Genomic DNA, 364,435 nt, shown 5'->3' with positions numbered 1-364,435 from the left:
ATCTCTTTTATAGTCGATTACTCGACTGTGCTTACTCACTCGTTGTTCAGTTTTCAAAGATCAATTTCTTTCGTTCACTGCCGTGTTACCGAAGCAGCGAAAAGTAATATACCATTTTCATTTTTTATTTGCAAGCTTTTTTTGAAATTCTTTTTTAATTCTTTTTCGTTGCCAGCCTGTCTGTCTTGCGGCCGAAGTGATAATATAGCATGGATGGCAAACACATGGCAATGTTTTATTTTTCCAATTACAAAATTGTTTATTCGCATCAGCCGCCACCAGTTATAGCTCCGTATGTTTTGCAATTAAACAGATCTCTTCAACTTGCGAACTTCCTTGGTACGTCCACTATAGTATTGGGTACCGAGTACGCCAACAATGATTAATACAGAGCCAATCACATGATACCGGGTTACTTCCTCTCCTAGGAATAACGCTCCTGCGGCAATTGTAACCAGAGTGGAAAGATTCGTGAAGACGCTCATTTGGGAAGCTTCGATTTTGGACAAGACATACGTCGACGCCAGAGCCGTTACCAGAGAAGACACCAAGCCCAAGAATAGAATAGACACGATAAAGAGTGGATGAGACAAAGGCATTAGTAAACTCTCGAAAGATCCTAACTTCCTATGTGTAAGCAAAGAGGAGATTAGAAACACTACAAATCCTGTGCTCAGCATCAAGTAACTGATTTCAGATGGACTAAATTGTTTGGATAAGGAGCGTGCCATTACGCTGTATCCCGCAAATGAAACACAAGTGAGAATTAACAAGGAGATTCCTGTTATATTAGAGATGTCTAACTCAGCTCCCTTCATTAGAAAGATAAATACAACCCCGAACACCGAGCAAAATATCGCGAGCTTCTGAACCCGATTGGTGGATTCTTTCAAAAAGATCGATGCGCACAACATGGTGACGATAGGTGTAAATGCGTAGAGGATCCCCGCCTCAGCGGCCGTTGCGTGCTGTAAACCATATGCCTGTAGAGTGAAGAAGCCCAGTGGATACATGGATGAGAGTAAAAGTGCTTTGCCAATAGGTTTGCCGCGATAACGTAATTTCACGATTCCCAAAGCAACTGGCAGCGATATTCCAAGAAACGATACGGCAAATCGATACATCAGCGTATCGAGTGGTTTCGCGTAGTCCAGCGCTATTTTGGCAAACAAAAAAGAGATACCGATGATGACTGCATTGAGTACAGCTAGTAAATAAGCAAGTTTTAGACCGTTGTGGGATTTCATCTCTCCAACTCCTTATCAAAATAGTATAGGTTTAGTCTTATAGCTGACTGAAACATTCTCTGATATCAGCATAAGTCGGTAAGCCATGCGCAACAATCCTTTTACACGGCAACTGTACCGGTACAATTCTAAGATGAAGATCGGAGATTCAACGCCCATGTATAAATATTTGCTTATTGTGAATGACATTGAACAGCAACTCGAACAGGGGCAATTTAAAGCTGGACAGAAGCTTCCTTCTATTAGAGACCTCTCCCTTCAGTATGCTTGCAACAAGAGCACGGTGATTCGTGCTTTTACCCTTCTGGAAAGTCGCCATCTCATTTATTCGATCCCACAAAGCGGCTATTACGCAGTTCAACAGCGAGGAGCAAGTCTGCAGCTACCTGAAAATAGGGTCTTTGACTTCTCCTCTGCTGCACCAGATCCCGAGCTATTTCCTTACTTGGACTTTAAACATTGTGTGGATAAAGCTTTTGATATGTACAAAAATGAATTATTTATTTACGGTACACCGCAAGGCTTGCCCTCGTTATTACGGCTTCTTTGTAAGCATTTGGCTAACTACCAGGTATTCACGAAGCCTGAACACATTCATATCACTTCTGGTGTGCAGCAGGCCCTCGCCATCTTGGCATTGATGCCTTTTCCGAACAAAAAGCGCGGAATTCTGATGGAGCAGCCTAGCTATCACTTATTTATCCAATTAGTCGAAAGCTATCAGCTACCAGTACACGGAATTCGTCGCTCACCTCAAGGTGATATCGACTTAAATCACTTAGAACATCTCTTCCGTACGGAGGATATAAAGTTCTTCTATACGATGCCGCGTTTTCATAACCCGCTTGGGTGCTCCTACTCTGAGCACACGAAGAAAGCAATTGCCAAGCTGGCCAAACGATACGATGTGTATATTGTTGAAGATGATTATTTGGCCGATCTGGAACTTGATTCAAGATCAGATCCAATCTACGCCTATGATTCTTCTCACGTCATTTATTTAAAAAGCTACGCTAAAATCCTGTTTCCCGGGTTAAGGGTCGGAGTTGCCGTTCTCCCGCAAGCTCTGGGTGATGTATTCCGTACATATAAAAAGGTAGCCGACATTGACAGCCCCATGCTTTCGCAAGCAGCCTTGGAAATTTATATTCAGAGCGGCATGTTTGAACGGCGTAAACATGCCATCAGGGATGCCTATTCAAGACGGTTACAACAGTTGCATCGATCTCTTCATACCTATAATGAGGATAGCTATATTGTAGCTTCCCCAAGCCAATCCGGTGTACACACGCATATCGTGCTCCCTGCTCATTTGCCAATTCCGGTTTTGTTGGAAAGATTGCAAAAGAAGCAAGTATTGATTCAAAACCTTTCGCCTAATTATTTGCCTAGTTTTGAACCGCTGCAGCTCATGAATCTGAGCATCACACGCGTATCAGAAGAGCGCATAGACAGGGGCGTAAGCCTCATTGCCAATGAGATCAAACATCTATCGAAACAGAGCCGGCGAGTCTAAAAAAGGTAAAAGCTGAGCACCGGAACCGCGTCACTTCCTGTCGACATGGTTCCAAGCACTCAGCCTTTATGTGATTATGGTGTTATCGTTAACTTAGGTCGATCCGTGCTGGTGATGCTCTCACTTGATGCAAAAGAGACATTCCCATTTGAATTTACTGCTGACGTGCTGTATACGCGGATGGAGAGCTTTTTGCCAGTAGACATCGCCGCTTGTACCTGAGAAGTTACGTTAATGGTAATCGGCGTACCAGCAACGATCGTATACGTGCCAAGTACGGTGCTGGAGGAAGGCTTCGTATCCCATGTGATGGCGCCTTCTGTCCAGGTGCTGTCGCTAACGAGTGCGACCTCGTTTTGGATACCGCTCATTGCAGCTGTGATTGGCTTCAATGTGATCGTTGCGTTAGAGACGGTACCGCTATAACTGTTAAAATCAAATTTAAAATAACCATCCCGTTTGTAGCTGGTTAAGTCGTTCTTCGTATCAACCGTAACAGCCGTTGTTCCAGCTTGATTCGTTGTGGCGTAAGTGCCATCTCTCACATTCGCATCATCTACAGCTATCCATGTATTAGGAGTAGTCAGGACGACACCAGTACCATTGTATGCACCGCGATTCGGAGAAGTTGAAGAAGAGACGGAGTTGCCCCAGTAATCTTTGCCTCCATTGCTGCTGATTAGGACCCCAGAGGACAAGGCAGGCGAACCTGTTCCCAGCTTATAGCCATTCACCGTGCTTAAACCGATACCACCACTACCTGCCCCTGCAAGGAGCGGATCAGTCGTTAATTTATGAGCATCACTTGGCTCACTTGCCGGGTGGTTACCATAGAAAACGTTGTAATCATACACGTCATTCGCTTTGACGGAATAGCCGCCGCTACCTGCGTTGTATACGATGTTATTTTTAAAATAGATCGGATTACTTCCTGCCAGCCCTGTTGTAATGCTCGTGCTTAAACCGGAACCAATATAGAAGGTATTGTTATAGATTTGGCTATTCAACGGCGTGTAGCCGCTATTGAATTGGAAAATACGCGCGCGGTCATTCTGGGAAATATTATAGCGAACGATCATATTGTCGTTACGAATTGATCCATTCCCCATGACGAGCAGAAAGCCACCCTCATTATCATGACTATAATTGTACTGTACCGTACAGCCAGTCAAGTTAAAGTCACAGTCAAAGCCTTGGCCGTCATTCGTTGTTTTGGTATTGTAGGCTTCGTTATATTGCATGACAGGACTGGTGCTGTTAATCGCCCAAATGGCAACGTCGAAATTAGTATCCCGTGCATGGGCTTTGTTTACAACGTTATATTGAATCAAACCATTGATGGAAGCCCGCATGACGATCCCATCTCCGCCGATATCATTCAGAATATTGTTGCTGATGACAAGATTCGTGTAGGGCTCGAAGTTGGATGCCCCGTCATTGTTACCCCATGAGCTGCCATTGCTTATTCCCGTGCGATCTGTGCGCTCAATCGTATTGCCATCAATAAGAACATCGTTCCATTTCGTTCTTACAGCGGTTCCCGACACGGTCACAAAGATACCGCCGGTCACTTTTAGCGCATCAGTATTCGTTCCTGTGACATCGTGGATATACATATTTCGGATGTAAAAATGGTTGTAGGTTCCCACATCATGCGCCTCAACCTTGACTCCGTATCGGTCACCCGCCGAAGTAGAAGTGTTCGTTACTTCCAAATTATTGAGTTCCCAATACTGCTGATTGTAAAAATACACCGTGCCCCCGGTTAATCCATTCCCATTAATAATCGGTTTATTACCTGTGCCGTATTTATCGATGATGATGGGGGACCCAGAAGCTCCAGACCCTAGCGGGTGCAATTGTCCCGTCCAGACAGAGCCTGATTTAAAAAGGATTTTATCCCCTGGCAGAAAGGTCGTGCTGTTGACTTTAGTTAACGTTTGCCAGGCTGCGCCAGTGCTCAAACCGGTGTTGCTATCACTGCCACTGGCCGAATCGACATAGTAGGTCGTATTGTTCGCATATGTTGTGGTCGTTAAGGCAGGCATGCATAATACGACCGTCAGTAGGAGTGTAAAAATTAGGCCGACCGATAGGCACAATCGAAATGCCTTTGATATTCTCATAATTCATTCTCCTCAATCTTGTGGAATATAAGCGCTTACTGTATAAACCTAAATCAGACGGCTTATTGCAGCATCATTTCTTGATAAATGTGGTCCACAAGCTTCACTTGTGCAGCATCCATCAATTGCTTCACTTTCTTTGCGTAACTTGCGTCCTGCACGCGTTGCTTTTGATCATCCGTTAAGCCATTTCTGGCGCTGTCACCTCCCTTCGGTGCTGTCTCTTCTTGAAATACCGCTTGCACTTTCAATACCAAATTGGAAAAGAGATAGGTGTAATAACCGCGCTCGTCATACTGCTTAGGACCATAGATAACTTGGTTATTCTTAATAGCTTTTTCCCTTCGCTGATTTTCCATAGCCCAATTCTCGAGAAAAGTTGTATAACTAAGGTCACTCACAAGGCTGTATTGCAGGGCTAAAAGTTGTTGAACTTTGACCTCTTTCAATCGGTCTAGGGCTAGTTGCTTCGCTTTCTCGATAGGCACTTCCCCTTGAAAGCTCGTTGTCCAGAAAGAGGCAGAGTCATCCGCATTATAGTTTTTCTTGAAGTAGCCAGCAGTCTGAGCCTTCGCATCATTCAAGAACAGCTGAAACTCGCGCTCATCTATCGGTACATCATTGATATAAGCGACAGTGGCGTACGAGGGACCCGCTAACGAATGATTCTGCCACTCGGTGCAGCCTGTAGCCACAAAGATAAATAGTAATAAGACGAGCATGATAGGCTTCATAATTCCCCTCCTTCATGAACACTTTGGGATGAGTTGATCCTACTGCTCCGTCATTCGAAACACCCAATTGCCTTGTTGTACGGCATGACGAAGTTTAAATTGGATGCGATACAGACTCTCTCCCCACACTCGCGTCAAGCTTTCGTCTGTAACGGTAATGTGTTCAAAAGCTGCTTCCCATTGCTTATTGTCATACTGAAGCAGTAGCTGATTCTGATCGCTATCCTGCAAACGGATGCTGCCCTGGTCTAGAAGTTGGGGAAGTTGATTGGACATCATATGAAGCAGCACTTGATCGGTAGGCTCGAAAAGCAAGCACGATTCCCGTAGTTCTATAGAAGGGAACTGCCCCCTCTGAAGCGTCAAGCTGCGATGCCAACTCTGCACACCCGCTTCAACCGGATAAGCACTGGCTAGCTCTAGCCCAAAATGGACAGCGTCCTCGCTGTTCACATAGGTTACTTCCTCCGCGTGGAAGGAACGGCCTTCCTTTTGCTCAAAACCGTTAATAACCGGAACACTGTGATAGCCAGACTGCATCGTCCAAATCTCATATCTCTGAGGACTGAATGTCTTCTGGGTATAGGTCTCCACCCCAATATCAATCAAAAACGGCTTTCCATGCACATAAACCACGAAATGACCGATGTCATTATGATTATGGCTTTCGTCATTGTGACCACCTTTGATTGCAACAAACAGGCCTTGCGATGAGCCTTCCGATTCTCTTGCAGCCATCACTTGCAGATTCGGAAGCCATACGTCTTGGACGAGAGGGGGCGCCAGCGCTGCCTCCTTATGAATACTTGCATAGCTAAGCAAGCTGATCATTTCTTGGAAAAAGGAAATCCCCTTCCCTCTTCGATCCGTCACCTGATAGGCGCGGAAGCCAATCTGCCCCAATGCGCGCAGCTGATCATCCTGGATTCGCGAACCGTATAAGTGGATCATGCTGTAATCTTGTGAAGCAATCGCGGAGCCATCCGCAAAGTTTACATAGTAATGACCGTCAATGTTCATGTTGTAGACGAATTGCCCAAGCTTTCTAATTACGGGTTGATCGTAAACCTGCAGGGCTCCACTCGATGCTCTGTACAATAGCTCGAGATTGACCAAGAGCATCCCAGCCGCTCTAGCCCAGTACGTTGAACCTTCATCGCAGCCACCATCTTCGAATTGCACCTCTAAGTATCGATCCAAGCTACGAAGCACCTTGTCAAAAACCATTGATTTCCTTTCTGGCTCCATATCCATCAGCAGTAAGACAGTCAACATATTCGCATTGCACCATGGGTTCCAGTTGTTAACTTCTCGTTCGCCAAAGCCCATCCACCAGAAATCAGATCGATCGGTGTATGGGGCAATTATGCGGCGTTCCAGCTCCACTTGGATGCGCGCGCGAATTAGAGGAGAAAGCGCATCTAACGGGGTCTTTAGCAAATGAGACGTCCACGCCAACAGCGCTGCAGTTTCACCAGCAGAGAGATCAAACAAAGGCTCCTTCGCATCCGAAAGCAGCTCGCCCGGCTGAAGGGATAAATAATGATGGGCCGGAGCGCACCACGTCGTCTGCTCACAGAGGAGCCAAATGACGTTCGTGATCTCCCGAAGGAAGCGGCCCTTGGCTTCGATGCATTCTGCGATCAGGAGTGTGCAAAGCGCATTTCGTCTTTCTGTTTCAACGGAATCGTACGGCTTACGGCTCCCCTCTTCAAAATAGGCCATAAATGCGGTCGCACGCAAAGATGGCCATTCATATCCAAGGTAGGACTCTGCTTGCGTCAGCCAAGCTTGCTGTAAGTCCGTGGGCAAGTTGGCCCAAGCCTCGCGATCATCGCGTGCTGGGAAGATGCGTCCCGCCATGCTTTTGCCTAAAATATGAGTTTCCACGTCGGATACAGTGATGAAATCTGTCAACTTCATGTCGCTAAGTTCCTCCTTGTCGGGGTAAAGAAAAGACTGCCTCATTTGCAGTTTGGCTACGAATGTGACAGTCTTCAAATTCAGAGAATTGGTTTCATATATGAACTATTTAATGACTTCGGTGTACTGCTTCTCAATCTCGTTTGCGCCGGCTGATCGTGCCTTTTTGACATAGTCATCAAAGGAATCAACGGTTTGCTCGCCTGTAATGATTTTGATGTAATTCTCCGTCGTCAGCTTCTGTAAATCAGCTGTGTACTTGCCGGAAGCCTCTACGCTCGGCAGATAAGATGGCGGTGTGCCTGTTCCTTTCACTTTATCCGCAACGACATATTTCGCCTTGAATATCTGCTTCACCACATCCGGATTGTTCGTATACATCCCAAAGGTAGTCACAGCGCGTTGTGCTGTTTCTGTCGGGTTTTTGAGTTTGGAAGCGACAGAACCGTCTGCGTTAATAATATAATCTTTGTCTTTGACACCGTAGTTAGCCAGCATGTAATAGTCCTTGTCGGTGACCAGTGTATCCAGCATTTTCAAAATCGTATCCAGCTTTCTCGGATCTTTCGTTGCATTCTTGGTAATCACAAGTGTTTCGTTGTTGTAACCCCAAATGTTCGCGCCGTAGGCTTTGCCATCTGGACCTTTAATCGCTTTCCCGAGTGACCACGTTTCATCGTATTTCGCGTCTGGCTTCACTTTCATGAATTCCTGGTAAACCGGCCCACCTTTGTCTCCTTCTGTAAGCGGCGGAGTCCAGTGATAATACATTACGTTGCCCGTCACACCGACACGGTTGTTAATGAAGGCATGGGAAGTCGCCCAATAACCGCCTTTATTCTCACCCGTTACAAACTCAGGATCGATGACGCCGTCTTTGTACCATTTGGCCAGCAGCTTGAGTCCTTCTTTCATTTCTGGTTGAATCGCATCCATCGTCACTTTGTTATCCTTCACGGTATACCAAAGAGCAGAGTAAGGCGTTGTGCCTTTAATGACATCCGTCGGAATCGGTCCGAAGGCGCCAAGCACCGTTTGCATCGCCGTACTGGAGAGGCCGTACGTGTCTTTTTTTCCGTTTTTATCAGGATCATTGTTCGTAAACTTATAAATCGCATCCTCAAACTCAGCTAATGTTTCAGGTACTTTGGTAATGCCGACATTCTTAAGCCAATCCGTGCGCCATACAAGGCTGGTTGGATAGGTGCCGTCTAATTGAAAAGCGGATAATCCGTAGTTTTTGCCTTTGTACATGCTGGAACGGAAGGCCGATCCTGAGGTGTCATTGTCCATGATTAATTTGTAGTAGTTAGGTGCTTTCTGCTTGATCGTGTCCACCGGAATTTCAGCTGCTACCCCGCTGTCCACGAGCTTGGATAATTCGAAGCCTTTCAGCCTCAAAATATCTGGAATTTCTCCCGATGCCATGCGGACGTTGAACACTTCACTGTATTTCTGCGAATCCGCTGTCCAGACATTGATTTTCGCATTAAAGCGTTTGGACACTTCCTGTAGAATCTCTGAGTTCGCATCTGGTGCTACATCGTTGATGTTATAGCCTGCCCATTCAATTGTGACTGGTGTGTCATTCTTAGCTGCTGCTGTTGCCGTAGTACCTGTAGCTGCTGGTGCTGGGGTACTTGTCGTACTGCTCTCTGTGCCGCTGCTGCATGCAGCCAAACTTCCTACTAACAAAGCTGCGCTCACCCAGCTGCCTACATGACGAATTGCTTTTCGCTTCATTTTTAGACCCTCCTAGACATGTATGTTAGTGAACCATCCCCTGTGAGGGGGCTGGGATTAACCTTTTAATGAGCCAATCATGACGCCTTTAACGAAATATTTTTGCAGGAACGGGTAAACAACAAGCAGAGGAATCAGGGATACCATGAGTGCAGCCATTTTCATCGTGTCGGTGTTGGCGTAAATTGTATTTGCTGCCTCAACTGCCTGTGGCTCGGAGCCTTCAAACATTATTTTGCGCAACACAAGCTGCAGGACCGCCTTCTTCGAATCCTTGAGATAAATCATGGCGTTAAACCATTCATTCCAATGGTAGACCATCGTCCATAGACCCACTGTAGCGAGGATTGGGATGGAAATCGGCAATATGATGCGCGTTAAAATAACGAACTCATTCGCCCCATCAATACGGGCTGACTCTTGAATCTCCTCCGGGAGGGACATAAAGTAATTGCGGATAATCAGCATGGTAAAGGTATTGATTGCGACAGGCAGCACAAGCGCCCATACGCTGTTATAGAGACCGACGCCTTTGACAATCAAGTATGTCGGGATCAAGCCCCCGCTGAAAAACATCGTAAATACCATAAAAATCGTCCAAAACTTGCGATGTACCAAATTCTTTTTAGACAAGGGATAGGCCGCTAGAATCATTAAGGTCATGGAGACGACAATACCTAGAATGACACGAACGATTGTATTCTGGTACCCGGTCCAGATTTGCTGATATGCTAGAATTTTGCGATAACCATCCCAATCGAATTTCAGCGGAATCAAATGAATCCCGTAGCTGCTCACGACTTCTGGCGGACTCATCGACACCGTGACCACCTGCATGAAGGGAATAATCGTCAGCACACTTAGCAAGATGAGCGTTGTATAGACAATCGTATCTACCAAGATATCCTCAAGGGTTCGTTTCTTTTTCTTGCGTTGTGCTGCCATTTCGGAAATCACCTACCATAGGGAATAGTCATTCGTTTTCTTGGCTACATAATTGGTGAGAAGAATTAAGACAAAGGCAATGATATTTTTGAACAAACCGACAGTTGTTGCGAAACTGTAATCGCCTTTCACAAGCCCAATCTGATACGTATAGGTGGAAATAACATCTCCAACCGAGAGGACGGAGGCATTCAGCAAGTTATAAATTTGATCAAAATCGTCATTAATGATGCCGCCTACCGCGAAAATGAACATGATCGTTACGACCGGCATGATCGAGGGCATCGTGATGTTCCATATTTTCCGCAGCCGCCCCGCCCCATCCATATCCGCCGCATCATACAGCTCAGGATCCACACTTGTGATTGCAGCCAGATAGATAATCGTTGACCAACCGACTTCCTTCCATATGGAGGAGAGGACTAGGATAGACCGAAAGTAGGTCTCACTCGTCACGAAGAGGATCGGTTTATGGCCAAATTCCATGATGATGGCATTGATCAAACCTCTTGTCGGTGACAGAAATTCGATCACGATGCCGCCGAGAATTACCCAGGAAATGAAATGCGGTAAATAGGTGATGGTCTGAACTGCTTTCTTAAAAAACACAAGGCGAACCTCATTCAGAATGAGACAGAGAATGATCGGCGCCGGAAAGCCAAAAATCAATTTATACGTGGAGATGATAAGAGTATTCTTAAGTACCGGTAAGAAATACAGACCCGTGAATAGCTCCTTAAAATGATCTAGCCCTGCCCATTCGCTGCCTGCAACGCCCTTTAGTGGATAGTAATTCTGAAAGGCAATGACAATCCCATATAAGGGGGCGTAGTGGAAGATGAGGTAGTAGGCGATGACGGGTATTAACATGAAGAAAAAGTATTTCTGTTTCCAATACAGCTTGATTGCACGTTCTTTCGTGATCTGCGGTACGCGCTCCTTCACTTCTTGTGCAGCGATGATTGCGTTACTCTCCATGCCATGCCTCCTGTTCCGAAATCTTGTGTGCGATTTGATGCCCTTATCGTACGGCCTATGCGGGGAGATCGACAACGCCCAATAACTTTACGGAAGTGCTGTTTTTTTTACGTCTTGTTGCGAAACATGGATTCGTGGCATGTTTCTGCTGTGGGATGACAGATTTTTTTACCAGTGTTGTTTTTTTGCTTTGACGGGTACGAAAAAGCTGCCATGCATAATGCATCGCAGCTCTCTTGGGGAGACTAGCTTTCGAGGCTATCTCGATAGCTCTTGGGTGTACATCCGAAGTTTTCTTTGAACACATTCGCAAAATAACGAGGGCTCGTATAGCCGAGCTTCGCTGCAATCTCTTTTATCGATAAGTCCGTTTCTCTGAGGAGGCTTTCGGCGTGTTTCATTTTGATCCCAGCCAAATGCTCGGAGAAATTCGATCCCATGACCGATTTGTAAATTCGACTCACATAGCTGGAGTTCATATGAATGCCCTCACTTAAGGAAGATAGGGAAATTTCGTTGTAGATATTTTGCTCAATGTAGGCAAGGATCTGACGTTCTAGTGCGGTACCTGGGTCATCGTCGGTCACATTGGTGGTGTGGTACTCCATAATTTGCACAGCTACACCGGTGAGCCAGTCCGTTAAATCAGCAACATTGTCCATTTTCCGGCCATAATCCCGAATGTCATAACCAAGGAATCGCTCTAGATCGATATCCATCGAAATGGCGGTTGTCCGGATGATCGAAATCGCATCAAATACCGTATTGCGGCAATAATCAATATGATATCTGCCCGAAACAAGTGCTTTCCGCAGTATATCTAGAATAGAGAACACCATCTCCTGATTCCTATTACGTACGGCGACTGATAGCTGCTCGATAATTTGCAGGCCACTGCCATGCTCTTTGCGTTGCGCAATTGCCAGATCTTCATACGCAATACATGACTCCGTTGGCATGATGAAGGCGTAATTCAAACACTCGCATGCTTCTGTATAGGATTGTGCGATATTCGTGTAGGCGTGATCGTATTCATTTCCGAATCCGAGCACAAATTTCCCTTTCATCTGTTGGCTGATACTGCTGTGAATTTTCTCCTTATCCAAAGCATTCGAATAATTAAGTATCACAATAATATGACCTGCGTTATCCATGGTCGAACAGAGCCAGTAATCACCAAGCTCTTCCACATGCTGCAGCATGCTGTACTGGATCATCATCTCGTTCTTCAGGCCTATCCCCTCAGTGCCAAAAACCTTGAGCGCCATACATGCCGTCTTCTCTCGGTCAAAATGCAACTCGAGCATCTTCTCCATATTCGCTACTTGCGGATCGGTTTGATCGAGGTCGCCTTGCAGCAGCCGCATGATGAACTTATCGCGAATAATTGGTTTATTCGTCTCCATTTGATGATTCAAATCAGTGATCGTATGGGACACACGATCAATCACCTGATGGAGCATCGTATATTCGTTCTTCGCGTGCTTCTCTTGACCGTCTGAGCTTCCCAGATTGCGAATGGTTTGAATGATGCTGCGCAGCGGCTTATTAGCCCAATGGGTCATATAGATCGAGAATAGCAAGCTGACAGTGAGTAGGATGATCGTTGTGATCAGCAAATAATGCTTGAGCTGCTTCGATTTTTGATACAGGGTATCGATCGAAATGACAGAGACATATTTCCAATTGTTATATTTGGACTTGGCGTAGGAAACGACACTTTGAACACCATCGACGGATGCTTCAAACGTACCTGATTCTGAATGTTGCAGGAGTGTTGTGACGTAGTCCTTCTGGCTGAAATTGTGACCAACCCATTGGCTGTCACTATGGACAAGTACTTTTCCTGTCTCATCTACAATAAATAACACTTCACCATCTGTTGGAGAGGATTGAATGAGATTATGAATCGCGCTTTCTTTGATGTTGATGGCGACGACAGCTTGCCGATTCGCAAGGCTATCAATCAGTGGAATATTCGAAAGATAAGTGATCACCGACGTATTTGATGGTGTGGTTACACGAGGAGGCAGCCATCGATTCGGGGTCGTCATGGTACGCAAGACATTGATCCATGCTTCATCCAAGCTTTTGAGGGAACCTGCCGAATCCAGATACGAACTATATTTATCATTAATGTACACGTTCCCCGCCGTATACCACACTTCAACGGATTGCAAGAAGTTCAACTTGTAGGGGATATCTGTCAAAAAGTTGCTAACTTCAGCAATCTTGTAGCCGTTGCCGCTGATATCGTGCGTAAGCGGATACGCCAGCACTTCATTGCTTGGAATATCGGAGAAATAAATATTCACCAAGCGAATGACGCGATCCAGAATCGTTTCATCTACGGCATATTTCAGTTTGTTGACATCTTGGGTACTCTGTCTATTGATTTCTTGATTATAGGCGGTGGAGAAATAATGAATATAAATGAGCTGAGGGGCTAATGAAAGGATGATCACGAGCAAGATGTTAAACAAGAGAATTCGTGAGTAGATGGTGCTCATTCTGGCTCGGATGTTGAACATGTAAGATGGAACATCTCCTTGCAAGGTGGAGTGATTGAAGGGCTGGATGAGATTAGAGGCAGAATTTATAAAGCGTTTTCACAAATCACTACTTCTACTATAGCACAAATTTGCGGCTTGTCATGGGGGGAGGGAAAAAGCGAAGGAGAATAGGTAGGCATCTGCACAAACAACTGGTCACTCACCTACATATTATGAATCATACATGATAAGTACCTACTTTTAAAGGAGTGGAATGAAACGATGAGTTTACAACAACTGCCTCCTCCGCCAGTATATACTCCTTCAAAAGCTTCTGGTTCGTATATGATCGATTGTGTGAATCAGTACACCTATGTATGGCTAAAAAATGGTGACAGTTTCTGGTTTTACCCGATTCGTGTAGAGTCCTTCGGAACATCAGGTTTTAGATGGACTGGATCATTTTGGTTGTATTATGGCTTAGATTCACGGTTTATCGATACCGTAGTCTGTCCTCCTATTCCTACCCTTTATTGATCCCACGATAAAAACCGTCAGGAGAATCACCCTGACGGTTTTTTTAGGTTCATATTTACTCGCATCATTTTAAGTAATCAACTGTCCTGCAACAACCTCCACCGCATTAATGTACACATGTGTATCTGCTGATTCTGGATGCCTCATCTCTTTGACAACTAACCGGATCTCGGTTTCTGTATGAGGATCTAGGCCGATCGCGGTATATAGCGATTTGCGGAAGCCTGTTTGCGGCCGGTATGTATCGACCGTACCTTGATAAGCTCCATTTAGGTAAATATCAAAGAATCCACCATCGGCACATTTCTTTCCAACAATGCTTGCGGCTTCCCCCTTGAAACGGAACGATAACGCTGCTCCAGTAGCTCCTGATTTGGCCAACGTACGTGCGTAGACATTCCAATCACCATCGGCCCTATCCCAGTCTCCAGAGTAGTGAAGTGCTGCGTGGGTATTGAGGTAGCGAATACAGTCCACAGGAGCAGATTCTCGAATTGGCTCGATCCGCAAGTTGCGGAACGCATGTCGATGGTAGCTGCTCAATAGTGCCGCATGGCCGCTCGAAATCTCGCTATCGGCATGCTCAAACAATTGCACACCGTTCCAATGTGCTTTGACGGTTTTGCCTTCAAACGCCAGCTCCAAGGCGTACCATTCGTTCGGGACTAATGCGGTCTTATCTCCCTGCAAAAGGGGGTATTTCCCTTTCATCAGCTCATACCGCCCCGTATGTCGCATGCGCAGCCAGTAGCCTTCCGGCGGCTCATTGCTTTTGGATGTATAGCTGATACGGCCGCCTAAGCCGATATAGCCTGCCTGCTGCTCCAGCTGGACCTCTACCGACAAACGATAGTTGGTCCATTCCAGGCTGCCGAAGAGCGTATAGGGTTCCGGTGTTCGGCGATACTTCCAATCGATCGGGATTTGCTCTTCCGTTACTTGCTGGCGGAGGATCAAGTCACCGTCTGTGTGTTTCGAACTCAAATGCGCCGCCTTGATCGGACAAATACTTCGGATTGCCGCTTGGGCGGCCGTCTGTGAAGTCATCGCTATATTATAGCTTACAGGAGGCTCAGACGCCTCGAAAATCATACGATTTCTCTCGAAAATTATAGAGAAAAACCACTGGTACATTTACCAGTGGTTTGCATTGAATGACACGTTATTCTTATCATAGTGAATGATTTTAGATACAGGAACCATATCCTTACTTAGATCATTACCTAAACACTTGCTTCATTTATTTCTTAGCAGTTGCGTACCAATCGTTTACTTCTTTGTAACTTGCGTCTCCGCCTGACGTTTTGAATTTTTGTTGGAAAGCTTCAATACCCGTCATCGGTTCAGCACCAAAGATAAGCTTGGTCGTATAGTCGCTTACCATCGTGTTAAGCTGTGCGAAGTTCTTCGAGAATTCAGGTAAGAATGGAGCAAAGCCTAACGGATCTGCAACTCTCGTATTTGCTGGTTGAAGAGTATTCATGAAATTCCAAGCATCGAACAAACGCATATCCTTACGAACACGGGCTTGCCAATACGTTTGATAGATTCTATCGTCTGTACCCGTTAAGAAGTTGTTGGCTTGATTTCGCTCATCCGTAAAAATCGGTTGAATTGGCGTATACGCACCATCTTTAAGTGTAAAATGTTTATTTTCTTCACCGATTGCCATCGTTCTGAACGTATCTTTCTCAAGCTTAGCGTTCATCCACTTGATCGCATCTTCCGGATGCTTGGAAGCTTTAGGAATATAAGTAATACGATCGAAGCCTGCTGAAGCACTTAGACCTGTTTTTCCATCTTTCCCTTTTAACGTTGGAATAAAAGCAGCTTTAGCGGTAGGAATATTTTTGACCAATGCATCTGTTACGACAGGGACATCCGCCCAGTGAAGCATGATCATGCCTGCTTTACCGCTTGAGAATTTTTCTTTGGCAGTAGCATCTTTATTGGCTGCGAACTCTTTGTCGAGCAAACCTTGTTTAAAGAGATCCGAAACATACGTTACATAGTCTTTGTAAGCAGGGTCTAGCAATCGTGGCGTTAGCTTACCATTCACATCATTCCAAAAATTCGGTACACCAAAAGCACCAGCAATGTTAGGAATAATTGGAGCTTCACCTTTTACCGTTAAAGGAATATTCTTGTCACCGTTTCCGCCAGGATCTTTCTCTTTGAAGGCTTTAAGAACAGCCGTTAGCTCGTCTGTCGTTGTTGGCGCTTTCATTCCTACTTTTTCAAGCCAGTCTTGACGAATGTACAAACTTTCACCTGCAAATGAGAGCGTTGTTGTTGGGATCGCATAAAGTTTCCCATCTATTTTGGCAGCTTCCAAAGCAGAAGGGGCAATGGCCGCTTTAATGTTCGGTCCAAATTTGTCAATCAACGGACCCAAGTCAGTTAAAGCACCTTTTTTGGCATAATCCGCATATAACGCTTTGAAGTCTGTTGATCCGCCTGTCGTAATGGCATCATAAGATTCCCCAGACGCAATCAAGATATTCAACTTGTCCGCCGGCTTGTCCTGTGGCAGCATATCATATTGCACTTTATATCCTGTTGCTTGTTCCAAGTATTTTGCAACTGGATACGTATTATAGTCATCCTTTTGCCATACTTGAAGCGATTTCAATTCTGGTTTAGGTCCAGCAGAAGCAGTAGCTGCGGCTGTTGTACTAGCTGGGGCTGTTGTGCTGCTTCCTGTATCCGTGCTTTTGGAAGAGCAAGCGACAAGAGATGTTACTGATAAGCTCGCTGCAACAGCTACTAGCATCACTTTTTTGTTATTTTTTAACATGTGTAAACCTCCCTAGTCTTCTGTTTAATATATCATTAAACCCTTGATGCTCGCATCATAGGCGTTAATGCAGATTTACCCTTTTACAGATCCAATAAGTACACCTTTGACAAAATGCTTTTGCAAATACGGATAAACAAGCAACATCGGTATGATTGAAGCGATGACGGTCGCAGCTCGAATGCCTTCCGCTGATACGTTCATCATATCGTCAACGCTCTTGTTCACAGCACTGGAGCTATCTGCATCCATGACAATATCTCGCAAGTAGAGCTGCAATGGCTTAAGACCTGCGTCATTAATGTAAAGCATGGGATGAAAATAGTCGTTCCAGAAGTAAACCGCATAGAAAAGAGCAATCGTTGCGATGACAGGCACGCTTAATGGTAGAACAATTTTCCAAAGAATCGTGAAATTGCGAGCGCCATCCATTTTGGCAGACTCTTCAAGCGACTCTGGCAATGATTCATAGTAACTTTTGATAACAAGCATATTGAACACACTAATCAGTGCAGGCAGCATCAGCGACCATAAGCTATTGATTAAATGTAGTTTCTTCATCAATAAGTAATTCGGAATAATACCGCCATTAAACATCATCGTGAATATGAACAGCACCATAATAAAAGAAATACCGGGTAGATGCCTTTTGGACAATGGATAAGCTGTTAACGCTGTCACCAGAATCGCAATCACTGTTCCTACAACCGTAATTAGGAGCGATATCCCAATGGAATGGAGGAATTGGCTGGACGACACCACATATTTCATCGTATCTAACTGGAAGCCGACTGGGATAATGCCAACTTTGCCGGAAACTACAGCTGATTCTTCACTAATTGCTTTGGATAAAATATTCGCTAGTGGCAGCAAAGTAGCTAAGCCGCACAGGAGTAAAACAAGATAAATACAAATGTCAAAGGTCCAATCACTCAGTGTTTTCTTATGCATGCTCTGCCCCCCCTACCATATGCTTCGCTTGATCAGCTTTTTGCTAAGTTCATTACCTGCAACGATCAAGATAAACCCAACAAGAGAGTTGAACAACCCGACTGCTGTACTAAAACTATAATCTTGTTGACCGAGCCCTTGACGATAGACGAAAGTCCCGATCACATCACCTGATTGATACACGACAGAATTGTACATCGTTAATATTTGCTCCGTACCCGCTTCAAGCAAGTAACCCATACGTAAAATCAAGATCAAAACGATGGTTGGTACAATGCCTGGCAACGTAATGTGAAGCATTTGTCTAATGCGGCCTGCGCCATCAATGGATGCAGCTTCATACTGTTCCTGCTCAATACCTGCAATAGCTGCGATAAAAATAATGGCGTTCCAGCCTGATTCTTTCCAACCAGCGGTGAATACGACCACGCTTCGGAAGAATTGGTTGTCCAGGAAGAAGGAAATCGGTGTCCCTCCGAACCACTCAATCACATTGTTCACTAGACCGCCTGATGGGGACAGGATATTAATAAATAACCCTGATATGATGACCCATGATAAGAAATGTGGTAGAAAGATAATCGTTTGAATCGTCTTCTTGAAAAAAGCCTTCCGAACCTCATTTAAGAAAAGTGCAATGATGATCGGTATCGGAAAAAGAAGCACAATTTTGTAAACACTGATCAACAAGGTATTCACGAAAACCTGATAAAACTCTTCGGAATGGATCAGCTTCTCGAATTGATCCAGACCTACAAACTTACTTCCCATAAACCCATCGAAAATATTAAAGTCTTGAAATGCGATGATAATCCCATACATAGGCGCATATTTGAATATAAGCAAAAATAGTATCCCTGGGATTAATAAAAGGTATAAATCATAATTAGTGACAACCAGCTTCCAACGGCCGCTACCTTTGATCTTCGGCTTGGCGTGAGCTGTTTTTCGTTCCGCCTCTGTAAGTGTAACACTCATGAATGGCTCACCTCCGTGTTCTTATAGGTCAATTATATAGGTCGCCAAAGTGGACTTGTAGATGGTAATATTTCTGTTTCTGGTGCAATCTTATGATGTTTCGCAAAAAAAGCCGACCTCTTGACCGAAGAGGCGGCTTGTCTTATGACTATTATGGAATTAATATTCATGACAATAAATGGATGTTTGTTGATTGTTATCCAGTTATTGCGTATTAGTGATGTGACACTTGCCCTTGCTTATAAAAGACAACATCCTGACTGCTCAGCGCGCTATGAAGCGTTTCGATCGAAACGTCCTGGACAGAGCAGGCATCGTCTGTGGCGATGGATGCCGCGATTCCAGCCGCTTGCCCTAGAGCGTAGCAAGTCGCCTGTACCCGCATGGAGGACATCGCTACGTGCGTGGCTGAAATCGACCGTCCCGCTACCAGCAGGTTATCCAGTTGCTCTGTCACCATGCATCGGTAAGGAATGTCATAGCCATCGACCTTCCGCTCATCCGTCGTTTTTTGTCCATCGGGACTATGAATATCGATTTCGTAGTTCGTTTGTGCTACCACATCCGCAAAGCGTGTTCCGTGCACGACGTCTTGCTCCGTTAGTGTGTAGAGACCCTGGATCTGATTGGTCTCCCGGACGCCGACTTGATTCGCGATATGCGAGAGCGCGTAGGTTTCAAATCCGTTGCGTTGTAAGTAATTGACGACGGAAAACACTTGTCTCAATGCCTCGGTCTCCGCATAATTGACGTCCTCAATTTTCGCCCCATTGCCTTTGACACGTGTCATATTCACTAGCAGTGTGCCGTCATTGTTTCGTTCCCAATATAAACGGCGACCTTGAGGTAAATCCGATACTTCGTCATATCGATAGCAGCCTTCAGGTAAAATTTGGGCTACTGGCTTTCCTGTATTTTGCATCATAAACATCAATGTCATGGGTTGAGTCATGCCATCTTCATCTCGTCCCGACGTATAAGGTACACCCGCATCTAATGCGGCTCTTGCATCTCCCGTACAGTCGATGAACTGCTTGCCTTCGAAAGCTTTCAAACCCTCACGCGTCGATACGATGACAGCCTTTACACTTCTGTCTTCCTTCACCGTGCCGATAAACTCCGCATGATAGATTACCTGTACGCCTTCCTTCTTCATTTTCTCATTTAAGTATTGTCTCAGTATGAAAGGCGAATATTGCGGGGCAATCGACACATCGTGATCTTTCGGCAAATGGTCGGCCAGTGCTTCGGCAATCATCTCCCGGTAAATACCCGTCACGTTACCAATCGGCATAAAAACACTAACGTTTCCGAGCGTCCCCATACCGCCTAATTGGCCCGATTTTTCCAGCAAAGTGACTTTCTTCCCTAGTCTCGCTGCGCTAATGGCAGCTGCCGTTCCAGCAGGTCCACCGCCAATAACAACGACATCAGCTGAATCGTACGTTTCGATCTGTCTTTGAAAATCATAAGTTTGAGTTGGTTGGTTGCTCATTGTCATCCTTCTTCCATTAAGTTATTGATTGCCAGCCTCTTGCTGTTTCGCCCATGCTTGGAAAAATTTCTCCCGCTCTGCCAACTCTACATCTGCAACCTGCCTTACATAATCCAGATCTTCACCGAACAATTCTGGCGTCCACTTACGACCGAACGCGGCATGCGTCACTTCGTCTGCCCAGTCGTAATCCTGGAACCGCTCCATCAATGGGTGCTTGGCTTCGTCACGACAGAATTCGTACTCCGCAATTTTGCCAGGGCGCCGCATCGCCTTTTCCTCAAAACCAATGCTTAAGAGCGCATATCGCTGTGCCGGAAGCTTCTCGATGAGTGGATCATAGCCGCCCACGTATTGACGCAACGACATCCAATCAATGCCCTCTGCCTCGAGCGCCGCTTGACCGAACAACGCGTGCCGTACTTCATCCCACAGATGCCGCGCCAAATCCTCGTAAAACTCCCATGGCATAAGCTTCTGGTCATAAATGACGCTCGCCAGATTCTCCACCGCGGACATTTCCTCTTGTCTGGCCTTCATCATTCCGATTAGTCGAATTTTCAATGGATCCTCAGGCAAGTTCGGCACGGCCCGTCCCATGGTAGGTGTTCCCATCTTCTTAGCATCACGAATGGCTTGTTTCGGCATCTCATAAACGTTGCCGGACCGCCATCGGGCAGGGACATGTGTGGAAGTGCCCTGTTCGCCGCTAATCCCCCCAGCTGCATCCAAATATCCTGTGATTCTGCTTTCGAATTCCGCCGCTAGCTCCAAGGACTCCCCTTCTTGCTGCAACGTCTCAATCATGCCTTCACCCCAAGTGATCTGTTCACGTAAATCGGAGGAAAGTGCCTTGAGCAAGCGAACCGTCGGATAATCGACGAGCTGCTGCGTATCTGTCATATGTTGCGTAACCGCTTTCAGCAAAGCCGGTTTCACTACCCTATACACACCGACCAGCAGCTCCAGATCGCTTTGCGCATGAATCAACTCGTCAAAGAGCAAAGCAAGTGTGACGTTCGGCTGTTTTTGCAATAGCATAGGGGAGGTTCTTAGTTCCAGAATTCTTCGACGTAGGGAACCTGCCGCTTCTGCATCCTCATATAGATGCTTGCCTAACGCAGCCTTCAAATGCCAGTTCTCTCTCGCCGGAAGCTGTCCTGCTGCACAAAAGAACAATTGCTCATGGATGTACCTGTATCTACGCAGCAATTTCGAGTTCATCTCTACACTATATGTCCCTGTACCGAACGGATTGGCAATACCTGCATACGAGATCATATTGGCCTCCCTAAGCTTGAATGGATATGGTGTATGGCATCATTATAAGGCGAGATCGCATGATTTGGCTTTGTCAAAATTCTTAATAAATGTATCAAAACGTCTTTTTCATTGTTTATGTCTCCTATGGCTTGGCGGACATCCGAAGCGAAGTTTATACATTTTTGAAAAATGATGCACACTCGAGAACCCACAGCTATCGGCGATGTTTTGAAGCGGCATCGAGGTGCCTCGTAAAAGTTCCGTCGCATGTTCGAGCCTTAGTTTAAGCAAGTATTGATGAGGCGCCATATCGAATTGGTTTCGGAATAGCATGGAGAAATAGGAACGAGACATGAACGCTTTACGGGCCATTTCCTCTACAGAAAGCGGTTCAGATAACCGATACTGCATGTACGCGGGCACCCAGTTTAGGGAGATGGCGTTTTTATGTTCAGAGCTGTCTTGGGACGTATATTCTTTTAGTAACTCCAGAATAATTTCTGCGGCATACACATGCGCTTGAAGCCTGGCCAGTGCATGTTGACGGTTCCAGTGCTCGATAATTTGCAGAAAGACATCTGCCATCCACTCATTCCTAGAAGACTTAAACACAATAGGAACGGCAATATCAGCAAAAGTTGTTAAGTCTGGTTGCAAATTGACCAATTCAGGATGAGTGCCTCTCTCCAACGGCACAATCATAGGAAGTCGCTCTCCACCTCCAGATGAAAAGAGCTCGAAGTGGAGCGCCATGACCGTCAATGGCGACTCCGATTCGAGCTGATGAACAACACCAGGCTGGATCAAACTGAACTGCCCAGGCTTCAATAGATACGTATTCGCATCAATAGTTAATTGTGCTGAACCGTCTTGTACATAAAGCAACAAATAATCCGTTATGATTCTTGCATGCGTATTCCACTGTTTAAAATGCAACAGATCCGTATATCTAATATGCGGTATCAAATCTTGATTTAGGATGGACTCCGTAACCAATCTTATCCTTCCTTTCGACGCACGGCACAATGATATTGGTGGTGCTAGCTGCTTGATTCTATGATTTGCCGTTGCAATTGAAATCTTGCTGTGATCGTGGTTCCTACCCCAAGCTGAGATTGGATGCTCAACCCGTAGGATTCACCCGAGAACAAACGAATTCGTTCATTCACGTTGTATAAGCCATAGGAGCTTCCAGAACCATCTGTTCGCATGGCCGGTCTAGGTTCTGTTAGCAGGGTTTGGGCAAAATCAGGATCCATACCAATGCCATCATCAGTAACGGATAGAAGCAGATCATCCCCTTCTATAGAAGCGCGAATCGTAATTTTACCTGTTTTCCCTTTTGATTTACGTATGCCGTGAAGTAGCGCATTTTCTACAATCGGTTGCAAAGTGAGCTTAGGAATGAGATACGATTCTAATGTAAGTCCTACTCTCGGGGTTTCATCCGATTCATCCTTCCCAGTTAGCTCGAACACGAACTCGAAGCTTTTGGGAAAACGCGTCTGCTGAATTTCTAAGTATACTTTCGCAAGTTCCAGCTCATCTGTAACCGTTACGACATCTTTGCCTTTATTCAAGCTAAGCCTAAAATAACGAGCAAGCCCGTCAATCATTTGGCTAATATCGTGCGCTTTATGTCCAATGGCAATCCAATTAATCGTATCCAATGTATTGTAGAGGAAATGGGGATTAATCTGCGCTTGCAGAGCACGTAACTGTGCCTCACGCTCTTGCACCTTGGATCTATAGGTTTCCTCCATTAAATCTTTCACACGATGAATGAGATGATCCACACTTTTTTCTAGCAGATTAAAATCACCATCCGATGTAACTGTCCTTTCCTCCAGGCCTGCCACACCTTCGCGTTTAATGGCTTTAATAACCGTCTGAACGCGTCGATTCATCCCTCGTACGATAAAGGCTAATAAAATGAAAACGAGGATCAGGAATAGTATCGTCACCCCTGTTAACGTAGCTACACTCGAAAATTGATTTAACGAGGTAGCCCTTGAGTTGATGCCCTTCTTCGGAACCTCAGCTACAAGCTTCCAACCTGTGGCGTCTACTGTGGTGTAAACGACATATTGTTGCGTATCATTCTCAACAATTGGCGATACACCTTCCTTATTTGCTTCAATAACCTGTAGAACCGATTTCGATTCTAACTTAGTCCCTAGTAAGGATTTATCACTGTGAAACACAATGGAGCCATCCGGAGCAACGATAAAGACACTCTGGTCTTTGTTCAGTGAGATGCCTGCGACGATATTTTCAAGCGTCTTCGCTTCTACGTCTAGGGATAAGTATCCGGATACATTGTCGAAATGATTTGGGTCTCTTAGGAGGCGAATGCCTGAGAATATGAATTTGGTATCCTCTGGATTTTCAATAAACTTTTCCTCATAAACACCTGTCCAAACGAGATGACCGCTAGCATTCTTTACTTTCTCATACCAAGGACGTGTCATGAGTGTTTCAATTGTGAAAAAATTTACTTTCTCATGAGAAAATAGCTTTTTCTCATCTACATATAGTCGGACACGAAACACATTCGTATTGGTCTGGATATTATCAATTAATAACCGCATTTCTTTTAATGCATCAATTTGTTCGCTGTAGGAGGACGAGTTATTTAAATACTCCACTAGCTTAAGATTCGTAAACAACGAATTCGACGTATCCCGCAAGTTATCGAACTGATGATCCAGATTAATTTCGGCCTGTTTCAACGTTTGAAGCATCGAACGCGTCACTTCTTCTTCCAAGATGTGCGAGTATCGCTGGGAATAGGCATATAAAAAAATGGAAGCAGGTATGATAATCAACACCGCATAGGCGATCAGCCATAGCCTTGCTGCAAGAACACTTTTGAAAATCATCGTAATAAACGTCCAGCCTCTGTTCTTGACATGCATGATGAACCCTACTCTCTTTACATGACTTGCTCACGGAAGGAGCTCGGTGTATATCCCGTATATTTTTTGAATATTTTGCTAAAATAACTAGGATCCGAATACCCCACCGCATAGCATACTTCATAAAACTTATTGGCGGGATCCTTCAGTAGCTCTTTCGCCCGCTCCACGCGAACCTTGGTCATATATTCGTTAATCGTTTCCCCAGTTTCTTGTTTAAAAAGCAAACACAAATACGTCGTAGACAGGAATACTTCCGTCGCGATATCGCCTACTTGCAAATTCTCCGCATACCGTTTATCGATAATCGCCCATGTCCGTTCGATCACATTTTTGGATTTGCCATTTCGTTTCTCCCCAATGCGTTCACATACCTCGACCAAAAACACGTCGACAAGACGATGTAAAGCACCTAACGTTTCTTGCTGGAACACTTTGGCCATGAGCTCGTTTTCTTTACTTTCGAGATCTTGCTTCTGGACATGCAGCTCCAACAATATTCGACTGGCTAGAAGCAGCAATTGAAGACTGATGTTACGTCCATAAGCAATACCATTTGTCCGATTACGCGACAGCGCATTATACATTTCGTGCAGCTCTTCCTGCACTTTCAAGGTATCTGCAGACTTCAAGGATGAGACGATACGCTCTTGCTGTGAGGCATCAAACCGATACACACTCTCCTCGGCTTGTTCCAAATTGTCCATGGAAATGATCTGGTTTTTGCCTAAAAACCATCGTTGATCGGCCGCTTCCTTCGCTTGCGAATAGGATTGCGGCAGACTGGCAAGTCTGGAAATCCGTTCACCTACTCCGATCGTAACGCTGATTTTCAAATAATTATGAAGGCTTTCGCGGACTTCCTCTGCTAGGGTGAACAGCAAGCTTTCCTGATCATCTTCCTGAGCCATACGAAGAATTCCTACGAATTCGCCGATCTGATTTTCAAAAACATAGCCGCCAATCTTTCGCTCAATCAGCTCTTGCACTATATTCAGAACCGAATAGGATAGCAGCTGTTGGTCTCTCTCAGACCGCGTTTGTGCAACTTCAGTGGCATCATCGATCCGAATAGCAATGACCCAATAGGCTCCCTCCATTGGCAGCTGCAAATTAAGGAAATCGATACGATCCTGCACACGTGACGGGTAAATGACACCTTCCCGAATCAGTGACATAAGGAATTTCTCCTGCAGCAGGGGCATGCTCTGTATGAGCTTGACCTGCATATCTTCAATAAGTTTGCGCTCTTGCTGCTCTTCATTGAGAGAGCTTACTAACCTTTCGATAACTATCTCCAATTCGCCCAAATTGACAGGCTTAAACATATAATCAACCGCTTTAACCTTCAGCGCAGATTTCAAATACTCAGCATCATCGTGACCGCTAACGAACACAATTTTGATATGAGGAAAGCGTTCACTTAACTGGTTGGACATCTGAATCCCATCCATATTGGGCATTCGCACGTCGGTTAGGACAAGATCCGGCTTCTCACGCTCGATTACCTCAAGCGCTACGTCACCATCATCTGCTTCGCCTACAACCTCAATCCCAAATGCCTTCCAGTCAAAATAATTACTTAACCCGAAACGTACTGTCGGTTCATCGTCCACAATGACAAGTTTATACATCTGGTGTCGGCCTCCCTAATCGCAGTTCTCTATATTATAACTTGGACAAAGCCATGAGACATAGGAGGATCTTATGATTTCTGGTGCGATCTTAAGGTTCGGATAGGCTGGCTTAGGATGAGATCCCTGCAGTTGTAAGACCAATATGGAATTCACCTTGAATGCGAATATGTTCAAAAGGCAATGTCGGATTGGCAATCCGCCACAGCATCCGATCCGCTGCGCGATATCCCGTTTGTGAGATCGGAAGAAGCGGACGTGTAAATTCCGGCAATACTTCAGGTTGTTCATTGAGGAAACCAACTAACGAAATATCGTCTGGAACTCGGATCTGAAGCACCTTGCAGGTGTCATAGACCACAGGCACTTCATGATCGATGCCGCAAATGATGGCAGTTGGCTGTTGTTGTTGAATTTGATTAAGGAGTTCATTGTGCCACTCCATATTACTGTCACGTGGACCTATGCAATGCTCGGAAGGCGAGATCGTGATGCCAGAGGCTTGCATCGCATAGCCAAACGCCTGCCAACGCAGAATAGATCCTCGCTGCATTAGGATGTCACCCACATACATAATGCGCTCATGCCCTTGACTTCGCAGATAGGCCACAGCCTGGCAAGTCGCTTCGTAGACATCCCAGATAACACTGTCAATTTTGACACCCGACGGTGGAAAACTTAGGAGAATTCGGGGAATGGGAAGCTCAAAAAGCACCGTTTCCCACTCCTGAGGCAAAATGCTCGGCGCAATGAATATACCGTCTGCATATAGGACTCCTGCTTCCTCTAGCCAAGCTGCCATCTTCTCTTGTTTTGGGCGCTGCGGCAGCATGAGCAGCTCAATGCGATGTCCGAAGGAGAAGAATCGATCCTGCAGACCTTGCAGCAGCAAGCGGTTATATGACACGGATTCTGCTGTCTGAACAAGCAGAAAACGCAGGCGCTCATTCGGGTAAGGCGCAATATGATCCAGCCTCAAACTGCGGATCTGGTCCATCGTGTAATAGCCGAGCTTCTCGGCTGTTTGGACAATGAGTTGGCGAGTCGCCTCCGACATACCATGCTTGCCCTTCAGCGCTTTATTCACGGTTTGCACCGTTAAGCCAAGCTCGATGGCGATTGTTTTCATTGTGACTGCTTTGCGGGTTGGCATGGGGTTGATTACACCTCCAATACGTTGTTTGTAACGGACAATAGTTAAAAGACACAACTGACATGACTTATTCATGTCCACTATATCACGCTTACTTTTTGGATGAAATAAAAATTAAACTAGTTCCTTCGTTACGGCGATCTATAATGAAAACAAAGGCTTTCTGAATATGTAAACGCGAAAACAATGCGACGGTTTAGACTCGCCAATGTCCACCCACTAGGAGGAAAATTCGAATGACTAACTCATCTACTAACAACTTAACCGTAACCATACCTGCTCAAAAGCTAACAGTCAGTCACACCCCAGATGTCGTCGTTGTTGGCGGTGGTGCTACAGGTATTGCCGCTGCAATAGCGGCAGCGCGTAATGGTGCCAGCACGCTCTTAATCGAGCAAAGGGGCTACCTAGGAGGCATGGGAACTGCTGCACTTGTACCTGCATTTTGCCCATATACCGATGGAGAAAAGCCTGTTATTCGTGGTATCGGCCTCGATTTGTTAGAAAAAATGAAACACGCAGCCGGAGAAGATTTCCTTAATCGATATGAAAAATTGCTGGACTGGGTTCCAATCGATGTGGAAACGCTCAAGCGTGTCTATGATGCCGAAGTACTTGCCAGCGGTGCACAAGTGCTATTCCATACCGTTGCTGATCAAGTACTGCTTGATGGGGATCGCATCAGCGGTCTTGTCATTAGCAATAAATCCGGTCGCTCCGTCGTGCAAGCGAAACTGTACATCGATGCATCTGGAGATGCGGATCTTGCAGCATTAGCTGGGGTTCCTTTTCAAGTTGGGGGCGAAAATGGAGAGCTTCAGCCGGGTACGATGTGCTATGTCGTTACGGGTGCAGATAAGGATCGCTTCAGTCAATTTCTCGCTGAAACAGGCCAGCATCCGCAGCTTGAAGAACTCGTGACCTTAGCCCAGCAGAATGGTGAACTGCCAGAAGGACGCAAGCGCATTTCAGGGATGGCTTGGATTTCGAATTCCGTAGTTGGTTTTAACTTTGGCCATGTCTTCAATATCGACGGAACAAAAGCAGAAGATTTAACGCGTGCCGCGATCGAAGGACGTCAGTTGATTGATACACAAATTCGATTCTTGAAGAAATATGTGCCTGGCTTTGAGCATATTTTCCTTGTCCATTCCGGCGATCAAATCGGTATTCGCGAAACCCGCCGCATTCAAGGCGACTACACCCTTGTCGTGGACGATTTCCTCTCGATGCGTACCTTCGAGGACGATATTGCCCGTAATTCCTACTTTATTGATATCCACTTGGCGAATGCCGGATCTACAATGACGATTAAGCATTTGCCAAAAGGAAAATCCCACGGCGTGCCTTATCGCTGTATGCTTCCGCAAGGCAAATCGAATCTCATCGTCGCAGGACGCTCTGTTTCGTCTGATCGTCCCGTACAAGGTTCTCTTCGCGTAATGCCGAATTGCTTCGCCATGGGTGAAGCTGCTGGTGTTGCAGCTTCGATGGCGAGCGTTAAGGATATTGGCTTCCGTGATGTGTCCATTCCTGAATTACAGCGCAAATTGATCGAGCAAGGTGCCTATCTGGGAGACAATCCAGGACTCGCATATGCAGATCAAGAGGTCGCTGTCGGGTCTGTTCATTATGAAAACGAGAATTAATCGAAAGGGGACTCTCTGGCATGCTTAACAAATGGGAGGGAAAAACCTGGGGGACTCTCGGCGACAGCATCACCGAAGCTGATGGCTATCAGCCGCTAGTGCAGGAAGCGCTAGGCTTCGCAAGCGTGATCAACTATGGCAAAAGCGGCTGTCCCATGACAGCTGGCGGTGATCGTGACTATGGAGCGACGACTCATGTTGGTCGGATGATTGACACTACCTTAGATTGCGTTACCATCTTCGCTGGTGTGAATGATTTTCGTTTAGATAAGCCGATCGGGGAGTTAGGGAGTAAGGACGTGTTTACGTTTCACGGTGCTTATGCCACGTTGATCGAAGACATTTTGACGAAAAATCCGAAATGCCGATTGAGTTTATGGACCCCGCTGCAGCGAGATAAAGATCTATATGACATTTTCTATGTCAACGCGGCTGGTCATCGTCTCCTTGATTATGTCGAGGCTATCAAGAAGATTGGCTTGTTGTACGGGTTGCCTGTGCTTAATCTGTACGCGGAAAGCGGATTAAACATGCTGACACTGTCCCACTTCACATCGGATGGCTTGCATCCGAATGAGGCTGGCCATCGGCGGATTGCTGATATGGTTGTACCGTTTTTGTTGGGATTGTAAAAAAGTAGGGAAACAGCCGATCTCGGGGGTTAGATACCTGGGGTGGCTGTTTTTTTTCGTGGGGGATAATGGTGTAGGACTAGTGAGAGGACTGGTGTAGCAGGGCAGGGTGTGTGACTAGCGGGATCTCTGGTGCGCGTGGAGGGTGAGTGGATGGTGAGAGAGTAGCTGGATTGGGCAAGGTTGCGAAATAACTGGATTTCATCCAGCTAATTCAGCAACTTTAGTCTGATTATTGAGAATAGATGGAAAAGGTCCATCTATTCTCTGCCTTTATGGCGCAATCAGTTGTTTTCGCTGAAATTAGCTGTATAATTTCCAGCTAATTGAATAAATCGATGATTTCTCGATAAATTAGCTGTATGTTTTCCATTAATCTATGTTAGCGAACAAGACATTTCCAGCTAATGTGTACTTAACGATGCGCTGCCCCTTTCCGCTATAGGCAGGTGTGAGCATGCCTTTCAAGCAAAGCTTCTTCAGCATCATGACCGCTGTCCGATGATCGATATCAAAATGCTGCTCCACATCCTTCGGCCGAATCGGCTCTGCACGCTGAACGGCGAGACGAAGGACTTCTTTTTCTGCCATGTAGGCGCGTAGAACAGGCGTTGCACTCGCTTGATATCTCGCCATCACCATTCGCAGCAAGGCTATACAGAGCTCCGGCCTTTGCTCAACATCATCATAAGAGAAGGAAATGACTTGATACCCCATCGCATGAAGAAACGTTTCGCGATTCAATTCATTGCAAAATTTCTGCCTGTCCAGATCACGAACATGCGTGGCATAGCCTTTTATTTCTATCAGCAGCTTTACAAAGCCTGGCAACCAAGCAAAATCAGCAAAGTAAGAACGCCCACGCCAGTCAAGCACCTCATATTCAGGGTGAAGATGCTCTCGAAGTCCCCACGTAAATTCCACCAAATTTGTTTAGCAAAGAGTGCCTCCCCATGCCCATGTCCTCTCTCCAATCTGCCGCGCCGCTCCCCACTACGATTGTCTAAATGTGTTCGAATAAACACGTTATGCGCCTCCACAACATTCATTTCTCTCATCTCCTTCTAGATAAACAAAAAACGCCCCGCATCCATTCAAATAGAATGGAACGGGACGTTCTTCGTCACTCAAATGTAATTATAAGGAAATTTTTGATGAATGACTAGTCCTGATTAACTAGATACAGGTCAATTTAGCTGGTAGCTATTCGTGCATTTTTAAAATAACTGGATTTCCTGTAGCTAATTCAGCACCATTCGCCCGATTTATTGAAATAACTGGAAAACATACATGTAAAATCGACAGAAACTCGAATATCGCACGCAAACACGAGAATTAGCTGTGCATTTTCCATTTAAATGGATAGAATCTCGATTTTCTCCATAATTAACTGTACTTTTTCCATCTATAGTGTGTGTGGGGGGCCGTGCGTGAATCGGGGTACGTTTGGATCGCATACGCGTGGATGGTGTACGTTTGGATCGCGTACAAGTGAATCGCGTACGTGTATGTGCGTATGTGCATCCCCTGTGATTAGTTCAACGACTACAAGAAATAATACTGACTCAAATCCTTGCCCTTCAAAGCATAACGCTTGTAGTGCTGGTAATGTGCCTTATACAGGTCGCCATCCTTCGCTGGTGCGTATGTTAGGAACAGCTGCTTGCGGCTTTTATCCGATGTATTCGTTCCACTTTGGTGCGGTGTGAAGGAGTGGAAAATAATGACGTCTCCCGGCTTCGTCTCAACGATTTCACCCGTACTAGGGTCGATTTCTGCGATTTCCTGCGCGTTCATATTCCTAAGCTCCCCTGGCGTTGAGCGAAGACGCTCGTGGTACCCTGGGAACAGCTCCAGCCCGCCATTCACAACGGTAGCCCCATCAATCGCAACCATCACGCTGATAAGCCCCTTGATCGGGAAGCCTTGCCACCAAGCAGCATCCTGATGCATACTGTAGCCGTTTGCCCCTGGCAGCTTGAAGATCAGTTTATCTTTGAACAGCTGCGGCTCATCCAAATAAATGTCACGAAGCGGCGTTAGAATCCGCTCATCCTTCACCAAATCCGCGAAGACTGCAGAAATATCATGAACTGGGTCCAGTCGTTCAATTTTTACTTCACCGTTTGCATACCCTTTGTGCCCTGCTCGCACATTATTCGGTGCCGTGTAGGCATCAAGCGTAAGGAGTTTGTCACATTCCGCTTGAAGCACGATGGCTTCTTGCTCGCTGAACACATTTCGCAGCACAAGATAGCCTTTCTCGCTATAGCTTTGAATCTGTTCTGTGGTAAGAATGTTGATTTTTTTCATGTGTGTAATCTCCTTTGTTTGTTGCTTGTATTTGCTTCCATGACTTAATAGTACTCCGAGTTATTTACATTGCACATGCACTGGTTTATGATATTTCATATACTTTTTTGCAAATGACACTTCACATAGAAAGGTGAACCGCGATGCCACCCATCCAAATGATCCGATACTATTGCAGCGGAATTAGGGACAGCTTTATGATGGAAGAAGATATGTATAAGGACTGGGTCCTGCTTGCCCCCCAATCCGGCGGATTCTCTTATAAATTAAGTACCAATGCAGAAGAAGATTTCCAAGATGTGTCGGTAGGTGAGCTTGTCATTTGTCCACCTGGCACATTGTTAAAGCGTAAAGTAACGTCACCCCTCTCCTTTATTTTCATAGAATTCAGCTCAGAGCGCACGTATTCCCATGGCAAAATCATGATCCGAGATATTCAGCGTTTAACATCCACCTTCACTTATTTGCGACATCTATCCGATGAGCCTTCCGATAAAAATGGAGCCTACGCAAACCACTTAATCGCGGATCTTCTGTTCCAAATCGAGAAAGAACAAGATTATATCCCGTCCTACCAGCAGGACAAAACAGACCCGATTACCTACCGAGCTCTTGCTTATATCGAGCAGTATGCGTTCGGATCTCACTTTCAATTGCAAGACCTCGCGAAGGAGCTGGGCCTCAGCGCTTCGCAGTTAACCAGACGTTTTCAACAGGTGTACAAGCTTTCCCCTATTGCTTACGCCACCACACTTCGGCTTCAAAAGGCACGCGCCTTACTCGTCGACACCGATCTAACGCTCGAGGATATCGCTGAGCAGTGCGGGTATCAGAATGCTTTTTATATGAGCCGCATGTTTAAACGCAAAATAAAAATAAGCCCCTCGACATATCGAAGGACTTACCGTTTCTAAAAAGCTCAACCTACTTCTTCAATTTATAGCTAACAAACGCTAATTTTTGGCTATCGGGCGACCACGAGTTGACGTTGATTGTCCCTTGTCCGCCAAACAGCGAAACTAAGGTCCGAGAAGGGCCTCCCGTACTCGCCATTAATCGAATTTCAACCTCTTTATTCGGGGGATGCGCATTAGGCTCGACATCTCCTTCGCGATAAACAATATACGCAACCGTATTCCCATCTGGGGATACGTGTGGAAACCAATTATTACTGGGCTCATCTGTCATTTGTGTCTGCTCACTGCCGTCCACGTTCATTCGCCATACCTGCATCAAACCGGATCGTGTGGAATTAAACCAGATATGCTGACCATCTGGCGAGTACTCAGGACCATCATCAAGTCCAGGAACATCTGTCAGCTGTCGCTCCACACCACCCTGAACGGGAATCGTATAAATATTGTACACGCCATTCCGCTCCGCACAATAGGATAATTCACGACCATCCGGAGACCACCCATGCAAATAGCTTGGGGCCATCGCTGTAATCAATGTAGGCTGACCGCCAACCAACGGAAACACGTAAATACGCGACTGCCCATCCTCCTCGGTGTGATGACTCACAGCAATTTGCCTATTATCCGGGGACAGCACATGGTCATTATTACACCAATTCGCATAGCCAGAATCGATCACTGTGCTCTGACCAGTAGCGATTTCATAGGTATAGAGCAACCCTCTCCGGTTATAAATGAGATGCTCGCCATCACTCGTCCAGTTCGGCGCTTCAATCAAATCATCGAATTCGGCCAATACGTGACGTTCCCCTGTGCCCACATCCACAATTTCAAGAAAACTAATGACATGCCGTTCTTCCCGCTTGCGAGGCTCCTGCAACGTATTCATGGGATACACCGTCCTTTATAATCCCATCATACTTACTCCTCAGAAGCACTGTCAAATCCCACCAAGATGATGCCTTCCCTAGCAAAAAAGAGCTGCTAAACAATCAGCAGCCCTTGTTCTGGTAAAAGTTGAACGGTCGTCGTGCGACCATCTGCGGTAATGCCAATGTGATCCTTAGCGATAAGTCCTAGCATCGCCCCCGCTCCAATACGATACACATGGATGAAGCTAGCCTGTTTACTAGATTGGCGATGCAGCAACGCAGTCAGTGGTACGCTCGGGTCGATGGAATTTCCTGGTGTTCGAACCATCAACAGTTCTTGGCCCGGAAGCATCAATGCCGTTTGATGAATCTGGACACCGTCCGGTGAAAGTAAATACTTCATGCTAACATTCGATTCTTCAGGGAAAAAGCGCCCCACGATAGGCAACTCTGGCAAGTTTGGTTGGATGTGAATAGGTGGATAGATAGCATTATCCGCAAAAGAGAGCTCTACTAGCTGCTTTGATAGTGGCGCAACTACGGGATGCATCCACCACTCGATGGACTGAGGATCCTCGCTCAAGAGCGTGACCTCGAACCAATCCAACAGCCAGTCGCTTGTTAAAAGAAGATGACGATTCAGCCTGCAACCGGCGTAGGCCATATCACTTTGCAGACAAACATAGGTGCTTGCTTCCGTTTGATCAAACCGCAGACACCGCCCTGTATGTTCGGCTTGCGATTTACCGCCTAGTGAAACCGTGTTATGACTGGCGGTCTCACCAAACCACGGACGCAGCGTGGATCCATACGGAACTACGCCGAAATCTGGCGTAAGTGTCTGGTCCTTATGCATCAACGTCAGGTGCAGCTTATCAAGGTGCCCGTGAGCACCCCCGTGTTCGCCAAAATCCACAAGAAATGACAGTGGGTTATCCACCTGTCTCCCGACAACAAAACCAGATGCTGGCCAAAGCTTTGAACCGCGCGACTTCGTAAGAGCCTCGGAGGGAATCGCTACGGTTGCCGTCGCGCCATACAGCAGCGCTTCAAGCCCGCAGCGCGAGCCATCCGCGGAGCCCATCTGCCGATAAGCCTCGCGCAGAATCGGCACGAGGCCTTCCACCGCATAATGGCTCAGCCCCAGCTCGGCTACCTCTGCGATTTCGCGGGCATATGGCAGCCGCTCCATGGGACCGTCGTGCAGCGCTGGCAGCACGCCCTGGTCATCGGCAAGCTCCGCTAGCGCCTCTACCATGCCGCGCATGGATTGCCCTTGCGTACCCTCGCACGCGTAGAGATCCTTATCACATCGCTTCGCCATCTCAGCGAAGATCAAATACGCACGCAGCACGAAAACATGATAATACGTGCTGCCTTCGAACTCCAGCTGATCGGGCTTCACGCCGATCGACAGATGATGCCGGAAGCCGCCCTCGGCTTCCACTAATGCTTCAAGCTCATGCCGCTCCCCTCGGGCGGCATATACACAAGCCAATGACGCGTTCAACCATGCGGTATAGTTGTTCTCCGCATTGTTCCGCTCGTGGATCAAAATCCCACGATACGCGCGCATGCTCTCTTCAAGCAGATGAAGGAATATATCTACCTTTTGCTGCTCATCTGAGTTAAAAACTACTCCCTCATCCAACAGCAAGACATATGCCCGAATCAGCGTCGTAGACCAGATCGATTCCGTCAGCGCTTGATGAAACGCGCGCCCTTTCAGCATCCAAGGCTGCGCATCTGGATGCACAGGATACAACGGAAACTGCGCCGCATACGCCACGATCAGCCGCTTGCTCAGCTCGGCATAGGCGTAGTCGCGCTGCGCCGCATAAACCGCAGCAGCTTGCAGCGCGATCCGCGCGAGCTGCTGGTGCTTATACACCAGCCAGGCGCCTCGATACTCGGCGCCTTCCACCACACAGCCATGCGGACAATGAAACTGCGTCGCATCGGCTACGGAAGGATCGAACAGCAGCTCCGTATGGTGCTGCTGACACACATACTGGTGCCACCAGCCGCCTGGCTCCAGTGGAATGATCAGACTGCCGCTAGCCTGCAGCCCATCCATCTCTTCCTTCAGCGAGTTCGCCACCTCACTCGCCCAAGCTAAGCGCTGCACCTTCGCGCGAATTGATTCGCTCACCTTAACGGCATCGCTCATCGCATCATCATCCCGCCGTTAACCTCAATTGTTTCCCCCGTTAGGTAGCCAGCTAGCTCAGATGCCAAATACAGAACTGCACCAGCCACATCCTCTGGTGTGCCTTCGCGCCCAAGCGGAATGCCACCGATGGTAGCCTGACGCGCTGCGTCACTCGTGAAAGTGGCGTGGAACATCGTGTTGCCGATAAAACCAGGTGACACGTTATTTACAGTGATGCCGCTTGCCGCTACTTCCTTCGCCAGCCCCTTTGAGTACGCCATCACAGCAGCTTTGCTAGCCGCATAAATGCTAGAACCAGGTCCACCGCCGTTATAGGCAGCAACCGATGACATATTAATAATGCGGCCGGCACCTTTGGCTTTCATGCCGGGCAGCACTCTTTTGCACATAAACACCGTACTTTTCAAATTCACATTCATGATGCGTTCATACATATCCTCGGTCATCTCTGCGTTCGGCACTCGCTGTACCAAATGACCCGCGTTATTCACCAGAATATCGATGGAGCCGCCAAAAGCCTGCTCAACCTCATTCACAAGCCGGTTAATTTGCTCGGGATCTGTCACATCCGCTTGCACAAGAATGGCCTCCCCGCCTGCCGCACGAATAGCCGCCACCGTTTCTTCGCCCTGAGCTATGTTAGATAGACAATTCACGCCAACCTTTGCCCCATTTGCAGCCAAAGCCAGAGCAATCGCCCGTCCAATCCCCGCATTTGATCCTGTAACAAGCGCAATTTTCCCAGTAAAATTAATTCCATTCATATGATTTCTGCCTCCTATTGAATACCTTTTTATATGTTGATCAACCTTGTGCAGCACGTAACTTATCCACAGAAGGTCGTAAAAACCCAGCCAATTGCTCCGCCATCCGACTATGTCCATAATCCGAAGGATGAATCAAATCACTTGTCAAAGAGGTAAAATCAATCATGATCTGCGCCCCATCTAACAGGGTCAAATTTGCATGCTCACGACTCTCAACGTACCGTTTTAACACATCATTAAATTGCTTTTCAGCCACACTAAACGGATGTGCCGAATCATGAAAATACGTTGCCCGATTTGGATATATCGTTGTCACAAGAATCGGTTTAGTAGGGTGATTTCGGATGATCCCATCCAATAAATAAGTCGCGCGATGCTGAAATTCCTCGGTGCTCACGGTTCCTCTCATATTGACGCCCAGTTCCAAATAGGCCAAATCCCAATCCTCCCGCTCCGCCAAATGATCGGCCAGCTCCGGCTCACAATAGCAAGACCCGCTGAGTCCTAGATTCAACACATCCGTACCAAGACGGCGTGCCGTCTGCTGGACATACCCATTATAATGACTCAAAGCGCCTGCCCCTTGTGTAATCGACGAACCGTAAGCAAGCATGGTCAACCTCGGTATTTCCTGACGATCAGGTGGCCTAATCGCAAAGCCATAAGCATCTATGTCATAAAAGATCGCTGTAAACCGGCCGCAATAGATACGCCACACTTTGGAAGAGAACGCGACATTATCTAGTAACGCAGGCGGTACCTCAGCAAATCTTTCTGGTGCTTCCAATTGTAAAGTGGTAACGACACCAGCCTTCAAGTCATACGCAGCATGGAATAAATCGCCTCTGAAAACGAGTACACGTCCATCCTTTTCTTGCGCAGCCATCGTCACTCTGATGTTCGCAGCCTCTGTCACAAATCGTATCTCACAGCCACTAGATTCAGCAGCTTTGGTTCGGCCTTTTTCGGTTAGCGATTCGCGGACCTGCTTGGGAAACCTCTGCAACCTAAGACCAGGTAGATACAATCTCGATTCCAATTCCGCTGTATTATGAAACGCCACATTCTCCAGCATCGCTTCTCTCCACGCTTTCTCTCTATGTTTGAATTACGGGGTAATGGTTGTAAAAATAAGGGTTGGTGCCTTGTTAATGTCCGTATATTCTCTGGTATATACCGTAGCCGGATTGTCGTCCGACACCATTGTTAGTCGGAAGCTGAGTGTGCCATCGCTTTGGGTCTGAACATACTTCGTTACGTCAAACGTCACGTAGCTACCAGCGGTCACAGGAAGGTCGCCTGCATCCACATCGGTAAATGCTCTTGCTGGCTGATTCGCCGCAGTGATAAGCGTTGGATCCCAGCTATCCGTGGCAATCCCATGGAGCAGTATATCAGCGCCAGCTTGTGCACTCGCAACATATAATCGCAGCTGAACCGTATCGACGGTACCTGATAATGTTGGGATAGTTACTTTCATGTAACCCGCCTGCTTCCCGCCATCTGTCTGAATGAGCATGGTTGTCGTTGTACTGTAGTTCGTATTGGCATTAGTCGATGTAACGCTATCCACATACGTATCTGCATCCACAACCTTCGTTGTTTGTGATGGTGTTTTTACCGTGATGGTCATAGCGGAAGATGTGAATCCATTATAGGTTGCCGATACAGTAGCACTTCCTAAACCAACGCCGGTAATACCGCCGCTGCCCGATATCGACACACTACTTGCCTGACTACTTGTAAAAGTAGCACCTGCCCCAGTGACGTCTTCCGTTGAGGCATCTGCGAAGTGGGCGGTCACTAGAAGCTGCTTCACTCCACCGCCGAGCGCGATACTCGCAGGTACACCTGAGATCGTAATGCTTGTCATAGCAGGCGTAACCGCTGTTACGGTATTGCTTGCCGTTGTTCGATTCGCTTGATCCATCGCTTCAACTTTGAACATGTACGACGTTCCTGGCTGAAGTTCAGTTGCGGTATACGAGGTCTTATTTCCAAAAGTAGTATCGTACAGAACGCCGTTCCGATAAATACGATAACCAACGATGTTTGTATCATCATTTGCCACTGGCCAGTTCAACGTTACTTGACGCGGAGTCACGGTTCCAAGTGATAACGGTGTGCCTGAGCTCCAGCTTGGTGCCGTGAGATCTGTCAGGAGATCAGCGGTGTACTCATCTGCTCCGACATCGGGAACACCCGCTCTCACTTCGTGCTCTACATCTTCCGTCACGAAGGACAGTGCGCCGCCACTGCCATAATTGCCGACCGAGCTATTGATCGCTGGGCTGTTAGCTGCAAGCTTTTTATAAGAAATCGTTCTAAGTCTGTCATACTCACTTGAAGTCCAAAGCCATGCGTAGTCCGTCGGACTCAAATTCAACACCGCTTCTTTCATCATCGGATAAGCAACTTTCACTTCTGATTCCGTAAGTGCAGCCGAATTCCCCGTAATTAGGAGCACCCCTTGCTGTGGGAACATGATATTGCCAGACCAGCTCAAGCCTGGAATAGGCGTCATGATTTTAATTAATTCTTGCTGACCACCAACCACCACATTATTGGCAAAAGTTACATTCTGCGGAGCCATGCCGTAACGCACAAATCCCAGCTCAATCCCGCTTTTATTATCCACGAGTGTGTTGTTTGCGATCATGATATTCTTGGCAATGTAGTGATTATTGCTTGGGATCGGCTGCGTCAAATTATCGTTATCGCCTGTAGTGAGGGCAATCGTCGCATCCCACTCCGTCCCTGTTAGCCCTTGAAAATAATTGTTATACACCTTGTGATTCTGACCGTAAACCCGCACACCACCTGTACCTAACGTTCGGCTTTCTGGGTTGGTTGGAAGTAATTCACGACCATTTCCAATAAACATGTTCCCATAGACGCTAGAACCGTTGCCCGATCTAAGGGATACTTCGCCTAAGGATTCAATAAAATAGTTGTAGCGAATGACATTGCCGCCGCTTTTGACAGAGACATATTCAGGGTCACTATCCACATGGTCGAAAATGTTGTACTGAATCGTCGCGTACGCATTCAGATGCACCAAATCCGTCACACCGAGGCGGATTCCCTCAGATTCATTTTCCTGACGAGGCAGCGTATTGCGGAAAATATTGTACTCCACCACATCGTACTGGGTAATTTCGTACGTAGCCGCTACGGTGTCTCGGTTGCCGTCGAAGAGAATAAACTTCCCGCGATCCTTTTTATTTTCCATCAAATTGTGGTCCACTTGGTTGTGATGCGAGCTCCATCCGTCGATATACACCCAGCTTGATTTGGTCGCATCTGTCGCTGAGCTTGGTGAGTGAAAATAATTGTTCGTGATCCGCATATGGTTACAACCTGTGATTCGAATCCAGTTCGAGGCTGTACTGTCCATGACGAACGTCATATCTTGGATGGTGATGTAGGAGCTGTCTGTGAATTTGATCGGACCGGCATTGAAAACGGCCATCCCTTTATTCTTCGCTTTGATCACGATAGGATTGCTGGCATCGCCATGTTTGCCTGTGATGCTAAAGGAAGCATAGTTCCCATTCTCTAGCTCAATCACAGTACCTGGGTTTGCTGCATTAATGGCTTGCGCGAGCTGGGTTGAGTTGCTTACAGAGACAGGTGGGTTCGCAATGGTTTGCGGTACCGCTGATATAGCTGGCGTGCTATTTGAACCTTCACCCGCTGTATTCACAGCACTAACGACGAAATAGTAGGTCTGACCAACCGTTAAGCCAGTTACTGTATAGTTTGTCGCTGAGATCGCAGTGGTGTTCACCGAAGTGAAAGGTCCACTCCCACTGGACGCCATCTTCACGTTATAGCCAATTGCTGTAGCCGAAGCTGTCCATGCGACGTTCACGGCACCTGTGCTAGGTAGGGACGTCGTTACGTTCGTCGGCGCATTCGGTACTGTCGGGGATGGTGTCGATCCACTTGTTGCCGTTGCTGTTACATCGTCAAATGCCGTCGCACCCGCATAACTATAAAGACCGACTTGACCCGTTGTATACGGTGTTGTGTCTGTTCCTGAGAGGACAAGTGTACTGCCGTAGTAGCCTTCAAGCTTCAGGCTGCCATCCGTGTTCTGAGTCGTTTGAAGCTTCATAGGTAAGTAGCCTAGACTGTCGAAGGAGGTGCTCAGCGTCGTGTTCGTAACGGAGACACCGCTAGCGTTCGGTGTTCCTGCCGTTTGCGGCACGCTGGTCTTCGAGCTGCCTGTCACCTTTTCCAAATAAAACTGATAGCTGGATGAGTTTTTCTTCATCGTAAACCGGTAATACGTCGCCGTTGCGCCGCTGCCTGAGTATCTGGCGACGAGTCCAGCGTAGGTGCTGTTCGCGCCAGTCACTTTTAGCTTACCTGTTAGCGCGAGGTCACCCGTCTGGATTGCAGGAGCCGTTGCTCCCCACTGATCATTCGTTAGGACATACGTGACACCTGTTGTGGTGTCCGTTTGTTTGAGGAAGTGATTGAGCCCGACTGCGGCGGTCTCTTCCCCCATTTGCCAGCTTGTGCTTCCACCGACAACGATCTTCCAAGGCTGAGTGCTGGTGGAAGCGCTGCCAACTGGTGACGTATAGCCGCTTGTGGCATTGCCATAGCTTTCGAAGTCTTCTTTGGCTGTTTTGAGTTCCACTTGGATATCGTCAAACGCTGTCGCGCCCGCATAACTGTACACACCGACTTGACCGGATGTGTATGGGGTCGTGTCTGTTCCCGAGAGGATGAGCGTGCTGCCATAGTAACCTTGGAGCGTTAGACTGCCATCCGTATTTTGGATCACTTGCAGCTTAACAGGCAAGTAGCCGAGACTATCGAAAGATGTGCTCAACGTCGTGTTCGTGACGGAAACACCGCTAGCGTTCGGGGTCCCTGTCGTTTGGGGCACGCTTACCTTCGTGTTGCCTGTTACTTTTTCAAGATAAAACTGATAGCTGGATGAGTTCTTCTTCAAGGTAAAACGGTAATACGTAGCCGTCGTTCCGCTGCCTGAGTATCTGGCAACGACTCCAGCATACGTGCTGTTGGCGCCAGTCACTTTGAGTTTACCTGATAAAGTGATGTCGGTTGTCTGAATCGCTGGCGTCGCAGCGCCCCACTGGTCATTCGTTATGACATACGTGACACCTGTGGTTGCATCCGTCTGTCTAAGAAAATGATTCTGTGTCGCTCCACCGGATGCGGCTTCCTCGCCCATGGACCAGCTCGTGCTGCCGCCGACGACAGTTTTCCATGGCTGGGTGCTCGTCGAAGTGCTCCCAACTGGTGGGGTGTAACCGGATGTTGCGTTGCCGTAGCTTTCGAAGTCCTCCGTTAACGGCAATCCTGCTGCTGAAGCTGCAGGTGAAGGGATGATGGCCAGACACAGGGATAACAGCAATAGTACAGATAACATGCCACTCAAAAGCTTCCGTTTCCTAACCATCATGTCATTCATAAATATAAATTCACCATCATGCGAAGGTGAGGGGAACGTCAGTGCGCTATTTACAACGTTTACGTGTGAGTATGATGGTTTTTTGGAGAATAGCGCATCCTCGTTCCCTTCCGGCTAGATAAAGTCTGTTTTACCCGGAATAGCGCACCCTCGTTCCCCTTGGGGGAAGGATGCAGCAAAAAGCCCCGCTCCCGTGTGGGGGCAAGGCTTTGGGATGGGGGGGGCTGGGGTGCTGGGGTGCTGTGTTGTTGAGTTGCTGAGTTGCTGAGTTGCTGGGCTGCTCGGCTAAGCAGGCTTAATAAGCCTTTGTTAAGGCCAAGCCTGAACAGCCTGCTGCCCCCCTTCACCCTCACGTCCCTATATTCGGAAACCGAATATAGATCCGCGTACCAACGCCGAGCTCGCTCGCTATGCTCAGGCCGTACTGCTCGCCGAACACCAGCTGGATGCGGCGATGTACGTTCATCATGCCGATGCCGCCACTGTTGCCGGCGCCTTTATGCAGCTTCGCTTCCGCCAATTGATTGGCGCTCAGCTGCTTGTTTAGCGAAGCGAGATGCTCGGGCGTCATCCCGACGCCGTTATCCTCAAGGACGATAATCAGATCATCGTCCTGAGCCCACGCATCCAGCCGAATATAGTGATGCTCCTCGATCCCATCGGCGAATCCGTGCTGAAAAATATTTTCGATCAATGGCTGCAACGTTAAACGCGCCGTCTTCTTCAAAAAGAATTCCGGCGGTATTCTTACGTCTAGCTCGAACTCCCGCCCCACCCTGTGCTTCATGATCGTCATATAGTTCAGCACATGCTTGAGTTCATTGACAATGGCTGTCTCTTCGATATGCGTCTGCACCGAGTAACGGAACATGGTAGCTATCGCATCCACAATCTCTGTAATTTCAGTGGATTGCTGAATGACGGCGTAGACGATAATATTTTCCAACGTATTGTATAGAAAATGCGGATTGATTTGCAGCTGCAGCGATTGCAGCTCGGCCTTCTGTCGCTCCAATTCAGCGTCCTTCTTGCTGAGCTCCGTTCGATACAAGGTGTCCATTAATTCCGACAGCGAGACGACCATCAAATTGTAGCGCTGGATCAACTCATCCAGCTCATTATTCGTTTGCAGCTGGGGGATTTTCACCCAGTTTCCTTTTTCCGTTTGGCGCATGCCATTTTTCAATATTTGAATCGGCTTCGTAATGTTGCGACCAAATCGATAGGATAACAGTAATGCTAACAGCAGTGTAATACCGCCTACCCAGAAGGAGGAGTATCGAATGCTCGATAGTGGCCGATTAATATCTGCCGTCGGAATCGACACCATGAGGTTCCAGCCCGTATAAGCTGACTTCGAGCTGACGACCATACGCTCTTCCCCAAACGAGGAATCCTTGAAGGATTTCAAGTCATTCCCTTCTATTTTCGCCATCAGCGCCTTGTTCACCGTAGTACCGATGTGCTGCTTGTCGGGATGATACACGATGCGCCCGTCATTATCGACAATGGCAAAAAAACCACTCGGCCCCAAATTGATTCCCTTCCACAAGGTTGCGAACTCGTCTGCCTTAATTTCGATGGCCAAAATTCCCTTAAACTCATTGAACACTTCACCATGAATTTTCCGAGCCAACGTGATGAATTGGTTATTGCTCTCCGAGAATACACTGTTGCTAATAATGGTCATGTTGCCGAGCGCATCTGTCTCTTTGTCCAACTCTTCCATTGTAAAAGCAGGCACCGGATCAACAATCGGCTTCAACGCCGGATTCTCATAATACACCCAATGATCGTTATAATCGGCCAAGTAGACGGTCATAATCTCCGGAGACTTAATAAAAAGCGGATTAATGACGTTATCCATCAAGTTGTCTGTGAACTGATAATACTCGTAATCGCCTGTTGGCGGGTCGTCTAGGAACTTTTTAACCGAACTATTGGTAAAAAGCGACAAATGCGCGCGCTCATAATTTTTCAAATATAAATCCGTATGGTTGACCGCGTTCGATACAATTTCCGTCAAGTGCTGCTCCGTTTGCTCCTTCAATTTGTTCGAGGAGATATAGTAAGAGGAGAAACCGATCGACATGACGGTGATCAGAACAATGGCGGCCACATAGGCGAAAATGCTGCGAGCTAACGATGGCTTCATCATTTGATCCCCATCATATGCCGGTATTCAAGCGGTGAGAGGCCTGTGACTTTTTTGAACATCCGGGAAAAATGCGGGTAGTTCTCATAGCCGATCTCATAAGCGATATCGTTCGTCCTGTAATGAGGCATCTCCAGCATCCGCTTCGCTAGCTCAATTCGTTTCGTGATGCGATATTGTACAAAGGTTTCCTTGAACACCTTCTTGAACAGCAAACTCAAGTAAGGAGGTGTAATCCCGAGATACTCAGCAACGTCCTCTAGGGAGAGACTATTCGTGATGTTGGCATCCATGTAAATTTTCGCTTTCTGCATGAGATCCTGACCACCTCGTTGCAGCGCCAGCTCATCGATCATCTTCATGATTTGCTCCTGAAGCTGCAGGAAGTAAGCCATCATATCTGTTGTATCGGTCATTTCTTCGGTTTTGGGCTGAAAACTGCGAAGAGAGAGTCGCTTCTTGAGCATGGGCAGGCAGTCCTGCAGCAGCTGAATGAACTCGGAATCCGAGGAGGAAGCTGACATGCAATACAATCGCAATTCCTCCAAATGCGCCTCTACCGCATCAATCCGCAGCGTCCAGATGGCCTCTACAATTTTCTCAATCCAATCCTCATACTTGGAAATGGATAAAATGGCATGACCGCTCTGCGAAACCAGCTTCGTCAGCAGATCATGGATTTTGACCGGCGTAAACGGTTTCAATAAATATTCTTTGACCCCATAGGACATACCAGCCTGAGCATATTCGAAGTCACCATAACCCGAAATAATGACCTTTTGGATCAGTGGATATTTCTCATGCACCTGCTTACACAGCTCCAGCCCATCCATTTTCGGCATTCGGATATCTGTAAAAAGCAGCTGCGGCATCGATTCCTCGATCATTTGCAGTGCCTTTACACCATTGCTAGCTGTGCGTATCGAATCAAATGTATGCGAATGCTGCTTCAGCATAATAACCATACCTTTTAGAATAAGCGGTTCGTCGTCTACAATCAGAATTTGCTTCATCCAGCCGCCCTCCTTATGGCAAAAAACATTTATCCTCAACCCGAGAATAAATGCTTTCCACCCAATGCACAAGCTATTTTTTAGTCACCCATCACGACGCCGTCTTTTTTGTTATAACGCTCCGTTGCTTCCTTAATGATTTCATTTCCACCTTTGGCTTTCCAATCTTCCAACGCTTTCGGCCAATCAGAGATCGGTTCCTTGCCGTACACCATTTTCAGCATATGATCTAGAATAACCGGTGGCATATCGGAGAACTTCAGACCCGCATCTGTGAACTTCGCTGTTGTTGTAAGCTCCGGTGCGAAGGAGATCCCGTTTCTTCCTTCTTTTGTCACGATGGTGTCAAATTGTGTGATTAGCTTTTTACCATCTTCGGTTGTGTTTAAAAGTGTTCTGTTAAGTGCCGTATCTTCCACAAGTCTCAGCATAACGGAGCGGAATTGCTCTTCAAGCGAGCCTTCTGGTGTCGTCGGTTGTTTATAAACGACTTTATTATCCTGCATCGTGTACGTGTCGCCTTCAATACCGAAGTTAAAGAATCGATCGCCCGCTTCTGTCACCATGTAGTTCATCATTTTCACAATCGCGATGGCTTTCTCCTTGCTGACCTTGCTATTGATGTAGGACAATCCGCCTGTGTAGCTGTATTTCATCATTCCGCCCTTGCCATCATCACCGACTGGAGACGGAATAATGATGACTTCCGATTTGGCATTGGCAGGCTTCGTTGTACTAATCCAGTTCATCAGCAAGTTCGCGTTGTGATTCCATACCCCGGATTTACCTGCATTGATGTTGTTCGTCCATTTGTTACCGTCAAGACTTGCGAAATCCTTTGCCATCAAGCCTTCATCGTACATCGTTTTGTAGACAGTCAGTGCTTTCTGCATCGCTTCCACTTTGAAAAATTTCGGTACAACCTGATCGCCAATTTTCTCGAACATCGTGCTATACGGCATAACGTCATACGCTCCGAAAATCACATCGGAATACACAAAATCTTTCCGGAATGCATACGGTTCAGCAACACCATTCTTCTTCATGGCCCGCAGGACGTTGAGGAAATCGTCTACCGTCTTCGGTACTGGCAGCCCCGTTTGATCCAGTAAATCCTTCCGTATAAAAGTGGAGCGACGGCTTGCATTGGACAAATATTCAGGAATGGCATAGATTTTTCCGTTGTACTTCACTTCGTTCCACGCTTGCTCGGGAATCGCTTTCAATAAATCTTTGCCATATTCTTTGAGTAGATCATCAAGTGGCATGAACAATCCACCCTTGATCGCTCCGCTCATATCTGGCCCCTGTGGGAACATCCCTTGAATCGTGTTCATGACATCCGGCAGATCCGTGCTGGCGAACATCAAGGCTGTCTTCGGTTTGAACTCCGCATGAGGTACAAGACGCAGATCAAGCTGTGTATTCGTTAATTCACCAAGCTTTTTCACCCATTTATCATTGTTGATGTCTGTGCTGCCGAGCGCATATTTATTTAAGGAGTCACTTAAGGAGATGGAGATTTTCACCGGTGCTTGCGCTTTTGCGGAACTTGCAGGGCTTGCTGGATTTGCTGGGCTTGCACTAGTTCCAGTCGTACTCGTTGAAGAATTGGAGCAACCCGCGATAACCGCAACCATTAGCGTTGAGACGAGACCCGTTTTCAACCAAGCTTTCATTGTATATCCCCCTAATCGATATGTTGTTGATTCGTGATCATCTTATCGTGAAAGAAAAACTTGGAACATTGTGTTTTTTAAGCTCAGTTGATCTTTATTATACAGGTTTTACGATTTTATCGAACCGATTAACATCCCTTTGATGAAATGCTTTTGCAGGAAAGGGTACACGAGCATGATCGGAATCGTTGCAATCACGATAACGGCCATCTTCAGTCCTTCAGGCGATAAATTGGCGATATCCCCCGCCGTATTGGCTAAATCAGATGAATCGGTCACGACAAATTCACGTAATTTCACTTGGAGCGGGAACAGGGCACGATTGTTGATAAAATAGAGCGCATTCGAATAGTTGTTCCACAACGCTACCGAATAAATGATACTCATCGTCGCCATCGCTGGCTTCGAAAGCGGCAAAATAATGCTCCAAATCGTGCGAATCTCCCCAGCACCGTCAATCCGTGCGGACTCAATCAGCTCGCCTGGAATGGAGAGAAAGAATGAGCGCATCACGAACAAATTAAACGCACTGATCGCCCCGGGCAGCATTAATGCCCATAAGCTATCCAGCAGACCCAGATTACGTACAAGCAAGTAATTGGGAATCAGTGGAGCATGGAAAATCATCGTAATGAGCACAAGCAGCAAAATGTATTTGCGCTCTCGATATTCATTTCTGGATAGCGGATACGCTAAACTTGCTGTCATGATGAGACTGATGAGTGTACCGAAAACAGTAATAATTACGCTTACACTAAAAGCGCGCCATATCGCGATTTGCTTCAGAACCGTCACATAGTTATCCACCGTAAATTGGACAGGCCATAACACGACCTTCCCCGCACTGAGTGCAACAGGTCCACTGAAGGACTGGGCGATAATATTTAATATCGGCAGCACCATAATTAAGCTGATCAGAATGAGCCCAATTGGATTCAATATGGATATAGGGCTTGGTTTATTTAACGCAGACTTACTACTAGACATATTTAGGAGCCTCCTTTCTTCGATAAGTTAGTATAAACCCTCGCCGGTTGCTTTTTTGCTGAACATGTTGGCTGTTACAATGAGCACGAAACCAATCACCGACTTAAATAGGCCAATGGCTGTCGTATAGCTATATTCGCGCTGAATCAGCCCCACCCGATAAATGTACGTATCCAAAATATCGCCCTGCGAATTGTTCAAAGGATTCAGGAACACGAACACGCGCTCAAAACCTAAATCCAGAAAATTACCAATTTGCAAAAGAAAGAGGATCGTAATCGTCGTCAGAATACTCGGAATCGTAATGGACCATGTTTGTTTCCAACGTGATGCTCCGTCAATTTGCGCAGCCTCGTAGATATCTGGATTGATCCCGCTCATCGCCGCCAAATAAATAATGGTACTCCAGCCCGCATCCCGCCAAACGCTTGAACTCACAATGATGGTCCGAATGAAGGAATCCTCACCCATGAAATAAATCGACTCAAGTCCGAACAGTGTAACGATATAGTTGACGACACCTCTTGTCGGATTTAAGATTTCAATCACAATGCCCCCGACCACTACCCATGATAAAAAGTGAGGTAGGTATACGGCCGTCTGGACGAAACGTTTGAAAAACTGGTTGCGCAGCTCGTTCATCATCAGTGCCAGTAGGATCGGTATTGGGAAGGCGAAGAACAAGGTGTAGAAGCCGATGGCCATCGTGTTTTTTAAAATGCGCCAGAAATCCGCGTACTCGAACATGCGCCGGAAATTGTCCAAGCCCACCCAATCGCTTTTCCATATCCCGGTGAAAATACTGTAATCCTGAAAGGCCATGACTGACCCCGTCAGCGGGATATATTTGAAGATTAAAAAGTAAACAATGCCCGGAATCGACAGCAGGTACAGCACCTTGTAGCGATTGTAATAGGTCAACAACCCTGATTTTTTCGCCGATTGCTCTTGAGACTTGCTTAGCGTCGGCTTAACCTCTGAATAGCTCATGTTCTCCATCACCCTATCATCGTTGTTATGATATGAAGTGTAACGTAGGCGGCGTGAAAGAGGCATACCGTGAATTAAGGGCACTTATCTTTTTTTAATATTTGACTCTACTTATTCCGCCATCTCCACCATTTGAGCACTCTAACAACACCTCTTAGTCATTTCGCCCCCCCACTGCCTCTCTGCCGAAATAACTGGATTTCCTCCAGCTAAATTCTCTCATTGCGCCGGGTAATCGGGATTAACTGGATAAAGTACATCTAAATTTGGTCATATGCGCCGTATCGAGCTAAATCAGCCGAATTACCTACGTGTTTTACATCTAGTTGGTGAAATGGGGGATTTCCGACGAAATTAGCTGTATGTTTTCCAGTTATTCGTTGCTGGGGGTTAGTAGGGACCGCCCAATACTTAACTCCACGTAACTAAGTGAACTAATAGTGCCTTCTTGTCGGCCAACCCCACCTCACTTATACTTACAGCAACAAGGGTTAATGAGAGGATGATACTAGCAGATGAAATATAGAAATATGGGACGCAGCGGGTTAAAAGTAAGTGAAATCGCCTTAGGAAGCTGGCTTACATACGGTACAGCCGCAGAGCAAAAAGCCGCTGATGCTTGCATCGCGAAAGCTTTTGAAAGTGGTATTAATTTCTTCGATACCGCGAATGCTTACAATCGTGGCGAAGGCGAGAAAGCGATGGGAGCCGCGCTGAAAGGATATGATCGCTCGAGCTATGTGCTCTCGACGAAGGTCTATTTCCCGATGGGCGAAGGTCCGAACGATCGCGGATTATCCCGCAAGCACATTATGGAGCAATGTGATGCTAGCTTGAAACGACTTGGTGTCGACTACATCGATATCTATTTCTGCCATCGGTATGACATTCACACACCGCTGGAAGAAACACTTCGCGCGCTCGACGATTTGGTCACGCAAGGCAAAATCATTTATCCTGCCGTTAGCGAATGGAACGGTGCTCAAATCACCGAGGCTGCAAGCATTGCTGAGCGCCTCCATCTACGTCCGCTGATTTCAAATCAGCCGATCTATAATATGTTCGAGCGCTATATCGAGCGCGAAGTACTTCCTGTATCCGAGCGCAAGGGGCTTGGTCAGGTTGTCTTTTCACCGCTTGCGCAAGGCATTCTAACGGGTAAATATAAGTTGGGGCAGCCACTCCCTGCCGATAGTCGTGCTGCGAACGATTCCGTAAATGGCGTCATCAACAGCTATCTGAATGACCGTGTACTACAGACCGTTCATGAACTTGAGCAAGTTGCCCAAGGGCTGGATATCTCTATCGCACAACTCGCGATTGCATGGGTGCTTCGTCAACCTGGCGTAAGCTCCGCACTGATTGGTGCGACAAAGCCTGAGCAGATCGAAGAGAACGTGAAAGCTGTTGATATTGCGCTCGGAGCAGAAACATTGGAGCAAATCGAGGATATTTTGAAGAAAGTCGCGGATTTCTCTCCAGCACGCTAATCATTTGAACAATGGATAGAGCTTACCCCCATTAATAAAAGAATATATGCACAACGAGAAGCCGTTCCTAAGGTCAAAAGACCTTGCGAACGGCTTTTTATATTATCCATTAGAAGTCTTGTAATAAATATCCAATACGAGGCGTATTACTTCTTATCTAACAAATTAGAAAATGGGAGGCTTTTATGGAAAACCGACATATATTATCCGCTTTAAGCTATTTCAGCGTATTTTTTGCTCCTTTTCTTTTGCCTATTGTTATTTATTTCGTTGTTATGGACCGTGAGGTTAAGCATCATGCGAAATGGGCATTCCTCTCACATTGCTTGCCCATTGCAGGCTTCATTCTCTCCTGGATATTGGGTTTAAACAGCATATTTAATGGCGGTCACATGTCCCAGTTCATCATTCCGTTGATACTAACCGGGGTTGCCTATTTGGTCGTCTTTATCTGGAATATTGTGATGGGTATCAAGGTGTTAACTCGTTAAAAAGACCACCGGTTCTTTTTTAACCAAATAGCTCTGTATTTACCCTTGTGTACACATGAAAATAATACGTATATGGATTCGATTCATCTGTAATCCCTTGTTCAACAGAAACCTCCTGCCACTCCGTATAATCAACCTCTGGAAAGTAAGTATCCCCATCGAATTCATGATCGATTTTGGTCATATAGAGCTTGTCCGCATAGGGTAAAAATAGACGATAAATTTCTTCGCCGCCAAAAATGAAGAATTCTTCTTCTCCGCGGCACATCGCTAGTACATCTGCAACGGAATGAGCGATCTCGCATCCCTGGGCGGAATAGGTCGTATCCCTAGTCAGGATGATGTTCCGTCTCCCTGGCAACGCTTTGCCGATGGACTCGAAATTTTTTCTCCCTAAAATGATTGAATGTCCCATCGTCGTTTTCTTTACATACTGCCACTCTTTGGGCAGACGCCACGGCAGGTCATTATTTTTACCAATAACGCGATTCTTGTCCATGGCTACTATGAACGAAATTGTCAAAGAGATCACTGCCTTATCTTAGATTTACGGTTCCGTAACAGACAATTTCATCCGTATGCCTGCTATGGTTTGCCCCGTATGATTCGTTTTCTTCTCTACCAAATAGGGCTTAAACCCTAGCTTGGTATAAAATATCAATCCTCGTGTGTTCACATTATGACAAACGAGATGCAACTCTTGAACCTTTAGCTCATCTGTCGCTTTCGCAATCATTGTGCGGATTAAAGATTCAGCTGCACCCGTACCTCTAGCTTCAGGAGAAACAATGACGTTGCCAAGCCAACAGTGCTTATCTACCTCTAAACCATACAAATTCGCATACCCCTGTATCTGCCCCTTCACATCCACCACGACGGTTTGCTGCAATCTATTCTTAGTTGACTCCACGAGTTGTTCAGACGTAAGCGGGTATTGCAGCACAGGTGACATATAATACAGCTCTTCCGCATTGCGCGGAAAGGAACGAATTGTGTTGAAATCCTCGTTAGTTGCTGATCTACATGTGAACATGGGAATTCCTCCTTTTATGGAAAAGTGGGAATTAAAGCGAATGTACCGCCCTGCCCACACCCTCCACTTACGCATAGCTCATACAATTTCGAGAGGAAGTTCTCGTTTCCTTTTTTGTAATCCGCAACTCTATCAAACGACAAAATCAGAGCCATCATGTCGAATTAGGAAATAAATGGGTGGGTCCATGTGAGCAGGACCATAAGCACTTACTAGACTAGTCGAATCTAGTATTTAATTGAAATGACCATAGGTCAAATACATAGATTAGTTTCAGTTTCATACTCTATTTTGCAGGAGGTCTCCTATTGAAAAACTACACCTCAAAGATGACTAGAGTTTTACTAGCAACAAGTTTAACCGCAGGACTTTTCTCAACAGCCGCTTTCACAACAGCAACATCTGCATTCGCTGCAGAAACTGACCACGTTGAGGCACTTGAAGCACCACCGGTCGATTTCAATATCGTGGATGATGACCGACTGGCCAAAAGCTTAATGGACCGAGGTCTATTAAGTAAAAGCGCTACCCCTGAACAAATCAGTAAAGCTATCAAATCGTATGTTGCCGTAAAGAACAACAAAATGGCTCCAACCAAAGTGGACAAGCAAAGCAATGAGATCGACAGAAGATCGAAGGAGTTCATTGCAAAGCAAAAAGATAAGCTTTTATCACAGTTAAACAAAGGCCATCTGGATTTGAAGAATGGTCTCCCTAATGGCATCCCTATTCCATCCGCCAAACAAGATTCCTACAACGGTCCCGTACGCGAGGATAAAGTCCTTGTTCTTTTGACCGAATTCTCAGATTTTAAACATAACAATGTCAAGCAAGAACCTGGATTCATGTTTGCCAAAGATTTCAACCGAGATCATTATCAACAGCTCATGTTCGGCAATAAAGATTTCACTTTATTCGACGGTTCTAAGATCAAAACCTTCAAACAATACTACGAAGAGCAATCCGGTGGCAGCTATACGGTGGATGGCTATGTCTCCGATTGGTTAACCGTTCCAGGTAAAGCCGTCGAATACGGTGATGACAACCCTGCAGGAGGTCATGATAACCTCAACCCCAAAGGGCCTCGAGATCTTGTGAAGGACGCGCTGAATGCTGCAGTTGCAACCGGCCTTAAGCTAGCTGACTATGATAAGTTCGATTTATATGATTTGGATGGCGATGGCAATCAGAATGAACCTGACGGTCTAGTCGACCACCTGATGATTATTCATGCGGGTACGGGCCAAGAAGCTGGCGGTGGTCAGTTAGGCGATAATGCCATCTGGTCTCATCGTTGGACACTTAGTAGTGTGTATGCGATTCCTGGAACGACAGCAGGTGTAGATTATTGGGGTGGCCGAATGGCTGCTTATGATTATACAATCCAACCTGAAGATGGTGCTGTGGGAGTATTTGCTCATGAGTACGGTCATGACTTAGGATTGCCGGATGAATATGATACCCAATATTCCGGGCAAGGTGAGCCAATTGCCTCTTGGTCCATCATGAGCGGTGGCAGTTGGAACGGCAACATTGCGGGTACAACTCCTAGCTCTTTTTCACCTCAAAATAAAGAGTTCTTCCAGAAAACCATGGGTGGCAACTGGGCCAATGTAACTGAAATTGATTCCTCCGATATTACGAAATTAGGTAAGGCTGCCATCATTGATCAGAGTGTAACGAAATCGCAAAATCCAGGTATCGTCAAAGTGACTTTGCCAGATAAAGCAGTAACAGGCATCCAACCAGCATTCGGCGCTAAGTATTATTACAGCACGAAAGGCGACAATCTTCATACGACGCTTTCCACGCCTGAGTTTGATTTAACCCAAGCACAAACAGCTACTTTTGATTTTAAAACGCTGTATGAGGTCGAGTTCGAATATGACTACTTAACGGTTACAGCATCGACCTACAATGAGCAAGTAATCCTAGATATCATTGGTGACAATGACACGAATGGCGATGCACGTGCAGAAACCACGAACGGAGCTTGGGTAGACAAGTCCTATGATTTAAGCCATTTTGCTGGTAAAAAAGTAACCCTCCACTTCGACTACGTCACAGATGGCGGGCTCGCGTTGAATGGTTTTGCTATGGATAATGCGAAATTAACCGTAAATGGTCAAGTCGTATTCTCCGACGATGCCGAAGGTGCATCTCAATTTAACCTCGATGGTTTTGTCGCCTCGAACGGTATTGAATTCAAGAAGCACTATTATTACCTGGAGTGGAGAAACTACGCGGGGTCTGATAAATCTCTTGCCTTTAGCCGTGGTGTGAAATACAATACTGGACTTCTTGTGTGGTACGCAGATGATAGTTATTTGGACAACTGGACCGGTATCCACCCTGGACAAGGATTCCTTGGCGTCGTAGACTCTCACGCTGATGCGATGATTTTCAAGAAAGATGGACAAGATTCTGTCTCGCAAACGACACGTTATCAAGTAGCGGACGCAGCCTTCTCGCTGGATAAAACACCAGCTTGGTACATCAACAACCCTACCCGTGGTGAGTATACGTATAAGTCCCTGCAAGGCGTTGAGGAATTCTCTGATGCCAAGACTTATATGAACACATTGATTCCAGATGCCGGGCGCCTAGTGCCGAATTTCGGATTAAAGTTCCGAGTCGTTGGTGAAGCCAAGGACAACTCTGCTGGATTAATTTGGATCCATAAGTAAAGATAATATGAACAAATCAAGAACCCCCTAGCCTAAGCTAAGGGGTTCTTGTTATTAGAAACTTACTCGACGTTGCCGTAGTACCAAGCTTCACCTGTCGTCGTAATGCGATAATTCAGAGCAATTCTATCGTCCTCCGTCCAAGCTAGCGTGCTTGGATTTTGACGTATTAAGACAATATTTAAATTAGAAAAGTCCCCTGTAGCCACCGCAGAGCTGGCTAACTGGCTAAGTGGAATGACCATCTCCATCTCGCCTGTAGTTGTGTCCCACTGAGGAATGGTGACTCCTGTAATATGGTTGGTAAATGTCCAGTTCCCGCTTTGAACATTAAATTTAGAAAGATTCGTTCCATCACTCCAACGACCAACTAAATATTGGAAAGGTCGATCTAAGGTTCCTCCATACATGCCTGTTGATTTGCTCGAGGCTGCACTGTGCTTAAAGTCCTCAGCGTATACCATCATTCCAAATCGCGGAGTGGTATTGAAGCCTGATAAGGTACCGCTATTATTTTTGATTCGGACGTATAGATTATTAGCATCGTTACTAACATATACCCTCTTAATGTCTGTATCTGCAGAACTTGATGAACTGTCTGAAACCTTATCGATATAGTAAGGAACATTGCTCCATTGAGACAGATCATTGGCTACGGTTGTTGTAACCGTAATTGCTTTGTATGCCCCGCTATTCGATTGCGGAGGTGTAATCCGAATATCCGCTTTCCCTTCATACTGCAAAGCCGTAAGGACAAACCAAGCCGCTGTTACAGGCTCAACGGATGTACTCGGCAGCGGCTTGAGTGTAATCCGTGATACCGCTTCCCCCGCTGACATATAGCCGACCGCCGTTCGGGAAACGACCCATTGTAAATAATTAAGAGCACTCGCTGTTTCTCCACGATCCAGATGATAGAGCGCCATATAGAGACTCATCTGCGGCCATGATGGCTCATCGCTTTGCGCTTCATTACCTGCAGGACTGAATGATGCGGTGTAGTAGAAGGTATCCCCATCATAACGGGCTATGCCATAGTTATCATGCTGCAGATTCGTTTTTATTTTGTTATTATGGCTGCTTGCCCGTGAAGAATTGGCGTCAACTACCCCATAAGCCATCAGCGCCGCTGATGATGCATCTACCAACGTATTGGCGCCTCCGGATGTTGTTACGGCCCGATTGTAATAGTTATTCACGACATTCCACAAACCTTTGGGATTCCACGTATCTTCTCTTTGAATACTGGAACGAATTTTACTGGCTGCTCCATTATAATCGTCGGCTAAGCTGTTCAAGCTCTTCGCCCTCGCCATGTACTGTGCCGCATCCAAACCAGCTACATAGACCGCTTGTGTGAAGGCGTTGTACTCTACATTCTCCTCCCAAATGCTATTATCCGGCACGCCGAATTGATACGGGTCAGACCCTAAATTCGACCAAATGAAATCAGCGGATTTTTTATATTTGGTCCAAATGTTGTTGAGAAAAGTCGTATTTCCCGTCTTTACGTAATGCAGGTAAGCGCCGATTAAGAAAATGCCGATGGAATCATGCTCAGGCTCGACAAAAGAAACATAATTATTAGTCCATAAATCGAACGTGGTCTTAAAGCTGCCGTCAGATAGCTGGCGATCCTGCAGCCAATACCAATATTTCTCCGCTTCAGCGGTAAAGCCTGCTTGATCGAGCGCCATCGCCGTCACCGCTGAATCCCTTGCCCAAACCTTATACCCATAAGCGATCGGATTCGTTGCTGCCGGCATTGCTCCGGAAGTTGGCTGAATGGAGTTCTTGATCGTAATTAAGCCGCGTTTATACGTATCGTTGATGCCGGTATCCGTGAAGTTGACGGTTTGTTTACCGGTTCCTGTTAACCAATTTGTGTAAGAAGTTCCGGTTTGGGTAAACCAATAGGAGGCTGTTTGTGCTCGCGCCGTATCGATCGAGCTTTGTGCATTCGCAAGTGAATTGCGCACTGTTGCTACAAAAGAACGCGTGACTGAGCTGTTTGCCGGAATCGTAAATCGATCCTGAAACGCTACACTGATGTCTACAGCTGTCTTGCTAGCGTTGTTCTTAACGGTTCCGTTGTTGTCGAAGGTGTACCATGCCGCAACATCAGAGGCAGCTAGCGAGGACTGCGTATCGTCAGCCACCTGATAACCATCCATTGTTTGATAAGCGCCAAGGGCGACATAATACTGTCCCGAATTGCTCATGTTGACGAATAAGGTATTCCGCGCTGCATCGTAGGAGCCCGTATTCGTTTGATTCGTGCCTCCCTTGGTTTTATTGTTGACATGAATTTGCTCCAACATGTTGTAATCAATAGCAGAGCCTGTTGGATTCGTAAACGTAAAGGTTGCAACCGTGAAATTATCATTTGGCACCATAGCAAAATCCTTCGTTACCGTAATCGGCATGTTAGTGCCGCTATAATCCAAATATTTGGTACGTAAAATCCCGTTGTTATCGTAATAAGCTTCAGAATTGAAATTATGCGGCTGATCATATTTGGTCGAGCTGGTTTCATTTCGGAAAAAGCTTGAGTAATCAACGATTTGATTCGTCGTATAATCATCGCTGATCCGCATCTCGCCAATCCTTGGTCCGAACGTGCCCGTGTCATTCTGAGACAGCTTGCTAGCCATCCAAATATTCATGGCATTCGTCCAGTTGGACATATAGAGGCTCGTAATAGACTGCGAAGTGGGAGAGGTCAGGGCAAAGACTGGCACTGAAATAAGCAATAAACTTAGTGTTAACACTACGGCAAGAAATAGTGCCAGCTTAGATTTATAAGTGCGCATAAGGACCATGGTTAAACCTCCTAGTTCGTATTTTTCACCACAATAGAAAGTATAAGTTTTCGGCTACCGAAAACGTCTTGCTATTTGGCGACAAAACCTTCCTCTAAACGCGGTCGCACATCTTTGAATGGCCTCGATAGAGGTTTTCTCAATTGATGGTTATATTGTAGTTCGTACCCTCCCAGCGGTCTGTGCTGTACTCCGCCACGCCATTAGCATTATCATCCCAAAGGAAAGTCGCATTTACCGTAGTGCCTGTCGTAAAGGGGCCAACTGAAATCTCATAGTCCAAATTGCCGTTGGTAGAACCATTAGATACAAATGCGGTATCTACGACATTTGTCCAGTTGTTTACACCCCAATGAACCCAGCCCGGTGCACCTACCCGGTACGTGATCCTATACCCTGCTGGAACAGTGGTAATCTGGCGATCAAATTGCCAAATATACGTTTTATCCAAATCCAGATGATCCAGATTTATCGCTCCGGCATTCGTACTGTTGTACCATAACACGATGCTATGGTGACCCGGCTTCAAATGTGCGGTCATTTCACCATATCCCCAGGTCCCCCATCCTCCGGTTGACTTTAGTTGAACGGTTCCCGCAAATTTGCCGTCGACATAGACATCCCTAGTTGCGTTAGTACCACCGTTGGCGTAGCGGAATCTGAGTACATAATCATCATCTGTTGCTGAATTAACGATAAAAGATACGCCGTCGCCGGAATTCGCAAATTGATCGACAAAGCCAGTTCCTGTGTAGCCAGCATAGTTGGTATTCGTTGCAACGTTGGATTTAATCGCTGTCTCGGCTTCATAGATATCATTGGTTGGCACACTAAATGTTCTTTTCATATAAATCATGTCCCAATACTTCAGGGAAGGAACGGTGAAGGAAACATATTTACCATTGGTATCAGAACTGCTGGTGAAGGTTAGTTCTTGGGTTGTTCCATTTGAAATATCTGGAGATGCTAGGTAAACATTAGAGATCGTTTCGTCATTGCCAATATACACCTTTGTGGCTAAATTCGACATGTTCGTTGGAGCATTAGCCGCATTTCTCCACTTCGTATCGTTATTCGTTAAGTTAATTAGATGCACAATATCATAGTTGGTGCTGCGCTTATTTAATTGCCATATCGTGCCTGAAGCTGCGTCCCCGCTTACGGTTTGACCCGTGATGCTTGCGAACTGAGTGCCAGAATCGTTATTGACTACATCGGTATCAAACAATAAGTTTTCATAGCCTGTGATAAAATTATAGTGATCCTTCATGCCTTCCTTCAGTGTACTTCTCATTTGCTTGCTGAAGTTGGGAAAGTAAGGATGTCCTAGCATCTGATCGGCCTCACCCATCTCAATGTGGAAAGCCCCACTGGCTGCAATCGCTGCATTCGTCAAACGAACGGAATTTTCCTCGAACGTACCAAGAGTCAAGCTATCCAGGTTAATGAAGCCAGTGCTAGCCGTATCTTTTTTCAGGCGAATTGTATGGGAGCCTGCACTCAGCTGAACTACACTGTAGGCGTCAAATGCCCATGTGTTCCAATCGGCTTGATCCAGGAATTCAATCTCCCTGTTGAGCACACCATCCACATATACGTTTCTCGTGGATTTGGCACCCGTATCATTCGCATAGCGGAACACTAAAGCATATTTGCCTGTTTCCGGTGCAGAAATTGCGAAATCCACATAGTCACCATTATCTCCAAAGCCATCCACAAATCCAGTTCCTGTATACCCAGTATGATTGGTGTTAGCTGCCACACCATTTAACGTAGCAGATTCGGCTTCATACTTTGTACCTAGATTCTCCTCATAGTTCATGTAAGCCGCAAGGACAAACGCTTTGCCACCATTATTTTGGCGAGCGTAATTGACATAATCCTTCAGTTCAATGTAATCATCCGAACCTTCCCAGATTTCACTGTAATCAAAATCAGTTTGAGCATTCTTGGTGACATCGGGGGCTGCCCAGCCATCAACAGCACCATTCACTACATTGAAGGTTACTACTTTATTGGACAACGAATTTGCATTCAGATTGCTTCTTAAATTGTTGACGAATCCAGCGAACGTGTTATCAAGATCAATGGTTGACCCATTATACGCGTAGGGGTCACTTCTTTGACCCATTTGATCTAGATGAATGCCGTCAAATCCTGCTGTGTTCAAAATATCTCTATACTGTCCGTAAATATGGTTCTGCCAGCTCGTGCTTGCCGGATTGAACAACCATAAGTTGGTATTTGGATTGTTATCCACGAAATCAAAAACCAACTGATTGGCATGAGCAGCATCATAGAACATTCCCCATTGATTGCTAACGCCAGAGATGGTGGAATAATCTTGAAGCGCCGCATAAGTCATCGTATAGGGCATAGCTGCGGCATTATAATTATGCATGGAGGAGATCAGATTCTGAATCGTTGGCCATCCAATGGTCAACTTTCCGCTCCAATCCGTCCAGGAACTGTCAATAACGCCTGATGTTCGTTTGATCATATTCTCATGCCGCCACATCCAGTCGTACAATTGGAACGATACGGTATGGTAATCCTGCATCGTCTTCTTTACACGAGCATCGGTTGTACTGCTTGATTCACCAACCGGAAATTCGCTCATAAATCCATAACGCGGATACTTTATCCAATCATTGGACACATCAATGGCTGTAGCACCTGTCCCAGCAGACCCACCAGCAGTAATTTTTACGAAGTAGCCGATATGATTTGTTGATGGCGGGGTCCATGTGAAGTTCACCGTTGTAGAACTTCCATTCGCGAGAGTTACTGCTGTTGATGTCGTATACTTTTGGGTTTCACCTTGGTAAATCGTTATCGTAATATTGTTACTATAGGAAGTTCCTGTATCATTCGTCAGTTCTGCCGAGACTGTTACCGTATTTCCCGTGTTGTACCGTGCTTTGTCCGTATATACTCGCTTTACGATTCCGCTGGTTGCGGCATTAGCTACAACGACTAAGAGCATCCCAATTGCAAGGCTGATCACAGCTAACACGACTGCTTTTCTATAGATCGTTGACAACATTCATGAATTCCTCCTTTAAGATTTACACAATTGTTGACTACCATTGGCTGCTAGTTTCAAGAACAGTATGCCTGCTCACCTCCTTTTTCAAGACAGAAAAACCCCTAATCGATACACTGAGAAAAATGGACATTTTTCCGTTCGATTAAGGGTTGCTAGTCTTTCGTAAATTGAAGTGGTAGCTATGTTACAGCTTCATTGTAAACCCATCTGATTGCATTAGAAACACCTTAAAATTGCTATTAAGGTACGTATTTTTATTGTACAAGCTCAATAACCACTAAAGTCCAAATATCAAGATGAGGGATTGTCAAGACGAGTGTTTTGCCGCGATCCCTATCCTCTATCTCGTAATGTGCTTGCTGTGGCCTCCCCATCTCGTCATCCGGAGTCGAAATAAAGACCGATTTCACATCCGATTCCAGCAAAATAGTTAATGATAAATCATTCTGCGGAGTTGGTTTTTCCTTCCCCGTATTCCAATAATCGTCTGATACACCACAAAGGTTAATCAGGTTCACCACTTTCAGTCCCGGCTTTTCTTTAATTAGTGTCCAAACCTTGTTCGCTTCACCGTAAGTACTGTATGAAACCTTCTCGAAAACATATTCAAGATTATCACCATCCACATGTGTCATCGAAACGTCCCTTAACGCTGGGTCAAACAGGACAGTAGCATACCTGATGATGAAATCGTAATACAATCGAATATCTCGGAAGAAGGAATCAGACAACTTAGAGTAATCCACATAATAGCCTTGGGTTAGCACACCTTTATTCTCGCCTAACAGCAAATGGTAACCACCGCTAGCCGAGATCACTGCCGTTAGAATCAGTGCAGCATGGTTTGCTCGGTCTATGGATGCATCACCTGTCTCCATGAAGGGCTTTAAATAAGCGGCTAATATCACCGGCTTCCCCTCACCGTATTGCTGCGCCCAGCGTAAGATTTGAACGATATGATGATACCGCTCATAAGGTTTCCAAACCTCAATATAAATAACATCCTGTTCAGCAAGCGCAACCGTGTTAACCGGCCAATTACCCACATTATTAAAAATCAAGCATAAGTCATCTATACTTCGCTGCAGCGTCATCCGAGTGTTATTGATCAGTACTGGAAAGTGCTCATCCAGCCTCACAATCTTATCCTGATTAGCTAACTTGGATATGGCTATTTTCGGAGAACCATAAGTATCCATGTGTATACCGTCAAAGGGCAGCTCCTCAATTGTTCGCTTATACTGCTCAATGATATGGCGATGCCACGGTGATTCTTCTGCTATATTCATTAAGTAAAAAATGTGAATAAAGTCGAGCACCTTGCCGTTGCTGCCATAAAGAGCCCAATCGGGGTGCTGCTCATAAAATTCTCGACTTGCCGCATACACAGCGCCATAAGCAATGGCCTTCATGCCAAAGCTGTGACACAGGTCAATCTTCTCTTGAATCACCTTTCGGCTGGACACCTTCCCCATTAAATCGGAGTAGACTTCTACTTCGGCTACAAGATCATCATGACGATACATCCAATCATAGAACTGTACGAGGTTGATGTGCAGCTTAGCCATCTGCGCGACATCTTCGCTGTCACCAGCCTCTTTCGGGTGAAAATCACTTAGGAATCCGTACCTTGGCGATTTTCTCCAGTTCGTAACCACATCGAATGAAGTAGAACTTACCTGGAGCCATTCCTCATCTAGATACAAGTAAATATCAACGCCATAGCCTTTAAAATCAACATCCTTAGGACTAATCATCAACTGGACGGTTTGCTGTCCTGGATCTGATCTGCCAATCTTGTGACGATAGACTTCAATTTGTTGGTTCAAATCATAAACTTTTGCTTCCAATTCAACCTGACCGTTATCCATTGCAAAGGGGAGATCTAACTCCACGGCAATGGTGATCGGTTGATTTCGCAGGAACTGTGCTTTTACCGGATAAACATCATGGATATATGGCTTCACTCATCTCATCCCTTCAGTGCACCTGCCGTGATGCCTTTAATAAAATATTTCTGGAAAATAAGAAATGCAAGTACAGCCGGAGCAAGTCCGATCACCGCTGCGGCTGCCATTAAGTTCCACTGTGCGCCATATTTTTGAAAAAAAATGGAGATGGCTAGGGGGACGGTATGCATCGTCTGACTTTGCAGGAAAAAGACGGCCTGACCGTAATTGTTCCAAATCCCAAGTCCCGATAGTATGACAACAGCAGCGGTCACGGGCTTAACGAAATGAAAGGTAATGCGCCAAAACGCAGTAAAATAGGTGCATCCATCCATAATCGCAGACTCCTCAACCTCTCTGGGAAGCTGCTTAATAAAGCTAGCATAGAGAAAGACAGATAGTGGCAGTGCAGTGGCTGCAGTAAGAAGAATCATCGCCCAATGCGTATTAATGCCGCCAATCGATTTCATCAAGGTGTATAGGGGAACCGTAATAATAATTGCGGGAATCATCATACACAGCAGGAGAAGCTGAAATACAATCCGATTAAATCGGCTGTTAAAACGGGCAATGGAATAGCCTGCTGCACTTGCGAACAATACGATAATAGCCACAGATCCTACAGTTATGATCAGTGAATTTACAATAGCATTGCCAATTTTGGAGATTTTCCAAGCGTTCACATAGTTAACAAAATGAAAATCCGGCAGCAGAATATTGCCATCAAAGAAGCTGCTGGATGGCGTGTTCAGAGATAAATATAACAATGCGTAGAATGGAATGAGGGATAAGAGTACCATGAGCGTTACGACGACATATCTGCCAAGCCTAAGGGTTTTGTTTCGCATCGCCTTCTCCTCACATCTCAATCTCTCTGGATTTCGTTAAACGCATAAAGATGATGACAGGAATCACAATGATCACAAATAATAGTAACGCCACTGCCGTTGAATACCCTGTGAAACTGCCATATAGCATGCGCAAAATATATATACTTAAAGATTCCGTACTGTAACCTGGCCCTCCGTCTGTTAATGCGACAATGATTTCGAATACGCTCAAGGAACCTATAATATTCGTAACGACATTAATTTGGATGGCTGGATATAACAATGGAATGGTGATAGAACGTAAGGTGGCAAAGTAGCCAGCTCCATCGATTTTGCTGGATTCATATAACTCTGCCGGTATGGATTGAAGCCCTGCCAGATAAATAATCATCGTCATACCTACAAACTGCCAAACGTTGACCATCACAAGTACTTTCATAGCAGACGAACTATCACCAAGCCAATTCGTGTTCATAAATCCTAGATTCATATTGTCCAAAATATGATAGAGGAAGCCTCTCCCCGGCTGTAAAATGAAATACCAGACATATCCCATAATTAATGGACTGATAACTGCTGGTAAATATACGATGGCCCTAACTACGCCCTTCCCCTTAAAATTCCGATCTAAGATAAGTGCATACGCGAGTCCGAAAATATTAAGCAGCGGCGCGCTTCCGAGTGCAAAAAAAAGGGTATTGTACAGATCATGCTTGGCTCGATCATCATGAAAGAAATCGACGAAATTTTGCAGCCCGACAAATTTGGCTTGGGACACCCCGTTCCAATTCGTTAAGCTAATTCCTATTCCCTGTGTGAGTGGGTATATGAAGAACAACGCGAATAAAAGGATAGCAGGTACAGCCATAAATTTGTGCAGATTGGTATTAATGGCGCGCAAGAGATACATAGCGATCCTCTCCTAAACCCGAATGTATGAACGATTATGAGAAAGGGAAGAGATCCGTGATCCTTCCCTTCTCGCGAGTTCATTCTATTTTACTTGGAAGCTTTCCATCCTTTATCCCATGTTTCTTTGTACGTCTTGGCGAAATCAGCTGGTGTTTTGTATTTGCCGGCAATCAATTCTTGCACCATGCGGCCTACATCATCACCCGAGAAGCCGGAAGGTGTATCTGTGAAGGCAATGTTCACACCTGTTTTTAATGCTTGCGTTGCTTGATCTTGGAGCGGGCCCCAATCAGCTTTCACATCGGTGAAGGCGGAAGGTGATTTAATCGCTTCGCTGTATAACTTTAAATTTTCCGCTTTGAAGAGGAAATCAAGGAATTTCTTAGCCTCTTCCGGATGCTTGGATGCAGAAGTGATCGCATACTTGGAATCCTCGGCGGATAATACGACTGGCTTACCTCCATCTTGTAAAGCTGGGAATGGGCTGAAGCCAATATTTTTAGCAAAATCCGGATTGATCTTGAGCAGATCGCCCAGTACCCACATGCCTTGGCTGAACATAGCTGCTTTTCCGGCAACAAAATCCTCTTTTTCATTATCATAGGTAGCTGTCAATGCATCCGCATTGATCAACCCTTCATTTTTAAGCTCCATGATTCGAGCAGCAAAGGTCTCCATACTGCCGCCTGGGGCATCAAACGCAAGTTTTGCCCCATCGTTGTTAATGAACGCTTTGCGTGATTCATAAACACCATACTGCTGCTTGATGATGCCATGAGCCATAAATTCGATCAAATGTCCCATAGACCATGCTTCTTTACCAGGCAAGAACATTGGCACGACGCCTTTTTTCTTCTCTTTGATTGTTTTCAGGTTTGTTTTGAAGTCCGCCCATGTGAGTGCTTCCTTTAATCCTAATTCAGAGAAGATTTGCTTGTTATAAAATATACCGCCCATCGTGACTGTTGCTGCTGCTGAGAACTGCTTGCCTGTTTTAATATCCGTATTCAAATCCTTGACAGCCGGCAGAACTCTCGACCAGAAGGCAGCGTTCGATAGGTCGAGGTATTTTCCTTGATCAATATAATCTTGACTAACGACCGTAGTGATATCAGGTACATCACCGGAAGCGAACTTGATCTTGATCACATTGCTGGCATCCTTCTGATATTCCTGCTCTACTTTGATACCTGGATTCTCGGTTTGAAACTTAGCGATCATTTGATTAACCAAATCTACCGTTTCCACTTTACCTGTCAAAAACTTTAGTGTGACGACTTCTTTCGGTTTCTCTGTTGGCTTTTCTGTTGCTTTGGCCGATTCGCTGCTAGTGGCTGTTGTTGGCTTTACCTCTTCCTTAGTTCCGCATCCTGCTGCAATACCCAAAATAACTGAAAAACACATGACCATGGATAGCGCTCTGTTTAACACGTTGTTTCCTCCCTTTTGTCTCACATAAGAAAACTTTGTAAACAGTTCCTTCTATTTCATCTTACTTTCAATCCAATCATTCGTTAAGACCTCAATTTTCTTGATTGGAGTGCGGTTTTTTTAGAAGTGCTGATGTTACCGAACCTGATGTGATATATTGGGCATAGAGGGAGGTAATGGAATGAAACAATGGAGCATTAAGTTCAAGCTGCTAATCATGACTGGACTATTAATTTTATTATCCGTGATCCTAGTTTCCTTCGTCTCTTATCATCAGTACACCAAAGACTTCGAGAATCAGTCCACCGAAAGGGTTCAGCAAATAATTGAGCAAGCCTCTCTGAACATCGACAATTATCTCGACGACTTATCGCGTTTATCAGTCGCGCCCTACCGAAATTCGGCCGTGATGGCTGCACTTGAAACTACTCACCCCGATTCAGAGATCGAACAACTCAAGAAGACTCGTACGATTGAAGATTTTCTGGATGAGATTATGATCATTCCAAGAAATGATATTCTTACTGTTTTTGTACTAACGGATACGGCATACTCGAGCGGCAGGGTGCAGACCAACATCGATTCAAAGGTCGATTTCCACAACTTCAATTGGTATACGGAAGCGCTTTCAACACAAGAGTCTATCTTCGTCCCCGCGCATATGCAGCAAATTATTAAGAACCCGAAGAATAAGGTCTTCTCGATCGTACGTCAGCTTCGCAGCACCAAGGATACGGAGAAAATTATCGGCATTATTAAGGTGGATGCCAATTACAGCGGTATTGAAGCCATTGGCAATAAAGTGAACATGGGCAGCAAAGGCGGGCTCTTCATTGTGGATGCAGATCAGAATCTTATATTTTCCAATGTCAAAGGCGGTCATGAGCTGGACCTCTATCAAACCATGCTGAAAACCAGCCATTCTAAGACGACGATCCGTTTGGATAATGAGAACTATCTGCTTAATGCGACTCCCATTTCACGAGCTAACTGGACCGTTGTTGCCGTAAACTCCGTTGCCGAACTCAATCACAATGCCGTCAAAACAAGAAATATCGCATTCTTAATGGCGATTATTAGTTCCTTTCTCGCTATTCTTGTCTATTTCTTCTTCATCAAAAGATATCTCAATCCGTTGCTAACTATCGTTAAGCTAATGAAAGAGATTGATCATGGCAATTTATCGGTCACCTTCCCGAACAACAGGCATGATGAAATTGGCTACCTGGGGTCTTCCTTTAATGAAATGGTTCACCGCATTCAAGAGATGCTCGAAGAGAACACAAAACTTGTCAGAGAAGTGTATGAGGCAAATTTCCTGCAAAAGGAAGCCCAAATCAAGGCCTTGTTCAACCAGATTAGACCGCATTTTATTTTCAACACACTCAATATGATCAGTCTTCTAATGCAGAGCGGCAAAGAGGAGCAAGCCGTAGACCAAATTAATAAGCTTAGTTCCCTCCTAAGGGGTATGACAAACTGGGATAAAGAAATCACGCTTGGGCAGGAAATCAGCTTACTCGAAGCTTACCTCAGCATTCAAAGCAGTAGATTTGGCGGAAGACTGGAATACACAATTACCATTGCTAATTCGCTGACCAGTTATTATATTCCTGCGCTCCTCCTACAGCCTGCCGTTGAGAATGCCGTTATTCATGGGTGTGAGATGAAGAAAGAGAAAACGATTATACACATATATAGTGATGAAGATGACACTAATCTCTATTTCTATGTTCGCGATAATGGAATAGGGATAGATACCGATAAGCTGGCAAAACTCCGGGAACGTGTGGAATCGTTGGTTTATAACGAAGATCTCCACGGTTTACATCATAGTGCTGGTACGGGAATCGGTCTTGTCAATGTGAATAAGCGGATCAAGCTGAGGTATGGGACGGAGTATGGACTTACGATTGATAGTACGCCAGAAGTAGGCACATGTGTCACTATCAGTTTACCCAAATTAGACGTCAGAAAGGAGAATCGGCATGTATAAAATGCTCGTGGTCGACGATGAGTCACTTACTAGAGATTACCTGAAGCTAACTATTCCGCAGATCAATCCTGGGTGGGAGGTCGCGCATGTCGCCTCAGATGGCAAGGAAGCTCTTGAGATTCTTGATCAGCATGCTGTAGATTTAATCTTCACCGATATTAAAATGCCTGTCATGGACGGCCTCACTTTATGTAAAATCGTTTCAAAAATGTCTCCTCGCCCAAGAACGGTCATCCTATCAGGCCATGATGAGTTTACTTTTGCTAAAGAGGCCATAACCTATGGTGTGAATGAATATTTGCTGAAGCCTATTGTTAAGGAAGAGCTGCGCATCGTCCTCGAACGTATTACACAAGATTTGGATAAAGAGAAAAGTCAGCTGCTGACCCAACAATCCATGCAAATTCTCTCTGAGGATTCCAAAAACCATGTGGTCAAAAATTTCTTGAAAGCCGTTATCGTAGACAGCAATGCGGAAATTAAAGTACTTTACCCACTTCTCTTCCGTCTAAAGGTGAGCTTAATCGAGACAGAAGGTAATCTAATGATCCTCTCATTGGATGAAGATATGATTCTTAGGAAATCTATTCCATATGCCGATATTCCTGTATTTAAATATATTTTACAACAGATTACAACTGAAATTGTGGAAGAAGGACGGGTATTCTACGATTCGGAGGAAAATACAATTGTACTTGTAACCGGAGATTGTCAAGATGACCTAATTAAACAATGCAGAGCCATCCATGCTAAAGTAGCTGACGCGATCTATAGGAGTACGGGTATTACGATCTCCGGTGCTATTGGTAATTGTGTCAACGATGTGCTTCGATTGAACTCCTCCTACCGCAAAGCGCGCAAGATGCTAATGAGCCGTCTGCTGAGTGGCGGTAACTCCTGCTTCGCCTTCAGCGATGAGAGTAAGGATATGCCTTCCATTCTAGAATTGGATAAAACGATGATGGCTATTCAATCCGGTTTACTCGATAGAAATGAAACGAACTACATGGTTTCCGTTCGGAATTATGCCGAGCTTATGGGCAGTTATCAGCTTCCCGTTGTTTACCGATATGGCGTTCATTTAATTAGGAACATAGCGGCAATGAACCCGAACTTTACGGATGAAGGCATACAAGCAGCGCAGACGATCCTTAGGAAGTTGGAAAGCCCCACTTTACAGGCACCGTCAAAAGAAGAAGTGCTGCTTAACTTCTATGAAATTCTCAAATCCTTCATCCTACATGCCACGCCAAAGCTCGATAACGAGAACGAGCATGACCTTGTAGCCAGAGCTAAGGAATACATTTATTCGCACTACTCGGAGCCTATCTCTCTCGCTATTATTGCAGATACAATAGGCGTTTCCGCTAGTTATTTGAGCAATATTTTTCATAAAAGCGTGAATGAATCTTATATTAAATTTTTAACCAGAGTGCGAATGGAGCAAGCCGCCAAGCTACTGAGAGCAAGACCCGCAGAGAAGATTATTGATGTCTCAGACAAAGTAGGGTACGTGAGTGTTAAACATTTCTCCCATGTATTCAAGCAGCACTTCTACATGCCCCCTGGAGAGTATCAGGAAAAACAAGCTGCCGCGTTAAAAGGATGAGAAAAGCCGTCAGGGAAGATCTTCCTGGCGGCATATTTTAGGTTTAACATCCTAGGGGATTTGCAATCCCCGTATTACTCTTTCAACCATTCGAAGCAACATATAATCTCCGAATACCTTCATTTATCTCCGTTTATCTGCCATTCCTTCGGTTGTCAACCTGGTAGGGGTCTGCTACTCTTTGGATAACAAGACCTATTAACGGGAAAAGGGGCTATCCCCATGCTGAATCGGAATGTCATGTTAACGGATACGCAGCGATTTTTGCTTCGAAATGTGTCTATCATTGTGCTCGGTCTCTTCATTAACCAAATGCTCCAAACCGTGGGAAGCATCGTTCTAGCTCGTGTATTGGACGATCCTACCAAATTCGGACAAGTGAATCTCTTGTTGCAAATTTTCGGTATGGCCTCCTTGTTTCTCAATGTCGGATTCAACTCCTCCTTAATTTACACCTTTTCTAGGAAACCGATTGAGGCGGTACAAACCAATTTTCGCGTCGCTTTTTTCGGGAGCTCTCTATTCGGGGTTATCTTCGGAATCGTACTCGCGCTACTCGCACCAATCCTAGCGAATTATTATCAGCTACCTGAGCTAAGAGGAGCCTTGATCCTCAGCTCAATCATGTTTGTATTCAACTCTATCATCAATATTGGCGTCGCTTCTTTCTCAGGGAACCGCGATTTCGGTGTTCAGGCCTTTTTCATGGTCATTACAACAACACTTGCCACTTCAGGTACGGTTGTCGGCGTTTTATTACCCATTGGCTCGTTGAACCTTCTTGAAAATATTTCGGTGTGGATGAGCGTGGGAGCGATCCTAACAGCTCTTTTTATTGGCTGGAAAGTTGAACGTGTGCATACTCCAAAATGGTTCGGTGGTATCCCTTTCCAAGAGGTTCGAAGCATGATGGCATACGGCCTGCCTTCCTGGGCGGGTAATATCGCAAAAGCATTCCAACAGCCTTTTCTGGTCATGATGGTTGGTTCCAGTTCGGTTATCGCCGTTGGTTATTTATCGAACGGATTCCGTATAACAGGCTTCATCGGCATCATTACATGGGCGTTCATGATTGTCACCTTCCCATTCGTGGCCGAAAGTGCACAGGATTTGAAAGAAAGCAAGCATCGTGGGACGAGCTGTGTCCGGTATAACAATATTTTTCTGTATCCGCTGACAGCACTCATTTGTTTATATCCCGACCAGATCAACGGATTTCTATTCGGGGAGAGCTTCACATCAGGGGATTCTGCAGCTTATATTCGGCTGATGGCTTTAGGCGTCTTATTCTCCTCCGTAGGTCGACTAGGTGGCAGCATTCTAGCGGGAATTGGCAAAACAAAGGCTAACTTCTGGGTCATGATTGTCGCTGGGATTTTCGTCATTGCCATTGTCCCTTTCATTGCAGCTAAAAGTCCCGTCTTGGCTGTTTGCATTTATACAGGGGGATGGGCTGTCTCCGCACTTGCGATGATTGGATTTTTCTACTACGAAAAGTTCCCGCTTGACTGGTGGAAGGCTTTCGGACAGCCTCTGCTGCCTACGATCGGGATGATGGCTATCATGGAAGCTGGCTCATTTGCGAGAAGTTGGTATCCCATTTTCATCGTCGCTGGACTCATTGGTTTACTCCTATTAACGATCATGATTGAAAAACGCCCCCATACAGGGACTGATGTTCATACGCCAGCAGCCCAATAGTTATATAGGGGTACATGCAGAAAAGCACTTCAAAGGCAGCCATACCGCCTTGGAGTGCTTTTTGTATGCTAATACTAAATTGAATACGCATATTTATTATTTGCTGTAATATCCCCTAGAGCAGGATTCTGCTCTTTCACCAATATGCGATCCAGAATCAATTGTTCAAAATAAGCGAACCCGCTGTCCCGCACGCGAGGGCGTGGGAGCGTGATTTTTACATCGAGGGCGATCTGCCCTTCTTCGATCAAAATAACACGATCCGCAAGCTGAACGGCTTCCGACACATCATGCGTCACGAGCAGCGCCGTAAACTTCTGCTGATACCACAGCCGCTCAATGAGCTGCTGCATCTCAATGCGAGTCAACGCATCGAGCGCGCCGAGCGGCTCATCCAACAGCAGCAGGCGAGGCTGCCCGGCCAGAGCACGGGCCAGTGCAACGCGTTGACGTTGCCCCCCGGACAGAACCCCCGGCCATTCATTCGTTCTGTCCGCAAGCCCCACTTGCGCAAGAACCTCTTCGGCTCTAGCGCGCGAGCCATCTTTCACCCCAACCTGAACATTCGCGAGCACGCGATTCCATGGAAGCAGGCGCGCATCCTGAAACAACACACGTGTTTCGGAATGGATGCCTTTGAGCGTCTGGCCATCGACCTCGATTTGGCCGCTCGAGGGCTTATCCAGCCCGGCGATTAAGCGCAGCAGTGTGCTTTTGCCGCAGCCGCTTCGCCCGACAATCGCGATAAATTCGCCAGGTGCTACGTCCAGCTCTACACCTTGCAGCACTTGCTTTTGGCCAAAAACCTTCGCAGCCTGCTTCACTTGCAATCGAATGCCAGTACCTTCAGCCATCGTGCCCACTCTCCTTCATGGTTTCAAGAAATTAGGATGCCATTGCAGCCATGCGTGTTCCAGAAGCTTCGCTATATAGTCTGATATTTTGCCTAGTAGGGCATAGACGATAATACTCAGAATAACAACATCCATTTGCAAAAATTCTCGAGCATTCATCGCCATGTAGCCAATCCCAGAAGAGGACGAAATCGTTTCGGCTACGATTAAAGTTATCCACATAATACCTAGTGAGAAACGAACCCCGACCAAAATCGAGGGCAACGCACCGGGAATAATGATTTTGCGGAAGAGATGAAAATGGCGAAGCCCGTAAACACGCCCCATCTCGATCAAACCTGGATCGACAGATCGAATACCGTGGAAGGTATTCAAATAAATCGGGAAGAACACGCCTAACGCGACTAAGAAGAGCTTGCCTTCTTCACCGATACCAAACCAGAGGATGACCAACGGAATCATCGCTAGATGAGGAATATTCCGCAGCATTTGTACGGATGTGTCGGTCACCTTTTCAAGAATAGGAAAGAGTCCATTAATTAAGCCTAAGGCAAAACCGATACTGCCACCAATCGCAAAGCCGATGAATGCTCGTTTGGAGCTGGCACCGATATACGTAAATAAGGTACCTTTCTCTGCCAAATGGACACCAGCCGCGAATACGGCTGAAGGTGTAGATAGAATTCGGGTGGAAATGACCCCAAATTGCCCCAATAGCTGCCATAAAACAATAAGTACAATCGGAAGCGCCCAAGGGAGCAACTGTTTAGCCAGAGACTTTGACAGGTTGGTTGTCATCGGACCGAACCCCCTTTGCAGGCTTCGGCAACTCGGTGTTGGCGATGAGTTCTCCAAACGGACTTACGTAATTCGCAGATTCAGAAGAACGCTTCTTTTGCGTTTTCAAAGGCAAATGCGGGAACAGCAGCTCCGCTGTCCGATAAGCCTCCTCCAAGTGCGGGTAGCCTGAGAAAATGAACGTCTCAATGCCTAGGTCCGCATACTCTTTCATTCGTGCCGCAACCGTCTCCGGATCACCAACTAGGGCTGTCCCTGCACCTCCACGCACAAGCCCGATGCCTGCCCACAGATTTGGACTAATTTCTAATTTGGTCCGATCGCCCTTGTGCAGCTCTGCCATACGGCGTTGGCCCACAGAGTCCATGGTTGCGAATATTTTCTGCGCAGAAGCAATGGTCTCATCGTCCAGATGTGAGATGAGGCGATTAGCATCAGCCCAAGCTTCCTCTGAAGTTTCACGTACGATGACATGCAATCGAATACCAAACTTCACCGTGCGGCCGCGCATGGCTGCAGCTTCGCGAACTGTCTTAATTTTCTCAGCGACTTGAGCTGGCGGCTCTCCCCACGTTAAGTACACATCGACATGATCTGCTGCTACTTCAATCCCAGCTGGTGAGGAACCACCGAAATAGATCGGCGGGTACGGTGCTTGGATTGGTGGATAAACAATCTTCCCGCCTTTGACTTTCAAATGTTCACCTGTGAAATCGACTTGCTCACCAGCCAGCTCTTTGCGCCAAATGTGCAAGAATTCGTCAGTCAAATTGTATCGAGCATCATGCTCCAGGAAGAGTCCCTCCGCTTCAAGCTCCTTCGCATCGCCGCCTGTGACGACGTTGATCAATAAGCGACCATCCGATAAACGATCGAAGGTGGAAGCCATTCTGGCCGAAAGGGTCGGCGACATCAAGCCCGGTCTGACTGCGACTAGAAACTTCAGCCGCTCTGTCACGGGAATTAAGGAAGATGCAACGACCCATGCATCCTCACAAGATCTGCCCGTCGGCAACAGTACGCCACCATAGCCTAGTTGATCAGCCGCTTGCGCAATCTGCTTCATGTAGCCATAATCAACTGCGCGTGCCCCTTTCGTTGTTCCAATGTATCTGCTGTCTCCGTGTGTCGGAATGAACCAGAATACTTCCATCTTCATCGTCTCCCTTATCCTTTATAAGTAGCTCGAACCTATTTCGTAGCTGGCAATACGGCGTCTTTGACTTTAATTTCTTTCGGAATCAGGCCTAGTTTGAAAAAGGTATCAGCGATTTTCTGTTGTTCATTGATCAAAGCATCATCAATGGGTTGAATCCCGTATGTTCTACGTTTTGCCGCGCGTTCCAGGGAAGGTACATCAATTCCCAACTGCGGGGACAACGTTTCGGCAAGCTCTTTCGGATGATCTTTGGACCAGGTATCTACTTTGGCTAATTGATCTAGTACAATCTTGACGGTCTCCTTATTGTTTTCAGCGTAGTTGCGAGTAGCTAGATAAAACTCGTGATTGGCAACGGTGTCTTTGCCGTCAGCCAAGATCTTCGCTTTAGCCGAAGTTTCTGCTGCTGAGAAGAAGGGATCCCATATGACCCAAGCATCGACGCTGCCTTTCTCAAACGCTGCTCTCGCATCTGCCGGAGGAAGGAAAACCACTTGAATATCTTCATATTTCAAACCAGCTTTTTCGAGCTGCTTCACTAACAGGTAATGCACGTTGGAACCTTTATTCAAGGCAACTTTCTTGCCTTTCAGCTCAGCAACCGATTTAATCTCGGATTTCTCCGGGATGAGAATCGCTTCACTAGCTGGGCTTGCCGGTTCATGCCCTAAGTAAACGAGCGGTGTCCCTGCAGCCTGTGCAAAAATCGGCGGCGCTTCACCGGTATGCCCCACGTCAATACTGCCAACATTCATCGCTTCTAACAATTGAGGACCACCTGGGAACTCCGTCCATTGAATGGTGATGCCTTTTTCTTTTAATGCTTTATCTAGCTCCCCGTTCGCTTTCAGGAAGTTCACTGTGCCGTATTTCTGATAGCCGATGCGTAATGTCGTGCTTTTCTCTGATTTTGTTGTAGCCGCAGGCGCCTTCGTGTCAGCTGCACCTGCTGTCGACTTGGAAGCCGCTCCGCAACCGCTCAACACCGTAACTAGCAAAGTGGATAAAACGAAACTCATGATTAGATTTTTTTTCATGATAAAGCCCCCTTATTTCTTATATGGTTTTCTTTACAGCGCGCACCGATTGGATACAAAAAAGAGACACAGCTCTCCCCATTCATGGAAGTTTCGCTTGTGTCTCCGGTGGTCCGGTCGATACATAATTATTCTGATAAGATTACTTGGTTTTAATTTATCAGCATTCTTGGTGTTCGTCAATAGTTTTATTAGAAATAAAATTGTTGGCGTGAGCGTGAGCGGCTGGCGGTGGGCGATTGGCGGTGAGCCGTGATCGGTGGGCGGTGGGCGGTGGGCGGTTGACTTATCACGAAATGCATTTGTCGTATCAACAATACACATCCTATGTAACCCATAAAGCCAAACTTCTTGTTTTAATGGCCAACTTAAAAATTAGATGGAAAACCTACAGTTAAATTTTGCGAATTCCTTGGGTTTCGGCGATTAGATGGAAAATGTCCAGCTATTCTAAGAGTTATTTAAGGAATCGGGCTAGAAGCAGAATATTAACTGTAGAAAATACAGCTAGTTCAATAAATAGGCGGATTTCAGCTTAATTAGATGGAGGAAATCCAGTTAATCATCCCACTGAAGGCCATCCAGCTGCCTGAACCCCTGCAACAATGGAATAAGCACGAAAAAGCCAACCACCACAATCGGCAGTTGACTTTGAACATAGCGCGTTGGCCCGGATATCAAGTCCCACAAAACGTTTGATACGCACAAGCCGAAGGTTCCGGAAGCGCAGCATACTCCTCCTGCTCAGGTGCGTGTGCGAAGGGGTTCGCGAGCACAGCAAGCAGTCGCTCCATCATGCTATAATCACCATGTTCGACCGCAGCTTCTAGCGCTTCTTCTACCCGATGGTTGCGCGGAATAACGGCAGGATTGCTGCTGCGCATCAATTGCTGTGAGGCCGTTTGGTCTTCCTGTTGTCTGCCTAGTCTTGCCTGCCACTGCTCCTGCCAAGGGGCAAATTCCGTCGTGCCGAACAGGACTGATTCTTTTATTTTATCAAACGTCAATGCTAAGAAAGTATTCGTATAATCCGCACTTGTCTTCTCCATTATGCTTAGCAAACCTTCGATCAATGAAAGGTCTTCCTGCTCTTCATTAAAGATCCCTAGCTTCGCTCTCATTCCCGTGAGCCACGCTTGTTGATATGTCGTGGAAAATTCCGACAGCGCACCCTCGGCTAGCTTGATTGCTTGCTCCTCGTCAGCATGCAGCAGCGGCAATAGGGTTTCTGCAAATCTAGCGAGATTCCACACCGCAATACGCGGTTGATTGCCATAGGCGTAACGGCCATGCGTGTCGATGGAGCTGAACACCGTGGCTGGGTCATAGGCATCCATGAAAGCACAAGGACCATAATCAATCGTTTCTCCGCTGATCGCCATATTATCGGTATTCATCACGCCGTGAATAAAGCTAACGAGCTGCCATTTCGTAATGAGCTTAGCCTGACGTTTAATCACTTCCTGAAGGAACTGAAGGTAGCGTTGCTCACTTCCATTCTCATATGCATCAACTTCAGGGTAATGTCTCTGTATGGTGTAATCCGCAAGTGCCTGAATATCCTCAATAGTGCCATATTGAGCAGCATATTGAAAAGTACCAACCCGAATATGACTTGCCGCTATGCGTGTCAGAACAGCACCAGGTAGCTCGGTTTCACGGTAAATAACATCACCCGTTGTTACAACCGCTAAGCTTCGCGTCGTAGGAATACCAAGTCCGACCATCGCTTCGCTAATGACATATTCACGCAACATCGGTCCAAGGGCTGCGCGGCCATCGCCTCGACGGGAGTAGGGTGTTCTGCCTGAACCCTTCAGCTGAACATCCACCCGCTCCCCTTGGGGAGTGATCTGTTCACCTAGCAGGATTGCGCGGCCATCTCCCAGCATATTGAAATGTCCGAATTGGTGTGCCGCATAAGCTTGCGCAAGCGGCATCGAACCTTCGGCAATATGGTTGCCTGCGAGCGTAGCAACACCTTCTTCACTTCGCAATGCCGAAGCATTCAGCCCCAGCGCTTCTGCCAATGGCTCATTCAGAACGATCAACTTCGGTGCGCGTCCAGGGGTAGGGTTCACCTTAGTAAAGAAGGTTTGCGGCAAATGAGCATAGCTGTTATCAAAGTTCCAGCCTGTATCTTGTTTGGCAATGTGATCTGTCATCGTATCTCCTCTTTCTTGCTCCAACATGCTACTTTCCCAATTATATCATAGTCGACAAAAAAACCTCTTCATAAGCATAATCGAAGAGGTTTTCCTTATTGTTAGTTTCTATTTCTGATGCTGCGTTGCAAATCGTTTTAATATGGATATCGTATTAAAATGCATGCCCTCGTGATATAACGTGAAGTTTAGGAATTCTCCAATTGTATTTAGGAGTAGACCGCTGCCTGTTGTGAATGGCTTAGCCACGCTTTCATCTAAGCGATCCTGTAAGATACTCTGAATCCGTTTGGGTTGCTCAGCAAGCAACGCAAGTAATTCTTCAAGCGAAGGGAGTTCCTCGTTCCAATCTGCTGGTTTGGTGCCTTTTGCAAATAATCGATCAAAGTTCTCAGGTAGGTGTAAAGGCTCGCCAGCAAAATGAAAAGCAAACTTTTCTTGAACCGTGTAAATGTGCCCCAAATTCCATCGGATGTTATTATTAAATCCTTCAGGTATGTGGTCTATTGTGTTTTCCGATAGCCCTGCAACCGCTTTGATGGTTGTTTTGCGAATAAAATCCAGTTGCTTGAGAGTGATTTGCTCCATAAGATATCCTCGCTTTTTTACTCTACTGTAGCACGTTTCCAGCAATCTTGCGCCACATTTTTCAAAATCAAGGCTTGCTCCCACCGACTGGAGAGCTCTCGACTATCTTGCCCCCTGATCGCATAAGGTGCAGGACCAAGCTCGCAGACGAAAGGAAGCACATCACCAGGCTTAGCCCCTTGAAGCCAATAGCGCATCGCTTGTGTCCACCATTGCTCATAACGCGCCAGCATCGCATCCGAATAGCCAACATCGACTTGAATTTGCTCCCCCGATGATATACGACTATGAATCGCTGACGTTCGTTGCAGCACCCTATCAAGAAGAGGCTCCGCCTTTTCTTGCTTCTCCGTCATTTCCCCTGCCAGCACATAGTGGGAGATATCCAGCGTAAACCGCAGATTCGGCAGCGCTTGCGCGTATTGCACAGTACGGATTAGGTCTTGTGTAATTTTGCCGCGATGCGTCTCTACACAAAATGGCATGCTATGCGCAGCCGAGACAGCGGCGAGTCCACCTAGCAGATCAATGGCCTCTTCGCCAATCACAAAAGAGTCCGCCACCTGACCATTCACATACAGCATATCCATATCTGCGGCATGCTGAATATGTGCCGATAAGTCACCCGCGCTGAATGGGAAACAATGTGAGCCAAAGCTCAAACTGAATTGTTTCAGCAACCGTTTCCACTCATCTCTAGTATCTATCTCCGGCACTCTCGCCAAGATGCCAGTAAAGCCTGCGCCTGCAATACGCTCAATCTTCGCCTCAAGCGAAAGCTCAGCTTCTAACTCCATCATGGCCCACATGGATTGATGAATTTCGAGCCGTGGAGGGCGATTAGAGCCATCATTGATCCTGGTTATATCGAATTTTCCCATCATTCGTATTAATAGCCTCCTAGGCTACCCGCCGGTTTATTTTTATTCAGATCACCATGCGCCTCCATGTACACGGCACGTTTCTTCACAGTTCGCTCCGCTTCTTCCTGTGCCGCACGCGCATCGCCGCCATGAACATCTTCAATCATCCAACGCTGTCCAAAGCCTGCATGCACAACCTCATCTGCCCAGTCAAAATCTTGAAACGTCGTCATAAGCGGATCCTTCGCGATATCGCGGCAGAACTCCCATTCCTCGCGCTTGCCTGGTGGATACTTCATTGCTGCCTTCTCAATGGCAATCGTCAAATGCGAATAGGCTTCAGTGCCCTCGAATAGCTGTGCTGTCATATCGTACCACCCCGTCCAGTTGGGGAATTGATACACATCGTACCCCTTCGCACGAAGCGCTGCCTCGCCGAACCAGCTGTGGCGAACCTCATCCCACATATGCCTAGCGGTATCGCGATAAAAATGCCATGGCTTGCCCTCTGTTGTGAAATGGACATAAGCCACGCCTTCTGCTGGAGACATCTCGAAATACCTCGACAGCATCATCGTCAAGAATCGACCCTCCTCATTGTCAGGGATGGCAAACCCTTGCATTTTCACAACTTGTGACTGAAAACGACTGTCCCGCGTACTAATTTGCGGCATAGCAAATGGCTCGGTGGTGATCCGAACAGATGAATCCACAGGAACACGCTCTTCCCATCCTGTTATTCCGCCAGCAGCTGTAAGCAGTTGTTCCACATACATTCTCCAATGCTGCGCTTGTTCCTTCTCCGTGTCCGATGCGGATTGCAGCAGATATTGAAGCGCCTCGCGCCCCCAGTCCATTTGCTCCTCACGGTCAATGAGCTGATGCTTCATGATATGAAGCGTAGGTTCATCAACGAGAGGCTGTGCTTTACCTTTATAGGCATGAATAGCCGCAATTTGGGCAGGCTTCACCACGTCAAAGAGTGCCGTCAACAAACACAACGTTGTTGCTGAATCCAGTACCGTTTGCATGAGCTCATTGAGCGATGAGTCTGGACATTTATCGAATGCTACTGTGCTCATGCGCAGCTGCTTAATTCGATTGCGGAATTGATCGTGATGCTCCGCGTCCTGATAGCTTAAGCGAGCAAGTGCTCCTTTTATTTCATATTCAGGTCTAGCCGCCATATGAGCGGCCTCAATTCGCATAAGTTGGCGATCGACATAAGCAATTCGTTGTAAGGTTTTGGCTGATTCCTCTACGGACATGCCGATACGTTCCCAATCCTTGATTCCCATGAATGGATGCAGCATAAGTACCCCTCCAGTATTTTTGCACTATAATATGAACTCATGAACTTATCATAGTGGTATTTACTATAAGAATACATACATTGAATCACATATAAATTTGCACTAAAATACATAACCTTGAGGATTACATTTCCTCATCAGGCCCGGTTGCGGCATACCCTCCTATAGTATAAAGCGCTTTCATAATCGTTTGGAGAACAAGCTGTGAGCTGTATTAACACCTCATAACTGTTCATTCACGTCCGGCAGTTTCTTCAGTTCATTCTTTTGGCTTTCACGGAATTCCGATGGGGTTACACCTGTGCGTTTCTTGAACTGCTTCAGGAAATAGTTGAGATGAACAAATCCTGTTTGCTCGCAGATGTCGGCAACACGCAATTCAGTCGTAGCCAAGTAAAAGCAAGCCCGCTCAATGCGAATACGCTGCACATATTGGATAAATTGCTCGCCTGTTTTTTTCTTGAACAAGCCGCTTAAATACTGTTCTCCCATGTTAACGTATTTCGCCATGCCTTTGAGCGTAAGCTCCTTATCATAGTTGTTATTCACGTATTCAATAATTTTGATGATCTCCGGATGATCCGAAATGGTCGGCTTCACTCGGTGATCGGAATACAATCGGATACGCTGTAACAGATGTTCTAAAGCTTGCTGATGACTTGCTGCTTCGGCCCAGACAGCCTTTCCGGCAGGCGGTTGATTAGATAACCGAGCCAACGACTTATCCAACCGATCGGCGGTTTCCTTGACAATAGCAGGTGCCGTTTGTTGATCTTTGAAATCATTCCACGCGATTTCTAGCGATTTCTCGCACTCCCCCCATTGCATGGCTTCGAATAGCTGAAGAATATAACGCTCTTGTTTCCAGGAAAAGCTCTCAACTCGCAATCCGCTCGCCTTATGCAACGTGGAATCCAGACCATACCAAGTTAGGCCGATCTGCTGGAGTGCCGCTACCCATCCATCTCTCCATGCAGCGGAAGTTAGCCATGCCGTAGAAATTGGTTCCATAGCTAAAGGATTTAAAGGAATACCAGACTCATCCGACCACACAAAGACGGTCACAATCCCCCAATCGACGAATCGATGCACAAGTAATTTCTCATGGTAGTCCGCGTTGAACAAGCTGATTATCTGATCTTTCTCTAGAGCAGCATCATTTGCCAAACTGACGAATAAGCGAACATGTGTAGGTAGTGGGTATGCCCCTCCTTCAGCCTCGCTTGACTCTAGCTCCTCCTTGCCATGAAGGGTTCTCCAAGCTTTCAAATACAAGTTAAACATAGGCGCTTTCGTACGTTGTTCGCGCTTCTTGATTAAACTTTGCTTGATTTTCAGGAGAATTGCCTTCAACTCTTCCGTGTCCATAGAGGCCTTGAGAAGATACCCCACGGCTCCGTACTGGAGTGCCAATCTTGCATATTCAAACTCATTCACGCAGGTAAGCATGATAAACTCCACCTCGTGCCCATTCTCCTTAGCCAATTGGAGCAACTCAATGCCATTCATGACGGGCATCATGATATCAGACAGGACTACATCCACCGAATGTGTTTGCATGAATTCCCAGGCTTCATTGCCATCCTCCGCCTCAGCCACGACTCTGAAGCCCAGTGACTCCCAATCAATGGCTTGGCGAATGGAGCGACGCACGAAAGGTTCATCTTCCAGAAGCAGTAGATTCCACATGGACAACACTCCCTTTCTTATCGGTCATTCCTCATGTCCAGGCTGATAAGGATTCGATAGCAATAATGGTATTGAGATGCTTACATGGGTCCCTTCCTCTTGAGGAATCAACTGGAGACTGCCCTCTTGCTTGAAGAGGAGCGATAACCGCTCCCTCAGATTACTTAACCCGATTCCTTTACGTAAGCGAGGTAATTCGGTGTTTTGTTTTTGCATACCTACGCCGTTATCTTGTACATCAATAATTAGGAAGCGACCTTCACTGGCTACCGTCACCTTAATAATCCCTCCCTGTTTGCGGTATACAAGCCCATGTTGAATGGCATTCTCAACAAGTGGCTGTAAGCTTAGTTTGGGTACGAGCGCATAGTCTAGCCCAGGCTGGACATGAACTTGCACGTCGAAACGATGATCGTACCGAAACGATTGGATATAAACATAGGAGTGTAACAACTGCAGTTCGTCCTGTAGAAAAACCAGATCTCTATCTGTATTTAGACTGCTTTCCAGTAACTTGGCTAGCGCTTTACACATGTCTGCCGTTGTTTCGTCACCAGAATTACTAGCATTCCATTTAATCATATTGATCGTGTTAAGCAAGAAGTGCGGATTCATCTGGGTTAAAAGCATTTGAAACCGGATCGCTTCTTTCTGTCTCTCCTCTATTTTCAACTGGCCGATCAAGCTTGTAACATCGCCGACCATCCCATTAAAAGCACGGACGAAGGACAAGATCTCCCCACGATGAGGCTCTTCGGGCAGTTTGATATTCATTCTTTTCTCCGCAGCCTCCCTCATACGTATCTCCAGAAGCCGAAGTGGACGAGTCAAAGTTGATAGCGTCAGGAAAGAGATGCCTATGAAAAAAGCGGTAATCAGCAGGTACGTAATGAATACCTGACGCTTGAGGGCTCGAATATCTCCAAAGAAGAAATCAAGCGGGAACTGGCTGACTAAGTAACTGGAAATGGAGGGAATGTATGCAGCATTATAGACGTATCTTCCCTGCTTATCTATGATTGATTGATTTGGTGCCGCTTTGGCTTGATTAAGAATGCCAAACTTCAAGTGCGAGTCTATCGCGGTCCCTGCATTGGTTTGAGAAATCGTATTGCCTTGCTGATCTAGCATGTAGTAAAACTGTTTGATCTGAATACTGTTGGCTGAGTTCGACAACCATTGATCAATATCGATACTTGCATGCAAACGTAACCGTTCTCCACTGGAAGACTGCGAAAGCGAGTACAAGGAGAGAATGTTCTTCCATTTGGAATCGCTCAGCGATCCACTAATCACTCGCTCGAATTCCCACCTGAGCAGTTGGCCGCCTACGGGAAGCTTCGCCAACAATTCACGCGCCATTTGAACGTGCAGCGGACCTTCATTATTCTCTGCAAGCGGCAGAGATGTAAATGCCCTGCCTTGTTCGTCGACTAATGTATATTGAATATAGACGCTATTTGGTAAAAATGTGCTTTTCATGGCGTCTAGCTTTTCCTCGACGATCCGGGTTTGATCTGATCCTGGTGAAGCTTGGGCAATCAACTCCGGAATACTGCTGTTCCGCTCTATTTGCAAGACCGAATTCAGAGCAGTCAGACGCACCTCATCTAGCTGGGACTTCATTTGGCTAAGCTGAATGACGTTCTGCTCACTGATTTTATCCATAATAATCGTTTCAACTTGATTGTAGTTGTGAAGTTGCAGAATCGAGAACGGAATGAATATGACAAGAAGAAAGGTAAGAAAAATCCGATTTTGTAATTTGGCTGGCCATAGTCTTCGAATTCGTTGAAACATGTTGTCCCCTCTCGATCCCGCTTCTTATTCGACCTTTTTTGGATATCTTAGCATGTCACTTCAGGATCGTGAAGCAATACTTATCAGACTCCTCCTATTGAAAGAACATGTCTCCCTTTCCCGAGCAAGTCTCCTTCTATTTCACACAAGCATCCTTCAGGCACATCTACCTCGAGTTCCCACTCGGATGTGCTGATTTGGCGGAGATGCAGCTCCAACTCTCCATAGACAGTCGGCAATTTAGCATGAATATGCGAAACTGCGCCGTATGCTGGACTTAGCGAAATTCGTTTGAATCCGGGCTCAAGAGACTGTATGCCAAAAATACCTTCAAACACGAATGCTATTGGTGCGGTACCCCAGGCATGGCTGGCGCTGAAGAAGAAAACTGTCCCTTCATTATCATTATGGAATAGCGTCCACTTCTCCCATGTGGTAGTAGAGCCCGCATCCAACATCGCCCCATACCGGTTCATGATGAGCTCGAGTGCGCGTGTAACTGCACCCACCTTCTGAAGAGCCCTACAGATCACTAACATGAAATACGGACTCCCTGCTACAACCTGTCCCTTCTTATCTTCACCAAATACAGCCCGATAAACAATTTGCGCCCGTTCGTCACTCGCCTCGTGTAGATGCAACAGTGCGAGAGCATTCGTCTGCTCGCTCACCACTTCACTAAGTCGATCGCTCACTTTGCAGTCGACATAAGCACCCTTCTCTTCATCCCAGAGGTATTGTTGAAGTCCTGATTTGATTTGCTGCGCTTTTTCTGCGTAGTAGTGCAATGCCTCCGAGTCACCCTCTAGCTCCGCATAGGTGCATGCTGCTTGCAAGGCCTCCACATATTGGAGATTTAGGGAAGTGATAATTCCTCCGCGTTGATCATCAAGCAGAGGTCCATCCGGCCCTTCCGCCCAATCGATGAAAGCCCAGTAGGGAACATCTTCTAGCAATCCATCTTCATTCTCATAAGTTGAAAACCACCGGAGCGCCCCTACCAATTTCGGCCACCATTCCCGAATCAAAGCATCATCCCCGGTATAACGTCTATAATCGGCAAAGGCGCTGATCCAGGCGAGACAGAAAGAAGGAATTGGCGGATAATTATGGTGGCCGTCAGGATACCGTGCTTTGGTCATACCCTGCCAGTCCTGAGACTGACCAATCTGCTCCAGCAGTTTGCGATGAAGACGGGAATCGCCCGAAAAATAAGAATTGATGACGGCCTGCCATCTACCGTCTCCCATCCACTGCTGCTGCTCTCGGCTGGAAGAGTCCAAGAAGCCGTCTTGCATACAGAGCCGCAAGGTCCTCGCGCTAATTTCCCAAATCCCATTCAGCCTCTCGTTGCTGCTATGTAGAAATGCCGTTTGTTCAAGCGGATATTTGCGTGTCCGCACGCCGACCCTGTGAAACACAACTGGCCCCTCGGTACTCCGCACCCGGAATTGCACATAGCGAAAAGCCCGCCAAGCAAAGGCGATTTCCAACTGGTTTCTTCCTTCAGCCAGAATGAACCGATCAATCTGTCGACTATATGCCAGGTTGATTAAGGCTTTTCCCTCCCACAACTCTTCGGCATAAACAACGTCGATGACGGCCCCTTGGCAGCCCGTTACGTCAAGCTGCAAATATCCAACTTCCATGACTGGGAACTCGAACGTTATGATGGAGGCGAGTCCGTCTACATTTCGCTCAACCGAGTAATCACTTATCTTGTCATCGAGTCTTCCCCCCGTAATTTGGATGAAACGCTCTTCTGCAAAAATTTGATGATGGATCCTTTCAACAGGATCGGAAAACTGCTGTACAAAGCCAGTATTAACAATGGCTTGAGCATCAACAATCCCTTCCTCCAAGTGGGGAATGTCGCGCATCGCCCAATTCCAGAACGGAGATAAGACGGAGTTACGTCCTTTCACTGGCTTCCAAGCACTATCATCGAAAGGCAGTCCCGTCCAACCAATGAGTGCAAGACGTGCGTCATAGATCTCGATTGGTCCCTGGCAGCCATTAATCCGTGGCGCATTGCGGTTATAGGCTGATGCAGGATGACAGGTCCAAGTGGTGTCGCTGGAGATAACAATTGGGCTTTCCACCCCAACTTGAATCTCTGCTTCTGCAATCAACGCTGGGATCCGATTAACAGACTGTCCTGTTCCATAGCCGTAATGAATCGCTAGAATAGCGATTACATTGGCACCGGACTTCAGATGGCTGGTGACTTCCCATTCATCATAATACTGCATGCGCGGATCGCTGCGGCATGGCCCACGACCGATAGGATGTCCGTTTATGTACAAGACGTACCGAGAATCTGCAAAGATTTTAAGCGCCGCTTTATGGGGTATTTCTGGCAAATTAAACACTTTGCGAAAATGACAAAACGCATTCTTCGGTTGCTCATAATGCGTTTCCACTTCATCCGGGTCCCAGATCAATTGGGTCTGGCTTTTCCAATTTGTTGTTTTGTCTACTTTTCGGCTTCGAACAAAGCGTTCTGAGATACTTTGTGTCATCTTGCATTCCCTCCCGAGCTCATTATTCCCTCGAGTACTGGATATATGGTTTCAGCCATCCGCATGAATCCGAGATCATTGGGATGACATCCCTCAATCGTGCAAGATTCACGATTACTTGTTCCAAAGAAGCCTTCACCATCTATAAAATAAACGGAGTTGTCACCTTCAGCTCTGGCATTGTCATATGTTCTTTGTATAATCCCTCTTCTTCGTGCAGCCTCTTCCGGTTTGGCATCAAAGTCAGGTTTTGTAAGGAAGAGTACAGGAAGCTTGGGATGTGCTTTTCTGATTTCCTTGAAAAACGGCTCATGTGTGTTTTCTAGGTGTTCGGCTGTCGGCGCATTATGATCATAATCCATGATAAACACACTCATTTCCAATCCAGCAATATAAGAAGCTAATACAGGTTCCCCTTTTGCAGCACCTGAAAAACCAAGATTTATATAATCGGCATTGAGCCATCTGGACAGCAGTGCTGTGTAAGCATTGGCCGGCCGGGATGCGCAGCCTCCTTCCGTAATGGAAGATCCGTAGAATACCATAGGAAGTTCGAAGGCATACGGAGTTGGAGGTTCAAGCCTGGCATCATCTTCAAGTTCAATTTGGATATCTTCCAGTTGGGCATTTCTAGGTAAATGGATCGTGACATCTTCCAAGTCATTATTTTTCTCAAAAGTAAGATGGGCTGCATTCTCTTCGTAACTCTTAGGCACAATGAGACCTACATATCGAATCTTCTGCTTCGAACCTATATAAACATCTGAACCCGCGGAACCCGCTAATGGTATCGCCCAGTCGACCCTATTGTTGCTCAACTTGGTGTGTATGGTAATTTTCGTTGAATCTGTACGAAATCGAATGCGTCCACCTACAGGGGACGTTGCCCTCTGTGCTACACCCTCCGACACTCTTCCCAGTATCTCTTCAGGTAGACGCCAAAAATGATGTGGTAATAAACAATGTTGCAAGCCATAGACTTTTATTGGTTCCTCTGTGCAAGGATATAACTTCATGGTCATTTCATCTCCCGCATTTTGCTATTCGCCCGTCACCTGGTTGAAAAATCCCCCACCACTTCTTACGCGATGGGGGAACTCCATTTATTTGGTTAGCCCGAGAGCCGCAGCCTGCTTAGTAACCGCGTCGGTATAAAGCTTATAATTGAATGTCCCCTCTAGCGTAGCAAGGAATTTACTATAATCCGTAATTGGCGTTTTGCCATAAATAAATTTCGTTATTTCTTCTTGAACAAAGGTGTCAACATCCGCTTTATTGTAGCCGCTCGGCAGATCAATCATCTTATCCGCAACGGGTAAACGTGGCAAATTCGCTTCAATTTCAATGTAGGACGCTTGCGCAGGGAACTTTGTTTTTAAATAGGAGAGTTCCGGTCGTCCTGTGAATTGATAAGCAAACGTGTACCCGTTTTCCTTCTTGCCTTGATCCGTTATCGTGATTTTATCGCCATCAGCTTTGTAGTGAACATCTTTAACTCCGTAATCAACCAAGCGATTGCCGTCTGTCGTCGAAACATAATTGAGCAATTCAATAATTTTATTCAGCTTTTCCGGTTGTTTCTCGAGCGACTTCGGAAGAGCGATTAAGTTGCCGGAAGCCCCAAGTTCCTTCATACTAGTAAATTGTAGTCCCGTCGGTCCTTTTAGCGCCGTGAGTTGAACCCATTCTGCGTTGGGATTTGCTTGCTTCCAGATCTTTACTTGTTCATCTCTAATTATGCCGCTCCAGCCATCAAAAACAATGCCAATTTTCCCTTGAAACGCTTTGTCTTTGGACGTATTCCCTTTGTTGACTAGAAACTCTGGATCGACGACGCCGGCATCAACAAACCTCTTCACTGCAGTTAAAGCTTCCTTCATATTCGGATCATATAGCGAGTTAGTAATTTTTCCATTTAGTAAAATGCTTGGCGACGTCAAGCTATTACTGACACCGTAAGCTCCAAATACAGGAGCAAACGTATCAATACCGGTACCCGTCATTCCAAACGTATCCTTTTTACCGTTGCCATCAGGGTCGTTTTCAGTAAACGCCTTCGCTACATTGAACAATTCGTCTATCGTTGTAGGCGCATTCAATTTTAATGTATTGAGCCAGTCCTTACGGATCCAATAGGTAAAGATGGTTATTCCACTTGCCTTAGGCAGCGCAACCTGCTTCCCGCCAATGTTCCCCTTCGACAATTGATCTTCCCCTACAAATTTCTTATAATCAGTCAATTTGCTTAGATAAGGAGTCATGTCAAGCAATACACCGCTTTGGGCGAATTTCTGCACCTGATCTTTGGAAATCAACATGAGATCCGCAGGATTGCCACCTGCCATTCGTGTGCTTAGTTTGGCTGTAAAATCATTTGCTTCCATCGTCATCGTCAAATCCATATTCAGCTTTTTATTCAGCTCATTTTTCACAAAATCGTCCTTGGGAAAGCCAGGTCCATCTGCAGATACGACCCCTCCCTCTTGCATGGTTTCAATCTTCACAGGATCGGCAGACGGTTTGCTCGATGCTGCCCCCGTTGGTGCAGGTTCTGCTGAGGGATTGTTACTCGCACATGCAGCAAGCAGACTGGTGGCAAGTAGAACAGCGGTTACTAATTTTTTTCTCATATTTACCCCTTCTTTCATAATCATTTTATAGGTGAACGCCTTCCTCATGCCACTCTTTGGCACGAGAAAAATGCGATGCACTACGATTTCATCCCTTAATGGCTCCGATTAAAACACCTTTGGTAAAGTATTTCTGGATAAACGGGTAAACCACTAAAATGGGTAGACTTGCTGTGATGACAGAAGCCATCTGCAATGTCGGCGTCGGTACAACATTTTCCGTTGTGTTGTCCAAAGAATTACTCAGGAGCAGTAGTTTGCGCACAACAATTTGCAATGGATTTAAATTGGGGTCTGTAATATAGAGTACTGCCGAGAAAAAACTGTTCCAGTTTGCCACTACATAGAACAACCCTATTGTCATCAGTGAGGGTACGGATAATGGAACAACGAGACGGAACAATATGGTCACATCGCCAGCTCCATCTATCCGCGCAGATTCAAACAATTCCTCAGGCAGTCCTTCAAAAAACGTTTTCATAATCAAAAGATTGTAGGTTGCTACTGCGCTTGGAATAATTAATGCCCATATGGTATTTAACATACCTAGGGATTTAACCAGCAAATACGTCGGTATCAAGCCTCCACTGAACAGCATCGTAAATACGATCATAAGAAGAATGAAGGTGCGGCCCTTCAGTGATTTCCTGCTAAGCGGATACGCGCCAAGCATTGTGAGCAGCAGGTTGATTGCTGTCCCTACCGTAGCAGTAAATATAGACACCATCATCGCATGCGGCAACTCTTTGGTTTGAAAAAGATAGGTATAGGCTTCAAACGTTACCGATTTAGGGATGATGAGAAATCCCCCGTTTTTGATCACTTCGCCGTAAGGCGTGAGTGACATGGATATTACAAATAAAAGTGGGAAGAAACTTATAATACCGACCAAACAAAGAATGATATTAATAACTGCTCCCGTTACTCGTTCTCCGCGATTTATTACCATATGCCGCCCCCCCATCTTTTTGCAAGCTGATTGGCGGATAGAACAAGTGCCATGCCAATGACTGATTTAAACAAGCCCACGGCAGCAGCAACACTAAAGTTCAACTGCTCAAGTCCCGTGCGATAAACCCACGTATCGATGATATCGCCTACAGCGTAAACTCGGATATTATAAAATATAAATATCTGATCAAACCCTGCATCCAGTATATATCCCAATTTTAATATCAAAAGCAGCATGATGACATTGGAGATACCAGGCAGTGTAATACTCCAAATCCGCCTGAGACGCCCCGCCCCATCCATCATGGCGGCTTCATACAGCGAAGGATCTATGCCTGCAATTGCAGCGATATAAATGATCGCTCCCCAGCCAAGATCCTTCCAGATATCCGTCCCTACTAGAATCGAGCGGAACCATTCCGATGCATTCAGAAAAGGAATGACCTCGTACCCTAAGTCGCCGATCCAACGATTAACCAGTCCATTGGTCTCCGAAAGAAATGCAATAGCGATCCCGTATACGATAACCCATGACAAAAAATGCGGCATATAACTTAAGGTTTGAATCCAACGTTTCAAAAATACGCTCCGGCTCTCATTCAGCAGAATCGCTAGAAGAATCGATGGTACAGTTCCGAAGATCAATTTGTAGCAGCTGATCAATAACGTATTACTGAACAACCGTGAGAAATAAGGTGAACTAAAAAAATTATCGAAGTATTTATACCAGGGATGTGCCCAATCGGAACCCCCGATTCCGGACAAAATATTGTAGTCCTTAAATGCGATGATTGCACCGTACATCGGTATATACTTGAATATGATGTACCAAGCTACAAGCGGTAAGAGCATGATGTATAACACTCTATTCTTCCACAATCCTGCCAATTGGCATTACCTCCATCAACTCTTTGTTGTAACTTCATTATCACATGCAGCCGCCGATCAAATAAGGAATAGATTTATTCATCATCAGTAACAAATTTACTTACTTCTCATTGAACAGTGCCCATCTTCTTACTTAGATAAATCAGCACAACACAAACAGAGAGAACAGCCTGCGCCGCTCTCTCTGTAGGATTAATGCTTTCTTATGAAACTACTTTTACATTAATTCGGTGAGATGAGAATGTTGTCATATACGGCAGTCTGATCATACGTCCGGAGCCCTACGTATCCGCTGGACAAACCGGAATCCGTTGCACTAATTTTTTGCACGCCGTTCAGATAGCCCTTGATGGAAGTCCCCTTCAGCTCCAAACGAAGCAAGTTCCAACTGCCCGGGTTAGCCAAGAAATCGGCTTCGCCAATCTGGGTAAAAACCCCACTAACCTTCTTATAAAGCTGTAACTTGTTTAAATCGTAGTTAATCCGATATAAGTAATAGCTGGTTAAATCCGAGCTGGCACGGGCCAAGATTCCAGAAGAGGAGTTAGCCCCAGGCTTATCGTACGCTTTAATGGCAGCCGTCATAGCATGATCCGTATAGACAACTCCGCCTTTGGTCTCCGCTACACCAGTACCGGTCTGCTTCAATACTTTGCTGACATCATCGATGACCGACCAACTGCCGCTCGATGCGGTCCAATTACTTGCACTGTTGTTCTGAAAGCCATCCCCAAAGGTTTGAGGCTCAAACATAACCGCATCGGCCCGATAGTTGTTTGTGCCGTTGCCAGTCCCAGTCAATCTGACGTATTCGGAACCACCTCCGGCAAAATAGACCGTTTCGAGCAGACGCCAGCCGTTCGCAATGTTGGTCTGGTCGATCAATTCAATCGTATCGGTGACACCGTTATGGAAGATGGTATACTGGGCATTCGTCGCCGAGTAGAGGTGGTATGGGTAGCGCACATAAACATTGTAATATCCCGGTGCCGTAATGTTCGGCGTCCAGGTTGCCGTGCTTCCAGCGGTACTGCTGTAACGGGAACTGCCACCATAGCTGCCGGCTAAAGAGCTGGCTCCCCAGGTTCCAGTTTCGGTATATCCTGTGCCGCCGTTATCGAGGATGATAGCGCTTGACGACTTTACCGGACCGGCTACGTTGGAATAAGGCGAATAGGAGCCAGTAGTGTTCTTAGCTCTAATTCTGTAATAATAGGCAGTGCCCGCCGCCGCTGACGTATCGTCGAACAACGGAACCGCAAACGTATGCTGGCGGGGAGTCGTTACATCGTCCTTCACACCACTTCCGACTGTGGTCCATGTACCAGTTGGACTGGTGGCGCGCTCCACATCATACGATGCCGCGTCCGTGACCCCACGCCAGGAAAGTGTATGCACAGAATCGGAAGGGAACAGGACAGGAGCTGTGGCGACTGGCCAAGCAGGTACGGACAAGCCCTTGTACCCATACGAGTAGCTGCGCATGTAGTTGATGATGTCCGATTCACCTGCCCAGTCCCCGGAGGTAAAGCCGGGGTACCGGAGGTAGCTCCATGTGCCGGCTGAAGGGAAGTACCAGCCCCCCATCTTGTGATGAAACATCGTGGCCCAAAACATAGCGCCAGTCGTACCATTGGTCTGGGTCGTAGAGAGAATCTGATTCACATCCGAGGCTGAGTAATTTCCGAATTCACCGATAATGAGGGCTTTTTTACCCGCCGTAGTATTCCTCCACTCCGTGAGCTTAGTAAGCGTTTCACTTGGTGCCAAGTAGAGGTGCGGATCAATAATGTCGATGTTACTATCGTTCAGCGCGTTTGCTTTTATTCCTTGTGCAAGAACATAGCCACCATCAGCCAGCAGGTGGTTAGCATCCACGCTTTTGACATATGCCGCCATTTCGGTCACCCAGCTGTCGGTGGAATACAACTCATTACCGAGTTGCCAAGCGAGAATCGCCTTGTCATTCTTGTACTGGACACCAGTCAGCGTGTTGGTCCGATTCAGCACATAGCTGATGAAGTTCTTGAAGTCTTGCTTAACGGTCGCATCACTATAGAAGCTGCTAGAGCTTTTACCTCGAAAAGCAGCCCAATCAGCAACGCCTCCAATGTAATTATAGCTGTCCACGAAGGGCACGATCAGCCGGACATTATATTGATTTGCCAATTGAATTATCTTGTCGAAAATCTTAAAAGCACTTTCGTTGTAGACGCCTGGTGCGGTGACATGTCGGGGTGTACCCTCCGGATCACTAGCCATCTTTACCTCGAACGGATAGAGCCGAAGGACGTCAATCCCCGATTCACCCGCCGAACGGATCGCGTCCATAACTTCGTCTGAATCCGTCCAAGACCTCATCAACAAGGGGACGTTCGTACCGACAAACCGGAACGTAGAAGCCCCGTCTATCAAGGTGTCACCGCTTCGAGTAATGTAGTTCGTAAAGCTAGCTTCCGCCGTAGAGGGATTCACTACGCCTAAGCCGATAGACCCGATCAACATCGCGGTTAAAGGAATCGTAATGAGCTTGAACCATTTGTCCATAAGATAAACCTCCTTATAAAATTGTCAGCATGTTCCTTTGTACTTATCTCGCAAATGGATAGTCAAAAGCCACTCGTTTCTTCTTTATCACCCCCTTGTTCTCTATAACATACGCTTCATTGGGCTTGATCGTAAAAGTAAATCTACGATCTTCTATTTCTAAACGGACGGTTGTGGGTTTCGTTTCAATACCGATGATTTCTTTGACCTGACCCTGCAGATCTGTGACTATTCTTACCCCATTGGAAGCGCGAAACACTTGCTTCTCATTGATGTAACCGCTGAAAAAACCATGTTTACTCTTCAGTGTAAAACGGTCTTCTGCCCATTGCTGGGTATAACTTCTTTCAAATTCCCCGTCCTGAAGGCCGCCCCAAAACAGGTCATCCATAGAGATACTTACGCCGTATAGTCGCGAATGGTATTCCAATGCCGAGAGAATGGCCGGGCCGTACCCGTCTTTTGCCTTGCTTGGTTCCGCTGTAAAGGGATCAAATTGCTGTGGAAAGAAGAGATGCTTTTCCAGCACGCTCAAATAGATTTTGCCTAACAAAGTAATTTCCGCATAATGCCCATAATTCTCCAGTGCCTGAATCGCTCTTTGATAGGTAAGGCTTTGTGGCTGACCGCTCCAATCATTACTGGCAATATTCCTGAAAAGAGGATCATTTACCGCAATGGAGGGAAGTGGCATCGTTGTCCAGAACTCTTCCGGATTCAACATGTGATAGGCAATAAACGCATCGGCCATCTCCTGGCTAAAACCGCCAAAATACATGACCCTCAAGTTATTATGCGTGAGAACATCCATAAATTCGTTCTTACTATCTCTGTCATAACAAGCATGCCTATCAGCTCGCCATAGATAGGATTTTATTTTTTGACGAACCTCGTCCGCTTTCTCCTGCCAATAGCTCTCTTGACCGTTACCCAACTCTTTGGAAATGATCGCAATAACATCTCTCCCGCTACAGGAATAGCCCATGACATCCATGGACTCGTAAGGTACTTGACCTATACCGGATGGAGGCGTTTCTCCTCCCCAACTATCCGGAGCGCCAGGCAAGCGCGTACTATGATCCTCGCCAGTATCCCAAACGCACCAAGTTTCTAGACAACCATCCCCATCAGAATCCCGGTATTTCCAGAGATAGTCGTCAAATCCCTTCAGAACATCATATAAACGTTGGAGATAATTCTTATCCTTCTTCATCCAGTAGTACATTTTTAACGCGGGGACTGGAAAGCAGTATCCCTGAAACCAATCGAAATCCGATTGTAATTCCCCTTCAACGACAGAAATCATCCCCGGTATCCGGCCATCTGCCCTTTGATTTTCCATAAAAATCAGCTGATTATTAAGGGCCACCTCCATATTGCGTTTGGCATACATTTCACCTCCCATCGGCTGTGTTTCCAACCACACATTAGGATAGTAAGAACCCTCTACGAGTACTTTTTTATCCAGAAAAGCTTGAATATTCTTCTTTCCCATCTCTTCGCATCGGTCAAACAATCTTTGTAGCGTACCATTGTCTGTGGTGTAAATAACTTGCGTTTCAGGCAACGTTGTCGAATCGATTTCCAAACTTTTGCTCATATAAATCCCCTCGCTCATTCCTTTTACTCGTTGATATCCCATGAAAAAATGTGCACGTGCTTTGTGCCCCATGTACGTAAAGGGGTAACGCGTATGGCTTTCGTTTCGATATCGACTTTCAGTTTCCGCAGTCTTTGATAATTATTGGTGACCGTTAGCAGTTCCATCCAACTGCCGTCACTATTCAGGAATTCCACTTTAAACTCCTTCACCATGCTTGCTGGTACGTGCCATTTGTTATTATTTAGCGGGTAGCTATTGGGCATATTTCTTATGATCCGGTTCAAATTGCTGTCAAAAACAAACCGTAATTCACGTATGTGTTGAGGCTGATCAAAGCTATAGGCAATCCAATCCCCTACCGCTCCCGTCCATCCGTTATCCGTATCACCAAGAGATCTGTCAAAACCGTTCCTAAGTGCTTCAGCCTCTCCGTTTGACGCGTTAATATAGGCCTTCTGCGTTAATATAGAGAGCTTTCTCTGGTGCCACGGCAGATAGCAATCATCATCCATCAGCATCTGCTGCAATTGTCTGATTTGATGGTGGTAAATTCCCCTTGGCGTCAGTTTTTCCTTGACCGCAATCGCAGCGGCTGTGCCAATAGCCTGCCCCAACATGGAACAGGTTCCCATCACTCGCGTTGAACTTAAAGCAGCATGTGTTGCGCTGAGGTTCCTTCCTGCGAAAAATAAGTTATCAATGTTTCTGGAATACAAGCTTCGATAAGGAATGCCATAGGGAGAGGGAGCGCGATGGTAAATGGTAGGATGACCGCCTTTGTAATAAAAACCCTCAGGGAAGTGATCATCCATGCTCCATCCGCCATAGGCCACCAGGTCATCAAATTTCCCTTCTGCTTCAATATCATTTTGCGTAAGAATGTGATCACCTATATAACGGCGGCTCTCCCGTTTGCCGGGCAGGAACCCAATCCAGTCGATGAACCAGTTCTCTACGCCATGATCTCCCTGGTTTTTCATATGATCCCAGACACCGAATACGACTTTCAAAAGCTCATCCCGAATTTCTTCCGTATCATGAATGGAGTCCCGATCGCCTCCCAGCTCAATCCACCAGAAATTGGTCCGTTTATCGTGCGGGCGATGCGGAAGGTCCTCATCACTTGTAAACGTATGTGCCCATGTCGGTGGGATGAATGGCTGAGGTTTATCGGTTTCGCGAATTTGAAATAGACAGCTTAATCCCATCGTTTTGTCATCGACAATTTCAGGCTCGATAGATTCGTTGAATTCACTTGCCGCTTCTCTGCCAATCCGATATTCAGCGCCAGTTAGTGGGGCTAGAATGCCATCTCCTGAACAATCTGCAAAATAGGTAGCTTCCACGGTATGCCAGGTTTCGGTTGTTAGTTGCCAGCCCTTTACAGACTTGATCGTATTCCCTACCATTTCTGCCCCTGTACAGCTGCAATTTAGCAAGAGGGTAATATTCTCTTCAAAGCGTACTTTTTCGTAAAGCACACTATCCCATATCGAAAAGTTTGGCGTGTTATTTCTGTATAGATTCTCCAGTTCGATCTCTTCAAGCAGTCCGGATTCACGATTGTTCTTGCCGTGGGCACCGCCGATATTCATCCTAATTTCAGATGAGGCATTTCCGCCTAGAACCGGTCTATCCTGGATGAGTACAACCTTGCTCCCATGTCTTGCAGCTGCTATAGCCGCACACATGCCCGTCATTCCTCCGCCAATGATGCATAAATCTGTATGATGACTTCTATCTTTCATCCTTATCTTTCCTCCAATTGCTTGTTCAAAAGTAGAAACCTTATCTCCATTATCACCTGCAAGCTTCTCATAAAATAAGGAATAGATTTACTCATCATCAGTAACAAATTTATTGATTTCAGCAGTGTTGCTCACACACTTTAGATTCTTTTAAGAAATAAATAAGCACCTGTTTAGATCTACAATTTACAATAGGAGAGGAGTGAGTCAATTAACGGGGGCTATAACCATATATGAGTAAAAAGCTAGGAATAATCTCGATTATCATCATTATGGCGGTTGCGATCGTGGCGATATTCCCTTATGTCACGTTAAATCCAGCGAACAGTCGCGTTACGCTTGATCCGAATTTCTCGTTGCACTACATGGTGCTGACGAGTCATATTTCACTTGCTTTGGTTGCGCTGGTTAGCGGCTTGTTCCAATTCCATGCACGCTTTCGCACCAACTATCCTTCCTGGCATCGAGCGCTCGGACGCATCTATGTCTTCAGCATCATGCTTAGCGGATGTCTAGGTCTTGTCTTAAGCTTCTACGCAGAAAACTTCACGAAAGCCATGGCGTTCCTGGTCTTAAGTGTGCTTTGGCTGATCACTACGTGGAATGGTTTTCGCTTTGCGGTCAAAGGTCAGCACGCCCAGCATCGGATCTGGATGATTCGAAGTTATGCCGTCACACTCGTTGCCGTATCTGCCAGGGTAATCGTGCCGATCTGTATTCTCCTCTACCTGGCTATGCACGGCTTCCATCTTCCTGAAGGTGGGCGAGCCCAGATGGTTGCAGAGATTCTCAACATCAACGTATGGTTTGGTTTGATCATTAATCTTGTTGTCGTGGAATGGTATTTGCTTCGACCGATAAAATGAGAAAAAGGGCTTTCCACCTAGTGACTAGAGGAAAGCCCTTTTCTATTAGACGTATCTATGCTACTTCTCGCCATTGTCCAAAATAAGCATTTCCTCATAATTGATCGCCTGCAATAATCCAAGAACAGTTCCGCTTGAAATTTGATTAGCCTCTTCCAACTCTTGGATCCCATCCCGCTTCATCTGTACGCTTCGCAATTGAACAATCTTCAGTTGATGTAGGAATTCAGCTTCCGAATGCGCGCTTAACCACTTACCGTCGTGTTTCTGACTGCGAGCGTAGTGTTGGATAACGAGCAGCGATTCTAACTGATGCTTCGACGACTTCTCGTTGCGAATTGCCGTAACCGCTGCCTCTTGCAGCTGCTTCTCAATCGATTGCAGCTCTTCAAACATCTCTGTGACGGACCTAAATCTCTCTGGAAGCCCTTCTCTTCGGTGCTGCTGAATCTTGCGGTTCATCAAGCTCAGCTTTAATCTAACCCAGAGATACTGCAGCCTTGCAAGAAAGAACGATTCCGACTGCGGCTGATGCAATAAAGTAAATACAGACTGCAATTGCGGTGAAATTACACCTTGCGAAATCAACTCAGCAAGCCTTGCGGCTTCGGCTGTTCGCCCAATTTGTTGAAGTTTACGAATGTAAGACCCCGATACTTTGACCGTCCCATAACAGTCCATCCGAATTTGCTCTTCTAGCTGTTGAACAACGGCGAGAGTAGCATCGTAGTTATCCTCATTTTTCTCCGATTTGAGTGCTTGAATCGTTTTCTTAGCCAGCAGAATACTTGCTTCTTTCAACGACAATGCTGCTTGGTCGGAGGTTGCCGCGGTGACTGACTTTCCAATAAACGGCATTGCGAATGTTGCAGCTAACATGCTGATCAAGATTACACTTGCCGAAATAAACAAAATCGTATGGCGCAGAGGGAAGGGCGTCCCATCAGATAATTCAAAAGGGATCGACAACGCTGTTGCTAACGTGATCGTACCGTGGACACCGCAAAAACTAGCCGCAAGAGCAAAGCTCCTTCTGCTCGTATATGTATTTGGCGTTGTCGTCTTTTGATTTGAAGGAACGAATTCGTCATGGAAAAGATAAACCCAGATGTACCTAGCTGCAAATAACGCCGCGTAGATCGCAACCGCTAATCCAAGCTCCTTCAAGATAGAACCCTCACCACTATGCACTAATCCTGTTATGACCTCTGGCAGCAATAAGCCTAGCAAGGCAAATACGAGTCCATTCAAAATGAAACTAAGCACTGACCATGTATTGGTCGAGATGATGTGTAGTTTGGTCGTTGTTTGCTGTAACCGATCACGCTCTAACCCGTGCACAATCCCCGCAACGACGACGGCTAAGATCCCTGAAACATGGATTTCCTCAGCAACCAAATAGATCACGAACGGTGTCAGTAACTGAATGGTGACGAGCGAGTTAACTTCTTCCAGCCCTTTTCTTCTCAAAAATAGCCTGAAATTAACCAAGACTGCACCTAGTACGAGCCCAACGATAATGCCACCTATGGCGACAAGCAGAAATTCCCATGCTGCTGATCGGACCGAGAAAACGCCTGTCATTACAACGCCCAAAGCTACTTTAAATGAAACAAGACCTGCCGCATCGTTAAGCAACGACTCCCCCTCTAGGATCGGCATTAAACCTTTAGGGAAAGTCCTCCCCCTTGTCATCGACTTTACAGCTACGGCATCTGTTGGGGACATGACGGCTGCTAGAGCGAATGCGACGGGTAGCGGCATCGCGGGTATCAGATAATGAATAAAATATCCAATACCTATGACGGTAATAACGACAAGCCATAACGCCATAAGCAAAATAGGCTTGCGGTACTCCAGCAATTCTTTGCGTGAGATGACACGGCCATCTCCAAATAAAATGGGTGCAATGAGACAGACCATAAAGGCTTCTGGTTCAAAATCGAAATCCGTAGGAACGAATGGCAGCCATGACACCAAAGCTCCTAAACCAATTAAGTAAAAGGGCAACGGGATTCGGGGATAGCGCTTATTGAGCAGTGTAGCTGTTACGATTACTGCTGCCACAATGAATAAAGGCAACAAAAGTTCCATCAAAACTTGCCTCTCTTTCATTTCCTTGTAGAGGGAATTATTGGGTAGCATCCGCTATAATCCCTTGTTCTATTCCAAGAGAAAAGGAGCAGCCAAAACATCCTGACTCCCCCTTGATTCCCTTGCATAAAAACCTACTCAATACCAACTTGTAAACACCGAAGAAGTTCCATACGTTAGCGGCACCGTTGCGCCCATCATCACAACTGGCCCCCACCAAGTATGCAGCGAGATGCCCGTCACTAGGCTAATGACCATCATTGCTGGCAGCACTAAGATTGGGATCGCCGTCTGAATTGCTTGGTGTTTCATTGGATCTTTAATCGGGAATAGGGACAGGAATGGTGCCGTCAGTTCATCTTTGCAAAATGATTTGCGCCAGAAGACCAGCAAGACAGCCGCAACAATCCAGACGAGGATTTTAATTGCACCTGGCAGAATAAACAGAGCTCCGCTGATGACAACTACAAACTGAATGGATTGCCGCCATTGCAGACCATTTCGGAAATACGATTTCACTAATAGCTCAGCAATACCTGTACCAGCACCCTTTCCTTTGAGCAACCGCTGCGATCTGCTGAACAGAAGCGGATATCTGCGGGTTGGTTTTCTTTTGCGCTCCATCACACGGATTAACATGAGAGAAACGATCCGCATCCGAGCATCACGTTCGCGCGCTACATCCGCGAAGAAGGTGCCTTTTTCACGCAGCCGCGTCCGAGTCAGCAACAGGAAAGTTCCGGCCAGTAACAAGATGACTAGCCAACTGTACAGAAATTGATCCCTGATCTCCACAACTAACCATTGGAATACGAAAACGCCTACTGCAAAAATCACAATACGCAGCAACCATAGCAGGAAGCGTTGAAAGCGAAGCGCTAGCAATTGTCGAATGAGGCCGATGTTTAGCTTCACCACGTAGGTAAGCAGCCATAAACACACGACCTGCGCGATGCTAAACGAATAAACAGGTACTAATAGTGGTAGGAAAAGAAGCGTAACTAGCAACGACGTAACCCCTTGCAGCACCACCGAATACCGATAGCCGAGATGCATGAGATGTCGAAACCAACCTTCATTTTGCCGGAGAAACAACTGATCTCCTTCTTCAACAAAGTAACGCAACGTGCCAAGCCATGTGAAAATGTAAAAAAGGGTAGCCACCGTATGTATGGATATCCCGCTTAACCAGGCAGGAGGCGTCATGTACCACGCATAATAGTGATAGCCCGCCACGATCAGCAGAGGAATGACGAAATAAATGGCAATGACCCAATCGACGGCCATGCGCAAGGCTCGATATTGAAATTTCAAATCTGAGCGTACTCTGCGTGTAAATACCTGGAAACTGCTATTCAACCCACTCTCGCCCCCTCTCATAGTAAGGAATGGAAGCAGTCGAATAGAGTAGCATCCGGCATGTCGCATTGTTTTTGAATATCTTGCAGGGTACCGTTCGCAACCAATCTGCCACCCGAAAGCAGCACAAATGAACTGCAAATCCGCTCCGCTGTATCTAACACATGAGTACTCATTAGAATTCCTGCCCCACGCTGCCGTTCCTCTTCCAGCATCCCCAAGAAATCCTTGATCGCCTTCGGATCTAGCCCAATGAAGGGCTCGTCCACGATATACACATCAGGTTTATTCAAAAAACCAAGAATGAGCATGATCTTCTGCTGCATCCCTTTGGAAAATTTCCCAGGCAATTGATGCTTCTCATCTAATAGGCGGAACCGATGCAAGAGATCATCAGCACGCTCTAAGAACACGGTGCGGTCTAACTCATATACCGATGCCGCGAACTCCATGTGCTCCCACAACGTCAATTCATCATACAGAATGGGATGCTCTGGAATATAGGCGTAGCTCTTATTTTCACCCATGAAGGAGATTTTGCCTTTAAAATCCTTCAACAAACCGAGTAGGCTCTTGATTGTCGTGCTTTTGCCGGCACCGTTCGGACCTAACAATCCCACGAGCTCCCCTTGCCTCACTGTAAAATGAATCCCCTTAATAATATCCGGCACCTCATCGTAGCCGGCCTGTTCAATGTACACATCTAAAACCGCTAATTGTTCATCTGGCATTCCGCGACTTCCCTTCCATCCTAATCATGCAACCTATTCACATTGCTTTGCCATCATCGTATCATGAAAGTTTACCCAAAGTATGAAGTTTAGATAAAAACGAGAAAAAACCTTTAAGCGCGGTCACCCTTAGATGAGCGTCCGCGTTAAAAGTTGTCTAACACACATGGAGCTTATACGTATTGAAACCTAACATGAAATGACTAGTACCATCTCAAAGCAACAGGCAGACATTGGATAAACAAAACAAGGTTCTTCATGTGTTTCATCATCGTATTCACCCTTTCAAAAAGACAGAAAACGCCTATCCTGTGGTAGGATAGGCGCCATTGCCTCGAATATTAGTTGCACATCGTCGTGCGGTTAATTAGAGTATACATGTTGATTTATGAGGTGTCAAGTATCATTACACAGGAGATTATAACCTTCTATGATTTGTTGATAATCATAATTTAATGTCATGTAATATGACATATCCACACAACTTCCATTTCCCGCTCTTGCACGGCCTGCGCGCTGCATGGATTTCACGGACTTCACGGACTTCACAGACTTCCACCACCATCCGTCGGTTACACGTTGTCCACACTCTCACTCACCGAACCACTTGTTCACCTTTCGCTGACAACTAACTGGATAACCCACATCTTTTTTTGTAATTCAACCAAAATAAGTAATTAAATGTAAAATGCACAGCTAATTTAGCCAAATTCCTTCCTTTCAATCATTATGAGCTCAATTAGCTGTAGGAAATCCAGTTATTCCTCATAAATGCGAAAATCAGCTGTAATTACCTGCAGAAAATACAGTTAATTCATCATAGTAGCTACTAGAACAAGTTGAGCCAGAATCGGCGGTGGCTGTATTGGGACTGGTATGGGGATGATGAGGATGTTACGGAAATCAAATTACATGTGACCGATGCTTCATTCCCGCTCTAGAGCATCGCATCTCGCTGAACGTCGCTCATCTCCTGAACGCTGTAGCTATTGATGACCGCCGCCGCAAAGGTTACACGATTGTTTCGGAAATAGTGATATAACAGACGAGCCTCAGGACACTCTTCGTCATATCGGGGAAAGTTCAAAAAATCATCCGCCGTCCAACCTTCCCCACGCAGGCTCTCAATGGACTCTGCAATTTTGCTAGGAATGACGGGTTTGAATACAGTTGTCGCCTCTGTTGTCATCGCCACACGCCACCTTTCACTTGAATCTATCATTCTAGTAAAAGGATACCCACATCTAGCAGTGGTTAAACGTCACTTATCACTTAATACTCAACATAACTCGTCACGGACTTGCCCGGCAGCGTAACCGTAATAGCACCGCCAGTCACAGCCATATCCGTCAATTTGGCCAGATCCTCTGTGGCGTTGGTGCGTCTTCCGGACACATTAGCCAATGTCAGACCGCTAATCGTCGTCGTAATCGCTGACGTGCTATTATTGATCAGCACAACAGACGCGCGCCCCGTCCCATTCTTCCCTCCAATAGTAACAAGATTGCTGTCGCTCGAGGATGCCAGAATGCGGGTATCATCCGGACGTAAGTAACGGCTGAATTGCCCCATGATATAAAGTCTTTTATTCACTGTGTACGAATTATTGGCCCCTAGATTTATGAGCCCCTCTCCTGAGGTGCTTGCTGCCGGATTGACCGCCCACCAGTAAAGCCAGCCTCTCTCGCCTCGCTTCAAATCGGCGGCAATCATATTCGCCCACTTCAACCCATCCGTGATGCTCGGATCATTGGCGGTTTGGAAATTGCTAACCTCCGTCGCGATCAGCGGTTTACCATAATGATTCACATCGACATACGTACTGTAATCGTGTACCGAGACAAAATCCAGTTTCGCCCGTGTCGTTGCACTGAATCCGTTCATATAGTTGTTGGAAGCGGTTCGATTCGAGCCCTCTGGCGCACCAACCAACACGCCTTGATTTAAGCTGTGAACCGCATCAGCAACCTTCGCAGATACTTGATCCAGTTCACTATTCGTATACTGCGTCGACGCATAAGGCGTCGCTAAATCGGGTTCATTTTGCACGCTGACCCATTTAATATTAAATCCGAATACATTCCGATACTGATTCACATACGTCTTCATGTAATTGGCGAAATTGTCATATTGCGAGGTGCTCAGATGCCCGCCGTTATTCGGTGATCCATTCGTTTTCATCCAGCCAGGGGGACTCCAAGGCACCGCATAGAACTGATTCATCCCGCGATTTTCCGCCTCTTGGGCGAACCATCTTTGATGCAGATCTGTGTTCCAATCCGTCACACCTGAAGAAGGCATGAACGTCGTTTGCACAGCATCCTGCGCAGCCGTATAGGGATTGATCTCCATCCTGACGATCGACAACCCTGCGTTAGAGGCATCCGTGCGGAACAGTTTATCTAGAATTTGCCCTTGCGTTGTTGCATTGTAATTCGTTTTCAACTCATTCACCGGGTGATTAGCTGCGGCACCGAATCCCCAAATCGTTTGGTACGTCGTGTCTTTGTAGAGCGTCACCGTACTTGCTGCCAATGCTGGAGGAGCCACGCTCACCAACATCGAAATCGCTAACCCAATAACACCATAAACCTTCTTTCTGCGTGAAATCATTCTGCATTCACCTCTTCACTCAAATTTGGCCCAAGTTCAACCTCCCTAAATTTATACTGAAATCGCTTTCAACACACTGAGGTAAAAAGGCTTTTTACTGCACGATTGCGATGCAAATGCGGCAAAGTACTTGCTCTATGCCCGATTCGTGCTTACTCTTTGCCTACTCCTCACCTTAATCCCCTTTAAACCGTTCCTTATATTCCATCGGGTTCAAGCCATGATATTGTTTGAAGATACGCGAGAAGTGAATGCTGTTTTCGTACCCAACTTGTAGGGCAATCTCGTAGCTCTTCAAGGAAGAAGTGAGCAACAAGTCCCGTGCTTTGCGCATTCTAACGTTGACGCAATACGTCCAGATCGTCATCCCTGCCTGCTCTTTAAAAAGCTTCGCTAAGTACGAACGACTCATCGCCACATGATCCGCTAGCTCTTGTAAACCCCAATTCTCCGCATAATGCTCTTCGATATACCGTTTGACTTGGTCGACGACGCTCTCTTTCTGCAGGTTCTTCGCCTTGCGTGCGCGATCCATCAGAATATTAGCCGCTTGTTCAAGCCTTCTCACTGCACATAATCGGAAATACTGCCGCACATCGGAGTGCTTCAGGCTATGCTCACCAAGCTCGACGTCCTCACCTTCCTCATACTTCACGTGGATGTCCTGCTTCTTCAACTCCTCGATGACAAGTGATGTCCATGCCATAGACAGCTCATTTAGAATCTCATAACGCCCTTCCACCCACGACTCCAACATCGCCAAGGTATCTACGATAATCAGCGGCTGCCCGTGTAAATAGACGGACAACACCATCTCCAGCCAGCTGTCCAGCATCGGCTTATAGACGGGCAGCTTGTGCAGCAGAAGCTGATTCGCCTCATTACGCCGGCTGCTGCGGATGCGTGCGCTGGCCTTCTGGACAGCCTCTTGCAATAGGCTGCTATCCATCGGCTTCAGGACATAATCGACGGCGCCAAGCTCAATACTCTTTTTGGCATATTGGAAATCATCATAGCTTGAAATCACAATACAGATCATCCAAGGATACAATTGATTAATCTCTTTCATTAATTGCAGCCCATCTACGAGCGGCATCCGAACATCCGTCATACAAATGTCTGCGTAATTACCCTGGAGCCAATCCAGCGCTTTTTTGCCATTCGGGAGCGTTCCGGATACTGTAACTCCTTCCATTTCAGACACTTGGATAGCCAAACTCTCCCGAATCAAATCTTCGTCGTCTACGATGATTAGTCTATTCATCCGCCTGTGCTCCCCTCTCTACGTATCCAAACTACCTTGCAATGGCAATAAGACTTCAACAACCGCTCCCCCAGAAATGGGATCATTAAAGAACGTAATCTTAGCTTCTCCCGCATAAAACATATGCAAACGGTAAACCAAATTCGATAGACCTACTTGTTTGTGCCGGTACTGATGGACGTGTGAATCCGCTTGCTCCTGCGTTAATCGGACTAACGTCTCCGCCGAGAATCCAGGTCCGTTATCAGCAACCGTGAGAAGCAGCTTGTCCCCCTTATCCCCCTGCACGACTTCCCCGCGAATATGGATATGTACGGATTCCCCCGTCGTTTCTCTTCCATGTTTAATACTGTTTTCCACCAGCGGCTGCAGAAGTGCTTTCGTACAGATCGCCTGCAAATGCTCCTCAGGTACCTCAATGCTATACGTGACTTCATCTTTGAATCTGACTTTCATAATGGTCAAATAATTCTCCAAGTGCTTGATCTCTTCTTTGAGAATCACTTTCATATTCTTGAAATCCGACGTGTAGCGCAGCATATTGGAGAGATTAACAGCTACATGACCAATATGCGATTGCTTCGCAATGACAGCCATGGAATTGATCGTTTCGAGCGTGTTATATAAAAAATGCGAATTAATTTGCGACTGAAGCGCGGAAATCACAGCCCGATGCTGCAAAACGCGCGTCTCCGCGTGATCATGAATGGATTGCTCCAAATGACCAAGCAGATTATTAAAGGATATACTCAAATCAGCGACCTCATCGACTCCCTCTACCTCAGCCCGCAAATGGAAGGAGCTCGTCAATTGCATCGCTTTCATCATTTTACGCAAACCTAGAATCCGTCTTGTAATGGAAGAAGCTGCAAAATAGGTGAGCAAAACCGAAATAATCAACGCAGATATCGCAATAACAATCGTGACGTTTCTCGTGTAGTTAATGCTTTGGGCAATTTCTTGATAGGGGAGAATCGCAATAATTTTCCAACCTGTCATCTGAATCGTTTGAAAAATGATGAGCTCTTTTCCCGTTTTGTCGAAAACAGAACCCTCCTGCTGATCTTTCACCGCTTGCACAATATGGTCATCCATATGCCCCATCACCTCTGCGGAATGAGAATGATGAATAATCGTACCGGTTTGATCCATAACGAAAGCTGAGCCCGTGCTCGCAATATTAATTTGAGACATGACACTCTGAGACGGCTTCAGTGAAATATCGATTTTCAAATAACCATTACTCAACTGCTTAAAAAGGGTCAACACGGGGATCTTCATTTTCTGATTCGCTGCATCAATGTAATTCTCGGAAATGCCGGTTATAAATTTGACCTTCTCATAATTGCCGCTTTGGGCGAAATAAGGTTCATTCTTGATCGAGTATTTTAAGGGAAGGGCGTACGTATTGACGAAATGCTGCTCATTCCCGTTAGGGTTATACAAAGAGACGGACAATACCTCTGGATATTGCAAAAATAGGCGATTCAAATAGTTATCCTTGATTCTTTCGTACGTACGAATGAGTTCAGAAGATACATTTGGGGAAGAGACTCGCATCCAATCTCGAACTTCGAGACTGTTGCTCAGCATAAGAAAGGCTAACTCATACTCTGAGTAATATCGATTTAAGTTCATGTTAGCTTGCCTGAGAACTTGCATACTCAGATGATCAATATCTTTACGGACGGAACTCTTCGTCTGGATATAACTAGAAATACCAATTGTTGAAACTGTAAAAATCAGAATGGTGACAATGATGGAGATGAGCCTCCATTTCAGGGAACGTTTCAGGCTCTTGACCATATAGTTAATCAAATTGATCTCCCCTTGTAAACAGACGATGATATGCCTAAAGTGTCGTAGTTAAATAATATGCCCAATTTCGATCGTGAGCAATGAGGTAAGCGTTTTATTCACTGCAGGAATCGTACTTTTTTGTTTAAAATACGACAAAAACCGCACCTACGTATAGGCACGGTTGAGGAGCTTCAATTTATTGGTAGATAAATTGGAATAATCTGTACAACATAACGGCAGTTTCAGCTCTAGTCGTATTGCCCCGTGGATTCACCTTGCCGGCGTTACCTTCGACTAAACCTTGTTGAACGAGAGCACGAATGGATTGGACCGCATAAGAAGCGATATCAACTCCGTCCGTGAATGTATTGGCGTTATTCCCTGTAGGTAATGATTGGTTCACTTGAGCCAAGGCTCTCGTAATCATGACGAACATATCTTGACGAGTGATATTAGCTTGCGGGTTAAAGTGTTGATCATCTACGCCATTAACAATGCCGAGCTTACTCGCAATTCCAACAGCTTTTTCATAATAAGCACCTGTCTGAACATCCGCAAAATGAGTCTCGGCCGTCGCTTGTAGTCCAAAGGTTTCAACCAATAACTTCGTGAAGTCTGCCCGAGTAATGGAAGCCGTCGGATTGAAAGCTTGAGCGCTAACCCCTTGTATGATTCCTTTCGCAGCAAGCGTTTCAATAGATTTCTGAGCCCACGTCGTGGAAGCGAGATCCTGGAAAGTTGGCTTGTTGTAGGAAACTGCGTACATACTGAAATGATTTGTGCTGAACTCCATGCTGCCCGTAGCAACGTTGTAGCTGCCTGTCGGTACGAGTTGAGCTACACCCTGTGCGTTCACATACCAGACATTTACCAGTTCAGGATGAGCTTTCTCTTCTGAAGATAGCACGTATGGAATACTGACTGATACGATAGCATCCTTGTTCTCGAATGTCATCGGTTGGCCAGATGCCGTGAATTGCAGATCGACGACGACTCCTGTTCGGCCTTTCAGAACAGTTTGTGCAGGGAGTTTATCGATTGAAATGTTGATCGTAAGCGTAGACTGGCCAGCCGTTGCTGCGTTATTAGCAAACATATGGCTAGGTAAAACAACTGTGCCAAGTTCCGTTGATATTTCAAGCCCGTGCTTTGAAGTTAGCTGTGTGAGATACTCCGTTGGCAGTTCAAGTGCGTAGCTGTTAGCTCCTGCGACTTGCGGAACTTGCAGCGTTACTTTCGAACTCGTGCTGCTCGCTTGTGCATCCATCTTCTTAAAGGCTTCTTCCAGTGTTGCTTTATCAATGGTTGCTGTGGCTTTCCCATCTTTTGTTGTTACGCTAGTTGCTGGGAAAGTAATTTTTGCTTCCCCGTTGTTAAGTGTAATCGTCGGTTTCCCAGGCTCTGGTTGCGTCCCCGTCCCTGTAGATGGCCCCGTTGGAGCAGGAACAGCTTGTGTTCTGATGCTCAACCTCGGACCATTGCTTGACCAATTGTTCGCAGCATCTGCCGCTTCAACCTTGAAGTCATAAGCGGTATCCGCTGATAATCCCGTTACCTGCCACGTCGTGTTTGGCGTAGTTGTAACGACGTTGCCATTCATCAGCAGCTTATACTGAGTTACGCCCACGCGGTCAATCGCTTGGCTCCATGAGAGTTGAACGGAATTCGATGTCACGATGCCTTGTGTCAACGCACTTCCATCAGGCCATCCAGGTGCTGTTTTATCACTTGGAACTGGGATTTCTGGATCATTCGTACTCGGCCCGAAGACGGTCGAGTTCCCTAGGAAATCCTGTGCTTCTACTTTGTAAACAGCTGCTTCGGTATCTTGCAGCACAATACTTGTTGCTCCTGCAACGGAAGCCGCAAACCCGCCATTGCGATAAAGGTTATACTGCATCACCCCAACATTGTCCACAGCGGCATCCCACTCTAGAGTGATTTGATTACCTACGCTTGTGGACGTTATACGCGAGCCGGTCGGCCATTGCGGCGTAATTGTATCGGCCACCATCGTACTTTCATACACTTGCAGCGGTTCGGAGACGTTCCCCGCTTCGTCCACTGCTCGAACCTTAAACATATAGGCGGTTTGTGCTTGTAAGCCGTTGATGAAATAACTTCGAATATCATTCGGCACTTCGATAACCATTGAACCGTCTTGCTCGATACGATAGCTTGTAACACCTGAATCATCCACAGCCGCAGGCCAGTTCAACTGAAGGCGAGATGCGCTGATCAGCGTGGGATTCAGCTGGCTTCCATTACTCCAGGTTGGCAGCGTCACATCTCCAGCAAGCGTCGCCGTGGAGAGTACCGGACTACTTACTGTATTACCTGCCGCATCACGTGCCACGACATGGAACTGATAATTCGTTCCTGGTACCAATGCAGACACCTCATAAGTCGTGCCGGTGACAGTCCCCAGCAGCGCAGCGCCCTGGTACACATCGTAGGCCATTACGCCGTAATTATCATCCGCGACTGACCAATGTAGTCTTAGCGCTTTCCGACCCACATTTTGTGTGGTCAAACCTGCGCTTGTCGGCCATACAGGACTAACCGCATCAACGGCAGGCGTCGTGAGCGACGCAGATGGCCCGTTCGTTGATTCTAACGCGATGTCTACCGCTTCCACCTTGAAGGTGTAAGCAGTCGCAGGCGTTAAGCCATTCACCTGATAGCTGTATACATCCGATGCCACGGTCGCAATGGCAACACCATTCTGGTACACCTTGTAGCGGTTAATACCGGAAAGATCTTGCGCACTTGGCCATGTTAAGGTCGCCGTGTGCGGGGCTACTTGCGTTACCGCCAAATTAGCGCCTGTCCACGTCGGTGCTGTCGTATCCGTTGGAAGTTCTTCTGTTCCAACTGTTAGATAAGGTCTTAATGCGACGTTCGCTCCTGTAGCTTCCTTCGAATAGAAATCGACGTTCTGATCCAGCCAACTGTCGTTTTGCAGCTTGAAGCTGATCGTCCCGTCGCCACTTTTCTCAGCAGCTGCTTGACTTGTCACACTGAATTTCTTCCAGTATCCAGCATTCCTCACGATTGTACTGCCGATCAGCGAGCCATCCGCTGGCTTGTTCTGCCAATTGATTGACGCCCCACCCGCATCGGTCACCTCTCTCCAGCTGTCGCCTGTGCTATACAGATCCATGCTAATGTCCATATTCGCCGTCTGAACCGCAAAAACATAGAGATTCAAGGAAGCATCGTATACATTGCCTGTGACCGAGGTCAGCGGGAACTTTAAATATGCACGCCGGTTGTTACCTGTGTTTTTATTCGCATCGCTACCCGATACACCAGCTGCATTCTTAAAGCGCAAATAATCCAGATTGTTCGTTGATCCCGCTTCACCTAGCGTGCTAGGCGCTTGGATGAACGCATCCGCGCTCGGATAAATCACCGTCTGCTTACGAACCACACCTTGGTACGTCGTAACCGAAACGGCTGGTCCGTTCGTTGACCAATTTCCGGCAGCGTCCCCCGCTTCGACGCGGAACGTATGGGCCGTACCGGCAGTCAAGTTCGTCACCGCATAGGTTTGTATGTTGCCAGCGACGGTTGCAATTAGCGTATTATTCGCAAAAATCTTATAACCTGTAACACCAATCTCATCCAAAGCTGCTGTCCAATTTAAATTTACTGCATGGTCGGCCAGCCCGCTGTACGCTAAGCTCCGATTAGCCGGCCATGTCGGACGGTCTTCATCTGGTCCTGCTTGGGTATTAATCGACAACCCAGGACCTGTTATTGACCAGTTATTTTGGCCGTCCCCCGCTTCAACCCTATATACATGCGTCGTATTTGGAGTCAATCCGGTGATGGTAAAGCTTTTCACCAAAGCCGGCAGCGTCACAATCTGCTTACCGTCTTGGAACACACGGTATGCGGTCACTCCTCCGCTGTCTTGCGCAGGGTTCCAAGTCAATTGCAGCCCCGTCGTCGTCACATCCGAAGCGGACAAGCTCGAAGCAATGTCCCACGTCGGTGCTGTTGTGTCTTCTACACCCAGCGTACGGAAGGTGACGATCGGTCCGCCGACTGATAAATTGCCGTCGCTATCCTTCGACTCCACGCGAATCGTATACAACTTGTTCGGGTCTAATCCTACGAGGGCATAGCTCGTTCCGCTCACATCTGCCCAGATTTGTCCGTTCACATAAATACGATAGCCATCCGCCCCGTCATTATCCACGCCATTTGGCCATGAAAGCTGTGCACCGGTTTGACCAAGATCTGCAATCTCAATCACGGAGCCTTTAGTCCAACCTGGAAGTTCACTGTCTACGCCGGAAGTTGTTGATGTCACGATTGGCTGACTAAGTACGGACGTGTTACCTTGTGTGTCCAACGCTTGCACCGTGAACGAGTAGCTGTGACCCGGCGTTAAACCCGTGATGTCATAGCTCGTCACGTTTGCTGGTACTTGCTTGACCAACTCGCCATCCTTGTAAACCCGATAACCGCTAACCGCTAGATTGTCGTGCGCAGTTGGCCATGTTACACTGACCGAGGTTGGTGATGTATTAGAAGTACCAAAGGTGCTGCCGTACGGCCACACTGGCGCTGTGATATCAATATTTTGAGCAGGTAGAGATACGGGTACGAAGGTTTCCGTCGTTCCACCTTGCGATGGTACACCCCATACGACTGAAACTTTGTTATCTTGCCCCTGCAATAAGGAAGCTTTTACTGTCTGACTTACGCCACCTTTGGTGACGATAATGTCATAATCCCCATAAAATCCACGCGTTTGATACTGACCATTCGCATTCGTTGTTCCCGTTACGTCCGTCCACCATGTTCCGTAGATAAGATTTCGCCATTGTTCGCCTGATGGTTTCAATGTCCAATTCTGACGGAAAAGCGGGGCATTATTCTGCCAATGAGCGCCATCCCAGAACCCCCACATCGTAAACGATTTCACATTTGGATGGCTAAATGAAGCAAGCAGGATATCTCGTGTAAATTTCCCTTGGATATCTTCTTTAGGTGAGTTTACATCAAATTCCGTAATCGCGATTTCAGGCGCGTACTGCGTGAAGTGAGTAAGCTGATTGTAGAAAGCCATCGGACTCACCGGCGTACTGCCGAAGTGCGCCTGAATTCCGATACCATCTATAGGAGCGCCATTATCTTTCATTGATTGCAAAATACCTGAGAAATTCGCAATCACCGGCGCATCTACGCCAAGAATTTGCGTTTCATTGACATAAAGTTTAGCCGCAGGATCAGCTTCTTTGGCCATTTTGAACCAATTCGCCATCAGTGCACCTTGGTCGGTGTACGTACTGCGAATCATGCTGTTTAGAACAGGCTCGTTCAGCACATCCCAGTTATACAATCTCCCCCTGAACAATCCCGCCAGCTCATGGAAGTGATCTTGGATACGCTTCTCAAGCGCTGTCTTATTGCTCACAAGGCCTGGAATATCTGCTGGTAAACGAGTAGCTCCATCCCATAGCAAGGCATGACCACGAATGTCAAAACCGTTGGAGCCCAACCAATTGTAGAGATTAACGGTTCGGCTTCGATCTTGTTCCCACCATTGCCACTTCATCTCATTTTCCATAACAACAGAATTAAAATTTTCTTTAAGCTTGGTTCGATACGTTTCTGCGTTCGCATCTGTACCATTAATCATCGTGCTGTTGACAGCCGTACCAAACTTGAAGTCATGCTTCGTCATCTTCACTTGAACAGCTACGTCCTGGATAGGAAGGCCAGCTGCGTCCTTCACTTCAACTTGCAGATCACCTTTGCGGATCTGCTCAATCCGCTGATTCGCTTCTGCACGCCACGGTGCGTCTTCTTCCATCCCATCATAAATAACAGGAGTGCTAGGCAAGCTTTCTAATGTAACCGCTTTCTTATAATTTACTACTTTAAGATTGGCGATTTCGATCTCCTGTGGCTTAAAACCAAGTCGAAAAGCGATTTGTGGTGTGTTTGTTTCCATCAACAAAGCAGCCTTAATTGGCACAAGGAATTTCTTCCACTGTGAAGGCACGGTAAGCGTCTCCGTTATCGACTTTTCGAAATTACCTCTTTTCTCCATGACCAATGCCACAGTACCTTCGGCCGTTTCAACCGTAGATTTCAGCGTCCTCGCATAGAACGTTGCCAACATTACATCATCTTTCTCTATACTTGCTTGAATCGGAAGTACATATTGTAAAAGATACGTACTTGCTGGCTGCACATTCGTCGTAAAACGCAATGCTTCCGTAAAAGCTTGCCCATCAACAGTTGAGTTAGCAACCGTTCCGTAAGCTGTAGCCTCTGGATTCAATGCCGCTCCCTGCATTTTAATATCCGAAATAAGAACTTCACTGCCAGACAGTTGCCCCAATTCTTCTTCCGTCAATACCTGCGCCAAGGAAATCTTGGGTTGGAACGGTACAACAAGCATCGTGCCAATTAACAGTAGAGAGAGTAATCTTCCCATTTTACCCCTTCTTATCATCACCTATCTCATCCTTCCATCAGTAACATGCACCAACAATAAAAGAGGACCCACCTGAGCAAGTGTCTTACCAGCTTCAGATGGGCGTGTCTCTAGCAACTACCTTATTTCTTACGGTTTGCGTTATACCAATCGGTCAATTCCTTGATCGCTTTGTCTCCACCTTGTTTCTTCCAATTAGCCACGTACTCATCGAAGTAATCCACCGGCTTCTCGCCGAGAATAATTTTCGCTGCTGCTTCTTGGAAAGAGCCCCTGTATTGCAAATCAGCATTCTTCGTCAACGTATCAATTGGCGGCATACCTGCAGTTGGATTGGCAATACCTTCTTTACGGGACGTATCGATCGTTTGAAGAAGCTTGTTATAAGCCTCATCGTTGTTAATCAACAACTTCTGAGCTTGCTCATTAAATCCATGCATTTGGAACACAGCAGAACGCCATTTCAAATCGGTATCTTTATCTGCCAAATATTTAATCGTGCTGCCTTCTTTGGTGTAAGATTGCCCCTCAATACCTAGCTCTGAGAACATCTGACCTTCATCTGAGACGAGCCAATCAAACATTTTTACAACCGCTTCTGGATTTTTCGTATCTTTGTGTACAATGAAAGTTTTAAGTACTGGTTTCTCAACACGTCCTAATTGGCCTGTATAGCCATCACCTCTTGGAGTAGCGATACCGATGACATTAGGCTTTTTGTCTGGCAATAATTTGGTTAGATCCTTTTGCCATGAATCCCAAATACCTAATACGACGTGGTCCCATGAGCCAACAAGATCGGACTTAATTTTTTGATCCCAAATTGCCCGTGTGTTCGTCAGGAATTCCGTATCAATCAATTTTTCTTTATACATCGTGTTGAGCAGGCCTAGTGCTTTTTTCATATTCGGGTTCACATAGCCAGGCATAACTTCACCATTGTATAGGCTGTTGGAATCCAAGTTAACGCCGTACATACCGAAGACATTATCCGCCCACTCAAATTTCTCACGGGAGGAGAAAGGAATTTCATCTTTTTTGCCATTACCGTTCGGGTCCTTATCGCGGAAGGCTCTTAGCATATCAAGGAATTCTGCCGACGTTTTCGGTTCCTTGATGCCCAATTTATCCATCCAATCCTTACGTACATAAATCACACGCTCAGATGGCGCATTTCCTGCCGCAGGCTGTGGAATAGCTAGGATTTTACCATTGATCGTCACAGCGTCCCAGGCAGATTGCGGGATATTTTTCTTCAAATTTGGGCCATACTTATCAATTAACGGCTTCAAATCCAGTGCTAATCCATTGGTAACAATATCCGAAGTTTCGATGCCCCAGACCATATGTACATTCGGGATATCACCAGAAGCGAATTTCAGCTTCAGCTGATCTGCGTAGTTTTCATGAGGCAAGAAAGTAATATCCAAATCTGTATTTGTTTTTTGTGCCAAATATTTCACAGTAGCCAGGTCCATCGATTTACCAGAAGGAATTTGCTGAGCGTTATTGGATACGAACATCGTGATTTTCTCAGGCGCAGCAGGCTTTGTACTTGCCGCTGCACTTGCACTTGCTGCAGGTGCTGTTGAAGCTGTCGTCGTAGAGCCTTTATCGGATGAACATGCGGCCACCGCCGTAGATAAACATACAACACATGCAAGCGTAACCATTTGTTTAAAATTAACTTTCATTGTTTAGACCCTCCCTAGTAAGCTACTTCATTATAATTTAGATCGTTCGTCAACATCATCTGGGTATTACTGGCTGGACCTATCCCACCTCCTGATCAGAGTATGAAGTTACCTCGGCAATACCTTATTCTTTAACCGATCCCAACAAGGCACCTTTGATAAAATGCTTCTGTAAGAACGGATAGACAATTATAATAGGGATGGTCGCGATCACAATCGTCGCCATTTGTAACCCTTGTGGCGTTATCGTACTAGATAATTCTAGTACAGATTGCCCCCCTGCTGAATCCGCATCAAATTGCGAAATCAATTTGTACAAATACAGCTGCAAAGGTTGTAATTCCCGATCTGTGATGTAGAGTAATGGAGCCAGATAATTGTTCCAATGCCCTACGGCATAGAAGAGAATCAGCGTCACATTGATTGGCATCGATAGCGGAGCCACAATGCGCCATACAATTCGGTACTCCGACATGCCATCCACCCTCGCCGCTTCAAACATTTCTTCCGGAAGCGACCTCATAAAGGTGATGCACAGCATCATATTAAAAGCGCTAAGCGCACCTGGAATGATTAATGACCAGATTGTGTTAAGCATGCCAAAGCTTTTGACCAAGATATACGCCGGTACCAAAGGTGCCTGAAAGATCATCGTGAAGATGATAAAAAGGAGAATCACTTTGCGGCCACCTAACCACCCTTTCGAAAGTGGATAGGACGTGAGAATCGTCAGGAGCATATTGATCGCTGTGCCTATTAGTACAATTTGGACCGTAACGCCAAACGACCTCCAAAACACGGCATTTTTGATAACAAATTCATAGTTGTGCAGATTGAATCCTACAGGCCAGAGCGCCACTTCGGAATGAATAATAGCTTCATTCGAGCTCAATGAACCTGCAATTACATTCAATAATGGAATGGCTACAGCCGCACAAAAGAGCAGCAGCAGCACGACATTCGCAGAATCAAAGATAACTTCTCCAATAGATCGTTTAATTTTCATCGTGTATGTTTCACCCCTTTAGTAAAGCCCTTCACCTGTCGTCCATTTGCTCACGCGGTTAGCAATAACGAGCAACAGAAAACCAATGACCGATTTGAATAACCCAACGGCTGTCGTTATGCTGTATTGACCTTGTAGAATCCCTGCCCGATAGGTGTAGGTATCCAAGACATCCCCCGTCTCCTGTGTAGCTGGATTAAGGAACTGATAAATTTGCTCAAAGCCTGAATCCAAGATATGCCCTGTTTTCAGCATCAAAAGAATCATGATCGCAGGCAGCATGCCTGGCACCGATATATGTAGAAACTGTTTCCAACGATTGGCTCCATCCATTTTGGCCGCTTCATATAAGGAAGGATTAATTCCCGCTAGCGCTGCGATGAAAATGATGGCATTCCACCCCATTTCCTTCCAGATACCAGAAATAATAATGATGGATCGGAAGTACTCCGACTTCTGAAGAAACGCGACGGTATCACCACCGAAAGCCGTAATCAAATGATTCACAAGACCCTGCGTTGGCGAAAGCAACATATACGTAAGTCCGAATACGATCGTCCATGATAAAAAGTGTGGTAAATACAGCACCGTTTGCGTTATCCGCTTGAAAGCCATCGTTCGCACTTCATTAAGCATAATCGCCAGTAGAATCGGCAACGGGAAGGCGAATACAATTTGATACAAGCTGATTAGCAGCGTATTTCGGAGCAGTCGTCCGAACTTGTCGTACGTGAATAGTTGATGGAACCACTTAAATCCAACCCATTCGCTTCCTGTAAAACCTTTGAAAATGTTGTAATCCTGAAAGGCAATGAAGCTCGCCATCAGGGGTACATACTTGAACACGAGGAAATACAATAGTCCAGGAATCAGCATGATATAAAATGCCCGATGCTGTAGGACGTATTTCCACCAACCTTTTTTCTTTTTTGCTTGGGTTGACCGCTGAACAACCTCATTCACAGTAGCGGATTTCATCTGCTCTCACCTACACTATCTATTTGTCTTATGTGTTAATTATAGGTTTCAGGGCATGGGACCAACAATGAGGGCAGATGTCGATTTACTGTAGTAAAAGTCTTTTTGTGGAGACTGCCGGCCACACTCTAGTAACACCTTGTCACCAACTTCACTAGCACCTCACTACCACAACCCAGCAACTCCCTGTCACACACATCCCCTCGCCTCCTCGTGGAATTTAAATGGAAATTATACAGCTAATTCTGGTGGATTCACCTCTTTGTAGATTTTACCTGGAAATTATGTAGCTAATTTCGCCCAAATCGATACATCCGGCCGGAATGGCTCGAATTAACTGGAGGAAATACAGCTATTCGCGTCAAAAGCGTGTTTGGCTTGAATTTAGATGTAGGAAATCCAGTTATTGTTCCTGGAGTGCTGGAGCGACGACGTGGAAACAACGCAAAAAAGAGCTGTCCTCCAGCAGCTATAGCTGCTGAAAGACAACTCTCTTATCAAATTAACCAGACCTACCAGAACAACTCGCCATGCCCGAGCAATCGGGAAAGACCCTCTACGAAATAGTAGTCGCCGTAGATGAGCGGCACGTCGATGTTTTTCCCCTCTGGATAGTGGCTTGTACCGTGGGTGACTAACCCTTCTTCGGTTTCGGAATCCCACGCACCGTAGTTCGTATACAGCGAGTGCAAGATGCGCTCCCCCGCTTCGCGGTAGAGGGATGCCTCTTGGCCGTTCACTTGCTCCGCGATCAGGAGCAAACCGCAAGCCGCACACGCGCCTGCCGAGGAGTCGCGGTACGCCGGAATGCCATCTGGCAAGCGGAAATCCCAATGTGGCACATGATCTTCCGGCAGGTTAGCCAGGAAGAAATGTGCAGCACGCTTGGCCGCATGCAAGTACTTCTCATCGCCCGTGTACTTGTAGCTGAGGCTCATACCATAAATCGCCCACGCGGTTCCACGCGACCAGGCCGATTCCGGCGCAAACCCTTGCCCACCGTTCACGGAAAGCTTCTCACCGGTGGCAGGATCAAAAATCACGATATGATTCACCGATCCATCGGGACGAATAAAGTGATCGACCGCCATGTCGGCATGCCTTACGGCGATTTCTTTGAAGCGCGGGTCGCCTGTAGTCAGCGTAGCCCAGTGCAGCAACGGCAGGTTCATCATGCAGTCGATAATCGCCCAGCCTGCATTGTCCTCGCCTTCGCGCCAAGGGTTCCAAGCGCGAATGTAACTGCCCTTCACGTTGAAACGTGCTGCAAGTAGATTCGCCGCGAGCAAAGCGCGGCGCTTAGAATCATCTGCACCAGTTAGCTTGTAACGAGCAACACTCGTCAACGTCCACATGAAGCCGATATCATGATCCAGACGATAGTAATCCGTTACAACTTGATCCAACTGCTGCTCACAAGACTCAGCCAACTGCTTCAAACCCTCATCCTTGGTGTCACGATATAATAACCACAACAACCCAGGCCAGAAGCCCGCTGTCCACCAGTAAGCAGGCTCCAGTTTATACTCTCCGCCTACACTTGCATGTGGGAACCCATCACCAATGCGTTTACTTGTTTTGTCTACTTTCGCTACGGTTTGTGCCCATGCTTCTTGAGCCCAACCCTTCTTAATTGTCGTCATCTATTACACTCCTCGCCAGGTTTGTTGAAACGTTTAACCTATTATACCACCTGGCTTCGCGGAATGCTCGCTTGTTTAAAATTGGTTATTCTGTCGTATCTACAATGACAATTTCCATGCGTCCAAACTTTCTAAACAAGCTTCACCACACCTTGCAAAAAGCTTAACACCTAGACTGTCACCATTCGGATAAATCCGATTCGTTATCGTTTTCACCCCGTTATTCGCGAACAGTTCCAACGAAGAACGATCCACGAACAGATGCAGTTTGATGCTCCCATCCTCCATCGGTTCCACCTGAGCTTCGCTCACACCGGCTTCACCTGAACCAGCGTGTGTACGATCAACGCGGAGTGTATGCTCCGCTACGGAATACGAAACTTCCGTGTACTCAGATCCATCCTCAGAGCAACGAATGAGAAGTCCAAACACTGCCTCCCCGCTAGATCCCTTTGTGTTAAACACGGCAATCAGTTCTAGCTGGTCGCCTTGAATAGCGGCCAATGAAATGATTGATTCCGCAGGTATCACCTGTCGATCGATGAACTCCCTGCCCTTCCGCAGCGCCGCCAGTTCCGCCACAGGCTGCATCCGCAACGTGCCATCCTCTGCTAGCGTCAACTCGCGCGGCAAAGTAAAAGCCCCCATCCAGCCATCTACTTGCTCCGGCATTTGAGCGCCCCATATGTTCATCCATCCTAGCAGGATGCGCCGTCCCTGTCCGTCCACCAACGTTTGCGGCGCATAGAAATCGAACCCATTATCCAACCGTTCTGCATAACGGTAGTCGAAATTGCCTATCTCATAGTTTAATTTGCCGGTGAGGTACATCGTCTTTGTAGCCCCCATGTTCATCGGGGAAATAATAAGCACATGATCTTCCCCAGCACCGAGTGGAAATAAATCAGGACACTCCCACATATCTCCCATGGTGCCGTCACTCTCTGCTGCAACACCCAAATAGCGCCATGTGAGCAAATCAGAAGACGTGTACATCAGCGCTTTGCCCAAGCCATCATTACCATAACCGACAACCATGTACCACTGACCGTCATGCTGCCAAACCTTCGGATCGCGGAAGCCGAACCCACCCTCCTCCGGTGCGGCACCAATAATAGGATTAGCCCCTGATTTGTTAAAAGCAACCCCATCCGTGCTGGTCGCGAGACACTGCACCTCCATCGGCGTTCGTCCATCTACATGCCCCGTATAGATCAATGTCAGAACGCCGTTATTATCGACTGCACTGCCCGACCAACAGCCATAACCACCCGTTTCCCCGCTATCATAATCTTCGGAAGGCGCCAACGCGATAGGCAAGTGCTCCCAGTGCACCAAATCCTTACTTTTGGCATGCCCCCAATGCATCGGACCCCATTTCGACTCATAGGGATAATGCTGATAAAACCCATGATACTCTCCATTCCAATAAATAAGCCCATTTGGATCATTCATCCAGCCCGCTGGAGGCATAAGGTGATAACCAAGCCTATATCCATCCTCCGCGATTGACTTGACGGCTTGCCCCAACGCTTGATTCGCTTGTTCCACGCGTTCCATGTGGAGCTGATTATCTCCATTTTCTGTCTGCTGGCTCATCCTAGAACATCCTCCCTAGCTCCATCTCGTATCAACGCATGAATCTCCTCCATTGTTCCAAGCGACGGAATCGCACCTTTCCGAGTCGTCGCCAAAGCTCCCGCCCCATTCGCAAAGCGCAATGCTAGCTGAAGCTCCTTTTCTTCCCACAACTGCAACGCCTTTCCCTTCTCCAACACTTCATATAACAATGCCCCGAAAAACGCATCCCCAGCACCAGTCGTATCAAGCGTAAGAACGGGGAAGCTCTCTACCTTGCCCCACCAATCCTTCATCTGATAAAAAGAACCCGCTCCTCCTGCCGTGACCAAAAGCAAAGTAGTTCCATACTGTTCAACTAGTTTTCTCGCTGCCTTTTCTAAATCCTGCTCAGCCGTCAAGAAGACAAGCTCCTCTTCGGAAACCTTTACCACATCTGCGAGGCTTAGGCCAACTCGAATTACTTCTAGTGCATGCTCCTCATCCCGCCACAAGGAAGGACGCCAATTCGGGTCATAGGAAATAAGCGCCCCCTTATCCTTCGCAAGCTGAACAGCTGCTAGAGTAGCTGTATAAGCAGGCTCTGCCGTCATTGAAATCGAGCCAAAATGAAAAATCCGTGTCTCCCCCAGCATGGCATGATTCAACTCATCCGCTCTCAACAGCTGATCAGCGCCAGGATGCCTTGCAAAATGAAACGATCTATCTCCATCTGCATCCAGCTGGACGAAAGCCATCGTCGTATGCGCCTCGTCCGTCTCAACTAGCCCACGATCTGACACGCCCACATCGAGCAAAGTTTCTCGTAAATACGCACCGAATGGATCGCTGCCCACTTTCCCGATGAACCCCGTTTTCTTGCCGAGCTTCGCCAACGCAGCTGCCACATTTACTGGTGCTCCGCCTGGGTTGCGCTCAAACAACGGCTGTCCCGCTTCGGATCGACCATAAGGTGTAAAATCAATTAAGTATTCCCCAAGCGCAACTACATCGTAGTTCATGCCATCTGCTCCTTTCTTTTTACCCTAATCCATTTAACCCTTAATGCCCGACATCGTAATCCCCTGAATATAGTAACGCTGCAAAAATAGAAAAAGCAGGAGAATTGGCACAGTAGATAACGTATTCGCCGCCAAAACCTTCGACCAATCTGTCCCCTCATTCGAGGAAAACGTAGAAATCCCGACTTGGATCATCTGCATTTTCTGATCATTGATCACAATAAGCGGCCATAGATAGGAGTCCCAGTTTCCTAGGAAAGTCATCAGTCCGAGCGTAATTAGCGCAGGTACGGCGGCGGGCAGCACGATCGCTACAAAAGTGCGCGGCAATGTCGCTCCATCAATCCGTGCAGCCTCCATCATTTCGTTCGGAACTTCCGCGAAAAATTGCCGCAGCATAAAGATGCCGAACACGGACAACATCGAAGGAATAATAAGTGCTTTATAAGAATTGAGCCAGCCCAAATCGTGCATCAGCAAATAGTTAGGCACGAGTGTTACTTCACCTGGGATGATCATCGCTGACATGAATAGGGCAAATACGACCGTTTTGAAGGGAAATCTGAGCTTCGCAAACGCAAATGCCGCCATCGAATTAATGATCAGGACCAGCATCGTTACGATCGAAGCCACGAACAATGTATTCCAGATATAGCGTAAGAACGGATTACGCGCATTGAAAATGACATTATGAAAGTTCTTCCACGTCCATTCTACGGGAACTAGTAAGTGAATATTCAGCGATGTATATTTGAAAAGCTCCTGATAGGGTCGAAAAGCCCCAGTAACCATCCATAGGATAGGAGCGACAGAAATCAGAGCAATCACGATCATGACGATCATCGTTACGACGTTTGTTAGCCTCTTCACAGCGAATCCCTCCTCGTTGTTAGTCTGTGTCTTTGTTAAAAAGCTTCATTTGGATCAGCGAAATGGCCAATACAATCGCGAAAAGCACAAAAGCCGCCGCCGTCGCGTATCCCATCCTCATTTGCGTGAAAGCTTGTTTATAAATATAGAAAACAACCGTTTCCGTTGAGCTATTGGGTCCACCATTTGTTAGTACGAAAACTAAGCCCGAGAGCTTGATCGCATCGATTGTCGTCATGATGACCACAAAGGACATCGTCCGATTCAATAATGGAAGTGTGATTTTGAAAAACTGCCCAATCCGTGATGCGCCATCCACTCTTGCTGCTTCATAGAGATCGGGCGAGATATTGTTCAAGCCTGCTAGGAAAATAATCATGAAAAACCCGGCGCCCTTCCAAATTCCGAGCACAATAATGCCGTTCATCGCTGTTTTCGGATCAGATAGGAAGCTTGTAACCGGCATATGCAGCGCTTTGAGCACACTGTTCAGGAGGCCAAACTCCTTGTTATAAATGAGCTTAAAAACCGTAGCCGCCACCGCTGTCGAAATAATAACAGGGATAAAATAAAGCGTTCGGAACAGCCCGGCTGTCGCGGTTTTCTTCTGAATTAACAGGGCAAGGCCTAGTGCGATGCTCGTCTGAATCGGAATCACAATCAGTGCGAAATAAAACGAATGCTTCAAGCTATTAAAGAAGGCACGATCCTTCATTAGATGCACATAATTGTCCATACCGACGAACACATCACCTGCGCCGACTAAGGAATAGTTTTTGAAACTGATTAGAAAAGCTTGCAACATAGGATAGAATACGAAAACAAGCAGCAAGGCTATCGCCGGGAAAATAAACCAGAAGGCCGTAGCTTGCTCATGTTTGAGAAAGCTTTGTGATTTTTTATTGCTTGAACTAACCGATTTCACTGTTTTCATCGTTTCAACAGTAGCCATAGCTTACCCCTCCATTCACATCTGTCATTTGCCATCAAAAACGTATACTTGGAGACTCGACATAACCGTTCCATCCTGGCTAGTCGCCTTGATTTCAGCCTGCCCAGTCTTAACACCGCGCACCATTGCCCCTCCGTTATCCACTGAAACAGACGCGATTCCTTCATCGCTAGATGTCCACTTCAGCTCCTGTGGTGCGCTCAGTGGAATAACGGATGCTGCGATAAGTTGGCTGCTGTTCACCGCTACATCGAACGTAGTATTGTTCAACACTACTCTCCGTGGCGTTGTACCGTTCACATCTTCCTTACGCCAAACCGTCCCCATCGGATAAAACTGCGCTTTTTCCAGCGTGACAGTGCCCTCTGACGCAGTCAGTTCCAGTCGATTGCTCGTGGGATCAGGGAAGATCAGGCTAGAAACAACAGCCTCGCCATCATTAGCAAATACCTCCAAACTAGCCTCATCCACGAAAAATTGAAGTTTGAGCTTGCCGTTCTTCAGCCTCAGTGGTGCCGACACTTGTTCGGCGAAGCCTTTCTCGAATGAGGTGATACCCGATTGGGTTCTGTCTATCGTTAGCTTTTCCGTCTCAGCATCATAGGTGACTTTCGTTGCTTGATCCGTTCCTTTGCGGAGCTGGAATTCGACCTTGCTTTTCGGCAGAACTGTAAGCTCCGAGATCAGCTCATAAGATGTACCTTTTATATGATCAAACGGATTAACTCCTTCCGCTAACTGCTGCTTCTTCACCATTACTTCTTTGCCCCGCAGCGTCTGTAATTCGTTGATCGGCTCCTGAATCAAGCGAATGCCTTGATCAGGAATATTCCTCAACCGCAGCTCACGCGGGATAGACATATTCCCCTTCCAAGCTCCTGTCGGCATCGCAAACGGATAACGCCAGTTGGACATCCAACCTAGCCAAATGCGACGTCCATCTTTTGCCGGAATATCCGAATAAGACACAGCTGCATAGAAATCCTTCCCATAATCCGTCCACAAGACATCGGAAGCTGGGTTATCGTTCTTGAACGTGTGACCGTCGAACGTGCCAACGAAGTATTGAGCCGTGGAGCCTTTGGTCGTGCTGTTGCTACCGATGCTGACGGCTAACACCCATTTTTTCGTTTTGGTACCCTCTACAGGTAGCTCAAACAAGTCCGGACATTCCCAAACCGCCGCATGCGAGCCCTGATCGCTTCCAAACTCACTTGCGAGCTTCCATGCTTTGAGGTCAGGTGATGTGTAGAATTGAACACGATTATCTACAGACACCACCATCACCCAGGATTTCGTCGGCTCGTGCCAGATCACTTTGGGATCTCGGAAATCCTTCAAACCCGGATTCGGAATCACTGGATTTCCTTCATATTTGGTCCAGGTACGGCCTTTATCTGTGCTAAATGCAATACTTTGCGATTGCAGGCCGCCTTTGAAATGCGTAAAAATCGCGACTAGACCCGTCTTGCCGCCAAAAAAGCCACTCGTATCCTTCGCATCCACAACCGCGCTGCCTGACCAAATTTCACCGAGCGAATCCCTAGATAGCGCGACCGGCAGATGCTCCCAATGGATTAAATCGCGACTAACCGCGTGACCCCATTGGCCGCTATTTTGATAGAATTGATGATACTCTCCTTCAAAATAGACCATGCCATTCGGGTCACTTAGATTGCCTGATTCCGGTGATATGTGATACTGTGGGCGAAACTTTTCCGTATAATAAGTCGGATCCTTCGCGTAAGAGAAAGCCGATTCCTCCGCTGAGTCCGTCGATTTGTTATCACCTGCTACCAAAGCCGTTCCCCCCCAACCCAGAAGTATGATCACAGCGCTACCCGCCACCCATAATCCAAATTTCTTCCGCATGGTTCCTCCCTCTATTCGCTGTCTATTATGATGTATCGTTATTGTACCGAGTCAGCGAATAGAAAGATTTCAATATCATTGGGAGTTTGCTTTTAAAATGATTTGTAGAGACGTTCCCCGTCCTCGCTCACCCCTGTTAGCGCTGTTTTTTAGACGGCTTGGCGCACCCCCGATCACTAACTGGAAAACCTCCCGTTATTTTTCTGATTTCAGCTGGAATCTATAGATTAACTGGAAAATAGGTAGGTAATTTTAGCGTTTCTGCTGTTTCTGGAACAATTACTTGAAATTAACTGTATTTTTTACAGTTACTTTTATAAAATCAAGGATTCCCGCGGAATTACCTGTATGTTTTCCTGTTATTTTCGTGCAAGCAGCTCTTGACTTAGCCAGACAACAAAAAGCCCCCAAAGCCATACACTTACATGGCTTTGAGGGCTTTTTACTAATCACTCACTCGTAATTCCTCCCGATACTCCTTCGGTCCCTTTCCATAAAACTTCTTGAAAGCCGTGCTAAAATAGCTCGAACTAGAGTACCCCACCAATGTAGCAATATCCGTTAGCTTGAGCTCACTTTCTTTGAGCAAATCCGCAGCACGACTCAAACGCAACCTCGTGACATAGTCACTAAAAGTCACTCCCACACTCATCTTAAACAACCCAGATAAGTACGTTTCATTAATATGAAACATCTCGGCCAAGGAGGCCAGCGTAAGCTCATAGGAAAAGTTCTCATTCACATAATTGCGAATGGCTTCCATCATTTGCTGGCCGCTGGAGAACCTGGTTTTCCTCACTTCTTCCATGACGAGCCGAGCCATGTCGTGAAGCTGTTCAAGCACCTGCTCTCGGGAGGAGTAGTCTCTCACCGTCATCTGGCAGTTCCAGAGATAGTTCTGAAGAGACATGTCTCCAAGCTCGAATTTCTTAGCAATGGCGTTAAACAAGAGAATAATGCGTAAGGTCAAAAAGGTGAACACAAACATCGGCGTATCTCGATCCACAGAGAAAATAGCGTGCAGCTGCTTTGTAAAAGCAGGCATATCGAGATTTTCGATGGTTTGCATCAGCTTTCTCTCCACCTCCGGTGAAAAGCTGTGCGTCATGGCGAGCACATTTCGATCCGGCTCAGCTTTATCGGAATGAATCGTGCCCTGACTCCAGGCGAGCATACTTGATGCGTAGCCGTCCTTCAGCTGCCTCAAACCATGGATAGGCTCGCCAATACCGAGCACACTATCTACTTTGAGGTAGCTTTGGATATCCCGCTTCAGCTTGCGTACGAAGTCAGCCAAGAAGCGGTCATGCTGGGCATTTTGAATCCGAATGACAAAATGTATCATCGCAGGATGACTCATCGCGTAGAACGGATAGATGTGCTCCCATTTCTCGGCGGACTCCCGGCACAACATCTGAAAAGCTAAGTACAGCAAGTCTTTCCGCTCACTCCAATCGTCCAAACGTCCTGGGGGAATACGCATCTCTACGGTTACAAATTGAGCATGAACATCGTCACTTGCTAACGTTGATAACTGTAACTGCTCCATCCGCTCCTTCATGGTGGACACGCTGAACCATTCATCCTTCACCAGCTGCCAAAGAAGCTGCTCTTGCATCAGCACAAGCTGTTGATGGTTTTTGATTTCCTCTTGATCTTGCTCCCGCAAGCGATTGCGATCTTCTTCCAATTCCGCGGCTAGCTTGCCAAGAAGTGCGGTCAGCTCACTGCGAACCACAGGTTTGAGCAGATAATCTTTCACCCCAAGCTGAATAGCAGCCTTCATATATTCAAAATCCGAGTAGCCAGAAAGCACAATAATACGAAGCGCGGGGTACTTTTCCTTGCATGCGCTAACGAAAGCAATCCCATCCATTTGTGGCATACGCACATCAGTAATAACAATATCCGGTAGAGGGTGCTCCTCAAGGAGCTGCAGAGCTTCCAGACCATTAGCCGCTTCCAGAGCAATTTCGAAACCGGTGGATGTCCAATCGATTTTGGCTTTAATACTGTTGCGAACGCCGACCTCATCATCAATCAACATGATTCTGTACATCTCTCAGTTGTCAGCTCCTTATTAGCGGCAGGATCAGGTTAAGTTCCGTCCCCTCACCAAGCTTTGAATACAGCTCTAAATGAAATTGCTTACCATAATTCAGTCGACATCGTGATAAAACATTGCGAAGTCCGATACTCTGCCCCTCGGTACTGAGGATTGCTACAGGATCACCCATCTTGATCTCTTCCCGTAGATTTTGAACCAATTCCGGTGACATGCCAGTGCCATTATCCTTCACGGAGATCAGCAATTTATTCTCTTGCAGCTTCGTCCTTAGGGTAACCCGCGCAACGCCATCCTTCTCTAAACTATACTTCACCGCATTTTCGACCAGAGGTTGAATGATGAATTTGGCGATCAAGAAATGGGCTGCCTCGGGATCTTCTTCGATCACAATTTGCAATCGCTCCTCATGCCTCAAATGAAGGATGAACAAATAATCCCGGATATACGCCATTTCTTCTGCTACTCGAACCAAATCACTACCCAGGTTAAGCGAGTATCTCATCATTTTGCCCAAAGCTTCCGTCGCATCCATCACAAGGTCTTCCCGCTTCATCGCCGCCAGACCACTAATGATTTCAAGCGTATTATTATAAAAATGCGGATTGATCTGCAGCAGCAGTGCTTTGTACTCGGCATTTTTCCTACGTAAGTTCGTCTCGAACTCTGTCTCGATTAAATAGCGCAGCCGATGGGTCATCTGCTCGAAAACCCTTGTCACATAGTTCACTTCACTATGGCCCTGGCCAACCTTCGGCATCATGTGCAGCGCCTGCTGAAACTCCCCGCGCTCTACATGTTTCATTGCTCTCCCCATCACACTCAGCGGCTTGGTAATACCTGCGGACAGCCAAAAGGCTGCCAATATCGCAACGATTAGCAACAAAATACTAACGACAAGCATCGTTTGGCGAATGTGTGTGATTTTTTCATACAATTCAGCCTCAGGCACACTCCCGATAATCGTCCAATTCTGAGCAGGCAGCTTGCGGAAAAAGAGCAGATTCGTCTCTCCTTTCGCCTCCATTGGGAAAATTCCACTAGCTTCCCCGTCATAACGTGCATCAATCAGCTGAAGCCCATTCCCTAGCATGTCCTTGTCTTCAGACAGATTCTGATCCAGCACACTGTTGCCGTCATGCGTCAGCAAAACGACCTTCCCTGTCTTCCCTACATGAATCTTTTCAATGGCATTGCGAAGCAGGGTTGTTGGATAATTCACTTTGATGAAGCCCATATTTTTTAGCGATTGTAATTGTACGAGTGGGAAAAGGAAGCTATTAATCGATCGAGCTCTCATAAAATCATCCGACTGATCGACATCCTTGTGCGCGGTCGTCCAACGCTTGTTTTCATGAATAAAATCCTGAAACCACGCGCTGTTCTTGTAGGTTCTGTCTTGTGTCCACACACCGCCAGCATCTTCGGCGAACGCACTAATGGAAATGCCGCTGGAGTTGTTCACCCCATAGGAGGAGAAATACTCCCGCAATCGTTGCTTCGTGAGCACTCGTTCCTGAATGGTGCTATCTGGGTTCAAATGAACGGTCAGCCAGTCCTGTGTGACTCGGGAGCTCATTACCTGATTGCCTGTATCCTCCACTTGTGTCAACAGCGTCCCCACATGCGAGGCGAACTGCTCGATCGTTTGAGAGGTTGAAGCTTCGATCGACGACTTGATTGACTTGGTCGCTTCCTCACTAAGGATATAGGCCAAAGTGGCAAAAGGGAGAAGCAGTAGAACCGAGAAAACCGCCATCAAACGGCTCCTCAATGAGAAAAACATGATATCCCCCCGTTATGTCTGATTCTTTATATCATACCTCTCAGCCGTCTGACGAAACAACGACAAAGAGACGATCATCGAAATGATTCGTCTCACTTATCTGGAATTGCTTACTTCTTCTGCTGTGCTAGGACATCTGCGTACGCTTTATCAATTGTCGTAACGGCCTCTGCGATAGACGCATCAATGTTTCTTTTGCCGATCGTGACATCCTCAAACATTTTGTTCACAGCATCTGACATTTGCGGGAAGATCGGCGTGATTGGACGTGGTCTGCCGTACTTCTGATTCTGAATAACGAAGATGTTCTTCGGATATTCATTCAGCTCTGGGAACGCCTTTGCAGAAGAATAACGGGATGGGATATCTTTCGTCATACCTGCATACGTTTTCTGACCTTCTTCACCCGTTACCCAGTTGATAAACTTCCAAGCTTCATCTGGATGCTTACTTTTCCCTGAAATACCGAGGGCCCAGCTGCCGTTGGCTACCGCTTGCGCTGTTCCTTTTGGCAACGGTGCAATATCATAGTCTTCGCCCAACTTGAAATTAGGGAATTTCTCCTTCAAATTAGCCAAGGACCACGAGCCGTCAATCGTAATGGCCAGCTTGCCGTTAGGGAACGGATCCGGCGGGTACTCCAATGCAGATACTTTATCTTTGTTGTACAAATCGGAGAAGAACTGTACGGCTTTTTTCGTTTGCGGTGAATCTAGGTAGCCTTTGGACGTTTTACCATCTGGGCTCATGATCTCGCCACCCAGCTGCCATATAATCGGATACTTGAAGTAAGCTGTACCTCCCGCGTTACCAAAGCCCTGCGCAGGATCGATACCAAAGATCCCCTTCGCTGGATCGTTCACTTTCTTGGCAGCATCCAAAACTTGATCCCATGTCCACGGTTCATCGGGGTTTTTGGAAGGAAGCGGAATGCCTTTCGCTTGGAATAGCTTCTTGTTATAGAACATCGCAATCGAAGACTCGGTTAGCGGTGCCATGTAGATTTCATTTTGATACGTGTAAGTAGCTAGTGTTGATTTCGGAACATCATCCATATTGCCATCTGCCTTGAAGTACGCCGTCAATGGCTTAAGAGCTCCCGCGTTGGCATACGAACCTACGGTTGGTGCATCTAGCGCCATGATGTCAGGTGGACTTCCAGAAGCGATGGATACACGCAATTTCGTATCATAATCCGAGTATGGAATCGGTGTCATTTCCACGGAAATATTTGGATACTTCTGCATAAAAGAGGCTACTAACTTGTCATAAGCTGCATTCTCTGTATCATTCCCCGAGTTTCTCCAAAATGTAAGTTTTACTTTTTCTTCTTTTTTCACGGCTGTGTCTGTTTGGCTTGGTACGGATGACGAAGATGTGCTTGCTGTGCCTCCACTATCACTTTGGGAAGAACATCCCGCCAACAAGCCACCAACTACGATAGCGCTTACGACTGTTTGACTGAGCTTTTTCATACGATTATTGCCCCTCTCAATACTCTATTGTTGTTCTTGTCATCATCTTATCAAAGGGGACGAAACATTAAATTCAAAATGCTCTGCTTCTAACTTATAAAATTATCATGCTTAGGAATGAAAGTAAAAGGGGAGGTGTTGGCGGGTGCTGGGTGGGAGAGGAACTGTATGCAGCTGACGTGGGACTTGGGGCGCTAATTGGAATTAAACATGCTAAATTGAGATGAAGGGGAACGTGCGTGCACTATTGGAGCATTTTATCGGCTAATTGCAGCACGAGAGGAACGTCAGTTCGCTATCCATCCAATTAAGGTGTGTTTTCCCTTTGTTTCTCGGGAATAAGGCATCCACGTTCCCCCTCTGCGTGAATGTAGCCATTTTCGCAAAAATAGCGCATCCTCGATCCCTTTCGAATGTGCTTCGAACTACTGGAAGGCTGTCGATTCTGTTGTATCTACAATAGTCTCCTTTAAAGAAACGCAAAAACGAACCCCCTAAAGGGTTCGTTAGTCTGGATAGCGGTTCCAGAACAGGTTCTATTACCAATCAACCCACTGTGGTCGCACGCTGGCCTGCTTGAGTTACTTCCATCTCTGCCTTCCGCGATGGGTAGCTTCCAATGTGAAAAGCTTGCCAGCAACTAACGCCAAAGACGAGCATAGCGGTAATAAACCAGCCACGAATGCCGAAATGAGCGACGATAACGCCACCGAGCAGAGGCCCAGTTAGGCAGCCAAGGAACATCCATGAGTTCACCATGGCGAAGGTCTGCCCCTCCATCCCCTTGCGGACTAGGCCTCGCACCTGAGCTTGAATGTTAGGCATCATGCCCGCCACACACAGGCCGAGCGTAAACCGACACGCAAGGATGAGCGGATAAAAGTGCGTCACAGCTTGCACGATACAAAGGAGAAACGCGGTGCTGGTCGCTATTTTAAGCAACAACAAAGGTCCTACGCGATCGGAGAGCATGCCCAGCAACGGGGAGAAAATGATAACGGCGAGAGAGGTCGCCGATAAGGTGATGCCGAGCAGCCATTGATCGTTGAGAAAGGCGAGCGTATGCGTGGATTGCCGCACGTAGTAAGGGATAATCGGATTCGTCCCGACTAGTGCGAAATTAATGCATAGGCTACTAAGCAGCAACGAGGGGAGCGGCTTCATCCGCCAAATGTGCTTCCAGTCCGTTAGCAAGGTGCTCCGTTCCATTTTAGATACAACAGGTGCACGTGGTCCTTCTTTGACAAAACAAAGTACGCTGACGGTCGCAAGCAAAATGCACACACTCATTGCTGGATAGGCGCCTCGTACCGAGTAAAATGTAAGCAAAGAGGACGCAATCAGAGGTCCGATTAGCGATCCGGTCTCGCCCATCATTTGCATGGTGCCAGCCGAAACGCCAACCTTACTCTTGGCAGCTCCAATCAAGATCAGCACCATGGTGAATGGCAGGATGCCAGTAAAACAGCCCTGTGCCAATCGCAGCAATGCCAACTGCCAAGGCTCGGTGGCAAATGACATGCAAGCCGTAACGAGGGTCATCCCAAATCCAGACCATAGCATCACTGGCTTACGCCCGTAGCGATCTCCGATGCGCCCAAGGAAAGGCATGAGCAGCATCATAATCATGAAATTGGCCGAGAATATGGCGCCTGACCATATGTAAAGCGAATCCCCACTCACATGCCCAACATCCTGAAGGAAGCTGGGCAAGAGGGGAACGAACATGCCGTGCGCGGTTGATACAAGCAATTGTACAGAGAGCAACGCTGCAAACTGCCGATTCCACGAGTCCATCGAACTAGAAAGAGCCTTCGATGATACTCTCGCTCAATGCGCGTCGTCCATTCGGCAGCTCACGCTGCCCAAAGTCTTCGGCCAACGTTTCACGTGCTCCACGGTAACCCAAAGCAATCACGGCATGAAGTTCATACTCCGCTGGAACTTGAAGTACTTCACGTGCCTTTTCTCTGTCATAGCCGCCAACAGCGCGTGTAGCCAGACCTAACAAGTTCGCTTGAAAAGCAATGGAAGCCCAAGCTGCACCTGCATCAAACGCATGTGCACCACTTGGTTCACCATCCTGACGGAACTTGTTAGACAAGATCAGCAACAGCACAGGAGCATGCTTCGTCCACAATTGATTGTTCGGCTTAATGAACGATTGAAACTTCTGTTTCTGCTCCTCTGTTTGGGCGACTACGAATCGCCATGGCTGTAGATTCGAGCTGGAAGGTGCCCAGCGAGCAGCCTCCAGTATCGTGTACAAGGTCTCATTCGTTACTTCTTTCTCTTCAAAAGCACGCGACGACCAACGGTTCAGAAACAGCGGATGAACAGGATAATCCGCCTTACGATTGGCCTCCACTTCAGGGGTTAAAACAGCTTGATTATCGACTTGTGCTGATACAGTCATCTTATCATTTCCTTTCCGAATAGGCGTGTTGCCTTTATTTAAGTAACCACTGATTCAGATCAAAATCCTTCTCTGCTAGCTTCTCTTCAACCAAGAATTTCTTCGTTCCATCAAGCAGCTTCACACCATCATCCTTAAAATTAACATCTTTAATCGTCTCAATCGGTGTAACCTTCTTGTTCAATTCCGGCGTGAACCCATTTAACTGAGATAAGAATTGGTAATATTCATCTGGCTTGGATTGTAAATCCTTGAGCGCTTTCTCCCTAGCTGCATTCCACACTTTCGGGAAATCAGGGAATTTCTTCAGGTAGTCCTCGGACACAACCGTAACGCTGCCTCCGATTAAATTTGGATGCTTGGTGGCATCATCGATCAATGGGAACCCATTCTCAATTTGTTTCAGAGCAAAGATTGCACTATTCGTCATCGCGTCCACTTCGCCACGAGACAATGCTGCTTCACCATCAGGGCGCAGCATATGGATAAACTTCACGTCGGGTATATTTTGTTCTTTCACAAGGCCGGCAATATAGCGGTGCATGAAGGAGCCCTTTTGAATTGCGATCGTTTTACCTTTCAAATCGGCAATGGTCGTTGGTCCACCTTTTTTGCCAATCAAGTAACCTATATTGTCTGTTGTGTTCTGGGTAATCGCTCTTGTCTTCGCTCCCGTCGAACGAGCAAGCATCGCTGGCGTATCGCCCAAACTGCCGAAATCCAATCTGCCGCTGATTAAAGACTCGCTTTGATCAGGTCCGTTCGGGAAAGCTACCGGCTTAATTTCGGTGATGCCGTATTTTTTGAGTTCCTCTTGGATAATGCCTTTGTACAAGCCCCAACCCTCAGCTCCACCCGGGAAATTCAGCTTGTTCGTGCCAATGTATCCGTAATTGATCACTGCTGGTGGTTGTGCCTTGGCTGTTCCGCCGCTTGTAGCTGCTGCACTAGCACCTGCCGTCTTGGCACCTCCATCGGAATTGCCACAAGCCGCTAAGAAAGCGACCATAGCTGCTAACATCATAACCAAATGTGTGGTACGGAAAAGTCCGAATCCCCTTTTACTCATCTTCTGTCTCTCTATCATCTTTCATTCTCCTTTCAAATTGACCACAAAAGGTACCCACTGTCTTACCCAATAGAAGTTAGTTTCGCTAATTCATACATATAAGGATGTTCGGCGACTGGTTTACGCCCTTTCCCCCAGCCTACTTTCTCCCGATAACCACCAAAGAATCCTTGTTCATCTAAGCTCTCTTCGCTTACATGCATCAGTCCTTCAGCGTCTGGCGCCACATAGAGCGCATCCGCTGGGCAATACAGTTCGCACATGAAGCAGGTCTGGCAGTCACTTTGCCGAGCAATGACCGGAATCCCATTTTCCACACGATCAAATACATTCGTCGGGCATACCGACACGCAGAGGTTGCATTCTACACATTTGGACTCGCTGACTAACTCAATCATGGGGTAACAGCCTCCTTGTTCACTTCAGCCTTTTTCGTCCATACCTGATCCAATCCTCCGCTAATTAAGCGGTACCCTTGCGCAGCATCAGTCTCTGGGAAATCCTCACGCTTATGCATCCCTCTCGTTTCAGTACGCTCGCGTGCCGTGTTGTACATAAGACGGGCCGTTGCTGTCATAGCCGCCGCTTCACGATGACGAACACCTGCAATATCTAGCGTCGTCACACGTTCACGCAAGTCGTTCCAAAGTCCATCCAGTCGATTGATTGAGCCTTCCAACCCTTTCTGCGTACGGAACAAATTGCGGTCATATGGCATGACTTCCTCTTGTACCGCTTGAATGGCTTCGCCTGTTTTGCTTAAAATTTGACCCGATCCCGACTTCGTGAACGTTGTCGTTGAGACGCTTTTAAGTGTACGATTATCCGCTTTATCTCCAAGATCCTTGGCAAATTTCGCAGCACCTTCCCCTGCAAATGAACCGGAAGACATCGCCCAAGCCGCATTATGGCTGCCACCTCCTGTGAAACCCCCACAGATCAGCTCACGCGTTGCAGCATCGCCAGCTGCATATAAACCTGGAACAATGGTTGAACATTGCTCATCCACAATGCGAATACCGCCAGTTCCACGCACCGTGCCTTCTAAGCGAAGGGTCACAGGGAATTTATCTTTGAACGGATCAATGCCAAGTCGGTCGAAAGGCAAGAAGAAATTCGTTTGATTCACACGCAGTAAAGGACGAATCTCTTCCGGCGCTTGATCCAAGCTGGCGTAAACCTGACGGCCTTGCAGCAAATTCCGCGCAATGATCGAGCGGCCACGTTGTGACCCTGCGCCTTCTACAATGGAGCCATCTTCGTGATAGAAGGAGGCATAGCGGTAATAGGCTGTTTTGGTTACGGAAGAGAAAGTCGGGCAGATCGCATAAGCATTCGAGAATTCCATTCCAGAGAAATCAGCGCCGGCCTCAGCAGCCAATAGATAGCCATCCCCGGTTAACACGTTCGTACCTAATGCTTTGCTCAAAAATGCACAACCACCTGTCGCAATCACTACCGCTCCTGCACGCACCGTCCAGGTCTGCCCACTCTGCGTTCTCACGCCAGTTGCACCGCCAACGCCATGCTCATCGGCAAGCAATTCGAGCACAGGACTGTGATCGAGGATGCGCACGCCAGCTTTTTGAACCAATTTGCGCATTAGCTTCATATATTCAGGCCCTTGCAAACCGCGCTTATACGGATCGCCGATATCATCCTTCGGAAACGGATACCCCAGGGAGCCTAGCTTGTTCATGTTCTCATAGGTTCGATCGAGCACGCGATTCATCCAAGGAACCTCCGCCAGCTTACCGCCTAACAGATAGCGACTCGCTCTGGCTTCTTCTCGCAGCTTCTCGTCCGGCTTTACATACCAAACCCCCGTACCCGATGGTGCTGTTGCTCCACTCGTTCCACAGTAGCCTTTATCCACCAAGATTACCTTGGAGCCATTCGTTGCAGCCGTTAAGGCCGCCCATGTTCCCGCAGGACCTCCGCCAATTACCAACACATCCGCAATAAGTCCCAAATCATTATCTTCCAAAACCTTTGCCATCTACATGACCTCCTCTAATATGAAAATAAAAAGAGGCATCCCTTATGTAGGAACGCCTCCGTGTGTACGGTTGGACAAGGTATGCAATTGTATGTCGACAAAACCAAGTTGTTTACTATGATTAAACACATAGTAGCACCGTATTTCAAACTCGTCAATACTATTTATTACGACTAACTTACCGTCTTGAAGGTAAAATGCGATCTATAAACGGTGTTGTATCCAACTCCGCCAGTGTCGTTCGTCCCTTACCCCAGCCGAGTGTTTCTCGCCAGCTGCCCAACAGATTGGCCTCTATTAACTCCGCTTCCGTCGGTACTTCCTCCAAAGGGGATTCAAACGGAGATACATACAGAGCATCTACGGGACAATACGCCTCACAAATAAAACAAGTCTGGCAATCTTCCTGCCTTGCGATGCTCGGAATGCCATCAGTCCCTTTATCAAAAACGTTGGTTGGACACACCTTTACGCAAAGCGTGCACCCCACACACCGTTCCGTACTTACGAATTCAATCATCGTGCCACAACCTCCTGATCTGCCGCCAGCTCTGTGCGCAGCTCAATCTCATCAATACCAGAGACAATCAGGCGATACTGCTGCGCAGGGTCTGTTTCCGGATACTCCTCAAGCGAATGCAAGCCCCGCGTCTCCTTGCGTGCGAGCGCAGCGGTGTACATCCACCTTGCCGTCGCGATCATCCCAGCGACTTCACGTGCGCGAACCCGACCCTGCACCGTAGGGTGCACGGCCTTCCCCCGCAAGCTCGCCCACAGATCGTCCAATCGCGCCAGCGATTGACGGATCACGGGCTCACTGCGGAAATAATTGATGTCCAGCGGAAAGACCTCCCGCTGGACAGCCTCAACCAAGCCCCCCGCATCGAGGATGCGATCGGGGGCTGCATCTGGGTCGACCAGGCCGTAACGGCCCGCTGGTCGCAAATCTCTTGCGCTGCGCCCTAGTGTCAGCGCATGCTTCGCAGCTCCGGCACCGGCCCACGTGCCGGAGGAGATGGCCCAGGAGGCGTTGAACGCGCCTCCGCCTGACTTGGCACCCGTGACGCGTTCACGGGTGGCCGCATCGCCGGCGGCATAAAGGCCCGGAACCGTTGAGGCGCAGCTCTCATCGGTAAGGCGGATGCCGCCTGTCCCGCGAACGGTTCCCTCATAGCGAAGCGTGAGCGGGAACCGCTCTGTGAAGGGATCGATGCCTGCGCGATCCAAGGGCACGAAGAAAATCGCATGCGATTTACGCAGGATTTGCTGCTTTTCTTCCGTATCCGCGTGGTTTAGCACTGCGTACACCGGGCCTTTGCTCAGCATTTTCGGCAGAAAATCCCCCGCTCTAGGGCCTCCGCCTTGCAGTACCGTACCATCCTCCGACGTATAAGTTGCCCAGTTCAGCAGCCGTCCACGAGTCACCGTACCGAAAGCCGCACTTGGCGCATACTGGCGCGTAAACTCCATGCCAGATAGCTCGGCACCAAGTTCCGTCGCCATCAGAACACCCTCTCCAGTGAGGACGTTACAACCCAACCCCTTGCTTAGAAAAGCACATCCACCTGTTGCAATCACGACGGCATTCGCTCGGATTTCCCATTCGGAATCATCTAAGCGTGAAATGCCTCGAGCTCCTCCAACTCCATGCTCATCGACGAGCAGCTCTAGGGCTGGCGATTGATCAAGGATCTTCACACCTGCCCGACTGACCTGACGACGCATTAGCTTCATGTACTCTGGTCCCTGCAAGTGATCACGCAAAGGAACGCCCTGCTCATCACGGCGAAACGGATAGCCCCACTTCTCCACTAACAGTAAGCTTTCATACACTTGATCAAGCACACGGTGAATCCAGGCAGGCTCTGCCAAGTACCCACTTTCTTTGTACCGCTGCTGGACTGCCTTCTCTCTCAGTTCAGCATCTGGCGGCAGGTACAACAAATTCGTGCCTCCAGGTGCCGTAGCTCCGCTCGATCCTAGGAATCCTTTGTCTACGAGGATGACCTTCGCATGCTGCTGGGCTGCGCTCCAAGCTGCCCAAGCCCCGGCAGGACCTCCACCGATGACTAAGACATCGGCGTCTAATTTCGTAATTTTGCCCGAGCTCATCGCAATCCCTCCTTGATGTATCCTAGCCTTGGAAGCTGTCACGCCAGCTCAGCCATCTTCTTTCTAGCCAACGTACAAGTGAATCCACAAGTTTCCCGATCACTGCAAAAATGATGACCCCAACGAAAATAAGCTCAGCGCTTGAATTTTGTTTCCCATAGTTAATAAGGAAGCCAATCCCTTCCTGCGATCCGATCAACTCGGCTACGACGAGACCCAGCCAAGAAATCGCTACAGATAGGCGTAAACCTAACAGAATGCCAGGCAAGGCGGCTGGGAGAATCAAGCGAAAAATTTGCTTCGACTTGCTGAAATTCAGTACTTTAGCAACCTCGAATAATTTGTGATCCACATTTCGAATGCCAAGAAAGGTATAGATATACATAGGGAAAAAAGCACCATTCGCGATGATCACGATTTTCGAAACCTCGCCGAAACCGAACCAAAGTATGATTAACGGCGCAATCGCGAGATGTGGAATCATGCGCAGCATTTGAAAGGAAGGATCCAGCATGAACTCCAGCTTTTGAACAAAACCAACTAAAAAGCCAAAGAGCAGCCCGATGGATCCTCCAATTAGAAATCCTATGACAGCTCGTTGCAAAGAAATCGACAGATGCTGGGTCAGTTCACCAGAAGCGATTAATGAACGAAACTCAGCGGCAATTTGTAACGGAGTTGGTAAATAGGATGGTGAAAACAGCCCCAAATCCCCTGATACTTGCCATATGACAAGGAGTAATAATGGCACGACCGCACCGATGACGAAATCGTTCACTCTCTCCCACAACCATTTGATCCGAACAAACTCTAACTTCTGTATTTTCGATTTCTCCATGCCTTGCGTAGCTTGGCTTAGTGCCTCGACACGATTGCTCATCCCTTCTCCCCCTTAGCTTTGTGCGTATATCCTTTTAGTGATCAGTGCCCTTTGTAGCTGTCTTGCCAGCTAAGCCATTTGCGTTCGAGCAGCCTTACAGCGGAGTCCGCAACAATACCGAAAACGGCAAATATGAGAATACCAACGAACACAACTGGTGTTTTGGAAAATTGGCGCGCATCCGACATCATATACCCGATCCCTGCGGTCGATCCCATTAATTCAGCTACAACAAGTCCAAGCCATGACACACCTAATGAGATCCGAACGCCTAGTAAGATATGAGGCAGCGCTCCGGGAATCGTTAACCGGATGATTTGCTTCCATTTGCTAAACCCTAACACGCGTGTCACATCGAAAAGCTTGTTATCCACGCCTCGAATACCCAAGAAAGCATTAATATAAAGTGGGAAAAAAGCCCCTTTGGCAATAAGCAGAACCTTTGCCGTTTCACCAATTCCAAACCATAAAATAAACAAGGGGGCGATCGCCAAATGAGGTACCATGCGAAGCATTTGGACTGTGGGATCTAGCGCCTTCTCCGTTCTACGAAATAAACCAACGAGAATGCCGAAGGCAAGACCCAAAGAACCACCAAGCAGGAAACCTGAAAGTGCTCGGACGACGCTAATTTTAATATTGTCATAGAGCTCACCCGTTTGAATGAGTCGAATGCCCGCGTTCATAATGCGAAGCGGTGTTGGGAATAGCAACGATGAAATAATACCCAAATGGCCTAGAAGCTGCCAAGTAAGCAATACAAGTATAGGTACCAAAGCGCCAAGAAGCACGCGATTAACTCGTTGCTTGTATCTCTGTTGATCAACACCTACCAATTGTCCTTGTTGGCTCATTGAGATCTCCCCCCTTCTCCTTAAATGCCGGAACTATCTATTAATTCTAGCTCTTCAATTTTCTCGAATTCACTAAGCACCTTAAGCCGCAGCTCCTGAAAAGACGTCGTCGTCTTCTTTCTCGGGATCGGCAGATCGATAGGCACAATGTTCCTGATGGCGCCAGGCCGTGGTTTGAGAATCACAACCCGATTGGCTAAATAGATCGCTTCATCAATATCATGCGTGACGAAAATCATCGTCGTTTTATTTTTTTGCCAAATATCAATCAACACTTCCTGCATGTGCGTTCGAGTAAAGGCATCTAGAGCACCGAACGGCTCATCAAGCAGCAGCACTTTCGGATTACGAAGCAAGGCTCTCGCTATGGCAACACGTTGAGCCATTCCACCAGAAAGCTCTTTCGGGAACGACTTCTGAAAGCCTTCCAGGCGGACGAGTTTAATGAGTTCATCCACTTTCTTGCGCACTTCAGGGTCTCTCAGCGAAAGGTCAGCGGCGATATTCTTCTCGACATTCAACCACGGAAACAGCCTTGGCTCTTGGAAAATGAAACCCTTGTCAATGCCTGGTCCTTGTATCACCTGACCGCCCAGTTGAACCTCGCCGGTATGCGTAACATCCAGTCCAGCAATGATCTTGAGCAGCGTGCTTTTGCCGCAGCCGCTGGGTCCTATGACTGTAATAAATTCCCCTTCTTTCACTTGCAATTGAATATTGTGCAAGGCTTGAACAGACCCTTTACTGGACTGAAAAGTTTTGTTCACATGCTCGAGTTTCAACAACGGTTGGCTCATCAGGTTCAACTCCTCTTTTAAATGAAAAAAAGACACTTTTCTCCCTAAAGAGAATAGCGTCTCCGTTCATACGGTGGTCACATTTCTAGAGTACCACTCTGGATGAAACTTCGTCAACCATAATTTATTATATTCCTATAAGTTTTATCGGATATAAAAGTTTATTCGTCTAGTTACTACCCCAAACGAACTAGCCCTTACTTTCATAAAATAAGGTGTGCGAATGCATAATTCAACCTTTTTTCGATCGACCTTCTCCCAGAAGGTCGTTTTTTTTATTTCCGCTGCAATACACTTCTTCAATCATGGTGTGTACACCGTTTTTAAATGCTGCAGATTCCAAATGACTTTATCTCCATTGGCATTAATCAATTCTACGGAACCATTCTCCACTTTGTGAAGTAAGCCTATTTTTTTTGTGTTATCTCCAAAGTCAAATACGACTAGGTTTCCTTTCAGTTTTTCACATTGTCCTTCAAAGGTTCTTGATAAGGATACGTTGATAGGATTCAAAGGTAGTGATTGATTATTTAGCGAGTACGGCGTGAGGTGAGCATGATAAGGAATTAACCATTTCAAGTGGTTCATAGACACAAATATGGCTTTATAGACAGGGGAGTAAAAGACAAAATAGTCATTCATAATACTAGTTAAATAGCCATGTATCGTTTTGTTGCCAGTTACATAAATCTCGACAAATCGACCCTTTGCATTATTTAATATCTTTCGAAATGAGAGGCTATCCTCTTGATAATCAATTGGCATTTCATCAGATATGAGCTCAGTTTCCATTCTGGACTCTGAATTCAATCTAACATTCTGTACGTTTACTAAGGGGATATAATAGAACTGTTGTTTATTAACCACAACCATAATATCAAGCCCTAAATCTATTATTTTACCCATACAGTTATTATTTCCAGAAATTTCAACAATCACTTGTTGACCAACAAATTGTTGAAGCACACGCATACGAATAACCTCCAGTTATCATCATATCTGCCGAATGAGAAAAACTTCTATCGAAGTACTTCGAGGATGAGCGACCGCGTTTCAAAGGTGGTTTTTATCGCCAATAAGAATTTGTTCTTCCGAGCCTCGGAAACTAATAAATTCTTATGTGGTTAAAAAATCCAGGATACCCAGAATGCTAGAATAACTAACGTAAAAATAAGAGTAATTGGAATGACTGTAATCGTCACCTTTAAGTACTCGGCCCAGCTCAACTTTACTTTCCCTTTCTTGATAATGTGCATCCACATGATCGTTGCAAGCGTCCCAATCGGTAAAATAAGGGAACCCATATCACTGCCGATAACACCAGCTAGATAAGAAATTTTTAAGGTAAGCGGGTCAAGACCCATGTTCGTCAAGGTTAACGTTCCTACCATTAATGCAGGATGATTGTTAAATAAATTCGATAATAGGGTAAGTAGAACTCCCATCATTAGGCTTGCATCAAGTAAACTGCCCGAAACAAGTGGTTGCATTAGCTGGATAAGCATTTGGGTTAATCCGATATTATGCAAACCATATATAATCACATACATACTGAAGGCAAAAACCAGTATATACCAAGGCATTTTTCTAATCATATCTGTTGGCGCAATTTTCAAATAATACCAACGCCAGCCCAGCAGGAAGGTAGAACCGATAACAGCCATTAATGGAACTGGAAAATGAATGAAAGAGGCAACAAATAGGCTTATTCGAACGCTGAATACGAAGATTAAGATATTACGCATGAATTTAGTTCTATTCTCTATCGGAATCGGCGACGAAATATCTTGCAGTGGATGTGTTTGGTGTAAGGCTCCTACTTTAATTGGTGCTAGTTTGCGAGGTAATACACGATAAAAACTGAAAAATAGAAGGATTGTAAGGAGTACAAGACCAAGTGAAGCAGGGACAAACATCATCGCTGTTTGCATATAGAGGTCCATATGAACAATTTTTAGCGCAATTAAATTGACAATATTACTTACACCAATTGGTGCGCTAGAAGCTGTTGCAACTAAAGCGCCGGAGAGTAAATAAGGAATTTTTTGATGGTTTTTAAGGCCTAATTGATGTAGCAGCATAAGTAAGATCGGTGTTGTAATTAATATACTACCGTCGTTGTTTACAAAAAGGGTCATCAGAAAACAAAATAAATTCGTGTACCAGAAAAGGCGTATTCCTGATCCTTTCGCTCGTTCTAGGAGCTTCTCTGCAGCCCAATTAAAAAAACCGAAGCTTTCCAAAACAATCGCCATAACAATCGTTGCCATAATGGTTACTGCTGCTCCACCTATGGTTTCAGTTATTTTACCCACGTCATGTATAGTAACACTACCGCTTAGAAGGACAAATATGGCTCCGACGGTTGCGGGAATAGATTCATTTACATTTGGACGAAAGATAATAAAAGCAATGGTGCATATAAACGACAAAATGGTGATAGGAATCATGAAATCTTGCAGCATCATAATTCAACCTCTTTTCGATAAGGTAAAATAAGATCTTAACGAAGATCTTATTTATCCACGTTTAACAGATCTCTCTAGTGAACATAAATCGCTTGTAAGTTACGGTTTTCTAGTTATTCCTCCCTCCATGATAGATGTCTTATCGTTTCATTAGCATAATATGTTCCTAAAACATAGTGGGGACTAGTTGTTTATACTATTTCTATAATAATTCCACTAATAGCACTGTATATTGACCTAGTAGTAGAAACTCGAGACAACTGCTTGCTAAGGCCATTGTCGCGAATCTATCATATCCTTGTCCCCTTCTGAAGGAGTGCCTACGCAAAGTAAAAAGCCACTTGCTTCAGCAAGTGACCTTTTGACCTATGGATGTCCCCTTACATTTAATGACCCAGATGCTCCTCCCGCATCCCAATGACTGGATTGCCTGTCAAGCACTGCTCGAACATATCAATGATCGCTAAGAAGCGTTCTGCCTCACGGAACACATGATCCGCCAGCAAGGGATGGATAATGCTCTTGATTTTGCAAGCTTCAATTAAATCGCGGGCTGTCTTTTTGAAATCACGCAGGGCAACGACTGAGACACGATTCTGGTCAAGGAACTGATCCAATAGGGGGTCGGTTTGGGATTGAGGCCTCATTCCGCTTAAATCAATAGCTTGAAAGAGGAGTTGGTCAAAATCATGACTAAAATTCCTTGCTTGTTCCACTAACTGACGTTCGGATGGATCCAGCAGGTGACCAATAAATTTGGCGTGATCCGCCATGATGCGTAAGAAGAATATATTTTCATCAATAATCGCGTCGGGTAACGGTTCTAATCGTCCTGTGTTTAATTCGTATAAACGATTTCGAAAATAGTTTGCCTCACGGCTCGTATGGTCGACTAATAATGGAAAGTTGTTACCGCCAGGCAGCTTGCATTGGATGATGAGTCCGAGAACTTTTCGTTTGAACGCCCAGATATGTGCAGCAGCCGAAGAAACTTCCGTATTGAATCGCCGAATTTGTTCAGGGTCTGTCAATTCGTTATACGCATGGGATCGACCCTCGATATGCTCAAAAATATGATAATAATGATTCGCTTCTTGAATCAACGTCGTATCCTCACATCGAAAACCCAGTTTGAGAAACAAGGAATGCTCCTTCATAATACGCGACCAGAACCGGATCTCATCCAATGAACGCATCACAAACTCATTTGACAATTCACGCACTCTCCTCACCATGATGTTCTCCTATCCCATGTATAATGAGCAGATGTCGTACATATGCTACTTCACCTCAATTAGGACAACTCATGTGGGTATTCATTGGTGCTTATTCCTTCAGGCATGCCATTGCAGCAAATGATCTAGGATTTGGTTCTGGCCGCTAGGGGCCCAGCTCATACTGATCCAATTCGGAATCACGCGAACCTGATTGTTCTGCACAGCCTTCATCGCATCCCAAGTGCTTCCTTTCAAGACATTCGCGTATAGGTTAGTTTCCTCTTGTGCCGTAAGTCTTTTATCAATCAGGAGATAATCCGTATCAAAGGTTGGCATGCCATCTACCGCAAACTCCTTCGTCCTCTCGTTCAATGGGACACAACTACCTGGCTTTAACCCAAGTTCTGAATATAGTAAGTGACTTAATGGATGGTCAACTAGGCCTTGCACGCGAATTCTCCGACTATATAGTCGGATTAAAGAGACACTTTGATGACCAATTGTATCCATTAACGCGTCTCTCGTAATTTTCAACCGTAGTTCCAATTGACTGAACGTTTGTTGAGCTTCTTTTTCCCGTCCAACCAACTCTGCAATCCGCACATAATACGCACGCCAATCCATGGAATAATCTACCATGACAGTCGGTGCAATAAGCTTTAATTGATCGTAAAGCGGAAGATGCCTATAATCTGCGATAATTAATTCCGGTCGATAGTTACGCAACCCTTCAAGTTGAACTTGTGTAAGCCTCTTATTCTCCTCGACACCTAACTCCAAGTGTCGGTAACCATTTAATTCGTAAGTGTCTTCAACCCCAAGGTCCCGTAAACAATCCTTATACCGAAAGCACGATGCTACAGCCACCTTCAATTGTTTCCTTTTTATATACATCGTAGGCGAAATGCCCAAGCTATTCTTAAACATGCGGCTAAAATAAAACTCATTCCCGAATCCAACAGCCGTTGAAATATCCTTAATCGAGGGATCGGACCGTTGCAATAATTCTTTCGAAAAATCGATACGAATGTGATTTAAATATTCGACAGGTGATATCTTCTTGGCTTTCTTAAAGCTTCTTGAGTAAGAAGTTGGCGTCAAGCCTGCGATGTCTGACAAGGTATCTAGTTTAATTTTGTGATTAAAATGCTTGTACATATACGTGATGCTTTGATCAATACCTTTTGACGCATCCTCAAGTTCAAGTGGTTCTGGCACTTCCTCCGGCATGGCTTGGATCAGACTTTGAAATTTGAGCTGAATACTTGGATCCTTAACTGACTTATATCGGCATTCTTCATGTAGCTGCTCTATGCTTTCGAGGTGCTGCTTCTCGTGTTTCAGTTGTAATTTGCCCGTCTGAAAGAGCGAAGAATTGGTTGCCGCATTGACATAATGCCAGCTGCCTTTCTTTTTGGCAAATGTCACGCGTCTAATGACTAGCACATAGAACTCGATGAATTCAGACTCCAACATCACTTCAATTGGTTTACTTCCAAGTAAATAGTAGGTCTGATTCGGCTTGATCGGTATGGCTTGATTATCGACACAAAGAATGCCCCTACCTTGTGTTACAACAAAGAGCATATCTCCTGGGATATTTTTTTTATACAGGGTATTCCGTTTATGGAAACGACGTCTACGTAGGGATGAAAGCATTAGAAGGGAATACTCCTGTCCTTGAACCGGCAGCATATGCAGCTTTAACCCCTTTCACGGTCAGAATCTGTGGTGAGAATGGTTTTCAGTAGACTTAGTATAATTGGTTTCCATTTACTTGAAAAGGGGTTATTGGGCGGCATGCCTTCGCGATTAGCTAGATGAAATACAGTTATTTCTGTTGGGATGTGAGGGAAATAAAAAAAAGTGACCCACAGCAACGGGCTGAGGGTCTAAGTTTATATATTTAAAAAGGGGGTCGAGGTTTATTATAGGCTACTTATATTAATGCCAGATGAAGATAAGATTTCAATTATATTACAATTATAACTAGCATTTAAGACAACGCGGTCGGTCTAACCATAACTTCGCTGATGAGCGTGTCATCGGGTTCATTAATGGCAAATGCAATGGCTCTTGCTATACTGTTGGGAGAAATCCCTAAGCCGCTTATTTGATTGGCGATTGCTTGCACTTCCGGGCTGGTAATGCTGTCAAAAAGCTCTGTCTTCGTCAAACCTGGCGCAATCAAGGTCGATCTGATACCTGAAGTCGCTGACTCTTCCAATCGAAGTCCCTCCGAAATGGCTCTAACGGCAAACTTGGTGGCTGCGTATACGGCTGATGTCGGGGACACTTGATACCCGGAAGTAGAAGATAGGTTGATGATATGACCAGACTGCTGCTCCCGCATGATAGGCAATACCGCGGCGATACCGTATAAAACGCCTTTGATGTTCACGTCGATCATGTGATCCCACTCGCCTACTCGTAATTCATTCATCCTGGAACTTGGCATGACCCCTGCATTGTTCACCAGTACATCAATTCGGCCAAACGCATTTAAAGCAAACTTGGCCAAATTCTGCATATCTTCAACAGAAACGACGTCTGCTTTTACAGATACGGCTTCGCCGCCCGCCTGTTTAATTTCATTTACAATCGTATGCAGGCGTTCCTCTCTTCTTGCAGCCAATACCACCTTCGCGCCACTTTGGGCCAACAATTTCGCTGTAGCTTCACCTATTCCGCTGGAGGCTCCCGTAATAATAACTACTTTATTTTGAATGTTTTCCATTGTTATATGCTCCCCTACTTGCAATATTGAACGCGTGTTGAATATTTAACGGCCGTTGATTATTATTATAGGCAGAAGCACGGATTACTCAATGGTTAATTGATACGTAAATGTTTCATATTCAACAACGCCCGTAGAAATGTTGATTAACTGAAGGAGGCAAATAAAGAAATGGAATCCGTTGTTAAGACCGACCGCCGTATACTCCGAACCAAGCAATCCATAACGAAGTCGTTTCTCGAGCTTTTTTCGGAGAAAGATTTTGAACACATCACCATTAACGAGATTGCGGATCGTGCCAATGTGAACCGCGGCACCGTTTATCTGCATTATAGTGACAAATACGATCTTTTGGACAAATGCATTGAAGAGCACATCAACGAATTGATCTCGTTATGTAAGAAACGGGAGCACGATACGGTTAGCCATGGAATGGTACAAGAGCCTAAACCTGTTTTTGATTACTTTCGTGACCATTTCCCATTTTTCTCAGCTATGTTTTCCAATCAGAGAGCCTTTCTATTCAGGGACCAATTGCTGAAATTTATCACAGTCAATCTGATGGTTAAAATGGAAAGGTCGGACAACACACCTATTATTGACAATGAGATCAAAGCCCAATTCATGGCCTCTGCTTTTATTGGCATTGTGGAGTGGTGGATACGTCATCACATGCCGCAATCCACACAATTTATGGCCGATCAGGTTCGGAATTTATTTGAAAATAATCAAGTTTACCCGAGGTAGTCTGGAATGGCTACAGAGTTCTGTCAAACTAAAATTAAAAAAGCCCCGAATCTATTTACACGATTCGTGGCTATACGGCGCTATTTAGAAACAATAATCGTCAGCATTTACTCCTCTGACTTATGTGGCTACTCATTCGTTTGAGTCTCACTCCGCCCAGGGTTGCGTCGTCGTTGTCAGTTCCTCGCCCGACTCAATAGCGGATTGCATCATGATCGATACATAATGGTCCTGCATCGCCTCTGCCAAGTCATAACAAGATGGCCCGCCCTGTACATAGTCCGCCATTCGAGACAAACTAGTAGCAATCGCGATCTCATCATCGGATAAACGCCCAGGAACAACTGGGTTTTCGTACACCCAATCTTCACCTGCGATAATCCCTTGGTGATAATATCCTTCCAAGTTACCGTTATGACCGGTATCGACTCTACGGAAATTGCCAGTGATAGGTGTTTTAAAATCCCTCAAATACCGGAACGTTTCATCCGATAATTCGCCACGGTTTCCGCGAACAAGGACACGATTTTGGCGAATCCAAGAGAAATACTGATCACCTGTAAAATCAAACAGCGCCAGTTGCTTTCCAAAACGAAGCGTAGCGATATCCTGCACCGAGTTGCCAATCTCTTCACTTTCCGGAGGCCCATTACGCCCCGGACCTTTCACGATTTCAGAGGTAAATCTCTGTCCGCTAATAATGGCGTTCTCGAATTGAATGCCAAGCAATTTTCGGATCAGACTGATGCCATGATAACCGTGAGCGGCCGATACTTGCACCTGAGAAACGTCACCTAATTTACCTGATCTCACGAAAGCAATACGTGCAGCATGCATCGGCTGATACAAATATTGTTCGGCCACCTGTACGCGCCCCTTTAGCTTGGACACTGACTGGTACAAGTCAATCATACCCGAGATGTCATTGGCCGGAGGCGTCTCTGTCAATACGGGTATGTTCCTTTCTGCCAGCTCCAGTATGCAGCCAGGCATGGCATCCCTCGAAACGCAAACAACCACGAATAGGAGCGGTCCGCTTGAAACAAAAGATTCCATGTCTCGGTAGGTTTTCACGCCCCATTTCTCCTCGATTTCCCTGCCTCGTTCCTCATCACGGACTAGCATCGCACGGACGGCGAAACGGTGAGGCTGCATTTGCGCAATGCGCAAATAAAATTCAGCTCTCCACCCTCGCCCTACAATTCCAAATTCGATTAAAGACATAACGGTTATCCCTCACTTTACGTTGTACACCACTTGACTTGGCAGTTCTAGACAATTCAATTGTCCACCATAAACGGCGCCACCATCGATGCCAATAATACGATTTACACCAAAATAAACATGATAATTATCCGAATCGCCGTGCAGTGTATCGGTGGATGAATGGCCGAAAACCACAATTTTTTCACCACTATACCCTGTATGAAATTCGCCACGAATCCACATCAGAGTAAATGGATCCGTTTCCGAAACAGGCACTCCTGGCTGCACACCGGCATGGACAAATATATAGTCATCCGTTTCGATATAGTGCTCCAGTTTCGTTATGAATGCCAAGTGCTCTGATAATATATCCGACTGCAGATCTGGTTTAGTGAACGACTCCGCGTTCTCATCGAGGGCATAATCAGCTTCCGTAAACCCATAGCTTTGTAAAGTCATATCGCCGCCATTGATTTGTGCCCAGCGTTTCCATGCCCGTTCATCCTGCGTCGTCAATGCTTTGATCATTAAATCCTCGTGGTTCCCTTTTAACACTCGCGCTCCGTCCTCTTTTAAAGCCATAACTCGTTCAATGACACCCTTGGCGTCTGGCCCTCGATCCACATAATCGCCCAGCAAAATCAGTTGATCTTGTTCGGAGTTGTATTGCGCGGCTGCTAGTAAAGCTTCGAACTTGGCAAGTTCGCCATGAATATCGCTAATGACAAGAATTCTTTCCATCTGTATCCCCTTGGTGTCTGGTTAAAGTCCCTTTATTATAAAAGGCCAAAGGCCGATCTGCAATTATCGAAAAACCCCCGAATCGCCTTAAGCGTTTCGAGGGTTTTTCTGGGGATGACTATTACTATTTTCCTATCCTATTTAGAATCAATAATCGTCAGCATTTCCTCGGCTGACTTTCGCGGTTGTACTTTGGGAATGGATGCTGGATATCCGACATGTAGAACGCCAACAATTTTCTCATCAGCCTGCAAGCCAACTGATTGTTGAAACTCAGCTTCATAATTATAGTTGTTCGTTTTCCACACGACGCCGAGCCCTTGCTCCCAGGCAGCCAGTTGGAAATTTTGGATGAGGGCGCAGACCGCGCCGTAGTCTTCATCCCATTGCTTTTGGCGTGTGTCTTCTTTCATAATCACAACGAGATGCGCGGGAATCGCCATGAAATCGTTCCATTTGGGTATCCCGTGTTTTTCTCTCATATCTGGGTCATCATAGGATTGGAGCATCGCATCTGCCAATGCCTTGCGTCCATCTCCTTTATACAAAATGAAACGCCAAGGCTGTCTATTCCCATGATTCGGTGCCCATACGGCTACATTCAGTAACGCCAGCAGCAATTCGTCCGAAACGGGATCTTGTTTGAAGTCACGAATCGTTCTTCTTTCTTTAATTAACGCAGCTACCGTTCCCATTGGTTTAACTTCGGATAAGCTCATGCTTCACTTCCTCCTCTATTTTCTTAGGTATGCGCTTGTCGGATTTCCGGCCTTTTCCTTTCGGAATACACATCGGTGTACCGAAGAACGGATCCCCGATAATTTCACATTCCATTCCAAAAACATGCCGGACAAGCTCCGAATGAATGACATCCTCTGGCTTCCCTTGGGCAAAGACGGATTTATCTTTGATCGCAACGAGATGATGCGCATATCGACAAGCGAGATTGAGATCATGGAGAACCATGACAATCGTGCGCTGTTCACGTTCATTAAGTTCAAACAACAGATCCAAAATATCCACTTGGTGAGCCATATCCAAATACGTTGTCGGTTCATCCAACAAGATGGTTTGGGTCCCTTGCGCGAGAGTCATTGCGATCCACGCCCGCTGACGCTGTCCGCCGGACAAGGAGTCTACCGCGGTTTCCGCTAATTCGGTCATTTTGGTCACCGCTAAAGCTTCCTTCACACATTGCTCATCTTCATCTGACCACGATTTTAGCCAGTTCTGGTACGGATACCGACCTTGTTTCACTAACTGAAATACCGTTAACCCTTCCGGAGCAATCGGGCCTTGCGGTAAGATCGATAAGCGCTTCGCGATTTCTTTCGTTGGAATTTCCGCGATATGCTTGCCATCCAGAATGATTTCGCCATGAGCTGGCTTCAATAAGCGAGCCATCGCACGCAGGAGTGTTGATTTCCCACAGCCATTAGAACCGATCAATACCGTAATCTTTCCTTTGGGAATAGACAGATTCAGACCCTCGATGATATTTTCGTTGCCATAGGTCAAATTAAGATTTCTGGTTTCCAAGGTTGGCACGCTCTTCACTCCTATCTTGAATTTCGCTTGGTGTACAGCAAATAGATGAAAAATGGTGCCCCTACGGCTGCCGTAAATACACCGACTGGCACATCCAGCGGTAGAAAGAACGTTCTTCCCGCTAGATCAGCCAACATCACAATAGCGCCTCCGAGTAGTGCCGAGACGGGTAAAAGGCTGTCAAAGCTCGAGCCTACCCATTTGCGTGCCATATGCGGTGCGATTAAGCCAATGAATCCGATCGCGCCAGCTACGGAAACTGCTGCCCCCGCAAGCGCCACACTGATGAGCAGCAAGACTAAGCGGTTGATTTCCACTGCGCTTCCCGCGCTTGCTGCCACATCATCCCCGAGCTGTCCAACATTGACATGACGAGCTAATAGAAAAGCTAGTGGAATCAAGATAACCGTCCATGGCAGTACGGTCATCACATTTTCCCAATTCGACGCATAAACCGATCCTGTCAGCCATAGGTAGGCTGTGCCGGGATCGTTTCTCGGACTAAACACGATCATCATCGTCGTCGCAGCAGACATGAGCGAAGACATCCCGATGCCGACCAGAATGAGGCGGATGGGTGTGACCCCTTTTTTCCAAGCAAGCATATACAAAATGACGGAAACAACCGCAGCGCCCAGCATTGCCGACACCGGCAGCCACCGAATGCTGATCATGCCATTGAAGTACGTAAGGAAAGTGACCGCCGCTACCGAAGCTCCACCGGTTACGCCCATCATATCTGGTGAGGCCAATGGATTCCGAATGATTCCCTGCATGATCGCACCCGCCGCAGCCAGCGCAGCGCCTACTAACATGGCAATAACAATACGCGGAAGGCGAAGCTTTTGAACGACCATCGCGTGATCATCGGCGCCAATGCCTATGACACTTTTGACAACATCAATCGGAGAAATGTACATTTCCCCCATCCCCGTGCTTACAATCGCAATCACGACGCAAACCACGAGTAACAAGAGGGATATCTTTAACGCTTTTTTTTCGACTAAAAAAGAAATCTCACCGCGCCGCAATCGAACCGGAACATGACCCTTCATGTTTTGATAAGCCCCCTTCGTGCAATATAAATAAAGAATGGGGCACCAATGATGGCCGTCATAACGCCGACAGGCATTTCTTCAGGAATCATAATAAATCTTGCAGCCAAGTCCGCCAGTATGAGCAGAATCGCCCCCAGTACGGCACAATAAGGAATGACCCAGCGATGATCGCCACCGACGAAAAACCGCGAGACATGCGGGATGACAATGCCAATGAATCCAATTGGACCTGCGACCGACACGGAGCAGCCCGCAAGCACGACGATCAGAAGGCCTGCGACTGATTTGACCCAAATCGTCTTTTGACCCAAACCTTTAGCCGTCTCCTCACCCATGAGAAGTAAATTCATATCACGCGCGATGAACCAGGCAGCTACCCAGCATATGGCCATGAAAGGGATGACTGTAATTAACATATCCGGTGATCTTCCCGCAATTGTACCCGTCAGCCAGAACAACACCGTGCTTAACCCCTGTTGGTTCAGTACCAAGATGCCTTGAGTGAAGGAAGAGAACAGAGCGGTCATGGCTGCACCTGCGAGCACAATTTTGAGTGGCGTTAAGCCATCTCGGCCAAAAGAGCCCAAGATATACACGGATAAGGCACCGACTGCCGCTCCGATAAAAGAGATCCACATCAAGGCTTGCATCGATGAAATCGATAACGCAACTGCTGCAAGAACAACGAATAGCGTTGCTCCTGCATTGACCCCGAGCACACTCGGCGAAGCCAGTGGATTACGTGTGAGCGTCTGCATCAACGTACCTGCGATTGCTAAGCTTGCGCCAATGGCAGCGGCAATACAGGCCCTCGGCACACGCGTTGTACGAAGAATGATTTGATCATTGATATTCTCGTCGTAATGAAAGATGGAAGCCCACGCCGTATGCCAGTCAAACTGCGTCGCACCGAACAGAATGCTGGAAACAAAACTCCCAAACAGGATAAGAACCAGCGCGAACAGTCCAGCGGTTTTCCATAAGCTCGTATTCATAAGGTTCATGATGACAATCTCCCAAATCCTTATATTTCAACAAAGGAATGAACATAACGTTCATCCCTAAGTGTTTCAACTATTTAATATCAAAATATTTGTAGAGATCCGCTAGCATGGCTTTCGCTGCCATCGAGCCTCCAGATAAGTTCCATGTAATCGTATCTACTTTAAAATATTTACCGTTCTTCACGCCTTTGAGATTTTTCCAGAGCGGGTGAGACGTCCAATCGTTCTGCGATTTCTCTACCGCAGGTTCTTCCGAACTCAAACGTGTAATATCAAAGATATACTCGCCATCCAACTGGGACATTTGCTCCTTCGTTGTGATGTTTACTACAGCCTTACCCTCTACAATCTGTGCCTTCGGACGCGGTAAGCCGAGTTCCTTAAAGATCGTTCCAGCAAAACCTGTTGCATAAAAACGTGCACTGCCATCTCTTTCAAAGCGGATAATCGAAACTTCGGATTTCGCCAGTTTATCTCCGGCTTTTTGTTTAAACTCCGCTACCCCTTTATCCCAATCCGCTAAAATCTTCGCACCTTCTTGCTCCTTATAAAGGGCATCCATTGCATACTTCAAATTCGCTTTCCAATCAAAAATCTCTTCAGTCATGATTGTAGGCGCAATACTTTCCAGTTGCGGATAAATTTTCTCGTGACGTGGTTTCGTCCCAATGATCAAATCTGGCTTCAATGCTACGATTGCCTCTACGTTCGGCTGTGTTTCTTCACCCAGATTCTTAACACCTTCCATATTGGATCTCAGAAAGTTGTACCATGGCTTCTCTTCCCATGACTCAACCGAACCGACTGGCTTCACGCCTAAGTGTGTAACAATATCCGTCATACCATTGAACAGAACGACGATCCGCTCTGGTTTTTTCTTCAAAGTAACTGTCCCCATCGCGTGCTTGATTGTTTTCTCTACCGCAGCTGCAGCAGTTGCCTTAGCCTCTTCTGGTGACGCCGTCGTACTACTTGCATTTCCACCTGTTGCCCCGCTGCCGCAAGCCGTAACGGCTAATGCTAGCAACAGCACGATCATCATTTTTAAAGATTTCATTCGGTTTCTTCCTCCTTGTACAGCAGAGCACACACCGGTGATGAACAAGCCATCTATTTAGAATGCTAATGCTGACTCCCTATTTTATAATTGATAATAATTATCAGTCTCAATTATAAAGGGCTGAAAATATATTGTACATATCCGATTTTATCCGATTCATGTACTGAATTTATCTTTGGTGGACGTTCGTTGAAGATATAAAAGCCTGAATCCACTTGAAAATGGTTTCAGGCTTTTGGGTTAGCGTTGTGTTATCATCTAATTTCTCTAAATGACAGCAATATATTGCCATTACCTTCCTTTTGTTTTATATTATACATAGATAATCGATGCATCGTAATCCTATAGTCAAAAAGGAGCAACTACATGAAAATCAATAAAGAGCTCATGAAAGGAAGCACCGTCATTCTGATTCTTACCCTTTTGGATCGCAAAGACATGTATGGCTATGAGATGACCAAAGAGATGGAGAAGCATTCCGATGGCGTATTCACATTAAAGGAGGGTACGCTCTATCCCATTTTGCATACACTTGAATCTGAGGGCTATGTTGAAGCATATTGGGATGAGAAAGAGGGACGGAAACGTAAAAATTATCGCATAACGAAAGCAGGCAAAGGCGAACTCAAAGTGAAGAAACAAGAATGGTCGCTTTTTCGCAATACGGTGGATCGTGTTCTTGGGGAGGGCGGCGTATGAGTAGCTTTCGTCATCATGAGGAGATTACTACGTTCTTGAAGCAGGTTTGTCGCGAAATTAAAGCAAAAGAAGTCCATACAGAAGTTCGTTTGGAGCTTGAAAGTCATTTGCAGGAATTAATTGAGGAAAAACTAAGTAGTGGGTTCGATTTGGATGCAGCCGTTAAGGAATCTATTTCTCAAATGGGGACGCCTGATGTGATCGGGCAGCAGTTTCATCTTGCCCATCGGCCTCGTTTTAACTGGGGGCTTCTTGTTGTCGTCGTAGCTCTTATGGGCATCGGTTTGGTAGCTATATTCTCTGCTCAAGCCGCCAACTATCGTCATAATTTCACTTCACTTGCTATGAAACAAGTTATGTTTTTTAGCATAGGCTCATGCTTGATGCTGTTGATCGGCTTCAGTAACTATCGTAAATTAGCCAGATACTCATGGGTCCTCTATATCGGCACTATAACGCTACTTAGCTATGTCCTGCTATCTGGAGATATGATGAATGGCATTAGAGGTTATGTTAGGTTTGGGCTTATTCAACTGAATATCCCTGCGCTCTCCCCCTACTTGCTACTCATTGCTTTAGCTGGAATTTGGAGCAAACCACTGAGAATCAGTGCGAACGAACCTTCTCTGCGAGCGTTCATTCGAAAGAGCTGGATCAACGTAGGAACTGTTTGGCTTCCAAGTACACTCCTTTTATTTACACACGCTATCAATAATTTCGTACTGTTCTTTATCGGATGCTTGACCTTGCTACTGGTTTTGCGAAAAAAGCGAGCCATTCTCGCTGTGCATTGTGGTTTGCTTGCTGCTGCATTTGGCCTGTTCGTACTCAAATTAAGCTATAAGGCCGATCGTCTTTACGCCTTTTTACATCCAAATCAAGATCCGCTAGGAATGAATTATGTGCTGACTCAATCCAAATTAGCTATTCAATCTGCTGGCTGGTGGGGATATGGCTTTGGTGCTCCGCTTAGTAAACTGCCTGCGCTTCAATCCGAGATGATGTTCCCCTTCCTCATCTACTGTTTCGGCTGGGGGGCTGGAATTGCCCTAGTCATGATGGTAGCTCTGTTCGTCCAGCAGACCATTAACGTTTCCCGGAAGGTGAAAGAGCCCTATGGGAAAGCCATCGTATCTGCCCTATTGGCTGTGTTTACAACGCAGTTTACGTGGAGCATGCTCATGTCAATCGGTCTAGCGCCATATAGTACATTTCAACTTCCATTCATTAGCTATAGTGGATTACTTGCTATTCTTCAATTTATATCCATCGGTCTCATGCTTAGTGTATATCGACGTAAAGACCTCGGCTCTTACCTGATGACATAGACGTGTAGCTCGCACCTCTTTTTCACCCACTCAGCAACTATCCCTTACCAATTTGTCCTACAGACATATACATAAGAGAAAAGACCTATGGGGAGGTTCTGTGTGACTATGAAATCAGACCGTCTCACGATCATTATTGAAAAAGGGAAAAAACGTATCATTACGCAATCGCCAATTCATGGTATCGATAGACTGGTATTCGTTATTAACCATCAATTTACGAATGCCCCGAACACGACGCAACTCGCAAGTGGTGCTGGCCGCAGCAGTGCTGCTGGCAGTAACGCCGCTATTAAATCACCGCACAGTCAGCAACAACAAAGTGTTGGAGCAGGCGGCAAAGCGAAGAACAGAATAGCCAAAGGCGCTAAAGGCAGGTTATCTGGTGTTGGCAGTAAACAATTAGCCAAGATCCGTCATAAAGGTAAAGAAATCATCGTCGTCATTAACGATCAAATCGTGAAGCTCCCCAAACATGCAGCGAATGCTTCGGCTACCCAAGTGGCAAGCGGCGCTGGCAAGTACAGCACGAGTGGGACCAACTCCGCCATCGAAAGTCCGGGTACGAAGCAGCAGGATGCCGTCGGCGGGAATGGGAAGGCTTCTAACACCTTGGCTAGCAAGCGTAGGAAGAAGAAGTAACGTGCTGGCATACAAAGAAGCTAAGCGGCTTACTGCGCTTAGCTTCTTTGCTTTGTGCAAGCGAGAGTGGGCACCTCAATTAACCTCCAAGGGACCGTGCTATGCTTAGTATGCACCTTGGATTAGTAAGACAACGCTTATAACCGATCCCACGCCACATACAAACATAACCCAGCTAGCACATAAAATGCACCAGAGATCTTAATTTGCCTTCGGAATTTTATCGCATACGTGCAAAAAAAGATCGCCGCAGCGAGTTTGGCTACACTTTGGACATTCGTCGAAAACCCAGAACTACTAAACACAACTGCAATAACCAGTGCAGTTAGGACAAGTAATTTAAACCATAATGGCTCTTTCAGAAATTGCTTGTAGAAATACTTAAAGCGCTGCATAATCCCGATCTCCTTCCTCAAATGCATTCATCCTTGCTAGGAATACTATCTTTCCTAATTATGCCATTAATTCAAGCATGAATCTATAATTACCGTTACTGCTGCTTGAAACGCCTCTCCTACTTCTACTCTACTTCTACTTCTATCATAGTCTGCCTCGCCCCACGCTACGTCGACCAAATTAAATTAACTGGATATTATGTAGCTAATTTTGCTGATTCTACTCATTTACAAGCAATAGATGGATTTCATACAGTTAATTTTAGCCAAAAGCTCATATTCCGCTAATTGTGCTTATATTAACTGTACATTTTCCATCTATTCACTCAATCTCAGGAAAATCGGCAAAATTAACTGTATTTTTTCCATTTATATACTAAACCTGCGCAAAATGGAGGGCTTCGAGGAGGGCTCGTGGTGGGGTGGATGTGTGGTCGATGGCGGGCTCGAGGGAGAGGTGGTGGATGGCGAGCGGGCCTCACAAAGCAAAAAGAAGCCGCCGCGCAAAGCGACAGGCTTCTTTTTCATCATTCTCAAATCCGCTGTACCGCAAGCGGGCACTCCATGAATGCCACCTGCACCTCAGGAAACGCCTCGCGTAACATCTCCACAACTGTCTGCATGCCCGCTTCTTCACTCTTCTGGTGTCCCGTTACGATCAGCGCCTTCGCCAGTCCCATATCCGCGGCATCCCTCACATATTCGTTTGTTTCCCATTCACTCGTCTCGCCAACAATCAGTAAATCGATATCCTGACTTCCGAGGAATTTGATATGAGAACGGCCACCGGAAGCTCCTGGCATTAGGCCCATTCGCTTCACGGGCAGATCCGGATTCCCGGCTACAAGCATATTTTCTATGCCCAGTTTACTTTTCAGATGAGCAACAAGAGTGCGTACGGTATGCACTTCATCAAGAGGCAACGTAAGCAGCCTCATATTCTCAGGACTTGCATAAGATTCCCATTCTAGCTGCTTCAACATGCCTACCAGAATGCCGTCTGGTTTATAGCTATGTACGTAATCGTGCAAACGAAAAATCGCAATACCCGATTCCTCGATCAGCGCACGCTTCTTTTCATACACTGGATTCCCGCTAAGCCACTCGCCTTCATCCATATGGTTGTAATACGTCGGTTCGTGCGTGATGATGAGATCGACACCTGCTTCGACAGCTTGCTTAATTGCCGCATACGTCGTCATAAATACAACAGCCACTTTTCGAACTTCCGCATCCAACCGTCCACTTTTCAGCGTATCTACTGTCTTCTCTAGTTGTCCAACGGGTTCAATAAGGCGATCTAGTATCATTTGTACCGTAATCATGATAAATGAAACCTCCCCATAGTTTCGTATTCATTACCTGCATGACCTAGGAATACAATTCATGAACTTTTCGAGATAACCATCAAACGGAAATTCCTTTTTTGCAACCTTTTCCTTTAAAGTCACTAACTCTTGCTCGGCTTGCTGAATCAGATCAACGGGATAACCGAATTGAATTGCATGGGCTGCAAATTCATCTTCATCAACAACCTGCCAGACACCATTTCTTCTCACATAATCTAAATCCAAATCAACAAAAGAAACGGAGTTCCCCTTCATCACTGCCGGCTGATTGATATTACAATAGAACTGTTCTAACCTGCCGTCAACAACTTCAACGCTAACTGTAAACCAAGAATCAAATGAGAAAAATTCAATAGACCAATTATCAATCGTAAATATACTTTGCTTCGTGTAATGATGCAGCTGTCTTCCGTACTCACCTAGAACAACAATATGTGAATCCGTCTTTTCTAATAAGGTTGTGTTCCATTCGTAATGTTGACGATTACCATATTTTAACGCCTGAATTGTGATTTGATTTGCCATTGTTCCATCCTTTTACGTTTCAATCAGAAATCCGATTTCTCCCATAATCGCATTAGGAAGCGGTTCATTCATCAGTCTGATAAGAATGTCTTTATTAGCACCGACTTCTTTCAAATAGGACAGCAATATCGCCGCCTTCGCACTCCTATTCATAAGGGCATAGGCCACATACCAGACCTCAGGGCTGCCAACTTGAATACCATTCCAAGTAGCACTCGGGATGGAGGGCAGTCTGCATAGACCTTCATCCGTATAAATCGAGAGTCCTCCGATAATCTCTACCTGAGGTGCATCACTCTGTACAACTAGCTTATAGTCCGTGCCAAATGGGTAGTCACCACTCGTTATTTCTTCGATGTGCTCGTGCTGCAACGCATTCTTGACCTGCTCTTTTGGGGCTTCAACCATAACATCCCAGTCACCCACCGTGTTCGTTAAACCAAGGCTCAGCATTAAGCCGCTGCCACCTAACGAGTAACGAATGCCGGCTTGATCTAAGGATTGAGTTATAGTAACTAGGTTCCCTATATCTGGAATCACTTGGGGCTCTCCTTTTCAAAAACAAATCAACTATCTTCTATTCTATCACGTTTCAATTCTTGTTCAATTCAATCCCCGTTGTTCGTTTCTGTTCCTTCCAGAAAGCATCCCACTTACTTAACGTTTCCGCAATTGTGGCATTCCCTGATAGCATCGCCTGCCCCGATTCCATCGCTACCTTGTCCCAGCTGCTATTGCCTGGATATTGGAAAGGTGGTTTGAAGAGAAGGAAAGTATCTGGCTTGAGCGTCATATCGAGCAAGGTTCTATAGGGTCCTGTTTGGAAAAATGCATCAGAAACCGCGGAGGTGTGAATCGGTATCAGGCCGTATTTTTTGGATAATTCCGTATTTTGCTTAGCTCCGGAAAGAAAAGCAATCAGCTTCCATGCTTCAGCTTTATGTTTGGAATACGAGGCAATCCCCCATCCGGCTCCGCCTACACTTACAAGCGCTTTTCCTTTGGGGCCTGTTGGCAGGGGTGCTGTTGCCCACGTTCCTGGCTGCATTTTATCCTGTATCGTTTGAATAACATCTGGATCCTGCAGCAATATACCTGTCACACCTGAGGTGAACGCCTCCACCTGTTCTTGGAATCCCCAGTAAATCGAATCGGGTGGCGAAGCATCCTTATACAGGTTCATATATAATTCCATCGCTTTCATCGCTTCAGGTGAGGTGTATATCGTCGACCCATCATTCAGGAATTGACCATCATCCAGATTTACGAGATCGCCATTATAGGCCCGGATCAACGTATCCGAGGTAGAAATCGAACCTTTAGCGCCACGAAAGGAAAAGCCGTACTGATTCTTCGCAGCGTCTGTTAGTTTTTTACTCGTTTCATACATCTCTTCCCACGAAGAAGGTGGTTGAAGGCCTGCAGCCTCCAGCCAATCCTTTCTGTAAAACATTTGACGTTGATACAAGCCGTTCGCGATAAAGTAATTCTTACGTCCCACAACTGAGATCGATTTGGCTGCATTAGACAGCGTATTTAGTTCATCCCAAGAAGACATGTAGGTGTTTAATGGATCAATATAGCCTTGACTCGCCAGATCAGCGACATTAATATCTCTGACTTCCATAACGTCGAGCTCCTGCTTCACATTCAGCATCGTCTTAATGGTAATATCCGCCTGCGTAAACGGGGGTGATATTAATTCCACATGGATATTGGGGTTTTGGCTTTCGAATTGGGTAAGTAAGCCTTTTAAAATGACCGTTCGACTCTGATTCGTCAAGCTCTCGATCATGCGAAGCGTTACTTTCGTGTCGTTAGATGGCGATGAAGTTGGCAAGGGATGCTCCTGACCGGAACACCCTATTACAAAGGTCACAAGCACAATCCAATTCATAACGAATAACCAATTCTTCCTTTCGCGTTGTTTAATCCTCATCATGGTTTCCCCCCTCGCGCTCAAATGGTTAGCCATTCTGTAGTTGTTTCCCAGTTGTGTCAAACACCCTTCTCTCTGCTAGCAATTCTGCACATTCGCTTGTCGGAATGGGACGACTGTAAATGTAACCCTGAATCTCATCGCAATTGCAGGCTTGTAATAAAGCTACTTGTTCCATAGACTCTACGCCTTCGGCTGTCACTCGTAAATTCAAACTGTGTGCCATGATGATGATCGCTCCGACGATAGCACGTTCTTTCTCATTGCGTACAATGTCATCCAGAAACGATTTATCAATTTTTAACCGTTGAATCGGGAAATTTTTCAAATAATTTAAGGAAGAATAACCTGTGCCGAAATCATCAATGGAAATTTTCACCCCTAAGGCATACAAGCCTTGCAAAGTTAAAATAACCTGCTCCACATCTTGCATCGCAATAGATTCCGTAATTTCCAATTCCAAATATTGCGGTTCCAAACCTGTTTCCTCCAGGATCTGTGCAACGGTTTGGATAATCTCTGAATTCTGGAACTGGTGAATCGATAAATTGACAGCTACATGCACCTTAGGGAGCCCTGCGTCCTGCCATGCTTTGTTTTGCTTACACGCTGTATATAGAATCCATTTGCCTATGGGCACGATGAGTCGTGAGTACTCAGCAATTGGAATAAACTCCGAGGGTGGAATGAAACCATGTTTCGGATGATTCCATCTGGCTAGCGTTTCCACCCCGATGATACACCCCGAATCTAGTTCGATTTGAGGCTGATAATAGAGAAACAACTCATCCCGCTCTATCGCATGGCGCAAATCTCTTTCTAATGACAGCTTTTCATATGTATTTTTTTCCATCGTGGTGTTATAAAACTTATGATTATTTCTGCCGCTTTCCTTCGCACTGTACATTGCAGTATCCGCATGCTTAGTTAGAATTTGGATATCATTTCCATCCTGTGGATACATACTAACACCTATACTAACAGAGACATGAAGCTCTTTCTCTTCATAATATACCGGCTTCTGAATCTGAGAGGTAATCTCTTGAATGATTGTCAATATTGCATCTGGATCCCCTGAGTTCGGTATCAGCACCAGAAACTCGTCCCCGCCAAAACGAGCGATGGTACATGATTTATCCAGGATATCTTCTAGTCGGCGCGCTGTTTCAATGAGCAGTTTATCGCCCGCTTCATGGCCAAATGTATCATTAATAATTTTGAACCTGTCCAGATCCAGAAAAAGAACGGTAAATCCCATCTTATATTGCCGCGCGGATTGAATTTCCTTTTCGATAACCTCCATAAACATCTTCCGGTTTGCTAAATCCGTCAAGTGATCGTGGTAAGCCATATATCGGATTTTCTTCGCATTCCGTCGCCGTTGTAAGTAGTAGTTAAATAAGTAGGTAATGATTGCAATTCCGATCATACTTATCAACATACTATTGCCAATCGTGTTCGCATCTTTAAACAATTCCGCCCCTGGGATCACAGCCTGTACAGTCCAGTCACTGGCCGCTATCTTCTCCGCAACAACCAGTTGCATCTCCCCATTCACCTTGACCGTCTTACTTTCGGAAGGATGTCCAGCATGAATTGGATTTGCTCGGAACAAGTTAGGAATATGATAGAAGTCTCCTTCGATTTCTGAATTCGTCCTAGTCAACAATTGATTAGCCGGATTCAGAACAACCATTTCTCCACTTGATATATCACCTATGGAACGCTTTAATACCTCAGAGCTGATCTCAATGAGAAGCACATATTTCATACCTGATCTCAATTTAATGAGCCGATTGATGGCAAAAGAGGGTTGTCCTAAATCCGAGTAACCATATCTCTTCGTAGGGAGCCATCCGATTTCACCATTGGCAATAACCGCCCTCTGAAACCACTCTTCTTTACTATACTCGATTAATTCCGCATGGAGCGTATCCGTTGTAATTTCTTTCAGCTTCGGATCTACTGGGATCACATGAATATTCGTGATATCACTTTTGCTAAAGAATCGAATAGCGAAGCTCTCAACAATTTTATTCCTAGCCATGAATTTCTCATTCTGACTTGTTGCCGCACTCCCATAAATGCCCAGTTGATTCAACATTTCCTCATCAGTCAAAATACTAAAGGTTAAATCCTCGTAATTTCGAAAAACAATATTTAACGTGTCTCTAGATTGCACAACCGTTTGCTTGGTAGCTGAAGTCACCTTGTCTATGACAATCTGTTGCGAATGTGAGTAAGAAAAAAAACTGAATCCAACAAAGAGGATCGCTGTGCCGCCAACTGCCCAGACCAACAGCTTCAGACCCACCGACTGTACGCCCGGGGCTTTGCGGAACAGGTTAAAATTATGCCGCCATTGCCTAGCGAGCCTGGATAATAGGTGTATCAAAAGGATGGTCAACTCCTGTCTACTCTACGGTTACTGAACTAAAACCTATCATAACCTATAAATGTTTAATATCTATATAGAAAATCATTAATAATGTATTAGCATTACGATGAAAAGACTACCCTTGTTGGGGTAGCCCTTGAGATTGAATGGTTAAGGTCCCGTTCGTTAACTCCGAATAACCCTTTTATCCCTCGCTTCTTTTAGCCATAATGGAAATTCGTTCAGCAACTGATTATATAAATCTTCATCGGATATTTTAGCAATATCCTTAATGTGAATAAAATTGGCATTGTCTACGATTCGCCCCTCCATCGTATCCAGCTTTTTCAAGACTTCGAAATCGGAATCTCCTATTCCGACGAATTGCCAAAAAAGTGGTTTGAGTGAGGATTCCACGATTACTTTTTTAATTGATTTTACAACTCCGCCATCGTTAATAAAGATAACAAACGCTGGAAGAGTTGAATCCTCTTCAACTGTATATTTACGAATAACATCATTCATAACAGGAGGTTCATTATTACGACCAAACTTATGGATATCTCTGTTATTCAAAATATTTTTCAACACATATTGATCAAAATCCCGCTCTGTTGCAGCAGACAATCGACTAAATTCGTTGTCATACACCCAAATGTCTAGAGTCGCATTATCATCAAATTTACATGCTACCGCCAGTATCCGTTCAACAACCTCCTGAACTGTCCCGTTCTTATACAAAAGTTGCATAGATCCTGAGATGTCGAGCACTAAACCCACTCTTGCAGCCACATTGTTCATTTTCTTCTTTTCTAATGTGATTTGAACAATCTTCTTACGTAGATCGATGGTTGAGAGGACAGGCATCTTTTCTATTTCAACCGTTTCTTGCTCTACCTCCGGCTCGATCACTAAACCATAGTTCGTACATAACGCCTCTAATCCGCCAAAAAAACCACTGCCAATCGCATTAAACTTCCATTCCCCATTGTGCCTATATAATTCCCCAACGACTATGGCTGTTTCTTTCGACAAGTCTGATCCATATTCAAAACGAAAAAGCTCTTCGCCACGATCGACATCGATGAGCCTTACATACATATTAGAAACATCTTGCATATCATACCCGTACTTTTCGCCTTCATGAATTGTTAACGAGAATGCAATTCTAGCCGTACTTGCTGGAATCTTGAAAAGAGATAAGGAGATGGCTTCTTTATCTTGCCCACTAGCTTGACCATGCGTCACTCCGCCATTTAGCGCAGCTGGATTCCCGTAAAAGATAAAGTCTTCGTCTTTTTCACACCGATTATTATCAGATAATATAAAACAGGAAGAATCAATGCTCAATTTTGGGTCTGCCGACCAGCCGAATTGCAATCGTAGGTTGGATAGCGCTTTTCCTTTCGTGACATCTACCTTTTGTCCTTTTGAAAGAAGCATGTATGTATCTCCTTAGCATATAAAAAATAGTAGTTTATACCTCTTCAACAGTATCATGATTTCCTATGAAAACAAAGAAGCCGCGATGATATCATCGTGGCCACTTCATTAAACAGTTTGCGACGTTTCTCGCTTCAACATGTGTTCTCGATACTCGGTTGGTGTTAAACCCGTGTATTTTTTAAACGTTCGCAGGAAGCTCCTCGTATTCGCATATCCTACTGCATCCGATACATCATTTACTTTAATCGACTTGTCTTTCAACAGCTCCATGGCAGCCTTGATGCGAATCTCAATCATATAATCGATAAAATTGCTCTCCGTGTGATCCTTAAACAATCTGCTGATATAAGGAGGAGTCAGATGAAACATGCTAGCCAGTCGTTCCAAAGATAGATCATGCTCTTGATAATGCGTCCGAATATAAGCCAGCATTCGCTCAATCGTCTCATTCTTTCCGCGTTGGCTTCGCTTTTCCTCTATTTGTGATGCCAAACCCTCGAGAATATCGCCGACCAGCTGTTCGGCTTCCTTCCAGTTTTCACACTTTGCGATACGCTCATAAATGCTGCTCAATGGCCCCATCGATACTTCCGGTTCAATGCCAATTGCACTTACAGTTTGCAGTGACTTCATCATGAGATCATAGCACAGCTGCCTGATCAACTCTGGTGGAAGATTACTTTCGACAGCTGCACGGAAGGTATCTGACAAGTAAGCAAGCATCTTACCCCGATCGGTCTGCTTTAAAGCTTCCATGACTGGATCGGACATTCGGCTTAGCTTGTAATAATCTTGTCGGTCTGGCGGCTGTAAATCGTCTACAGAGATCACCGAGTGTTTTCCGAAAATCATTTTATAGAGTAATGCCTTTTGGGATTCATCGAACGAACGTGGTATCTCCTGCATATCCATACGGCATGTGCCTACACCTACCGTCACTGACAAACCGAATTGTTTTTTCATAATATCGAGAATTAATTCAAGAATGACCAATGTCCGCAAATGATTTTGCTCGGGGTCACCTTCAGCAAAACTTAGCAAGACGGCCGCCCTGCCGCCTCCTAAGTCAATAGCGGCACCCGCATGCTCTGATCGAATCAGCTCTTCCGAAACATTACAGAACATATAGGTGTACAAAGCTTCGTCACGCGGTGACAGTTGTTCGCCATCTTTGCTAATTTCTGCTGTACACACAAGGAAGCGCTCCGGATACATGCGTATCCCCTGAAACTCTAAATGATGATACACCGCATGGAAGTCAGAACGACTGCCATTCAATAGCTCCATCATGATCTTCCATTTGAGCATTGGCTTCGAATCCCTCACATGCTGTTCCAAGTGCTCACGGTCTGTTAGGATTTCATCGAAAATATGCTCTAAGCTGCTGAGTCCAATGCTCTCAGCTCCCTGTCCTCTCCCCTTCTTCATACCCGACATCTTGCCTGCTAATCGGTCTAACGGCTTAAAGGTCCAGCGATTCACATAGAATAAGGCAGACAACGCGAGGCTGAACATGATAACGGCAAAAATGAGCAACAGATTACGTGTAACTTTAAGGGGTTCAAATACCGTCGATTCCGGCATAATGCTGACAACTTTCCATCCCGTATATTCACTTGTCCGATAAAAAACAGACTGCTGCACGCCATCCAATTTAACGTTAAACGAACCGCTATCCGAATCTGTTAGTATCGTAGTTATATAGGGTAACGACTTCATATTGCGGTAAAGCTGAGTTTTATCATCATGCGTAACGACGTTCCCTTCTGCATCCAGAATGAAGAAATGGCCGGGATGACCATCCTCATAGATCGTCTTAATCATTTGGAACAATTCATCCTCTTGAATACTAATGGCCATGAGACCCTTCCTAAAGCCGGGGCTACTGAGGGCAGGAAAACTGCGGACCAAAGTAATTACATCCTTTGTTTTTTGACCATCCCATACTTTCTGCGTCGACAACCACTTAAAATATTCCGGCATATCCAAATATTGGGCTAACCAATTAAACTCTGTCGAGGCTTGTTTTAAAAAGGTTGCCTCGGTCATTAAATCTCCGCTAACATGAGAATAAGCAAATACAGAGGAGTAATTCGGATTATTCGCGATAAAATCCCTCAGCCTTGTCGTCAGTGTGTAATGGATACTGTATCTTTGTGCATCATCACTATAGCTATTATTCATAAAATAAATAAACTCCAACCCCTCGGCCATGGAGAGCAAATCCTTTTCCGTCTGGCGGAAGGCACCTTCGATCTTGGAGTCGACTTGTTTCAATAGTGCCAGATTGGTATCTTTCAAATCCTTTTGCAGCCTACCCACTGTCCCCGTATAGGACAGCCAGAACGTTAGGCTGATAATAAAGAGGAATACGATGCCATAAATCATCATGGCCTTCGCAGAAATACTGTTTCTCATGGCAGGCCTCCATTCGGTCGTGCACTTGTTTTTTATTGTATCATTAACACGACCTTCAGGAGGAATAATTATACATTAATTAATGGAATTCACAGTTACGTTCGCCAGAGAATAAATAAACAACGGTGCTCCTGTAAGAGGTACGCTTACAACTCCCGAAACTGCAGCGACATATTTATAGCTTCCATCAATGCCAACAATCGTTACTCCTGGTTCAGTCGTCTCAATAACCGCTGTTCGTGAATTGGTACTTGTTGTTTGCCAACTGGCATCCCATAAAGACGTGAGGTATCTATTCTTATTCTCATCCCAGAATTGATAGCCATAGTAAGGATTGGCAATGCCCGGTACCACACCTAAATAATTTGCATCTTTTAACACTCTAATCAGCGTATAGTAACCGTAATAACTCTCCTTAGGCTTACCATTCCAGTCGATCAACCCTAGGTTATGCTCCAAGTTATTCGTCTCCGTGCCATCATCGGCAAAATCGTACCAGTGCATGGTACGAATTCCGTTTGCAATGGCATGCATATAAGCTCTAGCCAAATAATTACGTTGGGTCGCACGATCTACTTTTTTCAAGTAGCTTCCACCTGTGTAAGTGCTCCACCCTAACTCCGTAATAACAATCGGTTTGTCTCCATCACCGTGGCTCGTCATCGTGTCTTTCAATTGCTTCAGCGTGTCGAGGAGCTTTTCCGGAGTACCTTGATCAAGTCCAGGTACAGCTGGATATTCATATTTGACATAAGGATGGACATCCATGACATCGAAATAGGTCTTCACTAAAGCACCATTCTGCCCATCGGAATTATAGAAATCATCCAGCCAATTCAAACCTTTGGTGGCATCTAAACGATCGAGACCCGCAAGTGCGGGCTCTACAAGTAGGCTCTTGCTGCTGATAGCTTTCAAGCTCTCATGGTTTATTTTGAGTTGACTTGCTACAGAAGCTGGATTTCGATTGGCAAGATCAGGTTCATTATAGGTAGAGAATGTATAGGCTCCTCCATTATTATCCGCCTCAACATAACTCGGTCCATGATAGAAGTAGTGGAAATTCAATCCACTTTTACCATAAAGGGTTTTCATAGCATTACTGTGATCCCACCATCTGTTCTTGTTGATACCTCCAAGATCTCTTAGCAAACGCAATTTCGTCATCAAAAAGAGATCTTCAGTCTCACCATGGTGCATATAGTTTCCTCCCCCATAGGGAGCATCATTGATGGCGAATATATCTCCGACACTTTCACCTCCAAGCACAGATGGTGTTGTTACTTTCAACGTCTGCACATCACGCCTTTCAACACCAGTCGTTTGAAAGGGGGTCACTGCTACATAATAGGTTGTCTCTGGCTTCAAAGCGAAATAGGGTAGATATTTACCTAATTGTTCAATGGACTTTGCCTCAGCTGTAAACTTAGGCTTTAATCCCAATGTACTAGTAAAAGGTGAGGTCTCCACGTAAACACCATATTTGTTTACATTATTAACCACACTGTTGTAACTGGACCAATCGAGATACATCGTGCTGTAATTTTTGAGCTTACCCGTGAACTCTACTTGATCCGGTGTTGCCTGCTTAGGAAGTGACGCATCATAAAGCTTCCAGCCCCAAATGGCTATTTCTCCCACCGTCAGGATTTCCGAATTATTCGCGTTATGCATAATGATTTTGACATATTTGGCAAACTGACCAGGAACGCCGTAGCTTGGTGTATTCACGAACACATTAGCCGTACGGCTGCTCGTATTCGTCGTGTAACTGAGGGATGTGTAATTCACACCATCTGTACTGACGAGAACTTCATACCCGTCCATGAACTTATTCCCGCCCGATGCCAAGGTCCATACGTCAATCTTCCCAATTTGATACACATCGTTCAAGTTAAATACAACCGCACCGAATTTACCTTTGGAGCCCCAGATCGAGTTGGTCGTTGAGGCTGCATCGGATTCCGTGCTAGATCCGTCGATTAAATCCGGCTGTCCCCCTACCGTGTCATTCTTGGATCCATCGTTATCAAACTTGATTAAATCGCCATCAGTGATGAATGGATTCTCGGTTAACCACGTGTAAGAAGCCCCTGTTGCAATTTTCGGCTTGGACGTATTGTAGGTGCCGGAAGCTCTCAAATAGTTATTACTGAGTATCGCCATAGGCTCAAGTGCATCTCCATATACCGCCACTTCACCTAGCCTCATGACTTGCTTGTTCGGATCTTTATGCATAATAACTTTCATATATTGCGCATTGACTATAGGCTTAATGGCAAGTGAAACAGGAGCAAAACCCGAATCTTGCGCATTCGTGTTCTCCTGAATCCCGACCCGATTGTAAGTTAGACCGTCATAGCTGGCGTATACTTCTAACTGATCCATATAACTTTGATTGTTCGTGTCCGCCCATACGGTAACTGAGGATACTTTAAATACGGATTTCAAATCATAGATGATCGTTCCATAAACCGCCGCTCCTACAACACTCCCCGTCGAATTGCTGGCATTGTCATCTGGGCCGTTACCACCATCCGACATATCCGGTGATGCTGATTCATCCGATGCAAGGAGACCTTGATCTGTCGCATGGGTCCCTTCGGACAGCCAAGTATAAGACGCACCTGTTGCAATTGCTGGCGCATCTGCCGGAAACAATTCACTTCCAACTGCGTTCCCACTTAGCAGCTTTTGATTGACTGCCGCCTGTACGGTTTGACTAGCGGGGGTCACTGCGGAAACCGAGCCAAGAAGAATCACAAAAGCACTTATCAGAGCACAACTTTTTTTCGTAATACGCATGGCAAAGCTCCTTTCTGGATGGTTAACTAGTGGGTCGGTATACCATCTGAGAACTATGGTTACCGACCCCATTCAGATTTACATAAATAACAGGCCATAAATGATTTTTGCAGCTTGTGCACGTGTCGCATTCATATCCGGTGCGAATCGATTTTCAACTAATCCGTTAATGATACCAGCCGCTTGCATGGACTTAACCGCTTCCTGAGCATAAGCGTCAATGTCGTGCTGATCATCGAAACTCACACCATCGATCAGGGTCTGCAACTCAATCTCTGCTAACGTAATTACTCTAGATGCCATAACCGCCATATCTTGTCTTGATATGGGTTGACTGGCACCAAAGGACCCATCCTCATACCCTTGGATGATTCCCAACTTCTGAGCGCTTGCCACTGCTTTGAAGAACCAATCGTCTTTTTTCACGTCGCTGAAACTCGTTGTAGCATCCGCTTCTGTCAGATCAAAGGCATTCATCAGCATCTGAATGAACTGGGCCCTCGTAACCTGTTCATTCGGAGCAAAGCGATCACTTTCAATACCATTTACAATTTCTCTTGCTGCTAATGCTTCAATGCTGTTTTGCGCCCACACGGCTTCCTGAAGATCCCCGAAAGTCACATGCGTATAGAAGGCCGTATATGAGCTAAGATGATTTGTCGTAAAAGTGACTTGACCTGTTGCGGCATCATATTTCCCATTCTTCACCACTTCAAGCGTTTGACCATCTCGGATGTGGTACACAATGATTTGATCGCCGTTCTCGTCAGGTGCGAGCATATAGTCCATGGAGATCTGAACCGCATCTCTATGGAAAAACGAATGAATGTTAATCCCGTCCAGGATGACATTAAAATCATATACAGCTTGGTTTCCTATGCGGGAATCCGCTGCTCCAGTAAGCGCATCTGAACGTAGCGCCTCCATTACAATCTCCAAAATAGCTGAGTTCGGCTTCACTTGGTCAGACAGCGCATCAGGAGTCAACGCTATCGTCGCCAAACCTGTTCGGAATTGGATTCTTTCAATATGATTCTTTTGAGCTGAGTCAAGAATGGCTGCAGGGAGCTTAAGCCGAAATTTCTTGGCACCTGTCACTTTCGCAATATCGATGATAAGCGTTCGATCAGATGATAATGCTCCTTCTATCGCTTTCTCCAAGGAATCCATAGGTACTTCAATCTCAAGCGTTCCGTCTTGATTCAGCACCGGGTTTGTAAAGCGGATCGTTCCAGCCTGAACCTCAGGAAGAACTGGCGCTGGCATCCATGCTCCCCCGCCTGAAGGCACATTACTTTCACCTGAAGGTAACTGAACGGTTACTCGACTAGTCGCCGAATAGCTGCCATCGACGGTCGTCACACGAATCGTTGCCGTTCCAGCTGAGACGCCTGTCACCGTTGCTTGCAAGCCATAGACCTCTTGCGATACGCTGACCACCGCTGGATCGCTGGTTGTAAACCGAACCTGTTGGTTGGTTGAATCACTCGGAAGTACAGTTGCATTCAGAACCATGGATTGCCCCTTGTTCAAAATTACTGTCGGTTGGTCAAGCTTCACGCCAGTAACCTTTACTTCAGGCGCATTGATTTGGCTGAATATCAGATCCTCAAATAACTGCGTGTTCTTACTGGAACCAATACCGCTCATGTATTCAAGCCAACCTCGGCGGGTTGTTCCATCATTCTCATTGATGAGCATGGAAAAGCCAAAAATGTCTTTGTCCGTCACTGTACGACCTGGAGGCAGCAGCTCTGTCCAAGGAATCGCGAGCTCATAGGTAGTCGCGATGGCGCTTCGATAAACAGCTGACTGCACAGTCGTCATTTCCCCTATTGGCTTGCCGTTAGCCGCGAGCCATCTCCAAACCATCGGACCTTGTTCGCCAAGTGCAATGCCGAACTCATTGTTGGCTGAGCTACCGACTCCGCCTTCTCTTCCAGTATCAATGGCAAATTGGATGCTATCCCCTTGCCACAGATCACCGCCAGCTCCAACTTGATAATGCTTGTCATCTTGAACTTCCATTCCAAAGTATAGCTGATTCATATCCCACTTCAGGAAGCCCTTGCCGCTTAAATCAGCCTCACCGCCCCAGTTGGCTATGTTTTTAATTTGATCTGGTCTGTTTATGACGATGGGCATGCTATTACTCCAGCTTTCCTCAGATAGCTTGCCATCGATAATTGGCGCTGTCTGGTCGTTTACAGCTGCAATAAAATTAAACGGTCTTTCCACAATCTTCGTAAATCCGTTATCCAAATCAATGGATAATTTCAATTTAGCTCTTGCTTGTTCCGGAAGAGCGGTAATCGGCATGGTGATCTTCGTAATTTCACCTGGCAATAAGCGATTGAAAGTAATTGGGCTTCCTTGGCCTAGGGCTAGATATACCGCCTCCGTAACTCGAACGGTACCGTTTAGCTCTTTGTCAGCAGTCGCATTCTCTACATAGATTGCCGCATTCCATTCATTCCATCTTCCAGGCACTGCAACCTCAGGCACAATACGAACTTTGACGGTCTCAAGTACGTTGACCTTCAATTTCATGGCTGCAATGAGTGACGTACCCGAGATCACTTGAATCGTAACCTCATGGACCTTCTCTTCCGCGTTAAAAGGGATGGGGATAGCAACCGGGATCGCCGTTGTTCCTGCAGTAAAGCTTTCATCACCTTCGAGTTTCCAATCACCGGAGGGACCCATGAGTTGAATCTTTCCATTCAGTTCCGCTCCCAAGCCAGAACGTTGAATAACCGTATGGAGCGTATCGCCACGTCTTACATCCACCGAAGTGTTTTTTAATACAAAGGAATCATCAATCGAAGTGATCTCCAAGCCCGTGCTCGAGTATATGAAAACAGGAGCACCACTAATTGTTAAACTTGCAATCCCATCATTAACCGGTAAGTAGGCGTAACTCCCATCAATACCCACAACAGTAAGGCTGGTATCCTTCGTTTTGAAAGTGGCTGTTTTGGTCGATTCATCAGCAGCCCACAGCGATGTAATGTACTGATTTTTCCCTTCATGCCAATATTCATATCCATAATACGGATGATCAACATTCGCTTTGGGTCCAATAAACTTGGCGTCTTTCAACACTTTTGCCATCGTATAGTAAGCATAATAGCTTGGTTTCGGAATGCCATACCAATCGATCAAGCCCAGATTATGTTCCAGATTCGTCGGATCGACTCCGTCATCTTGGAAATCATACCAATGCATGCGCTTAATACCGCCAGCAATTGCATGCATATAGGCTCTAGCTAAGTAATTACGTTGAGTCATCTTATCCACAGGTCGGAGATAGCCGCTTCCTGTATATGTGCTCCATCCAAGTTCACTGAATATGACGGGCTTATGTTGATCGCCATATTTAGCTTTCAGTGCACCGATTTCATTTATTTTCCCGATTAGCATTTCCGGGGCGCCTGGGACGAGACCTGGCAGACTACCTTCATGATTTTTCACATAAGGATGCACATCAAGAACATCAAAGTACGTTTTTACTACAGCGCCATTTTGGCCATCGGATTTATACAAATTCTCAAGCCAAGTCATACTTGCTGGCTCAGTCCCGCCTAAAGCAGGCTCAATAAGTAAATTTCGGTTGTCCACTGCCTTCATGCTCTCGTGGTTTTGTTTAAACTGTAAGGCGAGTGCAGAGGGATTCGTCCCTTTCAGATCGGGCTCATTGACGGTAGAGAAGGTCCAAGTCCCTTGCTTATTTTCCATGGGTACATCTTGAGGACCATGGTAAAACGTATGGAACCCGATTCCGTATGTATTCGAGAATGCTTTAACCCAAGAATCATGAATCCACCACCGATTAAGATTAATCCCTTCTATGCTTCGCATGAGCATAAGCTTACGGATGATATTTTCTTCCTCTTTGTCCCCGTGATGAACATAATTTCCTCCACCGTAGGGTGTATCATTAATGGCGAAAATGTCCCCAATCTTCTCGCCGCCAAGGACACTAGGCGTCGTTATTTTAATTGTGTTGACATCCTTACGTTCACCCGAAGTTGTGCTCGTTGGCGTTACAGCTATGTAATAAGTCGTCTCTGGCTCTAAGGATGAAACGAGAAGGAATTTCCCCTTCTGTTCGGCTGACCCATTTTCAGCTGTCACCCGAGCGGTTAGCCCATTCGTCGATGTAAAGTCATTCTTCTGTATATAGATACTGTATTTATTCACCTTATTGACCACCGAATTGTAGGCTGACCAATCCAGATACAACGTGTTGTAATTTTTAATAGTCGTGGTGAGTTCAACTAGATCCGGCATGTCTTTCTTGATAAGTGTCGCATCATACAGTCTCCACCCCTTAATCGCAATCTCGCCAGCAATTAACCGGTCGGAATCGTTGGCGTTATGCATGACGATTCTGACATACTTGGCGTGCTTGCCAGGGATTCCGTAGGAGGGCGTATTGAGCATCGCATCTGAGTACCGATTGTTCGGATTGGCCGTGTAACCTGTGGAAAAATAGTTGATGTTATCCAAGCTTAACAGAACCTCATAACCATCCATGAAATTTGCGCTGCTCGCTTTGGACCAGACATCAATTGAACCGATCTGGTATACGTCATTTAATGCAAATGTGACGGTTCCATATTGACCTTGCGAACCTGCCGTCATGCTGGCTGTTGTATCCGCTGTCCCCTCGGTGCTCGAGCCATCAATCAGATCAGGCAAGCCACCTGCACTGCCGTCATTCTTCGCACCAGCCTCATTATCCGTTGCAAGTAATCCTGCCTGTGTTACAAAAGGCTGCTCCGTATTCCATTTATACGTCGCTTTCGTATCCAACTTCGGCGTCCCCGCCCCGTAGTAACCACCGGTCTTTAATTGATTATTGCTTAGAATCGCCGGCTCCTGAACAGCATCACCCCAAATGGCAATTTCTCCAATGCTCAACTTAAGCTTGGCTGGATCTTTATGAAGCACAACCTTTACATATCTTGCATACGGGGCAGGTTTCATATCGCTGCTCACAGGCACAATGCCCGCATCATTCCCATATACACTCTCAGTTACCGCAACACGATTGTAATTGATGCCATCGAGACTTGCATGAATCTCTACCTGTTTCAATCCGCTTGCAGCTGAAAATTCTGACCACACCTGCAAGGATGTTAGACGGTTTACAGTTTGCAGGTCATAGACGACTGTTCCATAAGCTTCTCCAGATTGACTAGCCGTACTGACAACGCTTACAGAACCGTCCATCATTTTACGTGCAGCCAAAGGATCTGAAGCGACAAGATTGGATTCCGTTGCATAAAGCCCATCTTGCTGCCAAGTATATGAGGCTCCTGTATTCATGACGATTGTATTCGCAGGGAACAATTCACCTAACCTATTACCGCTCAGCAACTTCGGTGAAACGGATTCAGCCGCTTGAACGGTCATAGGACTCATCGAAGCCATACCCAAACCTTGTATAAAAACGATCATAGCGAAAAGGATGGAACTTATTTTTTTTAGACGCTTCATCACAGAACTCCCTTTCTCGAACGATTGACCTGACCGACATGTCATTTGATCTAACAGTTATATCAACCCACGTTTTCACACGTCCTCTCTGGTCAATGATCACAACTGGATGCTGAAATTAACTTAGTCAAATACGGACAAAATCACAAGAGACACTTTTTATATGACGTGGCATTTCTTTCGATCCTGTTGAATCGACTATCATTTAGCAGATTGCTTATGTTCACCTTAAAAGATGTAACCTGAAGCATGATGAGGTCACTCCATTCAACATAAAAAAAGCATTTCGAACAGAGAGAAATCCCTGCTGCAAAATGCTTAATTACCTTAGTTCGGATGTTTATCGTTCGGCTTCAATGAAATCGACAGCTGTTGTGTCGCACGATCGGCAATATCGTCAACATATCTCGCAGTCACTTGGTCAGCTTCTTCCAATAGCGTTATTTGAGGATGTAACCCTTCCAAGTCGCCAATGGAGAGGGAGAAAAGAAATGCTGCTTTGTTCAAAGCCATAAAGTCTATTGTGCGTTTCTCTCCACGATGAATGATCAAGTCTAGCCCGTATATGTCTCCTTCTTTGCTTATTTCCCAATCCCAACCTGCCAATGAGCTGGACAACTCTTCCTCACGTGGTGATCGAGTTTCATCCGACTCCTCAAAGACGGCATACACACTTTCGAATCGCAATACCATTCCATCAATGATCACCTGCGCTTTAGCACCTTGCTTCTCTAGCTGTACTCGTTCCAAACAACCGCCAAATTCCATGCGAATCCGGAAATCAGTCGCTGCTATGTTCCCTTGGATACGATCCAAATTGGGATGTGTATCCCCGCCATTCGTTAGAAAATTCACCCCGAGCAGCAGTTGACTGCTGCTCGCTGCCGTTTGGAGTACTGCTGAGCAATAATCATATCCGTCATGCAAACAACGCATTTGCAGATAGGTGCTATGTTCGCCATTATCGAAATACGCCACCATCCCTCTTGTTTGATTCCACATGATTTCATGACGAAACACGCCGATTGTATACGTTGGAGTAAGAAAAGTGTCTGCCCACTTCACAAAGCCAGTCTCCTCATTTCGATAATACATCTGACTGAGATCACTTTTCTTATTCGCAGTAAATAGCTGCACATAAGCTTCCGGGCATTGAATTCCGCTGCCAAACCATTCTGAATCATATTCTAAATCCCATTGGTTTAAGAAAACAATTTGGTTGCTTGTAGCTATCTGCAAGAATGAAAGCGCTCTATTATTCAGCAATGTGCTATAGCTGCGGCTGTGTGGACCTGCCCATTGCCTAGAGCTCGGATGATAGTGCTCCGCAACCATTCGCCATACCAAATCCAATAATTCAGTGGCGATGGACTTTGCGCGAAAATGGGTTGCATATGTATGAATTTTTGATAGCTCTACAATGGCAATAATGGAATACGCTGGACTATTGAATTCTTGAAATGTCCCTAACTTTACTGTATAGCGCTGAAGCTTCTCCAATCGATCTAGCCCATAATTGGCAAAATCCTTCCGTTCATACAACTCACCCGCGATTAAAGTCACAAATGCTCCCATGATCGCAATATTCGTATAATGAGGACCCACGTCCCGTTTGATAATGGCGTCACAGGCACAACAGACGGCTTCATGGATTTGTCTCTTTAACGATTCAGGCAACTTATGACCATGGCGCAGCATCGCTAACAGAAGTTCTTTTCCGCAAAAGTCAGCCCAATTCCAATCAGGCGGAGCCATCTGTGCCAGTGGTTCTTCGTAAAACCAAGGCCAGATTCCGTAGGTATCATGACTCTTCTCCCGATCTTGTAAGGTTAACACGCGACCTATAATATCGCAGGCTCTCTCCTCATATTCCGCGATTTCCGTATTTAACAAGCCAACCGCATAGAGCAATGAAGGATAAGTCGGATGAATCGTCGGATGATCCTGAGCTGTTAATGAAGTATGATACCCTGGACTATGAAAAGGGCGGCGAAGCATACAGATCTGAGGATCATAGTCACTTTCTTTCGCTCTAATGGCCTTTATTAATAACTCTTTATGATCAGAATTCTGCACATGTACGTTCATGTTGGGAAGTCCCTCCTTTAAAAGAATAACAATGGGAAGGTCAGCCTGCATAAGCAAGCAGCCTTCCCATTCATTTTTACACGTGTATTATTTCAAAAACTCCTTGTTCTTCTCATACCATTCTTGGGCCAGCTTCTCCACATTTTCCCCGCCAAGTCGCTTCCATTCTTTGCGAACTTCTTCCATCGCAGTTTCTGGGGTTGAAGCATTGCCGCCTGTTACGGCTTTTACCTCAATTTGTGTTGCAATCGGATGGAATGTTGCGATTAATTGACTGACTTCTGGAAGATCCGGATTGAATGCAATGTCTCTGCGATATTTATTTTTGAGGGCCACATTCAATGATTGCGTCTTTATTTTGGCGTATTCTTGGGATACAGCATCTTGCGCAGCCATGACCGGGAACCACTCCGGTACTAAGCTAAAATCAGATACGATTGCGTACTCATACGCGTAAGATACTTCCTTACGGGATTTATCAGCATTAAGGACTTGAGGAATCTTCCCATCCAACAGTTTGTAATGAACGTTTTCCTCACCGTACTTCAGGGACATATCCCCTTTTTCCATCATCCAATCTAGGAATTTAACAGCTGTTTCAATTTTATCTTCCTTCATCTTGCTGTTAAAAGCGACAAGAATATTCGCTGGCAGCTCCTGATACAAGCCATTTTTTCCATATTTACTAGTTACCGGCTCTAACGGAACCATCTTCGCATCCGGCACATTTTTCTTTAGATCTATAAATTCATTTTGCATATTCCAAGAACTCATATAAATGCCTGATTTGCCCGTCGTCCACAATTGACGCGCTCGCTGGAAGTTGCTGTCCGTGATATATTCTTTATCCAACAAACCTTGGTCAAATAACGATTTCTGATAAGCAATGGAATCCTTGTATCGATCCAACGTTCTACCAAATTTCATTTTGCCGTCTTCCAAATACCATTGATTCTCATTCACTGAAAAGAAGGCTCTGATAATTTGCACAGCATTACCATTGAACGCAATCGGTACGGTATCTGCTTTACCATTGCCGTCAGGGTCCGCATCTTTGAATTTTTTAGCCACTTCAATCAGTTCTTCCGTTGTCGTTGGTGCCTTTAATCCGAGTTTATCCAACCAGTCCTGACGGATCCACATGGCATGGTTGGCAATACCATCAATACTTCTACTGCTGGTAATTGCATACATTTTACCATTAATGGTCATTGCAGACTTCAGCTCAGGATGTTCTTTCAGATACTTTTTCAATGTCGTACTGTACTTCTCAATGTAGCTGTCAATGGGCTGAATGGCACCTTGGTTGGCTAATTGAGCAATATAGTTGCGATCATACTCCCAGATGAGATCTGGCGCACTGCCAGAAGCAACCAGGGTGCTTAACTTCTGTTGAGCCTGCGCTCGGGGAACTGGAACCCAATTCACTTTCGCAGGGGAATTTTCATTGATCCATTTCGTCCAGCGGTTATCCTCATAGCTGCCTTCTTCTGCGGCTACTGTACCTCTATCAAACGTGGAAATGCTGATTTCTTTCTTCGGTCCTACCGGTGTTGCCGCAGCTGGTGCACTGCCTTGTGGCGCAGTCGAGCTGCTTTCGGTCGTTCCCGTATTCGAACTACAGGCAGCCAGTACCGCCAAAGACAAGCTTGCAGCAAGAACTGGTTTCCAAACATGTTTAGACTTGTTCAATGAATTCATCCCCTTATAATTTGGTATCTATACCAAGGGCTATTTGCCCCATGATATCAGCCTTTAACCGAACCAATCAAGACTCCTTTAACGAAATGCTTCTGAAGGAACGGATAGACAATTAGAATTGGCGTAACTGCGATGACGATGGCAGCCGCTTTGATGCCTTCTGGCGTCAGGACTACATGAGCCACGCCCTCACTTCCAGAAGTGTTGTCGAGCAAACTCTGATCCACCTGCAGAATCATTTGGTAGAGCTTCAGCGTCAGCGTCTGCATGGTCGTTTTGGTCACATAAAGCAATACGTTGAAATACGAGTTCCACCAGCCCACAGCATAAAACAGGGAAAGAGCAGCTAAAATCGGCTTGCATAAAGGTACGATGATCTGAGCCAAAATTCGCCAATCACCTGCGCCGTCGATAGCCGCAGACTCCTCAAGTTCCTCTGGTAAGCCCTCCATGAACGTTTTCATCACGAACATGTTATACGTACTTATCAAAGCAGGCAGCCATAATGCCCAGTAAGTATCCATAAGACCTAAGGATTTCACGAGTATAAAATTCGGAATTACACCCGAAACGAACAACATCGTAAATGTGATGAACATGAGGATGGACGTACGTCCCATCAGTCTTCGTCTAGAAAGCGGATACGCAGCCAATAAAGTAAGTGCCATATTGAGCACTGTTCCCACAATGGTTACCAGTACTGTGTTGCGCATGGCTACGAAGAGCTGCCCATCCTGGAAAAGCCGCTGGTAGGCTTCCGTATTGAATTCAATTGGCCATAAGGACACCTCCCCCGCTGTAATGGCTCTACTGCTGCTGAAAGAAGCTACGATCTCATACCAAAAAGGGTATAAAGCAATTAGTGAACAAATAGCGAGCACCGTGTAATTCGCTGCTGTGCCCAAACGAGTAAATAATGGTTGATTTCTATTGTAGGTTTTCATCGATTACCAAAGCCCCCGTTCTCCGAAAACTCGGGTTAATCGATTCACGCCCACGACTAGAATCAAACCAACCGCGGATTGGAACAAGCCTAATGCTGTCGTATAGCTATAGTTCATATTTTGTAAGCCTACACGATACACGTAGGTGCTAATGACATCCGCTACATCCAGTACAGACATATTCTGGAGAACCAACGTCTGCTCGAGACCCACATCCATCATGTGCCCCATCCGAAGAACGAGCAAAATAGCAATTGTGCTGCGAATTCCTGGTAACGTAATGTGCCATATCTGGCGCAGTTTCGATGCTCCATCCATCTTCGCTGCTTCATACTGCTGAGGATCAATGGATGCCATAGCTGCTAGGTATAAAATAGTGCCCCAACCCGCTTCGCGCCAAATACCGGATAATGTATATGCGATTGGCCACCAGCCGGAGCTAGCCATGAAGTAGATGGGCTCGATGCCAAACATTTTCGTCAGCACCAAATTCACAACCCCTGTGCTCGGGGAAAGCATAGCTATAAAGATACCCCCTAGAACAACCCATGAGATAAAATGAGGTAGGTAGAGCAGATTCTGCACAGTCCTTTTATACCACTCTTTGCGCACTTCATTGAGGAGAAGCGCAAGAAGAATAGGTACTGGGAATCCTAAAACAAGACTGTAGACATTGAGCAGTAAGGTATTCCTGAGAACTCTCCAAAAATCAATACTTTGGAATAAGCTAGTGAAGTGTTTAAATCCCACCCAGTTACTCCCAAAAATACCATCTGCAAATCGATAATCCTTAAAGGCAATAATTTCACCAACCATCGGAGCGTATTTAAATAACAGATAAAATCCGATCACAGGCAGTAGCATCAGATACAGATGTCGATCCCGTATCATTCGGTTTCTGAATGTGGATTGCTTTGGTTTGATCCATATTGGCTTCCGTTGGTTTCTACCTGTATGGAAACCGGTCGCTCTTTCCTCCATGTTGTGTTCACCCTTTCGAAATTGAGCCTGCTGTTGTGCTGGCAATTCGATCGTATCCTGCGGTGAAGAGATTGGAAATAGACATGTTTTGCCCAGTTGACCTTTCTTACAAATCAACCTGTCACCTTTCTTACACATAGTTCATTTTGTTAAGGTGACAATAGACATTCCCTGTTTCTATGCGGGTTCTCACGTGGTATACAAATAGCAGTCTCCCCATAATGGAGAGACTGCTGATTATTCGATCTAGTTCACAGAGGCAATACTTTCTTATTTCGAAGCTTTCCAAGCGTCGATTTGTTTCTGCATGTCCGCCAAAATGTTGTCCAAGCCTGCTTTTTTCAGCTTCGCATTCATGGCTGGCAGTGTGGTGTCTGGATCAGCAATTCCCGTGATTAATCCCGCATAGAATTCATCTACAACGGATGCGGTTTGTGCCAATTCACTCTTCACGTTACTTGGGTCAAAGGAGAAGCCGAGAATTTTGGAAGGAATCGCAGCGGCATTCTTATCCGGACCTGCTGGGAACCATTTCGGCTGCGTTGCACTTGTTCGGAACGAGTTGAACATGTTGCCATACTCCCAACCGGAATCCACCCAATAGCCGGCATTGTCCATCTTTTTGATCAGATCATCTGAAACCTTCGTATAGTGCCTACCTTCAATCCCATAGCTCATCAAATTGAATAGCTCCGCATTGGAGTACATCAAGTTGTAGAACATCATCGCTCTTGCTGGATCTTTGGATGTACGGGAAATCGCCGTCATAGTCGCAATAATGGAGCCTGTGCTCATATAAGGTTTAGAGAATTCGATGGCTGCTACATTCGCTGCATCCCCACCACCAAAGCGTTGTGCTTGGTTGGCTGCCGAGTCCGGATTAATGACCGTGAAAGTGGAGGATACATATTTGCCTGCCAGTTCATCCGAGTTCGTATCTTTAATCGTTGCTGCATCTTTACGAATAATGCCTTTGGAGTACCATTCGCGCATTTGTTTCAAAAAGGCCGTGAATTCCTTCGTCTCATACAAATTCACAACTTTAGAGGAAGCATCGTCAATGCGAACTACACCCGGGTTCTTTTGTGAGAAATACTCAAGACCGATGGCACTGCCGTAGTTCCCCATAACATCCGTATCACCCTTCAGGCTGAATGGATATTTGTCTGGCTCAGACGCTTTCACTTTTTCGAAAAATGGCGTCAAATCGGCTAATGTTTTGAACTGATCGGCTTTATAGCCATATTTGTCTAAGGTCGTTTTGTTCATCAGTAAGCCTGGCGTACGAGCCAGAACTTGGGTGTTGATGATACCGTACAGCTTGCCTTTCACTTTTGCAGCATCCCAAGCAGCAGGAGGAACCTGTTTCAAAATATCTTGCCCGTATTTTGGCAGCAGATCCGTAATATCGAGGAAAGCCCCTTTGTTTACGTTTTGCAAATAGTCATTCGTCCAGTTGGATGTGAAAATCAGATCCGCTTTCTCGCCAGAAGCTGCAATCGCTTGCATTTTCTGATCATACGTACCCCAATCAACCAGTTGAATGTTCAATGTTGCGTTGATTTTCTCTTTGGTAATTTTGCTCATCGCATCTTGAACCAGCTTCGCGTCAGGAAATACGCTTTGCGGTAAATACCAAGTGATTTCGTATGGCTTAAGCTCCGTTGCCGCTGGTACTGATGACGCTGTCGTTGCCGCTGGAGATGCAGGTGTAGTAGCAGCTGCTGGTGATGGTGAAGAGCTATTCGAGCTGGAACCGCAAGCGCTGAGCAGCATAGTAAGGGACACGCAGCTTACAATAACGGGAGATAACGCTTTAATTGTTCTATTTTTCATATGATCGAACCCTCCTGATTTCATGGTCAAAATGGTACAAATGAAGTCATGTATTATCATCCGATCCGGATTCGGATTGACAAACGTTCTTGAGCCTTACATTCAGTTAGCCTTTAACGGCACCAACTGTCAATCCTTTGATCAAGTATTTCTGGAAGAATGGGAAAGCGAACAACATTGGGCCTGCTGCCAGAATGGCAATCCCCATACGGGAAGATTCAGCTGGAATCGCACTCATATCAATGCTGATGCCTGCTTGCATATTTTTCGTCAAAAACTCGATATTAGACATGATTCGCTGCAAGTAGTATTGAAGCGGAATCAGATTCTCATTTTGAATGTACAGCATGGCCAGCCACCAATCATTCCAATATGCTAGGGCGTAGAACAAGCCTACTGTCGCTAGGGCTGGTTTCGAAAGCGGAAGAACAATTCGCACAAAGGTGCTCAGTTCGGAAGATCCATCGATTTTGGCAGACTCAATAATTTCAAAAGGCAACCCATCCATAAAGCCCTTCATGAGCATCGTAAACCAAGCGCTGACCCCATACGGAAGAATTAAAGCCCAGATCGTATCTTGCAGGTGCAACACGCTGGTCATCACGATGTACGAAGGAACTAATCCCGCATTGAAGAGCAACGTGAAGAAGACGAAGTAACCAGTGATTTTGCTATACCGATAATCCTTCCGAGTCATGATATAGGCCAGGGAAGAAGTGAGTATCAAACTTAACACGGTTCCTACGACTGTCACAAAAATCGTCACCATATAGGATTGAAGCAGTGCCTTCGGCGTTTGGAAAATATACGAGTACGCGACAAACGTAACTCGCTCTGGGATCAGCTTATAACCATATTTGGCGATGTCCCCATCGAAGGAGAGTGAGACCGAAATCACGTACAGCATCGGATAGATGAACAGGATGGATAAAACCATAAAGAATAGAATGATCAGCCAGTTATTTTCTGACTTTTGCTTGATAGATGAACGCACCGCCACCCTCCTCCTTAGAACAACGCATGATCTTTACTAAATTTCCTGACGAGTAAGTTCGTCGATACGACTAGAATTAAGCCAACCACTGCTTGGTACAAGCTAGCGGCGGATGCCATGCCTAGGTCACCAACGACTCGCAACGAGCGAAACACATACGTATCTACGACATCTGTCGTCGGGTATAACATCCCTGCATCTCGGGGCACGAAGTAGAATAATCCGAAATCCGAGTAAAATATGCGGCCCACATTAAGCATGAATAGCATCGTAATCAGCGGTAAAATGAGCGGGATCGAAATCTTCCGAATTTGCTGTAAACGCGAAGCTCCGTCTATGGAAGCTGCCTCATAATAACTGTTGTCGATGGACAGCAAACCAGTGAAGAAGATGATGGCGGTGTAGCCGACATTTTTCCATAAATAGGTGAGTGTTAAAATGAGGGGCCAATAGCCTGGCTTACTGTACCAGTCGATCGGGGCAATATGGAGCTGCTCCAATGCCTTATTGATCACGCCAAAGGATGGATTCAGCAAAATGTAGCTAACGAAACCGACGACGACCCACGAAAGAAAATAAGGAAAAAACAAGATCGTCTGGAACAGCTTCACCCATCTCCGTCCCAACTCTGCTAGCAATAATCCAATGACTAAAGCGCAGGACATGCCCACTACGATAAACAATCCATTTAGAAGCAGTGTGTTTCGTGTAATCCTTAGTGCATCTTGTGAGTTGAAGAAAAACTTGAAGTTATGCAACCCAACCCAATCGCTTCCCCAAATGCCTTTGGCGTAGTTGATATCTTTGAATGCGATCACGATACCGTACATAGGTAAGTAGTAAAAGATAAACACCACAATGATGGCCGGCAATCCGATTAAAAACAAACTTCTTGCCTTCCAGAAATGCTTCGATTCTTTGCGTATAGCTGAGAAGATTCCCAAGTATGCTGCCTCCTTCTGTCTGGGTTACCATGCGTCCTCTTTGCGATTTCATCATACGAAATCAGGTAGAGAATTGGATACTGCTCATTTTTGCTGGGGTTAAAATAGACTGTAAGATTTGAAAATCGGAGGGATTTTCACTGTACTATTTTGTGATGAGAGTGGATAAAACCCTGATAGATTGGGGATTTGGTGGAGATGAGTGCTTATGTGAGGTAGATGAAATGATGCGGACGACCGAGTGCAATATCGGTCTTGAGAACGATCATATATAACTGAGTATGCAATATACTGTTTATATGATCCACAATTCAAAGAACGGGGAGATAACGAATGATAACGAATTCCATTGAAGTAAGCGGCTTACGCAAAAGCTTTGGCAAACAAACCGTATTGGATGGCATCGATTTACAGGTAGCGAAGGGGTCCATATTTGCGTTGCTCGGGCCAAATGGAGCAGGAAAAACGACGCTGATAAACATTCTATCAACGTTATCTGAACCAGATGCGGGCTATGCGCGAATCGAAGGGTATGATGTCATCGCTGACCGCAAGATCGTGCGGGGATCAATCTCGCTCACGGGCCAATTCGCAGCGGTGGATGAAGTACTGACAGGACACGAGAATATCATCATGATGTGCCGGTTAGCTGGCTTATCTGCGGGCGAGTCCCGCATTCGTGCTGCGGAGCTGCTGAAGCAATTCGAGCTTGAAGCCGCGGCTGGCAAGCGCGTGAAATCCTACTCTGGCGGCATGCGCCGCAGATTGGATCTGGCCGTAAGCCTTGTCGTTAGTCGTCCGGTGCTTTTCCTCGACGAACCGACGACAGGTCTGGATACGGTCAGCCGCCGCTCCCTATGGGAGACGATTCTGCGGCTGAAGCAGCAAGGCATGACGATACTGTTGACGACGCAATATCTAGAAGAAGCGGATCAGCTCGCAGACGAAATCGCTGTGCTGAATCATGGACGCATCGTCGCATCCGGATCCGCGGAATCCTTGAAAGCTCGTGTTGGCGGCGAAGTCATCGAGCTCAGGAATACCTTGGATGAGGTCATTCTATCCATTCCAACGAGCGGCACTGTTCAGGATGTTAGCCAAACGTTGAACGAGATCGCGGGCTCGTGCCCGCCAGGTACGCGCATCTTCATTCGCAAGCCAAGCATGGACGACGTCTTTCTTGCGTTGACGACAACTAATAACAAGGAGGCTTCCCTCGTATGAGCGATTTCCAATCCCTAAAGAACCTACAGCCTTTGAACTCGAATAACACTCGGCCCCTAAACATGAATAATCTAGCTATGCCAAAGCCAGCTTCTTTCGCAGCTACCAACGCTGTCTTCATTGGACGCAGCATTCGTCACAGCTTGCGTAACATCGAGTCGCTCATGATGGCTATCATGCTACCCGTTATGCTCATGCTGCTGTTTACCTATATATTTGGCGGCGCCCTTGATCCGACCGGCAATTATGTGAACTATGTCGTGCCAGGCATCATCCTACTGTGTGCAGGCTTCGGCTCATCCAGCACGGCTGTTGATGTAGCAAGCGACATGACCAATGGCATTATCAACCGTTTCCGGACCATGCCGATCAGCAGCATCAGCGTCATTACGGGCCATGTCGCCGCGAGCCTAGCTCGTAACTTGCTGGCCACATGCATGGTTATCGGGGTTGCCCTGCTTGTTGGTTTTCGTCCCAACGCGACATTCATCGAATGGCTTGGAGCCATTGGTGTCATCATTTTATTCATTCTGACGTTTACCTGGCTGTTCGCTGCGATCGGCCTCGTCACGGGCAGCCCTTCTGCCGCCAGCGGCTACGGCTTTGCCCTGCTGTTCCTCCCATATTTGTCCAGCGCATTCGTTCCAACGAATACCATGCCATCTTGGATGCAAGGCTTTGCTAACCATCAGCCAATCACACCGGTCATTGAGACGATTCGCGGTCTGCTAATGGGTACGCCTGTGCTGCATAACGGTTGGTGGGCTATCGGCTGGTGTTCAGTCCTACTGGTTATGTCCATTGGTTGGTGTCTCCTTGCGTTCCGTCGGAAGAGCGGGAAGTGAGCGGAGCCTTCGATTGGTGGAACCAGTATACAGCATGTTGAGGTAGATAACGTTATGCCATCATTTTATATCGCAGAAAAATTCGAACTGTACCCGTTTAACCTTATCGCATAACGCTATTCATTCCCTGGAACAACCGGCCATAGCCAAAAATGCTAAAAGGCACTTATTTTCGGGGAAAACACCTCAAAATAGATAAATAAGTGCAAAAAGGCATCCTTTTACACCGAAAAGGTGCCCATAGGTGGATTTCCAGAAAAAAAGTTGCCTTTTTGCACGCATTTCAGGTAGAGGGAATGGCTCGAGAAAAAAGGTTGCACTTTTGCACTTTTCATAGCCACATTAATGGCATATAGTAAAAAAGCTGCGCGCAAGTAGATCCCTCTACTTGCGCGCAGCCTTTTTATGCTCATTACTCCTGCCCCACTCTTTTCATCTTCAAATAATGCTCAATCCCATCCAAAATCCGCTCAAGTCCGAAATCCAGATCATTGCCGATCGGATTCTCCACCTCATCCGTGTAAGCACCTGCCATCAAGATGGGATGCAGATGGGGGAAACGATCCGGCTTGACCAATTGCTTTAGTGCTGCGCCATAATTGACCCCACTAAATGCTTCCGGACTCGCACCATCGCGGATAGCCTTATCCATATCCCGCGCAATCAGACCGCATGCTCTAGAGTAGCTGCTGACGAGAAGTAGAAATGACATCTTCTCAAAATCGTTCAGCGGAAAATCCCGCATAATTCTCAACATCCAGTCGATCACCTGAAGATTGTTTGGCCCGAGGGGAACGCTCGTAATATGCATATCGCCATACCACGCATGTTTGCGAAACACATCTACGCAAGCCCAGACGTATTCCCCCATTTCCTCACGCCACGGCTTACCTGGCACCTCTGATGGAATCGGAATGTCACACACCGCATCCTGCATCAGCACGAGCAAATCTTCCTTACTTGTGATATAGCGATACAAAGACATCGTCGTGTACCCCAACGATTGGGCTACCCTGCTCATCGACACAGCCGCAAGTCCATCGCTGTCAGCAATGGCAATCGCCGCGTCAACGATTTTTTTGATGCTGAGCTCACCTTTAGGCCCTCTGCGGGACGTTTTAATAATTCCCCAGCTAAGAGCTACACCTGATGGTAAGCTCTGTATGATTTCATCACCGATCTCCATGTTGTTCATTCCTCCATTATCCTTGCATTCCGAAAATGTATACATCGTATACAGTATATCACAATCGCATCTAGATTGATTAGTGGAGGCCACTTTAGAGGACGATCCGAAAATTTACAATTCCGTAATATGCCATTTACATGCCCCTTACATAGTTTTGGTATAAGTAAGTAGTTAAGAGAAATGTGGATAACCACGAGGGGAGATTTACTACTAATGAAACGTAAATGGATCGTATTAACATCTTTACTGCTTGCTCTTCCTGTGGCTGTTTCGGGAACAGTAACTGCTCAGCAAGTGAACGGAGTAACCTCCGAAAATGTAAACTATTCGAGCAATGGACAAGTGATTAAACCTTCAGCACCAGCTGTAAATTTGGACGGCAGTTTGTACATGCCCGTTCGCGCACTATCAGAAGCCATGGGTAAATATGTGGATTGGGATGAGTTTCGCAACAGCGTATCTTTGACGGACAAGCCTGTTTTGACTGGTAAATATGAGCTAAAGGCAGCCAATCTTGCAGAAGGCATTAAAATGGGCGTGGGCTCATCCTTAACGCACCTTCCAGGAGACCCTGATAATGTATTCTATACAACAGCTGATCGCGGGCCAAATGGACAACCTACAATTAACGGTAAAACAGTGCGTACGTTCCCACTTCCAGACTATGTACCAACGATTTATAAAATCGAAGTAAGTAAAGGTGAAATCAATATCTTAGACAAGTTCCCTTTGAAGCTCTCAGGCACTGACCCTGTGTCAGGCAAAGTCACGATTACTGGGCTGCCAAATATTAAAGGGCGCGATGAAGAGCCTTACGATGCCAAAGGCGAGAAAGTACTCGCTTACGACCCGTACGGTCTTGATATCGAAGGTTTAGCTTATAATCCAAAGGATGATTCTTTCTGGATTTCCGATGAATATGGTCCATCCATTGTCCATGTGAAGCGTGATGGTACGATCATTGAGCGTATTGTGCCTAAAGGTTGGGCAAGTCAAGCGTCCGCTCCGCTTGTGCCATCCCGCGAGACGCTGCCAGAAGTGTACAACAAACTTCGCCAGAACCGTGGAGCTGAAGCTGTTGGCATAACACCTGATGGCAAATATATGTTCATGGCCATGCAGAATGCACTTCGTAATCCAGATAAAGCCATGGACAATTCACGTCAAGTTCGAATTATTAAGTTTGACCTCGCGACGCTTAACCCTGTTGCTGAGTTTGTATACGTCCTAGAGGATGCGAAGCAATTTAAGGATCTTACTCAAGGCGATATCGTCATTTCCGATATGGTTGTCGTGAACGAGAACACGCTGTTAATCGATGAGCGAGATAAATTCTCTGGCGATAAAGCACAGTTGAAGCGCATTTATGCCATTGACCTTTCTACAGCTACCAATGTTACTGGCAAGTATGACAGTGCGACAGCGGCAGGTAAAACGCTTGAGCAAATGACGATTGCAGATCTGAAAGCCAATAACATTCTGCCTACGACGAAGCGTACCGTACTGGATGCAGTTGCATTCAAGTTCCCTTATGAGAAAATTGAAGGTGTTTCGCTCATCAATGGTGATACACTTGCTATCACGAATGATAACGATTTCGGCATTGACAGCACAACACCTGAAAATGGAACACTTCTATGGACATTTAAACTGCCATACACAATTAAATAGATACCCACAACCAAACGACCCGGAAGTCCAATGATGGACAACCGGGTCGTTTTACGTTTTTCCCACCATTTAATTACCGCATGCGCTTTGCCATATACTCCCTGGGCGTCATCCCAAATTTAGCCTTGAATAGCTTATAGAAATAACTCTCGTTCTCTACGCCTACGCGCTGCATGATCTCCTGAATGCTTAGCTTGGAGTTCTCCATCCATTCCACCGCTTTATGCAGTTTCACCTGATTAATATATTCGGGAATCGACATCCCGAGGTGAATCTTGGATATTTTGCTCAACTTGTAAGCAGGCAGTCTCATCATTTCAGAAATACTTGCAGCGGAGAGAGAGGAATCGAAATAGTTGGAATCGATAATCTCTTTAATCGTATCGGCGACAACTTGGTTGCCTTGAATCCCTTTTTCCTCACCTTCACTATGAATGGCGCGTACCGCTTCCAACAGAAGTCCCTCGAATTGCTCAATCGTTTCCTCCTCATACAGCTCGCGACTCATCAGCCTAGCGGGAACAGCAATTGGCTCCTTACTCGTACGGTTCATCTCAAAAATCGTCTTCTTCAAATGGTGCACCACCTGCATACTGACCAGCATGATGCTGCCATAGTCTAGCTTGCGAATGTGACCGAATACGTCACGGAGTCTTTCTTCTGTTTTGATCGCGCTACCTTTGGGAACAGCATCGGTAAATTTGCTCACTAACTCCAACACTTGCTCTACATCCACACTCCCCATGTTGGAAGCAATACGTGCTTGCGTAATCACAGACTTCGTTCCGAATACATACCGATAAGAGCTGTTAGCTAAGGTTTCATTATAGGCGGCAGCAATCGCTGTATATTCCGTAATGACATTGCTGACCGTTGCCGAAAAAGTGATATGGTAGTGCTTTTGAATGTAGTTTTGCGCTTCCTGCAGTGATTGTTCCACCTGTTCCACGGATTCGTGTTGACCATCAGCCGTGTTCAATAAAATCGTAAACGAGTCATCTTTCATATCTACAATTTGGGCGACACCTATTTGAGATAGAGCATCCGCAGTTACATTCGCAATCGCAAAGCGCAGCAACTCTCTTTCAGCCAAGCTTTTATGACTTAGGATTTTTTTATACTCATCGATACGCAAAATACAGATTAAGAACGGTTTATCTTTCGTCAGGGCATCATTCAACTGCCTCAATATATCCTCAAATTCAGCTGCATTCATACTGTAGCTATCTGATATCAGCTTTTTCAAAAAGTAAATCTTCATAATACTCGTATTATTGTTCTTTTCGAGGTTGTATTCATAGAGCTGTTCTCTCGACTTACGATACACCTCAGTCAAATAGGAAAACTCGTCTTTCACGCCAGGCTTCAGGAAGCCCTCTCTTCCCGCTCCACCGAGCGATGTCTGTTCCATGAGCCGCCTCACCGGCCTGTAAATGCCTCGAGAAACCGATAGCGTTAAGAGCAGCGCCCCGACAAAAACAGCTCCCGTAATGAACAGAATCGTATCCATCAGCTGCTTCAGATTCGCGTACACTTCTTTATACGGCTTCGCTTCCAACAGCGTCCATCCCGTATTCTCCAAATAGATATAAGAGACAATGAATTTCTCGCCATTGACTTTGGATTCGTAAAATCCAGCCGGCTCTCCCGTATGCATCCGATCTTGGGAAACCGATGTTTCAAAGGCTTGCTTAATCGTAACGGCCGAGGCATTGTCAGCGATCAAATGGGTGGTATCGGTTTCAATAAATTGATTCTTGTTGTCTAAAATATATAAATCACTTGGCGTCCGCGAATCAAATTGATTAATCGTTCGAATATTATCGACGAGCCAGTCCAACTTCACATTGAGAATGATGGCACCGTCCATCACACCTTTTTCATCCACATTTTCAAACATGACATAACTCAGCACAGTATCGTAGGTAGGCATGGCACTGCTGCCTCCGGTTTGCATTTTCCGCACAATCGCTTTCAAAGGCGTAATATGAGGATTCTCCGCGAGAACCTTATCTAATTCAGCATCCTTATGGTACAATTCACCAAATGTGGAGTAATACAGCTTCTTATGGTTGTTATAGACATAGACCGATTGAACGAATGGATAATTGGCAACAACGGTCGCATTCAGTTTATTAATCGTATTCATATGATCATATGTCTCTTCGTCATTCAAATACATGAGCGCTTTGACGTCATTATTACCGTAGGTAGAAAAGGTCAGCTTGCTGATCATCGTATCCAAATAATCGATATTGTACTTCATTTGGGACAACAGCTTCTGGCTTCCTTCGTATTCGCTTTGAAACACATTTTTCTCAACATTCACGTAGATAAGACTGGAAAATGAAAGTAAGATGAGCAGGATCATGCAGTTAATCCATAGAAAAATGCGCAGCAAATACTTCTTCTCCTGAACGATTCGCCAAAGTTTCATGCCAGTTCCCCCGTATCTATATCTATCTCTGTACGAATAAATCTACCTTATTATAACGCTTTCAACAAGAACAGTCCCTAATGATTTGCATCATAGGGACTGTCTCATTTTATATGCCTAACTCATCCTACCTATTTAAACACTTTCACCAACTACACATACTCCACCCACTCACCTAGCTTAAACACTGCCAACTGCAACTTTCCGTGCACTCTAACACGAATATATCACTGCTGGGCATTAACACTCCCAGTATAGTTGGCTCTCATCGTGCTCCAAAAATACTCCCCCATTGTGCTCAACGAAAGTTGAAATAACTGGAAAAACTACATCTAAATTTCAACTAATTCGCTCCAAATTCAGATTAACTGGAAACCATACAGCTAATTTCTATCAATTCGACCAATCTGACTCTATTGACGAAAATCAACTACATAAAATCCATTTATTCCTCATATTTCCACTAAAATGGCGAATTTGGCTGCATAAAATACATTTATTACTGGGTGGAATGTGTGAATGGGGGTGAGTGGGTTCCCCACTCACCCCATCTTACTCTTGTACTGCGTCGGCGTAATCCCCGTGTGACTCTTGAACAATTTGCAGAAATAGCGATAGTCCGAAATGCCGACTGCGCCGGATACTTCGTATATTTTCATCGTTGTCCGTTCGAGCATCTCGCTCGCTTTTTCCATACGTACCCTGTTCACGTATTCCAAAAAGTTCTCACCGATTTCCTGTTTGAACACTTGCCCCGCATATGAAGGATGCATGTGCACGAGCTTCGCAAGCTCGGCCACTTGCAAATCTTCTTGGAAATGCTCGCGGATGTAACGGCACATCCATTGGATCTCCTTGCGTGCGGTTACCTGTGGACGCGCTTGCTGATTCCACCACTCACAGATGGCGTCAATGGTTGCCAACCACCAATCAGAGTAAATGTTCCACGACGTAAGCTGATCAATGCTACTTAATCTAGTGACAACTGACTCTGGCAGCCGCACAAGGTCTGGTTGGAGCATTTGTCTCGTCAGACGGAGCAGATCCCCTGGATGGATCGGTGGCACGCCAAGTGTGATCATCACGCTTACAGCTTCCCGAAAAGCCTCCTCATTCTCGCGTTGCAAAGCTTTGACGACAGCGGCCGTCCACTCCCTCGTCTGCTCCGAATCAAGACGCCGTAAGAAAATAGGGGCTTTACTTGAACTTTGATAGAAATAAGCAGCAAGCCCGTCCCTTCCTTTTCGTATAAGGTCGGCAAGCTGTTTACCTGTCCACGATTGCTTCCCAGACTCTTCAACTGATCCGATATGAACAACGCTGTGCATGGGAGCTGCAGCACTGACAACCTCCTGAGCCATCCTTGCAAATTGGTTTATTTGAAAGACAGGCATATCACGCTTAGACCCAATTAATAGAAGTAATTGGCTATGTTGAATAGGTAAGATAGCTAATCCACAACCATCACCTATCATATGTGCATCCAGTTTCGCCTCAAGTAGTTCACCTAGTTGGCATTGAAGCTGAACGAGTTCTTCCACCGAGGAGGAAGCTCCCTCCGCACTAGTCGTCTTATTTGCCCCCGAACTTGCTGTCACACGCCATCCCATCGTTATTCCCGCCAAGTAACTCGCTGATTCTACACCTGCAAGCCACTCCCTAGATATGGGATGCATACTTCCATCCCCCTCCAGCAGCATCTCAGTCCATTGGCGCTTCTTCGCCCACTCTTTCTCCCGCTCGAGCTTAAGCCTCATCTCCAACTTTAAATTAATATCGATCTCTTGCTCCAGGTCTTCAGCTACCTTACGGCAAGCATCCAGAATTTGCTCTGGCGTTTGTGCTAGCTTGATCAAGTAATTATCCACGCCTAACTCAATAGCCTGCCTCGCATATTCAAATTCACCATAAGCGGTCAAAATGACGATTCGGATGCGTGGCCATCTCTTACGCACATAAGCTGCTAGTTCCAACCCGTTCATATTGGGCATTGTAATATCCGTAAGCAGTAGATGAGGAACTTCCTGCTCAATCATGCTGATAGCTTCCTTGGCACCTGAAGCTGCTCCCATGAACGTAAAGCCTGCGTCAGACCAAGGAATGCGCTGCGCAAATCGCTCCCTCACCCATTTCTCATCATCCACCATCAGTATCTTCAGCATGATCGTCCACTCTCCCTCTGAAGTTATCCGTGCTCCTTCGACTCTCCAGCCGGTAGCTGTATCGTCACCGTTAATCCCTCATCCGGCTCGTTATGAAAATGCAGCCCATACGGATATCCGAATGTCATCCGCAATCGCTCTTGGACATTCCGCATGCCCAAATTGTTTAACCCTTTATTTGCATTGGCAGCACCTGTATCCTCTAACAGCAGCTTAAGCTTATCCGGCGCAATCCCCGGACCTGTATCGGAGACCTCCAGCACTACACCAGCTCCCTCATGCTCTTTGCCACAAACAATAATATGATTGACCCCTTCTTTACTGAGTCCGTAGAAAATACTGTTCTCCACCAACGTAATTAGCGTTAGCTTCGGGATCTGTGTCATGTTGTAAATCTCAGGGACGGCAATATCCACCTCAAAAACTTCCCCATACCTGAGGTTCATGATTTGCACATAATTGTCCAATTGTTGTAATTCATCCTCGACCGTTACAACATCTCCTACTTTATCTGTAGAATATTGCAGCAAGCCCATCAATGAGCGGATCATCTCGCACATTTCCTGTGTTTGTCCCATCTCACCTAAGCAATAGATTGCATTGAGCGTATTATTCAGGAAATGAGGATGAATTTGCGACTGCAGTACCTTGAGTTCATGATGTCGTTTCTTCTCCTCAGAGACGCGTAATTCATTGAATAACGTTTGAATATTGTCCATCATGCCATTAAAGCTATTACCAATATGCATAAACTCATCGTTACGATTCAGTGTAATCCGAGCTTCCAGCTCACCACGCGCAGCAGCTTTTAATTGCCGTGTAATCGCCGTCACTGGTTTCCGGATATAGCTCGTAATCCATACAGATAGAATAAACGCAAGGATAATCGCGATGAATACCACGAATACAAACTGCTGCTTCAACGAATTAATTAAAGGATAGGCTTGAGACTCCTCGATAACCGAGAATACGTACCAATCCCATTGATTCTGATTCGAGCTTAGCACCATATAGTTCCCAGTGGAAGTCTTCACTGTGTCGAATGAATTCCTAGCGGATTGCGTAATCTTCTGCAGCGCATCCTTCATTTCCAAATGATTCACATACACTTTGGGATAGACCAGATTCGTATTCGTAGAGAGAAATTCCCCATCACTAGTAAATATATAAATGCGTCGTTCCGTACCTTGCTCGGCTTGTAGCATTTTGGGTCCGATCAACGCACCTAGGTTAATATCCATCGCAACGAAACGACCGCTATCAATGCGCTTAGACACGGTAATGACATAATGATCATTAATTAAATGCGGTGCACTCCACCAGAAACCCGTCGTATTCGTCTGATATTTGATTTCGGCAATACTTGGCGCATCGATATAAAATTGATAGCCAAAAGGAGCGCTAACTCGTACCTTATTCTCTTCAATCACATAAATACTATGAACCAGATCCATTTGGTACGATAAAATGGTTTCAATAAGGTTCGTGAAATCCGGCTCACCTACTTCATACAAAGCAGGAGTGGATAAGAAAATCAACTGACTCTGGATGTTATTCATCAACGTCTTAATATAGTTCTCCACTTGGACAACAGAACTTTGAAGTGCTTTCTCATTATTCTGCTTTATGGGCTCAAACAATCGTTGGTAACCGAAAATTCCAATAATCAGGAATAGAACAATAACGGACATAAAGGTAAGAATGAAGAGCTTCGTACTGACGCTGGAAATCAAGTTTCTCCCTTTTAAGCGACGAATCATGCTAGTCTTCTCCTCCGCATAGTCCTCATTCTCTTACCACTCTTTAAGTATAAAAAATTCCCAGCTAATTAACTAGTAGCAGCGAACGAATTAGCGCATATGGAGATGCTTAAAACCCTCGATCAACGAGGGCTTCAAAAAACTATGCCATTTCCCCTGTATAAGTAACAACGACGCCAAGCACTTCGCGCGGTGAATGACTGTACAGTTCATAGGCTTCTGCTATTCGCGCCATTGGCAGACGATGCGTGATAAGTGGAGCAATATCAATCTTCCCTTGTGTCAACAATCGTATATATTCGGCCATATTGCGACCTTCTGTCCAACGTACATAACCAATGGGATAATCAATCCCTCTCTGCTCATAATCAGCCATATATCGACCTGGCCCGCCTGCACGAGAAATGAACACTTGAGCTTCCTTCTGAAACATCTGTTCCCGATCAAACGACATCGCTACATCCCCAACTATAATGATTTTGCCTCTGTCACGAATCCAACTCAGCGCTTTGTCAATCATTCCACTGAGTCCACCACCGGCACAGAGAATGACAGCATCCACACCAATGCCACCTGTCAGTTCCTTCATGTGACGAGTCAACTCATCTTCGTTGTCATACATATGGGGAGAACCGAATTCGATCAATTTCTCTGCACGTTCCCTGATTAGATCTAATCCGAACACTTGATAAGCAGACGATTCAGCAACTTGGCAGATGATCTGCCCCAGGATGCCTAATCCTACGACGAGAACAGATTCACCGAAGCGCAAATCCGCTTGGCGCAGCGCATGTATCGCAATCGCCCCAGGGCCAACATAAGCGGCTTCTTGATCACTAACCTGATCCTGCAAAAGAATGACAAGGTTCTTAGGTACTTTCAGGAGCTCGGCGTGACGGACAAAAGGGGAACCATAACAAGCAACGCGATCCCCCACTTGTACATGTGTCACACCTTCTCCGACTTCAACCACCTTGCCCATTGCACTATAGCCAAGTGTACTGGGTACGGTCGTCGTGTCTTTCAGCATGATTTCCGTGCCAGGACTAATCGCTGAGCAAATGGTTTCCACTATAACATAATTGTCCTCTATGGTTGGAGCCTCCTGATCTAGAAGTTCGATATGGCCCTTCACTGTATAAACAACTCTCATTGGATATTCCCTCTTCTTCTATCCCTTAATGGAGCCCAACATCGTACCTTTTACAAAGTATTTTTGCAGGAATGGATAAATAACTAGCATTGGTAATGTAGCAACAACGACAACCGCCATCTTAATCGTTTCTGGCGGCAAAGCATCCAAGACTAAGGAATTCAGCGATAGCTCGGTACTAATATTCGGCGTTTGAATCATACTGCGAAGCACAACCTGCATCGGCATTAACGTTTTGTCTGAGATATAAAAAATCCCTTTGAAATACTCGTTCCAATGCGTAACCCCATAGAAGAGTCCAATGGTCGCCATAATCGGAGCGGATAAGGGGAGAACGATTCGCCATAACGTTGCTAATTCGCCACAACCGTCTACTCTAGCAGCTTCTTCTACTTCAACGGGAAGATTCTCGAAGTACGTCTTCACAATCAGTAGATTGAAGGTTGATACCATGCCTGGCACGATGAGTGCCCAGACGGAATCATATAACCCTATACTGCGTACCACCATGTAAAGCGGAATAATACCACCGCTAAAGATCATCGTGAAGAAAATCGCCATGAGAATAAAATTGCGTCCTGGAACTGATTTCTTGGCTAGTGGATACGCAAGCAGCGTAGTCACAACGAGGTTCAGTGTAGTCCCCACAATCGTAATGAAAACTGTGATTTTCAAGGCTTGCGGGATACGAGCCGACTGGAACACTTCCTTATAGGCTTGCAAGGTCCAATGCTCTGGCCATATGACGAAGCCCCCGTTTTTCAAAACCTCAATATAAGGAGTTAAGGATACAATGATGACATAGTACAAGGGGAATAACGTAACCAAAGCGGCTACGGTAAGTACCGTATAGATGCACGCGTCAATAACTTTATCTTTTTTCGTTTTATGAATGATGAATGACATCAGAGCTCCACTCCCCTTCAAGGATCACGCAAGACATTACCATATGCCTGATCCTCCCATTTTCTTAGCTACCTTATTCGCACTGAGTACCAATATCAATCCGACCAAGGATTTGAAAACACCCATCGCCGCCGCTACACCGAACTCCAACCGTTCGAAACCGTAGCGATAAACCCACGTATCGATGATGTCTCCTGTGTCATAGACACGCGCGTTCAAGAATATGAAAATCTGATCAAAGCCTGCATCCAAGATCCCACCAATTCGAATGATTAGCAAGAGTACAAATACATCTCGGATACCCGGCAATGTAATATGCCACAGCTGTCGTCCGCGTCCGGCACCATCGACCACGGCAGCCTCATAAAGTTCTTGATTAATAGTAGCCAGCGCAGCCATGTAAATAATGGCTCCGAATCCCGTATTTTTCCATATTTCGGTGATAATTAGTAGTGGCCTGAAGAAGTCTTTATTCGTTAATAAATCAATTTGTCCCCAACCCATATCACGCACAAACGTACTGATTAACCCTGAGCTCGGTGCAAGGAAAGAAAACACTAAGCCGTAAATGATGACCCATGACAAGAAGTAAGGACCATATGTAATCGTTTGTACCCATTTCTTGAACCAGCGAACTCTAACTTCATTTAACATAATTGCCAAGATCACGTCGGGTATCATGCTGCCAATAATTTTGAGAATACTAATTTCCAATGTATTTCTGAGGATTCTCATGAAATCAGGACTATCAAAGATCACTCGAAAATTATCGAAACCAACCCAAGGGCTTCCCCAAATGCCCTTCATAATGTTGTAGTTCTGGAAAGCAATTAGCGTGCCTGCCATTGGGGCATAATGAAATATGACATAATAGAGAAGGCCTGGTATCATCATGAGATAGAACCATCTACTGCGATACACACTTTTCCATTTACTTTCTCTCGTGCGTGGAGCTATCGTTATATCGTTCTTAGCAGCTATGGTTTCCGCCATCGCCATCTCCTCCTAGCTGTCTCTATCAGACCGAAGACAGAAGGAAACCCACGAACAACGCCGGGTTCCCTTCGATGCCTTCACTCTCTTATTTAAAATCGTTAAGCTTATTCTTCAATGCTGTATTCAAAATTTTCGTGTACTCTGTGAATATATCTCTACCTTTGAATTTGGTCATGAGCTCTTCACGGTACTGCGGCCAGTTCTTGCCACTCTTATCTTCAAGAACACTTTTGATATGGTATTTACTCATCTCTTTACGGAAATCACCAATGTTAATGCCAGCTGGCGGAACCAAGCTAACCGGAGGCAATGCATCATGCTTAGGGTAAGACTCAACTGTCTTCAGAATAGCACGGTCGTGATCATTAATACGTGGATCTACTAGCTCGTATCCTAGCACCTTCGGCTCATCAGGTACGAAAGCATTGTACACATTTAACCAGTTGCCGGCTTTCGCAATATCAGCTTCGAAATTAGCAACATTCAACGTAATTTTCTTGCCATCTTTCGTGTAATGTTTGCCTTCTTGGCCATAATGTGTCAATAAGAAGCCCTCATCGCCTGTCAACCAGTTCAGAATTTCCATGGAGCGTTTAATTTTATCTGGTGTTTTCTCAGCTGTTGTTTTACTGATCAAAATCGTGTCAACTGCAACGTTATTTTTCCAAATAATCGGCTGATCTAGCGGGAAGATCGGTACCCAATTCGCTTTAGGATCTAATGCTTTAGAACGATTCGCCACGCTTGTCGGATTGCTATCTAGGATGGTAGTCTTATCTCCAGAGAAGAACATACCTACTTTACCTTGTGACGCTTTATCCAATTGTGCACCCGGTTTATTCAAGAACCAGTCCGGATCTACAACGCCTTGATTAATCCAATCCACGACTTGATCAATGACTTTCTCTACTTTAAGATCCGTCCGGTTATCAATATACGTATTGTTCGTAATCATGAAGTCTGCTACAAGACCGTTATTCAACCATTGCGGGAAATCAAACGGCAAGTTAGCACCATTTCCTGCTGCCGAGAAACCAAACGTATCATTCTTACCATTACCGTCTGGATCATTCTTCGTGAAAGCTACCATAACTTTCGTTAATTCGTCGTATGTCTTTGGCGCTTTCAATCCAAGCTTATCTAACCAATCCTGCCGAATATGCCAAGCTGCATACGTATTACGTGGGAATATATTCATGCCACGGAAGAATTCACCTTGTTTAATCTGGTAGGCATTGACTTCATCCTCAGATACCCATTTGAAATAGTTCGGTACAGCTGCTTTCGTTAAGAATGGGGCAAGGTTACCAGTGATTCCATCCGAAATATACTTTTGGGACTCTGCACCACCAGAGATGAACATATCTGGCACATTGCCGCCCGCCATCGTTGCATTCAACTTGTCATAGTATTCTTTACCGTTCATCATATAATCTATCTTGAGATCAACATTAAACTTTTCTTCAATGGCCTTCTTAACAAAATCTTTGTCTGCGGCAGGCAAATTCACATTCGCAAGATTTCCGCTAGTGACGGACCAGTTCAACGTCAGCTTCTCAGGTTTAGCCGTAGCAGACGCATTGGTCGATCCTGTCGGCGTGCTTGTCGATGTTGTCGATTTGCTATCCGAACAACCTGTAAGCGTAACGATTGTAGCAGCGAGACCAATAACTACTAATTTCTTCATTTCATTACCCCTCCTATTTATACGTTCCGTAAACTCTTATCTCACTTTATTTTCATGATAGCGTTTACTTGTTCTTAGTATAGAACCAACCCATTAGTGAAACTAGCAGACGCATTCAAGAAATAGTGGTTAAAATGCAGATCTTTATTGGAGAATTTATACTACAATTTTAACCTTCTGCTACACAATAAGAAACACCCTTACGCTAGCATCACTGGGCGTAAGGGTGTTTGAGGTTCATGTTATATTTGGAAAATGACTAGCGGGTTCCCGTAATCAGACCGTTGCTGAAGGCTATTCCTTATGCTTGGATGCGAGTTGTTTCTCGTTCTATAAAAATAAGCGGGACTTCAAATTCTCGCTCCTCGCTGGCCTCTACGGTATGTCCAAACTTATGAAGCAATTTATGGATGGCCATTTGCGCCTGAAGCTCATAAGGAATGTCCCAGCTAGAAATACCAGGGTAACTATGCTTAGCCATATAGTCGTTATTAATTCCGATCATTTGTAGGCGGTTCGGGAAGTCGATCTTCTGCTTATTGGCTGCCGAAAGCAATTTCAATGCAACGTGATCATCAAAAGCGACGATCCCCGTGCGCTTCGCTGGCCCCGCCATCACCTCTTGGAGAAATGCGTCCACGTCCAGTTCCTTCATTTCGACGATACGATGGGAAATCTCAACGCTCAGTTGTTGTAGACCCAGATGAAAACCAAGCCGCCGCTGTTCATCAATCACATTCGAGTGCTTGCTGCCCACGTAGATGAGTTCATCGCAGCCACGCTCCACAAGTAATTTCGTTGATTGTCTGCAAGCCTCGGCAAAGCCTAAATTTACAGCTCCAACGGATATATCCTCGGGCCAGCCCCAACCATTAATGAGCACTAGAGGCGTTCCGCTATTTACGATGGCGCGTGTGGATTCCTTCCCCATCGCTAAGCCATGACAGATAAGTCCATCCACTCTTCGCTGCAGTAATACTTCTAAGTTTCTTCGTTCAATCGTCGGATCGAATCCTCCTGAGGAAAAAACGGATAAATGGTAGCCCGCATGATGGGCTTCCATCTGTAAAACTTCCGCTAACCGTCCATAATAACTCGTCAATCCAGGAACTATGAGGCCAATTTCAAAGGTTTTGTTACGACTTAAACCTGCTGCCATGGTATTGCGTCGATATCCCAATTGTTCTGCCGCTAATTCGACCTTGCGAATGGTCTCCTTCGACGAACGGATTCCACCTCTATTCAGCACATTGGAGACCGTGGCAATCGATACACCAGCTGCTGCTGCCACTTCTACAATTGTGACTTGTTTGGGTCTACTCATATGTGTTTCAGCTCCATCGGTTAAACGTTTAACTTGCTCCTTTAGATTAAATTGATCTAATAAGCCTGTCAAGCGAAATCCAATGGAATCCCGGCACTTTTGCAAAATAAAATCGCTCCCAGGACAAGAACTATGCCCTAGAAACGATTCCTGTTATCCGTTAAACCTAATTAATGTGGGTAGACCGTCTCAAATTCATCGCCGCAAGGCCCGCCACTGGGGTTAATCTCCAACGAAACTGCTTCCCCATTTGCTCGATACAAAGGTCGGTAATGATTACTAATATGCGTTGCAGAAGCATTGGCATAATGGCAGATGAACGCGCGGCGGAAGCGATCCTTAGTCTTATTTCGATAGGAACCATGAATCAGATTGCCATTGAAAAAGAGAACATCCCCCCGGTCCATGATGACTGGCATTGCCTTCTCGTCCTTCGGCGGTTTCACGTAGTGGGTCGTAAAAGATTCCTTCGAATCTGCGATATCGGGACATGAGATTTCGAGGGCATTCGTTTTCGGTACAACGAGTAATCCTCCATTTTCCTCATCAGCCGCGTCAATAGCTGTCCATGCTGCAATACAATTGCCTGGCTCCACCTGCAAATAAAAGTTATCCTGATGAAGCGCCTGTCCCCGGGAGCCTGGCGGTTTGTAATAAAACATACTTTGCGCAGCGAGTGCTTCTTCCTCATACAAATCTGCTAGAACCTCTAACACGGGCTGATGAAGCATGTAGGTTTTCGCTGTCTCATTAAACCGATGCGGGTGCATGACACGCGGGTAGCGTTTCAATGGGTCGACGACCTCCGTCGATAGATCAGGTTCAAAATATCCTGGAACCGTCTGATCGCTAATCGTTTCGAAAGTTTCATCAATTTTAGCCAAATCATCTTCTGAAAATAGCCCCTTCACGATTACATAACCCTCAGTCTCAAAATGCTGTTTTTGTTCCTTCGTTAATTTAATTAGTGATTGTGTCATCGTTATTCCCTCCAATTGAACCTTTATTTCTATGTCTTTAGCATATCGAAATAACTGGTTACATAGAAGTAATAATCATGCTAATGATTCCTATAATCCTGCTATTTCATGCTATAATTACATCTATCTTAATTAGGTAGAGAAGGGATTATCCAACATGATATTGGATGCAAATAGATTGTTCGCCGGCCATTACATAGAATCAGATTCATATGTTACTAAACGTCCTCAAGGTCGGGATGATTGGTTATTAATTTTCACACTGGAAGGAGCAGGTTTTGTTAACTACCATGGTGCAGAACATGTCTGTAAGAAGGGTGTCCTTCTTTTATTAGCACCTGGAACTCCCCAACACTACGGCACATTGACAAACCATACCTGGCATTTCGTATGGGCACATTTCCCCCACACACTTTCTGAAACCAACTTGCTTCCTCAGGAAGATCAAATATTCCTTACCATAGAAAATGAGTCCTTACAGGAACGGATATACTCAGCATTTGCCCGTATATTAGCGGATTCGCGGGAACGTGGCGAGTATTGGTTCGAGCTCTGTTGCAGCTCTTTACGAGAAATTCTGCTAATCATGGCGCAGAAATACATACGCAAAATGGATCCCCGCATTGAAGAGGTTCTCCACTTACTCTCTGGGCAGATGCGCGAACAGATTCGGCTTGAGGATCTTGCTCAGACAGTCGGTCTCTCCCCGTCGAGATTATCTCACCTTTTCAAAGAGAGCACCGGCTACTCCATTATCGATACTTTGAATCGCATGCGGATCCAGCAAGCCGTTATGATGCTAGCCCATACGGGACGCAGTGCTTCGGAAGTTTGTTACGATGTTGGTTTTCAAAATTATAATCATTTCACGAATCAATTTCGTAAATGGCAAGGCATGACCCCGAGTATGTTTATGAAACGTCCACGTTAAAATAATTTTCGTTTATTCCTATCAGAATACTATGAATTAATGTATAATGATGATAATATCTATTCATTGTGAATGGAGGAGGATGACGATGAGAACTCAATTTTGGCGTGGCGACTACGATTGTATAGACGAGGTTCCCTTGCATCGCGTGCGGGGTAATCAACTAGGAATTCTGTTAAGTATCTTGGTCAGCGTTCTCAGTCAGCAGCTATGGATTCTCGTCCTTCCGTTAATTGTTCAGCTGATTAGTCGTACCTATGGCGTGAAATACAATATATTTGTCCGGCTGTTCTCTCCACTTTTTCCGGTTAGTACACGAACAGAAAGCCGCGAATTACTGCGTTTCAACAACTTGTTGGCTATCCTATTTCTCATCGTTACCATTACGGCTTTGCTTTTAAATGTGACGACGCTCGCGTACATCACACTAAGTATGTTAACTATTGCTGTCGTGCTGGCTTTAAGCGGATTTTGCTTCGGGTGCTTCATCTATTTTCAATGGAAACAGTATTGGGCGAGAAGAAATGCATAAGCGGTCATACTGAAAGAGGCTGTTTTGGAAGTGGAAAAGGAGCTGGTGCGTTTGCACCTAGCTCCTATTTTTATACCTATTCTGGGGTCGAAATATCCACATACACATCACCTTCAATTAGAAGTGGTTTATACCTTTCTAATCCAGGCAGCGCCATACCGACTGACGCCCCCACGATATCGAATTCGGCGCCGTGACAGGGGCACCAGAAGAAAAGCTCCTTTTTCCGATTACGTTGCGCTTCTGTCGCTGGCTCCACCGAACACCCTAGGTGTGTACATGCCGGTGAAAGGATGACAAGTGAGCCGCGCTCATCTTTGGTCACATAGACGAAACCCTGCTTAGGCGTCTTTACCCAGGCATCCTCGATCGTAGCGGTATAAAAAACCTTCTCGTAGCCAGTCATGGCGTGCAGCTGCTCTACTGCGCCAACCTTTACGAAACTAGACGGAATCTCCCGTGCGGCTGGATCATCCAGCTTTTTCCCATGAACCGCTCCGTAATAAAACAAAGCTGTATCCCCAAGTAACACGCCAGACACGCCTATTACAACTTTGCTTGAGGTGCTCAAAAAGGCTCTTCTTGTGATCTTTCGCGGTAATTGGGCAGTCATACGAAGGTCAACTCCTTCCCTTTTGACTTATATGAAACAAAACATGTCTACACAAAGGACTATCCAACTCCACCTTCGGATGGTTGAACATTGTAATAAACTGCATGCCGATCTTGTTCATCACATGGCTCGAAGGCTTATTAATCTCGGCTGTCCAACTGTACACGTCACGAAAGCCCAATTCCTTAAAACCATAGTGTAAACAGGCCTCCGCCCCTTCTGTCGCATAGCCTTTTCCCCATGCTTCTTTTTTCAACCGCCAACCAATCTCGATACATGGGGTGAAATCAGACTCCCAGGTGGCCCTGTGAAATCCAATAAACCCGATAAACTCTTGGTTTTCTTTTACTTCCACCGCATATAACCCAAATCCGCATTCTTGAAATTCTGATAAAATGGATCTATAGAACGTATCTGTTTCGTCTTTCGATAAAGTTTTAGGAAAATACGTCATCACCTCTTCATCCGCATTCAGCTGACGAAATGGTTCGAGATCGGTTTCTACCCAGTCACGTAATCGTAATCTCGCTGTTTCCAAGTAAATCATTGTACACCTCCGATTGACGTTGTTCCACTCCAACTTTTTCCTTATTTTAACATATATCAAAAGGTTTCGTCTGATTCTACTCATTCAGTCCGTGAAAAGCACAAAAAAAGCTGGATCTATGATCACAGCTTCTTCATTCTTGCGTTTATCCGAAACGAGAAATTAAACATATTGCAGGCAATACTTCAACAATTTTCATTCCAATATGGATACATTTATAATTCGAACATTATCCGGTAAACAGGTTTACTTCTAATTTCTTTTTTCACGCAATAAAAGTTAGTATTTCCCGAATGTATGCTATTTATACATAGAAGAAAAAATTTTCTCTTTACAGCAAGCATTTGGCATAACAGTGCCTTGGCTTACCATTGTACATGGGCCGCGTGAATTGAAGGACGAACCCTGCAGCTTCTAAATTATGTTTGCTCACCAGATTGTCGGGATGAACTGTTGAATATAAGTATCGGTAGCCGTTGTCCCGTGCTCGCCTTTCACGTAATTCATGGAAGTAGCGTTGCAACCCCAAGCCACGAACGGTTTCATGAACGATCGTTGCATCGAGAATCGCTACGTATGTTAGATCTGACTCAGGCACCCCAAACTCCCTGCCTAGATTGCTTTCACTCCAACCAGGAAACGCCAGAGCGGAGTAAGCAACTAGCTTCCCATTTTGAAAAGCGCCGTAGATTTCACCTTTTTCTTCTATATGAGCGTTCAAGTACTGTTCATCGTCCATGGCAAAAAGTTCTTGTGAAGCCAGACGAGACACAACATCTACCATAAGCTCTCGAATTGCTGGAACATCCGTATGCCCTAAACGGCGGATCTCCAAATTAGCTATGTTTTGAACTAACATTAGGAAAGCTCCTTCATCTATGATGTTAATTATTTACTAGGCATAGGTCTTACTATTAGAAAAATAAGAAGGATCATCCCCATATACCCGAAGAGAGGGTAAAGATATGTAAGAAGTGAAGTAAAACCAACCTGACTGATCAATAAACAGGTCAGCAAAATAGCCAGAACTACCCAATTTCGTGGCAGCGGATATATGCGCCTAATATGCCGGGTAATTCCGAACACATTCCCAATTAACGTTGTTACAATTTCCCCGTAAATAACTAGGATGAATAGCACATGGAATAACCGTCCAAAACCTCGTATAATTTCAGCCATCGGAATTTCAAAATTCAAAATCTCCGGCATCCGCGAATGTATCGCAAAATGACTGATCAATAGCATGACACCAAGCCCTATGCCACCCCACAGGCCCCCCCACTTCAGTATGCTCTCATCCTGCACCTCACTACCTAACGGCACCAAGACCGCTTGAGCAAAGGCAAAATTTAAGGCGACATATGTAAGTGGACTCAGGATCCATTTCAAATGGGTGCTTGTTTGTAGTTCTTGCCAATTCGTCGCTTCCCCAATCCCATCTATCCCAACAACTCGGATAATTACAAGCACCATGAAAAAAAGCATCAACGGCATAACAAGAGAATTAATTGCTAGAATCCCATGCATTTCTTTGCTCATGACCAAGTAGCATAGCAACATACTAATGATGACCCCAAATTGATAGGGCAGTCTCAGCTGCTCTTCGAAAATAGAGCCAGTGCCCGACATCATCACAGCGGTCACGCCGAACAGGATAATAAACGTCAACGAATTCGCGACTTTCCCAAAAATATCCCCAAATAAATAATCGTTTAACTCCTGATAGGAAGACGCCTTAAGTCGATGCGAGAGGACCATCATTTTCGTCCCAATCCATATAAAAAAAGCCGTTGCAATCAATATGCCAACTCCGCCATAGGCTCCGTAGATTGTGAAGAAATGCATAATGGACTGCCCCGAGGCAAATCCCGCCCCCACCACAGTCCCCATATACGTTGCAGCAATTTGTAAAATCATGAGCGTTTTGGACTTCATAGCTCCCCCATAGTCAAGCAATATCTTGTACATCTCCATTGTATGTAAGATAAGCTTGTATATGCCAATTAACAGGAGCTAACTGTTGCTATGTCCTAACTCATGCATTAAACCAATTCGGAATACACTTCTCAAAGTTTTGATGATCATCCAACACAACCCGAATTCTACCCAACATGGATTCAAGTTGCTCTGGAATCACCTGCAGCGTCCAAGTAATTGTCCCAAAAATAATCATAGCGGTGTACAGTGCATACAATCGCCAGAACTCCTCCGGAATAGTGCCATCGAAGTAACCTAGTACTTGCCCCCTGCAGAACGGGATACTAACCTCGCGGCTAAAGTAGGCGATTTTCAAAAAATCATGGTAAGGGTCTCCCCAGTCGAATCGGTTAAAATCAATGACCCCCGCGTAGCTCCGATTAAGAATGAGTAGATTGCTCGTATGAAAATCATCATGCTGGAAGCGATTAGGGCGATTGTGCATGTAATTCGCATTTTGATTAATAAAAGAAAGGATTGCATCCTCTTCGGCAAGCTTAATGCCGCATTTGCGATAGCTCTCATATTGGCGAATATGTTTGGAGAATCTGTTCTCATACCAGTCTTCGGAGTGGGGAGCAGGTATGTCATGCATGATACGCAGCTCTCGTCCAGCTTGTAAGCCAATTTGGTATTGTTCGTCATCCGATAAGGAAGGTAAAATATCAAAGGCATCCTCCCCTTCCACATAACTCAGCAGCATATAGCAAATATCAATCGATTCGATGGCACCGAACTGAATGGGTTTCGATGTTTTTATCCCACGATCAAATACGTTCTTAACAACTTCAAATTCTGATTCCTTCTTTTGCTTTTGCTTCAGAGGGGCCGTTCGTAATACATATTGAGGCGTTTCGCTATTTTCATATAAAAAGTACTTACTATCAAAGGAGAACCCTTTCGTAATCCGTGTAATTTCGGTCACATTTTGCAGGAATGGTAAGTGCTTCTGAAGATCTGATATGTTCATAGAAATGCTCCTTTGGATGCGAAGATTTCACAATTTCATGCATTCATAAGATATTCTCCCAATTCATCACAGCACTTGCGCTATCTCCCACACATGCCCATCCGGATCGGCAAAACAAGCCGTCCGCCGCCCCCAAGGGCGCGTTATCGGTCCATTCAATAACTTAACGCCACAGACTTTCAGCTCATCACATACCTGGTCAACGTCTGGAACTTGGATCGTAAACTGAAACCGCGCGCCATCTCCGTTGCCACCAACCTGTGCCGGCTCAATCAACTCGCGGGCATTCGATTTATTTAACAGATTGATACTTGTATTGCCATAATCGAACACCGTGCAGTTTTCGTCTTCATATATGATCGCAAGTTTGAACGTCTCTTGGTAAAATGCCTTCGACCGATGCAAATCTTCTACAAACAATGTAATCTCAGTAATTTTGTTCGCCCAGCCAGCTGTCGCCATCCCATTCGACCCCTTTTTTCATTTTTTACAATCTTATTTGGAGCATACGAATTGCCCATTCCATAGTCAAATCCTACACCCAGATTCATATTACGCACCACTTTTTCCTATTTAATTTCTTGATCCAACTTTTCATATAACGTCAAAAGGCTTTCGGCCACAGTTTGATGAGCAGTGTCGATAATAATGTGATCTCGGTCCCAAACATCATACTGTCGGGTCTTGACCTCATCCCACGTAGGTAAAGCAAAACCGGGAATATCGGTTAAACGCGTAGTGATTCGACGCCTATGTTCCCGTTCATCCGAGCAGACCACTTCGATTTCCACAAACGGAATTCCGAGAGACTGCGCAACGTCGCGCCAGGACTGGCGAGTTTCATGAATGGGATTGACTGTGTCCGCTATCACGTCAAGGCCTAACCGGAGATTATGCGAAGCAATCTCGTAACACACGATGTAACCTGCAGGTCCGTTAATCCAGGTCCCGGCATCCCGCATAGCCTGCTCCACAACGTCTACCCGGAGATATGTGGCCCGTATCTTGCCGGCCAAAGCTGCTGATAACGTGGACTTCCCGGTGCCTGGCAACCCGCTAAAGATATAGAGCATAAAAAATCGCCTCCTTCAAGGCACAAATCTGCACCTTTTTTAAAAAGGAAATGTCATTATCACAAAACATAAAGTTAAAACACCAAATCCTAGAGAAAGCAATCCTCTCAAATCATCTTTTATCAAATACGAAGCTCCCCCGTTAAATATCAATGAGCAACACATCGCAACTGCCATCAATGAAAGTTTAATTTGCTGAAAGCCTTTATCAATAAAAATAGATATTGCAAGAATAACTGTTAGTAAACTAAATAAAATTCCTAGTGTTTTAATTACTTTCCTCAGTATCAATCACACTCCTAATCGCGAATCACAGGCGAATCACAGTCACCTTATTCCACTTGCCTTTAAAATTCTTTTGTACGATTCGTTTATCATATATAGCCGCAAGGTGCTTATTCTCTAAGAAATAGGGGGTCGGCCGAATAATAATTTGAAGTACATCATCAATTCCACATGGGGCAGCTAACTGTACATGATCCTGATCGTCTAGCCTCAGCCCCAAAGCAGTTGCTGTCTCAGGGAACTTGGACATGGCATCTGTAGAAGACGAATAGGGAGGATTGTCATTGAGCACATGCATTCTTGCCTGATTTTTTACGGACCAAGGTAAGTTGGGCATGATTTGTAGTAACTGTTCTTCCAATCGTTTTTCAATATCCTCATTTACGTTTGAAGCATCAAAATAGATGACATCTATATCGGAGAGTGGCGTTCGTTCTTCATATTCATGAAGGGTATCCCAGATTTTTGAACGAACAAAGCCCGCACAAACCCACCAATCAGGGAGCTGTAAGGACCGAGCAGCCTTGAGGATGTCCATCATCCATTCATCCGCACGTATAAGAGCAATAATATCCTCTTTACTTTTTACCAATTTAAAAAGCCCCCAATAAGAACGTATATTCCTATATTATAGAAGACAATGCTCTTATTGTAAAGTTATCCCATTTTTCGACCCGCTATTTGTTTAGGCAAAAAAGAAATACCAACAATATGCGAGAATCGCAATACTGTTGGCAGTCTTATTAGCTAATTATTCTAATTTCATGTAATAAAGATTTGTAACATCCTCTTTGATAATGGTATGTGCGCCAGGCGCAAGTGCTACACTTATAATGCCATTCGTCATTGCATAACTTGTTCCGTCTATTTTAACCTTGAGTCCGTTTGCTGGATTAAACACTAAGGTTAATGTTTTAGCTGTTGTTGTGGTAAAACCAATATTGGTTGAACTCTCCATTTTTAAACATTGCGTTAGAGTTAGCCCATTATATACCACTGTTCCCTTACTTGTTGAAAGGTTCCCGACAATCGTGAAGAAGCTGCTTGTTTTGCCATCTGTGGTAAAGTTATGAACAATGGAAGTACCTGGTGTAGTTGTAGGGGCTGGTGTCGTCGTTGGTGTAGCTGTTGGTGCTGGCGTAGTCGTTGGTGCCGGTGTGCCTGTTGGTGGTGTTGAGTTACCACCTACAGATACAAGTTGAGATGTGTAACTCAGTATTTTTGACATAAGTGCTGAATTAAGGTCAGAAGATGTGTCATCAACAGCATCATTAAATGTCCATGTAAAGTCTCCATTACCAAGGCGTCCAGCTTCTGCCGTAACAACTTGTTCTACCGTGCTTACGCTATCAATGTCAGCTGCATTTACTCCCGTATCGATCGTAGTATCAAAGTTATTATAAGTTGTTCCACCTACTAATGCTTTGTATGAACTTGGAACTGTCTCATTTCTAGTCGAAGCTAAATACGCATCAAATGATGTTGCATTAGCTGGAGCTGATCCTGCATTGGAATTTGCATAAATAAGACCTCCAACAAGATCTACGATACTATTATTGTATGCTTTAATCATACCACCATTCTCACCGGAGAATGTACCTACGGACCCACCTGCAATATCCGTACCTTGTAAGGAAATTAACATTGGATTTTTAGAATGTCTGTAATAATTTGACTCTACAAATGCCGAACCTGCTGTTGTAATACCAGTTCCATATTTGGAGACACCATCAAAGAAGTTATTATAAACATGAATAGTTCCTTTTCTTATACGTGGATGACGTGAGTCTGAATGGTCAAACCAGTTATGGTGAAAGGTTACAAAGAATTCAGATGATTCACTCAAACCGATTAGAGCAGCTTTTCCGGAATCCCAGTAGTGATTGTACGATATTGTCGTATACGTCGATGCGCCTTTAAGGTCAGTTGAACCATCACCTTTGGCTTGGTCAGCATCCCCGCCTGCTTTTCCATATGTAATATCATTATTATGCACCCAAATATTAACATTTGCTGTATCCATTGAAACGGCATCATCTTGGAATAACAAAATACCTAGGTTTCTTACTTCTACATTACCGACATTTCTAAGTAGAAGTCCCCATCCATAGATAGTTGCATCGTTTCCGATACCTTCAATTGTCGTATTCATTCGTGTATATGCTGAAGCTCCTTTTACTTGAAGAAATCCACCGCTGTTAATGGATGAACCCATGTTGGCATCTGTCACTTTTCCAATGAATCTGATTGCAAGTGGTGTTTGATCGTAGCCTTTTTGTCTTAGTGCCAGAATTGCACCTAAACCAACAGCCGTTTGTTTATCACCTGCGCTATTAATCTTCACATCAAGAGATACGGTTTGTGCAGTCGCAGATGTTATATAAATAACTTGCGCACCACTCGGAAGTGTACCATCTTCATTATAAGCACCTGAACCTGTGCCGAATGTTGATTGATTTGCAAAAGCAAACCCAGATCTGTCATGTGCCGTTACGGATAGCGTATTTGTAACCGTACTTTCTTTTGAACCATCTGATAGTACTGCTTCAACTTTCATTACATAACTTCCAGCTGCAAGCCCTACAGCATCAGCTCTCCAATTGGAAGGGTATTGTCGGATTAATTCCGTATCAATTTGTTTATATTGTGAATCGGATGCACTTGAAGGTTTAACATAGACATTATACCCTTGAGCATTGCTTACAGGTGTCCATTCTACATAGGCTGTCTCATTCCATCCTCCACTGCCCGTGATCGAAACTCCGATAGCATGTACAGCCTTACTGGCCACTCCGCTTGCGATAATAGATAGCGCTAAAGCAAACAATAAAACGTAACTCGTTACTTTTGAAACACTTTTGTTCAATGTAATTCCTCCCACGTATAATTGTTGTAACGCATCAGAAACCGCTTACAAGTTTACGCATCCCCCTCTCCTCATCCAAGCTCAGACTCAGCTTATCAGTTTGGAAAGAGGTTCCGAAACAATCATTTGCTCATATTTTCCATTTTTCTGAGTTAATGATTATCGGAGAGAAATATGATACTCCCGACAAATCTTCAAAATACTGGGACCCATCAAGGTATAAGTAAAAAAAGCCCCAGTGACTGTACTAGCTCACCAGGACTAACAGTATCGATTAAAATAATTCGTTAAAGCCCTTCTTGGGTTTGTGAATTCTTCCCCTTATGATAGTCTTCCCATAGTGGGGCGATGTATTGTTCTAATGTTTTCACCACGTCATCCCTACGGCTCTCTTCGACATTTATAGTGTCATTTGAGATCTCATTTCTAATTCGTATGAGCACATATAATGGAGGCAATGCCGCTTCACGAAGCGCTTTAATCATGTTTTCTTCTTGTGGCGTAATAATCATAACGTATCATACTTCCTTTCTGGCAGATTTCTGCTCGAGATAATCTCAGTATAAACGTTGACATCAGTGTTAGAGTCAAGCATAAACGCGTATGTTAAAGCAGCAGTTGTGTTACACTGTTGGAAAATAGAGATAGAGGTGATTGTATGCGGAAAATCGCAGTCATTACTGGCGGAGGACAGGGCATCGGACGAGCCATTGCGCTTTCTTTTGCACAAGAAGGGTATGGTATCTCCATTGCGGATATTGATCAAGACAAAGGATTAGAGACAATTGCACTTCTACGCCCCTTTACAGATGATGCACTCTTCATGAAGGTCGACACCTCCAAGAATGAGGAGGTTGAGCAATGGATGGAACGTACATCTTCCTTGTTGGGCAGCATCGATGTGTTGGTGAATAATGCAGGTATTATGCACAATACCGATGTATTGGAGCTTAGCGCTGAGCAATTTCAGCGGGTCATTTCCGTAAATTTGGGAGGTACTTTTCACTGCTCGCAGGCTGCAGCCCGCATCATGAAAGAACAAGAAAGGGGCGGCGCCATCATTAATCTCTCGTCAACCAGGGCTATTATGTCGGAGCCTAATACCGAGGCATATTCAGCCTCCAAGGGAGGCATCTCTGCACTGACACATGCGATGGCCATCAGTTTAGGCGGCTACGGCATTCGCGTCAACGCGATCTCTCCAGGGTGGATTGAAGTAAGGGACGAGGGCAGCTTTTCCCACACGGAAGTGGATAAAAGCCAGCATCCCGTAGGCAGAGTAGGCAGGCCAGAAGATGTTGCAGAGGCTTGTCTTTATTTAGCAAGCGAGAAGGCAGGATTCATTACGGGTCAGAACCTGACGATAGACGGCGGTATGACCGTTAAAATGATGTACTTAGAGGAATAAAGAAAAAGAGACAAGACCGCTCCATGACAGGGCATGGATAACAAACCGGATATAGGTAATCCTATTCCCTAATAAAGGAAGGAGTGGGCAATTTGAAGGAAGAGACAACAATCCCTCAAGAGCAAGAAACTTCACGCACAGCAGAACCTGAGTTTAATCACGATTACGATCTGATACGTGCCTATGCCGAACAAATGAATGGCGAGGTTGAAGCTAGAGAAGAGTAACCGCTCGACTTGAAGAAGAATGCCGCATAGTTTTTGCGGCATTTTATTTGTTTATAACCTTCAAACACCCGCACAAACAATAATCTGGACTATAGCTTATAGTAAGATCCATCTGTTTGCTGAACTATAGTTCCTCAACTATTGTAAATGAGAAAAGAACCATCCTCGACTGGATGGCTCCTAGAATTTGAACTGGATTAATCTTCGTAAATAACGACAGACTGGGTCTCTGACTCCCATTTAACTGCTGCTTTTAAGGCTTCGCTTACAAAACGAACCGGCACAACCGTGCTGCCGTTTTCAATCGCTGCTGGAACTTCGAGAGTAACTTCATTCCCATTGACAGTTGCTGTCTTACTATCAATAAAGAGTTTCACTGTGATACCATCACGTGTAACAGTAACTGAACGCTCTTCTTCATTCCAGGTAACCGTTGCTTTCAACGCCTCAGAGATAGCGCGGAATGGAACTAAAGTGTTGCCTTCGCGGATAAATGGAGCTACCTCGAAAGTTGGCTCTTCACCGTTTACGTATAATTTCACACCTTTTTTCCCTAGTTTATCGTACAATTTACCAAGCTTTTTGTAAGAATCAAGATTTGTAACGTTTGCAATAATAGCTTCCTTTTGAACGTAAACCGCGTCGGTTACGCTCCCGTTTCTATCTAACAGATCAGCAAACGCCGATAAGGCTGCGTCCTTCTCTTTGATGGCCTCAAGTTCAGCTTTCATTTCAGCAGTTAGCTGAGTCTCGTATTTTGTCAAAAGAAGCTCGGCAATAACAGCCCCTGCAGGCTTGTCCTTCACATTGTTGATCGCGTTGAGCAGCCCCTTGTATCCATTATGACCTTGATTGCCATAAGTATCGGATGTAACAGTCACATCCAATTTAGCATTCACCTTGAGATCAACGTTAACTTTTACATTATCCGACTTGCCCTCATTAGCATTGCTTGTTTCGGATTTTGCAAATGCCGATCCTGCCATAAGGCTCGTTGCCAGTACACATGACGCGATAACCATCCATCTTTTTTTCATCTTTTTACGCCTCCTAAGTTGTCTACCTTTATATATTCGGATTCTTCTTCCATTTTTGTGAGGGTATACTTACTCTACAAATATTATTTCACAGTACTCCTTAAGCTGCCTTGTGGCAGCCTATTTGTTTGTTTAGCTATTGTTACCGTTGCGTACTTAATCCTACCTGCCCCCTAAAAATACTTTTAGATCTCGTATACCTTAGTATCAGCTGCAGCTAAAATACCTTAATAAGGCGGTAATACTCATGATACTGAAGTTAACAAAAGAGTCCAAAAGAAACAACCTTCTCGCTAAGAGCGTCATGCTCAGCATACTCGTTTTTAGCGTAGGCACCGGTAACATATTGGCTTCGGAGATTACAACAACAACAACAGCACCGTCGTCTAATCCCACATCCGTGAGCGTCACCCAGAATACGTCTGTCTCCTCGCAAGCAGGCACGACTTTGAACGAATCCGAAACGGAGACTCCAGATCTTTTGCCCGGAGACTTCTTCTATTTTGTAAAAACAATGTACGAAAATATTCGAATGGCCCTAACTGTCAATGACGTAAAGGAGGCACGACTGCTTACCGCATTTGCCCAAGAGCGACTAAAAGAAGCGAACGCCTTATTGGCTCAAGGAAAATCGAATGAGGCGAGTCTATCTCTTCAGAAGTCGCTAGAAACTCAGCAAAGTGCTGTTCAAAAAACAGACCAGGCTACTGGTATTTCGATAACCGTTAAGACTACGCTAGCAGAAAATACGACCCAAGCGGCGGCTACTGAAGCAGAAGCTTCAACACAAAAAGAAATTGCAACAACAATCGTAGCTATATCGAGCAGTGAGCAGACTGCAGATCCTGAGCAAACCGAAACCGAAGACGTGACCACTCCTGTAAAGGAAGTGAAACATCCGGAGCAGGTCCTGAAGGTAAAGACCGATTTGCAGCATAACATTCTAGCCTTGGCCTCGGCATTGGAAAAGGCGGGGAATCCGAAAGCCCAGCTAGCTTTAATGAAAAATATTGAGAAGTCGTTTACTCATCTAGATAAAAAACTGGCCAAAATCGAACGTAAAGAGAAACTGGGGCAGGAGAATGAGAACGTTACGGTTAAGGAAGAGCAGTCCATTGCTCCGCTGGTTCCATCACCAACCTCAACACCAGTTCCAACACCAGTTACAAACGAGCCTGTCTCAGACCAAAAGAAACAGGAGCACTTCCTAACGGAAAAAGCAGATCAAACGAAGAAGCGCGATGACAAACAGGATATTGATAAATCTGGTATAGCAAAAGAGAAAAAGAACCATAGCCAACACAACGGCGGCGAAAAAAGGAACGGCAACGGACACGACAACGACTACGGCAACAAGAACGAGAAAAGTAAAGGCAGCAAACAAGATTAATACCATGTAAAAACCGTCAGTGAGAAACTGACGGTTTTTCTTGTTACAACAATGTACCTAGCGTTCTTGTATGTAACCTCTAAACCTCTAGGCGACACTCTGCCCTGTCCCCGCATTCTTGTCCTGATAACATATGATCATGACAAAGAATAGGTAGGAAATTCGAGCTAAAAGTTGATGTTATTGCGTTAATCTGCACGTTACTTGAATGAAAACAGGGAGCAGCTGCCACGGCAGTCTGCTCCCTGTTAACTGCTGCTTTCGTCACTGCTCTCATCATCGTCATGATGATCCTCTAAATGTAAACTTGCAGATACTCCTGCGTGATCGGATGGCCAAAGCCCTGTTTTTGTTCGGTCATTCTGCGATTCTCCAACTAATTCTGCTTCAATTGGTTCCCAGCCGTTTTTAAATAGAATATAGTCGACTCTTTCAGTCAACAAAGAAACTGCATTTAATAGATCAGGACTCTGTTCATGGGTAAACCCTGGTCCTTCACCCACTTTATTCCATGTATCTTTAAAGCCAGCATTCATAAACAGATTATAAGTAGAGCTATTAGGAATGGCATTCAAATCTCCCGTAATAACCACCGGTAAACTCGTGTTTGCAGGTCCTTGAATAATTTCAAATGCTTGAGCATTCCGTATGGCTTCAACAGTTGGATCCAAACGTGTATTAATCATCCTGAAAACTTGTCCATCAATCTTAACATCTATAGAAGACCATCCTCGGAGTATTGTAAAAGGTTGTCCTGCTAAGGATACAGTTAGATTTGTTTGGAAATTGGCTTCCTGCCTTCTTTTCACGTCCAATTTATGGTCTTTACGAATCAGGATTGCATCCCTTTCCAAAAATTGAACTAAATTTCCATTGCTGTCTGGAAGTTCCGCCTGTGCATCATTATTACGAGCCGCAACTTCGTATTTCAAACCTCGTTCCTCTAACGCGTTTAATAATATATCTATAAAGTCGTAGGTGACGGTTCCGAAAGTTGGAATAACTAGTTTCACCCGCACCGCTTCTTGCAAACCGATAAGACCAGGTTTTTCCGAAGCGATAGCTTTAGCAATTGCCTTGGCACGAACAGGAAAATTCGTCGCAAGAAATTGCCTAAAGACTTGTGTTACAACTTCAGGGATTTGCTGTGGGGACGCAGCAAACAATGGTGCAACATCAAAACCTTGATAAATATTCCACGTTAGGAACGAGACCTTAAGATTACAATCAGAATTCATTTTCCATTTTCCTCCAATCAATATATAAATCTATTAATAATAAATGAAAATTAATTGAGAATGGAAACGGCAGTTTGACTACTACTTTGATAGATTTTATGTTATTTGAGGCTTAACACGTGAATGAAGAAAAAAAGGAATTGCCGCGAGGCAAGCCCCTCAACTGGTGTTCGCTGTTACGCATTTAGTTGCAGTAAACAACTATTGTGTTTGTGCCGCCGAACAAGAAAAAACCCGCAGCATGAAGCATGCCGCAGGTCTCTAACTCGTATTACTTTAGATCGTTCCATGCCGAAGCTCAACTTAGGAACTGACATCCGTATCAATGATTTCATCCAGTTCTGAACTATGTTCGTTTGCGGCTGCAATAATTTCTTGATCGACCTTATTACTTCCTTGAATTTGCTCCGCGGCTTGGGCTTGATTGTTCAGTTGCTTAACAATTTGTCCTGTGCCATGAGCTCCTTGATGTCCTCTACTGGATGTCATTGTATTTATCCTCCAAATTCGAAAGTTGATCTCCCTACTAAATTACGATGCTATTTTCCACCCTTATTAAACATATAGCCTCATTGGTTCGTTTTCGCCTCATGCATTTGTGTAATCAACACCAACAGATTCAGCTTTAAGCATCACCTGGTTGATCATGTGTATTATTTTGTGCAGACTGGTCAGGCGATTTTCGAGTTCGAGATTGCAGTTCCTTATCTACGGTACGCTGAGATTTGGTTATCTTAGTTTTAGTTTTATTGGACATTGAAATTACCTCCTTTCTATCTTGATGAAATAATAAGTTTCTGATTTCACGCTTTTCTTTTGAGTAATTTGAAACATATATATTGTACTCACTTAAGAAGTAATATAAGCAGACACATTGTGCCAATCACTTAGTTGGTCGGCGAAATTAAACAATAATTTCTCACCAACTAAAGTATGAAGTAGCTCAAGAATTGGGCATCCCGCTTCAGCCAAATGGCTACTCAATGATATTAGCCTAATTTAAAGGCTTAAAAACACACTCTTCTCATCGTTCCATGCCTTTATTATTTTCACATCTCTTCTAATTATTCCTCGATTTTTCCATTTTTGGATTCCACTATGTTTCTTGATTTCAATCCAGCCTTGCTCAGCGTTAACGAATGCTGCCCGTACTTCAGTAAAATAGGGATCGTCAGACTTAGCATCACGGTTAACGAAACATCATTATTTTTAATTGACGCTATTTGCGCGACGCGCTCTTTGACTAGTTTTGCTACATCCGTAATATTCGATGACGGTGATTTTAGAACATCTAAAAGGATGCTTGCTTTTCCGTTAGTTCGGGATACGGTTTTAATGTCAGTCAGAGAGTGGGATAGATCAGCCACAGTAGACAACTGGACGTTGGTGCCTTGCTTATTTTTTATCGGAATATTGTTTAACTCTTGGTCTGTTAAGTTCCAACCATTCACTGTTAATGGAAACGAGTCTTTATTGTTAGACACTTTTCCAGTGGACCAATTCGGCAGCGCGGCGGCTAATGATTGATTCAAATCATCCATTGTTAAACCATTCTTTGTTAGATCCTGCATCCTAACATTTAAAACATAACCATTGTTTGCTGCTCCAGTGACACGGACATCAGCGACGCCTTGAACGGATTTCAGTTGTTTAGCTATATCAGCCTCAATCGAAGAACGAAGTGTAGTTTCGTCAATGTTTGTACTGTTTGAAGTTAAGCTATAGCTCAAAATTGGAAATGTACTAGTCGTTACACGAGTGATAACCGGAGCCCCAACGTCAGTTGGAAGCACTGCGCTTGATACAGCTTGTTTAATGTCACTCTCAGCTTGTTTCATATCAAAATCCATCGGGTAGTACAGATTCATTAAAAGTCCGCCATCATAGGAATTCGTTTCTACATCCATCAAGCCATCAGAAGACCTAATAGCATCTTCTAATTTTGGTGTTACATTTAGTTTAACTTGATCTGCTTGGTAAGATGATGCCCTTACTGAAACAAGCAGAGTTGTATTATTAATGCCTGGTAGATAATCACGCTGCATTTGAAAGGCAGAGACACCTCCCCACGCAAGAATAAGCAGCATACAAACTACAACTAGAATCGCCCTTTGCATTGAACCTTCAATTATTCTTTTCATTATTCAAACCTCATTCCGTTTTTTCTCTTATCGAGTGGCCTTCTTTCTTCTTTTCTCTTATTACAAAATGAAAGGACTGGGCTCATGCTGCTAAAGTTCAGAATGGTTCTAAAATAATTAATTAATAAAAAAAAAGAGGATCTGCCGGTAGCAAATCCTGATGGTTTTACAAATAATTAATAACCACTTGATATTTCAAAACTGAGTGAATGCTATAATGAGTTAATTTTGGAATAAATTTAGACGAGCAGACTTTACGTATTCAGCAGCTTATTATTCTATGTAAAGCATGAAGGACAGGAGTGGTAGGAAAGTAATGGATAAATCGAAGAAATTGAATAGATTGACATCTACTCTTGAAGTATTATGGGTATCTCTGAAGTTGGGTTTAACATCATTTGGGGGCCCTGTGGCGCACTTGGGTTACTTTCATGACGAATATGTTCGCAGGAAAAAGTGGTTGGATGAACGTAGCTTCGCAGACTTAGTTGCACTCTGTCAGTTCTTACCAGGACCCGCTAGCAGTCAAGTCGGAATAGGGATTGGCACCATTCGCGCAGGTCTTCTAGGCGGATTTGTTGCCTGGCTAGGGTTCACGCTGCCATCAGTGATTGCATTAGTTCTTTTTGCTTTAGTGTTGAAAGGATTCGATATTGGAAATGCTGGGTGGATTCATGGTTTAAAGATAGTTGCAGTAGCTATCGTAGCACAAGCAATTTTAGGGATGGGCCAAAAACTTACCCCAGATCGAAAACGGGTGACAATAGCCATAGTCAGTACAACCATCACACTGATTTGGCAAACTACAATGGCTCAAATCGTACTTATTGCTCTAGCGGCATTAATTGGAGTACTCCTATACCGAGAAAAGACTGATGTGGAACGCACGGAACTTCAAATTCCAGTTAGCCGTACCATAGGTCTGATCTGTTTAGTTTTGTTCTTTGCTTTCCTAGTTGGACTACCTATTCTGAGGGGAATTTCTACTCAACACTGGCTGGCGTTATTTGATAGTTTCTATAGATCTGGATCCCTAGTCTTTGGCGGAGGTCACGTGGTTTTACCTTTTTTAGAGCGAGAGATGGTACCAACAGGTTGGGTAAGTAAAGAAAACTTCTTATCTGGATATGGGATCACTCAAGCGGTACCAGGGCCTCTGTTCACATTTGCTTCTTATTTGGGAGCTATTAATGGGGGAGTTTTTGGTGCTGTGATTGCAACTTTCGCTATTTTTCTTCCGGCATATTTATTGGTTATCGGTACACTGCCCTTTTGGAATGTTCTCAGAAGCAATCCTAAAATTCAAGGTGCTTTAACAGGCATTAACTCTGCTGTCGTCGGAATTTTACTTGCTGCCTTCTATAACCCGATCTGGACATCAGCAATATTAAAACCTGCAGACTTTGCTTTAGCTGCTATATTATTTATTTTGCTCGTATTTTGGAAATTGCCTCCATGGGTTATTGTGATCGCTGGTGCAGCAGGAGGAACTCTGACGATAATTATATAGTCAAAATTTACTTGCTATCTTTCGATCCCAGAAATTGCGGTATTACTTGAAGGATTTGAGACAATCCCTACAACGGATTGATGGGAAGAAATGGCGAGAGAAAAACGCGCTCAGCTTAAAGAGAAAAAGAAACAAATCAATTCGATGATTCAAATTTTAGGCAATGGCTTAACATGCAAATGCCTCACCTGGTCTGAATGCTTTGATAAAATAAATCAAAAGTTCAAGCTACTACCACGCTCTACTGCCCGTTAGGTGAGAAGGCTGCCGAACAATAATATTCGGCAGCCTTCTCCTGTTATTTCATTGATCTATCGTTTCCCGTTTGTTCAATAAGTATAAATTTGGCTTTACTTATTCCCAACGCACTTGAAAATATTTTAATGTAAAGTAAGCGTAGCCACAACTCCTGCATGGTCAGAAGGCCATAGTGCCGTACGTGTACGATCTTCTTGCTCTTCTCCTACAACGTCTATTTTTTTAACCTTGAAATCGCCTCGAAAGAGAATTAAATCTATTCTAATAAATAATTGCGAGATCAAATTTAATACATCAGCATCCTGGCAACATGTTAATCCATCGCCTTTTCCTGCGATCTTCCATGAGTCTTTAAATCCAGCATCAATCAATTTGTTGTAAGATAGACCACTGCCGTTACTATTTGAGTTGAAATCCCCTATGAATACTAAGGGAAGTTGAGTAGCTCCCGGGCCATTTAAAAGTTCATCAGCTTGAGCGAGTTGTACTTGAAGTGTTTCGGGGATTAAAGGTGAAACGGGTTGTAAATGAGTATTTACTAGTCTAAATTTCTTTCCTACTATTTCGACATCAACAGAAGACCAACCAAACAGGGTTTTTACAAGATTACCACCAACTGGTACGATAAGAGAAGCTTCAAAATTTTTTGTTTGTATGTTTGAGAACTTAAGTCCTGAGTTTTTTCGCGCCAGAATCACATCTCGATCTAAAAATCGAACGTTGAAGCCATGACTACTAGGTAGCGTAACATCAGTATTTCTAGTTTCTGCTAAAACCTGATAATGCAATCCTCTTTTTTCTAACTCTTTAAGAAGGATGGAAACAAAATCAAAGGTTACAACTACTTTAGAATTTTGAGGTAACAGAAGTTGCCATTTTGCTACTTCTTGAAGACCAATTAGTTCTGGTTCTTTTTCAGCAATTTGATCAGCAATAGCCCTCGCCCGTACCGGAAAATTTGTTGCTTGAAACTGTCTATAGATCTCAGTAACACGTAGTGGTACTTCCTCAGGAGTGGTTCCTACTACAGGCGTTAAGGTAGATCCAAAATAGATGTTCCATGTCATAATTTTTACACTTTTTTGTGATCGATCACCCAATTATGAACACCTCCTATTAATCTTCCAATACATTCTATTCCATTAATCTATCAAATGTATCAGCAGCTGTAGGAGGAAATAAGTGGATTTACTGGTCAATGGGAGCCATAAGTTAAGCAACAAAAAAGCCTCCAAGGGATGCTTTTCCAAGGGGCTTTAAACGCATGTTTTATTAAGTCGCATGTTTTATTAAGTCATATCCTAACTTACTTTACATATGGTATGAGTACCCAATCGCTGCCAGAAATGCCTTAGCGAGTACCATATGCCCGACCGCGGAAGGATGGACGCGATCCCAGGCTAGAGTAGCCGGGTAAATCTCTCGCAACACCGGTTCGAACGCAGCTTGCGTATCCACGTACAAGCAGTCAGTCTCTTCCGCGATACGTTTCACGATTCCCCCATATTCATCCATCGTCACCCGCATCGCATCTTCCCTGTTGGGTTCAATGTAGAATGGAGTCATCAAGACGATGCCTTTTACTTGCGACTTGGTTCGTAACACTAGCTCCCGCAGCGTAGCCTCATACTCCTCCGTGTAAACATGAGACTCACCAATGGTAGGTTGATCATACTGACGCCAAACGTCGTTGATCCCGATCATTATTGAGAGCCAGTCAGGCTTTAGATTCTCCACATCGGCAGCCCAGCGCTCTTTCAAATCTCGGACGGTGTTCCCACTAGTCCCCATATTTACTATTCGGATTCCCCTCTCGGGATAGGTACTTTGAATTAACGCATCCACCAGCGAAACATAACCTTTGCCAATCCCTCCGAATAGTCCTTCTCCATAAGGACGCTTTCGTTCGCAATCTGTGATTGAGTCTCCAATCATGATGAGTTTTTCGCCTTTTTGCAAGAGCATGTCAACAACCCCTTCTTCTATATTGTCGTTAACCTACTTTCTCCATGAAGCGTGAAATTCCTTCATGAGCAATATCACTTTCGGCGTCTGTATTAGCGTTGGTGTGGAGAAGAAGAAGATAGTGGAAATTTAAATAAAGCCACAGGGATGTATACTTACAGAGTGGAATCAACTGAAAACTACAATAACGCAAGGAAAGGGAATAAAAAGCAAAAAGAGACCCACAGCAACGGGCCGCGGGTCTAAAGGTTTATATTTTAAAAGGGGGTCGTCTATTATTATAATCCTGCATGATTAATACCAGATGAAAATAAGATTTCAATCATGTAACAAATATTTACTCTTTTATGCGGGTTTGAATCAACTAGCGTCTTTTTAAAATGTCTTCTACTTTAGCTTGCATAGATTGCACCGTTGTTTTCCTATATTGAATACCAAGCCGAATGACCTTTAATTGCTGTCTTCGGGATAGCGTTCGGAAACGTGGTTCTTGCTTTAAAAATTTACGAATAATCGTCCAACTGTTGATTTCAAACCGGTTTGGTTTTAGGTAGGGAACTTCATAAGGCAGTTGTCGTTTTCGAAATCGATTAACAAGATTTCCAAAGTTAGCTGAAATTTTGCTTTCATCTACGAGACACACAGCCCGATTTTTATTTGTGTGCTTTTTGAGGAATGCGAAATGATGGTGTCCATCTTGGATAATATAGCCACCATCTTTCTTACTTTTTTGCACAATTAGTAATTGCATAAGGTCCTGTGCCACTTTTTTTAACTCCTTCTTACGTGGCGAGGTCTTCGTATTGATACTTTCCTGCTTAATTTTACTTAGAGGTATATATTGCACTGTATATCTCAACGCTACCCCTCCTCAACACCGCTGATTAATGTAATGTATTCCAACTTATTACAGTGTATGTATGTTAGCGTATTGGAGGTTCTTGCTTTCATTGGGAAGTCTGATCCTATTGCTGTAAGTGGCTTGGCTTTCTAGCTATTCACCCACACCGAGTCTTTTGGTTCCACATATATTGTGAGAGAACAGACCAATCGAATTGAGGGAGTGATAGCTATGCCCGGACTGCTACGGACAGTCAACGGAACAACCACCCTTTTTGCAACAGCTAGCATAAAATCCAAGCAAGACGGCATCTTAAGCGCGAACATCGAATTGGTTTTAAACGCCAGTCGAGGTGTCTCCGACATCTTCCTAAATATCACGCAGAATGCATGTAACTTAGTAACATTCAAAATACAATCTCTGAATCGTACAAGCAGCAGACTCACTGCTTCCTTTGGTAAACAAGTGAACGGTGTCTCCAGTGCCAACATTATTCTCCAAGATAAGAACAACAATATCACTGCTAGAGGATTCATTAATAAGAAAGCAATCGTTCCCGTTAGACTTGAAAGCGGTTGCCAATGTGGCGGTTGCTCTTCCACGCGTACCCAAAAAATAAGATTCAAAGACGGCACAACATTAAAGATCAGTATCGATAAATCGCTCCAACTTACCCTTAAACGACTATTTACTAAACTTGAGCGAGTATTAAAAAAGCTAGCTCCGCGGAGAGGCAAAGGTGCGACCGCTGATCCCGAATGCAATGCAAGATGTTATCGTATTGCAAATTCTTGTAAGGCTGCATGCGGCATCTTCGCTGTCTTATGCACACCGATATGTTTGAGTGCACAGGCGGTTTGCCTCATTAGCTGTTTGCCGACATAACGGTTGAATATCTCTCCTAAATAAAAGAGAATTTCTATCCAAAGAAGCCACTCCCTTGGCAGGAGTGGCTTTGTCTATATTTGCTGATATCGTCTTATGAATAACAGACATAATAACCATGCTTCGCGGCCGTTACGGACCGACAAACACGCCATGAATGAATTTCTCCAATACTGCGACATCCGTTATGTTCTTGTTGCAAACCTCGCTGTTCACGCACAAATAATTACCTATGGCCCTGTAATAATCAGGCGGTGCACCTTCCGGTTTCCACTTAGTCACAGCAGTGAATAGCGCGACCTCAGTATGCCGATTGCACACAAAGCAAACGCCATTCTTATTAGTCGGCGTATACTTCCCTTCAATGCCGATTAGCTTTCCGTTCAGATCATAAACAATGAATAATTTATTCGTTGCAATATCGGTCCAGCCCAGGTATGTCGCGAATCTATAAGTGATACCTTTAAGATCGGGTATTTTCAGTTTCTTGTGCTTAGGGAAAAGTTTCTTAATTTGATTGTCCGTCACATGCGCATATTCCTCTGCTAAATAAGGCTCCAAGGCATGCAGATATCGCTGAAAGTCCGCAGTGGTTTGTAGCTGTTTCAGGTTCACAATCCATTGTTTTGGCAGATCAGTTACATCCGAAAACAATTCGCTTATCTTGACTTCTGTATCATTGCGAACCGCTTCGACCACTTTCAAATTGGAAACGGAGTTACAGGCACTTTGTAACTGCCCGATCAGCTTCTTAATCTCGTTGTATTGATGGTTTCTAATGAATGGTTGACTCATAGCTTCCAGCCCCTTATTTTTATTGAAAATAAAATAAGCTGCAAAGCCCCATAATTAGAAACGATTTTTCTCGGGCGATCACCATAAACGAATCACCCCATGCAAAGATCGCCCTAATGAAAGGCTCTGCATGAGTCGCTTCTTATTCCGGCAAAATGATTTGCCATATTTACCGCCTCCCTTATAGACTTAAATTATAAGGGAGTTCCTACTCTAACCGCAAGTCTTGTACCCATTGGAATTAATCCCAATACATATATGAAAATAAAGCGTTTACAAACATAAAAAATACCCATATACTATTTCTATTTGAATGGTTATTTCTACATGAAAGAGAGATCTTTACGATGAAACGGTGGTTACCGATTGCTATACTGCTTACGAGCGCGCTTTACATTTTTGAAATTCGACCGGAAGCTCAAGCATTCAAATTCTTTTTCAAATTAATTCCGATGTGGCTGATTTTGTATTATACATACTCGCATATGCCTTCAGCCAAAAAATGCGTACATGGGTTGATGTTAACCGGTTTATTCTTCGGCATGCTTGGCGATGGACTCATTATGTATTGGTTCGTTCTTGGGCTTGCTGCTTTCCTAATCGGTCATTTGTTTTATACAGCCGGTTTTCTCGTCCAATGGCGTTTCTCTTGGTTGCGCTTCTCTTCGATCGTACCTATCGCCATTTATTCCTTCATAATGGGCAGAGCGCTAGTAATCTCGCTCATAGAGCAAAATAACGCTGGTCTTGTGGTACCTGTACTATTTTACATTATCGTTATCTCGCTAATGGGCTGGTCTGCGATTATGACTGGTAATCGAGGGGCGATTGTGGGCAGTTTTCTGTTCTTGATTTCGGATTCCATCCTGTCCTGGAACCTGTTCGTCTCCCCAATTTCCTATGCGGATCTCTTGATCATGACAACCTATTACAGCGCCCAGTTCATTATCGCTCGCAGCGCAACTCTTCCTGAACAAAGAGAAATGAAAGTGCACCCCTGAATTGAGGAGGTGCACTTTATTCATTCTTCTAGTCATATTCCTTTGGTCAAAAAATATCATTGTATCTGCCATTTGATACAAACATTGATAGAAGTCTCTATCCGTTTTCAGCGTCCTTTTAGTCTATAATCCAGAAATGTCGCTTGGCATTGTGCCTGTGCGTTGAATGGTACGTATCTGTGTAGTACTTATCCGGAATCCAACCAGAATAAACGACGAGGTTACATTGTTAAAGTTGAACGCTCGTAAGTCAGCAATGTTCTGGCTACCACGGAAAATTCGAAAATTTCCTGTAAAATTACGCCCTGAAAACAGTACTAACGTAACTTGACTAGGAAATACAACATTTCTTAGCCGGAAACTGGAGATGATATTGTTAAAACCGAATAATCCCAGATTTGAAACTGCCACGCCTCTTCTAAATGTTAAATTTCTTCCAGTAAAGTTAAAACCCGAGAAAAAAGTAACTCTAACATTCCGATTAAATATAAATCCCATCCCTATCACCCTCTTAATCACAAGATAGTAACAGTGTATGAATTGGTTAATATATTCGCTTGGACTTATGTTATCATTCTCCCAAATATCTTACCTGCCCCATCGTGACACTCCATTTAGTAGGCCATGCTTTTTCAATTGTCTCTCAATTTAGACAAAAAAAGAGGTATTCTCCATCCTTGAAAGGACGAGAATACCCCGTTATGCTTGCTCTCTTCATCTAACCATCGTTTCTACGGTTGAATTTATAGCGTGACAGAGGCTTGCTTCAGAAGCCCGGACAAAGTTAAGAGATCCGGAGTGCTTCCTTCCTTTAATTTAATCCACTTTCGTTCAGCAGGCCCATCGAATTCTTTCGGAAAGTCAATTCCATTTGCATTCATGATCATAAATGCAATCGCGTCTTTGGAAGGCGAAATTACTGCTGCATAATGTCCATTTTTCAGAAAGTGTGGTTTCTTGTACTGAATGCGTTCTTCGGCTTCCGAAATCGTCTCATGAACCATGTTCCGCAGGGTCGAACTGATATCAGCTTGCCACTTCGGTAGATTTTCTATGTAGGCCGTAACTTCCTGATTCATTCTTTAAATCCCTCCAATTGGTAATATTTTACTCACTTTAAAGTATACTGTTGCTAGAATATTCCCGTCAATGCTGTAAACTACCTGTTACCTCAGCAAACTAGGGATCGTCTATTATGTTACACAAATTCAATAATTAAACATACACTTTTGGAACTGATCTAACATAAAATCTTAATATTGACTGTATAAGGTGGAGATTCCTAATGTACGCTAGATTAAGTATGTTTAGATTAAAACCTGATGCCCCCATCTCATTCGCAGAGCAATGGGCTGAGAAAACTTACTTGGTCCATCGATCACTAAAGGGATTTAAAGGTATTACATTTTTGGGGGAAGATATAACGAATGAGTTCGGTGCCATAAGTTACTGGGAAACGAAAGAGGACGCTTTAGCAGCCGGTGATACAATTGAGATCAAAGTTTATTCCACGTTATCAAAAGCTTATATTGAATCCCCTCCTATGATTGCAATATATGGCGTATATGACCTACCTGCGGGGAACGGTGAATTAATATTTTATGGTAAATTTAACTGGTAGTAGGTTAAGTAAAACTGCCTAGTTAGAACAAAAAGGGCTGCCATACGGCAGCCCTTTTGATTCATCTACGTCTTTTAACTATCGTTGTCCGTCGTGGAAGCTTGCTCTTGATGCATCAATAAATATTCCGCATAATCTGGGTCCGCCAAGAGCGGGCTCCCGATGGCAATACAATCGGCTAATTGATCTTCAAGTATACGGTTAGCAAGACTGCGGGTATATATCTTTCCGACCGCAATAACCGGGATATTGAGATGTTGCTTGATTGCAGCAGCATGTGGCACCTGATAACCTGTGTGCACATCACTAGGTTGTATAGGGAGAAGTCCACCTGTTGAGACATGAATCGCATCCAATTCACTCTCAAGGGTTTTTAGCATCCGCACCAACTCCACAGGTGTTAATCCCCCTGTGCAATAGTCAGTGGCTGAAACCCGTATGGTAACCGGATATTGTCGACCAACTTCTCCCCTAATGGCCAGAAGAACCTCTTTCAAAAATCTTGCTCTATTCTCCGAATTGCCGCCATAGTCATCCGACCGCACATTGGATAGAGGGGAAAGGAATTGATGAATTAAGAAGCCATGTGCCGCATGAATTTCAATGCCATCGAACCCCGCTGCGACAGCTCTTTTTGCTGCAAGACGGTATTCCTCTACGATCGTTTGAATGCCCGCTAAAGACAGCGGCTCTGGCGAGCCGTAATGCTCGTCGAACGCAATTGCGCTCGGTGCCACTAATGAATTTGTAACTTCGGGTGAGGATTTCCTACCACCATGAGACAATTGGATAAAAGCAGGAGTTTGATGGGCATGGATGGCATCGGTAATTTTTTTTAATAGTTCCACATGCTGATCTGTAAAAATCCCAATATCATTTTTCCACAGTCTTCCATTCGGTGAGATCGCAGTTGATTCCAAAATAACAAGCCCCACATGCTTGGCCCTTCGTCCATAATGTTCAATGTGGTGGTCAATAGGGAACGCTTCAATCGTGCCTTTATATTGCTGCAAGGGCGCCATGATTAATCTGTTCTTCAGGCGGAGGCTGCCCAGATTAATAGGGTTATCTAAGGTCAATGTCATTTCTATTCATTCTCCTTTGCATGTTATAACTGACTTCATTATATTGTTGATAACATGCAAAACACATAGTAATATAAAGATAAATGACATGATTAAACTAATTTATTAAGTTATTTATTAAACTTCACCTTATATATTTAGGAGGTGTGATTTTATGGACCAAGTTGATACTAAAATTTTATCGTTGATGCATGAAAATGCCAGGATATCGATTTCTGAAATGAGCAAAATCATTGCCATGTCGCAGCCCGCTGTAACGGAAAGGCTCCGAAAGCTGGAGGAGCAGGGAATCGTAACGGCTTATCGTGCGCAATTGTCCCCACAGAAGCTTGGCAAGCATACATCCGCTTTTGTCATGTTTAAAACCAACAACTGTCCGGACTTTGTGAAATTCTGCGAAACATCCCCTGAGATTGTCGATCTTTACAGAATCAGTGGAGATTATAATTTTCTAATGAAAGTGCTAACCGAAACAACAGAATCACTGGCACAATTTCTTGACACTTGCAGTCCTTATGGATTTTCAACGACTTTAATTGTGCTCTCGACGGCATTTGAAGACAAAAGCCTTGTATCTAGCAAGGTGTAATCAAGCGCATAAAACTCTACCCGTCCCTCAAATAAACAAGAAAAGGGCCGCCGCAAGGCAAGCCCTTCTCTTTCCCTTTATTTCTTTAAAAAGCTATCACGATACTGACCTGGCGTCGTTCCCTCCAACTTGCGGAAATATCGAATAAAATTGGCAGGCGTATTATACTTTAACTTCTCCGCGATCTCGGAAATTTTCATATCCGTTTCTAACAGCCATTGTTTGGCCATCTTCATCCGATACTCCGATAAGTAATCGCTGAAATTAACACCTGTTTCCTTGCGGAATACTTTGGTCAAATAATTCGGACTGTAATTCATACGACGTGCGCACACCTCTAGGGAAAGATCGGTATCGAAACCAGTCTCTATCATATGAATAATTTGACTGGAAATGCTCTGATACTGCGCATCTAGCTTATGTTCCAAGTGAATTAGAAACGGAAGCATGACCACATCCAGAAACCACCGTTCCACCTCACTCACTGTCTTCAATTGAAACAGTTGTATAAACAAGGTTTGCTCATCGGGGTATAAATGTTTAGGCAACACGCCTGCATCCTTAACTGCTTGTAGCATTTGCACTAGAAGACGGACGAAGGACATGAAATATTCTTCATGTGTTCGCTCATCTACAGCAAGCGTCGTTATGAATTGGTGAAGACAGTCCGTAGCCTGCTCTCGGTCCGCGAATTTTAAGGCGTCCAAAAGCTGCCGTTCTGCGGTATCTGGATAACTCAACTGCATGCTCTTCTCTGGCTGTACATCCTCAATGAACAGGATCGATTCTTCCCCCAGGTTCATGCGGTACTTTAAAGCTTGCAACGATTCTCCATAGGCATGACGAATTTGCTTAATGTCGTTAAACGTATGACTAAAGCCAATGCTGACTTTCAACTCCAGATAAAGTTTGATCATCTGCATGATTTGATGTGCCGCTGTGTCGAGAAGATTCTTGAACAGCTTGGGATCTGTTTCCGCGCCTCCAAGCAAAGTAACCTGGGAGTCTCCCATAACGACGGGTGGCAGCCTCTGCTCAGGTGTAATAAGTTCGGAAACGATATTGTAAATAGCAAAAAGCAGTAAATCCTGATCCTGCTCTTCAAAACGCGTATTGGATAACGTATCAATCTGGATTGTCATCACACACATGCTGTTCCATTCCGTCAGATGACCGAAGGCTTCCAGCTTATCCTGAGCCTCGGTTCTTGCCATGTCGCTCTGAAAAAGCTTGAAAACAAAGTATTCCCTCATTTGATGGGACTGTCCCATAACCTCTTGTAATAGACTTGACTCCCTTTGCATCAACCCTCGAAAACGCTCATTGATAAATTCGAATTCATCGATGGCCCCTTCGGTGCCGACGGTTTCAGGAGAATTGCGCACGACTTCATACAACTTCCGAATCGGTTTATACATCTTCCTTGAACCTAGATAAGAAATCAGTAGAGCTAACAATAAGATACCAAGACAAATATACAGGGTGAACCACCCTATGCCCTGCGACTCCTTGTTCAGCTCATCAATGGACACCACTGATACATACATCCAACCGTTATAATTGGACTTCCGGTAACTGATCCCGACACGCTCCCGTTCCGAACGGGTTGTGTAGAAGCCTTGCTCTGCAACAGGTATGGGTTCATTCCCGATCGCTAGTTCTTGAAACGGTCTGCCAATCAGATTAGCGGCATTGCCGGCGAATACGACCTGCTGATCATCCAACAGCAGAACATTGCCCATAGCTGTATCCTTATTTATTAAACTATTGACATCATAAATCGGAATCGACATGATCAGCAGCCCCGATGGGTTAGGGGAATACGCTGGGATTTTCTTAATGAGTTTCATACCGGTAGAACTTGTGGACCAAAATGAAGTTCTTGGATCATTCACCCATCCCGCATAACTTTCCATAGCCTTCGTTTCCAGCATGGACAAACCCTTATCGTTAATGGACCATTTGCCCGCTATGCTTATGAGTTCCATGCCCATCGTCCCGAGCTCATTGCTTTGCAGCTTACTCATCGATTCGAGCAGACTCTTCACTTTCTGAACGTAACCGTCCGTACCAGCCAATTCTCCCTTAAGAGCGTCGATAACTACCGGTTGATTCATATATTGAATAGCCGAGTAATCGATCAGCCTCAGCAACTGTTCAATTTGTGATTCGGTCTGTTTCAGCATCTGCTGATTGCTCTCATTGACCTTGGTTTGCACCGCATCCGAAGCTTGATAATAGGAAAAAGCCCCCAATACCATGACAGGAATCGTCGCGAGCAGCAGTGTAAACCATATGAGCTTGGATAAAAAGGTAGACGCACGTAATTTCATAAACAAGCCCCCGCTGTTCTTGTACTAACCATAACTTCATTGGTTCTTTACTTTTATCAGCAATTACACGGAAATGTCAATAATTGCGGCGCTTCTTCCCGGTCATTGACAGGGAAGAAGCGCCGCTTCGCATAACAATTATTTTTGTTGAGCTTTTTTATACTCGGCTGTAAATTCCTCGATGATTTTATCGCCGCCTTTTTTGCTCCATTCTTCCTTGACCTTGTTAAACCCGGCCTCATCAACCTCACCCATGATGAAACGAACACGAGCATCGTTGATCAGCTTATCAAGCTCCGAGCCCAGCTGAGTTTTCGTCGGGGAAAGAAACGGCTCAATGACACTTGGCACAGCATTCGGCATTCCTTCTTCATACAGCTTCTTCACTTTTTTCCCCATATCGGGTTCTGTCGGCCATGCTAAGGTTGAAGGTGCGATGCGAAGCTGCCCTAAGTCACCAACTTGGTCTTTGTACAACTGCTCATTGGTGAACACAGGATTACCGTTCTCTGTTTTATAATGAACGCCTTCCACACCCCACGCAAACGTTTTCAATACATCGTCCTGCAGATTTTTCTCGAAGTAAGTTAATATATCCTTCAGTTCCGCTTCTGTCTTCACACTGGATTTAGGGAACATGAAGACGCCCGAATAGCCTGAATTCGCAGGCAGTTTAACTCCCTTCGGCCCTTGCAGACCAATGACGAAATCCATTTTGGCCTTCGGATTCAATTTGTACAAATCAGCATGTTTATTAGGTGCGTCATCAATGCTTGCAAGATAGATACCGGCTTTGCCTGAATTGATGTTTTCATGCAACTTAGTTCCTTTGATGGCGCCGAAGTCCTGATTAATCAGCTTCTCATCATACATTTTTTTGAGCAGCTTGAGTGAATCCATGTATTCTTTGGTCATAAAATCAGGTATCACCTTGCCGTCCTGCACGCCCCACTGATTAAAGCCGCCTAACGCAGTAACAAGGACAAGACTCGCATCGGTGATCAAATTATCATCGGTCAAAGTCAGACCGTAGGTATCATTCTTACCGTTCTTATCCGGATCATTCAATGTGAATGCTTTCGCAACGTTATAGAGGTCATCTACTGTTTTGGGCTGCTGCAACCCAAGGTTATCGAGCCAGTCTTGGCGGAAGATGATACCTTTTCTGGCAAAAGGACGGTCACGGTATAGCCCATATATTTTACCATCTACGGAGATATTGTTAGCGATCTTCTCATTCCAATACTTACTGATTTTCGGAAAATCTTTGAGATACGGGCCGATTTCCCAGAAAGCGCCGGAACGAACAGCATTGATAATCGCCGAATTCTTGGTGTCTAAGACGACCATCGCTTGTGGGAGATTGCCTGAGGCGATCGTCACATTCAGCTTATCATTATAGGACGCACCAGGGACGAACGTTATATCCATCTTGCTATTGGTCTGCTCCTGAATGGCCTTAAAAGCAGCGTTCGTATCATCTGTTGCCGGCGGCTGTTGTCCATAGAAAGGAGACATCATGCTGAATTTGATTTGCTTTTGAGCGGTACTAGTACTACCAGGGGTATTCTTTGTAGTGTCACTTACGGGATCCCCACCTCCACAAGCCGCTAATACGGACGCCATCATGACTGTCGTGCAAGTAACAGCTAAACCTGTTTTCAATTGACCCTTTGTTTTTCGCATACAAACCCTCCGTTATTTCATTTTATTGTATAGAAAGAAAGACGATCTTACCAGTCTTGAGCGTCTATCCTTTAACCGAACCTAGCAAAACTCCCTTGGCGAAATGTTTCTGCAAGAATGGGTACAAAAGCAATATCGGAACAGCCGCAACGACGATAACCGCGTATTTGATGCTTTGAGGTGGAGCTGCTATTTCCGAAGCTGCACTGGCATCGGTAAAACCGCCTGCCGATAGAAGAACGATTTGGCGCAGCCATACTTGTATGGGCCACATTTTCGCATCATTGATGTACATAATGGCAGTAAAGTACGAGTTCCAGTGCCCCACCGCATAAAATAACGCGAACGTGGCCATAGCCGGTAAGGATAAGGGAATAACGATTTTGTACAAAATCTGCAAATCATTGCAGCCATCCATTTTCGCCGATTCTTCCAAACCCTCAGGAAGTTGCTGGAAAAAGTTTTTTAACAAAATCAGATTGAACGCGCTGATCGCCGAAGGGATCCATAGGGACCAATACGTATCCAGTAATCCAAAGCTTTTGACAACGAGGAACGTGGGGATCATACCTCCGCTGAAGAGCATCGTAATGACGATTAACAGCATGAATTTACCCCGGCCGCGCAATGTCTTGCGTGCTAACGGATAGGCCATTAGCGTAGTAAGCAGCAAATTGATCAGCGTTCCGACAACGGTAATGAATATGGTGATGAATAGGCTTGTGTAAATAATTTTGGTGGAAAAAATGAATCTGTAAGCATCCAACGAAAACTTCGTAGGAAATAGTACAACTTTTTTGATAAGCAGCTCTTCCGACGCTACGAGTGAACCGGATATAACATAAATGAACGGCAACACCGTAATTACCGCAACGATAAAAAGCATCAAATAATTGACTGCATCGAAGACTTTGCTGCTTATGGTACGATCTCTCATGCTAATAAACCCCTTCCTCGCCGTATTTCTTTGCCATGGCATTTGCAGAAACGACCAGAATCAGGCTTACGAGAGATTTAAACAACCCCACCGCCGTACTGTAACTGAATTGCGCATTCACTAGACCGGACGTATAAACGTACGTATCAAATACTTCAGCTACTTCCCGGTTTCCGGAATTCAACATGAGGAAAATTTGCTCAAAGCCAGTGTCCAAGAAGCTACCTAGTCTTAAAATAAGCAACAAGACAATCGTCGTTTGGATGGCGGGTAACGTAATATGCCAAAGTTGGTGCCACCGATTGGCTCCATCCATTCGTGCAGCTTCATAAAGTTGCTGATCGACTCCTGAGAGTGCCGCTAAGAAAATAATCGTTCCCCAGCCGGTTTCCTTCCAGATAACTTGCGATGTAATCATCGAACGGAACCAATCTTTACTTAACAAGAAATTAATCTTGTCTCCGCCCATGTAAGCAAGAGCTTCATTCACAATACCGCCCTCCGTTGTAAACAAGGTGTACGTCAACCCTGCAACAACGACCCACGAGATAAAGTGCGGGATATAAATAATGGTTTGCACGAATCTTTTGAAAAACTCCTTCCGAACCTCATTCAGCATCAAAGCTAAAATAATAGGCAGTGGAAAGAAAAAGAGCAGATTGTAAACTGCCAGCACGAGCGTATTTCTGAACAGCTTCCAAAAATCCGGATTCGTGAAAAAACGCTGAAAGTGCTGCAGGCCGACCCAATGGCTTTTTAAGATCCCCGCAAAAGGTTGATAATCCTGAAAGGCAATGACCACCCCCAGCATCGGCAAATACTTAAAGAAGATGAAAAATAAAAGGCCTGGAATCAGCATACAGTACAGCAGTTTTTCTTTATTGATATCTAGCCATAGCTGCTTCAGATATCCAGGTTTGTGCGATGTACCCACTGAAGTCGCCTGCGTCAGCACACGCTTTCTCTGGACTGTTGTTCTATTCATAGGTCAGTCACATCCTCCAACAATCGTTCACTGCCTTCATGTTAATTGCCACATGTTGTTTCCGTCGATATTCATTTCGTTGCTTGTTCCAACAAATAATCATTTTATAATCATTTTCTTCCGTGCCATTGTCATCTGCTATCCTTTGGTTGGTTAGCTGAATAGGATATAGGCGCAAGGAGTTCCACTATATACGGGCTCTCCATTACGTACAATTGTGCAATGGTTCGGCTTCATGTGGACGTCAATCTGTTGGTCGCGATAACGATACCCAGAAATCGAGACACTTCCTTCATGCGGTGGCTGCGGACATATTTCTAACGTTCCATCCAACTTCGGTTTGATGCCCGCCATGCCAAACACCAGTGCTTCCGTGCCAGTAAGGCCAGCTATGATGTTACCCCGCTTATGGCTCGGAACGGCAGGTCGGTCGCTATAGTGCTCCTGTGGGAAATAAGGCAAATGTTTGCCCATCCAGAACAATCGCTTCAGGACATCCCAAGCTAACGCGGGCTGACCCTGTTCCCACAACGTAAGCGCGAGTGTCGGGCTCTCACCGGTATAGCTGCCTCCGCCAGACCAGTCGGGGTCATTCAATTCATAATGCAGCGTATCTTCGGCAGATATACTGCTTACACCGTAAGGCCCAAGAAAAGCTCCGTCATTCAAATGCGTCAGTAAAGCCTTGGTCATATCCGCATTGCAAACACCCATTCTTAATGTATCGAATGCTTGAATCGTGTACACCCGCTCTACATGCCCGTTAGGGTACCTGCAAAGAAACCATCCGTTTTCTGGATCCCATAAGTGATCCCGAATCGCCGCACGGATACGGCTGGCTTTGTCTCGCCATGTTTCGGATTCGGCATGTCCAAGACGTTCTGCCATGTCGGCCAAACGATCATAACACCATGCTCTTTCGGCGTTGGGGCTGGATACGACATGCTCATGAGCGGCGCTCCTCATTTCGAGCAGATTATGCTGCTTGCCGTAATCCAGCAATTCGCCCCAGGCCGGCAGCCGTTCTTCATCGTGAAGCAGCAAATTTTTCATCAAATCATAGAGTTCCAAACCTTCACCATACTGTGTTACATTGCACCAGACCAAATTGAAGAAGGACCATAGGCTGTACGAATACGGAACATCCTTCCCTAGACCGCTAGGAGCGAATCTCGAATGCCGCTCAATACCGCTTTGCGCCATCATGTGCGCCAGCTCGATCACTTTATCACTGCCCATCATCAGTCCTAGCATCCGAGCTGCATAACCTCCGGTATCCCACGGATAACAGCAAATTCCGGCGCCTTCCATCCCTGCTACAACTGGGAAAGGCTGCATTGCAAATTCAGGATGCTCCCATAGACAGATCAGACCGCTGACAAGCGAACGTCTGTAGTAATCTTCAAGACCGGGAATGTCGCTGGTCAACTTGGGGATTGACCCGCAGTAACGCTGAATCCGGTCCTCCCAGACCTCATATGCATGCCGTTCACATGCCGCTAAATTTTCATCCAAGCATACGGATTCTTGAGCCTTCGTCAGCAGGATAGCCAAACGGTACACCGCCTCTTGCCCAGGTACAATAAGCACAGGTTCCCTTGCCTCTTGTAAAAAAATAACCCTTACATCATCGTTCTCCCATATGCCCGCTTCGACTTCGTGCACCTCCGCGCCCATAGAAGGATGGCCGAAATCCCAATCGTTCAGGGATTGGATGCCGGGACGTCCTGGCGTAACTCTCGGAAGGATGTCTAGCTGGATACTGCGGTCTGTCCGGTTAATAACTCTTACCGTTAGGACAAATCCAGCACGATCCGCAAGCGGAACAAGTGAGCTTCGCATGGAGAGTGAAATCAGGCGTTCTTCCACGAAGTAGTGGTACGTTCCTGTCCGTTCGATTCGGTCCGGCCGCCATTCGGCACCTGAATACAATAGACCGCAATCCCCTTTCCCCTTGTTACCTGTATCGCTAATACGATGTCCGTCTACCATGAAATCAAGCAGTACTTCCATATCTTGTGCGCCAAACGGCGGAGAGAATAAACCGCTGACGCCAGTCACCGTACCTGCTATTGGAGCAACAGTACTATATCCGCTACATACCCATAAGTGATTAGCTGGAGCCACACTAGCTCGCAAATCAAATGCAAAGTCATTCAAATGATAATTCATGGTTTCACCTATCCTTTTCCATGTGCAGTCCGTCGTGCATCGACATCCTCATCTTAAAGAGCGTACGCCGTTTCCGTCGATATTCATTCTGTTGGTTCTTAGTTTCAGAGCCGAAGAGACCGACTAAACAAGCATAAAGTAATCATCAACTGTTATTTCGTTGTCATTTTCTGCAGGGATGGATAGAAAAAACGCCTTTGTTGGAGTGATTCCAACGAAGGCGTTTTAATTAGGTCCTTTAAACAAGGGGACTCAACTTTTTGAATTTTTTAAAACCCGTTCATAAATTTCTTCAACTGTCATGTTTTCCGTTAACCCTATCATTTTGAGCCACAATAGCATCGAACCGAGCAGCTAACTCGAGAAATTTTTCACCCCAATCACTTCGTCTTGTATTGGTTGAACTATTGTTTTCCATTAACTCAAAGAAATAAATTCATTCCCGGAGCGTCAAAAGCTCTTATTAGTTTTCTTGATTTTTTTGAATTACTCTCATTAAAATAAGGCTCGTAAATACAAATAGAATAATGGCACATACAGCGGGCTCGAAATCCGAAGCGCATCACCATGCTCATTTCACGTTATAAATAACGTTATGCAATCATCCTATACTTTGGAAAAGTTCGGATAATATTCAAATAACGTTATGGCATAGCGTTAATGCCCTTCTACATACTCTTATTTAAAATAAAAGTAGAAATAGCGTTATGCCATCATTCTATTCTCGTCGAAAATACACTATTAACCCGATTAGCGTTATGGCATAGCGTTATTTACCATATTTGAAAGGACGGCGAATCTCATGAAGAGATATGTATCGATGCTGGGAAATTACTTACTCTATGTGATGGTCATCATTTTAGTCATCTGCCTCTACAATGTCGTTATTGATCCTTTATTAGGATGGGGACAGTTCGGACAAGGAAAAAACATCCCCATCCAGGTATTCATGGTACTTGTCGTTACGATCGCTCTTTCCGCAATTGTTTATGCCATTAAATATCGGATTTTGAAACAGACACCGGTGAACTTTTGGAGTCTTAGCAGCTTTTCGCCAATCAAACTGAGCTTTTCGATTCACATGATAACAATGGGGCTGGCGTTCACTTTATTGAATGCTGCCTCCATGAAACTACTTCTTTCCTACAACCTTCCAACGTTCAATGATTTTACAGAAGAATATTTCGCCTCTGTTCCTTTCGTTTACATTATACTTTCCTCCGTGCTCACCACAGCACTTGAGCTCATCCTGTTCATCGGTATTATGTTTAACGAAGCCCGGAAACACGTTCCCGTATTCTGGTCAATTCTAGTCATCGCTTTGATTATTGCGGCATTACAGCCGGGAGGAATCGCGATGCAGCTTCTGGGTGTAGCGTTAGGATTCATTTATGGATCCATCTATGTACGCCTTTCATCTATATGGTCCATTCTGCTGATTGGGATCGTTTTTAACCTCAGTCTGTTCGTCATGAAAAGAATCGGTTGGCTTGATTCCATGGCGAACATGTCGGAATTCACTCTTATACTGCTTGCGGCTGTCATGGGGCTCTATCTCATCTTTAGCACCCTATGGTACTGGAGAAAACCTAAAGAGGCAGCTTAATCTTAAAAAAGCGACCGATCCACTAGGATCGGCCGCTACTTATCGAATATTATTTATAGTTTTGCAACATCGTTTCCAAGTATTCCTCAATAGGAAGCGACTTCCGCAGCGCCAACAAGTTATTACCTGCCTCACCAATGACCGTCCGGAATTGTTTGCTTTCTCCGATGGCTTGAGCCGCGATGGCATCGACGATGATTTGCGGATCATCCAAATTGCTGCTATCCCTATTATCCATCAACGTGGTAATTTTATTCATTAGGTCGTCATAAGCCGTGATACTCTCGTCTTTGTTCCATCGGATGTTATTCTTAAAATTGTTGCCCGTAGAGCCGCCTTGCTCGATGAGTCGAAGCTCGATATTTAATGGTTTAAGCTCGTAATACAGCCCTTCCGTCAAGCCTTCCAGTGCAAATTTAGACATGTTATACAAGGAGCCAAGTGGAACCGCCGTTGTGAAACCCATGAAAGAACTAATATTGATAAACATGCCTCCACCTACGGCTCGGAAATGCGGTACAAATTTTCGAATGACATTGATTGGTCCACGAACGTTCACGTCATATTGCCAATCGATCGTCTCTTCCAACGCCAATTCCAGTGCCCCATAGACACCCATTCCTGCGTTGTTGACGACGACGTCGATTTTCCCAAAGGCCGCAATCGCATCATCGACGGCAGAATGGACTTCCGCCAGGTTCGTAACGTCCAGTTTGAAAAGCTTCACATTCTCGTATGCAATCAGCTCCGTCTCATTTTCCGGGGTGCGCATCGTCGCGGCGACATTCCAGCCGAGGTTCGCAAAATGAATTGCCGTCAGCTTGCCTAGCCCCGTGCTAGTTCCCGTAATAAAAATTGTTTTTGTTGGCATAGTAATTCCTCCGATACTCATTTTTCGTTCTTGTAAAATGAACGTTCATTCTATAACGTGTAAAGTACTTTTTACTTTATTAAACCATGCGATTTGCAACAATAATCATTCTATCGAACGTTCAATCTATAAGTGATAAAAGAAGTAGGCTGAACTTAACTGTTCGAACCTTTTTCTTTGCTCACCGCGTTCCAGCAGGCGAGAATGGCTTGATCGACGACTTCTTCTGTAAGGTTCTGAGAATCTCGCTGATATAACTTCAGAAGATAAACGATGGAACCGTAATGCATCTGAACCATCATGCGCGGCTCTAGCGCGACGAACATACCTTCATTGACTGCCTGCTGATATAGCTTCTCAAGCGGCCCGCACCATCCACCATTGATGGCTTCCTCCTTGGTCTGCTCATAAATATACGGTGAGAACGAGTACTGCTCAATGAATCGAAAACCTTTCGGATACTTCCTACCTAGCTCGAATACATTTCTCCAAGCCAGATGGAACCGTTCCTTTACGGAATCTGCCTGGTTCAGGTCTTTAGTTACGAACTCACCGTTGAACAAGACGATAGCCTTGTAAAGCTCATTAATGATGTCTTCCTTGCTGCTGAAGTAATGATAGATGTTTCCTGTTGAGACACCAGAATCCTTGGCAATCAATGACATCGATGTGGCCTGCAACTCCCGGTCGATGATCAGATGCAACGTTGTCTCCAAGACCGCCTTCTGAACTTTGTTGTATCGTTCGAACATGTTCTGCCTCCTTCCGTTCACATTAGATCGAATGATCGTTCTAATCTTATATCAAGCTATTGCATAAGTCAATCCTCCGTAACATCTCGCATGCTCCCTTAAGACTGTGCTTTAGAAATAAAAGAGACCTAACGCATGTCCTCCTCTAAAGATGCCATTGACAGACAATGGCTTCATGTAATATATTTTAATTGACTGACACAGTCAATCAAAAGGAGGTCATCAAATATGCCAACCTCAAAAGATTTTTCAAATAAACGAAGCTTGTTTCAGCAGTGCGAGATCCTGTCGAGTGACCGAACACGGATTGGATACAAATCGATCGGCAAAGGTCCTGGGATCATACTTGTTCATGCTGCATTAAGGGATTCGAATGATTATACTCGTTTAGCCATTGCTCTCTCTCACTCTTTTACCGTTCACCTCATGGATCGGAGAGGCCGGGGCTTGAGTGGTCCTCAGGGTCTAGAGTATGCTATGAATAAAGAATGTGAAGATGTTCAAGCCATCCGGGACGCGACAGGCGCCGATTATTTGATTGGACATAGTTATGGTGGGCTTGTCTCTCTAGAGCTGGCTAGAATGGACGCTTCAATCACCAAAGTAGCTTTGTATGAACCTGGCGTGCTGATTAATCCGATGGACGACGCTTGGATGCTGCGTTACGAGCAAGCGATGCTCAAGAATGATCAACTTGGGGCATTTGCACATTTCGTAAGAGGGATGGGTCATACCCCTTTAACGCGGCTCCCCTATTGGTATGCAAAACTCATCTTGAGGCTCATGGTACGCGGAAACCATTGGAGTAAAACCGCCCAATTACTTCCACAAAATTTACATGAGCACCGTGAGGTGCAGCGGCTCTCTTCTTCTTATCTGAATTACAACAGTATCCATGCTGATATGTTGTTGATTCAAGGGGGCAAGAGCTCAGACTCTACGAAAGAAATGATGAAGGAATTAAACCGAACGATTGCACTGTCGACATTGGAAACCGTGAACAAACTGGACCATTTTGGTCCAGAGAATGACGGCGGGCCTGACCAGATAGTGAACCTGCTTACCAACTTTTTTCTTATTTCCGAAGGAGATTGAATATATGCCGCGTTTAAAGGAAGACCAACTTCAAAAAATTTACGAAGAACGCAAACAGCAGATTACGTCGGCTGCAGTCAAAATTTTTGCCCAGCGCGGCCTTCCAGGCACGAAAATTAGCATGATAACCGCCGAAGCAGGTGTGAGCCATGGGTTATTCTACCATTATTTTAAAACGAAGGAAGAACTGTTCATCTCCCTGGTCCGCGAAGCAATTGAAGCTTCGATGCAAGAAATGGACAATTTGAGCCATATGACGGGATCTCCGATCGAAAAAATTAAAATTCTAACACAAGGCATGCTCGATGAGAGTGGAGCTCCGTATTTTATGCTGCTCCATCGGGCACGGAATTTTGAAGAGGTTCCTGAAGAAGTCAGCCAGCTGATTCAAAAGTACCCGGTAGATGTCTACGTCAAACGTTTGCTTCCTTTATTTGAGGAAGGACAACAAAGAGGGGAAGTCGCGGATGGGAATCTGGAGGAATTGATCGCAAGCTACCTTACAATCCTTTCCGGTGTAATGGTTTTAGGCAAGGGATATGTGACTCCCAAAGTGAATACGCTATTGAGATTTGTTGAAAAGAGATAATACAAAAGAATAATTGGAGATTGTTATAGGAGGAGTATTCCGATGGACGAACAAGCCAGTCATAACAACAACTCCAAGGAGAAAGCCGGTTCCAGTATCTGTGAGGTACTGCAGATTCTTGGCGCCAAATGGGCCTTCCTTGTTCTTGAAGAACTGCTTAACGGACCACAGAGGTTTAATCAGCTTCAGCGGAACCTATCCATCGTCAAGACCCAATCCCTCACCGACACTCTCAGACACTTGGAAAAAAACGGACTCGTGCACCGCAAGGTCTATCCTACTGTCCCGGTAAACGTTGAGTATTCGCTGACGGAGAAGGGCACCGATTTTCAAGTGGCTTTGAAGGAAATGGATAAATGGGTCCAAAAGTGGGGTAATACGATGCAAGCCCAGGAACCTACTGACTGAAGATCTGAATAGAACAGCATAAAATCAACCGCTTAGTGGATAACTACTTAGCGGTTTTTTGTCGTGGATCAACAATATTAACTTACTTTAAGTAAGCGGATCCAACTAGTTGGATTACGTCCAAATACTTTGCGTTCTTACTTTAATAAAGTAACTCGAATATAATCGAATTACTCACTCCACCGGACGCGGCCAAGAGTTTAGACAATCACTACAGCTTCTTGGGCTACCTACCCTGAGGCTGGAATTCACGAGAGAAAGGAAATGATTTCTATGAATCGAAAAGTCATTTACATGCTAACCCTAGCTGTTTTCTTCACCGCTACTTCTGAATTGGTCATTGCTGGCATTCTGAATGTGTTAGCTGATCAATTACATGTCTCCGTCGCTCTTGCCGGACAGCTCATTACTGTCTATTCGCTAGCGTTCGCAATTGGAACGCCAGTCATCGTGTCACTGACGGCACGAATGGGAAGAAAGAAGCTACTTCTCCTCGCCATGTTTGTTTTTATAGTAGGCAATCTCGTCTCATTCATCAGCTCCAGTTTCACACTGTTGATCGTATCCAGAATGATACTGGGAGTGAGCTCCGGTGTCTTGCTTGTAGCCGCATTCAGCGCCGCAGCCAAAATGGTCCCGCCTGAAAAAATCGGCAGCACAATGGGCACGATCATTCTCGGCTTCAGCAGCGCTATGATTCTTGGGGTACCCATTGGAATTGCACTGACCCATATATTCAGTTGGCAGATGATATTCCTCTTCTTAGCCGCTGGCAGCTTCATCATTATGATCTGTATGATGCTCATGCTACCGGAGATCCAAGGAGACGCTTCTGTTTCGTTCAGCCGGCAATTCACCATACTTGCGAATCCGGTTATTCTGACTGCTTTGCTTCTCGTCCTGTTCAGAGAAACTGGTAACTCCATCTTGTTCACGTATTTATCTTCATTCTTAGATACAATTCTCCATAGGAGCGCTTCCGATATCGGGATCATCATGCTTTCATTCGGAATTGCCGGTGCAATCGGCTCCCGCATTGGCGGCTCCGCTGTTGACAAATGGGGAAGCGTGCCGGTAATGGTCATTAGCATGATCTTTCATGTTGTTACGCTTTTGCTTCTGCCTCTGGCTATCCACTTGTTCCCGCTTGCTATTGCCCTTTTATCCTTGTGGATCATATCAATGTTCATTATGGGACCAGCTACGCAAAGCTACTTTATCGCGAAAGCTCCGCAATCTTCTAATCTCATCATAAGCCTGAACATTTCTGTGACGCAGATAGGTCTTGCGAGCGGTGCGAGCGTGGGAGGCATGGCTGCGACATTGAATTCAACAGTCTTGTACAATCCGTGGGTCGCAAGTGTTGCATTACTTATAGCTTTCCTAGCAGCGATTGTCTCCTTCCAGAAGAGTAAAATGACGCAAGCCATTTCAGTGCAAAAAGGATATAACCTTTAACCGCTTTGGCTATCATTCGCTAGAATGACCGCATCATGGAATAGCATATCGCTATCTAACGATTGGCAAAACTACTTCTACCATCGTCCCTTTCCCAACTTCACTTTCGATTCGTATAGTCCCATTATGGTTTTGGATGATTCTCATTGAAACCATTAATCCTAACCCTGTTCCTGTTTCTTTTGTAGTAAAAAAAGGATTCCCAATCTTGGTTATTTCTTCTTGCGGGATTCCATAACCCTCATCTTTAATTCGAATATATATGCTATCGTTCATTTGCTTGGCCTGTATTGTTACGTCTCCACCTTTAGGCATGGATTCAATCGCATTCTTTAAAACATTGATAAATACTTGATTGATACTGCGTTGACACTGAATGGATGATAAATTGTCATCTAACTCTAGCTTTATTTGAACGTTATGTAGGTTGGCTTGTCCTTCCAATAATCTTGTAACGTGATTTAATATATGTACAACGTCCCTTAACTCAAAAGCCTCATTTGAAGGTTTTGCTAACACTAAAAGCTCACTTACAATTTCATTAATGCGATCAATTTCAGATAACATGACTTCATTACGTAATTTCTTACTACCATCCATATCCTCTTTCACATACATTTGCATAAATCCTCGTAAACTGGTCAAGGGATTCCTAATTTCATGGGCGATCCCAGCTGCAAGTTCGCCAACTAAGGAAAGTTTCTCTGATCTGCGGATTAATTCTTCGGAATGTACCCGTTCTGTTATATCACGACCCATACTAATAGCATGTTGAACATCTCCTGCAGCATTCCTTATTTTTTTAGAGTGCGATTCTTGCCAAATATAATGACCATTTTTATGCCGAAGACGATATATAAATATTCTGCTATCAGAATTATCGGAATTACCTCGCCGTAACCAGCCACCGTTCATATCATCTGGATGCCAATAGTCATAGGCATATTTTCCGATAAGCTCATCTGGCGCATATCCGAGTTGGTTGCGGATAGCTGGCGAGGCATATGTAATCATTCCATCTGGCGTTAAACGCAAAATAACGTCCTGTGAATGTTCAGAAATAAGGTTGTGCAGTTCTTCAATCTTCTTGAACTCTTCTTCCTTCACTTTTTGTTCGGTTATATTTACAATTTGGCAAATGAATAGGTCATTACCCTTAATTCCCTGTTCATTCCTTTCAGCAGTAACATTTAGAAGCCCCCACAATAGGCTCCCAGATTTATGAATATATCTTTTTTCTATGTGATAACCATCTATTTCACCCTGCACCAATTTACGGCATATTTCTAGATCCGCTTCTAAATCTTCAGGATGGCTGACAGATGTCAAACCGAGATTTAGTAATTCACCTTCGCTATACCCTAGCATTTTGCATAAAGATGGATTCATCTGTAAAAAACTTCCGTCAGAAGATATCAAAGCCATTCCAATTGAAGATTTCTCAAATACATGAAAAAAAAGACTATGGTCATTGAAATGAGATAACATCCGAATCCTCCGATTAAGCAGTTACATTGCAAGGAATTGCAATGTTTTTAAGTTTATTCTACCACTTGATAAAGTTACATTAAACTTCCGTCACTTTAATACACAAAAAAGGAGCTGCCGCGAGCAAGCCCCTACTTTAATTCTGCGTTATTTAATTGCTTTGATTATTGCCGATTGAATATAGTTCCCTACTTAAAAACTTGCTGCTTTGTAGTTAAATCTATTCCAGTTAGTAATTTACAAAACCTTAACTTTTATTATATAACTGAATAATTATATAATGATTTACGAGTGAAATCTGAGTCGAGAAAATGATTAAGAATAGTAAAGGAGTGAGTTATTTTGCCTGAAATTGAAAGGTTATCTGATGTATGTAAGCTTCTTGGGGACAAAATGAGACTCACTATTCTCTCCCTGCTCAAAGAACGTGAGCTATGCGTATACGAGATTGTTGAACTCATACAAACTAGTCAGCCCAATGTGAGCCAGCATATGCGAAAGCTCAAAGCCGGTGGTTTAGTAAAGGAAGCGAAAAAGGGCCAATGGGTTTTTTATTCGTTAAACATTGAGGATAAACCCTTTCTGCACGAGTTTTTTCAGTACCTGCCTTCGCAAAAAGAAAAAGTAAACGCAATATCATGTAAAGATCTAAACTGTTGCGATTAGGAGGAAACCATGACTTACGTAGCGGTAATTATATTTCTGCTTACATTAGCTTTTGTAATTTGGCAGCCTAAGGGCCTCAACATTGGATGGTCATCTTCTGGTGGCGCTATCCTTGCTCTTCTCTTCCAAGTTGTGTCTTTTAACGACGTAATGACGGTTACCTCTATTGTTTGGAATGCCACACTCGCCTTTGTCGCCATAATTCTCATTTCCTTAATTTTAGACAAAATCGGATTCTTTGAATGGGCAGCCTTGCATATGGCGCGAATTGCGAAAGGCAATGGAAGACTCATGTTCGTGTATGTCATTTTGTTAGGTGCGGCAGTTGCCGCATTTTTCGCCAATGACGGTGCCGCATTGATTCTAACTCCGATTGTATTAGCAATGGTTCGAGCGTTAAAACTTCCAGATCATATGATTTTACCGTTCATCATGGCGAGTGGTTTTATTGCGGATACCACTTCATTGCCTTTTGTCGTCAGTAACTTAGTCAACATCGTATCGGCGGACTTCTTCGGTATCGATTTTGTCACCTATGCAAGCCGCATGATCGTACCAAGCCTATTTTCATTGGCGGCAAGTCTGGGTGTCTTGTTCGTTTTCTTCAGAAAGGACATACCAACGAATTACGATATGAAGGAATTAAAGCAGCCTTCAGATGCCATCAAAGATCATCGGCTATTCCGAATGTCGTGGGTTATTCTTGGCATCCTTCTCGTCGCTTATGTGATTAGTGGATTTATTAAAATCCCTGTTTCCATCATCGCAGGCTTCGTGGCACTGATTTTCATTTGGATGGCTAGATCTAGTAAGGTAATCGAAACTACACGAGTGATCAAAGATGCTCCTTGGGCTGTCGTTGTATTCTCAATCGGGATGTATGTAGTGGTGTATGGCCTTAAAAACGTCGGTCTCACCGATGCCCTAGGAAAGTTGGTTGAGAACATGGCAGGACAAGGATTGTTTGTTGCGACAGTGGGAATGGGCTTCTTATCTGCTATACTGTCCTCCATCATGAATAACATGCCGACCGTTATGATTGATGCTCTAGCCATCAAAGGTACAAACACAGATGGGATTATTCGAGAAGCATTGGTTTACGCCAACGTTGTAGGAAGTGATCTTGGACCTAAGATTACACCGATCGGGTCACTTGCAACACTTTTATGGTTACATGTTTTGTCTACCAAAGGTGTAAAAATCACATGGGGCAATTATTTTAAAACAGGTGTCATCCTTACTGTCCCTACTCTCTTGATTACACTTACAGGACTTTATTTATGGCTTCACATTATTGCATAATCCCATACAAAAAAAAGGAGAACTACAACCATGGATAACAAAAAACCTTTCGTTTATTTTCTTTGCACAGGAAACTCATGCCGCAGCCAAATCGCTGATGGCTATTTAAAAGCTTTAGGCGGGGATAAATACGAAGTGAAAAGTGCCGGTTTAGAAGCTCACGGATTAAACCCACGTGCAGTAGCAACGATGAAAGAAGCTGGTATCGACATTTCGAACCATACCTCTGATGTGATTGATCCAGTAATTTTGGCTCAAGCGGATTACATCATTACTTTGTGCGGTCATGCTAACGACAACTGCCCCGTTGTTCGAAATGATAAAGCAGTAAGATGGCATTGGGGATTTGACGATCCTGCAAAAGCAACTGGGACGGAAGATGAAATTACTGCTAAATTCCATGAAGTTCGTGATTCCATTAAAAACAGGATCGAACAATTTGTGAAGGAAGGCAAGTAACATGATTAATAGATTCTAAAGCTTGACTATGAAATTTATATTTGATACAACGAAGCTACGACTGAAGAAGGCGGTGTAATCGATGGGGAAACCAATAACATTCAGCATTATAGGCGGTGGAGGCTTTCGCGCACAGTATTTTTTAAGAATCGCACAGGCTCTTCCAGAACAATTTTGTATTAGCGGAATGGTTATTCGTGACGAATCCAAGGGAAGGTCGATGGAAGACTTATGGAAAGTGACTACTTATCGGTCACTGGATCAGCTCTTGGAGAATGAACAACCTGACTTTGTTGTCCTATCTATCAACGCATCGGCCGCTATCGATTATATGCTGCAGCTGGCGGAACGAGGAATTCCTGTACTTACAGAAACACCTCCTGCACCTGATCTGGATGGTTTGATGCAGCTGCACAACAAGCTTACCCGTCAAGGCGCGCGAATTCAAATCGCTGAACAATACCAATTTCATCCTATACAAGAAGCCCGACATAAGATTATTATGTCAGGACAGTTAGGCAATGTTAATCAAGTGACCGTATCCATATCTCAGTTCTATCATGCAGTAAGCTTAATACGGAAAATGTTAGGCGTGCGCTTTGAAGAAGTCAGTATTAAGGGAATGAAATTTGAATCCGATTGGGTCGCTGGTCCGAACCGAAGCGGTCCGCCTACTGAAGATAAATTAATCAAGTCAGAAAGAGATTTAGCTTGGTTGGATTTTGGTGGAAAGCTGGGGATTTACGATTTCACCAAAGATCAACATCGTTCATGGACCCGCTCAAACCATTTATGTATTAGGGGGGAACGGGGAGAAATATTCGATAATCGGATTAGCATACAAGATCCTTCCTGTACACAGATTCAAATGGAATTAAAGCGTATCAATAAAGGTGAGTATGAGAACGCGGAAGGTTATTTCCTTAAAGGTATTATGGCGGGAGAACAATGGGTATATGAAAACCCCTTCATGCCTGCTAGATTATATGACGATGAAATTGCTATTGCAGTCTGTTTGAAGAAAATGGCGATTTATGCCGAGGGTGGACCCGGATTTTATGGTCTTCCGGAAGCTTCTCAGGACCACTATATCGGCATGCTGATTGAGCAGGCGATTAGAACCGGGGAGACAGTCGTGTCAATTCGTCAACCATGGGCTGATAACGCATGAAAAGTAAAGGCACCCCATTGGGGTGCCTTTACTTGCTGACGAACTACCGCAGCCAGATTACTTCACCCGAAACGTTCTCTCCCCGTACTTCTGCACAAGAACAAGGGCAACAGCCAAGTAAATTAGCGTCATAGCCAATATAGTAACAGTGAATGGTACTACCGATATTCTCAAAATAATACTAATACCGCAGGAGGATGACACAACCATGTTCACGATGAGATGCAGTGGGTTTTTCATATTTAGTTCTGTCGAATACGGTTGGAAAATATAATACATGAACAAATGATGCACAGTAAAAAAAGCGGACAATGATAGAACGCAGACCCAAAGCATAAGCAGCTCTCTGCTCAGCCACTCCCCTCCTATTGAAACGTTAATAGCTGTCAGTGACACCCCAAGAGTGGCGGCAATCACCATGTTTAAGCTCATCACTCTTCTAATACGAATCAGGAAATGGCTATAGGCTGCGCTGCGATAGAAGCCGTACCGCATCAAACTTAGATCACAGTTGTAAAACATTGCTTTGCATATTTTCTCTCCAACCGACATGAAATACATGATCAGAAGCAAGAAGGGGAAGATCATTTCCAAACTCCATTGCTGGTCCTTCAACTGACCTCGGAATAGGACCATGAAGATCACTCCCGCCACTCCGAAAGCGCCGATGATAGCTAATCGTTTATTAACAGGGCTGCTAATCAGGCTGCGATGTCTGAGAAAGAAAATTGCGTTTAGATAAGCATAGCCTTCCTTTGTCTCAAGCTTATCCTGCTGGTTCGGATTCAAGGTATAGTCGCTATCCTTTGACTTCACGCTCTTCATCTGTGCATCCGTCATCATACGACCTATATCCAGCAGAGGATCATCCCTTTTGCTTGCGGCATCAACAACTCCTCGGTAACCGGAATAACAAACCAGCTTAATGGCTGCAAACAGCCCTCCAGCTGTAATAACGATACAGACAGGCAAACTCATAAGAAACGATTCTGTAGACAGAACCTTGCCCAGCAGAAGCGGCAAATAGGCAGCGGCATATCCAACAATAAGGACGCTCCAGACGAGGGCGGTTTGTTTAATCAATACAATGCTGGTTTTCTCAAAAATCTTAAGATGCACATACTCCGCTAGAATTCGCCATAATGTGATCAATATAGATAACAGAACTGCTTCTAAGACGGTTGCTCCCAAGCGTGTGCCGAACAGTATCATCGCAGGTAGTAGATACACCAAAAAAGTCACGTAGCGATATCCTAGCGAAACCAACATATATCTCGTTGGAGACAATCTCATCAGCTTAACAGCTATGTATTTCTCCCGCTTTGGTTCAAGTATAGTCGCGCTGCTGAAGGCTGCCGCCACAAAGCTGATGATGGTAAAAATATGTATAAATTGCTGCAGCTGATCTGCTTCTGACAATCCCTTTCCTATTCCGATCACAGGAAAATATATCAGAACCCCCAGATACACAAATCGAAGCATGACTCCCCATAACTGGTTGAACAGCAGCACAATAACAGAAATAGCTTTTTTGAAATCCAAATTAGCGTAGAAGCTGTTCTTTACTAGCTTGCCGATTAACGGCAGCTTCTGAATGTAATACATGAGTAGGTTTACCCTAATGGATGTACGAATAGCCAGCAGCGTATTAAGCGTTCTCAGCATGGGATTCATCCTTCAGCAAATTAATGACCGCTTGCTCGAATTCTGCGCTGTGCAGCAGCTCGGACGGCACGGCAGACAATTTCCCTTTGTTCAACACAATCAGCTCATCACACAAATCAGAAGCCAATTGCAAAATATGCGTGGAGAAAATTAGAATATGATCACTCTTCATTTCCCTTAACATATTCTTCATCTCCAGTGCAACAATGACATCGAAGGAGGTGAGCGGCTCATCGAGTAGAATGATCGGCGGCTTCGTTATGAGAAATAGCAACATCTGCAGCTTATTCTTCATTCCGTGCGAGTAGCCTTTAATCAGCCGATGGCGATCCTCCGTTGTCATGCTCATCATGTCAAAATAATCATCAATCGTCTGCTCCATCTGCAGCTTGCCCCGATTAATATCCATAAAAAACTTCACAAACTCATAGCCCGTCAGAAACTCGGGTAGAATCGGCAACGAATACACATACCCAACATCCTGCTCGCTTAGCTTCCGCGTGTGGCCATTCTCCTCCAACATTACCTGTCCGCTATTCATGTCCTTCTCTCCGCTCAGGCAGTCGAACAACGTCGTTTTGCCTGCTCCGTTGCGCCCTAGCAGCCCATATATCTTCCCTTTCTCAAAGGTAAATCCGGCTCCCTGAAGTACCTGTTTATCCTCATATCGCTTAACGATATTTTCTAAGATCAGACGCAATTGCTGCTCCTCCTTTCGTTTCAGTACGCTGAGGGTATCGGACTAAGCTTTATTTGTTTCTTTTAGCTGATAATACAGACCACTCGAATCCGACCATTCCGCGAAAAGCACACGCTCATGATGCGTAATTCCGCTAAGCAGCAAAAGCTGCTCCACCCAACTCCTGTCTCGCCCAAGGCGCTTCAATGTATCTTCATTGATGCTGCCGTTTTCAATGATGTAGGCGGGAAGGCTGACGGTGCCTTGATGGTCTTCTGCATTGCCGCTGATCTTTTCCGGGTCCTTCTGGAGCAGCACGCTGATGCTGCCGTTCGTCTCGAACAAGGCATAGGCCACTTCGCGCAGCGAGAAAATATTATTTTCCCGAAGCAGCATGCCCAATTGGGCGAAATCGAGATTGTTGCGCTTCATTGCCTTGAAATCAATCACACCTGCTCGGATAATCAGATCTGGCGTTCCCGCGGCATAGCGGGAAAGTCTGGGGAACCGTGCGATAAACTTTTCCAAACCTAGCGCTAGAAGCGTCCAGATAATCAGAGCAAATAGTAGATGGCTAAGATGAATATCATCGTCATAAATCGTATTGCCGACCAGTTCGCTAAGCATTAAAGAAGAAACGAAATCAAAGGCGGTCAATTGGGAGATCTCTTTTTTCCCCAGCAGCCTAGTCATGATCAAAAGACCTATTAAAGCGACTGTAAGCTTGACACCGATACTTACATAAAGACTGGTATCCACCTTCATCTTTCCCTTCGGAGTATTTGTATAACAAATAATACCACATATTGATAATGAACCTTATTAAAGTATGCTGAATTTCTAAACACACACACTTGTTCTATGGGACGGGCATATACTAGATTATTAAAGCTAGAAAGGGGGTATTCCCTTGACGCGATCAGATTCTTATGCAATTTGTAAAAAGTACCTTAACCGAGAAGTTACGATAAAAACAACACATGGCACTTACCGTGGCACGATTGTGAAAGTCGACGGCCACAAGGTCTATTTGAAACAAACACGAAATGGAAAGAAAGCGCACATCTCGTTCCTGCCATTTCTCCTCCCATTAGTTCTGTTTGATCTCTTAGCCATTTTCCTTGTGGAATCTAGACCATGTTCTCCGTTCAGACCATTCCTCTAAAAAAATGACCATCACAATGATATCCTGTGGTGGTCATTTCTTATTTCAACGCCTTTTTATCCAACTTCCCTAAAGGTGTATAGGGCAAATGCTCGACGAAGATGATCTCTTTGGGCAACTGAAATCGTGCCAATCTAACGCGCAACCAATCAAGGAGTTCGTCTTTCGTCATTTCCGTACCAGGTACTAACTGGATCCACGCTTTCAATCGCTGTCCAAAAAGCTCATCCCCTATCCCCATGACGGCTGCATCCTCGATGAAGGGGTGAGTGAGCAAGATTTGTTCCACTTCGAACGGAAACACATTCTCCCCCGCAGAAACAATCATACTGTCTACTCTCCCACGCAAAAAGTAATACCCCTTCTCATCCCGATAACCCAAATCGCCGGTCTCGATCCATGCACTTGCTTTGTTTCGCATCGACCAATTGTTTCGAATACAAATTTGACCTACACTGCCAATAGGAGCTTCTACTTTCTGATCATCCATGACTTTTACATGAACACCGCTAATCTTTCTGCCAATCGTGTGTGCGGAGTAGGTCAAATCCTGCGGAACTGCAATGATATTCAAACCCGCCTCCGACGTGCCGTACAGATTGTACAGAACTTCTCCCAATTGACTTAGCGTCTCTTGGACCAGTTTCGGATTGAGCTCAGCTCCGCCTGAAGCTATACAAGACAGGGATTTCAGATCGTCTGCGTTCGTTTTCAACATTTTATGAACCATTAAAGGAACTACCGTTACGATATCAACCTGATGCTCCCGAATCAATCGACAGGCTCTCACTGCATCGAATCCACGATGGATCACAACTTTTTTGCCCAAAGCGCAGAAAAGGAGCAACACGGCTACACCATAACCATGATAAATAGGCGTCGCAATATAGGCTGTATGCTTGTTCAGGATTTGCAATCGGGTCAGGAATGCCGAGAAAGGATTCAAATAATTGAATAGCGATGGTTGATGCGCCGCTTCTTTGGCTTTGCCTGTTGTTCCGCCTGTCAGCAGCACTAATTTCCCGGAAGACGCTCGGCCTTGTTTTCTTTTTTCAAAAACAGATGTAACAGGTAAGTGATTGATCGCAGATGAGGTAGGATGATAGCTGGGCAATTTGGCATTCATGTACGTTGTTTGCTCAAGTAAAGCACTTAGTTCGTCGTCATAGACCACAAGGTGAAAATCTTTCCTCGCCAGAATCCCCTGCAATTGATCCTTACTCATTTCCGCATTCATTAGATAGATGTCCGCCCCTGTAAAAGAAACCGCATAGATGGCTTTCACCAGAGATGCGTGGTTTTTGCACAAGAAACCCACTCTCTTACCGCCAGTAAGTTGGTATTCTTTCTCTAAATGGGCCGAAAGTTGTTTGGATTGTGCAAACAATTGACTATACGTCAAGGTTTCCTGCTCATCCGCTAACGCGATTTTGTCACCATAGGTTCTTGCTGCAAATTGCAACAGAGTCATCAGATTGGTGCCCGATGCGTAGATGACGGAGGCTAACCGGAATAAAGCAACCAGCGAGAGCAGCCTAATTTGATATAACACATAGATTAGTTTAAACATCCTCATGGCCACTACCCTTTTTCCTTGATAATCTAGGCATTGTTCTAAAAAATAGGGAAGCTTGCCCTCCGAAAATCAACCACCACGGTTTGAACGTTTGCCTTCTGGTATAGATAGCCTTACCGATTATCTTGGCGACCTGATCTGGGGACATAGCCGGTAATTTGCGATAAGCTGCGGTTGGCAGAATCATAGGCGTTCTTACAAGCGGGAGATAGATCGAGGTCGTGGCGATCCCCATCATGTTCAGTTCAGGTGCAGCAGACCGAAACCACGTGTCAAAAGCTGACTTCGATGCCTGATACGCCGCCCAATGAGGCAAGGGAATAAGCATCACATTGACCGTCGAAATGTTAATGATATGTCCTTGTTTTTGTTCAAGCAGCGGTATGATAGAGAGCAATAGTTGAACCGGCGCGAAATAATTAATCGCCATCGTACGCGTGAAGTCGTGATAACGGTCCAACGACTCCCGAATAGAACGCTTGATCGAATGACCCGCATTACTTATGACGATATCGAGCCCATCTGGCAGTTGATGGAGAAAGGTTAGCAATCCCTCCATCTCTTTCGGATCTCGAAGATCCGCAGGGAACACACTTACGCGGGCTGCTGCTTTCACTTCGATTTCACTCTGCATTGCCTGGAGCTTCGCCTCTCGTCTAGCTACCAAAATCAGATGAACCCGCATATCGGAAAGTAGATAAGCCAGTTGTTCTCCGATTCCGGAACTGGCACCGGTTATTAGGACCGTTTTGCCTGCTAGCTGGCGCTCTAGCTTCTGTCTGTTTAATTTCGTCGGTGGGAATAAGAGATATGCGAGTATACTAAAAGAACGCATTGGGTTCTCCTTTCTAGCCTGAAGGAAAAGTGTTATTTATGCCATCTTCACTGAAAAAGAGCTACATGTTCACGAGTTAAATCATTGTCTGTTTGCCGTTACGCTATCTATAGATCACACATATTTTAGTTACATGGTCTTATTCTCTAAAATTAACTATGAACTTTTTAGAATAGGGTGTGATTATTATTTTATATATTCAATATGAGGTTGAGCCGAATGAAGGCCTTTGTAATCAACTTATGGGAATATTCAGAACGATAGGAGAAGCACTTTATTATTCACATCAACATGATTCAATAAGTATTATTATTAATGATCTTCAAACCAGAACCTCGAGTGATACTACTGATTTTGATGTGAATTTTTCTAAAATAGCATATGATTCCTTTGTTGATGTCGATGAACTTACCCATTTACTCTTGCATAAAAACATCCTAGTTAGACGACCACAAGAAGTTAATAATCATATTCAGAATAATATCATTTCTTGTAGACGATATTCTCACCGACAGCTCTTACCTGATGAAAGCAGAGAAATGGGAATATTTATTGCTAACTCCTTCCCATTTGCAAAGAACATACTTAAGATAGCTAATTGTATCATTGGTTTAATGTCCTTGTATCCAAGTTGGAAAGTTATTCAGCTGCGTATTGAAGAGGAGTTGATGAACTTCTTTCCAGGATATGAAAAAAGTACGAGTAATCAGCTTCAAGAAACGATTAATATGATTTCAAATACGCCAGATTTGTCTGCTATTTATTTCGCTTCAGGGATAAGAGAAGAGAAATATAATGCTGTAGCACAAAGTATCAATCATAAATTCCCAAATTTAATAACAAAAAATAAACACGACATCTTAAAAAATGATCCTGAAATTAAGAAAGAGTTAGATGCATTATGTTTAGAAGAACAAGCGTTGGTTGATTGGTTGGTATGCGTAGGTGCCCCATCTTTCGCTGGACCTCATGCCACGTCCTTTGCTTACTTAGCAGGATATATGCGTCATTATCGTGGATTTGCAAAAGAAACTACCCATTTATGGCCAGAATATACGCCGTATTGGGATATATGGTTTCCTCGGGTTTGAGCGACTCCTCTATATAGTAAGAAACAAAATGAGGCCTGATGCAGCTTTGCGCATTAGGCCTCATTTTTCTCTAAACCAACGTCAACACCGTAATCTCAGGCCGACACATGAACCGAATCGGACGAACCGACACCCCAATCCCTCGATTCGTGTAAAGCGTAAGGTATTGATTACCTCCTATATGATAGAGCCCTGAAGGATATTTGACGCCATAAGGCACAGAAGCCAAAGCCCCTATGATCGGGAGTCTTACTTGACCACCATGGGAATGCCCCGATAGCTGCAAATGGACGCCTCCAGCGGCCGAAACAACATCCGCATAATCTGGTGCATGGGATAATAGGAGTACCCATTCTTCTTTTTTCGCTGACTGCAGCGCCGCTTTAAGATTAGGAACACCCTCCCACATGTCCTCTACGCCAGCGATCCATATGGATTGGCTGCCTTTCTGAATCCGTAGTCCCTGATTACGCAGGCAGCGAAACCCACCACCCTCTAGCACATCTGCCACTTCTTCAACATCGCCATAATAATCGTGATTACCTAGCACGGCATAGCAGCCATATGTAGCCGTAATTGTCTTCAAAACATCCCGTATTTCTTGACCTTGCCCACCAATCTCATAATCGACGAGATCACCAGTGAAGCACACGATGTCTGGTTTCTCAGCTTGAATGACCTCGACGACCTTGGTTAATTTCTTGATATCCAAATGAAATCCAAAGTGTAGATCACTGAATTGCACAACCCGCAATCCCTTGAATGCCTCCGGCAGTGTAGGAAAAGCCAATGGAATACGCTCCACTTGCAACCAACGGGGCTCAACCCACGTGGCATACCCGTAACTTAACGGTGGGACTGATAATAGACTTCCACCCAGTAACAAACCCTTTTTCAAAAAGGAACGACGACTCATTTTCTCTTTATTTTCCATATACCAATCATATAACAAATGAGGGCTATCTTGCTATTTCATCGCTAACTACCCTAGCCAGTTTCCAGAGAAATATTTCCAATAGCATGCAACAAATCTTTAATGCCATCCGTTTAGTGGATACAGATAAAAATAATGGAAACCTACAATAACGAAGTAAAGGATGAGCTAGATGAAAAAAAAGGTTTTGGCCGCAGGCCTCCTAACGACCGCAATCCTCTTAACATCTGCTTTTACACCTGTCTCTACGAATGCTGGTCAGGAAACGATCGTCAAGCTTGAAAGTCAACCGATCGCTTTCTCGAAGCAGACCCGCATGATGGATGGCATTCTCATGGCGCCTGTTCGCGATCTTGCAACCGCTTTAGACATGGAAGTAACGTGGAATGAGGCTGAACGAGCTGCCGTTGTTACACGCGATGGGTACGAGCTAAAGCTGCCCCTAAATTCCGACTATGCCAATGTCAATGGGCAAGCAACCACCATGAACGGCGTTACACAAATCGTTGATGACTCCCTTTACGTTCCGCTGCGTTTCTTTATGGAAAGCGTCAATCATGTTGTTCGTTGGGATTCAGCGACCAGTTCCGTTAATATCACCAAGCAAACAGACAGCTTGCCGGTTGTTGGTACTTATGATCACTTAGTTACGCTGTTAACGCAGAATGAAAGCAACCAGCAACACACAGTAGCGCTTATGTCAAAATCAGCCATCTCTGACTCTTCCACAACTTTCTCAGCGCCAAAGGCTTCCAGCAGTGCTAATCTCGCGGCCCAAGACTCGGCCAAATCCGTGTCTCCCGAGTACTCTGGAACGAATGTGCAAGTGCAAGGTGTGGATGAATCGGATGTCGTCAAGTCAGATGGAACGTACATCTATACCGTGAATAAGCAGCGGATCGTCGTCACCCAAGCGTATCCCGCAGATGGGATGAAAGTGCTGAGTATTCTTGATTTCCCCAAAGCGGCCAACACCGCGAACACGCAGTTCCAACCAAGTGAAATCTATGTGGACGATACTCATCTAATCGTGTTAGGGCAATCCTATCAAAACCTCAAACCTGTGCCATATAATGAGGCCGCCAGCAGCAGCAGCAGCAGCAGTATCGGCATTGTAGACAAAAGAATGATTTCACCTATCAGATCGCAGGCTACAACGAAGGTGATGGTTTACGATCTCGCGGATCGGAGTAACCTGAAGTTAGTGAAAGAAGTTGAGCTTGAAGGCAACTATATGTCTTCCCGTAAAATCGGGACTTCGCTTTATTTTATCGCTAATAAATATGTCAATTACAATTACTACCGGGAAATGGCGAATACGGATGACGCCAAAAAAGAACTAGCTCCAGCTTACCGAGATTCCTCCGCAGGTGATTCATTCACCTCGATTCCGTTAGATCAAATCTACTATTTGCCCAAAGCGCTTGAGCCGGGCTATGTGCTCGTCGGCGGTCTTAACCTAGGCGATCTGACACAGACGATGAATGTCACCTCGTACCTCGGCTCGGGTCAGAATGTCTACGCCTCTGAAGAGAACTTATACGTCGCGGCCGCGACCTATGAAGATCAACAACAAGACACAATTCTCTATCAATTCGGGCTGAATACAGGAAAAGCTGTATATAAAAACACCGGCAAAGTGCCTGGTCATCTGCTCAATCAATTCTCGATGGATGAGCATAACGGTCACCTCCGTCTTGCTACGACAACAGGTGAAGTCTGGCGGACAGATGAGGGCACATCGAAAAACCACGTCTACATCCTTGACGCCAACCTGAAAGAGGAAGGCAAGATCTTAAACATCGCGCCAGGCGAGCGCATTTATTCTACCCGTTTCATGGGCGACCGCGCTTATATGGTTACTTTTAAAAACACGGACCCGCTATACGTCTTAGACTTAAAGCAAGCTGATCAGCCGAAATTGTTAGGGGCATTAAAGATCCCAGGCTACAGCAATTATCTGCATCCTTATGATGAAAACCATATTATTGGCTTCGGTAAGGATACCGTTGAAGTCGAGAACAAAAACACGGCAGGCTCACAATCCATCGCCTATTATCAAGGCATGAAAGTAGCCCTGTTCGATGTATCCGATGTGAATAATCCGAAGCAGAAATTTACGGAGCTGATCGGAGATCGTGGAACGGATTCTGAGTTGCTGTACAATCATCGTGCATTACTCTTTTCCAAGGAGAAAAATCTCCTTTCCTTCCCTGTCACGGTGATGAAACTCGACCCGGCGGCCAACAATTCGAAGAATTCGGCTAGCGCATACGGAAGTTTTGCTTTCCAAGGGGCGTACGTTTACAATCTTGATCTTGAAAAAGGGTTCCAGTTCCGCGGCGGCATCACCCATCTCTCGCAAGAAGATCTGAGTAAAGCCGGGCAGCATTTCTATGTTGGTGACAAACAGGTCCAGCGCGTTCTCTATATCGGTGACACCCTGTATACCGTTTCGAACGGATTCATTAAAGCGAACGAGATTAGCACGCTGAAAGAAAAGAATACGGTAGTTATCCCGTAAATAAGCCAAAAAAGCCTCGAATCCTATTAGGATCGGGGCTTTTTGTTTGACTCGGGCCATCTTAAATGGCTAAAACCTCTTTGAGATAAGAGGCCAATGAAACGAGTTGATTGCCAACAACGCGCCTCGTTTGCTTCTCAGCAGCCTGAGCAGCTGGAACCATCGAAAGCTGGGCCGCAACCACACGCTTCGTTGGGTTTTCCTCGATCACATCGATCAATCCTTGTGTGACAGCTTCGATGTATTCACTCTTCTTACCTTGCATAATCAGATCAAAAGTATTCGCCAGAAGGACAGGCGCTGCTTCGAGTGCTATTCCTTTCTTAGCGGCATAAAGGAATAACTGATTCATCGTTCCTTGTACGGTGCTCGGATTCGTGAATGCAATGATCGCAGGCTGATCCAGCTGACAGATCTCTTCGAACAGTGGATCATCAATTTTGATGATCGGAATTGGAAAAGGATGAACATTTCCATCGTATATGGCTGTAAAAAAAGTGCATGTCATTAATATCGCGTCCACGTGACTTTTGGCTATCCAATTCAGTGTGTCGAGCACTTTCTTTTGAGCCATTTCGGTCGTGAAATCCGCATCCTGCTTGATCCGATCCAAACCAGGATCTACATAATGAATGAGCTCCACATTCAAACTGCGCAGGGCATTGTCAATATGTTCAATATTCGAATAATGGGCATGGAAGCATCCGATTCTTTGCATCATTAGTCTCCCAAGATGTACGTTTTTAAGAAGTCATTGCGGAATTTCCCCTGCGGATCACATTGGCGAAGCAGTTGCTGAAACTCAGGCAGCTTCTCATACCGCGACTGTACTCGGTCCGGCGACATCGTAAACAGCTTACCCCAATGCGGTCGAACCTCGAAAGGCTCAAGATGCTGTTCAATGATAGGCAATACTTGCTTAACAGCTTCCCAATTCGGTTTCCATGTAAAATGAAAAGCCACCATCTCCTGCTTATAGCAGGGACTCATCCACAGATCATCTTCCGCAATTGTACGTACCTCAGAAACATAAAGAAGTGGCGAGATGAGTTCTTTCATACCATCTAGAGCACATAGCGCCGCATACGCATGTTGACGGGGCACATAGTATTCGCTCTGCAATTCTTCCCCTGCACTAGGCGTGAAATCCATCCGGAAGTGCGGCATCCGTTCATGCCAAGGTCCTGGTATTCCCATTTGTTCACTGCAATTCTCGGAAGTGTGTCCTGGCACGGGATGACGATGTTCGTCAGCGAGCTTGGCCCCGTAAAACTCAGCTTCCACCTGCTTTGGAGCGGAGGATTGATCCACCGTTACCTGCTTCTTCCACAGTTGATTAAACGAAGATTCCTGCCAATTTGTGAAAAGGCTGACACTATAACCACTGGAGAATATGTCGTCGAAATGTTCTTCAAGCTGCGTCAAAGGCAAGTTGTCATACACATGTTGTTGCATCTGAAAGGATGGGACTACATCCAAGGTGATTTTCGTGACGACACCTAATCCACCTAGTCCAACAGCTGCACCGGCAAGATGACCATTCTCATGCTCACGGGAGAACAGCACGATACTCCCATCCGCTATGACCACTTCCATGGCATGAACAGCTGTCGCCAAATTGCCATGGCGATCACCAGAACCATGTGTAGCGGTGGCGCATGCGCCTGCAACTGTAATATGAGGTAAAGAAGCGAGATTGTGCAGCGCATACCCATTCGCGTGGAGATACTCACCTAACTCACCATAGCGAATGCCTGCTTCAACCGTTACCCGATGGTTCGTTCGATCAAGCGAGATCACGCGATTCAGGTTCTGAAGCGAAATCAAGCTTTCCGTACAATCGGCGATGCCATTGAACGAATGGCGTGTGCCAAGCACCTTGATTTCTTGACTGCTAGCCACCAACGCTTGTATTTCTTCTACATTCGCGGGAACATAATAATTGGCGGCGCTGTACGTATAATTGCCAGCCCAGTTGCGATTATTCATGTATAAGTACTCCCTTCACTCTTCTAAGGTGGGACAATTATATTTTACATGCATTTATCCCCCTCAGCAAAGTCAACGCCTGCTGAGCAACAATGCTGACAATGAAAAAAGCTATCCTGAAGTAGAAAAATCTACTTATCGGACAGCTCCTATTGAAACATTTATCATGCTTCATGTTGTAAGTCATGTTCTACTTCTTTTTTGATTTTATTCGGCATCATTTTCGGTTTGCTTGTGAACCATTTCGTATACAGGTCTTCGTAGGTGCCATCTTTGGATACCGATTGGAGCGCTTCGTTGATCTTACCGATGTACTTGTTTTTCTTTTTAGCAAGAATAGCTAGACTTTCTTTATTAAACGGCTCTCCTACTATTTTCACGGACCCTTGCGCTGTGTTTTTAATATAATCCTGGGCATTGCGTTCCTCCACGATAACGGCGTCTGCTGTATGACTTTTCAACTCCGCATAGGCATCGGAGATTTTTGAAAAGCCGTGGATTTTCGACCCTTGAATTTCACTCGCATAATAAAACCCCGGTGATCCATTTTCGGTTGCTATCGCTTTGTCGACTAAGTCATCTTTCCCTTTGATAGCTGAGTTCTCGGAAGCAGTCAGAATCACTAAGTTTGTTTGAAAATAAGGATCAGAATACTCAAGATCATTACTCCGTGCATCCGTAATTGTCTTCCCCGCAATGGCCAAATCAATAGCACCAGACTTCAATCCTTTATTCAATTCGCCCATTTCCATTGGAATTAACTCATATTCTAACTTCGACTTTTTAGCGATTGCTTGCCATAAATCCACCTCAAAGCCCTTCTTCTCGCCTCCATCTATATACGTATAGGGGCGGAAATTCTCCTCGATACCGACTTTGACCGTTTTATTCTGCGTGCATCCTGAAGCGATCAGGGCGATTAATAGGGTGATCGAGAGGACAATTCCTCGTTTACTTCTAAAGCCTTCATTCATTCCATCCATACCCTCCTCATTAGGTAAACATAGGTATTATTTGTAAATAGTTGAAGGGTTATGCAGCTTCTTCACTCGGCTTTAGCGTTTTCAATTCCTAAACTTTCAACCTCTATGTGAATGCGTATATAATGACAAGATCTATTTCATCACTTAGCTTCCCTCAGAAGCTACATAAATCACTCTTAAGGAGATGTTCAACATGAATGAGGTCAATAAACATAAAAATTATCAAGCTTTAGTCGAGGATCGGATTTATTTTGGAGGAGCTTCAGACGTTGAGGATATGATTAAAAATGAAGGCATTGAAGTCATTGTGGATTTGCGAGGTGAAGCTACACAATGCGCTTATCCCGTTGACGATGTCCAATGGATTCAAGTCCCGCTGGGAGACAATGCGACAGGACCCCAAGACCAATTGTTTCAACAAGCGATTGATCACGTGGTTGAAGCTTATCACAACGGTAAAAAAGTTGGATTTCACTGTGCTGGTGGCGGCGGCAGAACGGGTGCTGTCGCCGTGGGTACTTTGATTACATTAGGCAAAAGTCAGACCATTGAAGAAGCTGAAGCACTAGCCAAAAGCATTCGCGCCAGAGTCAATATTAAACCCGCGCAGCGTGAGGCGATTGAGAAATTATTTAACAAATAAAGAGTACATAAAACCAGCCAAACCCTTGAATCGGGTTTGGCTGGTTTTTGCAACTTAGATGCCTTTCTTATCGTAATTAGCTGGCAGGTTCAAAGGTCCATTGACTGGTCCAATATGTTGTGGGAACACTTCCATACTGCACGAAACCCGTGTTATCCTCGGTGTGCATGTAGGTGCCTTTCCAGCGATTTTTAATTCGCGTATAACCTGAAATGGCTTCTTCCGTCCATTGTGAACTCCAATATGTAGTTGGCACAGTACCATACTGAACATTCCCGTTCAGATTCTCCAGATGCATATATTGGCCAGTCGATCTATTTTTATATCGCGTGTAACCCTCAGTCGTTTCTTTGGACCACTGGGAGCTATAATCTGTAGCTGGTACATTGCCGTATTCTACGTTCCCCGTGAGATTATTCGTATGCATATATAGGCCAGTTTGATGATTTTTGATGCGATAATATGGAATTGGATAACCGCCATTCTTCTTCCAAACCCGGACATAATCTACACTCCACGTTTTTGGCCACACGTTATTATGCACACCTGAACCCGCATCGGTATAGATCCCCAGTATCATCCCCATCGGCATGTTAGGCGCATCATTTATCGTTTTGTACAGCTGATTATCGTAGTAGAAGTTAAGCTGTGTAGGGGTCCATTCCATCCCATAGATATGATACTCGGAAGATGGATCGCCGCTTGGAACCGGATCTTCATATAACGTCCAGTTACTCAGAAAATTAGGATCCCCCCAGCCGTATCCAGCGATTCGCCACGTGTTTGGTTTTGAAAAGAAGGTCTCTACAATATCAATTTCAGGATTGGCCGAAGCGCTGCTAGTATCCTGTGTGCCAACCATCCACCAGGCCTGATGTCCGCCGCCGCCGACATTCGCATTTTTGGCTCTCATTTCAAAATAGCCATACATCGTGCTATATCCGTTAAAATCAGCTTCATGATGATTATTCGGCATAGATCCGTTGAATTTATGCCAATTATCCTTCTCATACGTCTGGATACTGGATATTTTCACCGTAGAATCATAAGTTGGGTTCCATGCCGGTGTATCTGCATCAATACGTTCTTGCAAGGCTCCGTTGGCAATCGTGTACCGCGCCTTAGCGCCCAATTCCCGATTCGTTGGCGTTGTCCAGTGGGGAAGATAGTACGGAAGCCATTTATTTGTATCCAAAGTCGTTCCATCAAACTCTTCCTGGAAATCAAGCGTGTAACCTGTTTTGGTAATGGGGTTAGCGGGGTAATCAGCAGCAGATACATTAAGATAATTTGGTCATTTTCGTAAAAAACTCACGGTTACGCCGATTGGATTTACGTCTTGCGTGACCCGCGTAGCGCCATTTCCCTCCTGTAAGTCGATTATTTCGACTTGCGGGACCCGCGCTGCGCTCTTTCTCTCGCGTAAGTCGATTTTTTCGACTTGCGTGACCCGCGTAGCGCTATTTCCCTCGCGTTAGTCGATTTTTTCGACTTACACAAATTAAAAACAGCAGGAAGGCCACATACACCTCCCCGCTGTATTCACTATCGCTTCATCGGAATCACGACACGCACTGTCGTCCCAATACCCAGCTTACTCTCTACGGTAAGGCCATAATCCCCGCCAAAATATAGCCGAATTCGCTCTTGCACATTGCGCAGCCCATACCCGCCGCCTTCCGCATGCAGCAATCGATCCTGCACCGCTGCTTCCATGCCTTTGCCGTTATCTTGCACGGTAAAATGGATCTCATCCCCCACAAATTCAACACCAATGCGAAGAAGCTTGCTTCCCTCTTCCTTCTCATCCAGTCCATGAATAATCGCATTCTCGACAATCGGCTGCAAAATGAAATTAACGGTCTCACAATCATAGGCCGCTTCATCGATCTCATAGCTGACTTCGAATTCATCATCATGCATGATGAGCTGTATCGCCAGATAAGCTTGGATATTGCCGATTTCATCCCGAATGCGAATGAGGTGATTGCCTTTGTTCAAGCTCGTCCGATAGAATTTAGACAACGCATTGGCCACTACGCTGATGTCCATGGCATCCCGTTGAACAGCTTTCCAATTAATAATGGACAAGGTATTGTACAAGAAATGCGGAGAAATCTGTGCCTGAAGCGCCTTCAGTTCTGCCTCTTTTTCCAGCATGCGTGCTTGGACTGCTTCCTGAATCGAATCTTGAACTTTCTTCACCATGTCGGCAAAGCTCTGCGTCAGTTGCCCAATTTCGTCTGTCGCATTAGCGACTATCGGCACATCGAAGTTACCATTCTCCACGATGCTGATCTTCTTTTTCAACGCATGAATCGGTCGCACCAAGGTTCGCGAGAACAACCAAATGATACATAACAGAACCAACATACAAATCAGGATGATAGAAGCCGTCGCTTTCAAAATATCCTTCGTATCCACAATCATACTCGTCGTCGGCATAAAATACGTGAAGGTCCAACCCGAATTCATCAGCGAGCTGCGCGTCATCAAATATTCTTTGCCCTGCATACGGAACTGCCCTTTAGCTTGAGTTGCAATATCCCCTATTGCTTTTTCGCTTAAGGAGGAGGCTGCCTCACCCGCATAAATCACCTGCTGCTTACTGTCCGTAATCAGGATACCGTACTCACCATCATAGACCTGATCGAGCTTCTCGAACATTTTATCGTAATCGATCTTCACGTACAAAACGCCAGCGAACGTGGTATTATCACTCTTCTGAATGTTATGCGTAGCGAAAAGCACCTGTTGCTGCTGATCATAGTACCATTGTGTTTTACTCGCTTTCTTTGCCTCTTCATACCACGCGGTATTTCGGACAGCCTCGCTGGGATAGATGAAGTTGCCGATCTGTCGACCCGTATAATCCGAGTAAAAGAGAACGACTTTCATCTCTCGATTAATGTTGATGTAGTACCAAATCGTCGGTTCGATGTTATCGTTAAGCTCTTTGGTATAACTGAGAATATCCGGCAGCTCGGAGCCTGTCACCTTTTTCACAATAGGGTTAAACACCATGAAAGAGATGAAATTACCTGACTTCTCCATCTTCTGGTCCAAATTAAGAGCAGTCTGGCTAACCGTGTGGTTCATGCCAATCATGAGCTGTTTCTTCAGGTAACCTTTGGACGATTGATACGCATAGATTCCCAAAGCGAGAATCGGAATAATAATCACGACGAGATACGTAATAATGAGCTTCTTCCTGACCGTACTGTTGCGAAAATAGGCAAGAAGATGCTTCACGGCAGACGCACCTTTTCCCTATATTGTTTCGGCGTGAGGCCGAAGCTCTGTTTGAACGTCAGGCCGAAATAGGACATATCGGAGAACCCGACCATTTTATAAACGTCATTAATCTTATAATTGCTTTGATCAAGCAGATACTTTGCCTTCTCCATCCGGTACTGTGTAATATATTTAACCACACTAACTCCCGTCGCTTTTTTGAACGTATGGCTGAGATAGCTGGCGGATAAATGCACACTTTTGGACAAATAATCCAAGCTCAAATCCTTCTCGTATTCCTTCTCAATAATGCGCAGCACATCTTCGATCGCTCGTTTACGGGAGTCTGCTTCCGGATCATCATCAGCGCTGTCTTGGATCAAATTACGCAGCCGCTGCTCTTGCTGATAGACGAGTCCCGCTTCGTAAACCTTCTGCCAGTCCTGCTGCTGCCGCTTAGCCAACTGCTCCTCGTTCAGCTGCTGAATGACAGAGGTGATGACCGAACGAAATTCTTCCGGCTCAATGGGCTTGAGCAAGTAGTTCGACACCTGCAGGGAAATCGCTGTTTTCGCATAGTCGAATTCCCCATGTCCACTCAGAATCAGAATCTTGAGTTGAGGCTTCAGCGCCCTAGCTTCTCGGGCCAATTGCAGCCCGTCCATGAAGGGCATTTTGATATCCGTGAGAAGCACGTCCACGTCATGTGCTTGAAGTAACTCCAAAGCAGCCCTGCCGTGTTTCGCCTCCAGCATGTCAAATGGGAAATCGAACTTAGCCATCAGGAACTTGATCCCTTCCCGCTCAATCTTGTCATCATCTGCGATTAGTATGCGGAACATGTGAAATCCCCCCTGCTTCCATTTTATCAAACAGGATCAACAGCGTACATAAGGCAAACGGCAAACAGCTCCCAATCTTCCTTCCTATCCCTTTAGCGCTCCAGCCGCCACACCTTTGATCATGTACTTCTGCATAAGCAGATAGAACACAAGGAGTGGCGCCACACCTAAGAGCAGCATCGGGAACAAGCTAGTCCAATCCACCGAAAACTGCCCGATATTCCGAAACACTTCCAGTAGAATAACGTTATTTTCTCGTGATTGCAGGAACAACAGCGGGTTCATAAAATCGTTCCACACATTCAACGTTGTGACAATCGCAACAGTCGCAATCACCGGTGTTAGCAGTGGAAAAGCAATTCGCCAAAACGTCGCCTGCACCGAACACCCATCGATAAAAGCAGCTTCCTCTAGCTCCAGCGGCACAGAAGTGCTGATAAAGCTGTGAAACAAAAATATTGCAATGACACAGCCGTTCCCAATGTTCACCACAATGACCGCTAAGAGGTTATCCATCAGCCCTAGGCTGTTAATTAGCTTATATAGACTAACCAGTCCCATTTGAAACGGAACCATCATACCTGCTAGAAATAAGTAGAAAATAAACTTGTTCAGCGCATGCGCTCTTCTTGCTAAAGCGTACGCCGCCATCGAGGAAAGCAAAATAATTCCGATAACAGATACGCCCGTCACAATGAGCGTATTGAGAAATACGCGCGGGAATCTCATCGTTTTCCAAGCTAAGACATAATTGTCTACGTTAAAATGACGGGGTAAAGACAGCGGACTGAACGTTGCTTCGTCTGGTGTTTTGAAGGTCGTAACGATCAGATAATACACGGGGATGAAGAATAAAGCAGCAATGACAATCAACAGCACTTCGAAAGAGCCATTAACGGCTCGCTCACGGGAGGAAAGCTTCATGTTCATTGAATTCGCTTCCCCCATTTCCCAAGTACACGCATCATGACCGTCGTGATCAACATAACAACAAGGAAGAATACAACACCTGATGCTGCTCCCTTACTATAAAAACCTTCATTGAAAGACGTCTTGATATAAGCCGTCATAATCGTCTGCGTCGCATTCCCTGGACCTCCATCTGTGAGGGCAAGAATGATATCGAATACTTTAAGTCCACCAATCATAGCTGTAACGGCTACAACATTAACGGATGGCTGCATAAGCGGCAGTGTCACCTTCCAGAACTGCTTCCACGATGAGGCACCGTCGATATCGGCAGCTTCATACAAATCCTTCGGAATACTTTGCAAATTAGCCAGAAAAATAACCATGGCCCACCCCGTCCACTGCCACAACTGCGTGACAACTACCGAATAGAGCGCTAGATCGGCATCGCCGAGGAAATTAATTTTTGCTAAACCTAGTGCAGTCAAACCATTGTTGATCAAGCCAAAGTCAGACGTTGACATCAAATAATTCCATAGAAATCCAATGATCAGTGGGCTAAAAACCGCTGGCAGGAAAAATATGGATCGCAGGACATTACGCGTGAGCAGCTTACGATCCAGAAAAACAGCCAGCACAAGACCGAAGGCCGTTTGAAACACAGTCATTAATAGGGCATAAATAAGTGAATTTTTGAAACCTGCGAGCAACAAATCATTATTAAATATACTTTTGTAATTTTTGAATCCTACAAAGCTCAAGTTAGTCATTTTGGAAATTGAGTAATCCGTCACGCTATAATAGAACATGGATAGAAACGGATACACAGCAAACACGAGATAGAACACAAGCGCAGGCAGGATCAGCATGCCATAGTTCAGTTCTCTTTGCAGCAGCTTCAGTCGCACAGCCATCAACCTCTCTAGAAAACTTACGGCAGCCACTTGGTGTTGCCAATGGACCGCCGTAGGTTTCGGTATGAAATTACCTTGTTTTTACTTCTTCATTAATTCAGCAGTCTTCTTATCTGTCGCTTTAAGTGTTTGGCTGACGTCACTTTTGCCACCAAGCAGCTCTTGAAAATGTTTACCATAATCCTCGATAATGGACTGTGCGTTGTCGCCCCAATTGTTCCACGGCGCGTATACGTTACCCGCTTTGAAGGTCGCTTTCACACTCTCGTATTCGCTAGGCATCTCAAATTCGACACCCTTCAAGTAGCTGCTGCCACCCTTGTTATCGTTCCAGAAAGCCTTCTGTCCTTCCGGTGTGGAGATCAGATCCAGTACCCGCTTCACAGCATCCGCGTTCTTCGATTTACTGTTTGCAGCAAAGCCTACACCTGGACCTCCAATTAACCAGCCTGCTCCTGGTGTAGAGCCATAGAACGGGAACATATCAACTTTGATGTTCGGATTCTTTTTCTTAATGGCTTCCATCGCCCATGGTCCAGACTCCCACATCGCAGCCTTGCCTGTCGCGAATTCATCCAGCGCTTGATCATAGTCCACACCGAGCATATCCTGCGTGATGTAACCTTGTTTGATCAGTTCTGACCATTTCTCCAGCGCACTGTTCCAGCTGCCTTCGAGTGTTTTTTGCCCTAAGCCGTATTGCACATCGAACGTTTTGTTCTCTGGTTTAGATAAGAAGTCATTCATCACAAGTCCCATCGAAGACTTCATCATCGGCTCCCAGGACTTCGCCCCCATAGCTTGTGGTTTCACACCACTTTTCTTCAATGACTCGTGTAATTTCAACTCTTCATCAAACGTGGTAGGCGGCTTCAAACCCAATTTGTCAAAAATCTCTTTGTTATAGAAAATCCCTTCAAACCAACTAATTCCGGGCAGCGCATATAGTTTGCCGTCTGTTGTATACACGTTCTTGCCTGCATCATTGTAGCGATCCGCAAGTGAGGTCAGATCTGCCAAATACCCCAATTTCGCATACTTGGCACTGGTCGGAGGACTCACCGAAATAATATCTGGGCCCGATTGTGCAGCTAACTGAGTAGCGACGATATTGTCAAACTGCTTATTATCGATAAATTGGTACTCGAGTTCAATATTCGGAAGCTTTTGCTTAATCAGATCTAGCAGTGATTTCACGCTGTCTTCTTTGTTCCAGTAAGCCATTCTTACTTTCACTTTCTCTTGCTTGACGACTGATGTTGCGGACGCCTTGGTATCGCTTGCATTTTGGCTTGCACAACCTGTGAGCGCCATGGAAGCTGCCAAACCTACAGATACAAGCATCGTCGATATTTTTTTCATCGGATGACCCTCCCGTTATATGCTGATTACTGATCGTTCGAACCGGTTCTGATACTCAGTATATCGGAAGGTGCGCGTGCACAATATCTAAGATTTTTTGGAATGCTATGAGAAAATAACTTTGGCATAAAAAAAGAAGCTGGTCACTCGTACATGGGAATGTACAAGAAACCAACCTCTATGGCTTACTCACTTATTTCATCTATGCCATGATGCAGCTCAAGAACTGACCTGAACAAGCTCTAAGTCATCGAAGTAAACTTCACCATCCACCACATGTTTATACATAAATATCGTCGCACTTGTATTCGTACTTCCTGTAGTGAATGTGTATTCTTTCCTTGTATAATCCGCAGAATTCACATACACCTGACGTTGGTAACTACCGAAATTCCTTACTCCGAACTGTGCAGCGCCTCCCCCCACTGCCTTAGCCCAAGCGGAGATCGTATAGGTTGTGTTTGGCGTCAGTCCCGTTACGATTTGCTCGATCCCCCCGTAGGCAGTTGCCAATTTGGCTGCGTACGTCCCTGTACGAGTGTTCGTATTCACGATGGCTGATTGGTTAAAATGGGATGGCCAGTTCGTGAAATCTCCTGTCTCAAATCCGGGGTTGTTCAGCAAATTAATTGTAGGAATTGCAGGTACAACCTCCACAACGCAAACGGCTGTTTTGGTTCCGTCAACTGTCGTCACGGTTATCGAAGCAGTTCCCTCACCAACAGCAGTTACGATGCCATTCGCATCCACAGTTGCCACGGAGGGATTGTTCGAGCTCCAGGTTACCGCTTTATTAGCGGCATTGGATGGTGCGACCGTAGCCAACAAAGTAGCCGTCGCGCCGATTTTCAAACTCAATCCGGTATGGTCTAGCGAGACCCCGGTTACCGAGACAGGTGGCGGCGTAGTTGGCGCGCTTTGCTGAACAAGTTCAAAGTCGTCAAAGTACGCCTCGCCTGCCGCAGCACGTTTGTACATGAGAATGGTCGCGCTTGTGTTTGTACTGCCTGTGGTAAACGTAATCTCATTTCTCGTATAAGCCGTCGAGTTTATATAGACTTGACGTTTGTAACTACCGAAATCTCTTACGCCGAATTCACCATTGATTCCCATGGCCCATGCAGAAAGCGTATACGTTGTATTGGGTGAAAGTCCGGTTACGATCTGTTCGATTCCCCCATATGCGGTTGCCAACTTGGCAGCGTACGTTCCTGTATGGGTATTCGTATTCACAATGGCTGCCTGGTTAAAATTCGATGGCCAGTTGGTAAAATCACCTGTTTCAAATCCCGGGTTGTTCAGCAAATTGCTCGCAGACACAACCTCTACGAAACAAACGGCCGTTTTGGAGCCGTCTACTGTCGTCACCGTAACCGAAGCTGTCCCCTCACTTACAGCAGTGATGTTTCCACCCGCATCCACCTGCGCTACGGCGGCATTGTTTGAGCTCCATGTCACCGCTTTATTGGCAGCATTAGAAGGAGATACGACTGCTGACAATGTGGCTGTCCCACCGACTTTCAGACTCAATGCGGATTTATTCAGCGAAACACCAGACACTGCGACAGGGATAGGCGGCGGTGGTGGTGGCGGTTCCGTAATACCACTAGTTTGTATATGGAAATAGTCAAAATCCGCGGTAAGTCCCGTTCCCCCACACACAATGAGACCGATTTTGGGATCATCAAGGTTAGCAATTACTGTGTTGCCTATCTGGGTATAAGCGACACCGTCTACCGAATAATAGCCGGCATACTTATCTCCATACTTAACAATTCGAAGATAAGATACCGTCGACCCAATTGTATCGGGTACCTCCATATGAGTACGTACACCACCAACCTTAACGTCAAATTGTAACTGATTGCCGCTACCATACAACCGGGTCATTCGGATATAGGTATCGTCATTTACATAGACGACCAATCCACCTTGCGACCACTGCGAATTCGGCTTGCCTTCGAGCTTCGTATCAATAGCCCAGTTTCCTTCAGGCGCACCCGTGAGAAGGATGTTCTTGGCATCGGCACTTCCGCCCGCGATATCTCCGTTTTCACTGACAATTCTCATATACCCCGGGTTGGTGCTTAGCGACCATTTCGCTGGATTCTCCCGTGTCCAGTGCCATTGTGAATTCAGCAGGGCCTCATTGAACTCATCATCAGATCCTTCCGTATAGACGGGATCAGGTTCAACAGGTCCGCCCGGCGATGCGCTGTACTGGATTAATTCCAAGTCATCGAAGTAAACGTCCCCGCTGCCGCCGCTTTTATATAAATATATCGTAGCACTGGTGTTGGTACTGCCCGTCGTAAACGTAAGCTCTTTCCTCGTATAACTGGTAGCACTCATATGCACATCTTTGGAGCTGCCGCCATAATTTTTGACGCCAAATACGGCATCGCCCCCGCCTGCGCTCTTGCCATTTCCATACAATTTGTAGATCGTATTCGGATACAATCCACTGATGGTCTGCTCAACACCAGCCGTATTCCCTGTAAGCTTGGCTGCGTAAGTACCGGTAAGGGCATTGTTGCTCTCAATGGTTGCCCCATTATAATGAGTCGGCCAATTAGTGAAATCACCTGTTTCAAACCCCGGATTCTTCAACAAATTTTCCTCCACAGGCGGAGGTGGGAGCGGAGGGAGATTATTGGGATCCAGTCCTGGACCTTGGTAAGCACCCATATTCGGCGCTTGCACAGCCGACACCGGATTGCCGAAGTAGTCCTTGCCTCCGTTGTTCGTCATCAATTTACCCGCTCCAATAGCTGGAGATGTAGAAAGAAGCTGGTATCCGACAACCGTATCTTTACCTATACCGCCCGAACCGGGAGAGGCAAGCATCGGATCCGCCGTAATCTTATTGGCATCCGTGGGTTCGCTGGCCGGATGGTTGCCAAAGAACAGATTGTGATCAAACACATTATTCGTACTGCCGGCAAAATTGTAACCGCCGGTTCCGAGATTCGTGATGATATTGTTCGTGAAGTACGTATTTTTGGCATAACCGCCCCAGTTTAAATAATCCACCACTTTCGCGTTCGAATATCTAGGCAGATATACCGTGTTGTTATAGATATGAGTAGTATCCGGAGTTCCGCTAAAATTGAACACGGCACCGCTGTCATTCTGGCTAATGTTGTAGCGGATTGTCGTATTGGTATTGGCGTTGCTCGCAACCGTACCATCATTGACAACCAAGAAGGCGCCGCCTGCATTGTTATGGCTGTAGTTATATTGAATAATGGTTCCGTCGCTCTTGTAATCCGCATCATAAGCCATTGCGTCTCCGCCTGGCGCTGTATTGTAAACTTCATTGTTCTGAATCAACGCGTCCTTCGCTGAAAAGACCCAAAGCGGAACATGATATCCGCTGGCTCTTACATGCGTGTCATGTACGATGTTATTTTCGATCAGCGCATTCGTCGTATCCAAGATGAACGCTCCATCTGCACCCACATCATAAATGACGTTGTTGGTTACTTTCGAGTCAGCAGCATATCTCTTTTGCGCGCCATAAATGTAAATGCCCACGCTATCAACGGAATAAATCTTGCTGTTATTCACCACAACATCGGATACATGATAATCCCAGTTCGTTCCCCAGACGATAATACCGCCGTTATGGGCATAATCGGTGGCGGTATCACCCTTCACATTATGGATCTCTAGGTTTTCAAAAAGAAAATGCTTAAAAACTCTAGGATTACTGTAGCCGCCACTGGTGCCGTCCACATGTATGCCTCTGCGTACTGCCTTCGTTGCCGCATCATTGGTGATTTCCAGATTTCGGACTTCCCACTGCTCCTGATTGTTAAAATAGACAGCTGCTGCAGCGCCAGCCCCGGCGATCAATGGCTTACGGCCGGTACCATACATGTCAATGGTAATAGGATTTCCCTCAGTCCCTGAGCCTTGGGGAGAAAGCGTACCCGTCCATACACCGTCTGCCTTGAACATAATGGCGTCGCCAGGCTCAAAGACGGTACTGTTGACTTTACTCAGCGATTGCCAAGCTGATCCGGAAGCTGTTCCAGCGTTCGCATCATCGCCGCCTATCGAATCCACATAATAAACGGAGCCTGTTGCATAAACCGTTGACGGTGCGGCCATTGGTAGGAAGCCTGTTACCAAGACAACGATTCCCAGAAGCAAACTTAACAACCTGGACCCTTTCGTTTTCTTCATCACTTATCCTCCTTATCGTCATGTTTAACCACACTAATCGCATGAGAATAGTACGGTTAATGTTTATCTTAAAAAACGGTGACTCCCCTCGAGGTCGAGAAACCGCTTCCAAGAATGATATTAAAAACGTTTAGTGCACATGAATATTTTTATAAGTGCTTTCATCGATATCAACCTTAGCTTCTCGAATGCGCTTATCCAAATAGTCACCATATGCGGTGTCCACATAATTTTTCCACACATTACGTTTACTCTCGTCATAGCTCTTATAGCCACTTTTTTCTCGATCCACGACCTTTACAAGAACATACTCCCCCTGCATCGTCTCATCCAATACAGAGCTGACCTGATTAACTCCCATGTTATTTGCAAGTACGGAATAGAGAACTGCCTGAGACTTGAAATAGGTGCCAGCGGTATCCTTATTCAAGTTCTCCTCGGTAAATCGGACCACAAAAGCATCATTCTCGCCTTGCAGTTCGCTTATCGCTTGATCCATCTCTTCTCCTTGATCCAAGAGAAGTTTGATGGCGTCCATCCGTTTCTTGATGGATTGTTTCTTTGAATTATTCATGTTGCTCTGTACATCTTCCCTATAAGAAACGGAGATTTTTTGAAATCTAATCCTGTCCTCCAGAGTGAACAACGTATCCTTGATAAGCTCGTAATGCCGCTTGAGATCCTCTTCGGTCACGTTCAGTTCATCCTCGGACAGCTTTTCCTTCAATTGCGTCCGCAGTTTACTTATGTAATAGTTCATAAATGTACTTTCATCCAATTGGGCAGGGCCATATATGGGTTCGCGAGCTTTTACGGCGGCAAGCCTTCGCTTATTCTCTTTATCCATTTCTAGGAGCAAATCATCATAGGATGTCCCTTGTATCAAACCGTGTTGTTCGGCAAGTTCCAGCTCAATCTTGAATCTGATAACTTCATCTAAGGCTTCCTTTTTGGCTGTCTCTTCCGGATTCTCGCCATTATAGTCCGTTTCCCAGAAATTCTTTCCATATGCCACACCTTTGGACCGATAGAAATAGTCGATGACCGAAGCTCTTTGCTTATCCAACTCGCTCTTGAATTCTTGCGTTGTGATCACGCTGCCATTCACCATCGCAATAGAAGTCTGACCCGAATCAGCTCCAACTGAAGCATACAAGACGATGGCTCCGACAACCGATAGAACTAGAACTGTCATTGCTACGACTATCCTCTTCGTAAACTTCACTATGATCACCCCTACTTCATCTTATTACAGCGCTTACATTCGAGGTAGAGATAAAGTTTTAAGATGACCTAGGAATTTGTTAAGATTTTAAGGATCTTCTAACCAATTTCAATCCATTCAATCCGAACTGCGTTCTGCTCTGCCAGGATGACCAAACTCATCCGCTCCGTTCCCAGAGGAGGCATGACGTTTAGCTCAACTTGCTGCCAGCTATTCTCGTCACCAGCGACTTCCAGACTGCCGGAATCCTCACCATTGATTGTGAGCTTCATACAAGCGCTCTCTTCGACGGGGCTAATCATCATCCGAATCGTAAACTTGGCCGAATGCGAATCGTTGACTGTAACTTCATATGCTAGCCAGTCACCTGCAGCTAATTGAACGAACAAGCGTTTATCCGACTTCCCCCGTCCATGCCAAAAATTCGACCTCAACTCTCCCCCCTCCACGAAACGGATATCGGTGCAGTCCTGTTCACGGAATCCAATGAGATTCTCATGGTCTAAGGTCGTTCCGAAACTGACCCCTTTACCTTTAAACCCGTAAAAGATAGAAGGAATTCGAATCGGTGCTCTCCGAAATAGGGATCGAACAACATCCGAATGATAGGTGCAATTCACCAATGCTAGATTGTTTAGGTATTCCCATAAAATGCTCTCAGCGATAGCTGGATTTGGGCAGTCTCCCCCTTCCAAATATCGGATCAACAAATGCCAATTGTTCGGCATATTAATAGAGCAGGGAGTATTCTCTGTGTCTAACTTTTTCCATGGCCAGAAGTTCCATGATATGCCGTGCTCCTCGAATAATTGAAAGGCTCCGATGTACCATTCGTTACTATTTTCCCCGCCTTCGCCCATAAAGATCGGCACGTTCCACTCCTCTCTTTTTGCCAAATAAGGACTTAGGCTCTCCGTGTCGGGATTACTCCAGTATTTATGGAATTGAAGCATCAGGTTATCGTCAAACTTCTCGGTAAAAATAGACCAAGCGGTCGCCCAATGAACGCCTTCCAAAATGATCATATGACGCGTATCCACTTCCCGAATAGCACTAACAATCTCCTTGTAAAGCGGCATGATATGGTGATTATATGCCGAAAACCAATCAGGCAGCGGCTCGTTCAATAAATCGTAACCAGCCACGATCCATTCGTCTTTATAATGGTCTGCCAGCATCCGCCACAACCCGATGGTCAGCTGCTTGTTATTTTCATCCGTAAATAAGTTGGGATGATCCTTCTCCGAATCGTCAATATTTGAACCCGTCTGCCCGCCAGGCGCACCGTGCAAATCCAGGATGACATAGAGGTGATAGTTTCTACACCACTTGATTACCCTATCTATATAAGCCAAATGATGCTCCTTAATCTGAAGCGTCTCTCCTTCCTCCATCAGGAAGCGTGCATTAATTGGAATTCTTAGGGAATTAAAACCTTCTCCCGCAATTCGTTCGATATCTGCCTCTCCTATATACCTTTCGTAATACAACTCCCAGAACCATTCGGCTTTCGCAGGACCAATCAAATTCTCGACCATTTGTTCGATCCGTCTAGGCCGATCCCCTTGCTCCGGAAATTTCCACATATACCCTTCTGGTAGCAGCCAATTGCCAAATCCGACACCCCGCAGGATGATTTCTCGGCCATCTCCATTAACAAGTTTACTTCCTTTTGCTCTAACAAAACCTCTTACATCCCGTTCTTTTCCCGGTTGACTCACAATCTATTCACTCCCACTTCATCTTTGTGATTGGGCCTACTTTAACAAAAAGCCCGCTGATTTCCAGCGGGCCCCATTCATTCTATTTCTTCATTTTCGAGTACCAATCATTTACTTCTTTGGTCATATCATCGCCGCCTAGGCTCTTCCACTCTTTTACGAAGTTATCGAATTCGGTAACAGGCTTTTTACCATAAATAATATTGATAAATGTATCCCCCTCCAATTTGACGAGAATACCACCTTTGGATTGCATCGCCGGCGTATTCGCACCCGTGTACGCTTGAGGAATATAGATACCGGCTTTCCAACCATCATCGACAATTTCAGCTGCCTTGAGACCATCTTGACCGCTAACGGCAATTTTCTTCTCACTCGGCGTTACTGGAGTTTTCCCTCTGCTGACATCTGCTCTCAACTTCATTCCGATAAATGGATCTTTCGGTTCGATTAGCAGATATTTAGCGGGACTGACTTTGCCCCCTGGAATATCCCCTTCGGTCACGGAGTAGGTGCCATCCGCTTTGATTGTATAATCGTAATCCTTCGCCCACCCATTCACAAACTCGCTGCCCTCTTCAGGGTTTACAGCACCAAATATCCGATTCAAGTATAGGAATAGCGCATCGACATGTTGGAAATCTTTTTTAACCAATAAGCCGCCTCTTAAGTAGGTCGTGTCACGCGCTTCTATTTTGCCATTCAGCGTTGGCAGCGGATACGGCTTCATGATGGATCCCGCCACATTCTTCTGCATATCCGTATTCGGCCAACCGGACATCCACGAAGGAGCCACTACAATACCTACGCGACCTTGAGCGATCAACTCAGCCAATTTATTCTCGTCATGAAGGCCGGCTTCTTTCGAAAGATAGCCTTTATTGTACCAGTCCCTAAGCTTCGCCAAGCCATCTTTCATCGCCGGAAGCGTCGATCCATGAACCAATTTCCCATCTTTCTCCAACCACTGATAAGGTACCGTGCCCAAAGCCCCGAACACCCACGAGGTCTCTCCAAGCCAGCTCGTGAACGGATTAGGGGAAGATCCACCAGAGCCTAGACTTGCTCCAAGTGGGATAACGTTGTCAGATCCACCAGGCTTTTTGTCCAAGAAAGCTTGCATGACAGCTTCTAGCTCTTCAAATGTCTTGGGAGCCTTGAGGCCGAGTTTATCCAACCAATCCTGTCTGACCCACATCACAGGGTTGTCATTCCCAGCAGTAGCAAAGTTTGGGAGAGCCATTTTTTTACCACCGTAGGTGACTTGGCTCCAATTCAATGGGTTCGCGTTGTAGATTTGTTTCATCTTGGGCGATGCATATTTCTCGAAATCTGCTGTGATATCTCGATACTTGCCGGATTGAATCAATTCGTCCAATAACGTCATATCCTGTGTGGTGAGCACATCAGGCAACGATTCGTTTGCTGTTAGCATCAATCTCAGTTTCGTATTAAATTGTTCTCCGGGTACTTGCCACAAAACTTTCAGATCAACACCTAGTTGATCGTGTGCCCACTTCGTGTGCACATTGTTTTCCATGGTCTCACCGTTCTTGAACTTCATGGTGGCATCCGTGGCTTTGACTGTCGTGATGGTCACTGGTGTTTCAAATTTGTATGTTCCCTTTTGGATGGCTTCAGCAGAAGCACCCTTCTGTGCAGCGGATGTCGGCGAATTTTCTGCTCCCTTTTCGCCGGAACTTGTGCTTTGAGAACAAGCGGTTACGAGAGAGAACACCATAATCACTGCAAGAGCAAGTAGATATCGTTTTTTACCCATTTTCTATCAAGATCCTCCCTTTACGCTGTATTGCGTTGCACCTTTATATTAATACAGCGCTTTCAGCGGGGTAAGTGATAAAGTTTTAAGATGGTGTATGAAATTGTTAAGATTGGGTGATATGCCGATCCCTGTATTCTTGTGGCGTGACTCCGTAATAATTTTTAAATAGTTTGCTAAAATAAGGCGGGTTTTGGAAGCCCATTTGGCTTGCTAGCTCATAGATTTTAATATCTGTTGAGCCCAGCATAACGGCTGCCTTTTCCATCCTGTACCGCATAATGAAATCACTGATATTTTCTTTCATTTCCTGTTTGTACATGGATGACAAATATACAGGGTGCAGGGTCACATGATCTGCGATTGTTTGCAGCGAAACATCTTGTGCAATATGCGTCTCAATAAAACGATGAATTTTCGAAATTAGCTGGTTTTTGCCATCCTTGAATTCACGAATGCTGCCAGATTCCATACTTTCCAGTACCCCTACCGCCCACTCCATGACCTGGTCCGCTCTGGATAACGCTCGTGGATTTGACGACACATCCGTCTCCAACCCGGATACTTCCATCAAGGTTTTGCCTTGGAGGTGTGCAATATACAGAAAAGCATTCATCAAGGTATAAGTAACTTCCATCATGTTTTCTTCCGTATCCATTTTTTTGGAGCTCATTTCTTCAAAAACATCACTCAATTTCTTACGGACATCCCCCCACCGCCCAGCTTCTAATAGCTGTTGGATGCTTGGCGGACTGTATAAGGATTGCAGCGACCTGGATTGCACGCGAGGCATCCCGGACATGATCATGATTTCCCTATCGCTTCGGGGAACCTTGCGAAATTCATTCAAAGATTTGCGATAATGCAGCGCAAGTTCATCTGGAAATATCCCCTCATCGCTTATCAAGACGGATACTTGCCCCTTCAAAAAGGCCGAGACTTTTAATTGCAGCTCATAGGCTGATTTCTCTAGTACGTTATCGCCTCTTGTAACGAAAGATTCACCCTTACCTTTGTCCTGCAGCAAAAAGCATAAATACCCGAATGTATCTTTACAGTACCAGACGTTATAATCCGGCTCTAAAATTTCGCAAGCGATATTATGGACGGCGTATTCGAATAACAAATCGTCATGCTCCACCGCATCTCCAAACCCACCATCCATTCTTACTAGGATAAACGAACAGTTCATTCCCGGTTCAAAAGGAAGCTGGTACTCTTTCATTCGTTCAGCTAATACCGAGGATGACAGGGTACTTCCCGTCAACAAATTATTTAATAAATTGGATCTTAATAATGGCAGGTGAACATGAAGTGTCTGACGGGCCCTTTCCAAGGAGCCTACATGCTCCCATTCTTGATCGAAGAGCGTCTTCACACGAGACACCTCATCCATCAACTCTTCGTCCTTAATCGGCTTCAACAAATAATTTACCGTGCCGTACATGATGGCCTGACGCGCGTACTCGAATTCACCATAACCCGAAAGTAAAATGCATTTGGTACGGGGAAAGTGATCCTGTATATGTTTGCATAATTGCAGCCCATTCATGCCAGGCATGCGGATATCCGTGACGACAATATCGATCGGCGTTTTCTTTAGCACCTCAACAGCTTCCAGCCCCGAGGCCGCTTGAAAAACGTATTCTACACCGATACTTCTCCAATCATTTTCAACCATACTCTTTAATAACATGGGTTCATCATCCACCAGCAGAAGTTGAATCATGGGTACCAAGCCTCCCTACCTTATTCTCATTTCCATCGAAGTGCTACACTGAGACCTGACAACTGACTCGAAGCTGTAATCATAACACCTGCATCAGGACCAAATCGTTGTACTAATCGTTGATTGACGTTCCACAGTCCGCAGCCTGTATGTTCATCCATAGGACGCTCCAGACTCTGTACATAGTCATCTATCTCCTGATCCGACATCCCAACACCGCTATCTTCGACAACAAGCACATTCCAGTCGGACTCACGACGACCCGAGACCATGATGCTCCCTCGTCCCGGTTTGGGTTCTATGCCATGTACAATTGCATTTTCTACAACCGGTTGGAGAATAAGCCTCATCACAGGTTCATTCAGCATATCCGCAGGAATATCAATCTGATAATCAAGACGTTCCAGCCGTAACGAATATATGTTCAAGTAGTGATTGACCAAATCAACTTCCTCTTTTAACAAAGGCATCTGATTCTCAACCCTTGTGGTATAGCGATAATAATCCCCTAAATGATACGTCATTTGTTTAATGGTGTCGGTATAGCCAGCTTTGGCACAACCCGCAATGAAAGACAGGCAATTGTACAAGAAATGGGGATTGATCTGCGATTGCAGCTGCTTTAACGTTGCCAGGCGGGAACGATTTTGTTCCTCGTATACGTTGGTGATCAAATGTTGGATCTCGTCTCCCATATCATTAAATCGCAGCATCATGTAATCAAATTCATTATGAAACCGCTTATTGATTCGGAACGAATAGTCGCCCATCTCCATATGCTTGAGTCCTTTCATGATAAAAGAAATCGGCTTCTGCACATGAAGATACAAGAGATAAGAAGTGGCAAATCCAAGAAGAACCAGCACGAACATGCTGATATAAAACAAATTTCTACTCTTAATAATCGGAGCGTGAAACGTGTTTAAAGGGACATAATCAATCAAATAAGCATCGATACTTGGCAGATGGGTATAACTCAAATAGGCCTTCTGTTCCTCTAGTTGTATGCTGCGATGCCCGCCTTCGTTTAATCCTTCACTAAGAAGTCTATCTCCCAAATTTGCTAAGTCGGCGTCACTTTCATCAGAAACCGAGAACACCTTGCCCGTGCTTGTCAATAAAAAGGAGTACCCCGGACTATCTCGTTTGTATGAGCGCAGCATTTTCCTAATATTATCTAGTCCAAAACGCACTTCATAAATCGCACTTACCGTCTGTGGACTACTTTTGGAAAAGTACGGATCCCAGATAAACAGTTGATAGTACGGCGTTTCATTAGAACCTCCTGGGTGGAAGTGCCACTTCCCGCTATCAGCCGTTTCAAGAACACTCTCATCGTAGCGATCATTCGGATTTGTCGATATTCTTCTTTGGGTATCGGGTAAATAGATGGATAAGTCATTGGACCAATTGCTGGAAAAGCTCTGAAGAAAGAGTTTTTCTTTTACTTGTGTTTGAAAATCAATCATCCCGTAGTAGTCTTTCGTCAGAATACTCGTCTGAAGCTTCAAAATGGAGGAGTCACGCGCTAAAACGCTGGAGGAAAGGGACAAACGTTCAGCACCCACTTCAATCTGGTTTTTCAGAAACTGCAGTTGACTTTCGTTGTACGCCGTAATCTGTGAATCAATGACCTGAAAGCTAGTTCTGCTGAAATACGCAAATAGAATGACAATGGGAATTAATAGAATGAGGATGACACCGTTGATTTTCAGGAATATGGGCCAGTGCCGCTTCATTGCACAACCTCCTTAAGATATTGACAGTCACCTTTAATATGTATTCTATACAAAAAAACGCTTCCATCCTAAGATGAATATACAGAAGACGCAAGTCGAGGAGGAAAATAATGTATGAAAGATACCGTCATTATAACATCATCGTCACCCGTAACGGCAAGAGTAAGAGAGAAACGAAATTACCCGCTTCGCAAAACATGGAGGCTTCATCTCATGCTGCTGCCCGCAGTATTAGTTGCTCTCATCTTTAAATATGCCCCTATGCCGGGGATCATCATGGCGTTCCAGGACTTTAAACCATGGCTTGGCATTTCTGGATCTAGATGGATCGGTTTGGATAATTTCCAACTTATTTTTACGATGAAAGGCTCCGTTCAAGTCATTTGGAACACGTTAATTATCTCTGTTTTAAAAATACTATTTGGATTGGCTGTACCCGTCACCTTTGCCTTACTGATCAATGAAATCCGAAATATGAAATTGAAACGCTCGCTTCAAACCATGGTGTACCTGCCCCATTTCATGTCATGGGTCATATTGGGTGGTATCTTGTTGGACGTGCTTTCACTAGACGGTGTTTTAAACCGGTTAGTTGCAGCTTTTCATTTACAACCGATCATGTTTCTAGGCGAAGCGAATTGGTTCCGCTTTACCGTCATTGTGAGTGATTTATGGAAGGAATTCGGCTTCTCCGCGATCGTCTTCCTTGCCGCATTGTCCGGCATCAATCCGGATCTGTATGAAGCCGCCGAAATCGATGGCGCCGGTAGATGGCAGCAAACCATCCATATTACGCTTCCTTCCCTGCTTCCTATCATGGTTGTCGTGTTCACATTGTCCCTAGGGAACATGTTGAATGCCAATTTTGATCAAATCTACAACCTCATTAATCCACTCGTCCTTCAAAAGGGAGATATTATCGATACCTTTGTATTCCGTAACTTCCAAGGCGGGCAATACAGTTTAGCTGCCACAGTGGGCTTATTCAAATCGGCCGTCGGTTTCATCCTAATCAGCGCCGGATACTACATTTCACACAAATGGACGAATTACCGTGTATTTTAAAATGATTAACAGTGGAGGAACAGGCTATGTATTATAAAAATCCATCCTATAAAGTGTTTTACTATTTGAATGTGACGCTTCTGATCCTTGTCTCCATTCTTTGTATTTTGCCGATGCTGCATATCTTTGCCGTCTCTCTCAGTGGGAAAACAGCCGCCGAATCCAATCTAGTCACGCTGTTCCCAATCGATTTCAATCTGGACAGCTATGTGAAAACATTTCAAAATGATAACTTCCTACATGCCATCCAAATCTCGATATGGCGCAGCCTCATCGGTACGGTAATGGCCATGATGGTAACCGTTCTCGCTGCCTTCCCTTTGTCCAGAAGCAACATCGAGTTCAAGCCACGCAACTTTTACGTATGGTTCTTCCTGATCATTATGATTTTCGATGCCGGACTTATCCCCCATTACCTGCTGATACAAAAGATCGGATTGGTTGGTTCGTTCTGGGTTTACATTCTGCCGCATCTGCTCAATGTCTGGAATATCATTCTAATGATGAATTTTTTCCGTGCGATACCGAAAGAACTGGATGAGGCGGCTACGATGGACGGAGCAACATCCTTCCGAATTTTCTTCTCCGTTTACTTACCGATATCCATGCCTGCCCTTGCAACCCTCTCCTTATTCACACTGGTAGGCCATTGGAACAACTGGTTTGATGGCATGTTATATATGAGATCACCCGAACAATGGCCGCTGGCCACGCTGCTGCAGACCATCGTCGTCGCACGCGACCTCAGTAAAACCGGTATTGATTTTGAAGATTTAGAACTACTGTCCAATCGGAGTGTAAAAGCAGCACAAATCTTCATCGCAATGATTCCGATTCTGATCGTCTACCCGTTCCTTCAGCGCTTTTTTGTCAAAGGCATGGTTATTGGAGCCGTAAAAGAGTAACCCTATAAGTACCCATTGATTGAACACTTCCTCAAAGTGTCCAGTCCGTGGGTACTTATTACGTTATTTGCCTGCATCCAAATGCGATTACATACGTATACGATGTAGAAAGGAGTTGTGCACAGCATGAATGATTTTGAACGCAATCACCATCCGGAAACTAAAATTGAGCTGCAGAAGGCCCTTCATGAGATCGAAGCCTGGGAAGCTGATCAGAAAGACCTTTGGTTCTGGGAAAAGCTCGGGCGCCTTCCTTTCCAAGTGCTGGATCGCTTAACGCCGAAGTTTTTGAATAAAAAAATAGGGGAAGCCTTGGATGAGCTTGGCAATTATTTGCAAGCAGGCGGGCGGTATTTGATTTCTGAGAAGGGGACGTTGCGGCATGTTGAGGAAGTGTATAAGCGGGGTGAGCGAGATGATCTTACTGAGGGGATTACGATTGCATCCGTGGGCACATTGCCGCTGAAAGTGCTGGATCAAACCGCCGACGAAATTGTGCTAAATCGGTCCAAAATTGCTACCTTGCAAGGCGCAACGACGGGTATCGGAGGAATCCTCACACTCGCTATCGATATTCCAGCCATCCTGGGACTGTCCTTGAAAACCATTCAGGAAATTGCCATCTGCTATGGCTATGATCCCAAAGATAAGCAAGAACGGATCTTCACGATCAAGGTTCTGCAATTCTCATCCTCCGACATCGTGGGCAAAAAAGCGATTCTCGAAGAGCTGGGGAACTATGCCACTGTTGATAAGGAGAGTGTGCAGATGATCTCACAGCTTCAGGGCTGGCGCGAGGTATTCGCCACGTACCGCGATAATTGGGGTTGGAAGAAGCTGTTCCAGCTCATTCCAATCGCGGGTATTCTCTTTGGCGCTTGGATCAACCGTGGGACGCTGAAAGATGTAGGGGAAGCCGCGAAAATGCTGTATCGCAAACGGCGTATTCTCGAGCGCTTACAAGCCCAAGTCGATGGTTAGCTGAAACCATCCCTACCTCTTGCCGTAATAAGGAGTAAACCGCGAAAGGAGGAATGTAAGGTGATCAAATATTTACTACGTAAATTATTGGGGTCTCTTCTCCATTCCAAGCGAAGCCGTCACTATCGACATAGCAGTTCCAATTATAGCGTTCATGTTACGCGACGCTATTCTTCTAGTCATCGTGGAGGTTATGGACATCATCATCAAGGACAGCGTTATTACAAACATAGAGGTGGCAGCTCCAGCTAACCCCAAGCCGCGAAAGTGGCTTTTTCTTTTTAAGCTAATACCGTGTCCAATTCATCGATGCAAGCTTGCGCACTCCCGTATGGCGAGTCAATTTGCAGTAATCTCCTGATCATGAGCTTCGTATGTGTGGATATTGGCAATTCCTCTTCCCATCCTCTAGCTGCCTCCTCTTGCTCTTCCTTCGACTCAAAAGTCGAATACAACATAAACAATAAGAAGTGGCCGATGGCGTACAGATCTGAAGTTACGTCTACGGTCCTTCTACGGATCAGCTCCTCATCGGCATCTAACGTTAACCGTGCCGGCTCTCCTAAACGAGCAGCTAAACCAAAATCAATCAAGCTCATACGGTCCCCATCTAAGATGACATTCGGAATCCGAATATCCAAATGCACGATGCCCCGCTCATGAATAAAGCGAACGATATCCAGCAAGCGGCGTATGAGAATTAAAGCGTCCTTTTCCGCAAATTGTGCTCCCCGTTCAAAAATTAAATCTTCAACCGTCCGACCTTTGATATACTCGGTTGCCATATACAATCGTTTCGACTCTTCGAAAGACGCGTAGCATCTTGGAATGGAAGGATGTTCTAACTGAAGCATGATCGCCATCTCTCGTTGTAAAAGGTCTTGACCTAGCTGCCCTTTACTCGGCTTAGCTTGTTTCACGGCGACTTCCTGACCCGTGTTCTTGTCCAAACACAAATAAGTTAGCCCATAGCTACCCATCCCTAGGAAGCGTTCAATCTGATATTGGCCACGAATGACCTCGCCTCTTCTTCGCGGATAGTCGATCCATGCTTCATATACCCGTTTCAAATAGGGAATCACGGTTAGGAGCCCTCCTTCACTCTTTAATGCCTATACGTAACGGGGCACCGATTCCGTCATTTCTTTGTTATCTTTTTGCAGCAAAAAAATAACGGTTCCTATGCACCCGCAAATGGCGGCCGCAATTAACAACCCTGAAATCGGCATGTAATCGGATAGACCAGTGCTTAGTAATGGAGCGATAGAGCCGCGAATACCAAACAGCATTAAGTGCAGACCGAAAACGACGGCCTCTCTTCCAGGTACAACACGAAAAATATAGGCAAGAATACCAATATCCCAGATGGCATCGCCTATTCCCTGGATTCCGCTGCCAATAATCACAGCCGGATAATTTCCGAAAATCCCATAAAGTAAAGGAACAATCGCGAACGCCGCCAATCCATAGACCAACGTTTGCTTCGCAGAAAATCGATCAATTACCCAACCAACTACGAAATATGCTACTAATAAACACACATAATAGGAAATCCGCGCAAGCGCAATTTCAATGTTGTTCAACTGCAACTCTCTGACTTGGATAATCTGATATAGGGGACTCGCCAATATGTTGCCAAAGCCCGTCAATGTTGTTGCTGCAAAAAATACAACCAGCTCCCGGTGATTTCTCACAAGCTTAAGCTGTTCCTTAAATGAAGATTTGCGTGCCGATACCTTCGTTGGTAAAGCAATCTCCTTAACACGGGATAGAAAAAGAATGGATATAACACCTGTTATAGCCGCAGTAATCAGCGGTCCACTCGGTCCTGACTTATCCGTCCACGAGCCGACTATGTAAGCAAGTGGGATCATAATAGCTCCCATGGCAACTCGAACGTAGCCCATTAATCGACCACGTAATTCAGGCTGATACATACGTGTAATTAACGCAGGATAAGCCGGTGCTTGTATGCCCATTAAAAAATAAAAAATGATTGCCGTCACAACATAGACGCTTGGAGCTCCGAAAAATGCCGGAAGCAACAATAGCGCTCTGCCAATTACATTCGGGATGATGACAAAAGGTTTGGGATTCGATTGTTCAATTCTTCCTGCCCAAATAGGGGAGAACAACAGTCCAATCGCCGGAGCGGCTGCCAAAATCCCGACTTCCAGATTCGTAGCCCCTTGTCTAATGGCAAGTGCGATGTAAAACTGATTAAAGACCACATTAAAGAGACTAAATAAACAGGCTGCACCAAAATCACTATACAAGTTATGCTTAGTTGCCGGGCTCATCTGTAAGCCTAGTTTTTGAAACATTCTGTTTGCCAGCATGGCATTACTTCCCCTCATACTTCTCATTCTAAGTTCGCTAATAACTCCATGATAGCAGGTTTTCCTGTTCGTTTCTCTCAAAAAAGAAAGTCCGCAAAGCATGCACTTGCGGCATACAAAAGAGCTCACCATAATTATGGTTGAGCTCCTTATGTTTACATTCACGGCTCTATCAAGTATGGCTCTGCAGTCTCCGATCCAGCTTCCCTTGGACGAACCAAGCGTATATGGCAAACCCGGCTAGCAAAGCTACCGCGGTAAGCAAGAAAGGCATCGAATAATGATTACCCGCTAAGATGTAGCCCGCCCAGTATGAGGCGATCGTATTTCCGATGCTGCGGGAGACCGTCCGCATACCTGCGAAAAGGTTGCGGTCTTCCTCCGCCACTGCTGACATGCATTCGCTGTCCATTAAGTTATTCAGCATCGTGAAGCCCGTCCCGCGAATAAGCAGCAGAATAGCGAATACGGCGGTTGGCATGACGAGCGCCATCAGTGCGACGACAACGATGTTATACAGAAACAGGAACACGAACGTCCTACGGCTACCCCATCTCTCTACGACGTAAGGCATGATGATTGAGCCGATAAAGAAGAAAAATCCGGACAACGCCAGCACGCCGGAGATATTCCCATCCTCCATCTGGAATCTGAATTTCAAGATGACATTCAAGAACGGACTCAGCAGCCCGAACGTAAAGCCAGAGTTGAAAATCAACAGGGAAAGCAGCAACAAGAAATACATCGCATGCCTTTTCTTCGGCCGCTCCGAGGGCTTTACTGCTTCGCTGCCATTCTTCTCCTCTGCTACGCTGCCGTTGACTTGTGCCTTGACATGATTCGAAGGCAGCAGCAACCCCCGCAATATGCCCGAGAGGCCTAAGCATCCGCCAGCCACGAAGAAGGCATATTGGTACATCGTTGTATGTCCGGGCAGCCATTCGGGCAGATAACCACCAAGCCACGTGCCGAGCCCGGTAAATAACGTAAATATCGCGAACAAGAGCGAGTAGGCACTTGTTTCTTCTTTTTTCGTACGGCAATATTGGAAAATCAGTTGAATCTCCGAGTTTACAATGGCTGTAACACCAAGCGAATACACAAGCTGCGCGACGGTTACCGCGACAATACTGGTCCCGATACCAAAGAGCACGAGTGCAAGGAATGCCAAGAGCATACCGATGACGAGCATCGTTTTGCGCCCGATAAGCTTCACGATGAACCCTGCCGGCAAGCTGGCCAATCCAATCGTGAGTGCCCCGAGTGATGTTATCTTGCCGATGTCCCCTTTGGAGAAACCGAGGTCTAATAAATGCAAGTTAAGGATAAGACTAGAGATCCCGACTCCGATGCCAAACAAGCTTTCCGTCGCAATGAACCGCTTCACGTTGGGCGATAAATCTCGAACTAAATTTACGGTATACGTCCACATAGATGCACCTTTCTTGTTGTTGTTATGTGCTCTATCTTACATGGCGAGGGCATCCAAGTTCAAATTTTATTTTACAGCTGGTTGATTCTTAGTTTCTATTCTTTTTCATGCATAAAATCCATCTATTTGTCCAGAAATCAGCGCGGTTCCCTGAATCAATGCCCTGCTCTAATTACTTAACAATTTCAAAATACGAAGACTCGTGCCCGTGCTGCGTTCATCTTTCTTCCCAGTCTGACGAATGGTAATTCGCCTGCTCTGCCGCTCCGAATGCATAGGAAACATCGCCATAATCGGTCGATAAGCCTTCAAACACCAATCATCAAACAAAGACATGGGGTGAAACGGCTCTTCGTCTATGGCGTACTCGAAAATCCCCGAATCAGGCCCGCATAGCAGCAAAACACCAGAACCCTGCCCATGCACAGTGAAAGAAAGTGATGCCTCACGAGTATCTGTGTGCAGATGTCGTGTGTCATATCGCCAGTTCATAAGCGGCTCTGATGACAACTCCCTCCATTCAAAACCTTCCATACTTTCAGCGAAATCCACCTCCAACATGGCAGCATATTCGTAATTGTTGGGCTCCAGAGGTGGGGGTAGTGGTAACGTATCCTGTCGGTTAACACTTGCCGTTTCAGTGGTTGTATCCGTAACCACCCTCACATCTAAGGCTTCATCCAGATACTCCCGCACGAACGCAGCATACAGCGCATGCCCCTCATCATTCGGATGTACACGATCAGATGCAAGCGCATCCCAGGTCACTTGCTTCGACTGGATCAGCATGTATACCCTAGCGGCAAAGTTAACAGAAGGAATCGCGTAATAAGCAGCAACTTCTTCATGAACAGCTATGTTGAATGGTGTGTGATCGGTCAAATTTTTATCCGCTGCCGTGTAGATAAAACAAATATCCGTACGAGGCGATTGCCGTCGGCACTGTCGTACGATCCCTTCCATTCCCCTGATGGATTCGTCGCGATCCTCACCATCGTTCACACTAAACTCAACGAATAGCAAATCAATCTCACCGTGAGACAAAACGTGCGCCTGCAAGCGATGAGCTCCGAACGTAGAAGTTGTTCCACCAACACCCGCATTGATGCACATCACCTTGTCTGCGGTATAGCGTTGCTTCAAGTAGCGCTCGGTTAAAGCACGCCAACTCGTCGTTGTCGAATCCGATGCCCCTGCACCTTCGGTAATTGAACCGCCTATAAAAGCGACGGTGATCGGCTCATGGCGATTTAATTTCTCCTGCATGTGAGGCAGTCCTCCACGATGATTCAGCCAATGGTTGGCCCATGTACTCGTCATATTCTATGTCTCCTTTACGAATAAAAAAATCAAGTGCTCTATGTATGAACATAAAGCACTCGATCTTTAACTGTCTTATTTTTTATAGGAAGAAGTGTCATACGCTTTTTGCAAAATTTCCAGATAACGTCCAACTTTCAAATTATCCAGTCCTTTCACATAAGCATCCCAATCCTTCGTCAAATCTTTATTTCCTGTAATGAATTGCAACGCATTTTGATCGATATAATTTTTGAGGTTCGTTTGAAGAATGCTTGCTTCGTCCGTTTGTGCAGGATCTACCCATACCGCCCAGACCGGATAAATCTCTTTTGGCTCGTGACCTTGGTATAACAGTGTTGCATTGTACAATCTGCGCTCGTAGTTTGCTGAATCATACACATCTGTTCCTTGAACAATGCTGTCTCTATATTCGCTTGGTTGATAGAAGTGTCCCATGCCGCTCCAGCCTGCATTATGAGGTGCTTCTCCTTCGACTGCTGGAATAGACGCCATGAGCGGTTTCACGCCTTTACCCAGAGCGACCTCGCCCTCTTTCGGCTTTCTCCAGTCGATCCCTTCCATGCCTGATGCTGCATTCGTTTGACCTTCGAACGTAAACATGTAATCAACCATTTTAATTAACGTGATTTGCTCTTCTTTCGTAGCTTTGTTCGTAATGACGAATTTCGCGCCTGGTGTCAATCCGCCACCATCATGCGTAGCTAGGGAACCGTTTGGCCCCGTAAGTGGAGGTACTGGATTGTAATCAGCCGAGTTTTTGTTGCCTTTATCAATGTTTACGAAAATAGCAGGATGCATGCCTGCGCCTACACCAAGAATTTGCGTCCCTGCGTTCTCGCCAATTTTCTTGAACGCTTCCGCATTTTGCGTAAATGCTCCCGGATCAATGAGCCCTTCGTCATACAAAGATTTAATATACGCGAGGCCTTCTTTCCACTGGGGCTTATTCGCTGCTGTATCGACTTTGCCATTCGCCATCGTCAGGTAATTGCGGTCATCGTCATAAATGAAACCATTCATAAGGAACGGAATGATATGCACCCCAAAATCTTCGGTCGATCCACTTAACGGAACTTCATCGGCTTTGCCATTACCGTTGGGATCACCCTTCTTGAAGGCTTGAAGTACTTTCTTGAAGTCTTCGGTCGTTTTCGGCATCTCCAGATTCATTTTGGATAACCATTTGGTATTGATCCACATTTTGTTCGGATACGAGCAGTGGAAGCATTGCGTATAAGATCCTAATCCATAAATTTTGCCATCCGGCGCCGTACTAAAGCTCTTCAGTGTTGCGTCCTTAGCCATCGCCGCTTTGATATTCGGAGCATATTGATCGATCAAATCATTTAAGGGAATTAGAATACCCTGCTTCCCGTATTTAAGTATATCTGCTTGTGAAAACTGATCGATCCAGGCCGTCAACATATAGGAATCTGGATAATCACCGCTTGCCAGTGAAATCTGTCTCTTCTCTTTGGCACCATCAAACGGGATAATTTCAAAATTAAACTTCGCATTGAACTTTTCTTCCATGAATTTCGTAAATTTGTTCGTCTTTAAGTCAATCGCTGTATCCTGCTGAGCAAACATGCTGATTGCGACAGGACCACTCGTCGTTGCTCCCGTTGCTGCCGGAGATACAGTTGCTGTATCATCCTTCGAGCATGCGGCAAGAAATAAACTAGCCATCATAACTACCAATAGTGCGCTTACAAGACCCTTTTTCACATGTATCGCTCCCTTTTATCATGCAATTAGTATAACCCCGATCTAAGATCCACTGCCAGTATTACCTGAAATGAATCACCCCTTTCCATGGAATCCACGGGATAGGTCCGCGTCTTACCCTTTTACAGAGCCCACTAACATGCCTTGCACGAAGAACCGCTGGACAAACGGATAAATAATCAACACGGGCAGTGTTGTTACGACAATGAGGGAATATTTCAACGCTTCTGCCAGCTGCTGCCGTTCCACTTGCTTCAAGGCATCTGTGGCATTTGAGCTGTTATTGAGAATGATAATACTGCGTAAAATTAACTGCAGCGGGAACAAACTAGCGGATTTGAGATAAATCAAAGCATCGAAATACGCGTTCCATTGACCGACAGCATAAATGAGGATAAGAACGGCGATGATCGGTTTCGATAACGGCACGACAACGCTTCTTAGAAATCTGAAGTCACTGCAACCATCGATTTCACTCGCATCAAACAGTTCATCTGGAATCGCGGATTGGAAGAACGATCTCGTGATGATGACCTGCCACACCCAAATCGCGTTCGGAATGAGCAGCGCCCATCTCGTGTCAATCAGTCCCATCTGCTTGACGACCAAGTACGTTGGAATTAATCCACCGCTGAACAGCATCGTAAACGTGATTAACATCATGAGCACATTTTTGCCGAAGAACGTTTTCCGAGAAAGTGGATATGCGATCATAATCGTAAGTACCACACTAATGATGGTTCCAACGCCCGTATAAAAAAGGGAATTCGCATAGCCAATCACCACTTTCTGATTATGAATCAAGGTATTGTACCCTTTCAGCGATAACTCAACGGGCCACAGCCATACTTTGCCGGATGTGACAGCCGCAGGACTGCTGAACGAACTGCTGATCACGTAAATAAGCGGATATAACACAACAATGAGTAGGAGACTCAGAAGTACGTAGACGGCAATTAAGAAAATTTTATCTCCTAGTGAATCTTTCACCCTTACTTTGATCGTAGACATAGCTGCACTCCTTTTTACCAAATACTATGATTCGAGAATTTCTTAGCCATGCTATTTACAACAATGAGCAGGATCAAATTAATCACCGAATTGAATAATCCGACTGCCGTGGCGAAGCTGTAATTGGCATTCAGCAGTCCCACTTTGTACACATAGGTCGCGATAATTTCGGAATTCACCGTATTCAGTGGATTTTGTAATAAATAGACCTTCTCGAAGCCAATCGCCATCACATTACCTACATTCAAGATGAGGACGACAACAATTGTGGGCAAAATACCCGGCAAATCAACGTGGATAATTTTCTGAAAGCGCGATGCACCGTCTACTTTAGCCGCCTCATAAAGGGAAGGATCCACGCCGGCTAAAGCAGCCAAGAAAATGACCGAGTAATAGCCCGCCGTCTGCCAAATGTCCGACCACACATAGATCGAGCGAAACATGCCAGGTTCTCCGAGGAAATTAATCGAATCCATACCGAAATGATTCATCACCACATTCACAAAGCCGAGGCGAGGTGCCAGAAAAAGCATAATAATGGATACCATCACGACGGTAGATATGAAGTAAGGTGCGAAGGAAACGAGTTGGACGAGTTTCTTGAAGCGCTGATTGCGCACCTCATTGATCGCCAACGCCAATAGTATGGGAATCGGGAAACCAACAATTAACAGGTATCCACTGATAAAAATCGTGTTCTTCATCAATGTCCAGAACAGCGGATTTTCAAAAAACAATTGAAAGTTTTTAAACCCGACCCAGGGGCTTCCCCAGATGCCTTTCGTGACATTATAGTCCTTAAAAGCAAGCACCGCGTTCAATATCGGGTAATACTTGAATATAAGGAAATACAACACGGGTGGAATGATGAGCAGATACAGCTGCCAATGTTTCTTGAAGCTTCGAGTCGCTGCCTCCATGATGCCAAGTCGACTGCTTTTGATCAGCGATCTTTGACTGGTGACTAGTCCTTTGTCCAAAACAAAACCCCCTAAGATCATCTGTCTCGTAAATGTTTGCGCTTTCTTGAGCCTTATTCTAGGGGATTTATGCCCGTATTAGATAGGTACACTTGCGTTATTTCACGTACAATTGGCGGTAAATGGAGGGTACATCTGTCTTGCGAGCATCCAACTTCGCTTTGGTGGAGGGGCTGTGCGGGGGTGCGGGGCAATATTGTCAGGTTAAGTAATCGAGTGGCATTTCGGCGGATGGGCTATTGCTGGCGTTGGCAGAATGCTGTGGACGTGGGGGCGAGCAGGTTGCTTGTTAGCGGGGTACTTTGGGGGCGGTGAGGCAGTGCGGAGTGTTGGATTGATCGCACTCTCTCCACTGCCTACCGAAGAAGGCCGCCATTGCCAAAAGCAAAAAAGCTAAGCGCATCTATGCCGCTTAGCACCTGAATAATTTATTCCGTCGTAGACTGCCTATAGGAACTTGGCGAAACACCGAGTACTCGCTTAAACGCTCTCCGGAAAGAATGCGAGCTGTTGTATCCAACACGGGCAGCAATTTCATCTACCGTGTACGTGTCTCCTTTTAACAAATTGGCCGCTTGATCCATTCTTACCTGCTCCAAATGATCCGATAAATTCTTCCCCGTTACCTCTTTGAACAGGTTCGAGATATATTTCTCGGGGCGCTCCACCTTTTCTGCCACACGGTATAAATTCAGATCAGGATCACTGTACATCTCAGCGATATACTTCATAACTTGCTCTACGGTTTGATTATGATGATCGTTCTTTTTATTAGCAATTAACCCGCATAAGCTTGCCATGATGTCAGCGATATCTTGCCGAATCGTATCGATTTCATCATTGGCCTGGATGTCAGCAACGCGATGTTTCACTGCCTCGAAAATGTCCGATTCCTGGAATGTTTTCTGATAAAGTAATTTCAGGAAAGTACCTTTCAGCTCCCCAACAAGCTGATGCTTCATTTCAAGGGATAGCTCACGATTTTCAATGTTTTGCGCTAGAATTGTGTCCAGAATCCTGCTCGCTTCGTCCAGATCCCCCGCTCTAATCGTACTAATCAAACGCAGTTCAATATCTAGCGGATAATAATAGGTATCACTTTCCAATCTGGCATCAGAGAACCATGATACTCCTTTTCGATTCATGTGCAGGGCATACTCTAGCGCTTGAGTTGCTTGCTCATACGTATGTCGGACCTCCATCATCGTGCTAAAGGGATTGCCCAACGCTGCAATGATCGTAATTTTATATTCCATAAATAAAAACTCGGCAAGCTCATTCAGAATTCGCTCAACCTCTTTATTCACTGTCGCCGTGTCTTCACCAGAAGCAATCCCTTCAAAAATGACCACAACCCGATCAGCACCCAAATCCGTCATATGCACCAGCCACCCAAGATCGTGTAATGTCTGTTTCATAATCAGTCGAGCCGCACTTAACTCGTTAAGAATGTCGACACTGTCCATACCGGAGTACCCTTTAATTTGCAAAATACCTGTGTAACCCGTATCGGCCTGTAACCCTGTATTCGCCTGCTCGGCCGCTGCCGCAATCTCTTCCAGCGATCGGAATTCGCCTGCTATGAGCCTTTTCAAGAAGGCATCCCGAATTAAGGGGAGCTGCCGATTCAATTCATTTTCGAGACGCTTATTGTTAGAAATCATATTCGAGATATTGCCCTGCAGAAAGTCATACTCGTTACGTCCCACAGCGGCATCTTTGCCGAACTGCTCCTTCATCACATTCAGCAATCGATGCAGAGGGGAACTATTACGGTAAGCTTGCCATAGTCCCACCAACAATCCCACCACAAGTGCTGCACTTGTCACTGACCACGTAATATATTTGATTTTATTCGCATTTTCCATTAATACATGTCTTGGGATTCCCGCTCTGTATACCCATCCTGTCGTTTTGGATCGAATCGTAATGACCAGATCATCGTTATAGAACTGATTTGCTTTTGTTTGATCAAAGCTAGTGTCAATAGCTAACTTCGCCGCGTCCGATTCATTTATGCCAAGTAAGCTTATGGTATGCCCTTGCGCATCACTAATGTGAGACCACCCACCGTATTGATCCTTCAGATCTGATAAGACGCTGGAGATAACTTTCTCATCAATAAGAACAACGACTGTAGCCCGTGCGGTACCACTAAAACTGTCTAACGGGAGTGACTGTATATACGTAATCACAGAGGTTTCCACACCATTCGTGATAAAGGGTTTCAGCGGTATGATTTCCCTATTGTGCGTTTGCTCTAATAGTGTTCGTTTCCATTCATCTGCGGCTAGGTCCTTATAGTGGAAGGACTGATAATATCGTTCAGGCTGGAAATAGGAAGATGCTGGGGTTAAGAGCACGTTGTAATTATTTAAATAGATGTAAAATTGCTGTAAAAAATCATTCGTCTGGCTAAATGCTTTAATATCATTATTGACTTTCCAAATGCCATACAGATTGACCTTCTCATCCATTCCCTTCTCATTCATAAGCACGCTCAACTCTTGATTCAGAGCTAGTTGCCTCGTGAAACCCTCGACCTCAGCCATCCTCCGTTCCAAAATATCCTGGCTCTTCCGCAGTTGTGTCACGTTATTCTCAATGGATACGGATTGCGTCACGGCAATCGCAGTACGGTAAGACATATATCCGGCAATGCTCGGAATAACCAAGATCACGATATAGGAGATCAGAAATTTACGGAATAACCGCGAAAACTTCGGCATGAACCCTATCCCCCCCATTTTTGTAAGCGCTATCTAAAGTGTATTTTATTATACCATGTCTTTTTCTAGATAAACAAAGGAAAGGCAACTACTTTTATACTGACTGTAGCTGCCTTGGTCTACTTGATATTCAGATAAGTTTCACGCACAATGTGCTGTCAATGTGGTACGTGTAGTCGGGCTCCAGTGCGATTTCAACCTTGCAGTCTTGATAACGAAGGAGCACACGACCTGGCGAAAATGCTCTAATGGTCGCCTCGACCAATTGGCCGTCCGCCCAAGTCACATCTACTTCTGCGTTCCCTTTTGCTCGCAAGCCTGTGACCATCCCCGTGTCCCACTTGGCCGGGAGTGCTGGCAGCAGGTGAATGCCTCCTGCATGACTTTGCAACAGCATTTCAGCAATAGCCGCTGTACCGCCGAAATTACCGTCTATTACAAATATATTCGTTTCTGCCCCGGCGATCCCTGCCTTCGAGAAGGTCAGTAAATTGTCAAAACACAATTTACCAATTAAATGCGTGAGATGCTTATAGGCATTCTCCCCATCTTGCAATCTGGCAAAATTCGCAGCAAACGCGGCCAACGTAAACTCAACGTCCTCTAACGCTTCACGTTCCATACGATTCACCAAGGTTACCCTTGCCGCAGTGCTGAGCTCTGGTGTACCTTCAGGCGTTATCTGATTACCGGGGTATAAGCTGAATAGATGAGCAAAGTGGCGATGGTCAGGCTGTGCCTCTTCATAATCCTCCAGCCACTCCTGTAATTGTCCTCTTCGTCCAATCATCAATGGCGGCAACATACCGATGGCTTGTTTCAGCTTCCGTTGCAGCTCTACATCCACTTGCAAATGCTCTGACGCTTCTAGGCAAAATACGAATAAATCGCGAACCAGCACCTGATCCAGCGTGGAGCCCATGGACAACTGATATTCGCTTCTCAATGGATCATTTATATAGAAGCTGTTCTCAGGCGAGTTCGACGGGCCGGTCACCAGCCAGCCATACTTCGGATGAACTGTCATATAGTCGAGGAAAAATAATGCTGCATCTTTCAACACAGGATACGCTGTCTCAGCCAGAAACGATGAATCGAGGCCGAAGTCATAGTGCTCACGAAGATGTGTGGCAATCCACAAGCCTCCCGTGACGTTCAGCCCCCACGATGTTTCCCATCCTGGTGAGGCGAATCCCCAAGCGTTGGAAAATACGTGCGCAACCCATCCCTCACAGCCATAGAAATGCTTCGCTGCCGCTCTTCCACTCTCCGCTAATTGCTCAATGTATCGTATTAAGGGGAGATGGCATTCCGCCAAATTGCTCACTTCTGTCGGGAAATAATTCATTTGGGTGTTGATATCCAGATGATAGTCGCAGCTCCATTGCATACGATTGGCTTCGCCGTCATTCCAAATTCCTTGCAGATTAAGCGGCAGCGGCGAATCCGCCCTCGACCCAGCAATCGTTAGATAGCGACCATATTGATAAAATAGGGCAAATAAGTGCGGATCATCATCCTGCCCCTTCAGAAAGAGCTGTATTCTTTCGTCTGTTGGTAGATCCGATTGATCTGTTACACCTAGATCCAAGTGGACTCTGTCGTACAGACTCTGATAATCCGCCACGTGATCTTCTCTCAGTCGCTCATAGCCTTTGGCCATTGCATCATCAACTTGGCGTGCCGACTCCAACATCCACTCGTTATCGCTACTGCCATAATCGGTATTCGCTGCCAAATAGATCACCACATCGTCTGCGTCTTCTATCCGAATTTGGTCACCGACTGCGGACACACTACCGCCGTTGGCAATAACTTTCAGTACACCTTGGCAGCGTACACCGCACTCTCCATTGCTATGCATGCTTTCTACTGCTTGCCCTTCAAAAACTAACGTATCGTTACCGCTTAAAGTTGCAGTGAACCGATCTGTTCGTCCAAGGATACCGATCGTTAAAGATAAACCGCCAGGCTGTTCGCTAGATAGTCGCGAACCCACAATGCCATCTGCATGAGAAGCCCATACTTCTCTTGTCCGTGTATGTCCATTCGATTGATAGGAAGTCCACGTGCAGGCTTTATCGATCCTAAGCTCTCGAACCAACTGATCACCATGATCGTCAAACGCGAGTTGAACATCACACATCGATAAGTTCGTACCGAAGTTCCCTTTTTCAGGTTGCAGTGACTGCTTCGCCAGCTCGTCTCCCCGCCTATAATCGCCGGCAAAAAAATGCTCTCTCATTTGATCCAGATCCGCTCTGCTGTTAGAGTGACCCCGAATGGGTTCTGCTTTCCCTGACCAATACGTCACTTCAGTTAGGCTCCATGTTTCATGCTTCACACCGCCGTAAATCATAGCCCCTAATCGGCCATTTCCGATTGGCAATCCCTGTGACCAGTTCGATGCAGGACGCGTATACCATAGCTTCATTTCATTCATCATTGTAATTCCCCCATAATGATTACGCTTTCTTTATGCTTATTGTAGGGGAGGACTCTCCGATATAGCTAGGTACAATTGCGGTATCCCACGTACAATTACCGCTGCAGGCAGGGTACATCTCTCATTGGAGCATCCAATCTCTCCTGAGTGCTGCATTCATGTTCAATAAGAAACAGACAGCTTACTGCCAGCTGTCTGTTTCTTTTATACCCGCTTCAAGCAAACCAAAGCTTCATCGTTTTAATTTCAAAAGGATTCATAGTCACAGCAAAATGATCTCTACCAAATTCTACGTTCGTTTCCTTCGTACGTTCGACCAGATCACATTCCTTCACATCGGCAAGAGACTCCGTAAATGGAAACTTCACTGCCAAGTGCATATCGAGCAGATTTTGGAATCGTATGACGTATGCGTCACCTTGCTCCGCTTTTTTGAAGGATAACACATGGATCCCTTCTACGCTTTCTTTCAGGAAACGATACCCGGCTAGTCCTTCAGGCTTCCAACCTGCTGTCACCTGAGGCGGCATGCATGCTTCGGCGGCTAGCTGCTGAACGCCTCCTGCCTTCCAATCTCCTGCGTGAGGTACAATCCGAAAGGCATATTGGAAACTACCGCTGATCCATTGCGGAAAGTTCGTTCCCCATTGATTGTTAAATAAGTTGAAATGAAGGTTTGGCTGTTCAGGTACATACACTTCTTTGGCATATTGGTAAATCCCCTTTTCACCAATGGAAAATAGCGGTGTATCGAAGGGAATAATCGTTAATCCCACTTGTTCATCCTGCACATCAACCCATTGACTAGCGCAGTGAAGCCGTGAATTCGCACCTTTCTCAATATCTTCAAGCGGATTGACAACGCTGCCTAATTTCTGAAACCGATAGTTCGGCTGATCCGCGTTCAAGGCAAATGTGAAATGCCCGCTCTCAGCATACGCAGTAGATGCTTTCCGATGCACAGTCACTCGCATATCGGCATATGGCTGATTGGCTTCCATACGGATCGATACGCAGATTGCTTCACCATTTCCAAACTCCTCGTAACTTTCGTTCGGCGTCGTGAAACTAATTTCAACGTTGCCCCAGCCATCGCCATTCGAGATCTTAACATCTGCAAGATGAAGCCCATATCGCTTATGATCAATTCTAGGGTAACCTGGCTTACCAAAATCGTTCACATACCAATCCATGAGATCATAGCTGTATGTTTTCACAAAATTCAGGATATCTTCTTTCCCGTAAACATCGTATTCGTATTGCGCGAACCTTCCGTTTATGGCCCATTCCTTCTGATTCTGCTTATCATAAAAGCTGGTTATACAGCCAGTCTGCATGCTGACCACGATGCGTATCGCATCGTTTTCCAAAATTGCGTTCTCCGCGTCTTTCCCTGCGATGGCAGATGAATGAGCGTCAACCGTACTTTCCGCATATTCAAAAGTTCGATACCCCATTGGTGGTAATTCACCAATATCGGCCTCGCCAGTTTCATTAACGAAGTAGGATTCCCTCGTTTCTCTATCTGTCAGTGTACCGTGCTTCCGATGCTCAAGCTTGATCTTCACATGCTGTCGTTCCCACGCAAGCGGGTTATACACACCAATGATATTCGAATCTATCGTTGTAAAAGGTTGAACTTCACTTAACGCTTTCTCAGCTTGATCTACGTAATTTGTCTGTTCGGCCCAAGAAGCCTCCGTCTTAAGATAGGAGTCTGGAAATATCGCCCGGTCTTTCTGAATTGCAGCTTTCCCAAAAGCGCGCTGGCTGTTACGGCCAGGCAACAAATTCGATTTAATATCGATTCCCCACGTATGCTCCCCGAATAGCAGCGTATGTTCATAAGCCTCCGCTATGGCATGCCTGTGATCATTATCTCCTATACCTGACAGCTGCTCGAGCGTTGATAAGCTTTCTCGTGTTGCAATATCCGAGCGCATCCTCCGTACACGGGACACTTCTTCTGGATAGGTGCCAATCCCATGAATCCATGTATCGGCTAAATCCTTGCGAATCACAGGGATATCCTGATAATCTCTGGCCACAAAATCGCGTGCAAAATCGTCCATAGTCCCGATTTTCACCTCGGTATTCGGATACTTACTCGCAATCTCATCCAACAAGTCTTGCACCACAGAGCCATCCTGTGGACCATAGTTGTCTTGTGTTTGCAGCAGCGCTATCCAAATGGGATATGGCCAGTCATCTGGCGGCGTCAGGTCTGTGCCGTAGGCCCCCTTGGAATAATAGGTTAAGACTCTGCTGCCATCCGGACCTTCCCAATGAAATAACCGCGGTAAATCAACCGGTGAAGAACACGCATTTACACCCAAATGCAAAAATTCAATGCCTGCATTTCTCAATAGGGTAGGCAGCATCCAAGTATGGCCGGGGACATCCGTCATTTTGGCAGCAATGGCTGTGTGCCCATATTCTTCCCGAAGCTTTTCTGAGATGTAGAGCCCTCTAATATATTCTTCAGTGCCACAAAACTCCGTATGTGTCGTAAACGGAAGCCCATGCCAACGCAGTTGTCCGTTCGTAATCAAGGCTTCCATTCGTTCCTTACGACCCACATCCGGCGTATCCAAACATTCCTTCATCATCCATGCAGGCAGTGTCCACACGTAGTGATGGTCTGGTCCATCCTTCATCGTGTCTTCACAAACAGCTAGAACGTCGTTCATCATTTCTTCTCTATATTGGGAGATGACATTGCTGGCCAAGTCCGTGAAACCCAAGTCTACATGAGTTTTAAAAACAACATATATCTTCTCTAGTTGCCTCACTGTTCTCTCCTCCGATATCTATAAATTATCAATGAATCCCGATCGTCACAATTTCACATGGGCCAACTGACAATTGAATTTGATCATTAGACTCAGCTTCGATGCGCGATCCCTGCTCTTCTCTGATTGAACTCCTGTAGAACTCGTTATACGAAATATGAGAGTTAAGCTGCAAGCTAGCCTTTTGGAAGCTCATGTTGTACCAACGTAGCAAGAGCTCATCCGATCCTTCCTTCATTTTCAAAGAGGAGAATGCCAGCTCTCGGCCTTCCCACTGGAATGGGGCAAACGAAGGTGAAATCCTTCCAGGGTGGTTATCTGTCTGGCAGGATGTCCATGGAATTTGGAACTGATAAGCCTCCGCATAAGCGCCCGACTGAATACCATCCCCATTATGTGGGATAACCGCCATACGGATGGTGTGTTCCCCCAAACATTGTGCTTCTGGCGTTGGGAACAACCCCCAGTCACCAAGCTCGCCAACTGCTCGAAGCAGTGTTATTGCAACTGTATTGCGACCATCACGCAAAATCTCGTATTCGTTCAGGCCTACATTGGCGATAACCAAGCCTGCCCCGGCCTCACTGAGATCAACGAATGCTTGCTGATGCTGCGTATTGCTTGGGTTCTGCCATTCGGCAGCAGGCTCATTATCCCGCTGCGGGACTTCAAACATCGTGTCAACGCGGTGAACCTGCGTGTTCACATCCGTTGGGAAGAGCATCCGTAAACGATGGTCCTTCGCTTGGTTGTTGAAGGTAGCTGTAATGTCTACCCCCTGCCCCCTGCGGCTCAAGCTGATAACGGTGCGAATCTGCATAGGTACCATGTGGGTTGAGCGCTGTGCTTTTCGCGTACCAAAGTAGCTTAAGTTGCGCTGTTCCGACTCTAGCATTGCGTCTGCTGATGCAGGCACTTCCCAATCGTGTACAATTTCAATGGATGCTTGATATGGCGTATCTTCTAACACTCGGATTTGCGCAGCCACCCCATGGGTCGTTCGTGGCGTTTCACCATCCGGCTGTTTATACATATATTCATTGCCGATGTCCCCTGAATTCTCATAGATGCCTAGATCCCGATAGATACGGCCGTTTGTCTTGTCAGTTAAGTTGAATGAACCGTTCGCGCTGACTTCGATCTTGAGCATCTCATTTTCCAGCACGCGGTCTCCAACTAGCAACGAGGAGGTTGGCATTTCCTTTGCATGTTTCAACCAGGCATACGCTTTCAGCCCTAATGCAGGAACATTCTCTGCTTCAAAGTGAAGCTTCACTTTGCGGCACAAATAAGGTTGACGGAACTTGTCTTCTGGCAGATCGTAACCAAATTGTTGTCCGAGATCTTGGAACGTACACGGGATGGCATTCCCATGTTCATCCATGAGTATCCTGCCAGAAAGATCCATCTCTTGAATGATACGGCTTGCGTCTTCAGGCGTGTAACCGTCTCGGAAGTACAAACGCAAGGCATCAAGCTCGATGCTCACAACACCGCTGCGTTCCCAACCAGATGTGTTCATCACAATGAAGGGCAGCGTGTCTTCTCCCATGTTGGCAAAGCCCGATGTGTCGATCATGTCGGCAATGGCTCGTTTGCTTTCGTCGATGATGGCCTCTGCCACGTGTCGACTTTTCTCAAAACGCGTCACCATTTCTCGGTGCACTTCGTCTACGGAACATCCACATATACTGTCATGCGGATGGTTTTGCATCAGTGTTTTCCACGCATAGGTGAACAGATGATGCGGATATTTCTCCTTTGTTCCAAGGACATGTGCCAAAGCGGCCAAAGGCTCCGCCACTTTTTCCAACATCGCTTGCCCTACCTGATTCATTTGCTTCAAATAAACACGGGCAGAGGCGGTGTTCACAAGCGTATTCCAACCGTCCGTACGTTGGCTGCGAAGCTCGCCTTTTATTATGGAAAGCTCACGGTTCAAGGAACGCTCGGCAGCTTGCAAATAATCAATAAAATTAGAATGAATAAAGGCTGTATCTGGATAAAGCTCGCGCGCCACTTGAAGTGCTTCAGGCAAATCAAGTTGAATTGGCTGATGGTCACACCCATTCATGAAGAGTAATTCGCCCATCGACGCGTATTTCTCTGCATCCGCCAGCTTCTGGTCCCAATAGACCCTCGCTTCTTCGCGATCAACTGGGATTTCCCATCCATTGTTATACCAGTTGGCAAACAAAATGCCGAGTACCTGTGATCCATCCGGCCCTTCCCAAGTCAATTCCGAAAATGAAGATTCGTAATCGCCATCAGACACGGTGTTGTTAAAGCCTGTTGGCTTAACACCTCGCCCGAAAAACACATTCGTAATTCCGAATTGCCGCATCAGTTGCGGCGTCTGACCTACCAGCCCAAAGGTATCGGGAAAGTAGCCAATTTTCGAAACAGGTCCATATTTCATCGCATCTTGGTGACCAATCTGCATATTTCTTACGTTGGCCTCGCCACTTGTCAAGAATGCATCCTGCAAGATATACCAAGGACCAATCAAAATCCGGCCGTCCCGAATCAAACGGGATAAACGCTCTTTCTGATCGGGTCTGACCTGCAGGTAATCTTCAAGAATAATCGTTTGTCCGTCCAAGAAAAAGCTGCGATAATTCGGATCTTGGTCCAGTTTATTCAGCAGCTCATCCACGAGTTTGACGAGACGCACATGATGTTTCTCATAAGGTAAATACCATTCTCGATCCCAATGGGTATGGGAAATGATATGAGCTGTTCGCTTCGAATTCATCTTTTAGCTCCCTCCCTTACTTGCACCAAAGCCGAAATATTGCGAGACGTAATCGACCCAACACCCATCTCCATAAAATGCTTCATCTCATCTTCGGTGTTGACCGTCCAGATGTAGACTTCTAGCTCGTTTAGGGCTGCTGCTTGAAGGAGCTCCGGCCCAACAATCCGATAGTTCACGTTGAGACCAAAGCAATTTGCGCTCAAGGCGTCCTCGCAGCTAATGCGAACAGCTTCCCTCTCATTTAGCATTAGAAATAAGGACGTATCCACGTTCAGCAGCTTGCGTAAGCGCGGATTCGTACGGTCAACAGCTTGTGCCCGCAAAGTCTCACACCCGCTAAGAATGACCTGATCGATTAACTCGTTTTGTTCTACGAATCGGGAAACAGGTTCTATACAGGCATCTGATTTCAAATCCAGATTCATTTTCTTACCTGAAGCCTTTAAGATAGGCAGAACCGACGCCAACGATAAGATCCGCATGGTCTCCCCGGGTGACCCGTAATGGGCTTTGATCTCCAGCTTACTTAACTCAGCATAGCTCATGTGGGAAATCTTATATGCCCTCCCGTCCACGGAGTAAACGCTGTCGTCGTGAGAAAGCACAAGGACCCCATCCGAAGTTATTAGTATATCTTCTTCCACAATATCTGCGCCGCTATGAAAAGCCGTTTCTATAGAAAGCAAACTATTATCAGGTGTGCCCATACATCCCGTATGTGCAGTTAGTAATGGATAGGTCTTCATCATCTTTCACCTCAACCTAGAATCATAGTTGCGAGTTCCATGCCTTGAATGTGACTGAAATCGCAAGCCAAACAGCTTCTTTCACCATGAAAGAAGCTTTATCTGCCATAAGCTCACTACTTCTTGATATCCTCAAGCGGCATGTGATGCCCGTAAAACGTCTTTTCCCTTAGAATCGGGGCTGTCCATTTCACAGCATTGGCAATGACGCGCTGCACATCTTTGTTATGGTAGGTAGGATACGTCTCGTGACCTGGACGGAAATAAAAAATTTTCCCTTGGCCGCGACGATACGTGCATCCGCTGCGGAACACTTCGCCCCCTTGAAACCAACTGACAAGGATTAATTCCTCTGGTGTAGGAATATCGAAATGCTCTCCGTACATTTCTTCCTCTTCCAAATCGATATAAGGTCCTATTCCCTCTACGATTGGATGTGATGGATCCAAAACCCACAGTCGCTCTTTCTCATCCGCTTCTCTCCAAAGCAGATCGCAAGAAGTGCCCATCAGTTTGCGAAACAATTTGGAATGATGACCTGAGTGAAGTACGATTAGCCCCATACCTTCATGTACTCGTTTACATATACGATCAACAACGATATCTTGAAAGCCCTTATGCTCAACGTGTCCCCAATAAATAAGGACATCCGTCAGATCAAGCTTTTCTTGGGTTAACCCATGTTCAGGCTCATTGAAAGTTGCACAGCTTATTTCAAATCCATCCTGACGAATGCCATCAGCAATAGCTCCGTGCATACCTTTGGGATAGATCCGAGCTACCGCTTCTTTTCTTTGCTCCTGAAGAAATTCATTCCATATCGTTACTCGGATCATACAAGCTCCTCCCTTTTCACATTCGAATGGTGCGATAAGCTTCTCGTTACGCCGTCTTGCGCTGAATCTATGATGGCTTGCAGCACTTGTTGGTTACGGTATCCATCGATAATGGTCGGGAGCGAAGAAGAGTTCTTTTGCTCCAAATAATCTACAAAGTCCTGCAGCATCGGCTTCATTGATTTCTCATCCAAGTGAATGACAGATTCGGTCAGTTGTAGATTTTCGCCCGATCTGATCGTCAAATGAACCTCATTTGGCTTTTCAACTGACATTCGGACCGTACCCAAGTCGCCAAATAAGGTAACGTTGAATTGATTCCCCGTGCCAATTGCATTCTTATGGGTATAGAACGACCCCATCACGCCGCCCTCTAATACACATTGAAAGCCAGTAAAATCATCCACATCAACTTCGGCGTACTCCCCTGTTCGCTTATCCAATCGGCGATCCGTGAACGTGGTCATCATACCTGACACCTGCGTAAATTCGCCTACAAAAAAGCGTGCCGCATCCACCATATGCGAGCCAATATCCGCTAATATGCCGGATCCTGCCATCTCTTTATTAAATCGCCACGTGTATTCCTTATTAAACATTGGCGCGTTTTCCTCTTGCAAATAGTGCGCAGCGATATGCCGGATTCGGCCTAAAGCACCGTCCGTAACGAGCTGCTTCACATATTGGAAGCAAGGTCTATACCGATACGAGAAGCCGATCATACATGGTATCGGATTTGCTTCATACAACCGTATTAAGTCATCCGCCTCCTCCATGGTTCGGGTAAAAGGCTTCTCCGAAAATATCGGTTTACCGCATGCAATCGCCACTTTCAAGATGTCACAATGGAACTTATTGGATACGCCTGAAATGACGAAATCGATGTCAGGATCAGCTATGATGGCTCGATAATCCGTGTATCGCTTCTCAGCTGGCAAATTCAGACGCTCACCGACCTGTTCCACCGCTTTCGCATTCACATCACAGATGGCGACAACGTTTGTATTGTGAATTTTCGCAAGATTGTTCATATGATAATCGCCGATACCGCCAAGGCCAATAATGCCTACGTTCCATTGTTTATTACTCATCATGTTCGCTCCCTTATTTGCGATCTTCCTCGTGACCAATCGTCGAGACTGAATTTCGCTCTATAATTTTGCCTTCAACAATGATATTTTCATCATAATCACCTTGCAGAACACCTAATTGATGCATTAACAATCGGACAGATTGGGCACCTAATTCAGATGGCTGCAAATCCATGCTCGTCAAAGACGGGTTCGATTGCACCATCATCGAGTTATCTCCGCATATCACAAATAATGAGACATCCCCAGGTACACTAAGATTTAGATCCTTAATGGCATTAAGAACACTGAATGCGGTACGATCATCGTCCGCAATAATTGCGGTCACTGTTTTCTTTTGCTTACCGAGAATATCGATCGTCTCTTCATATCCATAATCCATATATTCACTTGAGTTCAGCTCAGGCTTATGATGAATCATGTGCTCCTCCACGTCTAGCCCACGATCCTTCATGGCTTGAATGAAGCTAGCTTTTCGGTCAATAGAAACGGTCATATGCTCATTCGCATTCAAAAACATAATATCTTTATGGCCTTTGCCAACTAAATACTCGCAAATATTGGACATCATCTGTCCATTATCGTTATCTACGCTTGGAGAATGCTCTATGTTTTCATTCATCACATGACCTACCGTCACAAAAGGGATCTGTCCCATATGCATGAGGTTGATTCGTTCATCATTGGCCGTAGGCCTCATCACAACAGCACCATCTATCGGATAACTCGTCAAAAATGGCGTTTTCACCTCATGTACAGGAATGATATCTAATAGGACCCTATACCCATAATAAGCTGCTTCCAGAATGACCCCGTTGATAAACTGCGTATGAAATGCGCTAAAGAAGAAGCTGCCGTGCGGTATGGTTAAGCCAATGGCCATCGTTTTCTTGGTAACCAAGCTTCGCGCAGTATGATTAGGGACATAATTTAATTGTCTAGAAACACTCATCACACGCTCTCTGACTTCGTTGCTTGTCGGTCTTTTTTGGCTAAAGACATTGGAAACTGTCCCTTTTGAGACTTTAGCTAGCCTTGCAACATCATCAATTTTTGCCATGTTCGGGTAAACATCCCTTCGTTACAATATCCATTTATTCCAATTGTGCATTAAGCTTCTCGACCAAGTCAATTAAATCTACCGGATTGCTAATGGTATAATCAGGTCTTTGACTTTCGTCTTCATGCACCTTCGGGTACCTTGACGTCCAGCTCAAGAAGATGCTCGTAATCCCCATTTGATTAGCACCTTTCACGTCTCGGCTTAGGTTGTTACCCACCATGACGATTCTTGAGCAGTCCTGCTCTGTGAGTTCTAACGCGCCCATCGCGGCTTTAAACATACGAGGACTTGGTTTTGAGTCCTTAATCGTTTCGGAATAAATCATCGTGGTAAAATAATCATACAAGCCATGATCTGTTAGCATATTTTTGAACGATTGCGCTCTCCCGTCAGCTACAAGAGCCAGGATATAGCCACGTTCGGCAAGTGTCCGCACCATCACATCAGCCCCAGGAATCAGATCAGCTTTAATCACAATATCATGATCATCTCTAATTTCGGTTCCTTCATCAATGATGGTATCTCCACAGTCCAGGAAAACAATCAGTTTCTTCGCATTGGGATCAATCGCTATATGATCTTTCGTTGTTGGTTTACTCATGTACGACACCTCTTAAGTTTAATTGATCAGCATAATGACAAGCTGCGTAATGTTTGTTGCCTAGATCCTGCAGCTTCGGTTCTTCCTTCACACATTTGTCGGTCTTATACATACACCTAGGATGGAAATGACACCCGCTAGGAGGATTGGCCGGATTCGGTACTTCACCTTCGAGAATGATTCGGTCCTTCTTATAATCCGGGTCTGGCTCCGGTACGGCTGACAGAAGTGCCTCCGAATAAGGATGCTTAGGCGTTTGAAATAGGGAATCCACAGGTGCTAACTCGACAATCCGGCCCAAGTGCATCACTGCCACACGGTCAGAAATATTTTGTACGATAGATAAATCATGCGAGATGAAAATATACGTAATCTGAAGCTGCTTCTGCAAATCCTTCAACAAATTAATAATTTGTGCTTTGATTGACACATCCAAGGCCGATACGGCTTCATCGCAGACGATGAGTCTAGGATTGGAAATAAGTGCACGGGCAATCGCGATACGCTGTCTTTGTCCCCCAGAGAAGGCATGCGGATAACGCTTGAGGTAGCTGACATTCAATCCCGTTTTCTCAGCGATTAAGGTTACTTTTTCATCCAGCTCCGCTTTCGTTAGCTTAAAATTAGCGAGTAACGGCTCCGAAATAATGTCATACACACTCATTCTCGGACTTAGTGAGGAATACGGATCCTGAAAGATCATCTGAATATCTTTCCTGAATTTCTTGAATTCCTTCCCGCGAAGGCCTAGAAAATCAACTTGCTCATCGCTTTCCGTATGGTAGATCACTTCCCCAGAGGAAGCATTCATTCCCCTCACGATGCAACGGCCTAGCGTTGTTTTCCCACAGCCTGATTCACCAACTATACTTAGCGTTTCTCCCTCCATGAGTTCGAAAGAAACATCGTTCAACACACGAACGGATGAAGGCCTAGCAAACAATTTATTTTTGTCTTTTACTTCAAAGTTTTTGATTAGATGGTTTACTTTCAAAATAGGTTTAGACATAGGTACGCTCCTCACCTTCCTTCGTGTAAAGGAAACATCTAACCATATGGTTATCGGATATTCGCGTTTTAGGAACGGCTTGTTTGTTGCATACCCCTTCAATCCGATCTTTGCATCGGTCATAGAAACCGCACATCGGAGGCATATCGATTGGCATCGGAACGGTACCCTCGATCGATTCTAATCGTTTATTTCTATTTCCAGCTAACTTAGGCATCGAATTGAGCAAGCCTTTGGTATAAGGATGTTTGGGATTTTTAAAAATTTCGCCTACGGTCGACTGCTCCACAATCTTCCCTAAATACATGACAGCTACTTCATCGCACATCTCTGCAATGATGCCCAGATCATGCGTTACGAGTAATATCGCCATGCCAAACTCTTTCTGAAGACCCTTCATCAGCTCCATCACTTGGGCTTGAATGGTAACATCGAGCGCAGTCGTAGGTTCATCGGCGATTAACAATTCCGGATTACAGGATAAGGCCATGGAGATCATCGCCCGCTGACGCATACCACCCGAGAATTCATGCGGGTACTGGTCAAATCTTTTCGCTTCATCCGAAATGCCCACTTTGCTTAACATTTCAAGTGCGATTTTTTTCGCTTCTTTTTTATCTTTGGTGCGGTGGATGAGGATCGATTCCATGATCTGATTGCCAATGGTATACATCGGTGAAAATGCCGTCATCGGCTCTTGAAAAATCATCGCAATTTTCCGGCCGCGAATGGATCGAATTTGTTTCCCCTTTGTATCAAGCGATAACAAATTTAATTCATGTAACTCCTTCTCCGACGTAGAGTGATACACAATCTTACCGGAAGTTTCGCACTCTTTAGGATTAATGCTGATAATAGCTCTGCTGGTTAAGCTTTTCCCACAGCCAGACTCGCCAACCAGTCCAAGTGTTTTCCCTCTTTTTATATCAAAATCAACGCCATCTACGGCCCTCATTTCCCCATTATCCATCTGAATACGAATCTTGAGGTCTTGCACGGACAGTAAGGGTAGTTCGGATTGTGAATCAATAACAGCTTTTAATGTCATGACATTCCCCGCCTTACCTTAGTTTATTTCTTGTATGGATCGGCTGCATCACGCAAACCGTCGCCTAGAAAGTTAAACGTTAATACGGTAACAATGACAAATCCGAGTGGAATTAGCTTCCAAGGATACAAAGCAATGTTCTCAATTTGCTGTGCTTCCTGAAGGAGTACACCCCAGCTGGTCGCAGGAGATCGTATGCCAAGTCCTAGAAAGCTCATCGCTGTCTCCCCCAGAATCATACCTGGGATGGCAAGTGTCGTCGCCACAACCAAATAGGAGATAAATCCAGGCAAAAGATGCTTTATGATAATTTTAGCGTCGCTAACACCGGCTATTTTAGCTGCTAAAACATATTCTTCATTTTTTAATGATATAAACTTTCCTCTCGCAACCCTAGCTAAATCCGTCCAACCGATGAATGCAAAGATGATGACGATATACAGATACATGGTCACGACGGGAACGCGGGCTGGTATGGCAGCTGATAAGGCCATCCATAAAGGAAGCGTTGGAAAGGAACGAATGATTTCAATGAACCGCTGAATAACAGAGTCAATCCATCCACCGAAATAACCGGATATGCCTCCGATAAACAAGCCTAAGACGAAGCTTATAAACACGCCAATGAGCGGGATACTTAATGAAATTTGACTACCCAGAACAACACGCGACAATAAATCTCTGCCCATACCATCTGTACCGAAAAGAAAGATACGACCGGGCTCATCTACACCAAATAGGTGGGTTTTCGTTGGGATCAAGCCAAGAAATTTGTAGCTTTCCCCTTTTACCAAGAAACGCAGCGGATGACGAACACTCTCGTCCTGCACAAACATTTTCCGCAGTGTAACAGGATCTCTGCCAGATTTGAGCTCATTAACAAATGGTCTCATATGAAAATGGCCTTCCGCGTCCTTGAAGCTCAGTTTCGTAGGAGGCGCATTAACATATTTACTGTCGTAGCTTTGTAATCCATAAGGCGCAATGAACTGAGCAAAGATCGCAGCTAAGTAGAATAAGCCTAAAATAATTAAACTGACACGAGCTAATTTATGTTTTTTCAACCTGCGATAGATAAGACGCCACTGTGAGCTGTAGTAGACATCGTTGTTTTTGGGACGCTTGAATCTGGTCGATATTTGATTTCCTATTGATGTTATTGGTTTCATAGGTCACACACCTCTGAATGCCGTGCGAATTTTGGGATCAAGCCATGCCAACAAGATATCCGAAATTAATGTTCCCACAACCGTTAACACGGCCATAAATAATAACCACGTGCCTGCCAGATACATATCCTGAGCTAATAATGCGTTGTACATGACTGGACCTTGAATCGGCAAATTCAGAACAATCGCTGTAATCGTTGAACCTGTAAAAATGGACGTTAATGACCATCCAAGGGTACTTACGATCGGGTTGAGCGCAGCGCGCGTCGGGTATTTCAGTAATATTTTCGTTTCCGATAAGCCTTTGGACCGTGCCGTCACCACATTCGGCTTATTCAATTCGTCCAGCATTTGCCCTCTCATAACTCGAATGAGTTCTGCTGTATTCGCTAAACCAATGACAATAACAGGGATAATCATATGTTTCAGCAAGTCAAGAATTTTGCCCATCGACCATGCCGCACTTGCGTATTCACTCGAAAACAAACCTAACAATGGATCACCAAAATATACGTAGGACAGATACATGAGAATGATCGCCATTAAAAAGTGAGGTGTAGCCATGCCAAGGAAACCGAATGCTGAGAAAATGTAATCACCGATGGAATATTGCTTTACTGCACAATAAATCCCGATCGGAATAGCCACCGCGTACGTAAATACCATCGTCGCCAGAGAAACGATCAAGGTTAACGCCATAAATTGCGATATCACGCTCAATACAGGCTTGTTATAGCTAAATGAGTATCCGAAGTTGAAATCGGTGAATATGTTTTTCATCCAATCCAAATATTGAATAAACCAATGTTGATCCAATTTTAAAGCAGCTCTCATTTCAGCAATATCTGCTTGTGTCATGACTTCACCCGCTGCAGACATCTTCGCCGCATACGATGAAACATAGTCACCTGGAGGTAATTGAATGATATAGAAGACGATTACGGATATAACAAAAACGACGGGTATGACCATAATGATTCTTCTTAAAATATATTGGAGCATCTAGATCCTGTCCTCTCCGGTTAATTCGATGATTCTCTTGAAACGTATACTGGGGAAATCAACTTTCCCCAGTATGTCGTTACCAATGATCTATTGTTTAATAAAGAATTGAGACGGATGTCCATGACCTAAGCTGCGGAATTCATCCGCATAAATTAAATTCTTAGGCACGTTGCCGATCTTGTTAGATGCAACAATCAGCTTAGGTGTTGGGCCTGCATAACCAATCAGCCATTGATTTTTTTGATTGAGTTTAATGATTTCATTGCTCCACTTCGTAATATCTTCCTTGGTTGTCGAAGATTTAACTTTATTCCAGTAATCCAAAATCAACGCGATATCACCTTCCGGCTTAACGCCGTCTTTCCCATTGGATGACGTGTACAAGCCATAATTTCCAAGCCATGGTGTCAATACGCGCAGCGGTACAAGTGTATCTGGTCTAAACGCTACATTGACGAGCGAAATATTTTCTGTCGTTGCTGGGATCTTATTCGCGTATTTGAGATCATTATGCGTACCGGCATCTACAACTTTGATATCTACCTTGATACCCACTTTTTCATAATATTTTTTGACTAATTCCAAGAAAGTTGCTGTATTCGTTGTGTTCTCAATAACCGTAATCGTTAGATCAGATCCGTCAGCGTTCAAACGGAAATTGTTTTTATCACGTTTCGTCAAACCAATTTCATCCAGAAGTTGATTCGCTCGTGCCGGATCAAATTTACTCCATTGATCGGCCCAGCCCTTTTGATAGCCAACCAAGCCTTCCGGAACGGAAGCTTGTTGAGGAGCTCCTAAGCCGTTCGTTACAATTTCTGAAATTTCTTTGCGGTCGACCGCAACAGAAACAGCTTCTCTAAATTTAATGTCTTGGAAAAGCTTACGCAGATTAGGATCACCTATAGTCTGATTGAATTGAAGACCCGCACTCGACCATGCTGCTTGCGTCCAAGGCGTGACAGTGAACCCAGCTTTTTTCTCATTTTCTTTCAATACCGTGAAATCTTTAAAATCAAAGTCAAGTAGATTATAATCGCCAGCTAATGCGCCAAGAACTCTTTGTGCTGGATCCTGCACTTTGGTTGCTACGAGACGGTCCATATAAGGCAGTTGATTGCCTTCGCTATCCACTTTCCAATAGTAAGGATTACGCTCCATAATAAATTGATCACTATTCGGATCGTTTTTAGCTACCCAAGGTCTTAAGTTTGGGATCTGAGGATTAATCCAATCGTAATAGCCTGTTGCTACCAAGAAAGATTTCACATCGGCAAAGCCCCATTGCTTCGCAATTTCAAGCGCCTTCGCATCACCTACAAACTCAGGTAAGATCGTTTTTTGGAAATGTGCCGGTGCAAAGAACCATTTGTTATCAATAGCAACACGCTCTAGAAATAGTACGCTAGGATATTTATGAGTAATTTTAAACGTATAATCATCCACTTTAGTCACGGTTGCCAATGCCTTTTCTCCGGATACAGGATCGATGGAGTAGTAAGCATCATAAATCTTTTTACCGAATGTTTCTTTCGTAAGCATATGTTCCCAATAGAACAGGACATCATCTGCTGTAAAAGGCATACCATCTGACCATTTCATTCCTTTTCTCAAATGGATCGTGAATTCCGTTGAGTCTTTATTCACTTCAAAGCTTTTGGCAACGTTTGGCTCAACCGTACTTCCATCCTTATTAAAACGGAAGAGCGACTCCTCGGTCGGTGCACCAACCGTCCAGCGATCATTGGGTCCTGCCCAAGGCATTTTCCAGTCTCCGCCGTACTTACCGATCTCATCCGTTACCTTTTCGACCATAATATCTTCCTTAACAGGCATCCGATCTGTCACTGGCTTAAGCGATCCTGCAGTAACAAGCTTAGCTAACATCGGGGCTTCTTTGAATCCGCTTATCTTTGTAGCCGCTGATGCAACTGGACCTGTTGTTTCTTTCACTGCTGAGCTTGCTTTTGGTTCACTTTCACTCTCACATGCCGCAAAAACAACTGCAAATACCAACATCATCCCAATAAACAAACCACTTCTTTTCAAGCCAATCCCCTCCATAATGTTAAACTTGTTCTTCCTTATGCCTTATCGCTTAAATTGAAAATCGGTACCTTTCACCTCCAAGGCAGAATATCCTTAAACCGGTTTAATAAGATTATAAATTTTTTTGACCTGTATGTAGTTAAACCGTTTTAATAAAATGTAAGCGCTTTACACAAGCTATGCGGGTACTCTTCCTAAGATGTGAACTTTCCTATTCCGCTTTGTTAAACCGGTTTAATACAATTGATTGTAAGCGTTTGCTTTTTGCTTATTTGTATCTTACATCGGATTTGAATCGTTTGCAACCGTTTTTTTGGAAGAATGTGGGGGTGTCACTGTGGGAACGGTGAAAGGGTAATCAGGTGCGTTGCGATGTGTTATAATTGAGCTAAAATGGTCAGATTGGTTAGAGAGGAATTATCCCCATGCGCAAAGGTGAACAAACGAAACTCCGCATCATTGAGAAGTCGGCTGTTCTATTTAATGATAAAGGGTACACAGGCACGACGATGCAAGATATTATGGACGCGACTGGCTTAACTAAAGGAGCGATCTATCGCACTTTCACCAGCAAAGACGACATTGCGATTGAAGCTTTCCAATACGCTGGACAAGTCTTATGGCAGCATTTCTCCGCGGCTATCGAACTTCAGGACACGGCAATCGGTAAAATTTTAGCCATGTGCGATGTGTACCGGGATACCGTCCATAACCCTCCGATTCAAGGCGGATGCCCTTTCTTAAATACAGCGGTCGAAAGCGACCACTCATTTCCTGTTCTTCGAGATCATGCTGTAGGGGCTTACACGCAAATGTTGGAATTCATTCAATCCTTATTGGCTCAAGGGGTGAGTACAGGGGAATTTCAACCTGAAATAGAGTTAGAATCTGTGGCTTCTTTTATTTTTTCAACCATTGAAGGTGCCATCATGGCCAGCAGGTTAACGCGTGACAACCGTCATGTCGCTTATGCCATGCAACATATTGAACGGCTGCTCATGACCTACAAGGCTCATTAGCAGCCGTTTTTCTCTGCGCTTGTTCAGTGCACTCGTCTGCCTGTAACCTTCGATGACGGCAGCATCCCTGCTTTGGCAGTTCCACTCATAACGTCACCTTGCACCGTTACCTCGAACTTCAAATTCAGTCTCATCGGCTTCTTCACCTTCTGCATCCATGTCATTTGACGACCGTCCCAGGTAGGATTAAGGAGTTCGTCAACCTCGTCACCTTGTGTTGCTGTCCCCCAGATGGATCCGTCCTTCATGGAAATATGCAGCATGACGGACATTTTACCAATAGGCGTTGCGATCATCATTTGCCACGTGCCTTCTATCATCGAATCTCCAGCGGTAGTCTCAGCAACGAAAGGGATAAGCAGATCTTCGCTAGATGGATCTGAACTCACTGCGAAGTTAATCGGTACCATACCTTGTGCACGCCACACCGTCCCCCGCCGTTCATACTCAAATAATTTCTCTACAGCAGATGCGATTTGGGGCCCTACTTCACGCTCCACCAAGTACAGGGCTACATCAAGTCCTGATGTCACACCTCCCCCGCTTACCAACCGATGTCGATCCTCAACGACTCTGGCTTCAATCGGAATTGCACCCGTGGCTCCTAAGGCAGACATCCCCAAATGATTCGTGACCGCATTCCGCCCTTCCAACAGGCCCCCCATGGCAAGCACCAATGAACCTCCGCACACTGTCGCAACCGTGATATGCTCATTCTCCAATGCTTGTTTCATCAACGATGTTAAATCAGACTCCATGGCCAACCTCAGAATACTAGGAACGGCATCTTCGGAATCTCCCTCTGGCTTGCCTGAACCTCCAGGAACAAGAATAATACCTGAGCGGCTCGGATCTAATGCGGCTTGCGCTTCGATCGCAGGTCCTTTCATGCCGCTCGGTACCGAGCGTTTCCCTTCTGCTGACACTAGTTCCACCGTCATGGCTCCACCCGCATACATCGCCGCTGCAGCGAAAACTTCGTATGGAGCTAACGCGTCCATGAGATCGAATCCATCAAATAATACGACTTGAACGTGCATAATAGTCCCTCCTTCAGATCATTGTCGTGCTAGGTTTTCTAAAAACAGTTCGAATAACGATCTCAGCAGCCAGCATGAGACAGATAATCGATCCGTACACGGCTATCGTGTAGCTGGTTGTATACGCAAGGCCGACTCCATCGTGGAGCAGCGCAGTTAGGGTATGAATCGTGAGATTCGTAAACACGAAAGCATAACTCCTCGTCATCCACTTCCGATGTCGATTGACCTGTTTTTTCTTGATCTTTACGATGGCAACGATGGTCATAACCAGCCACACAATATTCATCAAGTTAAACCCCATGCTGCTAGCCTTCCCACCTGTCGCATATGGCGCCATATATCCGGAAGTGACGTCAACGATGACCACGGACATCAAGTAGAAATACCCGTTCATTCGATGGAATTTACGATACTTTTTCAAGATAGCTGTTGAGAAATTAGCTGCCCCCGATAGCATAGCCATACATGCGAAAATGACATGTACATTCATCACTTTCAGCCAGACTTCCGTATGTAAAACTCGTTTAAGCGTTTCTTTATGGCCTAGAAATACGGTTGCTTGCGGATCATGAACGAAGTTGGCGTACAAGACGTACACGATAAATACAACTGTTATTAATAACATGAATAAGTAAGCTTTTTTACTAGTGGACATACCTTTATCCTTCCTATGGAGGAGCTTTTAATTAAAAACCGAACCGTACGGTCTTTTTTATTATAATATAAACCATAGCTTTTCTCCTATTGAATTGTTACAAAAATAGGAAGAAGCAAAAAAGCGACCTCCTCATTGAAGGGGCCGCTTTGGGTTAATGTGAGGGAATCCAACCTAAGATTTGCAATATCGTTAATACCACTTCAATAACAATGAGAATCACAACAATCCATTCAACGAACAGGCCTCGGATGGAGTGACTAATGTTTGAAAAACCTTCCAAAATGTGATACAAAATATCCGTTTTGCTTTTAAGAATTTTGAACCGATCACTCAATTCAAAAAATTCGATCATCTCATCGTAAAAATGGCCCGCAGAGCTGTTTGACCAAGTCAAATCAGGTTTATCCAATATCATGATATACGCAAGGGTGTTATATTCATGACGAACAATTTGAGCTGTCGTTCTTGCCAATTCTTTGTTGCCTACACGAAGCTTCCCTTTTTCAAGTCTATCGATCATTATTTCGAGACTATCATGAATTTTCCCAAGCTGTTCCTCAATCTTTTCAAGTGCAACTGATTTTGCAAGGACTGTCGAGATTAACTCCGGGTAATAGGACTCAAATTCAGCGACTACGACATACTTGTCAGTCAATTCCATGTTAGCGATTTGCTCAGTGTGGAGCCTGTAGTTTTCCGTGTATTTCTCTGAATGTTGAAGATCGATATCTGGTTCAATTGTCTGAATAAACTTCAAGAAGCTAGCTATTTCTCCCTTGTCTAGGTGATTAACAAAGACAACGCTTCCGAAAGAAAACACAAACACTTGTTGTAAGCCAGCTATATCTTTATGGAGAATCTTAGAAAGAATGTCACCTCTTAAACTTAAAGGCTGTTCCCACGTAAATTTTTTGGGAATCCCGCAATAGGTGGCAATTTTGTTCAAATCGATTTCATTCGTTATGGCTAAAGCTTTAAATGTTAAGTCCTTCATAGTCACCACTCATCTGTCTGAAAGAGTTTTACTCCTATTTTGGACAGAAAAAGTGTTCTTCAATCCTCGCTCATTGATACCATGGGTAGCCATGCTAATTTCTCTTGTAGTACAAGATAGAAAAGTATACACTTTTCTTTGGATGATAGTTTTCCTTGGTGTTTGATAAAATGAACGAGACTATGGGGAGGCAACATAACGATGGCACATACAGCCGAAATTAAAAGAGTACAATCCTTGCTCCGCCATGCACAGCAACTATCTGGTGCTAGCAACCAAGCTGATGAAAGAATTAAGAGCTTGAGCAGCAGATTAGAAGCGCTTCAACAACTTGCGGGTGAGCATGTAGCTCCAAGTGAGACAGAAAGCGGCAGCTCTGAGGTAGAAGTAAGTGAAGAGACGAATGAAGTGAATGAAGAAGCGAATGATGAAGTCGCTGTAGCCGAAGAACAACCCGCTCCAGATCCACAAAATGAGTAGCTAATCGTTATGAATGCCATAGTTAACTAATTAATTTTAATTTTGCCTTTTTGAGGATAAGCTTCTGGTATAGCACAATGTATCTATCTAACAACTGACTAACGGATACGACTTTCTCATGTGTTAGGCTACCATTGATCGCTGCTTGATTGATCATTTCGAATCGCAGGCTGTCAATTTTCTGCTGAAGTTTGGATTCCATCGTATCCATCTCCGTTCTAGTTATAAGGATGTTTTACTTTGCCTATATCTGTATAGTAAATGAAGACTATTAGATTACTATTAGAAATTGTTTGTGAGAGTGTTAGTTTAGTGTGGTGAACAACAGTATTCTTGATGTTCCAAAGAGAAGAGGCCAACCCTAAGTAGATTGTCACTACTTGAGGTTGGTCTCTTCTCTTTTTTTATCTGCAAATATTACATGCCAAGTTGAACGTATAGGGTTCCTTTTTCCACTTTCATGGGGGATGTCTTTCATGCTGCGCAAACCTTCGCTCACTTAACTACTCCCGTCGTATAGTCATGATGTAGTAGTCCATAAAATTGACGGAAACATTCGTCGAGCGCCTCTTCGGAGATATTGGCAATTTGTCCACCAATTGATGCCATCAGTGATTTCATTTCTGGGATTGTCCACGATCCGATTATCACTTATATCATCGATTTCATGTCTAGATCATCCAAATCCAACTAAAAGAAAAAAACTTTATTTCTTTTTGAACTGCTAGAAGTAGAACACAGTCTAAGAAGTATTGTTTTCAGGAATTGACACATTGGGGGATTTAACAACATGAAGGAAATCAAAAAAAATCATCGGCTTTATATGCCTGGATTGGATGGGATCAGGGCGCTCGCGGTTCTTGCTGTAATTAGCTATCATCTCAACTGGGGATGGGCCTCAGGGGGATTCTTAGGAGTAAGTGTATTTTTTGTACTCTCCGGTTACCTGATTACGGATATGCTGATTGAAGAGCGCAAGAATAAACAACGTATAGATCTAAAAAGGTTTTGGATTCGTCGCATCCGCAGATTGCTTCCTGCAATGGTGACTATGATAATTGCTATTGCCGTCTATCTAGCAGTTACGAATATCCCGAGGTTATTTTCCATACAGGGGGATATTTGGTCGGCTTTAACATATACAAGCAACTGGTACAATATTTTTCACCACATCTCTTACTTCGAGAGCTTCGGACCTCCTTCGCCTCTAGGGCATCTTTGGTCGCTTGCCATTGAAGAGCAATTTTATTTGATATGGCCGCTGCTTGTCATTGGCTTGAGTCGTTTCTTTAACCCAACACGCGGTAAGTTTGTTTTACTTACACTCGCTGGAGCCATCCTTTCTTTCGTCGCGATGGTGCTTTTATATGAACCTGGCACGGACCCCAGCCGGGTATATTACGGAACGGACACAAGGGCGTTCGGACTCTTGATCGGTGCATCCCTTGCTTTTATATGGCCAAGTAGTAAACTTGTTGACCCTAACTTACGCAAACATCGTTTCTGGATAGATATGACGGGTGTGATTGGACTATTGGTTGTCATCTACATGTTTATGCGAACCGGAGAATACGATCCATCGCTGTACACAGGTGGTATGCTCATCCTTTCCTTGGTATCGTCTTTCGTTATTGCAGCGGCAGCAAGCCCATCTAGCTTGGTTAGCAAAATTCTCGGTTGGAAGGCTCTACGTTGGATCGGTAAACGGTCTTACTCCATTTACCTTTGGCATTATCCTGTGATCGTCATAACGAATCCGACTAGTCCTACTACGGATACCAGCTACTTTCTCCTAATGATTCAGCTCGCGCTCAGTATCGGATTAGCTGCTTGGTCCTACTCCTTTATTGAAACCCCTTTTCGAACTGGTGATTGGAGCATTTGGTCCAAAATCGTCAAACTTCAGTTGAATGGGATGACAAAGCAACATCCATTTAAGTTCTTAGTTAGAACCGTACCGCTTGTCATACTTATGCTGATCTGCGTTTCCAACATTATGAATTTGAGCATATTCTCTTCACAAAGTTTGACGAGATTAGCTGGGACTGCCTCGCCTGCGGGTCAATCACCCGAATTAACGAGTGATGTCCTGACTACAACTCCTGACGTTAATCAATTGCCAGGTTTGACAAGCCCTGTCCCGACATCTACACCTATAGGTAAAAATTCGCTTGCTACGACAAGCCCTGCACCGACAGCATCACCTAAAGCTGAGAATTCAACTGCACGGACAAGCCCCGTCCCGACAGTACCTAAAGCTGAGAATCCAGCTATACTCACCAGCCCTGCCCCAACGGTATCGCCTAAAGCTGAGAATTCAATTGCATCGACAAGCTCTGCCCCGGTGAACGCTTCTGGCGCTAATAACCCTGTTCTGTTAACCCAAAGCGTTACAGCTATCGGGGATTCCGTCATGCTGGGCGCTGCTCCGGTTTTAGAGAAAATGATTCCAGGGATTACCGTAGACGGGAAAGTCAGTCGGCAACTGTCGCAAGCTCCTGACATGATCAAGCAATTCAAAGCCGATAACACGTTAGGTCGGATTGTCATCATTCACCTCGGTACGAATGGACCTTTCACATCAGAACAGCTTGATATTCTGATCGAGATGATTGGAGAAAACCACAAAATTATTCTCATCAATACACGTGTGCCCAAAAAATGGGAGTATGTAGTAAATGGTACTTTGACAAGTGTAAGTAGAGGGCATGCGAATGTTAAACTCGTCGACTGGTATTCCTTTAGTGCAAATAAGCCAGATTGGTTTGTCAGTGATGGTGTCCACTTAACAGTTAAAGGAGCTGAAGCTTACTCCAAACTTATTCTAGATGCTGTTAATGCTATGAGTAAGTTAGATCCAAAAAAATAAGAGGCGGGCTTAGCCCCTTCCTCTTATCACTGATCATTTCCTATTTGTCCTTCCTATAATACAACGGGGCATGTCCCGTCACCAATTTGAACACTCTGCCAAAATGCGTCACACTGCCGAAGCCAACCTTTCTGGCAATCAGACTCACCTTTAGCGATGTTTGCTCCAGGAGCTTTTTCGCTTCCTTAATCCTGACACTATTCAAATATTCCACGAACGTAAACCCCGTCGCTTCTTTGAAAAATCGGCTTAGATAATAGGGACTTACATAAAATTTCTCCGCCAACAGATGCAGCGGCAGATCCTGCATGTAATGGGTGTTCATATAACGAACAACCTCTAAGATTCTTTCATACATAGGGCTTGGTGTATCCAATGGCTCTATCGCGTTCTGCTTAACATGACGACAGCAAATAATGAGTAGCTGCAACACCAACGTCTGCGCAAACATCTCGAAGCCAGGCCTCTTTTCCTGCATCTCCTGCATGATGCTTTGAGCAACCGACTCGATAGCAAGCTTGTCTTGCAGCGGACATTTTATGATTAAGTAGGCATGCTCAAAAAGGGGCTGAAAGATGTCCCGGTAGGCATCATTCATCGAGGACATCTGGCTCTCATGAATATTCACAATGAGCCGCTCATGCTTCGGCATTTCCGTATTGGTGGTCCGATGAAGGATATTCGGGGAGATGATGACGACATCCCCTTCTTCGATGATCATCGTCCTGTCCTTTATAAAAAACGTCCGTTTGCCGGACATCAAATAGAAGATTTCGTAGGTACTGTGAAAATGGTTAACCGGCATATTGTGACTTAACGCTTTGCGATAAGATACGGAGAAGGAACCTTTTCCGTTATCGAATTGAAAATCTTCCATGTTCTACTCACCTTTCACTCCGTTTGCCATTTATTATACGCCTCTCCTCATATCCTGCAAGATATAAGAAGAAATTACGTATTTCCGCAAAAAATGTACATTTTCCTCTGCTAAGATAAGCTTAGTAGATTGAAGGAGGAATAAACGAAGATGCAAACTTCCGAAAACAACATCCAAATCAATAACACCACACAAGAAGTACTGACTCCCATCCAATGGGCGGAGAAAGCGTGCGAAGCGTTAATGGCCAAATTTGAACCCGAACAGCTTCCTCCGGACCGTTTCCACTATCATCAAGGCGTCTTTCTTTCCGGTATGGAGAAGTGCTGGCGGGAAACGAACGACGATAAATACTACACGTATATCAAACGATGGGTGGACAGCCAGATCCTCGCTGACGGCAGCATCAAGAATTACAATCCGGAAGAGCTGGATGATATTCAGCCTGGCGTGCTGCTCTTTAATCTGTATGAGAAAACTGGCGATGAACGATATAAGAAAGCTTTATATACACTGGTTCCCCTTTTAAAAGCATGGAAAACCAATCCATCCGGCGGTTTCTGGCATAAGGAGCGTTATCCGAATCAAATGTGGCTAGACGGTTTATACATGGCGGGACCGATTGCTACGCAGTTCGGTAAAACCTTCGACGAAGCCGCGTATTTTGACATGATGACCTATCAAGCTATTCTCATGGAAAAGCATACCAAGGACCCTAACACCGGCCTGCTGTATCATGGATGGGATGAAACTAAAGCTGCTGCTTGGGCTGATCCTGTAACAGGCTTAGCACCAGAATTCTGGGGACGGGCGATCGGCTGGTATCCTGTTGCTTTGCTGGAAATGTTCGAGTACCTTCCTGCGGACCACAAAGATAAAGCTGAATTAACGAGCATTCTGCAAGATTTGCTCATGGCCTTGATCCCATTCCAAGATGCTGCCACAGGTTTATGGTATCAAGTTGTGGATAAAGGTGACATGGCGGATAATTGGCTGGAAAACTCCTGCACCGCTTTGTATGTGCATGCTATTGCCAAAGCCGTGCGATTCGGTTATTTGGATCCTACATATTTGACCTATGCGTGGAAGGGCTATCAAGGGGTTATTGATACGCTGAAGTTTGATGAGAACGGTCATGTGATCATTGGCCAGATCTGTATCGGTACAGGAATCGGAGACTACGCCCACTACATCGCGCGTCCTACAAGTGAGAACGATTTGCACGGCGCTGGCGCATTTATCCTTATGTGCGTGGAAATGAGCCTAGCGGCGCAAGAGGCGTCCCGTTAATAGAACATAGAGAAATTAGTGCAAAAGAGCAACCTTTTGGACCGAATAGAGCCAAATAGATGATTCCTGGCAGTAATAGTTGCACTTTCGCAAGCATTTCAGATAGCGCCATCAATCTGGTAAAAAAGGTTGCACGATTGCAATTTTGCACGCCTCACAGCTAAATTCACGCCACCAACAAGGTGACTTCAAGGAATATCGTCCGAGGGGCCCAGCCACATTCATGGCTTTTGGGACCCTCTTTATTTTGTTTGTCCTCCCTAAAATAGTTAATAATTTCTTTACTTCTCAAAATCTAGCATTTCCTTTATACTAAAAGACGAACTTATTAACCATCGTTCTATTAATATATAGGAGGAATTTTTAACACATGAAAAAAACATTCACTACTCGCCTTACTGCGCTTGCGCTTGTAACCGTTCTCACTGGTTCTTTCGCTAGCAGCCTAGCATTTGCCGAAACAACCACACCAACTTCACCTGTTTCAATGAAAACAGATATGCGTCTTGCCATTGATAACGGTATTGTAGAGGGCTACGGAGATACAGACTACCGTGGTGCAAATGCCGCTACTCGCGCTGAAGTGGTAACGATGATTAACCGTGCAGCTAAGCTGCAAAGTGCTGATCCTAGTACTGTTACGTTCACGGACCTTGCGACTTGGCAAAAACAAGCTGTTGCGAATGCCGTTGCAGCTAAACTAATTAGCGGTTTTGCTGATGGTACGTTTCATCCGAATGCTGCCGTGACGCGTCAAGAGCTTGCCGAGTTAATCGTGAAAGTTGTTACTGGCGGCAAACTGCCACAAGTAAACGAGAATGTGTTGAATTACTTCAAAGACTCCACTTCAATCGCCAAAGATTCCCGCCCTTATGTCGCTTATGCCGTCATTAGCGGAATTTTCACTCCTACTCTCGATGGTAATTTCAACCCTACTGCTGAAGTCACACGTGATGAAGTAGCTAAGGCGCTTAAGCCTATTCTATTTAAAGTGGTTGATATTTTAACAACGAACGATATTCACGGAAAAATCGAAGTCGGCTTCGATAAAAAGCGTAATCAAGGTCAAGGCGGTATCGAAACATTCGGCGGTATCGTGTCCGATTTCCGTGCTGTCAATCCCAAAGGAACGGTTGTTGTTGACGGCGGTGACGCTTGGCAAGGTACACTAATTTCCAATACAACGAATGGTCAATCCGTAATGGATACAATGGCGCAAGTGCAATATGATGCTGCGGCTATCGGAAATCATGAGTTCGACTTCGGCCGTGACGTTCTGATCGACAATATTAAGAAGGCTAAATTCCCTATTCTCGGGGCTAATATTATTGATGATCAAACCGGCAAACGTGTCGACTGGACACAGCCTTATGTCATTATTGAAAAAGATGGCCTGAAAATCGGCATCATCGGTTTCGCAACGCCTCAAACGAAAACAACAACGAAATCAACGAACATCGAAGGCCTTTCCTTTGTAAATCCAGTTCCTTTGGCGAAAGAATTGTCAGATGAGCTTCGCGCGAAAGGCGTCGATATCATCATGGTTACCTCCCACCTGCCAGGTGAGCAAAACCAAAAGTCTGCTGAAATTATCAGTGAGCTTGCTGATCTTGCAAAAGGTACTGGCAATGGTACCCTAGATGCCATTGTTGGTGGTCACTCCCATATGCGCGTTGCCGGTATTGTGAATGGCATCCCTGTTGTTGAAGCTCAAAGTTGGCTATATGCGGTTGGACACATTCAACTGTTCGTAGACAAAACTACAAAGCAAGTCGTTTCCTCCAATGCAAGCTTGCTCGAGACCTATACGAACTTAACGACGGCCGACCCGAAAATTCACCAAACGGTTGAAGACTATAAAGCCAAAATCTCAGGCAAATCCGGCGAAGTGGAAGTCGTAGTTGCAGAGCAGCTTAATCGTAAATCTTTCCGTTTTGCTGCTAATGGTGGGGCTGACCGCGACGGTGCAACACAGTTAGGCAACAGCATCACAGATGCGATGCGCGCTTCTGAGAAATCCGATATTGCTTTCACGAATATTGGCGGTATTCGCACGGATATTGACAAAGGTGAGCTAACCTATAGCGAAATGTTTGAAGTACTCCCTTTTGGCAATTACAATGTAACGGGTACGATGACTGCTGCACAAATTAAAAAAGCGCTCGAAGTTACAGACAAGTATACAAGTCTTCCAGCCATTCAATTCTCAGGTTTGAAGGTAGAATGGGATAACACAAAGCCACTTGGTGAGAAATATTCCAAAATTACTTTAGTAGATGGCACTCCGATCTATGTGGATGGCAAGTTTAATACAGACCGTACGTTCAAAGTGACAACCAATGATTTCATGGCTACAGGCAGCGGCGATGGCTTTACGGTATTCGGTGAAGTGAAGGATTGGAAAGATGGCGCCATCATGCTAGACGCATGGGTAAATCACGTCAATTCCCTGAAGGCTGCTGGTAAAGAGTTATCTGTACAAGACGATGGTCGCGATGTGCGTTTGGATTTGAAGAAATAAGCTATTATTTTATTATTAATCCCATTAAATGAGAAAAGACCTTTGCCCGCATCCAGCTCTGGATAGGGTGAAGGTCTTTCTAGTCTCTAGACGTGCAAATCTCGTTTTTGAAAGGAAACATACGTAACAACCGTCAATAAGGCAATGACAACTACCGAAATGATGACAAACACGGCATCGAATCCACCGCCATACATAATATTCTTCGCCTCATAAAATTTAAATGGGGTTACATATTTCAAGAATGCCAGCTTATCGTTGAAATCAATGGCAATGGATAAGATAAACGTAATGAGCATGATGCCCGTTGATAGCGAGGATGCTTTTTTGGAATTTCGATAAACGGCTGCAATGGATGTTCCGATGACTAGAAAGAGCAGCTGCAAAATAAACATACCCAGCATGACGATGGAGATATCACCGTTGACCGCCTCGCCTTTGCTATATGCCCCAACAATCAACATGCTCGAAATCCATGACACGAGGTTAAAAATAACAATGTTCACGAAAGCGCTTAGCAGCTTCCAAGTGATGATTTGGTTTCTGGATAAAGGCTTCACGAATAAAAACTCTGCCGTCTTATCCCGCTCTTCCTTCGCGATGATATTGGCGCCCAGCATGGCCGCATGGATCGTTGCCATTAACAAGAAATATAGGACCAAGATGCCAAAATAACCGCTAGCCTTCGATAAATCTAATGCGCCGCCACCCATAATCACTTGGAGTGACTTCGGCATTTCCGCCATAAGATCATTTATCTGTCCGTTCGCTGCTGTTGCTTGATACTTGTTCATGCCGCTTGCGATTAGAAAGATAAGCCCTAGACTCCAAAAAATCATCGATTTCCGAAACGTCTTCATTTCTCGCCAAAAAATATTCATTGGTTATTCCCCCTCTCACCCGCATTTATACGGCATGAACATCCTTTTTCGTGTAGATGAAGTAGCTTGCCGCAATCGAAGCAACGATAATCGCGATGGCTGCAATGATATAAGAGGCTTCATAGCTAGCATGCTCAAGCATGTATGTCCCATTAAAGTATTTGAATGGCGAGAAATACCGTTTGGCCCCCTCCCCATCTACGGCAACGATCATTCCGATAACGAAAAAGGCAAACACCGTACCCAGACTGACGGATAACACGGCTTTCATTTTAGAAAACACGACCGAAGTGATGAATCCTATAGCAAGAAACATCAGCTGGATAAACAGCAACGTGAAGGAAATTAATAGAAATGTGCTCACATCAAAATCGACCGTTTTTACTTGAAGCGCCATTAGATAAGCTGCAGCGATATAGATCACGCAGGTAATAACTAAGGAAGTAACAGCCGCTAATAGCTTGGAAGTGACTATTTTCGTACGTGTTACGGGCTTTGTAAGTAGAAAGTCTGCTGTTTTCTCACGCATTTCTTTCGAGAGTATTGACGTTCCCAGAACCATGGCTTGAATGGCTCCGCAAAGCGTAATGTACATAAAGATGTACACATAGAATCCGAGTAGGGTACCGAACGTTTCGATTTGAATACCAAGAGCTTTCCTGACACCTTCGGGATACCCCTCTAATACCTTAGAGAACTCAGCAAAATCCTTAGAAACCGAAGGAAAAAGGGATAGGAATAAAACGATGACCGCAATTAAGGAGCACGTCCACGTAATCGTGGACTTCCGATAAGCTCTCAATTCATGAAGGTATATATTCATTCCGCTTTAAGCCTCCTTCTCATAGTAGTGCATAAAGATCTCCTCTAAATCAGGCTCTTCGATCCACAGATTATCAATTTCGATTTCAGCAATCTTTCGCATGACTTGATTAATGTTGCCTTTAAATAAGAAGCTCGTCGTCTGGCCTTGGACATCAATGTTATTGACCCCGGTCATTTTGAAAAAGTTAGGATCAAGCGCTTGTGCCGTATCCACTTTAAATCGCTTAAAATTGTTTTCTTTTAACGTGCTGATTTTCTCAACCGTTACAATCCTGCCTTCCTTAATAATCGCGACTCGATCACATAATCTTTGAACTTCACTCAATATATGAGAGGAAAAAAGAATCGTAGCTCCTCTTTGATTCTGTTGTTCGAGCAATTCGAAAAACCTCTGCTGCATGAGCGGGTCCAGTCCACTTGTCGGTTCATCCAGAATAATGAGCTTAGGATCATGCAGCAACCCTTGAACGATGCCCACTTTCTTTTTGTTCCCCAGAGATAGATCATCAATTTTCTTCGTAACGTCTAGATCCATGATTTCAGCAAGCTCTTTGATTCTCTTGGTGCAATCCTTCTTGTAAAAGCTGGCCGAATACTTGAGTAGGTCGATCACCTTCATGTTGTCATAATAGAACACCTCGGACGGTAAATACCCGATCTCTTTCTTAATTTCTGGTGCAAACTGGATGCAGTCTTTCCCGAAAATTTTGGCACTGCCGCTTATGGGAAAAATCAGAGACAGCAGCGTTCGAATCGTCGTTGATTTCCCTGCCCCATTCGGTCCAATAAACCCAAAGATTTCCCCTTCTTCGATCGTAAAACTAACGTCGGTAATCCCTCTTGCGTTCCCATAGGTTTTGGTCAGATTGTTGATTTCAATGGCATGCATCGTACATCCTCCTTATGACATATATGTTATTTTTTAGATGAAAGACAAGCAAAAAGAAGCCCTAAGCATAGAGAATCTCTACGCTCGGACTTCTTCACATAAGAAGGCGAGTGTGCGGTTCTCTCTCAATACACCTACGAGGTTAGCTGTCGGATTCGGACTTGAGAGCGTCCTACCTAATGCTTGCGAGCATCAGGATTCACCCCATGAAGCCAAGTATTGCTTGAACGGCTTCGATTGGTTCCCCCGTTTCCCTACTGGGAATTAAGTGGTTTCTTTTCACAAAAAATCAACTTGTCGTAATGAATCTTACGCCGTTCTTTATCGAATGTAAAACGTAGATTCGCCTTTAATTTTTGCTTATTTGACTTTGGTAGTTGATGAAAGCGCATACATGTAGTGGTGACGTTGATTATCCCATACTTTGCTACTTATTAATGCTCTTTAGGAGATAAAGCTCAGTGGACATAGGAAACCTACGTGCTGTACAGCCGCCGATACTCCTGTGGCGTCATTCCGGTATGCTCTCGGAAGCGCGCAATAAAGTAACTGCTCTGGGAAAATCCGACATGCTCTGCTACTTGCTTAATCGTCCATTCGGTAGACATGAGCAGTTGTTTAGCTACAACAAGACGACTTTCGAACAGCCACACGACTGGTGTGCGTCCCATCACTTCGTGAAACATTCGACTAAAATAGTAGGTACTAAAGCCTGCCTGCTCGGCCATCTGCAGGAGAGTTAGCGGTTTCGTGCAGTGCGTACGAATATATTCGGCGACCTCTCTCATCCGTGCGCGCTTATCCAGTATGGTTACTGTTCCATGCGTCTCCGCGCGTAAGGCAAGCTCAGCAAGTAGTTCATAGAGCTTTACGGCCAAATGCACCTCGTTCCGATCATATGGGGATGCCAAATCCAATAAGTCTCCGGTCAATTGTTCGAGCTTGGGTACATCCCTATACGTAAACAGCCAAACAGCTGAAGTACCTTGATCATTCAACAACCTGTCGAGCCCCTCACCTGCAAGGTGTACCCAAAATACTTGCCATGGATCGTTCGCATCTGTTCGATACTCCTGCTCAAGGCCCGCCCCGTAATAGAAACCTTGCCCTGCCTCCAGGGTAAATTCCTTCCCATTCGCTTTGACATAACCTTTACCACCTAACACAATATGCAAATTAGCTTGTTGCAGCTGACCCTTAAACCGCCACTCCTGATGCTCGGGGAAATCTGCATATTGACCTATCATATCCGGATACGCCGTGTAGTGTTTATACATTGGCTCCGGTAATACATAATGAATTCGCATGTGCCCTCCAAAACGCAAAAATCTGATACATGTCGCAAAATGATGTTATATACATAATATTATAAAGAAATATAATGAATACATAAAGAGATTGAAATAACAAAAAAATACTATATCCATAGAAATGGGGATGTTATTACTCATGCAAAAGACCATTCCGGGAGAGAAATTTGATCTAGGCGTATGCTATTACCCTGAGCAGTGGCCAGAGGCTATGTGGGATGACGATTATAGGAGAATGCGAGAAATCGGCTTTACCATCGTACGGATGGGTGAGTTTGCATGGAATTTCTTCGAACCAGAGGAAGGGGTATTCGCCTTTGATCTGTTCGACCGCGCAATTGATCTTGCTCACGAGCATGGACTGAAGGTCATTCTTGGTACTCCCACTGCCACACCGCCTGCTTGGATGACCTATAAATACCCGGAAATCCTGAATGCCACATTTGAGGGTGTACAGTATCAGCACGGACTGAGACGTCACTACAATTACAGCAGCCCAATTTACCGCGACTATTGTGCGAAGATTACCGAGGCTATGGCAACTCATTATGCTAACCACCCAGGCGTAGTAGGCTGGCAGATCGACAACGAGCTTAACTGTGAGGTGAATGTCTTCTATGCCGAAGCAGATCATGCCGCGTTTCGGAAGTGGGTACAGGAGAAATATGGTACCTTAAACGCATTAAATGAGGCTTGGGGAACCGTCTTCTGGAATCAGAGCTACTCGGACTGGGAGCAAGTTCATTTGCCTCGCCCAGCTCCTTCCAAATCCGTTAACCCTCATCAAGCGTTGGATGAAAAGCGATTTATCTCGAATAACACCATATCCTTCGCCCGTTTACAGGCAGACATCTTGCGACTGCTTGCCCCAACACAGTGGGTCACCACCAACGGCATGTTTGGCCATTTGGATAGCCATGCCATGACGGATGAACTGTTGGACTTCTTTTCTTTCGACTCGTATCCGAACTTCTCAACCATTTGGAACGATGCCGATCGCGAGAATCCGCTCATGGATCGCAGCAATTCCAACCAACTCACCAAGGTTCGTTCGATCTCACCCACTTTCTGCATTATGGAGCAGCAGTCAGGTCCTGGTGGTTGGGTGAACACAATGGGACAATCAGCACCCAAACCAGGCCAAATGCGATTATGGACCTATCAATCAGTTGCTCACGGGGCGGATATGGTCCTGTTTTTCAGATGGCGAACGGCAACATTTGGCACCGAAATTTATTGGCATGGGATCAATGATTACCATAACCGTCCCAACCGAAGGGTTGCTGAAGCAGCAACAATTAGCCGAGAATTGGGGAAAATCGGAGAGGTTATTGCCGGATCTCGTTTCACAGCGGAAGCGGCTATTCTGCACGATTATGACAATGAGTGGGATGGGGAACTTGACCAATATCATGGTCCGCTAACAAGAGAGAGTGAATACAGCTGGGGGAAAGCCCTGCAGTTCAGCCATATCCCTTACGATTATTTGTATGTGCAAAATAAGACTACCCTAGATGACCTAGCTCGTTACAAGGTGCTCATCTACCCACATCCAGCCATTATGTCGGAGGAAACGGCCGAGCTGCTTAAGCAGTATGCAGCTGCAGGAGGCAAGCTTATTTTTGGAGCCCGATCCGGTTATAAAGACCAATGCGGGCATTGCCGAATGACGCCATTCCCGGGTCTCATCGCAGAACTGTGCGGCATAACTGTGGAAGACTTTACGTTCGTCCTGAAAAAAGCGGCGACACCGAACTTGCGCTGGATCGATGGTGGAGACGACGCCAGTACGCCTGCACGTCTGTTCAACGACATTCTCCATCCAGAGAACGAGAACGTACAGACACTAGCCTTGTTTGACGGCGACTACTATACAGGCAAACCGGCGCTTACCCGCAACCCATATGGCAGCGGCGAAGCCTATTATTTCGGGGCCGCGTTCAGCCGCGAGGTAGCGGATGGGTTGATCCGCCGCCTTGGGCTGCAGCCTGCTACCGCAGGTTGGGCGGAGCTGCCGTCTGAGGTGGAGGTTGCCATCCGCGTGAAACGGGATCGCCGGTTTGCCTTTATCCTGAACTACACCGACAAACCAGTCAAAGCTAATCTACTGAAGGAGCTGGAAGACTTGTTGGAGGGTGAACGGGTTGGTATGGGGGAGCTGGAGATAGCTCCTTATGGTGTGAAGGTTTTGGAACTATAATGAGAAAGGAACCGATGCGCTAAGCACTGGTTCCTTTTCTATATCTGTGAGGTTCGTTTATATTCTTGAATCGAAACGCCCGTTACTTTTTTGAAGCGGTGGCTGAAATAATAAGGATCCTTAATCCCCACCTTCTCCGCGATCTGATACGCTTTCCAGTCCGCTTCGTTCATGAGCTTAACGGCTTCATCAATCCGCAGCTTAAGCAAATAATCCGTGAAACCCTGACCTACTTCCTGCTTGAAAATACGGCTTAAATAACTGGAATTGAGGTGAAACTTCTGGGATACAGAGCCCAACGAAACTTCAGAGTTTCGAAATTCATCAGTCAAATAGGACAAAACATCGTGAACAATCTGGTTTGTTTTCTTCATTCGCGTACCCTGCACATAATCCGCCGCGTCTTCTGCCAATTTGGACAACAATTGACTCAAGTCACCCGTTGTACGGCAACCAAACATGCGATTATAGACGGCGCCATTCAACAAGCTCGACCGCAATTGCGTAAAACCTAACTCCGACATGGCCAGATTCAGCATCGAAATAAAATGGACACCGAGCGAGTACATGTGTTCATTCGGCGCAGAGGCTAAGGAACGAAAAAGCTTATCAATGGATTTAACAGCCTGCTCTTTGAGTCCCGTTTTAATAAAAAAAATGATTTCTTCCGTATCCGATAGCTTCAGATCTGTGGAATAATTAACCAGGCGAATATCTTCTCCAAATGAGATGACCTGGTCTCCGCCAAATAGTTTGCCATAGCGCAGCGCTTCAAGGGCCTCCTTGTAGCTATGTTTCACACGAAGCAGGTTGTCGCAAACGCCTCCAACCCCTACAGTTGCTTGGCAATTCAGCTTATCCTTAATGATGCGAATGGACTGTTCGCCGAGGGCCTCCAACTCAACTGCTTGCTCCCAGCTAATCATCACGATGCGTCCGCCATTGTCTTGCAGAACATGAATCCCCTCGCGCTCTTGCACGAGAAATTCAACTGCTCTTTTGCAGCCTATGCTGAGGTTCAGCCTTCGCTCTTCTTCAACGTTCGGCTCGCTCTGAAAATCGAGTACAGCAACGGAGCAGCAAGCTCGAAACGATTCACCAAAAAAGTAGTCAAACCTCCGATGGAGTTGCTCACCATTTGAGGTAGTGCCTACGAGTAGATCCATTAGAAATTTTTCTCTAAGCTCTTGGGTATTCTCCAGAAGCTCGGACTGTATTTTGCGATATTCCTGCCAATGGGCTGCTTCTTTCTCGATCACATCTTTTAAATCAATAGCCAGCTTTCTCAATACATCAGGTTGTAGAGGCTTTAACAAGAAATCATGGACACCGATCTTCACACTTTGCTTCGCATATTCAAATTCCGGATACGCCGTGAGAATCACAACCTTAATGAACGGATCTCTTTCTCTGATTAGCTTCGCAAGCTCCAATCCATCCATGTATGGCATATTAATATCAGTAAAGACGATATTCGGCCTTACCGCTTCAATCAAATCCAGCGCTTCGTTGCAATTGGCAGCCTCCCCTACAAATTCAATGCCAAGGGAATGCCAGTCTAGGAGAACTTGCAGGATCTTTCTTGGATTGACTTCGTCATCAACAGCAATAGCCTTTATCCTTCCATGTTCCATTGAGTGTCCTCCAGATAGGGTATTTCAATTTCGATTTTCGTTCCATTTCCTGGTGAACTGCCAATTGTATAGGACATGCCGTCTCCGTAAAAAAGCTTAAGTCTCGTTATCGTTCCACGCAATCCGAAGCTGGCGGCATTATGAATAAGCTGTTCCTCATTCATCGAATCAAGCTTATCCTCCGAGATGCCTATGCCATCATCTTGAATGGACAAAATGACTGATCTGCCTGAGATCACGGCCGAGACAGTAATCACTCCCTGCTGCCCCATCGGCCGGATGCCGTGGTACAGGGCATTCTCCACAAGCGGTTGCAGGGTAAGCTTGGGAACGGGATAAGCGTGCAGCTCATCGCTCAAATCATAAACAGCGGTAAACATATCAGGATAGCGGATATGCTGAATCGTCAAGTAGTTCTTGGCAATATCGAACTCTTCTTTGAGCGAAATGATTTCATTCCCTTTGCTCAGACTCAAGCGGTAATATTGCGCTAACGCAGAGATCAGACGGTAGGTTTCTTCCCTCTCTCCAGCCAATGACAAATATCCCGCTGATTCCAAGGCATTGTATAGAAAATGCGGTTTAATTTGCTGATGAAGAATATGAAGTTCAAGCTTTCGCCGCTGCGACTGCTCCTCTTTCTCGCGCTCCATTGATTGTTGGATCGTTGTGAGCAGACGATTATACCGATCTTGAAGTTGGCGAATTTCATTGGAATTCGGATTAAGCAGAACTTCCTGATAATCACCTGTCTCCGCTTTTCTCATCGATTTTAATAAGCTCAATATTGGATGGATAATAGATCGGGTGATCCAAATAAACCCAAGGAAAATAAAAACAACATTAAACACGACGATCGGAAAGAGAACCCGATTCACAGCCTTGTACGGATTCGGCCAGTCACTCATCGAAAATGCGGTTGCATAACGCCAGCCGCTAACCTCCATTTTATCGAAGATGTAACGATGATTGGCTATTGTTTGGATGAAGCTTCCTGAAGCATGTGACCGGAACTCCTCCGATTCTGTGAACTGCTGCAGCTCAGGATTCTCAAAATCGATCACGAGCGCGCCATCCCGATCCACCATGAGATCGTATTTCTTGCCATCAATTGTATGTTCGTAAGGCTTTTTAATCTGGGTTAATGGAATGTTAATCATCACCATGCCAATCGGTTGGGCCGTATTCAGATCATTCACGACACGGATTAAAGAGAGATATTGCTCCCCTTTTACCTGCGTATTTAAGATTCCGCCTGCATTGATTCGCCATATCGAACCACCGTTTCTGTTAATGGCTTCCTGATACCAAGGGGCTGATTTAATGCTTGCTATATGCAGGCCAAGCTTCTGAAATTCCAGTGAATAATACAAATCATCATTGCGAAACAAATAAACAGAGGCTACATTAGACTCTGCGAGGAAAATCTCATTTAACACCTTCTGGATACTCGAGTTCGAAGCCACGAATCCATCGTAAGTGAAGTCCGTCTTAAGGAGCTCCTGGACGGTGCTGCTAGCGATAACCCTTTGGGAATATTTCGAAGCGTTATCGAACAACGAATTCATATTGGATTGAATCGCATTTAAGCTTTGTTCGGACACTTCCGCAATCTTGCCGTCGATTAGACTTCGATTAAAGCGTTGATACAAGACGCCGCTGATCAGCAGAGAAACCGATAGTAAAAGGATATAATAGGCTATCATTTGTGTTCTTATTTTGGCGAATTTCACCACATAAACCACCTTCTGTCTGATTCTAGGCCTATCTACACACTTTCTATCGTTCCTCCACTTAGTATACCATGCGTGCAGCGTTCACTAGCCTTTAATTGCGCCCGCGACAATGCTCTTCTGAACTTGATCGCTTAAGAAAGCATACAAAATAATCGTAGGAATCGTCGCAATAACCATGCCCGCTGCGATCGGACCATACTCTGTCGTATGCAGCCCCCGCAGGGAATTAATCGCAACCGTAATCGTCATGAGTTTGTTACTATTGATAAATGTAGTGGCAAACATTAATTCGTTCCAGGCAGCCAAAAAGGTAAAGATGGATACCGAAACAAGAGCTGGTCTGATCAAAGGCAGCATAATTCTGAAAAACACTTGATAAATATTACACCCGTCAACGACGCTAGCTTCTTCCAACTCCCGAGGGAGGCTCGTAAAAAATCCGACCATGATAAACATAGCGGGAGGTATCGCGTTCACCGTATAAGGGATAATCAACGCCCATGGCGTATTTAACAGATGGGTTTGTTTTAAAATAAGAAAGATAGGCAGCAAGGTAGCATGTACAGGAATCATCAGCCCCGACATAAATAAGGCCAGTACAAGTTTACTAAACTTCCATCTCATTCGAGTGACCGCATACGATACCATTGCTGCTAACAACCCTGAAACGATTACCGTTATGCCAGTGTATAAGAAACTGTTCAAGAAATTCCTGCCCAGCTTGGAGCCCACAAAGACGTATTGATAGTTGGCAAATATCCACTTGGAAGGCAGTCCCATGACATTGCTTCCGGTGATTTCAATATTGGTTTTGAATGAGGTTAACACGAGCCAAAGCAGCGGATAAAATTGAATGATGGCAAAAATAACAAGAAAAAGTTGAAGAATAAGGTTCGTGTTATGCCATTTTCGAGTCAGTATCACTTGTTAGTCCCCTCTCCTCGTACTCGAAATAACCACTGCAGCCCCATATAAATAACAAGACATTCCACCACCATAAACACCGCCATTGCACTTCCATACCCGTACATATTTCGCTTGAAGATTGTTGTGTACATTAACGTGCTGGGTACATCCGTCGCTGGTGCCGAGGTGCCGTTCGTCATGATAAAGGTCAAATCGAAAAATTTCAGAGAACCAATAATGGCAAATACGATACATACCTTCAAAATCGGCGTTATTAATGGGATTACGATTGAAATCGTCGAGCGCCATTTGGACGCCCCATCAATTTTGGCTGCGTCAAACATCTCTTCAGAAATACCTTTTATCGCTGCATACATCAGAAGCATGTAATAACCAACCCACTGCCACACAGCCGGCAGCATGATGCTCGATAGGGCAGTTTTCTCATTCGTTAGCCAATCGTTCCTCCATCCTTCTAGTCCTATTTGCGCCAATATGACATTCAACACACCGTAGTTTGGATTCAAAATCGATACGAACATGAGTCCGATGACGGCGGACGAAATCGTGACAGGGATAAAGAATAGGGTCCGGTAAAACTTCTCTCCTTTAATGCCCCTCGCAAGAATTAAGGCAAGAATGAAAGCAAACGGAATCTGCAAGCCTACCGACAAAATGGCCAAGTACAACGTATTCCAAACAGAATGAAGAAATTGCATATCATACGTATCGGTAATGAACAAATCTTTGTACAACGCCAATCCCACAAACTTCCCTTGCCCGATGCCGTTCCAATCCAACATGCTGTAATACACGGATTGAACGATAGGGACGAAACCTACGAGTAGGAACAAGATTAGCGCAGGAAGTACGAAGACGGCTATGGCTTTCTTATCGCCAAACACTTGTTGCATGGTTCTCCCTCCCCCTAATCAAACTGGCGGAAGCTGCCTTCCGCCAGTTTCTTCGATTAGACTTCTTTCGTCTCTATTTGCCAGGATTGATTTTGCTTTGCAGTTCTTTGGTGAATTCTTCTGGCGTTACCTTGCCAGCTGTGAATTTCATCAGTGAACCGAACATGGACTCGGTATCATTACCAGACAACATTTGATCCCACCAGTAAGAGAATCCTGTTGCTTTCGCAGAAAGTTGGCCGATTTTCACAGCAAGCGGATCTACTTTCGAGGTGTCGCCAAGATCGCCTTTCCATGCGGAGGAACCTGAACCAGCAAGGTACACTTCCTTAGCCATCGTCTCCATGAAGTATTTATACACTTCCCACACACGCTCTTTATTTTTCACATCTTTATTGATAAAAAAGCTTTCGCCAGAGCCGCCATGCCATTCATCGGCATTGCCTTTCCCGCCTGAAATTGTCGGGAATTTTACCACATCAACCTTACCTTTGACCGCAGAATCCGGTGCATTGATCTGTCCGTTCACCCAAGCGCCCATATAAAGAATAGCGGCTTTGCCCGTTAAGAACATATTGATCGACTCATCATAGGAAGTCCCTAGTGGATTTTCCCCGAATGCCTTGGCATCAATCAGCTCTTTGTATTTGCGGCCTGCGGCCTGAAAGTCCGGCGTATCGAAGGATGCTGTCTTATTCAAAGTTGCGTTAACGGCAGCGGTTCCGCCCATGCGGATGTCCAAAATGGAGTTCCAGAACATCGCCGGCCATCTGTCTTTTGCCCCTAGTGCGATTGGCGTAATGTTCTTAGCTTTTAAAAGGTTAATATCTGCTAGTAAATCCTCCCAAGTGGCAGGAACTTTGGCGCCTGCTGCTTGGAACAGCTCAGTGTTGATGTAAAGGTTCGCCGTTGCAATGTTTGTCGGAAGTCCGTACAGCTTATTGTCGAATGTGAAGTTGTCCGTCGTTCCCTGGACGAGCTTGTCTATTGTTCCATCCTTGGCAAGGTCCTGTAAGGGTAAAATTCGGTTGCCTGCGACAAACGGTTGTGCGAAACCTCCGCCCCATGAGAAGAAAATATCTGGCAATTCATTGGCGGCTGAAGCTGTTTTGATCTTGGTTTTGTAGGCTTCTCCACCAATCCCCGTATGTTCAATTTCTACATTAGGAAACTTAGCTTTTGTCGCATCCAACGCTTTGTAGAAGCCGATAAAGCCACCGTCTTTGGAGTTAGGGTCGGAGAACTGCGACCACATGGAGATCTTGATTTTCTCAACCGCGGCAGCCGCAGTTGATTTCGGCGAGTTGGAACCTGCTGGTTGCCCGCTATCACTTTTCGTACTTCCGCACGCAGTAAGCGTTACCGTCAAAATGGCAGCTACACCCAAGCTCGTTATTTTTCTAAACATCTTCATTTTCTTTTGCCTCCCCGCTATTTATAAACCGCTTACATGTCATATCATACGATTTTAGCCGCTGTCGAAGAATGTAATCGCTTTACTAAAAGATAGAATCTTTTTACTACTCTTGTTCTACATACAAACACAAATCTGTCCTCGCGTAAATCTTTTGCTAGAAGTAAAAATATTCCATGATTCAGTAAAGCTACTACATGTTTCATGTACTGGGCGTAGCGTATCATATTTGTTTGTAAGCGCTTAACAAAAATCTTGAAGGGAAGGAATGAAATTGTAGACTAGGCAGCAAAGTTGAGAAAAACTTCTTTTAACTTAAAATCGGGAGGACTCACATTCATGAAAAAAAATGCAAAACGTACCGTTGTTTCATTACTTCTCTTTCTCGTTATGCTCGTAACGATGGTGACATCTGTTAGTGCTTATGGTCCCTTGACCATGTACACATCGCCAGCGAGTGCGCCCGCTTATGGCGCTTTATCACCTCGAACCGTTCAACTCACACACAGCGGTACCAACAATGGGAAAATGTACACCACTTGGGAGAACAGAACGACCGGAATACCTACATTCCCCATTTATGAAAGCACTAATAACGGACTGTCCTGGGCAAAAGTTGGCGATGTCAGCAATACGGTAGATGGTCCTGGTTGGGGCATGCAGAACTGCCCTCAGCTGATCGAGCTTCCTCAAGCCATAGGCAGCTTAGCTGCAGGTACTTTACTTGCTGTTGGAGATGCCACGCCGAGTGATATGTCGGCCACCAAATTGGAAATGTACAAGAGTACGGATCTTGGACGGACATGGACATTTGTCAGCACCATAACGACAGCCGGCGCCAATGCGGTTGGGGCCGATCCTGTTTGGGAACCGTGGTTGCTTGTCGAAAATAATAAGCTGATCGTCTACTACTCCGATGAACGTGATCCCGCGCATGCCCAAACACTTGTGCATCAAACAACGACAGACGGCGTGAATTGGAGTTCTGTCGTTAATGATGTGGTGTGGCCAGATGCTGTTACACGTCCTGGGATGCCGATTGTTGCCAAAATGGCGAATGGCAATTTTATTATGACATTTGAAGTTGGATTAAGTAATGGTTCATATCCATGTGCTTACAAGATCAATACAAATGCCGAAACGGGTTGGAATAGCGTCACCACGAATTATTTCCTTGGCAACTCGGGAAGTCCATTTGTTACTGTACTAAGTGATGGAAGAATTGTAGCCAATTCCTATGCGAGCCCAGATATCTACATCAATTCTAAAACGGATGGAACTGGTACCTGGGATTCAATGGGAACGCCCATCGGCGGCTCCTATAATCGACAATTGCTGCAATTAAGTAATGGCCGTTTATTCATTCCCAATGGCGGAGACTTCAGTCATAAGAATGCGATAACGTATGCAGACATGTACGTACCGTCTGCAACTGGTTCCTATCGACTAGTCAACGTGAAAAGCGGCAAGGTATTGGCTATAGGCGCAGGCAACACCGTAAACGGTGCTAATGCCATCCAGTGGACGTACGATGGTACGAATCCTGAGAAGTGGCAGCTTGTGGATGCCGGCGGCGGATACAAAAAAATATTTAATGTCAAAACGGGCAAAGCACTTGCCGTATCGCAATCTTCAACGGCTGATGGTGCAGCTGTTCTGCAATGGAATGAAACCGGCACGAATGAATTCCAATGGTCGCTGGTTCCATCCGGCAGCTATTATAAAATCGTGAACCGCAACAGCGGCAAGCTATTGGACGTATACCAAGGTTCGCTCAATGACGGAAGTACGATTGTGCAGTGGAGTGATAACGGGGGGACGAATCAGTTGTGGCAGCTAGTAGCTAATTAGGTATAGTGGCTGTTGCAATAAAAAGAAGCACATTCGCAAGATGAATGTGCTTCTTGGTATACTATCGATAAAATGACAACACCCAGCACACACCGTTTCGATCAGTTACGATGGCCAGCAGTCCGTTGAACGGCGCTTCATACATGTCCACGTTAATAGCCCCACCTGTGGCAAGCTCTCCGTAGATGGTTCGGAACGCTTCTTCTCTCTCGATCGTCACAAACACTCTCACGTAATCGCCTTTCATGATTGGCTTTGCCGCTAGTGTATCCGCAAACTTAAGGATTGCCCCCTCGACATGTAGGTCCGCGTTAAGCACTTCTTCTCCTTGCTTGCGCAAAATCGTGATCTCACCACCAAAAACGCTCTGATAGTACTTGATTTCATCCTTGCAATTTTCCACCACAATAAAAGGAATAGCTTTCATCTTCTACATCCTCCTCACAGTTATTTGCCCTTTTCCGATCACTCCTGCTCCTGCTCAGTCAGATTGTGAAGCACGATTTTCAGGAGGTTTACCACCAAGTCATACTCTTCATCGTTTATACCTTTCCTGGTTTTGTTTTTCACGCGAGCCAGAGCTTCCTGTACCTTAGGTACCACATCACGTCCCGCTTCCGTCAAATATAACAACTGATAGCGGTTGTCAGAGGTATCGACTTCCCTCCGTACATAACCTTCTGCTTCTAGCTTGGAAATGGCTTTCGCGGTTGTTGTCTTATCAATGAGCAGCTTTTCGCTCAGCGCTTTCTGCGTAATGGGCTGCCCAAACGCGATCGCCATTAGAAAAATATATTGCCCGCTTCCGATGCGATATGGTGCCAACTCGGCTGAGATCGCTATCTGCATATGGCGGTAAATCGCTGAGATGTATTGGCCATGTGATTCAGTTGGTATACCTTCGTTATTAGGACTCCATTGGTGACTCATATTACTTCCCCCCTTTATATAGGATGCTATTGCAACTAATTTCATCATATGCTGAATAGGATGCTATTGCAACTATTATTTTAAAAAGAGGGATCCTCCAGTCTTGTTTCGGTCTGAGAATGAGCATAAAGAAAAACTGCCGATTATTTCCGGCAGCCTTTTGGTGTTGTTTTAAACTCTAGTTACGATTCGTCTTTGAATTTCATCGCCCTTTAAGCGCGAAGTAAACAGGAAACGAAATGGCAGTTGCTATACTCAAACAAACAATAGAACTGGGAATCATTATTTTTTTCATTTACAGTGCTCCTTACTTCCTTCAATTCCTTTTGACAAAGATCCTCCAAGTTGTGCCATTATTATGGGTAATGATGATAAAGTTTATTCCCAGAAATCACATAAAAACCCGGGGGACGCTTTCCTCGCGCTTTCGCTTTCGTATAAAAGAATTATGCAGGAGTAAGCCTTTTAATTTTGGAGAAGTTTATGCTAATTTGCTCCGCGGCTTCTGCTTGATTGTTCAGTTGCTCAACAATTTGTCCAGTGCCATGAGCTCCTTGCTGTCCTCTATTTGATGTCATCGTTTTTATCCTCCTTTTCCAAAAATCGACTTCCAGCTGTATTATGAGGATATTTTCTAACCTTATTCGTTATTTCGCTTCAACTCTTGGTTTGGTTGGATCGCATTCCATCACAGTAACAGAAGCTCCGCTTTGCGAAAGCTTTAATAAATAATAGCATTCTTCTCGATACATATGATCGGGTACAAGCGGGTTTAATCGGCTAAGCAACTCTGCACTTAAATCTATAGTTTCAAGCTCTAGCAAGAAAGACATAAATATAGACATCTCCAAATTCACATCGCTATGAAATCTGGACAATGCTGGGAAGGTTGTTCTCATAGTACGTGTATACCCGGATAATTCAATCGCTTTTAAATAAAACGCATTGAAATGTTGCTCGAACTGTTCACTTCTCTTTATTAATCGTTTTTCAACTGCATCTAACTCCATAGCAATAGAAGCCGCATGTCCTGCAGCATCTGGCAGCCAGAGTAAATGATGGTGAAGAGGGACATAAATAGGCACTGGCTTTCCCTCTAAGAGCGAAACAAGAATTTTCAAATATTCTTCAAGCTCATTGACCATATGATTAATAAAGGTTGGTACAAGCCCCATTTTAATTTTCCCCACTAACATCTGATCCAACAAGCTTAGTTTGAACCCCCGTAGGTTCATGGTTAATTCATAAGCTTGCTTATTCAAATCATTGATTCTTGTAGGTGCATCAGGTCGTCTTGCCAGATGTAGAAGCTGATCGAACTGGGTGATAAATTGATGGGCCATCTCAATTTCTTTGGTCTCTTTCGGTGATAAGGCATTAAAAATAAACCTAGCGTGATCTCCCAATATTTGAAGCCAAAACCGATGTTCGAACAACGCCTGTTGGATCATAACAAACACACCTCCCTATTCCTACTCCAACGGTATGTGTATTTCCTGAATTTATGATTATTTATTCTTTTTTTTAACTATGAATGGGATCGCTTTACAACAAGGCGGCAGGTACAGATAGGGAGTGCACTTGGGCCTCCAATGGCCTCGGTTCTTGTAAAATTTCTCCCAGATTTTTGTTCATTGGTATCTCCAGTATGACAATGGAATGAAATGGCTGGAACCACCTCATACTAACGATGATGGAGGTGAACTTGTATGAATCCAAATCATCATGTGCGTTTATTTGTTGCTGTGCCCGTCCCGTCAGAAACTAAGCTTGCAATTAATGATTGGATGGCTGAAATCCAACCATATCTACCATTTCGCAAATGGGTCCATCATGAAGATCTGCATATTACGCTGCAGTTTCTAGGAGATACACAATCAGACCGTGTCTCTCTCCTTACACATACGCTGCAAGAGATATCCGCGCGATCTACTCCTCTTTCGCTGCGTGTGGAATCCCTGGGCTTATTTGGTCGGCCGACCCACCCATCTGTGCTGTGGGCTGGTGTCGGCGGCGACTTAACAGAACTTCATAACTTACAGCAACGGGTAGCTGACGCACTCACACCACTTGGCTTTACCCCTGAAGAGCGGAACTTTCACCCACATTTGACGCTTGCGCGTAACTATACGGGTACGGCACCTTTTGACCGAAATACGTTGCGTGATTATCCTGTGCCCTCTTCTCAGCATAATGAAAGCCTAGCGTGGAATTCTCAAGGAATTACACTATATCGGAGCCACTTGAACAACCGTCCAATGTATGAAGCCGTTTCATATAACTAGCACGCTATCCTTTGATCGGACCTGCTGTCATCCCCGCAACAATAGGCTTCTGCATCGAATCAGCAGCAGTAAGCGTGCGATCTCTAGGGCAAAGATGCAAAAGGGCATCTATTTTCGGTGAAAACAGCTGGTTGCGAAAGAGCTCCTTTTGGGCCGATAAGGTGCTAAAAGGGGGCATAATGGCAGAAATAGTTACACTTTCGCACGCATTTCAAATTCGAGGGGTTCATTCGATCGAAAAGGTTGCTCTTTTGCATTTTTATAGGATAGACAGCACAAATCCCCCAAGAATTAATCTTGGGGGATTGTTAGTGAGCACACCAACTTTACTGCTGATTACGTTTGGCTTCTACGCCCAGAGCAAGAGATCCTCTTAAGCCTGAGTTCGTTCCTAAACCAGGAGGCACAATGTAGCTATGAATGTTCTCCAATAAGGATTCAGTTCGGATGTACCCATTCAAAATCTTCTGAACATGCGTATGAATCAATGGAAATAAATGCGCTTGTTGCATCACACCGCCACCCAAAATAATCTTCTTCGGCGACATCATTAATATTGTGGAACTAATAGATTGTGCTAGGTAGTAAGCTTCTAAATCCCATGCTGGATGGTCTACGGCCAACTCACTGCCTTTCACTCCCCAGCGCTTTTCGATGGCTGGACCCGCAGCCATTCCCTCTAAGCAATCACCATGATAGGGGCATGTCCCTTGAAAGCTATCATCCGCATGCGGTCTGATCATGACATGACCACCTTCAGGATGAACAAGTCCATGGACCAAACGGCCCTCCATATACACGCCTACGCCGATTCCAGTACCAACCGTATAGTAGACACAACTATCAAGGCCTTGTGCTGCTCCCCATTTGGCTTCTCCGAAAGCAGCTGCATTGACATCCGTGTCCCAACCGAAAGGGACATTGAAAGTTTCTCTCAATTTCCCCAATACATCATAGTTAGCCCATCCTGGCTTAGGCGTCGTTGTGATATAACCATATAAGGGGCTGCTTGGATCGACATTTATGGGACCAAATGATCCGATGCCAATCGCTGTCACATTTTTATCTGCAAAATAGTCAATCACCTTCTGCAATGTCTGCTCGGGATGTTCCGTTGGAAAACTAATCCGATCCTCAATGATACCTTCTTCATTTCCGATACCACAAACGAACTTAGTTCCCCCTGCTTCGATGGCTCCATAACGCACGATGCCCATTCCTCCTACAATGTTTCTATGAAGTCGATTTTATCTCATATTATACATTGTTTGGCTATACAAGTTAACCCTGTAAAGTAGTGTGCAGGCCATATTTTACGACATTAATTTTTGGACAACTGCAACCTATTCCTATCAACCTCCGTCTGATGGATTGTCAACATGATTGACGCTACATTTCAAATATCGGAAGGAGATTTATCAGATGAAGAAAAAATTAACTGTCATATTAAGTTTGGTTGGGATACTGGGCACAACAGCTGCAGTCGGAGCTGAGGATTTCGTAGAAAAGGTTACAGGTTACTTACAAAAGGATGTAAAGATTGTTGTTAACGGACAAGACAGCAAGCTAACGCCTGTCTATATTGATGGCAAAGCGTACCTTCCTGTACGTGACGCTGCAACTCAGCTTGGCTACACGGTGAATTACGATGAAGCGAACAAAGAGATCGAGCTTGACGAAGCTGAAGAAGCTGCACTGATGCCTGCAACCGGTGTAATCGTAAGTGTACAGACGAAGGAAGACGGTAATACACGCATCGAGCTGCTCGGCAGCACATGGGTTATTTTAACCGTAGATAAATCGACTACCATCAAGAGCTTAGATGGTAAAACGCTAGCTGCAGCCGATCTTAAAGCCGGCACTCAAATCGACGCCGAGTTCGGACCCGCAATGGCGATGAGCTATCCGGGACAAGCGCACGCTGTAAACATTAACGTTCACGCAGACCGCTTGGTTAAGGAAGATACAATCAAAGAAGTGAAACATACTGATGATGGTTGGCAAGTTCAATTAGACAATTTGGTACTTAATGGCGGTAAAGAAACTCGCGTTATGACTTCGCAAGGTGAATCCGTGAAATGGGAAGACCTGAAAGCTGGCACGAAAGTAAAAGCCTACTACGGTCCAATTGAAACGAAAAGCCTACCTCCGCAAAGCCCTGTGTTCCTTCTCGTCGTTCAGACTCAATCACCTGTAATCGGCACGCCGAAAATGTCCCCAGAGGCAGCGCAGGAATACCGCAACTTAGCATGGGCACAAGTGAAAGAGCAAGCTTCCCATATTACAACGAAACAAGACGAAGCAGCTGTTCAAATCGTTTCCTCTAACGAAGTAGGCGTATTGCCTTCCACTGACGAGCAAAAGAAATTGCTCGCAGACGTGCAAGCTGCGCACGGCAATGTCGTGACGGTTACTTACAAAACAGACCAAGATGAGCTTCTTGGACCGTTGACTGCTGTGTTTGATTTCAACACAAAAGCTTTTATCGGCTTCAACATTAGAAAATAAAACAATTCACAAAAAGCCATGAAATTCAATTTGAATTTCATGGCTTTTCTATTTCAACTTCCTTTAATCCAATTTTTATATTTGGAAAACATTAATTTTGGATTTCAACAGATCAGCCTGACATCGCAACATTTCCGAAGATGAAGATAATTCTTCCATAACAGCCATTTGTTCTTGAACGGACATCGATACATGTTTCGTCTCCATTGAAATCTGAGATGCAATCACCGCCACTTCGTTCGTTTTGATTAAGGCACTTCCAATCTTCTGAATCTGATCCGTCACACAACCTACAATATTCTCAACCGTTTGTGCCGTTTCCAAAACGGCCTTGTTGATTTGATTCAGTGCCTTCTTTCCTTCCTCTCCCTTGCCAACTTCACGGCTTGCGAGCTGTTCTTGATCGGTTATTTTCTCTACTACTCCCGCTACATCCAATTCAATCCGTGTGGTCAACTGGTCGATATCCTTCACCGCCCTGGCGCTTTGTTCAGCCAGTTTTCGAATTTCCCCAGCTACAACCATGAAACCTGCACCATGCTCCCCTGCTCTTGCTGCTTCAATGGAAGCATTTAAGGCAAGCAAGTGCGTTTGCTCTGCAATATCGCCAACGACTCGGGTTATATGTCCGATTTCCTTCGCATTATCGTGTAACTGCCTGACGACGCCAATGGATTCCAGATTGGAATTAGCTAAGTTCAGCAGACCTTGTACGAGTGAACGTACGATAACTTCGCTCTCTTTAATGGTTTTCAACGTTTCTCGCGAAATGGACTGCGAATCTCCTGCTTTGGCGCCAATTTCATCTGCAGCTTGTTTAATCTGCACCACCGCAGTCAACGTTCCTTGCGTAGATGCTGCTTGCTCCGATGCACCGTTCGATATCATTTCTACAGCGCCGGCTGTGAGTTCAATCTGTAGGGCTGCCTGTTCCATACCACTCCGTAATACGCCGGCATGACTGTCCGTAAACGAAACACTAGCCGATATATCCGTAATCATTTGCCGCAAATTTCCAATCATTTTCTCAAAGGATCCACTAAGTAAGCGTATTTCGTCGTTCGAATGGTAAAATGGAATTTCCACTTGTAAGTTACCGGTAGCAGCTTCGTTTGCGGCATCCGTCAATCGGAGAAGTGGTTTGGTAAACCAGGTGGCGCCAAACCAACCCAATAATCCTGTCCAAAAAATGCCGAGCAGCATAATGATAGAGAGGTATAGCCAATCTGCCATACTTGGCGCAATAATGTCTTTCAAATAGAAAATAAATAGCGCACTGCAGCCATAGGTGACGATAGAAACAATGACAATACCAACTACAATTTTTTTGACTAAACTCAACTTCATGAATGAGCACCTTCGTTTCGACAAAATGTAATCCGTGCATGCGTCTCATTTCTAATGAATCTTTTATTCAACTTTATGATCTCTGGACAATGATTCTTCATCGCATTCATAGCCCACTATCTTCTCTTTAACCATCGTAACTTTGCCCGCTTTGTTCAGAAGAATCGTTTTGACTTCACCTATTTTGCAGTCCCCACAGACCCAACTGTTGCCTATCTTTCTTGACCCATTCGTCTTACCACACTGTTCGCAAGTGATCATTTATCTTCAACTCCTCATCATATATTTAAAATGTACTCCTATTTCAGCATGTTCTCTGTGACATATGTCACAGGGCTATAATAGAACTAAAAAAGGACATGCCTCCTTTAGAAACAAGGAGGCACATCCTTTTATATCTTCATGGGAACCATCAATGTCACCGTAGTCCCCTCTCCCACGACAGAGTCAATTGTGACCTTGCCGCCAATACTCTTTGCCCGCTCTTCCATACTAAACAGGCCTACACCTTTGGCACTGCTGTTTCTGGCAAATCCTTGACCTTGGTCTGCTATTCGAACCACGACAAAGCCATCCGTCTCTTTAACGGCAACACTTGCCTCTGATACTCCCGCATATTTAGCAATATTCGTAAGCGCTTCTTGTATGACACGATAGATGGTGGTTTCTTCAAGGGCTCCAAGCCGTCTGCGCAAATGGCTATTCAGCTCTACCCGTATACCATGGTGGTCCGTGAAATTCTCAATATACGTACGAATAGCAGGTATGACGCCTAGATCGTCCAGAACAGAAGGACGGATTTGCCAAGCCAGACTCCGAACCTCTTCAATGATTCCAGTTACATGTTGCCGAAGCCGCGTTAGTTCCGTCTGATCCGTCTCGCCTTCGCCGATAAGTCGATCCATCTGGATCAACAAGGAGAATAAGCTTTGTCCAATTCCATCATGCAGCTCGCGGGAAAACTTTCTTCGTTCTTCCTCTTGAATTTGCATCACCTGAGACATCATCAACTGAAGCTCTTCTTCTACCCGTTTAAGTTGCGTGACTTCATTTCGAATAGCCAGATATTGATGAATGTTACCCTGATTATCGACAAAAGGAACGATCGTTGTGTCTACCCAATAATAGCTGCCGTCTTTGGCTTTATTTTTTATCTCGCCACGCCATACATGCCCCGAAGAAATCGTTCGCCATAAGTCGGTCATGAAGTCTTTCCCATGATGACCGGAATTAATAATCCGATGGTCTAAACCGAGAAGCTCATCTCGCGCATACTTGGAAATTTCGCAAAATTTATCATTCACATATTGAATTTTTCCTTTATGGTCCGTAACCGCTACAATTGAGGATTCATCGAGAGCAAATTTAACATTGGCTAACTGTTTAAGCGACTGTCTCAAATTCTGTTGAAACAACGAGTCCGTGATATGTTCATCAAGACGATTTAACAATTCCGTTACATTTTCGCCGATGACTTCCGGGTATTCCCGGTTCAAATCCTTACTCAAAGTTCAACAATCCTTTCTTCGCCGCATATTTCACTAACTCCGGTCTTGTCTTCAAGCCTAGCTTCTCCATGACGTTGCTTTTATGTGATTCCACGGTTTTAACGCTAATGATCAATTGTTCCGCGATTTCCTTATTGGAGAATCCTTTGGCGATTAAAGCCAGAACTTCCCGTTCCCGTTCCGAAAGTGACCCGAACGTGTCGACATTCTCGCCTTGCTTCAACCGTTCTATATATTCATTCATGAGCCGCTTCGTCGCCGTTGGATATAGATAGGCATTTCCCTCAGCAACAGAGCGGATCGCTGTCAATAACTCCTCGTGCGGTGCACTTTTCAAAATGTATCCAGAAGCGCCAACGTGAATGGCTCTAAATAAGTATTCATCATCGTCATGCATCGTTAATATCAGAATAGCTAAATCAGGCATCAATCGCCGCAGCTCCGTTGTCGCAGTTAGCCCATCCATGCCAGCTGGCATGTTCAGGTCCATCAAGACCACATCCGGCTTCAGCAGTTGAGCCGCCCCAATCCCCTCTTCACCGTCAGCAGCTTCCCCGACGACTTCCATGTTATGCTTGCCATGAAGCAGCATCATTAGGCCGGATCTAACTACAGCGTGATCATCCACCACAAGAATTTTCAGCGTACTCTCCCCCTTTTAGTCCCATCATAACAAAATAAATGAATCCCCGTAAGGGCAGCTTCGGACGGCTATAAGTCGAATCGATTTTTTCGACTTATACATTCGCCTCAACCGCGGAGAGATAGGACGCCAATGTGTCGAGGGTATCTTGGACCGCTAGCAACTCGCCGTGTTCAAATCTGGTTTGCTCTCGTTTACCGATGAAAAGCAAGCCCTTGATCTGTGAGCTAGCGTTAGGCACGAGCGGAAATACCGCCGCCGCCTGCAATTGTTCTGCAAGCATGAGCGGACAATGGAGTCTTTCTTGCTGATGCTTAGGATGGGTATCATCGAGCTTCACCCATCTGCCTAAACGCAGAGCCGAGCCAGCTAATCCTTGGCCTTTTTTGATTCGCATTTGTTGATATCGATCATTACTGTTGCCTATGACATATTGCCAACGGTCGCGCCCGACATGCTCTTGAAGAGGCGCAATTGCCACGAAATCGCATGACGTCAAGCTTCGCAATCGTTCTAATTCTATGAACAAAGTTGTATCGTCTATTACCATTCGGGCCCCTCCGTTTCGACGCAGCAGTACAGAATTTTCTTACTTATCATTGTAGATGTTTGTATCCGTCTTGTAAGTCAGGGAAAACCCTGATTTCCCTATCAGGATTTCCTTACTAAATCACTAGGGGAATGCTGATTTATGCTGTGATTTTCCTCACAGAAGATAGGGATTATTTCCGTCAAAGATCAGTATAACCCCCGATAACCAACATGAACCAAAGACGTTATGATAAAGATAATAACGAACGTCGAGGAGTTGGTCCCTATGGTTTTGAAGGATACGAAAGCACCTGCTACGGGCATAATGAATTTCTTTTCTGCAGATAATTTCGAAAGACTGCAAAGCATCATGTATCGGAGACACGCAGCGAAGGGAGATTTCTTGTTCAGAGAGGGCGATCTCGCAGATCGCTTGTATTACGTTATCCATGGCGGCGTGCGGATCACCAAGCTATCCGAAAATGGCAAAAGCTTCATTCTATATCTTCATCAAACAGGTGATTTATTCGGTCAGATCGATCCGTTTCAGAACTCTTTGCAGAGCTTTAGTAGCGAAGCGACCGAGGATTGTGAATTTGGTGTCATTCAGCGCAAAGATCTCGAGGTCCTGCTATGGCAGCACGGAGACCTCGCTATTGAATTTATGAAATGGATGGGACTTATGCACCGTATGACAGAAACGAAATTTCGCGATTTAATGATGTACGGTAAGCCAGGGGCGCTCTGTTCCTTATTAATACGGTTAAGTAATTCGTATGGCGTCCCCCAAGGTGACCATATCCACATTAACTATAAGATTAACAATTCGGAAATGGCTGATATGATAGGGGCAACTCGAGAAAGCGTCAATCGCATGTTAAGCGATATGAAGAAGGAAGATGCTGTTGAATTTAATCATGGGCTAATTGTCATTAAGAATGTGACCTACCTCCGTGAAGTCTGCCACTGCGAAAACTGCCCCGTAGAAATATGCCGCATGTAAGCTCAGTCACTTACCTCCATGCTATCTTATGAAAAAAAAGATTCTAAATCTGTCAGCACTTTCTCTGCTAAAGGAAAAACAAGCTGTTCCTCCATGGTCAAATGGTCGTTTAATATTAGGCATGCCTGCACGAGATGGCCTGCCGCTTCGGCTAATTGCTTTTGGCCTGCGGTAGGTCTTACTACCTTACTCATTTCTTGAAAGGATTCGATAAATGACATACCCAGTTCATGATCTTTTTCAAGTACCCAAAAAGAAGGGAGAATAGAGGGTACGGATTCACGATGAAAGTATCCTGACAGGAACGGAAATAAATCATGCTCTTCCCATTCCGAATGTCGCTCCAACACCTTCACAAATAAAGAAGTCTGCTTTCTGAGATCTTGAACCAACTCCACTCCCCTTACGGGGTCATCCACAAGAATGACTTCCTTCGCCCCCGCTTCAATCATCTTGAGTCGGCTCCTCAATTCTTCGTGCTCTGCCACTAACCGATCTGTCGCATATTCAAGCTCCACTGGGTTTGAAGATGCGATTCCTAGTATAGCCATTGTGGAATTAATGACCATACAAATCCCCTCCTTTGCTGCCGTGTGATGGCCTTCCCCTGTTCCCTACCAAGTAATAAACCCTTTCGAACCAGGTGCCGGATTCACAATCATATCCATCAGCGGAATCGTGTACGCAAACAAGATTAGAAGAATCGATACCGTGATCCATATCCGCCAACGATCCAAATAGGCTGGCGTTGCCTCGGCTGATTCCATCGCTTCAGCAATTGGATACTCCGTCTCCCCTTTTGGGGCACACAACAAGGCAATGACATTATAGACCATAAGCAGGACACCGAGAAATAACACTGTTCCACCAATTGCCATGAACACGTAATACGGCACCCAGCCCGCTGCTGCTGCACTTCCTTCATAGTCTGTGAAAGCGGTCCGCCTTGGTGCGCCGAACAATCCGACTATATGCATAGCACCTGACATGAGGAACATACCCACACACCAGATGATCGTTTGAATAATCCCTAATGTATGCATGCGGGGCGTCAACACACGCCCAGTAACAGCGGGCAGTAACCAATAGGTAATCCCAAAGAACGTAAGTGCTACACTCGTCGCCACTGTCAGGTGAAAATGTCCGGTTACCCATAATGTGTTGTGCACAACGGCATTCATTTGATTACTGGCATTAATTAAACCGCCTGCACCAGCAGGTATGAAAATGAGCATTCCCATAAAGGGTGCGAAGAATCGCACATCCTTCCAAGGCAGCTTTTTCACCCAGCCAAATAGCCCTTTTGCCCCAAGCGCACGTCCATTCAACTCAAAGGTTGCAAATAATGAAAATGCCGTCATCAGCGATGGCACAACCACCATAAAGGTCAAGATAACCTGCAAGTATTTCCAAAAAGAGCTGATACCTGGCTCCATTAATTGATGGTGAAAGCCTACCGGAATCGAGAATAGTAATAAGAGAATAAAGGAAAGTCTCGCGAGCGCATCGCTGTAAATTTTACCGCCGATGATCTTGGGAATGATCACATACCAACACATATACGCGGGCATTAGCCAGAAATACACCAACGGATGGCCGAAGTACCAGAACAACGTGCGACTGAGCATCACATTAATCGTTTCCACCCAACCGAAAGACCAAGGGATTAGCTGAATCAACACCTCTGCCGCAACCCCGATGGTTGCGATTTGCCACATCAGAAAAGTCACAACTGACATAAAAGCGAATAGTGGAGACAGCTTGCCTTCATGCGTCCTTTTCCAATATTTATATTGATAGAAAATCCCCCAACCACTTATCCAGCTCCCTACCACAAGTAAGGCTAATCCGATATAAAAATAAGGGGACGCCTTCATTGGCGCATAGAACGTGTATAGAACGCTTGCCTTCCCCGTTAACACCATCGCAACGCCAAGTGCGGTCCCCGCAGTCATGAGGGCAAATCCAGCCCACCCCATACGATGAACCACCGGAAGCAGTTTGCCGCCAAGCGTATAGGAGACACCAGAATAAATAAAGCCGATGATAAAATACGTTGTAAACACGATGGCCATCAATACTCCGTGAGCTGTCAGCAGCTCGTAATAGCCGATGTTATAGGGTAATTTGATCGTTCCGCTTTTCACCATTGTCTGCAGCAGTCCTGCAATTCCACCGATGAGCAGCGCAATGAATGCCACAAGGACATGGGCGACAACCAATTTGCCATCCTTGAGATCAAATTTAGGAGTCAACTTCTGGGTAAGTTCACTTCTCATGCGGTCTTCCACCTTTCTTGGCATCTAGGCTATTTAACAATAATCGTTGTTTTCATATACTCGTGTGCACCGCCGCAATATTCATTGCACAGGATCAGGTATTCACCTGGCTTCGTAAACGTGTGACTAACATGACTAACTTCGCCCGGAACAATCATCATATTTACATTCGTACCCGGAATAGCAAAGCCATGTACCACATCTTGACTTGTCACGACAAAGTTAATTGTTGCCCCCACTGGGACCTCCATTTTGTCCGGTGCATAACCAAACGTAAATGCAGTCATGACCGCCTCATAGGCATTGTTGCCGATTGGATGAAGCCCTGGCTTATCAAAAGGCGCAGTTTCCGACACCTTAGAAGGATCAATCTGATGATGGTGCGCACTTGGCGGCTTGGCTCCCATAGCGAATGCAGATACCCCTAGCACGCCTAGAAAGACAAACAACATGACGATTCCAATGGTTAACCAGATTTTTTCGAGTTTATGGATATGCATATGCGAATCCCCTTTACTGTCTAGATATAAAAAGAAGAAATACAGCGACCCAACTGATTACTAAGAAGAGTCCTACAACCAACACCGAGGCAAATGTACCCCGCAAGGAAGGCTCTGGCTTATGCTCTGTTCGCTCAGATGCGTGTGTATGCTTGTGATGACCATTCATACCAATCACCCCCTACGATGTAAACGTCTTGCACTTATTTTATGAAAATAACACGTCGCTTACAGTGACTTTTATCACGATCACCAATCGGAATCATGAACAATTCGTTACTTTCACTGCATATCCATGTGCTTCATGATCTCGTAATCCTCCAACGTCTTTATCTGAGAAACAAACCTCAAGTCAATGCCATGTTCAATCAAAAAACGATCCCCTTGCTCACTCCAAAAAACATGGTTCAGCAGTGCGGATACCGAGGTTTGCCCTTGCTGTAAGAGACGTCCGATGTGGGACGCGCAAGCGCGATCATAAATACCGTGCAAGGGATGCACCCTACCTGCCACCAAGGGGACAACGGCTTCAAATCCATCCTGTTTTCTTTGCAATAACAATTGAGCAGCTGAGCTGGATAAGAAGGGCATATCGCACCCGACGACCCAGACGGAAGTATGTTTAGCTAGGGATAATGCCGCATGCATGCCTCCAAGCGACCCATGTCCCCTGAAAAAATCCGTAATAATCCGTACCGAACGATCTACTATGTTTAGATAAGGCTTAGGATCATTCGTTACAACAATCAACTCATCACATATTTCCCTCATACAATCTAGCTGCCTGACAATGAGCGGCTTTCCCCCAAATGGCAGCAATGCCTTCAGCTCTCCGTTCATTCGACGGTTTGCTCCACCAGCCAAAATAACTCCTGAAAGCATACCCATCACTTCTCCTTTTTCTACATCATGTACCTGTCACTTTAGTCCAAAAAAGATCATCTGTAAGTGAAAAATGTCACACTGCAATAAACACAAAAAAACCTATCCCCCTCTCAATAACTGGAAAAGGAATAGGTTTATCAACTATTTAACATGGAAGCAGAAGTAGAGCTCATCTGAGTTTCGTCTTTAAATGACATACCTCTAATAGCTTATCAAACCATCTGTGCAGGTACGGAAGAATCAAATGATCCACACCAAACTTCCCGGCATTCGCCCCAGCTGCTAAAATAATGAACCCGAGGAGCACTAACCATGGATTCGAGCTAACCGTGCCGGCAAACATATACATGAAGTTCATCAGTAAGCCGAAGAACATCGCCGTCGTTGTCAACGCACCGAGCAGTAACCCCACACCAACTAAGAGTTCACCCCAAGGAACTAGAACATTAAACCACCCGACATGCGGAAGTGCGACATTTTTCAAAAAAGCCACATAATTCGCATAAACCAGGTCCGTCGTACCACTTTCTAGAACAGGTTTAGCGATGGCTCCTTTCAGATAACCTGCAGCGTCGAAAGCTTTGTCACCAGTAATTTTGTGCCATCCCGCTATCATCCATTCCCAACCAACATATAAACGAATGATTGTCAGAAGTATTGCAGCGTAATTATTTTCCCTTACCCATTTCATCATTTCAACCATCTCCTTCGTCCTTTATGAATTCATTATAGGTCGAAGAGATGGCCGTGTATGTGAGATAAGTCACTCTGATTATTTTTCTTGACTACTTGATACCTCAATAGGTTCTATGTGAATATGCACATACGATATGTTATGAAGTTCATGAATTCGATTTTCAATATGCTCGGTAATGTCATGGCTTTCGCTTACGTTAAGCTCATGGTCTACACCAATGGTCACATCGACTAGTTTATTGTTTCCATGGATACGGGCTTTGATATCAATGACCTTCTCCACCCCGGGGACGTCACGAATGGTTTGTTTAATGGTTTGAAGCTCAGCATCATCAAACCCATCCGTAAGAGCATGAGTAGAATCTCGGAAAATATCCCACGCTGTTTTACAAATAATAACTCCGACAAGTAAAGCTGTTAATGTATCAAGCCAAGGTAGACCAAATTGAGAACCAACAATACCAATAAAGGCACCAATACTGACAAACGCATCCGATCGATTATCTTGTGCTGCTGCCATCATGGCATTACTATTTATTTTCCTTGCCAGACGAACATTGTATACATATACAAAGTACATGACAATCGCACAAAAAGCAGCCGTCCATGCGGTAACCATATCGGGAGATTCGATACTCAGAGAACGAAACTTAATAAATGCTTGATAGAAAACCTGAATTCCTACCGCAAACATAATAAAAGAAGCGATTAAAGCGGCTACCGTCTCAGCTCGATAATGACCATATCTGTGGTCTTTATCAGGTGGTTTTCGTGATATTTTCAACCCGACTAGAACAGCAATTGATGCAATAATGTCTGTAGCGTTATTTAAGCCATCCGCAGAAAGCGCTTCGGAATTGGTTATGTAGCCTATGGTTAATTTTAAAGCTGATAAGCATATATAAGCAATAATACTTAACCAAGCACCTTTTTCACCTTGCTTGATGTCCTCATATAAATTTTCTATTTTTTCCACCTCACTATCCATGTCGAAGACAATCATACTCGACATAATACGTGTGGGTCTAGAGAAACAGTGTTGTCCAAGTCCTTAATAGTAGGATCCAAACAACTAATTTGCATAAGGTGAAAAGTATAGGCTTGATTCAGGTTTTCTACTTAAAACTATTATAAAAAAACAAAAAAAAAAGCCTTATATCAAGGCTTCATTGTTTGCAACTTGTACAAAACGGGTGATCTATCAAACTGAGCTAATGACTTATGAAAAAAGAACTGGGGATCAAGGATTTGAACCTTGGCATGACGGAGTCAAAGTCCGTTGCCTTACCGCTTGGCTAATCCCCATTGTAGGAGATGGAGGCTGATGGATTCGAACCACCGAACTCGAAGAGAGCAGATTTACAGTCTGCCGTGTTTAGCCACTTCACTAAGCCTCCACGTTAAAAAGCTTTACCGGGCCGCAAAAAAGTATTCGGTGTTGCTACAAAGCTTCACTTCACTTTTTTGGGTAATATGGTGCCGTCGAGAGGACTTGAACCCCCAACCTACTGATTACAAGTCAGTTGCTCTACCAGTTGAGCTACAACGGCTTATTACGTATATACAGATGGCGGAGAGAGAGGGATTCGAACCCTCGCACCACTTACGCAGTCTAACCCCTTAGCAGAGGGTCCCCTTATAGCCACTTGGGTATCTCTCCAAAATAATAAGTAGCGGCAGAGGGGCTCGAACCCCCGACCTTACGGGTATGAACCGTACGCTCTAGCCAGCTGAGCTACGCCGCCAAATGGTCTATCAATCATCATATATAAAAACGTGCTGCTAAGGAATAAGTGGGCCCTAGTGGACTCGAACCACCGACCTCACCCTTATCAGGGGTGCGCTCTAACCAGCTGAGCTAAGGGCCCATATTTGCATTAACTCCTCGAAAGGCGGCAAAAAAAATACCCACTAGGGGTATTCTGCTTGGCAACGTTCTACTCTCCCAGAACCCTGCGGTTCAAGTACCATCGACGCTGGAGGGCTTAACGGTCGTGTTCGAGATGGGAACGCGTGGGTCCCCTCCGCCATCATCACCAAACAGTCAAAGCGTTTGTTTGCGCCTTGAAAACTAGATACGAAACTTCAACGTAAGTMTTACTCTTAGGAATTTTGGTTAAGCCCTCGACCGATTAGTATTCGTCAGCTGCATACGTTRCCGCACTTCCACCTCGAACCTATCAACCTCGTCGTCTACAAGGGGTCTTACATACTGGGAAATCTCATCTTGAGGGGGGCTTCGCGCTTAGATGCTTTCAGCGNCCGCACTTCCACCTCGAACCTATCAACCTCGTCGTCTACAAGGGGTCTTACATACTGGGAAATCTCATCTTGAGGGGGGCTTCGCGCTTAGATGCTTTCAGCGCTTATCCCCTCCGTACATAGCTACCCAGCGATGCCTCTGGCGAGACAACTGGTACACCAGCGGTACGTCCATCCCGGTCCTCTCGTACTAAGGACAGCTCCTCTCAAATTTCCTACGCCCGCGACAGATAGGGACCGAACTGTCTCACGACGTTCTGAACCCAGCTCGCGTACCGCTTTAATGGGCGAACAGCCCAACCCTTGGGACCTACTTCAGCCCCAGGATGCGATGAGCCGACATCGAGGTGCCAAACCTCCCCGTCGATGTGGACTCTTGGGGGAGATAAGCCTGTTATCCCCAGGGTAGCTTTTATCCGTTGAGCGATGGCCCTTCCATTCGGTACCACCGGATCACTAAGTCCGACTTTCGTCCCTGCTCGACTTGTAGGTCTCGCAGTCAAGCTCCCTTATGCCTTTGCACTCTGCGAATGATTTCCAACCATTCTGAGGGAACCTTTAAACGCCTCCGTTACATTTTAGGAGGCGACCGCCCCAGTCAAACTGCCCACCTGACACTGTCCCCATACCGGATCACGGTACTAGGTTAGAACTCCGATACGATCAGGGTGGTATCCCAACGATGCCTCCACCCAAGCTGGCGCTCAGGCTTCWAAGGCTCCCACCTATCCTGTACAGATCGTACCAAAGTCCAATATCAAGCTGCAGTAAAGCTCCATGGGGTCTTTCCGTCTTGTCGCGGGTAACCTGCATCTTCACAGGTATTAAAATTTCACCGGATCTCTCGTTGAGACAGCGCCCAAGTCGTTACGCCATTCGTGCGGGTCAGAATTTACCTGACAAGGAATTTCGCTACCTTAGGACCGTTATAGTTACGGCCGCCGTTTACTGGGGCTTCAATTCATAGCTTCGGGTTRCCCCTAACCACTCCTCTTAACCTTCCAGCACCGGGCAGGCGTCAGCCCGTATACTTCGCCTTGCGGCTTCGCACAGACCTGTGTTTTTGCTAAACAGTCGCTTGGGCCTTTTCACTGCGGCCCCCTCGGGCTATTCACCCTACCGAGGCACCCCTTCTCCCGAAGTTACGGGGTCATTTTGCCGAGTTCCTTAACGAGAGTTCTTCCGCGCGCCTTAGAATTCTCTTCTCACCCACCTGTGTCGGTTTGCGGTACGGGCACCTTCGCCTGGCTAGAAGCTTTTCTTGGCAGTGTGAACTCATGACCTTCGGTACTTAAATTTCCCTCCCCATCACAGCCCAGCCTTACGATGTGCGGATTTGCCTACACAYCAGCCTCACTGCTTGGACGAGCATCCATCAGCTCGCGTCACTATCCTTCTGCGTCACTCCATTGCTCATAACGGCTACGGTGGTACAGGAATTTCCACCTGTTGTCCATCGACTACGCCTTTCGGCCTCGCCTTAGGTCCCGACTTACCCTGAGCGGACGAGCCTTCCTCAGGAACCCTTAGGTTTTCGGCGGATCAGATTCTCACTGATCTTTTCGTTACTTATACCGGCATTCTCACTTGTATGCGCTCCACCTGTCCTTACGGTCAGAATTCAAYGTACATACAACGCTCCCCTACCCATGCACATACGTGCAAGCCATAGCTTCGGTGGCGTGTTTAGCCCCGTTACATTTTCGGCGCAGAGTCACTCGACCAGTGAGCTATTACGCACTCTTTCAATGGTGGCTGCTTCTAAGCCAACATCCTGGTTGTCTGTGCAACTCCACATCCTTTCCCACTTAACACACACTTGGGGACCTTAGCTGATGGTCTGGGCTGTTTCCCTTTTGACAATGGATCTTAGCACTCACTGTCTGACTCCCGGAYTTAAGTTTGTGGCATTCAGAGTTTGACTGGACTTGGTAACCCTTGGCGGGCCCCGCACCCAATCAGTGCTTTACCTCCACAACTCAACATCCGAGGCTAGCCCTAAAGCTATTTCGGGGAGAACCAGCTATCTCCGAGTTCGATTGGAATTTCTCCGCTACCCCCACCTCATCCCCGAATTTTTCAACATTCGTGGGTTCGGGCCTCCAGTGAGTGTTACCTCACCTTCACCCTGGACAGGGGTAGATCACACGGTTTCGGGTCTACGTCCACGTACTAAAGCGCCCTATTCAGACTCGCTTTCGCTGCGGCTCCRYCTTTTCARCTTAACCTCGCACGGGAACGTAACTCGCCGGTTCATTCTACAAAAGGCACGCCATCACCCATATAGAGGGCTCTGACTTTTTGTAAGCACACGGTTTCAGGTTCTTTTTCACTCCGCTTCCGCGGTGCTTTTCACCTTTCCCTCACGGTACTGCTTCACTATCGGTCACTAGGGAGTATTTAGCCTTGGCAGATGGTCCTGCCGGATTCCGACGGGGTTTCACGTGACCCGCCGTACTCAGGATACCTCTAGGGGWTTCGTTCRGTTTGGGCTACAGGGCTTTTACCTTCTATGCCGGACCTTTCCAGATCACTTCGCCTACCAAACTAACCCCATRTCGAGGTCCTACAACCCCAAGGAGCAAGCTCCTTGGTTTGGGCTATTCCGCTTTCGCTCGCCGCTACTGACGGAATCACTTTTGTTTTCTTTTCCTCCAGGTACTTAGATGTTTCAGTTCCCTGGGTCTGCCTCCA

280 protein-coding genes, 6 tRNA genes, 2 rRNA genes, 1 pseudogene and 1 riboswitch (1 of these 290 running past the window's edge) are annotated in these 364,435 nt (G+C 45.4%); of the genes and pseudogenes, 54 read left to right on the top strand and 235 right to left on the bottom strand.

Going from position 1 to position 364,435, the window contains the following annotated elements; genetic code table 11:
* Positions 1-305: 305 nt before the first annotated feature.
* Positions 306-1,247, bottom strand: coding sequence for a DMT family transporter (locus ASL11_RS31010; RefSeq protein WP_056623563.1), 942 nt, complete (start codon positions 1,245-1,247; stop codon positions 306-308).
* Between the two features lie 157 nt (positions 1,248-1,404).
* Here ASL11_RS31010 and ASL11_RS31005 point away from each other — a divergent pair, with 157 nt between their 5' ends.
* Positions 1,405-2,763 carry an aminotransferase-like domain-containing protein gene (locus tag ASL11_RS31005; protein WP_056623560.1) on the top strand — a complete coding sequence of 453 codons (1,359 nt, stop codon included), beginning with the start codon at positions 1,405-1,407 and terminating at the stop codon, positions 2,761-2,763.
* Positions 2,764-2,837: 74 nt separating this feature from the next.
* On the opposite strand, the gene ASL11_RS31000 is transcribed toward ASL11_RS31005, so the two are convergent.
* From ASL11_RS31000 to ASL11_RS30920, 17 genes are all read right to left on the bottom strand, one after another.
* Positions 2,838-4,889 (bottom strand): CBM96 family carbohydrate-binding protein, encoded by a 2,052-nt coding sequence (locus ASL11_RS31000; protein WP_056623557.1) that lies wholly within the window; start codon positions 4,887-4,889, stop codon positions 2,838-2,840.
* 62 nt (positions 4,890-4,951) lie between these two features.
* A complete protein-coding gene (locus ASL11_RS30995; protein WP_056623555.1) occupies positions 4,952-5,623 on the bottom strand; it encodes a hypothetical protein in 672 nt (223 codons plus the stop codon).
* A 39-nt stretch (positions 5,624-5,662) separates the two neighbouring features.
* On the bottom strand, positions 5,663-7,546 hold the full coding sequence (locus ASL11_RS30990) for a heparinase II/III domain-containing protein (RefSeq protein ID WP_056623552.1): 1,884 nt from the start codon (positions 7,544-7,546) through the stop codon (positions 5,663-5,665).
* Between the two features lie 105 nt (positions 7,547-7,651).
* Positions 7,652-9,289, bottom strand: a complete 1,638-nt coding sequence (locus ASL11_RS30985) for a hypothetical protein (RefSeq protein WP_056623549.1) — start codon at positions 9,287-9,289, stop codon at positions 7,652-7,654.
* 57 nt (positions 9,290-9,346) lie between these two features.
* A complete protein-coding gene (locus ASL11_RS30980) occupies positions 9,347-10,234 on the bottom strand; it encodes a carbohydrate ABC transporter permease (RefSeq protein ID WP_056623546.1) in 888 nt (295 codons plus the stop codon).
* A gap of 12 nt (positions 10,235-10,246) precedes the next feature.
* The gene (locus ASL11_RS30975) at positions 10,247-11,212 is read right to left on the bottom strand and encodes an ABC transporter permease (protein ID WP_063795736.1); all 966 of its coding nucleotides are present in this window, start codon (positions 11,210-11,212) and stop codon (positions 10,247-10,249) included.
* Between the two features lie 245 nt (positions 11,213-11,457).
* Complete coding sequence (locus tag ASL11_RS30970; protein ID WP_056623544.1) at positions 11,458-13,743, bottom strand: helix-turn-helix domain-containing protein; 2,286 nt, start codon at positions 13,741-13,743, stop codon at positions 11,458-11,460.
* A 567-nt stretch (positions 13,744-14,310) separates the two neighbouring features.
* The gene (locus tag ASL11_RS30965) at positions 14,311-15,333 is read right to left on the bottom strand and encodes a family 16 glycoside hydrolase (protein WP_056623541.1); all 1,023 of its coding nucleotides are present in this window, start codon (positions 15,331-15,333) and stop codon (positions 14,311-14,313) included.
* Between the two features lie 148 nt (positions 15,334-15,481).
* Positions 15,482-17,038, bottom strand: a complete 1,557-nt coding sequence (locus ASL11_RS30960; RefSeq protein ID WP_056623539.1) for an extracellular solute-binding protein — start codon at positions 17,036-17,038, stop codon at positions 15,482-15,484.
* A gap of 75 nt (positions 17,039-17,113) precedes the next feature.
* Entirely contained in the window at positions 17,114-17,989 is an 876-nt protein-coding gene (locus ASL11_RS30955; protein ID WP_056623537.1) for a carbohydrate ABC transporter permease, read from the bottom strand.
* A 12-nt stretch (positions 17,990-18,001) separates the two neighbouring features.
* The gene (locus ASL11_RS30950; protein ID WP_082596000.1) at positions 18,002-18,967 is read right to left on the bottom strand and encodes an ABC transporter permease; all 966 of its coding nucleotides are present in this window, start codon (positions 18,965-18,967) and stop codon (positions 18,002-18,004) included.
* Between the two features lie 214 nt (positions 18,968-19,181).
* Positions 19,182-20,462, bottom strand: coding sequence for an FAD-dependent oxidoreductase (locus ASL11_RS30945; RefSeq protein ID WP_056623535.1), 1,281 nt, complete (start codon positions 20,460-20,462; stop codon positions 19,182-19,184).
* Positions 20,463-20,483: 21 nt separating this feature from the next.
* On the bottom strand, positions 20,484-21,743 hold the full coding sequence (locus ASL11_RS30940; RefSeq protein ID WP_056623531.1) for a hypothetical protein: 1,260 nt from the start codon (positions 21,741-21,743) through the stop codon (positions 20,484-20,486).
* A 108-nt stretch (positions 21,744-21,851) separates the two neighbouring features.
* Positions 21,852-22,721, bottom strand: a complete 870-nt coding sequence (locus ASL11_RS30935) for an AraC family transcriptional regulator (protein ID WP_056623528.1) — start codon at positions 22,719-22,721, stop codon at positions 21,852-21,854.
* A 44-nt stretch (positions 22,722-22,765) separates the two neighbouring features.
* A complete protein-coding gene (locus ASL11_RS30930; protein ID WP_056623526.1) occupies positions 22,766-24,643 on the bottom strand; it encodes a cache domain-containing sensor histidine kinase in 1,878 nt (625 codons plus the stop codon).
* Positions 24,644-24,660: 17 nt separating this feature from the next.
* Positions 24,661-26,277 (bottom strand): response regulator, encoded by a 1,617-nt coding sequence (locus ASL11_RS30925; protein WP_056623523.1) that lies wholly within the window; start codon positions 26,275-26,277, stop codon positions 24,661-24,663.
* A gap of 112 nt (positions 26,278-26,389) precedes the next feature.
* Entirely contained in the window at positions 26,390-27,430 is a 1,041-nt protein-coding gene (locus ASL11_RS30920; protein ID WP_056623518.1) for a LacI family DNA-binding transcriptional regulator, read from the bottom strand.
* 236 nt (positions 27,431-27,666) lie between these two features.
* Between ASL11_RS30920 and ASL11_RS30915 the strand changes: the two genes are divergently transcribed.
* Both ASL11_RS30915 and ASL11_RS30910 read left to right on the top strand, forming a co-directional pair.
* A complete protein-coding gene (locus ASL11_RS30915; RefSeq protein ID WP_056623513.1) occupies positions 27,667-29,079 on the top strand; it encodes an FAD-dependent oxidoreductase in 1,413 nt (470 codons plus the stop codon).
* Positions 29,080-29,099: 20 nt separating this feature from the next.
* Positions 29,100-29,711, top strand: coding sequence for an SGNH/GDSL hydrolase family protein (locus tag ASL11_RS30910; RefSeq protein ID WP_056623510.1), 612 nt, complete (start codon positions 29,100-29,102; stop codon positions 29,709-29,711).
* Positions 29,712-30,083: 372 nt separating this feature from the next.
* On the opposite strand, the gene ASL11_RS30905 is transcribed toward ASL11_RS30910, so the two are convergent.
* Both ASL11_RS30905 and ASL11_RS30900 read right to left on the bottom strand, forming a co-directional pair.
* A complete protein-coding gene (locus tag ASL11_RS30905; RefSeq protein WP_327205123.1) occupies positions 30,084-30,635 on the bottom strand; it encodes a DUF559 domain-containing protein in 552 nt (183 codons plus the stop codon).
* Positions 30,636-31,256: 621 nt separating this feature from the next.
* Positions 31,257-32,024, bottom strand: a complete 768-nt coding sequence (locus ASL11_RS30900) for a phytanoyl-CoA dioxygenase family protein (RefSeq protein WP_056623507.1) — start codon at positions 32,022-32,024, stop codon at positions 31,257-31,259.
* A 143-nt stretch (positions 32,025-32,167) separates the two neighbouring features.
* Here ASL11_RS30900 and ASL11_RS30895 point away from each other — a divergent pair, with 143 nt between their 5' ends.
* Positions 32,168-32,938, top strand: a complete 771-nt coding sequence (locus ASL11_RS30895; protein ID WP_056623504.1) for a helix-turn-helix domain-containing protein — start codon at positions 32,168-32,170, stop codon at positions 32,936-32,938.
* 10 nt (positions 32,939-32,948) lie between these two features.
* Here ASL11_RS30895 and ASL11_RS30890 read toward each other — a convergent pair whose 3' ends face one another.
* The 10 genes from ASL11_RS30890 to ASL11_RS30845 form a co-directional block, all read right to left on the bottom strand.
* Positions 32,949-33,830 (bottom strand): TolB family protein, encoded by an 882-nt coding sequence (locus tag ASL11_RS30890; RefSeq protein ID WP_056623499.1) that lies wholly within the window; start codon positions 33,828-33,830, stop codon positions 32,949-32,951.
* Positions 33,831-33,925: 95 nt separating this feature from the next.
* On the bottom strand, positions 33,926-35,965 hold the full coding sequence (locus ASL11_RS30885; RefSeq protein ID WP_056623643.1) for a heparinase II/III domain-containing protein: 2,040 nt from the start codon (positions 35,963-35,965) through the stop codon (positions 33,926-33,928).
* Positions 35,966-35,979: 14 nt separating this feature from the next.
* Positions 35,980-36,750 (bottom strand): SDR family NAD(P)-dependent oxidoreductase, encoded by a 771-nt coding sequence (locus ASL11_RS30880; protein ID WP_056623495.1) that lies wholly within the window; start codon positions 36,748-36,750, stop codon positions 35,980-35,982.
* A gap of 40 nt (positions 36,751-36,790) precedes the next feature.
* The gene (locus ASL11_RS30875) at positions 36,791-37,828 is read right to left on the bottom strand and encodes an SGNH/GDSL hydrolase family protein (protein ID WP_056623494.1); all 1,038 of its coding nucleotides are present in this window, start codon (positions 37,826-37,828) and stop codon (positions 36,791-36,793) included.
* A 33-nt stretch (positions 37,829-37,861) separates the two neighbouring features.
* Complete coding sequence (locus ASL11_RS30870; protein ID WP_056623491.1) at positions 37,862-42,205, bottom strand: chondroitinase-B domain-containing protein; 4,344 nt, start codon at positions 42,203-42,205, stop codon at positions 37,862-37,864.
* A 349-nt stretch (positions 42,206-42,554) separates the two neighbouring features.
* Positions 42,555-44,363, bottom strand: a complete 1,809-nt coding sequence (locus tag ASL11_RS30865; RefSeq protein ID WP_235550631.1) for a sensor histidine kinase — start codon at positions 44,361-44,363, stop codon at positions 42,555-42,557.
* Positions 44,360-45,373 (bottom strand): response regulator transcription factor, encoded by a 1,014-nt coding sequence (locus tag ASL11_RS30860; protein ID WP_056623487.1) that lies wholly within the window; start codon positions 45,371-45,373, stop codon positions 44,360-44,362. The genes ASL11_RS30865 and ASL11_RS30860 overlap by 4 nt, the downstream gene beginning before the upstream one ends.
* 80 nt (positions 45,374-45,453) lie before the next feature.
* A complete protein-coding gene (locus ASL11_RS30855; protein WP_082595993.1) occupies positions 45,454-47,052 on the bottom strand; it encodes an extracellular solute-binding protein in 1,599 nt (532 codons plus the stop codon).
* A 108-nt stretch (positions 47,053-47,160) separates the two neighbouring features.
* On the bottom strand, positions 47,161-48,039 hold the full coding sequence (locus ASL11_RS30850) for a carbohydrate ABC transporter permease (protein ID WP_056623484.1): 879 nt from the start codon (positions 48,037-48,039) through the stop codon (positions 47,161-47,163).
* A 27-nt stretch (positions 48,040-48,066) separates the two neighbouring features.
* Positions 48,067-49,029, bottom strand: a complete 963-nt coding sequence (locus tag ASL11_RS30845; RefSeq protein ID WP_056623481.1) for an ABC transporter permease — start codon at positions 49,027-49,029, stop codon at positions 48,067-48,069.
* A 515-nt stretch (positions 49,030-49,544) separates the two neighbouring features.
* Here ASL11_RS30845 and ASL11_RS30840 point away from each other — a divergent pair.
* Both ASL11_RS30840 and ASL11_RS30835 read left to right on the top strand, forming a co-directional pair.
* Positions 49,545-50,519 carry an aldo/keto reductase family protein gene (locus tag ASL11_RS30840; RefSeq protein WP_056623478.1) on the top strand — a complete coding sequence of 325 codons (975 nt, stop codon included), beginning with the start codon at positions 49,545-49,547 and terminating at the stop codon, positions 50,517-50,519.
* A 185-nt stretch (positions 50,520-50,704) separates the two neighbouring features.
* Positions 50,705-51,010: a hypothetical protein gene (locus tag ASL11_RS30835; protein ID WP_056623474.1), complete on the top strand. Its 306-nt coding sequence runs from the start codon at positions 50,705-50,707 to the stop codon at positions 51,008-51,010.
* Positions 51,011-51,029: 19 nt separating this feature from the next.
* Here ASL11_RS30835 and ASL11_RS30830 read toward each other — a convergent pair whose 3' ends face one another.
* Both ASL11_RS30830 and ASL11_RS30825 read right to left on the bottom strand, forming a co-directional pair.
* Entirely contained in the window at positions 51,030-51,533 is a 504-nt protein-coding gene (locus tag ASL11_RS30830) for a dihydrofolate reductase (RefSeq protein ID WP_056623471.1), read from the bottom strand.
* 24 nt (positions 51,534-51,557) lie between these two features.
* On the bottom strand, positions 51,558-52,043 hold the full coding sequence (locus ASL11_RS30825; protein WP_056623467.1) for a GNAT family N-acetyltransferase: 486 nt from the start codon (positions 52,041-52,043) through the stop codon (positions 51,558-51,560).
* A 329-nt stretch (positions 52,044-52,372) separates the two neighbouring features.
* On the opposite strand from ASL11_RS30825, the gene ASL11_RS30820 reads away from it, so the two are divergent.
* Positions 52,373-54,730, top strand: a complete 2,358-nt coding sequence (locus tag ASL11_RS30820) for an immune inhibitor A domain-containing protein (RefSeq protein ID WP_056623636.1) — start codon at positions 52,373-52,375, stop codon at positions 54,728-54,730.
* A 62-nt stretch (positions 54,731-54,792) separates the two neighbouring features.
* Here the strand turns inward: ASL11_RS30820 and ASL11_RS30815 are convergent, their stop codons facing one another.
* From ASL11_RS30815 to ASL11_RS30790, 6 genes are all read right to left on the bottom strand, one after another.
* The gene (locus tag ASL11_RS30815) at positions 54,793-57,552 is read right to left on the bottom strand and encodes a glycoside hydrolase family 15 protein (RefSeq protein WP_056623464.1); all 2,760 of its coding nucleotides are present in this window, start codon (positions 57,550-57,552) and stop codon (positions 54,793-54,795) included.
* Between the two features lie 139 nt (positions 57,553-57,691).
* Positions 57,692-60,598 carry a glycoside hydrolase family 66 protein gene (locus ASL11_RS30810; RefSeq protein ID WP_056623460.1) on the bottom strand — a complete coding sequence of 969 codons (2,907 nt, stop codon included), beginning with the start codon at positions 60,596-60,598 and terminating at the stop codon, positions 57,692-57,694.
* 257 nt (positions 60,599-60,855) lie between these two features.
* Positions 60,856-62,568 carry a glycoside hydrolase family 66 protein gene (locus tag ASL11_RS30805; RefSeq protein ID WP_056623457.1) on the bottom strand — a complete coding sequence of 571 codons (1,713 nt, stop codon included), beginning with the start codon at positions 62,566-62,568 and terminating at the stop codon, positions 60,856-60,858.
* Between the two features lie 5 nt (positions 62,569-62,573).
* The gene (locus ASL11_RS30800) at positions 62,574-63,398 is read right to left on the bottom strand and encodes a carbohydrate ABC transporter permease (protein WP_056623454.1); all 825 of its coding nucleotides are present in this window, start codon (positions 63,396-63,398) and stop codon (positions 62,574-62,576) included.
* A 10-nt stretch (positions 63,399-63,408) separates the two neighbouring features.
* Positions 63,409-64,290, bottom strand: a complete 882-nt coding sequence (locus tag ASL11_RS30795; RefSeq protein ID WP_056623451.1) for a carbohydrate ABC transporter permease — start codon at positions 64,288-64,290, stop codon at positions 63,409-63,411.
* Positions 64,291-64,379: 89 nt separating this feature from the next.
* Complete coding sequence (locus ASL11_RS30790; RefSeq protein ID WP_056623448.1) at positions 64,380-65,723, bottom strand: ABC transporter substrate-binding protein; 1,344 nt, start codon at positions 65,721-65,723, stop codon at positions 64,380-64,382.
* 181 nt (positions 65,724-65,904) lie between these two features.
* Here ASL11_RS30790 and ASL11_RS30785 point away from each other — a divergent pair, with 181 nt between their 5' ends.
* The 3 genes from ASL11_RS30785 (at position 65,905) to ASL11_RS30775 (ending at position 71,029) form a co-directional block, all read left to right on the top strand.
* Positions 65,905-67,719: a cache domain-containing sensor histidine kinase gene (locus ASL11_RS30785; RefSeq protein ID WP_056623445.1), complete on the top strand. Its 1,815-nt coding sequence runs from the start codon at positions 65,905-65,907 to the stop codon at positions 67,717-67,719.
* Positions 67,712-69,328 carry a response regulator gene (locus ASL11_RS30780; RefSeq protein WP_056623442.1) on the top strand — a complete coding sequence of 539 codons (1,617 nt, stop codon included), beginning with the start codon at positions 67,712-67,714 and terminating at the stop codon, positions 69,326-69,328. Before ASL11_RS30785 ends, ASL11_RS30780 begins: the two co-directional genes overlap by 8 nt.
* A 222-nt stretch (positions 69,329-69,550) precedes the next feature.
* Complete coding sequence (locus ASL11_RS30775; RefSeq protein WP_056623439.1) at positions 69,551-71,029, top strand: oligosaccharide flippase family protein; 1,479 nt, start codon at positions 69,551-69,553, stop codon at positions 71,027-71,029.
* A 74-nt stretch (positions 71,030-71,103) separates the two neighbouring features.
* Here the strand turns inward: ASL11_RS30775 and ASL11_RS30770 are convergent, their stop codons facing one another.
* From ASL11_RS30770 to ASL11_RS30685, 18 genes are all read right to left on the bottom strand, one after another.
* Positions 71,104-71,883 carry an ATP-binding cassette domain-containing protein gene (locus ASL11_RS30770; protein WP_056623436.1) on the bottom strand — a complete coding sequence of 260 codons (780 nt, stop codon included), beginning with the start codon at positions 71,881-71,883 and terminating at the stop codon, positions 71,104-71,106.
* A gap of 15 nt (positions 71,884-71,898) precedes the next feature.
* Entirely contained in the window at positions 71,899-72,681 is a 783-nt protein-coding gene (gene ssuC / locus ASL11_RS30765; RefSeq protein ID WP_056623433.1) for an aliphatic sulfonate ABC transporter permease SsuC, read from the bottom strand.
* Positions 72,650-73,834, bottom strand: a complete 1,185-nt coding sequence (gene ssuD / locus ASL11_RS30760; RefSeq protein WP_056623430.1) for an FMNH2-dependent alkanesulfonate monooxygenase — start codon at positions 73,832-73,834, stop codon at positions 72,650-72,652. Before ssuD ends, ssuC begins: the two co-directional genes overlap by 32 nt.
* Before the next feature lie 38 nt (positions 73,835-73,872).
* Positions 73,873-74,877 (bottom strand): sulfonate ABC transporter substrate-binding protein, encoded by a 1,005-nt coding sequence (locus ASL11_RS30755; RefSeq protein ID WP_056623427.1) that lies wholly within the window; start codon positions 74,875-74,877, stop codon positions 73,873-73,875.
* 677 nt (positions 74,878-75,554) lie between these two features.
* Entirely contained in the window at positions 75,555-77,042 is a 1,488-nt protein-coding gene (locus ASL11_RS30750) for a protein adenylyltransferase SelO (protein WP_056623424.1), read from the bottom strand.
* 108 nt (positions 77,043-77,150) lie between these two features.
* Positions 77,151-77,630 carry a DinB family protein gene (locus tag ASL11_RS30745; protein WP_056623421.1) on the bottom strand — a complete coding sequence of 160 codons (480 nt, stop codon included), beginning with the start codon at positions 77,628-77,630 and terminating at the stop codon, positions 77,151-77,153.
* 17 nt (positions 77,631-77,647) lie between these two features.
* Positions 77,648-78,514: a sugar phosphate isomerase/epimerase family protein gene (locus ASL11_RS30740; RefSeq protein ID WP_235550630.1), complete on the bottom strand. Its 867-nt coding sequence runs from the start codon at positions 78,512-78,514 to the stop codon at positions 77,648-77,650.
* A 5-nt stretch (positions 78,515-78,519) separates the two neighbouring features.
* Positions 78,520-79,806, bottom strand: coding sequence for a hypothetical protein (locus tag ASL11_RS30735; protein ID WP_056623418.1), 1,287 nt, complete (start codon positions 79,804-79,806; stop codon positions 78,520-78,522).
* 222 nt (positions 79,807-80,028) lie between these two features.
* Positions 80,029-81,495: a response regulator transcription factor gene (locus ASL11_RS30730; protein WP_056623416.1), complete on the bottom strand. Its 1,467-nt coding sequence runs from the start codon at positions 81,493-81,495 to the stop codon at positions 80,029-80,031.
* A gap of 24 nt (positions 81,496-81,519) precedes the next feature.
* Positions 81,520-83,295, bottom strand: coding sequence for a sensor histidine kinase (locus ASL11_RS30725; RefSeq protein ID WP_056623413.1), 1,776 nt, complete (start codon positions 83,293-83,295; stop codon positions 81,520-81,522).
* A gap of 83 nt (positions 83,296-83,378) precedes the next feature.
* Positions 83,379-85,817, bottom strand: coding sequence for a family 78 glycoside hydrolase catalytic domain (locus tag ASL11_RS30720; RefSeq protein ID WP_056623409.1), 2,439 nt, complete (start codon positions 85,815-85,817; stop codon positions 83,379-83,381).
* Positions 85,814-86,833 (bottom strand): SGNH/GDSL hydrolase family protein, encoded by a 1,020-nt coding sequence (locus tag ASL11_RS30715; RefSeq protein ID WP_056623406.1) that lies wholly within the window; start codon positions 86,831-86,833, stop codon positions 85,814-85,816. Before ASL11_RS30715 ends, ASL11_RS30720 begins: the two co-directional genes overlap by 4 nt.
* An 87-nt stretch (positions 86,834-86,920) precedes the next feature.
* Entirely contained in the window at positions 86,921-88,447 is a 1,527-nt protein-coding gene (locus tag ASL11_RS30710) for an extracellular solute-binding protein (RefSeq protein ID WP_063795741.1), read from the bottom strand.
* Positions 88,448-88,535: 88 nt separating this feature from the next.
* The gene (locus tag ASL11_RS30705; RefSeq protein ID WP_056623400.1) at positions 88,536-89,396 is read right to left on the bottom strand and encodes a carbohydrate ABC transporter permease; all 861 of its coding nucleotides are present in this window, start codon (positions 89,394-89,396) and stop codon (positions 88,536-88,538) included.
* Complete coding sequence (locus ASL11_RS30700) at positions 89,390-90,250, bottom strand: ABC transporter permease (RefSeq protein WP_056623630.1); 861 nt, start codon at positions 90,248-90,250, stop codon at positions 89,390-89,392. The genes ASL11_RS30705 and ASL11_RS30700 overlap by 7 nt, the downstream gene beginning before the upstream one ends.
* Positions 90,251-90,508: 258 nt before the next feature.
* Positions 90,509-92,833 (bottom strand): golvesin C-terminal-like domain-containing protein, encoded by a 2,325-nt coding sequence (locus ASL11_RS30695; RefSeq protein WP_056623398.1) that lies wholly within the window; start codon positions 92,831-92,833, stop codon positions 90,509-90,511.
* 43 nt (positions 92,834-92,876) lie between these two features.
* Positions 92,877-94,433 (bottom strand): MGH1-like glycoside hydrolase domain-containing protein, encoded by a 1,557-nt coding sequence (locus ASL11_RS30690; RefSeq protein WP_063795735.1) that lies wholly within the window; start codon positions 94,431-94,433, stop codon positions 92,877-92,879.
* A 23-nt stretch (positions 94,434-94,456) separates the two neighbouring features.
* On the bottom strand, positions 94,457-96,271 hold the full coding sequence (locus ASL11_RS30685; protein WP_327205124.1) for an FAD-dependent oxidoreductase: 1,815 nt from the start codon (positions 96,269-96,271) through the stop codon (positions 94,457-94,459).
* 146 nt (positions 96,272-96,417) lie between these two features.
* Here ASL11_RS30685 and ASL11_RS30680 point away from each other — a divergent pair, with 146 nt between their 5' ends.
* Entirely contained in the window at positions 96,418-97,050 is a 633-nt protein-coding gene (locus ASL11_RS30680; protein ID WP_056623393.1) for a DUF2306 domain-containing protein, read from the top strand.
* A gap of 60 nt (positions 97,051-97,110) precedes the next feature.
* Here the strand turns inward: ASL11_RS30680 and ASL11_RS30675 are convergent, their stop codons facing one another.
* The 35 genes from ASL11_RS30675 to ASL11_RS30505 form a co-directional block, all read right to left on the bottom strand.
* A complete protein-coding gene (locus ASL11_RS30675) occupies positions 97,111-99,144 on the bottom strand; it encodes a Na+/H+ antiporter (protein WP_056623390.1) in 2,034 nt (677 codons plus the stop codon).
* A gap of 138 nt (positions 99,145-99,282) precedes the next feature.
* Positions 99,283-100,503 carry an ABC transporter permease gene (locus tag ASL11_RS30670; protein ID WP_056623387.1) on the bottom strand — a complete coding sequence of 407 codons (1,221 nt, stop codon included), beginning with the start codon at positions 100,501-100,503 and terminating at the stop codon, positions 99,283-99,285.
* Positions 100,504-100,520: 17 nt separating this feature from the next.
* Positions 100,521-101,234: an ABC transporter ATP-binding protein gene (locus tag ASL11_RS30665; protein WP_056623385.1), complete on the bottom strand. Its 714-nt coding sequence runs from the start codon at positions 101,232-101,234 to the stop codon at positions 100,521-100,523.
* A gap of 937 nt (positions 101,235-102,171) precedes the next feature.
* Positions 102,172-102,423, bottom strand: a complete 252-nt coding sequence (locus ASL11_RS30660) for a hypothetical protein (RefSeq protein WP_056623382.1) — start codon at positions 102,421-102,423, stop codon at positions 102,172-102,174.
* Between the two features lie 83 nt (positions 102,424-102,506).
* Positions 102,507-103,847, bottom strand: coding sequence for a glycoside hydrolase (locus tag ASL11_RS30655; RefSeq protein ID WP_056623380.1), 1,341 nt, complete (start codon positions 103,845-103,847; stop codon positions 102,507-102,509).
* Positions 103,848-104,022: 175 nt separating this feature from the next.
* Positions 104,023-105,111 (bottom strand): response regulator, encoded by a 1,089-nt coding sequence (locus ASL11_RS30650; protein ID WP_056623377.1) that lies wholly within the window; start codon positions 105,109-105,111, stop codon positions 104,023-104,025.
* An 18-nt stretch (positions 105,112-105,129) separates the two neighbouring features.
* Positions 105,130-106,929: a cache domain-containing sensor histidine kinase gene (locus ASL11_RS30645; RefSeq protein WP_056623374.1), complete on the bottom strand. Its 1,800-nt coding sequence runs from the start codon at positions 106,927-106,929 to the stop codon at positions 105,130-105,132.
* A 178-nt stretch (positions 106,930-107,107) separates the two neighbouring features.
* Positions 107,108-113,371: a fibronectin type III domain-containing protein gene (locus ASL11_RS30640; protein WP_056623370.1), complete on the bottom strand. Its 6,264-nt coding sequence runs from the start codon at positions 113,369-113,371 to the stop codon at positions 107,108-107,110.
* Positions 113,372-113,493: 122 nt separating this feature from the next.
* The gene (locus ASL11_RS30635) at positions 113,494-115,065 is read right to left on the bottom strand and encodes an extracellular solute-binding protein (RefSeq protein WP_056623366.1); all 1,572 of its coding nucleotides are present in this window, start codon (positions 115,063-115,065) and stop codon (positions 113,494-113,496) included.
* Positions 115,066-115,189: 124 nt separating this feature from the next.
* Entirely contained in the window at positions 115,190-116,071 is an 882-nt protein-coding gene (locus ASL11_RS30630) for a carbohydrate ABC transporter permease (RefSeq protein WP_056623363.1), read from the bottom strand.
* A gap of 18 nt (positions 116,072-116,089) precedes the next feature.
* A complete protein-coding gene (locus tag ASL11_RS30625) occupies positions 116,090-117,049 on the bottom strand; it encodes an ABC transporter permease (RefSeq protein ID WP_056623360.1) in 960 nt (319 codons plus the stop codon).
* A 512-nt stretch (positions 117,050-117,561) separates the two neighbouring features.
* Positions 117,562-118,692: a glycoside hydrolase family 88 protein gene (locus ASL11_RS30620; protein WP_056623357.1), complete on the bottom strand. Its 1,131-nt coding sequence runs from the start codon at positions 118,690-118,692 to the stop codon at positions 117,562-117,564.
* A 99-nt stretch (positions 118,693-118,791) separates the two neighbouring features.
* Positions 118,792-120,291: a glycoside hydrolase family 32 protein gene (locus ASL11_RS30615; RefSeq protein WP_056623353.1), complete on the bottom strand. Its 1,500-nt coding sequence runs from the start codon at positions 120,289-120,291 to the stop codon at positions 118,792-118,794.
* A complete protein-coding gene (locus ASL11_RS30610) occupies positions 120,288-121,271 on the bottom strand; it encodes a PfkB family carbohydrate kinase (protein WP_056623350.1) in 984 nt (327 codons plus the stop codon). The genes ASL11_RS30615 and ASL11_RS30610 overlap by 4 nt, the downstream gene beginning before the upstream one ends.
* Positions 121,272-121,304: 33 nt before the next feature.
* Positions 121,305-122,141, bottom strand: a complete 837-nt coding sequence (locus tag ASL11_RS30605) for a carbohydrate ABC transporter permease (RefSeq protein ID WP_235550629.1) — start codon at positions 122,139-122,141, stop codon at positions 121,305-121,307.
* Between the two features lie 19 nt (positions 122,142-122,160).
* The gene (locus tag ASL11_RS30600; protein WP_235550628.1) at positions 122,161-123,093 is read right to left on the bottom strand and encodes a carbohydrate ABC transporter permease; all 933 of its coding nucleotides are present in this window, start codon (positions 123,091-123,093) and stop codon (positions 122,161-122,163) included.
* A gap of 24 nt (positions 123,094-123,117) precedes the next feature.
* Positions 123,118-124,965 (bottom strand): GH32 C-terminal domain-containing protein, encoded by a 1,848-nt coding sequence (locus ASL11_RS30595; protein ID WP_056623345.1) that lies wholly within the window; start codon positions 124,963-124,965, stop codon positions 123,118-123,120.
* A 445-nt stretch (positions 124,966-125,410) separates the two neighbouring features.
* Complete coding sequence (locus tag ASL11_RS30590; RefSeq protein ID WP_056623343.1) at positions 125,411-127,024, bottom strand: response regulator transcription factor; 1,614 nt, start codon at positions 127,022-127,024, stop codon at positions 125,411-125,413.
* Positions 127,025-127,034: 10 nt separating this feature from the next.
* Positions 127,035-128,789: a cache domain-containing sensor histidine kinase gene (locus tag ASL11_RS30585; RefSeq protein ID WP_235550627.1), complete on the bottom strand. Its 1,755-nt coding sequence runs from the start codon at positions 128,787-128,789 to the stop codon at positions 127,035-127,037.
* Positions 128,790-128,926: 137 nt separating this feature from the next.
* Complete coding sequence (locus ASL11_RS30580) at positions 128,927-130,291, bottom strand: ABC transporter substrate-binding protein (protein WP_056623338.1); 1,365 nt, start codon at positions 130,289-130,291, stop codon at positions 128,927-128,929.
* A gap of 546 nt (positions 130,292-130,837) precedes the next feature.
* Positions 130,838-132,088 (bottom strand): MFS transporter, encoded by a 1,251-nt coding sequence (locus tag ASL11_RS30575; protein WP_056623335.1) that lies wholly within the window; start codon positions 132,086-132,088, stop codon positions 130,838-130,840.
* Positions 132,089-132,092: 4 nt separating this feature from the next.
* The gene (locus ASL11_RS30570; RefSeq protein WP_056623332.1) at positions 132,093-132,707 is read right to left on the bottom strand and encodes a nitroreductase family protein; all 615 of its coding nucleotides are present in this window, start codon (positions 132,705-132,707) and stop codon (positions 132,093-132,095) included.
* Positions 132,708-132,741: 34 nt separating this feature from the next.
* Positions 132,742-133,794 (bottom strand): ABC transporter substrate-binding protein, encoded by a 1,053-nt coding sequence (locus ASL11_RS30565; RefSeq protein WP_235550626.1) that lies wholly within the window; start codon positions 133,792-133,794, stop codon positions 132,742-132,744.
* A 44-nt stretch (positions 133,795-133,838) separates the two neighbouring features.
* On the bottom strand, positions 133,839-134,174 hold the full coding sequence (locus ASL11_RS30560) for a 4Fe-4S dicluster domain-containing protein (protein ID WP_056623328.1): 336 nt from the start codon (positions 134,172-134,174) through the stop codon (positions 133,839-133,841).
* Positions 134,171-135,775, bottom strand: coding sequence for an FAD-dependent oxidoreductase (locus ASL11_RS30555; RefSeq protein ID WP_056623326.1), 1,605 nt, complete (start codon positions 135,773-135,775; stop codon positions 134,171-134,173). The genes ASL11_RS30560 and ASL11_RS30555 overlap by 4 nt, the downstream gene beginning before the upstream one ends.
* A gap of 178 nt (positions 135,776-135,953) precedes the next feature.
* Positions 135,954-136,295, bottom strand: coding sequence for a 4Fe-4S dicluster domain-containing protein (locus tag ASL11_RS30550; protein ID WP_056623323.1), 342 nt, complete (start codon positions 136,293-136,295; stop codon positions 135,954-135,956).
* Positions 136,292-137,887 (bottom strand): FAD-dependent oxidoreductase, encoded by a 1,596-nt coding sequence (locus tag ASL11_RS30545; protein ID WP_056623320.1) that lies wholly within the window; start codon positions 137,885-137,887, stop codon positions 136,292-136,294. Before ASL11_RS30545 ends, ASL11_RS30550 begins: the two co-directional genes overlap by 4 nt.
* A 22-nt stretch (positions 137,888-137,909) precedes the next feature.
* On the bottom strand, positions 137,910-138,767 hold the full coding sequence (locus tag ASL11_RS30540; RefSeq protein WP_056623317.1) for an ABC transporter permease: 858 nt from the start codon (positions 138,765-138,767) through the stop codon (positions 137,910-137,912).
* A 41-nt stretch (positions 138,768-138,808) separates the two neighbouring features.
* Entirely contained in the window at positions 138,809-139,621 is an 813-nt protein-coding gene (locus ASL11_RS30535; protein WP_056623314.1) for an ABC transporter permease, read from the bottom strand.
* Positions 139,622-139,641: 20 nt separating this feature from the next.
* Positions 139,642-140,418 (bottom strand): ABC transporter ATP-binding protein, encoded by a 777-nt coding sequence (locus tag ASL11_RS30530; RefSeq protein ID WP_056623312.1) that lies wholly within the window; start codon positions 140,416-140,418, stop codon positions 139,642-139,644.
* 303 nt (positions 140,419-140,721) lie between these two features.
* The gene (locus ASL11_RS30525; RefSeq protein ID WP_056623309.1) at positions 140,722-141,390 is read right to left on the bottom strand and encodes a hypothetical protein; all 669 of its coding nucleotides are present in this window, start codon (positions 141,388-141,390) and stop codon (positions 140,722-140,724) included.
* 152 nt (positions 141,391-141,542) lie between these two features.
* Positions 141,543-142,886 (bottom strand): ArsB/NhaD family transporter, encoded by a 1,344-nt coding sequence (locus ASL11_RS30520; RefSeq protein WP_056623308.1) that lies wholly within the window; start codon positions 142,884-142,886, stop codon positions 141,543-141,545.
* Positions 142,887-143,272: 386 nt separating this feature from the next.
* Positions 143,273-144,121: a DUF2935 domain-containing protein gene (locus ASL11_RS30515; protein ID WP_056623304.1), complete on the bottom strand. Its 849-nt coding sequence runs from the start codon at positions 144,119-144,121 to the stop codon at positions 143,273-143,275.
* A 99-nt stretch (positions 144,122-144,220) separates the two neighbouring features.
* Positions 144,221-145,762 carry an AraC family transcriptional regulator gene (locus ASL11_RS30510; RefSeq protein ID WP_162261685.1) on the bottom strand — a complete coding sequence of 514 codons (1,542 nt, stop codon included), beginning with the start codon at positions 145,760-145,762 and terminating at the stop codon, positions 144,221-144,223.
* A gap of 337 nt (positions 145,763-146,099) precedes the next feature.
* Positions 146,100-146,840, bottom strand: a complete 741-nt coding sequence (locus ASL11_RS30505; protein ID WP_056623296.1) for an SDR family oxidoreductase — start codon at positions 146,838-146,840, stop codon at positions 146,100-146,102.
* 171 nt (positions 146,841-147,011) lie between these two features.
* Between ASL11_RS30505 and ASL11_RS30500 the strand changes: the two genes are divergently transcribed.
* Positions 147,012-147,587, top strand: a complete 576-nt coding sequence (locus ASL11_RS30500; RefSeq protein ID WP_056623292.1) for a TetR/AcrR family transcriptional regulator — start codon at positions 147,012-147,014, stop codon at positions 147,585-147,587.
* A 147-nt stretch (positions 147,588-147,734) separates the two neighbouring features.
* On the opposite strand, the gene ASL11_RS30495 is transcribed toward ASL11_RS30500, so the two are convergent.
* From ASL11_RS30495 to ASL11_RS30465, 7 genes are all read right to left on the bottom strand, one after another.
* Complete coding sequence (locus ASL11_RS30495) at positions 147,735-148,811, bottom strand: Gfo/Idh/MocA family protein (RefSeq protein WP_056623289.1); 1,077 nt, start codon at positions 148,809-148,811, stop codon at positions 147,735-147,737.
* A gap of 12 nt (positions 148,812-148,823) precedes the next feature.
* The gene (locus tag ASL11_RS30490; RefSeq protein ID WP_056623285.1) at positions 148,824-149,534 is read right to left on the bottom strand and encodes a metallophosphoesterase family protein; all 711 of its coding nucleotides are present in this window, start codon (positions 149,532-149,534) and stop codon (positions 148,824-148,826) included.
* Positions 149,535-149,671: 137 nt separating this feature from the next.
* Entirely contained in the window at positions 149,672-150,253 is a 582-nt protein-coding gene (locus ASL11_RS30485; RefSeq protein WP_056623282.1) for a nitroreductase family protein, read from the bottom strand.
* The gene (locus ASL11_RS30480; RefSeq protein WP_056623280.1) at positions 150,234-151,082 is read right to left on the bottom strand and encodes an ABC transporter ATP-binding protein; all 849 of its coding nucleotides are present in this window, start codon (positions 151,080-151,082) and stop codon (positions 150,234-150,236) included. Before ASL11_RS30480 ends, ASL11_RS30485 begins: the two co-directional genes overlap by 20 nt.
* An 11-nt stretch (positions 151,083-151,093) precedes the next feature.
* Positions 151,094-152,137 carry a FecCD family ABC transporter permease gene (locus ASL11_RS30475; protein WP_056623277.1) on the bottom strand — a complete coding sequence of 348 codons (1,044 nt, stop codon included), beginning with the start codon at positions 152,135-152,137 and terminating at the stop codon, positions 151,094-151,096.
* The gene (locus tag ASL11_RS30470) at positions 152,134-153,144 is read right to left on the bottom strand and encodes a FecCD family ABC transporter permease (RefSeq protein ID WP_056623274.1); all 1,011 of its coding nucleotides are present in this window, start codon (positions 153,142-153,144) and stop codon (positions 152,134-152,136) included. Before ASL11_RS30470 ends, ASL11_RS30475 begins: the two co-directional genes overlap by 4 nt.
* Before the next feature lie 70 nt (positions 153,145-153,214).
* Positions 153,215-154,201, bottom strand: a complete 987-nt coding sequence (locus tag ASL11_RS30465; RefSeq protein WP_056623270.1) for an ABC transporter substrate-binding protein — start codon at positions 154,199-154,201, stop codon at positions 153,215-153,217.
* 369 nt (positions 154,202-154,570) lie between these two features.
* Between ASL11_RS30465 and ASL11_RS30460 the strand changes: the two genes are divergently transcribed.
* The 3 genes from ASL11_RS30460 (at position 154,571) to ASL11_RS30450 (ending at position 156,873) form a co-directional block, all read left to right on the top strand.
* A complete protein-coding gene (locus tag ASL11_RS30460; protein ID WP_056623266.1) occupies positions 154,571-154,903 on the top strand; it encodes a PadR family transcriptional regulator in 333 nt (110 codons plus the stop codon).
* Positions 154,900-156,231, top strand: a complete 1,332-nt coding sequence (locus ASL11_RS30455; protein WP_056623264.1) for an FtsW/RodA/SpoVE family cell cycle protein — start codon at positions 154,900-154,902, stop codon at positions 156,229-156,231. Before ASL11_RS30460 ends, ASL11_RS30455 begins: the two co-directional genes overlap by 4 nt.
* A 108-nt stretch (positions 156,232-156,339) precedes the next feature.
* Positions 156,340-156,873, top strand: a complete 534-nt coding sequence (locus tag ASL11_RS30450) for a hypothetical protein (RefSeq protein ID WP_157257115.1) — start codon at positions 156,340-156,342, stop codon at positions 156,871-156,873.
* 137 nt (positions 156,874-157,010) lie between these two features.
* On the opposite strand, the gene ASL11_RS30445 is transcribed toward ASL11_RS30450, so the two are convergent.
* From ASL11_RS30445 to ASL11_RS30365, 18 genes and pseudogenes are all read right to left on the bottom strand, one after another.
* On the bottom strand, positions 157,011-157,268 hold the full coding sequence (locus ASL11_RS30445) for a hypothetical protein (RefSeq protein ID WP_056623258.1): 258 nt from the start codon (positions 157,266-157,268) through the stop codon (positions 157,011-157,013).
* A gap of 533 nt (positions 157,269-157,801) precedes the next feature.
* On the bottom strand, positions 157,802-158,593 hold the full coding sequence (locus tag ASL11_RS30440; protein WP_056623255.1) for a Nif3-like dinuclear metal center hexameric protein: 792 nt from the start codon (positions 158,591-158,593) through the stop codon (positions 157,802-157,804).
* A gap of 33 nt (positions 158,594-158,626) precedes the next feature.
* On the bottom strand, positions 158,627-159,142 hold the full coding sequence (locus tag ASL11_RS30435; protein WP_056623252.1) for a DUF402 domain-containing protein: 516 nt from the start codon (positions 159,140-159,142) through the stop codon (positions 158,627-158,629).
* Between the two features lie 12 nt (positions 159,143-159,154).
* Positions 159,155-159,682, bottom strand: a complete 528-nt coding sequence (locus ASL11_RS30430) for a hypothetical protein (RefSeq protein ID WP_056623249.1) — start codon at positions 159,680-159,682, stop codon at positions 159,155-159,157.
* Positions 159,683-159,734: 52 nt separating this feature from the next.
* Positions 159,735-161,084, bottom strand: coding sequence for an ABC transporter substrate-binding protein (locus ASL11_RS30425; protein WP_235550625.1), 1,350 nt, complete (start codon positions 161,082-161,084; stop codon positions 159,735-159,737).
* Positions 161,085-161,109: 25 nt separating this feature from the next.
* On the bottom strand, positions 161,110-163,476 hold the full coding sequence (locus tag ASL11_RS30420) for a bifunctional diguanylate cyclase/phosphodiesterase (protein WP_157257107.1): 2,367 nt from the start codon (positions 163,474-163,476) through the stop codon (positions 161,110-161,112).
* 168 nt (positions 163,477-163,644) lie between these two features.
* The gene (locus ASL11_RS37755; RefSeq protein ID WP_056623620.1) at positions 163,645-164,325 is read right to left on the bottom strand and encodes a vWA domain-containing protein; all 681 of its coding nucleotides are present in this window, start codon (positions 164,323-164,325) and stop codon (positions 163,645-163,647) included.
* Positions 164,326-164,388: 63 nt separating this feature from the next.
* Positions 164,389-164,901: pseudogene (locus ASL11_RS37750) on the bottom strand (TerD family protein); the annotation flags it as partial.
* 108 nt (positions 164,902-165,009) lie between these two features.
* Positions 165,010-167,322, bottom strand: a complete 2,313-nt coding sequence (locus ASL11_RS30410) for a helix-turn-helix domain-containing protein (protein ID WP_056623239.1) — start codon at positions 167,320-167,322, stop codon at positions 165,010-165,012.
* 75 nt (positions 167,323-167,397) lie between these two features.
* Entirely contained in the window at positions 167,398-170,127 is a 2,730-nt protein-coding gene (locus ASL11_RS30405; protein WP_056623237.1) for a hypothetical protein, read from the bottom strand.
* Positions 170,128-170,205: 78 nt separating this feature from the next.
* On the bottom strand, positions 170,206-175,632 hold the full coding sequence (locus ASL11_RS30400; protein ID WP_056623234.1) for an S-layer homology domain-containing protein: 5,427 nt from the start codon (positions 175,630-175,632) through the stop codon (positions 170,206-170,208).
* Between the two features lie 327 nt (positions 175,633-175,959).
* The gene (locus tag ASL11_RS30395; protein WP_056623231.1) at positions 175,960-177,720 is read right to left on the bottom strand and encodes a hypothetical protein; all 1,761 of its coding nucleotides are present in this window, start codon (positions 177,718-177,720) and stop codon (positions 175,960-175,962) included.
* Between the two features lie 87 nt (positions 177,721-177,807).
* On the bottom strand, positions 177,808-179,412 hold the full coding sequence (locus ASL11_RS30390; RefSeq protein ID WP_235550624.1) for an extracellular solute-binding protein: 1,605 nt from the start codon (positions 179,410-179,412) through the stop codon (positions 177,808-177,810).
* Between the two features lie 56 nt (positions 179,413-179,468).
* Positions 179,469-180,365, bottom strand: coding sequence for a carbohydrate ABC transporter permease (locus ASL11_RS30385; protein WP_056623225.1), 897 nt, complete (start codon positions 180,363-180,365; stop codon positions 179,469-179,471).
* Between the two features lie 3 nt (positions 180,366-180,368).
* Positions 180,369-181,346 carry an ABC transporter permease gene (locus tag ASL11_RS30380; protein ID WP_164483579.1) on the bottom strand — a complete coding sequence of 326 codons (978 nt, stop codon included), beginning with the start codon at positions 181,344-181,346 and terminating at the stop codon, positions 180,369-180,371.
* Between the two features lie 270 nt (positions 181,347-181,616).
* Positions 181,617-183,182, bottom strand: a complete 1,566-nt coding sequence (locus ASL11_RS30375; protein ID WP_056623222.1) for a DUF3502 domain-containing protein — start codon at positions 183,180-183,182, stop codon at positions 181,617-181,619.
* 106 nt (positions 183,183-183,288) lie between these two features.
* Positions 183,289-184,176 carry a carbohydrate ABC transporter permease gene (locus tag ASL11_RS30370; RefSeq protein ID WP_235550623.1) on the bottom strand — a complete coding sequence of 296 codons (888 nt, stop codon included), beginning with the start codon at positions 184,174-184,176 and terminating at the stop codon, positions 183,289-183,291.
* A gap of 14 nt (positions 184,177-184,190) precedes the next feature.
* Positions 184,191-185,120, bottom strand: coding sequence for an ABC transporter permease (locus tag ASL11_RS30365; RefSeq protein ID WP_235550622.1), 930 nt, complete (start codon positions 185,118-185,120; stop codon positions 184,191-184,193).
* Between the two features lie 333 nt (positions 185,121-185,453).
* Between ASL11_RS30365 and ASL11_RS30360 the strand changes: the two genes are divergently transcribed.
* Together ASL11_RS30360 and ASL11_RS30355 are read left to right on the top strand one after the other, a co-directional pair.
* Positions 185,454-186,344 (top strand): ATP-binding cassette domain-containing protein, encoded by an 891-nt coding sequence (locus ASL11_RS30360; RefSeq protein WP_056623219.1) that lies wholly within the window; start codon positions 185,454-185,456, stop codon positions 186,342-186,344.
* A 77-nt stretch (positions 186,345-186,421) separates the two neighbouring features.
* Positions 186,422-187,189 carry an ABC transporter permease gene (locus tag ASL11_RS30355; RefSeq protein WP_235550633.1) on the top strand — a complete coding sequence of 256 codons (768 nt, stop codon included), beginning with the start codon at positions 186,422-186,424 and terminating at the stop codon, positions 187,187-187,189.
* 412 nt (positions 187,190-187,601) lie between these two features.
* Here the strand turns inward: ASL11_RS30355 and ASL11_RS30350 are convergent, their stop codons facing one another.
* Positions 187,602-188,375 carry a TetR/AcrR family transcriptional regulator gene (locus ASL11_RS30350; RefSeq protein WP_082595981.1) on the bottom strand — a complete coding sequence of 258 codons (774 nt, stop codon included), beginning with the start codon at positions 188,373-188,375 and terminating at the stop codon, positions 187,602-187,604.
* Between the two features lie 216 nt (positions 188,376-188,591).
* Between ASL11_RS30350 and ASL11_RS30345 the strand changes: the two genes are divergently transcribed.
* Complete coding sequence (locus ASL11_RS30345) at positions 188,592-190,049, top strand: esterase-like activity of phytase family protein (protein WP_056623214.1); 1,458 nt, start codon at positions 188,592-188,594, stop codon at positions 190,047-190,049.
* Between the two features lie 73 nt (positions 190,050-190,122).
* Here ASL11_RS30345 and ASL11_RS30340 read toward each other — a convergent pair whose 3' ends face one another.
* The 9 genes from ASL11_RS30340 to ASL11_RS30300 form a co-directional block, all read right to left on the bottom strand.
* Positions 190,123-192,486 carry an AraC family transcriptional regulator gene (locus tag ASL11_RS30340; RefSeq protein ID WP_056623211.1) on the bottom strand — a complete coding sequence of 788 codons (2,364 nt, stop codon included), beginning with the start codon at positions 192,484-192,486 and terminating at the stop codon, positions 190,123-190,125.
* Between the two features lie 542 nt (positions 192,487-193,028).
* On the bottom strand, positions 193,029-194,648 hold the full coding sequence (locus ASL11_RS30335; RefSeq protein WP_056623209.1) for a response regulator transcription factor: 1,620 nt from the start codon (positions 194,646-194,648) through the stop codon (positions 193,029-193,031).
* 23 nt (positions 194,649-194,671) lie between these two features.
* Entirely contained in the window at positions 194,672-196,408 is a 1,737-nt protein-coding gene (locus ASL11_RS30330; protein ID WP_056623206.1) for a sensor histidine kinase, read from the bottom strand.
* Between the two features lie 142 nt (positions 196,409-196,550).
* Entirely contained in the window at positions 196,551-197,561 is a 1,011-nt protein-coding gene (locus ASL11_RS30325; RefSeq protein ID WP_056623205.1) for a zinc-dependent alcohol dehydrogenase, read from the bottom strand.
* A gap of 18 nt (positions 197,562-197,579) precedes the next feature.
* On the bottom strand, positions 197,580-198,467 hold the full coding sequence (locus ASL11_RS30320) for a carbohydrate ABC transporter permease (protein ID WP_056623202.1): 888 nt from the start codon (positions 198,465-198,467) through the stop codon (positions 197,580-197,582).
* A 36-nt stretch (positions 198,468-198,503) separates the two neighbouring features.
* On the bottom strand, positions 198,504-199,460 hold the full coding sequence (locus ASL11_RS30315; RefSeq protein WP_056623199.1) for an ABC transporter permease: 957 nt from the start codon (positions 199,458-199,460) through the stop codon (positions 198,504-198,506).
* A gap of 88 nt (positions 199,461-199,548) precedes the next feature.
* Positions 199,549-201,150, bottom strand: a complete 1,602-nt coding sequence (locus ASL11_RS30310) for a hypothetical protein (protein WP_056623197.1) — start codon at positions 201,148-201,150, stop codon at positions 199,549-199,551.
* 301 nt (positions 201,151-201,451) lie between these two features.
* Entirely contained in the window at positions 201,452-202,474 is a 1,023-nt protein-coding gene (locus ASL11_RS30305) for a LacI family DNA-binding transcriptional regulator (RefSeq protein ID WP_063795739.1), read from the bottom strand.
* Positions 202,475-202,644: 170 nt separating this feature from the next.
* Complete coding sequence (locus ASL11_RS30300; RefSeq protein WP_056623188.1) at positions 202,645-203,454, bottom strand: phytanoyl-CoA dioxygenase family protein; 810 nt, start codon at positions 203,452-203,454, stop codon at positions 202,645-202,647.
* Positions 203,455-203,611: 157 nt separating this feature from the next.
* Here ASL11_RS30300 and ASL11_RS30295 point away from each other — a divergent pair, with 157 nt between their 5' ends.
* Positions 203,612-204,385 carry a helix-turn-helix domain-containing protein gene (locus ASL11_RS30295; RefSeq protein WP_056623185.1) on the top strand — a complete coding sequence of 258 codons (774 nt, stop codon included), beginning with the start codon at positions 203,612-203,614 and terminating at the stop codon, positions 204,383-204,385.
* Between the two features lie 88 nt (positions 204,386-204,473).
* On the top strand, positions 204,474-204,917 hold the full coding sequence (locus ASL11_RS30290) for a DUF4395 domain-containing protein (RefSeq protein ID WP_157257106.1): 444 nt from the start codon (positions 204,474-204,476) through the stop codon (positions 204,915-204,917).
* A gap of 76 nt (positions 204,918-204,993) precedes the next feature.
* Here ASL11_RS30290 and ASL11_RS36095 read toward each other — a convergent pair whose 3' ends face one another.
* The 10 genes from ASL11_RS36095 to ASL11_RS30235 form a co-directional block, all read right to left on the bottom strand.
* Positions 204,994-205,530 (bottom strand): Rieske (2Fe-2S) protein, encoded by a 537-nt coding sequence (locus tag ASL11_RS36095; protein WP_056623178.1) that lies wholly within the window; start codon positions 205,528-205,530, stop codon positions 204,994-204,996.
* 7 nt (positions 205,531-205,537) lie between these two features.
* A complete protein-coding gene (locus tag ASL11_RS30280) occupies positions 205,538-206,077 on the bottom strand; it encodes a GNAT family N-acetyltransferase (RefSeq protein ID WP_056623175.1) in 540 nt (179 codons plus the stop codon).
* 331 nt (positions 206,078-206,408) lie between these two features.
* Complete coding sequence (locus ASL11_RS30275; protein WP_056623172.1) at positions 206,409-206,936, bottom strand: GNAT family N-acetyltransferase; 528 nt, start codon at positions 206,934-206,936, stop codon at positions 206,409-206,411.
* Positions 206,937-206,965: 29 nt separating this feature from the next.
* On the bottom strand, positions 206,966-208,012 hold the full coding sequence (locus tag ASL11_RS30270) for a YkvI family membrane protein (RefSeq protein WP_056623604.1): 1,047 nt from the start codon (positions 208,010-208,012) through the stop codon (positions 206,966-206,968).
* 100 nt (positions 208,013-208,112) lie between these two features.
* Positions 208,113-209,024, bottom strand: coding sequence for an aminoglycoside phosphotransferase family protein (locus ASL11_RS30265; RefSeq protein ID WP_056623169.1), 912 nt, complete (start codon positions 209,022-209,024; stop codon positions 208,113-208,115).
* Between the two features lie 66 nt (positions 209,025-209,090).
* Positions 209,091-209,486: a VOC family protein gene (locus ASL11_RS30260; RefSeq protein WP_056623165.1), complete on the bottom strand. Its 396-nt coding sequence runs from the start codon at positions 209,484-209,486 to the stop codon at positions 209,091-209,093.
* Between the two features lie 107 nt (positions 209,487-209,593).
* Entirely contained in the window at positions 209,594-210,097 is a 504-nt protein-coding gene (locus ASL11_RS30255; RefSeq protein ID WP_056623162.1) for an AAA family ATPase, read from the bottom strand.
* Between the two features lie 310 nt (positions 210,098-210,407).
* Positions 210,408-210,923 (bottom strand): nucleotidyltransferase family protein, encoded by a 516-nt coding sequence (locus ASL11_RS30245; protein WP_056623601.1) that lies wholly within the window; start codon positions 210,921-210,923, stop codon positions 210,408-210,410.
* A gap of 210 nt (positions 210,924-211,133) precedes the next feature.
* Positions 211,134-213,248, bottom strand: a complete 2,115-nt coding sequence (locus ASL11_RS30240) for a pectate lyase family protein (protein WP_056623155.1) — start codon at positions 213,246-213,248, stop codon at positions 211,134-211,136.
* A 287-nt stretch (positions 213,249-213,535) separates the two neighbouring features.
* Positions 213,536-213,760: a hypothetical protein gene (locus tag ASL11_RS30235; RefSeq protein ID WP_056623152.1), complete on the bottom strand. Its 225-nt coding sequence runs from the start codon at positions 213,758-213,760 to the stop codon at positions 213,536-213,538.
* A gap of 146 nt (positions 213,761-213,906) precedes the next feature.
* Between ASL11_RS30235 and ASL11_RS30230 the strand changes: the two genes are divergently transcribed.
* The gene (locus tag ASL11_RS30230; protein ID WP_056623149.1) at positions 213,907-214,656 is read left to right on the top strand and encodes an SDR family NAD(P)-dependent oxidoreductase; all 750 of its coding nucleotides are present in this window, start codon (positions 213,907-213,909) and stop codon (positions 214,654-214,656) included.
* A 92-nt stretch (positions 214,657-214,748) separates the two neighbouring features.
* Positions 214,749-214,883, top strand: a complete 135-nt coding sequence (locus ASL11_RS37925) for a hypothetical protein (RefSeq protein WP_268796256.1) — start codon at positions 214,749-214,751, stop codon at positions 214,881-214,883.
* Positions 214,884-215,080: 197 nt separating this feature from the next.
* Here ASL11_RS37925 and ASL11_RS30225 read toward each other — a convergent pair whose 3' ends face one another.
* Positions 215,081-215,920 carry a copper amine oxidase N-terminal domain-containing protein gene (locus tag ASL11_RS30225; RefSeq protein WP_056623146.1) on the bottom strand — a complete coding sequence of 280 codons (840 nt, stop codon included), beginning with the start codon at positions 215,918-215,920 and terminating at the stop codon, positions 215,081-215,083.
* A gap of 247 nt (positions 215,921-216,167) precedes the next feature.
* On the opposite strand from ASL11_RS30225, the gene ASL11_RS30220 reads away from it, so the two are divergent.
* Complete coding sequence (locus tag ASL11_RS30220; protein ID WP_056623143.1) at positions 216,168-217,310, top strand: DUF5667 domain-containing protein; 1,143 nt, start codon at positions 216,168-216,170, stop codon at positions 217,308-217,310.
* Between the two features lie 248 nt (positions 217,311-217,558).
* Here ASL11_RS30220 and ASL11_RS30215 read toward each other — a convergent pair whose 3' ends face one another.
* Both ASL11_RS30215 and ASL11_RS30210 read right to left on the bottom strand, forming a co-directional pair.
* A complete protein-coding gene (locus ASL11_RS30215) occupies positions 217,559-218,548 on the bottom strand; it encodes an endonuclease/exonuclease/phosphatase family protein (RefSeq protein WP_056623140.1) in 990 nt (329 codons plus the stop codon).
* A gap of 303 nt (positions 218,549-218,851) precedes the next feature.
* Positions 218,852-219,037 (bottom strand): hypothetical protein, encoded by a 186-nt coding sequence (locus tag ASL11_RS30210; protein WP_056623138.1) that lies wholly within the window; start codon positions 219,035-219,037, stop codon positions 218,852-218,854.
* Positions 219,038-219,459: 422 nt separating this feature from the next.
* Between ASL11_RS30210 and ASL11_RS38275 the strand changes: the two genes are divergently transcribed.
* Positions 219,460-219,546, top strand: a complete 87-nt coding sequence (locus tag ASL11_RS38275; RefSeq protein WP_082596008.1) for a small, acid-soluble spore protein, alpha/beta type — start codon at positions 219,460-219,462, stop codon at positions 219,544-219,546.
* Between the two features lie 66 nt (positions 219,547-219,612).
* Here ASL11_RS38275 and ASL11_RS30205 read toward each other — a convergent pair whose 3' ends face one another.
* Positions 219,613-220,689, bottom strand: a complete 1,077-nt coding sequence (locus tag ASL11_RS30205; RefSeq protein ID WP_056623136.1) for an efflux RND transporter permease subunit — start codon at positions 220,687-220,689, stop codon at positions 219,613-219,615.
* Positions 220,690-221,005: 316 nt separating this feature from the next.
* Here ASL11_RS30205 and ASL11_RS30200 point away from each other — a divergent pair, with 316 nt between their 5' ends.
* Positions 221,006-222,199, top strand: coding sequence for a chromate transporter (locus ASL11_RS30200; protein ID WP_056623133.1), 1,194 nt, complete (start codon positions 221,006-221,008; stop codon positions 222,197-222,199).
* A gap of 380 nt (positions 222,200-222,579) precedes the next feature.
* On the opposite strand, the gene ASL11_RS30195 is transcribed toward ASL11_RS30200, so the two are convergent.
* From ASL11_RS30195 to ASL11_RS30185, 3 genes are all read right to left on the bottom strand, one after another.
* Positions 222,580-223,557, bottom strand: a complete 978-nt coding sequence (locus ASL11_RS30195) for an endonuclease/exonuclease/phosphatase family protein (RefSeq protein ID WP_235550621.1) — start codon at positions 223,555-223,557, stop codon at positions 222,580-222,582.
* A 211-nt stretch (positions 223,558-223,768) separates the two neighbouring features.
* Positions 223,769-224,422: an SGNH/GDSL hydrolase family protein gene (locus tag ASL11_RS30190; protein WP_056623130.1), complete on the bottom strand. Its 654-nt coding sequence runs from the start codon at positions 224,420-224,422 to the stop codon at positions 223,769-223,771.
* A gap of 364 nt (positions 224,423-224,786) precedes the next feature.
* Positions 224,787-225,281 carry a hypothetical protein gene (locus tag ASL11_RS30185; RefSeq protein ID WP_056623127.1) on the bottom strand — a complete coding sequence of 165 codons (495 nt, stop codon included), beginning with the start codon at positions 225,279-225,281 and terminating at the stop codon, positions 224,787-224,789.
* Between the two features lie 213 nt (positions 225,282-225,494).
* On the opposite strand from ASL11_RS30185, the gene ASL11_RS30180 reads away from it, so the two are divergent.
* Positions 225,495-226,148 (top strand): hypothetical protein, encoded by a 654-nt coding sequence (locus ASL11_RS30180; protein ID WP_056623124.1) that lies wholly within the window; start codon positions 225,495-225,497, stop codon positions 226,146-226,148.
* Positions 226,149-226,280: 132 nt separating this feature from the next.
* On the opposite strand, the gene ASL11_RS30175 is transcribed toward ASL11_RS30180, so the two are convergent.
* Positions 226,281-226,943: a FusB/FusC family EF-G-binding protein gene (locus ASL11_RS30175; RefSeq protein WP_056623120.1), complete on the bottom strand. Its 663-nt coding sequence runs from the start codon at positions 226,941-226,943 to the stop codon at positions 226,281-226,283.
* Positions 226,944-227,290: 347 nt separating this feature from the next.
* Between ASL11_RS30175 and ASL11_RS30170 the strand changes: the two genes are divergently transcribed.
* Entirely contained in the window at positions 227,291-227,944 is a 654-nt protein-coding gene (locus ASL11_RS30170; protein ID WP_056623117.1) for a lysoplasmalogenase, read from the top strand.
* A gap of 743 nt (positions 227,945-228,687) precedes the next feature.
* On the opposite strand, the gene ASL11_RS30165 is transcribed toward ASL11_RS30170, so the two are convergent.
* Positions 228,688-229,023 (bottom strand): DUF1801 domain-containing protein, encoded by a 336-nt coding sequence (locus ASL11_RS30165; protein WP_056623114.1) that lies wholly within the window; start codon positions 229,021-229,023, stop codon positions 228,688-228,690.
* 206 nt (positions 229,024-229,229) lie between these two features.
* On the opposite strand from ASL11_RS30165, the gene ASL11_RS30160 reads away from it, so the two are divergent.
* On the top strand, positions 229,230-229,565 hold the full coding sequence (locus tag ASL11_RS30160) for a hypothetical protein (protein WP_056623111.1): 336 nt from the start codon (positions 229,230-229,232) through the stop codon (positions 229,563-229,565).
* A gap of 74 nt (positions 229,566-229,639) precedes the next feature.
* Here ASL11_RS30160 and ASL11_RS30155 read toward each other — a convergent pair whose 3' ends face one another.
* Positions 229,640-230,650, bottom strand: a complete 1,011-nt coding sequence (locus tag ASL11_RS30155; protein ID WP_056623107.1) for an oxidoreductase — start codon at positions 230,648-230,650, stop codon at positions 229,640-229,642.
* A 154-nt stretch (positions 230,651-230,804) separates the two neighbouring features.
* Here ASL11_RS30155 and ASL11_RS30150 point away from each other — a divergent pair, with 154 nt between their 5' ends.
* Positions 230,805-231,239, top strand: coding sequence for an Lrp/AsnC family transcriptional regulator (locus ASL11_RS30150; RefSeq protein WP_056623104.1), 435 nt, complete (start codon positions 230,805-230,807; stop codon positions 231,237-231,239).
* A gap of 77 nt (positions 231,240-231,316) precedes the next feature.
* Here the strand turns inward: ASL11_RS30150 and ASL11_RS30145 are convergent, their stop codons facing one another.
* From ASL11_RS30145 to ASL11_RS30125, 5 genes are all read right to left on the bottom strand, one after another.
* The gene (locus ASL11_RS30145) at positions 231,317-233,572 is read right to left on the bottom strand and encodes a helix-turn-helix domain-containing protein (protein WP_056623101.1); all 2,256 of its coding nucleotides are present in this window, start codon (positions 233,570-233,572) and stop codon (positions 231,317-231,319) included.
* Positions 233,573-233,710: 138 nt separating this feature from the next.
* Positions 233,711-235,258, bottom strand: a complete 1,548-nt coding sequence (locus tag ASL11_RS30140) for an extracellular solute-binding protein (RefSeq protein WP_056623098.1) — start codon at positions 235,256-235,258, stop codon at positions 233,711-233,713.
* 64 nt (positions 235,259-235,322) lie between these two features.
* Positions 235,323-236,195 (bottom strand): carbohydrate ABC transporter permease, encoded by an 873-nt coding sequence (locus ASL11_RS30135; RefSeq protein ID WP_056623095.1) that lies wholly within the window; start codon positions 236,193-236,195, stop codon positions 235,323-235,325.
* Position 236,196: 1 nt separating this feature from the next.
* Positions 236,197-237,054: an ABC transporter permease gene (locus ASL11_RS30130; protein ID WP_157257113.1), complete on the bottom strand. Its 858-nt coding sequence runs from the start codon at positions 237,052-237,054 to the stop codon at positions 236,197-236,199.
* A 279-nt stretch (positions 237,055-237,333) separates the two neighbouring features.
* Positions 237,334-239,352 carry an MGH1-like glycoside hydrolase domain-containing protein gene (locus tag ASL11_RS30125; protein ID WP_056623093.1) on the bottom strand — a complete coding sequence of 673 codons (2,019 nt, stop codon included), beginning with the start codon at positions 239,350-239,352 and terminating at the stop codon, positions 237,334-237,336.
* An 802-nt stretch (positions 239,353-240,154) separates the two neighbouring features.
* On the opposite strand from ASL11_RS30125, the gene ASL11_RS30120 reads away from it, so the two are divergent.
* Positions 240,155-240,958 (top strand): hypothetical protein, encoded by an 804-nt coding sequence (locus ASL11_RS30120; RefSeq protein ID WP_157257105.1) that lies wholly within the window; start codon positions 240,155-240,157, stop codon positions 240,956-240,958.
* A gap of 49 nt (positions 240,959-241,007) precedes the next feature.
* On the opposite strand, the gene ASL11_RS30115 is transcribed toward ASL11_RS30120, so the two are convergent.
* Positions 241,008-241,829 carry an SDR family oxidoreductase gene (locus tag ASL11_RS30115; protein ID WP_056623087.1) on the bottom strand — a complete coding sequence of 274 codons (822 nt, stop codon included), beginning with the start codon at positions 241,827-241,829 and terminating at the stop codon, positions 241,008-241,010.
* Between the two features lie 155 nt (positions 241,830-241,984).
* Complete coding sequence (locus ASL11_RS30110; RefSeq protein WP_056623084.1) at positions 241,985-242,581, bottom strand: TetR/AcrR family transcriptional regulator; 597 nt, start codon at positions 242,579-242,581, stop codon at positions 241,985-241,987.
* Between the two features lie 228 nt (positions 242,582-242,809).
* Here ASL11_RS30110 and ASL11_RS30105 point away from each other — a divergent pair, with 228 nt between their 5' ends.
* From ASL11_RS30105 to ASL11_RS30090, 4 genes are all read left to right on the top strand, one after another.
* On the top strand, positions 242,810-243,676 hold the full coding sequence (locus tag ASL11_RS30105) for an alpha/beta fold hydrolase (RefSeq protein WP_056623082.1): 867 nt from the start codon (positions 242,810-242,812) through the stop codon (positions 243,674-243,676).
* Positions 243,677-243,680: 4 nt separating this feature from the next.
* On the top strand, positions 243,681-244,265 hold the full coding sequence (locus ASL11_RS30100) for a TetR/AcrR family transcriptional regulator (RefSeq protein WP_056623079.1): 585 nt from the start codon (positions 243,681-243,683) through the stop codon (positions 244,263-244,265).
* 42 nt (positions 244,266-244,307) lie between these two features.
* Positions 244,308-244,673, top strand: coding sequence for a winged helix-turn-helix transcriptional regulator (locus ASL11_RS30095; protein ID WP_056623076.1), 366 nt, complete (start codon positions 244,308-244,310; stop codon positions 244,671-244,673).
* A 273-nt stretch (positions 244,674-244,946) separates the two neighbouring features.
* Positions 244,947-246,131 carry an MFS transporter gene (locus ASL11_RS30090; RefSeq protein WP_056623073.1) on the top strand — a complete coding sequence of 395 codons (1,185 nt, stop codon included), beginning with the start codon at positions 244,947-244,949 and terminating at the stop codon, positions 246,129-246,131.
* A 51-nt stretch (positions 246,132-246,182) separates the two neighbouring features.
* Here the strand turns inward: ASL11_RS30090 and ASL11_RS30085 are convergent, their stop codons facing one another.
* Positions 246,183-247,619 (bottom strand): PAS domain S-box protein, encoded by a 1,437-nt coding sequence (locus ASL11_RS30085; protein ID WP_056623071.1) that lies wholly within the window; start codon positions 247,617-247,619, stop codon positions 246,183-246,185.
* Between the two features lie 342 nt (positions 247,620-247,961).
* On the opposite strand from ASL11_RS30085, the gene ASL11_RS30080 reads away from it, so the two are divergent.
* The 4 genes from ASL11_RS30080 (at position 247,962) to ASL11_RS30065 (ending at position 251,217) form a co-directional block, all read left to right on the top strand.
* On the top strand, positions 247,962-248,285 hold the full coding sequence (locus ASL11_RS30080) for an ArsR/SmtB family transcription factor (RefSeq protein WP_157257104.1): 324 nt from the start codon (positions 247,962-247,964) through the stop codon (positions 248,283-248,285).
* Positions 248,286-248,294: 9 nt separating this feature from the next.
* Positions 248,295-249,587, top strand: a complete 1,293-nt coding sequence (locus tag ASL11_RS30075; RefSeq protein ID WP_056623068.1) for an arsenic transporter — start codon at positions 248,295-248,297, stop codon at positions 249,585-249,587.
* 30 nt (positions 249,588-249,617) lie between these two features.
* Complete coding sequence (gene arsC / locus ASL11_RS30070) at positions 249,618-250,046, top strand: arsenate reductase (thioredoxin) (RefSeq protein WP_056623067.1); 429 nt, start codon at positions 249,618-249,620, stop codon at positions 250,044-250,046.
* Between the two features lie 82 nt (positions 250,047-250,128).
* The gene (locus ASL11_RS30065; RefSeq protein ID WP_056623064.1) at positions 250,129-251,217 is read left to right on the top strand and encodes a Gfo/Idh/MocA family protein; all 1,089 of its coding nucleotides are present in this window, start codon (positions 250,129-250,131) and stop codon (positions 251,215-251,217) included.
* A 57-nt stretch (positions 251,218-251,274) separates the two neighbouring features.
* On the opposite strand, the gene ASL11_RS30060 is transcribed toward ASL11_RS30065, so the two are convergent.
* The 5 genes from ASL11_RS30060 to ASL11_RS30040 form a co-directional block, all read right to left on the bottom strand.
* On the bottom strand, positions 251,275-252,882 hold the full coding sequence (locus ASL11_RS30060; protein ID WP_056623061.1) for a hypothetical protein: 1,608 nt from the start codon (positions 252,880-252,882) through the stop codon (positions 251,275-251,277).
* Positions 252,866-253,582 carry an ABC transporter ATP-binding protein gene (locus tag ASL11_RS30055; RefSeq protein WP_056623058.1) on the bottom strand — a complete coding sequence of 239 codons (717 nt, stop codon included), beginning with the start codon at positions 253,580-253,582 and terminating at the stop codon, positions 252,866-252,868. Before ASL11_RS30055 ends, ASL11_RS30060 begins: the two co-directional genes overlap by 17 nt.
* A gap of 42 nt (positions 253,583-253,624) precedes the next feature.
* The gene (locus tag ASL11_RS30050; RefSeq protein WP_235550620.1) at positions 253,625-254,320 is read right to left on the bottom strand and encodes a DUF421 domain-containing protein; all 696 of its coding nucleotides are present in this window, start codon (positions 254,318-254,320) and stop codon (positions 253,625-253,627) included.
* A 446-nt stretch (positions 254,321-254,766) separates the two neighbouring features.
* Positions 254,767-256,302, bottom strand: coding sequence for an AMP-binding protein (locus tag ASL11_RS30045; protein ID WP_235550619.1), 1,536 nt, complete (start codon positions 256,300-256,302; stop codon positions 254,767-254,769).
* Positions 256,289-257,137 (bottom strand): SDR family NAD(P)-dependent oxidoreductase, encoded by an 849-nt coding sequence (locus tag ASL11_RS30040; RefSeq protein WP_056623049.1) that lies wholly within the window; start codon positions 257,135-257,137, stop codon positions 256,289-256,291. The genes ASL11_RS30045 and ASL11_RS30040 overlap by 14 nt, the downstream gene beginning before the upstream one ends.
* A gap of 179 nt (positions 257,138-257,316) precedes the next feature.
* On the opposite strand from ASL11_RS30040, the gene ASL11_RS30035 reads away from it, so the two are divergent.
* Positions 257,317-258,228: a hypothetical protein gene (locus ASL11_RS30035; RefSeq protein ID WP_157257103.1), complete on the top strand. Its 912-nt coding sequence runs from the start codon at positions 257,317-257,319 to the stop codon at positions 258,226-258,228.
* A gap of 70 nt (positions 258,229-258,298) precedes the next feature.
* On the opposite strand, the gene ASL11_RS30030 is transcribed toward ASL11_RS30035, so the two are convergent.
* A complete protein-coding gene (locus tag ASL11_RS30030) occupies positions 258,299-259,144 on the bottom strand; it encodes a metallophosphoesterase (RefSeq protein WP_235550618.1) in 846 nt (281 codons plus the stop codon).
* A gap of 190 nt (positions 259,145-259,334) precedes the next feature.
* Between ASL11_RS30030 and ASL11_RS30025 the strand changes: the two genes are divergently transcribed.
* Complete coding sequence (locus ASL11_RS30025; RefSeq protein WP_056623040.1) at positions 259,335-261,686, top strand: beta-propeller domain-containing protein; 2,352 nt, start codon at positions 259,335-259,337, stop codon at positions 261,684-261,686.
* A gap of 61 nt (positions 261,687-261,747) precedes the next feature.
* Here the strand turns inward: ASL11_RS30025 and ASL11_RS30020 are convergent, their stop codons facing one another.
* The 3 genes from ASL11_RS30020 to ASL11_RS30010 all read right to left on the bottom strand — a co-directional run bounded on the left by ASL11_RS30020 (position 261,748) and on the right by ASL11_RS30010 (position 264,649).
* Entirely contained in the window at positions 261,748-262,407 is a 660-nt protein-coding gene (locus tag ASL11_RS30020) for a hypothetical protein (protein ID WP_056623034.1), read from the bottom strand.
* Positions 262,407-263,675, bottom strand: a complete 1,269-nt coding sequence (locus tag ASL11_RS30015) for an FAD-binding protein (RefSeq protein ID WP_056623030.1) — start codon at positions 263,673-263,675, stop codon at positions 262,407-262,409. The genes ASL11_RS30020 and ASL11_RS30015 overlap by 1 nt, the downstream gene beginning before the upstream one ends.
* Before the next feature lie 164 nt (positions 263,676-263,839).
* Positions 263,840-264,649, bottom strand: a complete 810-nt coding sequence (locus ASL11_RS30010; RefSeq protein ID WP_056623025.1) for a transporter substrate-binding domain-containing protein — start codon at positions 264,647-264,649, stop codon at positions 263,840-263,842.
* A gap of 202 nt (positions 264,650-264,851) precedes the next feature.
* Here ASL11_RS30010 and ASL11_RS30005 point away from each other — a divergent pair, with 202 nt between their 5' ends.
* A complete protein-coding gene (locus ASL11_RS30005; protein ID WP_056623022.1) occupies positions 264,852-265,301 on the top strand; it encodes a protein-tyrosine phosphatase family protein in 450 nt (149 codons plus the stop codon).
* 76 nt (positions 265,302-265,377) lie between these two features.
* Here ASL11_RS30005 and ASL11_RS30000 read toward each other — a convergent pair whose 3' ends face one another.
* The 12 genes from ASL11_RS30000 to ASL11_RS29945 all read right to left on the bottom strand — a co-directional run bounded on the left by ASL11_RS30000 (position 265,378) and on the right by ASL11_RS29945 (position 284,947).
* Positions 265,378-266,496, bottom strand: coding sequence for a glycoside hydrolase family 16 protein (locus ASL11_RS30000; protein WP_200962490.1), 1,119 nt, complete (start codon positions 266,494-266,496; stop codon positions 265,378-265,380).
* A 350-nt stretch (positions 266,497-266,846) separates the two neighbouring features.
* On the bottom strand, positions 266,847-268,553 hold the full coding sequence (locus ASL11_RS29995) for a cache domain-containing sensor histidine kinase (RefSeq protein ID WP_056623019.1): 1,707 nt from the start codon (positions 268,551-268,553) through the stop codon (positions 266,847-266,849).
* A complete protein-coding gene (locus ASL11_RS29990) occupies positions 268,550-269,377 on the bottom strand; it encodes a response regulator transcription factor (protein WP_056623016.1) in 828 nt (275 codons plus the stop codon). The genes ASL11_RS29995 and ASL11_RS29990 overlap by 4 nt, the downstream gene beginning before the upstream one ends.
* Before the next feature lie 84 nt (positions 269,378-269,461).
* Positions 269,462-270,307 carry a carbohydrate ABC transporter permease gene (locus tag ASL11_RS29985; RefSeq protein ID WP_235550617.1) on the bottom strand — a complete coding sequence of 282 codons (846 nt, stop codon included), beginning with the start codon at positions 270,305-270,307 and terminating at the stop codon, positions 269,462-269,464.
* A complete protein-coding gene (locus ASL11_RS29980) occupies positions 270,304-271,200 on the bottom strand; it encodes a carbohydrate ABC transporter permease (protein WP_056623010.1) in 897 nt (298 codons plus the stop codon). Before ASL11_RS29980 ends, ASL11_RS29985 begins: the two co-directional genes overlap by 4 nt.
* Before the next feature lie 81 nt (positions 271,201-271,281).
* Positions 271,282-272,562 carry an ABC transporter substrate-binding protein gene (locus ASL11_RS29975; protein WP_056623007.1) on the bottom strand — a complete coding sequence of 427 codons (1,281 nt, stop codon included), beginning with the start codon at positions 272,560-272,562 and terminating at the stop codon, positions 271,282-271,284.
* A 219-nt stretch (positions 272,563-272,781) separates the two neighbouring features.
* Entirely contained in the window at positions 272,782-276,753 is a 3,972-nt protein-coding gene (locus ASL11_RS29970) for an Ig-like domain-containing protein (protein WP_056623005.1), read from the bottom strand.
* Between the two features lie 130 nt (positions 276,754-276,883).
* A complete protein-coding gene (locus ASL11_RS29965) occupies positions 276,884-277,978 on the bottom strand; it encodes a hypothetical protein (RefSeq protein ID WP_157257102.1) in 1,095 nt (364 codons plus the stop codon).
* 98 nt (positions 277,979-278,076) lie between these two features.
* Entirely contained in the window at positions 278,077-279,699 is a 1,623-nt protein-coding gene (locus ASL11_RS29960; protein WP_056622999.1) for a cellulase family glycosylhydrolase, read from the bottom strand.
* An 82-nt stretch (positions 279,700-279,781) separates the two neighbouring features.
* Positions 279,782-281,479, bottom strand: a complete 1,698-nt coding sequence (locus ASL11_RS29955; RefSeq protein WP_056622997.1) for an extracellular solute-binding protein — start codon at positions 281,477-281,479, stop codon at positions 279,782-279,784.
* Positions 281,480-281,585: 106 nt separating this feature from the next.
* The gene (locus ASL11_RS29950) at positions 281,586-283,208 is read right to left on the bottom strand and encodes a response regulator transcription factor (protein WP_056622993.1); all 1,623 of its coding nucleotides are present in this window, start codon (positions 283,206-283,208) and stop codon (positions 281,586-281,588) included.
* A gap of 26 nt (positions 283,209-283,234) precedes the next feature.
* Positions 283,235-284,947 (bottom strand): sensor histidine kinase, encoded by a 1,713-nt coding sequence (locus ASL11_RS29945; protein WP_056622991.1) that lies wholly within the window; start codon positions 284,945-284,947, stop codon positions 283,235-283,237.
* Between the two features lie 114 nt (positions 284,948-285,061).
* Between ASL11_RS29945 and ASL11_RS29940 the strand changes: the two genes are divergently transcribed.
* The 3 genes from ASL11_RS29940 to ASL11_RS29930 all read left to right on the top strand — a co-directional run bounded on the left by ASL11_RS29940 (position 285,062) and on the right by ASL11_RS29930 (position 287,898).
* The gene (locus ASL11_RS29940; RefSeq protein ID WP_082595969.1) at positions 285,062-286,012 is read left to right on the top strand and encodes an ABC transporter permease; all 951 of its coding nucleotides are present in this window, start codon (positions 285,062-285,064) and stop codon (positions 286,010-286,012) included.
* Between the two features lie 26 nt (positions 286,013-286,038).
* Positions 286,039-286,917: a carbohydrate ABC transporter permease gene (locus tag ASL11_RS29935; RefSeq protein ID WP_056622989.1), complete on the top strand. Its 879-nt coding sequence runs from the start codon at positions 286,039-286,041 to the stop codon at positions 286,915-286,917.
* Between the two features lie 126 nt (positions 286,918-287,043).
* Entirely contained in the window at positions 287,044-287,898 is an 855-nt protein-coding gene (locus tag ASL11_RS29930) for an EcsC family protein (RefSeq protein ID WP_056622986.1), read from the top strand.
* Between the two features lie 281 nt (positions 287,899-288,179).
* On the opposite strand, the gene ASL11_RS29925 is transcribed toward ASL11_RS29930, so the two are convergent.
* The 21 genes from ASL11_RS29925 to ASL11_RS29825 all read right to left on the bottom strand — a co-directional run bounded on the left by ASL11_RS29925 (position 288,180) and on the right by ASL11_RS29825 (position 318,053).
* Positions 288,180-288,980 carry a serine/threonine protein kinase gene (locus ASL11_RS29925; protein WP_056622984.1) on the bottom strand — a complete coding sequence of 267 codons (801 nt, stop codon included), beginning with the start codon at positions 288,978-288,980 and terminating at the stop codon, positions 288,180-288,182.
* A 30-nt stretch (positions 288,981-289,010) separates the two neighbouring features.
* On the bottom strand, positions 289,011-290,237 hold the full coding sequence (locus ASL11_RS29920; RefSeq protein WP_157257101.1) for an MFS transporter: 1,227 nt from the start codon (positions 290,235-290,237) through the stop codon (positions 289,011-289,013).
* Between the two features lie 172 nt (positions 290,238-290,409).
* Positions 290,410-291,669, bottom strand: a complete 1,260-nt coding sequence (locus ASL11_RS29915; RefSeq protein WP_056622981.1) for an MFS transporter — start codon at positions 291,667-291,669, stop codon at positions 290,410-290,412.
* A 168-nt stretch (positions 291,670-291,837) separates the two neighbouring features.
* Positions 291,838-292,989: an SGNH/GDSL hydrolase family protein gene (locus ASL11_RS29910; protein ID WP_056622978.1), complete on the bottom strand. Its 1,152-nt coding sequence runs from the start codon at positions 292,987-292,989 to the stop codon at positions 291,838-291,840.
* A 75-nt stretch (positions 292,990-293,064) separates the two neighbouring features.
* The gene (locus tag ASL11_RS29905) at positions 293,065-294,720 is read right to left on the bottom strand and encodes an extracellular solute-binding protein (RefSeq protein WP_442953107.1); all 1,656 of its coding nucleotides are present in this window, start codon (positions 294,718-294,720) and stop codon (positions 293,065-293,067) included.
* A 114-nt stretch (positions 294,721-294,834) separates the two neighbouring features.
* Positions 294,835-295,731: a carbohydrate ABC transporter permease gene (locus ASL11_RS29900; RefSeq protein ID WP_056622975.1), complete on the bottom strand. Its 897-nt coding sequence runs from the start codon at positions 295,729-295,731 to the stop codon at positions 294,835-294,837.
* Between the two features lie 14 nt (positions 295,732-295,745).
* On the bottom strand, positions 295,746-296,651 hold the full coding sequence (locus tag ASL11_RS29895; RefSeq protein WP_082596006.1) for an ABC transporter permease: 906 nt from the start codon (positions 296,649-296,651) through the stop codon (positions 295,746-295,748).
* Positions 296,652-297,139: 488 nt separating this feature from the next.
* The gene (locus ASL11_RS29890) at positions 297,140-299,440 is read right to left on the bottom strand and encodes a helix-turn-helix domain-containing protein (RefSeq protein ID WP_056622972.1); all 2,301 of its coding nucleotides are present in this window, start codon (positions 299,438-299,440) and stop codon (positions 297,140-297,142) included.
* 130 nt (positions 299,441-299,570) lie between these two features.
* A complete protein-coding gene (locus ASL11_RS29885) occupies positions 299,571-301,886 on the bottom strand; it encodes a glycoside hydrolase family 95 protein (protein ID WP_327205122.1) in 2,316 nt (771 codons plus the stop codon).
* Between the two features lie 215 nt (positions 301,887-302,101).
* On the bottom strand, positions 302,102-304,678 hold the full coding sequence (locus ASL11_RS29880; RefSeq protein WP_056622969.1) for a glycosyl hydrolase-related protein: 2,577 nt from the start codon (positions 304,676-304,678) through the stop codon (positions 302,102-302,104).
* Positions 304,679-304,706: 28 nt separating this feature from the next.
* Entirely contained in the window at positions 304,707-307,433 is a 2,727-nt protein-coding gene (locus ASL11_RS29875; RefSeq protein WP_056622966.1) for an alpha-mannosidase, read from the bottom strand.
* Positions 307,430-308,185: a glycerophosphodiester phosphodiesterase gene (locus tag ASL11_RS29870; protein ID WP_082595967.1), complete on the bottom strand. Its 756-nt coding sequence runs from the start codon at positions 308,183-308,185 to the stop codon at positions 307,430-307,432. The genes ASL11_RS29875 and ASL11_RS29870 overlap by 4 nt, the downstream gene beginning before the upstream one ends.
* 113 nt (positions 308,186-308,298) lie before the next feature.
* The gene (locus ASL11_RS29865) at positions 308,299-309,018 is read right to left on the bottom strand and encodes a ThuA domain-containing protein (protein WP_056622963.1); all 720 of its coding nucleotides are present in this window, start codon (positions 309,016-309,018) and stop codon (positions 308,299-308,301) included.
* Complete coding sequence (locus ASL11_RS29860; protein ID WP_063795733.1) at positions 309,015-310,112, bottom strand: Gfo/Idh/MocA family protein; 1,098 nt, start codon at positions 310,110-310,112, stop codon at positions 309,015-309,017. Before ASL11_RS29860 ends, ASL11_RS29865 begins: the two co-directional genes overlap by 4 nt.
* Before the next feature lie 10 nt (positions 310,113-310,122).
* Positions 310,123-311,169, bottom strand: coding sequence for a LacI family DNA-binding transcriptional regulator (locus tag ASL11_RS29855; protein WP_056622958.1), 1,047 nt, complete (start codon positions 311,167-311,169; stop codon positions 310,123-310,125).
* Positions 311,170-311,203: 34 nt separating this feature from the next.
* The gene (locus tag ASL11_RS29850; RefSeq protein WP_056622955.1) at positions 311,204-311,773 is read right to left on the bottom strand and encodes an HAD family hydrolase; all 570 of its coding nucleotides are present in this window, start codon (positions 311,771-311,773) and stop codon (positions 311,204-311,206) included.
* A complete protein-coding gene (locus ASL11_RS29845; RefSeq protein WP_056622953.1) occupies positions 311,766-312,782 on the bottom strand; it encodes an ABC transporter ATP-binding protein in 1,017 nt (338 codons plus the stop codon). Before ASL11_RS29845 ends, ASL11_RS29850 begins: the two co-directional genes overlap by 8 nt.
* On the bottom strand, positions 312,775-313,830 hold the full coding sequence (locus tag ASL11_RS29840) for an ABC transporter ATP-binding protein (RefSeq protein WP_056622949.1): 1,056 nt from the start codon (positions 313,828-313,830) through the stop codon (positions 312,775-312,777). The genes ASL11_RS29845 and ASL11_RS29840 overlap by 8 nt, the downstream gene beginning before the upstream one ends.
* Before the next feature lie 23 nt (positions 313,831-313,853).
* Positions 313,854-314,999 (bottom strand): ABC transporter permease, encoded by a 1,146-nt coding sequence (locus tag ASL11_RS29835; RefSeq protein ID WP_082595965.1) that lies wholly within the window; start codon positions 314,997-314,999, stop codon positions 313,854-313,856.
* A 3-nt stretch (positions 315,000-315,002) separates the two neighbouring features.
* Positions 315,003-316,001, bottom strand: coding sequence for an ABC transporter permease (locus tag ASL11_RS29830; protein WP_056622946.1), 999 nt, complete (start codon positions 315,999-316,001; stop codon positions 315,003-315,005).
* 90 nt (positions 316,002-316,091) lie between these two features.
* Positions 316,092-318,053, bottom strand: a complete 1,962-nt coding sequence (locus ASL11_RS29825; protein ID WP_235550616.1) for an ABC transporter substrate-binding protein — start codon at positions 318,051-318,053, stop codon at positions 316,092-316,094.
* A gap of 425 nt (positions 318,054-318,478) precedes the next feature.
* Between ASL11_RS29825 and ASL11_RS29820 the strand changes: the two genes are divergently transcribed.
* Positions 318,479-319,072, top strand: coding sequence for a TetR/AcrR family transcriptional regulator (locus ASL11_RS29820; RefSeq protein ID WP_056622943.1), 594 nt, complete (start codon positions 318,479-318,481; stop codon positions 319,070-319,072).
* A gap of 23 nt (positions 319,073-319,095) precedes the next feature.
* On the opposite strand, the gene ASL11_RS29815 is transcribed toward ASL11_RS29820, so the two are convergent.
* The 3 genes from ASL11_RS29815 to ASL11_RS29805 all read right to left on the bottom strand — a co-directional run bounded on the left by ASL11_RS29815 (position 319,096) and on the right by ASL11_RS29805 (position 321,767).
* Positions 319,096-320,115 carry a DJ-1/PfpI family protein gene (locus ASL11_RS29815; RefSeq protein WP_056622940.1) on the bottom strand — a complete coding sequence of 340 codons (1,020 nt, stop codon included), beginning with the start codon at positions 320,113-320,115 and terminating at the stop codon, positions 319,096-319,098.
* 10 nt (positions 320,116-320,125) lie between these two features.
* Complete coding sequence (locus ASL11_RS29810; RefSeq protein ID WP_056622937.1) at positions 320,126-320,770, bottom strand: DUF2306 domain-containing protein; 645 nt, start codon at positions 320,768-320,770, stop codon at positions 320,126-320,128.
* A 154-nt stretch (positions 320,771-320,924) separates the two neighbouring features.
* On the bottom strand, positions 320,925-321,767 hold the full coding sequence (locus tag ASL11_RS29805; protein ID WP_056622935.1) for an RMD1 family protein: 843 nt from the start codon (positions 321,765-321,767) through the stop codon (positions 320,925-320,927).
* A gap of 201 nt (positions 321,768-321,968) precedes the next feature.
* Here ASL11_RS29805 and ASL11_RS29800 point away from each other — a divergent pair, with 201 nt between their 5' ends.
* Positions 321,969-322,247 (top strand): hypothetical protein, encoded by a 279-nt coding sequence (locus ASL11_RS29800; protein ID WP_056622932.1) that lies wholly within the window; start codon positions 321,969-321,971, stop codon positions 322,245-322,247.
* 22 nt (positions 322,248-322,269) lie between these two features.
* On the opposite strand, the gene ASL11_RS29795 is transcribed toward ASL11_RS29800, so the two are convergent.
* Positions 322,270-322,449 carry an aspartyl-phosphate phosphatase Spo0E family protein gene (locus ASL11_RS29795; protein WP_056622930.1) on the bottom strand — a complete coding sequence of 60 codons (180 nt, stop codon included), beginning with the start codon at positions 322,447-322,449 and terminating at the stop codon, positions 322,270-322,272.
* Positions 322,450-323,037: 588 nt separating this feature from the next.
* On the opposite strand from ASL11_RS29795, the gene ASL11_RS29790 reads away from it, so the two are divergent.
* Entirely contained in the window at positions 323,038-325,116 is a 2,079-nt protein-coding gene (locus tag ASL11_RS29790) for an acyltransferase family protein (protein ID WP_056622927.1), read from the top strand.
* Between the two features lie 40 nt (positions 325,117-325,156).
* On the opposite strand, the gene ASL11_RS29785 is transcribed toward ASL11_RS29790, so the two are convergent.
* Entirely contained in the window at positions 325,157-325,993 is an 837-nt protein-coding gene (locus ASL11_RS29785) for an AraC family transcriptional regulator (RefSeq protein ID WP_056622924.1), read from the bottom strand.
* A gap of 150 nt (positions 325,994-326,143) precedes the next feature.
* Here ASL11_RS29785 and ASL11_RS29780 point away from each other — a divergent pair, with 150 nt between their 5' ends.
* Together ASL11_RS29780 and ASL11_RS29775 are read left to right on the top strand one after the other, a co-directional pair.
* Positions 326,144-327,283 (top strand): glycoside hydrolase family 88/105 protein, encoded by a 1,140-nt coding sequence (locus ASL11_RS29780; RefSeq protein ID WP_056622921.1) that lies wholly within the window; start codon positions 326,144-326,146, stop codon positions 327,281-327,283.
* A 370-nt stretch (positions 327,284-327,653) separates the two neighbouring features.
* Positions 327,654-329,804, top strand: a complete 2,151-nt coding sequence (locus ASL11_RS29775; RefSeq protein WP_056622915.1) for a 5'-nucleotidase C-terminal domain-containing protein — start codon at positions 327,654-327,656, stop codon at positions 329,802-329,804.
* Positions 329,805-329,890: 86 nt separating this feature from the next.
* Here the strand turns inward: ASL11_RS29775 and ASL11_RS29770 are convergent, their stop codons facing one another.
* The 4 genes from ASL11_RS29770 to ASL11_RS29755 form a co-directional block, all read right to left on the bottom strand.
* Complete coding sequence (locus tag ASL11_RS29770) at positions 329,891-330,685, bottom strand: ABC transporter permease subunit (RefSeq protein WP_056622913.1); 795 nt, start codon at positions 330,683-330,685, stop codon at positions 329,891-329,893.
* Positions 330,686-330,710: 25 nt separating this feature from the next.
* Entirely contained in the window at positions 330,711-331,508 is a 798-nt protein-coding gene (locus ASL11_RS29765; protein WP_056622910.1) for an ABC transporter permease subunit, read from the bottom strand.
* Positions 331,509-331,514: 6 nt separating this feature from the next.
* Positions 331,515-332,399, bottom strand: a complete 885-nt coding sequence (locus ASL11_RS29760; protein ID WP_056622907.1) for an ABC transporter ATP-binding protein — start codon at positions 332,397-332,399, stop codon at positions 331,515-331,517.
* A gap of 115 nt (positions 332,400-332,514) precedes the next feature.
* A riboswitch (cyclic di-AMP (ydaO/yuaA leader) is annotated at positions 332,515-332,680 on the bottom strand.
* 195 nt (positions 332,681-332,875) lie between these two features.
* Positions 332,876-333,706 carry an AraC family transcriptional regulator gene (locus ASL11_RS29755; RefSeq protein WP_056622905.1) on the bottom strand — a complete coding sequence of 277 codons (831 nt, stop codon included), beginning with the start codon at positions 333,704-333,706 and terminating at the stop codon, positions 332,876-332,878.
* 142 nt (positions 333,707-333,848) lie between these two features.
* Between ASL11_RS29755 and ASL11_RS29750 the strand changes: the two genes are divergently transcribed.
* A complete protein-coding gene (locus ASL11_RS29750) occupies positions 333,849-335,909 on the top strand; it encodes a beta-galactosidase (protein WP_056622903.1) in 2,061 nt (686 codons plus the stop codon).
* A 38-nt stretch (positions 335,910-335,947) separates the two neighbouring features.
* Here ASL11_RS29750 and ASL11_RS29745 read toward each other — a convergent pair whose 3' ends face one another.
* The 5 genes from ASL11_RS29745 to ASL11_RS29725 all read right to left on the bottom strand — a co-directional run bounded on the left by ASL11_RS29745 (position 335,948) and on the right by ASL11_RS29725 (position 342,513).
* Positions 335,948-337,543, bottom strand: coding sequence for a response regulator (locus ASL11_RS29745; RefSeq protein WP_056622900.1), 1,596 nt, complete (start codon positions 337,541-337,543; stop codon positions 335,948-335,950).
* Positions 337,525-339,276 carry a sensor histidine kinase gene (locus ASL11_RS29740; RefSeq protein ID WP_157257100.1) on the bottom strand — a complete coding sequence of 584 codons (1,752 nt, stop codon included), beginning with the start codon at positions 339,274-339,276 and terminating at the stop codon, positions 337,525-337,527. The genes ASL11_RS29745 and ASL11_RS29740 overlap by 19 nt, the downstream gene beginning before the upstream one ends.
* An 87-nt stretch (positions 339,277-339,363) precedes the next feature.
* The gene (locus tag ASL11_RS29735; protein ID WP_056622895.1) at positions 339,364-340,203 is read right to left on the bottom strand and encodes a carbohydrate ABC transporter permease; all 840 of its coding nucleotides are present in this window, start codon (positions 340,201-340,203) and stop codon (positions 339,364-339,366) included.
* Positions 340,200-341,099: a carbohydrate ABC transporter permease gene (locus tag ASL11_RS29730; RefSeq protein WP_056622892.1), complete on the bottom strand. Its 900-nt coding sequence runs from the start codon at positions 341,097-341,099 to the stop codon at positions 340,200-340,202. The genes ASL11_RS29735 and ASL11_RS29730 overlap by 4 nt, the downstream gene beginning before the upstream one ends.
* A 73-nt stretch (positions 341,100-341,172) precedes the next feature.
* Positions 341,173-342,513: an extracellular solute-binding protein gene (locus ASL11_RS29725; protein WP_056622889.1), complete on the bottom strand. Its 1,341-nt coding sequence runs from the start codon at positions 342,511-342,513 to the stop codon at positions 341,173-341,175.
* A gap of 339 nt (positions 342,514-342,852) precedes the next feature.
* Between ASL11_RS29725 and ASL11_RS29720 the strand changes: the two genes are divergently transcribed.
* A complete protein-coding gene (locus ASL11_RS29720; RefSeq protein ID WP_056622888.1) occupies positions 342,853-344,364 on the top strand; it encodes an RICIN domain-containing protein in 1,512 nt (503 codons plus the stop codon).
* Positions 344,365-344,425: 61 nt separating this feature from the next.
* Here ASL11_RS29720 and ASL11_RS29715 read toward each other — a convergent pair whose 3' ends face one another.
* From ASL11_RS29715 to ASL11_RS29705, 4 genes are all read right to left on the bottom strand, one after another.
* Positions 344,426-344,791 (bottom strand): VOC family protein, encoded by a 366-nt coding sequence (locus ASL11_RS29715; protein WP_056622885.1) that lies wholly within the window; start codon positions 344,789-344,791, stop codon positions 344,426-344,428.
* A gap of 38 nt (positions 344,792-344,829) precedes the next feature.
* Positions 344,830-345,294 carry a MarR family winged helix-turn-helix transcriptional regulator gene (locus tag ASL11_RS29710; RefSeq protein WP_056622881.1) on the bottom strand — a complete coding sequence of 155 codons (465 nt, stop codon included), beginning with the start codon at positions 345,292-345,294 and terminating at the stop codon, positions 344,830-344,832.
* A 446-nt stretch (positions 345,295-345,740) separates the two neighbouring features.
* Positions 345,741-345,872 carry a hypothetical protein gene (locus ASL11_RS37920; RefSeq protein ID WP_268796255.1) on the bottom strand — a complete coding sequence of 44 codons (132 nt, stop codon included), beginning with the start codon at positions 345,870-345,872 and terminating at the stop codon, positions 345,741-345,743.
* Between the two features lie 69 nt (positions 345,873-345,941).
* Complete coding sequence (locus ASL11_RS29705; RefSeq protein ID WP_056622878.1) at positions 345,942-346,745, bottom strand: DUF2935 domain-containing protein; 804 nt, start codon at positions 346,743-346,745, stop codon at positions 345,942-345,944.
* A 258-nt stretch (positions 346,746-347,003) separates the two neighbouring features.
* Between ASL11_RS29705 and thpR the strand changes: the two genes are divergently transcribed.
* Positions 347,004-347,579: an RNA 2',3'-cyclic phosphodiesterase gene (gene thpR / locus ASL11_RS29700; RefSeq protein WP_056622875.1), complete on the top strand. Its 576-nt coding sequence runs from the start codon at positions 347,004-347,006 to the stop codon at positions 347,577-347,579.
* A gap of 326 nt (positions 347,580-347,905) precedes the next feature.
* On the opposite strand, the gene ASL11_RS29695 is transcribed toward thpR, so the two are convergent.
* On the bottom strand, positions 347,906-348,787 hold the full coding sequence (locus ASL11_RS29695) for an ROK family protein (protein WP_056623571.1): 882 nt from the start codon (positions 348,785-348,787) through the stop codon (positions 347,906-347,908).
* Positions 348,788-349,001: 214 nt separating this feature from the next.
* On the opposite strand from ASL11_RS29695, the gene ASL11_RS29690 reads away from it, so the two are divergent.
* Positions 349,002-350,087 (top strand): stalk domain-containing protein, encoded by a 1,086-nt coding sequence (locus ASL11_RS29690; protein WP_056622873.1) that lies wholly within the window; start codon positions 349,002-349,004, stop codon positions 350,085-350,087.
* Between the two features lie 75 nt (positions 350,088-350,162).
* Here the strand turns inward: ASL11_RS29690 and ASL11_RS29685 are convergent, their stop codons facing one another.
* From ASL11_RS29685 to ASL11_RS29665, 5 genes are all read right to left on the bottom strand, one after another.
* On the bottom strand, positions 350,163-351,434 hold the full coding sequence (locus ASL11_RS29685) for a methyl-accepting chemotaxis protein (RefSeq protein WP_056622870.1): 1,272 nt from the start codon (positions 351,432-351,434) through the stop codon (positions 350,163-350,165).
* A gap of 63 nt (positions 351,435-351,497) precedes the next feature.
* Complete coding sequence (locus ASL11_RS29680; RefSeq protein WP_056622867.1) at positions 351,498-351,695, bottom strand: hypothetical protein; 198 nt, start codon at positions 351,693-351,695, stop codon at positions 351,498-351,500.
* A 131-nt stretch (positions 351,696-351,826) separates the two neighbouring features.
* The gene (locus ASL11_RS29675) at positions 351,827-352,942 is read right to left on the bottom strand and encodes a PAS domain-containing sensor histidine kinase (RefSeq protein WP_056622864.1); all 1,116 of its coding nucleotides are present in this window, start codon (positions 352,940-352,942) and stop codon (positions 351,827-351,829) included.
* The gene (locus ASL11_RS29670) at positions 352,935-353,573 is read right to left on the bottom strand and encodes a response regulator (protein ID WP_442953106.1); all 639 of its coding nucleotides are present in this window, start codon (positions 353,571-353,573) and stop codon (positions 352,935-352,937) included. The genes ASL11_RS29675 and ASL11_RS29670 overlap by 8 nt, the downstream gene beginning before the upstream one ends.
* Positions 353,574-353,679: 106 nt before the next feature.
* Positions 353,680-354,135: a GAF domain-containing protein gene (locus ASL11_RS29665; protein ID WP_056622861.1), complete on the bottom strand. Its 456-nt coding sequence runs from the start codon at positions 354,133-354,135 to the stop codon at positions 353,680-353,682.
* Positions 354,136-354,402: 267 nt separating this feature from the next.
* Here ASL11_RS29665 and ASL11_RS29660 point away from each other — a divergent pair, with 267 nt between their 5' ends.
* Entirely contained in the window at positions 354,403-355,119 is a 717-nt protein-coding gene (locus ASL11_RS29660) for a Crp/Fnr family transcriptional regulator (RefSeq protein ID WP_056622858.1), read from the top strand.
* A gap of 26 nt (positions 355,120-355,145) precedes the next feature.
* Here ASL11_RS29660 and ASL11_RS29655 read toward each other — a convergent pair whose 3' ends face one another.
* From ASL11_RS29655 to ASL11_RS29590, 15 genes are all read right to left on the bottom strand, one after another.
* A complete protein-coding gene (locus tag ASL11_RS29655; RefSeq protein ID WP_056622856.1) occupies positions 355,146-355,688 on the bottom strand; it encodes a hemerythrin domain-containing protein in 543 nt (180 codons plus the stop codon).
* A 45-nt stretch (positions 355,689-355,733) separates the two neighbouring features.
* Positions 355,734-357,398 carry a cbb3-type cytochrome c oxidase subunit I gene (locus ASL11_RS29650; protein WP_056622854.1) on the bottom strand — a complete coding sequence of 555 codons (1,665 nt, stop codon included), beginning with the start codon at positions 357,396-357,398 and terminating at the stop codon, positions 355,734-355,736.
* Between the two features lie 29 nt (positions 357,399-357,427).
* The gene (locus ASL11_RS29645) at positions 357,428-357,898 is read right to left on the bottom strand and encodes a cytochrome c oxidase subunit II (RefSeq protein ID WP_056622851.1); all 471 of its coding nucleotides are present in this window, start codon (positions 357,896-357,898) and stop codon (positions 357,428-357,430) included.
* Between the two features lie 13 nt (positions 357,899-357,911).
* The gene (locus tag ASL11_RS36075) at positions 357,912-358,067 is read right to left on the bottom strand and encodes a cytochrome c oxidase subunit 2A (protein WP_082595962.1); all 156 of its coding nucleotides are present in this window, start codon (positions 358,065-358,067) and stop codon (positions 357,912-357,914) included.
* Between the two features lie 113 nt (positions 358,068-358,180).
* A complete protein-coding gene (mobA, locus tag ASL11_RS29640) occupies positions 358,181-358,780 on the bottom strand; it encodes a molybdenum cofactor guanylyltransferase (RefSeq protein WP_056622848.1) in 600 nt (199 codons plus the stop codon).
* Positions 358,781-358,952: 172 nt separating this feature from the next.
* The gene (locus ASL11_RS29635) at positions 358,953-359,477 is read right to left on the bottom strand and encodes a DoxX family membrane protein (RefSeq protein WP_056622846.1); all 525 of its coding nucleotides are present in this window, start codon (positions 359,475-359,477) and stop codon (positions 358,953-358,955) included.
* Between the two features lie 78 nt (positions 359,478-359,555).
* On the bottom strand, positions 359,556-360,467 hold the full coding sequence (locus ASL11_RS29630) for a cation diffusion facilitator family transporter (RefSeq protein ID WP_056622843.1): 912 nt from the start codon (positions 360,465-360,467) through the stop codon (positions 359,556-359,558).
* A gap of 245 nt (positions 360,468-360,712) precedes the next feature.
* A tRNA-Gln gene (locus ASL11_RS29625) sits at positions 360,713-360,784 on the bottom strand.
* A 10-nt stretch (positions 360,785-360,794) separates the two neighbouring features.
* Positions 360,795-360,876: transfer RNA gene (locus ASL11_RS29620), tRNA-Tyr, on the bottom strand.
* 77 nt (positions 360,877-360,953) lie between these two features.
* Positions 360,954-361,029 (bottom strand) — tRNA-Thr (locus tag ASL11_RS29615).
* 18 nt (positions 361,030-361,047) lie between these two features.
* Positions 361,048-361,139 (bottom strand) — tRNA-Ser (locus ASL11_RS29610).
* A gap of 11 nt (positions 361,140-361,150) precedes the next feature.
* Positions 361,151-361,224 (bottom strand) — tRNA-Met (locus tag ASL11_RS29605).
* A gap of 49 nt (positions 361,225-361,273) precedes the next feature.
* Positions 361,274-361,347, bottom strand: a tRNA-Ile gene (locus ASL11_RS29600).
* A 56-nt stretch (positions 361,348-361,403) separates the two neighbouring features.
* Positions 361,404-361,520, bottom strand: a 5S ribosomal RNA gene (gene rrf, locus ASL11_RS29595).
* Between the two features lie 71 nt (positions 361,521-361,591).
* Positions 361,592-364,435: ribosomal RNA gene (locus ASL11_RS29590) — 23S ribosomal RNA — on the bottom strand; it runs 102 nt beyond the window's last position.

The organism is Paenibacillus sp. Soil750, assembly GCF_001428045.1.
GTDB lineage: Bacteria > Bacillota > Bacilli > Paenibacillales > NBRC-103111 > Paenibacillus_E > Paenibacillus_E allorhizoplanae.
The sequence above is the reverse complement of the archived record's forward strand: the minus strand, read 5'-3'. Positions and strand labels throughout refer to the sequence as shown.

Bases quoted from the DNA above. Each gene is read 5' to 3' on its own strand.
- ASL11_RS31010 (WP_056623563.1), bottom strand. From the start codon at position 1,247: ATGAAATCCCACAACGGTCTAAAACTTGCTTATTTACTAGCTGTACTC.
- ASL11_RS31005 (WP_056623560.1), top strand. From the start codon at position 1,405: ATGTATAAATATTTGCTTATTGTGAATGACATTGAACAGCAACTCGAA.
- ASL11_RS31000 (WP_056623557.1), bottom strand. From the start codon at position 4,889: ATGAGAATATCAAAGGCATTTCGATTGTGCCTATCGGTCGGCCTAATT.
- ASL11_RS30995 (WP_056623555.1), bottom strand. From the start codon at position 5,623: ATGAAGCCTATCATGCTCGTCTTATTACTATTTATCTTTGTGGCTACA.
- ASL11_RS30990 (WP_056623552.1), bottom strand. From the start codon at position 7,546: ATGAAGTTGACAGATTTCATCACTGTATCCGACGTGGAAACTCATATT.
- ASL11_RS30985 (WP_056623549.1), bottom strand. From the start codon at position 9,289: ATGAAGCGAAAAGCAATTCGTCATGTAGGCAGCTGGGTGAGCGCAGCT.
- ASL11_RS30980 (WP_056623546.1), bottom strand. From the start codon at position 10,234: ATGGCAGCACAACGCAAGAAAAAGAAACGAACCCTTGAGGATATCTTG.
- ASL11_RS30975 (WP_063795736.1), bottom strand. From the start codon at position 11,212: ATGGAGAGTAACGCAATCATCGCTGCACAAGAAGTGAAGGAGCGCGTA.
- ASL11_RS30970 (WP_056623544.1), bottom strand. From the start codon at position 13,743: ATGTTCAACATCCGAGCCAGAATGAGCACCATCTACTCACGAATTCTC.
- ASL11_RS30965 (WP_056623541.1), bottom strand. From the start codon at position 15,333: ATGATTTTCGAGGCGTCTGAGCCTCCTGTAAGCTATAATATAGCGATG.
- ASL11_RS30960 (WP_056623539.1), bottom strand. From the start codon at position 17,038: ATGTTAAAAAATAACAAAAAAGTGATGCTAGTAGCTGTTGCAGCGAGC.
- ASL11_RS30955 (WP_056623537.1), bottom strand. From the start codon at position 17,989: ATGCATAAGAAAACACTGAGTGATTGGACCTTTGACATTTGTATTTAT.
- ASL11_RS30950 (WP_082596000.1), bottom strand. From the start codon at position 18,967: ATGAGTGTTACACTTACAGAGGCGGAACGAAAAACAGCTCACGCCAAG.
- ASL11_RS30945 (WP_056623535.1), bottom strand. From the start codon at position 20,462: ATGAGCAACCAACCAACTCAAACTTATGATTTTCAAAGACAGATCGAA.
- ASL11_RS30940 (WP_056623531.1), bottom strand. From the start codon at position 21,743: ATGATCTCGTATGCAGGTATTGCCAATCCGTTCGGTACAGGGACATAT.
- ASL11_RS30930 (WP_056623526.1), bottom strand. From the start codon at position 24,643: ATGCATGTCAAGAACAGAGGCTGGACGTTTATTACGATGATTTTCAAA.
- ASL11_RS30925 (WP_056623523.1), bottom strand. From the start codon at position 26,277: ATGTATAAACTTGTCATTGTGGACGATGAACCGACAGTACGTTTCGGG.
- ASL11_RS30920 (WP_056623518.1), bottom strand. From the start codon at position 27,430: ATGCCAACCCGCAAAGCAGTCACAATGAAAACAATCGCCATCGAGCTT.
- ASL11_RS30915 (WP_056623513.1), top strand. From the start codon at position 27,667: ATGACTAACTCATCTACTAACAACTTAACCGTAACCATACCTGCTCAA.
- ASL11_RS30910 (WP_056623510.1), top strand. From the start codon at position 29,100: ATGCTTAACAAATGGGAGGGAAAAACCTGGGGGACTCTCGGCGACAGC.
- ASL11_RS30900 (WP_056623507.1), bottom strand. From the start codon at position 32,024: ATGAAAAAAATCAACATTCTTACCACAGAACAGATTCAAAGCTATAGC.
- ASL11_RS30895 (WP_056623504.1), top strand. From the start codon at position 32,168: ATGCCACCCATCCAAATGATCCGATACTATTGCAGCGGAATTAGGGAC.
- ASL11_RS30890 (WP_056623499.1), bottom strand. From the start codon at position 33,830: ATGAATACGTTGCAGGAGCCTCGCAAGCGGGAAGAACGGCATGTCATT.
- ASL11_RS30880 (WP_056623495.1), bottom strand. From the start codon at position 36,750: ATGAATGGAATTAATTTTACTGGGAAAATTGCGCTTGTTACAGGATCA.
- ASL11_RS30875 (WP_056623494.1), bottom strand. From the start codon at position 37,828: ATGCTGGAGAATGTGGCGTTTCATAATACAGCGGAATTGGAATCGAGA.
- ASL11_RS30870 (WP_056623491.1), bottom strand. From the start codon at position 42,205: ATGAATGACATGATGGTTAGGAAACGGAAGCTTTTGAGTGGCATGTTA.
- ASL11_RS30865 (WP_235550631.1), bottom strand. From the start codon at position 44,363: ATGATGAAGCCATCGTTAGCTCGCAGCATTTTCGCCTATGTGGCCGCC.
- ASL11_RS30860 (WP_056623487.1), bottom strand. From the start codon at position 45,373: ATGAAGCAAATTCTGATTGTAGACGACGAACCGCTTATTCTAAAAGGT.
- ASL11_RS30855 (WP_082595993.1), bottom strand. From the start codon at position 47,052: ATGAAAGCTTGGTTGAAAACGGGTCTCGTCTCAACGCTAATGGTTGCG.
- ASL11_RS30850 (WP_056623484.1), bottom strand. From the start codon at position 48,039: ATGTCTAGTAGTAAGTCTGCGTTAAATAAACCAAGCCCTATATCCATA.
- ASL11_RS30845 (WP_056623481.1), bottom strand. From the start codon at position 49,029: ATGAGCTATTCAGAGGTTAAGCCGACGCTAAGCAAGTCTCAAGAGCAA.
- ASL11_RS30840 (WP_056623478.1), top strand. From the start codon at position 49,545: ATGAAATATAGAAATATGGGACGCAGCGGGTTAAAAGTAAGTGAAATC.
- ASL11_RS30835 (WP_056623474.1), top strand. From the start codon at position 50,705: ATGGAAAACCGACATATATTATCCGCTTTAAGCTATTTCAGCGTATTT.
- ASL11_RS30825 (WP_056623467.1), bottom strand. From the start codon at position 52,043: ATGTTCACATGTAGATCAGCAACTAACGAGGATTTCAACACAATTCGT.
- ASL11_RS30820 (WP_056623636.1), top strand. From the start codon at position 52,373: ATGACTAGAGTTTTACTAGCAACAAGTTTAACCGCAGGACTTTTCTCA.
- ASL11_RS30815 (WP_056623464.1), bottom strand. From the start codon at position 57,552: ATGGTCCTTATGCGCACTTATAAATCTAAGCTGGCACTATTTCTTGCC.
- ASL11_RS30810 (WP_056623460.1), bottom strand. From the start codon at position 60,598: ATGTTGTCAACGATCTATAGAAAAGCAGTCGTGTTAGCTGTGATCAGC.
- ASL11_RS30800 (WP_056623454.1), bottom strand. From the start codon at position 63,398: ATGCGAAACAAAACCCTTAGGCTTGGCAGATATGTCGTCGTAACGCTC.
- ASL11_RS30795 (WP_056623451.1), bottom strand. From the start codon at position 64,290: ATGTATCTCTTGCGCGCCATTAATACCAATCTGCACAAATTTATGGCT.
- ASL11_RS30785 (WP_056623445.1), top strand. From the start codon at position 65,905: ATGAAACAATGGAGCATTAAGTTCAAGCTGCTAATCATGACTGGACTA.
- ASL11_RS30780 (WP_056623442.1), top strand. From the start codon at position 67,712: ATGTATAAAATGCTCGTGGTCGACGATGAGTCACTTACTAGAGATTAC.
- ASL11_RS30775 (WP_056623439.1), top strand. From the start codon at position 69,551: ATGCTGAATCGGAATGTCATGTTAACGGATACGCAGCGATTTTTGCTT.
- ASL11_RS30770 (WP_056623436.1), bottom strand. From the start codon at position 71,883: ATGGCTGAAGGTACTGGCATTCGATTGCAAGTGAAGCAGGCTGCGAAG.
- ssuC (WP_056623433.1), bottom strand. From the start codon at position 72,681: ATGACAACCAACCTGTCAAAGTCTCTGGCTAAACAGTTGCTCCCTTGG.
- ssuD (WP_056623430.1), bottom strand. From the start codon at position 73,834: ATGGAAGTATTCTGGTTCATTCCGACACACGGAGACAGCAGATACATT.
- ASL11_RS30755 (WP_056623427.1), bottom strand. From the start codon at position 74,877: ATGAAAAAAAATCTAATCATGAGTTTCGTTTTATCCACTTTGCTAGTT.
- ASL11_RS30750 (WP_056623424.1), bottom strand. From the start codon at position 77,042: ATGACAGATCACATTGCCAAACAAGATACAGGCTGGAACTTTGATAAC.
- ASL11_RS30745 (WP_056623421.1), bottom strand. From the start codon at position 77,630: ATGGAGCAAATCACTCTCAAGCAACTGGATTTTATTCGCAAAACAACC.
- ASL11_RS30740 (WP_235550630.1), bottom strand. From the start codon at position 78,514: ATGATGGGAAAATTCGATATAACCAGGATCAATGATGGCTCTAATCGC.
- ASL11_RS30735 (WP_056623418.1), bottom strand. From the start codon at position 79,806: ATGCTGCATCCATTCATGGGAATCAAGGATTGGGAACGTATCGGCATG.
- ASL11_RS30730 (WP_056623416.1), bottom strand. From the start codon at position 81,495: ATGTGGAATCTACTGCTTCTGGAAGATGAACCTTTCGTGCGTCGCTCC.
- ASL11_RS30725 (WP_056623413.1), bottom strand. From the start codon at position 83,295: ATGTTTCAACGAATTCGAAGACTATGGCCAGCCAAATTACAAAATCGG.
- ASL11_RS30720 (WP_056623409.1), bottom strand. From the start codon at position 85,817: ATGACACAAAGTATCTCAGAACGCTTTGTTCGAAGCCGAAAAGTAGAC.
- ASL11_RS30715 (WP_056623406.1), bottom strand. From the start codon at position 86,833: ATGAAGTTATATCCTTGCACAGAGGAACCAATAAAAGTCTATGGCTTG.
- ASL11_RS30710 (WP_063795741.1), bottom strand. From the start codon at position 88,447: ATGAGAAAAAAATTAGTAACCGCTGTTCTACTTGCCACCAGTCTGCTT.
- ASL11_RS30705 (WP_056623400.1), bottom strand. From the start codon at position 89,396: ATGGTAATAAATCGCGGAGAACGAGTAACGGGAGCAGTTATTAATATC.
- ASL11_RS30700 (WP_056623630.1), bottom strand. From the start codon at position 90,250: ATGCTCTTACCGCTTGTAGCTTGGTACATCATATTCAAGTATATACCG.
- ASL11_RS30695 (WP_056623398.1), bottom strand. From the start codon at position 92,833: ATGGACAAATGGTTCAAGCTCATTACGATTCCTTTAACCGCGATGTTG.
- ASL11_RS30690 (WP_063795735.1), bottom strand. From the start codon at position 94,433: ATGAGCAAAAGTTTGGAAATCGATTCGACAACGTTGCCTGAAACGCAA.
- ASL11_RS30680 (WP_056623393.1), top strand. From the start codon at position 96,418: ATGAGTAAAAAGCTAGGAATAATCTCGATTATCATCATTATGGCGGTT.
- ASL11_RS30675 (WP_056623390.1), bottom strand. From the start codon at position 99,144: ATGGAACTTTTGTTGCCTTTATTCATTGTGGCAGCAGTAATCGTAACA.
- ASL11_RS30665 (WP_056623385.1), bottom strand. From the start codon at position 101,234: ATGCCAGATGAACAATTAGCGGTTTTAGATGTGTACATTGAACAGGCC.
- ASL11_RS30660 (WP_056623382.1), bottom strand. From the start codon at position 102,423: ATGACAACAGAGGCGACAACTGTATTCAAACCCGTCATTCCTAGCAAA.
- ASL11_RS30655 (WP_056623380.1), bottom strand. From the start codon at position 103,847: ATGATTTCACGCAGAAAGAAGGTTTATGGTGTTATTGGGTTAGCGATT.
- ASL11_RS30650 (WP_056623377.1), bottom strand. From the start codon at position 105,111: ATGAATAGACTAATCATCGTAGACGACGAAGATTTGATTCGGGAGAGT.
- ASL11_RS30640 (WP_056623370.1), bottom strand. From the start codon at position 113,371: ATGGGAAGATTACTCTCTCTACTGTTAATTGGCACGATGCTTGTTGTA.
- ASL11_RS30635 (WP_056623366.1), bottom strand. From the start codon at position 115,065: ATGAAAGTTAATTTTAAACAAATGGTTACGCTTGCATGTGTTGTATGT.
- ASL11_RS30630 (WP_056623363.1), bottom strand. From the start codon at position 116,071: ATGAAAATTAAACGATCTATTGGAGAAGTTATCTTTGATTCTGCGAAT.
- ASL11_RS30625 (WP_056623360.1), bottom strand. From the start codon at position 117,049: ATGAAATCCGCTACTGTGAATGAGGTTGTTCAGCGGTCAACCCAAGCA.
- ASL11_RS30620 (WP_056623357.1), bottom strand. From the start codon at position 118,692: ATGACGACAATTAAGAAGGGTTGGGCTCAAGAAGCATGGGCACAAACC.
- ASL11_RS30615 (WP_056623353.1), bottom strand. From the start codon at position 120,291: ATGAGCCAGCAGACAGAAAATGGAGATAATCAGCTCCACATGGAACGC.
- ASL11_RS30610 (WP_056623350.1), bottom strand. From the start codon at position 121,271: ATGAACTACGATGTAGTTGCGCTTGGGGAATACTTAATTGATTTTACA.
- ASL11_RS30600 (WP_235550628.1), bottom strand. From the start codon at position 123,093: ATGGCTACTGTTGAAACGATGAAAACAGTGAAATCGGTTAGTTCAAGC.
- ASL11_RS30595 (WP_056623345.1), bottom strand. From the start codon at position 124,965: ATGCGGAAGAAATTTGGATTATGGGTGGCGGGTAGCGCTGTGATCATA.
- ASL11_RS30590 (WP_056623343.1), bottom strand. From the start codon at position 127,024: ATGTACAGAATCATGTTGATTGATGATGAGGTCGGCGTTCGCAACAGT.
- ASL11_RS30585 (WP_235550627.1), bottom strand. From the start codon at position 128,789: ATGGCGGTTTTCTCGGTTCTACTGCTTCTCCCTTTTGCCACTTTGGCC.
- ASL11_RS30580 (WP_056623338.1), bottom strand. From the start codon at position 130,291: ATGAAAAAGCTCAGTCAAACAGTCGTAAGCGCTATCGTAGTTGGTGGC.
- ASL11_RS30575 (WP_056623335.1), bottom strand. From the start codon at position 132,088: ATGGACTCGTGGAATCGGCAGTTTGCAGCGTTGCTCTCTGTACAATTG.
- ASL11_RS30570 (WP_056623332.1), bottom strand. From the start codon at position 132,707: ATGACTGTATCAGCACAAGTCGATAATCAAGCTGTTTTAACCCCTGAA.
- ASL11_RS30565 (WP_235550626.1), bottom strand. From the start codon at position 133,794: ATGATAGAGAGACAGAAGATGAGTAAAAGGGGATTCGGACTTTTCCGT.
- ASL11_RS30560 (WP_056623328.1), bottom strand. From the start codon at position 134,174: ATGATTGAGTTAGTCAGCGAGTCCAAATGTGTAGAATGCAACCTCTGC.
- ASL11_RS30555 (WP_056623326.1), bottom strand. From the start codon at position 135,775: ATGGCAAAGGTTTTGGAAGATAATGATTTGGGACTTATTGCGGATGTG.
- ASL11_RS30550 (WP_056623323.1), bottom strand. From the start codon at position 136,295: ATGATTGAATTCGTAAGTACGGAACGGTGTGTGGGGTGCACGCTTTGC.
- ASL11_RS30545 (WP_056623320.1), bottom strand. From the start codon at position 137,887: ATGAGCTCGGGCAAAATTACGAAATTAGACGCCGATGTCTTAGTCATC.
- ASL11_RS30540 (WP_056623317.1), bottom strand. From the start codon at position 138,767: ATGAGCAATCGTGTCGAGGCACTAAGCCAAGCTACGCAAGGCATGGAG.
- ASL11_RS30535 (WP_056623314.1), bottom strand. From the start codon at position 139,621: ATGAGCCAACAAGGACAATTGGTAGGTGTTGATCAACAGAGATACAAG.
- ASL11_RS30530 (WP_056623312.1), bottom strand. From the start codon at position 140,418: ATGAGCCAACCGTTGTTGAAACTCGAGCATGTGAACAAAACTTTTCAG.
- ASL11_RS30525 (WP_056623309.1), bottom strand. From the start codon at position 141,390: ATGCGTGTGCTTCAACAATTTGTTGGTCAACAAGTGATTGTTGAAATT.
- ASL11_RS30520 (WP_056623308.1), bottom strand. From the start codon at position 142,886: ATGATGCTGCAAGATTTCATGATTCCTATCACCATTTTGTCGTTTATA.
- ASL11_RS30515 (WP_056623304.1), bottom strand. From the start codon at position 144,121: ATGGTGAGGAGAGTGCGTGAATTGTCAAATGAGTTTGTGATGCGTTCA.
- ASL11_RS30510 (WP_162261685.1), bottom strand. From the start codon at position 145,762: ATGCTTTCATCCCTACGTAGACGTCGTTTCCATAAACGGAATACCCTG.
- ASL11_RS30505 (WP_056623296.1), bottom strand. From the start codon at position 146,840: ATGGAAAACATTCAAAATAAAGTAGTTATTATTACGGGAGCCTCCAGC.
- ASL11_RS30500 (WP_056623292.1), top strand. From the start codon at position 147,012: ATGGAATCCGTTGTTAAGACCGACCGCCGTATACTCCGAACCAAGCAA.
- ASL11_RS30495 (WP_056623289.1), bottom strand. From the start codon at position 148,811: ATGTCTTTAATCGAATTTGGAATTGTAGGGCGAGGGTGGAGAGCTGAA.
- ASL11_RS30490 (WP_056623285.1), bottom strand. From the start codon at position 149,534: ATGGAAAGAATTCTTGTCATTAGCGATATTCATGGCGAACTTGCCAAG.
- ASL11_RS30485 (WP_056623282.1), bottom strand. From the start codon at position 150,253: ATGAGCTTATCCGAAGTTAAACCAATGGGAACGGTAGCTGCGTTAATT.
- ASL11_RS30475 (WP_056623277.1), bottom strand. From the start codon at position 152,137: ATGAAGGGTCATGTTCCGGTTCGATTGCGGCGCGGTGAGATTTCTTTT.
- ASL11_RS30470 (WP_056623274.1), bottom strand. From the start codon at position 153,144: ATGAACCTTATGAATACGAGCTTATGGAAAACCGCTGGACTGTTCGCG.
- ASL11_RS30465 (WP_056623270.1), bottom strand. From the start codon at position 154,201: ATGAAATCTTTAAAAATGATGATCGTGCTGTTGCTAGCATTAGCCGTT.
- ASL11_RS30460 (WP_056623266.1), top strand. From the start codon at position 154,571: ATGAAAATCAATAAAGAGCTCATGAAAGGAAGCACCGTCATTCTGATT.
- ASL11_RS30455 (WP_056623264.1), top strand. From the start codon at position 154,900: ATGAGTAGCTTTCGTCATCATGAGGAGATTACTACGTTCTTGAAGCAG.
- ASL11_RS30450 (WP_157257115.1), top strand. From the start codon at position 156,340: ATGAAATCAGACCGTCTCACGATCATTATTGAAAAAGGGAAAAAACGT.
- ASL11_RS30445 (WP_056623258.1), bottom strand. From the start codon at position 157,268: ATGCAGCGCTTTAAGTATTTCTACAAGCAATTTCTGAAAGAGCCATTA.
- ASL11_RS30440 (WP_056623255.1), bottom strand. From the start codon at position 158,593: ATGATTACGGTACAAATGATACTAGATCGCCTTATTGAACCCGTTGGA.
- ASL11_RS30435 (WP_056623252.1), bottom strand. From the start codon at position 159,142: ATGGCAAATCAAATCACAATTCAGGCGTTAAAATATGGTAATCGTCAA.
- ASL11_RS30425 (WP_235550625.1), bottom strand. From the start codon at position 161,084: ATGATGAGGATTAAACAACGCGAAAGGAAGAATTGGTTATTCGTTATG.
- ASL11_RS37755 (WP_056623620.1), bottom strand. From the start codon at position 164,325: ATGCCTGTCCTCTCAACCATCGATCTACGTAAGAAGATTGTTCAAATC.
- ASL11_RS30410 (WP_056623239.1), bottom strand. From the start codon at position 167,322: ATGAGAAACAGTATTTCTGCGAAGGCCATGATGATTTATGGCATCGTA.
- ASL11_RS30405 (WP_056623237.1), bottom strand. From the start codon at position 170,127: ATGCGTATTACGAAAAAAAGTTGTGCTCTGATAAGTGCTTTTGTGATT.
- ASL11_RS30400 (WP_056623234.1), bottom strand. From the start codon at position 175,632: ATGAAGCGTCTAAAAAAAATAAGTTCCATCCTTTTCGCTATGATCGTT.
- ASL11_RS30395 (WP_056623231.1), bottom strand. From the start codon at position 177,720: ATGAACGTACATGTGCAGAATTCTGATCATAAAGAGTTATTAATAAAG.
- ASL11_RS30385 (WP_056623225.1), bottom strand. From the start codon at position 180,365: ATGAAAACCTACAATAGAAATCAACCATTATTTACTCGTTTGGGCACA.
- ASL11_RS30380 (WP_164483579.1), bottom strand. From the start codon at position 181,346: ATGGAGGAAAGAGCGACCGGTTTCCATACAGGTAGAAACCAACGGAAG.
- ASL11_RS30375 (WP_056623222.1), bottom strand. From the start codon at position 183,182: ATGAAAAATAGAACAATTAAAGCGTTATCTCCCGTTATTGTAAGCTGC.
- ASL11_RS30360 (WP_056623219.1), top strand. From the start codon at position 185,454: ATGATAACGAATTCCATTGAAGTAAGCGGCTTACGCAAAAGCTTTGGC.
- ASL11_RS30355 (WP_235550633.1), top strand. From the start codon at position 186,422: ATGCCAAAGCCAGCTTCTTTCGCAGCTACCAACGCTGTCTTCATTGGA.
- ASL11_RS30350 (WP_082595981.1), bottom strand. From the start codon at position 188,375: ATGGAGATCGGTGATGAAATCATACAGAGCTTACCATCAGGTGTAGCT.
- ASL11_RS30345 (WP_056623214.1), top strand. From the start codon at position 188,592: ATGAAACGTAAATGGATCGTATTAACATCTTTACTGCTTGCTCTTCCT.
- ASL11_RS30340 (WP_056623211.1), bottom strand. From the start codon at position 192,486: ATGAAACTTTGGCGAATCGTTCAGGAGAAGAAGTATTTGCTGCGCATT.
- ASL11_RS30335 (WP_056623209.1), bottom strand. From the start codon at position 194,648: ATGCTGAAGATACTGATGGTGGATGATGAGAAATGGGTGAGGGAGCGA.
- ASL11_RS30330 (WP_056623206.1), bottom strand. From the start codon at position 196,408: ATGATTCGTCGCTTAAAAGGGAGAAACTTGATTTCCAGCGTCAGTACG.
- ASL11_RS30325 (WP_056623205.1), bottom strand. From the start codon at position 197,561: ATGAGAGTTGTTTATACAGTGAAGGGCCATATCGAACTTCTAGATCAG.
- ASL11_RS30320 (WP_056623202.1), bottom strand. From the start codon at position 198,467: ATGTCATTCATCATTCATAAAACGAAAAAAGATAAAGTTATTGACGCG.
- ASL11_RS30315 (WP_056623199.1), bottom strand. From the start codon at position 199,460: ATGGCGGAAACCATAGCTGCTAAGAACGATATAACGATAGCTCCACGC.
- ASL11_RS30310 (WP_056623197.1), bottom strand. From the start codon at position 201,150: ATGAAGAAATTAGTAGTTATTGGTCTCGCTGCTACAATCGTTACGCTT.
- ASL11_RS30305 (WP_063795739.1), bottom strand. From the start codon at position 202,474: ATGAGTAGACCCAAACAAGTCACAATTGTAGAAGTGGCAGCAGCAGCT.
- ASL11_RS30300 (WP_056623188.1), bottom strand. From the start codon at position 203,454: ATGACACAATCACTAATTAAATTAACGAAGGAACAAAAACAGCATTTT.
- ASL11_RS30295 (WP_056623185.1), top strand. From the start codon at position 203,612: ATGATATTGGATGCAAATAGATTGTTCGCCGGCCATTACATAGAATCA.
- ASL11_RS30290 (WP_157257106.1), top strand. From the start codon at position 204,474: ATGAGAACTCAATTTTGGCGTGGCGACTACGATTGTATAGACGAGGTT.
- ASL11_RS36095 (WP_056623178.1), bottom strand. From the start codon at position 205,530: ATGACTGCCCAATTACCGCGAAAGATCACAAGAAGAGCCTTTTTGAGC.
- ASL11_RS30280 (WP_056623175.1), bottom strand. From the start codon at position 206,077: ATGATTTACTTGGAAACAGCGAGATTACGATTACGTGACTGGGTAGAA.
- ASL11_RS30275 (WP_056623172.1), bottom strand. From the start codon at position 206,936: ATGTTAGTTCAAAACATAGCTAATTTGGAGATCCGCCGTTTAGGGCAT.
- ASL11_RS30270 (WP_056623604.1), bottom strand. From the start codon at position 208,012: ATGAAGTCCAAAACGCTCATGATTTTACAAATTGCTGCAACGTATATG.
- ASL11_RS30265 (WP_056623169.1), bottom strand. From the start codon at position 209,024: ATGAACATATCAGATCTTCAGAAGCACTTACCATTCCTGCAAAATGTG.
- ASL11_RS30260 (WP_056623165.1), bottom strand. From the start codon at position 209,486: ATGGCGACAGCTGGCTGGGCGAACAAAATTACTGAGATTACATTGTTT.
- ASL11_RS30255 (WP_056623162.1), bottom strand. From the start codon at position 210,097: ATGCTCTATATCTTTAGCGGGTTGCCAGGCACCGGGAAGTCCACGTTA.
- ASL11_RS30245 (WP_056623601.1), bottom strand. From the start codon at position 210,923: ATGATGGACATCCTCAAGGCTGCTCGGTCCTTACAGCTCCCTGATTGG.
- ASL11_RS30235 (WP_056623152.1), bottom strand. From the start codon at position 213,760: ATGATTATTACGCCACAAGAAGAAAACATGATTAAAGCGCTTCGTGAA.
- ASL11_RS30230 (WP_056623149.1), top strand. From the start codon at position 213,907: ATGCGGAAAATCGCAGTCATTACTGGCGGAGGACAGGGCATCGGACGA.
- ASL11_RS30225 (WP_056623146.1), bottom strand. From the start codon at position 215,920: ATGAAAAAAAGATGGATGGTTATCGCGTCATGTGTACTGGCAACGAGC.
- ASL11_RS30220 (WP_056623143.1), top strand. From the start codon at position 216,168: ATGATACTGAAGTTAACAAAAGAGTCCAAAAGAAACAACCTTCTCGCT.
- ASL11_RS30215 (WP_056623140.1), bottom strand. From the start codon at position 218,548: ATGAATTCTGATTGTAATCTTAAGGTCTCGTTCCTAACGTGGAATATT.
- ASL11_RS30210 (WP_056623138.1), bottom strand. From the start codon at position 219,037: ATGACATCCAGTAGAGGACATCAAGGAGCTCATGGCACAGGACAAATT.
- ASL11_RS30205 (WP_056623136.1), bottom strand. From the start codon at position 220,689: ATGAAAAGAATAATTGAAGGTTCAATGCAAAGGGCGATTCTAGTTGTA.
- ASL11_RS30200 (WP_056623133.1), top strand. From the start codon at position 221,006: ATGGATAAATCGAAGAAATTGAATAGATTGACATCTACTCTTGAAGTA.
- ASL11_RS30190 (WP_056623130.1), bottom strand. From the start codon at position 224,422: ATGCTCTTGCAAAAAGGCGAAAAACTCATCATGATTGGAGACTCAATC.
- ASL11_RS30180 (WP_056623124.1), top strand. From the start codon at position 225,495: ATGCCCGGACTGCTACGGACAGTCAACGGAACAACCACCCTTTTTGCA.
- ASL11_RS30175 (WP_056623120.1), bottom strand. From the start codon at position 226,943: ATGAGTCAACCATTCATTAGAAACCATCAATACAACGAGATTAAGAAG.
- ASL11_RS30170 (WP_056623117.1), top strand. From the start codon at position 227,291: ATGAAACGGTGGTTACCGATTGCTATACTGCTTACGAGCGCGCTTTAC.
- ASL11_RS30165 (WP_056623114.1), bottom strand. From the start codon at position 229,023: ATGAATCAGGAAGTTACGGCCTACATAGAAAATCTACCGAAGTGGCAA.
- ASL11_RS30160 (WP_056623111.1), top strand. From the start codon at position 229,230: ATGTACGCTAGATTAAGTATGTTTAGATTAAAACCTGATGCCCCCATC.
- ASL11_RS30155 (WP_056623107.1), bottom strand. From the start codon at position 230,650: ATGACATTGACCTTAGATAACCCTATTAATCTGGGCAGCCTCCGCCTG.
- ASL11_RS30150 (WP_056623104.1), top strand. From the start codon at position 230,805: ATGGACCAAGTTGATACTAAAATTTTATCGTTGATGCATGAAAATGCC.
- ASL11_RS30145 (WP_056623101.1), bottom strand. From the start codon at position 233,572: ATGAAATTACGTGCGTCTACCTTTTTATCCAAGCTCATATGGTTTACA.
- ASL11_RS30140 (WP_056623098.1), bottom strand. From the start codon at position 235,258: ATGCGAAAAACAAAGGGTCAATTGAAAACAGGTTTAGCTGTTACTTGC.
- ASL11_RS30135 (WP_056623095.1), bottom strand. From the start codon at position 236,195: ATGAGAGATCGTACCATAAGCAGCAAAGTCTTCGATGCAGTCAATTAT.
- ASL11_RS30130 (WP_157257113.1), bottom strand. From the start codon at position 237,054: ATGCTGATTCCAGGCCTTTTATTTTTCATCTTCTTTAAGTATTTGCCG.
- ASL11_RS30125 (WP_056623093.1), bottom strand. From the start codon at position 239,352: ATGAATTATCATTTGAATGACTTTGCATTTGATTTGCGAGCTAGTGTG.
- ASL11_RS30120 (WP_157257105.1), top strand. From the start codon at position 240,155: ATGAAGAGATATGTATCGATGCTGGGAAATTACTTACTCTATGTGATG.
- ASL11_RS30115 (WP_056623087.1), bottom strand. From the start codon at position 241,829: ATGCCAACAAAAACAATTTTTATTACGGGAACTAGCACGGGGCTAGGC.
- ASL11_RS30110 (WP_056623084.1), bottom strand. From the start codon at position 242,581: ATGTTCGAACGATACAACAAAGTTCAGAAGGCGGTCTTGGAGACAACG.
- ASL11_RS30105 (WP_056623082.1), top strand. From the start codon at position 242,810: ATGCCAACCTCAAAAGATTTTTCAAATAAACGAAGCTTGTTTCAGCAG.
- ASL11_RS30100 (WP_056623079.1), top strand. From the start codon at position 243,681: ATGCCGCGTTTAAAGGAAGACCAACTTCAAAAAATTTACGAAGAACGC.
- ASL11_RS30095 (WP_056623076.1), top strand. From the start codon at position 244,308: ATGGACGAACAAGCCAGTCATAACAACAACTCCAAGGAGAAAGCCGGT.
- ASL11_RS30090 (WP_056623073.1), top strand. From the start codon at position 244,947: ATGAATCGAAAAGTCATTTACATGCTAACCCTAGCTGTTTTCTTCACC.
- ASL11_RS30085 (WP_056623071.1), bottom strand. From the start codon at position 247,619: ATGTTATCTCATTTCAATGACCATAGTCTTTTTTTTCATGTATTTGAG.
- ASL11_RS30075 (WP_056623068.1), top strand. From the start codon at position 248,295: ATGACTTACGTAGCGGTAATTATATTTCTGCTTACATTAGCTTTTGTA.
- arsC (WP_056623067.1), top strand. From the start codon at position 249,618: ATGGATAACAAAAAACCTTTCGTTTATTTTCTTTGCACAGGAAACTCA.
- ASL11_RS30065 (WP_056623064.1), top strand. From the start codon at position 250,129: ATGGGGAAACCAATAACATTCAGCATTATAGGCGGTGGAGGCTTTCGC.
- ASL11_RS30060 (WP_056623061.1), bottom strand. From the start codon at position 252,882: ATGCTGAGAACGCTTAATACGCTGCTGGCTATTCGTACATCCATTAGG.
- ASL11_RS30045 (WP_235550619.1), bottom strand. From the start codon at position 256,302: ATGAGGATGTTTAAACTAATCTATGTGTTATATCAAATTAGGCTGCTC.
- ASL11_RS30040 (WP_056623049.1), bottom strand. From the start codon at position 257,137: ATGCGTTCTTTTAGTATACTCGCATATCTCTTATTCCCACCGACGAAA.
- ASL11_RS30030 (WP_235550618.1), bottom strand. From the start codon at position 259,144: ATGAGTCGTCGTTCCTTTTTGAAAAAGGGTTTGTTACTGGGTGGAAGT.
- ASL11_RS30025 (WP_056623040.1), top strand. From the start codon at position 259,335: ATGAAAAAAAAGGTTTTGGCCGCAGGCCTCCTAACGACCGCAATCCTC.
- ASL11_RS30020 (WP_056623034.1), bottom strand. From the start codon at position 262,407: ATGATGCAAAGAATCGGATGCTTCCATGCCCATTATTCGAATATTGAA.
- ASL11_RS30015 (WP_056623030.1), bottom strand. From the start codon at position 263,675: ATGAATAATCGCAACTGGGCTGGCAATTATACGTACAGCGCCGCCAAT.
- ASL11_RS30010 (WP_056623025.1), bottom strand. From the start codon at position 264,649: ATGAATGAAGGCTTTAGAAGTAAACGAGGAATTGTCCTCTCGATCACC.
- ASL11_RS30005 (WP_056623022.1), top strand. From the start codon at position 264,852: ATGAATGAGGTCAATAAACATAAAAATTATCAAGCTTTAGTCGAGGAT.
- ASL11_RS29990 (WP_056623016.1), bottom strand. From the start codon at position 269,377: ATGTTCCGCATACTAATCGCAGATGATGACAAGATTGAGCGGGAAGGG.
- ASL11_RS29985 (WP_235550617.1), bottom strand. From the start codon at position 270,307: ATGAACATGAAGCTTTCCTCCCGTGAGCGAGCCGTTAATGGCTCTTTC.
- ASL11_RS29980 (WP_056623010.1), bottom strand. From the start codon at position 271,200: ATGGCTGTGCGACTGAAGCTGCTGCAAAGAGAACTGAACTATGGCATG.
- ASL11_RS29975 (WP_056623007.1), bottom strand. From the start codon at position 272,562: ATGAAAAAAATATCGACGATGCTTGTATCTGTAGGTTTGGCAGCTTCC.
- ASL11_RS29970 (WP_056623005.1), bottom strand. From the start codon at position 276,753: ATGAAGAAAACGAAAGGGTCCAGGTTGTTAAGTTTGCTTCTGGGAATC.
- ASL11_RS29955 (WP_056622997.1), bottom strand. From the start codon at position 281,479: ATGGGTAAAAAACGATATCTACTTGCTCTTGCAGTGATTATGGTGTTC.
- ASL11_RS29950 (WP_056622993.1), bottom strand. From the start codon at position 283,208: ATGATTCAACTTCTGCTGGTGGATGATGAACCCATGTTATTAAAGAGT.
- ASL11_RS29945 (WP_056622991.1), bottom strand. From the start codon at position 284,947: ATGAAGCGGCACTGGCCCATATTCCTGAAAATCAACGGTGTCATCCTC.
- ASL11_RS29940 (WP_082595969.1), top strand. From the start codon at position 285,062: ATGAAAGATACCGTCATTATAACATCATCGTCACCCGTAACGGCAAGA.
- ASL11_RS29935 (WP_056622989.1), top strand. From the start codon at position 286,039: ATGTATTATAAAAATCCATCCTATAAAGTGTTTTACTATTTGAATGTG.
- ASL11_RS29930 (WP_056622986.1), top strand. From the start codon at position 287,044: ATGAATGATTTTGAACGCAATCACCATCCGGAAACTAAAATTGAGCTG.
- ASL11_RS29920 (WP_157257101.1), bottom strand. From the start codon at position 290,237: ATGCTGGCAAACAGAATGTTTCAAAAACTAGGCTTACAGATGAGCCCG.
- ASL11_RS29915 (WP_056622981.1), bottom strand. From the start codon at position 291,669: ATGTGGACGTATACCGTAAATTTAGTTCGAGATTTATCGCCCAACGTG.
- ASL11_RS29910 (WP_056622978.1), bottom strand. From the start codon at position 292,989: ATGACGAGTACATGGGCCAACCATTGGCTGAATCATCGTGGAGGACTG.
- ASL11_RS29900 (WP_056622975.1), bottom strand. From the start codon at position 295,731: ATGTCTACGATCAAAGTAAGGGTGAAAGATTCACTAGGAGATAAAATT.
- ASL11_RS29895 (WP_082596006.1), bottom strand. From the start codon at position 296,651: ATGGAGGCAGCGACTCGAAGCTTCAAGAAACATTGGCAGCTGTATCTG.
- ASL11_RS29890 (WP_056622972.1), bottom strand. From the start codon at position 299,440: ATGCCGAAGTTTTCGCGGTTATTCCGTAAATTTCTGATCTCCTATATC.
- ASL11_RS29885 (WP_327205122.1), bottom strand. From the start codon at position 301,886: ATGATGAATGAAATGAAGCTATGGTATACGCGTCCTGCATCGAACTGG.
- ASL11_RS29875 (WP_056622966.1), bottom strand. From the start codon at position 307,433: ATGAATTCGAAGCGAACAGCTCATATCATTTCCCATACCCATTGGGAT.
- ASL11_RS29870 (WP_082595967.1), bottom strand. From the start codon at position 308,185: ATGATGAAGACCTATCCATTACTAACTGCACATACGGGATGTATGGGC.
- ASL11_RS29865 (WP_056622963.1), bottom strand. From the start codon at position 309,018: ATGATCCGAGTAACGATATGGAATGAATTTCTTCAGGAGCAAAGAAAA.
- ASL11_RS29860 (WP_063795733.1), bottom strand. From the start codon at position 310,112: ATGATGAGTAATAAACAATGGAACGTAGGCATTATTGGCCTTGGCGGT.
- ASL11_RS29855 (WP_056622958.1), bottom strand. From the start codon at position 311,169: ATGGCAAAAATTGATGATGTTGCAAGGCTAGCTAAAGTCTCAAAAGGG.
- ASL11_RS29850 (WP_056622955.1), bottom strand. From the start codon at position 311,773: ATGAGTAAACCAACAACGAAAGATCATATAGCGATTGATCCCAATGCG.
- ASL11_RS29845 (WP_056622953.1), bottom strand. From the start codon at position 312,782: ATGTCTAAACCTATTTTGAAAGTAAACCATCTAATCAAAAACTTTGAA.
- ASL11_RS29840 (WP_056622949.1), bottom strand. From the start codon at position 313,830: ATGACATTAAAAGCTGTTATTGATTCACAATCCGAACTACCCTTACTG.
- ASL11_RS29835 (WP_082595965.1), bottom strand. From the start codon at position 314,999: ATGAAACCAATAACATCAATAGGAAATCAAATATCGACCAGATTCAAG.
- ASL11_RS29830 (WP_056622946.1), bottom strand. From the start codon at position 316,001: ATGCTCCAATATATTTTAAGAAGAATCATTATGGTCATACCCGTCGTT.
- ASL11_RS29820 (WP_056622943.1), top strand. From the start codon at position 318,479: ATGCGCAAAGGTGAACAAACGAAACTCCGCATCATTGAGAAGTCGGCT.
- ASL11_RS29810 (WP_056622937.1), bottom strand. From the start codon at position 320,770: ATGTCCACTAGTAAAAAAGCTTACTTATTCATGTTATTAATAACAGTT.
- ASL11_RS29805 (WP_056622935.1), bottom strand. From the start codon at position 321,767: ATGAAGGACTTAACATTTAAAGCTTTAGCCATAACGAATGAAATCGAT.
- ASL11_RS29800 (WP_056622932.1), top strand. From the start codon at position 321,969: ATGGCACATACAGCCGAAATTAAAAGAGTACAATCCTTGCTCCGCCAT.
- ASL11_RS29795 (WP_056622930.1), bottom strand. From the start codon at position 322,449: ATGGAATCCAAACTTCAGCAGAAAATTGACAGCCTGCGATTCGAAATG.
- ASL11_RS29790 (WP_056622927.1), top strand. From the start codon at position 323,038: ATGAAGGAAATCAAAAAAAATCATCGGCTTTATATGCCTGGATTGGAT.
- ASL11_RS29785 (WP_056622924.1), bottom strand. From the start codon at position 325,993: ATGGAAGATTTTCAATTCGATAACGGAAAAGGTTCCTTCTCCGTATCT.
- ASL11_RS29780 (WP_056622921.1), top strand. From the start codon at position 326,144: ATGCAAACTTCCGAAAACAACATCCAAATCAATAACACCACACAAGAA.
- ASL11_RS29775 (WP_056622915.1), top strand. From the start codon at position 327,654: ATGAAAAAAACATTCACTACTCGCCTTACTGCGCTTGCGCTTGTAACC.
- ASL11_RS29770 (WP_056622913.1), bottom strand. From the start codon at position 330,685: ATGAATATTTTTTGGCGAGAAATGAAGACGTTTCGGAAATCGATGATT.
- ASL11_RS29765 (WP_056622910.1), bottom strand. From the start codon at position 331,508: ATGAATATATACCTTCATGAATTGAGAGCTTATCGGAAGTCCACGATT.
- ASL11_RS29760 (WP_056622907.1), bottom strand. From the start codon at position 332,399: ATGCATGCCATTGAAATCAACAATCTGACCAAAACCTATGGGAACGCA.
- ASL11_RS29755 (WP_056622905.1), bottom strand. From the start codon at position 333,706: ATGCGAATTCATTATGTATTACCGGAGCCAATGTATAAACACTACACG.
- ASL11_RS29750 (WP_056622903.1), top strand. From the start codon at position 333,849: ATGCAAAAGACCATTCCGGGAGAGAAATTTGATCTAGGCGTATGCTAT.
- ASL11_RS29745 (WP_056622900.1), bottom strand. From the start codon at position 337,543: ATGGAACATGGAAGGATAAAGGCTATTGCTGTTGATGACGAAGTCAAT.
- ASL11_RS29730 (WP_056622892.1), bottom strand. From the start codon at position 341,099: ATGCAACAAGTGTTTGGCGATAAGAAAGCCATAGCCGTCTTCGTACTT.
- ASL11_RS29725 (WP_056622889.1), bottom strand. From the start codon at position 342,513: ATGAAGATGTTTAGAAAAATAACGAGCTTGGGTGTAGCTGCCATTTTG.
- ASL11_RS29720 (WP_056622888.1), top strand. From the start codon at position 342,853: ATGAAAAAAAATGCAAAACGTACCGTTGTTTCATTACTTCTCTTTCTC.
- ASL11_RS29715 (WP_056622885.1), bottom strand. From the start codon at position 344,791: ATGAAAGCTATTCCTTTTATTGTGGTGGAAAATTGCAAGGATGAAATC.
- ASL11_RS29710 (WP_056622881.1), bottom strand. From the start codon at position 345,294: ATGAGTCACCAATGGAGTCCTAATAACGAAGGTATACCAACTGAATCA.
- ASL11_RS37920 (WP_268796255.1), bottom strand. From the start codon at position 345,872: ATGACATCAAATAGAGGACAGCAAGGAGCTCATGGCACTGGACAAATT.
- ASL11_RS29705 (WP_056622878.1), bottom strand. From the start codon at position 346,745: ATGATCCAACAGGCGTTGTTCGAACATCGGTTTTGGCTTCAAATATTG.
- thpR (WP_056622875.1), top strand. From the start codon at position 347,004: ATGAATCCAAATCATCATGTGCGTTTATTTGTTGCTGTGCCCGTCCCG.
- ASL11_RS29690 (WP_056622873.1), top strand. From the start codon at position 349,002: ATGAAGAAAAAATTAACTGTCATATTAAGTTTGGTTGGGATACTGGGC.
- ASL11_RS29685 (WP_056622870.1), bottom strand. From the start codon at position 351,434: ATGAAGTTGAGTTTAGTCAAAAAAATTGTAGTTGGTATTGTCATTGTT.
- ASL11_RS29680 (WP_056622867.1), bottom strand. From the start codon at position 351,695: ATGATCACTTGCGAACAGTGTGGTAAGACGAATGGGTCAAGAAAGATA.
- ASL11_RS29665 (WP_056622861.1), bottom strand. From the start codon at position 354,135: ATGGTAATAGACGATACAACTTTGTTCATAGAATTAGAACGATTGCGA.
- ASL11_RS29660 (WP_056622858.1), top strand. From the start codon at position 354,403: ATGGTTTTGAAGGATACGAAAGCACCTGCTACGGGCATAATGAATTTC.
- ASL11_RS29655 (WP_056622856.1), bottom strand. From the start codon at position 355,688: ATGGTCATTAATTCCACAATGGCTATACTAGGAATCGCATCTTCAAAC.
- ASL11_RS29650 (WP_056622854.1), bottom strand. From the start codon at position 357,398: ATGAGAAGTGAACTTACCCAGAAGTTGACTCCTAAATTTGATCTCAAG.
- ASL11_RS29645 (WP_056622851.1), bottom strand. From the start codon at position 357,898: ATGCATATCCATAAACTCGAAAAAATCTGGTTAACCATTGGAATCGTC.
- ASL11_RS36075 (WP_082595962.1), bottom strand. From the start codon at position 358,067: ATGAATGGTCATCACAAGCATACACACGCATCTGAGCGAACAGAGCAT.
- mobA (WP_056622848.1), bottom strand. From the start codon at position 358,780: ATGCTTTCAGGAGTTATTTTGGCTGGTGGAGCAAACCGTCGAATGAAC.
- ASL11_RS29635 (WP_056622846.1), bottom strand. From the start codon at position 359,477: ATGATGAAATGGGTAAGGGAAAATAATTACGCTGCAATACTTCTGACA.
- ASL11_RS29630 (WP_056622843.1), bottom strand. From the start codon at position 360,467: ATGGATAGTGAGGTGGAAAAAATAGAAAATTTATATGAGGACATCAAG.